Source organism: Halorussus halophilus (assembly GCF_008831545.1).
Classification (GTDB): Archaea; Halobacteriota; Halobacteria; order Halobacteriales; family Haladaptataceae; genus Halorussus; species Halorussus halophilus.
Map to the genome: position 1 here is coordinate 57,672 of NZ_CP044524.1, position 446,291 is coordinate 503,962.

Sequence of the window (446,291 nt, forward strand, 5' to 3'; positions counted from 1 at the left end):
CGTAGACGCAGATAGAGAGACTAGAGTCGGCCTCGCGTACCTCGCTTTCGAGTTCGAGGTCACGAATCAAGCCGTCTACGTGGTCGGTGCGGCGGACGCGCTGAGGACCCCACTCGACCAGCGAGCCATCGACGCGTTCGCTTCGAATCACGCCGCCCGGTTCCGGCGCGGCCTCGAACAGCGTGAATTCTACGTCGCGGTGGTCGAGGGAGTGAGCGAGCGAGAGACCGGTGATGCCGCCGCCGACGATAGCTACTTGCTCGTTCATCTCGTTCTGCGTCATCTCGGAGCGTTCAGGCACATCGCGTTCTCGCTGTCGGCACACTGGCACTGCCGGAACTGGTAGTAGCCGGGGTCGAAGTCGCCGACGAACGGTTCCGCCAGATCCGCCAACACCTCGCCGAATCGGTCGTCGTCGTGGGGGACCGGCACCCGATAGAAGTCGAGTCCTGCCTCCTCTGCTTCCTCGCGGAGTTCGTCGTCCAGTTCCGAGAGCGTCTCGCTCTGTTCGTGCATGAAGCTAATCGGCTCCACGACGACTCGCTCGGTGTCGGTCTCGGCGAGGTCCTCCACGACGTCTTCGACTTCCGGTTGGGTCCACGGGATGTCGCGATTCGAGTGGTTCTGGAAGCCCAGCGAGTACGATTCGACGCCGAGTTTCTGGGCGAGAACCTCGCAGAACTCCTCGACGTAGGTGTCGTATCGGCTTCCCTCCTCCAAGTAGTGGGTCGGCGTCCCGTGTGCAGAGTAGACCAGTTCCGTCTCGGAGTCGCTCAGGTCGAGGTCGTGGGCGTCCGTGAAGCGACGAACGTTGTCGGCTCTGAGTGCGTTGTACGTCGGGTGTCGGTGCCAGCCCGTAATCTCTGCGACCGGCACGTCCCAGTCGAGGTCGTCCACCGCCTCGGTCAGTTCTGCGAGCGAGGCGATGGTCGTGGAGGCTCCACAGAGGGGATAGACGGGGAGGCCGACTAGTTCGTCCACGCCGTCTTCGCGGGCGGCATCGACAGCGTCGGCGACGAACGGTTCGGTGAACTGCATCCCGAGGTACGTCTCAACGTCGTACCCGCGGGCGTCGAGAACCGATTCCAGCATCTCGGCCTGAGCCTCCGCTTGCGGGTCGAGCGGCGACCCACCGATTTCTTCGTACTCCTCGATGAGGCTGGGAGCGCGCCGCTCGGCCAGCTTCCGGGAGCGCTCGCGGGCCTCCGCCTCGGTGGTGTCACCGTCCAGCGAACGGTTGTTCATGAAAATGCGTTCGAGGTAGGCGACGACGTTCTCGCGCGTCGGTTCCGCAGGCTCGCCGAAGTTCAGCAGGACGACCCCTGTAGTCATAGTCGGAGGTTAGGACACGGCGGTTGAATAGCTGTCGTTCCCGGCGAACCGACGACGACCGAAATCGGTCGCAGCGAGGAGGACTGTCGTGAGAGGTATCAGTTTTATTATCTCCGAATAGTTATGTCCGCATCATACTAAATGTCACTCGAAGCCATCATCGACGACGTGGAGCGACGCAAGCGAAGGCTCACCATCTACGACGCCATCGACCGGAGTGCCGTCGAAGCAGTAAAACGGCACTTCGCGGTCCAGAACGTTCGTATCGAGGAAGCCACCGTCACCGACGGCCCGACGAACTTCGCGGTCCTGCACGACGACGGGAAGTTTCTGGCGGGGTCCGACCTCGACGCACTTCGCTCGGCCGTCGAGTTCGACGGACGACGACTCGACGTGGGGGAGTTCCGAGACGCCCGTCCGCCGGAGATTCTGCGCCACGTGGACGACACGACGTTCACCGCCTACGGCAAGCGTCGGATGATTCTAGCCTCCCGCGAAATCGAAGACCGAGCGTGGCGCGCGGGCGGCGGTGAACTCCACGCGGGATTCCAAGACCTGTCGTTGCTCCGTGAGCAGTGGGACGACTACAGTCGCCTCGCCGACTGCGGCGTGGACGTTCACGTCTACGGGGTGCCGAACTGGACACCGCCGGAGACCGAACGGCTGACAATTCACCCAGAAGAGAGCGAGGAGATTCGGAACTCGTGGTTCGTCTCGTTCGAGTCGGCCGACTACGGAAACTGCACCTTGCTGGCCGTCGAGCGCGAACAGAACGTGTTCGCTGGATTCTGGACCTACGACGACGACGTGACTGCCGACGTTCTCGGACACCTCCGCGAGACCTACCCAACGAACGACGAGGGAAACTCCGTTCAGTAGACCTGTTCGCGACTCCGAGCGGCCACACCGAGTTGGCCCGCTAGTTCACCGGAAATCCTCGGCCGTAGTATTCTTACTATCTACCGTCGTACTCCGTTCGTCCTCGTCAGAAAAGACATATTCCCAACCAGTAGTTGGCAGAAGCTGCGACTGGCGTTCGAGGAACGAAATGACACCCGCTACCGGCTACCGGACCAGTCGAGGTTGCTTCACGGAGGCGTACCTCGACGAGTATCTTCCGGACACGTCGCTGTGGAACGCCGCCGCCGAGCGCGAGGTTCGGAACGCCTACGAGGAGTTTCGGAGGCTGTACGACGAGCAGTCGAGTTCCATAGCGGAGTACGACGCAGACGAACTCCGTGCGAACGTAGTACGTCCGGCGCTCGAAATCCTCGACGTTCGGGCCGTCGGCGACGAGCGACTGTCGGAAGTGGACGACGAGCAAGTGACTCCCGACTACCTGCTCTACGAGCGCGAACACGAGCGACAGAGCGGCCGTCACGAAGCAGGGCGAGACCGAAGTCCAGACACGAATCCACTCGCCGTCGCCGAGTTCGTTCTGCCGGGTCAACCGCTCGACGCACCCGCTGGACGCGACTCCACGCCGAACTATCGGCTGCACGACGCCATCGGCGCGAGAGACGTGGAACACGGCGTCTCGACAGACGGCAGGCTGTGGCGGCGCTACTACGCGCCCGCGAGTCGGCGACTCGACTCCTACTACGAAATCGACCTCCCGGCACTGCTCGAAACCCGCGACACCGAGGCGTTCAAGTACTTCTACCTCTTTTTCCGCCGGGAGTCGTTCGGTGCCAGCACCGATGGCGAACGCTTCGACCCGGCGACCACGGCGGACGCTTCGCCGACCGATTCGTTCGTGGCGAAAGTTCACGAGCGGTACGTCACCTTCGTAGAGTCGCTGACCGATGACCTCGGAGAGAACGCACGCGAAGCACTCGTCTCGGTCGCCTCGGAACTCTTCGTCGAGGGCGATGCCGGGGAAGTGAGCCGCGTCTACGACGCGGCACTTACAGTCGTCGTTCGCCTCGTCCTCGCGCTATACGCCGAGAGTGAGGACTGCAGTCTCCTCGGTCGGCCGGTTCTCGGCGACGCATCTGCGCGCCGCCAGTGCGCGGGGGCTGACAAATCGAAGCGTCGAGCAGGAGCGTCCGAACGCTGGAACCGACTCAATCGCTCGTTCGAGGAACTTGCAGGTGAGTCGGGGAGTAGCGACGTTACCGAGTTGCTCTCCACTCGCACCATCTGCGACGAGCGACTGTCGGAAATAGCCGAGTCGCTCGCCACCCGCGAACTGGCGTCCGGCGAGAGCGCCCGCATCGACTTCTCTGCACTGTCTGTCCGCCACCTCGGCCGCCTCCACGAACGCCTGCTGGAGTACGACCTCGCAGTCGCCGACGAACCGATGGTCGCGGTGCTGGACGGCGGCGAGGAGCAGTGGCGCTCGGCCGACGAGTACGAATCCGGCTCGAAACCCACCGACAGTGTGGAGTCTGGCGACCTCTATCTGACGACCGACGCCGGAGAGCGCAAGTCCTCGGGGTCGTACTACACCCCAGAGGCGGTCGTCGAGTACACCGTCGAGCGGGCGCTCGAACCGCTGGTCGCCGACGTGAGAGACGAACTCGACCCGAGTGACCCGGAGTACGCCGCGACGTTCGCAGAGCGCGTCTTGGAGTCGAACGTCCTCGACCCCGCGATGGGGAGCGGGCACTTCCTCGTGGCGGCCGCGGAGTATCTCGGCCGCGCAGTCGTCCGGGCCCAGCGGCGGCAGGTCGAACGAACGGGCGCGAACTCGCTGACCGAACGACGAGACGTTCGCACGGCGCGCCGAGAAGTCGCACAGCGATGCCTCTACGGCGTCGATAGCGACGAGTTGGCTGTCGAGTTGGCGACTGCGTCGCTGTGGTTAGAAACGCACGACGCGGACCAGTCTTGGCCAGATGTCCGTAACAATTTGCATCCACACTTGGCACACGGCAACTCGCTAGTCGGTCTCGGACCGGAGGAGTTCTTCGACGAGTTGGAGCAAACAGAACTGAGTCGCGGCCAACTCGACGAAATAGCGAACGTCCGCGTCGCGCGGCGGTTCGGGAGTGGGGAGTTGCCCGACGACGCCCACGAGCGACTGCTGGACGCCGCGGGCGACGAGTCGGCGTGGCGCGCCGTCACACGAGAATCGTGGTTTCGGGCCGCCCAATCGCTGGCCGACGAGGCGGCGTTCCTCCACTGGCGGTCGTCGTTCCCCGAGGTGTTCGACGCTGACGAGACAGATTCTGTCGGGGGCTTCGACGCCGTCGTCGGCAACCCGCCGTACGTCAGGAATCGCGCGCTCGACGCCCAACTCAAGGCGTACTGCCGGGAGACGTTCGACTCCGCGGCGGGTGCCTACGACCTCTACGTCCCGTTCGTAGAACTGGCCTGCGACCTCGGGCGACACGTCTCGCTGGTCGTCCCGAACAAGTGGACGACGACCGAGTACGGGCGGGCGCTCCGCGACCAGTTGCTCGACCGCCACGCACTCCGGGAGATACTGAACGCGTCCGCGCCGTCTGTCTTCGCCGACGCGACCGTCTACCCCGTCGTCGTGACCGTTGACTGCGAGAACGAGGAGGATTGCGAGAAACCGGTCCGCGTGAGACGTCCCGAGAACTGTCGCGCGCTGACCGACGCCCCCGTCACGACGGTGCCGCGCGCGCTCATCGACCGGTTCGGTGGGCGAGTCATTCCGCTGGACTTCGACGGGGCGTTCGCCGACCTCGCGGCGGGCGTCCTCGACCAGTGTTTCCGGTTCGGCGACCACGTGCGGACGACCGAGGCGATTCACACCGGGAACGCTCGCGAAACGCTGGTAGTGGACGAGTGTAGCGACGCCGACTCGGACGGAGAGGACGACTGCCACCGACTCGTAGACGGCACCTGCGTAGACCGCTACCGACTCGACTGGGACGGCAGATGGATTCGCTACGACGACGGCTTGCTCGACGACGAGGCGGGCGAGTACGCCGACCTCCGCGACCCGACTCAGTTCGCGGGCAAGAAGTTGTTCGTACGCGACATCAGCAAGCGACCGGTCGCGGTGTACGACGACGAGGATTTCTACGCGCTGAACACGCTGTACACCGTGCGAGAGCGCGACGATTCGGACCTCCCGCTGCGCTACCTGCTCGGGGTGTTCAACTCGGCGTTCGTCGCTCGGTACTTCCGGCAGGTGTACGGCGGCACTCACGTCAGCGGCGACTACTTGCGATACAAGCCGAGTTTCACCGACGAGATTCCGGTGCCGGACCCCGACCCAGCGAGGGTCTCTCCGCGAGAAGTCGCGACTGATTCGGGTGTCGAGACAGCGGTGCCAGCAGACCCCGCCGACGCGATTGCGGAGTTGACCGAGCGACTACGGCCGTTATGCGACGAACGTGCGACTCTCGACACCGACGTACTCGACTACCTCTCGGAACTGACCGACGGTCCGAAGTTGAGCGAGTGGGGCGTCCCAGTCGCTGGCGTCGCGGAGACTATTCTCACGGAGACTGCCTGCGAGCGCGAGGGGTTGCGGGTCGGCATGGTCGAGTTCGAACGCGACGGCGTCACGCCCGTCCTCTCGGCGACTGCCCGCTACAAGCCGACAGAAAGCGACGACGCAACCGACCGCTGGGGGTTCGCCGAGACGGAACCGATTCCGGCGTTGTGGTTCCCAGACCACAAAGAGTCAGCCGCGCTCCTCGAAGCGTTCGTTCCGGCCGCCGTCGAGCGGGCGAACGGCTTCGCGGAGTTTCGGGAGAACGCGACGAAGACGTACTCGCTGTTAGACCGTCTGCGAGGACTGCGACTGCCGGACGCCGAAACAGTCGCCGAGGAGTTCGCGCGCTTCGAGGAAGCGCGGGAGCGAGCCGAAACGCTGGACGACGAGATTGCAAGCGTCGAGGACGCCATCGACGGTATCGTCTATCGACTGTACGGGTTCGAAGAAAGCGAAATCGAGACGGTCGAGCAGTTGGCTAGTGAGTAATCGCCTGCGGAGTCTCAGGCAAACTCGGGGAGTTCCTCGTCGTACCCCTGCTCGCGCGCTCGCTCCAGCAACTTCCCCACCACGTCCGACTTCGCCTTCGTGTACGCCTCTTGGTCGTCGGCGTGTGCCTTTAAGGCCTCTCGCTTTACTTCCTCGTACTCGCGGCGCTCGTCGGGATTGTCTTGGAGGAAGTCCCGGAAGACGAGTTGGTTGCGCACCTTGGCGTCGTCGCGGGTATGCATCTTCACGATGACGACGTGGTCCTCGCGTTCGTCAACGGCCACCTTGCAGTCGGGATAGTCGCCTTTGAGTTCGAAGTCGTCGTCGGTGAGTGTGGCGGCGGCAACGGACATCGATTCGGCGTCGGGGTACACCGCGATGATGTCCAACGCGGGTTTGCCCGGCACGTCCGGAATCGCGGTACTACCGACGTGGAAGATGCCGAGGAGGCCGTCGCCAGAAGCGTCGAGTACGCGTTCGCGTTCGGTTTCGTATCGGTCCGTCCAGACGGGGTCGGATTCGAAGGTTATCTGCTCTGTGAGATCCATGGTGCGGCTTACGCTGATAGCAGCCGCTCCCGCAAAAGAATTGTGAAGTAAATTAACTTTACTCCTTTCTTACTATTTCGGTAGATAGGCTTTTAAACGTTTTGTCGGATGGCGTTACAGGTGTGGTTCGAGCGTCTCCGCGCGGAGCGTCCCGTGAACGTGGTCGAGCAGCGTTTGGAGGTTCTGAGTGTCCTCGCGGTTGTACTTCACGAGTCTGTCGAGCGCGGCGTCGTCGCCGCGCTCGTACTGGTGCCACAGACGCACGGCCTCGCGACCATCGACGCCCTCTTCTTCGCGACCGATGCCGACCTCCTGTTCGATGTTCTTCAGACCGCCGGAGAGTCCGACTTGCTTGCAGAGGTACAACAAATCGAGGTGTGGCGTCGTCACGTCGAGGTCAAAACAGTCCTCTAAAAATGGCTGGTCGAATCGCTTGCCGTTGAACGAGACGAGCAGACTCGACTCGTCGAACTCCTCGCGGAGCGCGCCCGTGGTGAGATTGTCGCCCTGCACGTAGGTCCGAGTGTCGCCGTCTCGGTGGACACTGACGGTCGTGACTTTGTTGCGCGCGCTGTCGAGTCCGGTCGTCTCGATGTCGAAGAAGCACGCGTCCTGCGCGAAGTTCTCGTAGGCGCGCCAGAACTCCTTGCTCGGCAGCGCGTCGCCGAAGTAGGCGGCGTCGCCGTCGTCCAGTCGCGGCCGGGCATTGTCGATGAATTCCCAGACGTTCTCGGTCGTCTTCGGCCCCAGCAGACCGTCTTCGAAGTCGTCCCAGTGGGTCACCCCCTGTTGCCAGAGTTTTCGCTCGGTGGCGGCCCCCACGCCGCGAGCGGCGATGAAACTGTTCTCGATGCGCATGAGAGGGAGTGGAGATTTCCAGTCATATAAATTGCGTCAGTCGAGTGCGGGCTTGCGGTTTTTTGATACGACGAGACGGCGACACGAATCGTCGAATCAGAACGTATCCGGTGGTCGCGTTCGTAGCCCCCGACGTGCCCACAATCGACCTCACTCACCCACTGACCGAAGACGCCAGCGTCTACCCGGGCGACCCGAAAATCGAACTCCGGCCACACGCCACGCACGAGGAAGACGGCTATCGCGTGACGGACCTCAGCCTCGGAAGCCACAGCGGCACGCACGTCGATGCGCCGAGTCACACCGAACCAGACGGGAAGACTTTGGACGAGTTCGACGTGTCGGCCTTCGAGTTCGACGCGCGACTCGTCGATTGTCGGGGAAAGTCCGCGCGCGAGGCGATTCGAGTCGAGGACTTGCCGGAGGACCTACCCGCCGACGCCGACACTGCTACCGACACCGACCTGCTCGTCTTCCACACCGACTGGAGCGACCACTGGACTACTGAGAAATATCTCGACCATCCGTACCTCGCACCCGAGACGGCGCGGTGGTGTGCTGAACAGAATTTGAGCGTCGGACTCGACGCGCTGAATCCCGACCCGACGCCGACCGAAAACGCGAGCGAAGAAGAGCCGACGGGCGTTCCGGCCCATCGGGCGTTGTTGGGGAGCAACTGCCTCGTCGTCGAGAACCTGACGAACCTCGACCGCCTCCCGGAGCGATTCGAGGTGCGAGCCTACCCCCTAGCGCTTGCGGGGGCGAGTGCTGACGGTGCGCCGGTGCGGGCCGTCGCGGAGTGGTAGTGTCAGTGTCGAACTCGTGGTGTCGGCTGTGTCAGTGTGTGGACGGAAGTACGTCTTTTACCGGGTAGAGGTCCTCGTGTATGCCCTCTGCGTCGCAGTCCTCGTTCGGGCATCGGTAGTACCACCCGTCTTCTGTGGCTTCTGACTCTTGGAATCGCTCTCCACATCGCCCGCAGTAGAGCAGCGAGTCGAAGTCGTCGGCGGAACGTGAAAGGTCAACTTTACTGTCAGTCTCTTGGCTCTGGAGCAGTTGCTGCATAGTAGCCCCTTTGTGCCCAAATATAAAAGACCCATCGGTCTTTCAACGGCCTGAACGGTCTGATTTCGAGGCATAGAGAATCGAGAGACGGCGCGGGGCCATTTAAGTTATCGGCTCCGCAGATACAGCACAGCAGTGATAGAAAGTAGCACGACCAGTCCACCCGCGAAGAAGAGTAAGCCAGGTGGCAGTCCGGCCGCCGCGCTAGCCCCGGCGTCGCCCGCGACCTGTGTCGTTTGCTCCGGCGCACCACTCGCTATCGTCGTGTCGGCCGCGGCGTCCTGGGTCGCCTCGGTGACGGTACGCAGAGTCGTATCGGCCGCTGCGTCCTGGGTCGTTCGCGCCGCTTCGGTCGTCTGAGTGGCGTCTCCCGCCATCTGCGTCGTCTGTGTCGCCTGCGCTTGCGTCGTGTCGCCTGCCGCCCGTGTCGTCTCTGCCCCCGCTTCCGTGGTCTGAGTCGCCTGCGCCTGCGTCGTATCGCCTGCCGCTTGCGTCGTCGTCCGGGCCGCTTCCTCCGTGGTCGCGCCGTCGTCTCCCGGACCGCCGTTCGGGCCACCCGATTCGCTGTTGGTGGTGCCGCTCGCGTTCCCGGTGTCGCTATCGTAGTCGATGTCCGAGCCCTGTGACGCCGTAGTCGTCGCTTGCGCCGCGCCCCCGCCGCTGCCGAAACTCGGCACGAACTCTCCCAGATTTCCGTTTCTGCCGAAGTACCCCTGAACGGCCAGACTCGACAGTCCGAGGATTCCAATCCCACCGAGAAGACTCGAAAGCGCAGATTCGAGGGCCGGACTCTCGTCGTCGTTTCCCGCGAGCAAGACCAGCGGCCCCGAGACGGGCGCGTACACCTTCATCTCGCGGCCCTTCTCGGAGTAGATAGTGTCCGCGACTTCCACGAGGTCTGCGTCCACGAGCTTTTCGAGGTGGTACCGGACGTTCTGGATAGAGGTGTCGGCCCGTTCGGCGAGGCCGGAGGGCGTTCCGGGTTCCTCGTAGAGCGCCGCCAGAATCTCGCGGGCCGTCTCGGACTGGAGGGCAGAGAGCAAGGCCTCAGCGTCGTCGCTATCGACGCCGATGACTCGCGGGTCACCGTCGTCGCCGACGCTGGAGTCTGGGGAGGAGGGCAAGAGGTCAGCCATACCGACTTGTTGCTCAGGGTAGTAATATAATTTTGTCCCTCCCGCGTCGGCAGGATTCGAAAGTGGGGTGCGCGAGTCAAGAAATCGGCACGAGGCATGGGAACTCGCGCCAAGATTTATTACAGTTCTCCATGATAGTCGCGTACCGTCACTACTCCGAACGTTACCGTTCATCTCCCCAACAACAAATGAAACCTGCACCGTTCGAATATCACAGACCGACGTCCGTCGCAGAGGCGGCGTCCCTCCTCGAAGCGCACGGCGACGCCGAGTTGCTCGCGGGCAACCAGTCGCTAGGAATCGTGATGGCGAACCGACTCGCCACACCCGACCACCTCATCGACCTGAACGCCGTCGAAGACCTCGATTACGTCGAGGAACGCGACGGCGAAATCGCGGTCGGCGCGATGACGACCCACCGAACTATCGAGCGGTCGGCGTTGCTCGCCGACCGCCTCCCGATGCTTCCGGAGGCCGCAGAACAGATCGCCGGGCCGAGCGTCCGTAATCGCGGCACGCTCGGCGGCAGCGTCGGCGAGGCCGACCCGGCAGGCAACTACCCGGCGGCACTGCTCGCGCTCGACGCAGACCTCGAACTCGTCTCCGAAGACGACTCGCGAACAGTGGCCATCGCGGACTACTTCATCGCGTACATGTTCACCGAACTGCGCGAAAACGAGATAATCGCCGCCGCGACGGTTCCGACCGACCCCTTCCCCACGGAGCGAACCGGCATGGCGTTCCTCGAACTGAAACCCGCCGCACAGACGTGGCCGACTGTGAGCGCCGCGTCCGCGATTCGGGTGGACGACCCCGACGCCGCGGACCCCAAAGTCGAGGAGGCCCGCCTCGCGTTGGCGAACGCCGCCGACGTTCCCCTGCGAGTCGAGGAGGCAGAAGACGCCCTCGAAGGCGAACCGCTCTCCGAGGAGACGCTAGACGCCGCCGCGGACGCCGCGACGGCGGCGGCCAGACCCGAGGACGAGATGCACGCAGACAGCGACTTCAAGGAGGAAGTCGCGGGCGAGTACGCACGCCGCTCGCTTTCGACCTCCTACGAACGCGCGACGAACAACTGAGACGGCCGACTTAGCTGAGAGATTCACAACACATGATGGAATTTGACGGCGAATTCGAATCCGAACTCCCCCGAGACGAACTGTGGAACTACTTCACCGACCCGGACGTGCTGGGCGACTGTGCGCCGGGCTGTGACGGCATGACGATGAAGTCTCCCCACGAACTCACCGCGACTATCGCTGTGGGCGTCGGGAGCGTCAAGCCGACCTTCGACGTGGACGTAATCGTCACCAAGACCGAGGAACCGGGCGTGTTGGAGATGCAAGCCGACGGCAACGCCTCGCGCAACGCCTTCGACGCAGTCGCGGAGATGAACCTCAACGAGACCGAGGACGGCGGCACGCGCGCCGAGTGGTCTGCCTCCACGAACGTCTCGGGCATGATAGCCAGTCTGGGCCAGCGGGCGCTCGGCAGCGTGACGAACAAACTCGTCACCGACTTCTTCGAGGACTTAGAGGAGAAAGCCAAAGAAGGCGAGCCTGCCGAGTCGAAGTTGGAAGGTAAGCCCGACGCCGAAGCGTCGCTCGAATAGGCTCACTCGCCTTCGAATCTGTCGCCGAACGACGACCCGAACAGCAGACCGAGCGTGAGTCCGAGAGAGCTTCCTATCGCCATCCCGAGCACGATGTTGTCGATGACGACGCCGAACGTAGTCCCGAGACCGGACCCGATTGCGAGACCGTAGCCGACTCCTAACGCGAGTACCCGGTTCGGTTCGTCGTCGCTATCTTGATTCGTTGGGCCGACCATGAGAAGCCCTGTAGCGGGCAGCCACTTAGTTGGTGTTAGTCGTCCTGCGCGTACGTCATCCGAACGAGTTCTTCGACGCCGCCCTCCGGAACCGCCAGTTCACCGTCGTACAACTCGAAACCGACCGACTCGTAGTACGGCACCAGCCCACTTCGACAGAGCAACGAGAGACCGACGACCGATTGTAGGTCGGGGTGAGAAACGACTGCTTCCATGAGCGTCTTCCCGAGTCCCTCCCCCCGGCGGTCGGCGGCGACGATAACGTCGAAGACGTTTGCGTAGTAGGTGTAATCGGTGATGACGCGCGCCGACGCGACGAGGTCGCCGTCGTCTTCGACGCCGACCGCGACCTCCGTCTCGGCGAGTGCTCTTCGAACGTCATCGACTTCGCGGTCCTCCCACCACTCGTACTCCTCGTAGAGGCCGCAGAGTTCTGGGGCGTCGTCGGGGGCCAGATTCCGAACAGTAGTCATCTGTGGCGTGTTTCACCTGCGCCAGATAATGCTCTTTCGCTGGCACGACACGAACTCTCGTGGAATCTACTGCTCGGAGTCCTCGTCGGACATCGTTCCGAACGCGGCCCCGAACGCAGTGCCGAGCGCGATACCCATAGGAAGCCACAGACCTATGTCGTCGGTAGCGATGCCGATTGCCGTTCCGATGGCCGTCCCGAGCGCGATTCCGACGCCGATTCCGACACCGACGTTTCGTTCCTCGTCGTCCCGCTCGTCCTCCGTGGCGTTCGACATGACCAGAGAGACGAGTGACGAGGTGATAAGTTCGAGCTTCGAGCGGACGACCCGGTGGCATCGAAGTCGGTTTCGAGACAGTCACCGACTGCCGAGAGTGGACACAGAAACGTACGGACCTGTTCGTCGAGGACCACTCCGGAACCCGACGAAACTTTATCAATCGGGCGACATCAGCCAAACTGTGACCGGGCGAACGCACCTGACGACCGCCGAGGAAGTCGAAGAAGAGGGGTCGTGGCTGTTCACCATTCGAGACGAGTACGACGAGTTAGACGAAGTACTACTGGTACCTTGCGACGGGAACGGCGAGGAAAGCGAGGGCGACGATGGTGGGGGAAGCGAAGGTGACAAAGAAGCAGTGCAGGCGTGGATGAACCGCTGCACCCACGAATTCCAGCGACTCGACAGAGGCTTCGGCGCGGCGATGCGCGACGGACAGATAATCTGTCCGAAACACGGGTCGATGTTCGACTCCTGTTCGGGACACTGCGACAACGGCGATGCCGCCGGAACGACGCTCCCCTCGGTGGACGTAGTGGTCGAGTTGGGGAACGTCTATCTGGTGGACGACGACGTGGAGTTCTCCCACGAAGGCAGTATCGAAGACGGCGAAGACGGCGAGGACGACGATGACGACGACATGCCGAGTTCGACTTCGCACCTGGGTTTGTAACGCGACCGGAAGCGATTTCTGTGCCTTGCCGGGTAACTGATGACTGAAAGAGAGCTACCTTGGTGGCCTTCGACTGCCGAACCGACGACGTGAAGTAGCGCTCACGGCGTCGATTCCTTCGTCGTGCGTCGTCGTTCCGCGCGGCGTTTGATTCCGCGCAACATCTTTCGCTCCATGACGAAATGTGCAGGCTCCCAGAAGACGTAGTCCAGTACGCTGCTGAGTACGGGCCGCCCTGCGAAGAGTCCGAGCGACGATTTTGCAGGCCGCGACCGCATTCGTGCGAGGAGGCGAGTCGTGTCTGCGTCTACTGTGTCGAGGACGAACGCCCACGTCCACGCTGGGTTTTCGCCCGGCGGTTGGAGGACGATTGCGCGCTCTGGGTCGAGTTGTACGACCCGAGGCACCGATTCAGGGGACTGGACGGGATACTCCACAGGTGCGAGTCGAATCGTGTCGCCTTTGTCGAGGTGCTGGTACTCGGGAACGATTCGCTCGACGTTGTGGATGTCCGCACCGACCAGATTTTCGAGCCAGTCGTAGCTGTAGAATCCGCCGCGGTCTTGGCCGATTTGGACGAGCCACGGCCAGACTTCCTCGGCAGGGGCGTCGATTTCGACGGCGTGCGTGACCTGCTTCGTCGCGTCGGGAAGCAAGTCGTCGCCCGGTAACGATTCTGCTGCTTCTCCCTCGACTGTCCCCCAGCGGTTGTGCCACGGCCGCACCACGAAGTGGTAGACACCTGCGAGTGCGAATCCGGCGAGCAGTCCCAGTCCACGACTCCGCGAGCACGTGGAGTCCGTTTTCGGCACGCCCTCACTCGCCTCTCGTCGGTCTGTTTTCTCCGACAGTCGTGCCCGACTCTCGGCGTTCGTCGCCATCTGGTCGAGCGCGCGCGACATCAGATACCCAGCGAAGGGTCCGACGACCCGCCAGTATCGCTGGAAGCTCTCCTGCGCTCGGTCGTCCGTCGTCGCGGTGCGGGCTTCGTACGAGAGAAGCGTTCGACCCTCACCGAACGGCCGGACTGAGAGACCAATTGCGAGTTTCGCGTACCCCGGTTCCGTGAACTCCCGAAATTCAGACGGGGCCACGCGTCGCCACTCGATTGCTGGCTGCCAGAACTTTCCGATTGCGCCGAAGACGTACTCCGCTCCCGGTTGCTCGTCTAGTCGAACCCACTCGCTCGTCTCGGGAACGTCGGCGATTCGCATCTGTTCGGGGTCGCGAGACGACTCGGTCCCGTGCAGTCGGTCGGAGACGACGCGCGGCAGGTCGCGCAACTGGCCGAGCGACCGGACGACCGGCCCGAGGTCCAACAGGTCGGTCGTCAACATCGCGTCGTAGGTGGTCTCCTGGTCGGCTTCCACGACTGTATGCCGGACCACCGTCTCGTCGTACTCCGGTAGGTACTGGTCGAGTAGCATCGGCCGTCGTCGTTCGCTCGATTTCCTAGTTCTCCGCTCGTTTGCTCCCCGCTCGTCGTTTCTCAAAATCCCCATCTTTCCACACCGAAGACCCCGTACGACGGCGACGATAATAGAACGGACGGCGGGTCGAGCGATTACTGCCGAAAGTACGGTCTGTACTCAACAGTCCGACAGACGGGAGCGAAGGAGCGGGAAAGGAGGAGGAGCGGGAGGAAGAAGAAAAGGGTGGAGGAAGGAGAGGAAGAAGAAAAGGAGAGGACGAGACCGACAGAAAGCCTATACCGACCCATTCGCGTTACATTTTTATGGTCCCAAAGCGGTCACGTCGGTCGGTCCTCCAGACGGGTAGCGTTCTCGCTAGTGCAGTCGTCGCAGGATGCACGTCTTCGAGTACGGGCGATTCGACGCAAACGACCAGCGAATCCCGGCATAGTGCAACGACTACCAGGCGACCGGAAACCGTGGTCGAGGAGTCGGGGACGTACGCTACGACCCCAAGCGGCCCGAAACAGTACCCCGACCGGCCCGCGGAACTCACCGAGAACGCCGTCGCGTCGTACGTAAAGCAGTTCGAACACGCCATCGTCTACAACTCGCTCCACGAGTCGGACGCCGAGACAGTCTCCGCCGACTGTACGTCCGTCTACGAGATGGCCGGTCACGGAGGTCATTACGCGCTTGCGACCTGTACCGGGTCCGCGAGATACAGTGACGGAGTGTACGCTGACCACGGCCAACTCCCCTCGTTCTACTACGTCAGCGACGAGTTGACCGTGCGCGTCGAGGACCTCTCGGACCGCTACGGAAACTGCGAGAACGTGTTCGCATCCGAAAATGCCAGCGAAAACGTCGAGCAACCCTGCGAAGGCCGAACTGCTGGCTACCGCGTCTACAATCTCGATACTGAAACTCATACGCTGTCGGTGACCGTCGAATTCCTCGGAGACGAGACGCCCACGGAGATGTTCAGTGCGGAGTATTCGCTTGGGTCAGTTTCAGGCATCCTCCAAGAGAGCGTCACCTATCGCCGGGGAGAGTACCGTATCACAGCCACGCTCGGGAGTGGAGTCCAGACTACCAGCCGGTGGACCGTCGGCGGCGCAGGGTATGGACGGTACGAAACGTCTCTCGTCGTAAGCCCGGCCGGGGGCGTGTCGATACGTAAACCCCCGTTCGCCAGTTTGTAGCGACTGAGCTACCACAGAACCAATTCAAACCGAGACCACCGCCGGATTCATTCTGCTGTAAGCCCAAGCAGTATCGATGCGTTCGTCACCGCCCGGCCCGCGGGGAGAGCCACTGTTCGGCAGTAGTCGCCGCTACGCCCGGGACCCCTTCAGATTCCTCTCGGCACTCGAAGAAGCGTACGGCGACGTCGTGCAGTTCGACCTCGGGCCGCTGAACACGCACCTCGTCACCGACCCCGTCGATATCGAGCGCGTGCTCGTCTCGGAAGCCCACAAGTTCCAGAAACCCGACTTCCAGAGCGACGCGCTCGGCGACCTCCTCGGGAAGGGACTGCTCCTCAGCGAGGGTCAAACGTGGCGCAAGCAGCGTCAACTCGCAAACCCGGCGTTCGACGCGAATCGACTGCTCGGGTTCGCCGACCGAATCGTCGCCCACAACGACGACCTGCTCGCCGGTTGGACCGACGGTGCCGAGGTGGACGTCGAGCAGGACATGACGGAAGTCACGCTGGCAGTCATCGCCGACCTCATGCTCGGCACCGATTTGAACGATAGACGCGTCGAGACCATCCGAAAGGCACTGCTCCCGCTCGGCAGGCGTTTCGGACCCGACCCTGTCCGATTCGCCGCGCCGGGGTGGCTCCCGCTGCCCGGCGACAGCGACTACCGCAACGCGCTCGAAACGATGGACAGCGTAATCGACGACATCGTCGCCGAACGCCGCGGTACCCACGGCGACCCCGAAACTGACGACGGACCGAACGACCTGCTGTCGATTCTCCTCCGCGCGCAGGACCGCGGCAAGCAAACAGACCGCCAGATACGCGACGAGGTGATGACGATGCTCTTAGCGGGTCACGACACGACCGCCCTCACGCTGACCTACACGTGGTACCTGCTCTCCCAACACCCCGAGGTCGAGCAGCGAGTCCACGAAGAAATCGACGAGGTACTCGATGGGGACCCGCCAGCGACGACTGACGTGAGCGAACTGTCGTACGTCGAACGCGTCATCGACGAGTCGATGCGTCTCTACCCGCCGGTGTACACGATGTTCCGCGAGGCGACCGAACCTGTCGTCCTCGGTGGCTATCGAATTCCGGAAGGAGCGGCCATCATGGTCTCGCAGTGGGCGATGCACCGCTCCGAGCGGTACTGGGACGACCCCGACGCGTTCGACCCGGACCGCTGGACGCGCGACGAGGACCGACCGCGCTTCGCGTACTTCCCGTTCGGCGGCGGACCGCGCCACTGCATCGGCAAACACCTCGCTAAACTCGAAGCGAAACTCATCCTCGCTCGGACGGCACAACAGTATCGACTCGAATACGCCCGGGAGAACGAACCGGAACTGTGGCCGACGCTGACGATGCACCCCCGAGACGGGATGCCGATGGACCTCCACGAACGCTGATTCGGGACGTTACAAACTGGCGTTACAAACGAGAACTACAAATCAACGTCACAAACAGTCGAACCACTCAGTTGCGCGTTCGAAGTCGAACCGAACGACTGCATCGACGAACTGCAACCACTGCTTAGCCTCCTCGAAGATGTCGATATCGACGGTAGCTTTGACTTCGCCGTTTGGGGCGATGATTTGCCACGTCCTCGATTGGCTATCGGCGTGCTTTCGGGTAATCGTGTGTTGCCGATATCGGACGGTGCTGGCCCCTGGTTGCCTGGCGGTGTATAGGTCTCGGAGTTGTCTCCGTCCCTGCTTGAGTTCGTGTTGTGTTCGGCGTGAACTCATGGGTCGATAGGAGAGACGGCATCCATCGGAAAAAGGCTAAGCCATGTCCGGAGTGAAAGTGAAAGTGGTACTGATTCGAATCAAATGGCGTGTTTGGACGCTTCGTGGCTGGACGACGGTGAATTGGTTTACTGTGGTGCGTCCGAAGTGAACCGCCAGTAATCGACAGTAATATCAGCAATCTGTCCAATTTTTGGGCTTGCTCGTGGAAAACATCAACATCACGCAGACGCTCACGCTATGGTTCGCCGCAATGATATTCCTCCAAACAGGCTCTGGAAACTCGAATCCGCTCGTCTTGCTCTCAGTCTCCGTGGCAATCGCGCTGAGTTACATCATCCCTCTGTACCTACTCGGTGCAATCGCTCTCGCCATGCGGGACTCTTGAGCGTCCGAAAAAAAGCAGAAAACGTGCGTACGTTCGAACGATCTACAGTCCAGCGTACGGACCGCCCTTCGCCTCGGCAAGTCGTTCGACCTGCTCGTCGGAGAGGTCGATTTCGGCAGCAGCGAGATTCTCTTCGAGTTGCTCGACAGTCCGGGCACCGACGATTGGTGCAGTGACGCCATCACGATGCATGAGCCACGCGAGCGCAGCCTGGGCGGGCGTCGCATCCACTTCCTCGGCCACGGCGTCAAGTTCGTCGTGCACGTCGAAGTTCGTCTCGTTGAGGTAGTTGTTCTCGAAGCGACTGTCCTCTACGGCCCGAGACTCGCCGGTTAGCCCGTCGGCGCGCGAGTACTTGCCGGTCAGGAAGCCTTGCCCGAGCGGACTCCACGGACACACCGCACGCTCTTCGTGGCGAGCCATCTCCAAGTAGTCGCCCTCGATTTCGCGGTCAACGAGGTTGTAACGCGGCTGTAGCACGGTGAACTGCTCCCAGCCCTCGGCGCGAGCAATCTCGTTCGCCTTCGCCACCTTCCACGCGTTCGGGCGGAGCGTCGAGGCACCGAGATACTGGACTTTCCCTTCCTCTACGAGCGCGTTGAGCGTCTTCATCATCTCCCGAGCGGAGGTCTGGTCGTCCCACCGGTGGATGTACAGTACGTCCACGTAGTCGGTGTCCAACCGCTCCAAAATCTTCTCGGTGCGGTGCCGGAGGTTCTTGCGGTTGGTCCCCCGACTGTTCGGATCGCCGTCTCGAATCTGCCAGTAAATCTTCGACGCGATAGTGTAGCGTTCGCGGTCCCGGTCTTCGAGCCAGTCGCCGATCCACTCCTCTGACTTCCCGCCGCCGTACACGTCGGCCGTGTCAATGTATCGACCGCCAGCCTGCTCGTAGGCGTCGAGCAGTTCGTGGGCGCGAGCCTCGTCGATTTCGACGTTGCCTTCTTCGGTCTCCTTCCCGAAGCGCCACGTGCCAAACTGTAGTTCGCTCGTCTGCAAGCCCGTGCCACCTAACTGGACGAAGTCGAGGTCGAGTGCTTCCAAGTCGGTCATGAACGAGTGTCGATTGGGTCGATGTTCGGAAAAGGGTTCAGCAACCGGCAGGCGATGATGGGGTCGCTCGTGAGTCGTCGTGCACTCGATAGACTCCGACCGCCGAATCGGCAGGAGGGTGAAAGAACCGAGAGAACACCTGAACGAGTAGAATATCGGCGGTAGAATTTTAATGTCGAACGAGAAATCGTTCGCCATGTACGACTCGATTCTACTCCCGACGGACGGGAGCGAGGGAGCGCAAGCAGGGGTCAGAGCAGGCTTGGAACTCGCGGCAGAGAGCGATGCCACCGTACATACGCTCTACGTAATCGACGAGCGCCACGTCACCCGAGAGTACGACTACGTCGTCGAAGACGCAGAGGAGGAAGCAGAGCAGGCCGTCGAACGCGTCGAAGCGGCCGCCCGAGAGATGGGCGTCGAAGTCGAGAAGCACGTCCGCTGGGGGATTCCCCACGAGGAAATTCTGGACGCGATTACGGCGTACGACGTGGACCTCGTGACGATGGGGACGCATGGTCGAACGGGACTCGACCGCCTGCTACATTTAGGGAGCGTAACCGAGCGCGTCGTTCGACAGTCGTCCGTCAAAATACTCACCGTGCCGATAGATTCGCCAGCCGAGTGACGGTCCACTACAGCGCCCCCACTCGAACGTGTTCCGCGTAAACCGGCACCGTCCGAGAGTATTCGTCGCCGTCGAGCGAAACGGTCACGTTCGCCGACTTGGGCGCGTTGTCGGCGAGTTTCGAGAGCGATAGCGACGGCGTCACCGTTTCGTCGTCTTCGACTCGGGTGGCGACGCTGAGCGTGATGGCCATGTCGCCGTTGAAGAACCCGGGAGCGTCGCCCATCCCGGACCCGAAATCGTCCGTCTCCAGACGCTTCTCCGTTACTTCTCGGACTTTCTCCAAGCCGACTTCGGCAGACTCGATGGACCCCCACTGCTCGAAGGGCATCGTTTCGAAGGACTCCGGGCCGTCACCGCTCATCGTCGCGACGAACCGAACCGTCCGGTTCGACGGAAAGTACTCGATATTGTCTTCGTATCCGGGGCTGTCCGTCACCTCGCGACTCGCTGAGATGGGGTCGCCACGACACCGTACTGGTTTCTCTGGACGGTGATTCGCGGAACGAGTGTCTCCCGCATCACTCCGACCACTGCCAATCGTGTTCTGGTCGAGACAACCACCGAGACCGAGCGTCGATGCTGACGCGAACGCCGAGAGGAGGGCACGTCGGTTCACGAGTACAGGTTGCCAGAGCAACACAAAAGCTTCGGGGAATCGAAATCGGATTCGCTCGGTTACCTCTCGCTCGGCGGTCGGTCTGCGGTCACGACGGGTGGGCTAGCACGCGACGAGAAAGACGAGGCAGGTTCACGCAGTCGGCGTGACGTTCTGATTCCGGCGGAAGCGGTTCTCCGGGTCGTACTCGTCTTTCAGTTCGACGAGTCGCTCGTAGTTCTCGCGGTAGGCGGCCTGCTCTTCGCCCACTTCCTCCGGGATGAAGTTCGCGTACACCCCACCAGTGGCGTGCGGTTTCATCGCCTCGTACAGTTCCCGTGCCCACTCGATGCACTCGTCGTCCATCGCCGGGTCCTCCCAGCGCGTGTGCAGGTTCATCAGGAACTCCGCGTCGCGGTGCGGGTAGGCTGTCGCGTCCACCGGCACGTCGTTGATGGCCCCGCCGAGGTGCGCGACGGCGATTTCCGACAACGGCGTCGGTATCTTCTCGCCGTACTCGACGAAGTTCTCTATCATGCCGTCGGTCATCTCCACGAAGTTGTGTGACTTCCAGTAGTTGCGGGCACCGGGTGCGAGCAGGCCGTCGAACGCGCTCTGCCACTCGGCGTACTGGTGTGGCGTGATGGCGTCGGCGACGGGGTCACCTAGCTCTCGCAGTGGTTTCACTGCCTCCTCGCCGTCGGCCACGTCACCTGCGTAGAACACAGCGAACAGCAACACCTTCTTCCCATGCCACTCCTCCGCCAAGAACGGCAACGGCGGCGCGTGGCGAATGACGAACCACGCGGCCAACTCTTCGGGTGCGTCGGCGACGACTTCGCGATATTCCCGCAGTCGGTCGGCGGCGTCCTCGAACGGGTGAACGAGCGCGCCCGACAGCACCTCCGGACCGACCGGATGCAAGTCGAACTCGAAGTTCGTCACGACACCGAAGTTGCCGCCACCGCCGCGGACGCCCCAGAACAGGTCTTCGTTCTCTTCCTCGCTGGCGCGGCGGAGCGTTCCGTCAGCGGTGACTATGTCTACGGCCCGAAGGTTGTCCGCAGTCAAGCCGTACTTGCGCGAGAGCCACCCGAACCCGCCGCCGAGCGTGAGTCCCGCGATGCCGGTCGTGGAGTTGTAGCCCACCGGCGTGGCGAGACCGAACGCCTGTGCTTCGTGGTCGAACTCGTTGAGGACGACGCCGGGTTCGACCTGCGCGACTTTCGCGCCGGGGTCGATTCGCACCGACTTCATCTGCGAGCAGTCGATGACGAACCCGTCGTCGGTGACTGCGTTGCCCGCGATGTTGTGCCCGCCGCCGTAGACGGAGACGAGCAGGTCGTTGTCGGCGACGAAGTTCACGGAGGCCATCACGTCGGCCGCGCCCGCACAGCGGGCGATGGCCGCCGGATAGCGGTCTATCATCGCGTTCCACACCGTGCGCGCCTCGTCGTATGCTGGGTCGTCGGGTAGGAGTAAATCGCCTCGTAGTGTCTCTCCGAACTCTCTGAGCGATTCCGCTGGTACCGATGGTGGTCGTTGCTCTGGCATTTGAACCCCCGGCATGACTGATAATGGCTATTGATATAGTGGCTCCCTAACCACCGGTAACTGAGTCACCAACTGCCACCTTTTTTCTCGGCGGGTGGCGACGGTGCGCTCCGCGCACCTGCCACCGCTTCTCGAAAAAATGTGGATCAAAAATCGACGCGCGAAATCCGAGCGCGGAGCGCACGGATTTCACACGTCTACATCGCGCTTGTGCGACTGCCGCACCGCAACCGCAGCAGCCACACGCCTCCCCACCCGATTCGCTCATCCACCGGAAGAGTTCGCACCGATGGACGCAAAACGTCCATCGAGCCTTCAGTCACTTCGTTCCTGAAGACTTCGCTTGGCTTTCGAGCGGTGGCTCACATTCGTTCGCCAAGACCTCGCACGGAGTCGGCGCGACACGAAGGTCGCGCCAGCGCACGCCATAGGGCCTGTGTCATCTGTCCAAGTACCTGGTAATCAAGTCGTTTCGGTCGTCGTGTTCCACCGTTCGACGACCACACCACCATCTCTGGGGTCGGTCGTGCGGTTCTCTGGGTGTTCCAACTTGACGACCGTGGAGTCGTTTACGAAGTAGTTGGCTCTGACGAAACCGTCGCCGACGGCAACTTGGCCGTCGTGACAACTGTAGGTGCTGATACCACCCGAAACGTGGACGACGTACCCCGTCTTGGTTCGGTTCACGAGCGACCCTTGCGCGTTGACGTTCAACTCAGTCTCCGCGTTCTTGCGCTCTTCGTTCCACGTCGTCGCGTTCTCGTAGGCCACGGCGAACTCGACTGCCGTCTCGTTCGTCAGTTCCGCGGGCTTCTCGGGGAGTGACTTCTTCGAGAAGTGCTTGGTCGGTGGACAGCCGTCGGTAGTCGTTTCTCTCGGCGAAGTCCCGACTCCGCTCGATGCACAACCCGAGAGCAGGACACAGAGCGCGAGGAGGAGGAGGTCAATCCGGGTGCGTCTCATACGTGACAGTAGCGGCGTTGAAACAATAAATCGGGCGAAGAGTGAAACGTTCCTTTCAGCCAGCGACTACTCCTCTCCCTCCACCTGCCGAATCCGTTCCCGAATCCGGTTCGGCGTAAACGGAATCTGGTCGGCCCTGACACCGAGCGGTTCCAGCGCGGCGTTGATGGAGCAGGCGAGACTCGCCGGGCCGTCAATCATGCCGCCCTCGCCCGTTCCCTTCGCGCCCGTCGCGGTGAACGGCGAGGGCGTCTCGGTGTGTTCTAACTCCAACTCCGGAATGTGCTCGATGGACGGCAGTTTGTAGTCGAACAGCGTGATGGCCTGCGGTTGGCCCGACTCGTCATAGCCGAATTCTTCCTGAAGCGCCGCGCCGATGCCCTGCGCGAGGCCGCCGTGGGCTTGTCCCTCGACGATGGTCGGGTTGAGTTGCGTCCCGCAGTCCCGCAACGAGTAGAACTTCAAAATATCGACTTCGCCGGTCTTCGTGTCCACCTCGACGATTGGCGCGTTCGCGGCGAACGCGGCAGTCGGGTAGACGGGGAGTTTCTTCGACAGTGCTTCGTCGAACTGCTCCAACTGCGTCGTCGGATGCTCGTAGTCGTAGCTCGCGCGAGTGAGACCAGATTCGTCGTCCTGCGCCGCGAGTTCCGCGAGTGAGAGCGTCTCCTCGCCACCGCCATCGACGCGCACCACTGCGCCGTCGCGGTAGGTCACGTCGTCTTCGTCGCAGTCCCACGTCTCGGCGGCTAAACGCTCCAAATTCGAGACGAGTTCCTTGCCCAATCCTTGCGCTGCCCCCGAAAGCATCACGGCCATGCGAGACGCCGCGGTGCCGTACTCGGTCGGTGCGGTCTCGCTGTCCAAGTACCCCACTTCGATGTCGCTCGGCAGCACACCCAACTCGTCAGCGAGCAGTTGGCTTACGAGCGTCTGGTGGCCCTGCCCCGACGTATCGGTCGCGAGATACGCCTTCACGGTACCGTCTGGTCGAATCTCCGCGCGGAGGTGTTCGGGCAGTTCCGCCACGTCCTCTCGGTTGCGTTCTTCTAATCCCTCTCTATCCGAGCGCTGGCGGTCGGTCCAGTCAGAGCCGCTCACGCCCGGTTCGATGTGGACCGTGGGGCGCACACCGCGGTACTTGCCTTCCTCGCGCTTCTGCTCCACGGTTTCGGGGTCCAACAGGCCGCCGTCGCGCTCCTCCTCGATTCGTTGCTGGACGTGTGCCAGCGCCGCGGGGAAGTCCCCCGAGTCGTAGATGTTCTTCGAGGGAAGTTGATACGGCATCTGGTGGGCTTCGATGAGGTTCCGGCGCCGCAACTCGTCGGGGTCTATCCCGAGTGCTTCGGCGGCGTCGTCTACCAGCATTTCGAGTGCGTAGAGGTGCGAGGGAACGCCGAAGCCGCGATACGCCGTCTGGCAGGTCTTGTTCGTCAACACGAGGTCGTACTCGTAGCGGGCGTCCTGTACGTCGAAGGCGTTGGTGAGAACTGAGAGGGGTTTGAGGACTTGATTCACCGGATATCGGGGCCACGCGCCAAAGTCGTCCACGAACCAGAAGTCCAGCGCGCGAATCGTCCCGTCGTCGTCCAGCGCGACTTTCACGTCGTATTCGCGCTCCGTAGAGTGCATGTCCCCGCCCTGCAAGTTCTCGATGCGGTCCTCCACGAAGGTCACTGGTTTGTTCAGTTCCTTACTCGCCATCGCGGCCAGACAACAGTACCGATGGATGGCGATTTTCGTCCCGAAGCTCCCGCCCACGTCCGGCGGCACGTCGAGGTTCACGTCGTCGGGGTCGTAGCCGAGCGTCTCGTAGACGGTGTCGTCCACGAGCGTGTGCAGTTGGATGTTGCAGTCGATGTCGAAGCTATCGGTGTCGTCGTCGTACTGGGCGACGACGCCTGCCGTTTCGAGCGGAACGCCCGAGATGCGACCCCACGAGTAGGACTTCTCGATTACGTGGTCGGCCTCCTCGAACGCCGAATCAGGGTCGCCGAAGACCAGTTCCTCGTGGTCGCCGACGTTCGTGCCGAACTCTTCGTGGACCACCACCTCGTCTTCACGGGCCTCTCGGGGGTCCACCACGCAGTCGAGTTGGTCGTATTTCACGTTCACGAGGTCCACCACGTCTTCGGCGACGTAGCGGTCGTCGGCGATGACCGCGACGACTGGTTCGCCGACGTAGCGCGCCCGGCCGTCGGCCAGCGACCACTCCTCGAATCCTTCGAGTCCGGCGGGCATCGGGTTGTACTCGGCCTTGATGTCCTCGGCGGTCAACACGAGGTGACAGCCGGGATGGTCCTCGGCCTCGCTGGTGTCGATGTCCACGATGTCGGCGTGCGGGTGAACGCTCCGCAGGAGCGCCATGTGAAGCGAGTCTTCGGGAGCCTTGTCGTGGATGTACTCGGCCTCGCCGGTGAGGATGCGGTGGTCCTCGACGCGGGCCATGCCACTCCCCGTGAATCGCTCTTTTTTCGTCTCTGTCTCGCCCTCTTCAGCAGCGTCGGTTCGTGCGTGCGAACTCATCTATGCTTCTTCCTCCTCGTCCACCGTGCTTTCACCGTCCATCCGGTCGGCCGCGCGCAACACCGCGTCGTAGATGTTCTGGTAGCCAGTGCAGCGACAGATGTTGTCCGCGAGTCCCTTCTCGACGGCTTCCTTGGAGGGGTCGGGGTTCTCGTCCAGCAGTTCCTTGCTCGCCATCACGAACCCGCTGGTACAGAAGCCACACTGCAAGGCGTGTTCCTCGTGGAACGCCTCCTGAATCGGGTGGAGCGCGCCGTCCTCGGCGAGTCCCTCGACAGTCTCGATTTCGGTGCCGTCGGCCTGCACCGCGTAGGTGAGACACGACTTGACAGCCTGTCCGTCCATCAGAACAGTACAGGCCCCACAGACACCGTGTTCACAGCCGACGCGGACCCCCCGGAGGTCTTGGGCGTCACGGAGGAAGTCCGAAAGTTTGTGGCGCGGTTCCACCTCCGCAGAGACGGATTCACCGTTGATAGAGAGTGAAATGTCCTCGGTCGGCCGGTCGAGAGACCCCGACGTGTCGTCAGCACTCATGGTAGGTACTCACGTATTTCCGGTCAGCGCATAAACGTTGCGCCGAATCGGGGGACGACGGCCCCTGACCCGACCCAATCAGTTGCGGTGGCAGTCCCCGTCAGTTGCCGAAACGTTTTGATGTGGGGGTGTGCAAATCGCGGTATGATGCTCGGAGTTCTGCTCGCCGCCGGAACCGGGTCACGGTTCGGCGACGGGAACGAACTACTGGCCGAAATAGACGGCGAACCGGTCGTCTCACACGCCGCACGGACGCTGACGGCCTCCGGCGTCGATGCGGTCGTCGCCGTCGTCGGACACGAACGCGAACTGGTCGAGGGCGCGCTTCCCGACGATGTAGACGTACTCTACAACACGGACTTCGAGGATGGCCAGAGCACGTCGGTGAAGCTCGCTGCCGAGTTCGCCCGCAAGCGCGAGGCCGACGCGGCGCTGTTCGCGCTCGGCGACATGCCGCGCGTCTCAGTCGAAACTGTCGAAGCACTCCTCGCAGCGTACCGCGACGGAGACGGTGATATCGTCGTCCCCAGATACGAGGGCGAACGTGGCAATCCAGTGCTGTTCGACGCTGCGTACTTCGACGCGCTGGCGGAGGTAGAGGGCGACACGGGCGGCCGCGAACTTATCGAATCGGAAGCAGAATCGGGAGCAGTCGCGTGGGTGGACGTCGAGGACGCCGGCGTTCGCCAAGATATCGACACCCGCGAAGATTTAGAGACGCTTCGCGGCGAGTGAGGACGAGAACTATTCTGCCCGGGGGTGAATCGACGCCTCGCTCTCGCTCAAGCGAGTCCCGTCCCTATCGTTGCTCACCGCTAGCACCTCGCTCACGACGCTGAGCGCCACCTGCGCGGGTTCACCTCCTCCCAAATCCAGTCCGACTGGCGTGGAGATACGGTCGAGTTGCGATTTGGTGAGTTCGACGCCGTCCTCGGCGAGCGCGTCGCGCAGTTCGTCGAATCGCTTTCGTGGCCCCATCAATCCGACGTATGGAACTGCCGTGTCGAGCAGAGCTTCGACCGCGAGGCGGTCGTCCACGAAGTTGTGCGACATCAGCACGGCGTAGGTATCTGCGGCGCGTTCGATGCAGGAGTCGAGGTCGGTCGGGTGCGTAGCGACCACGCGGTCTGCGGCCGGGAACCGCTTGGCGTCGGCCTGTGCGCCGCGCGCGGTGGCGACGGCGACGCGAAAGCCAGCCTCGCGGGCGAATCGCGTCACGGGCCGCACGTCGCGGCCGCCGCCGAAGACGAACAGCGTCGGCACTGGTTCGAGGCCGTCTACGAACAGTTCGACCGTGCCGCGCTCCGTCTCGACTTCGAGGGTATCAGAGCGACCGTGTTCGGCGAATTCGCGGGCTTGTTGGGTGACTTGGGTGAGGATTTCTTCGGGGATTTCGGGTCGGGGGTCAGTGGCTGTGAAGGAGCCATCGGCGAAGAGTACGCGCGCGCCGACTGCTACGTCGGAATGCTCGGTGGCGACCACGGTGACCAGCGCGACTCGCTCGCCGTCTGTGAGTCGGTCGAGGGCCGCGCGGAAACTCGTGTCCGCCGGTTCGACCAGCACGTCGATGACGCCGTTGCACCCCAGTCCGAAGTTCCACGTGTCGTCGTCGCTCGTCAGGTCGAACGTCTCGCGGCGGGGGCCGTTCTGCGTGACCTGCGTTGCGATTTCGGCGACAGGGCCTTCGAGACAGCCAGCGGTGATGGCTCCGGTCGTTTCGGGGGCGCTGGCGTCGAGAGTGGTGGTGTTCGGGAGTACCATCTTCGCGCCGGGGCGACGGTACGCCGAGCCTTCGACGGCCGTCACGGTCGCGACGGCGGCGGGCGCGTCTGCATCGAGTGCGTCGCGGAGCGCGGTGCGGACTGTGGGCGTACTCGCGTCCCACGCTTCCGACGCTTGGTCGTCCATGGGGCGTGATAGCTAATCTGCGTATTTAGGTGTTGGTGTAGAGGTCCGAACCTCTGTCGAACGTCCTACTGCTTCGAGAGAGATTCGACCGACTCTGTTGCGTCGGTGGTCAACTTCGGAATGGAGAAGGATGAAACATCAGTCGTGTTATCTGTATTGAAAAAGGAGCAGTGAGACTAGCGACTCCCGAAACCGATGAGAAACCGCACCGCACGGCACGAGCCACACGCCTCCTCACCCGACTCGCTCGCCCCACTTGTTCGTGATTACCGAAAAGCGAAGCCCTTTCGAACGACTCCGCTCGTTGAAGACGTCGCGCAGGGAGGGTCGCGGCACGAAGCCGCGACCAGCGCATGCCGATGGAGAAAGCGAAGAGTGGCGAAATCAGGGAGTGCGCTCACCAGGCCGCAGCTACCTACATTTCGACGCCATCGACGGAGAGAAACAACACCACGACCAAGAGCGTGAGGAGCGCGCCAGGAGGTCCCAGCACTTCGAAGGCGACGAATCCGACGAGGACGAAGAGGAGAAACCGAATGTGGCGCAGTTGGGTGTGGAGGAGGTCGTCTGCCATACGTTTTCCCGCTCGTCCGATAGACAAAGTTCTGTTCATGTCGTGAAATTGGCCTCACTCACCGAGCGCGTCGTCGAAGAAAGCCAGTGTCTCGTGCCACGCGTCGGCGTTCGCGCGAGCGTTCGCCTCCTGACTGCCGCCGTAGACGTTGTACTGATTCCTCGAGGTTCCGGCGGTCGGAAGGTAGGGGTAGCGCATGTAGTGGCCTGCGCCCTCGTGGCTGTCGTGGCGGTACTTGTGGGAGTAGCTGTTGGCATCCAGTCGCTCGACGACTCGCTCCGAGAGCCTCGCCGATGGCCACCGCTGGTCGTCAGTGACCGACACCAAATACATCGACGCGTCGGCGTCCTCGACTGGAATAGCTGCAGTCGCAATCTCGTCGTCGCTGGCCTTCGAGAGTGCCGGTTCGTAGTATGGGAGCGACGGCGCGGGTGGCGGTCCGGGGTCCGCGTCTGCGAGTTCCAGAAACGGCACTGGCTCGCCGCCGACCGACCACGCGGAGGTGTCTGCCGGAGCGCGACCGTAGCTGAGCCCCTCCCAGACGACGCCGCTCGGGACCCACCCGACGACCGCGCCGAGATTCTCGTTCCGACTGGCGAGCAAAAGCGCGAGCGCGCCACCTCTGGAGAAGCCGAAGACGCCGAGCTTTTGACCAGCGACCCGATTCTGCTCCTGGAGCCACTCCACCGCCGTTTCGGCGTACTCCACCGGCACCTCGCTCAGCGTGTCCGGAATCGGGTCGGGGTCGCCGAAGTACTGGAGCGCTAACGTGGCGAACCCCCGCGAGGCCAGCAGTCTCGCCGTCGCCAGGTGTGGCTTCCCGCCAGCACCGTGGAGGTGCAGGATTGCTGGTGCGGGTTCCGAACCGGGCGGCAGAAACAACTTCCCGACGAGGTCTCCGTGGTCGATTGCTCGCTCCTCGATTTCAGGGTCGAACAGTCTACGCGCCGTCGTCGCTTCGGCGACTGACTCGCCATCGACTTCGGCGGTGAGTGTGACCTCGTAACTCTCCTCGCCGGGGGCGAAGATGGCTTCCGGCGGGAGTTGCTGGTCCGACTTCGCGTCCGCCGGTCGCTTCGACCAAAACAGCCCCATCGGGTCGGCGTCCTCGTAGGTGCCCTCGACTGGGGGCTGTTCGCCGACGACGAGCGTTCCGTCGTCGCCGACTTCGAAGCGGGCGCGGGACTCCCACTGGCCGCCAGTTTTTGCGTTCGACTGCTGGTTCTGCGACTGTGCCGACGCCCGAACGACGACCGAGGCTTCCGATTCGAGACCGTCGAGTTCGACGCGGATTTCCTCGTCGGTGAGCGCGTTCGTCGGGACGGAAATTTGGGGGTCGGTCGTCGTCCCGCTACAGCCTGCGAGCGTCGAGAGACCGACAGTACCGAGCAGACCCAGCAAGTCGCGTCGAGTGGGATGCATCGAGTGTGTGCGGGAAGTTGGAAGCCGACCGAGGACCATACGCTGAGTAGTCAGGTAAAGTACAAAATTCCTGTGTCGGCTTACTCGGATTCGCCGAACACGCCTTCCTCGGCCAGTCGCTCGATTTCGGCTTCGGAGTAGCCCAACTCTCGGAACACGTCGCGGTTGTCCTCGCCGAGTTTCGGCGGTGCGGAGTCGAACCCGCTCTCTGCGTGGGCGAAGTTGAGGGGGTGTTCGATGACGGGAATTTCTCGGTCGCCCTCCTCGATTTCGGTGAGGACGCCGCGCGCTTCTGTCTGCTCGTTGTGAAGCGCGTCCTCGACGCCCCACACGGGGCCTGCGGGGATACCGGCGTCCTCGACGAGAATCTCCATCCACTCGTCGGTGGTCTTCTGAGTCAGTTCTGCTTCGATTTCCGTTTCGAGGGCGTCCATGTGCTCTACTCGGTCGGCGTTCGTCTCGAAGCGTGAATCCTCGGCGAGTTCCGGGCGGTCGATCGCCTCGGTGAACGTCCGCCAGAGCTTCTGGTTCAAACAGGCGACGTTGACGTGGCCGTCCTTGGTCTCGTAGGTCTGGTACGGTGCCAGCACGGGGTCTTTGGTCCCCATCCGAGTCGGCGTCTCTCCGGCGAACACCTTCCCGGCCTGCTTCGTGAGCCACGGCAGTGTGGCGTCGAGCATCCCGAGGTCGATGTACTCACCTTCTCCCGTACGTTCGCGCTTGTAGAGCGCGCTCGTGATGCCGAATCCAGCCCACATGCCCGTGATGAGGTCCGTCTGGGGCAGACCGACCTTCGCTGGTGGGCGGTCTGGCTCGCCGGTGACGCTCATGATGCCGCTCATGCCCTGCACGAGCAGGTCGTAGCCTGGTCGCTGGCTGTAGGGTCCGGTCTGACCGAACGCGGAGATGGCGCAGTAGACGATGTCGTCGTTCAGGTCCCGGATGGTCTCGTAATCGACGCCCAACCGCTCGGCGGTGCCGGGCCGGTAGTTCTGGACGAACACGTCGGCCTTCTCCACGAGGTCGTAGAGTGCGTCGAGTCCGGCGTCTGCTTTGAGGTTCAACTCGATACTCCGCTTGCCGTAGTTGACCGTCCAGAAATACGGGGACTCGCCGTCTACGAAGGGCGGTCCGGAGTGACGGTTGTCGTCGCCCGCGTCCGGTCGCTCAACCTTCACAACCTCTGCGCCCTGGTTAGCGAGCATCAGCGTGGCGAACCCACCAGTGACGAACGTCGAGAGGTCGAGAACCTTGACGTCCTCTAGGATTTTGTCTGGCATGGCTCAGTGGGGGTGTGGAGTCGGTAAAAAGATTGGGAGCGCGGAAATCCAGACGGGGGTGACTACTCTGGCTTCGTCGAATCCCCGCTCGTCAGTGCTGTAACGAAGGATGGTGTCGTCGTCTCTGCTTTCGATTAGGGAGTTAAACGACGAGAAGCTAATTAGAAGGTGAACGACGAGCAGCTAGCTACTCCCGAAACTAAGGGGAAACCGCACCGCGGCCGCACCGACTGAGCCACACGCTCGCGGCGAATGCCACTCGCTATTCGAGACCCGCTCTCCGCACTGCTCGCGCGCCGAGTGGACTGCTCTGTTTCGCGTATTTCCACGTTCCAAGTGGCGCGCGGGAGCGACGACAGGAGCGACTCGCGCGAGGTCTGCACGAGCGACGCGAGTGCAGGCTCGCCAGAGCTTGCTCTGGCGGTGGACGAGCGAACGGACGTGAGCGAGTCGGCTGGGGAGGCGTGTGGCTCGTGCGGTGCTGTGGGGTGCTGTGGGGTGCTGTGGGGTGCTGTGGGGTGCTGTGGGGTGCTGTGGGGTTGCGGTGCGGTCTCTCCTTGGTTTCGTGCGAGCAGGAAGCTTCAGAGAAGGAAATCATCTTCCGAGAAGTTAGAGCAGGAAGCTTCACTGACGCAGATGATGAAGCTCCCACTCAATCGACTCCCATTCGAACAGCGCCACTTCGCCAACACTCCTCCCCGAAGCGACAAACCAAAGTCACGCGCCCCTGTCGGTTCAGGCAGATATCGCCATGCCTACGCCAACCACCCCACAGGAGACCCGAGAACGATGACACACACCAACGAAGCCCTCGTCTCCGAACTCGAAGCCCTCGGCGTCGAGTACGTCTTCGGCTACCCTGGCGGCCGAGTAATCGAACTGCTGGACGAACTTCCGGACTCCGACATCGACGTAGTTCGCCCCCGAGACGAGCGCGAGGGGAGCGTCATGGCCGAGATGTACGGCCGCCTCACCCAGACGCCGGGCGTGCTGGCCGGACAGGGGCCGTGGATTGGCAGCCTCGGTACCATCGGCCAGATGGAGGCCCGCCTGTCTTCCTCGCCGATGGTCGTCCTCACCGAAGCCAGCGAGCGCGGCGACTACTCGACGCTCGCGCCCTACCAGCAGTCCCGCGGCGACTACGGCGGTCTCGACCTCCCCAAGATTCTCGACGGCGTGACCAAAGAACACTGGTTCCCGCGCTCGCCCACCGAGACGATTCGCAGTACCCAACTTGCATTCAAGCACGCCACGGCGGGGAGACCCGGTCCCACGGCGGTCATCCTCGACGGTGACGCCATCACCGAGGACATGCCCGAGGACCCCACGCCGCCGGTCTGGGAGGCCAACGAGCAGGTCCAGAATTGGGACAGCGGCCCCACGGAGGAGGACACCCAAACCGCCGCAGACGCTCTGGCAAACGCCGAGCGGCCGGTCATCATCGCGGGTAACGGCGTTCACGCCGCGCAAGCGTACGACGAACTCCAAGCTGTCGCGGAAGCCTACGATGCAATCGTCGCCACCTCGTATCTCGGAAAGTCCACGGTTCCGGAGACGCACGACCTCGCGGCGGGCGTCATCGGCTCGTTCGGCCACGAAGGTGCGAATCAGGTCGTCAGCGAGGCCGACGCACTGCTCGTCGTCGGCTGTCGGATGAACCCGATGGACACCAACTGGCAGGCTCCGAGTTTCATCCGCCCGGACGAGCAGACCATCATCCACGCCGACATCGACACCCGCAACGCCGGGTGGGTCTACCCCGCCGACGTGGGGCTCATCGGCGACGCCAAGGAGAGTTTGAAGGCACTCGAAGAGGCCGGTAGCGGAACGAACGACTGGGCACAGTCGCGTGCCGCCGAGGCACGCGAGTCCTTCGAGACCGAGGCGTGCGAGAGCGACGACGTGCCACTCAAACCCCAGCGCGCCGTGAAGGAAATCGAGGGCGTCGTAGACGAGGACACCATCGTCACCGCCGACTCGGGCAACAACCGCTTCTGGCTGTTGAACTATCTCCAGACGCCTGCAATTCGGACCTACTTCGGCTCCGGTGGTGTGGGCGGCATGGGTTGGGCGACTCCCGCCGCAGTCTCGGCGGCCATCACCACAGACAAAGACGTCATCGGCGTCGCTGGCGACGGCGGGTTCACGATGACCATGACTAGCGTCGAAATCGCCGTCGAGCAAGGCGTCGCGCCCACCTTCGTCGTGCTGAACGACACGAGTCTCGGCATGGTCCGCCAGATGCAGGAGGAAGACGGCGACATCGCGGGCGTGGAGTTCCACGACACCGACTTCGTGAAAGTCGCGGAGGGCTTCGGAGCAGACGGACGGCGGGTTACTGAGCCGTCGGAATTGAGCGGGGCGCTTCAGGAGGCGAAAGCGTCGGACGTGCCGACGGTCATCGACGTTCGAATCGACCGCGAGGAAGACATGGCCGAGCAGTTACAGTCGTCGTTCTACGCGGAAGTCGGTGGACTGCACGAGTAGAGAAGCGTCTTCTCGGGCTACTTTTTCCGTAACGACCAGGCGAATCGCGTAGGAGGTTGCCAGAAGATTTTATCGTGGCGACCCCGAATTTCAACTCGAACATGGGCATAGATTCAGCGGTGAATCGTCTGTCGTCGCCCGGCCTGTTTCGGCTCGTTCTCTTGCTGTTCGTCGTGACGGTCGCCCAGAGTTTCCTCTTCCACTCGTTCTGGGACAGCGACGACCTCGACGACGATTCGAAGTACCTGTTGCCGAAAACAGCGATTACGTCTATCGCGTACATCATCGTAGTAGCGACCATAGCGGTCGCGTTTCACGTGTTATCGTGAACGCGTGCAAACTGGCGGTGCCGAGGGATGAATCTCCGGTCCGAAACAGCCGTAGAGGAGCGAGCTACTCACCGTCGGCCGACTCGGAAAACCTTTTCCCGTCTTGCAGATATTTGTAATCTATGACCGACACAGAAACCGTACTCGTCACGGGCGGCACCGGCTTCATCGGCTCCTACGTCGCGAAGGACCTCGTGGACCACGGCCACGACGTGGTGGCCTACGACCTCTCGACGGACACCGACATCCTCGAAAAGCTCGGCGTCGCTGACGACGTGGAAGTCGTTCGGGGCGACCTCACCGACTCGACGAGCGTCGTCCGCGCAGTGAAGGAGAGTGGCGCGACCCGAATCGTCCACCTCGCGGCGCTCCTCACGTCGCTCGCGCGTGACAACCCGCGCTCGGCGGCGGAAGTGAACATCTTGGGCACGAACAACGTCTTCGAGGCCGCGCGAACCTTGGACGATCAGGTCGAGCGCGTGGCGTGGGCGTCCAGCGCGGCCGTCTACGCGCCGCCGACGAACTACGATAACGACTGGGTAGACGAGGAAGACCTCGTCTACCCCGACACGCTCTACGGCGCGACCAAGGAGTACAACGAGCATCAGGCGAAAGTCTACTTCGAAGACTACGACCTGAGCCACGTCGGCCTGCGACCGACCGTCGCGTACGGTCCCTACCGCGAGACCGGCGGCTCTGCGTTCCTCGCGAACATCATCGAGAAACCCGCCGTCGGCGAGTCGTTCTCGGTGGAGTACGGCGACCAGGTCATCGACTGGCAGCACGTCGAGGACATCGCCCAAGCGTTCCGCAAGGCCGCCTTCGCGCCGGAAGAGGACCTGAGTCAGCGCATCTACAACGTTCGGGGAGAGGTGGCGTCGATTCGAGAGGCCGCAGAGACGGTCGAGAAAATCATGCCCGACGCCGACATCGAGGTCAGCGACGAGGGCGAACTGCCGTGGACCCAGAAGCTCGACATGACGGACGCGCAGGAAGACTTGGGTTACGACCCTGCCTACGACCTCGAAAACGGCTTCCGCAAGTACATCGACGTGCTTCGAGAAGAGGCAGGACTCGAAGCCTTGGAATAGCGGGCGGGCCGGAGAATCGGTGACGACAGTAGCTATTTTTAGGAGGTCGGCGTACGGCGTCCGGGGAGAGAAGAATGACACGACCAGTCACGAAGAGCGGGGAGACTCGGCGCTACGACAGACGAACTGCACTCAAGACGATTGGCACGGGACTGTTTGCAACGGGGCTGTCGGGAACGGCGCTCGCACAGGATGGATTTCCGCCCACTGCTCGCACCGACTGGGGTAAGCCCCAGCGACTCGGGGCGGGGACCGCAGCAACGTTTCTGACGACGGGCGACGAGGGGCGAGCACGCTACCTCGGTATCTGGTTCACCGCCGAGGCGCTCGAAGCACTTCCAGAAGATGCCGACGAAGCGCCGAGTCACATTACGACACTGCCGCTTCCAGCGGTGGCGAGTTCGACTCCGTTCGAGTGGGTCGCGGTCGATTGGAACCCAGAGGGCCACATCCCCGAAGCGGTCTACGACGTGCCACACTTCGACTTCCACTTCTACTTTGCCGACCAGGAGACTGTCGAGCAACGAGTCCCGCCGGGCGAGTGCGACGCCGACGGTGACGGAACGGTCGATTTCGACGTTCCCTGTGCGGTGCAGGAGACGGGAACGAAACCGCTACCGCAAGCACAGAAACCACCGGGGTACGTCTCGACCCAAGAGACGGTGCCCGTCATGGGCGACCACTGGGTGGACCCGAACGCGCCAGAGTTCACTGGTGAACCGTTCACCTACACGTGGATTTGGGGGTCGTTCGACGGACAACTGTGGTTCATGGAACCGATGGTGTCTGCGGCGTTCCTTCGAGAACTCCGGGGGAAGGTGCAGGCGGACATCTCGATGCCAGCCGCGTTCCCAGAGGCAGGTCGCTATCCGACGCGGTACGTGGTTCGATACCTTCGAAATCAAGACGCCTACGCCGTGGTGTTGCGGAATTTCCGACAGTTCGACGCGTCGTAGACGGCGACGAAGGTCTCGGAACCGGCTTCCGGGTCAGTTCCGTCGTACCAGCCGAACACGTCCAGCGATAGCCCCAACACCTCACAGACACCCGACAGAAATTTCGGGTCGTGGTCGTAGAGTCTGTGCGTGTCCACGAAGAACTCGCCGCCCGGTGTGAAGACGAGCGAGTCCCACTGGAACTCCGACTCGCCGCGCTCGTGAACGTGGGTCAGACGGGCGTACGTTCCATCCTCGGACGGATAGCTGTGCAACCGTGGTCCCGAGTCTTCCACGTCCGTCGTCAGTTGGTCGAAGACCAGTAGGCCGCCGTCGGCAAGTGCGTCTGCCAGCGTCCGGAGACTCGGCGCAACGTCGTCGTGCGAGAGGTGGTTGAGGACGGTGAACGGCAACCAGACGAAGTCGTATTCTCCTTCGACTTCGAGGTCGGGAAGTTCCCCGACTCGAAACTCGGCGTCGGACTTCGTGCGAGCGTGTTCTACCATCGCGGGATACTTATCGACGCCAGTGACCTCGAACCCCGCCTCACTGAGGCGTTTACTGTGTTCGCCGGTGCCACAACCGACGACGAGGGCGCGCGGGTGGTCCGTCCCGCCGGTCTCTGTGGTTCCGGTGTCGGCGTACTCCTCGAACTTCGAGCGGACGAATTCGACTTCCGCGTCGTATTCCTTGGTCGCGTACAGTGCGTCGTACACGTCGGGACGGTCCGCGTAGAGTGCTTCGCTCATAGATTCGTCTTCGTGAAACGACACGAAAAAGGCGTCAATCAGGCAGATTCGTCTGCGGATTACTCGTCGTCCGCTCGAATCCCGTCGTCTTTCACGTTCGGCGCGCCGACGACCAACAGTGTCGAAGACTCGGTCGCTTCCAGTTGTCGCCACGTCTCTGGCGGCACGGCCAGAAAGTCGCCCTCGCTGATTTCGAAGGATTCCTCGTCGTCGTCCTGCCCGACAGCCACGACGAACTCGCCAGCGAGGACGTAGTGCAGTTCCTCCTGCTCGTCTTGGCGGTGCCAGTTGGTCGCCTCGCCCGTCTCGAACTCCCAGACGTTCGGGCGCATCTGCTGAGTCCGGAGTTCGTAGCCGACCGCTCTGAGGTCCGCTTCCGCGTCGTCGAGTTCGCGCGATTCAAGTTCAGAGAGTGTCGTCTTGGCGTACATCGCTGAGAGTACGAAGTGCGACGGCAAAAAGGGTACAGTACCTTCCAATCTACGCAATCGGTTCTTCGGTCGGTCTCGCCCGACGCCCTTTGATGGCACTCCCGATTGCACCGCCGATGGCACCGGGAATGGCGTAGAGGGCTACGATGATGAAGTAGACGAGCGCGAACCCGAGGCCGAAGATGCCCGCGAACAACGTCCCGAAGACGAGAAAGAGGATACCGAGGACGATTGCGCCGAGCGTCGTCGCCACTGCGCCGTTGAGCGCGCCGTTCCCGTAGTCGCCCCCGGCGACGTACCCCGCGGCGAGACCAGCGACGAGACCGGAGAGTCCTTGCCCGATTACCGGTAGGGTGTCGCTGGTGAACGGAATCGCCGCCCCGCCGAGCAGTCCGATGACGATGCTAGTCACGATTCCGACGGCCACCGCGCGCCAGTTGATGTTCGCCATAGTTCGACGGTAAACGAGCATCGGAATCGGTTTAGTTATTTTTCGCTTTCCAACGTCTTACGTCCGATTAAATCGGCAGTACGGTAGAAACCTCGTCGTAGTATTTCAAATCTGCACCGTGATAGTTGCTTCTTCCGAGTCGAACGGAACGAATTCGAGCGTGGCCGGGCGTCGCCTGAGACGAGAAATCAGGTCGTGCCGATACACAACGAAGCATTAATAGTCGGAAACTCGCAACTGGCCGTCGATGGAACTGAACCACGGTCGGCGGACGACTGCCGTCTTCCTGTCGATACTCTACCCCGGCCTCGGACACGCCTACGTCCGGTCGTGGCGACGGGCACTGTGCTGGTATCTCGGTGGATTCGGCCTCCTACTGGTCGCTTCTCCAGAGCTACTCGCGGCGGTGTTCGGAACTCAGGGCGTCGAGGCATTGCTCGAAGCGTCTCGACAGATTCCAGTCGAGACGCTCGTCGCCGTCGTCATCAGCGTTCGCGTCCTCGGGACTGCAGACGTGTGGCTACTGCTCACGCGGCGAGCGCGAAGCGACGGGAGAGCTCACTGCGAGTCGTGCGCGCGAGAGAGCGACCCGGATATCGACTTCTGTCCGTGGTGTCTCGACGCGGCCGAGGGGCAGTAATCGAAATTTCTACTGGGTCTGGCTGTACGTCTCGACCCACTCCTGTAGCGTGATGCCCATCGCGGATTGGGTGATGGCGTTCGAACTCGCGGAGTTCGCGCTCTTGACGAGTTCCGCTTCGAGCGTGCGCTTGGGCACCTCACCGAGGAAGTGCGGAATCGCCCGCTGGACGGCGAGCGGACAGCCGACTTCGTGTGCCAGCGCGTAGCCCGAGAGCGAGTGGGGAATTTCCTCGGTGGCGTAGGTCGGGTCCGGTTCGCGCAACGTCTCGTCGTCTACGTGGTCCACGTACTCGTAGCACTTGCCCACGTCGTGGAGCAGGCACGCGGCCCGAATCACGTCGAGGTCGGGGTCCGCGCCGTGGAACTCGCGCTGTTCCTCGGCGGACTTCACCGCGATGCGCGTGACCCCGCGAACGTGTTCGACGTTCGTGACCTCGTGGATGTTCCACGCGTAGGGGATGTCGAACACGTCTCGCCACCCGCCGCGTTCGAGGCCGAGGACCCACGCCTCGGTGACCTGCTCGCGGAGAGACTCGCTCTCGATGTCTGCGATTTCGGGGAAGGCATCGCGGACCTGCTCGTGGAAGTCGCTGTCGTCTGTCATCGGCCGAAACGTGGACTGCATCCGGGAATATAGTTTCGGGGTTCCGATGTCGGGTAGCGGTTCAGGGAGTCGCGCTTCAGGAGAGTCGCGTTTCAATCGCTATCACTCGTTCGCCGAAATCGCCGCCGACTTCGAAGCGGTACCGGCGGCCCTGCTCGACAGAGTTCGCCATTTGCTCGGTGGTCAGATACGTGCGTTGCCGCGGCCCGTCGTCGAGGACTCGGTGTGCGAGAACGAGACGATAGCGCGTCTCACCATCGGTTTGGGTCTTCTCCATTTTATCCACTCTCCCAGCCCGTCGTATTCGTCCGAAACTCTGAATCGAGGGCCGGTTCGTCACGCCGACTTGGAACCCCACATCGTCGCCGACCAGCACGCGGTTGAAGCTCTGGCGGCCGGTGTTGTAATCCACGAGGTCGCCGCTATCGACGCCGGTGAGGTGCGTCTCCGTTCGTTGGCGCAGTCGCACCTGATACTGGAGGTCGGCGTAGTCGCTCGCCAGTCGTTCGTGAACGGCAGACGGAACGGTGCGATTGGCGGAGTCTCGTTCGGCGAGCAACTGCTCGATTCTGGCGTCCTCGACGCGAACTCGCTTCGCGTTCGTCCACAGGAGCGGTCGGTACGATTCGCCGTCGCTGGCGAGAACGCGACGCGCTCGTATCGTCCCCTCGACCGGCGGGAGGGGATGAGCCGTTCCCCCGAGACAGCCAGCAGATGCGGTCAGCGTAGAGAGTCCACAGACTCCGAGAAACGACCGTCTGTCCATTGGAGCAATAGTCACAGAACAGCGACAAATCGTTTCTGGCTACCGGTCAGTCGGGACCGGTTCTGTGCGTGATTTTATCCCGTATCGTGTGGTACGTTATCTATGGCCACTGAACAGCCGCGAGAGAGTCGTCACGAGGAAATCGCCGCGATATGCGAGCGAAAAGCGGGCGGGGTGAGCGAGACGCGAGACGAGGCAGACAAGTACACCGTCGTCGGTGCCGCCCGGCGAGGCACCTACGCGAACTGGCTGACGCCAATCGAGGAACACTTCGTCTGCCACCGGAACGACATCCCGGACATCGACGCCGACGCGTGGGCGGTCTCACTCAGAGGCGACGTAGACGCAGACTCGAACACGGACCTCACGATGGCGGAAATCAGGGACGACTATCCGACGGTTGCAGTCGCACACACCATGGAGTGTGCGGGCAATGGCCGCGGTCAGCATCGGCCCGAAACGGGGAGCGTCCAGTGGGGCTACGAGGCCGCTGGCACCGCCTTCTGGACCGGCACGCCGGTCAGTTCGATTCTCCGTGAACAGGGTGTGAAGTCGCCCGCGGGGAAGTGGCTCACCGCTATCGGCGGAGACCCCTCGGACGGCGACGACGTGTTCGCGCGGTCGATTCCGCTCTCGAAGGCGCTCGACGACTGCATTTTGGCGTACGAGATGAACGGCGAACCGCTTCCTGAAGAGCATGGTTTTCCGGTTCGCCTCATCGTCCCCGGTTGGTACGGCGTGAACAACGTCAAGTGGGTCGAGGAGTTGCGAGTCACGGACTCGATGGTCACCGAAGGGTCGCTGGACAGACCGGGCGAACACGCCTACTGGCAACAGGTCTCCTACCGACTCCACCCCGAAGGTGTCGAACCCGACGCGTTGGAAACCATCGACACGTTCGACACCTGGGAGCAACTCGAAGGCGCGGTCGAACACCCATACACGTTCGACGTGAACGTGATGTCGCTCGTCGGCGCGCCCGACGGCGAATCGCCCGTGACGCCGAAATCGGACGGCACGGTCGAAGTTCGCGGCGTCGCGTGGGCGGGTGACGACGCTGTCGAGAAGATAGAAATTTCGGCCGACGGCGGCGAGAGTTGGGCCAACGGGGAACTGTTCGGTCCCGAATATACCGGTGCGTGGCGACTGTTCCGGTACGACTGGGAACCAGACGTGGGAACTCACAGGTTGCTATCGCGGGCAACCGACGAACTGGGAAGGCGACAGCCAGCGAGCATTTCGGAACCGGAAGCGTGGCGCGAGGCACTCCCCAACGACGAGTTCCCGTGGAACGAGGGCGGGTTCGCGGCGAACGCCTACGAACCGAACGGTGTGGAAGTCGAAGTAGAGAAGAACTAACCGCGACTACTCGGTCGTCTCGTCTTTCTGTACGGTCTCCTGTCCGATGAAGCGCGGTCGCTTGTCGATGGCGAGGAAGTTGTCCACGTCTTCGCGCGCTTCTTTCGCCTTGCCCTTCGCGGGGTCGTAGTCGCGGCTTCCCTCGCTCCCGAGCGCGTCGTAGAGTTTGTCCAAGTCCTCGAAGTAGAGTTCCGCGATGCCGTCGAACTCGGCGTTCTCGGGGTCTGTTGGGAGTACCGTCGCGTAGCGGACCACGCCGTCGATTTCGCGGGCGATGGGCGTGTGATTGTTCTGCCAGTACTCGACGAACTCCTCGTGGGTCATGTCGTCCTGCCGAACGAGGAACGCCGAGTGCTTGTAGAGGCCGTCGGTGTCGCCGTCTACCTCGTCCTTTTGGATGATTTCCTCGCCGATGAATCGGGGTCGTCGCTCGATGTCGAGGAAGTTGTTCACGTCTTCGCGGGCTTCCTTCGCCTTGCCCTTCGCGGGGTCGTAGTCGCGGCTTCCCTCGCTCCCGAGCGCGTCGTGGAGCGCGTCGAGGTCGTCGAAGTAGAGTTCCGCGAGCCCGTCGAACTCGGCGTTCTCGGAGTCCGTCGGGAGGACGGTCTGGTAGCGCGTGACGCCCTCGATTTCCCGCGCGATTGGCGTGTGGTTGTTCTGCCAGTAGTCTACGAACTCCTCGTGTGTCATGTCGTCCTGCCGGACGAGAAGGGCGACGTGCTTGTACATGGTACTTATTGCGTCGAGCGGTACGTTCATAAAAGGCCCGGAGGGCGTTCGAACTCGAATGTCTGTGCCGGTTCCAAACTGCGCTCTGCCCAAAACTTATGCTGTCACCCTTAGAAAACGAACACGATGTCCTCCACGTACGGCAGGCGGTCCAGACCGCTCGGCGTCACCATCATCTGTCTCGTCGGGTTCTTGAGCGCGTTCTTTAGCTTGTTCAAACTGCTCGGAGTGATGGGAACCGGCGGTCCCGCCGCCGTCTTCGGACTCGTCGGTCTGGTGCTGCTGGTCGGGAAAGTAATCGTCCTGTTCGGCCTCTGGACGCTCCAGAAGTGGGGCTACACGTGGTCCGTACTACTCTACTCGCTGAGCGCACTGCTGAATTTAGTGACGTTCAGCGTCTTCGGCCTCGTAATCGACGTCCTCCTCGTCGTCTACCTGATGAGCAAAGCCGACCACTTCCGGTAGTCCCCAACGCTGCGGCCGACTTTCACCTACTTTGATAATCGACCTCCGAGTACCAACTGGCATGGGATTCTATCAGCGCGACTTCATGGAAGGCACCCGTGGCACGATGGGCGTCGATTGGGAGGAACGCATCGACTTCCAGCGGATGCGGGAGGAACGCAAAGAGCGCGCACTCGAACGCATGCAGGACGCCGGACTCGGCAGCATGCTCCTCATCAACGACCCGAACGTCCGGTACGTGACCGGGTTGGCGATGACCGGCGGGAGCGGTGCGGACCACTACACGCTTCTCACCGAAGACGGCGACGTGGTCCACTGGGACACGGCCGACCACGCGAGCAACCAGCGGTTCAACTGCCCGTGGCTGGACGACATTCGGTACGCTTGCCCCGGTCTCGGCAACGTTCCACGCGCCTCTGGTCGGGACTCAGCACGCAGTTGGCTCAAAGGCAAGATGGCCGATTTGGTCGTCGAAGCGATGGAAGAGTACGGCGTCCACAAAGAACCGATGGGCATCGACGTAGGCAGTCAGGGCCTCATCTCGAAGTTCGAAGACCGTGGCGTGGACGTTCGCACCAGCGAGTGCGCGCAGGTCATGGAGGACGCCCGGAAGGTCAAGACCCGCGACGAAATCGAGTGTCTCCGCATGGTCGCCGCGCTCTGTGAGGCAGGGTTCCAGCGCATCACCGAGACGGCCAAGCCCGGCATGCGCGAATCGGAGGTTTGGGGCGAGGCCACGCAGGAACTGTGGCGACTCGGCGCGATGGTGCAGGGTGGCTACGTCACCTCCGGCCCGAACACGTGGCCGAAGCATCAGGCGAACACGACCGACCGCGTGATGCGGCCGGGCGACATCGTCTACGCCGACTTCTACAACATCGGCTTCATGGGCTATCGCTCGTGTTACTACCGAACGTTCTCCTTGGGCGAACCGACCCAAGCACAGAAAGAGGCCTACGAACTGGCCCGTGACGACCTCTACGACGTGCTGGAACGAATCGAACCGGGAGCCACGACGGACGAAATCTGCAAAGGCTTCCCGGACGAGGAGGGCGAGCACATGGACTGGTACGGCGCGGAGGACTTCTGGGAGATGACGACCAACCACTGGGCGCACGGTTTGGGTCTTCAACTGTACGAGGTCCCCATGATTTGGCGCGGCATCTCGCCGGACCACCCCATCGAAATCGAGGAAGGCATGACGATGGCCGTCGAGACGATGCGCCCCGCCGACAATCAGGGCGTCCGCGTCGAGGAGATGGTCGTCGTTCGCGAGAACGGCGTCGAAATTCTGAGCCAGTGGCCCGTCGAGGAAATCACGACTATCGAACACTGAGCGGTTCGCTCGCTGAAATTTCGTTTGGGGAGGTTTCGAGAGATGAATTACGACCTGTGACGCGCTCGTCTGTGTTTTCGTAATGGCGCGCGAAGTCCGCCCAGCGGGTGGACCGCGCGAAGTCTTGGCGAACGGATGTGAGCCAAGGCTCGAAAGACGAGTAGAGCGAAGTCTTTCGGTGGATGAGCAATGAGCTTGGAAGACGCGACTCGTCGCGTCTTCCGGAATCGAGTCGCGCAGTCGGGTGGGAGGGATGTGGCTTATGCGGTGCTGTGCGGTGCGGTCTCTCATAGGCACCGGAAGTAGCTAGCTTCGAGTTGTCTACAGAGTTAGACCAGACTTACACGGATTTTTCAAAAAGAGACTAGCTACCTCCACCTGAAACACTCGAACCGGTGGAAACAGTCGAAGCTACCGAACCGCGCGAAGCGTCAGACGATAGATAGAGGGGACCCACTCATCCGATCCACATCGCTAGCAAGAACAGCATCGCGACCATCCCGACCAGTATCAAAGCTGGCTTCAAGACGTTCAAAATCGTGTCGTCCGGCTCTTCCGGGCCGGAACTGCTGGTGCTGGCAGGACGTTCCATACAGGCCATTTTCTATCAAACGGTAAAAGTTTCGTGGCCACGGACCAGAAGTACAGCAAACCGCCACTACCGAACCGTCACGACCGGAACTGGCGAGGAGCGAAGCAACTTCTGAGTGACGCTTCCGACGAGAATCCGGTCTACGTCGCGCTTCCCTGTGGCTCCCATCACGACGAGGTCTGCGCCTTCGTCTTCGACGTAATCGAGGAGTTCTTTGGCTGGCTTCCCGCGCTCGACTCGTTCGACGACCGATTCGAGGCCAGCGTCTCTCGCAGTTTCGGCGCTCTCGGAGACCGCGGTCTCTGCCGTCTCTCGAATTTGTTCGTCCGAGACTGCCGAGCGAACGTCGATACCCAGCGAGGAGGTGTCGGCGACCGAGACGACGTGGAGCGTCCCGTCGAGTTCCCTCGTGAGGGACGCCGCAAAGTTCGTCGCTCGCTCGGCAGATTTGCTTCCGTCGGTCGCCATCACGACGTTCTCGTACGGGAACGCCGGACGGTCCTCGCCCATGCGGACGGTGAGCACCGGCACCGACGAGAGACGGACGACCTTCTCGGTCACGCTTCCGAGGAGGTACCGGGAGAGACCGCTCCGCCCCCGTGTCGGCATCACCACGAGGTCGATGCCACGCGACTCGGCGTACTCCGCAATCGTCGGAGCGGGGTCGCCCTGCACGACGACGGTCTCGTACTCGACTCCCGCGTCCGAGAGGTCAGACGCTACCGCGTCGGTGACGTTCTCGCCTTCGCGTTCGAGGGCGTCCACCACTTCCGTACCGACGACAGTCACGCTGTCCCGGGTCGTGTCTGCGACGTTCAGCACGTGAATTTTCGCGTCGAACTGTCGCGCGATGTCTGCGGCGTGTTCGACGGCGGCGTCCGCGCCGTCGCTCCCGTCTACCGGTACCAGAATTTCGTCGTACATGATTCAATAGCGACAGTAGAACCGCCATCGACAATAGAGTTTCCCGGCTATCCGAGGAAGTACAGCAACAGGAAGAACACGACGAGCATCCCCAGCAGTACCAACGCGGGCTTGAACGTCTCGAAGATGGAATCGTCCGGCCCATCGAGGTCGGAGTCGTCTGTCGAAACCTGTGGCCCGCCGACACCTCCTGAGTCTACCATAGCCGAACACTCTCGCCGACGAGGAAAGGTTTTGTGGCACAGCCAACATCTTCCTTATAAAGCATTAAGACGGCCCCGACCCTCTTCCCGCTATGAAACTCGGGACGGGACTGTTCACCTGCCAGCGGCGGCCGGACGACGACCGCACCACGAGCGAGATTTACGACGAGATGCTCACGCTCGGTCGGGCCATCGACCAGTCGGGCCTCGACAGCGCGTGGGTGTCCGAACACCACTTCGCCGACGACGGCTACCTCTCGGCGACGATGCCCACACTCGGCGCGCTGGCCACCGAAACTGAGAACGTGGAGTTGGGCACGTGCATCGCGCTCGCGCCGCTGTACGACTCGGTTCGACTGGCGGAGGACGCCGCGACGGTGGACGCGCTCGCCGACGGGCGACTCACGATGGGTCTCGCAATCGGGTCGAACCCCGAGGAGTTCGAACAGTTCGGCGTCCCGCGCGAGGAGCGCGTCGAGCGCATGACCGACGCCACGGAAGTGCTTCGCGCCTCGTGGTCGGACGGCCCGCTGGACTACGACGCCGAGTTCCACGACGTGTCGCCCGACGCGAACGTGACTCCGAAACCCGACGACTCGATTCCCATCATGTACGGCGGCGCGGCCAAGCCCGCGGTCCGCAGAGCGGCCCGCGTCGCCGACGCGTGGTGTGCGCCGTCCTCGATTTCAATCGAAGGCGTCCGCAAGCGCAAGGAGGACATCGAGAGAGTCCGGGAGAAAGAGGACATCGACGGCGACTTCGAAGTCTATCTGCTTCAGCACGGCTTTATCGGGGATTCCAAAGAAGACGCGTGGGAGCAGATGAAAGACGGCTACCTCTACATCCAGCGTCGCTACGCCGAGATTTTCTCCGGCGAGGAAGTCGAGGAGTTGCCCGACGAGCGCAAGCAGGAACTCAAAGAGCAGGCCATCTTCGGCACACCCGAACAGGTCGTCGAACAGTTGGAGGAGTACCGTGAGGCACTCGGCGACGACGTTCACTTCATCTTCCGCACGTACCACCCCGGCATCGGCACCGACCGGATGGTCGAGTGCGTCGAACGACTCGGTTCGGAAGTCGCACCGCACTTTCGGTAAGAGACAAACGTTTACTCGTTTGCTCGTTATTTTGTTGGTTCGAGCGTCGAGCTGGCTACTTTATCCGAGGACGGTCCGAAACTACATAATGATTTATTATATATGCTTCCGCCTTACCAGTATGGGACGAGTGAACAACCCACAAAATGATGGCGTGTTGTCAGCGGAGCAGTCCAACGACGGACGGTCTTCGCGTCGGACGTTTCTCAGACTGACGGGAGTTGCTGGCGCGGGTGCGCTCGCAGGCTGTACCGGGAGCGTCGGCAACCTCGGAAATCAGGGCGTCGGGACGGTCAGATACGGGGTACTCAGTCCGATGACCGGACCGTACGGGGGACTCGCGCAGGGCCAGCGAGCAGGGGCACGATTGGCTGTCGAACACGTCAACAATAGCGACCAGTACGACTTCGAAATCGAGGCGTTCTACGACGACACCGAAGCGACTCCGGCGACCGGTCGCCGAAAAGCCCAGAAGGTCGTAGACCAGAACGACGTGTCGTATCTCATGGGCGCGATTTCGAGTTCGACCGCGCTGGCGCTCAACGACTTCGCCGAGAGCGAGGAGATAATCTACAATCCGGGCGCGGCCGCTGTCGCCATCACGGGCGAGCAGTGCAACGAGTACGTCTTCCGCGCGGAGACGAGCGCCGCTCAAATCGCCGAAGCGATGGCTCCGTGGACGGTCCAGAACGTCGGCACGAAGACGTGGTTCCACATCGCCGACTACGCCTACGGCAACTCCGTCTTGGAAGAGTGGCGCTCTCGCATGTCGGCGACGAGCGACCAGTTCGAAGAGGTCGGCGTCTCCCGGTCGCAGTTGGGCGCGACGAACTTCGGGTCGTTCATCAGCCAAATCAGCAACTCAGACGCGGAACTCGTCGTCCTCGGCATGACCGGCGGCGACCTCATCAACTTCGTCAAACAGGCCGCGAATCAGGGGCTGAAAGAGGACGTCGCGCTCGTCGGGCCAACGATGACGTTCTCCGTCGTGCTGAACGCGCTCGGCGGCGTGGCGGCCGGAACCTACGGCGGCGTGCGCTACCTGCCGAAACTCGAAACGGGTGACAATCAGGAGTTCGTCAGCGCGTATCAGGACGCCAACGACGGCCCGCCGGACAACTTCGCTCGGGTCGCCTACGACTCGATTCGGATGACTGCACAGGGCATTCAGGAGGCCGGAACGAACGACCCAGAGGAAGTCAAAGACACCCTCGCAGGGTTAGAGGTGGACAGCCTCTTCGGCCCGAACCAGTTCCGCGAGTGCGACCACCAAGCCATGAATCCAGTCTGGGCGGGCGAGAACGTCGCCGCGAACGGCGACTCGGTGAACGTCGAACTGCGCACGAAGATCGAAGGCCCGGACGCCATCCCACCGTGCAACGAGACCGGGTGTAGCCTCTGATAATGGTCACGCTACCGGGGGTCGCGGAGCAACTGCTGAACGGTCTCACCATCGGGATGGTGTACGTCCTGATAGCCGCCGGGTTGTCGGTCATCTTCGGCGTGATGGACGTCATCAACTTCGCGCACGGGGAACTGTTCGCGCTCGGCGCGTACTTCGCGTTCGCGCTGGCCGCGCCGCTCGGCGGCGCGGGGTTCTGGGTCGCCCTCGTGGTCGCACCCCTGCTGGTCGCCGTCGTTGGGGTCGCACTCGAACGACTCACGCTCCGACCACTGTACGACCGGAATCCGCTGTATCACATCCTCCTGACGTTCGGGCTGGTGTTGATACTGAACGACGTCATCACGGGTATCTGGGGCAAGCAGGCCAAGCCGTTCGGCCCACCGGCGATTCTCGACGGACCGGTGACGATTCTGGGCGTCACGAACTCGCTCTACAGCTACTTCATCATCGCCTTCGGCGCGCTCCTCGCGCTCGCCACGTGGTGGGCGCTCAACGAGACCAGATTCGGCCTCGTCGTTCGCGCCGGGTCGCAGGACCGCGAGATGGTCCGGAACCTCGGTATCGACATCGACCGCTACTACACACTCGTCTTCGGCGCGGGCGCGGCGCTCGCCGCCGCCGCTGGCGTCGTCTTGGGAGCGTATCAGAACGTCAATCCCGGAATGGGCAACTCCGTAATCATCCCGGCGTTCGTCATCGTCGTCTTGGGAGGTTTGGGAAGCTTCCGCGGCGCAGTCGTCGGCGGACTGTTCGTCGGCGTCGTCCAGACGCTCGCCCGGACGTACACCCCGTTTCTGGAGGGTCTCGTCGTCTTCGCGCTGATGATTGCCGTGTTGCTCGTCAAACCCGAGGGGTTGTTCGGCAGTTCGGTCGCCGGGGCGGACGAATCAGAGGCCGAACTGCTCGCCGGTCGAAACCGAGGTGTGCTGACGGGCAGACAGCGGTTCAGACTCGGTGCAGTCGTCGTCGGATTGCTCGCAATCGTCCCCTTCGGCGTGGAGGTGCTGTACTCGGAGTACGCGCTGACGCTACTGACGGAAGTCCTCATCTGGGCGCTGTTCGCTCTCAGCCTCGACTTCGTGCTGGGCTACGCGGGTCTCGTCTCGCTCGGTCACGCGCTGTTCTACGGCACCGGCGCGTACGCCGCAGTGCTGACGCTCCTGCACGTCAACTCCTCGGCGTTCGTCGCGCTGGGGGCCGCCGTCGTGGTCTGTGCGGCCATCGCGTGGGTCATCGGCTACCTCTCGATTCGCGTCTCGGGGGTGTACTTCGCCATGATTACGCTGGCGTTCGCCCAATTGTTCTACAACGCCGTCGTCAAGTTCGACTGGACCGGCGGCAGTGACGGCCTCTTCGGTGCCGACGTACTCTACGGCATCGGCAGTTTCAGCATGGAACTGGACGACATCGCCGAGATGGTGCCGTTCTTCACCGAGGACGCGCTGTTCTACTACTTCCTGCTGGCGACCGTGGTGAGTTCGTACCTTCTAGCGAGGAGAATGATGCGGGCACCGTTCGGGAGCGTCCTCCAGTCGATTCGCGAGAGCGAGCGCCGCGCGGAGTTCGTCGGCTACGACGTGACCGCGTACAAGCGACGAGCCTTCGTCGTCAGCGGTGCGCTCGCCGGACTTGCTGGCGGCCTGTTCGCCATCGACAACGGCTACGCGGCCCGGTCACTGCTCAATTGGCTGAACTCCGGGGAGGTCATCGTGATGACCGTTCTCGGCGGCATGGGCACGCTGTACGGCCCGATGGTCGGCGCGGGCGTCTTCATCGGGTTCGAGGACGTGCTGTCGTCGTACACCGACCACTGGCAACTGGTGCTCGGCGTCATCTTCGTCGTCTTCGTCATCGCACTCCCGCGAGGACTCGTCTCGCTTCCAGAGAAAGCACTGGACGTGACCAGCGACTTGGGAGGCGGGAGACGGCCCGACGAGGCCGGGCGGCCCGAAGAGTCCGACCCACTTGGCGAAACTGACCGGGAGGTGAACGAGTGATGGCCGGAAGCGAAACAGCGTCAGCAGACGAGTCGAGCGACTACCACTCGACGACCGACCCAGTCTTGCGAACCGAGAACCTGACGAAGCGGTTCGGCAGTTTCACCGCAGTAGACGAAGTGAACCTCACGATTCCGGACGGCGAGTTCCGGAGCGTCATCGGCCCCAACGGAGCAGGCAAGACGACACTGTTCAACTGCATCACGGGCGCGCTCACCCCCTCAGAAGGACGGGTGTTCCTCCGAGAGTCGGACGTGACGAGACTCCCACCACACGAGCGCGTCCATCGCGGGATGGGCCGGTCGTTCCAGATTAGCACCGTCTTCGGCGGCCTGTCGGTGCGCGAGAACGTGCGACTGGCCGCCCAATCAGTGGCCGAAGAGCGCGGCGGGATTTCGGCCCCGCAGAAGTTGTTCAGGCCGACTGGTCGTTTTTCGGCCATCAACGAGCGAACCGACGACGTGCTGTCCGAAATCGGTCTCGCAGAGCGTGCCGAAGAGTCGGCGCGGAATCTGGCTCACGGCGACCGCAGGCGATTAGAGTTGGGCCTCGTGCTGGCGACCGACCCCGAACTCGTGTTGCTGGACGAACCGACCGCCGGGATGGGCAGCGAGGAGACCCAGCGGACGATTCGACTCATCGAAGACGTACTCGCCGACCGGACGCTGTTGCTCATCGAACACGACATCGACCTCGTGATGAACCTCTCCGACGAGATTACGGTGCTGAACCGCGGGCAAGTGCTGGCAACTGGTTCGCCCGAGCGAATTGCGAGTGACGAAGCAGTTCAGCAGGCGTACCTGGGAGGTGTGCGAGAATGAGCGGAGAGCGAGCGAATGAGAATCGATTGGACGCCGGGGCCTGCGAGGACCCACTTCTCGACGTGTCCGGCGTTTTCGCAGGCTACGGCGGCACGGAAGTTCTCCACGGCGTCTCGCTCTGTGTCCAACCGGGCGAAATCGTCTCGCTGGTCGGGCGCAACGGCGCGGGCAAGACGACGACGCTCCGCTCCATCGTGGGTAACGTCACGCCGACTGCGGGGACGGTCACGTTCCACAGCGAGGACGTGACCCACCTCCCGGCCGAGGAGACGGTACGACGGAACGTCGCGTTCGTGCCGGAAGAACGACGAGTGTTTCCCGGACTCACAGTCGAAGAGAACCTGCAAGTAGGCCATCTCGGCGGCGGCGACACGGCGACTCGGCGAGACCCCGAGGAGGTGCTGTCGGAGTTCGAGAACCTGAACGACTACCGCGACAGGAAGGGCGCGGCGTTGTCCGGCGGCGAACAGCAGATGCTCGCCATCGCCCGCGCGCTGGTCGGTGGCGCTGACTTGCTGTTGCTCGACGAACCCACAGAGGGACTCGCGCCCTACGTCGTCCGGCAAGTCGAGGAGCTAGTTGCGGACCTGAACGACGACGGCACGGCCGTCTTGCTGGTCGAGCAGAACGTCAACGTCGCGCTCGAACTGGCCGACCGCCACTACGTCTTGGACCGCGGGGAAATCGTCTACCACGGCACGAGCGAGCAGTTACAGGACAACGAAGAGGTGCTGGACCGCCATCTCGGCGTCTCGATGTGAGCGGCTTCCGGGTGTCGTGAGCGGTTCCCTACGCAGAACTCCGTCTTCGTTCCCTACGCTTATCACGGCGTGGGTCGTTTTCCGGGTATGGCTTCCACGTGGCGACAACTGCTCCCGCAGTTTCTCATCATGCTGCTGTTGTACTTCGTCGGCGTCTTCGCGCTCGAAGCGATCGGAGTAAACGGCTTCCTCCCACGAATCGGAGTTGCACTGATAGTCGCGTTCGGGTATCCGTCGCTGTTACGGCGGATGGGTCGCGCGCCGCCAGCGTGGGACCGAGGAACGCGAGAGGAGTAGAATCGTACTTCTCTTGAAACGGTGGGCGCGACTTCGCGCACCGAGAAATCAGTGAAGGTGCGCGATTCTGGCATCCGTCACGGCGCGGCGCGGTCTCATTTGTATCGGGAGTAGCTAGCCTCTTCACTTGACTCACCACTTTATCACTCCACTCAGCACTTCTTCGCTCCACCCACCACCTCACTCCACTCACTGTTACCACGTCTAGTTCTGCTGTCTCCCATCCGCTACCAAACACTCCCATCCCTGAAACTCCGATTCACTCCGGTTCGATAGCCACCAGATGCTCGTGGGAGACGTAGCCCATCTCTTCGCCCTCGGCGTCGAACAGCAGGACGCCGTACTCCAGTTCTTCGAAGCCCTCGCAACTGATGTGTCTCGGTTCGGTGTCCCATTCGACGGTGTAGACGACTTTCATCGGCCGCGGTACGACGACCAAATTCTAAAAACTGACCCTCAACTCGACAACAACAACACCGCGCCCACCGCCAGCACGATACCCGCCACGTCCTTCAGGTCCACTGTCTCGCCGAGGAACACCACGCCAATCGCCGCGGCGACCACGAAGTACAGCGCCGTGACCGTCGTCACAACAGACGACCGGCCGCTTTCGAGCGCGCTGTAGTAGCTCACCGCGCCGATACCGGAGAAGAGGCCGCCCGCGACAGCGTAACCGACCCCAGCACCTGAAAGGTTCGGCGTGGTTCCTTGCGCCAAAATGTAGCCCACTGCGACTGTGATTCCGGCGACGTAGGAGAGCACCATCGCCACCTCTGGGGCGAGCGTCCGCGTGGCGAACTCCGCGAACACCGCCCAGAGGCCCCACGTCACCATGCCAACTACCGCAAACAACAGTGCCGTCCGAGCCATGCGCGAGCATTGGCAGGTACCGAGAAAGGGATTCGGATACCGGTTCCACTGTCCGCAGGCACCGCCTACGACTGCGCAGGACTCGCCTGCACTCGGGCAGTCGGCGTATAACAAACTCCGTCGCACACGCCACTGGCGCGCATGAGAGCGTTTCTGCTGGCTGTGTTGGTCGTCGGTGCGAGCCTCGTCGGTGCGGTTCCGGCGAGTGCGAATTCCGTGGACGACCGCGCACCATCCGAATTCGACCGCGCAACTTCCGAGTTCGACCGCACACCGCCCGAGTTACCCGAGCAGTGGCGACACACCTACGGCGGCGAGGGCAACGACATGTTCTCCGACCTCGTGCGAACCGACGACGGCGGCTACCTCGTCGTCGGGTGGAAGGGTGGCGACGACCTCGACGGTTGGGTCGTCAAGGTTGATGGCGCGGGCGAGAAGCAGTGGGAGAAGACCTTCGGCACGGACGGAACCGACCGCTTCTGGGGCGTGGCCACGACCGACGAGGGGTACCTGCTGGCGGGCCGAACCGACACGGAGAACGGTCCGAACGGCTGGATTCTCGAACTCGACGCGGAGGGCGAAGTCCAGCGCGAACGAACGCCCGACACGGGCGCGTTCTACGCCGTCGAGCGCGACGACACGAACTTCCTGCTCGCAGGCTGGACCCGCGGCGACAGCGGCGTCGAGGGCTGGGCGACGAAACTCGACGCGAACGGGACAGAACTGTGGAGCAACGCCTACCCGGCACCTGACGGTTACAAGAAATCCTACCTCCGCGCGGTCGTTCCCACCGACGACGGCTACTACCTCGCCGGAAAAATCGAGGGCGACAGCGACGACATGGTGGCGATGAAAATCGATGCCGACGGAACCCAGCAGTGGAGCGCGACCGCTGGAGGCGCCGAGCGCGACGACGTGTGGGCGGCCGCACCGGCCGACACAGGGTTCGTCGTAGCTGGCGAAACCGAATCCGGAAGCGACGGCCCGCGAGACGGGTGGCTCGTGAAGTTCAGCGCAGACGGCGACAAAGAGTGGGAGCAGACGCCGGGCGGGAGTGGCGTCGATTGGCTCGACTCGGCGATGCAGACCGACGACGGGTTCGTCTTCACCGGCAGTTCGACCACCGGCACCATCGGCGGCGCGGACGGCTACGTGCTGGCGACAGACGCCGACGGCGAGACCCGCTGGGAGTCGTACTACGGTACGGACTCGTGGGACAAGCCGTGGCCACACATCCGCGGTCACGACGGCGGCTACGTCCTCGCAGGCGCGAGTTCCGGCGACGGCGCGGCGGGCAAAGACGGGTGGATTCTACAGATTGGCGAGGGTGGAGACGCAGCGACGAGTGACGAGACGACGGAATCGACGACAGTCGAGTCGGAGACGACGAGAGACGGTGTGAACGACAGCGCGTCCGACACCACCGAGAACGACGCGCTCGCCGCGGACACCGAGACGGCGGCGGAAGAAGGGTCGGCGGCCAGCGAAGTTCCTGGATTTGGCGTGGTTACGGCACTGCTCGCGCTCCTCGCGGCGGCGTTGCTCGCTCGTCGGTAGCCGACAGCAATAATTATCTAGAAAAATATACTACTCGAAACAAACCAGTTCCCCGATAGTTAGTTTGTCTGGTGAGTGACGATCAGTTCCGGAGCGTTACGCCCTCGTTCCGGAGCAGTCGGCGAACGTGGCCGACCGAGTAGGAGACGCCGAACTCGCGCTCGATGTGCTGTTGGACGAGTTCGGGCGTCCAGGCCGACTTGTCGTAGCCGTAGGATTCCGGCGTTTGCTCGACTGCAGTGAAAAGCGACTGGCGGTCCGGACCGGCGAGTTCCGAGGGACGGCCGGGCCGGTCGTCGTCTGCGACTGCCGCGTTCAGCGGTTTCTCCGCGAGGCGGTCCAACCAGTAGTAGAGCGTCGATTTCGGGATGTCGTACCGCTCGGCGAGTTCCGAGACCGGGACGCCATCCTTGTACGCGATTGCGATCATCAACCGCTTGGTCTCCTTCGCTCCTTCGACGCTGTCGAGTTTCTCTCGGAGCGTCGCGCCCGAGACGCCTTCGAGCTTATCCATGAGTGTGAATTTTCACATCCTTGTTTATAACTGTATTCGTTCACGTTTAGGCGAATCCCGCTCGACGACCCCGCTGGCGGCACCGTTCGCGCCGCCGGTCGCACAGTCGGCAACGTCTCGGGGGTTCCCCCGTCGTTTATGGACTCCGGGCCGTAGCCTGCCACGATGGAGATTACCGACTACGAACTGTTCGAACTGCCGCCCCGATGGCTCTTCCTCCGCGTCGAGACCAGCGACGGACTGGTCGGGTGGGGCGAACCCGTCGTGGAAGGACGCGCCCACACGGTCAGGGCGGCCGTCGAGGAACTGATGGACGGCTACCTGCTCGGCGAGGACCCGCTCCGCATCGAGGACCACTGGCAGACGATGTACCGCGGCGGATTTTATCGCGGCGGACCAGTACTCATGTCGGCCATCGCAGGCATCGACCAAGCCCTCTGGGACATCAAGGGCAAACACTTCGGCGCGCCGGTCTACGAACTGCTCGGCGGGAAGGCCCGCGACAGAGTGAGAGTGTACCAGTGGGTCGGGGGCGACAGACCCGCAGACGTCGGCGAGGCGGCGAAAGAGAAAGTAGACGCTGGGTTCACCGCGCTGAAGATGAACGCCACGCCGGAACTCCGTCGCATCGACTCACCCGCCGCGATTGCAGAGGCGGAGAATCGACTCGCAGAGGTACGTGAGGCAGTCGGCGACGAAGTTGACATCGGCGTCGATTTCCACGGCCGAGTGGCGAAGTCGATGGCGAAGAAACTCGCGGCCGCGTTGGAACCGTACGACCCCATGTTCGTCGAGGAACCGGTGCTTCCGGAACACAACGACGCACTGCCGGAAATCGCGAATCACACGACGACGCCAATCGCCACGGGCGAACGGATGTACTCTCGCTGGGACTTCAAGGAAGTGTTCGAGTCGGGTGCCGTGGACGTGATTCAACCCGACCTGAGCCACGCGGGCGGGATTTCGGAAGTCAAGAAAATCGCCTCGATGGCGGAAGCCTACGACGTTGCGCTCGCGCCCCACTGTCCGCTCGGGCCTATCGCGCTGGCCTCCTGCGTGCAGGTGGACGCTTGCACGCCGAACGCACTGATTCAGGAGCAGAGCCTCGACATTCACTACAACGAGACGAGCGACGTGCTAGACTATCTGTCCGACCCCTCGGTGTTCGAGTACGAAGAGGGATACGTCGCGCTCCCCGAAGAACCGGGCCTCGGCATCGAGATAGACGAGACAGTCGTCCGGGAGCGCGCTGGCGACGTGGACTGGCACAACCCCGTCTGGCGACACGACGACGGGAGCGTCGCGGAGTGGTGAGATGCCGGAGCCACTTGCGGCATTTGGGGACGTGGAACTGACCGAGGAGGACACGGAGTTGGTGGAGCGCCACCAGCAGGTGGTTCGAGACCACGAGAATCTGTCCGTCGATGGACTGGTCTACGAGTACCGCACGCAGTTCCATCAGGACCCGCTGGTAGAGCAGGACGAGACGGCGTATTATTTGTCGGTTCGTGGGCACGTCTGGGACGAGTTCGCGGACGCGATGGGTGTGGGTGACGAAGCGTTGGAGCGCCTGAAGGGGATTCACGAAGCGCAGTTTGAGGCGACTGTCGGGAGTCCGGCAGAAAGCGAGGCGATGGTGCTGACGAAGGAGTAAGTTCGAGCGCCGGTACACGAGACACCAACTGACCGACACATTATTTTGGGATTAGTCAGTAGACACGAACGATGTTTCCCCCGCGCCCCGACCTCGTGGAGCGAAACGAGGGGCAACTGTACGTCGCGCTGATTTTCTACGGCACGGTCGCAGTCGTGGTACTCACCGGCCTGCTGTCGGACGGGTCGGCCTCGGTACTCGAACCCCTCGTCGCTCTCTGGAGTGTCGTCGCAACCATCAGTATCGGGATATACGCCTCCGAAACCGTTCGGCGGCAGTTGTCTCGGTTGTATCACCCTCTACTGGCGGGACTGCTTCTCGTGCCCTCTCTCGCCGGGTGGTACGTCGCCTACGAGCGACAGATGACGGTTACAAAGAGCGCATTCGTCGTGTTGGCACTGGTAATCGGCGTCCTGTTCGTCAGCATTCGCGGGAAGACGACGTACCGATACGTCCGGTCCCGACTCGGCCGAAACCAGTCGTAGATTTTTATCGTCGGTCGTCGTTGCTGTAGTCGATGAGGAGTATACTCAGGAATCGGCAGACCGACGAGCAGGTGCGGCAGGTGACTGAACCAACCACCGAACGGAGAGGTGAGCACTGATGGCGCGCGTCCTGCTCCTCTACGGAACGACCGAGGGCCAGACTGCGACCATCGCCGAGCGAATCGCAGACGTACTGGCTGACAACGGCCACGAACCGACGCTCGTCCACACGAAGCACTTGCCCGACGGCTTCTCGTTGGGCGACTACGACGCCGCGGTCATCGGGGCGTCGATTCACGCCGGAACGCACCAGAAGTACGTGCGGGAGTTCGTCAAGGCTCACGCCGCGGAACTGAACGAGATGCCTTCGGCGTTCTACTCGGTGAGTCTGACTGCAGCGACAGGGACTCAAGAAGCGTGGGACACCGCACGGGAGATGTTGGAGGACTTCCTCGCCGAGACAGGTTGGGAACCGGACGCGACGGCGGTCGTACCGGGCGCGCTCAAGTACAGCGAGTACGGCGTCCTCAAGCGCTTCATGATGAAACGAATCGCCGGAGAGGCCGGTGGGGATACGGATACGTCCCGGGACTACGAGTACACCGACTGGAACGAGGTGGCGGAGTTTGCGAAGGAGTTTGGAGAGTCTTTGAATACGGAGTGAGGGGAGATGAGTGGCGGCAGGTGACAGAAACCACCGAAAAGACCCGGTGACAGAAACCACGGGGTGGGACTGAAAGAGGCCGGGCGCTCGCTTCCGCAGGACGTGAGCGTCCGGGGGCTTTCTACGAAGTAGTCGTAGCCGCTACTTCTTTTCGAACTGAGTCGCAGCTAGCTACTCCCGGTGCCGAGAAGACCGCACCACACAGCACCGCGACGGCCACACCCTCCCCAACCGATTCGCTCACATTCGTTCGCTCATCCACCGGAAGACTTCGCTTCGCTCGTCTTCCGAGCCTTCGGCCACTTCGTTCCCGAAGACCTCGCACGGGTTTGGCGCGACACGAGGCACCGACGGACAAACCGCGTCCGTCGAGCCTGCGTTCACATCGTTCACGCAGACCGCGCAAGCGCGCGCCGGTTGCAAAGTCGTAGTTCAGAGCGAATCGACTCCGGACAATCCAACTCTCGAATTCATCGGTTAACAATTCTAGCGCGAGTCCCAGCAGTAAAACCCCTACACGCCGACGGTGTTCGCATGAACAGATTCCAAGACTCCACAGTCTTAGTCACCGGTTCGACCAGAGGCATCGGCGAGGGCGTCGCCAAGCGGTTCGCGCGCGAGGGTGCGGCCGTCGTGGTCACAGGACGCACGGCCGAAGACGGCGAACAGACAGCCGAGGAAATCCGCGAGTCGGGCGGCGAAGCGACGTTCGTGAAGGCAGACATGCGCGACCCGGACGACGTCGCTGCGCTCGTGGACGCGACTGCCGAGGAGTACGACGGTCTCGACGTGCTCGTCAACAACGCGGGCGTAGAGACGAACACCTCAGTCACGGACGCGACGATGGACGACTGGAACCTCGTCCTCGAAACCGACTTCCGAGCGTACTGGCTCGCCGCCAAGCGCGCCGTCTCGCACATGGACGAGGGAGCCATCGTCAACGTCTCTTCGAATCACGCCAAACTGACGATGCCGGAGATGTTCCCGTACAACGCCGTGAAGGCCGGAATCGATGGGATGACGCGCGCGATGGCGCTCGATTTAGGTCCGGAGATTCGCGTCAACACTGTTAACCCCGGCTGGGTCGCCATCGACCGCACCGAAGCGGACCTCTCGGAGTCGAAACGCCGAGAACTCGAATCGATCCATCCGGTCGGCCGCCTCGGCGAACCGGCAGACGTCGCAGGTGCAGTGGCGTTCCTGGCCAGCGACGACGCGGGCTACGTGACCGGAACGAACCTGTTGGTAGACGGCGGTCGTACTGCCGTCATGCAGGACGACACCTTGCCGGACTACAGTGAACGGTGAGCAGAAGAGCAGGAAATACAATCGAGTTCACTACTCGTTCTAGTTTCCTAGGGAGGGGTGTTTTTGTAGAAGGACTGTATGTATGGCGTAACGAAATCACTGGGAGCCAGATATGACAGACAACGAAACAACCACGCTCGAACGGGCGGAGTCGTTCGACAGAAACGGACGCGCCGCCTACCGAGTCGAAGACGACGAGCACCAAAGTCTGGCGACGACGCTCGTCACGGCAATTTCAGAACTCGTCGAGTGCGACCCGGTGGACGAAGCCTACACGCTCTACGACTCCGTAGACCCCGAGGCCTTGGAAAAGCTGTTCTCCGATAAACACGACGGGACGCCTCGAACGGGCGGCTTCGTCGTCTTCGAAGTCGAAGGCTGTCGCGTCGAAGTGTGGGCGCAGGGCGACCACCTCGTCTACGAACCGGCCGAGTCGTCGGAGTTGGTTGGGAAACCGGAAGCGTCGTCCACGACTTAGGAACTTTCATTCCGAAGACGTGTCCGATTCGACTTACGAAAAGATGATGACTGCGTAGGGAAAGCCACTGCTACAGAGAGTAAATGAGAGACGACGTCGCGACGTTCTCGGAGATGTTCACCGCGTACCCGTTCCGGACGGCCCTCGCCAGTTTCGGTCCCGTCATGTTCGGGACAGCCCAATTGCTGAACGGTTACGTCAACGACGTTCCTATCACGCGAGCGGGACTGTTTACCGTGGTGATGGTCGCCGCGGCGGTGCTGGTCACGCAGTATCACCTCGTGGAGTTCCGAAAGACGAGGCTTCGACGGCGGTTCGGGTTCTCTGACGACTGATAGCTCAATACGTCTCGAACCACTCCGCTATCTGTTCGAGTCGGTGGACCGCCCTGTCGGGGTCGCCGATATTGTGATGTTCGGCCGGGTAGACGACGAGTCTCGCGGGCACGTCCTGTTTCTTCGCGCCGACGTACAGTTGCTCGCTCTGAGAGGGCGGACAGCGCCAGTCTTCGCCCCCGGCAGTGACGAGCAGTGGCGTCGAGAGGTCCCCAAGGTCGGTGATGCTAGACGACTCGTCGTACGCTTCGGGGTTCTCCCACGGGACGCCGTAGTCGTTCTCCCACCAGACGTGGCTGTCGTCCGTGCCGAACGCCGACCGGAAGTCGTAGACGCCGTGTTCGGCCGCCGCCGCGGCAAAGCGGTCGGTCTGGGTGACGAGGTAGCCAGTCGTGATACCGCCGTACGAGAAGCCAGTCGCGTACAGTCGCTCGGGGTCGGCCCACCCGCGCTCGACCAGTTCCTCGACGCCCGCGAGCACATCGGCTGGTTCGTGGCTCCCCCACTCGCCGCGAATACACTCGCTGAACTGCTGGCCGTACGAGGAACTCCCGCGATAGTTCACCCGCAGGACGGCGTACCCCTGTCCGGTGAAGTAGGAGTACTCGAAGTCGAACGTCGGCGCGTCGTAGGAGACAGGGCCGCCGTGTATCGACGCGACGAGCGGCAGGGGGTCGTCTTCGTCGGGGGAAAAAGTAGCCGGGAGGTATGCGACAGCCTCGATTTCCGCGTCGCCGGATTCGAAGGTGACCCGACGCGTCTGGGGCAACTCCTTCTCTGCGAGCGTCTCCGAGTTCAGTTCGGTGAGTTGCGTGGAGTCACCGAATTTGGAATCGACTGCGAACACGTCCTTGCCCGCCTTCGGGTCCGAGAAGACGACTGCCGCGGTGCCACCCCGCATGTCGAACCCTTCGATAGTTCTGTCGCGTCCCTGCGCGTCGAAGATTCTCTTGGGGCTTTCGGAGGAGCGAAACCGCGCAAGTCGCGTCAGTCCCTCGTCGCCGATTGCGCCGACGATGTTGTCGTCGCCACTCTCGCCCTCGTAGTCGCCGCAGGCCCACGCGATGTCGCCCCACTGGGCGTTCGCCACCGGGCGGTCGAGGTCACCGGACCACGACTCGTATCCGGTGGATTCGCCGCCTGCTGTGACGTACACCTCCTCCGGGGCGTACCAGTTGTCGGGGTCCTTGCCGACGAACGCGAGTCGTTCTCCAGAGGGATGCCAACGCAGGTGCGCGGCAGTCAGGTCCGAGTCCGTGACTTTCCGCAAGTCAGAGCCGTCCGGCGCTACGGTGTACACGTCCATCACGTAGTTGTCGTCCGGGCGCTCGGTGCGGTTCGAGAGGAAGGCGATTCTGTCACCCTCGGGCGACCACGCAGGTGCCATTCCGACCGCTGGTTCCCACGCGCCGCCATCGACGTAGGCGTCGTCCAGTCGCTCGGTGTCGCGCGTCTCGCAGTCCACGACGAAGAGGTAGGTTCGCACGTCGTCGAGCCACCCCTGTCCGTCGAACTTGTGCTGGAGGCGCTCGGTGACTATCGGGCCGTCGTCGCGCCGTGAGTCGAGATACTCGCGCTGGTCGTCGGTCGGGTCGCGGGCCGCGACGACGAGGCGCTCGCTGTTCGGTCCCCAGTCGAATCCTCGTGCGCCCTCCTCGAAGTCGGTGAGTTGGCGCGCGTCACCGCCGCGTTCGAGGTCGAACGACCAGATTTGGGGCTTCGGTTCCTCCTCGTCGGCGGGGTCGTCCTCGGTGTCCTCACTCTCCCGATTCACGGCGAGTTCGCGGTCTCGCTCCCGAGTCGCGCTGAAGGCGAGTTTCGCGCCGTCGGGCGACCACGTCGGCGCGCTCGCCTCCGAAGCACGAGAGAGGCGATGGGGGTCGCTGGACCCGTCAGTCGGCACGACGAACAGCGAACTGAGACGGTCGTCTGTCTCGCGGTCGAACTCGTCGGCGACGAACGCGACTCGGTCGCCGCTCGGGGAGACGGCGACATCCGTGACCAGCGAGAGGTCGTAGAACTCCTCGGCCTCGAAAGCGTCCATATCGGACCGTCGAAGGGGAGGCGTAAGAACGTACGGGCACGGGCAAGGCGAAGTGGGCAAGGCGAAGTGGGCAAGGCGAAGTGGGCAAGGCGAAGTGGACAAGGCGAAGCGGGCGTCGAACCGTTCGGCGTCGCCTGCCGAGAAACCTTACTCGTACTGGATCGACTCGACGGTGATTCTGGTCGCCTCGACGTCCTCGACGAACGCGCCCCACCCGCCGATAGTCCAGTCCTCGTCCCCGTCAGCGAGGTGCAGCGATACCTGTCCCGCGAGTTGCGCGAGCGGGATGTGTTCGCCGCTCGCGGTCGAGACGCCCGCGTAGGTCGCTTCCGTAATCGTTCCCGAGACGTTCTGTCGCACGCCGGTTCCCGTCTCGTATCCGCGGACGCTGACTTCGATGGTCGCGCCGTCGGCGAGCAGCGGTTCGATGTCCCGCACACACTGACGGATGTTGGTGTACAGAATCGGCGGGTCTTCGGACCGTTCGGAGACGATTACGTCCCACACCTCCCACAGCGACGTGAGGAAGAACCAGTGGAAGACGTACGTCAAACTGTAGTCGTCTACCAGCACGCCGTACTGGTTCACCGAATGGGCTTGCGGAGCGAAACACGCCTGCGTGCGGTCTACCAGCGCGAGAAATGGCGAGGGAAGTGTCCGGTGGCGCATCTGTGTCACAGTCCCCGACAGCGCGTCGTCGTCGGGAAGGTCTGACTCGTCGGCCGCGTGAATCGAGACTTTCACGACGGCGTCGTTGTCGTGCGCAGCGGCGAGCGCGGGACGCAACTCTTCGAACTCGGCGGGCGAGAGCGCGATTTGCACCTCGTTTTCGGCTTCGGCGACGAGTGTGCGCGCCCTGTCCAGTACCGTCTCGAATCGGTTGACGATGCTCACCATGTGGTCGTCCACCGGCGGGCGCTCCCAGCGTTCCTCTATCTCTTCGGCCGCCGCGGCGAGCGTCGCGGCCTGTCCACGGATGTTCGCCAGCACGTCTCCGGGGTCGTTGGCGCGGGCGTGGAGGCTGTCCTGTTCGTACGTCTCGATGTATCCGTCCGTCTCCAAGTCGCGGAGAACGTCGTAGATGCGCGCTTGTGGGACCGAGCAGGCGTCCGCGATTTCGACGGCAGAAGCCTTCCCCAACTCCAGCACTGCGACGTAGGCGTCGGACTGATACTGCGAGAGTCCAGCGGATTCCAGCGCCGCTTGGAGTTCCTCGGTCTCCATTCAAGCAAGTCGATGGCTCTCACCCCAGTTAAGCGCACTCATTCTCTCGGTTCGAATGACACGAGAACAGTATTGCAGATTGCATGCACAACAGTTATCCTTCTAAGGGACGTAGCGAACGGTGATGAACGACGCAGACGACCTCGAATCGATACGCGAACAGAAGCGCGAGCAGTTGCAAGAGCAAGTCGAAACCGAGGGCGAAGAAGCGACCGACGAGTCGTTCGACGAACCAGTTTCCGTGACGGACGAAGCCCAGTTCGCCGAACTGACTGACGACCACGACGTCGTCCTCGTGGACTTCTACGCCGACTGGTGTGGACCCTGCAAGATGCTCGAACCGACCGTCGAGTCCGTTGCGGCGAATACAGACGCGGTTGTGGCGAAAGTAGACGTAGACGTTCACCAAGGGCTGGCGAACCAACACGGCGTTCGCGGTGTCCCGTCGCTCGTCCTCTACGCCGACGGCGAGCAAGTCGAGCAACTCGTCGGGGTGCAGGACGAATCGACGCTGACGAGACTCATCGAACGGTACGCCTAAACGAAGGTTCCCGTCGAGTGCGGCCAATGTGGCACTTTGCCCGTATTGTTGCAGACTCAGAGAGCGGTCGCAGCGCGCGATGAAATTGTGCATTTGAAGCACTACTACTAAGTACCAGTAGTCGCTACCCCTCGTTGTCAGAGGGACGACGACTCTCCCTGCACGGTGGACATCGCCCGCATCTTTTCGTCCGACTCCCCTTTCTGTCCCGCAGTGGTTAAGGTGGCCGACAGTCGAGCAACTCAGTGATGGGCTTTCACACGTTCGACCCCGGCAGAGCCGATAAACTCGAAGACGAATCGCGGTACCGCTACTGCTCGCGCGAAGAGTTGGTCGCGGCACTCGGACCCGACGAAGCGGACACCGTCGCGGACCTCGGGAGCGGAACCGGGTTCTACACCGACGACGTGGCTCCGTTCGTCGCGGAGGTGCGCGCCGTGGACGTACAGTCGGAGATGCACGACCTCTATCGAGAGAAAGGCGTCCCGACGAACGTCGAACTCGTCACCGCGAACGTCGAGGACCTGCCGTTCGGCGATTCGGCACTCGACGGCGCGTTCTCGACGATGACCTTCCACGAGTTCGCGGGCAACGGCGACGCACTCGGAGAGGTCGCGCGCGTCCTCGCCGACGGCGCTCGGTTCGTGGTCGCCGACTGGACCGCGAGCGGCGACGGCGAGAGCGGCCCGCCGACCGACGAACGCTACGACCGCGACCGAGCGGTCGAGATGCTCGAAGACGCCGGCTTCGAGATACTGCGCGCCGACGAGCGACCCGAGACCATGCTCGTCGTCGCTCGCCGGTAAACAGTCGTTACTGGACCAACTCACTCCGAGCGAGGAGCTCCCGTAACGCAGTTGTGAAGAACTCCGGGTTGTCGAGGTTCGACGCGTGTCCACCGCCGGGTACGACGCGGACGGTAACCTCGGCGTTCGAAAGTTGGTCGGCCAATCGCTCGGCGCTGTCTGCCACGGCCGACGGGACGTGTTCGCCGTGCAAGACGAGCGTCGGCGCAGTGACCGCGGAGAGTTCGACCTCGGATTTCGGGAACCGAGCGGTCGCATCGGCGATCTTGACGAACTCCTCGTGGGGAATCGTCGGCGCGTTCTCCATCAGTCGTTGGACGGTCACTTGGTCGCCAGCGATTCCGGGAAAGAGGCGATTGCCGACCCAGAGTTGCCACCGATTCAGTGTCTCGTAGTTGATGAGACGGTCCAGTCGAGCGAGGAATCTGAGGTTCGCCATGGCGAGTCGGCCGGTCAAGGGCTGGGGACCTGTAGCGAACGTATCGGCGAGCACGAGTCCGGCAACTCTTTCGGGGTGAGAAGCGGCGAATGCCTGGGCGACAGCACCGCCCATCGAGAGGCCACAGACCAACACCCGGTCGAGGCCGAGCGCGTCCAGCAGTGCGTCTAAGTCCGCCGCAAACAGGTCGATAGAGTACGGATTCACGTCGGACCCGCCGGTACGCCCGTGGCCGCGAACGTCGTAGGCGATGGTCGTGTACGCATCGCTGAGGGCGTCCATCTGAGGCCCCCACATCGTGGTACTCATGGCCATCCCGTGGACGAACACGATTGGTGGGCCACTGCCACGTCGCTCGTAGTACGTCTCGATGTCGTCCGTCTGGACAGTGGGCATGAAAGAGTCTACGTTCCCGACAGAGATAACAGCTCTCGGCGGTAGCTACCAGCAGAAGAAACGAGGAATTAACTGCCGAACCATCGACACTCCGACAGTGAGGGACGACCGTTACGTTCGACGCTCAGGGCGTCGAGGAGTACGCGACGAGCGATGACCGACGAGCAGAGGAACGACGGACAATCGACCGACCGCCAGTCGAACGCGGAACGGTCGAACGACCGTGCAGTCGCGTTCGGGGTCGTGCTGGGCGCGACCGCACTGACGCTCGTCGTCGCCGCCGCACCGACGCCTGCTGGCCTCTCGCCGAACGGACAGCGAGCGCTCGCGACCGCACTGTTTGCCGCCGTCCTCTGGATTACGGGAGCGCTTCCGCTCCCGGTAACGGCGCTGACCGTCCCAGTGTGGCTGACCGTGCTAGGGGTCTCGCCGACGCTCGAAGAACCGCTCGCAGGGTTCGCTGACCCCGTGGTCTTCCTCTTTCTAGCGACGTTCGTCCTCGCCGCCGCGCTCCAGAAGCACGGACTGGACCGTCGAGTAGCGCTCCGATTGCTCGGCGCAGTCGGGCGGACGCCCCACCGAATCGTCCTCGGCGTGATGGTGACGACTGCCGTGCTGTCGATGGTCATCTCGAACACCGCGACTGTCGCGTTGATGGCCCCCGTCGCGCTAGGAATCGTCCAGCAGGGAGAGAATGCGAGTGAAAACTTCCAGACCGCCACGATGCTCGGCGTCGCCTACGCGGGGAGTATCGGCGGCATCGGCACGCTCGTCGGGACGCCACCGAACGCCATCGTCGTCGCGGCGCTCCGCGACGCGGGCTACGAAATCGGCTTCTTGCAGTGGCTCGCGGTCGGACTCCCTGTCGTCGTCGTGACGCTCCCGGTCGCGTGGTACGTGCTGATTCGACTCTATCCACTGGAAGACGTGGAGGTCGCGAAGAGAGCGAACTTCGGCACTGACGAAATGGGCACGACGACCCCCGCGGGCCGCCGCGTCGCCGCGGTGTTCGCGGCGACGGCAGGACTGTGGATACTGGGCGGTACAGGCGCGCTCTTCGAGAGCGTGCTGTCCCCGCGTTGGTACACCACCCTGTTCGGTGGTCTCGGCCCGTCGATAGTCGGACCCGGCGCGTATCAGGGGCTGACTTACTTCGTCCTCGTCGGCATGGCGGCGATTCCAGTGCTCTTCCTCGTGGGCGGCATCGAGTGGGACGACGTAGCGGGCATCGACTGGGGGACGCTCATCTTGTTCGGCGGCGGTCTCTCGCTGGCGAACGCGCTCGGCGAGACGGGTGCGACCGACTGGTTGGCGACGCTGGTATTGGGGTCACTCGGCGACGCGCCGCTGGTCGTCCTCCTCGGAGCCATCGTCGTGTTGACCGTCGCACTGAGCGAACTCGCCTCGAACACGGCGACTGCCGCACTGCTCGCGCCGATTCTTATCGAGGTCGGACGCGCGCTCGGGGGCGTCGCTGGTGGGTTGGAGGCCGCCGTCCTCCTGCCGCTCACCTGTGCCATCGCCGCGAGTTACGGCTTCGCCTTGCCGGTCGCGACGCCGCCGAACGCTATCGTCTTCGGCACCGGCGAAGTGACGCGCGGCCAGATGCTCCGTGCTGGCGGCCTGCTCGACGTGCTGTTCGTCTTCGTGACGACCGGACTGGTCGTCGTTTTGGCAGCGGTAGTGTGGCCGGGAATCGTCTGAGGGGAAATGCTTAGCAACTCCGCGTTGCACGCGAGAGTATGGTTGGGGACGACAGTAGTGGCGAGACGGGTCGGGGGCACGTCACCGACGAGAAGACCATCTGCCCGTTCTGCGGGGTCGGCTGTGGGGTTCGGTACGACCCAGAGCAGGGGAAGGGCGTCGGCTGGAACGCGCCCGTCAACCGCCGCGGTGAACTCTGTCCGAAGGGCGTGGCGGCGTTCGACACCGAAGGCCACGACCAGCGGTTGACCGCGCCGCTCGTTAGAAATTCTGCAGGCGAACTCGTCGAAGCCTCGTGGAGCGAGGCACTCGACAAAGTAGAGAGTGGGTTTCGTGAAATTCTCGACTCGCACGGCCCTGACGCCCTCGCCTTCTTCGCCTCCTCGAACTGCACCAACGAGGAGAACTACCTCGTCCAGAAACTCGCGCGAGCACTCGGCACGAACAACGTGGACAACTGCTCGCGCCTCTGTCACTCCTCGACGGTCGCCGCGATGACCGACCGCTTCGGCACGGGCGCGATGACCAACAGCATCGCAGACCTGCCCGACGCCGAGGCGTTTCTGGTCGCGGGTGCCAACCCGGCCGAACAACATCCGGTCATCTTCAGTTCCTACGTCGCACCCGCGCTGAAGCGCGGGGCGACGCTGATTCACGTGGACCCGCGGGCGAACGCGACGACGAGGTACGCGGACTACCACCTGCCGGTGAAGCCGGGGTACGACATTCCGCTGTTGAACGCGATGTGCGCTGTGGCGGTGCGCGAAAATCTGGCCGACGAGGTGTTTCTGGCCGAGCGCGTCGAAGGAGTCGCGGAGTTCCGCGAGTGGCTCGAATCGGTGGACGTAGACGCCGCCGCGGAGTTAGCAGGCGTGGACCCGTCCGAGTTGAGAGACGCGGCGCACGACTACGCAGGGGTCGAGCGAGCCGCGGTGTTTACTGGGATGGGAATGAGCCAGCACCACTGCGGCACGGCGAACGTCCACGCGCTGTTGAACCTCGCGCTCCTGACGGGCAACGTCGGCAAGCGCGGTGCGGGGGTCAACCCGCTCCGCGGGAAGAACAACGTGCAGGGTGCTGGCGACGTGGGCGCGCTGCCCGACACCTTGCCGGGGTACCGAGACGTGACCGACGACGAGGGCCGCGAAACAATTTCGGAGGTGTGGGGATTCGAGCCGCCGAAGACGCCGGGACTGACCGAAGTCGAAGCGACCCACCGGTTCGGCGACGAAGTGCGCGGCGCGTTCGTCCTCGGCGAGAACATCGCCGCGACGGAACCGAACGCGAATCGGGTCGCGGCGCAACTCGATTCGCTCGACCTGCTCGTCGTGCAGGACATCTTCCCCACGGAGACGACAGCCCACGCTGACGTAGTGTTGCCCGCGAGTTCGTGGGCCGAGAAAGCGGGGACGGTGACGAACACCGACCGGCAGGTCCAGCGGATGCGCGCCGTCGCGGAGCTGCCCGGTGACGCTCGGCGCGACTTCGAACTGTTGTGCGAACTGGGTAAGCGGCTGGTCGGGGACGAAATCTCGTTCGACTACACTGGACCGAGAGACGTGTTCGAAGAGTTGACCAGCGTCACCCCGATTTACGGCGGGATGAGCTACGAGGGAATCGGCGAGGGGAGCCAACAGTGGCCGTTCCCCGAGGACGCAGAGTCGGGCGAAGCGGTACTCCACCGCGAGACCTTCGGTGACGGGTCGAAACGCGCACGATTGGAACCGGTCGAACACGTCGAACCCGCCGACGAGGTCGGCGACGACGAACTCGTACTGACGACAGGACGAGTCCTCTCACACTACAACAGCGGCGCGGTGACGCGCCGGTCCGGCATCCTTACACGACTCCGGAGCGAGGACGCGCTCCAGATTCACCCCGACGACGCCAGCGCACGAGGCATCGACGGCGGTGACCGAGTGGTCGTGGAGAACGACCGCGGACGCGTCGAGGCGATGGCCGATGTGACGCCAGCGATTCGCCGCGGAACTGTGTTCCTGACCTTCCACTTCGCGGACCCGCTAGTCAATCGACTGACTGGCGACGCGCTGGACCCGACGGCGAAGATTCCCGAGTACAAGCACTCGGCGGTTCGGGTGCGCGTGGAGTCGTCGGAGTGAAGGGAGAGGAGAGGAGAGGAGAGGAGAGGAGAGGAGAGGAGAGGAGAGGAGAGGAGAGGAGAGGAGAGGAGAGGAGAGGAGAGGAGAGGAGAGGAGAGGAGAGGAGAGGAGACTGCCAACTACCACGACGCTCGCTATCAGTATCACCCACAAATGCTGTCTCGACCAACCAACGGGTGGGACTGAAAGGGGCCATCCGCTCGCGGCCTTCGACCGCGAGCGGATGGGGGCTTTCGAGATGGTCACAGTTTCATCGAGTTCTACGGTTCGTGGCTAGGTCTGGAGGCTTTCTAAGAAGCGACCCCCGAAGCTATTACCCACTGCATCGACGGTTCGTCGGGGTGGTACAGAATGTCACGAGAAAAGTTCGAGAGCGATTCGGCCAGCAATCACGCGCTCTTCACCGACCTGTACGAACTGACGATGATGCAGGGGTACCTCGAAACCGGTCACAATCCACAGGTGACGTTCAGTCTCTTCTTCCGGACGCTCCCGCAAAATCGGGGCTACATCGTCGCCGCCGGATTGGCCCAAGTAGTCGAGTACCTCGAAACGCTGACGTTCGCCGATGAGGAACTCGATTATCTCGCTGGACTCGAAGGACCAGCGTTCTCCGAGGAGTTTCTCTCGTATCTCGACGGATTCGAGTTCACGGGCGACGTTCGGGCGGTACCGGAAGGAACCGTCGTCTTTCCGAACGAACCGCTGGTAGAGGTGACCGCACCGATTCTGGAAGCGCAGTTGTTCGAGACCTTCTTGATAAATCAGCTCAGCTTTCAGAGTCTCGTGGCGACAAAGGCGGCGCGAATGCGCGACACGATTCGTGAACACGGCGACGGCCAGTCGCTCGTGGACTTCGGGTCGCGACGCGCCCACGGTACGGACGCTGGATTGAAGGCGGCACGCGCGGCGTACGTCGGCGGCTTCGACGGCACGTCGAACGTCGCCGCCGGGCGAGCGTTCGACCTCCCTGTCTTCGGAACCATGGCCCACTCGTGGGTGCAGAGTTTCGAGACCGAGCGCGAGTCGTTCGAAGCGTTCGTGTCGGTGTACGGCGAGGACTCGGTACTGCTCGTAGACACCTACGACACCGTCGAGGGTGCGAAGACCGCGATGGCAGTTGCTGACGAGTTGGACGTAGACATCGCAGGCGTGCGACTCGATTCGGGCGACCTCGTAAGTCTCTCGAAGCAGGTCGCCAAAATCGTCGGCGACAGCGGAATCGTCGTCAGTTCGTCCGTGGACGAGTACGCTATCGCGGAGTTTCTCACCAGCGAGGGCGTCGCGACTGGCTTCGGTCCGGGAACCGCGCTCGTCACGAGTTCGGATGCGCCGACGCTCGACACGGTCTACAAACTCGTCGCCGTCGAGCGCGACGGCGAGTTACGACCGAGTATGAAACTCTCGACTGGGAAAGTTACCTACCCCGGCCAGAAGAGTCTCCGGCGCGTGGAGCGGGACGGGCAGTTCGAGCGGGACGTACTCGGAATTCGGGGCGAAGAACGGCTTCCAGGCGAGGAGCAACTGGTCGAGGTGTTCGACGCGGGGTCGCTCGTGTACTCGCTGCCGTCGCTCGAAGCGAGTCGTGACCGGAGGGCAGACCAGTTGCAGAAACTGCCCGGGGAAGTTCGAGCGATTCGAGACCCTGCGGAGTACCGAGTGGGAATCAGCGACGGCCTCCAATCGATGACCGAGCGTATCCGGGACGAGTTGACCGAGCAGTACGGCGCGAACTGAGGAGGAGGAAAAGGAGCGACGAGCGGGTCAAGATACATTACCGTGCGAGTCGTCCGAGTAGGTCATGCCCGTCAGCCCGGACTACGTGAAGAAGACTGGAGAACTACTCCTCGAACGATATCCGGAGGCGTTCGTCCACGACTTCGAGCAGAACAAAGAGAGCGTCACGAAACTCACCAACGTCGAGTCGAAGGACGTTCGCAACCGCATCGCCGGATACATCACTCGAAAGCGTCGGGGTGGGAAGAGCTCTGAAGAAGAGCCGTGAGCGGAGGCAAAGCGTGAACAGAGGCAAAGAGTGGGTGGAGTCGAAACGTGAGTGGGGCCAAAGCGTGAGTGGGGGCGAAACGTGAACGGGACCGGAGAGCGAGAGTTGCTCGAAATCGACGGCTCGACCGGCGGCGGGCAACTGCTCCGAACGGCACTCACTCTGTCGGCGATTACCGGACGCGCGTTCCGGATGCACGACGTTCGCCAGACGCGGCCGAACCCCGGTCTCAAACCGCAGCATCTCGCGGGCGTGCGACTCGTCTCCGACCTCTGTGACGGCGACGTGACGGGTGCGTCCCCCGAGTCGGAGTCGTTGACGTTCCGGCCCGCCACTCTGCGCCCCGAATCGACGCGAATAGACATCGGGACCGCAGGCAGTGTCACGCTGTTGTTCGATACCGTCCTGCCGATAGCGTCGCGTTTCGACGATTCGTACCAGCTGACTGTGACCGGTGGAACGGACGTGAAGTGGGCTCCGACGGTCGAATACTATCGGCAGGTCAAACTCCCGTTACTCGCCCGGTACGGAATGGATGCCGAGGTCGAACTTTCGAAGACAGGGTTCTACCCCCGTGGTGGCGGCGAGGCGACGTTGCGAACGGAACCGTCTCGTCTGCGCTCGATACCTCTCCCCGAGCGAGGTACGCTCGAATGCGTCGAAGTGTACTCGAAAGCCGCAGTTGGGCTTGCAGAGGGCAAAGTCGCCGACCGGCAGGCCACGCACGCACGGACTCGCCTCGAAGCTATGGGCGTCCCGACTCGGGTTCGGCAGGTCGAGTACGTGCCGACGAATTCGCTCGGGTCGTCGTTGCTCCTCCGCGGCGTCTACGAGAACTCGCTGGTCGGCTTCGACGCACTCGGCGAACGGGGGCGAACTTCCGAGGACGTAGCCAACGTGGCCGTGCGCGAGTTTCTCGCGTTCGACGGTGGGAGCGGGGCAGTAGACAGCTACATGGCGGACCAGTTGCTGGTTTTTCTGGCCTTGCAAGGTGGGCGCGTCCGCATTCCGACCGTGACCGCCCACGTGCGAGCGAATCTGGAAGTCATCGAGCAGTTCGGCGGCGACGTACACGTCGTCCGTCGAGGAGACGCGATTATTCTCGACGCCTCGTGTGGGGCGATTTCGAAGCCGTCCGCCTGAGCGATTTCGAAGCCGTTCGCCTCAGTGCGGACAGCGTCACGTCCGCGAGAGTCACACTTATGGAATCCCCTGTTGGTCGGTACGTGGGGGAGACAATGACCGTACAAGACGTAGCACGAACGGGGGTAGTGACCGCACGCGAAGATCAGTCTGCTGGGAATTTGGCGACAGTGATGAAGGAAGAGGAAGTCGGAAGCGTCGTCATCGAAGCCGACGGCAAACCGGTCGGAATCGTCACCGACCGTGACCTCACGCTGGAAGTTCTCGAACCGCGTCGTGACCCGACCGAAACGACCGCCGAAGAGGTCATGACCGAGACACCGACGACGGTGAACAGCGACGACGGCGTCCTCGACGCGACGGCGACGATGTACGAGAAGGGGGTCCGTCGGCTACCCGTCGTAGACTCGGATGGGGCGTTGACCGGCATCGTCACCTTGGACGACCTGCTCGTGTTGCTCACGGACGAATTGGACGACCTCGTAGGCGTCATCGAAGCGGAGTCGCCGCCGTACTGAGACGAGCGCGCGAGAGCCAAATCGGGCGGTTCGGGCGAAGAGAACCGAAGCGGCTGTATCGGGTGAGGGCCGAAACGTCCGTTTCGAGACACGCGGGCAAGCGGTTTTTTATCCCTACGTAGTACCCTGGGTGTCATGGAGGGAATTCGCTGGGTCCAAATGAGCGAGGGGGAGATGAACGAGTTTCTCGGAAACGGGGGCACGGGGACGCTCTCGTTTGCGGACGGAATCGACGCGTCGCCGTTCTCGATTCCCGTGTCGTACGGCTACGACGCGGACGCGGAGAACTTCTACTTTCGACTCGCGTTCCCGCCCGAAAGCGAGAAAGCGGTCGTCGTAGACCGGCCAGTCACGTTCGTCGTCCACGACCGGACCGAGGAGGGGTGGCGAAGCGTCGTCACCAAAGGTCGTCTCGAAGCAGTGAGCGATATGCCGTACGATTCGAGTGCCGTACAGGCGATGTGGGCAATCGAAATTCCGGAGGTAGACATCTTCGACCGGCCGCCGGAAGAGGTCGTCTTCCGGCAGTATCGACTCGCTCCTGAGAAGCTAACTGGACGCAAGGAGTTCCGAGGAAGCGAGTGAAGATGGCCTCGTCAGTTAGCTGTCGTCCATCTCGTAGCGTATCTTCACCACGCGGTCGAACGGGAGTTGCACCGTCTCGTCTGGTTCGACCACGACGACGATTGGTTCGTCCGTTCCACCGAGCGTCGCACCTCGCACGTAGCCTTCTGCGGTCACCGCGTCGTCCTCGCCGTCGAAGTACGTGACGACGCCGTACTCGAACGCCTCGTCGTCTCTCGCGTCTTGGTAGGTGAACATGCACCCGCGGTACGGCGCGAACTGACTTCAATCGGGAGGGCGAATTTCCATCAAAAGGGCGGGTCAGTCGAGAGGCACGCCACCGGTGCGAATCACTGTTAAGAACGTGCCGATGGAACGGAAACTGGGATTCGACATGGGGGACGACAAATCGGGGAACGACAGAACAGACGACGAATTCGTACTGTCGCTGGACGAACTCGGAAGCGAAGACGTGGGTCGAGTCGGTGGAAAGAGCGCGAATCTCGGCGAACTGTCGGGTCTCGACGTACCTGTTCTGCCGGGGTTCACGACGACAGCGAGTGCGTACGACTACTACGTGGCCGAAACGGGTATTCGCGAGTCGATGGCGGACCTGTTGGCAGGTCTCGACCCCGACGACGTAGACGACCTACAGAAACGGGGCGCGAAACTCCGAGACCTGTTCGAATCCGCGACCATGCCGAGAGCCTTGGAGCGAGTCATCGTCGAGCGGTATCGGTGGCTTGCGGACGAACTCGGCGTCGAGAATCCGAAGGTCGCCGTCCGGAGTTCTGCGACGGCCGAGGACTTGCCGACAGCCTCGTTCGCTGGCCAACAGGAGACGTTTCTCGACGTTTCGGGCGAGGAGGACCTCGTAGCGGCGGTAAAGGGGTGCTACGCGTCGTTGTTCACCGACCGGGCGATTACGTATCGAGCGGACCGGAACTTCGACCACTTCGAGGTCAAGTTGGCGTGTCTCGTGCAGGTCATGGGCCGGGCCGACCGCGGTTGTTCCGGCGTCGCGTTCACCATCGACCCCGACACTGGCTTCGGGAACGCCGTCGTAATCGAGGCGGCCTACGGACTCGGCGAACTCCTCGTGCAAGGCCGCGTGACACCCGATAGATACGTCGCATTCAAGCCGACGAACGGCATCCTCGAAAAGACACTCGGCGAGAAGGAGTCCCGGATGGTGTGGCGAGGCGACCGCAACGAAATCGAGTCCGTTCCCCGCCGCGAGCGCGAGCAGTACGCGCTTTCGGACGACCGGATTCGAACTCTCACGGGATACGCCACAACTATCGAGGACCACTTCGGGCGGCCGATGGACATCGAGTGGTTGTACGACGGCGAGCGCGAGCAACTGTTCGTCGTGCAGGCGCGCCCCGAGACGGTCCACGGGCGCGAGTCGGAACAGACGATTCGGCAGTACGAACTAACCGAAATCGGGCCAGAGCTTCTATCGGGCGTCGCCATCGGGAACGCTATCGGGACCGGACCAGTGCGCATTCTGACGGACGCCTCGGAGATGCGTCGGTTCGAATCGGGCGACGTACTGGTCACCGAAACGACCGACCCCGATTGGGAGCCGATCATGCGAAAAGCCGCGGCAGTCGTCACTGAGCGCGGCGGAAAGACCTCACACGCCGCCATCGTCTCTCGCGAACTCGAACTGCCCGCAGTCGTCGGCGCGGAACACGCGACCAAGGTCTTGCGCGACGGCGAGTCCGTGACCGTCGATTGCACCGAAGTGACCGGCCGCGTCTACGAAGGGGCACTCGATTACGAGGTGCGCGAGGAACGCCTCGAATCGATACCCGACACCGAAACCGACGTGATGCTCGTCCTTGGCGAACCGTCTCGCGCGTTCTCGCTCGCGGACCTCCCCGTCGATGGCGTGGGACTCGCACGCGAGGAGTTCATCGTCAGTTCCACAATCGGCGACCACCCGCTGTACGCCATCGAGCGAGGAGAGCAAGCGCGATTCGTCGAAGGATTGCGAACCGGGATTTCGAAAATCGCCGCCGCGTTCTATCCGAAGGACGTTATCGTCCGACTCAGCGACTTCAAAAGCGACGAGTACCGGAACCTCCGCGGCGGGCAGCGGTACGAAATCGAAGAGTCGAATCCGATGCTGGGGTGGCGTGGCGCGTCGCGGTACTACGACCCCGAGTTCCGCGAAGCGTTCGAACTCGAGTGCGAAGCACTGCGGCAAGTGCGAGAGGAGGTCGGCCTCGACAATCTCGTCGTGTTGGTACCGTTCTGTCGCACGCCTGCGGAAGGCGAGAAGGTACGTGACTTGCTCGGGGAGTTCGGACTCGACACGCCGGAGTCAGCAGTGTACGTGATGGCCGAAGTGCCCTCCAACGTCGTCCTCGCGGACCAGTTCGCAGACGTGTTCGACGGCTTCTCCATCGGGTCGAACGACCTCACGCAGTTGCTGCTCGGCGTCGACCGAAACTCGGCGAAACTCGCGTCGTTGTTCCGCGAAGACGACGAAGCCGTGACGCGCTCGATTCGGTCGTTGGTCGAGACGGCCCACGACGCGGACTGTCGGGTCGGTATCTGCGGTGACGCACCGTCGAGCGTTCCGGGGTACGTCGAGTTCTTGCTGGACGTGGGCATCGACTCTCTCTCGGTGACGCCAGACGTGGCACTCGAAACTATCGTCAGGGTAGCTGAATTGGAAGCAGGCGGTGAGTGAGGTCCAGAGGGAATAGCCTCTGGAGTGAGTGGAGTCGTCCGGAGGAACTACCCGAACAGTCGTCGGTTCGCTCCCGAAGTACAGCAGAAACCACTCGACTGTCAACAGCAACACGCCACCGAGCGCGAGCAATGCGGCGACGAGTAGCAACGAGAGTCGTGAGGGTACCATTCCGGACGCTCGGAGGAGGAAGGCGGTTCCCAACGTGACCAGTAGCCAGAGTACGAGCGAATCAATTCGGTGAGTCGGTGACTGGTCACCAGACATGGACACCGAAACGGTGGCCAGCGACGTAGAACTACCTCATCTACAGTGGTACGATAGGGTCGGCGGAAATCTTCAACTCGGGGTCTCGCGTATCCAGTCTGGGTGGACCGACATGGACATCAGTGATATCGTCTCGACGGAGTTCGAAACGGTCGGGTCGGAGGCCCCGGTGTCGAAGCTCACAGGAAAGTTCGAGGACCCGACTGTCCGGGCGGTGGTCGTCACGGATGATGGCCAGTACCGAGGAGTGGTCACGCGGCGGCAACTGAGTTCGGGCCATCACGTACCCGACGAGAAGGCGAAGAATCTCGTCTGGCACGTGGCGACTGTCGAACCACACGACGACGTCCGAGAAGTCGCACGGTTGATGGTCGGCGGGAGCGTGCAGTTGCTTCCAGTCTTCAAAAACGACGCGCTCTACGGCGTCGTGACGGCCGACGCCATCCTCGAAACAGTCGCGTCGTTCTTGAGCGTGCTGACCGTCGAAGCCGTGTACACTCACGACCTCGTCACTGCCGACCCGGAGACGACGTTGGGGGAAGTGCTTCACACCCTCCGAGAGCATACGATTACGCATCTCCCAGTCGTGGACGAAGGGGAGGTGGTCGGTATCGTCAGTCTGTTCGACGTGTTGCGGTTCTCCGGACGGGAGATACAGAAAGGACAGGGCGGGTCACCACCGCGGTTCGATTCGGTCGGCGGGCGCTCGCACGGTGGCTTCGGCGAGCGGAGCGGCGAACTCGAACGGATGTTGAACCTCCCCGTTCGGGACCTGATGTCAGAGCCGGTGCTCACGACCGCTCCAGAGACGGGATTGGACGAGGCAGTCGAGGCGATGTTGACCGAAGGGGTGTCGGCGCTGGTCGTGACGGCCGCCGACGAACCGGTCGGAATCGTGACGAAGACCGACGTGCTTCGGGTGCTTACGGTGACCGACGAAGACCACCTCGACGTGCAAATCGTCGGCATCAACCTCATGGACGACATCAGCCGCGAGGAGGTTTCAGACATGATAGAGCGACTCGCAAGCAAATACCGGCGACTGTCGGTCCTCGAAGCGAACGTCTACCTCCACGAACACAAAGAGACGTTCCGGGGGACTCCGCTCGTCCTCGCGCGGATTCGACTATTCACCGACAAGGGCCACTTCGTTGGCACCGGCGAAGGGTACGGTGCCGCCCACGCGCTCCGGTTGGCGAGCAACGTCTTGGAGCGCCAGATTCTCGAAGGGAAAGAGTACGCCCGGACGAAGAAACATCCCTCCAACGAAGAGAAGGAGAAGTTGCTCGGCTGGTGGTTGTCTGGGGACAGCAGACGCCGATGAGGAAAGGACGGCTGACGCCGGTACCGGATGCACGCGGAAGCCGATGGTGGAAGAAACGGCCGACGCAAATGATGGAAGAAACGGCCGACGCCGACGATGGAAAGTCGAACCACTCGCGAAACGACCAGTCACCAAACGACCACAATCACCATTTACTCTGCAGTCGTTGCAGAGAGCATGAGTAATGGGGGCGAAGAACAAGGGGACGAACCGAACCTCTCGACCGTCGGCTCTGGCCGTGTCGATACGCTGTTCGACGAAATCGAGCTATCGGTCGAGATGCTCGACAGATTCGCCGACGAATTGGAGAGCGTTCGCAAGCGAATCGAAGCCAACGATGGCGAAACATCCGGACACGTCCGCAACCGAATCAATCAGGACGCAGACCAACTCGCCGAGGAGGCCGAGGAAACGTCCGAGAAACTGCGGGAACGACTGAGAGAGCTGAAACGGTCTGTGTGATGAACTGACGGACAAAGAGAACCTAACGGACGAAGAGAAGTTGGTGGACGAATAAGGAGAGAGACGAAGACTAGGTGTTCGTCGGCTGATGGTTCACCGTCGGTGCCAGACTAGACACGAATGCGCTCACCAACTGACTCGATCAGACTGCCGGTCAAACGAACCACCGGGGAGACGCTCGAAGAGCGACTCACCGAGAACGTCTACCGGCGCGTCCTCCCGGCACGATATCTTCTGAAAGACAACCACGGGCGAGTCGTGGAGACGCCCGAAGAACTTTTCGAGCGAGTCGCTCGAAACGTCGCGGCGGTCGAAGCGAAGTACGGCAACGACCCGATTCGATGGGCTAACAGGTTCGAGAAGGCGATGACCGACTTGGAGTTCGTCCCGAACTCGCCGACGCTGATGAACGCTGGTACCGAGGTCCAGCAACTGGCGGCGTGTTTCGTCGTGTCACCGCGAGATACCTTGGATTCCATCTTCGAGACGCTGCGACGGGCCGCGACCATCTTCCAGAGTGGCGGCGGTGTCGGCTACTCGTTCTCACGCCTGCGGCCGAAAGGCGATCAGATTCGCTCGACCGGTGGCACCGCGAGCGGGCCAGTCTCGTTCATGCGTGTCTACGACACGATGTGCGAACAAATCAAGCAGGGTGGGAAGCGACGGGGGGCGCAGATGGGCATCCTCCGCGCCGACCATCCGGACGTCGGACGGTTCTGCGTAGCGAAGCGACGAGAAGGGGAGTTCTCGAACTTCAATTTCTCTGTCGGTATCACCGACGAATTCTACGAGGCCGTGCGCGAGAATCGACGCTATTCGCTCGTCAATCCCCGAACGGGCGACCAACACGTCGTGACCGAAGCGACTGCGCAGTTCTACAGTACGGCGTTCGAAAACGCTGGGACGCAATTCGCCGAGGAGAACGTCTGGCGCGACTACGCCGGTGAAATTCCGGGACTCGACGCCTACCGTGGCCAAACTGATTTCCGAGTCGGAGAACCGATGACCTTGCCTGCAGGTTTCGTCTGGCAGTTGCTCGTAGACAGTGCGTGGCGAAACGGCGAACCGGGCTTGTTCGCACTCGACACGACGAACCGCGACCACTCGTTCGACGTGGTCGCACAGCCGAATCATCGAATCGAGGCGACGAACCCCTGTGGCGAGCAGGGGTTAGAGAACTTCGAAGCCTGTAACTTGGGCCACGTCAATCTCTCGCTGCTAGTTACCGACGACGCGACGCCGTGGTTCGACTTTCGGGAAGACGTCCGCGAGGACCTCGCTGCGGTAGTTCAAGAGTTCCTCCAGCAAGCAATCGACTGGCAGCGACTCGCTCGCATCGTCCGGGACGGCGTCAGGTTCCTGGACGACGTGGTGACGGCCTCGGTGTTCCCGATTCCGGAAATAGAGTCGAAAGTGACCGCGCTTCGGAAGGTTGGACTCGGAATCATGGGGTTCGCCGAGCTACTGATTCAACTCGGCGTGCGCTACGGGAGTCCGGCATCGTACGAAATCGCTCGACAGGTAATGGCGCGTCTCAATCGGGAATCGAAACTGGCGAGTCACGAGTTGGCGCTCGAACGCGGCCCCTTCCCCGAGTGGTACGACTCGAAGTACGCGACGCCGACGAAGTATCCCGAGTGGTTCGCTCGGCACACTGGCCTTCGCCCCACGAACTGGACGGACGGATTCGCCCTGCGCAATCACAGCACGACGACCATCGCGCCGACGGGCACGACGAGCATGATAGCGAACACGTCCGGCGGGTGCGAGCCGCTGTTCGACGTGGTCTACTTCAAGAACGTCGGCCGAGACGTACAGGGGTCCGAGATGTTGGTCGAGTTCGAGGACTACTTTCTGCAAACGTTAGAAGCGAACGGAATGGACCCCGACGCAGTCCGCGCCGAAGCGAAGACGCTACTCCGCGCGAACGAGTTCGAGGGGCCGGAGAGTCTCTCGATTCCGCCCGCGATAGCCGAGGCGTTCGTGACGGCGGGAGACCTCTCGCCAGCAGAGCACGTACGGATGCAAGCGGCGTTCCAGCGACACGTCGATAGCGGCATCTCGAAGACTATCAACTTCCCGTTCACCGCGACGCGGGCCGACGTGAACGACGCCTATCACCTCGCCGTCGAAGAAGGCTGTAAAGGGGTCACCGTCTATCGGGACCGGTCGAGACGAACACAGGTATTGACCACCCACCCCGACGACGTCGGCCGGGCGGGTGGACAACCAGCCGAAGCGCGTTGCTGTCCGATTTGAGATTCGACGGTGCCGCTGGGGCGACGGAAACTGTCGAGCCGAAAGAAGGGACTGAAAACTAAGTACGTAGCCATCGTCTCGGTGCAGGGACCATGGGGGAGAGCGCACCGATTGCAGACGGAGGACGGCGACCCGCTACAGACGGCGGAGAGAGTTCAGACACTGAGCGCGAGGCCAGTGTAGACGCGGACGGCGGAGTCGATACGACGACCGAGAACGAGCGCGAGCGAATGGGTGACTCCCAGCGCGGACGCGAAACCGTCGGTGGCCGCCCTGCTGGCCGAGGTGACCAACCGGCGACGAAACCTGGCGACGCTCCGTCAACGAAACGAGGCGACGTACCGTCAACGAGACCGCCGTGGCGCAGACAGGTGGCCTCGCGTTGGTCGTGGCGGCGGAAGGTCGGGACCACCGAGGCGTGGAACGTCTCGGAAGCGGCGTTTCCGCGAGACGGGACGATGGCCGAGAAGGCCCGACACCTACTTCGGTACGCGGTTCTCGCACCGTCGAGTCACAACTCCCAACCGTGGCTGTTCTTGGTTGACGGCGACGAGATTCGATTGTTCGCCGACCACGACCGCTGGTTGACGGTCGCGGACCCGAACAAGCGCGAGATGTACCTGAGTCTCGGTGCAGCACTGGAAAACCTGCTCCTGGCGGCCGAACACTTCGGACTGGGCCATCTCGTAGAGTACCTTCCCGGGAGCGACAGTCGCCACGCGGCGACGGTGGTGTTGCAGGACAACGAGAACAACGAGCGGTCCCGCCACCGCGCCCCGCGACTGTTCGACGCGATTCTGCGACGCCGAACGAACCGCGGCCGGTACCAAGAGCGACCGATTCCACGCCGGAGCCTCCGCGCGTTTCGAGACGTCTGCGTCGAGGACGGCCTCGCAGTTCAGTTCGTCACCAGAGCGCCGACGAAGCAGTCGGTTGCCGAGTTGGTGGGTCGTGCCGACCGACGACAGTTCGCCGACAGAGCGTACCGGCGAGAACTGGGTCGCTGGATCGGCCGCGGCGCGTTCGGCGACTCGTGGCCCGAGGCGAAGATCGGTCGGTTGCTGATGACGTACTTGAACGTCGGCCCGCGACAGGCCCGCAAGGACGCCGAACTGGTTCGAAACACCCCCGTGCTGGCGGCGCTGCGGACGAAGCGGAACGGCCTGCGCGAGCAGTTGCAGGCGGGGCAAGCGTTCGAGCGCGTGTCGTTGTTGGCGACGCTGCTCGGCGTGCAGACTCACCCGACGAGCGCACCGTTGGAAGTTCCGAGCCTGCGACGCGAGTTGCAGACACAACTCGATGGACCGGACTGGACGGTACAGCACCTCTTTCGGCTTGGATACGCACGGAGCGTAGCTACGCCGTCGCCGCGCCGTTCCGTGGAGTCGGTGTTGTTGGATTGAAGGATTACGGTTCGTTCCTGTGTTTTTCGTCCCCGTGTTTCTCCCATCCCTGTGTTTCTCCCATCCCTTGTCAGTTGTCAACAAACAACGTGCTTAAATTCGTCTGGTCCTTACAACAGGTGAATCCGACGGGGGGACCGGGGTGAGACTGCTCGAAGATTCAGTAGCAAAGGAGCGAATCGAGGTTCGGTCGTCGGAGACGAACGCATGACCGAGGAGACTAGCGACATCAGAAGCGAAAGAGAGACCGGAGATAGCAACGTCAACAGCGACGGAGACGACGCCCGTTCCTACGAGCGACTCTACGAATTAGTGAGTCCGTCCGTCGTCTCGATTTACGTGCGCGTCGAGACAGCCGATGGGAACGGCCCGACGCCGTCGGGAGCAGGTTCGGGGTTCGTCTACGACGCGGCGGGCCACGTCGTGACGAACCAGCACGTCGTCGCGCCCGTTGGGCGACTGGTACAGAGCGAGACGTGGGACAGGAAAAGCAAGGCGAGCGAGGGCGGCGAAGTCGGCCAGCAGGTCGAAGTACGATTCAGCGAGGGAGAGTGGCGAACTGCGGCCGTCGTCGGGACGGACCCCTACACAGACCTCGCGGTGGTGCGAGTCGATGACCTGCCGAGCAGTGCCGACCCGCTGACAGTCGCCACGTCGAACCCGACGCCGGGCCAACGCGTCGCGGCACTCGGGAATCCGATGGGGTTGGACGGGACGATTACGGCGGGCATCGTTAGCGGGACGAACCGGTCAACGCCGACCGGAGCCGGATTTACGCTCCCCGATGCGATACAGACAGACGCAGCCATCAATCCGGGAAACAGCGGTGGGCCGCTCGTGACCATGGAGAGCGAAGTCGTCGGCGTCAATCGCGCCAAGCAAGGCGAGAACATCGGGTTCGCCATCTCCCCGGAAATCGTCCATCGCGTGGTTCCGGAACTCATCGAGAACGGGTCGTACAGCCACTCGTATCTCAACGTTCGGACTCTCGACGTGTCACCGACCGTCGCCGAGGCGAACGGACTAGACGAACCAACGGGCGTTCTCGTCGTCGACGTTCGCCTCGGTCCCGCGAGCGGCGGAGTGAAAGGCTGTCGTGGGACGCGGCGCGTCCGCGGGCGACAGATTCCCGTGGGCGGCGACGTCATCGTCGGCGTCGATGGCCGAACTGTCCGCTCGCACGAAGAGTTGACGCGGTACCTTCTCGTCGAGACCCAACCAGCAGAGACGGTGACGGTGGAGTTGATTCGGGACGGCGAGCGACTGACCGAACCCGTCACCCTCGGCGAACGGCCGCGGCCGAGCGCTGGGACCGGCCGACGCATCGAGATACGTTGAAGTGGTGACTGCGTCGGCTGTCGGGAGCGGTCGGACGACTCCGTCGTTTCCGTTGTTTCATCGTTGTTTCCGGTGGTCGTCTGCTAGTCAGTGTTGGTTTGCTACTCAGTGTTCGTCTGTCTAGTCGTCAATTCCGCCGTCGTCTGGTTGGGCATCGTACAGCGTGGTCCGATTCAGCGTAGTCTGGTTGGGGTTTGGTTCAGCATGAATTGAGCGCGTCACCTCGTCAGCCGTGACTCCTCCGTTTCCGTTGTTTTGCCTCAGCATTCGTTGTCTCGTCTCGCTTCGTCAGCCGTTTTCGGAGGTCGGATTCCGCGACCCCACCGTTTCCGCTGTTTTCGGCGCTGTACCGGGAGAAGAGGACCGATAAGCAGGAAAATTTGACTCCGAGAGCGGGCGCTGGAGCGATGGGTGAAGAGTCACTCGATCAGTCATCACGACCTGGTGTAGAAGTGATCACGACCGTAATACAGAAGTTATCACGGCGTGGTGAAGCGAAGCCAGCAACCCCGTCGTTTCCGGTGTCCGAGTTTGGGACGAAAGGAAGACGACGTTCGTCGTCTTCGACGGTGGTAGAAGACACCCACCCCACGATTTCCGCTGTTTCGGTGGAACGGTGAAGGGGGGTCGGGCGGGTCGGAAGCACCGTAGTTTTGGACTCTTGGTTGGTTCTCGAAGCCGGTGACAACCAGTTGAATGAACAGAGATGCCGTCAGACCGTTCATTTCGGGGGTTCGCATCCGGGAACTGTCGTGAGTTCCGAACCACACCCACCCCATCGTTTCCGCTGTCTTGACTCGGGAAGAGAGGGTGGGGCGAAGTGCTGGAACCCAATCTCGTGAACTGCGGGAAACTTCTCGGCGGAATTCGCGCTGAAAAAATAGAAACAGCTAGAAAACAACTATATAGACGAAATCGACTATTCGTCCCACGGGTATGGTTTATTCGTTCATGTGTTAAATCTTTCGCCTCTTACAGAAGCAACGTGACACCCACCCTGCCCTCCACGACGAAAGCTCCGGAAACGATGGGGTGGGTGTGTGTTTAAGTCAAACCGGACATCGGAAACGCCACCCTCCCCACTCAGCCTACAAAAACAAAAACGTTCGGGACAGAAGAAACAACGGACGCCACAGTTACACCTGGTCTTTATATCCCCGTCCGTTCAATGTCCGCTCAACTACCGCGCATGTCATCATTCAGCTTTGATCGGGACAACTCACTCTACAAGAACCGGGACGCCTTGTTGGAGGAGTACACCCCGAACAACCTCGTTGGTCGGGACGACGAACTCGAAGAGTACCACGCCGCACTCCAACCCATCATCAACGGCGAAGCACCGTCGAACATCTTCCTCTACGGCAAGAGCGGCGTCGGAAAGACCGCGGCCACCAGATTCCTGCTCAAACGGCTCCAAGAAGACGCGGCGAAGTACGACGACATCTCGCTCGACCTCATCGAAATCAACTGCGACGGTCTCAATTCGAGTTACCAAGTAGCTGTACGACTCGTCAACACGCTCCGAGACCCGTCCGAACAAATCAGCAACACCGGCTATCCGCAAGCCCAAGTCTATAGCTTTCTCTGGAAGGAACTCGACCAACTCGGCGGCACTATCATCGTCGTCCTCGACGAAGTAGACCACATCAACGACAACTCTATCCTCTACCAGATTCCGCGCGCACGGAGCAACGGTTATCTCGAAGACGCGAAAATCGGTCTCATCGGCATCAGTAACGACCTCTCGTTCCGCGATTCGCTCTCGGCGAAAGTTCGCTCGTCGCTCTGCGAGAAAGAAGTGTCTTTCCCGCCGTACGACGCGAACGAACTCCAGAAGGTTCTCAGCCAACGCGAACAGGTCGCGTTCCACGAGGGGGCGCTCGCGGAGGACGTCATCCCGCTCTGTGCCGCCTACGGCGCGCAGGACGCCGGTGACGCCCGACAAGCACTCGACCTACTGCTCGAAGCGGGCGACCTCGCAAGAAAAGAGGCCGTCGAGCAAGTTACCGACCATCACGTCCAAGAGGCGCGAGAGAAACTCGAACGCGACCGAATCATGGAGGGGGTTGCCGACTTGACCGAACACGCCCGACTCATCCTCTACGCGTTGACCTCCCTCGAAGCGGAGGAGACGACGCCTGCTCGGTCGCGCGACATCCGCCCGCGTTACGAACAACTCTGCAACCACGTCGGCACGGAACCGTTGACCAGTCGCCGGATGCGCGACCACCTCGCGGACCTCGCCATGCTCGGCGTCATCTCCTCGACAGAGAAGAACGAAGGCATGTCCGGCGGCAAGTATCGTGAACACGCACTCAAGCAGGACCTTCAACTCGTCGTCAGCGCTCTCGAAGAGACTATCGAGTTCGCAGGGGTTCACGAGAGTATCCGTCCCTACTATCAGTCTACCTTCGAGGACGTGGAAGACTAGTCTCGTACCTTCTCTTCTCGGTCTGATAACTCGGATTTTCGACGCACCCCACTGTTTCCGTTGTTTTCCCGTCTCGAAATACGCCGTTCTGACTTATCTCGACCGTTGATTGGGTCAGAAACTGTCTGCCTTCAAACTATCACGTCGAAGTCAAACGCTGCCTCGACAACGGAAACAACGGTGTCGGATGGGAGTATCAGCGGAGGAAAAGGGAGTCTCAGAAGAGGAAGTCGAAGTGCGACGTTCGACAGGGGGTTAACATCGGAAACGACGGTGTTCGACACGGCCACAGCGTAGCGAATCAGATACACTCACGACACGTCTGTGTAGAGTGAGTCGTTCTCGTCTCGGAGCGGTTCGTGGTCGAACAACGGAAACAGTGGGGTCTAGCGATTAAAACAACGGAAACACCGGTGTTGGGACTCGACTCCGACGAAGCGACGGTCGAGACACAGCGAAACAGCGGAAATGACGGAGTTGCTGGTGAAACGGGGGAAGCAGCGCTAAAATGCCGGAGGTGATGCTCAGAATCAGGCGTCGTGTTCGACTTCCAGCAGTCGCGACCCGCAGTCGTCACAACTGACGGCGACGACGTCCATCGTCCGACAGCAGGACTCGACGGTCTCCTGTTCCATGGCGATGTCGCCGCGGCAGTCCGGGTCCGGACACGCGTCGAGGAAGATTCGCAGGCCGCTCAACACGCGACTCTGATTCGTGACCGTCAGGCGGTCCCAGTCGTCGTAGCGGGGCTTCAATGCCTTTGCGGCCGCGAGGTCCGCGACGAGCGCTGCACGCGACTCCCACTGCCCGAGACGGCCGCCGTCGTACTGGGCGACCAGCGCTTCGTCGTGTTCGTCGAACGAGAGGTTTTCCTCGTCTACGTCGAGTACGTTCGCCAACTCTGTCTTCTCGGTCCCGTTGGCTTCGATGGCGTCCATGTTGTCGAACCACTCGGCGCGGAACGAGTCGTCGAGACAGAGGTCGTCCATTTCCTCGCAGGGGCCGACCGCACCCGCCTCGGCGAGGACTTCTTCCGGTTCGCGCTCCTCTTCGTCGTCAATTTCCGGTGCGGCCGTCTCGTGCTTGTCGAACTTCTTGAGCAGCCAGTCGGGGAAGTACTGCTTCGTGAACGACGGCGTCCCCGGCACGAGATAGCCACGGAGGTAGATGGCGAGCAGCGAGACCCCGAACACGGGAAGGCCGACCAGCGGCGTCGCGAACACGGAGACGACTGCACTGCCGACTGCCGCGATGACGACGTTGACGATAGTACACGGGGTACAGCGATTCTCACCGGTGTACTCCGGTTGTCTGAACCGGCCCACGAAACTGGATGACTCGGTACTCATTGTCGTATCTACCGTTCGTTTTCAGCCCTAAATATTTATCGCTAAAAACTCGTGATAAATACTTCATGATGCGTGATGCGGGCGAAATTTGTCGGTTCGGGCTTTCGACTCCGACCTTCCGATTCCCATCTTCCAACTACATCTACTCACCGCACGGAACGAACAGACCAGCACTACCTGTAGCGAGTAAACCAACACTACATGTAGCGAGTAGACCAGCACTACCTGTAGCGAACAGACCAGAATTCACGCAGTGAACAGACTGAAACTACACGTTCTGCGCTCGTTGGAGTCGTATCCTCACGACACTGCCGTCGTTTCTCGACTCCTCGAAGGTGAGTTCGCCGCCGAACTTCCCGACTATCCAGTTCGTGAGCCACAGTCCCAGACCGCTCCCGTGGTGGAGCGCCGTCTCTTCGCCCTCTAACAACACTGCTCGCTCTTCTTGGGGAATCCCCGGCCCGTCGTCTGCAATTGTCAACTCAAACCAGCCGTGGTCGGTGCTGTGGTCACCGTCGTCGGCCGAAATAGCTAATTCGACCGTCGGCCGCTCGTCGTCGTTGTGTTCGATTGCGTTTTCGAGGACTTCGCCGATTGCGGCTTCGAGCGTCTTGTCCGCGTACACCGGGGCGGCGTCGGGGAGGTTCGACCGAATCTCAGCGTCGGGGTACGTCTGGCGGAACTCCGCACAGGTCCGCTCGACGCAGTTCGTAACGTCTATTTGTCGCTTCGTTCGGTCGTCGCCGTCCAGCGTCTTCCCGACTTCGCGAGCCTTCTCGCTGATTTCGATGAGGTCGCTGGCCTTCTTCCTGATGATGTCGGCTTCTGGCTTCGCGTCGGGGACTTCGTCGTGGAGCTCGTCCGCGTAGCCCAAAACGACGTTGAGGTCGTTTCGGAGGTTGTGGCGCAGGATTCGGTTGAACACCTGCAGTCGCTGCTCTCGGCGGACCAACTCCTTGCGCGTCCGGACCGATTCGATGGCGTACGCGACGCTGTTCCCGAACTTCGAGAGGACGCGCCGCTCCGTCTCTCCGAAGGCATGTCTGGCTTCTGAACAGATTCCGAGTACGCCCACCGGGTCGGACTCGCTGGCGAGCGGCACGATTGCTTCCCGGCACGATTCGTCGTCTATCGCTACGTCTACGTCGAGTATAGGCGTGCTACCGACCTGGACTTCACCGGTCTCGACTGCCACGCTGACCGGTTTTTTTCCGTCATCGAGTGCGATGGGTTCGAATTCGGCGTCTTTGGACACGCAATGAGACTTTGGCCGTACTGTCTCTCCGTCCACCTTTCCGACCCACGCGAGCGCGTACGCCTCCGAGCTCCCGATTCGGCTACAGACTGTGTGTTCGATGTCCTCACGCGAACTCTCCTGTAACACCGCTTGGCTCACGTCCCAGACTAAGTCGTTCACTTCCGTCTGCCGGAGCGACAACTGTTCGGTCCGGCGTCGTGCCACGGCGTTTTCGATACGATTCGCGAGTACCGTGAACTGCTCTTTGCCCGTTCCTTTCTTGAGGTAGTCCGTCACGCCAGTCGAGATTGCCTTGCTGGCGATCTGTTCGCTGCCACCGCCGGTCAACAGGATGAAGGGGAGATTCGAATACTCGTCCCTGACGGTTCCGAGTAGTTCCAGTCCGTTCATCCCTGGCATCTCGTAGTCGGAGACGACGCAGTCGAACTGCTCGTCTTCGAGGAGACCGAGTGCGTCCGTCGCGCTCTCGACCGTGTGTACTCGGATGCCGTATTCGTCGTCGAGGATGCCAGACGTAACGCTGGCGAAGAAGTCGTTGTCCTCGACGTGGAGTACACGTGGTGGCGCGTCTAACATCCTTCGTCCTGCCGGATTCGTGGCACCCTAATAAATCGTTTTGTTCTTTCAGTGTTTACAGTTCTATTTACTCTTAGAAAAACTATAAATCTATGAATTCCAGTTTCCGTAGTTCGGTTTCGGGCCATCGACCGGAGCGGCCCATTCGACGGCGTTAGCGAGGACTCGGCGTATCTCTGATTGTCGATATATCGGATATGTTTCGTGGCCGGGCCGGAAGTAGAAGAGTCGCCCCGAACCGCGACGGTAGCAGCAACCGCTTCGGAACGTCTCGCCGCCCTCGAACCACGAGTTGAACACCAGCGTCTCCGGAGCAGGGACGTCGAACCGCTCGCCGTACATCTCTGCTTCGGGAACCTCGAAGCTCTCTGGCAACCCAGCGGCGATGGGGTGGCCGGGTTCGACTACCCAGAGACGCTCTAACTCGCCCTCCTCCCGCCACTTGAGGTCACAACTGGTCCCCATCAGTCGTTTGAAAATCTTCGAGAAGTGCCCCGAGTGGAGGACGAGCAACCCCATCCCGTCCAGCACGCGCTCGTGGACGCGCTCGACTACCTCGTCGGCGACTGCGTCGTGTTTGTCGTGGCCCCACCACGTCAGTACGTCGGTGTCGTCCAGCACGTCTTCAGTCAATCCGTGTTCGGGTTCGTCCAGTGTGGCAGTTTGCGTCTCGAATCCATGCTCGTCGAGGCCATCGGCGATTGCTGTGTGGATACCCTCGGGATAGACCTCCCTCGCGTCGGCATGCTCCTGTTCGACGTGGTATTCGTTCCAGACGGTGACGCGCGTCATGCAGTCTACTCGCTCGCCGACTGTCTTCGTCGTTCGGGTCTGTCGCGCTACGTTTCGGATGTATTAGCTCACGCCAGCGATTTTCTTACGACTGTAGTAAAAATTAGGGCGGAACCTTTATGATTGTTAGCGGTGGCCCTTCGAACACGCGATGAGCGAACGAGTCGACCAACGGGAGTGCGAGGGCAACCGCATCAACTGGAAGCGAACGGGGAATGGCGTGGAAATCTACGACGAAACGAACCCAGATGCGTGGGTGCGCATGGAGTTCGTCAGCGGCATCGACCCCGAACGACGACTGTACGGCATCTGTGACGACTGCGGACTCGTCACCGCTCAGCGTTCGCTGCCTTCCGCAAGCATGGCCTGTGGCAACTGCGGCAGCGAGTTCGACGACGACTGATAACGCTCCGATTCTCGACTTCTCGCCCGTTCGTCAGCACAGTTATTGGTGACGGTCACGTCAGTGGAGCGCAATGGGACGTGACACATCGTTCTACGCGAAAGTGGGGGCCGCCGGGATTCTCGGGGGTATCGTCGCTATCCTCGTCGTCCTGCCGCTCGTGCCGTTGGTCGTCGAACTGGTCGTCGGAATCGTCAAGGGCGTCCTCGACGTTGTCGTTCCTGGTGGGAAGACAGACCCTACGTAGGAGGGAGGTGACTGCTCCCAAAAATTGTCATCAATATAATGTACTTCGCGGTCGTCTCTCCGCTCCTATGAGCAGTTCCGAGGCGAGACGGGTCGTCGTAGTCACCGGCGCGAACGAGGGCATCGGCTATCACGTGATGCTCTCGCTCCTCGAAAGCGGCTACCGAGTAGCCGGACTCGACGTCAACGGCGAGAATCTCAGGCCGTTACAGGAGACGAACGCCAATCGGGCGCGCTACTACGAGTGCGACGTAACCTCGGACGACGACGTGGAGTCGGCAATCGACGCCGTTCGCGACCAGTGGGGCAAGATAGACGTTCTCGTCAACAACGCCGCGATATTCGACTTCGATCTCTTCGAGGACCAGACCATCGCCGACACGCGCCGCGAGTTCGAAGTGAACTACTTCGGCTACGTCCGGACGATTCGGGCCGTCTTACCGCACATGAAGGCCCGCGGCGAAGGGATAATCCACAACGTGAGTTCCGGCGTCGGACTCGTCGGCCATCCCGGACTCTCCGGGTACGCCTCCACGAAAGGTGCGGTCGAAGCACTCACCCGCTCGCTCCGACTCGAACTGCAGAACGAGAACGTCTCGTGTACGCTGATGCATCCTCCGGCTACGAACACTCGCTCTGCCGCAGAACTCGACTACCCAGCGTTCGCGGTGAGCGACCCCGAAGACGTGGGTCGAAAACTGGCCGACAAAATCGAATCGACCGGTCCCGTCGTCACCGCCGACTGGCAGACGAAGATAGGATTGTCTCTCGTTCGACGGATTCCGTACCTCGTGAAGAAGGGCACTGAGCGGTTCGTCGATGAGGGCGAGCGGGCGACAGAGCAGTCTAATTGATAGGTACGTCAGTCGCTCCGACTCGCCCGTCCGACTGCCACCCCGAGCGCGAGAGCACCGAGCGCGACAGCGAGTTTTCGATTACCGTCCGCTCGGACGAACCGCGTCTCGTCGTCGGTGATTTCGAGCGCGCCGACTGGTTTCGCCGTCGCGTAGCCGCCGCCTCCGCCACCCTGGCCTGCACTCGCACTGTTCCCAGATTTCTCGTCAGTAGGTTCACCGCGACCGTATCCGCCACCGAAGGCGTAGGCGACCTCGGCTATCGGGACGACCGTTCGGCCGCCGCGCTCTATCGGTTGGCCGTACACGGACCTGACGCTGGCGCTGTGCTGGAGTCGTTCGACGATGGTTTCGAGTTGTGCGACGCTCATCGATGCACGTTCGACGCGAGAGAGCAAAAAGCTACTATCGGCAGTGTCGAACTATCGAACTTCGTACATCTCGTTCCCGGTGAGGAACCGACTGAGGTCGGCAATCTGGTAGTAATCTGACTCGAGTAGTTCGGTCAACGATTCGGTCAGTGCCTCCCTATCGCCGTCTTCCCACTCGGTCGGCTCTCGAATCGGCACGACGAGAAAGCCGCGACCCGGCAACTGTTCGGCGTGCAGGGCCGCCATGCCGCCGTCTTCGTCCAGCATCGCTTCTCGTGCGGCGTACTCTCGCAACACGTGGCGGGTCGCCCGCTCGCCCACTGGAAGGAGGACGTGAGCCGCGATAGCCCGCAGTTCGGCGTCGAAGAAGCGTTCTAAATTCGCGTACTCGGTCTCGGTCGGCGCGCGACCCTCGGGCAGACAGCAGGTGTAGAGATAACTCAGGAAGAGATTCGCGACTACTGGTCGCTCCGAGGCCCGTTGGGCCTCGCTCTCAGTATCAGCGTCTCCGAGCAGACCGACCTCGTTCAACACGGGTTGGAGTCGCTCGCCTGCCGTGCTTCCCGTGAAGGGGACGCCAGTCTCTCGGCCGCCGTGGATTCCGGGGTGGTCGCCGACGAGGTGAAGGTCCGCGTTGGCGTCGCCGTAGCCGTGGACCGCTCGCCGACCCGACCCGTCACAGTCGTACTGGCAAGGCGGTCGCATGCCGAAGGGGTTGCTCGTTCTGTCTGTGACGTTTTTCACGCGGCAGAATTAGCGAGTAGGCGTTAAAACGGGTGTGATTCAGGGCGGGAACGAACCGGAAGCGAGTTCCCGGAGACTCGCCTCCGAACTGCGCTACTCGTCGTCCGAGTTCTCTTTGATTTCGGTCAGTTTGTCGAGCAACTCGTCCTGCGAGGCGTCCGAGTCGAACGAAATCTCTCCCTGATGGTCGTTCTCGTGGACGTTGACGGCGCTGTCCTCGTCGATATCGTTGTCTTGGTCCTGTTGCTCGGACTCGTCGTAGCTACCAAAACCCATGTTGGTACCTAGTAGCTCTGGACAGTAAAAACAACCGGTGTCGTTCAGAATATGTGCGTGTGACCGAGTGGCATCCAAGGCGAATTCGAAAGAAGAACCCTCTATCAGCTGAAAATCGCAGGACGTAGAGGGGATTAGCCAATGGATTTATCTCCCGACGGTGGTTTCACGGAATCGCATGGAACGAAGACACCGCGTCGGCTTCGAAGTGTTCGGCGTGCTGTTCTCCGGGTTCGCCGTCATCGGCGGACACGCCGCCCTGTACCCGCTCGTGGGACTCTGGCTGATGACTGTCGGTCTTCTCCGTAGTTTTCCGAGCGGCGAGTAAACGACACGACGCTCGCCGTGGCGACTCGTTCTCTCTCCGAAGTCGCCACGGCGGCGACGTTTTCTGCTCCTAGCGCTCGTGCACTTCCAGCACTCGCCCGGCCGCAATCGTCTGGCCCATGTCCCGCACCGCGAAACTTCCCAGTTCCGGAATTTCGGAGGAGGGTTCGATGCTCAGCGGTTTCTGTGGCCGTACGGTGACGACGGCGGCGTCCCCGCTCTCGATGAAGTCGGGGTTCTCCTCTTTGACTTCGCCGGTCGCGGCGTCTATCTTCTGGTCGAGCGACTCGATTGTGCAGGCGACCTGTGCCGTGTGGGCGTGGAAGACCGGCGTGTACCCCGAGGTGATGACCGAGGGGTGTTGCATCACGACGATTTGGGCTTGGAACGTCTCTGCGACGCTCGGCGGGTCGTCGGCCGGCCCACACACGTCACCGCGGTGGATGTCGTCCTTGCCGACGCCGCGGACGTTGAACCCGACGTTGTCGCCCGGTCCCGCTTCGGGGACTTCCTCGTGGTGCATCTCGATGGTCTTCACTTCGCCAGCCACGTCCGAGGGCTGGAACGACACCTTGTCGCCCGTGTTCAGCATGCCAGTCTCGACGCGTCCGACCGGCACCGTCCCGATGCCGGAAATCGTGTACACGTCCTGAATCGGCAACCGGAGCGGTGCGTCGGTCGGCGGCTCCGGTGCCGCGAGGCTGTTCAGCGACTCCAAGACGACTTCGCCGTCGTACCACGGCGTCTCGTCGCTATGGTCTACGATGTTGACGCCCGTCAGCGCGGAAATCGGGATGAAACTCGCGTCTTCGGTGTCGAACCGGACCTGATTCAGCAGGTCCTTCACTTCTTCGACGACCTCTCTGTAGCGATTCTCGTCGTAGTCTACGGCGTCCATCTTGTTGACGGCGACGATGAGTTCGTTGATGCCCAGCGTTCGCGCGAGGAAGACGTGTTCCTGCGTCTGCGGTTGCACGCCGTCGTCCGCCGCGACGACCAGCACCGCGTTGTCGGCCTGACTCGCGCCGGTAATCATGTTCTTCACGAAGTCGCGGTGGCCAGGCGTGTCCACGATGGTGAAGTAGTACTCGTCGGTGTCGAACTCCTGATGGGCAATGTCGATGGTGACGCCGCGCTCTCGCTCTTCGGCGAGGTTGTCCATCACGTAGGCGAACTCGAACCCGCCTTTCCCCTTCTCCTCGGCTTCTTCTTTGTACTGTTCGATGACGTGTTCGGGAACGCTCCCTGTCTCGTAGAGGAGGCGTCCGACCAGCGTCGATTTTCCGTGGTCTACGTGGCCGATGATGGCCAAATTCTGATGTGGCTTGTCTGTCATGGGTTCCCCACCAACCTCTCTAGTGGAGGCCCAGAGGCAAAAGTCGTTCTGGCGAAGCGGGGCGGTGCAGACTTGCTCGAACTGTCAATACTACACTCTGTCACGAATCTCGGAAAAAGTGCTTCGAGACTCGAAATAACGTCGATAATCGGTTGAAGTCAGTCGGGCGCTAGGAGGCTAAACCCTAGCATATATCTAATCATAGGCCGTTCTACATGACTATGGCATTCGGTAACGAGAAACAAGGTGACACGCCGAGCGCACTTCTGTTTCCGAACCGCCGAGGCTTGCTGAAGACGTTGGGGGTCGCAGGGGCGACCGGAGTTGCGGGTGTGGGGAGCGTTGGGGCACAGGACACGACTACCGGGCAGGGAACGAGCGGAGGAGGTGAGCGACAGGTACAGGGCGACTACGTCGTCGGCGACGCGACGGACGCCCAGACGCTGAACTTCATCCAGATTTCCGACGTACCGTCGGCCAATCGGGTGGGGTTGGCACTCGACAGCGCGTACGCGCTGACACCGCCACCCGAATCCGAGGTGTTCCCGCTGTGGTGTGACATCTCGACGGAGGACAGCCAAACCTACACCGTCACCGTCAGAGACGGCTTGCAGTGGGGCGGCGACTACGGGCAGATGACCGCCGAAGACTGGGTGTACATGATTCAGAACGTCTTCCAAGCGGAGGACAACTGGGCGGGCTACTCGAACCAAAGCGACTGGATGGTCGGCGACCAATTCATTCCGGTCGAACAGACCGGCGAGTTAGAGTTCGAAATCCAACTGCCCGATGTGGACCCAGCGTTCCCACAGAAACCCATCATGTGGGGCGCGTTCTGCATGCCGAGAGGGCTACTGGAGAAGTACGTCCCGAACAAGGACATTCAAGGACTCCAGCAAGACGAGGAGATTCAGACGCTTGCGTACTCCGGAAATCTGGGGCCGTACAACTTCGAGCGCTGGCGGCGCGAGTCGGAGTTCGTCGCCACGCGCAACGAGAATTACTACATGCAAGACGCCAACGACGTGCCCGCAGCGTGGCAGGGCGCGCCGTACTTCAATAGTTGGACCTACTCGGTCATTCCAGAGGAGAGCACGCGCCTCTCGGCGCTCCAAACTGGCGAAATCACCCAATCGTCCATTCCGGAGAGTCGGGTCTCGCAGTTCGAGCAGAACCAGTCTATCAACGTCAACGTCGCGCCACAGCCGTTCAACTCGCTGTTAATCTACAACCAGCGCGCGAATGGATGGGAACCGTTCCGCGACATCGAGGTCCGGAAGGCGCTGTCGTTCGCCGTCAACAAGCGAGCGGTCGTAGACAACATCATGCGGGGCTTCGGCGAAGTCGCACACACCTTCCAACCAGAGTTCTCGCGCTGGTTCGACGATTCGGAAGTCGTCCGAAGCGGCGTCGGCGACAGCTACAGTCCGCAGATGGCCCGCAATCGACTCGAAAGTGCCCTTCAGGGAACCGACTACAGCTACGACGGGGACCGACTCGTCAACGGGAACGGCGAGCAGGTGAGCCTGAAACTCGTCTGGCCTGTCGGCACGCAGACGACCCGCACTACTGTCGAATTCATCAGGCAGGAGTACGCCAACATCGGCATCAACGTCACGCTCCAAGGGGTGCAGTTCAACACCTTGCTGAGCAAGTACGCGCAGAACTCCTATCAGGGCGAGGGCGAACCGGAGTACAACGCCGGGCCGTTCAACGCTGGACCGCGTGACCAGGCCGTCAGCGAAGAGCAGTGGGACATGCAGTACGGCATCATCTTCAACACGTACCCCAGAACGCCGACCTCGACGCGGTCGTTCTGGACCCGAGAGTCCTCGACCAACTACTACGGCTACGTGCCGGAGACGCCCACCGCGCCGCTGTACGACCAAGCGTCGAGTGCGACCGACGACGCGGAGCGCCAGCAGTTGTTCGCGCGCATCTTCGGCATCCTGAGCGAGGAACAGCCGTGTAACTTCATGAACTTCAGCGTGGACATCGACGGCTACCAGCAGAACGTCAGGGGGCCGATAGAGGAGTTCGGCAACGGGTGGGACGCGAACACGTGGTACTTCGCGCAGGGGTGACCCCCTACGTGACCCGTATTTCGGAGGTGCCCCTGGCGTGACCAGTACGGAGGTGCCGACAGCGTGAGCATGCGCTGGTACGTCGCCCGGCGACTGGCGTGGGCGGTCCTCGCCACGTTCGTTATCCTGACCATCACGTTCGTCCTACTGGAGGTGACGCCGGACGCGCAGGCCGCGACGATTCAGTTCGAGGCGGCCCAAGGCGGCGGCGACGCCGAATCGGCCAGAGAGGCCTACGAGCGTCGGCGCGGCCTCGACGCGCCGCTCTGGGAACGTTACTCGACGTTCATGCTAAACGTCTTCACGCTCGACTGGGGGTGGTCCGACACGCGCTCCCAACCGGTGGTAGACGCGATACTGGCGGCGTATCCGTACTCGCTGATGTACGGCATCCCTGCCGTCGTCATCTCGACAGTCGTGGGAATAGCCATCGGCTTGTACTCCGCGACGCACCAGTACACGAAGGCCGACTACGCGGGTACCTTCGTCGCCTTCTTCGGCATCTCGATTCCGAACTTCTGGTTCGGCATCATCCTCCTACTCGTGTTCGCCGTCGAGTTGGGGTGGGTGCCCGTGCTGTTCGACGCGAACGCGCCAGTGTTCTCGGCGCGAAACGTCAAACAGCTCATCTTACCGGTGTTCGTGCTGACGACTGCGGCCATCGCCAGCGAGATGCGCTACGCCCGCGCAGAGGCACTCGAATACGTCAACGCCGAGTTCGTCAAGACCGCGAAGGCGAAGGGTGCCACGGACAACCGCGTTCTGACGCGCCACATCCTCCGACCTGCGCTCGTCCCGCTCTCGACGATTCTCGTCGGTGACCTGCTCGGCCTCATCCTGACGACTTCGTACCTCGTGGAAATCGTCTTCGGCATTCCGGGGCTGGGTCGCCTGAGTTTGGACGCCATCTTCAATCAGGACACTGCGCTCGTGTTGGGGACGACGTTCATTCCCGTGTTCATCGCGGTCATCGGCAACCTGTTGCAGGACATCGCGTACACGGTGCTGGACCCGAGAATCGACTACGGTGATCGGTGATGCTGGGGAGTGGGGTGCTGAGGGAGGCGATCGACTGATGGCGACCGAACCCAAATCCGAGGTGGAACGCTTCGAGGACGTGGACTGGGACGAACTCGGCGGGGTCGCCGTCGGCCGCCGAACTCTCGGGTTCCTCCTCGCCCTCGTCGGCTTCTTCACCGTGCTCGCCTACGACCTGTTCGTCGTGCCGGACAATCAGCCGACGTTTCCAGCATTTGGGTGGGACGTGTCGGCCGTCGATTGGCTCTTCGGGCTGACGCTGCTCGTCTTGTTCGTCTACGGTGTCGTTCCGCTCGCGACGAATCGCCGACTCACGGCGCACTACTGGCGGCAGTTCCGCAAGAACCGGGCGGCAGTCGCCAGCCTCGCGTTCCTGCTCGTCATCTTCGTCGTCGGCACCGTCGGGACGATGTTCATCACACCGCCGCAACTCAACACCTTGGAGGCCTATCAGCCGCCTGTCTTCTCGTCAGTCTCGTCGTCGGTTCCCATCACCTGCGTCGGCGAGACGGTCGGCGGCCAGTGTCAGGGGTCGTGGGAACACCCGCTCGGCACGACTGGCCAAGGAAAAGACATCCTGAAGATGGTCATCTTCGGCATGCGGGTCAGCATGCAGGTTGGCCTCATCGCGACCTTCATCATCATCGTACTTGCGACGACAGTCGGCACCACCGCGGCGTACCTCGGCGGGTGGGTGGACGAACTGTTGATGCGCTACGTGGACATCCAACTGACGTTTCCGACGTTCTTCCTCTACCTCCTGCTGGTCTACCTCTTCGGCGGGAGCCTCTTTTTGCTCATCGTCATCTTTGGTATCACGGGCTGGGGAGCCATCGCCCGTCTCGTCCGGAGCGAGGCACTCCAGCGAAGCGAAGAGGAGTTCGTGCAGGCCGCGAGAGGCGCGGGCGCTTCGACGCCGTACGTCCTCTGGCGACATCTCGTGCCGAACGTCTCGAACACGGTCATCACGGCCGCCACGCTGACCATTCCGGGTCTCATTCTCGCCGAAGCGGCGCTCTCTTTCTTGGGACTCGGCGACCCGACGATTCCGTCGTGGGGTCGCGTCATCGCCGACGGTCGGGGCGACCTCTCGACCGCGTGGTGGATTTCGACGATTCCGGGTTTCTTCCTGTTTTTCACGATTCTGGCGTTCAATTTCTTGGGGGATGCCCTGCGCGACTCGCTGGACCCCAGACAGGAGGGCGGTAGCTGATGGCTGAACGAAATACTGAACCCCTACTTTCCGTTCGAAACCTATCCATTCGGTTCCACACAGACGAGGGCGTCGTCCACGCAGTCGATGGCATCGACTTCGAAGTCGGCCGCGGCGAGACGGTCTGTCTCGTCGGCGAGTCGGGGTCCGGCAAGACCGTCACCGGCGAGTCGCTCACGCGACTGCTCAAGTCGCCGCCTGCGGAAATCGAGGGCGAAGTCCGCTTCGACGGCCAGAACTTGCTCGACCTCCCCGAATCGGCGATGAACGACGTGCGCGGCGACCGAATCGCCCACGTCTTTCAAAATCCTCAGGGCGCGCTCAATCCAGTCTACACGGTCGGTTGGCAGGTCTCGGAGGCGATTCGGCTCCACCGCGACGTGTCGAAGAAACTCGCCCGCGAGGAGGCCATCGACCTGCTGACGAGAGTCGGCATTCCCGAGGCAGCAGCGCGCTACGACGACTACCCCCACGAGTTCTCCGGCGGCCAGAAACAGCGCGTCGTCGTCGCGATGGCGCTCGCGGCCGACCCAGACTTGCTCGTCGCCGACGAGCCGACGACGGCGCTCGACGTGACGATTCAATCCCAGATTCTGCGCTTGCTCGCCGACTTGAAACGCGAACTCGGCATGGCCGTCTTGCTCATCACCCACGACTTGAGCGTCGTCGCCGAAGTCGCCGACCGCGTCGTCGTCATGTACGCGGGGAAGGTGATGGAACAGGGCGACGTGTACGACCTCTTCGAGACGCCTGCACATCCGTACACGCGGGCGCTCCTCGCGTGCCTGCCGGGCCGCGGCGTGGAGTTCCGGGGTATCGGCGGCCGACTGCCGGACCCGACCGACCCACCCGCTGGCTGTCGGTTCCACCCGCGCTGTCCGTACGCCGTCGCGGAGTGCGAGTCCGGCGAGCAACCACCGCTTTACACGGTCCGTGACGAGGCTAGTTCGAACTCCGGAGACGACGGCGACACACACCGCGTCTCCTGCGTCTACTACGACGGTTCGCGCGACCCCACAGAAATCACCGACGGCGAGTCGTTCGGTGAGCAGTTCGAGTCGGACTCGGAGCGCCGGTTCGCGGACGGCGGAGGGAACGTGGAGGGGAGTCGATGACCGACCGACCGAGTGCAGACGAACCACTCCTCTCGGTCCGAAATCTCGTCAAACACTACCCGATTACGGAGGGCGTCCTCCGCAGGGAAGTCGGCCGCGTTCGTGCCGTCGATGGCATCACGTTCGACCTCTTCCCCGGAGAGACGCTCGGTCTCGTCGGCGAGTCTGGGTGTGGCAAAACCACCGCCGCGCTGGCGATGCTCCGCTTGGAAGAACCGACCGCTGGCGAGATTTACTATCGGGACGAGGTCGTCACCGACTACGACAGCGACGACCTGAAGCGGTTCCGCAGGCAGGCACAACTCATCTTTCAGGACCCCACGTCGAGTTTCGACCCGCGGATGTCCGTCGGCGAGTCGGTGGCCGAACCACTGCTGGTCCACGGCATGCGCGACCGCAAGCGCAGGCGGGCTATCGTCGAAAACCTGCTGGAGCGCGTCGGCCTCTCTGCCGACGACTACGACCGCTATCCCCACGAGTTCTCCGGCGGCCAGAAACAGCGCATCGCCATCGCCCGCGCACTCGTGGTCAATCCGGACCTCATCGTGGCCGACGAACCTGTGTCGGCGCTCGACGTGTCCGTACAGGCCGAAATTCTCGGCTTGTTGGAGGATGTCCAAGACGAATTCGGCCTCTCGATTCTGTTCATCAGCCACGACATGGCGGTCGTTCGGGAAGTTTGTGACCGCGTAGCCGTGATGTACCTCGGGGAAATCGTCGAACTCGCGCCAGTAGAAGACCTGTTCGCCGACCCACAGCACCCCTACACGCGCGCCCTGCTCGCGTCGGTGCCACTGCCGGACCCCCGGAGGCGCGGTCACGGAATCGAACTCTCGGGCGACGTTCCCTCGCCTTCGAATCCGCCCGCTGGCTGTCGATTCCACACCAGATGCCCGGAGGTCATCCAACCGGAGGGCTACGACTTCCGGCAAGCCAACTGGCGCGCGGTGATGGACTTCCGGGTGCGACTCGCTCGCGGAAACTTCGACGTGGACGCGATTCGGGAGTTCGCCGTCGCCGAGAGCGACGCGACGGACCCCGAAGCTATCACCGACAACCAACTCCGCTGGGCGGTCCGCGAGCAGTTCGGAATACCCGACAGACTCTCCGATTCGAGCGCCGAACGGGTGCTTCGGGACGCCATCGACTCCCTCATCGCGGGCGACGAAGACGCCGCCCGCGAGACGTTGGCGCGGGAGTTCGAGACTGTCTGCGAGCGCGAGCGTCCCGCTATGCGCGAGACGGAAGCGGGCCATCCGGCGGCGTGCCATCTGCACGATGAAGATGTAGAATCGGAAGTGGAACCGCCGCGCTCGCGGGCGAACGAGGATTGACGAGAATCGCACTCGCTTATTTTACCGTTCGGCTCCTACTTCGGACGATGAACCGGACTGGGGCCGATTCGACTGCCTTCTTCGGAACGCCGGTTCCGCCCAGCGTGCGACCGACGCCAGGAGTGAGACCTTCGTGCCAGACCTAGTCTTCTGGATTCTCGTCGTCTTAGCGACTGTCACCGGACTCCTGACCGCGTGGGCACTCGGAGCCAACAGCAACTCGCCGCCGTTCGCACCCGCCATCGGAGCCAACGCCATCTCTACCATGCGAGCAGCGTTCCTCATCGGAATATTGGCCGCGTTGGGCGCGCTGACCCAGGGCGGGAGTATCTCCGAGACGGTCGGCGCGGGACTGGTTGACGGCGTCGCCATCACGTCGCTGGCGGCGACCGCGGGACTGTTGACCGCGACGATGTTCATGGCGTTTGGCGTCTACACAGGCTATCCGGTTCCGGCGGCGTTCGCCACGACGGGCGCGATGGTCGGCGTCGGACTGTCGCTCGGCGGGTCGCCCGCGTTCGACACGTACCAGCGAATTCTGACTTTCTGGGCGCTCGTGCCGCCGATTTCCGGTGGCCTCGCGTATCTCACTGCCACGCTCCTCCGGCGCGACGACATCCCCGAGACGGTCGGTGTTCCACTCCTCGCCGCTCTCGTCGGGGGTATCGTCGCCAACGTCCAACTGAGCATCGTCCCTGCGCCGCCCGGTGCCGAGCAAAGCTCGCTCGCCAGCTACCTCGCCCGACTCGTGGCCGAACCGGTTGCGGCAGGAACGGCAGGCACGGCGGGCGCAGACTTCGCGCTCGCTGGTGTGGACGTCTTCGTTACAGGACTCGACCTCGCCGTCGGCGTCGTCACGCTCCTCCTCGCGGGCGCGAGCTTTCTGTTCATCCGCAGACGAACGCAAGCGTCCGTAGACAAGGGAGTAAAGACGTTCCTCGTCGCTCTGGGGAGCGTCGTCGCCTTCTCCAGCGGCGGCAGTCAGGTCGGACTGGCGACCGGCCCACTCGAAAACCTCTACAGTGCTGAACTCGGCTTGCCCGGAATCGTCCTGCTGGCACTCGGCGGTGTCGGCATCCTCGCCGGTGCGTGGATGGGGTCGCCGCGACTGTTGCAGGCGACTTCTCGGGAGTACGCGCAACTCGGCATTCGACGCTCAATCGCCGCGCTCGTCCCCGGTTTCGTCATCGCCCAACTCGCCATCGCGCTCGGCATCCCCATCTCGTTCAACAACATCATCATCTCCGGTGTCATCGGTGGCGGCCTCGCTGGCGGTTCTGCTGGCGTCTCGCGGCGAAAGATAGGAATCACGCTGTTGTTCTGGGTGCTGACGCTCGTCACCTCCGTCGGCATCGGATTCGGTCTCTATCAGGCGTTCGCCCTGCTGCTCGGGGCGTGAACTGAGATACTAGCGAACGACGGTCACCGTCACCGGTGCTTCGCCGACGACTGCCGTCGCCACCGTCCCGAGGAGTCGTCTGGCGAGTTCGTTGCGCTCGCCGCCGTGGCCGCCCATCACCACGTGGTCCACGTCGTGGGATTCGACGTACGCCACGATTGTCTCGGCAGGGTCGCCGGTTTCGATTGCAGTCTCGACGCTCCGGTCTGCCTCCGCGGCGCGGTGCTTCGCGTCCTCGATGAGTTCGTCGGCGCGTTCGCGGGCCGCTTCGTGGCGCGTCTCGGACTCGGAGCGGTCGAGGACACCCCCTTCGCTCATCGCGGAATCGAGCGGGGTCACGACGTTGAGTACCGTCACGCGGCAGTCGAAGGTGTCGAGCGCGTGGGCGAGTGCGTCGTCTGCTAAGGGAGAGCCGTCGAGCGGGACGAGGACGTGCGAAGGGCCCATAGCAATGATTGTGGACGGAGAGACAAGTAGTCTCGCGGTCGCCGCGGGAGTACTGAAATAATACGTACATAAACTCGTTTCAGCGAACCCTTTTTTCGGCAACGGCCGAACGGTCGTCCATGGGAACTCCGCTCGTCAGCGTGAGGGTGAGTCGATGACCGTTTGGCAGACCGCCGACCCAGACGCCCGACTGACGGACGCCGACGAAGCCGTGCCGCTACAAGAGAAGGCGCTGGCGGCCGCGCAGGCGTCGGTCAACTTCGTGGTATTCGAACCGGGATGGCTCCCCGAGGGCTGTCACGTCGAGGCAGTCACCCACCGTCCCGAGCGCCCGCCCGGTCGGCCGTCCGACGTGTCTGCGGCAGACATCGACCAGACGCCTCACAGCGAGGGCAACCCGTGCAGCGTTCGCGTCGTCGTCGCGGGCGACGACCGACGGCTCAGACTCAAGCAGTTCCTCTACGATTGGGCACCGCCCTCTGGGAGTGTCGCACCGCTGTGGCGTACGCCGGTGCCGACGCCGTTCGCGTGCGACGACGCTGTGGGATGGCTCGGCACCGACTACAAGGACAACCGGGGCGCGTGCGTCCAGCGCGACCGGACGCAAATCGAACTTTCGGTCTCCGAGGGGACGTTTTCGGACGACGAACTACGCCAGTTACTCGGCGGGTTGACGCCCGCTGACCCCGGAGGAGCAGACCGTGTCCGGAGCGTTCCGTTCCACCGACTCAACTACTGGACGCGGTACAGGTGCCGCCCGCCGGTCGTCCCCCATGGACTGTGGGGATACGTCCCCGAACACCCCTACGAGGACAGTCTCGCGCTCTCGTCTGTCGCGCTCGGGCAGAACCCACTCGATGACGCTGAGCGTCGAATTCCGGCTCTCGTTCCCGCTGGCGAGCAGTTCCTCCTCGATTCGGCTGTCGCGTTTCCCGACGCCGACGCGATGGAATTGGTCTTCCGGAACCGAGCGAACGGAAGCGACCATCTCTGGACGATTGTGAGCGCCGAGGATACCCCGCTCGCCCCGTCACTTCCGCCCGAACCATCCGACCAGTCTGCGGAGACTCACCGAGCAATCGACCTTCGTGACACGACCGTCCACTACGCTGCGCTGACCGAGGAGCAGGGCGCGTGGGAGGCAATCTGGTCCGAGGGGGACGTCCGGTACGCGGTGTGGGCCGGGGCGTCACAATTTCTCGACGGCGATCAGTTCCGCGCGGTGATAGATTCGCTCGTGGCTCCGTAAGTAACCAACGACTAAAGCCGTGGGATTCCTCCTTGCCTTCTCGTGAGCGACTTACTGGTGGACCCCTGAGTGAGGTGCTATTCGTACGCGCCCTGAATCCTGTCGTACTGCTCCTCGGAGAGAGACACGTCCATCATCCCAAGGTTCTCATCTAACTGCTCGACCGTTCGCGCACCGACGATTGGCACGCACTGGAACTCCCGCTGGTCGGCGAGCCAGCGGAGCGCGACCTGCGATTCGGTGGCGTCGTTCTCGTCGGCGACCGCTCGAATCTCGTCCAGCACGGCCCACTGGCGGTCGTCGAACCGCTCGTCCCACTCGTAGAGTTCGCCGCGCGACCCCTCGGGATTCCGCCCTTTGCGGTCGTACTTGCCGGTGAGAAAGCCGCCTTCGAGCGGCGAGTACGGACAGACCGCGAGGTCTTGGTCGGCGCAGACGTCGAGGTAGTCAGCGACCGGAGCGCGGTAGGCGGCGTTGAATCTTGGTTGGGTGACTTCGAATCGTTCGAGTCCTTCGACGTCGCTCGTCCAGAGCGCCTTCGTCAGTTGCCACGCGGCCATCGAACTCGCCGCGAGGTAGTTCACCTTGCCCTCGCGCACGAGGTCGTTCAGCGTGGTGAGGGTCTCCTCGATTGGCACGTCGTCGTCCCAGCGGTGTATGTAGTACACGTCCAAGTAATCGGTGCCGAGGCGTTCGAGCGTGCCCCGAATCTGCTGGCGGATGTGCGTCCGGGAGAGACCGCTGTCGTTCGGCCCGTCGTCGAACCCGAAGTAGACCTTGCTGGCGAGGACGAAGTCTCGCCTATCGCGGCCCGCCAACCAGTCGCCGATCCACTCCTCGGCGGTACCGGTGGGGTCGCCGTAGACGTTCGCGGTGTCGATGAAGTTGCCACCCGCTGCTTCGAACGTGTCGAGCAGGTCGTGTGCGGTCGAGCGGTCGGTCTCGACGGTGCCGTCCGACTCCTTGCCGAAGCGCCACGTGCCGAAACAGAGTTCCGAGACCTTGGTGCCGGTCGAACCGAGTCTGACGTACTCCATACGTTCGTAGTGGACGTTTTCGGACGTAGTTCTGTGGGTGCTGGGAGGTTGTCTTCGAGACCGTTATTCCGTACAGTTCGTCTGCGTTTCCAATTAGCGCACTGTTAGCACTAACTCGGTTGCTATTGCTATTGTGACTGCTACTCACACGAAACCTCTGAGACCGCACCGCGAGAGCCACGGCGCGCGCTGGCGCGACCCGGAGTGGTCGCGCCGACCGTCGCGCGAGGGATGAGTATCGCAGACTGGAGCGTAGCGGAAGCCGAGAAACGCAGTCGGGTGGGGAAGCGTGTGGCCGTTGCTGTGCGGGGCGGTGCGGTCTCTCCTCGGTTTCGGGAGTAGCTCGCTTCTCTTCAAGTGCGCCTCTCGTCGGTCGCTTCTCTCACCTTCCTCCTTATTCTTCGTCCATCTGTAAACGTCCAATTACCCCATTCGCCGGTTCAGTTTCACTCCGCTTGGCTCTGCTTTATCGCCACTGGAGACGACAGTTCTACCGGGGGAGAAATCCTCCGAGGGGAAGCCAAAACCATGACGCACGCGTTTAATTGGGTCGAAATCCCGAGTACCGACTTCGACAGGGCAGTCGAGTTCTACTCGACGGTCCTCGACCGCGAGGTAGCGGTGTACGAACCCGAGACGGACAAACTCGACAACCAGCGGGCAGGCATGTTCGACACCGACGAGGGCGAGACCGGTGGCATGATAGTCGAGACCGACGAGTTCACGACCGAGAGTGGCGCGACGGTTCCGTACGTACCGACTGCCGACAGCGGTCTCGTCGTCTATCTGACCGTCGGTGGTGACTTCGACGACGCGCTCTCGCGGGTCGAATCCGCCGGTGGAGAGATACTCGTCCCGAAGGAGCCGATTCCCGACTCGGACGCTCACTACGCCATCGTCACGGACACCGAGGGGAACCGAATCGGTCTGATGTCCGCAGAGTAACCGCACCAGCAATCGCCTTCTTCTTCGCCACTGTCCTCACCGAGTGCGGTCCCACTTCGGCACCCCGATTTAAGCCGGAGTCCACCAATCACCAACCATGAAGGCCGCAGTTCTCCGCGAGTACGGCGAGCCACTCGAAATCGAGGAGGTGCCCGACCCGGCACCGGACCCGCACGGCGTCGTCATCGAAACCGAAGCCTGTGGCATCTGCCGAAGCGACTGGCACGCGTGGCAGGGTCACGGCGAGTGGGCGGACGACCGAGTCCCGAAGGGCCAGATTCTCGGCCACGAGCCCGCGGGACGAGTCGTCGCCGTCGGCGACGGCGTCACCCGATTCGAGGCGGGCGACCGCATCGCAGTCCCGTTCAACCTCGGTCGCGGCGACTGCGACTACTGCCAGAACGGCCACGGAAACGTCTGCTCGGACGGCCTCGCGCTCGGCTTCGAAGCCGACGCGCCGGGCGCGTTCGCCGAACAGGTTCACGTGCCCTACGCAGACTACAACGCGGTCACTCTCCCCGAGGGCGTCGAAGCCGCCGAGATGGCCGCGCTCGGCTGTCGATTCTCGACGGCGTACCACGCGTTGGCCCACCGCGCAGACCTAACGCCCGGCGACTGGGTGGCGGTCCACGGTTGCGGCGGCGTCGGTCTCTCTGCGGTTCACGTCGCCGACGCACTGGGTGCGAACGTCCTCGCAGTGGACCTCGACGAAAATACGTTGGCGAAAGCTCGCGAACTGGGGGCTGACGAGACCATCGGCGCCCGCGACACTACAGACGTGCCAGAAGCAATCAGGTCGCTCACCGACTCCAGCGACAGCAACTCGGCAGGAGCACACATCTCCATCGACGCGCTCGGCGTCGCTGAGACGTGCCGCAACTCGATTGCCTGCTTGCGAACTCGTGGCCAGCACGTACAACTCGGCCTGACCACCGACGAGGAACGCGGTGAAGTCTCACTGCCGACCGACGTGATGACGCGCTGGGAAATCACGTTCCTCGGCGCTCGCGGTATGCCTCCGACGAGGTACGGCGAACTCCTCCGGATGGTCGAGCGCGGCGCCGTCTCCCCTGCGAAACTCGTGACGAAGGAAGTCGCTCTGGACGACGTACCAGACCGACTCGCCGCGATGGACGACTACGGAACGGTCGGTATCGAAGTCGTCACGGAGTTCTGATCGACCGCGAGCGGTTGCGTATTCGTTTCCGTTTACGCGGTTGCGGCGCGACGAGATGCGCCGACCCGTCCATGCTTGCGTCTACATTTAACACGCTCCGGCGGGAGGTACCAACGAGACATGGCCACGCCACGCCACCGCGTCGAACACGCCCTCCGGAGGTGCGAGATCGACCACGCGCCGGACCCGCGAGTCACGGTCTTCGACGTGACCGCAACCCGAGAGAAAGACGTGCTCGCCCTCTCCGGTGCCGTCCTGACGTCCGAACTGAAAGCTCGCGCCGTCAGCGCGACCGAGCGACTCGCCGACTCGCCCGTCGTCGCCGACGATGTGGCCGTCCTCGAAGCCGAGGCCGAGGAACGAACCGTCGCCGAGGGCGTGGCCCCGGTCAGGAGCGAACCAGATGACGACGCCGAACAGGTGACGCAGGTGCTGTACGGCGCGGCCGTGACGGCCTACGACCGCGACGGTGAGTGGCGGCGGGTGCGGACGCCGGACGGGTACGTCTCGTGGGTCCAGACCGCCCACCTCGCCGAGTCGACGCCCATCGAAGCTGACGCGGTGGTGCGCGCCGGGTGCGTCGGGGCCGAACGAAATCGGGAGGCTCTGTACGCCGGTACCGACTGCGAGGTGGTCGAGCGCGGTGGACGGAAAGGAGAGGTGACGGTTCGCTTCCGGACCGGCGAGCGACGAACGCTCTCCGCCGATGCGCTCGGGTCGGTGACCGAGCGTGCGACCGGCGAGGACGTAGTCGAGACCGCCAGACGGTACCTCGGCACCGAGTACGTCTGGGGCGGGATGACCGTCGAGGGAGTCGACTGCTCGGGACTGACGTGGCTGGCGTACCACCGCCACGGCGTCGACCTGCCGCGGGACGCCGACCTACAGCGTCGCATAGGTGAGGCGGTTGACCGGGCGGAACTCGCGCCGGGCGACCTGCTGTTCTTTCCCGGACACGTCGCGCTGTCGCTCGGCGGCGAGCGGATCCTCCACGCGGAGGGCGACGCGGGCGAGGTAGTCGTCGATAGCCTCGACCCCGCCGCCGACTGGTACAACGAGCGACTGGACGAGGGGTTCGAGTCGGCGAAACGACTGCTCTAAAAGGTCCCGACCCGACCCAATCATACGAGGGTGTTTCCTTTTATCACTCCGAAAACCACGTGAAGTCATGAACTTGCGGAGCGCGTTCGACCCGCCTGTCCCGGCCGTCGTCCTCGCCGAGGGGGAGTTCGGAACCGCCGGCGGGAAGACGGCGAACGGGGTCGTCATGCACAGCGAACTGTTCGACGCCCGGGCGGTGGTCGATTCCACCCGGGCGGGGGAGAGCGCGGGGGACGTGCTGGACCGACCGGGCGTGGGAGACGTGCCGGTCGTCGCGTCGGTCGAGGACGCGCTCGCGACCGCGCCGGCGGTCGAAGCTCTCGTCCTCGGCGTCGCGCCGGCGGGCGGCGCGCTCCCAGACTCGTGGACGGACGACATCCGGGCGGCGATGACCGCGGGCTGCGACGTCGTGTCGGGCCTCCACGTCTTCCTCGGCGACCGCGAGGAGTGGCGCGAACTCGCCGAGAAGACCGGCACCCGCATCTTCGACGTGCGCAAACCGCCGGACGAAGCCGACCTGCGCGTCGGCGACGGTCGCACGGACGACGTGGACGCGACGGTCGTGCTCACCCTCGGCACCGACTGCGCCGTCGGCAAGCGGACGACCACGTTCGAACTGTACCGCGCGGCCCGCGAAGCAGGCTACGACGCGGGGTGGGTCGCGACGGGCCAGACCGGTCTCATGGTGGGCGCCCATCGCGGCGTCGTCGTCGACCGCGTTCCGGCGGACTTCACCGCTGGCGTCGTCGAAGCGATGGTCTGTGCGGTCGCCGAGGACCGCGATATCGTCTTCGTCGAGGGACAGGCCGCGCTCTGCCACCGCGCGTACTCGGGCGTGACCCTCTCCATCCTCCACGGTGCGTGGCCGGACGCCGTCGTGCTGGCCGACGACCCCGACCGCGACCGCCGGGCGCACTTCGAGCAGTACCCCGTCGAGTCGCCCACGCGCGAGGCTCGGCTCGTCGAGTCGCTGGCGGACGCGACGGTCGCGGCGATATCGACGTGGGGCGACCCCGCCCTGGTCGGCGAGGAGTACGACCGCCCCGTCGCGAACGTCTATCACGAGGGCGGCCCCGGGCGACTGCTCGACGCCGTTATCGAGGTGACGGACCAGTGACGACCTTCTCGGAGGTAGTGTTCCCGTGAGCACCGTCGCGGCCGTTCGGGTCGTCCCCCTGAACCTCGCGCTCGACGCGCCGTTCGAGATCGCGCTGGGGACTCGCCGCGAGGCGAAGAACGTCCTCGTCGAGGTCGAAACGGAAGCCGGCGTCGTCGGCTACGGCGAAGGGTCGCCGCTCCCGCCGGTGACCGGCGAGACGCAGGCCGCCGCGGTCGAGACGTGTCGCGCCGCCGCCGACCTCCTCGCCGGTCGCGACCTCGCCGACTACCGCTCGCTCGCGGCGGACCTTCGGGCGGCGTTTCCGGGGATGGCGTCGGCACTGTTCGCGCTCGAAACCGCCGTCCTCGACGCGTACTGTCGGAGCCGAGAGATACCGCTGTCGGAACCGTTCGGCGGCCGTCCGAACTCCGTCGAGACGGACCTCACGATTCCCATCGTCGAAGCGGACGCGGCGCGCGAACGCGCCGCGTCCGCGACCGATTCGGGGTTCTCGAAACTCAAGGTGAAGACCGGCGACGCGGTGAGCGACGCCGTCGAGCGGGTCCTCGCCGTCGCCGACGGCGCGCCCCGCGCCGAACTGAAGGTCGACGCCAACCAGGGCTGGTCGCCGACGGAGACGCGCCGGTTCGTGCGCTTAGTTCGCGACCGCGGCGTGGACCTCGCGCTCGTCGAACAACCCGTTCGCGCCGACGACCTGGCCGGCCTCGCTCGCGTCCGTGACGACGTACCGATCCCGGTCGCGGCCGACGAAGCGGTCTTCACCCCCGCGGATGCCTTGGCGGTCGTCCGCGCGGACGCCGCGGACGTGCTCAACGTCAAACTGGGTAAGTCCGGACCGCTGGCCACCGCGGACATCGCGGCTATCGCCGACGCCGCGAACCTCGACCTGATGGTGGGATGCATGCTCGAAAGCGCGGTCGGCATCCACGCCAGCGCGCACGTCGTCGCCGGCCTCGGCGGGTTCGACTACGTGGACCTCGACGGAAATCGACTGCTGGCCGAGGACGTCGCAGCGGAGTACGGAGACGGGCCGCAGATCGACGTGACCGGTCCGGGTCACGGCGTCCGACCGCCGGAGGAACTATTGAATCAGTAACTTGTTGGGCGGAATACTGATAATCCTCGTCCAGTGTGGTCAATACACATGAGCGTCACACGCGTATCGGACCCGGACGGGGGGGACGTCACCTACAAGCAGGTCGAACTCGCGCTCTGGCATCCCGACTGCTGGACGCTGGAGGTGACCGACGAGCTCGCGGACACCCACATCGTCGAGAAGTCCCTCTACCCGACGGACGAACTGGTGAAAGGCGACTTCCTGCTGGTTTCGGACGGCGACGTCACGCTCGACGAGTATACCGAGACTATCGACGCCCACCGCTCGGTCGAGAGCGTGGCCGTCCTCAAACAGTCCCGAGAGCGCGCCCGGGTCGTGGTCAACTACGACCGCGACCACAGCATCGTCCCCGACATCGTCAACTCCGAGTTCATGCCGGTCGAACCGGTCTACATCACCGGCGGCGTCGAGTACTGGACCGTCCTCGTTCGGGCCGACCGCCTCGCGGACGTCGTCCAGTCGATGCGCGCGGAGTACGACGTCGACCTCCGGTCTGTCCACGAGGCCGACCCCCGCGACAACGTCGAGTTCTCCGACTTCGTGGACCAGGTGTCGGACCAGCTCTCGGCCAGACAGACCGAGAGCATGCTCGAAGCCCAGCGCGTCGGGTACTACAACTGGCCCCGCGACGTGTCGGCCAACGCCGTCGCCGACGAACTCGACGTGAGCAACCCGACGGTCCTCGAACACCTCCGAAAAGGCGAGCAGAAGGTGCTGAACCTCTTTCTCGATAAACTGAGCAAGCGCAAAGGGCAGTATCGATGACCAGCGGTCGTCTGGCCGTCTCGGACGTACTGGACGTGGCGTACCCGAGCGCTCCCGAGTGGTCCGCCGACGGTCGGTTCGTCGCGTCGCTCGTTTACGAGGACGACGGCAACGCACTACTGCTCACTGAGCCGACCTCCGGCGGCCGGGGCGATGCCGACGAGGGTTCGTTCGACTCGTGGCGCTTCGCTCCGGACGAGGGCCACGTGACGTCGTTCGCGTGGGGGCCCGACCCGCGCCCGGCGACCCTCGTCGCGACGACTGACGCCGGCGACACTCTCCTCGTCGATGCCGACGAACGTACCGCACGCCGCGTGTTCACCGGGCCGTCCGGGGAGTCCAACCACGAGTGGTCCAACGACGGGGAGACCGTCGGGTACTACCGCGACGGCCGCGTCTGCCTACGCGAGGTCGCGTCGGGCGCGGAGCGCGTCCTCGACGTGCCCGAGCGCGGTTCGTTCCTCCCGACGTCGAGGACGCTCGCATGGTCCGAAGACGACGAAGTACTCGCGTTCGCCTTCGCCGACCGGGAGACGCGGCAGGTCGGCGCGGTCGACGTCGCCACGGGCGACCTCCGCTGGCGGACGGACGACACTGCCTCGACGTTCGACCCCGTCTGGCTCGGCGACGGCCAGCTGCTCGTCGAGAAGATCGACTCCGGACGGACGGTTCGACGGTTCGTCGCGGTCGATATCGACTCCGGCGAGCGGAGTGAACTCTTCCGCGAGGACGACGACCGGGGCGTCGTCTCCGCCGGCGCGCCGGCCGTCTCGCCCGACGGGACGCGACTCGCGGCCGCGCTGCCGCTCGACGGCTGGGACCACGTCCACGTCTTCAACGCTGTGACGGGCGAGCGCGCCCAACTCACAGGCGGCGCGTTCGAGGACACGGGCCTCGCCGGCGCGTCGCCCCGATGGCTCGACGACGAGACGCTCGTCTTCGCCTCGAACCGCCGCGACTCGGGTCAACGCCAGCTCTTCGCCGTCACGCTCGACGGCGCGGTGACGCCGCTCGTCACCTCGCAGGGGACGAACGTCTCGCCCGCTCCCTCCCCGAACGGCGACCGGATCGCGTATCTCCACGCGGACGACGAACGCTCGCCCGAGCTTCGCGTCGTCTCCGTGATGAGCGACGCCCTCGACGGACTGGGCGACGGGCGCGATGAACGGGCCGCCGCGGGCGACCCCGCTCGGCTCACCGAATCTGTAGTCGAAGCGTGGCCCGTTTCCCCCGTGACCCCCGAGGAAGTCACCTTCGATAGTGCCGACGGCACGGAGATTCACGGCTACCTGTTCGACCCCCGCGAGACGGCGGCGGTCGCGGACGACGCGACGGGGTTGTCGAGCGTCGTCTGGGTCCACGGTGGCCCGATGCGCCAGATGCGCGCGGGCTGGCACCCCTCGCGGTCGTACAGCCTCCCCTACGCCTTCCATCAGTACCTCGCCGAACGGGGGTACGTCGGGCTGTTCGTCAACTACCGCGGGGGCATCGGCTACGGCAAGGCCTTCCGACAGGCCCTCGCCGACGGCTACGGCCGCGACGAGATGGACGACGTCGTCGCCGCCGCGGAGTACCTCCGCGAGCGGTCGTACACCTCCGACTCGGTGGGCGTCTGGGGCCTCTCCTACGGCGGCTACGCTACCCTGCAGATTCTGGGGACTCACCCCGAAGCCTTCGACGTGGGCGTCAACCTCGCCGGTCTCGCAGACGTCGAGAACTACGAATCGTGGGCCTACGAGTCGAAGTTCCCGGCGGTCGAATCGTCGCAGTCGGCCCAACTCGGCGGGAATCCTTGGGAGGCGTCCGAGGAGTGGGCAACCGCGAGTCCGGAGACCCACGTTGAGAACTACGAGTCGCCGCTCTACAACTTCCACGGGACCGCCGACGCGTACGTCAACTTCGAACAACTGGACATCGTCATCGACGCGCTGCTGGAACACGACAAGGAGTACGACGCCGACTACTACCCCGGCGAGGGCCACGTCTTCTCGAAGCGCGCGACGTGGCGGCGCACCTTCCGAAAAATTGCGCGCCTCTTCGACGACCACCTCTGAGTATGCGTTCGAGTGAACGGTCGAACGACCGACCGCTCACCGCAACGACCGGACGAACGCGTCCTGTCGCTCGCGGGCCGACTCGACGTCGCCGGTCAGTCCCGACAGCAACACCGAGAACAGCACGTCTGGCGCGTCCGGCCGTTCGACTATCCCGGAGAGCGCGCAGGTTCCGGTGAGCGTTCCGGTCTTCGCGCGGACCCCGTCGACGTCAGCGAGTCGCGATTCGAGCGTGCCCTCGCCCGGTTCCGGGAGCGAGGAGAAGAACGTGTCGCGCCACGGTCGGTCGGCGGCCCACGAGAGCAGTTCGACGACGCCCCTGGCGGTGAGGAGGTTGTACCGCGACAGCCCCGATCCGTCTCGGATTCGACACGTTGAGACGCCGAGCGATTCGAGGCGGTCGGTCGCGAGGTCGTTCCAGGCCTCCCACGACCCAGAGCGACCACCGCCGTCGCCGTCGTCTGTCCCGCCGGCGTGGGACGCGCCGACGGCGCGGGCGAGTTGCTCCGCGACGAAGTTGTCCGAGGGGACGTTCGTCCGGCGTGCCAACGCCGAGATTGGCGCGGATTCGACGGCCCACTCGCGGGTGCTGGAGTGCCCGTTCGGGGAGGTTTCCGCTTCGGCCTCCGTCCCCGTTCGTTCGGCGACGTCGCCTCGCACCGCGACGTCCGCGTCGGCGAGCGCGTCGCGGAATGCCAGCGCGCAGTGATACCCCGGATTCGAGACGGGCGCGCGCTCGCTTCGCTCGCTTCCGGACGGGAGCGTCCCTTCGACGCGGACGACTCCGGTGTCGTGGTCGGTGTAGACCGAGCAGTCGTCCTCGCCGGGTTCGACGTCGCACTGGACCGAGACCGCGTCGGTCTCGGGGGTGAGCGTCGCCTGGAACTCTCCGGTCGCCGCCGGGTCGGCGACCTCGACGGCGACGGTGTTGCCGGCGAGCGAGAGCGCGTCGCTCCGCGCCCCGTACGCGTGCCGTTCGTCGCCCCACGTCCAGCCGGGGCCGAGTCCGTCGTCGCCAAACAGCGAGCGGTCGAACAGCAGGTCGCCCGCGACGGTCTCGACGCCCGACTCGCGGACGCGCTCGGCCAGCTCCGCGAGGTCTCCGGGCGAGAGGTCGGGCGCGCCGCCGCCGTGGAGGCGGAGGTCGCCGTCGAGGCGTCCGTCGGATAGCTCACCGCTCGAAGTCGCACGCGTCTCGAAGCGATAGTCTGGACCGAGCGCGTCCAGCGCGAGTGCCGTCGTCAGTAGTTTCGTGTTCGACGCGGGCGGTAGCGCGCGGTCGGGCGCGTGGCTGGCGAGAACGTCGCCCTGCCCACCCCCGCGCTCGCGGGTTTCGCTGCTGTCGTCGCCGCCTGCAGTCACCTCGCGGGCGAAAATCGAGGCTGACGCGCCATCGATGGACGCGAGTCCAGAGACGGCCGCTTCCGGCGAGTCGCTCACCACGTGAACTCCTCGCGGTCGTCCGTGTCGAGGTGACAGGCCGACTGGTGAGACGACACCGACACCTGCTCCAGCAGCGGCGTCTCGGTCTCGCAGACCGAGGCGTGTTCGGCGAGGTACTCGCGCGCGGTCGCCCAGTCGCCTGTGTCAGCCGCCTCGACGGCCGCTACGGCGTCCCTGCGGACGCGACTCGGCACCTCGTGGTCGAAGTACGACTCGACGACCGACTGAGGGTCGCCGCTCGCGTCGAGGTCCGCCGAGTTCACGTCCTCGCGCAACGAGGCGAAGTCGGCGTAGCCCGCCTCGGAGAATCCGTCGGGCAGTACGAAGTTCGGACAGCGCGTGTGGAACTTGCAGCCCGAGGGCGGGTCCGTCGGGCTCGGCACGTCGCCCTTCAACTCCGCGACAACGCCCGCCGCGTCGGGGTTGGGGTTCGGCACCGCGTCGAGCAGCGACCGCGTGTAGGGGTGGTGCGGTTCGGTGAACAGCCGCTCGGTCGGCCCGACCTCCACGAAGTCTCCGACGTACATCACGGCCACGCGGTCGGCCATGCTCCGGACGACGCCGAGGTCGTGGGTGATGAACAGGTAGGTCAGCCCGTACTCCTCCTGCAGGTCCGCCATCAAACTGAGTATTTGGGCCTGCACGCTCATGTCCAGTCCCGAGACCGGTTCGTCGGCGATGACGAGGTCCGGGTTGATGGAGAGGGCGCGGGCGAGGTTGATCCGCTGGCGTTGCCCGCCGGAGAACTCGTGGGGGAAGCGGTTGTAGTACTCCCCTTCGAGGCCGACCTGTTCGAGCAACTCGATGGCGCGACTCTTCCGCTCCTCCTCGCTCCAGCCGGCGGCCTCCAGCGGGTCGGCGATGATGCGTCCGACCTTCCGGCGGGGGTTCAGACTCGACATGGGGTCCTGGAACACCATCTGGACGTTCTCGCGGAACCACCGCTCGTCGGACTCCTCGAAGTCCGTCACGTCCCGGCCGTCGAAGCGTATCTGGCCCGCCGTCGGGTCCTCCAGTCCGACGACGGTTCGCGCGAGCGTCGACTTGCCGCAGCCGGACTCGCCGACGACGCCCAGCGTCTCGCCGGGGAACAGGTCGAAGTCGACCCCGTCCACGGCCTTCACGTGGGAGTCGTCCAACGCGAACGGGAAGCCGTCCCGGTCGCGGTCGTAAGTGAGCGAGCCGAGCACGCCGGTGTTGACCGGGAAGTGCGTCTTCAGCCCCTCGACGCTCAACAGCGGCTCGTCCGTTCGCTCGCGTCGCCGCTCGACGGTCGAGCTCATCGGTCACCTCCCGTCTCGTGGAGTCGCGGGTCGCCGTCGCCGCCCTCCGCGTAGTGCAGACACGCCGCGTCGTGGTCCGCTCCGACGTCGAACTGCGGCGGTTCCACGGTGGCGCAGTCCTCGAAGGCGACGGGACAGCGGGTCCGATAGCGACAGCCGGAGGGCGGGTCAACCGCGCTGGGCATCGACCCCTCGATGGGGTCCAGTTCCTCCGCGCGCCGGTCGGCCGTCACCGTCGAGCGCAGCAGCGCCTGCGTGTAGGGGTGTTTCGGGTTCCGGTACAGTTCCTCGTAGGGGGCGGTCTCCGCGATTTCGCCGAGGTACATCACGGCGACGCGGTCGCAGACCTCGCGGACGACCCCGAGGTCGTGGGTCACGTACACCATGCTCGTCTCGAACTCGTCTTTGATGTCGTCGAACAGGTCGAGTATCTGTGCCTGGATGGTTACGTCGAGCGCAGTCGTCGGTTCGTCGGCGATGATCAGGTCTGGTTCGCATGACAGCGCCATCGCGATGAGCGCGCGCTGTTGCATCCCGCCGGAGAACTCGTGTGGGTACTGCTCGGCGCGCTCGGCCGGGTCTGGGATGCCGACGTCGTCCAGCAACTGGACAGTCCGGTCCCACGCTTCCTCGTCGCTCACGTCGCGGTGATGCTCGATTATCTCCGAAATCTGGCTCCCGACGGTGAACACGGGGTTCAACGCGGACATGGGGTCCTGGAAGATGAACGATATCTCGGTGCCCCGGACCTGGTTGCGCAGTTCGGTCTCCGAGCGTTCGAGCAGGTCGTCGCCCTTGAACCGGACGCTGCCGTCGACGACGTGGCCCGGCGGCCGGATGAGCCCCAGCAGGCTCTTGACAGCGACGGACTTGCCCGCGCCGCTCTCGCCGACGAGACCCAGGGTTTCACCCCGCTCGACCTCGAAGCTGACGCCGTCGACGGCCTGCACGATGCCGTCCTCCGTGTAGAAGTACGTCCGGAGGTCCTCGACTTCGAGCAGCGCCATCAGTCGTCACCTCCCGCTCCGCGGCCCGGGTCGTCCGGACCGTCGCCGGTCGTCCCGGTCGCCTCGATGCCCTTTGCCGCTCGGGCGCTCGTACCGGGCGTCTCCGTCTCGGGCATCGGCAGGTCGTCTGGATCGTAGCTGACCCGGAGCGACGTCTTGGGGTCCATCGCGTCGCGCAGGCCGTCTCCGAGCATGTTGAACCCCATCACGGTCAGGAATATCATCAGGCCGGGGAAGATGGCGACCCAGGGCGCGATCAGCAGGGCCTGCTGGGCGTTGTTCAGCATCCGGCCCCACGACGCGGTGGGCGGCTGGACGCCGAACCCGAGGAACGACAGCGCGGCCGCGCCGATGATGACGCCGCCCATCGAGAGCGTCGCCTGCACCAGCACCGCCGCGAACCCGTTCGGAACGATCTCGCGCAGCAGAATCTTGCGCGTCGGCAGGCCCGCCGCGCGGGCGGCGTCGACGTACTCCTCCTCGCGGATGGACAGCACCTCCGAGCGCATCACTCGCGCGTACGCCGGGATGCCGATGATGCCGTACGCCAGGAAGAGGTTGTAGACCGACGGGCCGAGGATGGCCATCATGGTCATCGCCAGCACGAGGCCGGGAATCGAGTACAGCACTTCCATCAGGCGCATCAGCACGTCGTCGGTGTAACCGCCGCTGTAGGCCGCGAACGACCCGATGAGAATGCCGCCGACGAACGAGATGCCGACGGCGATGACGCCGATGGCGAGCGCGATGCGGCTCCCGTAGATGATGCGGGCGAGCACGTCGCGGCCGAACTGGTCGGTGCCCATCGGATGCGCCGCCGACGGGGGCGCGTAGGCGTTTATCTGGTCCATCGCGTGGGGGTCCGCGACGAGCGCCGTAATGATCGCCTTGTCGAGGAAGACGAGGTCGATGGTCGAGACGACGGCCAATACGACGAGCACGCCGACGACGACGCCGCCGGCGACGGCCGTCGGGCTGTGTCGAAGCTCCTTGAGCGTCGAGACGACGCCGCTTTCGGTCTTGAAATCCGCGTTCGAGACGGTGGTACTTTTCGAACTCATTGGTCAGTCGTATCTGATTCGGGGGTCGATGTACGCGTAGGCGAGGTCGGTCAGCAGGACGCCGACGAGGAACAGTATCGAGAAGAAGATGTTCAACCCGATGATGACGCCGTAGTCCTGGTTGATCAGTCCCTTGTAGCCGAGCCGACCCATGCCGGGGATAGCGAATATCTGTTCGACGACGACGCTGCCGTCCAGCAGGAACGACAGTTGCAGACCGATGATGGTGATGAGCGGCAACAGCGCGTTGCGGAACGCGTGGCGCAGCAGGATACGCCGTTCGGGGAGGCCGTACGCGCGCGCCGTCTCAACGTAATCCTGGGACAGCTCCTCGACCATGCTGGAGCGGGTCATCCGCATCAGCGTGGCCGTCTGGGCCGTCGCGAGCGTGATTATCGGGAGCACGAGGTGCTTGGCCGCGCCGACCGGGTCAGCCAGCGGCGAGACGTAGCCCGACGCCGGGAACCAGCTGACTTCGTAGGCGAACAGGAATATGAGCATCAGCCCCAGCCAGAAGTTGGGCGTCGAGAGGCCCGCCAGTCCGACGAATCGCGAGACGTGGTCGCCGATCTGGTTGTGCTTGGCGGCCGAGTAGACGCCCAACAGCAGCGCCGCCGGCAGTGCGATGAGGTACGAGACGCCCATCAGGACCAGCGTCGGCCCCATCCGTTCGAGCATGAGGCCCGAGACGGGTCGTTTCCGCATGAACGACTCGCCGATTTCGCCGTGGAGGAGTCGCCAGAGGTAGTCCAAGTACTGCTTCCAGAGCGGCTGGTCGAAGCCGTAGCGGTGTATCAGTTCGTTGGCGAGTTCCTGACTCGGGTTCAGTCCCAGATAGATCCGAACCGGGTTGCCCGGCAGCGCGTGTACCATCACGAACGTGAGTGTGAACACGCCCAGTAGCACCGGGATTATCTGGAGGATTCGTCGTATCGTGTACCTGTAGAGACTCATGGATTTCGAACCGTCATACGTGTGTATCGGTGGCCCTCGTGGGGTCTTGTGAGTAGATAACTATAGTCGTGGGGGTAGCCGAACCCTACTTCTTGATGTACGCGTTCGACCACTCGTTACAGAGCGGTTGCGCGTTGAACGCGGTGGGCTCGTAGTCCTTGACGTTCTTGCTCCACGCGGTCGCGGCCTGCTCGGAGAACACCGGGATGTGGGGGTACAGCCCCTGCCACGTCTCGGCGGCGTCGATGTACATCTCCTTGCGCTTGCTCTCGTCGGTGAGCCGTCGGGCCTGCCGGATGGTCTCGTCGACCTGCTGTAACTCGTCGCTGTCCTGGGACTTATACAGGTAGCTCGCGGAGGCGTTGCCGACGATGCCTTCCGAGAGGCCGCCCTCGTCGTTTCGCAGGTCACGGAACAGGTAGTAGAAGAAACCGTCGGGGTCCTGGCCGCCGGACCACCCGTAGATGTTCACGTCGAACTCGCCGGAGTCGAGTTCGTCGAGCCACTGGCCGATGGTGACCTCGCGGACGTTCGCCTCGATGCCCACCTTCTTCAGCTCGTTCTGCAGGATGATGGCCATGTTCTTGAACTTCGAGCTCGCCAGCGAGGAGATCTTGAGCGTCTTCCCAACGCCGTCGCCGTACCCCGCTTCCTGCAGCAGTTGCTTCGCTTTGTCGTGGTTCTTGTCCGGGTAGTACTTTTGCTTCCACTCCTTCCAGGGGAACTCCCACGACTTGTTGACCTCCTTCGGCATGAAGCCGTAGGACCGCTTGCCGAGGGTCCCTTTGGTGGCCTTGAGCATCTCGTCGTAGTCGACGAGGTACTGCATCGCCTTCCGGACCTTGAGGCTCCCGAACGGTTCGCGCATCGTGTTGAAGATGAGCCCGTTGTAGTCGAAGTGCGAGATGCGCGTCATCTTGATGCCCTGCTCTGCCTGGGCCTTCTTCAGCAGGTTCTTCGGCACGGTCGCCTGGTGGACGCCGCCGGTCGCCAACTCGACGAACTGGACCTGCGGCTTCGGGATGACCCGCATCTTCAGCGAGGCGAGGTTCGGCTTCTTGAGGAAGTAATCCTCGTTGCGAGCCAGCGTGATGTGCGAGGAGGAGACGTGCTTCTGGAACGTGAACGGTCCGGACCCGACGGGTTTGCTGCCGAACTTCTTCGTGCCTTGGCTCTCGGCCTGCTTCTTCGGCACGACGGCCGCGTTCATCCCCGCCAGCGTCAGCTTGAACAGCGCGAACGGGTAATTGAGGTTGAACGTCACCTCGTAGTCGCCGCTCGCCTCCACCGAGTCGATGAAGTCGAGGTTCGACCGGTTCGGGGACTTGTTGTCGGGGTTGAGCACCCAGTTGAACGAGTAGGCGACGTCTTCGGCGGTCAACTCGCTCCCGTCGTGGAACTTCACGCCCTGTTTCAGCGGGACGACGAAAGTGGTCTCGTCCTGCTTCTGGGGTTGGTCGGCGGCGAGGTGGGGTTGGAACTGCTTGCCGTCCGGACTCAGGACGTAGAGCGTGTCGAAGATGTAGTGAAGGAACCCGTTCACCCACGCGAGTTCGTTCATCCGCGGGTCCAGGGTCGTCGCGTCCTCGGCGGTCGTCCCGACGAAGGTTCCGCCGCCCTGGACGTTCTGCTGCTGTTGATCGGTCGTCTCGCTACCGCCGCCGCTCGTCCCCGCCGCGGTGGTGTCGGCGGTCGTGCCTTGGTCGTTGCCCCCGCCGGAACAGCCGGCAAGCGCGGTGCCGCCGAGCAGCCCGGAGGTCGCCAGGAAGTGTCGTCTGTCTAGTTTGAGGCGTTCGTCGGTCATGGTTGGTCGGTGGACGGCCGTTCAGTAGCCGTGTTGTGGGATAACATGGCTAATGCGGGTAAATAAGTAAGCCCTATTATACTAGTGGTGTGCTGAGATGCCGCTCATAAATTAAGTCCCGCGCCGAACTACGGGACGACGCGAACCTCGAGGTCGTCGTACAGTCCGCGTCGCTCCCAGTCGTCGACGGCGAGAAATCCAGTGATCTGACAGGACCCGTCTTGTGGCACCCACTCGTCGCCCGTCGCGCCCGCGCGCCGAACGAACCCGTCCCATCGGAGCGGGAAGACGCGCCGCTCGCGTCGCGCGAACGCGACCCGGCGGGCAACCGCCGGCGGTTCGAACCCTCGTTCGTCGGCTTCCGGGATGCCCTCGACCGACCATCCCCACAGGCGACTCGTCGGAAGCGTGAGTGCCACCGGTATCGGCAGGCGGTTGCGGACCGTCAGGACGAACGTCTCGGGTTCGCCGACCGTCAGCGTCGCCGGTCCCCGGAGGTCCACGGCGAGTGCTCGAAGGACGAGCTCGCGGGGAACGAGCCGCGTGACCCAACTCCCCGCTCTCCCGTCGTTCTCGTCGTCCGTCACGTAGTCGAATCGCATTCTCGGTGCCTCAGCTCGTACTCGCTCGTCACCATCGTTTCGCCGGCAGTATTTCGACCTGACGACTTCGCCGCGGCCGCTCGTCGGCGTTCGGTACGGCCACCTCGGCGAGTCGCCACCACTCTCCGCGGTTCTCGAACCCGTCGCTCACCGGAGGTCCTCGGGGATGCGGTCGTCGCCGAGGACGTCGTCGCAGGTCTCCGCCCGGCGAACGAGTTCGGCCTCGCCGGACTCCCTGAGGAGGACGACCGCAGGTTTCGGCTCGGCGTTCGTGTGACTCGCGCTCCCGAGGGAGTACGCGCCGATGCGGTCCACGGCCAGCACGTCGCCCTGTTCGAGCGGGGGAAGCGAGACGCCCTCCTGAATCACGTCCCCGGTGTAACAGAGCGGTCCCGCCACGTCGTACTCCCGGGTCGCCTCGGCATCGGAGACGGCGTAGATGGGGTACGGCCAGTACGACGAGACGGCGTTCGTTCCGGCGTCAAGGACGGCGAACGTCGAGTGGGGTGTCTCCTTGACGACGCCGACGCTGGCGACGAGCGTGCCCGCGTTGCCGACGAGCCGACGGCCGGGTTCGACGCAGAGCGTCGGTTCGGCGAGGCCGTGGTCGGCGGCGGCGTCTCGAACGGCGTCGGCCATCGCGGCCACGATGGTCTCGGTGTCGGGCACGTCCTCGTCGTACGGAACCGGAAAGCCGCCGCCGAGGTCGAGCACGTCGATTTCGACGCCCGTCTCGTCTCTCACGTCGGCCGCGAACGACAGCATCTCGCGGGCGGCGACCTCGTACGGTTCGACGCCGCGAATCTGGCTCCCGACGTGGAGTTGGACGCCGACCAGTTCGAGTTCGTCGGCGTCGGCTGCCGCCTCCGCCACAGTGAGCGCGCGTCCGGACGCCACGTCGAGGCCGAACTTGCTCTCGCGGGTCGCCGTCGCCACGTCGGGGTGGGTCGGCACCTCCATCGCCGGGTTGCCCCGAATCAGCACCTCCGGGGTATTCTCGGCTGACGCCGCTGCCTTTCGGAGCTTTGTCAGTTCGGTCTCGTTGTCCACGAGGAACCGGTGGACGCCGAGCGAGAGCGCGCACTCAATGTCCGAGACGCGGCGGTTCATTCCCGTCAGCAGGACGTCCCCGGGGTCGAAGCCCGCTTGCTGGGTCGCCGTCAGTTCACACCGGGCGTACGCCTCGGCGTGACAGCCTTCGTCGCGGAGGACCGAGAGGACGCCCAGGTTGTAGTTCGCCTTCACTGCGAAGTGGATCGTCGAATCGGGGTAGTGGTCGTCCAACGCTCCGCGAAGCGTCCGGTAGTTGCGCCGAAGGTCTTCCTCGAAGAAGATGTACAGAGGCGTGTCGAACTCCTCGAGTAACGACTCCCGGTGGTCGAGCAGGCGCGCTTTGCGTGCCGCGAGGTCCATACGTCGGAGTTGCGCGACGGCGCCAAAAACGCTTGACCTAGTATGGACGGGCGAGACTCGTCCGCGCACGGGGTCTCGCCAGCGTGCGAGGACTTGCCACAGAACTATCTACCGCGAGCGAGAGCGTTCGAGCGATGACAGACGAACACTCCGTCGAGTTCGCCGACCTCGAACGCCTCGTCGCCGCGCGTGGCCCGCCGGGCGACGAGCACGCCGTCGCCGACGTGTTCGAGGAGTTGGTCGAACCGCACGTCGATACCGTGACGAGAGACGAGTTGGGGAACGTCGTCGCCACGTCCGAGGGCACCGAGGACGCCCCCGAGATCATGCTCGCGGCCCACACCGACGAACTCGCGTTTCTCGTCGACGGCGTCACCGACGAGGGTTTCCTGACGTTCCAGTTGCTCGGCGGTCACTACAAGGGCAACTTCGCCGGCCAGCAGGTCGTCGTCGGTCCCGACGAGGTGCCGGGCGTGATCGGCGCGAAACCGCGCCACTTCATGGACGACGATGAGAAGGAGTCGCTTCCCGAGGACCTCGTCATCGACGTGGGCGCGAGCGGTCGCGCCGAGGTCCGCGACCTGAACGTCGAACCCGGCGACCACGCGACGTGGGACCGCGAGGTGACGCGACTCGCCGGCGACCGCGTCGCCAGCCGGGCGCTGGACGACCGGATCGCGCTGGCGATGCTGGTGGCGACGGCTCGCCGCGTGGACACCGACGCGACGGTCCACTACGCGGCCACGGTCCAGGAGGAGGTCGGACTGCGCGGCGCCCGCACCGCCGGCTTCGCCGTGGACCCCGACGTGGGCGTCGCCCTCGAAATATTCCCGTCGGACGACTACCCAGCGGGCGACGAGGCCGACCCCGCCGTCCGCGTCGGCGAGGGGCCGGTCGTCGAGTTCGGTGACGGCACCTCCGAGTACCTGTTCGGCGGCGTCCTCGTCGACCGACAGACTCTCTCGTGGCTCAGGTCGGCCGGGGAGGCCGGCGACATCCCAGTCCAGCACGCGGTGATGGTCGGCGGCACGACTGACGCAACCGAGTTCCAGCAGGTCCGGGGCGGCCGTCACGCTGGTGCGGTCGCCATCCCCTGTCGGTACACTCACTCGCCCGTCGAGACCGTTTCGATGGGTGACGCGGACGAGGCCGTCGAACTGTTGGTCGAAGCCCTCGGTACTCCGTTCCCGTCCCGCGAGGAGGCGAGACGGCGGTGAGGCCCGACGGTCCTCGAATCGAGACCACGGCCCAGTTGGGCGAGTTCGTCGATTCCTACCGCGAGAAGCTCGACGGCCGACTCGGCGTCTTCCTCGGCTTTCCGGACGGTCCGGACGACTTCGACGTCGTCTACCGCCGCGCCGCGACGACGCAGTTCGCCAGCGCGAGCGTCGTCAAGCTCCCAGTCCTCTACGCGCTGCTCGCGAAGTACGACGGTCGTCTCTCCGAACTCGACGCGCCGCGCGAGATCGCCCCGGAGAACCGCGTGGCCGGTAGCGGCGTGCTCCACCTCCTGTCGGCGACGCCCACGCTTCGGGACCTCGCACGCGCGATGATTTCGATAAGTGACAACGCGGCGACGAACGAACTCGTTGACGAACTCGGGATGGACCGAATTGAGTCGGCCGCCGCCGATGTCGGGATGACCGACACGCGACTCCGGCGCAAGATGATGGCCACGCTCGGGGACAACGACCTCGAACTCTCTGGCGACTGGCCCGACGGCGAGCCCGCGAACGCGACGACACCGCTCGACTGCGCGCGTTTCTTCGCCGACTTCCACTCGGAGGCGACCCTCTCGGCGGCCGCCTACGACGAGATGGCGGTGCCGCTGGAAGCCCAGAAACACGCGATGAAGTTTCCTCGGTATCTCCCACGGGACGCGACCGTCGTTCACAAGACTGGAGAACTTCCCGAAGCGGCACTCGATACTGGCTACCTCCGACCGCCCGGCGGGGATGGGAACCCCCTCGTCTTCGCCGTCCTCGCCGACGAACTGACTACTGGTGCCGACGGCGCGGACGCTATCGCGGAAATCGGAGAAGCGGTGTACACGTGGTTCAACCACCGTGACCCGTAACTCCGTGTCGAGATTTCGACACCTTCCCCCTCCGTTTACGAAAACGCAAACAGACTACGACATTTTTCACATGTTACGAAGCACCCCAGTCGGTGATGCCGAGTACTGCGTCGCAGTTCGGGCAGGTCCAGACTTTCGGCTTGCTCGCGGCCCCACCGCGCTCTAATCGCTCGGCCCACTCCGTGATGTCGGATTCGCAGTTCGGACACGTCGCCATGTCCAATGTTACCACGCCACTCCGCTTGTACGTTGTGTCAGTTGTCGATTGTGTCATCGGTGTTCGCCTGCGATTCCCTGCCAATGTTTAAGCCACTCCGGCGACGTGTGGGAAAGACGGAGACGAAATAGATGCTCGATGGATACGAGATGTACGACCTGACACAGCCGTGGTCCCAAGACACGCCAGCGTGGCCGACGTACGACAACCCGAAGGTGTGGTACGAGAAGAGCCTCGACACCGAGAAAGTCAACGGCCAGAAGATAGAGTTCATGAACCACACCGGCACCCACTTGGACGGCGAGAAACACTTCGTCGCCAGTGGACGCGACATCGAGTCGGTGGGGCTGGACGAACTAGTCGGTGACGCCGTCGTCGCCGACATCTCCGACAAAGTCGGGGACTACGACGTGTACACCAGCGACATGATTGAGGACGTGTGTGACGTGCGAGAGGGCGATATCCTCTTCATCCACACCGGCTATCAGAAGTACGCGTGGCACCGCGAAGAGGCAGACCCCCACGCCTTCTTCTGTAAACACCCCGGCCCGAATCAGGAGTTCGCCGACTGGTGCAAGGAGATGGACTTGAACTACCTCATGCTCGACTGCGGGAGCGCAGACCACCCGATGAACACCGTCATCCGGGACGTACGGCCCGAACTCGCGAGAGAAGCGCGCGAGAAACACGGCGTAGACGACTTGGACGAAATCTTCCCGCCGGAAGGGTATCAGCTCATGCACACTGAACTGTTCCCGGAGGGTATCATCCACGTCGAGAACGCCCAAGTACCCGAAGAACTGCTCAACGAACGCGTTCAAATCGGGACCTTCCCATGGCGGTTCCGCGGCGGCGAGTCGTCGGTCTCGCGCTGTGTAGCGTTCAAGGAAGCGTAACTTCGACGTCCGACATTTCTTTCAGTGCGGTGGTCCGTTCTCGACGGAATTTGAAACCGTAGTTATATTCCCAGAGACGTCACTCGTCGTGGCCTTGCTACGCGAACAGATTCACGAACAGAACGGTTCAATATTCCCTCAATTATTTATACGGTCTTGGTGTGGTACTCGTGGGCAATGAACAACGACATGCCGGACAGCGATTACGAGCGGACACACCGACGAGAATCGAACACCTCTGTCGGTCGGCGCGACTTTCTCAAGTCAGGGACGGTTCTTGGTGGGACGGCTCTCACCGGTCTCGGCGGTTTCGCAGTTGGTGGGGTTTCCGGGACGCAAGGCCAGACGACGAACATCGCCATCATCTCCAGTCCTGCTGGCTTCGGCGATGGGGCGTTCAACGACCTGGCATTAGAAGGTCTCCAGAACGCCGCAGAGAATTCCAACATCAACATCCAACAGGTCGAAGAGACCAACCAATCCCAGTACGGGACGGTCCAATCTCGACTCGCCGAGAGTTCGAATCCGGACTACGACCTCATCGTGCTGGTCGGGTACAACCACACGCAGGCACTCCAGCGCAACGCTACGCGGTACTCCGACCAGCGGTGGATGCTCATCAACGACCACGTGGACCAGCCCAACGTCGCGGGGTACATCTGGGCCAACCACGAGATGTCGTTCCAAGCGGGCGTACTGGCGGGCACGATGACGACCCGGCAACTCGACTACGAGGGCAACTCGACTCAACCAGACGGCACGACGGTCGGCTTCGTCGGCGGGGTAGACGGCGCGCTCATCAACGCCTTCGAACGGTCGTACGTCGCAGGCGTCGAGTACGTCAACGAAGACGTAGACGTTCGCGTCGGGTACATCGGTAACTACACCGACACACAGACGGCGGCCCAGATTGCGAGTTCGCAGTACGACGCGGGCGCTGACATCGTCTACCACGCCGCCGCCGCAGCGGGACAGGGCGTCTTTCAGGCCGCTCAGCAGGCCAGTCGGTTCGCAATCGGTGTGGACGCAGACCAGTCCCAGACGCTCCCGGAGTACGCGAACGTCATCATGGGGTCTGCGGTCAAGCTAATCAACGAGGGGACGAACCGTGTCGCCAACGCCGTGGTCGAAGGAAACTGGAACGAGGTCAACGGTCGGAACGTCCTCGGACTCGAACAGGACGCTGTTTCGGTGGTTCTCGGAGAGGCGGTCGGGCCGCAACTTCCCGACGTAGTCACGCAGAACCTCGAAGAGTCCAAACAGGCCATCATCGACGGCAACATCACGGTTCCGTGTACCGCATCGGGTTGCACGGACTGACAGACCGAGGTCGGCGTTCGGTCTCGCGGACCGACCTGCCGACCGCCAGATAATTCTGCTCACAGACACTCACCACCATGACCAGAAGCGACACAGATGCCTTCGCAGTTCGACTCGACGGAATTACCAAGCGGTTCGGCGATGTCGTCGCCAACGACGACGTAGACTTCACGCTCGAAACGGGGTCGGTCCACGCGCTCGTAGGGGAGAACGGCGCAGGCAAGACGACACTGATGAGTGTTCTCTACGGCCTTTACGACCCTGACGCCGGGACGATATCCATCGACGGAGAACTCCGAAGCTTCGACTCGCCGCGAGATGCCATCGACGCGGGCGTCGGGATGATTCACCAGCACTTCCAACTCGTGGACAACATGACGGTCGTCCAGAACGTCGTCTTGGGTCACGAACCCGAAGAACGGGGACTGGTGGACGAATCGAGCGCCCGCTCGGACATCGCGGACATCTGCGACACGTACGGCTTCGAAGTGGACCAGTACCTCGACACCGAAATCGAACAACTCGGCGTCGGCGTCCAACAACGCGTCGAAATCGTCAAGAGTCTCTATCGGGGGGCCGACACCCTCGTACTCGACGAACCGACCGCCGTGCTGACTCCACAGGAGGTCGAGGGCCTGTTCGACGTGATGGCCGAACTCACCGACAGCGGACGCTCGCTCATCTTCATCACGCACAAACTGGACGAGGCGCTCGCCGTGGCCGACCGAATCACCGTCCTTCGAGATGGGAAGAACGTCGGAACAGTGGACGCAGACGACACCTCCCGGGAGGAACTGGCGCGCATGATGGTCGGTCGGGACGTGCTGTTCGACTCCGAGGAGCGCACCACCTCGCCCGGTGAAATCACGCTCGACGTGGGCGGCCTCTCGGTCCGGAACGACCGCGACTTAGAACAGGTCCGAAACGTCGGATTCGCGGTTCGTGAAGGCGAGATATTCGGCGTGGCTGGCGTCGAGGGCAACGGACAGTCCGAACTCGTCGAAGCGCTGACCGGCCTCCGGGACGCAGACTCGGGTCACATCGTCTTCGAAGGGAAGGACGTCACCGAGACAGGCCGCCGCCGTCGCATCGAGTCGGGCATCGCCTACGTCCCCGAAGACCGCCAAGAAGCGGGGCTAGTGCAGGAGTACGACCTCGTGCGCAACGCATTGTTGGGCAACCAGACCGTCGAACCGTACGAGCGCGGCGGCTTCATCGACTGGACCGCAGTGAGAGACCACGCCGAGAACGTCGTCCGGGAGTACGACGTGCAACCGCGGGACCCGGATGCGAAAGCCCGGTCGCTTTCGGGGGGCAACCAGCAGAAGTTCGTCGTCGGCCGGGAACTCGAACACGACCCGAATCTCCTCGTCGCGTTCCATCCGACGCGGGGCGTGGACATCGGAGCCATCGAGTTCATCCACGAGCGCCTGCGTGACATGCGAGATTCTGGGACCGCCATCGTGCTGGTCTCCTCGAAACTGGACGAGATTCGCACCCTCTCGGACCGACTCGCGGTCATGTACGAGGGCGAGTTCGTGGACGTGGTGGACCCCGACGACGTGAGCGAAGAGCAACTCGGCCTGCTGATGGCCGGACGGACGTTGGAGCGAACTGACGAGGATGCGAAAGCAGGACGCGAAAGCGACGCCGACGAACCTGCCGAACCCCGGCGAGACAGGGGTGTCGAGTCGTGAGCGGAGGTGCCGAATCGTGATTGGAGGTGTGGAGTCGTGAGCGGCATCGACGCCCACGAGACGCTCGACCGGGCGGCCGACCGCATGTTGCGAGCCTCGGTGTTGGAACGATTCGCCATCGCAGTCGCTTCCACGCTGCTCGCGCTCCTGCTCGGTTCTGGGGTGGTGGCCGCGGCGGGCTACGACCCAGTCGTCTTCCTCTCCTCGCTATTCTACGGGGCGTTCGGTAGCGTCTCGAACGTCGCGTTTACGCTGCGTCAATCGACGATGCTCATCCTCGCGGGCGTGGCCGTCGCCATCGCGTTCCGCTCGGGCGTGTTCAACATCGGCGTGCAGGGCCAGTTCGTCGTCGGCGGATTCGCAACGGCGCTCACAGTGCTGTTCCTCGCACCGATGCTCCCGAGCGGAACTGCGGCCGGATTCGCGCTCGTCGTCTTCGGAACTGTCGCGGCCATCGTCGCTGGCGGCGCGTACGCGGCCCTGCCCGGTTTGATGAAAGCCTACGCGGATGCAAACGAGGTCATCACGACCATCATGCTGAACTTCATCGCCACGGGCGTCGTCTTCTTCTTCCTCGACAGTTATCTTCGGCCGCAGGGAGCGGCCGCGCCGAACACCGAACCGTTCCCAGCCTACGTCGGTTTTCCATCGCTGGTCTTCGACAGCGGGTCGTTCTCGGTACTCGGACTCGCCGTCGCACTGCTCACGGTGGTCGTCGTCGCCGTCGTCATGGCTCGCACGCGACTCGGTTACGACCTCGTGACCAGCGGATATCAGGAGCCAGCGGCCGCCTACTCGGGCGTGGACCCGAAGCGGACCGTCGTCACCACGATGACGTTCTCCGGGATGGTCGCTGGCTTGACCGGAGCCATCTTCACCATCATGATTCTGGGCTACTACAGCGACCCCGCCACGTTCCCGACGTTCGGCTTCGACGCCATCGCTGTCAGTCTGCTCGCGGCGAATAATCCACTGGGCGTGGTTCCAGCAGGCATCCTGTTTGGGGGGTTGGACGCTGGCGGGCAGTACATCGGCTTCACGCTCGACGTGCCCGCGGAACTGGTAGACGGCGTCGTCGGTCTCGTGGTATTGTTCGTCGCCACACCGGAACTGTTCCGGATGGCGGCCCGGCGAACTGGTCTCGGTGGCCGTTACCGCGAGAGTGGTGAAGGTCAGACTGGAGGCGAGACAGGAGCGGATGGTGAGGAGCGATGAGTGTCGGTGACTTCTCGACTCGAACGCGACGCACTGTCGGTGCTGGTACAGTAGTTCTCGCTCTGCTGGTTGCTGTTGCGTACGCGTTGGACCTTCCGGGAGCAGAACTCGTCACAGTCGGCGCAGTCGAGCGGACGCTCCGGTCGGCGACGCCAATCGCTCTGGCGGCTATCGGTGGTCTCTACGCCGAGAAGAGCGGCGTCTTCAACATCGGTTTGGAGGGGTTCATGATATTCGGGGCGCTCGTGGCCGCCGCGAGTGCGTGGCTCGTCTCCGGCAGTGGGACGATTACCCAAGGACACCTCTGGTTCGGCATCGTCTCCGCAGTGGTCGTCTGCGCGCTACTGACCACCATTTTCGCCGTGCTGACGATTCGCTACGAGGCCGACCAAATCGTCGCGGGCCTCGCGGTGTGGTTCATCGCGCTCGGGTTTGGGCCGTTCACTGCGACGGTCGTCTGGGGCGGCGTGTCGAGTCCGGTCTTGCCGAACGTCAACAACGTCACCGTTCCCGTGTTAGCCGAGATACCGGTCCTCGGTCGCCTCTTGTTCGACGTGTCGCCGCTGGTGTTGCTCACCGTCCTCGTCACTGCCGCGGCGTGGGTCGTCCTCTACCGAACGAAGTTCGGCTACTGGGTGCAGGCGGCGGGTGAGAATCCGCAAGCACTCGACACTGCCGGAGTGGACGTGAAACGCGTCCGCTACGCCACAGTGATTCTTTCTGGTGCACTGTCTGGACTCGCCGGAGCGACGCTCTCCATTGGGTTCGGGAGCGGTTTCACCGGTACGGGCGTGACGATGGTAGACGGCCGGGGCTGGATTGCAATCGTCGCGTACCTGTTCGGCAACTACAACCCGGTAGGCGCGTTCGGGGCCTCGCTCCTGTTCGGTGCGACGGACATGCTACAGATTCAGTTCCAGACTATCGGCATCTCGTTGCCGGGGAGTCTCGTCGGACTGTTTCCGTACGTGGCGGTTCTAGTGGTGTTGGCGCTGGTCGGCTACACGCGGGTGCCTGCGGCAGTCGGCGAACCCTACGAGAGCGAGGAGTAGCCGTGGCGGGGCGGCGTCGAACACGTGGCCCACCGTCTGAGACCACGTCTGTCGAGGCGGTGGCGCAGCTGGCAGCTATCGTGCGGTCTCGACACGTCCGCTTCGGCGGTCACGGACACAGCGATCGTCGTCTTCTGCTAGTTGGAACCTCGCGTGTGGAGTGAGAACGACGTGGCGAAACGAGTGTGACAGCTCATTCTCCGCGCGTCACGTCTACGCCCGTGAACTCGAAGCGCGCCCCGCCCGTTTCGCTCTCCGTGACCGAACACTCCCACTCGTACACGTCGGCCAGTTCACGGACGAATGCCAGCCCCAATCCGGCCCCACCGTGTTCGCTCGCGGTGGTGTAGCCCGCCTCGAACACGGTCTCGCGCTTGGAGGGTGGGACACCCGTTCCGTCATCGGCCACGTAGAATCCCGACGGAAGGGCACCGACGACGACGGAGACGTCTGCCCCGCCGTGTTCGACCGCGTTCTCGAACAGATTCCGAAAGAGGTGGCGGATGTACGTTTCGTCGGCTTGGATCTCCCCGTCTATATCGACCGTCAAGGTCGCGCTCGCGGTGTCCGCTACGTCCCATGCCGCCCGAGCGGTCTCTGCCGGGTTTATCGTCGTCGCATCGGACACCGCCTCGCTGCCCCGCGTCAGCACCAACAGTACATCGATCATGGCCTCAAGTCGGTCGAACGCCTCTGTGACGTACGCGACCGCCTCAGTGTCCGCTGTAGTTGGCAACTGTTGGCTGTAGATTTGTCCGATGGCGACGGGATTGCGGAGTTCGTGTGCGAGCATACTCGCAAAGCGGTCGAGTCGGTCTGTTTTCTCGATGAGCGTCCTGGTCTGGGCGCGGCGGGAGAGTAGATTCGAGAGTCGTCGGAAGAGGGTGGCCTTGTCGACCGGCGCGGTCATGATTTCGTCGACAATCTGAGGGGAATCCACCGAGTCGGCGTCGGGAAGCTTGATGTTGATGTCGGTGTCCTCGCGGCGAATGAGGACGACCGGACAAAACTGGGGATGGTTGTCGCGCTTGTGCGCCAGCAACGTATCACGATACTTCGGGAGCGTGCGGTCATCGACGATGTGGCAGTCGACCCCCTGGAACGTCTGGTCGTCTTCGACCGCGTAGCGCTCTCGGAGCACCGATGCTAACGCCTGCCGATTACCTTCGCCCGCGGTGAGAATCTGCACCTGACTCATGAATCAGTCTACTCCCCTGAATGGTGTGCGTTCGTCTCGTCGAGGTGGCGATGATTCCGCACTCGCTCCGGCGTGCCACTCAAGATGCCGCGAACGTCGGTTATCGGGTCGCCGACTTCGATACCGTCAGCAGTGATGGTGTACTCTCGGAGGGTGTCCTCGAAGCCGCCGATACGCTTCTTGACGACGCCAGCGACTCGCCTGAGCCGCCCATCCAGTTCGATGTACTTCAGGAACATGATGTTGTCCGCGATGTAACTGATGTTCGAACTGGTGGGACTCGGCAGGCCTGTTACGTGCCCGATCTCGTCGATGAGCACGACGGCCACGTTCATGTTCTTCAGATACCGAGTCAGCGCGTGGATCTTCCGACCTAGCTGTTCGACATCACCGTACAGCGCCGACTGGTAACCGTTGATGCCGTCGATCACGACGAGTTCGAGGTCCTGCTCTTCGACCTGGGCTCGGGCGCGTTGGCCGAACTCCTCGGCTGACTGCGTAAGCGGGTCGATGGGTTCGAGTGTGAGCGTCCCGCTGTCACACAGATCCGTCACCGGGATGCCGAACGTTTAAGAGCGGTGGACGAACATGTTCGTCGACTCCTCAAACAGATACGCCACGGCGGACTCGCCGTTCGACGCAACGGTCTCGAGGAATTCGGTAGCAGTGGTCGACTTACCGACGCCCGATGGCCCGCTGATAATCGTGACAGTTCCGCGTTCGATACCGCCACCGAGCAGGGCATCGAACTCGTCGATTCCGGACGTGATCTGGGTTGGCTCGAACGCCTCGCTGTGGTCTTGGGGGACGAGCGACGGGAACACGTCGATACTGCCGTCTCGAATCGCCATGCCGTGGGTGCCGGCCCGGTCACCGACGCCGCGGTGTTTGACCACGTCGATGCGCCGCCCGACTTCGCCTCGTTCGAGGGTGATGATGCCGTCACTGAGCGACTGGAGTTGGTCGTCGAGGTCGGTGGTCGTCTTCGTGGCGAGAACCGTTGTCCCCCGGTCTTTGAGAAACCGCATGAACGCGATCATGCGCTTGCGGAACTGGTACTCGGTCGTCTCGACGTACTGGAGTTGGCTGATGGGGTCGATGAGAACGCGATTCGGGTCGATTTCCTCGACAGCGTCCCGGATGTCCGCGATGTAGTTCTCGTACTCGACGTCCTGAGGGTTCACGAGGTCGTACGTCCGCTCTTGACTGAAGAACTCGGACTCCGGGCCGAGGTCGAGGAAGTCGGCGCCGTCGAGGCTGATGCCCAGTTCTTCGGCGTTGACACGGAGGTCCTCGCGTGATTCTTCGCCGTGAATGAAGAGGACGTTTTCGTCGTTCTCCAGACCTGTGCTCAGGAACTCCGACCCAAGGAGCGTCTTGCCGGTACCCGGCCCCCCGAGGACGAGATAGATGCGCTCGGCGACGAACCCACCCCGGAGCAACGAATCAAGACCCAAAATTCCACTTGAATATCTTTTTCGAGAATCTATACCCATGAACAATGTGAATTCACTTCTGGTATAAGGTATTTGGGGGACTTATGGTCGCGCTACGTGAAAGAATAACCCGCTATGCGCTCTCTCTGCACATTCGTTCCGATTAAATCGACGAAGAATCGTGCAGCGTCACCATCGACGTATCGAGTTGGATTTCCTATCTGCGCAGACACCTTCGACTTCCTCGCCTTCGGGGAGGACGACGTTCGAAACGAACGTCGTGACGCCGCCTGCGATGAGACCGGACCCGTCGAGCAGTCGGACTTCGCTGGGGAACTACGCCGCGTCCGTGCGGACTTCGATGCCGACGCCGGTCACGAGCGGGAAACATGTCTCGGATGTCGTCGATGTCGTCCCCAATCAACTGCTCTCCAGTGGTGTGAGCGCCCCCGCCATGTCACGTTTGATGTAGAAAGACAAGAGGTCTTACACTAATCACTTAACTGTCGCCACGAAAATATTGGTTAGAGTGGAAATGCCGTCGTAGATTGTGAAGGAGAACGAACAGTAGGTCGGCTTTCGACTACTCTCTCGGTCGCAACGGCAACTCCACTTGCGTCGGATGCTCTTGCTCGAAGTACACCGTGTTCTTCGCCACGTTGTACTCTCGGTCCCCATACAGTGGGCCACCCGTGTTGTGGTTCACGTCGTAGCGCGGGAAGTTCGACGACGAAATGTCCAGTCGAATCTGGTGGCCCGCTTCGAAGACGTTCGCTGTGGGATAGAGTTCCATCTCGAATTCGTACACTGCGCCCGGTTCCACGAAGTCCGCGCTGTCCCGATACCCACGATACCGCGCACGGCAAATCGAATCGCAGAGGTTCAGCGCGAAGCCGTTCTCGAAGTCCTCGCTCGGCGGATACTCGTCGATGAGCTTCGCCGTGAAGTCCGTGTCTTTCGCGTCCGTCGAACCGAAGACGCTGACTCGAATCGGTCCGGCAATCTCGACGGCCTCTTCGAGCGGCGGCGTTCGGAACACCAGCACGTCGTCGCGCTCCTCCAGCGGTCGGTAAGGAGCGTCGGCGAAGTACGTGTCCTCTCGCGTGCGCTGGTCGTAGCCGCCGCGGCCGGTCATGTCGAGCAGTTTTCGCTCGCCGAGCGGGTACTCCAGAATCGACTCCTCGCGCGGTTCGTAGCTGATGTACGACGAGCAGTTGCCGCCCAGCGTCGGCACTGGGTCTTTGGGGTCGAACTCGTAGGTGGTCGAAGCCTCCCTCGCGGTCGGTTTCTCGGTGCTGAGGGTGCCGTCCGAGTGCGCGTAGTAGGTCGTGAACTCCGTATTTCGGAGAGGCCACGACTCGCCTTCGGCCCACTCACCGCCGTGGTAGAGTCGGCCGTCTCGGGTCTGTTTCCCAGACCCTGTTCCCATTCGGAAGTACTGCACCGTCGGTTGGTCGCTCCACGTGTCCTCGCCTTTCAGATAGTGGTCGAAGAAGCGCAGACGGGTCTCCTGATAGTCTCGCAGGGCCTGCTCGCCGAACTCCAGTTCGCCCGAGTAGGACTTGTTCCACGACGGGAGCGGGTAGCTGTTCCAGCCGTGGGTCCACGGTCCCATCAGCAGATAGTGGTCGCTCGACTTCTTCGCCGCGAGTGCCTCGAAGTTGTCGCAGGTCGCCTTCGTGTAGGAGTCGTACCACGCGCCCGCGTAGACGGTGGGCACGTCTGCACTCTCGTCGTAGAAGTTCTCGAAGTTGACGCCCGGCGACTGCCAGAGCTCGTCGTCGGCGTCGCCCTGCTCCATGATGTCGAACGCCCACTCCTCGTAGTCGGGGATGTGCCGGAGTGGTGATTGGCCGCGCTGGACTGGCCCATCGGCAAGTACCTCGCGCACGTCTACGTTCGCCAGTCGCTGTTGAATCTCGGGGTTGTCGAGCGCGCGCTGGGCGAACCCGCCGCCCAGCGTCAGTGCCCAGCAGAGCCAGCGCAGTTCGAACGCGCCGTTGTGCCGGAAGGTAGCTTTTCGGCCGTTCGCCGCCCCCTGATTGACGAACATCGCTTCCAGGTGCGGCGGGTCTTGCGTGGCGAGCGCAGACTGGACCCACGCGCCGTACGAGGTGCCGATGGTCCCGACCTGTCCGTCGCAGTAGTCCTGCTCAGCGAGCCATTCGACCGTGTCGTAGCCGTCCTCGGCTTCGTTGACGAAGATGTAGTAGTCGCCCTCGCTCTCGAAGCGTCCACGGCAGTCCTGAATGGCGACGACGTAGCCCCGCTTGGCGAACCACTCGCCGTGGCGTTCCATCCGACCGCGCTTGTTGTACGGGGTGCGGTCGAGCAGCACGGGTTTCGGGTCGTCGATTGGCTCGCCGGTCTCCGGGTCGGCGGGCCGATACACGTCCGTCGCCAGCGTCACGCCGTCTCGCATCTCCACAGAGGCGTCGAGTTGGGCGTGTACTTCGTATTCGGCTTCTCCTACCATACAATCACGTGCTGGCTAATCGTGAAATAGGTTCCCCTCTCCCGATTACATTCTCACATATCTAGATGCAAAAATTACCGGAGGTTTTATAGTAATTGTTTCTCCATTGGTAGCCGTTACAGTCATGCGAACAATTGCCAATACGATATCGACCACTGAATCCCCCGACTTCGCAGGAGGGCGGCTATGAGCGACGACCCCATAGAGGGTGACATTGCGCCGGAAGGACCGCCACCGAGCGACGAGCCAGAAGCCGCGAGCTTCGTGGAGTACGGCATCGAAGACAAGCCACCGTTGGGCGAGTCGATACTCTTAGGATTCCAACATTATCTGACGATGATCGGTGCGACGGTCGCCATCCCGCTCGCGCTCGCTGGCGCGATGGGGATGTTCGAGACGGCACCGGGCGACGTGGGTCGTCTCATCGGCACATTCTTCGTCGTCTCCGGTATCGCCACGTTGGCACAGACGACCATCGGGAACAAGTACCCCATCGTGCAAGGTGGAACGTTCTCGATGCTCGCCCCCGCGCTCGCTATCATCGGCGTGCTCGCGTCACAGGGCGTCGGTTACGAGGGGATGTTACAACACCTGATGGGTGCGGTCATCGTCGCAGGCTTGGTCGAGGTGGCAATCGGTTACTTCGGCGTGATGGGAGCGCTCAAACGCTACGTGAGCCCCATCGTCATCGCACCGACCATCGCACTCATCGGTCTCGCGCTGTTCAGCGCACCACAGATTACGAACCCGAATTTCGGCGCACCAGGCACCGGACAGAACTGGTGGCTCGTGGGTCTGACCCTCGTTCTCATCGTCGGCTTCTCTCAGTACCTCGACACCTACCACCGAACGTTCAGACTGTTCCCGGTGCTACTCGGCATCGGCACCGCGTGGATCGTCGCGTTCGCCCTTTCGTGGGCAGGCGTCTTCCCGTCTGGTTCGACTAGCTACGTCGATATCGGTGCAGTGATGAGCGCGCCGCTCATTCAGCCAGTCGTGCCGTTCCAGTGGGGCATGCCGCAGTTCCAACTTTCGTTCATCATCGGGATGATTGCCGGGATGCTCGCGTCAGCCATCGAAAGCTTCGGTGACTACCACGCGGTTGCCCGAATGGCTGGCAAAGGCGCCCCGAGCAAGAAGCGCATCGACCACGGCATCGGCATGGAGGGCCTCGGCAACGCCTTCGCGGGCATCATGGGCACCGGCAACGGTTCGACCTCCTACACGGAGAACGTCGGTGCCATCGGCATCACGGGCGTCGCTTCCCGATACGTCGTCCAAATCGGTGCCATCGTGATGATTATCGCGGGTTACATCGGCTTCGTCGGTCAAGCGTTCGCCACGATTCCCGCACCCATTGTCGGTGGTCTCTACATCGCAATGTTCGGCCAAATCGCTGCGGTCGGTCTCTCCCAACTCCAGTTCGTGGACTTGGACAGCAACCGAAACGTCTTCATCGTCGGGTTCGCGCTGTTCGCCGGGCTTGCGATTCCGGCCTACATGGGTAACGTCGAAGGCGGTGCCGCTGGCTTCCAAGAGGGCCTCTCGCAGGTCGCTCTGCTCGGCGGCGTGCTCGGCAGTGAAGTCATCGCGACGACCGTGTTCGTCATCGGTTCGACGGGCATGGCCGTCGGCGGCATCATCGCGTTCTTCCTTGACAACACCATCGAAGGCACCGCCGAAGAGCGCGGCATCACCGAACTCGAAGAGATGTCGGAAGACGATTCGGACTTCGACGCCTTCTTCGACCGATTCTCGCGGTCGTCGGAGAGCGAGGAACCCGCACCGCGCGCGGACTAACGAATCGGCTCTTCGAACCAACTCTTCAAACCGACTCTTTTAACGTGGCGTCGCTTCGACTCCACAGACATGACTGACCTAACCGACGCGCTGGTGGAGGGCGAGCGCGAGCGAGAACGCCTCTCGCTCCGAACTGGTGGGACGCTCGTGCTGACCGACGAGCGGTTACTAGTGGACGCCGACGACGAAGTGACGGCCGTCGAAATCGCCGACGTGGCAGAGGTCACGGTCGAAGACTACGACTGGTTTCTCCTCGTGCTGAGCGTCTCGCTGGTCGGCTACGGTCTCTACTCGACCCAGCGCGACGTGGCGATAGGGTTGGCGTTCGCGGGATTCGGCGCGGCGAGTCTCCTCTGGACGTACCGAAAGCGCGGGAAGGTCCGGGTCAAGGTCGAAGGGCGCGCGAAACCGCTGTCGATGTTACCCGAAGACACCGACGCATTCTCGGCCGCGATGGAAGCGGCACTCAGCGACGAGGAGTGAGCGACGCGAACGACGGCGACGACTCTATTTCCCTGCACTATCTCTCCGAAAAATATACCATACTGCTAAGTCCCGGTGCTGAGATGTGTGGCGTACTATGGACGGACAAGCAGACCTTCGAGTCGTCAACGCCCGTGTCGTAACCCCGAGCGGTTCCATCGACGGCGGCGTCGCGGCCGCTGACGGTGAAATCGTCGCAGTCGGTTCCGAGCGAAACCTCCCTGACGCAGACCGCACCATCGACGCGGAGGGCAACTATCTGATTCCTGGCTTCATCGACCCGCACGTTCACTGGGGGCTCTCCCGCTACGAGTACGAATACCACGAAGGGCTCGCCCACGACTTCGAGACAGAGACCCGCGGCGCGGTCCACGGGGGCGTCACCTCCGTCGTGAACTTCCTCCTCCAACCGGACCCCTACGTGCCGGACATGGACTTCTTCCGCGAGGTCGGCGAAGAGAACTCCTACATCGACTTCGCCTACCACGCCATCGTCCATCAGGACCACCACGTCGAGGAAATTCAGGACCTCGCCGAGGAGGGCGTCCGCTCGTTCAAGGTCTTCTTCAACTGGTACAAACACGCTTCGCCCGAGTTGGGCATCGACCACTCCGACGCGGGTCGGGTCTACAAGGTACTGGACGACGTGGCCGACATCCCCGGCGGCGTCGTGATGTTCCACGCCGAGAACGAGGACTTGGCAATCGAGCGTCGCAAGGAGTTACAGGAAGAGGGCCGCAACGACCTCGAAGCGTGGTCCGAATCCGCGCCGAACATCTGCGAGGCGATGCAGATAGAGCAGATTGGGAGACTCACGGAGTTCACCGACTCACGGGCCTACATCGTCCACATGAGCACGGGCGAGGGCGTGGACATCTGCGAGCGATTCCAAGAGAAAGGCGTCAACCTCCACGCCGAGACGCTCCCGGCCTTTTTGGCCCACACGAAAGACAAGGACCTCGGCAACTGGGGTAAGATTTCCCCGCCGCTCCGTGGCGAGGAGAGCAAGAAGCGCCTCTGGGAGGGCCTCCGAAACGGCACCGTCGAGTACCTCGGCACGGACCACTGCCCGCACAAAATCGAGTTCAAGGAGAAGGACACGGGCAAGTACGGCGACGTGTGGGACGCTATTCCGGGCGACAACAACGGCATCGAGTACTTCCTGCCGGTGATGATGAGCGAAGGCGTCAACAAGAACCGCCTCTCGATGGAGCGACTCGTGGAGGTGGCCTGCGAGAACAACGCCAAGCGCTGGGGTCTCTACCCCCGGAAGGGCGCGCTCGCGGAAGGGTCGGACGCAGACATGGTCATCGTCGATTTGGACAAATCGAGAGTCGTGGACGACGACTTCTACCACACCATGGAACCGGGCTACTCGACGTTCCACGGCGAGGAACTGACCGGCCTGCCGACGCACACGATTGTGGGTGGAGAGGTTGTCGTGGAAGACGACGAACTGCAAGTTGACAAGGGCGGTCGGAGCTATCTGGCGCGCGGGCCTGAAGGCGTCGTGCGGGAGTAGGAAGCCAAAGAGAATACAATTCAGATTCCTCGGTTGTGACGACGCGCCGATGCAGAACCGAAACAGACTGGACTTACGTTTATGGATGGGGATAGCAATCACTCTGTATGGAGACGCGCTCACTCGGTGACACCGGACACGACAGCACCGTCATGACGTTCGGCGCGATTGCGCTCAACTGGCTCGAACAGGAGGGCGCGAACCAGATGGTCGAACTCGTCCTCGACCGCGGCGTCAATCACTTCGACGTCGCCCCGACCTACGGCGACGCAGAACTGAAACTCGGACCGAAGCTCCGCCAACACCGTGAGGATATCTTCCTCGGTTGCAAGACCCAAGAGCGTGACTACGAGGGTGCGAAACAGAAGCTCGAACGCTCGCTGGACCGCCTCGGCGTCGATACAATCGACCTGTATCAGGTACACGGTCTCGAATACGAAGCGGAACTGGACACCATCACGGGCGAAGATGGTGCGCTCGAAGCGTTCCGCGAGGCCAAAGCGGAGGGCCTTATCGACCACATCGGCCTGACCAGCCACGGAAATCCCCAACTCATTCTCGATGCAATCGACCGCATCGACGACCTCGAAACAGTGATGTTCCCGTTGAATCCCGTCGTCGCTGGCAAGGACGACGACGAACACGACTACGAGGCCGTCTTGGAGCGGGCGAACGACGAGAACGTCGGCACGCTCGGCATCAAGGCGTTCGCGAAGGGACCGTGGCCCTCGACGGACGAACTGTCAGAGGCCGACCGCCCGTACGCGAACTGGTACGAGCCGACTGACACGCCGACCGAGATAGCGGAACGGTTCGACTTCGCGGCCGCACAGGGTCTGACGAGCGTCGTCAGTCCAGGAGACCCGAAGCTCGTCGCGATGGTGCTCGACGCTGCACGACGCTACGACGGAATGGACGAGGCCGCCCAGCGGTCGCTGGTCGAGCGCCTCCGTCACGACGAAAGTCCGGTGCCCGAGCAACTCCACCACTAATCGAGGGTCCTGATGGACATCCCCCAAACGGTCAGGACTGCTCTCGCGGACCAGCCAGTGTGTGGTTCGACCTGTCTCGAAGCCGGAGCAGGCGTCGGCAATACCACGGCTGGACTCCTTGCCGAAGGTTGCGCTCGTGTCTACGCGGTGACGAACGACGGCGAACACGCGACGACCGTCCGTGAACGAGTCGGACGCGAGGAGTCTGACCGAACTGCTGTACTGGAAGCGGACCTCCGCGACGTCCCCCTGAGTGACGATTCAATCGAGCTTATCACCGCCCACGGCCTGTTCAACGTGCTCGCCCCAGACGCGCTCGGGACTGTCGTGGCTGAGTTGACTAGAGTTGCGAAACCGGGATGTCGTCTCGTCGTCGACGATTACGCGCCCCTGCCGGATGATGCGGCCGTCAGTGACCTGTTCGCCGTCGAGAACGCTATCACGGAACTGGCCGAAGGAAGACCCGCACTGACGTTCTATCCGGTGTCGGTGCTACGACGACTGTTCGCCGGGTACGGATGGGAGTTCGACCGGAAACGAATCTTACTCGACCCGGTGCCGTGGACTGCGAGTCACGTCGAGGCACACACCGAGGTCGTTCGCAGGGCCGCCGAAACGCTGTCTAGCGACGTGGGTGAGTCTCTTCTCGAAGAGGCTGAGCGTCTCGCTGCCGAGATAGGCGAGGAATCGGTCGGCGAGATGTACAGTGTCGCGATGCGACTGCCGAGGTAACACTCGCGAGTAAGGGAGTCTACCAGCCGAGGACTAGATCTCCGAGAGCGGAGACCTTGGCTATGATAGCTTCGACGTTTTCCTCGTCGGTCCTAACTGTTTGCAGAATGGGTTCGAGATACCGACCGACAGTGTCGCAGTCGCCCTAACGCACAGAAGACACGACGCTATCGGTGGTCCACAAAACATTTACTCACTCGACCAACACTTCCGACAAAGTGCCCTCCAAGTTCACCCGCAGACACTTCCTCGGCGGCGTCGCTGGCGGCGGTGCCCTCACGCTCTCGGGCTACCAGTTCCTGCCCGCGAAATTCCTGCCGAACGTCGTCCTCGAAGAACGAACCAAACGCCAGCAAATCCCAGAAGTCGAGACGACGCTCTCGGTCGCACCCGATGCAATCTCACAATCTCGCAAGCAACTCCGCGACGTCATCGACCGCGGCGAAGCGGCGTGGAAGCAGGTAGAGGACGCCGACGTAGAGTCCGACCAAGAGGAGTTCGACCGGAACCTCCAAAGCACGCTCGACACTGCGAGAGAGAAACTCTCGGAGACCGAAGGGAACGACGCCACGACGGAGACGCTCAAGAACCTCCGCTACGGCGTCAATCGCGGTGCGTGGTCGCTCGCTGCCGCGAAGGCAATCTCCGAGGAGTACGACCTCGACGCGATTCGAAGTCGCTCGGAGAAACTCTACAGCAACCTCAACGAGTTCGCCGAGTCCATGTCCCACGCAGTCGCCGACCCACGTCGCGGCCTCGCGTACCTCTATCGGAGTCAGCGCGCACTCACCTTCGCGCGGATGAAGACCGACTTTCTCGGCGACCCGACCGACGAAGAGCGCGCGAACTCCGAGCTCGACCACGGCACGGTCGTCAGCGCGATTCGCGCAGAAATCGAGGGTCGCCGTTGGCTCGGTGACGCGAAAGCGATGTACGATGCCCACCGGTCGAACGTCGCCGACGCGGAGAGTGCGACCGACCTCGAATCGCATCTCGACCAGACGTGGCAGGAGATGGCCGAGCGAATCGACGGTATTCTCCCCGACCGCGAGACGGCGGTCGAGCGGTACTTCCCCGAAAGCGAGGGACCACACCACCACGCTGTCAACGAACTGTACAACAACGGCTACATGGTGGCTCAGGACGCCTACCCACCGTCCGACGGAATCCGACAGGACCTGCTCGCCTACGTCGCGGTCGAACACGCGAAAGCTCTTCAGCACGCGCTCGGGTTCGAATCGACAGTCAAACAGCTCGAAACCGCCTTCGAGAACGACAAGGTCGGCATGCCGCTGGTCGCCCGAACGAAGACTGACGCTATCAATCGTCTCGGCTCACTGCTCGACGAGTCGAACGACCCGATAACGCGAGAACTCGCGGCCCGCCCGCGCGAGGAAATCGTCATCGGCGACTGGTCGCTCGGACTCGACCCGCAGTTCGAGTCGGAGCATCCCCACGCCGAAGCGTACTCGACGTTTCTCCTCGCGGCGCAGAATATTCGACACACGCCGGACGTATTGGACTCGTTGTTGCCCTGAAATTCTCCGCCTGCATTCTCCGTCCCTACCCTGCCCCTTCCCCGCTCCTTTTACCCTCCGTACGCCAATCGCTACCTATGCCCGACCCGGACCTCGACAGGTTCAGTTCACGACGCTCGACAGTGTACGCCAAGAACGGTCTCGTCTCGACGAGTCAACCACTCGCCGCGGAGGCTGGAGTCCAACTCTTGCGGGAAGGCGGCAACGCCTTCGACGCGGCCGTCGCCACCGCCGCCGCGCTCAACGTGGTCGAACCCACGAGTACAGGTCTCGGCGGCGACGTGTTCGCGCTCTACAAGACCGCCGACGGCGAGGTCGGCGCGATGCGGTCTTGCGGTGGTGCGCCCGCCGAGGCGACCATCGAGAACGTCCGCAACGCGCTCCGCGAGGCAGACGACGCCTCGCAGTACTACCCCGAATCGCGGGGCTACGCGACAGACGACGCAGAAGAGGCGGGTATGCCCTTCCTCGGCCCCCACGCGGTTACGGTGCCCGGCACCGCCCGCGGGTGGGAAGCCACCGTGCAGGAACTCGGCCGTCTCACGCTCGCCGACGCCCTGCAACCTGCAATCGGCTACGCGACCGAGGGGTATCCCGTCTCGGAGGTTATCGCCTCCCACTGGACCGGCGCGGAGGACTTGTTCACCGACGACCACGCCCGCGAGGCGTACCTGAAAGATGGAAATGCGCCCGGCGTCGGCGAAGAAATGACGCTCCCGAGACTCGGCGAGACGATGGAGACGATTGCGGAGGAAGGTGCTGACGTGGTCTACGAAGGCGAGATAGCAGAGCAGATTGCAGGCGAAATTCAGGAGAAGGGCGGGTTCATGACCGTCGAGGACTTAGCCGCCTTCGAACCCGAATTTATCGACCCCGTCTCGACCACCTACAACGGTGCGGAAATCTACGAACTCCCGCCGAACAACCAAGGTCTCATCGCGCTCGAAGCCCTCAACATCGCCGAAGAACTCGATGCGGGCGAGCATCCCATCGACTCCCCCGAGCGCGTCCACTACTTCGCGGAGGCGATGAAGCGCGCGTTCCACGACGGCCACCGGTACATCACCGACCCCGAGTACGAGGAGATTCCGCCGCTCGCAGACAAGGGCTACGCCAAAGAACGCGCCGAAGAGGTCGGCGAGTCGGCCAGCGACGTGAGCTTCGGCTTCCCCGGTGACACCGGTGCGGACCACGCCGAGGACGCAGACACCGTCTTGCTGACCGTCGCCGACGACGAGGGCAACGTCGTCTCCTACATCAACTCCCGGTTCGCTGGCTTCGGTTCCGGTCTCGTCGCTGGCGACACTGGCATCGCGCTCCAGAACCGCGGGGCCTCTTTCTCGCTGGACTCCGAGCATCCGAACAGCCTCGAACCCGGAAAACGCCCGTTCCACACGCTGATTCCAGCACTTGCGAAGTTCGACGAGGACGACTGGGCGGCGTTCGGCGTCATGGGCGGCTACATGCAACCGCAAGGACACGTCCAAGTCATCTCGAATATCGTCGATTACGACGTGCCGCTACAAGCCGCGCTCGACGAACCGCGCTGGCGCTACCGCGAAGACGGGTCGCTGGCCGTCGAAGCGCGCATGGACGACCGCGTGCAGTCGAAACTCGCGCGGATGGGCCACGACGTGAGCGTTCTCCCGCCGGTGATGTTCGGGGGTGCCCAGATTACTCGGTGTGCGGAGGACGTGCTGTCGGGTGCGACGGAACCGCGAAAAGACGGCAACGCCACCGGTTACTGACGACTTCTCTTACTTTTCGGATTCGCTACTCTCTTCGTTTTCGGCCGTGTTCTCCGTCGCTTCACTACCGGACCTGCTCTCCGTCGCTTCACTACCGGACCTGCTCTCCGTCGCTTCGCTACCGGACTCGCTCGTTGTCTTCTCGTCGGTCGTCCCGCTCTCGTCGATAGTGATTTCGGTCGGTTCGCGCTGGCCGCCATCCCAGTCTGCGTCGTCGCCGCCTCGTGCGCCGAGGACGTAGCCGACTGCGAACGTCACCGCGAGGAGTACCAGCGTCCGGAGTGACGAACGGTCTCGCTCGGCACCTTCGGTATCGGTTGCCATGTGTGAGCAAACGGGCGTCGATGACTTTTCCGTTGCGGGTCCGTTTTCATCCCTCGTGTCGGCGCACTTGGTCGAGAAAACTCGTCAGCGGTGCTTTGATATTTATCTTCGTCACTTCGCCGTCGTTGGAGTCGTAGACGATGATGCCAGCCTGCTCCAGTTTCGGCAAGTGGTTGTGATGGAGCGCGGTGGCGATTTCGGTGCGAGTAATCATCGAGACTTGGTCGGGCGGTTGTTGGAACTCCCGGCCAGCGACTTCGTCGGTGAGTCGCTCGATTGGTACCGGTTCTGGCTGTCCGTCGAGACAGGCGAGGGCGTGACGGCGGTAGCGGTCGCTCAGTAGCGACAACGTCTCGTCTATCTCGGAGGGTGACTCGTCGCGGTCTTGCTCTTGCTCGTCGTCCGCGACCGAGTCGTCGGTCATACCCGGTCAGACACTCTCCGGCCCTAAACGGTTGTCGCATGACGCTCGCGGAAATCGTAAAAATGACCTTACGATTCAAGTTGCATGGCTTCCGGAGGCGCTAGCGGCAATTGGGTCGAAGTACGAACGCTAGAACGTAGTGGTCTCAGGCTTCGGTCTCAGTCTCGGCGACGGAGTTCGTGTTCGTGTTGGTGTTGGTCTCGGCGTTGATGTCGTCGCCCTTCATCTCGTCCAGTTCGTCTTCGATGTCTTGGCGACCTTTCTTGAACTCGCCCATCGCTTCGCCGGTCGAACGTGCTAGCTTCGGAATCTTGTTCGCGCCGAACAGCAGGACGGCGATGAGGAGGATGACCATCATCTCCATGCCGCCGGGAACGGGTCCGAACAGTGGTGTGGTTTCGAGTACCATCGTAACTGGTACGAACTGGCCCTCACTTGTAGGCTTTTCCCTCGTCGCACCGGGATGAAACGATTAACATGTTACTAAGAAGAAGGGACAAGCGTGTCAGACTCGTCCGACCCCTCCGACCCGCCCGAGGACTCCGGGAACACAGCGCGGGTCCGCGAGTACGTCCTCGACGCTCACCCCGACACCGTCCAGTGCATTCTCGACTGTGCGGACGCAGTCGCAGACGACTGGGAGGAGAGTACGGATAGTGCCGCGTTCACCACGTCTCGTGACGCCGTCGTGTCGCCACTCCGTGACCACCTCGAATCCGCAGGCGCGTGGTCCCGATTTCCCGAACTCCTCGCGGGTGCCGTGGATGCTGCGGGCGACTCGTTGTCCGCAACTCCTGTCGCAGCCCCACCGTACGTGACTGTGACGAGCAGAGGGCCACTCCTCCGGGCGACTATTTCGACTGGACGACTCGTCGTCTCGTTTCCGGTGTTCGACGTACGTCGCGGTAGTTCGACCGACTGCGTCGCTGGCGACTCGACCCGGTACGTTCGCGGTGCGAGGACCCCGAAAGACGCGATTTGCGTCGAACTCAAATGATTTTCAATTGTCTATAATCGGCGGCAAGGGTTTTCGAGGTTCGTCTCGAATCGTAAGACAGTGAGTCGGCCTGAGCTATGAACGAACTGACAGCTCTCGTAGCGGTGGCGTGTGTCGGTATCCTGAGCGTCGGCGTCTATCGGTTCGGCGGACGAATTCCGACGTTTCCACGAAACGTCTACGACGAGTACGTCGGACTCCCCGACGAGTTACGCAACAAGCCGCCGGGACTGACCCGCTGGCTGACGACCGTAGACCACAAGGACATCGGTCTGCTCTACATCGCGCTCGGGACGCTCGCGGGTCTGTGGGGCGCGACAGACGCGATTATGCTCCGAACTGAGCTACTGACACCGACGGCGAACGTCGTCACCGAGCGCATGTACAACGCGCTGTTTACCACTCACGGACTGACGATGCTGTTCCTGTTCGCCACGCCGGTCATCTTCGGGTTGGGCAACTACTTCCTCCCGGTCCTCATCGGGGCCGACGACATGGCGTTCCCGCGCATCAACGCCATCGCGTTCTGGCTGTTACCCCCCGCGCTCCTGCTCATCCGGTTCGGTCTCATCTCGGACTTGGTAGGCATCCACGCGCTCGAACCGCCCCAGACGAGTTGGACGATGTACACCCCGATGACTGCAGAACTAGAGAACCCGCAGGTGGACGTGATGCTCCTCGGGTTACATCTCTCGGGCATCAGCACGACGATGGGGGCCATCAACTTCATCGTCACCATCGTCACGGAGCGGGCCGAGGACGTGGACTGGCCGGACCTCGACATCTTCTCGTGGACGATGCTCACCACGAGCGGTCTGGTGCTGTTCGCGTTCCCCATGCTCGGGAGTGCGCTTATTATGCTCCTGTTAGACCGGAACTTCGGCACGATGTTCTTCGCCGTACAGGGCGGCGGGCCGATACTGTGGCAACACCTGTTCTGGTTCTTCGGCCATCCCGAGGTGTACATCCTCGTCCTCCCGCCGATGGGCATCATCAGCTACATCATCCCGAAGTTCTCCCAGCGCAAACTCTTCGGGTTCAAGTTCATCGTCTACTCGACGCTCGCCATCGGCGTCCTCTCGTTCGGCGTCTGGGCACACCACATGTTCGCCACGGGTCTCGACCCGCGCATTCGAGCCTCGTTCATGGCCGTCTCCATCGCCATCGCGGTACCGAGCGCAGTGAAGACGTTCAACTGGATTACGACGATGTACAACGGCCGAGTTCGGCTCACGACGCCGATGCTGTTCTGCGTCGGAGCCATCGCAAACTTCATCCTCGGCGGCGTCACGGGAGTCTTCCTCGCCTCGATTCCGGTGGACCTCGTCCTCCACGGGACGTACTACGTCGTCGGCCACTTCCACCTGATTCTGGTCGGCATGATTCTGTTCGCGATGTTCGCGGGCAACTACTTCTGGTACCCGCTGATTACGGGGCGAATGTACGACACGCGACTCGCGAAGGCGCACTTCTGGCTCTCGTTCGTCACCGTCACGCCGTTGTTCACGCTCTTACTGCTCGTCGGCATGGGCGGTCTCCCGCGCAGAACCGCCGCGTTCCCGGTCGAGTTCGCCACGCTCCAGCAGGCCGCAACTGTCTTCGCGTATCTGTTGGCGGCCGCCCAACTACTGTGGGTCTGGAACATGGTCCACTCCTACCGCAAGGGCGAGAAAGTCACTGACGCCGACGTGTGGGACCTGAAAGGAACGGGCTTCTACTCGCGGGAGTGGCAGTGGTTCGAAGAGCGACTCGAACGGACGCGGAAGGACTAGGCAGTTTCTGCGCTCTTCGGGACTTCCTCGTTCGCGTTCCCCAACTGGGCGTACACCGCACCGAGGATGTAGCCGTACGCGAGGTGCGCGACCAGCGTGAAGGCGTAGTACGGAATCAGCAACACGCCCTCGACGCCCGACGTGCTGGTGACGTTGAACGCGACCCAGAGCAGCACCCCGAGCGCGGTGCCTTCGATTGCGGGGTCTCGGTCGGAGGAGAACGTCTGGCGAAGCGCGAGGAAGACCAGCGGCCACGCGACGGCACCCGCCAAGAGAAAGAGGACGAACCCCAGCGTCACCTGTCCCGGCGTCCCTACGAAGGAGGCGATGGTCTCGAAGATACCGACTTGGTACCCCGTCTCTACGTCCGTAATGACGAGTCCCGCCGTGAGGACCGCGGTTCCGGCGATACCCCCGGCGATGGCGCGGACTGCGTTGTTCATACTCGATGTATCGGATTCCAGACCGTGAAACTTTCTGCCGAGGACGGGGGCGTCACGTTCGACCCGACTCGCATTACTGACTGGGACAGGACTGACGTCACTGCCCGGGAACGGAGATGTCGTCGCCCGTGTGGCCCACGTTCGCCCACACGTCGCCGCCCTCCTGCACGACGACTTCGAACTGCACGTCCTCGCCGCTGGCGTGGTCGGCGTGCGAGTTGAACGAGACGACCTCCCCGTTGTCGTGGTTTTCGGAGTACGCCGTCAAACTGTAGAAACCGGGCGTCTCGTCGTAGTCGTCCATCGGGACGAACTCCTCGGAGGATGACGCGTCGTGGCTCCCCCAAATCGGTCGGTCCGTCGAACCGGTTGGCGGTGCGTACACGAGCGTCAGTCTGACTGGTTCGACTTGCCCCGTGTCTGACCGAAGGAGGACTCGGTCGAGTGCGGGGGTGTCGTTTGCTTTCGCTCCAAATCCGGCACAACCAGCGAGAGCGGCAATCGACGCGGTTCCCGCCGCGAGCACGTCGCGACGCGACCGATTGGAGGGCGTCTCGGACATACCTCGACTGTATCGCCTTACGACAAAAAAGTTACTCGACGCGCGTCCACTGATGAATCCGAAATCGACCGTAGCCGCCGTAGGCGATTTCGAGCGCGCCGACCCACCAGTTCCACTTCTCGGGCAACGAGAGGTCCTCGGGCGCGTCGCTTAGGTTCGAGAGGACGATGGAGACGGTCAACTCCTCGCCCACGTCCGACTCGTGCTGACCGGAGTCACACAGGTCTCGCGCTTGTCGTGCGACGACTCGCCGCGCTCCCGCGTCGCTCCCGAACTCCTCGGCCAACCGCCGTTCGAACTGTTCTCCGGGTTGCATGATGGTCGTAGCTACAGTTGCTCACGAGTACGCACTCGGTATTGGTATACTCTCCGTTCGGGGCAGGTTCCGGACCGCGTTTCGGCCGCAAAACGAAACTGCCGTAGTTAGTTGTACAGTCCGATAGCTTTGATCTGCTCTTGGTAGCGGTTCCGAATCGTGACCTCCGTCACCTGCGCTACGTCTGCGACCTCTCGTTGGGTCTTCTTCTCGTTGCAGAGCAGGGAGGCCGCGTAGATTGCCGCGGCGGCGTAGCCGGTCGGGGACTTGCCAGAGAGCAGGCCCTGTTCGGTCGTCACGTCGATTATCTCGTTTGCCTTCGACTCGACTTCCTCGCTCAACTCCAGTTCCGAACAGAATCGCGGCACGTACTTCTTGGGGTCTACCGGTTCCATCTCCAAGCCGAGTTGCTGTGAGATGTAGCGATACGTGCGTCCGATTTCCTTGCGGTCAACTCGTGCGACTTCCGCGACTTCTTCGAGGCTTCGCGGAATGCCTTCCTTCCGGCAGGCCGCGTAGAGTGCTGACGTTGCGACGCCCTCGATAGACCGGCCGCGAATGAGGTCTTCTTTGAGCGCGCGTCGATAGATGACGCTCGCTACCTCCTGTACCGAGCGCGGGACGCCGAGCGCGCTCGCCATCCGGTTCAGTTCGCTCAGCGCGAACTGGAGGTTTCGCTCGCCAGCGTCTTTGGTTCGGATGCGCTCCTGCCACTTGCGCAGGCGGTGCATCTGACTGCGTTTCTCGGAGGAGAGCGCCCGGCCGTAGGCGTCCTTGTCCTTCCAGTCGATAGTGGTCGTCAGCCCCTTGTCGTGCATCGTGTTCGTCGTCGGGGCACCGACGCGAGACTTCGACTGTCGCTCTTGATGGTTGAACGCTCGCCACTCCGGGCCGCGGTCCACGTTGTTCTCCTCGACGACGAGACCGCAGTCGTCACAGACCAGTTCACTCCCGCCAGCGTTGGAGACGAGTGCGTCAGAATTACACTCCGGACACACTCGCTCGTCCGCCTCCTCGCGCTCGGTTTCACCTGTATTCTCCTCCAGTTCGCGCTCACGCTGGCGAGTGGTCCCCGTCATAAGTTCGTGCTAGTAGGGCGTATTGGTAGATAAACCCTCGGTGCGCTCTAGCAGTCGTATTTTGGGTTACCAGTTTGGATTCTGGTATCGTTGCTATCACCATCTCGAACTTCCCCGCCCGCTCGCCACCGTCGGACATGCGGCGTCCGACGAGCCTTCGCTCGCTTCTCACGAAGGGGTCCCTGGCACGGGATATTCGGCGCTGCAAACCGCCGGAAGACGTTCCTGCTCACTTCGTTCGCGGGCATGCGTCTTCCGAGGTCACACTCACTGCGTCTTCGCGCGGCGGTGCCGCGCGAATGGTCCGAGGGACTACGTCTCTCACTATTCGCGTGACCGGCCCCTTTCAGTCCCACCCGCTGTTCGTGTCGCGAGCGTTTCCGGTGTTTGTGTCACCGAGCGTTTTCGTGGTCGGTGTCATATTCGCCCGGTGTACCTTCCCCTTGACCGATGCCGTTCCGGACAACGTTTTGTAGCTCCCTCGCGTCCTTCCTGTATGGCATCCAAGCGCCCGACCGTGTTCGCCGTAGACGAGTACGACGCGTTAGAGTTCGACGCCGTCCTCGTGCGAGACCGCACTGTCGTCTGCCTCGACGGCACCGACTCAGTGCGCGCGATTCCACTCGACAAGGTCAACCACATCGACGCCGACCCCGACACGATGCTGGTCGAACGCGAGATTCCCGAGAGCTTCTACGGCGGCGGCGAGTACGGCTTCGTGGACCTCGACACCTATCCCCAAGTCGAACAGCACTTAGAGGAGTTAGACGCCGAGGAGTACTAACACCGAACACCCGGCATTTCAGAACCGCACTAGCGGTTTGATGACGCCGTCTTCTTTCGACGCCATCAACGCGAACGCCTCGTCGGTTTCCGAGAAGTCGAACTCGTGGGTCGTCATCAGAGTCGGGTCCACTCGCCCGTTTTCGAGCAGTCGCAGTAGACGACGAAGCCGGAGGCGACCACCCGGACAGAGCGCAGTCACGATGTCCTTCTCGGCCATGCCGACGCCCCAGCCTTCGCGCGGAATCTCCACGAACTCACCTTCGCCGTGGTAGCCGACGTTCGAAACCGTCCCGCCGGGCTTAGTCACTTCGACGCACTGCGCGAGCGTCTCGCTCGCGCCGAGCGCTTCGATGGCCGCGTCCACGCCGCGACCGCCGGTCAGTTCTAAAATCCGCTCGACCGGGTCGTCCTCCTCGAAATCGACTACCTCGTCGGCTCCGTACTCCTTCGCTAACTCCTTGCGCTCAGGGACGTTCTCGACCGCGATGACCTGTCCCGCGCCCTGCAAGCGCGCGCCTTTCGTCGCCATCAGGCCGACTGGGCCTTGAGCGAACACGGCGACTGTCCCGCCCATCGGGATGTCCGCGCGCTCTGCGCCCGCGAAACCAGTACTCAGCATGTCACAGACGTAGACTGCCTGCTCGTCGCTGACGCCGTCTGGAATGTGGGCTAGATTCGCGTCGGCGTCGTTGACGTGGACGTACTCCGCGAAGACGCCGTCTTTCTCGTTGGCGAACTTCCACCCGCCGAGCGGTGCGCCGGACTGAGAGGGGTGGCCGTCTTGTGCCGCGTCGGACCCCCAGTCGGGCGTGATTGCGCCGACAGCGACGCGGTCCCCTGCTTCGAAGTCCCCGACCAACTCGCCGACTTCGTCTACCACGCCGACGACTTCGTGGCCGAGAGTGAGATTCTCGCGCTCGCCGATTGCACCGCCGACGGTGTGTACGTCGGAGGTGCAGACCAGCGCGACGGTGGGTCGCAAAATCGCGTCGTTCGGTCCTGGTTCCGGGCGGTCCTTCTCGGCGAAGTCGGTCTCGCCGATTCCGTTCATCACGAATGCTTGCATGTCGAAATCCCCACTACGACACTCGACGCCAACGTACATCAACGTCGGCGTGGATTCTCACCGAGAGGGAACAGACGCGGCGACCAACTTCGCCTCGATTCGCTGGAGACGCTCGCTTATCGTCCCCGCAGATTTTCCGAGTTCGTCTGCGAGTTCTCGGTGGGTCGTCTCCCGCGGCACCTCGTAGTAGCCCTCTCGAACCGCCAAGTCGAGCAGTGCCTGCTGTTTCTCGGTCAGCACTGCCGAGCGGTTGCCGTCGCCGGGTTCGTACTCGCCCATCCGTTCTAAGTCGAGTCGAATCCCGTCCGGCAGTGTGGCGGCCGCCTGCTGAATCGCCTGACTCGTGCCGAGGACGGTGAGTTGCAGTCCGCGGACGGTTCCCTCGTCGAGATACTGCATCGGCCAATCGAGGACGATTTCGTGTTCGTGTAGAATCGCGAGCAGGTCGTCTACCAGTCCCGCGGTTCGACACTGGATGTACGCGAGTCCTTGCTCTCCGGTGCCCGCGATGTCGTATTCGAGCGCGTCGGGCGACGATTCGAGCAACTCGCGGGCCGCGTCGAGGTCCCCACGGAGTTCTGCGAGTTCGACGTACCGGCCCTCGTGTACCGGACTCACGTACCGAATCGCGACGACTTCGACCTCGCCGTGGCGCGCGAAGATGTCGTCAATCGGGTGGACTCGCTGGTCGTCCCACGTCAGCGTCACTGTCGCGTATTGCATCGCCTTCTCGTGAAGTCGTCCTCCGCACGCTTAAAGCTCCCTAGGATGCTCGGGAAAAGAGGTAGCCTGACGGCGTCCGTTTCGGCTACTAAATGAGTAGCGACACCCCTCCGACCAGTCGCGAGATGCCGCCCGGTCCCGACGGACTCCCAATAGTCGGCAACTACCTCGCGTTCGCCCGCGACCCGTTCGAGTTCATGACCGAGACTGCCCGAGAGTACGGCGACATCGCCGCGTGGGAGGAACTCGACGGCCCGATTTACCAACTCAACCACCCCGACTACATCGAGCAGGTGCTGGTGCAGAACAACCAGAACTACATCAAGGGCCAGAACTTCCAGAAGACGCTCGGCCCGATTACCGGCAACGGCATCCTGAACAGCGAGGGCGCGGTCTGGCGGCGCAACCGCCACCTCATCCAACCGGCGTTCCATCCGGACCGGATTCAGGAGTACGCGACGATGATGACCGACTCCACCGAGGCGATGCTGGAGGGGTGGGACGACGGCGAGACGCGACTCGTCCACGAGGACATGATGACCGTGACACTGAAAATAGTCGCTCGCGCGCTGTTCGGCGTCGATATCGAGGACCACGTCCACGCTATCGGGTCGGCGCTGGAGGAGTTCATGGAAGCGTCGGAGAGTCTCTCGAACTACATACTCCCGGAGCAGATTCCGACGCCGTCCCGGAGGCGCATCAGGCAGGCCCGCGAGCGTCTCGACGCCGTGGTCTACGACCTCATCGAAGAGCGGCGTGCGAACCCGGGCGAACAGAACGTCCTCGCGATGCTGTTCGAAGCGGAGGACGAGAACGGCAACGCGCTCTCGACCCGACAGATACGTGACGAAGTGGTGACGCTGTTGCTCGCTGGCCACGAGACGACGGCGCTCTCGCTCACGTTCACGATGTACGCGCTGGCGCGCCATCCCGAAGTCGAGTCGAAACTCGTCGCCGAACTGGACGAGGAACTGAACGGACAGACGCCGACGATGGCGGACATTCCGAACCTGACCTACACCGAACAGGTCGTCAAGGAGTCGATGCGTCTCTACCCGCCGGTGCCGGGCATCATCCGCGAACCCGTGAAACCGGACATCATCGATGGCTACGAAATCCCACCGGGCGCGACGGTTCGGATGCACCAGTGGGTCGTCCATCGGGACCCCCGCTGGTACGACGACCCGTTGGCGTTCGAACCGGAGCGCTGGACCGACGACTTCGAAGCGGACCTGCCGAAACTCGCCTACTTCCCGTTCGCCGCTGGCCCGCGTCGCTGTATCGGCGACCGGTTCGCCATGCTGGAAGCGAAACTCATCTTGGCGACGGTCTATCAGCAGTTCCACCTCGAACTGACGCCCGGCACGGAACTCGACCTGATGGCGACAGTGACGGCGCGACCGAAGAACGAGATTCCGATGACGGTACACCGTCGGTGACGTAGCTGACAGTGTACCGACGGTGAGGTTGCTGATACTGTATCGTCGCTGAGGAAGCCGAACGAAATTCTATTAGCTTCCCTGACAGAGACCATTCCATGGCCGATTCCGTGGAAGAACTCCGCGACCGACTGCGACGCCGTACGGAGCGAGTCACTGCGGAACTCCGGGCGGAGTGGAATACGGAGACGACGACCGACACCATCGACTACGGGCCGCTCCCGTGGGCTCCGGACGAGATTTCCGACTCGGTGGACGAACAGTTGGATCAGTTCGGCGGGATGTCGGCCGTCGTCGTCTGCTACACTGACAGCGAGGACGAGGCGGTCCTCGTTTACAACCGCAACGGCTTCTGGAAACCGCCCGGCGGCGCTTTCGAAGGCCGGACGTCGCTGGCCGAGACGGCTATCCGAGAGGCCGAAGAAGAGACCGGTCTCGACGTGGAGCTAACCGACCTGCTATCGACCGGACAGGTTCGGTATCACTACGAAGACGGGAACTCGGTGCTGTTGCCCGTGGCTACGTTCGTCGGCCACCGCGTCGGCGGCCGGTTGCGAGTCGAGCGAGAGCGAAACGACCATCCGGGAGTGACGCGGGGCGTCGGCCTCTTCGGTCCCGACGTACTGCCCGAGAACTGCCGGGACCGAGACCGGATTCTCGAACTCCTCTCCCACACGCAGTTTTAAATCCAGTCCGACGCAACGTCACACCATGACCGCTTTCGAGGAGCGAACGCGCCGCTGTCAGCAACGCCTCGTCGCCGCCAACGCCGAGGCAGCCGTCCTCTTTCCGAGTACGAACCTCTTCTACGCGTCGGGCTTCCGCGAGGAACCGGCCGAGCGCCACCTGTTCCTATTCGTCCCTCAAGAAGGGGAGCCTGCATTCGTCGCGCCAGAGATGTACGACGAACAGATTCGAGACGCCTCGTGGGTCGATGACCTGCGACTGTGGGCCGACGGCGAGGACCCGATGGAACTCGTGGAAGAACTCGCCGAGGAGATGGCCGTCCGAGACAGCCACCTGCTCGTAGACGACACGATGTGGGCACTGTTCACGCAAGACCTCCGCGAGACGCTCCCCGACGCCACGTTCGGTCTCGCCAGCGAGGTGTTCGACGACCTTCGGATGCGAAAAGACGACGCCGAACTCGACGCACTCCGTCGCGCCGGAGCAGTCGCCGACGAGGTGAGCGTCGAGATTCGGAAATTGGGAGAGGAAGCGATTGGCATGACAGAAAGCGAACTCGCTGCGGAAATCGAGTCCCGACTGGCCGACCACGGCGGCGAGGAAGTCGCGTTCGGCACCATCGCTGGCTCTGGCCCGAACGGCGCAAAACCGCACCATCGCCACGACGACCGGGAAATCCAGCGCGGCGACCCCGTTGTACTGGACTTCGGCGCGTACGTGGACGACTATCCCGGCGACCAGACCCGAACCGTCGTCTTTGCGGGAGAACCACCAAAAGAATACGAGGAAGTCCACGAAGTCGTGAAAGACGCCCAGCAGGCCGCTGTCGAGGCCGTCGAACCGGGCGTCACTGCCGAGAGCATCGACCGGGCCGCCCGCGAGGTCATCGAGGACGCGGGCTACGGCGAGCAGTTCGTCCACCGAACCGGCCACGGCGTCGGTCTGGACGTTCACGAAGACCCCTACATCGTCGAGGGCAACGAGATGGAGTTGGAAGCAGGCATGGTGTTCAGTATCGAACCCGGCGTCTACCTCCCCGGCGAGTTCGGCGTGCGAATCGAGGACTTGGTTGCCGTCACCGAGGACAGTTGCGAGCGACTCAACGATTCGCCGCGGACGTGGGAACCGTTGTGAGTTTCCTCCCCGACTGGACCAGACCCGTCCTCATCGGTCGAGATCTGGTGTATCGAACAGGCCTCGACGACTTCGAGCCTCCCAATCGCGGTGGTTCTCGCGTCCGTGAGGTTCCTCGTTGGTGCCGGTGGCCGTCGCGTTCTCACTGTCGGGCGCTCGTCCGTCTCGAATCTCGACTTGTAGTTTCTTGACTCCGCTCGTCTGTGCCTCCCGACCCGTTCCGGCAGGCAATTTGAAGTGATAGAGCGGTGTACAGGTGTCGGGGGAGCGGGGGAGAATGCACGACGACACACCACGAACGGGTAGTATCCACGGCGAGGCGGTCACGACGATGGGGCGACGGCGGTTCATGGATACGCTTCGGAGCCTCGGATTCGGCGCGCTATCTGCGAGTTTTCTCACTGCCGACGACGTGCAGGCGGCGAGTCGGGACGAAGTACCAGTAGTCTACGGGTTCGGACGGAACGACGAGGGCGAACTCGAACCGCATCGGAAGACGGTGCCCGCCGACTGGTACGACGACTTTCGCGGTGCAATCGCGGCACACCGCCGACTCGACGTGTTCGACCACGACGGCGTGGCGAACTCAGCGGTCGAACCGGGCGAGTACGCGGGGAAAAACGCCGCAATTCGCGTCGAGGTGACCGATGACGAGGCTCACGGTGCGCTACCGGAGGAAATCGACCACGTCCCCGTCGAAGTGCGTCGCGTAGACGCTTCAGACCGTCACGACGCTCCGGGAGACTCACCAGGGTCGCCGCCAGTACTCGCCAAGGGACTCCCGGGCGGCGTCGGCATCGCAAGTGACGAACTCTACGGGACGCTTGCTCCGGCGCTCAGAAACCCGAGCGACGGCGTGCTGTACTTCGCCACGTCCAACCACGTCTTCGAGGGCGACCGCACTCGCGGCGACTCGCTCTACGTCACCGCAAAATCAGGAAAGCAGGCAATCGGTACGGTCCACGAGGGGTTCCCGCGCTCTGACGTGGTCTGTGTCCGACCGGCGAACGGCTACTGGCCGCTCCACAGCATCCGGAACGGGACCGACATCGACGTGCGCGGCCAGTTCACCAAAGCAGGGTTGGCCGACCTCAAAGCCGCGGGGAAGCGCCTCGAAAAGGTCGGGATGCGCTCGGGCCACTCGACGGGCAAAATTCAGGCTATCGACGGGGTCACCTGCGCGTACGGGGCCATCTGCAAGCGCGGCCAACTCAAGTGGGGCCGAGAATCGGACTTCACGGACGGCGACAGCGGGTCGGTCAACTACGCACCCGACCCAGAGAGCCCCGAAGATGGCGTCCTCGTCGGCGGGTTGAACAATGCCCGGACGTGGTGGCCGGGCGAGAACTACATCTGGGGGACGGCAGGCTACCGAATCACGGAACAGCACGGCTACACGTTCTAAAGACGACCGACGTTCGCCCGACCGATTATCCGTCCAAGAACGTCCCCAGCAGTTTCCGCTCGCCGACCCGCAGGTGTTGGTGGAACGTCGGCGCGGACACGTCGAGGACGTCGGCGACGTCCTCGCCGCTGCTGTCGCGGGGCCACTCGAAGAAGCCAGCGTAGTAGGCGGTCTCCATCGCAGACCGCTGGCGCTCGGTCAGTTCCGACTCCAATGCTGCGCTGAACTCCTGGACCGTGCGGGCCGGTCTGTCGCGTTCGCGCTGTGCGACGACTTCCATGCCGGGGTAGGCGTCTTGGACGGCCTGAACGACCGTCCGAACGTCTACGTCCTGTGGCACCTCGGCGACGCACCGCGCGCCATCTTCGTCGAACTCTGCCATCTTGAGTGTCCCGCCGTGATCGGCGAGCGCGGGGAGCGGCGACGGCCCCGTGTAGACGACTTCGAAGAGGTGGCCATCTTCGTGTTCGTTGATGAGTCGGGTGCGCGATATTGCGCCGTCGTCCTTGGCCGACTCTCTGATACACTCGGGGTCGATGTCTTCGGCGGTGACGTAGTAGACGAACTACTCACCGGGTCCCAGCGTCACTCCTTCGAGCGAAAATTGACACTCCTTCTCGCGGGGGAGTCGAACGAAGAAGTCGTCGCCGCCGCCGGTCTCCAAGGTAAGTTCGACCACGCCATCCGAAAGCAACGCCTTCCGGTTCTCGATGGCGTTTATGGCGTGGCCGATAGTCTCGCCCAACTCGGCGAGCACCGCCGTCTCGCGGGTATCGAAGGCGTTTCGCCGGTCGGCGTAGACGCAGAGGACGCCGTAGACAGTCTCTCTGTACCGGAGCGGGATGACGACTTCCGACTGGTACCCCTTTTCGAGCGCCTGCTCGCGCCACGGTTCGAAGTCGGGGTCGGATTCGACGTTCTCTATCACCTGTACTTCGCCCGTCTCGTAGGCCAACTCAACCGGGCCATCCGGCGTCTCTTCCTGCATTGCCGCCGTCTCTGCCAAGTAGTCGTCGCCGTCACCTGCGCTCGCGGTCGGTTCGATTCGTCCGCTTCCGCTCGCCCCTCGCTTCGACCCGAGCCACGCGAATCGGTACTCCTCGGAAGCCGCGAGTCGGTCGCAGATGGCTTGTTCCATCTCATCGCGCGTCGAGGTTCGGACGAGCAGTTGGTCGATGTCCCGGATGACCTCGTTGATTCGGTCGAGTTCGGCCAGTTGCTCGCGCTGGTCGGCCAGTTCGGCCTCGCGGGCCGCTCGTTCGAGCGCGACTTCCGTGTTGGCCGCGAGGACCCGCAGGAGGTCGATTTCGTACTCGTCGAACGCCTCGGTAGTCAGCGACGCGACGGTGATGGCACCCCAGTCGCCCAGCGGGAGGACGCAGAAGCCACGAATCGCGGGCGAACCGTCTTCGAGCGCGTTCTCGGCTTCCTGTGCGTTCTCGTGGACGACGACCTCGCCGTCGGCGAAGGCGCTGCCGACTACGCCCTCGCCCTTCTCGAAGGTCGGCGCAGAGCCGATGCTCTCGGCCGTCTCGTCCGTCGTGACGAACGGTTCGAGTTGCGCTTCGTCCTCGTTCCAACGGAACACGGACGCGTGCGGTTGGTCGAGGACCGTCCTGGCCGTCTCGACGGACGTCTCACCGATTTCGTACTCGCGCTCGGCGGCCATCAACTCGCGGGTCGCGCCGTGGAGCGCGTCCAGCATCCGTTCGCGCTCCTTACGTTCGGTGATGTCCGTGTAGATGGTGTATCCGCCGTAGTCTTCGCCGGACACTCTCGCGTTCCGGAGGAGGAACTCCCGCGTGCAGTCGGGGCCTTCGCGCGTGACCTCCGCGTCGATGCGCGCACCCGCCTTCACTTGCTCGTTCAACTGCTCGGCCTCGCCACGGTCCTCGTCGGGGACGATGAGGTCGTCCACGTTTTCGCCGCGTATCTCGTCACCGTCGTAGCCGAACACCTCCTCGAACGCCTCGTTGACGTTGCGGAGCTTCGGTTCGTCGCCCTGAATCTGGTAGTCGATGGTCGGTTCCGGAATGTTCTCGAACAGTCCGGCGAAGCGGTCGCGCTCTTCGCGGAGTGCCGTCTCGGATTCGACCCGCTTGAGCGCCTCGGAGGTGTGGGAGACGAGTAGCTCAGCCATCTTCAGGTCGTCTTCGTCGAACTCGCTCGCACTCCGAGAGCCCGCTTGGAAGACGCCGCGGTCGCCCACCGGCACGCTGAGCAACGACCGGTACTTCTCGTTGGCCAACTCGACGTCGGTGAGTTCCGTAGCGTCGTCGATGACGTACGACTCGCCGGTCTGGTAGGTCTTCCCAGCGAGCCCCTCGTCCGTGCGGAGGACGTTGTAGTCTTCCACCACCAGCCCGGAGGAGGTCGCCTTCGGGACGAGATAGTCACCCTCGGCTTCGTCTAACCCGCAGATGTCGAACTTCAGAATCTCTTCTGCGGCATCGACGGTCTGGCGATAGATAGCTTCGAGCGTGTCACAGCTTTCGAGTTTGACCGCGACGTGGTGGAGGTCCTCTATCTTCTGCTTCTGGTGCTCGACGTCGCGCTCCAACTGCTTGCGCTCGGTGATGTCCGTGTACATCACGTAGCCACCGGAGTGCTCGCCCGGCAACTCGGCGGTTCGCAACAGGAACACGCGCTCGCCGTCCGCCGTCTTTCGGCGAACCTCCGCGTTGACGTGGTCACCCCGTTTCATCCGTTCGACGTGTTCGCGAGCCTTCTCTTTCTGGTCTTCGGGGACGAGGTGCTCAACCATCGACTCGCCGACCACTTCCTCGGCGTCGTAGCCGAACACCTCCTCGAAGGCCTCGTTGACCGAACGGAAGATGAGTTCGCCGTCGCGCATCTCGTAGTCGATTATCGAGTCGCGAATGTTCTCGAACAGTCCGGCGAAACGGTCGCGCTCGGCCTGTAACGCGGCTTCTGAGTGAATTCGTTCGAGCGCCTCCGCGACGTGTGCGACCAACAACTCCGCGAGTTCACGGTCGCTCTCGTCGAACGCGCCGACTTCTTGGGACACTGCTTGGAGGACCCCAACGTCGCCAATTGGGACCGACAGCGCGGACCGGTAGCCGCTCTCGGCGGGGACGACACCTGCCTCGTGGAGGTCCGCCGTCCGAATCGTCTCGCCGAGTCGATATGCCCGCGCCGCGAGTTTGTCGTCGGCATCGACGTTGGTCGTGGTGTAGTAGCCGTCCGTCGGAACACCCTTCGAGACCGCTTGCGGGACGAGTTCGCCGTCGTCTTCGGAGTCTACCGCACAGAGGTCGAACTCCAGCAGTTGCTCGGCCGTCTCGACGGTCAACTCGTAGACCTCGTCGGTCGTCTCGCAGGCTTCCAGCATCACCGCGACTTCGTGCAGTTCCTGTGTCTTGCGCTTCTCCTCGGCGAGTCGGTCTTCGAGTCGCTTGCGCTGACTCTCGTCGCGAATGATGCCCGAGAAGTAGTGGTCGCCGTCGCGTACCGATTCCCGGAACGAGATGGCGAGCGGGATTTCGTGACCGTCTCGATGGCGACCCTTCAACTCGACGTAGTCGCGCTCGACCAGTTCCGGTTCCTCCCGCAGTTCGCGTAACTTCGCTTCGAGCGGTTCGTGCATTCTCGGCTGGAGCAGTGTGCGAAAGGAGGTGCCGACCAACGACGTCGGGTCGCGGCCGAACACCTGCTCCGTCGTCGCATTGGCGAACACTATTTCGCCCTCCGCGTCGATGGTGACGATTGCGTCCGGCGAGCCATCGACTAGCGTCCGCAACTGTTCCGCAAACCGGTTCCGTTGTCGCTCGACGCGACGTCGTTCGACGGTGTTCTCGATTCGCTCGGCCAACCGCGCGGCGAAGTCGTCGGCGTCGGTTGCGACGAACGCCGCGCCCTCCGGACTCGACTCGACCGAGTCGCCGACGTAGAGGCGCGCCGTCTCGGGGTACAGTTCCCCGACTGCGTCGAGTAGCTCCGCCCCGGTCGTATCCGGTACGTCTGACTCTGCGACGATGCAGTGTACCTCGTCGTCTTCGGCGGCTTCGATTCGTGAGAGTACACCAGCCCCGGTGCGCTCGGAGGAGACGTGGAGCGTCGAGGAGTAGGCGTCGAGTGCCTTTGCGCGGTCCTCACAGCCGACGTAGACAGCGCGGAGCGACTCCCCCGAACTCGCCCCGCGTCTGCCCGACTGTTCGAGCATACTTCCTCTATCTCCGTTCGCCAACAGTTGTAGGTGTTTCGCTTCCACCTTTTTCTCGTCGGGTGGCTCAGCGCGCGAAGCGCGCTGGCCACCCTCCTCCAAAAAATGTGGATCAAAAAAGAGACGCGAGAATTTCGGGCGGAGCCGACCGAAATTCTCGGCGTCTGCTGTGCGCTGGTGCGACTTCCGCACAGCACCGCAACCGCGCGCGACGGGTCGGTCGAATTGAAGATACTACTTTCACAGTCCAAACCCACCGCTCGCCACGCCAGTGTGGACAAAACTAAGAGCCGGGGGTGTCACCCGACAGATATGCGATTGGAGGAGTACTGGGGCGTCGGCCCAAAGACGAGCGAGCGCCTCGAAGCCGCGCTGGGCGTCGAGCGGGCCATCGAGGCCATCGAATCGGGCGACGTTCGCGCCCTCGTGTCGGCAGGACTGCCGCGCGGCCGGGCGACCCGCATCCTTCGGCGGGCCAACGGCGGCGAAGGGATGTCGGTGCTGGCGACCCGCGACACGCGCGCCGTCTACAAGGAACTGCTCGACGCCGCGAGCGACTACGCGGTCACCGCGACTGCGGCCGACCGCATTCGTGTGTTGACGCCGCTGCTCGACCGCGAGCAGGCCGGACAGCGCCTCGACAGCGTGATGGCGGCCGTCGAGTCGTGGACCAACCTCGACGGCGAGACGCGAAACGCGATTCTCAGGGCGTTCGAGACACACGCCGACGCCGACGAATTGGACGAGGAGCAAGCAGCGGTCGAAACCGCGCTCTCGCTTCGAGACGCTGGCGTCTCCGGCGGGGCGTTCGAGCGCGTGGGCGGCATCGACCGCGACGACCTCGAAGCCGCGGCGAACGCGCTGGCGGACCTAGACGGCGGCGACGTGGCGCGCGGGGTGGACGAAGACCTCGACTCGCTCCGAGACGCGCTCGCGGATGCCGAATCGCTCCAGCAGGATTCCTTAGATGCTGTCGAATCAATTCGCGAGGAGGCCCGCGCTGGCGCGGAGTTCTCGGAGGTAGTCGTGGACTTCGTGTCCAGCGAGACCGGCGCAGGCTACTCGCGGGTCAGAGACGCCACGCCGGACGACGCCATCGACGCCGGGGACTTCGTGGGTGCGACGCTCCGCGAACTGCTGGCCGACCTTCGTGAAGCAGTCGAAGAACGCGAGCGGACCGTCGCCCGCAGACTGCGAGGCCGCATCGCCGAGTCGCAGGAGGCCATCGACGAGGCCAACGAAGCGGTCGGCGACCTCGCGTTCTCGCTGTCGCTCGCCCGGTTTTCCGTCGCGTTCGACTGTTCGCGCCCGGAGTTCACCGAGAACGGCTTCGCGGTCACCGGTGCGAGAAACGTCTCGCTGGTCTCCGTAGACGACGATTTGGTGCAACCCGTGAACTACGCCATCGGCGACCACGAGATAACTGGCAACGAAGCACCGCCGGACGGCGACCGCGTGGCAGTGCTGACTGGGGCGAACAGCGGTGGTAAGACGACTCTGCTCGAAACCTTGTGCCAGATTGCACTGCTCGCGCAGATGGGCCTGCCCGTCCCCGCCGAGCGCGCCCAAATCTCGCTCTCGGAGGACATCGTCTTCCACCGACGCCACGCGAGTTTCAACGCGGGCGTCCTCGAATCGACGCTCCAGAGCATCGTGCCGCCGCTCTCGGACGACTCCGAGACCCTGATGCTCGTGGACGAGTTCGAGGCCATCACTGAACCGGGGAGTGCCGCCGACCTCCTGCACGGCCTCGTCAGACTCACGGCCGACCGGGGCGCGCTCGGGGTGTTCGTCACGCACCTCGCGGACGACCTCAAGCCACTTCCCGAAAAAGCTCGCAAGGACGGCATCTTCGCCGAGGGACTGGACGACGACCTCGAACTACAGGTCGATTACCAACCGCGCTTCGACACCGTCGGGAAATCGACGCCGGAGTTCATCGTGTCGCGCCTGCTCGCAGGCACAGACGACCGCGCAGTTCGCTCGAACTTCGAGACGCTGGCGCGAGCGGTCGGCGAGCAAGCGGTTCAGCGCACGCTATCTGATTGGTCGCCGGAAGACGACGCGGGAGGAGACGCGAAAGCAGACGATTGAGACTACAGTCAGAAGAACAGCACCCACGCCAGCAGTCCCATCGTCAACACTGACAGAATTGCGGGCAACAGCGCGAGAACCGTCGTCAGTAGTTTTCCCATGCCCCGCTCGGCGTCCACTGGACCGAGGACGATGTAGCCACAGCGCGCACACTGCTTTCTGTTTGCGCGGTGCTTGTGGCCGCAATCTTTGCACTCCCACTGCTTTGGCCCGAGACCCATTGTCGCGTTGTCAGACTCCACGAACGGGGGGGTGTTAGTTTTTGCGACCTATCTATTTACAGGTACACATTCCTCGCTGACCTGTGGGAACACTTATGCACGCGGCGGGAGACTGACTCGCCGTACCGATGGACGAGCGCGACGAGCGAGCGTCTCGACCCGGCGAGCAGTCAAAACGCCGAGCAAATCGACGGGAGGAGTCCACGAGCGACCGCCAGCGCGCCGACCAACTCCGCGAGCGAGTGCGAAGCGAATACGGAAGCGACGCCGACGCAATCGCCACGCGCCTCGACAGCGACGACCCCGAGGAGCGCGCCGGGGCGGCGTGGGCTCTCGCCGAACTCGCTGGAGAAGACCCGGACCGTCTTCCCGCCCGCTCGAAACTCGCCGCGCTCCTCTCCGACGACCACCGCTGGGTTCGCCGCGGCGCGTCGTGGGCGCTCGCCGCACTCGCCGACAGCAACCCCCACCGCGCCCGGATGGCCACCGAAGAGGTCATCGATGCGCTGTCAGACGACGACCCGCTCGTTCGGGAGAATACGGTCCTTACGCTCTCGTCGGTCGCTACCGAGTATCCACGCGCAGTCGAACCCGCACTCTCTCGACTGGCGACGCTCGTGAACGAGGAGGAGGGACTACTTCGAAAGTACGCCGCAGAGACACTCCACCGACTCGTCCGCGAACTCGACGAAGACGGCTTTCCGAAGACTATCGCGGCCTCTCCGGCGCTCGCGAACTTCCTGCCGGGCGATGCGACGATTGTGGAGTTCTCCGACGAGGAAACCGTCGGAGAGTCGTCGGTCAGCGTTCGACCCCCGGAGTTCGACACCGACTCGGGTGAAGACACCACGGACGACGCTCGTTCCCAACTCGGACCGCCCGACTACGTTTCGACGCCCCCCGAAATCGACGCGGGGTTCCGGGACTTCGAGCGACTCGCCGACCGCGGAAGCGGGCCGTTCACGACCTTCCAGAAAGCGCGCGCCCCGGACCCCGAGAGCGCGAGCGGAAGCCACGTCGTCGTCACGCTCCGAGCGGCGCGCCGAGACGGATTAGCAGACGAAGACGCGCTCTCCCGCGCGCTCCGTGCGTGGGACGCCATCTCGGACCACAACCACGTGCTTCCGATAGTCGCGCGCGGTGAGACGCCGCGCCCGTGGGTCGCCACCGAGTTCGTGGACGGCGGCACCGTGCGCGACCGAATCGGCGGTCTCGACTTCGCTCAGGCGCTCTGGTACGCCCACTGCGTGACGACGGCGCTCTGTCACGCCCACGCACAGGGCGTCCTCCACGGCGCGCTCAGGCCGGGCGTCGTCGGTCTCTCCCAGAGCTTCGGCGCGTGGTCCGTGCCGAAAGTCGGCGACTGGGGCTTCGGTGTCGGTCTCCCGAACGAGACACGACCACCTGTGCCACCGGCGTTCGCCGCGCCCGAACAACTCGCACCCGAGGAGTTCGGCCGACTCGACCACGCGACCGACGTGTACCAACTCGGTGCGCTCTGCTACGCGCTGTTCGCGGGCAGACCGCCGTTCGTCGGCGACTCGAAAGAGGTCGCTCGACGGGTCCAGAAACGAGACCCTGCTCCAGCGAGCTCGATCAATTCGGCGGTTCCCGAGGCGGTTGACGGTCTGCTCACGCGGGCACTCACGAAGGAGAAACCCGCGCGCTTCGAGACGGCCGAGGACTTCCGCCGCGAGTTAGAAGTCGTCGTCGAGGAGTACGCGACGTGGGCGTGACTTCCTATCGAGTTCCCGCCGGACCGTCTGCCCCGTGGAAGTAGAGCACCCGCTCGTCGTCGCTTCTGACGGTCTCTCGTTCTACGTCCTGCCGACTCGTACACCGTCGTTCGTACTGCTGTAGCACGGAGAACGGTGGGCCGCCGAACACGTCAGCCCAGCGGTCGCCGCGTTCGATGACGATTCGCTGGTCGTACGGTTGCCCGCAGACCGGACAGGCGGTGTCGTCGTCGCCGGGTGCGTGGGAGTGCATCGGTAGGGTTGTGCGGGTTTGTTGTCCTTCACTCTGTTGCACGTTAATGACACTCACTGTCACGAAACTCCTTTTCCCGTTCGGCGTGCGCTCGCAACTATGGCAGACGAAGAGTACGAAGGCGACCCACGCGTCGGCGTGATGAACGGCGTCGCGGTGCCGACCGTCGAACCGGTCGAAGGCTACGACGACCACCCCGACCACGAAGCGCCGTCCATCGAATCGCTTCGCCGACTCGTCCGGCGCGGCGACTCGGTCGTCGTGGTCGGCGGCGGATGGGGCGCGTCCACCGTCGTCGCGGCCCGGATGACTCACTACGAGGGCGACGTGACGACGTTCGAAGCGACCTCCGAGATGATATCGACTATCGAGCGCACCATCGAAATCAACCGCGTCTCTGACCTCGTGACGCTCCGGCACGCGGCCGTCGGCGAGGTTTCGGAGTTCACCGAAAAACTGTACGGCGAAGCGGACGGCGACCTGCTCGGCCCGGAGGCGATTCCGGCGTGCGACGTGTTGGAACTCGACTGTGAGGGCGCGGAACTGGAGATTCTCCGCGCGCTCGACTTCGACCCACGAGTAATCATCGTCGAGACCCACGGCGACCTCGGGTCGCCGACCGAGGAAGTAGAGGCGGAACTGGCCGACCGTGGCTACGAAATCGTGGACAGAGGCGTCGTCGGCCCCGACGACGACTTGGACGTGCTGACTGCGACGAGAGAGGCGTAAACTGTCTCTCGAACTGTTGACTTGGTGGGAAACGACGATTCGCTCCGTCGCTGACGAACGGTTCTTCCGCTCACAGTCGCCTCGTTTTAAGTACGCTCGCTTCCTCGGGTCGGGAAAGGGATATGTTCGGGCCGTTTCTCGCCGCTTCGTCGCTCGCGTCGGACCCGAGCGGCGCAGTCGTCGCGTTTCTCGGGTCCGTCCTCGTCGCTACCTCTGCGGCGGTGTTCGGCTTCTACGCGCTCCGAAATCTCCAACTCAATCGCTTGGAGTCCCAAGGCCCGTTCTGGCGGTATCTCGCGCTCGTGGGCACGACAGCGGCGCTCTACGGCGTCTTCGGCGTACTCGGCGTCGTCGTCGATTCGCGGGTACTGACCGCGTTCGGCCACGGCGCACTCCTCTTCTGTATCGTCTTTCTGGCGTTCTCGATGCGAGAAGTGTACTACAACTCCGCGCTCGCGCCGCCTGCCGACGAGGGAATCCCGCTCTCGACGCTCCGCCGAATCGAGGTCGCGTTCGTCGTCGTCATCGTCGTGGAGTGGTTGGGCGTGTTACTCATCGACCAGTTGGTCGTCGCGCAACTCGTCAAGGCCGGTGGCAGTCTCGCGTTCGCCACCTACGGCGTGTTGTTCGCCGAGAAACTGGAGTCGATGACGAGCGGGACGTCGCTCGACACGCTTCGACGCCACTTGCTTCCAGTACTGGTCTCGTTGGGCGTCCTCGGCCTCGCAGACCTCGGCGTCGTCGTCGGACTGCAACCGCTCGTGGTAAACGCTATCAAGAGCGTCTTCGTCGTGCTGGTCGGTGGGTTCTTCGTCACCGCGACGATTCGACTCCAACAGAACGTCGAGGGACTGTCCGCGCCGTAGCGACCGAGTGACTGTGCGTTCACTCTCCGACTCTCAGAGCGGTTGTAGCCCGCCGTTCCTGCAGTTCGGACACTCTATCTCGGGGGCCGGTTCGTAACGGACGCAGACAGTGCCACACGCGTTACAGTATCGGAGTGCAGACCGCTGTGGCGTGACTCTGGTGCGCCTGCGAAGGCGCTCTACGGTCTCCCGAACGTCGGCGAGTTCTGCTTCGAGTTTGGCTACCTCGGCGCGTAGTTCTTTGGCTACCTCCGCGCACAGTTCTCGCTCTGCTGCACTCTCCGCGTCTCCTCCCGTACTTTCCACGTCTGCCACCTGTTCGGCGGGTGGTTCGGTCTCTCGCTCGGACGAGTGGTCATCGCTCCCCTCGGTTGGCATACCACACGGACGTTGGTTGTCACTCTCTATCAAACGTTACGCTACCTGTCGCCGGACGACGAACTCTCTCCACGAACGTGCTGTCGCTACCGAGAATTATGGACTGTGAAAGTCGGAGTAACGGTAGCCGTTACCCCGGTTGTCAGAGGCACAGTATTTCGACTCCCTTGCCTGCGGCGGCGAAGTGTCTCGCCCTTGCAGGCACTCGAAAGGGCGGCGGAAAACTGTATAATCGTTTTGCATGGTATGCCACCCTATTAAGACCCCTCCCGAACTTTCTAGGTACCTCCGTCCATCGTTTCGGGGTCCGCGATAGCGCGCGAGACGTAGAGTCGTTTCCGTGCGTCCGGGGCGTACAGTCGTTCTTCGACGAGTTCTGCGTCCTTGAGCTTCGTCAGCGCGTCGCGCGTCGTTCTGGCTGGAAGCAACGCTCGCGTGCGAATCTGGCGTTGTGTCAACGTCTCGTCTTCGGCTAACACCTTGTAGACGAGTTTCGCACTCGGCGGTAGGTTCAGCAGTCGCTCGTACCGTTGCTCTGGCGTCGTGTCAGGCTCTTCGCCCGTGGCAAAAACGTTCACCGGTCTTCGACATAGCCACCCTCACCTTGGTCGGCCCCCTAATTAGTTGTTCCGATGCTATCTGTGAATAAAACACAGGATTGCTGTCACGCTCTGCGTCCTCGGTCACGCCGTCCCGCAGATACCGGCAACAAAATCCTACTCTTCCACGCCTCGCACTGCTCGCTCGGCACGGCGACGGCGCATCTCAGTGGTTCTCTGGCATGTTTTCGGGTTTGACGCGGCGACAAACTCCTACCGACTACAAGTTCTGCTCTGTCTCGCTCCGATTCTCCGGTAAGAACTGCACCGACCCCGAACTGAAGGCAGGAACCACGCCTTTTGACAGAACTAACCCCTTCGCCATCTTCGATTAGGGTAGGATGTATCGTAGACGCTCGACTGCCACGGGTACGGAGGTGACTGCCTGATGGTCGCGCTCGTACTGGCCGGTCATGGTTCCCACCGGAATCCCGAGTCGGCCCAACCGGTGTACGACCACGCCGCCCGACTCCGCGAGCGCGGCGAGTTCGCCGAAGTTCGGGAGACGTTCTGGAAGGAAGAGCCGTCGCTTCGGAACGTCTTGCGCACCGTCGAAAGCGACGAGGTGGTCGTCGTCCCGCTGTTCATGGCGGAGGGCTACTTCACCGAACAGGTGCTCCCGCGCGAACTCCGACTCACCGACGAGTGGGAACTGGACGTGGACAAGACCGTCCACTACGCCGACCCCGTAGGTACCCACGACGCCATGACCGATGTCGTGGTCGAGCGCGCAGCAGGAATTCTCGAAACTGCCCCCGAAGATGCAGGCCTCGCGGTCGTCGGCCACGGAACCGAGCGCAACGAGAACAGCGCGAAGACGACGGAGTACCACGCAACGCGCATCCGCGAGCACGACGAGTTCGCCGAAGTCGAAGCACTGTTCATGGACGAATCGCCCGAAATCGACGACGTGACCGACTACTTCGACGCCACAGACGTGGCCGTCGTCCCGCTCTTCCTCGCCGACGGCTACCACACGCAGGAGGACATTCCGGAGGACGCTGGTCTGACCGACGACTACCGGGACGGTTGGGACGTACCGGCGGCAGTCGAGGGGCATCGAATCTGGTATTCGGGGGCCGTCGGTACCGAACCGTTGCTTGCCGACGTAGCGTTCGAACGCGCCCAAGAAGCACTCGCCGGAGGTGTCCAGATTGCCACCGATTGACGCGCCACAGCCGTTCGCCCACGGGACCGAGTCCTCACCCGCGGACACACTCCTCGACGCTCTCGGCGACTACTCTGACTCCTCGGCATCCATCGACTTCGACGACTTGCTTGTCGAAGTCGAGGACGAGGGGTTCCGGTTCGAGACGCCGGACTGTTCACACAGCGGACTCACACGAAGTCAACTCCACGAACTCGCGACCGACTCCGAGTACGTCAACGACTGGTACTACTGGGAGCAAGCAATCGGCGGCCACGACGCCGACCATCGTGAGTTCCTGCGTTGGCTCGAAGGCGACGACCCGGTTCCCGAGCGGTACGACAGCCTCAGAGATGGAATCGCGAGCGAGTGGGGCCAACTCCAGATTACTGTGACGCTCGGCGAGACGACTCCAGAGGAGTCGCCTCGCCACGACGACGAGTTCGAGACGTCGCAGGCGTCTCGCTCTTCGGAACGACGAGCGACTAATTCCACCGTATCGGGAGCGACCGCCCGACGCTACGAACTCCGCCACGTCGCGGACGCCGACGCCGAGCAGTCTACGCTCGACCACTACCACGACCCCCTCGACGCACGACTACTTGCGAGAGACGATTCTTCGGGTGAGTACCGGCCGCTCAAGAGCGCGCCGACACTGCGGGACGGGTGGGTGTTTCCGACTCTCTCCGTGAAACGAGTCGTTCGCGCCGTCCAAGAGTTCTACCCTGCTTCGATTTCGAACTGGGCGCGCGAACGCCGCGGTGAACTCGACGTGACCCACTTCGAGGCGACGGCCGAGCGCCAGACCGGCATCTACGCGCTGGTCGAAGAACTCGGGCCTGAAGCCGTGGCAAACGCCGTCACGGCGTGCTGTACCGACTCCGAATGTCTGAAACGCCGCGAGTGGGAGTACGGCGAAGACGAGCAGTTGGACGCTCCCGCAGGCGACGGCGAGATTCCCTGCCGCGAACCCTGCTCGCTGTTCGTCGCCACGGCCCGCGAGTTCGCCAAAGTCGAGCGCGAGACCGAGCAGACGTACGAACTGACGCTCACGCCGAGCGAGCGCGAACAACTCGACCGACTGGTCGCCGCCATCGCGGACGACGACCGGCCACGAATCGGCGACGCCACGGACGGCGCGAACCGGTTCCGGGCGCGATACCTCCGCGAGAAGCGATTTGCAGGTGATGACTGATGTACGGAACAGTGTACTTAGTCGGCGCGGGTCCCGGCGACCCGGAGCTACTGACGGTCAAGGCGAATCGGCTCTTGGACGATGCGGACGTGGTGCTCCACGACGCGCTGGCGAGCGACGAAATCGTCGAATCGGCGGACGCTGCCGAGATACGCGACGTGGGCAAACGCTCGGGCGGCGAGCGCACGACCCAAGAGGAAATCAACTGCCTGATGGTCCGCAAAGCCAAGGAGGGCAAAGACGTGATCCGACTGAAGGGCGGCGACCCGACGGTCTTCGGTCGAGGCGGCGAGGAAGCCCAACACCTCGCGGCCGAAGGTATCGACTTCGAGTTCGTCCCCGGCGTCACGAGCGCCATCGCCGGACCGGGCGTCGCTGGCATCCCAGTCACGCACCGAGACCACGCGTCGAGTTTGACGGTCGTCACGGGCCACGAGGACCCGACCAAAGACGAGAGCGCGCTGAACTGGGACGCACTCGCCGCGAACGTTCGAGCGGGCGGTACGCTCGTCGTGTTGATGGGCGTCGGTCGCTTGCCGGACAACGTGGCGGCACTCCGAGCGAGCGGTCTCGCGCCGGACACGCCGGTCGCCATGGTCGAGAAGGCGACCCGCGACGCAGAGTTCTCGGTCACCGGAACGCTCGACTCCATCGTCTCTCGCGCCGACGAAGTCGGCATCGAACCGCCCGCAGTGACGGTCGTCGGCGACGTGGTTTCGGTGCGCGAGCAGGTGGTCGAGTGCTTGCAGGAGACGCCCGCCGCGCAGTTCGCCGCGCCTGCCGACACCGCAGTCTCCGAGAGAGGTGTCGAACGATGACAGGAGAGGACGAGGATGCGAATGCGGGCCAGAGCGAATCGTGGACCGTCCGCCGACTCATGACGGAGGTCGTCGGTTCCGGGCCGAAATCTGCGGAAGACATGAGCCGCGAGCAGGCCCGACAGGCTCTCGAAGCTATCTTCGCTGGCGAACCGGACCACACGACGCTCGGGGGCTTCTTCGTCGCTAATCGCTGGAAGCGCAACACGCCCGAGGAACTGGCGGCCTACGTAGACGTCATGCGCGAGCAGTCGGTGACGACGGCCGAACCGAGTGTGGACCCCGTGGACTGCGGCGCGAACTACGACGGCAAGACGCGCTCGGCGCTACTGGGAGTCGCGGCCGGAGTCGTCGCCGCGGCGGCTGGGACGCCGGTCGTCGCCCACAGCGGCGACTACGTGCCGATGAGCGAGGGCACGGCGTACAAGCACGTCTTGGACGAACTCGGCGTCGAGACTGACCTCGCGCCCGGCGAAAGCGCCGACATGGTAGACGAGACTGGCTTCGGGTTCTACTACCAGCCGAACTTCAACTCCACCGTCTCAGACCTCTACGAGCGTCGGTCCGCACTCGGAGTCAGAACCTTCCTCAACACTGTCGAGACGCTGGCCAATCCTGCCAACGCCGACGTGCATCTGGGAAGCTTCTACCACCTCTCGTTCGCCAAACGAATCGTCGATACCTTCCGGGAGAGCCACGAGAGCGACCTCTCGCGAGTCATCATGTTCCAAGGACTAGAGGGGTACGACGACATTCGGCCGGGCTACACGAAGGTGGCAGAGTGGGAGGCGAAAGCCTCCGGAATGGAGGCGGCGGATGCCGCCGAACGGGATGGCGCGGAACTGGAGGACTACGAAATCCAAACTGCCGAATACGGCATGGACTTCGAGCGCGAAGACCTCGCGGTCGAGAACGTCGCAGGCGACTCGGCGACCATCACCGAAGAGATTCTGGCGGGCGAGCGCGAGGACCACTTCGCCGACGCAGTGGCGCTCAACGCGGCGTTCCGGATGTACGCTCGCGACGACGTGGACGAACTGGTAGACGGCGTCGAGTCGGCTCGTGAAGTCGTCGAAGATGGGAGTGCGGCCGCAGTACTGGACGACCTCCGGGAGTTCCGATGAGCGGGGAGACGAACCACTCGACCGACGAATCAGATAGCTCGACGCCCGCTGTCTCGGAGAAGCCGTACAAAATCGTCTTCGAGGGCGACGGCTGTTTCGGCGCGGGCAAGTGCGCCGAAGTCGCGGCCAACTGGGAGATGGACTTCTCGACCGGCCTCGCATCGCCCGATTCCTACTTCGTCGGCGAAGACGAACTGGCCGAAAATGTTCGCGCCGCAGAAGTCTGCCCTGCGAAGAAAGGTCGGGGGGTCATCCACGTCATCGACCGTCGAACGGGCGAAGAAATCGCACCGAATCCCCAAGACGACGGGACGCCGAGCTTCGGAAGCGGTTAGAAAGTCTATAGATACTTTTTCCAATCTAACCACAAGATATAATAGCTTCTTGTATCATGGTTGAGTCACCAACTGTAGCGACCAGCGACTGACTATGTCCCCCGACCAATCGACAGTTCTCGTCGTGGACGACGAGCAAGACGTTGCCGACTTGTACGCGATGTGGCTAGAGAGCAACTATCGCGTGCGGAGTGCCTACGGAGGCGACGAGGCCTTAGAGACGCTCGATGCCAGCGTAGACGTCGTCCTCCTCGACAGACGAATGCCCGGCCAGTCCGGTGACGAAGTACTCGAAGAGATTCGAGCGCGCGACATCGACTGTCGCGTCGTCATGGTGACGGCCGTCAAACCGGACTTCGACATCGTGGAGATGGGCTTCGACGACTACCTCGTCAAACCGGTGTCGAAAGACGACTTGAACGAGACGGTCGAAGGGATGCTCACCCGCGTCGATTACGGGTCACAACTGCAAGACTACTTCTCGCTCGCCTCGAAGAAGGCCGTCCTCGAATCCGAGAAGGACGGCCCGGAACTCGAAGGGAGCGAGGAGTACGACGAACTCACCGGCCAACTCGAAGAACTAGAGTCGGAAGTGGACAAGACCCGCGAAGAACTCGACGACCACGAGGACTTCGTCGGCGCGTTTCAGGACCTCTGATTCGGCGCGTCGCTCGGTCTCGAACTCCTCCCCTCTCGATTTCTCTCCGTGGTTTAGGACTCCTCGACAGTGACTTCGAGAGCTTTGCGTACTGCCGCCGTCTGTAGCTCCAACGGAAGGCTCGGCGGCAGTTCGCTCCCTGCGGTCGCTTCTCCGTCTCTCGCTTTCGCAGCGGCCTGCTCGGGAGTCAGGGGCAGATGCACGAACCCGATCGGCACGTCCAACCCCTCGCGCTCGACGTACGCTCGCGTCCGGTAGAGGACGTTGTTACAGCAGTGCGTTCCGGCGGTGTTCGAGACGCGCGCCGGGATATCTGCGTCGAGCAGGGCTTCGACCACCGAGACGACCGGCAGCGTGGCGAAGTACGCCGCCGCGTCGCCGTCTCGAATCCGCTCGTTTCGCGGTTCGGCGTCGGCATTGTCGGGTACGCCCGCGCACTCGGCGACGTTGACGCCGACGCGTTCGACGCTGACGCCCGCCCGACCCGCCGCCAGTCCCGTCGCGAGGACGACCTTCGGGTCGTGGCGCTCGATTCGCTCTCGCATCTCCTCGCCCGCGCTGTCGAACTCGACCGGTAGGACCGCACCAATTACTTCGTGGCCAGCGATTTCCTCGCCGTCCAGTTCGCGGGCGACTTCGGCAGTCGGGTTGCGCTCGTGGTCGCCGAACGGTTCGTAGCCGGTGAGAAGCAGTGGCCGGGTCATAGTTGGCCTGCGAACCCCGAACCCTTGGTCCTTACTGACCGCCGAACAGTAGCAACCGACCGCTCACGAAGACGAAGTACGCGACGACCAAACTGGCCGCGTCTCGGCGGCCGAGTCGGCCGTCGGTGACGAACAGCACGTAGCCCAGTACGCCGCCACCGACTACGAGCATGAGCGGCAGGTCCCAGAGGACGACGGGTTGGGGAACGCGATACGACGACACCAACCCGCCGATACCGATTGCGACGAGCGTGTTGACGACGTTGCTCCCGACCAGCGTTCCGAGCGCGAGCGTCGGCGTTCGTCGCCTCACTGCCTCGGCGACGGTCGAGAGTTCCGGCAGGGCCGCTCCGACGCCGAGCGTGACGACGCCGACCATCGACCCGCCGAGGCGTAGCACGGCGACGAGTTCCTCCAGCACGGCCAGCGTAACGTAGGCGCTGACCAGCACCGTCACTAGCCCGAGGAGGCCGACTGCCGCGTCGAGGCGGACGTCGCCGGGCGCTCGCTCGTCTTCCGACTCTGGTTCGACGGCCTCCGGAAGCGTCCGCTCGCGTCGGTCGAAGGTGTAGTAGAGGTACACCACGAAAGCCCCGACCAAGACGCCGCCGTCGAGGTGCGAAATCGTCCCGTCGGCCGCGAGCGCGAGTGTCAGCGCCACCGACAGCACCATCGGGACGTAGCTCGCGCGCAGGAACGACCGCGAGAGCGTCACGGTGCCGAACCCGAGCAAGAACGCCCCGACGAGCAACGTCTGCTGGAACATCGAGGACCCGACGCTCCCGCCCAGCACCGTCGCGGAGGCCACGCCGTAGTCGAGCGTCCCCGAGAGGATGCCCAGCGAGGCGATGAGGTTCGCGGCGATTTCCGGCAGACTCGTCCCGAACGCGACGACGGTCATCCCGACGATGGCCTCGTCCACGTCGTACTGTCGTGCGACTCTGACGAACCGTTCGACCGCGACGGCGGCGCTCTTGACGAGCGCGGCTAGCGCGACCGCGCCGACGAGTATCACGACCACCGTTCGAGGGGAAACGACCACGCCGGAGGTGCGACGAGCGTCCGTGTAAAACTATCTCTGGTCGGATAGAAGGTACAGTAGCAGGTTCGCCGCGACGAACGCGAGGAACGCCGCCCCGAGCCACGTCCACTCGGTCGCGCCGAGCGAAACGACGCCGAAGAACGCTGCCAGCGGCGTGTACAGCACGACCAACTGGAGCAGAAAAGAACTGGCGACCGCGACCACGAGCCACGGATTCGACCCGAGCGAGAGGCCGTAGCGCGCCCGGATGAACTGGATGCGAACCATCTCGATGACGACGAGGAAGGTGAAGAGGAGCGTCCGAGCAGTCGTCGCGTCGGCGTTGTCGAGACCGTAGAAGAACAACGCCAGTCCCGTCGCCGCGATGAGTCCCCCGACAGTGCCGACCGAGACCAGCACTCGCCGGTCGATGACGTGGTCACCGTCGTCGCGCGGCGGTCGGTCCATCACGCCTGCGCTCGCCGGGTCGGCACCGAGTGCCAGCGCGGGCAACCCGTCGGTGACGAGGTTGACCCAGAGCAACATGACTGGTGTGAGAACGACTGCTGTCGCCGTGGCACCGTCGGCGGCCGTCGCCCCGCCTCCTGCCGTCGCGCCACCGAATGCCGCAACGAGGAGCGCGCCGACGAACACGACCAGCACTTCCCCGGCGTTGGCCGACAGCAGATACGTGACGAACTTCCGGACGTTGTCGAAGACGCCCCGGCCCGCCTCGATGGCGTCCCGAATCGTGGTGAAGTTGTCGTCGCGCAACACCATGTCGGCGGCCGCTCTCGCCACGTCGGTCCCCCGCCTGCCCATCGCGACGCCCACGTCGGCGCGTTTCAGCGCAGGTGCGTCGTTGACGCCGTCGCCGGTCATGGCGACTGTGTGGTCGCTGTCCTGCAACGCGCGAAGAATTTCGACCTTGTGGGTCGGCGAGACGCGCGCGAAAATTTCGGTCTCGGCGACCAACTGTTCGAGTTCCGAATCGCTCGCCGACTCGACAGTCGCGCCGGTCGTCGCGCCCTCTGGGTCGAACCCCAACTCCTCGCCGACGGCCTTCGCCGTCTCCAGATTGTCGCCGGTCGCCATCACGGTTCGAATCCCGGCGCGCCGACAGTCCGCGACGGCGTCGGCGACTTCGGGGCGCGGCGGGTCCATCAGACCTTGGAGACCGAGAAACGTCAAGCCGCGCTCCAGTTCGTCGTCCGAAGACGACGCCTCGACGCCGTCCCGCCGAGCAAATCCGAGTACCCGCAGCGCGTCGCTGGCAAACTCGTCGTTGATAGCGAGTATCTCCCGTCGGCGCTCGTCGGTGAGTTCGACCACTCTGCCGTCCACCAACTCGCGCTCACAGCGCTCCAACACCACCTCTGGGGCGCCTTTCACGTAGGCTGTGCCCGCTTTCGTCTCCCCCTCTTCCGCTTCCGAACCACCCACGACGACGGTCATGCGCTTTCGCTCCGCGGAGAACGGAACCTCTCTCAGTCGCCGTTCGTTTCGGTCGCTGCTCGAATCGACTCCCGCTCCCGCTGCCGCCGCGAGCAGTGCGACTTCCGTCGGGTCGCCCCGGAATCCGTCGCCGTCGCCGTCGCGTTCGGCGTCGTTGCAAATTGCGCCCGCTCGGAGCAGTTCGTGGAGCGGTTCACTCTCCGTCTCTATTTCCCCGCCGTCGCTCTGCGCGTCTAACTCGTACCGTTCGCCCGAGGCGTACGCTCTCCGAACTGTCATCCGACTCTCCGTGAGCGTCCCCGTCTTGTCCGTGACGATGGTATCGACGGCACCCAAACTCTCGACGACTGGCAGACGCCTGACGAGCGCGTCCTTCCGGAGCAGTGCCCGCGACCCTAAAGCCAAGGTCAGCGTTACGACTGCTGGCAAGCCCTCAGGAACCGCCGCGACTGCGAGGGTCACCGCGACCAACAGCACCGTCAGTGGCGAGGTATCCGTCACCGTTATTTGAACGAGTGCAAGCACGGCGACGACGGCGAGCGTCGCCGTTCCGATTCGGGTGCCGAGCGCGTCTACCTCCTTCTGGAACGGCGACGGTGGCTCTTCGGTGGTTCCCAACTGCGTCGCAATCTGACCGACTTCGGTGTCCATGCCGGTCGCAACCGCGACGGCCACGCCCCGGCCCTGTACCGCGTGGGTGTTCATGAACACCGAGTTTGGCCGCTCTGCGAGTGGCGCGTCGGCAGGCAATTGTTCGCTCGGTGCCGCCGCTTTCCGGACGCTCGCGCTCTCCCCGGTCAGCGACGACTCGTCTGTCGCAAGACTGTGGGCTTCCAAGAGTCTCGCGTCGGCGGGCACCACGTCGCCCTGTTCGAGGACGAACACATCGCCCGGAACGACTTCTCGGGAGTCGATGGTGCGCTTCTCGCCGTCTCGCAACACCGTCGCTTCCGGTGTCGAGAGCGCCCGGAGTGCTTCGATGGACTGCTCGGTTCGGTAGTCTTGCACGAAGCCGAAGAGGCCGTTTCCGAGCAGAATGAGCAGGATGAGCAGGGCGTCTGTGTACTCGGGCGAACCGCCGGGCAAGAAGCCAACCGCGACGGAGAGCAAGGCGGCGAACACGAGCAGGTAGGTCAACCCGTTTCGGAACTGCGAGAGGAGCAACGAGAGCGCGCTCGTCTGTCGTCCTCGGACGAGTTCGTTCGGCCCGTTCGCTTCGAGGCGTGCCGCTGCCTCGGCCGTCGTGAGTCCCGACTCGTCGATGTCGAGTTCGTCCAAGACTACGTCCAGCGGTTCGGCGTGCCACTCCATCGGCGATTCAGCTGACGGTCCCAACGCTCGAAAAGCTATGGCGTGATGGAGGGAACGTGGGACTCCCCGCAGTCTCCACGGGTGCGATGGTCGCCACTCGTTCGACTCCCGGTACGAGTGACCGAGCCGTCGCGGGTTCCCCGCCGACCACGAGCGACTTCGGTCGTATTGCCACCGCGACGAGTCGGTTCGCCGTACCGCAACTGTTCGACGAGCTGCGGGTCTGGCGCTGTGGCGTCGTGCTGTGGGTCACCGTAGCGGATTCGGCTGGTGTCTCCCCGAAAGTGGCCGGTGCCTCCCTCAACTGGTTCGTGTTGTGGTGGCCCGTACAGCGTCTCCGGTGAGTGTGCCATCTTCGACCCTCCAGTTACGACTACTCCCTCTCGACACTTAGGGCGACAGCATGATTCTCGAAGCGCGAGAATGGCTGGAAGCAGCTCCGTAACTGTTGTCTTCGAAATCGAATCAGTCCCCGAACTCAGGTTCGAACGCGTAACCGGTCGAAATCGCTAACCACGAGGGGGCACAAGAGCCTCCATGGAACTCGTCTTGCTCGTCGCCATCGCGCTTCTGCTCGTAGGCGTCGTCGGCAGCGTCGTGCCGCTCGTTCCCGGCGCGGCCCTATCGCTCGCTGGCATCTACCTCTACTGGTGGTCCAGTGGCTACACGACGCCCGGACTACTCGTTCTCGTCGCGTTCACCGTCGTGGGCGTAGCCGCGATACTGGCCGACCACTTCGGCGGCGCGCTCGCCGCGAGAGCAGGCGGAGCGTCACTCGCAACGACGCTCCTCGCGTCTGTGGTCGGCATCGCGCTGTTGTTCGTCACCGGCCCAATTGGCCTGCTCGTCGGCGTCGCGGGCGTCGTCTTCGCCACCGAGTTCTACCGCACGCGAGACGCCGAGAAAGGCCTTCGTGCAGGCGCGTACGCCGCCGTCGGCGTTCTCGGCTCTGCGGTCGTCCAGTTCGTCGTCACGCTCTCGCTGCTCGTCGGCTTCCTCTTCGCCGTCTTCGTCTGAGCTTCCGCTAATTAGTTTCCCATCCCCAACTGGTCGTAGAGGAACGTCCACCGTTCGACCTGCTCTTCGACTGTCTCCGAAGCAGACGCGCCCCCGCCGTGACCCGCGTCGGTACTGGTTCGCAGGAGGAACGGGCCGCCGTCGGCCTCCGATTGCAGTCGAGCGGCCATCTTGCGGGCGTGGGCCGGATGGACGCGCGTGTCTTCTGCTCCGGTTTCGAAGAGAACTGGCGGGTACTCGACGCCCGCCTCGACGTTGTGGTACGGCGAGTACTCGCGGATGTACTCGAAGGCGTCCGACTCCTCGGGATTTCCGTACTCGGTAGTCCACGACCCGCCGAGCAGGAACTGGTGGAACCGGAGCATGTCGAGTAGCGGCACCGAACATCGCGCGGCGGCCCAGAGGTCGGGTCGTTGGGTGACTACAGCACCGACCGACAGGCCGCCGTTCGAGCGACCGGCGACCGCCAACTGCTCGGGGTTCGTGTACCCCGCGTCGCAGAGGTGTTCGCCCGCCGCGACGAAGTCGTCGAAGGTGTGCTGTTTGTTCGCCAGCATTCCGTCTTCGTGCCACTCCTCGCCGTACTCGTGGCCGCCGCGCGCACAGACCTGCGCGTAGACGCCACCGTCCGCGAGGAAAGGGAGTCGAAAGCGGTCGAAGCTCGGAGTCTGACTGCTTCTGAACCCGCCGTAGCCGTAGAGAACTGTGGGATTGTCGCCGTCTAACTCGACAGCTTCGCGGTGGCAGACGAAGAGCGGCACTTCGACGCCGCCGGACGATTCCACGAACGCCTGTCGGACGACCAGCGTCTCGGCCCCCTCGACTTCGGCAACGACGCTCACGCGCTGTAGTTCCTGTCGGTCGCCAGTCGCGGGGTCCGCCCGCACGACACTCGGGGGTTGGTCGAACGACTCGACGCGGTAGAAGATTTCCTCGCTGTCGTCGTCGCTTCGGAGTTGCGACACCGACGCGTAGTCTGGAAGCGAAAGTTCGCGCACGTGGTCGCCGTCGTGGTCGAAGACAAGTAGCCGCGAGTGTGCGTCTTCCTGATAGTGCGCGACGAGGTGGTTTGGCGTCACGGCGAACGACTGGAGAATCGCCTCACGCTCGGGCAGCACCGTCCGGCACTCCGACAGTTCGAGGTCGCCCGCCCGAAACCGCTCCAGCGAGCAGGCGAGAATTCGCTTTCTCGGAGCGTCGTGGTCGGTCTGGACGTAGACCCTCCCGTCGTGGAACACCGCGAACGTCTCGGCGTCGCTGTCTGCGACGACGGGTCGCAGTTCACCGTCCACCCGAACCTGCCAGTCAGTGCCGGACACGTCGTGGAAGCCGACCGCGAGCGTCCCCGACTCGGGGTCGGTCCTGACCATCGGCCAGACTTGCTCGTCGTCGTGTTCGAGCAGGGTCGCTTCGCTTCCGTCGAATCGCCAGTGGCGAAGTTCTTTCTCTGCTTGCTTGCCGTCGGCTGGGTCGCCGGTCGCGACGTAGTAGAGTCCGTCGCCGTCACCGTCCCACGCGACCATCCCCGGACTCACGGCGTCGAACCCGACGAAGCCGAGAAACACCCGCCCGCAGTCTTCTCGCACTGCGACTTCCTCGCCGTCGGGGGCGTTCACGACGTGTATATCGACCTGTTCGTCGCCGCCTTCTGTGACGCCGTAGGCGACGCGTTCGCCGTCGGGAGCCGGGAGAAACCAACTCAGCGAGCGCGTCGGCGCAGTTTCGTTACAGTTGGCCGACCACTCGTTCGGGTCGAGGAGGACTGTGCCATCGCCGTCGGGCGTCTCCCGGACGAACAGTCTGCCGTGGTCGGCTGCTGGCTCTCTCACCGTCTGGAAGTGGCGTCCACCTGCCACTTTCACGGCTCCGTACTCGCCGACTTCGGCGAGTTCCTGCATTCTGGGCCGGAGCGTCTCCTGCGTCGGAGTGTCGAGATGGGCGTCCACGTACTCGTTCTGTGCGGCGGTCCACGCTGTGACCTGCTCGTCGTCGCCCTCCAGCCAGCGGTACGGGTCGGAAATCTCCGTTCCGTGGCGGGTTTCGGCGACTTCCTCACGACGTGTCATCGGCGGGCTACGACTCTCTTCGGGGGCCATCGGTACGACCGTTCGCACAACGTGTCAAAAAAGCCCACGGTGGGTCGTCGTTTCCGGTGGCCGTCTGCACGGCGTGTCGTCGCCGTCGCTACCGATTTCCACGGGGCGGTTTTTTGGTCGTCGGCACCGTAGTCAGGTTGCAATGAACTCGCACGCCGCCCTCGCGCTGGCCGCGCTGGTGCTACTGAGTGGGTGTGTCGGGGGATTCTCTCTCGACGGTGGGGCTTCCCAGTCCGAAACGACCGCTCTGGACGGGACGACCGCGATGGACTCGGACTCGGATTCGACGACCACCGCTTCGTCGCAGTCGCAGACGGGCAACGCCAGTGGCAACGTCTCGGCCGTCTTCCTCGCCGGAGAGAACGTCTCCGTCTCGCTCGAAGTCGCCAACTCGCCAGACGAGCGCCGGACGGGCTTGATGCACCGTCGCTCGCTCGCCGAGAAGCACGGGATGGTCTTCGTCTACGAGGACGCCGCGCCGCGGACGTTCTGGATGAAGAACACCTACGTGGCTCTCGACATGATATTCGTCGCCGCCAACGGCACCGTCGTGAACGTCGAGCACGCGACGCCGCAACCGAACGCCTCCGAGTCGGAACTGGCGCGCTACCACAGCGAGGGAGACGCCAAGTACGTCGTGGAACTGCCGCGAGGCTTCGCCAACCGAACTGGCGTCGAGGCTGGAACGCGCCTCGTGTTCAACGGTACCTCACCGACTACGGAAGCGAACTCGTAGCTGAAACGGCGTTCTGGCGACGAATCGCCACCTGCCGGAGTGCCAATCACAAAGCATTTATACGGCGGGTGTGACCCCTAATCCACCTCGGGTAGGGGTACGCGAGGTATATTTTTTCGAGACAAACGGCGAGCAGTGCGTCTGTATGCCTGTTCGAAGACTCCGTTCCGAGCAGTCTCGCCGATTCGCGCCGGTCGTCCAGTCGCTAGCTTCCGGTTCTGCCAAGTGCGAAAGCAAAACGACTATACGTGGGTAGTCTCCTTCTCGCCGTATGTCGATTATCGAATCGCGGTCTCCCGCTGACTCCGACACTACGTCTGGCGTAAGCTCCCTGTTCGTTCGCACGCTGCTACTCGTCGGTTCCGGGATGCGCGGGTTGTACACGCTCGCAGTTCTCGCGCTCGTCGTTCTACTCTTCTTCTGACCGGAGGTTCTTAACGGATGCCGCCGTACCCGTCGGTGTGACCGACGAGTCGCCCACCTTCGACATCCCCCGTCGCCCCGAGCGCGTCTACCCCCGAGAGGGCGGCGTCGAGTACGTGGGCGGGACTATCTTTCACCTCTCGCCCGACCCGGAGTCGTCCAACGAGGAGTTGGCGACGCTAGTCGAAACCGTCTTGGACGGCGACCAGTACACCTTCGGCGACTGGTTCGACCTCCCCGCGCCCGTCTACCTCGTCCACGACGAGCGCCACCGAAGCGCGTTTCGTGTCGTCGTGCGATACGAGACCGTCGAGTTTCACGTCCTCCCCGAGACGGATTCCGTGGCCCTCCGACGACTGTATCGGCGGCTGCGAGAGACGAGCGACCATTCGTGGGCTGTCGAGTGTGAGACGACGACCGCAGAGTAAGTAGCACAGTTCTGTTTACCCACGGTAGCTTTTTGACCCGTCCGTGAAACTCCCAAGGTAATGACCGAAACGAGTACGGAGCGGCTCCAACTGCGGACGGCCGACGCAGAGACGGCGATGTTGGAGGCCGCCGACGAGAACGGTATCAAGGAAGCGCGACTCACCTATCCGAGTGGTTGGCTCTGGCTCGCGCGCGACGACGAGACTCGCGCGCTCGTCGAGGCACTCGCCGACGCCGAGGCTGGCACCCGATACGGCACCGACGATTTGGCGGCACTCGTGGACCTCGACCCCGACACCGTCGAATCGCGCGTCGAGACCCTGCTCTCGCTCGGCTTGCTCGTCGCCGACGAAGGCACCTATCGCGTCAACGAGTACAGCGGCGTCCGCCACGCTGTCGGCGAACTGACCGCGGTCGTCGAAGCGACCGGCGCACCCGACGGCGAGTCCCCGTTCGAACACCTCACTCGACTCGAATCCGTTCGCCTGCTGCTAGACGCACTGCTCTCTGCGGAACCCGGTCGGTCGTTCACGCAAGAAGAGCTACACGACTTGACTGGCGTCACTCGGAAAGCCGTCTGGGCGCACGTCGAGAAACTGGTCGCGCTCTCGGTACTGGAAGAGTCGGGCGACGAGTACGTATTGAACTCCGAAAGCCCGGTCTATCGCTGGACGCAGTCGCTGGACGCTGCGGTCGTCGGCGCGGTGCTCACCGCGTCGCATCCGTAGGCTTCGCTCGCCGTCGGTAGGCGTCGTTCGCTACTCAGGCAGTGACCTGTTCGGACTCCGAGTCGAGGTACTGTCCCTCCCACTCCCGTCGGGCTTCTATCTCGCGGGTGCCGCGTCTGGTCAGCGTGTAGTAGTTGGTACGTCGGTCGCGCTGACCCTTCTCGACGAACCCCTTGTCCACCAAGGTGTCGAGATTCGGGTACAGTCGGCCGTGGTGAATCTCTTTTTCGTAGTACGATTCGAGTTCGTCTTTGATGGCGAGGCCGTGCGGTTCGTCGAGCCCCGCGATGACGTACAGCAGGTCGCGTTGGAAACCGGTCAAGTCGTACATCCTTACCCCTAGTATGTCAAAGTCATCGAACAGACAAAAACATGATGGCCGTTCACACGCCTCCTATATATCAGTTGCCCACAGTGAGGAAACCACCAGAAGTTACTGATTCGTGGCGGTTAAGTTCTCCATACTCACCGATTCGACCCAGAAGTCGGCGACCGTCGATTCCGCCGCGCGGTTCGCCCGCGGAATGCCCGCGAGTCGGACGGTTTCCCCGACGGAGACGCTTCCCGCTAAGTCGTGTTCGAGGAGGACGGGCACCGCGTCGGTGTCCGATTGCATCTGCTCGTCACTGTCGCGCAACTCGACCAGTTGAGCGTCCACGTAGTCGCTGTCTTCGGGCGCGAACGAGAGGTAGCCGACCGAACTACAGCGCGGACACTTCGCGTGGTCTCGGAACGTCCGGCCGGGTTGGGCGTCTCTTCGGGTGACGCGCTCGCACTTCGCACACCGGAACGCTGCGGTCACGACTTTCGGCCGAACCGGTTCCGTCGCGACGACGGCCCCGCTGAACGTGTGCAGTTCGTTCAGGTGGTCCGCTCGCAGTTCCTCGAACGAGACTTCGCTCTGGGCAGGCAGGTCCGAGATTCGGAGGTAGACCGAGTCGAGTTCGTCGCTCGACTGCGACGTGAACCGACGCAGAGCGGCGCGTCCCGCTTGCAGGACCGCGTCTGGGTTCGTGAGAAGGGGCCGGACGAACTGGTAGTCGTGTCCGAACCGGTTGCAACTGACCGACAGCGCACGCTCGTCGGGAAACTGTTCGACGAACCGACTGACGCTGTCGGACTGCTCGCGGTACACGTACTCGTACCACTTTTCCGCTAGGTCGCCGTTGCGGACGGACATGGCCGGTCTATCTCTGTCGAAGGTCTTTGTTACGTGCCTCCTTGCTGAGTTTGTGTCGGTTTAGTTTTCCCCTGTAAATCGACACATTGACTGCGAACTCGACGTGGTGTCGAGTCCGACAGATTCGGTCCGCGCCGCGCCAAAAGGTAAGTTACTGTGGGTGTCATTCTGTATCATGTCTTCCCCTCCCGCCGACACTCCAACCGAGTCCTCCACCGGGAACGCTGACCGACCGCAGCGGGCCGACGTTTCGGCCGGTCTCGAATCGGCGCTTCGTTCGGCCTGCGACGGCGATGTCCGCTTCGACGAGTACACGCGAGTCCTCTACGCGACGGACGGGAGCATCTATCAGGCGACGCCAGCGGGCGTCGTCTTCCCCAGGGACGCAGACGACGTACAGGCCGCGCTCGAAGTCGCGGCCGAACACGACGCCGACATTCTGCCGCGCGGCGCAGGGTCGTCGCTCGCCGGGCAGACCGTCGGTGAGGACTGCGTCGTCCTCGACTGCTCGCGTCACATGGACGCGGTTCTCGACACCGACCCCGAGGCGAAGCGCGTGACAGTCCAACCGGGCGTCGTGCAGGACCACCTCGACGCACACCTCGCCCAGTGGGACCTCAAGTTCGCACCCGACCCTGCCTCTTCGAATCGCGCGACGATAGGCGGCGGCATCGGCAACAACTCGACTGGGGCCCACTCGGTTCGCTACGGTATCACCGACGCCTACGTCGAAGAGTGCGATGCGATTCTGGCCGACGGCACGCGAATTCACGCCCGGGAGATAGAACTCGACGGGCCGGAATGGGAGGAAATCGTCTCGAAGGACGACCGAGAGGCCGACCTGTATCGCACTGTCCGAGCACTGGTTGAGGACAACGCCGACGAAATCGAAGCGCGGTATCCGAAACTCAAGCGGTCGGTGAGCGGCTACAATCTTCACGAAGTTGTTTACAGTGGCGAAAACGAGAGCGTGGACGGGAACGGTAGCGCAACCGCAAACGAAGACGATGCCGAATACGTCAATCTCGCCAAACTGTTCGTCGGCGCGGAGGGAACCCTCGGCGTCGTCGTCTCGGCGACGCTCTCGCTCGTGTCGCTTCCCGAGCAAACCGCAGTCGCGCTGTACTGCTTTTCGGACCTCGTGGACGCGATGGAGGCGGTCCCCGAGGCGCTCGAATTCGACCCGAGTGCGGTGGAGTTGATGGACGAGGAGGTGTTTCGCCTCGCCCGAGAGTCGTCGGAGTACGCGAAATACGCCGGGCCGATTCCCGAGTCGGCGACGGCCGCGCTCATGTTGGAGTTCGACTCGGAGTTACACGGCGACCTCGAAGCGGCAGTCGCCCAGACCTACAGACACTTCGTCCACGACGGCGTGGCCTTCGACAGTATCGAAGCGTACCACGAGGACTCACAGGCCGACCTCTGGAAGCTTCGGAAAGCCGCGATTCCGCTCCTGATGAGCATGGACGGTGACCCGAAGCCGTACCCGTTCATCGAAGACGCGACGGTGCCGCCCGACGAACTGGCCGAGTACGTACAGGGCTTCGAAGGGATTTTGGAAGCCCACGACACCTCCGCTGCGTACTTCGCCCACGCCGGAAGCGGTACGCTCCACGTCCGGCCGATTCTAAACCTAAAAGAGGGAGAGGGCGTCGAGAAGATGCAGTCCATCGCCGAGGACGTGACTTCGCTCGTGCTGGACCACCACGGCTCGTTTTCGGGCGAACACGGCGACGGACTAGCGCGCACGCAGTTCAATCCGAAGATGTACGGGCCACAACTCTGGGCGGCGTTCAAGCAACTCAAGACGACGTTCGACCCCGACTGGCGCATGAACCCCGGCAAGGTAGTCTTCCGGGACGACGACCCGACCGACATGCGCGAGAACCTGCGCTACGGCCCCGACTACGCCTCGCTCGAACCGGCGACGGTGCAGGATTTCTCAGAAGAGGGTAGTTTCTCGCACCTCGTCGAATTATGCAACGGCTGTGGCACCTGCCGCCAGACGGACTCGGACGTGATGTGTCCCTCCTATCGCGCGACGAAGGAGGAGGTGGCGACGACTCGCGGCCGGGCGAATCTCCTGCGAGCGGCTATCAGCGGCGAACTCCCGCCGGAAGAACTGTACACCGAGCGCTTCCAAGAGGAGGTTCTGGACCTCTGTCTGGGCTGTAAGGGCTGTCAGAGCGACTGCCCGACCGGCGTCGATTTGGCGAAGCTCAAAGCCGAGGTCAAACACCAGTACCACGAGCGAGCGGGCGCGAGCGTTCGGTCGCGGCTCTTCGCGGAGTTCGACCGCCTCGCCAAAGTCGGGAGTACGCTGGCACCCGTCTCGAATCGCCTCCTGAACTTGCCGGGGTCGTCCTTTGTCGCCCAGAAACTCGGCATCTCGCCCGAACGCGACCTCCCGACGTTCGCCAGTCGGTCGTTCGAGTCGTGGTTCGATGCGCGCGGAGGGCCACAAATCCCTCGCGAGGAAGCCGCCGCCGAAGTCCTTCTGGTCCCCGACAGCTTCACCAACTACGTCTCTCCGGAGGTCGGCCACGCCGCCGTCGCTGTGTTGGAAGCCGCGCAGGTCCACGTTCGCGTGCCCGACGCCGAGCCGTCGGGCCGTCCGGCGTACTCCGAAGGCTTCCTCGACGACGCCCGCGAGCGCGCCGAGGCGAACGTCGCGCAGTTCGCGCCTCACGTGAGAGATGGGTGGTCGGTCGTCTACCTCGAACCCTCGGACGCTGCGATGGTACAGGACGAGTACCGTGACCTCTGTCCTGGCGAGGAGGCGAACGTGCTAGCCGCGAACGCCTACGGCGTCTGTGAGTATCTGAACGCAACGGGGGCCGACGACCGAATCGAGTTCGAGCCGACCGACGAACGAGTTGCCTACCACGGCCACTGCAACCAGAAGGCGTTGGGCACCGCTGGCCACGCCACCGCGGTACTCGACCGGGCAGGCTACGACGTGGCGGCGCTCGACTCGGGGTGTTGTGGGATGGCCGGAAGCTTCGGCTACCACGACGAACACTACGACCTCTCCCAAGACATCGCCGACATCCTCCGGGAGCAGATTTCGGAAGCTGACGCCGACAGCGTGGTCGCTCCGGGTGGCTCCTGTCGCTCACAACTGTCCGAGCAGTCACCGACTCATCCCATCGAGAAACTCGCCGCGCTGGTTCGTTGACGGAATCGACCGCCCTCGTCGCGTGAGCCTCCCGAGACCAGTTTGCTTTCGCACACATTTATATAAATACGCTCCGAGGTACCACACGAATCGCCGATGCAACCGATGGAAGCCGCCTACGTCGTCCTCAGTATCGCGCTCGTAGTCGTCGGTCTGGCCCTCGTCGGACTGGCGATGCGCGCATACCAGCAGACCGAACGCCGGTCGATGCTGTTGCTGACGGTCGGGTTCTCTTTCGTCGTCGCGGCGGCCGTCGCAACGACCTTCAGCGCGTTCCTCACCGACTTCTCCCAGAGTCGCCTGCTGTTGACTGTCAACTACGCGGTGACGACCCTCGGATACGTCTTCATCGTCCTCAGCGTCCGCACCTAGCGTCTTCGGCGTACGGTCACCGCTCGGTAGGGCGTCCGTCCTCCATTACTTGTAGCGCACGGCAGCGTACGCTCGCCAACCCAACTCTCCCGGCTTCCCGCGGTAATCTACTTCCCATCGGACGCCCTCGGTCTATCCATGACTACTCTCAAGCGCCGACTCGACGACGGCGACTCGGTCGTCGGCCAGTGGCTCGCAATCGGCCATCCGACGGTCGCGGAACGCTGTGCGCCACACGCCGACTTCGTGGTCGTAGACACCGAACACACGCCGACGACTCTGGAGTCTGTCACCAACGTCGTCCGCGCTGCCGAAGCGACGGCTGGAGAGACAGCATCGCTCGCTCGCGTCGCGGACAACGACCCGGTGCGAATCAAGCGGGTACTGGACACCGGCGTTTCCGGTGTTTTAGTACCGATGGTCGAGAGCGCCGAACAAGCACGTGAAGCGGTCGAAGCAGTCCGCTACCCGCCGGATGGCGTCCGAGGCATAGCCGGGTCGCGAGCTAACGAGTACGGAGACGCCATCGACGCCGCAGTCGAGTCTGCCGGGACCGAACTCACGACTATCGTCCAAATCGAAACCGAGCGCGCAGTCGATACCGCCGCCGAAATCGCCGCCGTGGAGGGCGTCGATGCACTCCTCGTCGGCCCGGCCGACCTCTCCGGAAACCTCGGTGTGTTCGGCGAGCACGAGTCCGAGGTGTTCACGCAAGCCATCGAGTCGGTGCTGGCCGGAGCGAGTGACGCCGGGACCCCGGTGGGCACGCTGGCGACCGACGACGCGGAAATCCAGTTGTGGGCCGACTACGGCTTCGACTTCCAAATCGTCGGCACTGACATCGGCTACCTCGGGGCGGGGGCTGAGCAGGCCAAAGAAACGTACGAGGACGTGATGCGATGACGACGCTCGTCTGCTACGCCTGCGGTGCGACGGCCCCGCTCGGGGAGCGAAAGCGCTGTTCGTGTGGCGAACCGCTCTGGGTCGAGACCGACGCGAGCGACTTCTCGTGGCCAGATGGCCCCCTTCGAGGGGTTTGGCGCTACTCGGACCTCCTCCCTGTCTCCGCAACCTCCGGGGTCGCCGCGGCCGCGGGTGGAACGCCGCTCGTCAGAACGCCCGCGTTGGACGAGTTCGTCGGGTGTCGCCTCTACTGCAAGGACGAGAGCGAGAATCCGACGGGCACGTTCAAAGACCGCGGCAGCGCGGTCGGCGTCGCGTGGGCCGAAGCGAACGACCGCGAGTGGGTCGGCACGGTCTCGCACGGAAACATGGCCATCAGTACCGCGGCCCACGCCGCAGGCGCTGGCCTGAACGCCCTCGTGCTGGTGCCGGAGGACGTTCCTGCTCCGCGACTCGCCGCCATCGGGCAGTACGACCCCGAAATTCTGCGGGTGTCGGGCGACTACGGCCGTCTCTACTACGAGACGCTTGCCACGGAGTCGCCCGTCGAGTTCGTCAACTCCGACACGCCGCTCCGCGTCGCTGGCCAGAAGACCACGGCGCTGGAGATTTGCGAAGCGTTCACGCGCGGGGCGAGAGAGGCTCGTTCCGAGTTGCTCGGAGAGCAACTCGCGCCGGACGCTATCGTCCTCCCGACGAGCAGTGGCGGCCACGCTAGCGCCGCGTGGAAGGCACTGCGCGAACTCCGGGAGGCCGGTCTGCTCGACGCCGAGTCTGTCCCGCGACTGTATCTCGTGCAGGCCGCGGCCTGCGACCCCATCGCCACCGCGTTCCGCGAGGGAGCAGACGAAGTGAGTCCTGTGGAGGGTGGGGAGACAATCGCCTACTCCATCGCCAACGCCGACCCGCCGAGCGGCACCCGCGCGCTCGCGGCGGTCCGCGACACAGACGGTGCTGTCGTCTCTGTGCCGGACGACGACATCCGACTCGCCAAGCGACGACTCGCCACCGAAGCGGGCTTCTGCGTCGAAGCCGCCTCTGCGACCGCGTTCGCCGGAATTCGGCGACTCACCGACGCAGGAGAACTCGCCGCAGACGACTCGGTGGTCGCAGTGGTGACTGGCACTGGCTTCCGCGAACTCGACGCCGATAGCACAGCGACCGAACTGGTCGAACTGGCCGACCTGTCGGAGCGACTGGACGCGGTTACGGAGTGACTTCGGGGTCGGTTCGTGGTCGTCGGAGGTCCCGAACGCGCTCGGTAAGCCACCCGACGGCCAGCGCGAACAGATAGTAGGTGAGGACGTTCCCCGTCTCCCAGAGGAGGTGACCGTCGCCGAGCAGATAGACGAGATTTTCGAGACCCCACACACTGTCGTACAACAGCATCGTCACGAGGTACGACGGCAGGAACAGGAGTCGAAGCACGGGCGAGGCGTAGATGCTGATTACCACCGGAATCAGTGACGAGAGCGTGAGAAACGCGAAGACCCCGACCGTCACGCGCGAGCGCATCGCTCGCGGGAGACGCTGGACTGACTCTTGGAGGGACGACATGTTTAGGAGTTGGCCCTCTTTCGATAAAAACTCTCGTGCGATTCAGACGGCTACTCGTCGGCGTAGACGATCTCCTCGATTTCGCGGCGTCTGGCGTCGGTGTCGCTGTTGCCGTCCTCATACTTGTACAACTTCTCCGACTCCTCGTCCTCCGTCGCGCGATGGGACCCGTCGCAGAACGGACGCTCGTCCGAGAGTCCGCAGAGACAGATGGCGACGTCGCCGTACTCGTCGTCGATGTCGCTCTCGTCCAACCTGACTGGTCCCGTCTCGGTGTGCGTGACTTCGCGCGCCATGTCGGTGCTTTGGGTGGGCGATGCCTAAATCCTACTCCGTCTCGGACTGCTCGTACGCGCCTTCTCGCTCTAACTGTCCCTTCTCCGCCAGTACCTCGGGCGTCCGACAGACCCCGTGTGCGCCAGTCACCTGCGGCACCGTGCAGTTGTTGCAGTTCTCGCAGACAACTCCGACTTCCCCACTCTCCCCGTCCACACTCAAGAGGCGCGCCGGGAGTTTCGGCTCTGCGTAGAACGGTCGGCCCATGCCGACGGCGTCGCAGGCACTCGCGACTCCGTCGCTCTTTCCTTCGCCGCTCGTTCGAGGCGTCTCCGACGCCTCGCTCCCCAAGAGGAAATCAATCTGTTCGCGCTCCCTGATACCGCCCTCCAGCAGTACCGGAATCGAGACGCGTTCGCGCACCCGGCGCGCCAAGTCTGCGTTCCACCCCGGTTCGAAGTCGTACTCGAACGCCTCGACTCGATTCGCGAGCGCGACGAGCGCGGCCCGCCACTTGCTTCCGAAGGCCGCGGCGTAGCCTTCGCGGAACCGTTCGTCGCGCCACGCCTCGCCGGGGAACTCCCCGCGGACGATGCTCATGTCCCAGAATACGGAGGCTTGGACCGGAACCACTGCGTCGTAGCCGATGCCTTGTAATCGCCTGCAGATGCGGACCGTGTCGTCAGTGCTCAGATGTCGCCGGACGAACGGCGGGGCCTCGGTTTCGGCGGGCACCTTCGTCATTAGCGGCACGTCGTCAGCACGCTCTCGAATCTCGTCGTGGACGACTTCCAGGAAGCGGACGCCGTCGGCGAACTCATCGTCCCGGCGATTGTAGAACGGCGAGAGGAACTGCTGGACGATGCCCATGTTCGCCCCCGCGATGTGGACGCCGTCGTAGCCAGCGTCCGCGCAGTAGGCCGCCGAGCGACCGAAGTCCGCCGCGAGTTCGTACACCTCGTCGGTGCCGAGAACCTGTGGGTCGTAGTTCAGGAATCTAATTTTGTCGAGTAGTTGGAGGGGCCACGGCGGTTCGGACACCGCCAACTGCGAGAGGTCCGGATGCGCCTCGCGATACTCCGCGTGCCACGTCTCCATGCTCCGCAGGCCGCCGTGTTCGAGTTGGACGAAGATTCGGCTGTCGTGGTCGTGGATGGCGTTGGTCAGCTTCGACAACTCCGCGACGAAGTTGGGGTCCGCGACGCTGGTCATCCCCGGCGCGGCACAGCCACCCTCCTCCCGGACGATGGTCGCACCCTGACAGATGAGTCCTGCACCGGACTCGGCGGCGGGTTCGAGTTCCGAAATTAGCGTCTCGACGGCGTCGGGACCGTTGCCCGCGCATTCGAGTAACGGCGCGCGGTAGAGGCGATTGGGGAGTTCGACGCCGCCGATTTCGAGAGGATCTTCGAGCGCGGGCACGTTGTGGTTGATATCGCGGGTTTCCGGGTAAAGCGTTGTGTCCGTCTCCCCGTACCGTCAAATAATTCATCAGTGTGCCGGTCAACGTCCTCTTCGTGAGCGACCCTACGCAATCGCAAGACACGGATTCGGAGACGTTCGACCGCGACGCGCTCGCAGAAGACGCGCGGACGTTGGTCGAGCGAATCGAGGCGATTCACCCGGAACCGTACGTCGGGTACGAGAGTCGAGTCGAACTCCACGCGCGACTCGAACGTCTCGTCCGTGACTTGCCCGACACTGCGACCGCCGAGGAGTTCTACCGGCGGGCCGCGCCGCTGGTCGCCGGACTCGAAGACGCCCACTCCAAACTCTCACCACCCGAGTCCGATTCGACGGCGGAGACCGACGAGGACTCTCGATTACCGCTGTCGTTCCGTGTCGTCGGCGACCGGTTGTACGTGGAGTCGGTCTTCGACGACTCGCTCGAAGACCTCCTCGGTGCGCGACTCCTCGCCGTCGAAGGGACGCCGGTCGAACAGTTGGCCGACCGTACTGCAGAACTCGTCGGCGTCGAGAACAGATACTACGCCCTCTCCCGTACCGGGAAACTGATTCGAGAGCCGACTTCGTTGACTCGACTGCTCGACCGGTCGGAACCGCAAGGGGAACCGACCGTGCGGGTTCGATGCGATGGCGAGGAGCGGTCAGTGACACCGAGTCTGGTCGCCGCCGACGCAGAACCGATGGCGGAACTCGAACGGTCGTTCTCGCACCCTTCCGGAACTGGCCCACAGTATCGACTCTACGAGGGTGGCGACGCCGCCGTGTTCGTGCCGAGCGACTTGCAGGGGTACCGAGAGAGCTTCGAAGTTGCGCTGGACCGCAGTGTGGAGTGGATAGAAGAACTCGCACCCGAGGCCTACGAGCGTCACGTCGGCGGTGACGCTCCCGAGGACCTGTCCGAGACGGTCCAAGCGCTCCCTTCGATGGTCGAAGTACTGACCGAACTGGCCGACGAAACAGCCGAAGACGAAACGGAGACGCTGATACTCGACCTTCGAGACAATCCCGGCGGCGACTCGCAGTTCGTGTTCCACGTCGCGTACTTCCTCGATGGTTGGGAGGGTGTCGCTCGCGTCCTCGACCAGACGAAGTCGTTGAAGCGGCGGACCCAACCCCACCGCGAGCGCTACGGGGTGGACGACGAACGCGGGACCACCGACGACAACCGCGCCGACTACGACTTCGGCGGCTTCTTGGACTGCGTCGGCGGCGACGCAGACGACCTAAGCGAGACTAAGCGACTCCTCACGCTCTCCGAGACGTTTGCGGACGTGGTCGAAGACGGTCGCTACGAGAGTTCGCTGGACCCCGACCGCGTCGTCGTCGCGGTGTCTGCGGATACGATGAGTTCAGGGTTCGCGGGAGCGGCACAACTCACCAGTCTCGGAGCAGAAGTCGTCGGCGTTCCCTCCGGACAAGCACCGCTGTCGTACGGCGAAGCCGTCGAGGAGACGCTTCCCAATACGGAACTCACCGCAAGCATCGCCGGTTCGATGTATCACTGGGTCGACGACCCTGACCCGAACGTCCTCCAATTGGATCGGGAGTTGACGCCCGAGTTGTTCGACCGCTATGACGAAGCGGCCGACGCTGGCCTTCGGTTGGCGTTCGACTACGCGGGTGTCACGGACGGACGCCCACCTGAGCCGACTGACTCCGATTCGTAAACTCGGCCGAGCAGTCGGCGTACTCTCGGCCGAATCGGAACCCGCCAGTACTGGGATGATACAACGTGTGCGCTGGCGCAAACGTTTGCGTTACCGTAAACGGAAACGCAACCGATTCGACTCTAGCGACGACATTGACAGAGCGACGACATCGTCCTCGGCGCTTCCTTCGGCTATATTTATGGTGTAGTTTCCCGTCGGTTGTGGCATGACAGTCTACGAGACTGACGTGCCGGGCGTCGGTCGGAAGTTCGAGTACGAACTCGACGGCGACGACAGACTCGTCGTACTCATCCACCACGACGGCAAGCGCGAGGTGTTCCGACGCCCCTCGGCGGACGCCGACGGGACGAAACTGTTCGAACTCTCCGACAAACAGGCCCGCGAGTTCGGGACGATTCTGGAGGGTGCGTACTTCCAACCTGTAGACTTAGACAGCGTGGACGTGCCGCTCGGGGAGTCAATCATCGAGTGGACCGACCTCCCCGAGACGTCCTCGCTCGTCGGGCAGACGCTCCGGGAGGCGGAAGTCCGCCAGCAGACGGGCGTCTCGGTCATCGCGATCCAGCGCGGCGAGAGGACCATCGCCAATCCCCAACCGGAGTTCGAACTCGAAGGTGGCGACATTCTGGTGACGCTCGGCACCCGCGACGAACAACAGGCTCTCAACGAGTTGATATCTGCGTAGATGGCCGGAGAGGTTCTCCTCGAAGTCGGTATCGCGCTCACTGCGCTCGCTATCGGCGGAACGCTAGCCGTCCGGGCGAATCAGTCGGTCATCCCGATGTACATCTTGGTGGGCATCTTGGTCGGTCCGAACGTCCCGACCCATCTCGGACCAATTCCGCTCACGCTGGTCGAGAGCCACGAGTTCATCGACGTACTCGCGGAACTCGGTATCGTCCTCCTCCTCTTCTTCCTCGGGTTAGAGTTCAACATCGAACGACTCGTCGATGGGTGGAACCAGCTAGTCGGCATCGGGAGCGTGGACTTCGTGGTCAACTTCGGCGTCGGCGTCGTCCTCGGCTTCGTCTTCGGCTTCTCGCCGATAGAGACGTTGTTCTTTGCGGGCATCGTCTACATCTCCTCCAGCGCGGTCATCACTAAGTCGCTCATCGAGCGTGGCTGGATTGCCAACCCCGAGAGCGAGGCTATCCTCGGGACGTTGGTGTTCGAAGACATTCTCATCGCCGTCTACCTCGCGCTCCTCTCGGCGGTGGCGCTCGGCGGCGGCGGCCTCGAAACGGCGGCGGTGTCGGTCGGGGTCGCGTTCGCGTTCCTCGGGGGACTGACCCTGCTGGCGTTCTACGGAACCCAGTACGTCGAGCGACTCTTCGCCGTGGACTCGGACGAACTGTTCTTGCTCCGCGTCCTCGGCGTCACGACTCTCGTCGGGGGTGCGGCGCTCGCGCTCGGCGTGAGCGAAGCCGTCGCGGCTTTCTTCGTCGGAACCGCGTTCAGCACCACCGGTCACACGAACCGAATCGAACGCGTGGTCTCGCCCGCCCGCGACCTGTTCGCGGCTATCTTCTTCTTCTCTATCGGTCTCACGACAGACGTGACTGTAATCGCGGAAGTCGTGGTGCTACTTGCGGTGGCAGTCGTGTTGACCACGCTGACGAAACTTACCAGTGGGACGGTCGGTGGCCGCCTCTACGGTCTCAACCGCCGTCGCTCGCTCCGAGTCGGCGTCGGACTCGTCCCGCGCGGGGAGTTCTCGCTGGTCATCGCCGCTCTCGCCACCAGCGTCGGCACGGGAGCGCTCGGTTCGACGATTCCGGCGTTCGCCGTCGGTTACGTCCTCGTGATGAGCATCCTCGGAACCGTGCTGATGGGGTATACGGACTCGGTGACTGCCTACGCTGGTGGCTCTCCGACTGATTGAGCGGCGTCTGGGACACTGCTTCGCGGCCGTCTACGCGTTCGAATGTTGTTGCGGAAACGCACCCGATGTGGGAACGCAACCGCTCTGCTGTCGGGAGCGATTTGTTACTGATAGCAGGTGTGTCCTCCGCTAAACATATATCACAAGTCGATACGTCTTGGTAGCATGGAACACAGCACCGGCGACGCTGAATCGTCCGGAATTTTCTCCCTCTCGACCCCGAATCCCGTTCGGGACGTGCTACTCGTTGGGACGCCAATCGTCGTGCTGGGTGCGTTGGGGACCTTGCTCGGCCTCAGTACCATCGAAGGCGGGGCACTCGTGAATCTCGGGTACGTCCTCGCGGTGTTCGTCGGGGCCATTCTCCTCAAGCGGCAGGGGAGTAGTTGGCTCGCGCTCGGACTGACACGACCGGCGAGTTGGGTGCGAACGGTGCTTGCAGGCGTCGGGGCTGGAGTCGGCGCGGCTATCGTCTTCGTCGCAGTGCAGGCGCTCGTCCTATCGGCGCTCCTCTCGCTGGGGGTCCCAGTGACTGGTATCGACCAGAGCCGGTTCAACCCAATCGAAGGGAACCTCCACCTGTTCCTGCTGATGGTGCTGTTGGCGTGGACGACGATCGCCGTCGCGGAAGAGTGGTTCTACCGCGCCTTCCTGATTACGCGACTGACCGACCACGCGAACGTCGGGCAGTGGCTAGCGATTCTGGTAGCGGGTGCTCTCTTCGGTGCAGTCCACTTCGCGGAGGGGCCGGTAGGTGTTCTGAGCAACGGGGCCTTCGGGGTCCTCTTCGGGTGGATATACCTCCGAAGCGGGCGAAACATGTGGATCACCGTCGTCGGCCACGGACTGCTCAACACGCTCCGGTTCAGTTTGCTGTACGCCGGTGCCGCCTGAGCGAACAGTTTTCGCTTCGGCCCGCTACTTCCACTTGATGGAGCAACCCCGCGACGGCAGGAACTCCAAGTCAACGTCCTCGCCTGCCAGCACAGCGTCGATGGCGTCGTCGATGTAAATCTCGCTGGCCTCCTCGTCGGGATTCAGCGCGTCGTCGAGTCGGCCGTGGTACGCCAGGGTAAATTTGTCGCCCTCGTTTCTGAGGAGGAACGGGTCCGGCGTACAGGTCGCGCCGTACGCCTCGGCGACTTCTTGGGTCTCGTCGCGGAGGTACGCGTCGTACTGAATTTTCCCTTCTTCGACCCACTCGACCATCGCTTCGTAGGAGTCGTCAGGGTACTCCTCGGCGTCGTTGGGGTTGACGCCGACGATTGCGGCGTCGTCGTACTCCGCCGCGAGGTCGTTCAGCAGGTCGAACTTCGCTTGGGCGTAGGGACAGTGGTTGCAGGTGAACACGAGCAAGAGCGCGTCGTAGTCGGCGAACTCTTCGAGCGTGTACGTCTCGCCGTCGGTGCCCTGCAGTTCGAAGTTCGGTACTGGGTCGTCGCGCGCGAGTTTCTCCTCGGACTCTTCCATGACCATATCAGACGGTTGGTCAGCACTGGAAAAATACTTTGTCCGCATTTTTGAGTCCCACGACAGGAACGGAATCGTCGCCTGCCAGTGTGGAGACGACCGAAAGAGAGTTGTCACGTCCGCGGGACGAATGAGAACATGGCGCTTCCAGACCGCTGGCGACAGCGCCACGCGGTCCTCGCTCTCTGCGTCCTCGCGTACTTCGGTGTTCGATTCGTCGAGTTCGCGCTGAGTCTCGTCTTCCCGGCCATCGAAGCGACCCTCGGCGTCTCGCCAGCACTCATCGGTCTCGCCGTCACTGCGAGTACCGCCACCTACGCCGTCGCACAACTGCCGAGCGGCGCGCTCGGTGACAAGTTCGGCGAGCGTATCGTGGTTCTCGCCGCGCTCGGCCTGACCGGCCTCGCAAGTCTCCTGCTCGCGTTTGCGCCGTCCGGAGCGTTCGTCGTTCTGGGAATGGGACTCGTCGGCCTCGTCAGCGGCGCGTACTACAGTCCCGCGACCGCACTGCTCACCGCGCGCTTCGAAGGGACTGCCCGCGCCATCGGCGTCCATCGACTGGGCGCGCAACTGGTGGGTCTCACCGGTCCAATCGTCGCCCTCGTGGCCACGCAGTTCGGTTGGCGTGCGGTACTGGCAGTCGCTGGAGCAGTCGCGTTCGCCGCACTCGTCGGGTTCGGTTTCGTCGTGGACGCTCGAACGCCAGTCGCTCCCGACGCCGCACTCGGCGACAGACTCCAACCGGGCGTGCTCGGTGAACTCCTCTCGCATCCGGGCGTCGCGTTCACCACGGCCGTCGCCGGGTTCGCGCAGTTCGCCGACACCGCCGCCTTCTCGTTTCTGCCGCTCGTCTTCGAGAACTATCACGGCTTTTCGACGCCGCTGGCTGGCGTGTTGTTCACCGTCTACTTCGCGGCCGTGACGGCGGGTCAGCCGATTTCGGGGTGGCTGTCGGACAGAGTCGGCCGCGACCCGGTGGCGGTCGGAACGTTACTCGTCGCAACGATAGGCTTTCTGACGCTGATGCTCGCTCGCAGTGGCGAACCGCTCGTGGTCGGGGTCGGAGTCGTCCTCGTCGGTCTCGGCATGGGTTGGGGTCCGCCAGTGCAGTCCCGACTCGTCGGCCGCCTCGACAGCGAGGAACGGGGCGTGGGGTTCGGTCTCGCTCGGACTGCCTACATCGGTTTCGCCGCGCTGAACGGTGTCGTCGTCGGCGCGATTGCGACGGTTGCCGGATGGGGCACCGGCCTCGTCGTCCTCGCGGTGGCTTCGGGAGTTCCGGCAGTCGCAGTAGTTTTCGTTCGCGCGTTCGACCTCGGTCTCTGAGTCGCGCTCGTGACGTATCGACGCGATTCGCGGACACTCGAATCGCGGACGTATTCGTCGTTACGCCACCGATAGCACACGTTTCTGGGCTTCTACGCCAGAATACTTGTTCTTGGCTCATCATAACAATGCGGCCGGGAGTCGAACGGGTTTCGTCATGGACAGACGGACGCAAGGCGCAGTAATTCTGTCTCTGTTGATAATTGTGTCCGTCGCGCCGGGCGTCGTCTCAACGTCGGGAACCTCGATACAAGCCGCCGACCCTACCGTGCTGGACTCCTGTACGGTCGTCACCGAACCGGGTTCTTACGTCCTCGACGCCGACATCGAAACCGCGACCGCCGGGGTCTGCATCGAGATTCGCGCCGACGACGTGGTGTTCGACGGACAGAACAATCTCCTCGATGGTCTCCGGCCCCCGACGCAAGCGGGCCTGACAATCGGGATTCGCGTCACGAACGCGACGAACGTCACCGTCCGGAACGTCCGTCTCGCCGAATGGGACGACGGAATCGCCTTCGACAACTCCTCGAACGGTGTCGTCAGCGGTCTCGTCGCCGAAGAGACCGGCGCGGCTATCTCGGCGACGAACTCGACGAACGTCTCGGTCGGCGAGTCGTCACTGCGCGACGGAGGCGTCGCCATCTCGTTCGACCAGGTCCGTGGTGGCGAAATCGCCGACGTATTCGCCCGGAACAACTCGATTTCCGGCATCACGCTCGACCAGTCTAGACGGGTCGCCATCAGAAACGTCACCGCAATCGCTAACACGAGTTTCGGCCCGATGTTCTTCCGACGACGACCGGCGGCGCTCGGTATCGGAATTTCAGACAGCCGAAACGTCACGGTCACGGGCGTGAACGTCACCGAGAACATCGGCGGCGTCTCGATGACCAACACGACCGACAGCGAGATTACCGACTGCACGGCCTCGAGAAACGGATTCGGCATTCGCCTCGTCCGGTCGAGCGACGAGACGCTCGACGGTTGCACGCTCACCGAGAACGACCTCGGACTTGCTGTCGTCCAGTCGCGTAGGGTCAACGTCACGGAGTTCACCGTCGAGTCGAACGAACTCGGTATCGACCTCTTCGTCTCGGAAAACGTCTCGGTCGCCGAGAGTACGGTGACCGATTCCTCGCGCGTCGGTCTCGTCGTCGAACGCGCCGACTACAACGAGTTTCGGGACGTGACAGTCGAGGGAACGACCGCCGAAAGCGCACTCGACGGTATCTCGGCCGGTATCTTGCTCGACAACGCCACGCGCAACGAGTTTACGAACGCGGCGGTCAGCGACAACGAGAACTGGGCGGTGTTCGCCGTCCAGGGCGGGACGAACGTCTTCGAGCAGTCAGTATTCGGGACGATGCGGTTCTCGTTTCGGCTCCGAAACGTGGCCCTCGACGCCGCGGATGCCGAATCGGCACCCGAAAACGACCCCGTCGAATCGGTCGTCCCGCTCGAAGTGGCCGCTACCCAACCGGACTCTGTCCTCAACGTGACCCTGCGAGAACCGCTCGGGGCCGCCAACGAGACTGTGACCTCCGACGAAACGGAGACGCCGGACTCCGAGGGCGATACCGAGGCCGAAGAGACCACAACGACAGAATCGGGGCCAGATACTGAACGAGAGACGACCGACACGTCCAACGGATAGTGTCGTGTAAGCTCCCGAACAACGAGCGTCCGAACGACCGGCGACCGAACGACCGGCGACCGAACGACCGGCGACCGAACGAAGAACGTCCGCTCTCGTCTGGCCCGGACCCCTCTTCGTGTGGGCAGACTCATCCTCTTTCTCGGAGTCAATAACAAAGCGACTGCGTGGAGAGGATCCACTATGACCACGCGGACAGACGCCACGCTCGCGGCCGTCCTCTCGCTACTGTTGGTCGGTTCGCTCGTCGGTCTCTCTTCTGTCAATTCGGTCGGAGCGACCACGCAGGCGACTCTAATCGATTCCTGTATCACAATCAATCGACCGGGTGTCTACGAGTTGCAAGGCGACGTGGCGAACGCCGACACCGATACGTGCATCGAGATTCAGTCAGACGACGTTGTCCTCGACGGCGGTGGCCACCTCGTAGACGGCGTCCGGACGACCATCCGAGCGGACCTCTCGGCAGGCGTCGAGGTCACTGGCGTGCGCAACGTGACGGTGCGAAACCTCCGTCTCAGCGATTGGGACGACGGTGTCGTCTACGAGAACGTCTCCGACGCGGCGGTAGAAGGAGTCACGGCTTCCGACACCGACTTCGGCGTCTTCGTCAGTGCCTCGCGCGAGGTCACGGTCACCGACTCGGAACTGACCGACAGCGTCTCGGGCGTCGTCTTCGAAGGCGTCTCGTCGTCAGAAATAACCGACACGATTGCCCGCGGCAACGCGCTTGCTGGGTTCAGACTCGACGGTACGCGCGACGTGAACTTATCTGGCGTCACAGCCGCCGAAAATGGGGGTCTCGGCGCGGCGATGCTTCGCCCCGACGAAACCTCGGCGGGTATCCTACTCGAAAACGCCACCGAGGTTCGCGTTACGGGGGCCACCGTCGTCGGCAACGTCGGCGGCATCTCGCTGGTCAACGCAACCGACAGCGTCGTCGCCGAGTCGTCGGCGACGAGCAACGAGTTCGGCGTCAGATTCGAGCGCGCCGAGGACAGCAGGGTCGTGGGCGGCACCTACTGGGCAAACGAAGTCGGTCTCGAAGTCGTCCGGTCGCCCGGCGTCAACGTCTCGGACGTGACGGCGGCCGATAACGTGGTCGGAGTCAGCCTCTCGACGGGTGGCACGGCTGTCGTGGATAGCTCCGTCCGCCGCAACGACGCCGCTGGCGTCTTGCTCGCGGACGCTCGGGGCAACCTCTTCCGAAACGTCACGGTCGGCGCGACGACCGGTACCCCACGGTTCGAAATCACGGGGGGCGTCGTCCTCGTCAACGCCAGCGACAATCGATTCGTGGACGTTACGCTCCGGGCCAGCGAGAACTGGACCGTCTACGACACCGGTGGCGGCGCCAACTTTTTCTCGCAGGTACGTATCGACGGAGAGAGCGACGAGGAGGACACCGAGGCGTTTTCGTTCATCATCCGAAACGCGGCCTTCGACGTGACTTCGGAAGCGCGAGCAGACGATTCGGTCGGCGGGCTCTCGTTCCGTGCCATCGCTACCGGTCCGGATTCGCTCCTCTCGCTGTCGTTGGAACAAGCGGGTGTGAACGAGTCGAACCAAACCGAAACTACTCGTGTCGCGTAAACCTACTCGACTGAATCTATCTTTCCGTTTCGCTATTCGGGTCGCGGGAACGCGTTGAACGAGAGTTCGACTGGTGAAAACGGGTCGTACACCGACTGGTGGCACTGGCAGTACACCGCATCGGTCGCATCGAACTTCGACGCGTTTTGCGAGGCGTTGAACCCCGGCGTACAACAGAAATGAGTACACTTGTCGAGCCACGCAACGAAGTCCGATTCGGTCGCCGCACGCAGGAACGACTCGTGGTCGCTGTTCTCTGGTAGGTCGGAAACCTTCGGCGAGCGCAATACTTGTACCGGCATCTCTTGGACGTCTTCGCCGTTCTCCGACTGCGAGCGCCACGTCGTCTGCGCTGGTTTTCCTGTGCCTGCCGTTCCGATACCGTTGGTCCACTCTTCGTAGTCCCCAAAGTCGTCAACGTGTAGCTTCTGTCCCTGCTCGTGGTCAGATTGCCACTCGTAGAGTCCAGGTTTAGACCGGAGGAAGTTGTCTTGGTCTGCTTCGGGGCGCAGTCCTTCTGCGGTCTGGACGCCGCAGTACTGGAACCATCGGCCCGTGTACGTGACTTCGCCGATTTGCTGACTCGTGATTCGTATCGTCTCGCCGTTATCCAGTTCTTTCTGCTTTACCTCCGGCCAAACGCCTTTCAGATAGCCGTCGTCGTCGATAGTAATCGGAATAATAGGCATCCCTCGTGGAGCGGGACCGTCCGTGTTCTCGATTCCGACGTAGTCTGTTGGCCCACCCGTACCGCCGCCAATCGTGGTCGTGGCGTTCAATACAGTCGCACCGGCCGTGCCGATGCCCGTGAGGGCGGCAGAGCCGACGATGCCCTTGACGAAGCGACGACGCCCGTCTTCTGGAGGGTACTTGTCTGCGTCCATGAGTTACAGACGTGAGTTTGGCTAGTCGTGTTATATCAATGAGCAATCATTATAGGTGTCTGAGAATAGCCCCTAGATTTAGTATTGCTGACGTATTACACTCAGGATTCTGCGCTCGGTCTCTCACCGACGAGCAGTCGAATTAGTCGTCAGACCAATTCGACTCGTACCTCTCGTTTATCGCTCCTCGACGACCACTGCTTCCGGCGGCCCACCCGGCAGTCCGTCCCGGTCGTGACTCTCCTCGAAGTCCACGACTGGACCCTTCGGCACGATTTGCTTCGGATTCAGGTCGGTGTGGCTCCGGTAGTAGTGTTCCTTGATGTGGCTCAGGTTCACCGTCTCGGCGACGCCGGGCGTCTGGTAGAGGTCTTTGAGGTAGGGCCACAGGTTCTCGTACTGCTGAATCTGGCGCAGATTGCACTTGAAGTGTGTGTGGTACACCGGGTCGAAGCGAACGAGCGTGGTGAACATCGCCACGTCGGCCTCCGTCAGTACGTCGCCAGCCAAGTAGCGCTGGTCGGCCAGCAGGTCGTCGTAGTGGTCGAGTGCGTCGAACAGTTCGGCGACGGCTTCCTCGTAGGCGTCCTGAGTGCCCGCGAATCCGGCTCGATAGACGCCGTTGTTGATTGGCTCGTAAATGGCTTCCACGAGGTCGTCTACCTCGTCTCGGTAGCCCTCGGGGTAGAGCGAGACGTCCCTGCTCGCTACATCGCCGAATTCAGTGTCGAACATCCGCATAATCTCCTTCGACTCGTTGTTGACGATGGTCTCGCGCTCTGTGTCCCACAGCACCGGCACCGTCACGCGCCCAGTGAATTCGTCGTCGGCTGCAACGTATGTCTCCCGAAGGTAGTCGAAGCCGTTGACGTGGTCTTCGGTACAGCCCTCCTTCTCGGGTGTGAACTCCCACCCATCGTCCTCGCGGTAGGGGTCCACGACGGACACCGAGATGGCGTCTTCGAGACCCAACAGGCTCCGGACGAGGAGCGTCCGGTGGGCCCACGGACAGGCGTAAGAGACGTAGAGATGGTACCGGCCCGCTTCGGCCGGAAACTCGGCGTCTAGGTCGTCTTCCACCCACTCCCGAAAGCTCGTCTCTTGGCGGTCGAACTCCCCGTCGTCGTCGGTCGATTCGTAGGCTCCCACTTGCCACTCCCCGTCAACGAGCATGTTCATGTCCGCCAGTAGGAACTACACAGATAAATCGCCGAGGCTCGCGGCAGGTCCCTCCCCTATCAGTCGGTGCGCTCTCGCCCACCTACTTCGTCGAAAACTCGAATCGCGCGCCGCCAGTCTCGCTCTCCTCGATGGAGAGTTCCCAACCGTGGGCGGCCGCTATCTCGCGGACGATAGCCAGTCCGAGACCGGTCCCGTCGTCGGCAGTCGAGTAGCCGAAGTCGAGGACGCGTTCCCGCACGTCTTCCGGGATGCCGGGTCCGTCGTCGGCGACGGCGAACCCCGAGTCGAAACTGTCGATAGTGACCATCACCGCGTCGCGCTCGACGACGTCGGCCGAGGCACCTCCTTCGACGTTCTCTGCGGATTGGGTCTGACTGCTCGTCGAAGCATGTTCGACGCTGTTCCGAAACAGGTTCTCGAAGAGGTTGCAAAGTCGCGCTTCGTCGGCTTCGACTGAGCCGAGGTCCTGCACGTCCAGTGTCGCGTCGCTCGTCGCCACGTTCTCCCACGCGCGCTCAGCGACCGGTTCGAGTGCAACTTCCTCGGTCTCGCCGACGCTCTGTCCCTCTCTCGCCAGTGTCAGCAGGTCGTCGATGAGTGCCGCCATCCGGTCGTGGGCGCTCTCGACTTTCTCGTAGCTCTCCTCGCGGTCGGTCTCGCGTGCGAGTTCGAGGTGGCCGCGCGCCACGTTCAGCGGGTTGCGCAGGTCGTGGCTGACGACGCTGGCGAACTCTTCTAGTCGCTCGTTCTGGCGTTCGAGGTCGCGCTCGCGCTCGCGGAGTTCACGCTCGCGCTCGGCGCGGTCGAAGGCCGCTCGGGCGTTCTCGGTCAGTATCTCGGCGAACTGGACGTTCGCGTCGTCGAACGGTTCGTCCTCTGACTTGCCGACGCTGAGGACGCCGTGGTCGCCCATCGGAACGTACATCGCCCGTTGAAGGGGGTCGTAATTGTACGGGTCGTCCTCCTTGACGTCGTAGGTAACCGTCTCGCCCTCGCGGAACGCGCGCCCGTGCGGATGGTCTCCGACGGGGAGCGACGGCAGGGAATCGACGTGTTCGGCTATCTTGCCACCGAGAGCGACGTTGACAAGTGCGTCCTCTTCTTCGTCGTACAGTCGGACGCTCGTGCCCGGAAAGTCGAGTACCGTGTCGGAGACGCGGCAGACGACGTCGGCTATCTCGCGGTCAGTCTCGGCCTGCATCAACTCGCGGGTCACCTCGTGGAGCGCGCTCAACGTCTGCTCGCGTCGTCGTCGCTCGGTCACGTCTCGGAAGTACACCGACAGTCCGTCTTCGGAGGGGAAGACGCGTTCTTCGACCCACCGACCCGGTTGGAACACCGATTCGGTCTTGAAAGTGATGGGTTCCTGCGTTTCGAGCGCCCGCGAGTAGGCGTCGTAGAAGTCTTCCCCGACCGTTTTTGGGAACGCTTCGCGGAGGTTCTTCCCGACCAGTTCTTCGTGGGGCCGGTCGAAGAAGTCCTCCGCTTGCTCGTTGACGTAGGTTATCTGCCAGTCGTCGTCCAGCGCGTAGAACGCGTCGGTGATGCGCCGGTACGTTCGGCGCATCTGCTCGTTCGCTTCCTCGGCTTCGACTTCGGCGCGATGCTGTGAGACGGCGTTCTCGACACGGTTGGCGAGTACCTCGTACTGCTCGGTGCCGGTTTCCTTCTGGAGGTAGTCGGTGACGCCCGCGGAGATGGCTTCACTCGCTATCTCCTCGCTCCCTTTGCCGGTAAAGAGGATGAACGGTAGCCTCGGCTCTAGTTCGCGGACGGAGTCGAGGAACTCTAATCCGTTCGAATCGGGCATGTCGTAGTCGCTGACCACGCAGTCGAACGACTCGTCGGCGAGTCGAGACAGACCCGCTTCCGCGCTGTCTTCGGTGACGGTACTGATGGACTCCTCGACGCGTTCTAAGTACGACGCGGCGAGGTCTGCGGCGACCGATTGGTCGTCCACCAACAGCACCCGAATCTGCTCCATCTACGGCTAACCAGGACGAAAGCGTACAATAAGATTCTGCAATTTATTATAGCTGAGAATTACGGACCGGCTGAAAATCTTCACTACTATCTCCTTTGCGTCTCACTCCGACGGCGTGAGCGGCCCGAACCCATCGACGGGGATGACCGAGTAATCGACGGTGAGCGTGTCCTGCGTGGCGCGAATCTTGCCGACGAACGTCGAGATGTCTTGGAGCGTGCCTTCGAGGATGAACAGTTCCATGCAGTAGTGGTCGCCGACGTGGTTGTGGACGTTCGACGCGACCAAGTTCTCGTACTCGTGACGTAGGTGCATCATGCGCTCTTCGACGGCGGTGTTCTCGTAGTTGAACAGCACCGTCACGACCCCCATCAGTTCGCGGTCTTCGAGTTTCCGGTCCTCGAACTCGCCGAGCAAGTTCCGCGCGGCCTCCCGGAACACTTCGCTCCGGCCGGTGTAGCCGTGTTCGTCGGCGAAGCTATCGACGCGGTCCAGTAGTTCGTCCGGCATCGAGATACTGACGACTGTCATGTATTAATCGAAGTGCGACGAGATAATAGTCTTTGTTACTTTGCGGCTCGATCTCCCATTCAGTTACTAATTCGCCCGCGACTCGCTTCCGACTACTCCCTCGACTCGCCGTTCGATTCCCGTGGCCCTCCGGCCGCCGCGGATTTATTGTCGTCCGGCCCCTCTACGTGAGCGATGCGACGACGCACGTTTCTGGGGGGTGTGGCGGGCGTCGCTGGTGCCTCGCTCGCGGCCGTCGGCTATCGAAGCACTGCCACACAGACCTCCTCGTACGAACCGCTGGGGTCGGTCGAGGTAGCGGGCGCGAAAGAGGCCGTCGTCGGTCCCGACGGGGAGACGGCCTTCCTCGCTGTGACCGACGGGTTCGCTACGGTGGACGTGAGCGACCCCACTACCCTCTCGGTCCTCGCCGAGCGGCGCGACCTCTCGACGGATGGCGGCGAACGCTTGCTCCGGGAAATCTGGGACGTGAAGGTCGATGGCGACCGACTCGCCGTCGCGGGACCGGCCAATCCGACGCGCGAGAGCGTCGCCCACGGGGTCCTGCTGTACGACGTGCGCGACCCAGCCAATCCCGAGAAACTCGCGTTCCACGAGACGGAGTTCTCCATCCACAACTGCGACTTCGTGGACGGGTTCGTCTACCTCACTGGCAACAATCAGCGCGGCAACCCGCTGGTGATCGTAGACGTGCGCGACGACGTACCGGCGGAAGTCGGCCGCTGGTCGATGCTCGACGTGAACGAGCGATGGAGCGAAGTCGATTGGTATCTCCGGTGGCTCCACGACGTGTACGTCCACGACGGGATGGCCTATCTCGCCCACTGGGATGCCGGAACGTGGCTCGTAGATGTGAGCGACCCGACGAACCCCCAGTACGTCTCGTACTTCGGTGCTCGTCCGCTCGACGAACTCGCCGCAGTTCCCTCCGAAGCGGTGAACGCGGGCGTCCTCGGACTGCCGGGCAACGATCACTACACGGCGGTCAACGACGACGGAACCCTGCTCGGCGTCGGGCGGGAGTCGTGGTCGGTCGATGGCGAAGGTGGACCAGGTGGCGTGGAACTCTGGGACGTGTCGGACCCTGCGTCACCACAGCGACGTGCCTACGTCGAACCACCGGGGTCGTCAGGGCGGGGGTCGTCCGGCAAGGAGTCGAACGCACTCGATTTCGTCGGCGTCGCGGCCGCGGGCGGCGGCCTCGATGCTCTCGACGACGGACTCGCCCACAAAGGCGCGGGCGCGGCCTGCCACGACAAGTGCGGGCGGCAACGAGCGGAGGACTGGACGACCGCCCACAACTTCGACTTCGCGGGCGACAGACTCTACACCTCGTGGTATCAGGGCGGCGTGAAGATTCACGATGTCTCCGACCCTGCGAGTCCCACCGAACTCGCCACGTGGCGCGACGCCGAGAACACCTCTTTCTGGACTGCCCAGCGAGCGAGCGACCGGTTCTTCGTCGCCAGTAGCATCGACTACCACGCCGACACGCGGTCGGCACTCTACGCGTTTCCGAATCGAGCGGCGGAGAGTAGCTAGCAGTCGAGAAGATTCGCTACAAGTCGAATAGCGTGTACACGAAGTACAGCGCGTAGGCGGCCGCCGCCATCCCGAGGAACGATGGTAGTAGTTCGGCTCTTCCCGCCGCGATTTCGACTCCCTCGGCGATGGCGACGAGGGCGGACAAGGCGAGCGGGGCACCGACTCGTCCGACTTCTGCCCGCCCACGCGGCGGGACCCAATCGATGTGTCCCTTCCGCGCCAGTCGCTCGCGGCGAGTCGGGTCGGGGGTGTGCGCCATACTGTTGGATAGCTAAAACGAGGGGAAAGGAGTTGTCCTGAACTGCGCTAGACGGTATATCTGCGCGCCAGCAGCGCCGCCGCGACGAGTGCGACGACTGCCGTCCCGATACCGAATCCGGGGACGCTCGGCGCGACCGGGCCGTCGTCCTGCGCACTCTGTACCGAGAGGCTGGCCTGCTTGCCGTCTACCTTCACGATGTACTCGCCGGGCGAATCGACGCGTTGGACGAACGTCACGGTCTTCGTCTCGCCACCGGGCACTTCGACCGTCTTGGTCGCGACTTGCTCGCCGAACATCGTCAGCGCGACTTCGTGCGTCCCTGCTTCTCCGCCGGTGTTCTCGACCGTCGCAGTGATTTCGACGTACTCGCCAGCGGAAATCGTCGAGGTGTTCATCGACACTGCGTTAGTCGAGATGTCCGCGGGGCCTGTGGCTTGCTGGCCTTCGACGGTGAGCGACCCGACGGGTGCGCCTTCGATAGCAACGTCGTAGGTGCCGGGTTCGCCAACGTCGGCGGCCACCGTCACGTCCCGCGACTCGCCCGCCGGGACGGTCAGCGACTTCGCCGCCACGCTCTTCCCGTCGAATGTGAGGTTCACCGCGAGCGTGCGGTCGGTCGGCCCGTCGTTCGTGAGCGTCGCCGTTGCTTCGACAGTTTCGCCTTCGGTCGCCGTCGTCGCGCCGAGGTCGGCGTCGCTCACTGTGAGTGTCTGGGTCGCGCCGACCGCGAACGTGCCGAGACTGTCGGTCGTCGCCTTCAGTCGATAGCTGTCGCCGAGGTCTCTTGCGATTGTCGTGTTCAGTCGCTCCCACGACCCGTCGTCGTAGTGGTGGAGCGAGATGTCTTCCGGAGCGTAGGTGTCGTCGAGCCGCGATTTCTCGACGGTGAAGATGACTCGCGTGGAGTCCACGGGTTTGTCGAGGTACTCCCCGGATACGTCGAGATAGCTCATCGTCTCGTCCGGTCCAGACGGTGCCGCCACGCTCTCGGGGGCGTCGGCACTCGCGGCCGTCTCGAAGACCACGTGCGGGTCGTCGCCTCCGAGGTCGATCACGAGATTGGTGAACGCGACGCCAGTTTCGGTGGCCACGGCCGACTCCGGAAGCGACGCTCGAACTGCTTCGTCTCCTTGGCCGTTCCGAACGTCCACGAGCGCGCCGTCGTCGCTCACCGATTCGACTTCCGTGACGACGGACGGCGGAGCGCCGCCTCCGCCACCGCCGCCACCGCCGCCTCCGCCGCCCCCACCGGGGACACCGACGAAGCCGCCTTTGTCGTCGTCGTTATCGCCATCACCGAGTCCTTGCTCTTCGGTGACCACGACCGAGACGCTGGCGTCGTCTTCATTGCCGTCCTCGGTCACGATGGTGACCGTAGCGTCGTACTCGTCGCCACTTCCGTAGCTGTGGCTTACGGTGGCGTCAGTCGTGGTCTCGTCGGTCTGCCCGTCGCCGTCGAAGTCCCAGCGGTACTCCGTGATACTCGACCCCTGCGCGGTCGAACCGCTGGCGTCGAACTGCACGGTGTCACCTGCGCTCACGTTCGTCGCGTTCGCGGAGATGCTAGCGACTGGGCCGGGGTTGACTCGCACGGTCAACTGACGGGCAGTCTCGTGGTTCGCGTCGTCGTACGCGTACACCGTGATGCGCTGTTGGCCGACGGCGCTCTCTCCGTAACTGTAGGTCACGGTGGCGTCACCGGTCGTCTGGTCTACTTGGCCATCGCCGTCGAAGTCCCAGCCGTACTGGCTGACGCCGACGTTGTCGGACGCCTCGACCGCGAGTTCGAACTCGTTACCAGCGGTGACCGACGCGCCGTCCGGACTCTCACCATCGACGGTGACGTTCCCGATCGTCGGTGCTTCGGCGGGAATCACGGTAATCGGGACGGACGCGTTGTCGGTGTTCCCGTTGCCGTCCTCGACCTCCACGCCTACGGAGTAGCTTCCGTTCGCGGCGTACTGAAGCTGTTCGGTAATCGTATCGCTCGTACCGGGCTCCTCGTACTGTCCGTCGCCGTTCAGGTCCCAGCGATACGTGACGACGCCGCGGTCGTCGTCGCTCGCGCTGGCGTCCAACTCGACTTCGCGTCCCACTTCGAACTCGGTGGGCGACACGTCGAGGGACGCGCTCGGCGCGTTCTCGTCGGGTTCGACGATTTCTATCTGGCGCTCCACCGTGTCGGTGTAGCCAGCCGCGTCGGTGACCTGCACCGAGACGGTGTAGGTTCCGGGTTCGGTGTAGGTGTGTCCGACCCGCGCGTCCGCGGTGCCGTTCGTCCCGTCACCGAAGTCCCACTCGTAGTCGTCGCTTAACCGCTGGCTGTTGTCCGTGCTGTTGCTCGCGTCGAAGACGAGTTGTTCGCCGACCACGTGGTAGTCAGGCGACCCCGAACTGTCCTCGACGCTGACCCGCGCGGTCGGTGGCGCGGGCGGTTGAACCGCGACTTCGGTGGTGCTCGTCGCGGTTACCCCGTTCGAGGACTCGACTAACACAGACGCGTCGTAGGTTCCCGTTCCGTTGTACTGGTAGGTGACGGTCGGGTCGGAGTTGTTCAGTTCGTACTGACCGTCGCCGTCGAAGTCCCAGTGGTACGTGTACGAACTGCTTCGGGCACCCGCGTCGAACGAGACGGTTTCGTTCCCTTCGGGCCGCGACGGGGACGCGCTCAAGTCAGCTTGCGCGCATCGAGAGCCACGGAGAATGGTTATCTCTCGGTCCATGTCGAGGTGGACGTCGTCGCCGTTCTTCCGGCGGACGACCCAGTCAGTCATGGTGTGTTCGTCCTCGTCGAATCGCCACGGGTAGTTACTCCAGAAGTACGACTCCTCGTTGAAGTGGGGTTCGATGGTGATGGCGTCGCCGTACCCGAGGTTCTCGATTCCTCGGTACGCACCGCCGTCGGTCCCACCGCTTCCCCACGTCCAGTGGGCAGTGAAGTCGGAGTTACCGCCGTAGTTTTCCAGCGGTGCGGCACCGTAGTCGTTGTGCAGTGCGCCCAAGCGCGTGTTCTGGCTCGAATCGTACTGGAAGTTACCGTCGGCGTAGTAGATGGCGTCCATGTCCTCCGGATACAGGTCGTCCATGTACGCCCACTCGCCGCTGGGGAGGTCGCGGAAGGTGAACGTCGCCGTGCCGCCGCCCGGTTGTGGGGTCATATACCCCTCTCGGGTGGCGTGTTGGTGCATCCCGTTGTACGGTCCGTGCGAACCGATAGGGGTGTCGTCGTAGAGTTTGTCGTGTCGGATGACGAAACTGTCGCCTTCGGGTCCGCTGTAGAGGAACAGCAGACTCTCCTGATTCGACGACCAGTTCCACAGGCCGTAGGTTCCGTACGACCACGGCTCTTTCCAGTACGGTTCGGAGAGCCACGGTGAATTCCGGGGTAGCTGGCCCCACGCTTGAGCGTTGTCGTGGATGCCGCCCGGTGGGTCCCGATAGCGGTAGTCCATCACGGCTTCTATCGTCGGCGACCCGTCCCAGCTCCGGTTCGGGATGTCGCCGAACTCCGCCGTCCTGTCCACGAGGTTCACGTGCGGCTCGACGGTCCCGGGACCGTCCTCGTTCGGGTCGCTCGGTTCGTACGGATTCACCACGTAACAGTCCGACCCCTGAATTATCGTGTACTGGCCCGGTCTCGTGGATTGGGCGCTCGCAGTTCCGACGATGCCAACTGGCAACGTCGAGGTGACGAGCAGTATCACCAATCCGAGTGCCGAAACAGTAGTTCTGTTTATATTCATCACACTCGTGGGGCATCTTATTCCCGTATTTCCCTTTGTTATGGACTCTCTGTGGCTCTCTCGGGCGCATGCTGTGGCTGTCGTAGGTGCTTGCTGTAACGCTGTCAGCCTCGCCGTAACCGTCTACAGGCTAAAATTGTGGCTCGAAGGCGGACCCTGCGTACTTAAACGGCCAGCATTGTCATACGTCACGTTCAGCAGTCTCAGTACTCTAGCAGCCTTCAATGGGAGACTTAGGGCTCAAGGAAGCTATCGCTATGGCCCTCGGCGGGATGATCGGCGGTGGTATCTACTCTGCGTTCGGCATCGTGGTCGCCATCGCAGGAAAGGCGGCGTGGGTCGCCTTTCTCGTCGCGGGCAGTATCGCAATGTGTGCTGGCTACAGCTACGTCAAACTCAACGAACTCATCGACGAGCGTGGCGGCGAACCGACGTATCTCCGCGAAACTATCAGTAACTCGACTCTATCGGGGATGACGGGGTGGACGCTGCTGTTCGGCTACATCGGCTCGATGGCGCTGTACGCCTACGCGTTCTCGTCGTTCTTCTCCGAGATGCTCGGCCGACTCCACTACATGGGAGTGTCCGTGCCGAAACTCGTCTCAGTACTACTCATCGCGGGGTTCGTCGGTTTGAACCTCGTGGGGGCCTCGGAGACGGGGAAAGCCGAGGACGTACTTACTTTCTTCAAGGTCGCGGTCATCGGCATCTTCGGAGCGTGGGGCGTCTGGTACGCGTTCACCGGTGAGATGCTGACGTTCGGGTTCAGCGTCGCGCTGAGTTTCAGCCCTATCATGGGCGCGGCGATGTCGTTCGTCGCGTTCCAGGGTTGGCAGTTGCTACTGTACGACCAAGACCAGTTCGAGAACTCGGTCGAGAACATCCGGAAGGCAATCTACGTCTCGATTCCGGCGGCGACGCTGCTGTACATTCTCGTCGCTTTTACGACGGTGAGCATCCTCGAACTGTCGGTCATCGCCGTCGCGCCAGAGGTGTCGCTGTTGTACGCCGCGCTCCCGTACATGGGGCGCGTCGGCGCGTTCGTCATCGGCTTGTCGGCACTGTTCTCGACGGCCAGCGCGGTCAACGCCACGCTGTTCAGTAGCGCGCAGTTCTCGCGGAATCTCATCGACAACGGGTTGCTCCCCGACCGGTTCTCCTCGGACGGCGACCAAGAAGTTCCCTCGGAGATAGTCGTCGTCCTCGGCGTGCTGTCGGCGGCGTTCGCCGTCTTCGGCAGTCTCTCCTCGATTACGTCGTTCGCGTCGCTGGCGTTCATCGCCGTCTTCGGCGCGATGTGTTATCTGGCGTTCCGTGAACGGAGCGAAATCGACGACTTCCGAACACCGATTCCGATAGTCGGGATGGTCGGGACGGCGGCGTTCTTCCCGCTGTTGTTGTACAACCTCTACCTCAGCAGTCCGAGTACGTTCTATCTCGTCCTGCTCATCGGCGTACTGGTCGTCGGTTCCGAACTCGCGTACTTCGAGCGCGAACCGATCGAAGAAGCGGTTCCCGGAATGGAGAACGACTGAACATGACTGAGAACAACGATAGCTCCGACACGTTGAGTCGTCGAAAGGCGCTACAGGGAATAGTTGGCGCGCTCGGCAGTGCTTCGCTCGCTGGATGCGCGAAAGTAACAGGCAAACCGTCGGTGAACACGCTCCGATACGCGCAGGTCAGGCCACCAGTGACACTCGACCCCGTGGTCCTCGACGAACCGTGGTCGTCGGCCCCGGCCTCGCAGGTGTTCCAAGGTCTCTACAGTTACGACCGCAACCTGAATCTGGTGCCGACGCTCGCGAACTCTCGACCGAAGCGGAGCGACGACGGGACGACGTACACCGTCGAACTCCGAGACGACGCGCGGTTTCAGAACGGCGACCAGGTCAGGGCCAAGGACGTGAAATACACCTACGAGGTGCCTGTTAGACAGCGCGAAGAGGGCGACTGGGTACCGACGGTTTGGCAGGTGAACATGATTCGAGACGTACGAACGCCCGACGCCCACACCGTCGAGTTCGAACTGAAGTTTCCGTACCCGGCGTTCGACCACGTCCTCACCCGTGGTATCGTCCCGAAGTCCGCCCGCCAAGGGAACGCCGAGCAGTTCGGTACCGAGGATCCGGTCGGGTCTGGTCCTTACGAGGTCGAAATCTTCAAACCCGGAAAGTACGCCGTGCTGAATACCTGGGACGACTACTGGGGCGAGACCACGCCTCCCGTCGAGAAAGTGAAGTTCGTCGCCAACCACGCGGGACTCGCCCGTTCGATGAGCATGAAGACCGGCCAAAACGACGTGTTCGAGCGCGTCGAACCGAAACTCTGGGACGCTACGAAGGAGATGGGTGGCTCCCGCCTCGCCGCCACGAGAAGCTACAACTACGTGTTCGTGGGGTTCAACTGCGACGACCAGCCGATGTCTTCGCCGAAGGTCCGCGAAGCGGTCGATTACCTCGTCTCCATGGACGACTTCGTGAAGAACGTCGTGACGCCGCCGGGGTTCGACCAAGAAGGGCCGACTGGCGCACGCCAGCACGGTCCCGTCCCGAACCACCTCGCCGAAGCGTGGAACTTCCCAGTCGAGCAGTGGAAAGGTATTCCGCACCAGAAGAACCACGACGAGGCCGAGCGGTTGCTGACCGAGGCGGGCGTCTCGAACTGGTCGCCGAAAATCGCCGTTCCGAAGGATATGCTCGCGGAGAAACTCGGCGAGAGTATCGTCCACGGACTGCGGAAAGTCGGCTTCGGCAAGGCCCGCGTCGTGAAACACTCGTGGACGAAGTTCCGCGAAATCGTGACGACCGGCGACGACGACCAGTACGCGATGTTCGTCGGTTCGTGGGCGGGGTACGACGACCCGGACACGTTCCTCTACCCGCTCTTTCACGAAGACGTGGAAGGACTGACCAACGGCACGTACTACAGCGACGAAGCAGTGATGCAGAAAATCGAGGCTGCGCGCCGGACCACGAACCGCTCGGAGCGCAAGCAGGCCTACCAGACTGCCATCGCGAAACTCCTCGAAGACCGGGTTCACCTCCCCGGATTCACCCTCTACAACACCTTCGGCGTGAAAGAACACGTCGCTGGATTCGAACCGCATCCGCTCTCTCGGTACAACCCGCAGTTGCTCTCTCCGAAGGGGGCGGTCTCGCTCCAACAATGATTACGAGACTGATATATACTTATCGGCCGATGATTTATAAGACGGTGCTATCAGGGGCCGTCTTATATAGGCTTGTAATATTACTGCCCCAAGGTTAGGTGCGCTAGTTGAGAAAGAACCTGTACTGACTTCCATAATGTCGGACGTAGCGCTTGAACGAATTTCGTCAGGAGTCCCAGGACTCGACGACGTTCTGGGTGGTGGACTCATTCCCGGTCGGAGCTATCTCGCACGCGGCGACCCCGGTACCGGCAAGACGCTGTTCGGTTGCTCTTTTCTCTCTCGTGGTGTCAAAGTGGGCGAGGACGCCTTGTTCGTCCACTTGGAGGAGCCGGAGGCCGACGTCAAGAAGAATGCCGGTGCCGTCGGTATCGACTTAGACGGCGTCGAATTCTTGGACCTCTCGCCGAACTCAGGCGTCTTCTCTTCGACCCAATCGTACGACATCTTCGACACCGACGAGAACGAACAGACGACGTTCACCGAACGGATAACCGACCGGGTCGGGACGCTATCGCCCGACCGCGTGTTCATCGACCCGCTAACGAAGCTACGCTATCTCACGTCAGACGAGTACCAGTTCCGGAAACAAGTACTCGCGCTCACCCGATTTTTCACCGAACACGACGCGACGGTGCTGCTCACGTCTCAGAACACGAGTCACTCTTCGGACGACGACCTCCAGTATCTCACCGACGGCACGGTGCAACTTCGCAACGGCGAGATGGGTCGGTCGCTCTCGGTGCCGAAGTTTCGCGGTTCGTCGGTGAAGTCGGGCGAACACGCGGTGCGAATCGGCGACGGACGGCCGCGAGCGAACGGCGAGAACGACGGTGTCTCGGTGTTTCCCGCCCTCGACCCGGCCGAAACCGACCGCTACACGGTCGGTGAACAACTCTCCGCGGGCGTCCCGCGACTGGACGAACTGCTCGGCGGCGGCCTCGAACGCGGCACCGTGACGATTCTGAGCGGTCCGACCGGCGTCGGCAAGACCACCGTTGGCACGCAGTTCATGAAGGAAGCGGCGGGCCGCGGCGAGCGGTCGGTCGTCTACCTCTTCGAAGAGACGACTCCGACGCTGTTCGAGCGCAGCGAGGCCATCGGGATTCCGCTCGAAGAGATGGTCGAGAACGGGGCACTCGAAACACGCGAGTTCGAACCGCTCGACAACTCTGCGGTCGAGTTCGCCAACCACGTCCAGCGCGAAGTCGAACGCCGCGACACGTCGCTCGTGATGATAGACGGTATCGACGGCTACAAACTCTCGCTCCGGGAAGCAGACCAACGACGCCTCGTTCGGAAACTGCATTCGCTCTGTCGCTATCTCAAGAGCGTCGGCGTGACAGTCGTACTCGTTGACGAGAGCGCAACTGTCATGGGCGAGTTCAGTGCGACCGACTCGGGTATCAGCTACCTCGCGGACAACATCGTCTTCATGCGCCACCTCGAACTGAACGGGGAGATGCGGAAGGCCATCGGCGTCCTGAAAAAACGGACGAGCGACTTCGAGCGCACGCTCCGGGAGTTCGAAATCACTGAACACGGCATCACGGTCGGCGAAACACTCGACGAGTTGGAGGGAATTTTGACAGGAGAACCACAATGGACGACACCATCGGAGGACAACGATGAGTGAGACGAACAGCGACGAGACACAGACGGGCAAGGCGGCACTCATCTTGGCGCTGGGGCGCCAGAAGCGGAACCTCGAACTGCTGGCACAGATGCTGCGCAACAACGGCTACGAGGTCGAAATCGCCACGTCGATGGAGGAGTTCGACGGTCTCATCGAGGCGCGCGACGACATCGCAGTCGCCATCCTCGACGTGGACGGGTTCACCGAAGACATCTGGAAGCGTTGCGAGCAACTACACGACCGAGGCGTGTCGATGCTCATCCTCGCGGCGTCGATTCCGCCGAAGATGCGCGAAGAGGCACACAGTCGCGGCGTCCACACCTTGCTCGAAAAGCCCGTAGACAAAGCCGACTTGCAGGCGACGATACGCGGCCTTCTGAGGTACATCCAGCGCGAGAAAGAGCAGGAAGACCAGTAGTTGGTCTCACGCTGGACGGTCGCTTCCTCGTCGATAAATCCAGTTTCTGCCGTTTTCCCGGACGACGTTCTCTCGGGCGACAGTGCCGTCTGCGGCGAGTAGCGTGACTCCGCGACGATTTTCAACGATTCGGTTCCGCACGAGTCGCGTCCCATCACTCTCGATGAGCAAGACACCGTCGCGGTTGTCGGTCGCCACGTTCTCCAGCAGGAGGTTGCCGTCGCTGTCCCGGAGTCGGAAGCCGACCGCGTTACCGGTCGCGTCGTTGTCTCGGAGCGTGTTGTTCGCCGACTCAGCGGCCAGCCAGACGCCGTAGAATCGATTCGAGAGCCTCGTTCCACTGACGGTATTGTTCCGCGCGGACGAGAGCCAGACGCCTGCGATTCGGTTCGCGCTTGCCTCGCCGCCCTCGATGCTGTTTTCGCTCGCTCCCGCGAGGGCGACCCCGAACTCGTTCCGGCGGGCGGCCACGTTCGTTACGACGTTTTCGGAGGCCGCGCCGACGAGTTGCACGCCTGCCAGCGCGTTTTCGAGGGCCGTGACCCCTGCGAGCCGATTGCGGTCGCTGTCGTCGAGCAACGAGACGCCGTGAACCGCGTTGTCGGTCGCTCGAACGCCCGAAATCCGGTTCCCGCTCGCGTTCAGCAGTAGGACACCGATTCGACTCTCGGTCGCCGTCACGTTCGAGAGGACGCCGCCATCAGCGTTCGTCAGTCGCACGGCGTCGTCCCACTGCGCGACCGAGAAGTTTCGGACGGTGACGTTCGAGACGCCGCGCGACCACGTGCCGACCGAGACTCCGGCGGTGCCGAACGCACCTGTTCCGTCGATGTTGTGACCTCGGCCGTCGAGAACGACGTCGCTCGCGCGGATTCGGATACACTGGCCAGCCGTAGCGTTCTCGATGTCGGCGACGAGTTCGTAGCGGCCGGAGTCGGAAATCGTCGTACAGGAGTCGATTCGCGCCGAAAACTCGGATTGCGTCGGCGATTTGGAGTGCGCCGGCGACCCGGAGTGCGTCGGCGCGACTTCCGCGCCGACACCGACGCTAGCAGGCGCGCTCGCACCTGCGAGCATGCTGGCAGTGACGACTGTGAGGACGACAAGAACTGTGAGGACCAGAATCGGAAGAACGCGAAGGACGACGCGCATGGCGGTCGTACACCCGCCGAAACTTTCGTTTTTCGGTGCTTGAAACGTGCGAAATCGGGATTACTCGTCGTCGCTGTCGTCGGATTTCTCCTCGGGAGCTACGTCGCGTTCTGCGACCGCTTCCGCGTCGCGCTCGGTCACGCGGACTCCCTTCGAGGAGAGGTGACGCATGCGCTGGCGGGCGAACTCCTCTTCGGTCGTGCCACGAGTCGCCAGCACGTACATTCGGGAGTTGCCGGTCGGACGCATCGTCCGGCCCGCGCGCTGGGCACCCTGTCGGCGAGAGCCGCCGAGTCCGGAGGCGACGATGGCCAGTTCGGCGTCCGGCAGGTCGATGCCCTCGTCGCCGACGCGCGAGACGACTACCGTGTCCAACTGGCCGTCGCGGAACTGCTGGAGGTGGAGTTCTCTTCGTGGATGGGGCATCTCGCCGCTGATGAAGGGAACGTCGAGTGCTTCAGCTAATTCCTCTCCCTGGTCGAGGTACTCCACGAAAATCAGGGCCTTCGACGTGGGATGCTCGGCGAGCAGGTGTCGAATCTCCTCGACTTTGGCCGGATTGGACGCCGCGACCTGTCGCTTCTCGTGGCCGACCGTACTCCCGTACTCCTCGCGGTAGGCTTCCTCGTCCCACGGCACGTACCGAATCTGGACTTCCGGTTCTTGGACGTATCCGGCGTCGAACAACGCGTCCCAGTCGGTGCCGATGGGCGGCCCGATGAGGTTGAAAATCTCTTCTTCTTTGTCGTCCTCACGGACGGGCGTGGCGCTGAGACCCAAGCGGTGCTTGCTCTGGAGGTCTGCAGAGCGTCGGAACACCCGAGACGGAATGTGCTGACATTCGTCGTAGACGATGAGTCCCCACTCGCGCTCGTCGAAGAGTTTCCGGTGGCGGTCCATCCCAGCAGTCTGATACGTCGCAATCGTCACTGGGCGAATCTGTTTCTTGCCGCCGTGGTACTCGCCGACCTGTGCCTCCGTGAGCGAGGTGTTGCCCAGAATTTCCTCGCGCCATTGGGAAGCCAGTTCCCGACCGGGAACCAGAATCAGCGTCTCGCCGCCGACGGCTTCCAGCACGCCCATCGCGGCGACCGTTTTCCCGCTTCCTGGCGGTCCCACCAACACGCCAGAGTTCGAATTGACGAACTGCTCGACCCAGTCGCGCTGGTACTGGCGCAGTTCGAGGTGGAGTTCGACGTCCAACTCTTCGCCGGTCTCCAAGTCGCGTTCGTCCTGCACCGGGTAGCCTGCCTCGTAGAGAATTCGCTTGACCGTCGCGACTGACTCCTCGGCGACCCAACTCTCTGTGTCGGAGATGGGTGCGCGCAGGTGACTCTCGTCTATCTTCTGTCGGGCGACGTTGCCCATCAGGTCGTCGCTGGCGGCTTCGAGGACGACGTAGCCGTCTTCGTGGGTCTTGAGGACGAACCGCCGCGCGCGCTTCCACTGCCCTTCTAGCCACTCTTCGAGGTGTGGCGAGCGTTCCGGAAGCACGTCTCGAACTGTCCCGACCAAATCCTCGAACGACTCGTGTGGGGCGTTCCACACGTCTTCTTGTCGAATCTCGTACAGATAGCCGCCCGTCTTCGTCGTGTCCACGAGGTGGGCGAACTGCGAGAGTTGTGCGCGGGTGAACTGTGTCGGTTGGTCCACGACGAGTTCGCGCCGACTCGGGAACACCACGACGCGTTCGCGGTCGGCGAGTGCGCCCCAGTCGGTCGGATACCAAACGACGGGGTCGTTCGACACGTCGAGTCGCTCGACGCTCCCCTCGTCTGCGAGGTCCGCGAGGGACTGCGCGGTGTCGGCTTGTGAACGACCCACTCGCCGCGCGACTTCTTCGGCCGTGACGACGGGTCGTCCCGTCTCTTCGACCGCGTCGTGGAACGCTTCTACGTCGAACGGTTCCGTCGTCTCGTCGTCGCTATCGGTCACTGAGGCTCAATTAGAGCGCGACCGTCAAACGGCTTGTGTTCCGGAAATCGCCCGAGTTGATATTCTGACAGGCGGCCACAAGTTTTATCTCTTACTCCTGACAAGCAGGGCAAGCTTTGAGTACCCCCAGTTTGAGGGGTTTCGTATGGACACGGGAATTGCGGCTATCGAGCGCTGTGCCTACTGTCGAGACTACGTTCCGATTACGTTCGTCGAAGTTGGGTCGAAAGATACGTCGAGTCAGATTACTGCGACCGTTGCGGTCTGCGAGGAGTGCCACGGCGACGGTCGCTGACGGCACCTCTGTTTGCGGACGCCGAAAACTGCAGTATCGCTCCCCCAGTTCGTGCGGGTCGAACCTCGGCAGTTGGCACATCTATTTTGTCCTCAAATTCGGGACGAATTATGTGCGCTCGACGCTTCGCTAGGAGATTGCCGATTCTGTCGGGCGTTCACCCCCGAAGTTACGCGCCGCCTACTCGGTTCTATTGTTCGCTTTGTTCGTTCGCGTTCGACTGTAGTCGGTCGAATCGCCCCGTGGGTATAACTATCCGCTCGGTGTGAGGCTACGTGTGATCCGTCGAAGCCTTCCGGTCGCGTCCGTCGCCGCCCTCGTCGTCGCCGTCGCGGTTGCCGTCGCCGTTGCGGGCGTCGGCACGGCGGACTTCGGGGCGAGCGCGACAGACGCGACAGCAGCGACCGAAATCGACTCGTGTACCACTATCGAGCAGTCCGGCACCTACGTCCTGACCAGCGACATCGAAGACGGCGGCAACACCGCGATTTCGGAGTCTTGCATCGAAATCCGCGCCGACGGCGTCACGCTGGACGGCGACAACCACACCCTCGACGGCCGTGGGGTCAGTCACACGAAAGGCATCACCGTCAGCGCCAACGACGTGACGATTCGGAACCTCGGCGTCAACGACTGGCACTACGGCATCTGGGTGCGCGACGGGTCGGCGACCATCGACGGTGTTCGCACGTTCTCGAACGCCTACGGCGTCCGACTCCAGAACGCGAAGGGGAGTACCGTCACCAACGCGACGGTCGAAGACAACCTCATCGGCATCTACGCGGATTCGGGGACTGGTCTCAGCGTCGAGGAAAACAACCTCTCTGGGAATCAAATCGACGTGAAGTACGCCGACAGCGAACAGTCCTAACGTCAGATTGGCTCATCGCCACTTGATTTTCGTGCGCGAGACAGGTCAGTTCCTGCCGAAATAGAGCTAAGCGTTTCGCTGGCGTGGGTCACTCATGGCAGACGAGACGTGGAGCGCAGAGCTAAAACATCCGCGAGCGGTGGCCGCGCTCCGAGTCGGCCTGTATCTGCTCGCGGCCATACTCGCCGTCGGTTTCGCGGGTGTCGCACTCGCGTCGCTCCTGCTCGTGTTCGTGTTCGGGAGTGTGGCACTCGCCGTGACCGGCGACGTGAACGTCGTCGCCGTCGCGGGGTTGGCCGCCCTCGTGCTTGTCGTCTCTGTCGGGTTGTTCGTGGGCCTGCTCTCCGGCGTTCGTCGCGTCGAGTGGGCCATTCGGGAGGCCGACCGAAAGCCGGACCCCCGCGACGTTCTGACTGACCAGTACGTCGCTGGCGACATCGACGAACTCGAACTCGAACGCGCCTTAGAGGACTTACTTTTCGAAGTGGCCGACGAGCGGACTGGGACGGCGACGACCAGTGAGACGGCGACGGAAAGCGGCGTGACAGTCGCGTCGAGCGACGAACGACCAGACGGCAAACGGGAACGGTTGCGAGAGTAACGCGGAAAAAGAGTCGGTCTTAGGCTTCGATTTCTTCTGCCGCGAACGCGTCGCGGAGGTTCTGTTCGTCTTCGTCGCTCAGGTTCGTCCGGAGGACCTCCGGGTTGTACTGTTTGAGTTCCTCGATGACGCGGTCCGCGACGACGTCTTCGACCAGCAGAAACAGGCCGGAGTGGCCGGGTTCGATAGTCTCGCCGACTTCCTTGATGAACTTGTCGTCGATGCCGTAGTCTGAGAGTTTGCCGGAAATCGCGCCCGTGATGGTCCCGATTGCCAACCCGAGCCACGGCATCCAGAAGAGGATACCGATGAGCATCCCCCAGAACGCGCCGCCGAGCGCGCCTGCGCCGACGAGGCTCTGGGCCTGCTTTACGTCCACTTTACCGTCGTCCTTCCGGACGACGACGGCGGCGTCTTTCAACGTCACCAGTTGCTGTTTCTGTAACTCTATCAGTTTGTCTCGGGCTTGGAGCGCCCCGTTCTCGTTGTCGAACGCGAGTACGACTAGTTCGGTCACTGAATTTCTCCCCCAAACGCGCTTCGACCGAGGCGGTATTATATGCGGTCGAACGTTGAAGCCGAAAGTGAATCTTGCACCGGGGATATTCTCAGTTACGTGGCTGAACTGTGGCGTGACGACTCGGTCACGTACGCTGTCGTCGTCTCGTCGCTGACCGCTCGCAGTGACGGTTCGGCCGCGTCGAAAAAAGAAATCGGTCCGTGCTTTCGAGTGGCTGTCTGCTTCCCGGCTACATCTGCTGGCCCTGCTTTTCGGTCGGCATCTCCCGGTCGCTGGTCGTTCGGCTTCCGCGGCCGACCATAACCATCGACACGCCGGTGACGAGGAGGTTCACGCCGAAGAGGACGCCAATCGCCCACAGTGCGCTAGACGGGAACCCGACCCAGATGAGACCGGCGAGCAGGAGCGAGATAGCCCCACTGACGAGAAGCCACGTCCACCCGGGTTGCCCGCGACTCTGGAACCCCCAGACGAGCTCTACTGCGCCGTCCACGAGGAAGAACGCGATGGCGAGTATCGTCAGCGTCGTCAGGCCGACTGTCGGGTTGGCGATGAAGGTGATGCCCGCGAAGCCGTAGAGGACTGCGAGGACCACTTGCCAGAGTACGTTCCCGAGCGTCCCCGCCGAGAAAGCGTTCGCGACGTGAACGAGCGCGCCGATGACGAGAACTGCACCGAGCAGTATCGACAGCGAGATGCCCGTCACGAACGGGAAGACGATTGCTAGCAGTCCGAGTACCGCGATGACGACTCCGGCCGCCGTGGCGGCGCGGGCACTCTCGGTACGTTGCGTGTCTATTCCGACGGTAGTTGAACTCATGATTCTCCCCTCTCTCCTTCGCCGTCAGCGGGCAAAAACAGCGACTATCGTTCTGAAACGTTCTCTCAGGCGCTCTCGCGGCCACCGAGAGATACCCGTTGGAAAGCGTCCGGAACTGGCCAGTTCGAGGAGTGGACCGTGACAGAGCCGAACTGCGCAACAGAGCGATGCCAGCGAACGTCGTCCTGCCCGAGTTCGTGGCGGTCACGGGCGTCCGAGTGTCCCTACTGTCAGCCTGCGGTCAAGCGTTCTCGTTGCGTGCCAACTCCCGCATTCAGTCTCGTTTCTGTCTGGCCGTCGGCGTCGTGCTGACGCCGACCAGTTCCGGGAGGACGACACGGACGAACAGGACGCCGAGGACGAGCAGCAGCGGTCCCAAGAAGATGCCGTACCACCCGTACAGCGGCGGCCCGAGCAGATACGCGAACATGACCAACCCCATCGAGAACATCCGACCCGAGAGGTACGGCCGGATGTAGGTCCGGACGACGTTGTCGAAGACGGCGACCATCAGGACGAAGAACAGAATCGGATACCAGAGCAACAGCGGGTCGATTTGAACCGCCTCGACGCTCAAAACCAGGACGATGAACACGTAGACGACGGACCGACCGACGAGCGGCACGAGCGTCATGACGCCCGTGGCGACCCCCAGCAGAATCGTCGCGGGAATCGTCAACCCTGTGGGGGCGAAGAAGTTGAACACGTTGTAGATAATCGACGCGAGAATCATGATGACGAAGATAGTGAGCGTGTAGCCGAAGTAGACCGACGAGAGTCCGGTATCGACCACCGAAAGGTACACTGCCGCGAGGGTTTCTTCACCGATTACGTTCGCCCGGAACCACACTGCGAGCGTGCGGTCGCTGACGAGCAAGAAGAACGCCAACAGGACCGCGACGAACAAATTGTACAGCGTGGCCGTCACTGCAACCACCGACCCGCCCAGCGCGACGACGAGCGACTGTGCCGAGGGGTCTTCGAGCAACGTCGCGAGTGTTCGAGTCACGTCCGCCGGTTCGCTCGGGAGCGTCTCGCTCTGTACCGGGAGGAACTCGCCGAGAACCATACCGACGCGCTCGTCGGCGAGGAGTTCCGCGACCTGACCGAGTGCCACGAGGAGGAACACGACGAGGACGAACAGCACCGGAAGCGCGATGAACAGAAGCGACAACCCCGCTCCGAGCGTTCCGGAACCGACCACACCTTCGACCCGCCGACTCACTGGCCGTGCGAGATAGTACGTGAACAGACCGAAGACGAACCAACCGAGATACGCGGCCACCACGTCTGCGAAGACGACCAGTAAACCGAGGCCGACGAGCCACCACGCGACGCGCTTTCGATTCACACTCGGTTGCGACTTGCCGCTCATCCCCCGAGAGAGTCGCTAGTCGGCCCCATCAATCGACCCGGCCGTTTACCCCGGTTCGAACCCCTGCGGATTCATCGCCGAGACTTTCGACTGCTCCTAGTCTCGTTACTCCCCAGTAACGTCCGGTACTCCGTTCGCCGCGACGTTGTCAGGCGACGAGGGGAGAAACTGTTAACTTTCGTCGTGGTGTTCTACTGTCACCACGAGATGCGCCGATGTCCCACAACGCACCGGAGGAGTACATGACCGACGTGTACTACTTCGTCAGCGACCTCCACATCGGCGGGGACGAACAGCTTCAGCACGTCGCTTTCGAAGACGAGTTGCTGGAGTTTCTCGGCGAGTTGGCGGCGACCGACGAAGACGCCGAACTCATAGTCAACGGCGACGCCTTCGGTTTGTGGGAGTTCACGGAACTCGACGGGATGGCGAAGTTCGACGCATTGGTCGAACGCTACCCCGACTTGTTCGACCAACTTCGAGAGACTGGCGAGCAGATTCAGATTACGTTCATCCCCGGCAACCACGACTACGAACTCGCGGCGTATCCGGAGTACGTCGAACGACTCGCAGAGTACAACGTCACGCTGGAGCAGGAAATCTCTATCACGCGCGAGGTCGGCGAGCGCGTCGTCTACGTCGAACACGGAATGCAACGCGATCCGAACAACAGCATCCCCGACTTCGGGAACCCCTACGCGAACCCGCCGGGCTACTTCGTCAACCGCCACATCACGAGTCGGGCCGGAAAGTTATCGGGACGCGGGCGAGCGAACTGGCTCCGGGACATTCAGGCCGTGACGCCGATGACGCTGATTCCCAGCTGGATGCTTTCGAACTACTTCTACCGGGAGATGAGTCCACTGCTTCGGTACGCCTCCGTTCCGTTCCTCCTCCTGTTCCAAGTCGCGCTGCTATACGTCGGCTTGTTCCTGCTGTACGTCACTGGAATCTGGGAAGCGCCGCTGGACCTCTTCGAACAGGCGCTCCTTAGCTTCGGTCTCGTCGGCGAGATTATCGACGCACTCCTCGTAATCAACATGGTCGTCATCTTCTTGCTCGCCATCGTCGCCGTGCCGCTCTACTTCTTCGGACGCGACGTGCGAAAGACGCTCCGTCGGTTCGGTCTCCTCACGACGGACGCGCCCGAAGCACCGACCGAGAAATACGTCGAAGGTGCCCGCGAAGTTTTCGAAGCGGACCCAGAGGTCGCGGTGTTCGTCTACGGCCACACCCACCGCGCGTCGCTGACGGAAGTAGACGACCGCGTGGTGATAAACACCGGCACGTGGCTCAAGCGCCTCCAGCGGCAGGACCCGTTCGTCGGTATTCTCCCGTCAGTGTTCTACTCGTCGTACAAACTCAACTACTTCCGGATTACTGCTGGGGACCGCCCCGAGGAAGTAGTCGTAGAGTACCGCGTCATCGAGAAATCCGACCCGAAGGAACTGACGCTCCTAGAGCGACTCGTCACCCGAAAACCTCCGCGACCGGAGGCGATACCAGAGCGGACTGTCGTCGGCACCGAGGCCGAACCAGCGGAACAGTTCGTGGACGATTGAGGGTCCCGGACCAACGTTCTCGCTTCAAGTCGTCATATCGCGTCGATGGCCGCAGTCACGGCGAGGACGAAGCCGTGGTCCTCGCCAGCCATCACTTCGACGCCGTAGGTGTCCCGAACTCGGAACCAACGCTTCGAGACGTTGGCGACGGGTGCGCCGCTCCGCGTGATAGTGTACTCGTGGTCTACGATGTTCCCCCGAACGTGCAACGGCGGTTGTCCGGGGACCTCGACATCGAAGCGGTCTCGAAGTGGCGTCACGAGCGCCTTCTGTACGGTGGCGACCGTCTTGCCGTCGCGCTCGATTATCATCGTGTCCTTGAGTCTGACGACGCGCTCCTGCACCTTGTACAGTGGATTCCCGGCGGAATCTAGAATTTGGATGGTGTTTCGGAGTCTGAGTGCCTTCCCATCGACCTTGAACGCTGGTGCGCCGTTGGCGGTCTCGATGACGAAGTCGTCTCCGAAGGTGACGAGTTTCTCGTGCATCTTGTACCGCGTCGGAGTCGCTGGTCCGGGGCCACTCGGCGTCGTCCCCTGTCGTCGGGCTTGTCGCCGTTGTCGCCCTCTCGCTGGACTCATGCTATCGTCTCCGTCGATTCAGTAGCGTCGTTCGTGAGTTCCGTGCGATTCTTCGTCGGATGTGGTTCGTGTCGTCTCATCTGTCGTTCACACCGTGTAATCTGCCATTCATATTGTTTCGTCTGTCGTTCGTCTCGTGTCGTATTGACTCGGTCTCGCTTTTCGTGTCGATTTGTCGGTCAGTCTTCGTACGCTACTTCCTCGGTCACTCGCGTGGATTCCGTTCGTTCGGTGCGTTTCCCCATCTCTCCCGCGACGACTATCAGCAGACCCATCAGCGTCGCTCCGACGACGAGCACGACCACCACGTCCGGGTCGTCGAAGTTCGCCGCGCCGACCACGAGCGCCGCCGAGACGTTCCGCTGTGCGGTTCCCAGTCCCAGTACCGACCGCGTCCCTGAACCCGGACCGCCGAGGAGGAATCCCACGGCGAACGAGACCGCGATGAGCAACACCAGCGCGAGGAGTACCCCTGTCCCGACGACGCCGACCATGGTGTCGAAGTTCAGCACCAGCATGAGGACGACCAGAAACACCAGCGCCGTGCTGGAAATCTGACTCACTGTCGGTTGCCACGAAGCGGCCGCCTCGGCGTAGCGCGCCTTCACGAACAGGCCGACCGCGAGCGGGACGAGCATGAGCGTGACTAACGACCCCGCGATGTCGAGTGGGTTCACCTGCACGCCCGGGAGCAACAGCGGTAGCACCACCGGGACGTAGGCTACCGTGACCACCATCAGCAGGACCATCAGACCGACTCCGAATGCTACCTCCCCCTTGGCCATCTCCACGAGTTTCGGCAGGAATGGCGCGCCAGCGGCGGTCGCGAGGACGACCAGACCGATGGATTGGGCCTCCGAGAGTGACACGACCAATAGAATCGCGTACGCCGCGAGCGGTACCAACACGAAGTTCGCCAGCAGTGCCTTTCCGACGAGACGGAGGTCTCTGAGCGGGTCGAGTATCTGGCCGACCGTCAGGTTCAGCCCCATCGCCAGCATGCTGGTCACGACGAAGACCAGCACCGACAGCGTGGCGAGCGATTCTAAGATTACTGCCATTTCGTGCCCCCTCGACTCTCGTTATTCGGCTTACTCCCGCGCCATGATGCGGTCCATCGCGGTTTCGGGGTGGACGAACGGTTCACCGCTCACGTCGACCGTGACCCGCGTCAAGTCACCGGTAAACGCGAACGGGGCGCGGTCGCGGTACTCCTCGCTGACGGCGTTTACGGCGTCGTAGCCACAACTCAGCCCACCAGTGAGACCTACGGTAATCGGCGTCGTCACGGGAACGTCGCCCTCTCCGACCTGCTCGTCGTCGTAGTAGAGTCGGACCGTGGCGGACGCGCCTTTCCCGTTCGCGACGTCGGGTTCGCCCGTCGTCTCGAACTCCATGCGAAGTTCGGTAGCGTTGTCCGGAATTTCCTCGTCGGCCGAGACCTGATACTCCTCGACGCCGACGTAGTTGTGAACGTAGTGCAACTCGTCGTCCTCGACGAACATCGTGTACCCACCGTGCCGACTGCCGTGGGCGAGCAGGACGCCTTCGAAACTGTCGTCCGACGGTTCGAGTTCCGCCGCGATGCTGTGGTCGCGGTTGAACACGCGAACGGCCGCGTTTTCCGGAACGTGCTGTCCGCCCGGATGGTAGACGTACTTTTCGCGGGGTCTCCCCGGTTCAGGGCGTGGCTCGGCCAACCGCTCGACGCTTCGGCCGTCGAGTGGCAACACGTCGTACTTCCCGGCTTCGGTCCACCAGAGTTGGGCGAGTTCGAGTACTTTCTCCGGATGGTCGTCGGCCACGTCGTGGGCCTCCGAGAAGTCCGATTCGAGGTCGTACAGTTCCCAGCCCGAGTCCTCTAAAGTGGTCGCCGAGAGGTCTTCGGCGGTGATTCGCTGGCCGAGCGGCCACGGCCGGACTGCCCGCCAGCCGTCGTGGTACACCGCTCTCGTGCCGAGCATCTCGAAGTACTGGGTCGTGTGCCGTTCCGGGGCGTCCGACTCCTCGAACGTGTACGCGAAACTCTCGCCCTCGATTGGAGACTGCGAGTAGCCCTTGATTTCGTGGGGTGCCTCGATGCCTACCGACTCCAGAACCGTCGGCAAGACGTCGATGGCGTGGACGAACTGGTCGCGGACTTCTCCCGACGCCTCGATGCCGTTCGGCCACGAAACTACCATCGGGTCGCTCGCCCCGCCTCGGTAGGTCTCGCGCTTCCACCGCTGGAACGGCGTGTTTCCGGCCCACGTCCAGCCCCACGGGTAGTGGTTGAAGTACTTCGGGCCACCCAACTCGTCCATCGCCTCCAAGTTGTCTTCGAGGTCCTCGGGGACGTTGTTGAAGAAGCGATTCTCGTTCACCGAACCTCTGGGACCACCCTCCGCACTCGCGCCGTTGTCGGAGACGAGGACGACGAGCGTGTCGTCCAGTTCGCCGAGTTCGTCGAGGTAGTCCAACACCTTGCCGATTTGGTGGTCGGTGTGTTCGAGGAAGCCCGCGAACACCTCCATCATTCGGGCGCACAGCGTTTGCTCGTCCGCCGAGAGGTCGTCCCAGTTATCCACGTCCGGGTTCTGCGGCGAGAGGTCGGTGTCTTCGGGTACGACGCCTAGCTCTTTCTGGCGTTCGAGAATCTGCTCGCGGGCCTCGTCCCAGCCCATGTCGAACTCGCCCTCGTACTTGTCGGCCCACTCCCGTGGCACCTGATGGGGCGCGTGACACGCGCCCGGACAGAAGTACGTGAAAAACGGCTTGTCGGGGTCCACCTGCTTCGCGTCGCCGATGAACTGGATGGCGCGCTCGGCGATGTCTTCGGTGAGGTGGTAGCCCTCGTCCGGTGTCGCTGGTGGCTCGACTTGATGATTGTCGTAGACGAGTGTCGGCGTGTACTGGTCGGTGTCGCCCCCGAGGAAGCCGTAGAAGCGTTCGAAACCCCGTCCGAGCGGCCACTGGTCGTACGGCCCTGCCGCGCTCCCGGACTCCGCTGGCGTGAGGTGCCACTTACCGAGTGCGAGCGTGCTGTAGCCCTGTTCGACCAACATCTCCGAGAGGAACCCGTTCTCGTGTGGAATGTGACCGTTGTAGCCGGGGAACCCCGTCGAGATTTCCGCGATTCCGCCCATCGCGTTCGAGTGGTGGTTTCGCCCGGTCAGCAGGCACGTTCGAGTCGGCGAGCAGAGCGCGGTCGTGTGGAAGTTGTTGTACTGAAGCCCGTTCTCCGCAAGACGGTCGATGTTGGGCGTGTCGATGAGGCCGCCGTAACACCCTAACTGTCCGAAGCCCACGTCGTCTAAGACGACCATGAGGACGTTCGGCGCGTCGTCGGGCGCTCGGGTCTGTTCGGGCCACCAGGGTTCGGATTCGTCGTACGTGCGGCCGATGCGGCCGTGAAATTCTTGGTTTGGCATGTGTCGATTTGAGCAGATTCTACGTGTCTATGCACGCTCGGTGCGTCGTCTGGAATACCCGAGATGTCCCCGTTTCGATAGCTGTCGCTACCGACGCTCGGTTCTACTCCCCGGAACCCCCAGACCGTGAGGTGTTCGACCTCACTTCGTCGCAGTTACTGTCACCACGGCAATGGTAAAATACGTACTCATAGCTTCGAAACGTGACACGAACGACCGGTTTGACTCACGTGTCCGTGACACGTCGGCCGCGATTGCGCTGCGGTTCAAGATTGGATTTCCACTCCTACTCGACTGTGCGGACTGCTCTCCAATAGAGCATACTCGGCGCGGTCACCGACAGAATTCGAAACGTGCGCTGCTTTCGATAGGGAGCCACAGAGAGGAAAGCCGAAGTCGGGGATAGTCGAAGCCGTGCCGTCATCAGTCCGCTCGCACGACACACCTGAACCCGACGTGCGTCGTCGAGGTATCGACCGGTTCGGGATATCGCGCGGCAGGTCGATACCGGACACAGTAGTTCGGCGCACAGAGGTGCGACCCGCCCTTCAGCACGCGCCGCGGAACACGTGAGGGGTCGCGCGGGTCGATGCTCGTCTCCTTCGTTCCACCCCGCGGATTCGTCGGCGTACAGCACGACTTCGGGGCCTTCTCTGCGTGGCGCGCCGTGAACCAATCACTGGTCCACTCCCAGACGTTTCCGATAGTGTCGTAGAGTCCGTACCCATTCGCCGGAAACGCTCCGACAGGAGACGTGCGAACGTAGCCGTCTTCTTCGGTGTTCTCGTAGGGGAACGTCCCTTGCCACGTGTTCGCCATCGGTTCCCCGTCCGGCACGAACTCGTCGCCCCACGCGTACTCCGCGCCGTCGAGTCCGCCACGAGACGCTCGCTCGTGTTCGGCCTCGGTCGGCAGTTCCTTCCCCGCCCAGTCGGCGTACGCTACTGCGTCTTCGTACGCGACGTGGACGACAGGGTATTCAGCGTGGCTCTCGACGTAGTCGTTGCCGACGTTACTGTCCGGGCCGAGCGGTTGCCGCCAGTTTGCTCCCGACACGTACTCCCACCAGTTGCTCGGGTTTCGGAGGTCAACGGGGCCGTCTGGCTGACGAAACACTGCCGACCCCGGGACCAAGTCGTCCGGGTCTGCGCCCGGATAGTCGTCTGGATTCGGCTCGCGCTCGGCGAGCGTCGTGTAGTCCGTCTCCTCGACGAACTCGCGGAATTCAGCGGTCGTCACCGGCGTGCGGTCCATCCAGAACCCATCGACGTGAACCTCGTGCGCTGGCGCTTCTTCTGGGTAGTGGTTCTCCGACCCCATGGTGAACGTGCCACCGGGTATCCAGACCATCCCCGGATGCGGTCGGCCGCTCGGCGTGGCATCCTCGAGTCGGTCGGTCGCTCCCTCTCGCTCCATTTCGCTGTCGGTATTCGGTTCCATCCGTCCTCACTGTTGGCCGACCTGCAACCGACGTGCCGTCGTCTCCACCATGACGAGCGCCGGACTGAACGCACTGAAACTTCTGTCGAACTGGTAGACGCCGCCCACTTCGAGCGTCTCACGCGAGAAGAGGAAGGTCGGCGTCCGAACTCCGAGTCCGAACAGCCCGATGATGTACCCGTTGTAGTCGTCGGGTTGAGTTATCTCCGGTGCTTGCCCACCTCTCACGGGTGTCAGCAGACGAATCGTGTTCGCGTTCTGTAGTGGCCCGATGACGTTGAACGGGAGGTTACGCTGGTAGCCGACCGTATACACCAGGACTGTCTTGCGCTCCTGAGCAGTTCGTTCGCCAACTTGTAGAGAATGCCCCTCACCATTCGCGTCGTCCGACGGCGTTCCATTTGTTTGCGCCGTTGCGCTTCCCGTCCCAGAAAGACCACCGCCGACCACACCGGCGGTTAGGACACTCGTCTTGAGAAACGAGCGACGAGAGCGACTCCGAAATGCTTCGCGTTCTCCGTTCGCTGACGTGGCGTCTGGACCGTCTTCTCCACTGTTTTCCCCCCACATGGCGAGGAGCGACGACGCTCACGCGAATAAATTCGTGGGGCCGTTTACAGTCGTCGCTCGCGGTTTACCATTCGTCACTGACCATTACCGTGCATCCGGACTCATTTCCCATCTTCGAGACTTCTCGTCTGACTCCCTTCTCCCACTTTTCTCCCCTCCGACGGTGACTCTCCACGCGACCGTCCTGTTCAGATTGCGAGCAGTATGCCAGTGTAGAGTGCCGCACCAGCGAGAAACGAGGCGAATCGCTCCCACTCCACGTCGGGGAGTTCTTCCTTGATGACGTTGAAGACGATGCTTCCGGAGAGAAACGCGAACAGCAACGCCAGTACCGCCTCGTTCACTGCCGTCGCGTAGCCGACGATTGCACCGAAGAGAACACTGCCCGCGAGTATCCACCGGCCGAGTCGGTGGTAGACCGCTCCGTGGTTGCGTCGAAAGCCAGCGTCGGTGACGACGAAGTGCAGTCCCATCGCCACGGTGTAAAAGAGCAGGGAGAGGAGACCCGACTCTTCTTGATGAAACAGGAGGTAGCCGATGAGCGCGTTGTAGACCGCGAACGACGAGACGTGCGTCCAGAAGACGAAGTCCGACTTCTCGGCAGGCTCCGTTCGGGTGCTCGTCACGAACGTGTGAATCCCGTAGAAGACGAGGAAGCCGACCAGGACGACGACGTACACGTCGGTGTCCTGCTCGAAGAACGTCCAGCCACCGTTTTGACTTTCGACGACTCGAAGCACCGCCTCGTTCACTTCCGGGAGGATGAGGACGAAGACGTACGCGACGGTGGTTCCGCCCGCGAACGAGAGCGCCTCTCTTCGGCGGGGGCCACCGTCTGCCGTGATTCGACCGACGGCGACGTGAACGACCGCTAAGACGAGCGCGAACGCGAACCCGATAGTCGCTGGCGTCGTCATGCAACCTGTAGTCGGCAGGCCGCAAGTTAACCGTTGATGCCGACCAGTCTCTTGATAGTCCCGCCTCACGAACGACGAATCGAGCGCAATTGACGCAGGTCCGTGTCGCAACGCCCGACGACGCGCCCGCTATTCTCGACCTCCACGTGGACTCTATCCGCGAGTTCGGCCCGGAAGCGTACGACGACAAGCAGGTCGCGGCGTGGGCAAACAAGGAGGATGGAATCGAGAACTACCCGCTCGAAGCCGACGACCACCACCTTGTCGTCGCCGAAGCAGACGACACCGTCGTCGGATACGGGCACCTCGTTCCAGCGAACGAGGAAGTTCGGGCGGTGTACGTCCGTCCCTCGGTAGCAGGACGGGGAGTCGGCTCGACGCTGCTCGCACACCTAGAGGGGTACGCGCTCGGGCAGGGAATCGACACCCTCGAACTGTGGGCCTCTCTCAACGCGGTCTGGTTCTACGAACGAACGGGCTATAGAACGACGGAGAACGCGACGATAGCGATGCGCTACGAGGAGGAACAGGTCGAACTCGCGGTGGTGAAGATGGAGAAGACACTCGGAACGTGACGTGTGTCGCACTTCGCGTACCGACTCGTAGCAAGAATTTTATCGCCCTCCATGCTATCCTCTCCCGTGACCGACCTCTTCGACACCACGTTCCGCATCGGCGAAGTGCTGGCCGCCGAAGCGTTCCCAGAGACGAACAAACCCGAGATGGCGAAACTCCGCATCGATTTGGGCGACGAAGAAGTCCAGTCTGCCGCTCAGACCGGCTACAACTACGACCCCGAAGACCTCGTGGGTCGGCAGGTCCTCTGCGCGACGAACCTCGGGACGGTCTCTATCGCTGGCTACGAATCGGAAGTGCTGACCGTCGGCGTCCCCGACGAAGACGACCATCCCGTGCTGGTGGGACCTGACGAAGACGTGCCGCCCGGTGGCGAACTCTATTAATTGCCGAACGCGTGCTCTTTGACCTTCGACGCCCAGTCGGGCCACTGCTGGCGCTCTTCCATCTCGACGGTGGCTGATTTGCCCGACATCGCCTTGATGGCTTTGGCGTCCTCTTTGTGCCAGACCGCGCCGTCCTCGTGGAACAGGCCGTTGATGATGCCGCGCTTGCGCATGTACCGGACGTAGGCCGGTTTCACCATCAGTGACCAGAAGAAGTTGCCGACGCCGTGTTCGTGGATGACAGGCGCGAGTGAGCGGTACTTCGGTTGCCACTGGTCCACGGTCTTCGAACTGCCCCACCCGAAGTTGGCGACGCGCTGCCACTCGGTGAGCCAGACAGGCATGTCGAGGTCCTTCCCGAGTTGGTTGGCGTCCGGCAAGAGGTCGTGGTAGATTTGCTGGTCGCTCGGGTAGTTGTAGTGGAACTGCAGTACGTCGCTCCCCCAATCGACGTAGTCGGCGTTGTTCGCGAGGCTGGTCGAACCCACAGTGAGGGGAACCGACCCGCGTTCCTCTGCCATCGTCTGGAACATTCCCTCGGTGAAGTGCTTCATGTTCTGGAGCCAACCGGGTTCGTTCATCGCCTCGATGGCCATCACGCGGTCGTCGTCCCGGTAGCGGTCCATGAACCACCGAACGTACTCGCGCGGTTCGTCCCACTTGTCCTCGTTCTGGATGACGCCGCTCGCTGGCGACTGCACTGGCGGCGCTGTCAACGGGTCCGTCGCGTGGAGGTTGTCTTCGGTCGGTTCCTTGCCCACGCTCTCGAACAGGCCGAACAGGACGCGAATTCCGCGGTCCTCCGCGGCCGTCAGGAAGTGATCGATGCGCTGTTCCAGCGCGTCCTGGTCTTCCATCCACTGCTCGTAACTCACCCACGTCCGGATAGCGTTGAGTTCGACTTGATTCGCGTATCCCAAGTCGCGCTCGATGATGGACTCGTCGTAGTCGTGCCACATCTGGAACGTGTTCCACGCCCGCGCGGGCACGTAGAGCGCGCCACGAACGTCCACCGGGTCGAGGTTCTTCTGTGCCATCTCCTCGGCGGTCGTCCCGCTCCCGCCGTTGGGTGACTGCGGACCGTTGGTTCGTCCAGATTGATTTCCCTGCACCTCCTGTCTGTTTCGTTGGCCGATCGGGGCTGTACAGCCACCGACACTCGCCAGTCCTATCGTAGTTCCCGTTGCGAGAAACTTTCGGCGCGTCCACCGGCGGGTCATTGTACAGTGCCACGAGACACGGCGGCGTAAAAGTGTAGCTACGTTTGCAGACATGTTGGAATCGTAATTGCCGGTTTCGACCCCAGTAGGCTGCGTTGCTGGTCTCGAAGGTCAACGGTCGAGGTGCGTACGAATGGGTCAGAGAAAGCGGATCGGGTGACTATCGTCGGCCTCGCAGTACGATTTCGGCTCCACAGTCGGGACAGGATCCTCTCTCGGCGTCGAACGCCGTCTGGCAGAACGCACAAAGATGTTCGTCGTCGGCGTCGTCGATACTCTCGAACGCCGACGTGCCGGAATTCGACCGTTTCGTGTCGCCTTCCTGTTCGTGGTCGGGTCCCTGCTCGTATCCGGAGCGTCGGTTCTGTCCAGTCCCCTGCAGTCCGTCGGTGATGTCTTTCAGTACGTCCATGTTACGATAACGCACTGGGTCGGCCCTTCCATTGTTATGCCGGGCCTGCGAACGACGTACGGGCGGCCTGCGTGGGGTGTATGGACAGCCTACAGCGGTCGTAGGCTGTGTCTGTTGGGCGGTTCGCCCGGAAATCGGAGATTCGTTAAGCCGTCGCCGAGTGGCGTCACCACGTGCTGGCGACGCGCACGGCCTGGAGTGCGGCCAGCGGGAGTGCGTGGAGGGATACCGTCGTGACTGCGAACGCCACGACGAGCGTCAGCGGGTGGGCGGGCAACAGCGAGAGGAGGGCCGCGATGCTGGCCGCGACGAGGAGGGTGCCGAAGAGTACCGCAACCGCGGTGAAAGCCGCGACGACGGCGCTCGCGAGGGTGCGATTCAGCACCCGTACTGTTCGTCTGTGTGCGGTTCGTCGGGTCGGTGCCATCTCTCGGAGAGACGGCGTGGAGAGTCGATTTCGCATGGGTTCGTGGTGTCGGGGATTCGGCGTTCGTCAGTCGGCGGTTTCACCGGACGACTCGCTCTGCTCGTCGTCCGCGTCGTCGAGACCCTCGCTTCGCTCGGGTCCCGAGTGGCGTGCGAGGTTCATTCTGCTATACCTCGCGGTTTCGCCGCTCGGCTTTCCGAGGCGTTCACTACGTTCACGCCTCGATCACTCCCTGAACTTCGCTGCTCACGGGTCCTATCGGCCCTTCGGGCCTCGGTGTTCCGGAGGAACACCGTACTCCCCGCTCGCGTTCTGCGAGGTTCATTCCGCTAGCACTCCATGAACCTCGCACGCTTCGACCGATTGGACGCCGAACTGGTCGACGACGGCCGAACGAACGGCGTCGTCTTCGTCGTCCGCCTCGTCGGCGTGGACGTAGAGGCGAACCGAGACGGTGACGCGCAGGTCGTTGAGCGTCGGCGTCACGCCGGTGATTTCGACGATTTCGGTTCTATCGACCGCGGCGCTGCGGCAGAGAACGGTCGTGATGCCGTCCTGGAGACTGCCGTCGCCGCCGCGGGGCACGTGTAGTTCGAGGTCTGCTGTCGCGTCGATGGTAGGTTGCGTCATGGCTTTCGTTCGGGGTAGCTCCCGTCGGGCGACGAACCCTGACCCGCGACACGCGGGACTACCGGGAGCGGAGATGTGTCTGATCGCTCGATTCCGAACCACGGGACGACAACGCGGCTACCGGGTTACGCGCGACGGTAGGAGAGTGAGCTGACTCACCCCGACCGACGCACGCTGTCCGCTTCTCGACGTGAATGTCGGAGAAGCGAACCATCCCGGCGTCCGGCGACGCCTTACGCGGTCGGGGTGGTCCAAATGGGGCAATACATATTGCCCACGTCGCCCACCTGTCCGGCCCGCTTGGCGAGTGCCGGAGTGCCAGAGCTGCCGCTATCGCCGAAGGCGAGCGCGGTCAGTCTGTATTTGAGGTGGGTCATAGGTGGTATCTCGGGCGCGGCGTACTGCCGCGCCGTTGACGTATCTACGGCTTTGACGGCCCATATATTAAAGTTGTTTGAGCCATGCTACCGATTTACATAGTAGGGGTCGCCATCCGCGCCAATCTTTATGTTTGTTACTCTCTAACACTATTCGAAGTGGTTACAGATGGCAGCACTGCCGTACCTCGTCAGCACGGTCGTGATGGGCGTCGTCCTGTTAGGCGTCTGGCTCGTGGTCGCGCGAGTTCGAAACTGGGAACAGTACGCACTCCCGGCGACCGTCTCGCCCGACGGAACTGAGTCGAGAGCCGTCCGCACGGCCAAGATGCCGACGACGTGGATAGTCGGATTCCTGCTCGTCACGTTCGTCGCCGGAGGCGGCGCGATATTGCTGGTAAGCGACGTCGGGTCTTCGCTCGCCGCGAGTCCGGTGGTCCTCTTCTCGGCCGTCTTCGCACTGCTCATCACCGGCTATCTACTCTGGGGCGTCTACCACTCTGTCCGGGTCCGGGGCCTCGGAAGCGCGCAGGCCGCGCTCGCGGGCGTCTGGACGCTCGGAATGCTGTTCCTCGGCGCGGTCGTCCTCACGCTCGTGACGGGGGGTTGAGATGGCGACGAAAGCCGTTCCAGAGACGGAGCTAATCGTTCCAGACGACGACTCGCCAGCGCGCTGTCCGTACTGTCACCGACCGTTTCGCACCGAGCGGTTTCTCGCGCTTCACCTCGGCGACGACCACGCCGATTCGTGGACCGACGCCGAACAGGAGGCCTACGAGGACGCTCGGGAGGCGGAAGCCGACGCGCTGTTCATCTACCACCTGAAGATTGTCGCCGCACTCGTGGGTCTCTACGCGTTTTTCTTCATGGCCTACCTCGCCGTCTCGATGGCACAGGTGTGAGAAAATGAGACTTGGAGAACCGACTACCAAATCGCTTCTCGTGGTCGTCCTCGGCGTCTCGACGTTCGCCGCGACTGCGAGTGCCCACGACGGCACCGCTCACGGCGACGTTTCGCACGCGACACTTCTCGCGCTCGTCGTCCTCGGTCTCGGTGTCGCCGTCGGGAGTTCGCACCTGTACGCGCGAACGGCGAGGCAGACTGCCCGCTCTCTCACGCTCGCTTCGACACTCGGTGGTCTCGCCTTCGCAACCGTCGGAGCGATTGGACTTGTAGAGTCACAGGTCGAACCACTGACCTCGACGCCGCTCTCGCGCCAGTGGTACCCGGTGTTGACGCTCGCGCTTGGCACTGCTCTGATAGTCGGAACCCTCCTGCTCGCGTTCCGGCGCTGGACCAATCGCCCGACGTACGTCGCGCTCGGGGTCTGCTCTGGTCTCTGGGTCGCCTACCCGGCACTGTTCGCTCGGGGAGCGCTCTGGAATCCGCTGGGCTACTTGCTCGCCCTCCTCGTCCCGACGCTGGTCGCAACTGTCCTCTGGCGGGACGTTCGGCCTGCACTCGCCGGTACAGGTCCTCGCGAGCGACTTGTCGGTGTCGCCGTCGCGCTCGGCTTCGTCCCCTTCTTCCTCGTCTCCTCGGGCCTGCTCTCGTTCGCTCCGGAGACGTCGGGGCTTCCGGACGAATCGGTCGTGGTTTTCACCGCCTTCGCGAACCCGCTGGTGATGTGGCCCGCCGTCGAGGTGTTCGTTCCTGCGGTGCCGGTGTTCGCCGCGATTTCGCTCGGGACCGCGCTGGTTGCTGGGTTGCTGGCTTCGCTCGTCGGTGTGAACGCCGTGCTTGGCGTGGCCTCGTCCACTGCCCAGTCGGACACCCAGCAGTCGAACTCGTGGGGTATCACCGGTGCGCTGGCGACCAGCGGCGCGACGGCCTGCTGTTGCTGTGCGCCAGCGGCCTACGGAATCGCCAGCGCGGCCCTCGGCGCGTCTACGGTGCCGCTCTATTGGGCGTTCGTGGACCCTGCTTCCCCTGTGGGGTCGGTGTTCCTGATGGGTGCTGTGGGACTACTGACTGCGAATGCAGTGCGGTTAGCCGGAGTCGTCGAACAGAATAGCTGTGAGTTCGCCGAGGGCTAGTTATTCGGCACTCCGAATAGGGAACCCGACAGCTACGAAGGGTGCGCTCCCGAGTAGCACGAACCGGTACTGGCCGGACTGGAGTTCACCGTGGACTTCGCTCGCCTGATTTTCGAGGCTCGATTCGGAGAACGTGACGCGCTCCGTGATGGACTCGCCTGCTGGGAGTTCTGTCGCGCACATTTGGTAGTAGCGGCTTCCGGTCCACGTTACGTGCCGCCACTCGCCGTCTGCGTATCGCTGTAGCGCCCACGGGTTGTGACAGCCGAGGCTGACCTTCGAATCGCCCGTGTTGGTGACCTCGAAGGCGATGGTGTCTCCGAGGTGGACCGACTCCGCTTCGAATCGGAGTTCCAAGTCGTCGTGGTCGTAGACGATTTCTCCTTCGTCTTGGTAGGCCGCGCGTGGTTCGTCTCCCGAGGAGGGTGGCTCGAAACCAACGACTGCCCCTGCGACACCGCCGAGGAGAGCGACCGAACCGCCTGCGAGGAGGGTTCTGCGTTTCATAGTTCAGGGAGGGGACACGCGGGAGTTGGTGAGTCTCTGATAAATGCTTTCTCACTCCTCAACTAACTTCGAACCTCCCGTCCGGCACGCCTAGATTCGAGTGAAACTCCTCGGGAAGTGTCTGCCACCATCGTCCCTCCACGATTTCTTCCTCCTGCACGTCGAGATCTCCCCTCTCGTGTTCTGCCCAGTAGAACGCTTGCAACAGGTGGACCTCCTTCGTCTCGTCGGCTTCGTCGTGGCCGACGAAGTGGACGACCCCCCGAAGGTCGGTCAGTCGGCACTCGATGCCGGTCTCCTCGGTGATCTCTCTGCGAGTGGCTTGCTCGATGGCCTCGCCGGACTCGACGGTTCCGCCCGGTTCTACCCAAAAACCCGGCCAGTCGTGGTCCCGAACGAGCAGTACCTCACCGTCTCGTTCGACCAAGACGCGGGCGTTGAACGGACTCCGAGCGCGCACCTTCTCGGTCCTTGTTTCGAACTCTTCGGTCGGAATCGACCCCTCGCGAGTGGTCACTTCGAACTCGTCGTAGCGGTCTCGAAACTCAGCAAGTTTCGAGGCGACATGGTCCTCGCCGGTCATTATCCCTTCTTGTCGATAATATAATAAGAAAGGTTCGCTCCGTTCGCTACAGTATCGAGTACGCCGCCGCCAGCGTCAGCGCCAACGCCGCCAACAGTCCGACGCCCATCACGAACGAGATCGAGCGCGGTTCCCAGACGAGGTGCTGGTAGTAGCCCGCCACCAACAACGCTTTCACCGCCGACAGCACCATGATGACGGCGAAGGCGAGCCAGTAGGCCATCCCCGCCTGTTCGACGAAGAACTGGGCGGTTGCGAACACGAACAGCACGACGTAAATCGCAGTGTACAGTTTCAATTTTGACATACTTTGTACCTCCTACAGGATGTAGAACAGCGGGAAGAGGAACAGCCAGACGATGTCCACGAAGTGCCAGTAGAGGCCGAAGTACTCCACCGGTCTGTCGTCGTCCAGATACGCGCCGTTCCACGCGCGCCAGATGAGATACAGCGTGACGAGTAGCCCCGCCGTCACGTGCAGGCCGTGCAAGCCGGTTGTCAGGTAGAACGTCGAGGACGCGACGTTCGTGGTGAAGTCCCAGCCCTGCGGGAACGCCTCGCTGTTGACGTGGAAGAGGTGCAGCCACTCCAAGCCCTTGTTGACGAGGAACGCGACGCCGAGGACGAACGTCGTGACCAGCGAGGCTATCAATCCCCACCTGCTGTTGCGCTCGCAGGCCACCAGCGCGAGGACGACGCTGAAACTGCTCGTCAGGAGGATGTAGGTGTTGATGAGTCCCGGCAGTGGGACGTGTGCCGCCGGAATCAGGTGGTGCCAGTTGGTCCAGCCCTCCGCGACTCGGATGAAGGCGTACGAACCGATGAACGCACCGAACAACACCACGTCGGAGGCGAGGAATATCCACATGCCGAGCTTCGTGTTCTCGACGCCGGAGAACGGCCAACTCTCGCCGAACGGTCCCGTCGGGCCGTAGAACTCCTCGTGGGCCATCGCCACGAGTCCGCCACCGCCGACGACGCCGCCGACGAGCGCGGAACCGAGGTAGAACCCGCCTTCCAGTCCGGGGACGAAGCCACCCTCTTGTATCCCGGAGAGACCGAGGAACACGAAGAACGACCCGACACCGATTACGAACGGCCAGATGCTGGCGTGGCTGACGTGGTCGTCGTCGTGGTCATGGCTGGCTGTGACGGTTCCGCCGTCTGCCATCTCTTCGCCTCCATCCGCCACGCCTTCCCCGCCGTCGGCCACGCTCTCTCTACCTTCCGCAAGTTCGCTCGCTCCGCTCGCTCTCGTCTTGAACTCCAACATTCCCTTGCTGAACGTCGGCCTGCCGGGGAAGTTCTCCAGCGGCGGTGGCGACGGGACGGCCCACTCCGTCGTGGTCGAGAACTTCCACGGGTTGTCGCCGACTTCCTCGCCAGCGACGAGGCTCTTCGAGAGGTTGTAGAACATGATGAGGAACGAGAGGCCCAGAATGAAGCCGCCGATGGTCGAGAGTTGGTGGAACGGAATGAACGCCTCGGCGTAGCTGAAGTCGCGGCGCGGCGTCTCCCACGCGAGGAACATCGGGAAGTACAGCAGGTTGAATCCGACGAAGTACGCGGCGAAGTGGAGTTTCCCGAGATACTCGTCGTACATCTTACCCGTAATCTTCGGATACCAATAGTAGAGGCCCCCAACCAAAGCCGTCACGCCGCCGACCATCACGTAGTGGAAGTGCGCGACCACCCAGTAGGTGCCACGGAACTCGTAGTCGAGGACGACAGCGCCCAAGAAGACGCCCGTGATGCCGCCGAGAATGAACAGAATCAGCGCGCCGAACGAGAACAGGAACGGCGTCGTGAACCGCACGCGGCCCTTTATCGTGGTGTAGATGAGCGAGAACACCATCAGGTCGAAGGGCAACGAGATGCCGATGGTCGTCGCCATGAACAGCGTCTTGATTTGGAGGTTGATGGCGGTCAGGAACATGTGGTGCATCCAGACGAAGAAGCTCTGAAGCGCCACGAGGACCATCGCCGCGATGAACCACTTTCGACCGACGAGTCGCTGACCGGTGAAGGTCTGGAACGTCTCGGCCATCACGCCGAGTGCGGGGAAGAAGACGATGTACACCTCGGGGTGGCCGAAGAACCAGAATAGGTGCGCCCACAGTAGCGACCCCGCGTGACCCGTCGCCGCGAAGTACTGGGTGCCGAGCAGGCGGTCGGAGGTCAGGATCAGCAGTGCGGCGAGCAGTGCGGCGAAGGCAAAGAGCATCATCCAGACCGTCAAGAGGATGGTCCACGTGAACAGCGGCATCCGTCGGAGGGTAAGCCCCTCCGCGCGCATTCGGTGAATCGTCGTGAGGAAGTTCACCGAACCGATGGTGACCGACGCGGTGAACAGCATCAGTGCCAACACCGCCGTACTCGCGCCGATGTTCGGCGTGTAGACCGGCAGGTTCAGCGGCGCGTACATCGTCCAGCCGCCTTCGAAGGTGCCGCCTTGGAAGAACGAGACGCCGAGCAGGATTCCGGAGAAGAGGTACAGCCAGTACGACAGCGCGTTCAGTCGCGGGAACGCCAGGTCTTTCGCTCCGATTTGCAGTGGCACGACGTAGTTGGCGAACCCGAACGCGAACGGCGAGAGGAACCAGAACACCATGATGAGACCGTGTGCGGAGACGGCCTGATTGTACGACAGCGCGGGCAGGAACGTCGCGCCCGGCGTCCACAGTTGCACTCGGAGCAGGAGCGCCAGCACGCCTCCAAACACGAGGAAGAACAGCGCCGTCACCGTGTACAGAATCCCGACGTCCTTGTGGTTGGTCGTGACCAACCAGCGTCTGATGTCGGTCGTCGCGGGCAGTCCGTGGTCGTCTTCGGAGCCGTGACCACTGTCGTGTCCGTGCCCGGTCGCTGGCACGCTGCCGTCGGTCGTGCCGCCGTCTGTCATCCCTCGACCATTCGAGCCGTCGGTCGCACTGCTATCGTCGCTCACGCGACCACCTCCGAAACCGGGAGCGAACTAGAATTGTTCGTGGTCGGACTGGCCGTCGTCGTGGTCGAGTTGGATGTGTTCGCGTACCACTCCTCGTACGCCTCGGGTTCCATCACGATTACGTCTGCGGTCATGAACGAGTGGCCCGACCCACAGAGTTCGAAACAGCGCGCTTCGTAGGTCCCCGTCTCGTCGGCCCGGAACCACGTCTCGGTCTCTAGTCCGGGAATTGCGTCGGTTTTCACCCGTAACTCGGGGACCCCGAACGTGTGGAATACGTCGTCGGAAGTCACGGTGAGATTTATCGTCGTCCCCCGCGGCACGCGTAACTCGCCGTTCGTCGTGTTCCCGTTCGGGTAGACGAACTCCCAGCCGAAACGGTAGCCGACGACGTCTATCTCGATGGTGTCTTCGCCTTGCGCGACAGGGTCCTCTTCGACGTAGAGGAGGGTGCCGTACGTCCACGCGATGAGCGACACGACGATGATGGTGCTGAGTCCGAACGAGAAGAACAGCTTTCGACCGCCGCCACCGCCGGAGGGAAGTTCGCCGAGTCGCGGATGGTCGCCGTCGTCGCTTCGACCCTCCCTGTCTCGGTACTTGTAGGCGTTGTACAGCATGTAGCCGACGACGACGACGCCGACGAGCGTACCCAATAGCAGGAACACGGAGAATATCTGTCGGAATACTTCCACACGAGTCCCCTTTGGTACGACTCCGTCCTGAGTCTGTGCGAGGGTCACAGTGAGGAGTCGCGCACCCACCGGCGAGAGCATGGTAATTGTCAACAACGTTCATGTACTTATCGGTTCCGCAAGGTACGGGTGGTGGGGCAACGTTTTTATCTTGGTTAGTGTTACCATTCAACATGCAGGGGGAAGAATCTGAGTTAAGCGTCGAGCGAGAGGACTCGACCATGGCCGAACCCGAGTTCGACCACGTGATGGGTATCGTCGTAGACGGCGTAATCGGTGCCATCGGTGGAGCAGTCGGAACGGCGGCGCTAACCGTCGGACTACTCATCGCGACGAGTCTGAACGCCTTCGACCTGAACGCGTTCGCCACGTTGGCGGAATTAACCGGCCTGAGCGCACTGTATCCGTCGAATCCGGCCGCGGTCGGTTACGTCCTGTTCCTCCTGACGGGGATGGTGATGTGGCCGCTCCTGTTCGCGTCTATCGGGTCGTACCTGCCGGGCAGGAAGTACGCGACGAAGGGGATTCCGTTCGGCGTCGTCCTTTGGACCGGTTTCGCCCCTGCGTTCTACGACGGGTACGTCGGACTGGCGCTGGTGCTGTACGTCGTGCTGACGTTCTTCAGCCACGTCTTCTACGGCTTCACCCTCGGGGCGGTCTTCGACTATCTGGGCGACAGACCTGAGTCGCTGGTCTGACCGAAGCTACTGTCGTTCTCGTCTTCTTCTATCGACGGCGAGTTCAACAGCAGTAGATGAACGGGTACATGAGCGCGACCCGGTCTCCCTCCGTCAGTTGCGAGTCCAACCCGTCGATGTGCTCGTTGAACGTCCCGTTGATAGTGACTCTGGCGTACGCTCGGGTCTGTTCGCCTTCGGGGTTCTTCCGCCACGTACCGGGAAGGTCGCTCGGTTGCTTCGTCCACCCACGCGTCGTCGCGTCCGCGCTGGTCTCTGCGATGAGCATGTCGCTCACGTCGTGGACTTCGAAGAAGGCGTCGAGGAACTCTCGAAGCGTCGAACCCTCGAAGGTGAACGAGAGTCGTGGCGCGCCGACGGCGCGCCGAACGTGTCCCGTACAGCGCACCTCCACTGTGGTCGTCTCGTCGCTCGACAGTTCGGTTCGTTCGCCGCTGTCACCCTTCGCCTGCGATTCCATAGACTGCTAGACGGTTCGGACACGGGAGAGCCTCTCCCCGAACATGTTCGGGAGTACTTAAGTATCCGCGAGTCCCCTACGTGTTCGTAAGGATGACGACTGCGAAATTACACGTCACGCTTCCAGAAGAGGTATGGATAGGCCACGTTTCGGCCAGCCATCCGGAGGCGGAGTTTCGGGTCCTGGCCGCGTTCCCCGCCGAGGAGACGGGCGTCGGACTGCTAGAGATTTCGTCGTCGGACCTCCGCGCCGTTTTGGAGACGATGGACGACCAGACGGGCGTCGCGGGGTTCGAACTCCACGAAGCGGCCGAAGAGATGGCTCTCGTCGAATTCGAAACGACCGAACCACTGCTGCTGACGTCGATTCAGGAGGCCGGACTCCCTCTCCAACTGCCGTTCACTATCGAAGATTCGGTAGCGACGGTCGAAATCACCGCCTCGCGCGAGCGTCTGGACGCGTTCACGACGCAGTTACAACTGTTCGAGATGCCCTTCGACGTCGAGTACGTCCGCGAGATGACCAGTTCCGAAAGTCTGCTCACCGACCGCCAACGGGAGTTGCTGGACGCCGCAATCGAGAAGGGGTACTACGACACGCCGCGAGACTGTTCGCTTACGGACCTCGCAGAAGCGACCGGCGTGGCGAAATCGACGGCGAGCGAGACGCTTCACCGCGTCGAGGAGAAAATCATCAAGGAGTACTGCGAGCGGTAGCCGTCCGTCGTTCCGCGCTGGCCAACCGGCCAGCAGTCGTCTTCGCCTCTCGAATCCGACCGGGAATCCCCGCACGGGACGTGTAGTTCGTACACAGGTGTACTCCCTCCGGCATCGAAATCCGGTCCAGCGCGGTCCAGGTTCGGTCGTAGGCAGGCATTCCGCGCGCCAACCGATGCACCGACAGTGCCCGCGCGGAACGACCTGTTATCTCCTCGAATTCTGTTCTTGCCACGGACGCGAGTCGCTCGTCGCTCCACTCGACCAACTTTGGATTTCGGGCCCCGCCGAGATAGCACGTGTAGACGCCGTCTCGGTCTAGCAGACTCGCGTTCCAGGTCACGCCGAGTGTCCGGAAATCCTCCTCGTACTGGACTTGGTAGCCTGCCCCTGACAGGTCAGCCTCGGAGTACAGGTGGACGATGGCCTGCGGATTGTAGTTCAACCGTCGAAGCGAGTCCGCGGAATCGGGGGAGACGTCGCCGAAGAGGCCAGCGGTCACGTCCGCCGGTGTGGTGACGACGAGTTCGTCTACGACCGTCTCGCCGGTCGGCGTTTCGAGCACGAACGCAGACCCGCCCCTGCGTACCGCTCGAATCGGCGTTCCGAGTTCGACGCTCTCGCCGTGAGCGTTCGCCAATGATTCTGGCAGTCGTTGGAGTCCGTCGTCGAACGAAACTATCGGGGGTGCTTCCCGACCTGCCAGAAGTTTGCGAGCGACGGACGTCAGCACGCTCCCCTCGATTCCGGCCGAGTCGAGTGCTTTCGACAGTGAGTACTTCATGAGCATCTCGTCGGGATGCGACCCGTAGATGCCGCCGTAGAGCGGTCCGAAGTAGTACCGTGCGACTTCGTCGCCGAACTTGCGAGACAAGAACGCCTCGACCGTCTCGCCATCGACCGCGGGACCGGTCGCGGGTTCGAGTAGCACGCGGAGTTTCCCGCCCCACGAGAGTAGGTCGGTCGTCACTGACTCGCGCGGCGTCTGTGGCACTCGTCGGAGTGTCCCGTGATGATAGACGTACAGTGGGACGTCGGCGGCCTCGCGGAGTTCCGACTCCAGGCCGAGCGATTCGACCAGCGACGAGATACTCGGCGTGAGTCGGGTCCGCTGTGGGCCGAAGTCGAGGACTCGTCCAGCGACCGTCTCGCTGCGGACGACGCCACCCGGGTCGTCGTCAGCCTCGAAGACGACGCTCTCGATGCCTGCCTCTCGGAGATAGTGGTGGGTTGCTAGCCCGGTGATGCCACCGCCAATAATACCGACTCGCACGTTATCGCCCTCCGAACAGTTCGAGGACGGTGGCTTCATCGACCTCGTCGGCGACGAGTCTCGCTACCCAGCCATCGACTAACCCGTCGGAGATTCGAGTCGAAAGGCGGACGAGGGCAGCTCTTTGCTCGGGGTTCAGGTCGCCGTTTGCCGCCAATCGGTCGAGGGCAGTGTCGAGTTCTCGCCGACGGACGTACTCGCCGTACTCACGGAGTCGGACTGCGACCGTCTGCGGGTCGGTAGTTCGGTCTGGGTCCGAGTCGGCGGTCCCGACTGTTTCTGATTCGACCCTGAAGCCGTTCGGGAGTACGGAATTGGTTCGTTTCTCCGAGACGACCCGCCCGGTCGAATCCGTCTCGTCAGTCATGGCCGTCCCGTAGCGCTCGCTTCCCACGGGAGTGGTCCGTCGTACGCTTCGGGGACGAACGAACAGAGTGGGTCGCTCCCGAAGGGGTCGCCGGTCGTCGCGAACGCACGCGACCGACTGCCACCGCAAACGGTTCGGTAGGCACAGGCTCCACATTTCCCACGAAGCGCGTCCTTGTTACGGAGCGATTTGAACAGGTCGGCGTTCCGGTAGACGTCTACGACGCTGCTGTCGCGAACGTTTCCAGCGGACTGGGGCAGGAACCCAGAGGGATACACCTCCCCGACGTGACTCACGAAGGCGAAGCCGTCGCCTGCGGTGATTCCCATCTGTCGTTTCGGAGACTTGTCTGTCTGCTCGATTGCGACCCGCCGGTAATGGGGCGCTTCGGTCGTCTTGAGGCCGAACGGCCACTCGTCGTCGTTCTCCACGAGCCACTCCATCACGTCCTCCGCTTCCTCGGGCGTAATCGGCTCTAAGGCCGCTCCGCGTCCGACCGGTACGAGAAAGAAGACGCTCCAGAGGACCGCGCCGAGGTCGGCCACGAGTTCCGCGATTGCCGGCAGGTCACCGACAGTCTGGCGACAGACGGTGGTGTTCACCTGGAGGGGGAGCCCGGACTTCTGGGCGGCACGTGCTGCGGTCATCGTGTCCTCGAAGCTCCCCGTTTCCCCACGGAACGCGTCGTGGTGTTTGGGAATCGAGCCGTCGATGCTGAGTGCCATCCGCCGCAGTCCGGCGTCTGCGAGTTCGGACACCGCGTTCGGTGTGAGCGACGTGGTCCCGCTCGGGGTCATGGTGACGTTCAAACCGATGTCTGTGCCGTACTCGACGAGTTCGAGCGCGTCGTCGCGCTTCAACGGGTCGCCACCCGAGAAGACGACCAGTTGTCCCTCGCCGAACTCCCGGGTCTGGTCGAGGAGGCGCTTTGCCTCTTCGGTCGTGAGCTCTCGGGGGTGCCGGTCGGGTTGGGCGTCGGCCCGGCAGTGTTCGCAGGCGAGGTCACAGGCCTGCGTGAGTTCCCATATCAACACGAAGGGGCGCTCGGCCGTATCGACGCGACGCGGCGGCTTGGGTGACCGACGCCCCGGGTTCGGTCCGGCCGGTCCGGTCGCTGGTTCGGACATGAGAGCGTGTTACTCCACGACGATTGCGCCTTTCATGCCCATCGTCTTGTGCGGCTCACAGTAGTACTTGTACGTGCCCGAACTCTCGAACGTGTGCGAGAAGGTGTATCCCGCCTCGGATTTCATCTCGCTCTCGAACTCGCCGCTGTCGGTAACGACGTTGTGCGCACCGCCTTCTCCGGTCCACTTCCAGACGACTTTCGTCCCTGAGGCGACTTCGAGTGCCGCAGGTCCGAATCCGAACGCGCCGTTGTTCCCTTCGGCACCGACTTCGACGGTCACTTCGGAACTTCCCGTTTTGTCGGCGACGCCATCGTAGTTCGACACGTCGTCGAACCACCCGTCGAAGCTGACCGAGTTGCTGCCAGAATCACTACCTCCGCTCTCTTTGGTGGTGTCACTATCTTCGTTCTCATTGCTGGTGTCACTTGCACTCGTGTCGCTGCCGTCTGAACCACCCGTATCACCGGTACTCGTACAGCCAGCGAGTGCAGCACTGGCCGCGCCGACCGTTATCGTCTTCAGTACCGTTCGTCGGTCGAGTGTATCTCGAGTCATCTTCGGTTTCACCTATTTGCCTCGGATAAATGGGGGTAGCTCTGATTCTCACCCAGTGAAAACGTGGACCGAACGTGTTCGGGGCCTTCTCAACTTCCAAGAACGACGTCTCCGATACAAGTCACGATACCTGTAATCTCGGCGTGTATGAAAGTCAAACGTAGCACACTCGCGAAGATACTCGCGGTCGTCTTCGTGTTGAATCTGGCCGTAATGGGTGTGGGTGCGTGGTTCTCCTACCAGGCGGCACCGCCCATCCCCCAGGAGGTAGAAGGGCCGAACGGCGAGACCATCGTCACCGGAGAACAGGTTCGAGAGGGCAAGACGGTCTTCCAGTCGAACGGCTTGATGAACCACGGATCGATACTTGGCAACGGCGCGTACTACGGCGAGGACTTTACCGCCGATACACTGGACTTGAATGTGCAGTTCATGCGTCAGTATTACGCCCGCGAACAGTACGGGACCGACTCCTATGGCACGCTCACGTCCCGCGAGCAGGCGACAGTAGACGTCGCGGTGAAGTCGGACCTCGCAGACGGCAACCCGGGCAACCGAATCCAGTACTCCGCCGCAGAAGTGTACGCACACGAGCAGGTGAGGCAGGTGTACGTCGAACGCTACCACGAAGGGAGCCACGAACGTGGTGTCCCGGTCGGCATGATAGAGACCGAGGCGGAGGCCGAGCGATTCGCCGACTTCGCCCTCTGGACGGCGTGGTTCTCGCACACCGACCGCCCCGGTGGCAGTCACAGTTACACCAACGATTGGCCGTACAACCCCGCCGCTGGTAACGAAGCGACTGGCGCGGCGATGACGTGGAGCGTGGTCGCGATGGTGCTGCTCGTCGCGGGTGCAGGCGTCGGCGTCTGGCTCTACAAGTCCATCGAACTCACCGAACCCGAGACGGAGGGCGTCACGATTCCCCGGCCCGACGAGGTGGACCTCTTCCCCGGACAGGCCGCCGCGCTCCGGTTCGTCCTCGTCGGCGCAGGGCTCTTCCTCGGACAGGTGTTGCTCGGTGGACTCCTCGCTCACTACTATATCGAGCGCGCGGAGTTCTTCGGACTGGGTGAGATGCTCGGTATCAACGTCCTGCAACTACTGCCCTTCTCCATCGCCAAGACGTGGCACATCGACCTTGGCATCCTCTGGATAGCCACGCTCTGGCTCGGCGCGGGGCTGTTCCTTCCCCCGCTACTGACCGGGCGCGAACCGAACAAGCAGGGCACGTACGTCAACGGACTGCTCGCCACGCTCGTCGTGGTCGTCGTCGGCGGCCTCGCAGGCATCTGGCTCGGTTCGAAGGGCTACTTCGACGGCAATCTCTGGTGGATATTCGGCAACGAGGGGCTCGAATACCTCGAAATCGGGCGACTCTGGCAGGTCGGCATCCTCGTGGGCTTCCTCGCGTGGGCGGGGCTGACCGCACGCGGCCTGAAACCACTACTCGACCGCGAACCGCGCTATGGACTCGCGCACATGATCCTGTACGCGGGCGGCTCCATCGCGCTACTGTTCTGTGCAGGCTTCCTCTACACCCCGCAGACGAACATCGTCGTCACGGAGTTCTGGCGCTGGTGGGTCGTCCACATGTGGGTCGAAGGAGCCTTCGAGTTCTTCATCGTCGCCCTGGTCGGGGTCACGCTGGTCAGCATGAACCTCCTGTCCAAGCGTTCGGCCGAGAAGGCGGTGATGGTCCAAGCCCTGCTCGTGATGGGTACGGGCGTCATCGGCGTCTCTCACCACTACTGGTGGGTCGGCCAGCCAGACATGTGGGTGCCCATCGGGAGCGTCTTCTCGACGCTCGAACTCATTCCGTTGGTGTTCATCCTCTACGAGGCCATCGGTCAGTACCGAGCGATGGCGGACAGTGGGGAGTCGTTCCCGTACACCCTCCCGTTCATGTTCATCGTCGCCAGCGGCGTCTGGAACTTCGTCGGGGCGGGCGTCCTCGGGTTCTTCATCAACCTGCCGTTCATCAACTACTTCGAACACGGCACCTACCTCACGGTGGCCCACGCCCACGCCGCAATGTTCGGAGCGTTCGGCTTCCTCGCGCTCGGCATGGTGACGTACATGCTCCGCATCGCGGTGCCCGAGGGCAAGTGGTCCGAGACAAACCTCCGGCGGGCGTTCTGGGCGTGGAACGTCGGCCTCGCGCTGATGGTCGGCCTTAGCTTGCTCCCGGTCGGCTTCCTCCAGTTGGAGGTGGCGTTCACCCAGCACTACGATGCCGCCCGAAGTCTGGCGTTCTACGAGGGCGACCTCGTCCAACTGCTGTTCTGGGCGCGGATGCCGGGCGACGTGCTGGTCATCCTCGGCACGGTGATATTCGGATACGACGTGGTGAAGAAGGTGCTGAACCGCGGTGAGACGACGCCGACGGAGGGGCCAGCGGACTCGCCGCTCGCAATCGAGTCGCCGCTCGACGACGACTGAACTGTCGATACCCCTCGACTGCTCTATTTTCGAACTCCGCTCGGAGAGCGTTCGCGCCGAACCGTGCGCCGATTCTCACGACCTGAAAACACCGAGAACATGTTCGCTAGCCTTCTCTACGGCCGAGAATCTGGTTCTCGATTAAAGTGCTACGGATTCGGATATGCTAGTGTAAGGTGACCAACGATGCCAACCACTCGACGCACGGTCCTGCAGGGAATCGGTGTCGGCGGTGCAGCGTCACTCGCTGGCTGCTCGGCCGACTCTGCACCACAAACGAACAGACGACGAACGGAGAAAGCCACGAGCAAACAGCAACAGAAGACAGTCGAGCGCGTCGCTGCAGACCCGACCGACATTCCCGACCCCATCAGTCGGACCGAGCCAAAGGAGGTCGAGGTAACGCTTCGCCCCGAGGAGGTCACGGGCGAAATCGAAGACGGTGTGACGTTCACGTACATGACGTACAACGGGCAGGTACCTGGCCCGTTCATCAGGGTCCGGAAAGGTGACACGGTGAACCTCACCTTCGAGAACCCCGAAGAGAACGCCATGCCCCACAACGTGGACTTCCACGCCGTCGCAGGACCGGGCGGCGGGGCAGAGGCCACCATGACCGCTCCGGGCGAAACGGCCCACCTGAAGTTCAAGGCGACCTACCCCGGCGCGTACATCTACCACTGTGCGGTCCCGAACATGGACATGCACATCTCGGCGGGGATGTTCGGTATCATCCTGGTCGAACCAGAGGAGGGACTGCCCGAAGTGGACCACGAGTTCTACTTCGGCCAGCACGAAATATACACCGACAAGCGCGCGGGCGAGGAAGGCCACCACGAGTTCAGCATGGGTTCGATGCCCCGCGAGGACCCGACGTACGTCCTGCTGAACGGCGAGAAGTACGGCATCACACCCGACAATCGTGGCTCACCGACGGTGCAGACGGGCGACACCGCGAGGGTGTACTTCGTCACGGGTGGCCCGAACCTCACCAGTAGCTTCCACCCTATCGGCAACGTCTGGGAGAAACTCTGGCCCGAGGGGTCGCTGACGACGGAACCGCAGACCCACATCCAGACGAAGCAGGTCGCACCAGGGAGCACCACTGTCGCGACGATGAACTTCCCCGTCCCGGGCGCGAGTAAACTCGTTGACCACTCGCTCAGCCGCGTCATGCGGAAAGGTTGTCTAGCGGTCATCGAGGCCGAAGGAGCGGAGCGTCCCGACATCTTCGACCCGGACCCCGACACGTAACCCAGTGGATGGAACGACGACCACCTCACTTTCGATTTCGAGACGTCCGGACCTCTCTTGGCCACCTCGATTCAGGAGGCTGGACTCTCTCCAACTACCCCTTCGGATGTTGGTCAGTGGACCCTAGCAGACGCCAACTTTCGAACGGTGGATAGCTGGCCCACAGTCGCACCGAACTCTCACTTCTCGCCGTAGCGTTCTCGGAAGAGTCCCCAGAGCAGGTACGCGTAGAGGCCCGCTCCGACGAGCGCAAGCAGTCGCCCGACCAGTACCACGCTGTCGAGGCCCGCGAGTAACCCTCCGGCCTCGACGCCAACACCGACTGCGAGACACCCAATCGAGATACCTGCCGTCCGGTCTCCTGCTGCCGGAAACGTCCCGACTCCCGGCGGGTAGAACTGGTAGGCGACCCCGACGATGGTGAGTCCGAGGAACCCGAGCACGTTCAATCGAAAATGGGCGAACGCCCCGTTCACAATCGGACCACCGAACGCGAAATGAAGGCCGAGTGCGACGCCAGCGACACCTGCGAGGGACCCGACTACGGGGCCGTAGAATCCGACTCGACGACGATCCGACCGACGAAAGAGGACGAGGTAAGCCACCGCAAACCCGACGATGGCGGTACTCTCTGCGACGGCACCAATCCGGAACCAGACCGTCCCCCAGAGATTGCCAGCGAGGAGTGCGGGACCGACGGCTCCTGCCGATAACACGAGAGAGACGAGCGATGTGGGTGGTGACGCCACGAGGAAGCGCGGAAGCAAGCGAAAGCCTATCGCAAATATCAGCAGCGCACCACCCCCGGCGGCCAGCAGATGGCTGGCACCGGCCATCCCTCGGTCAGCTAGTAGTGGCAGGCCGACGCCGACGGCGACTGTTTCGTACGTCCCTGCGAGGAGGTAGACGAAGACGATCGGTACGAACGCGTTGGCGAGACGGTCGATGCGCTGGCGGTCTGCGTTCACGTCACCAGTACCTGTCTCGCTTCCGAGGAGATTACCTCTAATGGTCACGCCGAGCGCGCCGACGAAGATTCCCATGCCGACACCCCAACAGACAGCACCAATCGCAGCGAGCGTCGTGGGGACCGCTGGAACTGATGCAGCGGCCATCCCGAGTGACCCGAGTGTGAGCAGTGGGAGCGTTGCGACAGGTGCTCGACGGACAGTGAGTGACCGTTCGAAATACGTCGGCACGAGCGCATACCCTTTCCCGACGACGGTGTGGAGCACGAATCCGTAGAGACCGAGCGTCACACTCGCTCGATGGGGCGTTTCGAGAACTGCCGCTATCTGCCACGCGACGAGAAAGAGGGCACCGACAGCGACGTGCCGACGCGCCCAACGAGACACGAACTCAGCCGTCATGCGTTATCTAAACAGGTGTGATAGTCTGTTGAACGTGTCGCCGGTTCGAGTCGTCTCATTTGGTCCCATCTGGTCTCATTTGGTCTCATTTGGTCTCATTTGGTCTCATCTGGTCTCGTCTGGTCTGGTCACAATCGGTGGCTAGCCGTGGGCGACTTCAGCGGTCGCGGACTTGCACGCGAAGGACGTGACCGCCACAACCACACTGCTTGACGTACGAACACTCGATATCGTCGCCGAACTTCTCGGCGAGTACTTCGACGAGATACGAGTCCGGTCGTCCATGAGCCCCGTGCGTGACGAGATTTACGTGATAGCCCGGCGCGGTGTGTTCGACCGCTTCGATTGCACCCCTAACGACCGCCGCACGCTGCTCTCCATGCTGGGGTTTCTCCAAGTTCGCCGACCACGAGTTGTGGTGGACGTGGTCCGTAACTGGTTCGACGCCGGAAATAGTGTGTTCAGTCATCGTCGTTCTCCGATACTTCGCTCTTCGCATCTGTTAACCCTATACCGACTAGCTGATTCCCAGTGAGATAGAATCGGCGACAGACGTGCCGACATGCGGGTAGCCATTGCTCGAAGCAACCCCGTTTAGTGGAGTGCTTTTCAATTCTCACTCGCTGAGATTCTTGTTAGTTATTTTATTAACTGGGCGCGTAGAGAGTTGCATGACACTTCACGCACTCGAAAATATCGACGACGCGCTCGACGCAACGCGAAACTATCTCACGCCAATCGACCGTACCACGTGGCTCAAACTCGCACTCGTCGTCTTCTTCGTCGGCGGCCCCGGAGCCAACTTCAACTCCTTCCAGTACACCTTCGGCGGCGACGGAACTGGAAACGGGGCCGGTGGACCACCACCGACTGAACTGTTCGGCTTTCGGTTCTGGGTCCTGATAGCCGCCATCGTCGGCGTTCTCCTCCTAATTGGGCTAGCGTTCGCTCTCGTCGGTTCGATCATGGAGTTCGTCTTCGTCGAATCATTGCGCACCCAAGAGGTTCGGATTCGCCACTACTGGGGGCGGCGCTGGCGACAGGGCCTCCGATTGTTCGGCTTCCGATTACTCATTGGACTGTTCGTATTCGGGAGTCTCCTGCTATTGACAGTCCCGTTCCTCCTCCCGTTGTTCGACGTCGGCGTCACCACTGGCTTGTCACCTGCCTTCCTGCTCGTCCTCCTTCCGTTCTTCTTCGTGCTCGCCATCTTCGTGGGTCTCCTCAACGGCTTTACGACTGTCTTCGTCGTTCCCCTCATGGTTCTCGACGACTCCGGTGTCCTCGCCGCCTGGCGACGACTCTGGCCCACTATCACCAGCCAGTGGACCCAGTACCTCGCGTACGTCGTCGCGAGTTTCTTCCTCACCATCATCGGCGGCGTGTTCGTCGCCGTCGTCACCGCGCTAGTGGCAATCGCCCTTCTCATTCCGTTCGGTCTCCTCTTCGCGCTCGGTATCGGCCTCCTTACACTCGTCGCCGAACCACTTGGCGTCGGTGTCCTCGTTGTCGTCGGACTCCTCTACGCGTTCACGGTCCTCGTTGCCGCTGCACTCGTTCAGGTTCCCGTCCAGACCTACCTCCGGTACTACGCGCTCCTCGTCCTCGGCGACGTCGAACCGGAGTTCGACCTTATCCCCGACCAACGCGCCGCCATCCGAGAAACCCCGCAGTCGAGCTAATCACAGCACGCTACGAAGTTATTTCCTAGCCGCCGATAACTTCCACAACTGATTCATGACGGGTGACACATCGTTCACGTATGCCCTCTAGCGACGAGCGGCGAGTCACTCGCCGAGACCTTCTCCGTGCGTCCTCCGTCGTTGGGATGGCGAGTCTCGCAGGCTGTGCCGAACAAGCATTAGTCTCAGCACCTTCGCCCGCCCCGGACACGTGGCCGCTGGCAAACTACGGCCCTCGAAACACTGCACGGTCTCCCGATGTCTCCCCACCGAGTACTCCAACCGTCGAGCGATTTTCGTCCACAGGTGCAGCGACGTCAGTGGTCGTTGGAGGTACTGGAGAGACGCGCCGTATTCTCGTCGGCGGGTACGATGGTGTCACCGCACACCACCAAGACGGCACGATTGCGTGGCGGGACGACGAAGGTCCCACCGTAGCAATCCGGCCTAACTCGCGCTTTTGTTACGTCGGCGGGGACGAGTTGCAAGCACGAAACCTCCGAGATGGGACGGTCCAGTGGTCGGTCGATCTGCCATCGAGGTCGTATGCAATCATGCCGTCGTCTCGTGGCCCGTTTGTTCCCTACAATGGCGGAATCAACGCCTACGACAAAGACGGGAACGAGAGATATCGAATCTCTCGCGGAGCCGGCGTTGGGTACGCGGGCGTCGCCATCGATGATGCAGTCTACGTCACCGACGTCGGCATGACCGAACGTCTCGCTCCACGTGGACTTCTGCAGCAGTTGCAGGACAAGCCACCCGCAGCAAGGTGGCGTGCCGAACAGGGAATCAACTTCGGACAAATCCCAATCCTCGGCACTGATGGCGTCTACGTCATCGACGAATCCATGGACGACCAGAAGGGTGGCGTCGTCGCGCTCGATACCGAGGGGAGTGTTCGGTGGCATCGAAGCCTCGGTGACTATCCCTTGGGAGCCGCGCTCGGACCACAGCAGCTGTTCGTCACAATGCTCGACACTGGCACCAGCGGTGACGGGGAGCGACTGTATGCCCTCGACCGCGCTGATGGGACCACCAACTGGACGCTCTCCGAGTTCGGTCGAGAAGACGGCTACTACGGAGATACTGTCATTGCTGGCGGCTCACTCGTCGTCGGTGGCGCCACCCCAGACCGCGATGGATTTATCGCTGCGTATTCGTTCGAAGGAGAGCGGCGTTGGATGCGAGAGTTCGAATCGCCGACGCGAGATATCGCACCCGTTAAGCACCGAATCTACGCTGCAACTGAGGATGGCTCTTTGTACGTCCTCTCTTAACTACCACTCTATACACGTCACTCGGGGTTGTCTAGTAGTGAAATCGAGGTTCTGAATCAGCGCTACAAGTGTCGATGTTCTCGACGACTGTGAATTCATCGTGAATCCACGAGACGACCCTCTCGTGCCAATTGCTCGGAGAGTTCGTCGTACAGTTCTGCACAGCTATTCTCGGCCGTTCGGTTCGGGGCGACTGCTGAGAGCGTCTCCCAGTCTCCGACGAGGACGAGTCGTTTGCGCGCCCGCGTGAGTGCGACGTTCAGTCGCCGCGCCCCTTCGTCGCCAAATTCGAGGAATCCGCTCCGTCCTTCGTCGTTACTCCGGACGAACGAGACGACGATTGCCTCACGCTCTCCGCCCTGAAACGAGTCCACTGTATCGACAGTCACGCCTCCAATCCCATCGATACCGGTCTCGCGGAGTCGAGACCGAATCTTCCCGATTTGGCCCCGATACATCGAAATCACGCCGACGTCCTCGGCATCGACCCCGTTCGAAACCAGTCGTTCGACCTCCTCGACGACCGATTCGACTTCGGCGAGATTGTAGAGCGAGTGGCCACCAGACACTCGCTTTTCCTCACCGTCGATATCGATGCCGACGAGCGGGTCGAGGTCACCTATCTGCCAGTCTCGGTTGTGGTCCGCAGTCTCCAACTCGCCGTCGTAGAACGCCTCGTTCGGAAACTCGGCGATAGCCGCGTGCATGCGATACTGCCGCCCCAACAGCACCGAAATCTCGTCGCCGTATCTGTCGAGCAGGTGTTCGAACAGCGAGACGTGAAGCTGTTCGTCCTTCATCGACTCGTCCGCACAGTACGGCGGTAGTTGCTTGTGGTCACCGGATAGTACCAACTTCTCTGCACAGTCGAGGACGATAGCGGTCGCTGGCCGACTCGCCTGTGTCGCCTCGTCCACGACACCGACGTCGAACTGATCCGTGTCGAACTGGGCGGCCCCGTTCGTCGTCGCCGCGACGACATCTGCCTCGGCGACGGACGTGTTCGCGTAGTGCTGGTTGACGACGTCGTTGTTCGAGTTCTGACCGACGCGAGCGATACGGATGCCCTCCTCGTCTCCCTCGCTTCCCTCGTCTCTCTCGCCGTCTTCGTCGTTCGAGCGAGTTGCGAAGTCGTGGAGCGTGTCCGGTTCAGGCTCGTCGAGTGTGCTATCGCCGACGAGGAGGTTGTCCACGGCCTGATTCGAGTGCGCAGTCACGAGTACGGTATCACCGTGCCAGACGGCGTGAAGTACGTACGCGGTGAGCGTGCGGGTCTTTCCGGTGCCGGGTGGACCGTGGATGCAGAGCAAGTCGTCTGCGTCGTCTGCCCACTTTAGGGCCTGCTGTTGATACTCGTTCAACTCCATCTCGACACTCGGCACCGAGAGTTCGTCACTGCCGAATCGGACGGGGCGATTTCCGGTGAGCAGGTCGCGCTTCGACTCGTTCGACTGTATTCGTTCCAGTGCGTCCGTTCGACGCTCGAACGGAACCGGATTGAGGAGGTGAGTGAGGTAGTACTCACGATGACCGTCCGTGAGCAGTTTCTCGACAGTCGAGGGGTCCCGAGGGCACGACTGGGCTGGTTTAACCGTCAGCACGCTTCCGTCTACGTGTGTCGTTCGCACGACGAGCGGAAACGCGTCTCGTTCTCCGAAAGTATCGACGAGATAGACGCTGTCGGGGTAGATTCCCTCGTCTCTGTAGAGGTTCACGTCAGCCTGTTGCCGGTCTTCTTCCGTAATTTGAAGTCGATACTGACCGAGGTCGTCTCGACGATTTACCCGCCCGAGAGAGACGAACGGCCCGACGGCGACTCCCCGATGGACGAGGGTTTCGAGGTCGTTCGACTGATGTTGGGTTCTGTTGGCTCGTCTTTCGGTCTCGCGTTCGGACTCGACGAACTCGTAGAGTTCTTCGAAGAACGACTCGCATTCCGTCTCCGAGAGCTTCGACTGCGGGTGGACTTCGGATTCCGGGAGGTCGAACTCGTCGAGTTCTTGGCTCGATTCCGGCGTCAGCTCTGGGTGCCAGTATTTGAGACGAGTGCCTATCGTCGTCTCCGTGGCGGCATCGAGGGAGACGAATCGGACGGTGCCATCGATGCCGAAACTGGTGTCGTACCAGCCGAGTTGTTCTTTGTCGGGTCGCCAGAGGACGTACTCGTCTGTCGCGACTGGTCGATTCTCCTCGTGAAGCGGGACCGCGTAGCCATCTCGATTCGAGGGGGTCTCTCGAACAGTTCGTGCCGCCCGGTCGAGTGCCGTCTGCAACACAGTCGGGGAGATGTTTCGCTCGTATCGCGTCGTCTCGCCGAGAGTTCCACTCGCGCGAAAGAGCGTCTGGTCGCGCACGCTCCAGTTTCGGGAAAGTTCTCCGACTTCTTTCTCGGGTGTCGTATTCGAGTCCGGAGTCATCGCTTGCTCGCGCTCGTGCTGTCAAACGGCAACCGTTCTACACCGTCGGACTGATAGACGGCGGGTATCGAGGCAGGAGTCATGGGCGGGGATGGTGTCGAGTCAATAGAATATCGGGAATATAGGGGCTTCGTTTCAGCAGCCGACTGTTCCAAAGTGACAAAACTGATGACAGAGAGCGAGAAAGGCCCAGTCGATGCCCTCCTATTCGCGCCGCCAAGCGCTGAAAACTCTCCCCGCGCTGGCTGTCGGTCTCTCCGGTTGCAGTATGCTCTCTCAAGACGACGAGGGAAAACTGCCGATGCAGACCGCGTGGCACTACAGAATCGACGAACCAACCCACGGTCTTCGGCCTGCGGATGGGCCACTGCTCGTCGGGTCTCGAAGTCCGTTCAGGGATGGAACAGTTCTGACCGCGATTGATGCAGAGACCGGAGACGAACGATGGACCGTATCCGGTGCGAAAGGTCGCGGTTCTCCCGTCGGTGCCGACGACGAGTACGCCTACGTCTTCTCCAAAGCCGAAGAGATGTTCGCCGTCGATTACGCCACTGGCGAGACAGTTTGGGAGAAACCAATCGACCACGTAGATTACGCAGACCCCGGTGTCGTAGAGTACGCGCCGATTCCACTCGACGATAGCGTCGTCGTTCCGGTCTCGGGAACCGAAAACGACGCCCCCGACAGACTCGTCGGATTCGACCGGGAAAGCGGTGCCCACCGATTCACCTACGACCTTCCGGCATCGCTCGCGGGCGCACCTGCCAGAGACGGACGTGGCGTAATCGTTCCCTTGCTCGATGGCACGCTCCGGCGCATGAACTCCGAGGGAACGGAGCAGTGGCGTCTCGACGTTGGTGCGACACTGTCCGCTGTCGCCGTCAACGATGGGACGGCGTACGTCGGTAGTGCAACCGAACAGTTACTCGCGTTCGATGCTGAGAGCGGTGAACGACGATGGTCGGGGTCGCTCGAGAATACCGTGTTCACTCGGCCACTCGTCACCGACGACACGGTGTACGTCGGAGCGGCAGATTACTACCTCTACGCGTTCGACCGGGTGACCGGTAGACGGCGCTGGCGGACCGAGACGGCCAACGCGATAACGAGCGGTCCGACGATGGCCGGTGGAAAACTGGTGACGTTGGTCGGCGGGAACCCACGCCAGCGTGGAGACAGCGGCACGGTTCCGTTCTCACCGACCGCCCTCTACGTCCACGATATGAAGGGAGCCCTCGTCAACGAGTACCGATTCGACGGCTATCTCGAAGGAGGCCAAGTTCGATGGGGCGCAGTAATCGGTGACGGCGTTTACCTCGGACAGGGTTGGCAACTAGCGCGACTCGACGAGGAGGTGTTGTCGAATGAGTGACCGTCCTACTGGAGTATCTCGCCGCGACGTTCTCGGCGGACTGACGACGATTGGGGCGCTCTCGATTGCTGGCTGTAGTTCGCTTCCAGTCGGCGGGTCGAACAGTACTGCACCAGTGTGGCGACAGGACATTCCGGATGCGAGTACTGCCAGCCCACTCGCAGTTGCTAACGGCCAGCTTATCGTCGGCGCACAAGACAAGGCACTACACGGGTTCGATGCTCGTGGTGGCGAGCGGTCGTTCAGATTCGAGACGGGTGGGCCTATCGAGGCACAGCCAGCCGTCCCGGAACAGGGTGGTCCTTATCACGTCCACAGCACTGATGGCGACCTCTACGCTGTCAGTCCTGCAGGGAGTCGTCTCTGGCAGAGCGAGGGAGTACACGAGCGCGGAATGATAGCGCGCTCTGGGTCACTGCTCGTCGCACTCGACCCCTCCGGTGACCATCGAACGATTCGTGGACTCGACGCGAAGTCGGGCGACGAGCGGTTCGAACGGGCGGTCAATACGTACCGACTGACCGGGTTCACAGACGAACTGCTCGTCGTGCCGGTGCCGACGAGCGCGGACCAAGTTCGGGTCGCTGCGCTCTCCAAACGTGATGGAAGCGTTCAGTGGCAGACAGACGCGCAGTCGTACTACCCGAGTATCGTACCCACCGGCGAGATTGTTCTCACCGTCCAGAAATCTACCGTGACGGCACGGGAACCGAGCGACGGGAGCGTTCGATGGCAGACGGAAGTCGGCGAAATGGACTCGTATCGTCCGCCTGCACTCGGCGAACAGGTCTATCTTCGAAGCCATCCTCCGAACTCGGATTCGGAAGTCGTCGCGCTCGACCGAAACTCTGGAAAAATCGAGTGGCGTCGCTCCAGTGGCTACCAAATCGAGTGGGTCGAACCGACTCCCGACGGAGTGTTCGTCGGGAGCGAAGTAAACGACCCGGACGGAGGTATACTGGCCCGAGTCGATTGTTTCGAACTCGACGGGAGCCGCCGATGGAAGACAGTCACCGAGGCACCGACTATGGAAGAACTGGTCGTGTTCGAGAATCTCGTCGTCTGCTCGGCTGAGCGAGAGCTCGTCGCAGTTGAGCGCGACACGGGCGAAACACGTTGGCGCTACGAACCCGAATCGTACAGTCGTCTCAGTCTGGCGACTCACGACGATTCTCTCTTCGTTTCCTACATCGACGATGGGGCAGTCGCGCAACTGCCGACGGAATAGCTCGCTGTAGTGAACAGCTCCACAAACCACACAAGAAATACATGACTGAGGAAACGACGACGGAGCAACGGACGCTCACCGGCGACCCGACGACGTCGCTAGTTAATCAGAAGCATACTGACGAGTTCGACGTGGACATCGGTCGGTCGAACCACGGTCGGAACAACATCGAGAACACCGACGTCGGCACGCCCGGTTGGCTCGGGAATCCGTATTCGGTATCAGATGGGTATTCTCGCTCGGAGGCTATCGAAAAGTACCGTACTTCGTTCTGCGAGCGATTGGAAGACGACGAGTTCCGGGAAGCGGTGGAGGAACTTCGCGGGAAGACGCTCGCCTGTTGGTGTGTCGCCTCGCCACAGCAAACTGCTTCAGAACCGTTCGAGACGTGCCACGGAGAGGTGATTCTCGCGTATCTGCAAGGGGAGGTAGCTGGACTGGAGGACTAATCCCGTCATCGAACACGTATATCGTTCAGCCAACTGGCTACCGCACTACCATACCGCTCAACCAACTGGCCACTGCACTACCGAACGACGGCCACTGCTGTCACGAGCCAATATTACAACCTACCGTTACAATTACTCCATACAAACAAGCGTTACAAACGATTGTTTCATACACGACAACTGCTATATCGAACCCTCGCGTAGTGAGGGTTCGAGACGGAGGTTCGACGCCGCAACCGCACTCTGTCGGATATCGGGGTCCAATCCCAGAATGGCAAAACTGTTTTCACCGCAATTTGCGTATCTTCTCCACGAATGACTGACGAGTCAGTGGACGAACCGACTCCGGTGAACGCAACGGAAGCGGACCCCGAGCGTCGGAGCAAGGTCGGCCGAATCATCGCAGAGCGGACCCTCGAAGGGATGGGCGAGGAACTAGAGCGTCGGTGGACTGGCGAGGGCCGCGAGCAGTCAAGTCTCCGCGAACTCGCGGACTACTTCAACCAGCGCGTCCTCCGAGAGACGCTGGACGCCCAGAACGTCGAAGTGCTGGACGGCGAAGTCGAGAACTTCTACGAACTGCTCACCGGTGACGACGTCTCGGGTGGGATGCGAGTACAGACTGAACGACGACTCGAACGGGACGGCATCGACGTAGACCGACTCAAGAACGACTTCGTCTCTCACCAAGCTATCCACACGTACCTGCGCAAGTACAGGGGTGCAGAGGCAACGTCGAACGATTCAGAAGACAAGGTCGAGGAAACCCGCACTACGATTCAACAACTTCGGAGTCGTGTGCAGGCGGTCACGGAGACGTCACTCGACGCACTCCGAACGGCAAACGAGCTACGTATCGGGCGTTTCGACGTGTACGTCGATGTCCGCGTCACGTGCAACGACTGCCAGTCACAGTACTCCGTCGGGGACCTCCTCGACCGCGGCCGTTGCCAGTGCGAGTAGTTCCGCAGTTTCTCTAGCCGACGTACCGGCAGTCCGTACTGCTGTACCGGCAGTCGCTCTCGACGTACCGCCTGCTGACCACCCATACCGATAGTAGGAAAGGACTTATGCCGCCCGTAACCGAAATCTCCGTGTATGAATTCTACGAGTGAACTGCTGACCACAGCCACTCTCTCCGTCGAGAACGTCGGCGGCATCGACCAGACAGAGCTGACGCTCGACCACGGAGTGAACGTCCTCACCGGTCGAAACGCCACGAACCGAACCTCGACGCTTCAGGCACTCATGGCGGCACTGGGGAGCGACAAGGCGAGTCTCAAGGCCGACGCAGAAACGGGCCACGTGGAACTGACGATAGGCGACGACACGTACACGCGGGCGCTGACCCGGACGAACGGCGACGTTGCGATGTCCGGGGACCCACTACTCGACGACGCCGCACTCGCGGACCTCTACGCGTTTCTGCTCGAAAACAACGAGGCGCGGCGCGCAGTCGCCCGCAGCGACGACCTGCGCGACGTCATCATGCGCCCCGTCGATATCGATGAGATACAGGCGGACATCGACCGACTCGAACAGGAGAAACGCCGACTCGACGACGAACTCCAGGAACTCTCGACCCTCGAACAGCGACTCCCCGAACTGGTCGAAGAGGAGACGCGCTTAGAACAGGAACTCGAAGAGACGCGGGAAGAACTCGAAGCCAAGAAGGAGGAGATAGACGCCTCGAACGCCGACGTCGAGGAGACGCGCGAGGAGAAAGAAGACCTCGAATCGAAACTGGAGGAACTCCAAGACGTTCGACTGTCGTTGGAAGACACCCGATACGACATCGAGACCGACCAGGAGAGCATCAAGCGACTCCGTGAGGAACTCGGGGAGTACCGGGAGAAGCGCGAAGAACTCCCCGAGGCGTCTGAACAGCGCGTAGACGAACTCGATTCGGAAATCGAACGACTCCGTCGGCGGAAACAGTCCCTCGAATCCGACATCTCGGAACTACAGAGCATCATCCAGTTCAACCGGGACATGCTCGACGACTACGAGTCGGACGTTCTCGGAACGCTCGACGAAGACGAAGGGTCGGACGACGACGCGCTGACTGACCAACTGCTCGCGGACCAACAGGAGGTCACGTGTTGGACGTGCGGGAGCAACGTCCAGCGCGACCAGATAGACGCGATGACCGAGCGAATCCGCGAGTTCCAAACCGAGAAGCGCGACGAGCTCAGGAACATCGACGACCAAATATCGGAACTCGCGACCGAACGCGACGAACTGAACGACCGTCTAGAGAGCCGCGAACGACTGGCGCGACAAGTCGAGCAGACTGAGTCCGAGATTACGGAGCGCGAGGAGAAGATCGAGTCACTTCGAGCCGAACGCGACGAACTGGAGTCGAAGCTCACGACGCTCAACGACGAAGTCGAGTCGCTGCGGAGCGAAGACTACGACGAGATTCTAGACCTCCACCGCGAGGCGAACCAACTCGAATTCGAGTGCGACAGCCTGAGCGACGACCTCTCGGAGGTGCGCGAGGAGATGGCTCGCATCGAGCAGGAACTCGACGAACGAGAGGCACTCGAATCCGAACGCGACCAGATCAAAGACGACCTCGAAGAGCTTCGGACGCGCGTCTCTCGAATCGAACAGGAGGCAGTCGAAGCGTTCAACCAGCACATGGCGGAGTTGCTCGACGTCCTCGACTACTCGAACCTCGACCGCATCTGGCTGGAACGCACCGAGACGGAAGTCCGGGAGGGGCGACGCAAAGTCTCGAAATCGACCTTCGACCTGCACATCGTGCGGAGTACAGAGTCTGGCACCGCCTACGAGGACACGATAGACCACTTGAGCGAGAGCGAGCGCGAAGTGACCGGTCTCGTGTTCGCCCTCGCGGGCTTCCTCGTCCACGACGTACACGAACAGGTCCCGTTCATGCTGCTGGACTCGCTGGAGGCAATCGACTCCGGACGCATCGCGTCGCTCGTAGAGTACTTCGAGTCCTACGTCGATTACATGGTCGTCGCGCTCCTCCCAGAGGACGCCAGCGCGCTCACCGACGAGTACGAGCGCATTACCGACATTTAATCACACCCCTGTATTCTTCCCGAACGACGGTTTCGGTGTCGTAGCAACGACTCACGTCGTGGTGTTCGTAACTTATTTATGATACTACAGCGTTTTGCAAAAGTAACGAGTAGTTACGGCTTTATTCAGTGAAATATGGTTGCCTACTACCGAATCGCGAACCGCCGGACAGTCCTGGCTCTCGCTCCCCCGAGTTAGGCTTCGACCTCCTTCGCCTGTTTGCGGAGCCACGCGCGCAGGTTCTGCGTGGGAATGTTCAGTTCCTGCGTGTTTTGGGCCAGGTTCGGGTAGCCACCGACCTCGTCCTGACTGTCGATTACTGACCCGCCAGCGTTCTCGATGATTCGCTCGTCGTGTTCGGTCCGGTCGGCCGGTCGCGCCCCAGCGTTCGCCAGGTTGTGGCCTTTCGTCTCGCTCGAGGAAATCGCCGAGAGGTTCTCCGGCCACAACGGCCGCTGGTCGAGTTCCGTGATGGTGTTTCCGACCATCGGTCGGTCTGCGTCCCAGTCTAAGACGTTGTCCGCGGCGAAGACGCTGCCCTTCACGAAGACGTTCGCCTTGTCGCTCTATAGCCATTCGAAGACGGTTCCGACGATGCGGACGACGTGGCAATCGAATCCTCGTAATCCCCAACCGCGCCGTTTCCTTTCTCCGCGCATTCTCACCGTCGAATCTGTGTCGCTACGGTACCAGTACGGCCATTCCCGAGACGGGAATCGACTGGATGGCGCGGCTTTCGCGATTCGTGTCCTCATGTCTCGGTCAGATACGATTGAACGGTTGCTATCAGGGCCGTAACACACGATATGGGAGCTCTCGCTGTATTTTCTATATACTGGCGTTCCCGTCCTCCGAACGCTCGAACGAACAACGGTCAAAATCCGATTAGAGTGCCGGATTACTGGTCGAGACTGTTGATTTCAGCTTCGAAGCCTGCTCGTCGCTGCCATTTCCATTACAGCGTTAGTTGTGTAATGGTTTGGCCTAGTCACCCGGGGGTCGCACGGTACCATGGACCACGAGTAGGGGTCGTTCCCCTGTGAGGAACGTGATGCTGGCCGACCCAGGACGACTGAAGTCGGTGTCTATCGTCAACGCCGCCATGTCAATCGGCCGAACCTGTCGTCAGTACGGCTGGTATCCGCTGACGCTCCGGCCCGAGCAAAACAATTATTGGTGGTTTCACGCAAGGGTGTACCACTGATAATGGTTGACGACTCTGAACCCAGTACACTCGACGTCGGACTCGTCGGTATCGGTAGCCTCGGCATCCGACTCGGCCGCCAGTTCACCGAACTTCCCGGCTCCGAACTCGTCGCACTCGCGGACGAGAATCTTCCGTTCTTCGAGCGTCCGCAGGTGGCTGTGGATGGTGCTTTTCGAGTGGCCGAGTTCGTTCGCCAGTTCGGTGACGCCGACATGTTCTCGGGTCTACAGGAGCTCGATGATGTTGAACGCTATCTTGACCGACCGAATTGTCCGCCCGGGGCGTTCGTCCGCGGCGTTTGGCATACCAGAGGTATGGTACCACCTCCTTATAGTTCTGTTCCCGTCTGGGGAACTCTGGCGCAGGCTACAATCGTCACTTATCCGCCACGACGAACAAGCGGAGGTCGTTGACGTTCGTTCCCGTCGGACCAGTGACGAACAGGGCGTCGCGCGCGTCGAGGAACCCCTCGACGTCGTGGTTCCTGAGTACGTCCCGAGCCTCCGACGCTGGCGTCGCAGTGTCACGTGTGACGACGGCACCTGCGGCATCCGATGCACCGTCGATACCGTCGGTGTCCACGCTGGCGACGGTCACACCGTCTTCGCCGAGTTCGATGGCCGCACTGAGCGCGAACTCTTGATTGGGGCCGCCGACGCCGTCGCCATCGTGGGTGACTGTCGTTTCGCCCCCGGAGAGGAGTACGGCCGGCGCGTCGAGGGGAGTTCCGGTTGCGACGCATTCTTCGGCGATACCGACGAGCGCCTTGGCGACTTCGGCGGCCTCCCCTCGAACACGGGAACTGAGAATCATCGGCTCGTACCCGGCATCTCGCGCCACTTCAGCGGCTCCCCGAAGCGCCGTGTTGCCGTCGGCGAGGACGTACTGTTGGACGGACTCGAAGACGGCGTCTCCGGACCCGGGCGTCTCCGGATACTCGCCAGCGTCTCCTCGTCGAAGTCGCTTCTCGACCACTTCGGGAACGTCCACGCCGTACCCCTCGACGACTTCGAGGGCGTCCGCGAACGTCGATTCGTCGGGCGTCAACGGCCCGCTGGCGATGACGTCTAAGCGATTGCCGACAACGTCGCTGAACACGAACCCTAGCACCGGTGTCGGGGCGGCTAGCTCTGCGAGTTGCCCACCCTTGAGGTCCGAACAGTGTTTGCGTACGGCGTTGATTTCGTCGATGCTCGCACCGCTGGTCAACAGCTCTTCGGTCGTTTTCTGGAGGTCGGCGAGAGTGATTCCGTCCGTCGGTGCGGTCAACAGCGCGCTCCCGCCGCCGGTGACGATGGCGATGAGGAGGTCGTCGGTGCCAGCCGACGCCACCGTTTCGAGGACCGTTCGCGTGTTCTCGACGCCGCGCTCGCTCGGCACCGGATGGTCGCCCGCCAGTACGTCGATTCGCTCCGTCTCGACGGGGTTGTCCGTGACGACTGCTCCCCCGGTGAGCCGCTCGCCCAGGACGTCTTCGAGCGCGCTCGCCGCCGTCGCGGCCGCGTTTCCGCCCCCGACGACGAACACGTCGTCGTACGTCGAGAGGTCGTAGCGGTCGCCGTCAACTCGGAGGTCCGTCCCGTCCAGCGACACGTGCTCGGCAACCACCGTCGCTGGTTCAGCGGCGCGAATCCCGGCGGTGACACACTCCCGAGCGAGCTTTCGACTCGGGTCGTCCGCGGCATCCTCGTTCTCGGTCATGGCTGAGCGTAGTCGTACTCCCACATAGAAGTCCCGACTCGGGAGGAGAGTAGCATGACGTCCTATTCGCTCGACTCGAAGGTGGTACCATGCCCCAACGCCACTCGTGGGGGGTGCGTGAACCACGACGATTCACCGAAGGCGCGAAAGGTGTCCAACTGACGGAGGCGAGCTATCAGGCGTGGGACGAAGAACGGAAGGTCTTCGTCGACGAACTTCTGCTCTGAACAGAACGGCACGCCGGAATACCTTCTCCGAGAACAGATTTTCGATGGTAAATCAGTCGTCTGCGGACTCCTCCCCGCTCGTCGTTTCGTGCAGGGACGGTGCCACGAAGGCCCCCGAGTCGAAGCGGATGGGCGAGGGTTCTTCGAGAACGCGGAGGTCGTCGCGGTCCCGCGCTTCCTCGACAAGTACAGAAGACGCGTACAGTCGCTGCAAGTGCATCGTGTCTGGTGCGCGGAGGACGCGTACTGATTCTGGGTCCACGATGCCGATAGTGGACAGCGCCGCGATGACTCCCGCTCGGTCGGTCTCGACGGCTGGCGGGAGACGCACGCCCCGCGGCGTACTCGCCGTCAACGCGTTGATGAGTGTCGTCGGCATCTCTATCTCAGAGAGGAGGTCCGCGTGGACGAAGTCGGCAGAGCCCATCCCCATAGCGTTGCCATGGGTCGCGTCCGTGAGCGAACGAGTGTAGATGCGCTTGATGTCCGGACGGTCCGGTTCGGGTTCCTGAATCGCGAACGGTCGTCGGCCGATGACGTTCGTGTCCAGCCCTTGGCCGCTGATGTCTTTGCCCTGCTGGTCGAGAATCAGCAAGTCCAGTTCCTGAAACGGAATCTTCGGCATGATGTCGTACGCCGTCTCCAGCAACTCCGCCTCGCGGTCGAGAAATCCTTCCGGGGGAATCCCTTCGAGACGTGTCGTCTCGTCGCGCTGGTCCTCCATGATTGCGACGCCACCGGCGATAGGGAGTTCGGCTATCAACTGCTCGGTTATCTCGGGAATCATGTCTCGGAGCGACCAATCGACCGCCCAGTCGTGTGCGATTTTCGCGCCCCGTTGCTTGCCCATCCCGATGACGAGCATCTTCGAGAGGCCGCTCTCGACCGTCCCGCCGAAGTCGGTGTGCGGTTTGATTCGATTGATAGGCACGATGGCGTCGGCCTCGACTGCGTGCGCGTCGGCGACGACTGGCACGTCGCGCTCTGCGGTGCGACCGACTTCGACGACTTCCATGCTCGACCGAATCTCGCAGCCAATCGTCGATTCGGTGACGTCGAGTTCTGCCAACATTTCCCGCTGGCCCTCTGCATTGGCACCGCCGTGGCTTCCCATGGCCGGAAACACGAACGGTTCGTATCCCAACGCTTCGACGCCATCGACGACACCGGAGACGATAGTCGCGAGGTTTGCGATACCTCGGCTTCCGACGCCGAGTGCGACTTCGCCACCGTCCGGGACGTCCTGGAAGGTGAGCGACCGAAGCGCGTCGGCCGCACGGTCGGCAAGTTCCGACTGCGGAATCGGGTCGGTTTCCCATACCTGCTCGATAAGCCCCATCTCGGGGAGCGGCGTCTCGCCACACGCGTCGAGTATCGCTTGCTCTGGGACTGCGAGCGATTCGCGCGGTTGGTTCGAATCCATATTGCACTACTGTGCGAGTCGAGTCATAAATATACTCCTCTCGCCAGTTCGCTCCATCGAAACTAGGTTCGAAAAGACGACTACGCCCGCCGACGCTTCTACAGTCCGATTCGACTCGACCCTCGCTCAATACTGAGGCTATCTCAACTTTTATGATGTCGTGTCTCCCCTACTGAAACGATGCAATTCGTTCGATACAGCGCTGGGGCAGGCCCAGCCCTCGGCGTGAAGACTGACGCTCGAATCCACTCGCTCGCAGACTTACCCGGAGGTGAACCCTCATACGAGGACCTCACTAACCAACGCTACCTCGACCAGTTGCAGTCTGCCGTCGAAAACGGGACGCTCTCCCAGCGAGACGTCGGCGACGTGAACTTGCTCGCACCAGTGCCACGACCGGGTAAAATCGTCTGTGCTGGGCTGAACTACCGAGATCACGCCGAGGAACAGGACGAGGAGATCCCCGAGGACCCCCTGCTCTTCGCGAAAGCGCCGACGACCGTCACCAATCCCGGCAGTCCAATCGTCCATCCCGACGGCGAACAGGTCGATTACGAGGTCGAACTCGCCGTCGTCGTCGGTCGCACGGCGAAGGACCTCGACGAGGACGACGTAGACGATTACGTCGCGGGCTACACCGTTCTCAACGACGTCAACGGGCGAGACGCACAGTTCTCCGACGGACAGTTCTTCCGTGGGAAGAGCTACGATACCTTTTCGCCGATGGGGCCGACGCTCGTCGCTGATAGCGAATTCGACCCGAACGCCGTCCATGTGGAACTGCGGGTGGACGGTGAGACGAAGCAGTCGTCGAACACCGAACAGTTCATCTTCGACGTGCCGGAGTTGGTCGCGTACATCAGCCAGAACATGACCTTGCGGCCGGGCGACGTCATCTCTACTGGAACGCCCGGCGGAGTCGGAATCTTCCGCGAACCTGTAGATCTACTCGAACCTGGGCAGACCTGCGAAGCCGAAATCGAAGGAATCGGTACGCTCACCAATCCTGTCGTCGGGGAATGACTTCTCCGAAGCGGTAGCTCGACTCTCTCATTTTAAGCCGCGAGCTCTTCCGCGTTTTTGGCATGTGAGGCGGGTGATTTCACCGTATCTTGCTACGCGTGTTCTTCTACTCACAGTTTCGGAGGATGGCACAATTTTGGGTGGATTTTGTGGCGAATCGGCATCAAATACCTCAAATCCGTTCCTTAGTCGCGGGGATGACTAGCGAAGTCTCAGTACTTATCCACAATTGAAGAGATTTCAGACCCTTTCTTCAGTGTTGCCACTCATAGATTGCTGGCTGAACCTTTCTCAGACACTTAGTCAGGCGGCACCAGCGCTGCCGACACCAGTTCGACACATTCCCCAGCCGTCAGAACGGGAGCGTAGTCCATCTCTCCCTCTACACCAGCCTTCAACAGAAAGTCGGTGAGCCGCCAGATATTGTAGAGTAGGGCCGCGAACACGAAATAGAACAGCCGAACGCGATAGTCCTTTGAGGAAGTCTTCGCAAGGAAATCGTGTTTGATCGATTTATAGCTATTCTCTATCTGCCAGCGGCGGCTGTACCGACGACAAAACGACTCCGCCTCCTCCGGACCCACTCGAACGTTCGTCGCAAATACGGCCGTCTTGTCACCCTTCGTGGACGGCACATAGAGGAACCGCATCGGATGGGAACCAGCCTCCACATCCACAGACGCGGATTCGACCGCGACATCCTGTCCGTCTGTTTCCATCCGCTCGATCACCTGTCGTTCTGTACTGGAGAGTCGCTTGGGAATGAGGTAGTTCACGCCCAGATTCGAGAGTGTCTGAAAGACCCGCATCGAATCGAACTCGCGGTCGCACAGCACTGTCCCAATCGGCACGTGTTCTTTCACCCGCAAGACCAATCGACGAACAATGCGATGGATCCGGTTCGACGGATTCTCGTCCCATGGGGAACTTTCTCGGACTGGTTCGACCGCGAGGACGAGCGGGATGTTCTGGCCGACAATCGATAGCGTGGCAAATTTGAACGCTCTCCCGTCGCCGTCTTTCGTCCCGCTCACCATCGACATTCCTTCTACATTTCCGTAGTAGGGCACGGTCGTAATGTCGATTGCCACGGTCACTGGACGACGAAACGCCGTTTCAGAGGCGATAGCCGAAAGGACGTGATCTGTTGCATTGTCGAATCCCTCAATGAGGTTCTCGGTATCGAATTGCTTGACCGCACGAAGGTGGGTATCACCATGTGGACCGTAGTCTGCTCCTCGGCGGTACTGGAAGCGCGCTGCTCCTTGAGCGGTGCCACAGCCGACCATCCCCATGAACGTCTGTAACTCGAAAAAGCGCATATCTTCATAGGTCGCATTGGCAGCGCGTTCAGAATCGAACGATTCGAACCCGTAGTCACAGGCAAGGCGCGTCGTTCGACGGATGGTCTCGCCCGTGAATTTCTCTTCGGAGGTCGCTTCGGTCTTCTCGGTACCGCACGCCTCGGGGTCTTTGCGTGGATGGAGTACATCTTCTTTCGGTCGGACGGTTGGAACTGAGAGGTCTTCGTCGTGGATTTCTTTGACGACATAGTGTGCAGCCGTCTTTATGAACTCACAGACAGTCTCATTGAAACGGTTGCGCCACGTCCGCGAAAGGACCGACTCATCTGGAACGCGATCAAACCCCACTATTTCTTGGAGTTCTTCGTCCCGCGCGAGTATACGGTAACTCTCTCCCGTGATTTCCCGATAGAGAAACAACCTGAGCATCCCAGAAAACGGGTAAGGTGCAGGATGCCATTCCGGGTAGCTGTCTTCAAGTCTGTCAAACGGACCATCAAGTGTCCTGAGAGCATCACAGAGCGAGAGTCCATCACGGATTTGCTTTCGGAGTCCAATTCCGACAAGATACGCATCAGTCAATACTCCTCTGCAAAGTCTCATACCGGTTTTAGTAGAGTCCGGATTCAAAATTGTTGCAGAAGTTATTGTCTACTAAAGCAGTAGGACGAGGATATCCGGCCCCAAATACTGAATTGTAACATATTAATACTAGAAACTATGGAGTTAACCAACTCCAGTTCTCGGAATTCGCTCGAAGTTGCAATATATATGTGCATATATTTATTCGGAGTTGGGGGTACAGGCAGTGAACTAGTGGCTAAGTTATGGTGGTGAGTGAATTGTATCCTCAGATCGGGTATAATTAGTGCTTGAGTTTCGGTCAGGTACTCTATAATTAAATAGAATCTTGGTGTGTGTTGGAATAGCTTATGAGTTCTAAAAAGGTCGTAGAGTTTCAGAGGTGGCTGAAATTGTTATTGCTGGGTGTGCTGTTGATACATTATTTGTGGCAGAATTTTTCGCCAGTAATTTCCACTAATATCTCGACAATTTATCCATGGGATTATATTTTGCAGGGCTATGATCGGGCAGAAAATCGGTTTTACCAAATGATTCTTATGACCGTAGTATTTGCAGTAATCAGTTATGGGAGTCTTAAGAAAAATTCGTTCATACTTATTCTCAGTGCTGTCTTTCTCGGTGTTTTTGCCCTAGGTATACCGGTGGAATTCCTTACGTGGTTTGTTTTCATCGTCGAAATTTCACTGATTCTGCTCTTGTCCTATTCTTATCTTAACCCTGAAGAAAGGCCTGCGGAAACTTCTTCTCATACCTAGCTACTTTTTGTATAATTTCTCACTAGAAAAGTATTATATATATATTCATTTTCATTATCCATCTATGGTGTCAGAAGACAAACTGTCTGGGCGACGTGAGTTCCTCAAACACTCGGCATTTGCTGGTGGCGGCTTCAGCCTTTTCGGCCATGGAACGCTCTCAATAGACAGAAAAACCAAGATTGATGTTCTCAGAACCAAAGATGGGGTGGCAAAACGCAAAAAAGTTCCTGCCCGATGGTACCGGCATCTTCAGCAAGCACGCAGTAAGCACCGCAAACTGCGTACTGCCCATAGCGACAAACCATGGTTCACTAACTCATATCTAACACAGGACGAAAACCAAACCGCTGGCTTCCATCGGAGGAAAATTGTCGTTGAACACGACCTCGACCAACTGGCAGCGAACTCCCAGTCCGATGATAGTCACCCACTTCCCAGTGAGTTGAACGGTATTGCAGTCGAAACAGCTGACCCGAAAGAACGAACTGAAACCGGATGTCGAAATGTTGGGGAGTACAAAAATCTTCCCGGCGGAGTTAGCATCAAGGGGGACAACATCCCCGGTAGTACTTGCTGTCGAGCGGAAATGGGAGGTCAGGCATATGAACTCACCGCCTACCACGTCACAGGCTGTAATCCAAACGCGTCGTTTGAACAAGGCGGTAACAACCTCGGGTCGCTCGCAGAAGGCGATCAAGACGAAGACTGGGGATTAATCAACGTCACAAACTCCAATTATAGTCTTACAGAGAAGGTCAAGGAGCCAGATGGCGAGCGAAAGCCAATCCAAGGTTGGGTTACTCGGAATGGTGTCGATACGTACAAAGAAGAAGACCGGTATATCTACCAGTTAGGTCGGGAAACCGGACAGTCGATGGGGAAAATTCAGAACATAGACGCGAGCTTCGCGTCTTCGTGCGCACACAATGGCGGGCACAATAAAGCGATTGAACTAGGGAATGACGGTGCGCCCGGCGATTCTGGAGGGCCATTCTACATTCTTGAAGATAGTGTTGACGTGTGGATGATGGGGATAACCCAGTACAATTACGGTTACGTCACGGGATTCGGATGTAGTGGAGCAGAAAAACAAGACAAAACCGGCGGAATCCCCATCTGGTACATCGCCAACAACCACGGAATTTCTGTCCCGTAGCTGGATAATTAATTCGAGTGCATCACGCTTACGGGCACGGCATTCGAAAACGATGTGCAATCCACAGGGTGGGTAAGCAAGACTCAGAAAAATCGATTCTGGGTTCGTGATTTATAGGCGTGCAACAAAGGCACGCATCAAAACCATCCTCCGAGGTTGTGTCTACTCTGCCCCATCATTGAGTATAGCTTCATAGAGTTTATTTAGCTGGTTCGATGATACAGACGTTACTTCGGTGGTCGAACTGGACTCTTACGAGTGGTTGTAACCGCAACGTAACCAACCTGAGCAAAACAATTTCTCACGTAGAACTGCTTATCTCGCCGTCACCACTCCAGGCCCAACAGTCTCTACTCCGCTCTGTAAGATGACTCATCTTACTCTCTGTTCGAAGGAGGTGGAGACAACCACCGAGTGAGATACCCCCTTTACGGAATCGAGGCTTCGAAGAAAAGCTCTCGACGACCGTAAACGACGAGTCGGTGAGGGCATCTATTTCCAACATCGTACGCGTCCCGCGCTCGTATCCGACGAGCGGTTCGAAATGGGTTCGGCGAGCTTGCAAGCTGCGTGGACGCCCCACGAAATTGATGGCGTCTCGGCCGCCTGCAGACGAAGCGTCAGTTCTGGCGATCCGCGTTCGCTGCGCCGCGTCTATGTCCGTTGCACCGTACGTATGCGCGCGAACAATCGATTATCACCTTCGAACGATTGAATTAGTTGATTGTATCGTGTGTCACGAACACGTGGTGCAAACTCGTGTTTGCAATTTCCGTTTGTAACCTGTCTCTGAGAGTTCCCAACTGTTGTCTCGTTCGTTTGCTAGACTTGCTACCACCGATTAGTTGCTCCATGTGAATGATGTCATTGTTTGACTCAACTACTCGATACACTCATTAGATATTGGTGGTTGCGACTAGCGACCGAACCAAATAACTGCAACAGATGGGTGCTGTAACTATATGCTACAATTGAGTGACACAACCAAATGAGTCGAATGGATGTCGCAACTATTAGTATCGAACGACTGTTTCAACTACAGGTTGCGGATGAGTGTTACAAACGAAGGTTCCAAACGAGCGTTTCAAATACATATTTGGGGTGTTTGTTGCAGACGATTGTTACAACTGTGTGCTACAAATGAATCTAACAAATGAGTGTTTCGGATGGTTCGTCTGACGAAAACTTATAACTGAAGCCTTCAATGAATCCATCAAATGCTCTCGTACGCAGTATACAGCGAAGCAGGTGGCGTAGGCAAATCGACGCTCACCGCAAATCTCGCAGTAGCGCACGCCAGAGCCGGACTCGACGTTCTGGCGATTCCACTCGACCCCCAAGACGGAGACTTGAGCTACCTCTTCGACATCGACCACGACCGTTCGAACGGTGAGGCCGACACGCTCGTCCACCATCTCGTCGGTCGTGGAAAAGGCGAGTTCACGGACCTCATCGAGACTGTCGAACACGGGGTCGATATCATTCCGGAACACAATCGCCTCGAAGACCTCGGCGAAACGCTCCGGAAAGAACAGGAGGCAAGAAGCGACTTCGGCGAGTCGTTCCCGATGTGGACCCAACTCCAGCGAGTCCTTCGCGAGGCAGAAATCCACAAACACTACGACGTGCTCCTCGTGGACCCGCCCGCAAGTTCCGGTCCTCACCTGTACAACGCACTCGACGCCACTCGGAATCTCGTCATTCCGGTCGAACCGTCCGGGAAAGGACAGGCGTCTGTCAATGGACTTGACGATCTGGTGACGAATCTCGAAGACCAGTTAGAGATCAACATCGGCGTGTTGGCGGCAGTTCCGAATCGATTCAAGGGCACGCGGGACCAGGGCGCTATCATCGAAGAAATCGAAGAGCAGGGATTCGACGTGCCCGCGATTCTCCGCGACCGGACGTCGCTCCTAGAGGGGTGCTGGCGTGAGAAGTGTAGTGCGTTCACGTACGTCCGCGACCATCGGAGTCGAGAACGAGACTACGAAGTCGAGACGCTCGCTAAGTTCGACGAGATAGCGCGCCACCTCGAAGCGCAGAACGGTCTCGAAGCACCGAACCCACCAGAGGCTGGGAGTCTCGAAGAGGATGACCCGGAGGTCACTGCATGACTGGCCTGAAATCCGGGTCCGGCGACGACCTCTGGGGCGAGGATAGTGCTGACGATGACGAACCAGTCGAGGAAGAAACAACCGAAGAGACTACTGAACCCGAAACTGAAGGTGAGTCTTCTACTGAGACGGACGGGCAGGAACAGGGAGACGAGGAGTCAGACTCGGCGTCGGAGGAATCTTCGTCTGCGTCTAATTCGCAGTCATCTTCGAACGACTCGGGGAATTCAGGTTCGTCTGCGAACCAACAACATCCGTATATAGTCCGGCGTGCAGTGCAAGATAAGTCCGTGAAGTTCGAGCGGGACGAACGGTTGACGTTCTTCGTCCACGACGACGTTATCGAGGGAGAACGGGACCTGATTACGGACGTCGAATCGGAGTTGGGGCGGAACGTTCCGAAGTTCGACGTGCGCGAGGCGGTGTATCGCGCTGCACTCCGAAACCGTGACGACGTGCTCGAAGAGTTGCTGAATATGGGGTATTCCCTAGACGACTCGTAACTGTCCCACGCCTCGGGACGACCTCGACTGCGACGACGACTTTCTCTCCTCAGTTTCGAAGTGGTGGACTCAGCGGTCAATATTCAGTCACACAAGAGACGCTGACACCTTCCTTTCGTGGGGCGACTGCTTCCGTCGCTTGCGCGCGAAACACGTTTCGGTCAGTGACGAGGTAGTTGACGACGTACATTCCGGGGTCCGTGTGTCCGGACTCGTACTCGACTGCTGGTGCGATGACGTCGAAGCGTACGACCCACCCGTCGTCGGTTCGAGTGACTTCTGTGGTGTCTTCTTGTATAGAAACGTCGATAGAGATGATTTCCTCTGCGTTCTGTCCGCTGATAACTTCGCGCGTGACGAGTGCCTTCTCGAACTGTCGGGCGAACTGGAGCGCGGTATCCCGGGTGAGTGTGTCGGGTTTCTCGGGACAGGGCGGCACGTCAATCTGTAAGTCGTCAGTCGTTGCCCGAGTCTCGGGCGGTGGAGTCTGTGTCTGTGTTTCGGCAGGCGAGGTCGTCGATTGGTTGGGTGTGGTGTTCTGTCCGAGACACCCCGTGAGAGAGATGCTTGTTCCGGCGAGTAGGTGGAGGGCGTGACGGCGATGCATACGCAGATATTGTTAGTCTGAGTGGATAAATCCCAGTTTGGATGAAACGGTGGTTTCACTCACCAGCTAACTGCGAGCGCAATGATATCCCGACATCTATTGAAGGACTGAAATGAATAGTTTATTTCTGTCGCGCACACTGTGCCTCTACTATGGCTCCTCGCCGAACGACCGTTATCCTCGCTGGCCTCGTCCTCCTCAGCGGTCTCTCCGTGGCGGCCGGAGAAGTTATCGACTCGCCGCCTACGATGACAGTCACGAACGAAGACGACACCACCTATCGGGTGACCGCATACACTGCAGAGAGTAGGCAGACCGCGATGCTCACGAACTTCGCAGTCACCACCAGAGATGGCGAACGGCGGGTCGCGACACTCTCCCAACTCTACTGGCCAGACGGATACCGGAACGTGACTCTCGCAGACGGTGGAATCCCAACTCGACAACTCACCGTCGAACCGGGCGATACTAAGCAAATGACCGTCGAGGAGTGGCAACCGGGTAACGGGCACTGTCTAGTTAGCGCGGTTTGAGAAGTGAGCAGGTTGTGCGGTTGGTTGGAATGAAACTCGCAAACCTGCTCAGAGAGACGTTAGACACGGCTACTCTTGAATGTTGGCAGCGGGAGCGGACGGCGACGCCCGTCAGGGCGTTCGCCGTCCGCCTCCACGCTGCCGGATGTTCGCTCAGAGAAACAGCAGCGATTCTTGGGCTCCTCGGCGTTGATCGGACGCATGGAGCGGTCTGGAGTTGGGTACATCGGTTAGCTGACAGCGTCGGCGACCCGCCGTCGGCGACGCCGACGCGGGTCGCGGTCGATGAGACCGCTGTCAGGATCGATGGTGAGTGGTCTTGGGTGTATGCTGCAATTGACCTCGACACAAAGCTGCTGCTCGATGCTGCCGTGTTTGGACGACGAGGCACTGATCCAGCGGCTGCGTTCCTCCACGGCCTCACCCAGAAACACGATTGTTCAGAAACTGTGTTTCTAGTCGATGGCTATGGATATCTGACTGCCCTCTCTCGATTAGAATTGAGCGGTCGGCTTGACTACACTGACCGAAACCAGATCGAAAAGTGGTTTCAGACCCTTAAGATGCGGATCGACCGCTTCCATTCGTCGTGGGTGGGCAGTCGGCGGAGCGTCCGCCAGTGGCTTGCGTCGTTCGTCCACTACTACAATGTTCAGCGACCGCACCAAGCACTCGATGAACGCACGCCAGCTGAGGAGGAAAACTAGACAGTGCCGGGTAACGTTACGGTCTACATCGTCGAGGACCTCGGTGACAACGAGACCCACGTTCACACAGACATCAAAACCTGCACTGAACGCCAGCAAGAGCATAGCCTGACACTCGAAGACGGTGGCTCAAGCGGGTTTTCGTCGTGTGCGTCCAATCTCGACTGGTTGCTTCCGAAGTAATTGACTCAGATTGTACGACCAGACTGGCTCATTTCCTACGCTCTGTGTGGCGTACCAGCACGGCGAGCGAGACCGCTTGCACAGTTCCGACGACTGCCGTGCTCAGAAACCCACCTGCGAGGGGAAGATGAGCCAACCCCCACGAGGAGAGTCCAAACACGAGACTCAGCCAGAACAGCGACCACCCCATGCCGCGTGACTTCCGAATGCTTTCCCGGAGTGCCGTCGAAAATGGTTTCCCTGCCGCCAACAGTCCGGGCACGAGGAAGACGCGGACTACTACGAGCGAGAAGACGACGATTGCTACCCCGCCGAGGAGTAGACTGCTGAAGTCGAGTGTCGGGTAGTCCAGCAGGTGAGGCGGAACCACCACTGCTGCGAAGAAGCCGAGGTAGCTGGCGAGCGAATCGAACTGTCGGTCAGTATTCAGGGCCCGAGTAATCGTAAGCCAACCAGCAAGCCCGACTGCTACGAAGACAATAGCTTCGAGTGCGACTGCACCGACCAAGTAGGGCGTTTGCAGGTCTACGAGCGCATCGACGTGTCTAACCGTTCGGGGCGTCCCACTCGGTACGATTGAAAACTCGATGTTGACCGTTTGTCCGAACGAGTCGGGCGTCGCCGCCGGAATCGGGTCCCAGTTTCGGAGCCAATCGGCAACTGCGACGAGGAGGCCTGCCACTGCGAACGGCACGACGAGAACTGGGTCGTCGCGGATACGCGTGCCCGCGGCTTTCAAGACAGGACCGGCAGTCGGCCGCCTGCTGGCACTTCGATTCGACTGGTCGGCGTTCTGAATCCGCTCGTGATCTGGCTCGGTGGTCACGTTGCTTCCTCCAGAGCGATGACTCGCTTGCGATTGGTGGCGTAGAGGACGCCGTCACCGACGATTGGTGTCGAGAGTGGGACTTGCGACGGCCGGTACTCGAACCGCTCTTCTCCCGTCGTCGCGTCGATGGCGACCAAGGCGTAGTTCGACCGGACGGCGTACACAACGCCGTCGGTTACGATTGGCGACGTTTCGCCATCGAACGGTGTTGTCCAGAGTGACTCGCCGGTTGCAAGTTCGAGTGCGTGCAACGATTCCTGCTCGTCGGCGACGAAGACAGTCCCGTTTGCGACTGCCGGTGTACTGTCGGTCACGTTCCCGCCGAGGTTCCGCTTCCAGATGGTCGAGCCATCGGTGGCATCGAGCAACCAGACCATCTCTCGGGCCTGCACGACGACACCCTGCTCGGTCGCTACGGGTGCGCTCAGTAACTGTTCGTCGAGTTCTCGTTGCCAGCGTTGCGCTCCGGTGTCGGTCCGGTAGGCAGTTGCTTGCTTCGGCCAGTTCGTGACGAAGACCACCCCGTCTTTGACCGCTGGGCGATTGAACTCGGCATTCGTCGCGTCGTCTTCGTGATGGGTTACCCGCCACTGGACGCCCCCACTATTTGCATTCAGCGCCGCGAGAGAGTTCGTCCCTGGAATTGCAGTGTAGATTGTCCCTTCGACAGTGACCGGCGGGACTGGATTTGGCGTGCTGAAAAACCCGCCCATCGGCGACTCGGGGCCCTCCCACCGCTCGGTCCCGATGGGTTCGTTCAGCAACGGTACGTCGAACCCGCCACCTGCGTTCAAGCCGAAGACGCCCGAAGACGAAGTCACCGCGAGCGTATCGGTCTGATAAACCGACGTGCTTGCACGTGCTGGAGTTGACTGATACGGCCCCTCGCGGCCGAACTGCTTGGTTCCAGTTTCGCTATCGAGTGCCAGCAGTCCATTCCCCACAGCGTAGATGGTATTCCCTCGCCGAATCGGTTGTGCGGCCCCGACGAACCAGTCTGTCGCGTCGTGTGACCAGGCGAGTTCGACGTCGTTCTTCGGGCCTGCTGCCGTGGGATGGTGGCCGGTACCTGCGGGGTCGTACCGGGCCATCGGCCACTCGTAGGAGGGTGTAGCTTGTGATTCTGTGCTACCGGCAACCCACGTACTCCCGAGCGACCCGGCGAGAGCAACCCCGGATAGACCGAGAAATCTTCGTCTGGAGGACTTCATCAATGGAACTGTTGCCTTGGTGTAAAAATTATTGGCGATATGAATTTTTACGTTCTGGACTGGGCAATATGGAACTCGGAGTTGTCAACACAAAACATATATCTGTTTTTATCAATCGATAACCTGTGAAACGTCGCGCCCTCCTCGCGCTACTCGGAACTGCCAGTGCCGGTTGCCTCGGAAATTCCTCGCAACGAAACACGACTACCTCACAGACGACTACGACTCACGGTGCGGTCGATACCACGACTCAAATACCCACCGCTGAAGCGGAACGTCCTCCCTGCGGGCAGTCGTCCAAAACGCGGGCTACCACCGCTACAACCCCGCCGTCGAATCTGGAGTACGAAGTGACGCAGTTGTCAGTCTCGACGACCTACGACCGACCGTCCGTCAAGTACATCCTCGAACCAGCATCGTTCTACTCTGAAGACGCCGTCGAACGTGAAGCGGAACGAACCGGAGAGAAGCAGACCGTGGTCCACATCTCGAAGGTCGAGTCACCCGAGGTCCGGACTGCAATCGAGACGGCGATTCAATCGGGAGCTTGGAAGTCGAACTCACTCCCGGATGGACTCGCCGACACAGTCGAGCGCGTAGACTTCTTCACCGGAGTCTCGAACGACGATACGTACACCCACATCGGAGTGGAGTTACATCGTCTCGACCCCAACGCTCCACCGGCGGTCGAATTCGATGCGCACATTTCGGATCCGTACGTCGCGCCAGGTAGTCCGGGAGCCATCGAGTTCGAACTGCAAAACACGAGTTCCCAAAAGCAGGAAATCTTCTCCGGAACGGTGCCGCCGTTCGGAATGCTCCATGCCCACGCTGAGACCGGCGAAGAGTCTCGGTTCCTGCTCTGGCGTAATTACGAGGAAGAAGGTTGCTTTACTCGTAGAGAGGACGGATGGATGCGATGTGACATCGGGAAAATTTCTCACTTAGAGCCATGTGAGAGCGTTTCCCGCCGTTACGAGATACTGCCGAGTTCGACCGACCATTATCCAGCGGAGACCACACCGCCGAGTACTGACGCGTATCGAACCTCCGGGTCAGTGAGCTACAGTACCGGCGGTGGCTCACCGAGTACGGGTCTCTCCTACGAGATTTCGTTCCAACTCGAAAGATAAGAAACACAGGCCATCCACTGACCCACAAGGACACTAAACAAGAAAGTAATTGAACGAAACTCCGACGACGATACCAATCGTCACAACAGTTCCCGCATAGATGAGCAACAACCGGCGCTCGAATAGTTTGCTGAGTAGAACCAAATTCGGAATGCTCACACCAGCACCGCCGATGACGAACGCCAGCACGGTCCCGATAGCAATTCCCTGTTCGCTGAGAGACGCCGCAATCGGGAGCATTCCACTGAGACTAACGTAGACTGGCGCACCTGCTATCGCAGCAAACGGCACGGCCAACGGATTTTCACGACCGAGGACAGCATGGACGAACTCGACAGGTACGACCCCATGAATGAGTGCCCCGATAGTAATCCCGAGAACCAGATACGGTAGCGTATCGACGAAAAACGACCATGCTTCACGTCCTGCTGTCTCAACACGTTGCTTGTGTGTCTGCTCTGTGGTCGTTTCGCCACACCCACAGGAGTCAACCGTGCCACCGTCTGTTGTGACGGTCTGGGCCGCGTCGGCCGTCGTCTGGATATCCTTGACGTAGTTGGACAAGCCCAACCGACCGATGATGATTCCACCGACGATAGCGGCCGTGAACGTGGTGACGACGTACAGGACTGTTACGTTGATTCCAAACACCCCGAGTAGGAGTACTACTGCAAGTTCGTTGACGAGCGGTGACGCAAGCAGGAACGAGAATGCGAGTCCGAGTGGCGCACCTGCCTGCAGAAGGCCGGCCAAGACGGGGATGGTAGAACACGAACAGAATGGCGTTACGGCTCCGAATCCTGCAGCGGCTACGTTCCCGAGTCCCTCGTCGAGTCCGTGGAGTTTCTGCTCGACTTTCTCTGGTGGAAGATACTCTTCGGCGAGTCCGACGAGGAACGACGCCCCGAGGAACAGTGGAACGAGGGTGAGCGACAGATGAACGAAGAAGTCCCAAGAATCGAGGAACGCACGCGGAAGTTCTGGGATACTCATTTGGGACTCCTCCGGCAGGTCGAAACGCGGTTAGTTTGGGTCATTGCTGGGTAGCTGAGTGACAGTGATGCGAGTTTTCCCGGCAATCTCGAAGGCGAGTTGTTGACACTCGTAATAACAGCGAGTCAGTCGGTGCGCTCCTCGCGCACTGAAGAAGAGTGCGATGCTCGTCGTGAGGACGACGATACCGGTTATTGGTTGGCTGAATATCCACAGTGCGATGGGAATTGCACCGACTAGCGCGTAGGTCACGAGGATGTTTTGCCAAGTTGGGTCGTCGTACTTCGGGTAGCTTCGCGGGCCGATTGGTGGTTTGGACATTCGTTAGCGAGTGTGATTGGGTTGGTCTACGTGGTCGATGCTCTGGACTGTTTGGGGGTTTGCTGGCCCTAAACGTCGGTATCGAGTGATCGAGTACCGTCGAGGACGCTGAGGAGCCGTTCGGCGCGTGGTGTCGTCGAGTAGTATCGCCATCGGCCCTCTTTTCGTCGCTCGACGAGCCCGGCACTGAACAGCCGTGAGAGGGCTTGACTAACCGCTCCTTGGCTGACGCCGAGCGTCGGCTCTAATTCACAGACACAGACTCCCTCGTCGCCGTCGGCGATGAGTCGGAGTGCTTCGTATCTGGTGTCGTTACCGAGGGTTGCGAGTATCTGGACGTCTGATGCTATCTCTGATTCTGTTAGTGAATGGTTGACTGGACAGCATTCGGGTGGTTGCTGGCGTTGCGTGTCTGGTGTCTCGTTGTCTGACTTCTGCCCACTCATTTTAGCACATGCTAATATTAGTGTCTTCTAATATAAGGGTTCTGGTGCCTCCTGTAATCCCCGGTAGGGCAGGAAATCAAGCAGTATACCGCCAAGTTCCTCCCTGCGAGTGCGGAATCCGGAGGCGGAAAGTGATAGCAAATTTGTTTCTGCCAACGGAGGTGTCGGGTAGATTCGAACACGCAACTCCCACAATTGGCGAAAATATTACAAAAATCACGTTCCGCGAACCCTTTAGTGACTGTTGGGTGAAACGACGAGCATGCTCGTAGCCGGAAGCGACGACGGCGTCTACCAACTTCGCGGCGTACTGGAATCTGGAAAGACCACCGCAGAGAAAGTCCTCGATGCAGGCCGCGTCATGCGCGTCCGTCAATTTGACGCAGTAGACGGCCTATTCGTTACCTCCGAAACCGGACTCTACCACTCCCACCATGGCGACGAATGGACGAATCTCGCGGTTCCCGAGGAGCACGTGTACGCTGTCGCGGTAGACCCAACTGGAGAGCGAGTGTACGCAGGGACCCGGCCCGCTCACCTCTACGTCTCCGACACAGTCCAACCAGTCGGTGGTGCAGTTGGTGACGATGCTGAGTGGCGGGAACTCGAAAGCTTTCAGGCGTTGCCTTCGCGGGACGAGTGGCGATTGCCGCGCCACGAGAACCTCGCACAAGTTCGGAGCCTCTGTACGCACCCCGACGCACCCGACCGTGTCGTCGCTGGCGTCGAAGTCGGTGGCGTTCATCTCAGCGACGACGGTGGCGAGCGTTGGGAAGAGCGCAGACAGGACGTTCACGACGACATCCACCATCTCCATCTCGCTGGTCCGGACGAGTTCGTCGCCGCCACTGGCTTCGGTCTGTATCGGTCCACGGACGCTGGCCAGTCGTGGACGCGCCTCGACGATGGCGACGACCACCGCTACTTCCGCGAAGCCTTCACTCACGACGGCGTCATCTACGCTGGCGGCGCACACGGCTCCTCCTCCACGTGGAACGAGGAGTCGGGGTATGCACTCTTCGAGTATCGAGACGGTTGCTTGCAGGCAGTCGAGTACCCCGTCCCCGACGAAGTTCCGCTCGGTTGGTGTACGGTAGATGAGAGGGTGGTGACCGCAACTCACCGAGGGACGTTGTTACGGAGGAGCGCAACTGGTTGGGAGCGAGTCGGGACAGTCCCGACGCCCGGAGAAGTTGGCGGTCGGTATCTTCCTCTCAGTTGGTTCGAGACGTAACCCCGATTTTTATCGACTCGTGGGGTTCACAGCGGTATTTCCACGCGACGAGAATCACGGGTGTAGTATATACTCTCTACGCACCCAGAATCGAACGTAATGTACGACAACGTGTTGCTCCCCACAGACGGAACCCCCGCGATGGAGGCGGTAATCGAACACGCCCGTAACGTCACCAATCAGCAGGACGGCTGCGTTCACGTCCTCTACGTCATCGACGACCGTGCGTTCCTCACACTCGACGACGAACGAATTCCGGACGTGGCGGACTCTCTTCGAGAAGAAGGTGTGAGTGCGGTCGGTACTGCGACCGAAGCACTGGCGAACGAGGACTTCGACGTGACCACCGAGATTCGAGAGGGCGACCCTGCAGACGAAATCCTCGCCGCTGCCGACGAACACGACGCCGACCTCGTCGTGATGGGCACCCACGGCGCGGACCCGACGCGGAACTTGCTCGGCAGCGTGTCTCGTAAAGTCGTCACGCTCTCTTCGACGCCAGTACTGACTATCGACGTTGCCGAACGAGAAGCGTCCGAGTCGTCGGTCCGCGTAGCGGCTGGGGCCGAAACGAGGAACTAACATCGAGATTTCAGTGCATCGGTTACTCTCCTCTCCGAGGTGACGACTCTTCGCGTCGAACCAGATTCTCAGTTGGTTAGAAAAAGGGAGACGGGTATATCCGAGAACGTCGTACTACAATTCAACGATGAGCACCACTGACAACTACACCTTCGCCTGTCCCGCGTGCGCGGAATCCATCTCCGTGAACGCTTCGATGCGGGCGGCGTTGCTCGACCAAGGTTGCGTCATCTGTGGGACGAGAGTGTCTCGAGACGCGTTCACGTCCGAGTGAGACGCCCGTTCCGGTCCACGAACGTCCGAACCCTCTCAATTAATAATTTTACTTAAACCTCCCCTCGTATCCGGGGATGCGCCCTATCTCGATAGGCCTACTATATTCTGCAATGGCCGCTCGAATGCTCACCGATGCAATGGTCCGGGCGCTCGCAGTGCAGGAGCGACGAGACTTTCTGAGCGCGCTTCAGCAGTACGACTCGACGGAAACGACTGACCTGCGAAATCTGCTTCCCCCCAACAGCGACGACCGAGGTCTTCAGGTCCGGATGTATCACACGCACCTGCCGTTACTCGACGACTTAGGCTACGTCAAGTGGGACTCGAAAACGAACGAGGTCGGCAAGGGAGTTCGATTCGAGGAATTAAAACCGATTCTTCGATTGGAGAGCGATTCGAACTCTGTGGCCCTAGGACAGCAAGGGAACGCGTGAGACCACTTGTCCGCGCACCGTCGGCCGACTGACCGTTACGCTCTCGGGTCGTCTGGCGTTCCTATCGCCTCCGCATCTGTCTACGCCGAGGAGAAACTCCTTTGCCCATCGCCCTACGAGGTCAATACAAGCAGACGCACGCCGAACGTTTAGACCCACATCGAACATATCATGACGAAATACGAATTCACGTGTCCCGAGTGTGGCCAGCAAATCGAGATAAACGACCCGATGCGCGAGGCTACACTGTCGAACGGGTGCCCTGTCTGTGGGGCCGCTGTCGCGGCCGAACACTTCGTAACGAGTTAGCGGAGACGACAATAGTTCTCGTCTGCTGACCGCTCCGTTTCGGTCGCGCTACGTTTCGTCTCGGTCTATCTCTGTCCGGCGGCCACTCAACTTCTCTGGGTCCAGTTTGTAGAGTCTGATGTTGAGGTCCTGTTTCGAGTTGCCCCAGATTTCGAACAGCGGTCGCTTCGCGTCGCCGTACTGCTCGATGTGGTCCACCGTCAACTCCTCGGGCTGAATCTCTTCGAGAGACCCGACGGCGACGACGCTCTCGTACGTCGCTCCCGAGTCGGACTCCTCGTACACGACGAGTCGAGCGCGCGGCGAGGAGGCAAGGTACTGTCGTTTCTCGCTCTCGGGCGTGGACACCAGTCGCATGAAGAACGTCTGCTCCGAGGAGTCGAACCCGTACGAAATCGGAATCGCGTACGGTTCGTCCGACTCCGCGAGCGACAGGACGCCGGTCTCGTGCTGACCGAGAAAGTCGTTGGTCATCGTCTCCGTCATCTCAGTTTTCTCGGCAAGTGGCATGGTCGTATCTCGACTGAGGATGCGTCGTGTCTTAAGCTATTTCCACTCGACTTCGTCTGACGGTGGTCTTCTCGCTCGCGCGCAGTCACCGTGACAGAGACTAGGCGGTATCGTCGAGTACGTCTCCCAGTAGCTTGCGCTGTGCCGTTACCAGATGCTCGGTGAACGTCGATTGGGAGATGCCGAGGTCCGACGCTATCTCCGTGGCGTTCGCTCGTTTCGGTCGCTCGAAGTAGCCACGCTCGTACGCGGTCTGCACTACTTCGAGTTGTCTGTCGGTGAGTTTTCCTCGATTGACGAACACACGGTCCTCCGGCAGGCCTTCGAGCGGCGGTTGGAGGAGCCGTTGCACGTCGATGTCCGAGAATCGGTCCCGGAACTCGGCGGTCACCTCCTGCAACTGGTCGAAGCTCTCGGCGTGAAAGACGAGCGTCAGGTCGCCGTCGTCCGCGACGTACCGGTGAACCGGACAGCCGAACTGCCCGAGACACTCGCACGGACAGCCTTCGTCGCCGTCGTGTACAGTTCGGTACAGACTCTCGGAGCCGTAGGAGAAGATGGGCTCGCTGTCGTCGTCGGTGTCTGCATCCGCCGCCAAGAACTCGGTGACTGTTTTCTCCGCTCCGGGCGATGCGACGCTTGTCGAAGTCTGGTCGATGACCGTGTCTACCGACTCCGAGAACTTCGCGATCGGACATCCGTCGGGGGAACTAAACTTCACCGTCGCTCGTATCCCGGATGCCATACGTACCGGGTCACGATTCGTCGTGACCTGTCTTTAGCGTAGTGGTATTCGAGACGAGTGGGAGCCCCTCGAATCGAGTGCCGTCGGAGCCCACGCTGGTGGGGGCATATAAAGCACCCCAGATATCGGTGGTCTACACTGGTTGCAATAGCCTCACTACTGTATTGTATGAGCCAATCGACGATAGCAGGTATTCGCCCCGACTTCCACAGCCACCCCGGAACGACCCAGACCGTAGTCGAATCGGAAGAACGGGTCGCTACGCTCCTCGAAACCCTCGACGACTCGGACTGCCGCACCGTCCTGAAAGCGACCAGCGACGAGTCGCTCTCTGCCCGGGAGATTTCGGAAGTCTGTGGCATCCCGCTCTCGACGACATACCGAAAACTCGACCTGCTCACCGAAGCGGGACTCCTCGAAGAGCGAACTCGCCTCCGCCGCTCTGGAAAGCACACCAGCGAGTACGCCCGACAGGTAGACGACATCACCGTCTCGGTGGACGCCGACAGCGGTTTCGAACTGACGGTCACCCAGCGCGAGACGCAGACGCAAGTCGGCGGGTCGTCGGTCGCCGGAGGACAGTGATTCCTGTGGCAACCTCTACGGAACGCACCGACCAACTCGGCGAGCTATTTGAATCGGTCACTGGTCAATCGACGATTACCGAACCACAGCACGACGACCACACGATTCGATTGGGCGAGCAGACGGAAGCGACCGTCTCGGCGTACGTCACCGCCGTGACGCGAGCCGATGGACTCGATGATGCCGTTCAAGCCCCGGAACGGTACTAAACCGCGCTTTTTCTCGCTCTCTTCTCTCGCGTTGTTTCTCGTTCTCCCCCTCGTCGAGTTCGCTTTCTGCTGACGTAGAAATGAACTCGTCTCAGACGGTACGACCTTGCTCCAGTAGCTCTCGGATGCGCCGCAGTTCGGCGAGTACTTCGGGCGTCTCGGCCGTCGGTTCGCTTCGGGGAGTCGAGTTCTCTCGGCCGGGCGCGTCGGTTTCGCCGCTCTCGGTCGCTTCGGGCGGCCGCCGTCGCGTCTTCGCCAGTATCTGGTCTTTGATGGCTTCGTAGTCGCTGACGCCGTCGATAGTCAGTTCTGCTCCCATCTGGCCGCCGTAGCCTGCGGTGTGGATGCCGACTTGTCCGGCATCGACGAGTCGTTGAATCGGTCCTTGGGTGGCGTCCACGTTCGTAACTCGGTTGTACGGGACCGTCGTCTTCTGTTGGAAGAACACCCCACGTCGGAACTCGATTTCCTGGTCGGTGAACCGGTAGTCGGCGGTCCGGAAGAACGCCGGAATCCACCACGTCATGAAGCCGAAGGCGACGAGGAGGCTCGCTCCGACGACTAGCACTACCCACTCTGAAATCTCCCAGAGGATACCGCTGTAGGCCAGGGCACCGACGACCACAGCGACGACTGCGAGGGAGACGAGTTCGTAGGTGAAGTAGTACACCTTGAGCTTCTCCGGCTTGAACCACTCGTTTTCGGGTCTCATACCTCAACAGACGCTCTCTAACGTATTGGACCGCTGTGGTGGCTCTCGACTAGTGAGAATCAGAAGTAGACAGTACAACCGTCGTTCGCCGACTCGCTTCGGAGACGGTACCGCCGTCCGTTCCTGCTACTCGGCGAACGTCGCCCGGAGTCCCCCGATTAGCAATCTGTCGAGCGCGTAGCTCGCCACGCCGAAGGAGAGGAAGAAGACGACCATCACTGCGAAGTCCTCGGGGACGAACGCCGTGACGTCGATAGTAACGACGACCGGAATCAGTGACACTGCCGTCTCGATACCGCGGTCGAAGGTCCACGCCGCGACGGTACCCCCGACCAGCGCGAGTACGAGGTACAGGAGTGCTTCCGTCTCGGTGGGAGTGCCGCGACGACGGCTACTGGGCGTGATGGCGTCGTGAGTGATCACGCCGAGTGCCGCCAGTTGACGGCGTATCTGGTCGATACTGGTCACGACGAAGACGAACCAGAGTGCGAGTGCCAGTCCCAGTCTCACGAGCGACGGCGAGACGCTCGGGAGTACGGTCGGAATCACGTCCACGAACGTCGGCGTCGCACGGTCTACGAGGACGTAGAACATGACGAAACCGAGGAGCGCGTCGATGGGGCCGTACGCCGGGATGGCAGGCCTGTCCCGAGCGTCTCGACGTGACTCGGAATCTGCGTACGTATTCATGTGAACGGAGACGCGCTACAGTAGCATCAATGGCGTCGCTGAATCTCGGGTCGTGAGAGTCGCCTTCCCAGTCGCGTCAGTCGGAGAGAAATTTTGGGTACTCTCACGCGAGTCCCATGCTGAACACGACGTACGCGAGGACGAGTAACGTCGCGTTGTACGCGCCGTGAACGACTGCGTTGACGAGCAGGTTTCGCGTTCGTTCGTAGACGAACCCGAACACGACCGATGTCACGAAGAGACTGCCCAGCAGGACCATCTTGCCGACGAACGGCCCGACCATCGTGAGGTAGTGAATCGCAGCGAACGCGAGTGACGCCAGTACGACTGCCGTCGTCTGGGGAGTACCTCGCGCATCGTCTCTTGGACGATTCCGCGGAAGAACAGTTCCTCCATGGGTCCGATGAGGACGAACGAGAGGGCGGCGATGACAAATAGGATGGTCGGGTTGGCGTCACCGGCCACGCTGATACCACTGCGTGCGAGGGGGACGCCCGCGACCACTGCCGTGATCACGACTCCGAAGTAGAGAACGACGACGGTCAGCGTGCTCCCGCCCATCCAGCCGAGGTCCCGAAGCGTCGGACGACGGACGTGGACGTAGTCAGCCGAGAGGCCGCTTGAGGTAGGCCCACGTCGAGACCGAGGAAAAGCGCGAGTGGAAGTGCCTGACTGAACGCGAGACCGAGGAGAGCGACCACTACGGCGAACGCGACGACGAGCACCAGACTTCGGAGTGTCCGAGCAGCGACGCCGACGAGACTCGAATCGCAGTGACGGGGCACGCGGAATTTTAGTATAGCAATATATGGTTCACACGTTGCGGGGCCACCTCGCCATGATTTTTCGTGGGTCTAACAGACCAGTGTAGTCCGACAGACCCACAGAACTATAACGTAACGCACGAAACGCCTGAAACGACCGATTATGGGAAGCTTGAATCCACTATTTGGGACAGCAGACCGGCTCCCTTCCTCGACTTTCGGCCGACAGCGGAATCCCAGACTCAGTCACCCCAGAGGTGTCAGATTGTGAGCGAATCTACCGTCGAATCGCCGTTCGACGACGTCCGCTGGACGACGCTCGATAGAGAGGGCTTCATCGACCTCTACTGGTCGAGGGTCGCGCCCCGCCTCAGAACCGACGGCTACGACCCGGAAACTCACAAACCCACGCACCAGTGGTTCCGTGACCGAGGTCTCAGGGGGTTTCTCGCCGCACTCCGTCGGCACCACGACCGCTCGTTCGGCGAGTTCTGGAGCGACGACCTCGAACTCGGAACCGACGAATCGGGGTACGACTGGGACACCGACGACACCGCGACTATCGACGCCCTCGACGGGTTCGTGGCAAGTCGTCGCTCGCGTCACGACCTGACTGAATCCTCTCTCTCTGCCAAACGCCGTCGTCTCAATCTCTACGCGCGTGCGTATCGACGCGCGAACAGCACCGACGACCTGCTCTCGCCGGTCGCTCGTGACGCCGATTCCCCCACCTACGAGGCGGTCGATGCCTGTTACGCCGCCTTCGACTGGCTCAACGAACAGGGGTACAGTGCCCGAACGAAGATGCGAGTCCGCGGCGTGGTCGATTCGTGGTACCAACACCTCGTGGGCCGCCGACTCGCGGCGACCAACCCGGCATCCGGTCTCTACGACGAGTTCAAGTGGAAGCCCGAGCGCTCGGACCCCTCGCGTCTCGACGCCGACCACGTCCGACGACTCGTCAAGACTGCGGGAGACCCCCGAGAACGACTGTTGGTCGTCGCGCTCGCTGGGTGGGGACTGCGTGCAAACGAAGTCGCCGCCCTCCACGTCTCGCAACTCGTTCGCGACGGCGAGGAAGACGTGCCGTACCTCACATTCGAGGAACGAAAGAACGGACCGGGCGAAGTCAACGTCCTGTACGGACTTTCGACGCTCGACGCGCGAATCGACGAACTCGCGTCGCGAGACGACTGGGCAGGCTATCTCTTCCCGTCGAAACAGGGGGCCGACCCCCACGTGACGAGAGAGCGGGTGTGGACGTGGTTCCGTGACCTCGCAGAACGCGCCGAGTTGCCCGCGAAAATCGACGGCGAACAGCCGAGTCCGCAACTCTGCCGTCGGTTTTGGTACGACACGTACACCTCGGTTCTCGGAGCCGTTTTGGATGGTCTCGAAGAAATTGCGGCTGAACAGGGCAGCGACGACCCGCAAGTCGTGATGACGAACTACCTCTCAGACGAACGCGCGCGGCGCGTTCGACGTGAGTTCATGCGGACGGAGCTGGCGGCGGCGTTCGAGTCCGAGGCCTCGTAGCTCACGCCCGTAAACTACATGCCGATATACAGTAAATGTCGGTCACGTACTGCGAGTCGTCCCCAACTTCGTGAAGTTCTGGAAAGACGGTGAATGACGACGCTCACACGTCACTCGTCGATTCGAGGTCCGCCCACAAGAGGTAGCTAAGAACACCGATGAGTAGGATTTGTGCAACCTTGTCGAGTAAGCCGAAACTCTGGAGATGGGGCATTCCACTTTCCCACCAAAGGGCGATTTGTGCCGCCACGTACGGAATCCCCAGAGCGTAGAGTAGTCGTCGGTTCACGCCCAAGAAAAACAGGACGACTGCGCCGACGAATCCGAGACCAGCGAGGAGCATCTTCAACTCACTGTGCTGGACGAAGAGATAGAGATGCACTGCTGCACTGACCAGAATCAGCCCGATTGCTGTTAGTTCTCCCCCACCGAAATCGAGGAGTCGGTCTCGCTGTTTCCCGAACCAGTACGCCGGGGCGGTCGGAACTGCGGCGAGTGCGACCAATCCAACGATGCTTTTCACCCAACCCAACGAACTGCCGTCGTCGTTGTGACTGGTTTCTTCGCCACCCTCTCCCGCGTGATGCCCGTCACTATGCTCACTCGTCGTTTCAGCAGTTGTCGTCCCATGATTTTCGTCTGCGATAGCTGCACCACTGGAGATGACGAGTAGCATTGCCATCACGACGAGCAACTTCGAAGCCTGTCGCCGTAGCTTGTGAACTCCCATATTCAACTCGTGATTCGAGGTTCGAAAATAATACTATCAGGGTAGTAAGCGTCGTTCAGTGCCCACTGACCCCGTTTATTTAGTGTCTAAATCTCAGTGTGGTTCGAACTCAGTGTGGTTCGGGAACGAACGCGCCGAAGCGATGAGGAGTAGTCTACAGCCACTGCTTTTCGGCCCAGTTGTTTCATGTCGATAGGAAAGCCTTCGAGTGGAGTGGGTAAATGCAGGTTTCGTAAACACCGGCGTACAATCCGTCTAGTGTACAAATTCGATCGCAAGCGATGGTAGCACACAGATACCGGTTTTCATCGTCAGCCACAATACTATAGTTGCATCTCCACTATTGTACGACTGTACTGCGGTGCAAGAGTCGATTCGCTAATTAGAACGTCAGATCAGTGACTTCAGTTGGAGGATTCAGTTACGATGTCGGCCAACTCAATACTTAAACAGATTGAGCACGCGCTCGCACCAGTTCGGACATTGCTCAAGCCCGTCCTCTCGGACCCGATGATTCTCGGCGCGTGGGCGATTGTCGTCCTCGCGTGCATCGGAGTCCTCTGGCGGGATATCAGGAAACGTAATCAGGCACTCCCGTCACTGATGAAGGGTGTTTGGGCGCTCGTCGTGCTGTACTCGGGACCGTTCGGACTCGCCATCTACTGGTACTCCGGCCGGTCCCAAATCAGCCATGACTCGCTATGGCGGCGTGGGTTCCGCTCGACGGCCCACTGCTACTCGGGGTGCGGAGCAGGAGAAGTCACCGGGTTCGCAGTGCTCGCTGGCCTGCTCGCTTTGCAGAGTACGCTCCTCGTTACTGCGGGGACGTTCACACTCGCGTACATCTTCGGCTACGCACTCACCGTCGGACCGCTCATGCAGGAGGGCGTCGGCTTTCAGGAAGCGATGTTGGATGCACTCTACAGCGAGACACCGAGTATCACGATAATGGAAATTGCCGCAATCGGGACCGACCTCCTGATCGCTAGTCAGGCGCACATAAGCGACCCGCTGTTCTGGGGTGCGCTCGTCTTTTCGCTGTCGGTCGGGTTCGTCTTCGCGTTCCCGGTCAACGCCATCCTCGTCTACTTCGGTGTCAAAGAAGGCATGAAGAATCCTGCCGAGATGGGTCAAAGCCAGCAGAGTAGCGGGGCACACGCCAGCGACTAACCCTAGTAGAATGTCCGCAGAAACAATTGGGAGTCGGTCGGTGACTCGTGTCGGTCGCTGGGTACTAATGACCGGTAACCGGACCCGTGTCGCGGGTGCGCTGTTGCTCGCTATCTTCGGCGTACTCGTAGGGCTTGCATTCGTTGGTTTAGTTCCGCGCGTGCCGTCTACCCCGATGTACTTCCTCTTCAGCGCGATTATCGGCGGCAATCTCACGCTCATCACCGTCGTCTTGTCCATCAATCAACTCGTCCTCTCGCGGGAACTCGGTGCACCGGGCGACCTGAACCGACGGATTCGAGAGGCAGTCAAGTATCGTGATCAGGTTGCGGACACTACGAATTCGACTCCGATTCCGTATTCTCCCGCCGACTTCCTACTTCATCTTCACGAGACACTTACGGACCAAGCGATAGCGCTTCGAGAGTCAACGTCACCAGACCACGATGAGAGGCTGAACGACCGCGTCGCTGACCTCGTCGGGAGCCTCACGAGTGACGCCGAAAACGTGACGCGGACGTTAGATACGACCGCAGTGGATATCTTCGCCGTCATCGAGGCGACGCTCGGGACGAACCACGCCGAACAACTATACGAGATTACGGCAATCGAAGCAGAGTTCGACCAACTAACGGACGAACAGCGACGACTACTGGAACAACTTCACGAGCAACTACTCCACATCGACACTGCTCGGAAGTACTATCGAACCATCTACGTCGAGAAAGAACTCTCGTTACTCTCCCGAGTGCTGTTGTACGTCGGCGTCCCCGCAGAAGTTCTCTCGGCCATCCTCCTCGCAATCTACGGTGCTATCGGCTCCGGGCCGCCAGCACCGGACTGGCTACTCCCGCTCGCTCTGGTTACCACGACGTTCGGGTTCGCTCCGCTAGCCATCCTCTTCGCGTACGTCCTTCGATTGTCTTGGGTCGCACAACTAAACACGTCTATCGCACCGTTCTCGGCCACGAAAGACGACAGTCGATTGTGACCTGAGAAGGAGTTTGACGACGGTATCGGTTCTTGCGCTGTCACTCAGTGGTGTTCGTGTCCCTGCGCGACACCGCCTTCATTGACTTCTGGTCGTCTGTGAAACTCGGCAGGTGCTTTCTCGAACGACCATTTGCACGTCTTCGAACAGAAGTAGAACGTTTCGCCTTGGTGGGTGATACTCGGCCCGTCATCTCTGGTTCGCATCCCACACACCGGGTCACGGTACTGTCCCGGCGCGCCGAGTCCGCGGCGGTAGACGTAGAGGAGAAACCCAGAGAGAGCGAACGCAATCAGGTTGAGATGGAAGGTGTAATTGAACTCGAAATACGTCTGCTCGGTTGCCGTCTGTCCACCAGCCAGATTCGGGACGATACCGAGCGCGTCGAATAGTTGTTCCATGAGAAAACCTGTGAACGCCATCGTCACGAAGAAGACGCTGAGAATGTAAGCCATCACCTTCCAGCCGTAGTACTTCCGATAGACGTTCAGGACGGGAATCGTGATGAGGTCGGCGTAGACGAACGCGATGACACCTGCAAAGCTGATGCCGCCACCCCACAGTGCGACGGCGAACGGGACGTTGCCCATGCTCCCGACGAAGCTAATCACGGCGATTGTCACCCCCATGACTGCGTTCTCAGCACTCGCCAGCAGGCTATCGCCTTGCAAGAAGAGCGCGTTCCAGACCCACTGGGGGACGAACACGATGACGAAGCCGGAGACGAGGAATCCTGCGATAACGTCCTTGTAGAGCATCGACCACTCCTTGCGGTACTGGTTCCCGACCTTGTACCAGCCGCCCCACGACAACAGTTCGTCTCGCCACCCACCACTACTCGCTATCTCCTGCTCGTAGGTCTCCATACACCCCGCAGAACAGAACTTGCGTGTCTCACCACCATCGGTCACGAACGAGAACTCGTCTTTGCCCTCCATTCCACAGGTCGGGTCTTCGGTGATACCCTGTTCGTAGTCACGGTGATTGAGTGCGTCACGAGCCTCCGCAAACAACGATTCGGGGAGCGTCAGATGAACGAGGAGTGCCATCACCACGATGAGGATGAGGCCACCGAGGAGTTCGGCGACGAGAAACTCCCACCCAAGCAGAATCAGAATCATGAGGCCGAGTTCGACGATGAGATTCGTCGAGGCGAACATAAATGCGAGGACGTTCACAGCGTGCGCTCCCTTCTTGAACAGGCCCTTGCCGATTGCGACGGCTCCGAAGCTACAACCACTACTCGCCGCACCGAACACCGTCGCTCTCGTAAGTCCACCGAGGTCGTCGTCCCCAAGCACTCGTGCCATCCGCTCTTTCGAGACGTACACTTGGACGAGACTCGTAATGACGAGGCCCATGATGATCGCCCACGCGGCCGTCCAGAGGAATCCGATGCCGATGCGCAGCGCTTCGAGGATGCCATCAGCGAGAGCGGATTGCATGGCTACAGTATCGACGGCATCCGATTTGCCAGTTGCTCTTCGGAAGGTGAAGATGTCACTGTGGAAATTTAGGTTTCAAAGCCGTAATTAAACGGGACCTCGCCCCAGAATTCTTTCGGTCGGCTGCCGAGCTGGTACTGTTGATTTAGTACTGGCTCTCGTGGTGTTTTCGAGTCGGTTGTTTTTGTGAACTCCAGCAGAATAGTACCCGTTTGTTCGCTTTAGTCTTCGAAACGCTCGGATAAATCTTGGTAGTAGGGTGCAGGCTTTCGAATAATATCGACCAGGCACGAGCCTTGGAGATGACGAACGTTACCGAGCACAACGACATTGACGCCTTTGGCCTCAAGAATCAGATTTGACTTCTCTTTCAACGTATCTTCGTGGAGAGCCAAAGCGGACGCAAGAAGCCCTCGGGGCGTGAGAAAGTGAAAGAACGTCTCGATTGATCGCAGGATAACTAGTAAGCAGTTGTCGTCGTGTTCTGCACTGAGTTTTGAACGCGGACCGTTGCACTGTCCGCTACCGGAGTCTCGTTGACCCTGTACGGACCATCACCATCAGGGAAGTCGAACAGCTCGTTTCCGTTACTGTCCCGGTGAAGCATCGCAGTAAGTGTCTGGCCCTCAGCAGTCCCGAGTTGGCGCGAGAATTGAGCCATCAGTACGTGCATTCGTGCGAAGTCGCGGGTTTGATTTCGCATCAGTGCTCGCATCTGTTCGGGGTCGTGCGTCTCGTTGAGCATCAGTTGGAGCATGCGCGTCTCCCGGGCTTCCGTCCGGTTCAGCAATCGCATCATCTCTTGCATCTGCGACTGGGTTACGTTCCTGCTTGCCCGCATGGTCTCCATCATCTCCTGCATCTGCTGGAAATCACCAGTCTGGTTACTCATGAGTTCAAGCATGCGTGGATGCACCGACTGATTCATCATCTGGTGCATCAGCCGGTGGCGCTCTTGGTCTTCGACCGCCTCGTGCATGTGTTCGTGCATCTGCTGTCGAGTCTGATTCTGCATCATTCTCTGTCCCATCGTCTGGTTCATCATCATGAACATCCGCTGTTCACGGGTCTGCGTCTGATTCAGCAACCCACGCATCCGAGCCATCTGTGCCGGAATTTGGACGTTCGACTCGACTATCGTAACGGGAACGGTAACGTTCTCATAGTATCCTGCAGGAAGGTAGTCACTGTAGCCGACGACGGCCCCACTCTCGTTGTGAATAGCGATGAAACCACCCGCTGGAAGCCCCGCAGAACTCACCGTTACGGTCGTTCCATTCGTGGTTTGGTTCTCGAAGGTGACGTTCGATTGGTTCGAGTCTTGTTCGAGAACCGCGTGCTGCGATAGTTGTTCATCGACTGAATCCGAACTCGTCTGAGCTGTACTCCCTACGGCGATGGTACTTCCTCCTGCAACGAGGAGTACGGTGAGTGTCACTGCAGTTAGTTGGACAGCGTTTAATCGTGTCATTATTCCCCTCACCAAGGAAACTCGTCGTCAGTCATCAATAAATAGGCAACGGCACTACGACTCCAGAATTAGGAGAAGCCGTCCTACGTGACGACTAACCCGCCGTCGATTTCCATGTAGGGATGGCCGTACCCACAATACGTGAGACAACTGAGCGTATAATCGCCGCGCCGAGTCGCACGTAACTGTCGAACGACTGGCGTCGTGGCACTGTGGGGGAGGGAAACGGGATGCATCATCATGCCACCGCGCATGTGAAACTGACCGGACGGCATGATAGCGAGGCTGTGGTCAGGATACTGCTCGTTCGCCTCTTCTAACAGTTCGTGAAAGTCGCCGTCGGATGGATGTGGAATGCGTTCCTCGTTTCGCTCTTCGAGCGTCTCGTGGTCAGGGAATGCGTTTCGGACCGACTCTGGAAGAGAGCCTACGCTTTGGCTCGAAAGCGTGTTGAACGCGACGATACGGAGGCTGTCGCCACGATTCAAGACGACACGCTCCTGTTCTTCGCTGTTTCCATCGACCAAGACGAACCCCCAGTGGTAGGAGCCGACGTATATCGTCTTGTCGGGCTGCACACTTCCCGGGAAAGACCCGGAGAGACAGCCAGCGAGACTCACGATTCCGACGCTGAGACTAGAGAGGAACTCACGCCGCCGTACCGTGGAAGTCATGGCTGTAACTCGCGTGACCCCTCACTGTTGAGTTTCGTCCGTCGATTCTCGAACTCTTCGTCGGAGATATCACCACGAGCGTACGCCGTACGGAGCTCTTCCAATGCCGAATCTCGAGACGACTGTGTTTCGGTCACGCGTCGGAACACGAGGTATCCCCCGCCGAGCAAGACGAGCAGGAATCCGAGTTGGAGAGCCATGCCGATAAGGGGCCACCAGCCACCGCTGGTCCCATAGCCGCCCATCATCCCGCCATAGCCCATCATGCCGCCGAATCCCATCCCCATCGTGAGCATCGGAAGGACGATGATCGCACCGATGATGAGGAGGATGATGGTCGCCGTGTCGAGTTGATTCGATGACGAGGACGCCATCAGTTTTCCGCCTCCGAGATGGTTCCGAGTTCGTCCGTAACTCTTGTTAGAACACGCTCGAATCGGTCGTGGACTTCGTCCGCGATGGCGTCGAGTGCCCCGTTGTCGGCGACTCCGACGAGTTGGTTCGGCTCGACTGCACTCACCTGTACGTCACCGTCGTCGGTCTCGTAGACGATGACGTTACACGGGAGCAACGCGCCGAGTTCGATTTCCTCGGACAATCCTTCGTGTGCTAGTTCTGGGTTGCACGCACCGAGAATCCGGTACTGACGGAACTCTTCGCCGAGTTTCTCTTTCAGTGTTGCTTGCACGTCGATGTCGCAAAGAACGCCGAATCCCTCCTCTTCTAGGGCCTCAACGGTTGCGTCCACGGTCTCTTCGAACTCTCCGGCCACTTTCGCTTGCATCGTATAGTGCATATCTAACACAACTACCGGCTTCCAGTTAACCCTACGTGTTATTCCCGTTGTCTGAGAAACGTGGATAGAGAGTCAACTGAACCGCCTACTGTGGGGTGGTTCGGTTTCCATCGGTCTCTTACCGTTCGTCTCGTGCTTGCGCTTGACTGGCACTTCCCGCGATTCTAACTGCGAAAATAAGAGGCAAGACGCGATTGTACTTGGCGGTACAGACCGTACAGTCTCTCGCGCATTTGGATAGGATAGCCGAGGACGTACTCAAGCCAGCCAAGTCTTTCGAGGAGTGAACGCCCAACTGCTTCGTACTGTTCGATGTATGCGTCGAGACCGAGAATCCGACCCCAACCGTTATACTACCGTTCGTAACGCGAAACTCTTGCTGGTCCGACTTCGGTCCAAAACGGAGCTAATTATTCGGAGGCGTCGTACCCCGCCTCGGTGACTACTGTAACGAGTTCGTCCGTTGCGACATCCCCTTCGACGGTTGCAGAATTGGTTTCCCGGTCTGCGTCCGCCGTCGCAACTCCGGTGACGCCCTCTAATGCCTCTTCGACAGTTTGCTCGCAGTGTCCACACGTCATTCCTTCGACCGTGATCGTCTGACTCATTCCATAGGACTAGATGGCCTATTACGTTTTGTCTATTTCTACTTCACAACCAAGGATGATGGCGGGGAGTAAACATTGAATAGAAAGTTTTCACCCATTCTATTTTTGTCTTTTTAGGTGACGGGGGATATTCTCTAATCGCTGCGATGCCAGACTACCGTAACGGAAGAATAGGCCAGAACCAAGACCTGTGTCGGCGGAGTACTGAGACGATCGACAGACGGTCGCCGGAGCAATCAGGGATGAAACTCTATCGACCAGGTTCGTTTCTACGGGTCTGTCGGGTCGTCGATCCAGTTGTAGCACCGGAACACTTCTTGATCCGTCGTCAACATCTCGATCGGAATCAATCCCTTTCCACCACGCGCCCCGACTTTCGTCTTCGACGGGTCGTCACTGACGAACATCGCTTTCGCGTTGAGTCGGAACGTAATCTCCAACTCGCCTCGGAGTTCCTCATCTGGGTCGAACTCCATCTCGACGTCTTTTGGACCCACGCCGAATCGTACGTGGCCATCGGGAGATTCGACGGCGACGTCGTGACTCTTCAGTCCACCTGAGATATCGGTGAGCCAGTCTATCATCTCGTCGCGAGTCAATGATTGGTGAAGGTCGAACTCTCCTCGCTCACCCACGTCTCCTTCGTCGAACACGAACTCAGGATACTGGAGATCTTCTTCGGGAAGCGCGTGTTCTTCGTCGTCGTTCGACTCCTCGTCAACAGACGCTTCCGCGTCCGAGTCGTGACTATCGTCGTCAGTCATTAGCTCGTTCCCCTTCGACGAATTCTTCGGCGTAGTGGCACTTCGATTCGGCGTCGCCGACCGCTTGGAAGTCAGGCACTGACTGACTACATTCTTCGTCAGCTACTGGACAACGGGTATGGAAGACACACCCGTCTGGCGGGTTCACCGGACTCGGGATATCTCCTTCCAACGTGACTCGCTCGGTGTTCGAGTTCGACTCTAAGTCCGGAATCGCAGACAGTAGCGTGTCCGTGTACGGGTGAGTGGGTTGCTCGAACAATTGCGCCGTCGGTGCAACCTCCATGAGTTGACCTAAGTACATTACTGCGACGCGGTCGGCGATGTGCTCGACGACATTCAAGTCGTGGGCGATGAACAGATACGTGAGATCGAGTTCGTCCTGCAACCGCATGAGGAGGTTGAGGATTTTCGCTTGCACGCTCACGTCGAGTGCCGAGACTGGTTCGTCGAGCACGAGTACCTGTGGGTCGAGGGCGACGGCACGAGCGATAGCAACGCGTTGTGCCTGTCCACCGGAGAGTTCGTGGGGATGTCGGTCAGCGTAGGTCGGCGACAGATTGACCAGTTCGAGGAGTTCAGCAACTCGTTCACGCCGTCGCTCCGCACTCCACCCGTTGGACCGAAGCGGTTCCTCGATGCACTGCTCGACGGTGATTCGTGGGTCTAAACTCGACTTGGGGTCTTGGAACACCATTCCGATGTCCGCCAACACTTCTGACGACCTGTCGGTCACCCCACCGAGCGATTCTCCGTCGAACAGTACTTCTCCACTCGTCGGTTCGTGCAAACCGGTGATTACGTTGGCAATCGTCGATTTTCCGCTTCCGCTCTCGCCGACGAGCGCGAGCGTCTCGCCTCTCTGAATCTGGAAGGACACGCCCGACACTGCGTTGACGTACTCTCTATTTCGAAGGAGTCGATTCACCACCGAGTCGTCTACCGGAAACCGCTTGACGACGTCACGAACTTCGATGACTGCTGGCTTCTCTCGCGACGACTCCGGGTGAACTGAGCGACTGTCTTGCTGGTTCATTCTCCTTCCTCCTCGACGGTGTTAGCAGTTGGTGTCGCATGGGGCACTTCGTGGAGGTTGCAACACTTCGCCTCGTGGTCCCCAGCAACGCCGTGCGTTTCGATTGCCCCTTCGCGACACGCATTACTTGCGTACTCACATCGCTGTGCGAACGGACACCCCGTTATCCCACCGATCATGTCCGGAACCTCACCTTCCATGACGTTCAACGGCTCTTTCCTCGACGTATTCTGTGGCATGCAGTCGAGGAGCGAACGCGTATAGGGGTGTTGTGGGTCGTGGAGGATTTGTTCAGTACGCCCCGTCTCCATTATCTCACCACCGTACATCACGATGACGCGGTCACAGAGTTCGGCGACGACGCCCAAGTCGTGGGTGATCAGCAGCACCGCCATGCCGAGTTCCTCGTTGAGTTGCTTGATTCGGTCGAGAATCTGCGCCTGGATGGTCACGTCGAGTGCCGTCGTCGGTTCGTCAGCGATGAGGAGGTCTGGCTCTCTCGCGAGCGCAATCGCCAACATCGCGCGCTGCCGCATCCCACCCGAGAACTCGTGTGGATACGCATCGACGCGCTGGTCGGGACGTGGAATCCCGACTTGCTCCATCAACTCTACTGCTCGCCGCTGTTTCTCACGCCACTCGCGTCGCTTACTGAACCCTGGAACCTTGAGATAGTCTAAGAGACGTTGAGACTCTGGAGATTCGTGGACCTTGAGTGACTCTACGATCTGTTCACTCACCTTGTACACGGGATTCAGGGTCGTCATCGGGTCTTGGAACACCATCGCCATACCATCACCACGGATGCGACGAATCGTCCTGTCGTCTGCAGTCGTCATCTCTGTCCCGCGGAATTGGATCGAACCCTGCGCAATCTCTCCGGGGTCTTCTAATCGAGCGAGCGAGAGTGCTGTGACGGATTTCCCGCTCCCACTCTCACCGACGATGCCAACTATCTCGTCGTCGTTCACGCTGAAGGATAGCCCATTCACCGCGTGGACTGGTTCGCCTCCAGTGTTGAATTGAGTGTGCAGTCCTTCTACGTCGAGAATTTTTTCACTCATAGTCCTTTGTCCTCCACTTCGCCGAGGTCACGCGGGTCGAGAACGTCTCTCAGTCCGTCACCCAAGAGGTTGAATCCAAGTACCGTTATCATGATAGCTAATCCGGGGAAGTTTACGACCCACCACGCGTCTTGGAGATAATTACGACCCTGAGAGAGCATCGTTCCCCATTCGGGTGTCGGGGGTTGTGCGCCAAGCCCCAAGAACGAGAGGCCCGCCGTTCCGAGGATGACGTAGGCCATGTCCATCGTTGCGAGGACAATCACTGGTGTGATGACGTTTGGAAGGACGTGGCGAGCGACGATTCGAGTCCGGGATACGTCCATCAACTGGGCTGCCTTGATGAACTCCTTCTCTTTCACGGAGAGGACGCTTCCACGTATGATTCGGGCGTACTGGGTCCATCCCACGACCGCTAGCGCTATCATGATATTCGTCAGACTCGGCCCTAGTATGCCTGCGATGACGAGCGCAAGTAGTATTCCTGGGAACGCTAACAGGATATCGACGAACCGCATCAGTGCCTCGTCGACCCACCCGCCAGCGTATCCTGCGACGACGCCAATTATGGTACCGATAGCGAGCGTAATTGCGACGACCGTGACGGCAATCCGTAGCGTAATGCGAGCCCCATAGAGCAGTCGCGTCAGCATATCTCGCCCGAGTTGGTCCGTCCCCATCGGATGCTCGGTGGACGGTGGCTCCAATCGATTGAGCAGGTCCTGCTCGTTCGGTTCTGCCGGGGCGATGAGTGGAGCCAATATCGCCGCCACGACGACCACGAGGACGAACATCAACCCGACGAGATTGAGGCGGTTCGACGTGAATTGCTGGTACTTCCGCGACGCACGAATGCCACGAATTCGGGAGCGAAGGCGTTGGACTGTGGATTTGGACTCGATATTTGATTCCGTACTCATGCGTTTCCTCCTTCGAACGAAATGCGTGGGTCGATGTACCGATACGTGAGGTCCACGACGAAGTTCGTCAACACGAAGATGACGGCGATTAGCAGGACGAGTCCCTGCACGACCGGATAGTCGCGCGCGAAGATTGCGTTGATGAGCAGGTCGCCCAAGCCTGGCCGTTGGAAGACGATTTCGACGATGACGGCTCCATTCAACAGATACCCGAACTGGAGTCCGACGATGGTTACGACCGGAATCAAGGCGTTGCGTAACGCGTGTTTGTAAATCACGATACGCTCGCGGAGCCCCTTCGAACGGGCGGTCCGGATGTACTCCTCGTCGAGGACTTCCAGCATCGACGACCGGACGAGACGGGTGATAATCGCCGCCATGCCGCTTCCGAGCGTCAAGGCTGGAAGGACGAGATGCTCGATACCCCCGACCCCTGCTACTGGGAAGAGACCGAGGTGTATGGAGAACACGATGATGAACAGGTAGCCCAGCCAGAAGTTCGGCATGGATACCCCTAGAAGGGCCGCAATCTGGCTCACGTAGTCCGGTGTGCCACCCTTATGAACGGCGCTGATTACGCCGGTGGGAATCGAGATTGCGAGTGCGACCAGCATTCCCGCCACGGCCAGTTCGAGCGTCTCCGGAAGGCGATTCCAGATGAGTTCTGTGACGGGTGTCTCCTGGTAGTACGATTGTCTGAGGTCCCCGTGGAGGACGTCCCAGACCCAGTTTGCGTACTGCACTGGAATCGGTTCGTTCAGGCCGTGTTGTTGACGGAAGTCTTGGACGGCAGCGTCCGATGGTGAACGCCCGCCTGCCTGTTGGCGGAGGATGGTTCGAGCTGGGTCGCCGGGAGTGAAGTACATCAGGCTGAATGTCAGTATCGACACGCCGACCAAGACGAGCAACACCGTCGCCGAGCGTCTCACGAGGAAGTTTAACATAATTCGTAGAGAGGGAGTTGATTAGGAGTGTTCGATGCCGGGCCACCGGACCATCTCGGGAATCGGCCGCAAGTCGAGGTCGTTGACGTCGTTGTACTTCGCGACGATGTATTCGCTGTAGTAGAGTGGAATGACCGCGGCCTGATCCATCACCTTCTGTAAGGCCTGTTCGTACACTTCTTCCTTCTCGTTCTTGTCACCCGTTTGGAAGCCTTTCTCGATGAGTGAATCCACCTCTTTCCCTGGGTTGTACAGTCCAGTGTCGTTCTTCTCGTGGAGACGTTCGTTCATGTCTCCCTCGGAGTGGAAGGTCTCGTAGATCAGGTAGTCTGCCGCGCCACTGTTGGTTCCTGACTCGGTCACCTCGATGTGGGCGTTCCCGTTACGGACGGCGTCGTCGAACGCAGACTGTTCCATCACTTGGATTTCGACTGTCACGCCAGCCTTGTCGAACCGCTGTTGAAGTACTTGTGCGAGGAGTTTCCCGTCCGTCAGCTGATTGCTCACGAACAGTTTCAGGGTCTCGCCATCGTAGTTCGACTCTTCGACCAAACTCTTCGCCTTGTCCATATTGGGACCGTACGCTGGGAGCTTTTCGTGTGCGGACCAGTAGATACTCTTCGCGATGGGTCCTTTCGCAGGTACGCCGACGCCGTTGAGTACCTCTTCGACGATGAGCTTCTGTGGAACGGCGTAGTTCAAGCCCTTGCGAAGTTTCACGTCGTCGGTTGGTGACTTGTACATGTTGAGCCGGGCAGTCCCGGTGCTCGGCGAGAGTTGCGTTATTGCGTCCGTCTCCTCGGACTTTTTGAGACTATCCAGCTTGTTCTTCGGCGGTTCGTACGCGATGTCTACGTCGTTGTTCTTCAGCGAGAGGGCCCGCGTGTTCGGGTCTGATATCACGTTGAACGTGAGTTCTGGGAGATTGACTTCGCCGTTCCAGTAGTCGTCGTACGCCTCCGTTTTCACGTACTGTTTGTCCTTCCGGTCGACGACTTGGAACGGACCCGTGCCGATTACTTCGCCTTCTTCGCGGTTTCTGCTTGGATGCTGGATGGCCACCATGTTGTGGGCGATGGTCCCCGGGAACGCAGGGAACGGGGAAGTCGTGGTGAACTCGACAGTCTTGTCGTCGAGTTTCTTGACTCCCTCGGGTTTGATGTGAAGCCACCCCGGAGCCCACGACCACTCTTTGAGGACTTCTTCGACCGAGAAGACTACTGCATCGGCCGTGAGTGGTTCGCCATTGTGGAAGGTGACGTCGTCGCGAAGCGTGAACTCCCACGTCGTCTCGTCCGTGGCGGTCCAGTCTTTGGCAAGCCAGGGCTTGAGTTTCATGTCGTTCGTCACCCAGATAAGCGGTTCCAGGATGTTGGTGTAGTACGGCGTCACGCCGCCGTACACCTGCCAGACACCTGCGGTTGGGTCTGTCGATAGTGCTACCGTTGCTGGCTTTGCTTTCGTTGCGCCGGTCGTATCGTCACCGCTTTCCGTCGATTCGTCTGTCGCCGAGTCGGTGGTCTCGTTCGTGTCTTGGTACGGGTCGTCGTTGTTTTGGTCGTTGCCGCCTCCGGCACAGCCCGCGAGACTCGCTGCTCCACCAGCACCTAAAATCTGTAGCCAGTTTCGGCGAGTTTTGGGGTCGGTTGGCATGTGTGGGAACCTATTGCACGTTCACATCCCAAATAGATTTCCCACAACGACATAACCGGTTACTTAAACAGGGTCTTGTTTCCCTCCTTGTTTAAGTCAAAGTGGCCTTTCGTATCCACGCCTCTTCCGTAGATTCTCCTTGTATTCGAAAATCGACGCCTCTGATCATTTCTTCGAACCATCGGATTGCCAGCGAGTCCAACCAACGCAAACTACACTGTCAGCTATTCTTCCCTAGGTTTGTCCTGGTGTACCATCTCCACGTCTCGCTATCGCTGGCAGTAACCTTTCTTGCGAAGTAAATATATAAAAATTGTCACCATCGGAAATGTACGCGGAAAAGTGACTCTTCTTCCAGTGAAACGGGCTACTGCAGTTGACGAACCACAACGACCTAAACGGTGATGAGCGACTACTCCATCGCAGCGCGCGACTAGACTATCTTAGCTACCCAATTCGCAGTGAACTATTGCACGATACCCGAATCACGAAGCCGTTCCACTCGGTGGGAGACGGTCGGCGTGGAGAGATAGACTTCGTTCACGATGTCTCGGAACGAATGGCAAGCATCTGCTAACAACAGTCGAAGGGTAGTGACGTCTGTCGAATCAAGTTCGGGCATCCGGTGGTAGCTACTAGGGACCATCCGTTTTTCTGTGTAACGTCTCCGAAGCATATCGCAATCAGAGAGCAGTGCCCGAACGTAACGCCGTGATGGATACAGGGTCGCCGATCGAGATCCTGATTGGACTTTAGGAACCTAAACTCAGCCGTCTACTCGCGGTGGGTGTATTAACCAAAACCCCGTAAGGTGTGGAACCCCTACCAAACGACATGGACCGGAAAGAATACGCAATCCTCGCTGTCATCGCGCTTGCGACAGTCGGCATCGGCGTGTTCACGACGTCCAAACCACTCGGCACGTTCTTCGCCGAGAGCATCCAGCAGTTCGTGACGACGACTGCCGCGATGGCGTGGATAACGTGGTGGGCGCTCGTCGTCGGATTCGCCATCGCTGGCGGCGTCGAGGCGTGGACCTCCCAAGAGGCGGTCTCGGACCTCTTAGAAGGTCACGGCCCCCGCGAAATCGGCTACGGGTCGCTGTTCGGATTCGTCTCTTCGTCGTGTTCCTACAGCGCAATCGCCACCGCGAAGAACCTCTTCAAGAAGGGCGGTTCTGCGGCGGCCACGCTCGGGGCGTTCATGTTCGCCTCGACCAATCTCGTCATCGAAATCGGCGCAGTCATCTGGATACTGTTGGGCTGGCAGTTCCTACTGGCGGACATCGTCGGCGGATTCATGCTCATCGGTCTGATGGCGTTCGGGTTCGTCTACCTCGTCCCGGACAAAGTCGTCGAGGAGGCGAAACAGAACGTACTGGACGAGGGCGCGCCGACCGTCCAAGACCCCGTCTGTGGGATGGAAGTCAACACCGAGGAAGCCGACCACACTATCGAACACGACGGCCAGACGTACTACTTCTGCTCGGAGTCCTGCAAGGAGAGCTTCGACCCCGAAGAAGCGAACACGACCGTCCGCGAGCAGGCAACGTCGCTCTCGGGGTGGAAGGCGCTGGCCGACAAGCAGTGGAAGGAGTGGGGCATGCTCTGGGACGAAATCGCAATCGGGTTCATCTTCGCAGGACTCATTGCCGGATTCATCCCCGAGCAGGTCTGGACGTCCATCTTCTCCGGCCAGACGTTCGGCCTGCCCGTCTACATCTTCTGGACCGCTGTCGTCGGAGCCGTCATCGGCGTCGCCACGTTCGTCTGCTCTGTCGGTAACGTCCCGTTCGGCGCGGTGCTGTTCTCGAACGGGCTTCCGTTCGGGAGCGTCCTGAGCTACATCTACGCGGACCTCATCGTCCCACCGATTATGGACGCCTATCGGGAGTACTACGGGACGAAGTTCGCTGCAATCCTCTCGGGGATGATTTTCGTCGCTGCCGTCGTCACGGGCGTCGTCATTCACTTCCTGTTCCTCAGCCTCGGTTTCATCCCGAAGCCATCGTCGGTCCAGATTGCAGAGGTGAAGATAGAGATGAACTACAAGATGGTCCTGAACGTCCTCGCAACTGCGTTCTTCCTCTTCCTCTATTGGCTCCACCGCTCGGAGTCGGTCGAAGGAGATGGAGAACACGGTCAGCACGCACATTCGGCCGACTGACGACTGCAATACTATTTTTCGCCGGGGAATCAACGGCGGGCGAGTATTGTAACACAGGTCAAAAGTGCGAGAGTAGTCGCACTTACTCCGAATCCCGGTATCGTGGTATGGCCTGGTGTAGTGTCTACGTGTAGTTCGGGCGTTGTTTCGCTCTGTGGGACTGAGTTGGTGGTCTCGATTGAGGTCGGCGGCGCTGTCGAGTTACGTAAGTCTGTGTCCTGTTGGTCGCTTCCGGTGTAGGTTCGATCGACGGACGGACCATCGAACCACTCGTTGTGATTGGTATCTTGGTGGGCGACGACCACGATCTCGTCAACGTCTACTGGTTTGTTGTTGTACACAGCTACCGTGTGCTTGCCGGAGTCGAGGAACTTCGTTTGGCCGACGACTGGGCCGTCTGCAGACCCGTTGTGGAGCACGAGAAAGCCCCCTGCTGAAAGTGAAGCGGTCACGGATACCCGTTTGAGTTCACCGTCTCTCTGTACCCTATTGACGGTGAGTGAAGCACGCTGACCGGCTACTTCGACGGGAACAGATTCGTCGAGCAGTGACCGTTTGTCTAGACGAACTCGGAGAGTTACGTTCTCGGCTGTCGGTGGTATGGTCCCTCGTCGGAACGTTGCGTTGAAGCTACCCTCGTAGGGATAGCTTTCCGGTTTGGGTGGTTCGACTGTCGCTTCACGAGTTAATCGGAACGACTCGTTGCTGGCGGTATCGGGATTGTCACTGCCGGTGAGGACGACTGTGACGGGCCATCCCGTTCCAACGTTCGTCTTCCCGGAAATCGTGAGGTTCGACTGAGTATTGACGTGAACCATCCCGTCTGGGGTTGTCTCGATCGACGCCCACCGTGTTTCGACTGGGGCAATTGCACGTTGGCGGTCTTCGGTCAGCGGCGAGTCTGCCGCGAGCGTTGCTCGAACGAGGAACGGGGTCGGTTCGTATTCCAGTGCATCTTTATCAACCTCGTTACCGCGGGTGGGCCGAACTTTGTCGAGTTCGAGGACGACAAAGTAGGTGCTGTTTGTGGCGTCTGCGAAGACGCGGACCCCCGTTCCGTTCAGAACGTCGAGGGTCATCGCCTGCCGACTCGGGCCGGGATTCGTCTGCGTGATTGTGAGGTCTCCGTGCTCAGACATTGCTGTGAGGAACCGTTCTGTCGTCGTGGTTCCGTTTGCCGCGTCGACAGCGTCTGCGAAGCTCGGTATTTTGAGTTCAACAACGAGTAGGTCGTCGTCGTTGACGCCGGTTGCACGAGACAGCGACCCGTCGTTGATCGCCGTACTCACTGCGGAAGCGTTGTGGAAGTCTGTTTCGTTCGCTTGTGCCTGCCACGTTCCGACGTGGTCTATCGAGACTTCATTCTCTAGGGACGGGGAGTGGGTCGCACTAATCGCACTTACCCCACTGCTGAGGACAAGTGAAAGTACGAGGATTGCGTGGAGGGGGCGCATACAAACACACGCATCACTCCTTCGACAAAATATTTTCTAATTGACATCCCTCCACGACTCCGTCGGGGGTTTTCTCGCCTAACCTGTATAAATGACCGAAGATTTATATCTTATCGCAGTAACGGACCGGCTATGTCTCCGCCCTCCAGACGAAAGTTCCTCCGACGATTCGGTGCTGGCGTGGCAGTTCCTGCGACCGGGACTCATGTGAGGTATAGGTCCAAGAAACGAACTAAGCCCACTACTGTAGAATGGAAACGCACCTACGGGACTAGCGACTTCCAGTGTGACAAACTCGTTGGAAATGAGAACCATGTCCTACTAGTCGGACGAACCGGTAGCGGCCGGTCGGAGACCCCGTGGCTGACCGAAGTCGACGCAGAGGGCGAACGAATGTGGACCACGACCATCAAAACGCCGGGCTTCACGACTGCGGTCGATGCCGTCCCCGTCAACGGCGGATACACCGTGCTTGGCACTACGGACGAATCTCCTTCGCTTTGGCTACTCCATCTCGACAACAATGGCCAAGAACAGTGGCGACACCGTACCGAAGCTCCTCACGGCGTTCACGTTCTCCACGACATAGAGGACGGTTATCTCATTGGCGGATACCGTGGAAACCCTCGACGGGTCGATGCCGATCTCGATGCCTGGCTCCGCGCGGTCGATACTGATGGTCGAACACGTTGGGATCGAACGTACGATGGAACCTTCGTCAGCGATGTCCTTCCGCACGAGGAGGGCTTTCTTCTCGCCGGTGGAACTGACGGTGACGCTTGGTTACGTGCAATCCGTCCGGACGGCACGTCGTCGTGGAACCACACCTACGGTGGCGTCGAATCTGAGGGAGTCAGTGTCGCGCTTCCTACAGACGACGGGTTCCTCTACGCTGGTCGGACGCAGTCGATACCAAATGACTACACACGTGGGATGCTCGTCAAGACTACGACAAACGGTGAGTTCGTCTGGCGACGAACGTACGACCTTCGGTACGTCGTGGACGTAACTCCCCTCGACGAGGGATTTGCGTTTACCGGAGAACCGAACAATCAAGACCGAACGGGACGAGATCCCGAGAAACCGATTTCATTGGTTGACCGGTGGGGAAGGGTTCAGGAGTTGGTCACGGTATCCGTCGACCTCGGGGAACCCGTTGGGCTATCACAGTTCAATGACGGGACATTGGTGGTTGGCGGTTGGAGCGGCGAAGACGGAATCTGGTTGGCGAAGGTCGAATTCGAAACCTGAGTGAAACTTCATCAACTACTCTATGATAGCGAGAGGATGGGAAAGCTTCGGCGCGAACTTCTACTCAGATGACTCCGATTCCAAACCTGAGAGTCATTTCGATAACCCCGAAACGTGGTCGACTGCGTCGTGGTCGAGTGTTGTGGCTACCGTACCAAGTTGGTTTGCGGTGTAATGTAGTCCGAATACCAGTCCCACGACGGTCCGGCGCAGGCCCAGAATATCCTTGTGCTTCGCTAACGTAACTGGTCCACTGAGGATGACCTATGGACGACAGCCACCGTTCACACGATGATGGACCTAACAATCATACCCACGACGAGGAGCGAGATTCGATAGACGAAGGAGGAGGAGGCACGACCGCCCCTGAGAAAGACACAGCGGAGTCACGTGTAGAGCAGTCACTCCCCAAGGACGAAGCGAACGCCGACGGACCCGAACACCACGGCGGCCACGGTGAGAAGGATCATGATCACGGTCGAGACCACGACCACGGCAACGGTCACGGCGACCACGGGGGAATGCACGAAGGGCACGAACAGATGTTCCGTCGGCGATTCTTCGTCTCGACGCTGCTGTCGATTCCGGTTCTCCTCTACAGTGAGACGTTGCAAGACTGGCTCAATTTTTCGGTGCCGACGTTCCCCGGTAGTGAGTGGATAACTCCCGTCTTCGCCGTCGTCGTCTTCGCGTACGGTGGCGTTCCGTTCCTCCGGATGGCCGTCCCGGAACTCCGGGACCGCTCGCCCGGCATGATGACGCTCATCTCGATGGCAATCACTGTCGCGTTCGTCTACAGCCTCGCGAGCGTGGTCTTCCCGACTACCGCCGCCTTCTTCTGGGAACTCGTGACGCTCATCGACATCATGCTCCTCGGCCACTGGATAGAGATGCGGAGCGTCCGACGGGCGTCGAGCGCCCTCGACGAACTCGCTAAATTGATTCCCGACACCGCCGAGCGCGTCACTGAGAGCGGTGAGACGGAAACAGTTCCTGTGAGCGACCTCGAAGAGAACGACCTCGTCCTCGTGCGCCCCGGCGCGAGCGTTCCCGCCGACGGCGTGGTCGAGTCGGGCGACTCCGAGGTGAACGAGGCTATGGTGACTGGGGAGTCACGCCCGGTCTCGAAAGACCCCGGTGACGACGTACTCGGCGGCACCATCAACGGCGACGGTAGCCTCCGTGTCCGCGTCACTGCGACCGGAGAGGAAACAGCGCTCGCAGGCATCATGCGCCTCGTGGAAGAAGCACAAGGGAGCAAATCGCGGACGCAAGTCCTCGCCGACCGCGCGGCCGGGTGGCTCTTCTACGTCGCGGTGGCGTCCGCCGCGGTCACCACCGTCGCGTGGACTGTCGCAACGTCGTTCGGTGCGCCAGTCATCGAACGCGCGGTCACGGTCCTCGTCATCGCGTGCCCCCACGCACTCGGGTTGGCGATTCCACTCGTCGTCGCCATCAACACGTCGTTGGCGGCCAGCAACGGAATGCTCGTCCGAGACCGTATCGCTATGGAACAGGCCCGCAACGCCGACACGGTGGTGTTCGACAAGACGGGGACGCTCACGGAAGGCGAACAGGGCGTCGTAGACGTCGCGACGGTGGACGACTTTTCCGAATCGGAGGCGTTCGCGCTCGCCGCTGCGGTCGAGGGAGACTCCGAACACATGATTGCGCGGGCAATCCGCGAGGCGACGGCCGAGCGCGACGTTTCGGCCCGGACTGCGACCGACTTCGAGGCGCTCAAGGGTCGTGGCGTCCGCGCGACGGTCGATGGAGAGACGGTGTACGTCGGTGGTCCGAACCTGCTCTCGAAACTCGACAGCGACGTTCCGTCTGTCCTGACGACGTTCGCCGAGAAGGCAGGGGAGAACGCTCAGACGGTCGTCTACCTGCTCAGAGACGACTCGCCGGTCGCGGCGTTCGCGCTCGCCGACGTCGTCCGCGAGGAGAGCTATCAGGTCGTAGACGCGCTTCACGAGTTGGGCATCGAAGTCGCGATGCTCACCGGTGACTCCGCGGACGTCGCCGATGCGGTCGCCGACGAACTCGGTATCGATACCGTCTTCGCGGAAGTCCTCCCCGAGGACAAAGACGAGAAGATACGCGAACTCCAATCGCAGGGCAAACTCGTCGCGATGGTCGGCGACGGTGTGAACGACGCCCCTGCGCTCACTCGGGCAGACATCGGCATCGCCATCGGGAGCGGCACGGACGTGGCGGTCCAATCCGCCGAGGTCATCCTCGTGCAGAACAACCCGCTCGACGTCGTCCGACTGGTCAAACTGAGCAAGGCGAGCTATCGGAAGATGCGAGAGAACCTCGTCTGGGCCGCTGGATACAACGTCTTCGCTATCCCGCTCGCTGCGGGCGTTCTCGCACCAGTCGGTATCCTCTTGTCGCCAGCAGTTGGCGCGCTGTTGATGTCGCTGAGTACGGTCATCGTCGCCATCAACGCCCAACTGCTGCGACGAGTCGAACTCGACGTTCCCTCGCTACCGGACGTGTCGCCGTCCGGGAAACCGCGCCCGGCGAACTGAGATGGTTCGCCCAATAACAGGGACTCACTGGACGTGGTGACGATACGCTTCGAAGAGCGCAGGGATGCCGAGCGGCAAGGCGAGCGTTCCGAACGTGGCCAAAGCGTACTTCGCAACCGGTGAGTCACGGGACGCGAGATACGTCGCACCTGCACCAACGAGGGCGACGAGGTACGCTACGTTGCTCCAGCCTGGGAGATACGACGAACAGTATGCCCAGCAGACGAAGGTGTAGGACGGGGCGTTCCACGACGGCGGGTAGAGCTTCGGCCAGAAGACCCGACAGTAGGTGGTCACACCGAACATGAACGTGACGGGGAGCGCCGTGAGCCAAACCTTCGGGTCGAATCGACCGACGGAACCCCAGCGGAGATAGCCCTCTAGGAAGACGGCCGGAAGGCAAAACACCCACGTCCAGATGCCGAGCGTGTAGGTGACGGGCCAATGTTCGATTCGGGGTTGTACGTACGGGAGTCGATACGTGGCGGGTAACGTAAACCACGAGAACGACGGATCGGGGACTGGGTTGGTGAATAGGGCGAAGAGACAGAGATCGGTGCCGACGAGCAGACCATACACGCCGAGTTTGGCGTACCGTTCGAGCCACGAGGGCATCGAATCAGCTCCCTTGAGACCACTCGGAGACTTCGAGGGGGACGGATTCTGGTGCATACTACTGTCTTGGGACTACTCGCCTATTGCAGTTATCAATTAAATTCCACGAATCTCGGTCGGATGATTTCCCGAGCAGTCCGAAATCCGGGATGGAGTTCTCGGATAGTAAACCCGTAATTAGGTGCGACCGAAAAGACAAATTACGGAGTTGGTGAAACACCCGTTTCACCCTACGGTAGTTCTTTCCTTCGCTGACCTGTTCGACAACACATGAACCGACGAACATTACTCGCGACGACCGGTACCACTATCGGAACCGCTCTCGGCGGTTGTCTTGGTGGCTCCGGCGCTCCCGCGGAGACCACGACTGCTCCAGATCCAGCTGAGAAAACTACGGACACAGCGACTACGACCACGAACGACTCCACGACCAGCGTCTCTCCGACAGAAGGCGTCGCGGTGAGCGATATCGGGGTTCTGAAGGCCCTCAGGTACGAGTCTATGATGGGTTCGGGCGGCATTCACCTTCGAGACCGACGACCGGTCGTGGAAACCGGGGCTTCCCGACAGTGCAGGCGCGATGAACAGAACCGTCGCGGGTCACGAAGGTGGACCAATCGGCCGCGGCCCCAAACGCGACCGGTCGTACCTCGCGTTCACGGTTCCCTCGCCGCTCTCGGCATCGAACCCGCGGATTCAGTACGCCGGGTCCGATAGCGCCCGCTGGTCGCTTCCGACGAAGGCACGAGACCGCTTAGCCGCTTCCGCTCCCCGATTCGAACTCGAATCGCTCGAAGTTCCCGACGAAGTCTCGCAGGGAACCCCGCTATCGGTTTCGTTCACCGCGAAGAACGTCTCCGAGACGGACGGTCAGTTTCTCGCGGCACTCTACTGGCCGACGAAGCGCATCGCGGACGACGACGAGTCTCGCGTCGTCGAGCGGCAGGTTTCTGCTGGCGACGCCGTCACAATCTCGCTCGACATCGACACCAGTTACACGACCAGCGAAGCAGAACCGGTTACGTTGTCGATTCGGGGGCACGTCTCCGCCGAACGCGAAGTGCAAGTACGAGATATCTCCGGCACTAGTTAGTGGGAATGACCGTCGGTCGTCTCGGAGTGATTGCCCGAACCACTGCTCCCGTCGGAGTGACCGAGTGCCTCGGACACCTTCGTGTTGAGCGATTCCAACTTCTTCGCCGTCGCATCGCTGAAACTGTCCTGTGGTGGCTTGAGAGCTAGTTGTTCCTCTGGGTCGGGGTTGCCGACGATGACCGTCCCGACCATTCCCGTCGCCTCGTGTGGGATACAGAAGTAGTCGTAGACGCCCTCGGTTTCGAACGTGTGCTCGAACGTCTTGCCCTGTTCGGAGAGGGTGCCGCTGTCCCACGCACTGGCACCCTTTGGAACGCGCTGCGGTTTGTCGGCGTTGCTGGCGTAGGCGGTCGTCGAGTGCGAACCGCTCTGTAATTTCCAGGTAACCGTCGCTCCCTGCTCGACCCAGACGACGTGCGGTTCGAAGTGCGACCCGCTGTCGGTCGTTTTCATCGTCACGTTCGCATCGCCACGGGGGCCATCGAGCGAACTGCCATGTTTCCCGGACTCGTCGTCGTGGGAGTCCGAATGATTGGTAGTCGATTCACCGCTTCCCGAAGATTCGTTCTCGTCGAGGGACCCGGTCGTCGAGTTTTGCTGTGGCGTGGAGGTGCTACAGCCAGCGATTCCAACCGTGACGGCGACGCCAGTTCCGGCGAGGAACCGTCGCCTCGTCGATTCGCTCTCTCTCATCGTTCGGTCCAGAGTCAGTCGAGGAGGGTCATTGTTATTGGCGAGATAACCCCTCAGGCGCATTCGTTCAGTCGATTCTGAACCGCTTTCAGCCGCCACTGAGCGGGTCTATGAACGCCCAACGGAGCCGATACCAGAGTGTTTACTTTGGACCCGAATGAACGTCTACGAAACATGCTCGACCTCCGCTCTCCGAGGACCGACCGCGTCGTAGACCTCGACGACGACGATGCGGACGTGGTGTTGTCGGCACTTTCGAACGGGTCTGCACGACGGATTCTCAGCACGCTCAGCGACGGTCCACAGACCGTCTCGGAACTGGCCGAGAGAACCGACTTGACGGCTCAGAACGTCTCGTATCACCTCGGGAAACTCACCGACGCAGAACTGGTCGAGACTCGTGGGACTCGCGGCCAGCACGGAAACGAAGCGACCGTCTACGCGCCCGCTCAGAGCGTCGTCGTTTCGACGGGAAGCACGAACGAACGACAGTACAGGACCGGAATCGCCGGACTCGTGGCAGGTATGCTCCTCTCTTTCCTCTGTCTTCACTCCGTCGTCGAGCAGCCAGTAGACCCACTAGCGCTGGTCCAGCATGGGTTTGCGCTTCTCGTTTCGCTCGTCTGACCACGAATCGGTTGGACTACAGCGAGGTCCGCAAAGAAACTGCGAAGTTGTGCGACGATTCGTCCGAATAGCACGCCGACTAACCGAGCGAATCTATACTCGACTCAGGACTAGTGGTTTTTAGCTGTACTTCACTAAATCCTTAACCACTTCGTATTTTCAAATACTCTAATATAATTATAAATATCTTGCAACCCTGCCTTTGGACGATGTCTCCCGACCACTCCCGTCGAACGCTCTTGAAGAGCCTCGGTGGTGCTGCCGGCGTCGCCGCAACGAGCGGTCTCTCCAGTGCGACTGCCGCGAGCGACACTGTCGAAGTGAACATCGGATACCAGAGTCGTGCCGGGCGCAACGCTGCAGAGCAGGCCGCGACCGCCGTCGTTCGTCGGTTCAACTTCGACGCCCTCACTATCGAAGTAGCACCGAACGCTCTCGACGGCCTTCGAAATCGTCCCGATATCCGCTACGTCGAACGCAACGGAACGATGCGCGCCATCCACCACAAACCCGGCCACGACAAGGGTGGGAAGGGCGGCGGTGGAGGCGGAGACACCAGCCAAACGCTCCCGTGGGGTATCGACCGAGTAGACGCCGATGTCGCTGCTGCCAACGGTGAGACAGGGACGGGAGCCGACGTCGCCATCATCGATACTGGCATCGACGGCGACCACCCCGACCTCCAAGCCAACGTCGGTACCGGGAAAGCGTTCGTGAACTGTCGGGGCCGTAACTGTAACAATAATTGGTCCGACGACAACGACCACGGCACCCACTGTGCGGGAATCGCCGCTGGCATCGATAATTCGCGTGGCGTCGTCGGCATCGGCCCGGACATCACGCTCCACGCGGTCAAAGTCCTCGACAAGAGTGGCTCCGGCTCGTTTTCCGACGTCGCCGCTGGCATCCAGTACACCGCCGACCAAGGCTGGGATGTCGGAAGCATGAGCCTCGGTGCGAGTTCGGGTAGTCAGACGGTCAAAGACGCCTGTGGGTACGCGGCCAACCGTGGCGTGTTGTTGGTAGCTGCTGCTGGCAACAGCGGGCCCTGTACTGATTGTGTCGGGTACCCTGCCGCCTACGAGGAGTGTATCGCGGTCAGTGCCACGACGAGCAGCGATTCGCTCGCCTCCTTTTCGAGTACGGGTCCTGAAGTCGAACTCGCCGCCCCCGGTGCGGAAATCTATTCGACAGTCGTCGGTGGGTACGACACCTTCAACGGAACGAGCATGGCCTGTCCGCACGTCTCGGGTGCTGGCGGTCAACTCATGGCCAACGGCGCATCGAACACGCAAGCAAGAAACGAACTGGCGTCCTCGGCCGAGGATATCGGCCTTGCGAGCAACGAGCAAGGCAACGGTCTCCTCGACGTCGCCAGTGCGCTCGGCCTCAACTCTTCGGACGACTGAGAATTCGCCCGTTCAGCGAGTTTCTTTTCTTTCCGGTCACTACGAGCAGTTTGAGAAGCTCCCGATGGTTCTTCGGCATACTCTGGTATAAGAATAACAATAGAAAATCCCGAGATATTCGTTTGCGGTTCGAGCGGGACTACTCACTACTAGCTCCAGATTCAGGAAGTCTATCCCGCCGCAGACGCGAGCCACCACCCGACCAACGCCGAGAAGTGGAATAATCGTTGGACCCTTCTCGAAAGTCGTCCCTGTTCGCCATGCTCTCTTTTACCGTCGTCTCCCGTACCGACTTCCATGTCTGGGGGGACCGAGGCCGAGTTCGAAGAGGAAACAGACGACCAAGGTGTCGTTCGACGCACGCGAAACGCCGTCCTCGCGTGGACGCTGGTCGTCTGTCTCGCAGTTACTGCCGTCTGGAGCGGAGTCGAGGGCGACCTCCTCTGGGCTGGACTCGGCGCGGCGACGATAGCGATTGCAGTCCAACCAGCAGTCGCGTACCGACTTCCGGCGGCGATGCTTCCGTGGGAGATACTACTGTTCGTCACCGCGCCGTACGTCGGCTACACCTTTCTGGGGGTGCCACGACCGCTCGCAACCTTTCTTGTCGTCTCCGCGCTGGCGCTCGCAGTCGCTGTGGAGTTGGACGCGTTCACGCCCGTCGAGATGTCGCCCGGGTTCGCGGTGCTGTTCACCGTCACCACGACGATGGCCGCCGCTGGCACGTGGGCGGTCGTCCAGTGGGTCGTCGATTTCTCGTTCGGCACGCAGACGCTCTGGTCGCTCAACGCCGTGATGTGGTCGCTCGCGGCCGCGACTGCGATGGGGTTTCTGACCGGCGGTCTCTTCGCGGCGTACTTCCGGCGCATCGACGTCACGCGACTCGGCTTTCGGATCGGCGAGACTCCGGAGCGAGAGTCGCGCCCCGAAACACCCCGTGAGTCGTCCAGTCGCCGGTTCGGATTCTCGGAACGCAGACAGCGACAGGTCGTTCGGGGCTTTCAACTCGCCTTGGTGGTCGTTCTCCTCTACGGTCTCGTCAATCTGAACGTCGGTCTGCTCGTCAACGCCGGAATCGCACTGGCTATCATGGAACTGCCCGCTGTCCTCGAACGCGACTACGACCTGCCAATCGACACGGGACTGACTCTCTGGATCGTGATTCCGGTGTTCCTCCACGCTATCGGGTCGGTAGGGCTGTACGACGTATTCGGCCTCTGGGACAACCTCACGCATGCGCTGTCGTCGTCGCTCGTCGCCGCCGCAGGCTACGCCACAGTTCGCGCGCTGGACGTTCACTACGGCGACGTCTACCTCCCGCCGAAGTTCGTGGCTGTCTACATCCTCGTGTTCACGCTCGCGTTCGGCGTCCTCTGGGAACTCCTTGAGTTCGGACTCGACGGGTTGGCCTCGTGGACCGGCACCGACAGCGTCCTCGCGCAGGTCAGTCTGGCCAACACGATGTCAGATTTGGTATTCGATACTGTCGGTGGGTTATTGGTCGCCGTTTGGGGGGCGGCCCACCTGACGAGGGTGTCGAACGCACTCGCGAAGCGAATGGCGACAGAAGGACAATCGGAGTGAGGTTCGGCTACGCTTCGTCTCGTAGACTCGGCACGTCGTCGGGCGTGTCGAAGTCGTGGAAGTGTTCGCCCTTCTCCTTGCTCAGGATGTCCAGCGCGGCGGCACCGCCGTCGCCCGCAGAGATGACTGCCTGCCACTCTTGGTCTCGAATCATCGCGCCGGTCGCGTAGGCGTTCTCGACGCTGGTCTCCATCGAGAGGTCCACGTCGATTGTGTCGTTGTCGTTCGTCTCGACGCCGAGCGATTCGAGGAGTTCCGTGTCGGTCCCCGTCCCGAAGACGACGTAGTCGGCGTCGTACTCGCCGTCGTCACTGGAGACCGTGAAGCCGTCGCCGTCTGTTTCGACGCTCGTGACTTCCTCTCCCACGCGAAGGTCCGCTCCGCGGTCCTCGACTTGCCCGCGGGCGACGTTCATGAACTCGTCTCCGGCGATGCTCCGGACGCCGAGGTAGTTGAACAGGTGGGCTTTGTGCATCCACGTCTCGTCGGTGTCGAAGACGACTGCGTCGAGTCCGTTCTTGGCGGTGAATAGTGCGGCGCTGAGTCCCGCGGGACCGCCGCCGACGATTGCAACTTTCGACATAGGTTATCACACCACGCGAAGTGAATTAAGTGTTGGTCAACCAGTGAGACCCGCCGATTCAGGGAAAGAGTGTGTTTTACTTTGGAGGCCTTCGGATGTCACTGATAAATTGGGAAGTATAACTGTGGTTTCGACTTCCTCGAAAGCCCCCACTCGCTCGCGGTCGTTCAGCGACATATCCGCAAACCGTGCGGATAGGGGTCGCTGAAGCGACCAAGCCCTTCAGGCGCGAGCGAGTGGCCCCTTTCAGTCCCACCTGCCGTTTGTGTAGTCGAGCGTTTCGGAGGTAGGTGTCACCGGGCGGTACCGTCTCACCGCCGAGCGAGTCATACTGTTTCAACCCCTATAGAGGTAGAATGGGGGAGAAAGGAAGCCGATTCACCGACGACCCGATGTGGCGACTCTACTCGGAGTTCGGCGGCCCGAACGCGGGGTACGGTGCGGTCGGCGTGGTCGGGACAGTAATCTCGCGCCTGCTCGGATTATTCCCGGCGTTCGTCGTCGGTCTCACCATCGACGCGGTGTTTCTCGGCAACAGGGTCTACCAACTGCCCGGCGTCCCAACAGCGTGGATTCCGACCGACACGCTGGGGCAACTCGCGTTCTCGATTGGCGTCCTCGTCGGCGCGACCGCGCTCGGCGCGCTCGCTTCGTGGGTGCAGAACTGGGGCTGGAACAGCTTCGCCCAGCACGTCCAGCACGCGCTTCGCGTGTCGGCCTACGAGCGACTCCAGTCGCTCGACATGCCCTTCTTCGAGGACCACCGAACTGGTGAACTGCTGAGCGTGCTGAGCAACGACGTGAACCAACTCGAATCGTTTCTCAACGATGGCGTGAGTTCCGCGCTCCGGATTTTGGTCGTCGTTGCTGGCATCGGTGCGATTATGTTCGCGTTGAATCCGCTACTCGCGCTGGTCGCGCTCGTTCCGATTCCCGTGCTGGCCATCTTCACCGCGCGGTTCACGAAAATCATCCAGCCGAAGTACGCCAGAATGCGAGCGAGCGTCGGCACGCTGAACACGCGCCTCGAAAACAACCTCGGCGGGATGGAGACGATTCTCACCGAGAGCGCCGAGCGGTTCGAAACCGAGCGGGTCACTGACGCGTCTCGGGAGTACTACGATGCGAACTGGGACGCGATTCGTACGCGCATCACGTTCTTCCCCGCGTTGGCCATCATCTCGGGACTCGGCTTCGCGCTCACCTTCGCCGTCGGTGGCTACTGGGTGCTGGTCGGCCCGCCGCCGTTCTTCTCGGGGAGTCTGACTGCTGGCGAGTTCGTCACTTTCGTCATCTACACCCAGCAGTTCATCTGGCCGATTGCACAGTTCGGACAGATTATCAACGGCTACCAGCGCGCGAGAGCGTCCAGTTCTCGCGTCTACGAGCTTCTCAACGCGAACCCGGATCTGCCCGAGAAGCCTGACGCAGAAGCCCTGCGCGTCACCGAGGGGGCCGTCGAGTTCGACCACGTGACGTTCAGGTACGCCCGCGAAGGAAACGGAGACGAAGATACCGACGACCAACCGCCGACGCTCACCGACATCGACCTCGACGTGCCGGGCGGCGCGACGGTGGGCGTCGTCGGCCCGACGGGCGCGGGGAAATCGACACTGCTGAAACTGCTCGTACGTCTCTACGACCCCGACGATGGAGCAATCCGAATCGACGGCACCGACGTGCGAGACGTGACTCAGCGGAGTCTGCGCAGAGCGGTGGGCTACGTCAGCCAAGAGCCGTTCCTCTTCGACGGAACCGTGCGCGAGAACATCGCGTACGGCACCTTCGACGCGAGTAACGACGAAATCGAGACTGCGGCACGAGCGGCCGCCGCTCACGAGTTCGTCCAGAATCTACCGGCGGGCTACGACACGGAAGTCGGCGAGCGCGGCGTGAAACTCTCGGGCGGCCAGAAACAGCGGGTCGCCATCGCCCGCGCCGTGCTAAAGGACCCAGAAATCCTCGTCTTCGACGAGGCGACGAGTCACGTGGACGCCGAAACCGAAGCGCTCGTCCAGCGCAGTCTCACCGCGCTGGCGGCCGACCGGACCACGTTCGTCATCGCCCACCGCCTCTCGACGGTCCGGGACGCCGACGCAATCGTCGTACTGGACGACGGGAAAATCGTCGAACAGGGCACTCACGAAGAACTGCTGGAACTCGACGGTCTTTACGCGAACCTCTGGCGTGTCCACGTCGGCGATGTGGGCGACCTCCCCGAGGAGTTTCTCCGACGAGTCGCCGAACGCGGGTCAAAAATCGAGTTCGACGGGAGCGAAACGGGCGAGGACGGGGAGTTCGAGTTCGCGCCGTAGAGTTAGAAGTCGTCCAGTCGCGTCTGGTCCCCGAGAAACGCTCGCGCGTCCCGGTCGAACTCCGTCTGCAAGGTGTCTGCAAACTCCGTGTCGAAGCCGTGGTGAGTGTACACTACGTCGGGGTCTACGGCCTCCACGACCGATATCAGTTCGTCGTAGTCGCAGTGGTCGGTCAGTGGGAACGTCTCGTCGTAGCCACCGCGGTAACGGAACGATTCCTCGACTGCCCACCCTGAGAACCCGACTTTCAGGCCGTCGTGTCGAGTGACCAGTTTTTCGACCCACTCCCTTCGGGCGAAGTGACTCGGCAGGACGACAATTTCGTCGCCCGCGAGGCCATCGGCCTCGGAGTACGTCTCTGCCGGAAAGTCGAGGTCAGTTGCCGACTCGATGGCGTCGTTTACTCTCCGAATCGAGTCGTAGACGACGAGTGGGCGGTTCGTCGCCTCGCGGGCGAGCCACTGGAGTTTCTGGGCGCGGCCGAGCGAGTAGCCGAACAGGAACAGCGGCCGGTCGTCGTGGTCCCGAAGCCAGTCTCGAATCTGGTTCTGAAGCTCCGCTTCGGGTGGGAATCGGTACGCCGGGTTTCCGTACGTCGTCTCCATCACCAACACGTCTGCATCGACCGGTTCGAACCCCTCCAGATAGCACCGGTCTCGAACCGAGAAGTCGCCGGTGTAGAGAACGCGAGTCGGGCGGCCACGACCGCCCGACTCGCGCACGTGAGGAGACTTCGACACCTCGGAGTCACTCGAACAGGTCGTCTCGACCAGCGCGGCCCGCGACCCGACGACGTGACCGGAGGGAAGCAAGGTAATTTCGTCGGTCCCTTCGCTGAACTTCGGAACTGCCGCCCCGGTTCGGACTTCTACGATGGCCGCCGTCTCCGCGGAGCAGACGACGGTCTCCGGCGTCCGTCGAAACGTGTGGTCGGCGTGGGCGTGACTGACGACGTTCACGTCGCCCACCGCGCTCGACGCGTCGGCGACCACGGTTCGGCCCGCTCCCAAATCGACGTGAATTCCGTCTTTTCGGCGCACCGCCATCGGGTCTCACTCTGGGCTACGTCGCTATCAGGCTGTGGGTTCCGCGCCTCCTCACGTGGCGAGTGCACTATCCAGCCTGACTATCCGGCCACACCACCGTTTCCGCTGTCCGCCCTTGGTGCTTTTACTCACGCGGGCCGTCTCTCCGGCAGATGCTCAGGCTCTCCATCCGCCGCTGTCCGAACTGCTGGTACGTCGGGCCGACGCGAAAATTCGCCAACGAACGGGGCGAGGAGTACGCCTGCCCACGATGCGGACGCGAAGTCGAGGCTCCGGACCCGCGACTGAACTGACGGCTCGACGCGCTTGACCCACACCATCGTTTCCGCTGTCCTATTTAGACACTTCGACCGCGCCGACCATCGTCGCTGGATTCGTCGTGCTGACGTACTCGGCCATCTCCTCGACGGCGACGAAGCGGAGCGTCTGGACCTCGCCCACTGCTCGAACCACGCCGCTTCGAGCGACCCGGCTATCGAGCGTCGTCGCCGTCGTGTCGGTGAAGTTGTCACCTCGGCGTCTCCGCCTGTTTTGTCTGCCGCCGGGACAGACGGTCGTCCCCGTGGTGCCGTCGAAGAACCGACCGCCAGTCGTGCCGTTGAAGAACCCATCGGCGGTTCCCGTAGTGTCGTCGAAGAACTCACCGTCGGTCGTATCGTTAAAGAAGTCGTCCACGGTTTCGGTCGTGTCGTTGAGGAACCTGTCACCGGTGGTCTCGTCGAAGAAGCCATCATCCGTCGTGTCGTTGAAAAACCTGCCGTCCGTCGTGTCGGTGAAGTTCCCGTCAACGGTCTCGCTGGTGAAATCCTCGCCTCTGCCAGTCGTCCCGTTGAATCGATTGCGGATGCGGCGTCTGACGCGACAGTTCACCGTTCCGGTGGTTCCCGTCACCGTCTCCGTCGTGCCTTGTCCGGTCAGTCGTGCACCAGTCGTTCGGATGACCGGCAGGTAGTCGCCGCTGGAATCTCGGAAGGCGAAGTTCTGTGGGTCGCCGCTCGCGTTCTTCCACGCGAGTTCGTAGACGCCACCCGCCCGAAGTTCGAGCGTCGGATTCGTCTGGCCTGCAATCGCCTTCGGCGACCCGCCTCGCCACCCCTGCGTTCTCGCGCTCAGTCGGAAGGCCGCCGTCTGTTGCTCTCGCTCGTCGGTCAGTGCCTCGCGGGCCATCGAGACGCCGCCGACGCCAGCGACTCCGGCGAGCGCGGTCAGAAACGTGCGTCGCGTTCGCGTCTCGGTAGTTCGGTCGTCCGTCACTCGTAGTTCCCCCTAGTCGGGCCACGCCGCCGCTTCGAATAAACCGAGTCCATCGTTCGCTCCGGCCCCAATCGTTCGCGCTCGGAAACCCGCGATTGGAACCGCGAAGGCCCGATTACTCGCAACCGACGGACCTTTCCTCGCTCGTCTCCGACCCTCTCCATGGTCGCGCTCCGGCGGGTCGTCGCCCTCATCGGATTCCTCTCTGTTTCCGGGGTCGCCAGCGCACACGACGTGACGACGAAGTTCGAAGCACCGATTCCGCTCTCGCTGTTGTTCGCCGGTGCCGGTTCGACAGTCGCGCTTACGGCACTGTATCTGGTCGTTTCCGACCACTCCGAAGCGTCACGTTCGTCGTCGCACCGATTCGTCGTCCCGCAATCGGTCGCCGAAGGCGGTAGGGTCGTCGCCAGCGTGGGCTTCCTGCTCGCGTTTGCGTGGTCGCTGTTCGCAGGTGCGACCGGGACGACGGCGGCAGCCGAGAATCCTGCGACGGTGTTCGTCTGGGCGCTCTGGTTGAAAGGGGTCGCAGTACTGGCCGTCCTCGTCGGCGACCCGTGGCCGACGCTCTCGCCATGGCGAACCGTCTACGAAGGCCTCGTCAGACTCGAAGGCGACGAACTCGCGCTGACCGAATATCCAGACTGGTTCGGGGAGTGGCCCGCTTTGGTCGGCTTTCTCGCGGTCGTCGGCGTTCTCGAAAACCTCACTGTCGTGCCGAACTCGCCGTCCGCGACGGCTGGTCTGCTCGCGGCGTACGCCGTCGTGATGGTCCTCGGCGCAGTCGTCTTCGGCCGCGAGTGGCTTCGCCGCGCCGACTTCTTCGCCGTGCTGTATCGACTGTTCGGCCGGGTCGCCCCCGTGGAGCGACGGGACGTTTCGGGCGGCCTCGCCATCTCTCTGCGTTCGCCGTGGCGGGCATGCAGAACCCCGGTCGAGAGCTTCGCATTGGCTTCGTTCGTCGTGGCGGCCGTCTACACAGTCAGCTTCGACGGCTTCGCCAACGCGCCGGAGTACCAGACGCTCCTGTTCGCGGTGCGGGACGCGACCGGTGTCGGCCCCGTGGTTTCCGCAGTTCTCTACGTGCTGGGCTTCTTGGGATTCCTCGCAGCGTTCCTCGGTGTGGTCGCGCTCACTCGGCGGTTCGGAACCAGTGAACGTTTCGAGTCGGCGGCGCTCGCACTTGCGCCCACTATCCTGCCGATTGCCGTCGCCTACGAACTCGCGCACAACGCCGCGTTCGTGCTGACGCGACTCGGCGACTTCCTCGCCATCCTCGGCGGCCCGGACGTCGCGCTATTGGCGTGGCTCTCGCTCCCTGTATTTTGGACTACGCAGGTGCTGTTGGTCGTCGCTGGCCACGTCGTCGCCGTCGTCGCCGCCCACAGCGTCGTCCGCAAGCGAGTCGCGGGGAGCGCTGGTTCGCGGTCTGTTAAGGTCGGTTACGCTCACGCGCCGCTTACCGTTTTGATGGTCGGCTACACCGTGCTGTCGCTCTGGATAATCTCGCGGCCGTGGTAGCGTGAGGTGTCGAGGGACAGATTCGAGCGGCCGGGATGATTGAGTCTTTATTCTCTCGTTGCATAGCGGAGCGCATGGAACCGGAGGACGACCAGCAGTACTCGAAGGATGGCCAGCAGTACTCGGAGGAGAGCCAGCAGTACTGGGCGAACCGCTCGGAGGAATTCTCGCCCGCCTACTACGCAGACATCGGACAGAACGAAGTCAGCGAAACGCTGGCCAGCGTCTTCGACCACTACGTGCAGGCAGACGCCGAGATTCTGGAAATCGGCTGTAGCTCCGGTCGTCACCTCGCGAACCTCTTGGACGACGGCTACGAGAATCTCACGGGCATCGACATCAACGACGACTCCTTCGAGGTGATGGCCGACCACTACCCGCGACTGGCCGAGACCGGAACGTTCCACACCGGCGCAATCGAGGACCTCCTCCCCGAATTTGACGACGACTCGTTCGACGTGGTCTACTCCGTGGAGACGCTCCAGCACATCCCGCCGGAGAACGAGGCGGTGTTCGAGGAAGTCGCCCGCGTCAGTTCGGACTTGGTAATCACCGCGGAGAACGAGGGCAACAGCCCCACTCGCGGTCGTAAGGGCAAAGAAGTGAGTCTGGTTCACGACGACTTCCCACTCTACCACCGCAACTGGAAAGACGTCTTCTCCAAGATTGGGCTCGCACAACTCCTCAAGGAACCGGGCAAACGCGACACGGTCCGAGTGTTTCGGGTTCTCTGAGTGGTTCGACTGTGCCCGGACTTTGACCAGAATTTTACTCCGACTGATACTCGTCCGTAACGTCCTCTAAGTTCACGACGCCCTCAGGCACCCGATAGGCGGTGACGACTTCGCGCTCTGCCTCGGCGGAGTTCTCGGTCTTGTCCACCGCGTAGCCGACGTACGTACACTCCTCGCGAGTGAACTCCACGACCGAGTACCCCCAATTGTGGCTGTCGAAGAACTCGATGTGTGGATTCATCCCCGTAATCAGTTTCGTGAGGATGGGTTCCGTGATTTTACCTCGCCAGCCACGCGTCAGATGAAGCGCCTCCGCGACGTTCAGCGAGGTGATGGCGGGCGTCATGAACTCCACGCCGATGCGGTCGCCTTGGGCGACGCCCTCGCCGCCAGTCACGCGCCCCGGATAGGAGGTCTGCTGGTAAGCTGCGATGTAACAGTGCATGTCGCCCGTGAGCGTGACGAAGTTCTCCACGTTGGCCGCACCGATGGCCTCCGTGATTTGCTGGCGTTCGCGCGTGTAGCCGTCCCAGCCACCCTGCACGGGGTAGACGGACAGCGGGCCGGACCCGAGTCGGAACGGCACTGTCAACACTTCGTCGGCCCAGACCGTCCACGTCGTGTCGGAACTGGTAATAGTATCGACCAACCAATCGCGTTGCTCTTCGCCGAGCATCGTGCGTCCCGGCGGTTCGTACTGCGGGCCGACGTTGTCAGGGGTCGGAATCGCCTCTCGCGGTGGGTCGCGAAACAGTCGCTCGTCGGTCAGTGCGATGGAGACGAGGTCGCCGAACTCGAACTCGCGCCAGAGTTTGAAACGTTCTTGCAACACGTCGCCGCTCGGGTCGTACTCGACGCGCGCTGGCATGAACTCCCACCACGCGTGCATCCCTTCGGCGACCAACTCGGTCATGAACTCGGGGTCCTCGCTCTTCGGATGGTCGCCCGAGGGGGCGTCCGTGTGGCGGTCCCAGTACACGTCGTTGACGAGTTCGTGGTCGTCCCACCCCGCGATGAGCGTGTGTGATTCGAGCGCTTCTTGGAGAAATTCGTCCTCGCGGTAGGTCCGATGGAGATACCGATAGTCTTCGAGGGTGTGGACTCGCTCGTGACCACTCGGCAGTGAGAGGTCCCGGTCCACGTAGTCGTACGACCCGATGCCTTTGAAGTCACCGTTGGCGGACTCGTAGACGAAGTCGCCGACGTGGACGAGGAAGTCTACGTCTTCCTCGGCGATGTAGTGGTACGCGGGGTAGTAGCCGTTGAGGTAGTTCTGACACGCGAGAACGGCGAACCGCATCGATTCGGGGGAGTCGTCCAGTCGGGGAAGCGTGTGGCATCGACCGACGCGGGAGGCGACGCCGTCGTAGACGAACCGGTAGTAGTACGTCGAGTTCGGGTCGAGACTACCATCGAGGTCCACCTTCACCGTGTAGTCGTGTGCCCGAATTCGCTCACTGTCGGTCACGATGCCGTCGTAGACAACGTCTTCGAGAGCTTCGTCGGTGGCAACCTGTACGCCGAGTGGTTCTTCGGGGTCGAACACGTCGGGCGCGATTCGCGTCCAGACGATGGCACCTGACGGTGTCGGCCCGCCGCTGGCCACCGATTGCGGGAACGCCTCGCTCGGGTCCACATCGGGGTCGAACGCGAACACGTCCTTGTCGTCCTCTTCGCTCGCGCTCATCGCGAACGCGAGGTTGTGGGAGTCCAGTTCCGACAGTAACTCTGAGTGATTCCCGGATGGCTCGTCCAAGCCGTTCAGCGCATCGTCCCCGGACATGTCCGGGTCTTTCACGTTGGGGTGCCATCCCAGTTTCGATGCGAGGACGTCGCCGCGTCTGCTGTTCGTCCGAGACAGGAGTAGCAACTACTTCTGGTTCGAGTCAGCTAATTTCTTGGCTTTCGCGAGTCGCGTCGCTAACTTCTCGGCTTTCGAGCCGTTGGCGTGGTTCTGTCGTTCGTAGCGTTCCAACACGGCAACCTCGTCCCGATAGCGCTCCTCCTTGCGGTAGAGTATCGCCGCTTGTTCGTAGTACCACGGCGCGACGCCGCCTGCTTCCGCTTCCGTTTGGTCCATGCACCAGTCGAGGAGTGCCAACGCTTCCTCGTGCTTTCTCTCGCGCTTGAGTTGCTTCACCGTCTCTGAGGCGTCTGTGTAGTGGTCGAAGTCGTAGTTCGTGGTGTTCGCTCCGGAACGGAGACGTGACGTGAGTCGCCCGAGTAGGCCCATGTCGTACTGTCAGTTGCAAATAACAATAATCGTTCTGGGGGGGACTCGTCCAGTCGTCTCCGAAAAAATACGGAGACGGTTCGAACGTTGCGCTTGGACGTTCGCGCGACTTCGCTACATTCCCTCGGCGACTTCGTCGAACTCGCGGTCGGTATCGACCGGTTCGCTGAACACGAGTTCGTAGCCGTCGGGGTCGGTGATTGCGACTTCGCAGGTGTTCCACGCCGTCTCGACCGGGCCGCAAGTAATCGTCGCCTCGCGCGCTTCGGCGCGCTCGGCGACGTCCGCGACTGTCTCGTCTTCGACGTTGAAGTACAGTGAGAGGCCGCGGCCAAGGGGCGCGGCATCAGTCGGGGTTCCGTCTGTGTCGTCCTCGGAGTCGCCGTCCTCCGGAACGAGCATCACGTCGGCGTACTTCCTGTAGCGGAGGTGGACCATGCCAGGCATCGCCATCACCTCGTCGAAGGCGAGTACGTGCTGGTACCACGACGAAGCGGCGTCGAGGTCGGTGACGGTCAACTGTACGAACATCGGCATCGGATAGATTTCCATGGTTCTGTGGGTGTCAGTGGGTCAATCGTAGGTGGAAGCTGTCGCTACGCCGGACACAGCAGTCGCTGGTACTTCGACGTAGCAGACAGCACGGCACAGCAATCGCTCGAACCACGAGGAGTGACGTGCCCCGCGCAGTGCGAGCGCAGAGAAGTGACGGCGTTACAGCATGGTCTTGTTCGACGGTACTCACACTGCGCTCAAGAACCTACCGAGGGTGTGGACTTCCTTCTCAGGGGTCCAACCGGTAGAACCGGAAGAAGAAGTTCTCGATGGGAAGGACCTCGACACTCGAAAAGCCTGCTTCGTCGGCGTACTCGCGGACGGTGTCGGCCCGCATCACGGTGCCCGTCGCCGCCGATGGCTGGTCGGCCATCCCGACCGGCAGGCAGTGGAGTACGCTGAACCCGTAGAGAAGTCCCTCGATTTCGGTCCGTTCGGCGAAACTGTCGCCCGCGCGCTCGTCCACGACGAGGACGGTTCCGTCGTCGCCAACGAGTCGCCGCATCGTGGCGAGAACGCCAACCGGGTCGGACATGTCGTGCAGACACTCGAACGCCAGTACGAGGTCGTAATCGCCTTCGATTTCCGGGTCGGCGGCGTCCCGGTGGTGAATCGTCACGCGGTCGCCGAGACCCGCGGCTTCGACGTTCTCGCGTGCGGCCTCGACCGACTCTGCGTCCAGGTCGTAGCCGTCTACGTTGGCGTCCGGATAGCTCTCGGCGATGCCGATGCAGGAGTAACCGAAGCCACAGCCAACGTCGGCGACGCGCGCGCCTGTCGTTCTGAGGCGGTCGTCTACGTCCGAGAGCGTCGGCACCCACTCGGTTCCCAACTGCTGGAGGAACGCCGCGCGGTTCATCCGCGCCTGCCCTTCGTGGAGGTCTGGACTGTAGTCTTCGAACGGTACGCCATCGCCAGTTCGGAAGGCGTCCACGACGGCGTGGACCGGCAGGACACTCCCGACCGCGACCTGCAACAGGCCCGCGATGTAGTCCAGACTCTCCTCGTCTGTCAACGACTCGGCGTGCGCGTTCGGGAGTGTGTAGCGTCGCTTGGCGGGGCCTGCGGTGGGGTCGTCTACGTCGAGGACACCGGCGACGACCTGTCCTTCCAGCCATTCGCGGGCGTATCGTTCGTCGGTGTCGGTTCGCTCGGCGAGTTCTGATGGGGTGAGCGCAACCGTTTCTGGTTCTGTCGCTCGCCCGACTTCTGCCAGCGCATCGTAGTAGCCCAACTGGTCGCCCAGATACGTCGTGAAGACGGTGAAGGTTCCTTCGACGGCGTCGAGTAGCTGTTCCGCGAACTGTTCTTTCTGTGCGTCGGTGGCTTGCTGTGCCATGGATAGTTCGTGGCCGGGAACGTCGTTGGCCTCACCGGTCGGAACAGCGTTCGCGCCGCGAAACGCGTTTCACGTCGTGAGACACGTCGATTTTCGTGAGTTAGGGTTAACCGCGTGGTGGTCGTTACGGATGACATGACACGCGAGTCCGAACGCGAGTCGGAATCTGACCGCAGGGGAAAGTCTCACTCCAAGTCAGATTCTCCCTCGTCGGCGTCCGGAACGACCGTCTACGACGAACTCGTTCGGACTGCGCACGAACTCCGCCCAGACGAGGACGTCCCACTCGACCACGACCGTGACCGACTCGACACGAGTTACCTGCTCGAAGTGGTTCGGCACGGCCCGGTCCTCGAAGCACTGCTGGGCGAACCGCTCGACAGGCGCGAAATTGAGGACCGACTCGGCGTCTCGCGGGCGACCAGCCACCGTCTCACCCGCTGGCTCGACGACCACGAACTGGTCGAGAAGCGAGAGTCTCGACTCCACCTCACGGGCAAGGGTCAGACGCTGGCCGAGAGCGTTCTCCGATTCGAACAGACCGTCGCCACAGCAGACCGCCTCGCGCCGTTGCTCGACCTCATCTGCGACGACCATCAGGACCTCGTGGTCGAACCGTTCGCAGACGCCACCGTCACGGTCGCCTCGCCCGACGACCCGTATCGACCGATTCGGCGGTTCCGGTCGCTAGTCGAGGAGTCGGAGACGTTTCGCGGGTTCAACACCACCCACGTTGTGCCGCTGACGATGGGGGAGTTCTTCGAAGCCCTCTTCGAGAGCACCGAAACGGAGGTCATCTACCGCCCGGCCGTCGTGGAGACGCTGTTCGAGTCGTTCCCCGAGCGCGCCCGAACCGCGGTCGAACGCGGCCAGTTCCGGGTCCGGACGCGCGAGGCACTCCCCTACTGTCTCGTGCTGTTCGACGACTGCGTCGGCATCGGCGGCTACGACGAGACGACTGGGGCGATGGAGGTGTTCGTGGACACCGACGCGGCTTACGCCCGCGAGTGGGCCGAGCGCACGTACGAGACGTATCGTGCCCACTCGGACCCGTTGGACGCCGAAGGTGTCTAACTCTGAGGCGCGCCACGCCGTGACGCTCTCGCGACGAATCTGCAACTTACATATACCCCGAGTTCGCACCCATCGTGCAACCAATGACCGACGTAGCCAACGTCGTCCCGTCGCCACTTCGCTCGCCCGTCTTTCAGGGCGTCTCGGGCTTCGTCTTGACGCTCGCGTGTGCCACGCTCGCCGAACAGGCGACGATGCCGACCTTCGCTGTTCACGGGGTCCTCGCGGTCGGCGTCGTCCTCTTCGTGGCGGGCCTGTGGCGGATGCTTCCGCGCGGCGTCGAAGAGCCAGTCGCGGAGTGGTAGGCGGCCCGTTTCTGAAAATTCACTCATTTCGTAGTTGGTATTTAGACGTTCAACCGGTTTCTTTATCAACTCCTCTTCTAAATTGGTGGTGCATGGAACGGGCACTGGCGGTCGTGGACGCAGAGGAATCGACGACAGAACTCGTCCGCGAAGCGGGCGAACTTGCCGCGGCGGTCGATGCGGAACTCGTCTTGCTCCACGTGACGACCACCGAGGAGTACGAGGAGAAGCGCAAGACGATGGAAGACATCCCCGACAGTCGCGCCCGCTACTCCGGCAAACAGGCGCTCCAAGGTGCCGAGGCGTTCGCCGAGGACGTCGGTCGTGACGTACTGGAAGGCGTTGGTGTCGAGTACGAAGCCGTCGGGGCGGTCGGCGACGAGCAGAACGAGATTCTGAAGACCGCAGCGGAGTACGACTGCGACCACCTCTTCATCGCGGGCGAGAAACGCTCGCCGACTGGCAAGGCGCTGTTCGGCGACCTCACGCAGTCGGTCATCCTCAATTTCGAGGGTCCCGTAACCGTCGTGACGACGTAGTTTCACCGACGGTTCACAAGACGCAGTTTCGCCGACTGTTCGCACGACATAGTTTTTCGGTCCTTCGTCTCGTAGGCCCTGTATGGGACTCTACGACCACATCGCCGACCTCCCCCTCTCGATAGCTAACGCGTCCGTCGAGCGCCACGAGCGTGAGACGATGAAGTTCACTCGGGCGACGACGGTGGTCTCGCTCTCCGGCGAGGGCGAAACTGGTCGCGGCGAAGACGTGACCTACGACGCAGAGTTGCACCCCGCACCTGCGCCGGACCTCTCCGGCGAGTACACGCTCGCCGAATTCTCGGCCGAAGTCGCCGACCGCGACCTCTTCCCCGAGGGCGACAACGACCATCCGGCCTACCGCAACTACCGTCAGTGGGCGTTCGAGAGCGCCGCCCTCGACCTCGCGCTCAGACAGGGAGACACCGACCTCGGGACGGAACTCGGCCGGGAGTACGACCCCGTCAACTTCGTCTACAGTCCCACGCTCGGCGACCCACCGAGCGCGGACGCCCTCCACGAGTGGCGCGAGCGCGACCCCGACCTTCAGTTCAAACTGGACGCCGAAGACGACTGGTCGGATTCGCTCGTGTCCGAACTCTCGACGTTCGGCGTTCGCGTCGTGGACTTCAAGGCGCTCTACGAGGACGCCGACGTGGCGGGCAGTGCCGACCCGCTCCTCTACGAGCGCGTCGTCGAGGAGTTCCCGGAAGCCATCCTCGAAGACCCGGCGTGGACCGACGACACGTATCCCGTTCTCGATTCGGTCCGCGACCGTATCTCGTGGGACGTCCCGATTACCGGAGTCGAGAGCGTCCAAGAACTCCCGTTCGAACCGAGTTGGCTCAACAGCAAACCCTCGCGGTTCGGGTCGATAGAGTCGCTGTTGGACACCATCGACTACTGCGAGAACCACGGCATCGAACTGTACGGCGGCGGCCAGTTCGAACTCGGCGTCGGCCGACGCCAGATTCATCTCGTCGCTTCGCTGTTCTATCCGAACTCGCCGAACGACACCGCACCGTCGGGGTACAACGACCCGGAGCCACCTGCGGACCTGCCTAAGAGTCCGCTCGAAATCGGCGACGTGGCCGGGTTCCGATAGAACTACTCGGTCCAAACTTCGAACCGCGCCCCGCCACCCCAGCCCTCGGTCACGTCGATTTCCCACCCGTGGGCGTCCACGATGCTGTTGACGATGGAAAGTCCGAGTCCCGACCCGTCGTCTGTCGTCGTGTGGCCGTGGTGAAACACTCGCTCGCGCTCGTCGTCCGGGATACCCGGCCCGTCGTCGGCCACGTAGAAGCCGCTGACGGACGAGTTTGTCGAACCACCGTCGGTCCTGCCGACCCAGACTGTCAGGTCGTCGCCGCCGTGTTCGACGGCGTTTCTGAACAAGTTCTCGAACAGTTCTTGTAGTCTGCCGTGGTCTGCCCGAATCTCGCCGAGGTCGCCTTCGACGGAGAGCGTCGCCTCGCCCGTCGAGACGGTGCCCCACGCCTGTTGGGCCACCGCGTCCAACGAGAGCATCTCGGCGTCGTTCACGTCGTGGCCCTGCCGAGCGAGCGCGAGCAGGTCTTCGATGAGCGTCTCCATCCGGCCGAGCGACTCCGAGGTCTTCTCGAAGTGTCGCTCGTTGCCGGTCTCCCGAGCGAGTTCGAGGTGACCCTGTGCCACGTTCAGCGGATTCCGGAGGTCGTGAGAGACGACACTGGTAAACTCCTTCAACCGCTCGTTCTTCCGTTCGACCTTCCGCTTCTGTTCGCGGCGCTTCGTCACGTCGCGGGCCGACCCGAGGTGGGCGAGTTCGCCGTCGTAGGTGATGACTTGGACGCTCATCTCCATGTAGCGAACCTCGCCCTCCTTCGAGCGAATTCGAAGTTCGTAGTGCGGTGCGTCGTCCGAGACCTCACGTCGTTGGACTAGCTCTTTGACTCGCTCTCTGTCGTCTTCGTGGACCACGTCCCAGATGGGCATGCCGCTCAACTCTTCTCGACTGTAGCCCGTGAGGTCCGAGACGCGGTCGTTGACGAACTGAAACCGCTCGTTGCTGTGGATGAAGATGGCGTCGTGGCTCCCCTCGACCAGCGTCCGGTACTTCTCCTCGCTCTCGCGAAGCGCCGACTGGGACTTGATTCGCGTGATGACTTCGGTGACGTGGGACAACAACAGTTCCGCGAGTTCGAGGTCGTCTTCGTCGAACGCATCCGCCTCACGCGACCCGGCCTGAAAGACGCCGTGGTCGCCCAGCGGGACGCTGAGGATGGACCGATACTGGTCCTGGACTGGTTCGGCTTCGTCCATCGTCCGAACGTCGGGGATGACGAACGATTCGCCTGTCTGGTAGGTTCGCCCGGCGAGTCCTTCGTCAACTTCGAGGGCGTCGTACCCATCGTTGGGCATGTCCGTCGAGGTAGCCTTCGGAACGAGATAGCCGCTTTCGGCGATGTCGATGCCACAGATGTCGAATTCGAGGATGCCCTCTGCGGCGTCCACGCCGAGTCGGTAGACCTCGTCGGGGTCGTGGCAAGCCTCCATCTCGGAGCCGACCTCGTGTAGCTCTTCGATTTTCCGTTTTTCCTCACGTATCTGGTCGCTCATGGCCTCGTGTGGTGTGTTCGTCTGGGCGAGACAGTCCGACCGTTCGCCACCGCGTAGTCGGCGCGACAGTGACGCTCTTCTCGCCGACCAGTGACGGCGAATCCGAGGGCGAACACCGGGCGAAACGGCGTGATTCGGTTCTGTTGCCCACTCCTTACTTTGGTACTACTCTCTACGTTTAAAAATAGGTGGTATTCGCTCCGACGACGGCGAGAGAAACTCTTTCTCGGTACGACTGCTCGACGGCGTTCGACGAATCCCGAATTTATTGCGAATGGCGTCGAACGATTCGCATGGAACTGGTCGCTACCGAAATCGACATCGGCACTCACCTCCCGACTGTCTTGCTCAACGGGGCCGATGCGGCGGAAATCGGCGTTCATCCGCTCGACCGCGTCCAACTCCGGACCGACGGTCAGACGAGCATCGGCATCGTGGAGGTCACCGACGAACTGGTCGAACCAGGGACACTCGGCGTGACTCGGCGACTCGGGGACGTCAGCGGTCTAGTCGAAGTGACGCCAGCGACGCGTCCGAACTCGGTCCGGTACATCCGAGCGAAGTTAGACGACGCCGAACTCGACGCCCACGAGTTGCGCGCTATCGTCAGAGACATCGACGCGGACCGACTGAACGACGTGGAACTCTCGGCGTACGTCTCGGGCGTCTACGCGAACGGTCTCTCGGACGCCGAGACGACCCACCTCACGGAGGCGATGGCAGCTATCGGCGAGAAACTGTCGTGGGACGATCCGATAATCGCGGATAAACACTCCATCGGCGGCGTCGCAGGGAACCGCGTCTCGCCGATTCTCGTCTCCATCGTCGCGGAAGCAGGGGTCAAGATTCCGAAGACGTCCTCACGCGCGGTCACGTCGCCCGCCGGGACGGCCGACACGATGGAGGTGTTCTGCGACGTGGACTTCAGTACTGCGGAACTGCGAGCCATCGTGGAATCGACCGGTGGCTGTCTCGTCTGGGGTGGTGCCGTCGAACTCTCTCCCGTAGACGACAAGATAATTCGCGCCGAAAATCCGCTCTCGCTCGACCCGCCGGGGCAACTCATCGCGTCGGTTCTCTCGAAGAAGTACAGCGCAGGCTCGACACACGTCCTGGTGGACGTCCCGTACGGCGAAGGTGCGAAGGTTGATGGCCACGCAGAGGCTTGTGACCTCGCGGCCGACTTCGAACGCGTCGGCGACCACCTCGACATGAACGTCGTGCCGGTCCTCTCACGCGGGAACCAGCCCATCGGCCGCGGTATCGGCCCGGTGTTGGAAGCCCGTGACGTATTGGCCGTCCTCGACGGCGACGGTCCAGAGGACCTTCGACTCAAGAGCGTCCGACTCGCCACTCTCTTGCTGGACCTCTGTGGGGTCGAGGAGAGTGCCACCGAAATCCTCGATTCCGGTCGTGCGGCCGCCAAATTCCGCGAAATCGCCGCCGCGCAAGGGGGCGACCCGGACGTGTCGCTGTCGGACCTCGTCCCCGGCGACGAGCGTGAGACTGTTCCGGCAGACCACGACGGACTGGTCACGCACGTCGATTCGCCACTGCTCAGCGAACTCGCCCGACGAGCGGGTGCCCCGAAAGACCGGCGAGCAGGCGTGACGCTCCCGCGACGCGTCGGCGACGAAGTTTCGGCCGGAGACCCACTGTTCACAGTGTACGCGGAAACGGAGAGTAAGTTGGACGACGCACTAGCGATGGCCGACCGAACCGAACCTGTTCGGGTCCGGACCCGCGACGAGGCGATGGTCGAGCGAGCGTGAGGGCAGTTTCGTTGATTCGAACTTACCAGACCATCTGGCCATCCTCTGTGACTCGGCCGACGTAGAGAAGATGCGTGTAGGGGACGAACGCGATGAAATTCCCCTCCTCGTCGTACAGCGTGGCTCCCGTGTTGTCTGTCTCGTAATCGGCGCACTCTATCTGTTCGCCGTCAGAAATCTGTGCTTTGTACATCCCAGTAATAGGCGACGCGAACGGACAAATCCTTATCGGCGATGTCGTCGTGTCTCTCTCCATGGGGGGCCACTACGAGTTCGAGGGGACAGCACCGACCGTCCACGACGATGCGCGAGTCAGCGGCGAGGCCACGCTCGTCGGCGACGTGACAGTCGAAGCGGACGCCAGCGTCTGGCCGGGCGTCGTACTCCGTGGGGACGTCGCACCGGTTCGAATCGGCCGACAGTCACACGTCGGCGACAACGCCGTCTTGCACGCCGCGAGCGTCGGCGAACGCGCGATGGTCGGCCACGGCGCGGTGCTGAACGACGCGACGGTCGAAGACGGCGCGCTCGTCGGGTTCAACGCCACGGTCAACACGGGCGTGACGATTGGCTCGGCGTCAATTGTCGCGTCCGGGACGGTCGTTCCAGAGGAGTACGAGATTCCACCGGAATCGTTCGCCCGGGGCGTTCCGGCACGAGTGACGCCGCTCGAAGAAACGACCATCGATGCGGCCGAAATATTCGAGACGTACTCGTCGGGCGAGTACACTGACCTCGCCGCGCGCCACGAGGAGTTGTTCGAGTAGGCCGGAACCTGTACCTACAAATGGCGACGGCCGAACTGTGGGCGTATGTACGACGTTGGCATCGTCGGATGTGGAGTCATCGGCAACCGCCTCGCCGAGTCGTTCGCCGAACACGAGCGGACGAACGTCTGGGGCGCGTGCGACCTCGTCGAGTCGAAAGTCGAGGCGTTCGCCGAGGAGTACGACTGCGAGACGTTCACCGACTATCTCGACCTCGTCGACCAGTGCGCAATCGACGTGGTCTACGTCGGAGTGCCACCGGCGAATCACCACGAAATCGTCTCCTACGCGCTCGAAGCCGACACGCACGTCATCTGCGAGAAACCGATTGCGGAGGACGCCGAGCGTGGACAGGAACTGGTCGAACTTGCCGCAGATAGCGACCAAGTTACTGCTATCAACCTCCCCTTCCGCTACACCTCGGGGTTCGTGGAGATGCGCGAGCGAATCGATTCTGGGGAAATCGGCGACCCGAAACGGGTCGAACTCAAATTTCGGTTCCCCCAATGGCCTCGCGACTGGCAGGACGTGGACTGGCTCGCAGGCCGAGAACAGGGCGGACCACTCAGGGAGGTCGGCACGCACTTTCTCTTCGGCGTGCAGGAGATTTTTGGCCCAATCGAGCGCGTGAGTGCCGAAGTCGCCTACAGCGGTCCCGACAAGTACGAAGATTCGATTGTGGGCTACTTCGAAGTCGAGGCCATCTACGGCACTATCGACCTCGTGACCGACCACGACGAGCAGGAGGAGAACTCGATTACCGTTCTCGGTTCTGATTCCCAACTGTCGCTCCGCAAGTGGTACGAACTGGTCGAGGGCTCCGGAGACGACGAACGGGTCGTTCACGACACTCGCGAATCGACCACACTCGCGCTCGTAGACGAGTTCGTGTCGTCGCTCGACGGCGGCGAGGGCGACCTCGTCACCTTCGAAGAGGCCAACCGCGTCCAACGGGTGGTCGATGCAATCTTCGACTCTGAGGGCGTCGAGCGACCACTGGAGGGATAACCGAGCGGTGGACGCCTAATCGAGTAACTTATCCCACACGTAGCACGATACTGGCAGTAGGCACGTCTCATGTTCGGATTCATCGGCGGAAGCGGAATCTACGACGCACTCTCGCTGGACGACGAGCGGACGGAGTCGGTCTCGACTCCGTACGGCGACCCGAGTGCCCCCATCACAGTCGGCACGCTCGCCGGGCAGGAAATCGCGTTCGTGCCGCGCCACGGCCCAGACCACACGTACACGCCGACGGAGGTCCCGTATCGCGCGAACGTCTACGCTCTGCGAGAACTCGGTGTGGACCGCATCGTCTCCTCGAACGCCGTAGGCGGGCTCCGTGAGGAGTTATCTCCGCAGACGCTCGTGGTGCCAGACCAGATACTCGACCGGACGAAACACCGCACCGCTTCGTTCGTTCCAGCGGACAAGATCGATTTCCCAATTTCTCGCTCGCCGTACTGTCCGAGGTTCGCCGACAGCCTCGCGTCCGTGGCCGAGCGCGCGACAGATGCGTCGGTGAGACACGGTGGCACCTACGTCTGCATCGAAGGCCCACAGTTCGCGACGCAGGCCGAGAGCCGGTTCTACTACGAGTCGGGCGGCGACGTGGTGGGGATGACGACTGTCCCAGAGGCGGCGCTCGCACGGGAGGCGGGGTTGTGCTACGCGACGATTACCGGCGTCACGGACTACGGGGTTTGGCTTGGCAAGGAGGCCGACCGCCTCGAAGAAATTCTGGAGAATGCGGCGAAGAACGAGCAGGCTATCAAGCGAACGGTCGAGCGCGTCGTTCGAGAACTCCCCGCGGAGTGCGACTGCCAGCACGCAGACGAGAATTCTGTGGGCGAGAGTGTTCTTCGGTAACGGTTCGAAGCCAGCGCGTGAGACCCGCCCGCCTACCGGGGGCGTTTTACGAAATCCGACCGAAGGCAACGCTATGACCAGTGAAGCCGAGCGCGAGCAGGCCCGCGAGCGCGCCGCCGACCTCTTGCACGAGGCTGGCGTAGTGTTGACAGGCGACGAACGTCGCGAGATGGAAGTCGTAGACTACAGTTTCGACCGTCTCGAAGAAGTCGGCACGGAAATCGTCGTCTACGAGAACAACGACCGCTATTGTGCGAAGGAGTTAGTGCTGTTCGACGGGCAGACCTGCCCCGAGCATCGACACCCGCCGTTCGACGACTACCCCGGTAAACAGGAGACGTTCCGCTGTCGCTGGGGCGATGTGTATCTGTACGTCGAAGGGGAGGAAGCGAGCGAAAGCGAGAGCGACGGCACACTCCAAAATCCGACCGTCGAACCGCCGTTCCGTGACGAGTACTACACCGCGAGCGAGGAGATTCATCTCACGCCCGGCGAGCAGTACACCATCCCGCCGGACACCAGACACTGGTTCGTGGCGGGCGAGGACGGAGCCGTCATCTCTGAGTTCTCGTCGCCGAGTTTCGACGAGGAAGACGTGTTCACCGACCCGAAGATAGACCGAATGGAAAGCAGTTACTGAGTACGAGGAGAATTAGTCGTCGGTGGCGTCGTCGTCACCGTTGCGGTTCAGCAGCGGCGACTCTCTGAGTTCGTCCATGTCGGGCCGCTCGTCTTCGAAGTGGCGCGCCGACTCCAACTGCGAGTTCACTAGCTTGTTGACTTGTGGTCCCCACACGTCGTCCGGATGGGTGCGCACGTAGTCGGCCCACTCTTTGATGAACTCTAAGCGTTCCTGGCGGTTGTCGGCGTGTTTCTGCTCAAGTTCGGGTGAGTTGCTCATACTCTTCTGTGACGTCTAGCTCTTCGGCGTATTCTTCGAGCTTGAGGCTATTAAGCGTTGGTTCGGAGAGACGATGAAGGTAGAGGGCGTCCTCGAAGTCCTTCTGGCTCCCGAGGTAGAGTTTGTAGGCTATCTGAAGCTCGAGTTCGCCGACGCGTAGTTCCCGGTCGTTCAGTCGAACGGTTATCGTGTTCGCCAGCGAAGCGCGGTCGTACTTGTCACCTGCAAATTTCAGTTCGACGTTCGGAACGCGGTGTCCGTCTTCTGCGATACGAATTATGGACTCGTCGTTCAGCATCTCGTACATGGAATCTAACGGCATCGCAGATCCCCAATACCCCGCGTCACGAAGTCGAGCAGACAACTCGGTTGCGGTCGCTTCGGAGAATGGCTCGGTTATCACGTCGATGTCCTCTGTCGCTCGAGACCGCCCGAACAGCACGGCAATGTAGCCGCTGACGACGGAGTACGTTATTTTGAGGTCCTCCAAAGTTTCGGTCACGTTGAGTACGAGTTCGTCCAACCCGCTCGGCTCCTTCTCGATTATGACCGTGTCCCCTCGTATCTCCATTTGTATTCCGTTCGTATCGCAGACCCAACGGTTTTGCGGTCTGGCGAACGTTTCACGCACCTGCAGATACTCTCAAGTCGATGGAGCGCGTCCCGTACAGGTCGAAAATGACCCTCCTCGTGGACATCGCCTGCCCGAACTGCGGGCGAAAGCGTACCGTCGAGAAGCGCGGACTCGGCTGGTATCACTGCACGAACTGCGGGCGGGAGTTCGGGCAGGACGAGATTTTGCCTGACGCTTCGCGGCGTCCGTAGTCAGTCCTCGCGCAGTTCGTAGGTCGCTTCGAGGGCCACCGACACGTCGAGGGGACCACTACTCGGTGCGGCCGACTGCGTGGCGACTTCTGCTCCGAGACCGGCGGCCGTTCGACGTGGCTGAACGTCCTCCCCAGTCGTCATCGAGACGACGCCCTCGACGGTGAGACCTTCAGCGTCGGCAGCCGCCTCGGCTTTCTGCCGTGCCGTCGTCGCGGCGTCTGTGAGCGCCTCCCGTTCGAGTTCTCGCTTCGTCTCGGTCTGGAACCCGAAGCTTACCGTGTCGATTTCGACACCCGCTTTCTCGACTGCCGCCGAGAGTACGTCTCCAACCGCGTCGAGGTCGTGGAGCGTGACGACGAGACTCTCTCTTCCCTTGTACGGCAGTTCGTCGGGGTCTCGGTTCGTCTCCGGTCCACTGTGCGGTCGTCGTTGGGTCACTCGAAACTGGGCAGTCTTTATTCGTTCTTCGGAGATTCCAACTTCGGCGAGCGCCGTGCGAAGTTCTCCGGACTGTTCGGCGACGACGCGGCGGGCGCTCAGTACGTCCGGTTCGACTGCCTTGGCGTCGAACTGGACGATAGCTTCGTCCGGCGGTGCCTGCGTCTCTCCGGTCGCACCAGTCGTGATGGTTCTGTCGGCCATAGCTCGAAGTCGGCCGCTGTTGACATGTGCTTTCTCCCAGTGTGATACTCAGTACGTTCCGCAGTAAGTAACCCACGACTAAAGTCGTGGGCTTTCGCGTGGACTCCCGTTCTGACCATCGCTGGCGGGCGAATACTCGCCACTCACGTTCAACGTCCCGCGATTTAGCGCAACACCTACGGGTGCGCCTCCATCGTCTGCGTTTTGCCGACGACGGAGATACCGAAAGCCGATATTCTTGCTCGCGTTGTAGTCCGCGTGGTTCTCATATCCGCATTTCTGACACTCGAACGACTCTCCCGACCGATTGTTACCGTGCGTAAACCCACACGTCGAACACCGCTTCGACGTATTCTCCGGCGGAACTTGCTCGACGTTCAGACCGTACTCCTCAGCCTTGTACTCGACGTACTCGTATAGGCGTCTGAACGCCCAAACGTGTTGCCACGTCGATTCAGGGACGTTCTCCCTAATGTGGGTCAAGTTCTCGAAGACGATGGTCGAACAGTCGTTCTCGACGGCTTCTTCAAGAAGTTCGTTTGCCACCGTGTGTAGGTGCATCTCGAACCGTCCAGTCTCTTTTCGCCCAACGGATTCGATGTTATCGTGGGCGTGTCTCGAACCACACTGTTGGAGCAACCCACGACGTTTCTCGTACTCTCGACGCCAGTGGTTGAATTCGTCTGCCGACCAGAACTGCCCGGTCGAAGCGACGGCGAGGTTGTTGACGCCTAAATCCACACCAAGGACTGTTCTGTGCTTAGTGTCCGGTTCAGACGACTCCTCGTCTGCTTCGACTTTTCGCATGGAGGCATGGAGATACCAGTCACCGTCGCGGTACTGGAGAGAGGCCATTCGAAACTCGAAATCGTCGTCGGAGACGTACTTGGTCGGCGGTTTCTCCGGGTCGTCGGGAAGAATGTAATCGCACTCGACGCGCCCATCTACGGTGGACAGCGATACGTGGTCGCGGTGGAAAGTCGCAGACCGCTTGTCATACACCGCACTGTCCGCCGAGAAGTATGGCTTCGACGTACTTTCGCCACGTTTGAGTCGTTCGACACCACTCTTGACGGCTTCGACTGCCCTGCGAATCCCTTTCTGAACGAGATTCGCGGTCAGGTCGGTTTCGTCGCGGAGTGGGTCGTAGAGGGCGCGTTCGGCGTTTGCTTTCGAGGTAACGTGGTAGACGTCGTCGTCACCAGAAACGTTCCGCGTTTCTGGTTGGCAGCCAGACTCCTGCGGAGTCTGGCGACGCCCGTGCCAACACCAGTTGCTTGCGCGGTTTGCGCAGTGTTTGAATTGTTCGACCGTCTCTCGGAGTGCTGAATCGTCGTCCGAGGATGTGTTGAGTTTGATGACGGCGGTTCGCCGGTATTCCACGACACTTCACATTACGGCACTGAGTTACTTAATGGTGGGGGAGTCGGCAGGCAATCGTTCGAGGAGAGACTCGTACCATGTTGGCTTTCTCCCACGGCTAAAGCCGTGGGCTTCCGCCTCGAAATTCATGTGACACTCTCTGGGACCCAACCAGTTTTGGGAATCGCCGCCGACACGTCTCCCTGGGACCTATGGGGACGAAGAACCGCTGGTACGAAAACGCCGTCTTCTACGCCATCGACGTGGAAGTGTTCGCGGACGGAAACGGCGACGGCGTCGGCGACTTTCAGGGACTGACAGAGCGACTAGACTACCTCGCGGGACTCGGCATCGACAGCATCTGGTTGTTGCCGTTCTACCCGTCGCCGAACCGGGACAACGGCTACGACGTGACCGACTACTACGGGGTGGACAAGCGACACGGGACGCTGGGCGACTTCGTGGAGTTTCTCCGCGAGGCCGACCGTCGGGGCATCGAGGTCATCGTCGATTTGGTTGTCAACCACACCTCCGACCAGCATCCGTGGTTTCAGGAGGCCCGCCGCGACCCGGGCTCTCCGTATAGAGACTACTACATCTGGACCGACGACCCGCCGGACCAACCGGACCCACAGCGCGGCGCGGTGTTTCCCGGCGAGGAGGACACCATCTGGAGCTACGACGAGGTCGCCGAGAAGCACTACTACCACCGGTTCTACCACTTCCAGCCGGATTTGAACACAGCCAACCCCGCCGTCCGCGAGGAGATACGCAAAATCATGGGCTTCTGGCTCGCGCTCGGCGTCTCGGGGTTCCGCGTCGATGCGGCGACGCTCCTCATCGACAACAAGGGCGGCTTGGAACGAACGAAACTAGACGACCCCCACGGCGTCCTCCGAGACATGAGAAAGTTCGTCGAACGTCGAGGCGACGACGCCATCTTGCTCGGCGAGGCCGACGACGCGCCCGACAAACTAGCTGCGTACTTCGGAGACGGAGACGAGTTGAACGTCCTGCTGAACTTCCTGCTCGACGCGTACCTCGTGTTGGCGCTCGCAGAGGAACGCGCCGCACCGCTGGAGACTGTCCTCGACATGCTGCCGGAGGTCCCTGTCGGTGGTCAGTGGGCGAACTTCCTTCGCAACTACGACGAACTCAACGTCGGACGACTGGCACGCGCCCAACAGCAGGCCGTCTTCGCGGAGTTCGCACCGGAAAAGTCGATGCAAATCTACGGTCGGGGCATCCGTCGCCGACTCGCACCGATGCTCGACGGCGACAGAGACCGACTCGAACTCGCGTACAGTCTGCTCTTCTCGTTGCCGGGGACCCCACTGCTCGTCTACGGTGACGAAATCGGCATGGGCGACGACCTCTCGCTACCGGGTCGAACCGCGGTTCGCGTTCCGATGCAGTGGTCGAGCGAGAAGAATGGCGGATTTTCGACCGCAGACCCCGACGAACTGGTCCGGTCAGTCGTCTCGGGTGACGACTATGGCTACGAATCGGTCAACGTCGCCGACCAGCGTGGCGACCCAGACTCGTTGCTCCACTGGTTCTCGCGGTTGATTCACGTTCGCCGCGAGTGCCCCGAAATCGGGAGTGGTGACTGCGAAGTTCTGGAAACGACTGACGATGCGGTGTTCGCTCACCGGATGCGGGGCGGCACGGGGCCACGGAGCGAGACTGGAACGCTCGTCGCGGTCCACAATCTCGGCGACGAGGAGACTACGGTGACGCTCGACTTGGAAGGGTCGCCGACACGATTGTTCGACGGGTCCGAACTCCAGGAAGTCGAGGACGGGTGGCGGTTCGACTTGGGGGAGTACGGCTACTGCTGGGTGCGACTCAATTGAGTCGTACCGAACTTCGTTACTCCGCGCCGAACTCTTCTTCGAGCAGATTCACGTTGCGCTCGTTGGCCTTCCAGACGGCGTCGAACACCGTCCCAGCGATTGGGACCACGCCCCCGGCGAAGTCGATGCCGACGTTGGCCAGCATTCGAGCGATGGTCCCGGTGGAAGCCCCCATCCGGGCACCCTCGGCGACGACGTACAGCGAGAGGGCGGCGGAGGCGGCGTCGCCGCTGACCGGCATGAGGCCGAGCATCGGGTCGAGTCCGACCTTGTAGTTGACGACCGGTAGTTCGACGGCCTCGTCGAGCAAGTTACTGGCCGCGCGAGCGCGCTCTAATCCGGGTGGTTCCTCGGAGACGTTCACTTCGATTGGTTCTCCGTCGCTGTCGGTGGTCATGGGTAGCACTCTTTGGCGCTCGGGAGCCAAAAGTGCGCTGGCTTGCTGTGCAAGCCTGCCGCCGTACGCAGTTTTTTCAGTTCGCTCCGCGATAGCACGCGCATGGAGTACACGACGCTCGGCGACACGGGACTGGAAGTAAGCCGCATCTGTCTGGGTTGCATGAGCTTCGGCGACAGCGACTGGCGGCCGTGGGTGCTGGACCCCGAGGACGGCGAGGAGATAATCGAGCGCGCAATCGACCTCGGAATCAACTTCTTCGACACGGCGAACATGTACTCGAACGGCGAGAGCGAGCGCGTGTTGGGCGACGCTCTGGAGGGCCGCCGCGACGAGAGCGTCGTCGCCACGAAGTGCTACTTCCAGATGGACGACGAGGACCCCAACTCGGGCGGTCTCTCCCGGAAGGCCATCGAGCAGGAGTTGGAGAACTCCCTCGACAGGCTCGGCATGGATACCATCGACCTCTACCAGATTCACCGCTGGGACGACGACACCCCCATCGAGGAGACCCTCCGCGCGCTAGACGACGCCGTGCGCCGCGAGAAGGTCAGGTACCTCGGCGCGAGTTCGATGTGGGCCCACCAGTTCGCAGACGCACTCCACACCAGCGAGCGACTCGGACTCGACCGGTTCGTCTCGATGCAGAACCACTACAATCTCGTGTATCGAGAGGAGGAGCGCGAGATGCTCCCACTCTGCCAAAAGGAGGGTGTCGGTGTGATGCCGTGGAGTCCCCTCGCGCGTGGCTACCTCACTCGGCCCCACGAGGACATCGACGCGACGAAGCGCGGCGAGACGGAAGAACACATGTACCGACACCCCTACCGCGAGGGTGGCGGCGACGAGATCAACGAGCGCGTCAAGGAACTCGCGGCCGACAGGGGCGTCACGATGGCCCAAATCTCCCTTTCGTGGTTGCTCCACCAAGACTGGGTGGACGCGCCAATCGTCGGCACGACGAGTGTCGAGCATCTAGAGGACGCGGTGGAAGCACTCGAAATAGACCTCTCGTCGGGCGACTTGGCGTATCTCGAAGAGCCGTACGAACCCGTTCGGGTGTCGGGCCACGAGTGATACCCTACCCAGTAGAGTTACATTGTTGACGCGAGGTACTTCTCACAAGATGGCCAGCCAAGCCAAAGCCCTCAGCGTCTTGGTGGCAGTAGAGTTCGTCGCCATGGGCGCAATCGTACTGTTCAGCGCACCATTCGAATCTGTCGTGTGGAGCATCCCCCTCTTTCTGGTGTTTTTAGTCGCACTTCTGTTGTACTCCCGTTGAGCAATCTATCCCTACCGAACGCGAAATATCAGCACAAATAACACATTTCTCCGACCTCGTCTCCGTTTATCTGCGCTTTCTCGGAGCAATACAAAACGAATAATAATTACTGTTATGTGTTGCCATGCCGTGCCACTTGCGGAGCGATGGAAACCGACACGTCACGACGGCAGTACCTCAAGGCGACGGGGGCGACGAGCGTCACGGTACTGACTGGAATGGGGAGTGCGGCGGCACAGAATCAGACAATTACGCTGGGCGGCTCGATGAGTCTCTCGGGGGACAACGCGGACCTCGGACAACTGTATCAGGATTCGTACGAGTTGACCATCCAGCGAATCAACGAGGCGGGCGGCGTCGAGGCGGGCGACGGCAACACCTACCAGTTGGAGATGATACTGCGGGACGACGAGAGCGACGCCTCGACTAGTCGCGCGATTTATCAAGAACTCATCGACCGCGAAGGGGTGAACTACCTGCTCGGGCCGTATTCGAGTACGGTCACGCTTCCGGCGAGCGCAGTGGCGGCCCGCAGTCAGAAGCCGATGGTCGAGGGTGGCGGCGCGAGTCCGGAAATCTTCAGTCAAGGCAACGAGTGGATTTTCGGCCTCCTCCCGACCGCCGACAAGTATCCGTTGTCGAGCATCGACATGGCGATGGCCCAAGAGAATCCGCCGCAGGCGGCGGCACTGCTCGCAGAGAGCGACACGTTCAGCCAGAGTTCCGCGGAGGGCGCACGCCAGAAGTTGAACGAAGTCGGCGTGAACATTCCGGTGGACCAGACCTTCCCGAGCGAAACGTCGGACCTCTCGACACTGCTTGGACGGGTTCGGAGCAGTCCCGCAGACGTACTCATCCTCGCGGCCCACCAGAAGCACGCGGTCATCCTCGCGCGCCAGATGGAGGCGCAGAACGTCGACGTGGATATGGCGATGGCGACGGTCGGAAGTCTCACTGCGTCGTTCAAGGAACAGACCGGAGCGAACGGCGACTACATGTACGGCCCAAGTTCGTGGGCTATCAACGCAGACTTCGAGGACAGCGTCTACGGTTCGACCGGCGAGTTCGTCAGCGCGATTCAGGACGAGTACGGCTACGACCCCGACTACCACAATGCCGCGGGCGCAGCCGTCATCGAGACGTTCCAGCGAGCGTTCCAGCAAGTGAACGAACTGAACCCGACGAACGTCAGGAACGCCATCCGAGACATCCAGTTCACCAGCGCGTACGGTGACATTTCGTTCGGCCAGAACGGCGTCATCAGCAAGAACATGCTCGTCTACCAGTGGCAGCCACAACAGGGTGGAGGGGGACAAACTGCTGACGCCCCCGCGAACGCCACTGCAACCCAGACTGGGAACCAGACGGCGAACGGCACCGCGACGGGGGGAGAAGGCGGTCCCGCCGGGTCTCAGAAGACCATCGTCTGGCCCGAAGAAGTTCAGCAGCGTTCGCCTATCTACCCGATGCCCGACTGGTCGGAACGGTAACGACGGATGGCTGTCGCACAGTTCGTCGTGAACGGCCTGCTCGTCGGGGCGCTGTTCGCGGCCGTCGCGGTAGGTTTCGCACTCATCTGGGGAGTCGTCGGTATCATCAACCTCGCACACGGCGAGTTGCTGATGCTGGGCGGCTACGTCACCTACTGGCTAGTCGCGTTCTCGGGCTTGCAGTCGCCGTGGCTCCTGTTGCTGACCGTTCCGGTCGCAGTCGCGGTGCTGTACGTCGTCGGCTACCTACTCCAGCGACTGCTCGTCTCGCGGGTCACGGACGCCGACCTGTTTCTGACGTTGCTGGTGACCTTCGGCGTCAGCATCGTCATCCAACAGTTGGCCATTCAGGCGTGGTCCGCCACGCCACGGGCCGTCACGGTCGGGTTCGCGGACCCCTCGATAGTCGTCGCTGGCGTCGTGATTCCGAAGATGAAGCTGATTGCCTTCGTCGGAGCTATCGTCCTCACACTCGCGCTTTGGACGTATCTCAGACGAACGCGTCGCGGGCGAGCGATTCGTGCGGTGGCGCAGAACCCCGAAGCCGCACGACTGGTCGGCATCGACGTGGCTCATACGCGCGCAGTGACGTTCGGTCTTTCGGCGGCCATCGCGGGCGGAGCGGGGAGCTTCGTGGCGATGATTCTGAACGTCCAGCCCCAGATGGGGTTGGTGTACACGCTGAAGAGCTTCGTCATCGTCGTCTTCGGCGGGTTGGGGAGCGTCCCCGGCGCGCTCGTCGGGGGCTTGCTGTTGGGGTCCGTCGAAGAACTGACCGCCGGATTAGCGGGGAGTCAGTGGACGCTCGCAGTGAGCTTTTCGCTTCTTATCGTGCTGTTGCTCGTCAGGCCGAGCGGACTGTTCGGCAGGCCGATAGAGGAGGGTGGCGAAGCACATGAGTAACGAGCGAACGACGGAGAGCGGTCTCTCACACCTGCTCGCGGCGACAAGTCGCTACGCGTGGGTCATCCTCGCAGTGTTTGTGGTTGTCGGCGCTCTCCTGCCAGTGTTCGGGCTCTCCGGCTTCTACATGACCGTCGTCGCCGACATGCTGGTGTTCGCCGTGCTGGCCCTGTCGTGGGACCTCGTCGGCGGCCAGACCGGCTATCCGAGTTTCGGCAACATGGCCTTCTTCGGTTTCGGCGCGTACACGACGGCGATTCTGTTGAAAGACGTGGGAGTAGCCTTTCCGATGGCCGTCTTCGCCGCCGGATTCGTCGCGGTGGGGTTCGCGCTCGTCATCGGTCTTGCAGTGCTCCGCCTTCGCGGGGGCTACTTCGCCATCGCTACGCTCGGTGTGTTGCTCGTGGCGATTCAACTCAGTCGGAACTTCGAGTTCACGGGCGGCGCGAGCGGGAAGATACTGCTCGATATCCCGCCCGAAGAGACGTTCTACTACGTCTTCCTCGTCATCCTTGCCGTCGAAGTCGCCGTCGTCCTCTATCTCACCCGGACCAGATTCGGCTACGTGCTGAACGCGGTGCGGGACGACGAGGACCGCGCGATAGCGATGGGATTCGACACTACGTACTACAAGACGGCGGCGTGGATGCTCTCGGCACTCTTCACGGGGTGGGTCGGCGGCGCGTGGGGTGCGTACAACACCTTCATCGACCCTCAGACTGCGTACAACCTCGGCTGGAACGTCGAACTCATCACGATGGCGCTCATCGGCGGCGCGGGCACCGTCGCCGGACCAATCGTCGGCGCGTTCGCGCTCACGCTGGTCATCTTCGCGGTGAACACGATGTTTCCGGGGTGGCAACTCGTCGCGCTGGGACTCATCATCATCGCCACGGTGTTGCTCTTACCGGAGGGAATCGTCGGCACACTCGAAGAGCGCGCGAGCGGGATGGAGTACTACAGAGTCGGTGCGGACACAAGCGAGGAGGAAGCGGAGGTGACCGATTCGTGAGTTCCGACGCTGGCGAACAGTCTGCGGCGACTACCGACCACGCGGCGACTGACACCACGAGTACGACCCGAGACGACCCGGTCCTCCGCGTCGAAGGCATCACCAAGCGATACGGTGGTCTGACCGCGGTAGACCACGTGGACGCCGAAATCTTCGACGGAGAAATCGTCGGTCTCATCGGCCCGAACGGGTCAGGTAAGACGACGCTGTTCGACTGCATCGCAGGGAGAACTCGTCCCGACTCGGGGTCTGTCTACCTTCGGGACGAGGAGATTACCGGGTGGGCAGAACACAAGGTTGCGTCTGCTGGCCTCGGACGGATGTTCCAGCACACGCGCATCTACGACGGGATGACCGTCGAGAAGAACGCCCTCGTCGCGGCGAGCGAGGACCGGTCGCTGGGACGACTGATGCGACCGCCGAGCGATGCGGCGCGTGAACGTGCCGAGACGCTGCTTCGGAACGTGAACCTGTGGGAACTGCGCGGGATGCGCGCCGGGCGGATGAGCTTCGGCCAGCAGAAACTGCTAGAGTTCGTGATGGTGCTGATGACCGACCCGGACGTACTGTTGATGGACGAACCGGCGGGCGGCATCAACCCCTCGATGATTCGCCGACTGCTCGACTACATCCGCGAGGCCAACGACGAGGGACTGACCATCTTCCTCATCGAACACAACATGGACGTAGTGATGGACGTGTCCGACCGGGTGTACGTCCTCGCGCACGGCGAGCGAATCGCGGCGGGAGTGCCGGAAGAAATCCAGTCGAACGAGCGCGTCTTGGACGCGTATCTGGGGAGAGAGTGATGGCGGGAGAGAAAGCAGCGGTGGAAGCGAAACCACTGCTGAACCTCGACGGAGTCACGGCGGGCTACGGGAATACGACGGTCGTCCACGACGTGGATTTGGTCGTCCCAGAAGAGAAAATCGCCTGTCTCGTCGGCCCAAACGGGTCGGGAAAGAGTACCGTGATGAAGGCAATCTACGGTTTCGCGGACGTGTTCGACGGCCGCGTTTCGTTCGACGGCGACGACGTAACCGGGCGCAGTCCGCAAGCGAGTCTGCGGTCGGGGATGGCTTACGTCCTCCAGTCCTCGTCGGTCTTCTCGGAGATGACCGTCCACGAGAACATGCTGATGGGCGGCTACGTCTTCGACGACGACGAGCGTGCGACTCGTCGCGCCGAGGAGTTGTACGACGAATTTTCGCGACTGGCCGACCTGCGCGAACAGGAGGCGGGGATGCTCTCGGGCGGCGAGCGACGACTACTCGAACTCGCACGAGGGCTGATGGTCGAACCGCGACTGATGTTGCTCGACGAACCGAGCATCGGACTGGAACCTACCTACATGGAGCAGGTGTTCGACCGCATCGAGAGCCTGAACGAACTGGGCACGACGATTCTGCTGGTCGAGCAAAACGCCGAGAAGGGACTGTCGGTAGCCGACAGGGGCTACGTGCTGGCCAGCGGCGAAATACAGTACTCGGGGACTGGGACGGAGTTGCTCGAAGACGAGGAGGTCGGGCGGTTGTATCTTGGTGGGTGAATCGGACGAGCAGTTCACAGCGCCCGCTCGACCCTCCTTTCGAATCTTCGAAACTTGTAGTACGACACTTCGCGGCTTGGTTCGAAGCCGTTCGTGGTCAGCGCGCGTTTCGAGATGCCGTTGTCGAGTGCAACCAACGTGTAGGCTTCGTCGGCACCGCGCTCCCTCGCTAGCGCGAGCGACCGACGAATCAGTTCCGTGGCGATGCCGCGTCTTCGGTAGTTCGGCGTGACGTACAATCCCCAGAGGAACGCCTCGAACTCCAATTCGCGCTCTACCGGCGACATGTAGACAGCTCTGTCGAGACTGAGCGTCTGGAAGCCCACGGGGTCCCCGTCGGCGACTGCGACGACTACGTCGTCCTCGCAAGTTAGCGCACTTGCGTCCTGACTCGGCGGTGGGGTCAGTTCGTCGGAGGCCCGGACGTCGAAGGAGACCGTCTCGAACGCTGTTTGTTCGGCCTCGAAATCGTCCAAATTCGCCCCGTACAGGTGCATCTTCGAGACTTTGACTCCGTGGCGCGCGAGAAAGTCATACGCTGCTCTCGTGTATGGGTTCCGAACGAGTCGCCACGGGGAGAGCGTCGCCATCGGCGGCGGTTCTCGGCCAGCCCCGAAAGTCGTGTCGATTAGCTATCTCGATTCGGTATCGGGTTACTGACCTCCAAAGAAATCACGATCGAGGAGACGTACCGCAAAGCACAGGACAGCGCCAACGCGATGGGCGGCACGCCCGCGAGCCGCGAGTTCGAGTTCAAGCGGTACTTCTACAACCGCAAGAAGAACATCGAAATCACGCTCCGGGAGTACTCGCTGAACGGGTGGGGCCGCGTGAAGAAGGGCGCGAGCGTCGGCTTGAACCTCTTCATGCAGATAACGTGTGGGTACGGGAACCGCCTCCCCCGAATCGCGGCGTTCACCTTCCTGCTCCCGCTGGCGTTCGGCGTCCTCTACGTCATGGGTGGCCCGCTCGAAACTGGTGCGGGCGTCATCTGGAACGCACCAAACCCCGGCGAAGTGCTGTTCAAAGGCGTCTACTACAGCTACATCAGCTTCAGCACCATCGGCTACGGGAATATCGGCCCACACGGTTGGCTCGCTCGAATCATGGCGGCGTCGCAGGGGATGCTAAACGGGCTGTTCTTCACCCTGTTGACGTTCACGCTCTTCAAGCGCGTGCTAGGCGGGAGCTAACTCACCCGTCGTTCGGAGTCGAAGTCCGAGGAGACGGGTGCCTAAAACAGGTCGTGCCACCAGCGGTCGGCAGTAGAGTTACCGCTCGTACTCGTGTTCTGAGTCGTCGAGTTTGTCGTTGTTGTTGTCGTAGTCGTAGTCGTCGAGTTCGTCGTCGTATCGCTCGTCGTGGTGGTAGCGGATGTGGTCGAGGTTTCTGTAGTCGTCGTTGTCGTCTCAGTGGACTCCGTAGTGGTGTCGCTCGTCGTCTCGGTCCCGTCCGTGGTCGTCGTCTCGGTCGTCGTGCCCGATTCGGTGCCGAGCGCGGCGTTTATCGCACGCTCCAGTTTCTTTCGCTCGGTGTTCGGCGAGAGCGGCTTCCCGTCTACGACGATCCTCGGAATCGTGGGAATCGGTATCTGCTTGACTTGCTTCATCGTCTGGTCGATGTGGCGTTGATACTTCCCGGTCTGGATGGCCTCGACGACCCACTTCCGGGCTTGCTTGGACACGCCCGCCTCTTTCGCAACAGCGAGGATGTTCTCGGTGGTCGCCCATCCGGAGTCGCGCTGCTGGTTGTGGAACCAGAGGTCGAAGAAGTCCCAGAACGATTTTGGCTCGGCGGTCCAGACGGCCAATCCTGCCCGTGCGAGCCGAGGTTCGTCCGGGCCGTGGAACGGTTCGCCGTCGTTGTACGCCACGCCGCGGAAACGAAGTTGGACCTTCCCCGTTTTCACGTACTTCTTCAGGAACGTCTCCATGTACTTGATGGCGAAGTTGTGCGTATAGGGGCACTTCCACCCTCCGTAGAAGGTGAGAGTGAGTGGGGCGTCGTCAGACCCCATGACGGGGTACTTGTACGAGGTCGGTTGCTTCGGTATCGAAACCGACGAGATGACACCGCCCGGCTTCTGGAAGGAGACGTTGGCTGCTGTCGGGTCTTTGACCGTCGTTTCGGTCGGTCTCGCGGTCTGAGTTTCCGTCGTCGTGGACTTTTCGATCGTTCCCATGGTCGAACCGCTGGTCGCTCTTCCCGTGGTCGTCTGGTTCGAATCGCCGTTCATCACGCTGTTACAGCCCGCTAACGCACCGACAAGCGCAGTTCCACCGAGTTGCAAGAAGCGTCGGCGGTCGTCTTTCTCGGTCATACGCGCCACTATCTCCCGCTCGACCATTATTAGCCGTGAGATAAGCGCTCGTCCCTCCGTCTACAGCGTGATTATTCCCTCGATAAGTGGCTCTTTGACACCAATTAACGGGGTCTCCCACCAAAACGCGCCGCCGTCAGAAACACTTTGTCGGAGACCGACGAACAGGCACCCGTGAGCAGAGAACAACTCAGGAAGGCCGCCGCGAAACTCGAAGACGCACGCGAACACACCGACGACGCCGAGACCGACGAGCAACTCGCAGAGTACGCCGACCGACTGCGGAAGATGGCAGACGCCGAGGACGGTCCCGACCACGGGGGTCTCGCCAGAATCACGCACAACGTCCGTGAACTCGAAGGGGACCTCGAAGCGTCCGAGATAGAGCAAATCGTCGCCCACGTCAACGCCTACCGCGAGACGGTCGAGGGCGTCTGAATAGGAAAGTTCGACCGTGTTATTGTATCGGCTGTAACTCCGCGCTGAAGTGGCGCAACTCGGCCATCTCCGGCTCTTGGACGATTTCGAGTCCCGTTATCTCGCCAGCGTCGCGGGAGCGTGAGTCAAATCGGTGTGACCACCTTCGGCTTGTCTGCTCGATACTATCGTAATCGGCAACCACAGACGTATGTGTTCTGTGACAGGGCCGTACTTGAGTTGTCGGTTTTGTGATGCTGATCGCCGGAGGTGAGGACTCTGAGGCTAATCTGGACACTAGTGCGATAGCAGAGTAGAGGCCTCAAAATCATATTTCATTTAATTATTTACGGTATGAATATAACAACGATATATGAGAAATAATAACGCGGACAGATTGTTAGCTTCCCGAAGAGCGACCCTCCGATCAGTAGCCGCTGGTAGCTTAAGTCTACTCGGCACCGGTATTACTAGTGGCCGTGGCGAGAAAGTTGTGGAAATACCGAAGTATCAATCTCATGGAGAGGTGATTGCTTGGCAAAGTGTCTCTCGAAGCTGGTTTGAGCGTACGAAACTCGTGGACGAAGTCGTAGATGACCTCTGTGAAACGTTCCTACGAACTCCTGAGGTAGAAGCTGTCGAGCAAGTCCCGGGGGACAAGTTGACCAAAAATTATCGAACGGGAAAGGTAGTTGTTCGGGCAAAATCTGATATTGACAAGGTACGAGCGGCAGTGCCGGAATCAATAGACAACGTGCCAATTTCTGTTGAACCTGCCATGAAACTGCATGATACGACAGTTCTAGAAGGCGGAATGTCGGGAGGAGCTTTCGACAACGAAGCAACGTTGACTAGCAAAGTCACGTACGGTGGTTCGACACGAATAATGACCGCGAGACATATGTTTACCGAAAGCGGTCGCTGTGACCCTACCTTGGACAACAACGCAGCGTACTCGGACGACGAAAAATTTGGAGTGGTTACGGACGATTGGCAATCTCACGACGTTGCGATTGCGGATGCTCGTGAATCCGATTTCGAGATAGGGTCTGGCATTTATAATCAGCCGGGTTACATCGATGGAGCGGTTGCGAAGAAGGAGTTGCAGAGAATGCGAGACGAGTATGATTACTCCGTTCGTAAGTACGGTCAAAAGTCACAACTGACGACCGGAGAGAGAGTCATCGGGTTATCTACAACTATTACCTGCGATATTAGTGGTTCTGAAGATTTGACTGATCTTGTTCTGACATCTGACGCCCAGTTTGGAGGTGATTCTGGTGCGCCACGCTACGTGGAGGAATATATCGACGACCTAAATCAGACCGTGCAATATATTATCGGACCAGCAACTCAGAAAAATAGCGATGGTAATGCAGTCGGTGCTGGAGCTTACAAGCTTGAAAATCAAGAGAGTATCTACTTTTAGAGTATCTTATTGAGAACTATCCCATTACTTTATTGACGTTCACATCATCCTTCGAATGATGAGTCGAGCGATTATCTACTTCGATGGTAGTGATAGGAATGCACAGAATGTCTTCAATATCGAATTCTCTGATGACGAGTCGGCCCCACTTTGTTCTACAGACGAACTGATATACGATGTCGATGCGTGCCATTGGAAGTTCCCTATTGAAGCACTTAGACGCGAACCAGACTTAGGAGACGACGTACAGCCCGTATCCGTCCCTCGCGAGAACGTATATCGCGTTATAAAGGAACGAAAAGTTGAGACTGTCTCTGGAATTACCACTGCCGAAGATACCGTCGAAATATTGTTCAACTCCTTACCGGGAGAGTACACAGAACTAACGAATTCAACAGACGATTTTCTGGAGGTACCTTCGTACAACGACGATACCGAACACTGGCAGTTCGTACATTCAGACCCCGCAGTACGACACGATGGACAGCGACTCATCCTGGAACAACACGTCCCACGTGAGCGAGTTCTCTACGCTATTGCTGGGGAAATATAGACCTGTATTTGAAATACGGAAAACACGAAAACCCGAGTACCGGTCTGCGTCTAGTTAACCGGCTGTAGCTCCGCGCTGAAGTGCCGAAGCTCTTTCATCTCCGGTTCTTCGACTATTTCTAGCCCAGTAGTCTCGCCAGCGTCACGGCGCTCGGCGACCGATTCGAACGTCTCGGCGACGTGTTCGAGGTGGTCCGTGCCGTAGGTTCGGCGCGGGAGCGCCAGTCGGACGAGTTCCGGCCGGTCGGTGTCGGGGAACGCGAAGCTACCGAGTTCGACGCCGCGAACTGCGCCCTCCCGGTAGAGTTCACAGACCAGCACCTGTCCAGGGAACTGCTCGGCCGGAATGTCTGGGAAGAACGCGTCTGCATCGACGTAGATAGCGTGGCCGCCCGTGGGAAGGTGAACCGGCACGTCGCGCTCGGCGAGTAGTTCCCCGAGTTGCTGGACCTGGCCGACCCGGTCCGCGACGTAGGCCTCCTCGACTGACTCACGCAGACCGACCGCCATCGCTTCGATGTCGCGGCCCGACATGCCGCCGTAGGTGGTGAACCCTTCGTAGAGGATGCCGCGCTGGCGTACCCCCTCGTAGAGGCCATCGAGCGCTCCGTCGTCACTGATGCCAACGAACCCGCCGATGTTGACCAGTCCGTCTTTCTTGCCGCTCATGATGATGGCGTCGGCCTCGGCGAGTTGTTCGCGGGCGATGTCAGCCACGGAGTGGTCGGCGAACTCGTCTTCGCGCTCCTTAACGAAGTAGGCGTTCTCCGCAAAGCGACAGGCGTCGATGACGAAGTGAGCGTCGAGGTCGTCGGCGACCTCGCGGGCCGCACGCAGGTTCTCGATGCTCACTGGTTGGCCCGCCAGCGAGTTGTTCGTGATAGTCACGAGAACAGCGGGAACGTTCTCCGCGCCGACTTCGTCCGCGAGGTCCCGAACCTTCTCCACGTCGAGGTTACCGGCGAATTGCTGGTCGCTCGACAGTGCGCCCTCTATCGGACAATCCACAGGTTCTGCGCCAGCGTTGGCGATGTGAGCGCGCGTCGTGTCGAAGTGGGTGTTGTTCGGCACGTAGTCGCCCTCCGAGACGAGTGCGCCGTAGAGGACGTTCTCGGCACCGCGACCCTGATGTGCGGGGACGATTCGTTCGAAGCCCATCACGTCCGAGACGGCCGATTGCAGGCGTTCGAAACTCGAACTGCCAGCGTACGCTTCGTCGCCACGCATCATGGCTGCCCACTGCTCGTCGCTCATGGTGCCGGTGCCGCTGTCGGTCAGTAAATCGACGTACACCGAGTCGGAGTCTAGATTGAAGACGTTGTAGCCCGCGGTTTCGAGGTTCGCCGTCCGCTCGTCGCGGTCGGGGAGGCGAATCGGGGTGACCACCTTCGACTTGTACGCTCGCATGTCCGTGGAGTCGCCGACCGGAGATATATTACTGGCGTGATGTATCCGTCCATCGATGGTCTGTTTCGGTACGTGGAACCCGACTCTGTCCGTCGGCGGATACAATCACAGTTCTCTCCCCGCCCGCAACGAAAGCTATTATTTGATGCTTTTCCCGGGGTAAAGTTTAGAATTATTAGTTGTCAGTCAACGCCCGGTAGTATTATAGAACTGCTCACGCTGTCATTTGGTATCATGTCGGACGACGCTTCGAACGCAGACGACAATTGCAGGCCGTCCTTCGACCGAGAGACGTTCGACGCTTCGCGATTCTCGGACTCGGATTTGCTCGTGCGTCTCGCGAACCGGCGCTGTCGGTACGTCGTCGAGTACTTCACAGACTCCTCGGTCCGAGTGGCGGACATCGACGCACTGGTGGACGAGGTCATCCTCCGGGAAGAGAGCGAGAGTACGCCGACACAACGCAGACACGTCGCCATCTCGTTACATCACAATCACCTACCGAAACTGGCCGACATGGGTGTCGTGTCGTACGACGCCCGCTCTCGAACCGTCAGATACCGAGACGACCACCGCATCGAGAGCTACGTATCCCTATACGACGAGTTAGATTTGTAAATGAACATCGGCTAATGCGATTATTCCGACCTCATATTTTAGATATGTGTACGATTTCACTCAAATCTCCAAAACGAGCCGATACCAATAAGGTCGTCCGAATCCATTCGCTCACCGGTGGCACGGTTCGACGACTCCCCCGACTCCTTCGAGGCCGTTCGAGGGATCGAGAACGACGACGAGCGGATAGAGCGCGTCGAGCGCTGCGAACTACCGAACGGCGTCCGGACGCTCGTCGAGGAGTACGAGGAGACGGTCGGGGAACGTGACCGGTTTCTCTGGCAGTGGCTCTACTTCATGTTCCCGGCTGTCACGCTTTCCTGTGTCGATTCGACGTTCGAGGAGCGAGTTCGCGACCAGAAACTACTCGCCTCGCTGTTCGTCGTCCTGCTGGACGACCTCGGTGAGCGACAGATGGACCGGCCGACCTTCGAAGAGGCGTCGAAGATTCCGTCGCCACATCAGCGTTGCCGACCGGAGCGGGAGGCGGTCAACGAGGAGTACGTCGCGTTCGCCGAGCGGGTGTGGGAGGCGTTCGAAGAGCAACTAGCTACCGCACCGCGCTACAGCGACTTCGAGTCGATATTCGAGTTCGACGTGAAGCAGAACCTCAACGCCATCGACTACTCGTACACGGTGAACCAACACCTCGAAATGGCGACGCTCGACGAGGTTACGACCTACGATTGCCACAACATGATGCTGTTCACGTACGTCAACATCGACCTCATGCACTCGCCGTCGTTCGACCGGGGAGAACTGGCGTCGCTTCGACAGGTCGTTTCGCGGGCCCAACGAATGGCGCGCGTCGGCAACTGGGTCACGACGTGGGAACGAGAACTCCGAGAAGGTGACTACAGTTCCGGCGTCGTCGTGTACGCGCTCGAAAACGACATCGTCGATAGAGAAGAACTCTACAAACTGAGCGCCGGTCGATTCGGACCAGGGTGTGACGAACTCGTCGAACGGATACAGAACCGTGGCGTCGAAGAGATGTTCCTCGACGAGTGGCATCAGAACCACGAGGAGATAGAACAGATACAGAGCCAGTTGACGTCTGTGGACGTCGATTCGTTCCTCTCGGGGATGGAGAAACTGCTCTCGTACCACCTTGCAAGCCGAGGTTTGAAATGAACCGACCAAGAGAACAATCGGGAACCGACTCTCGCTCGATCGACGACCTACTGGTTGACGCCGTGAAACGCGCCGAACTGTTCGACACGCTCAAACAGGGCCGACACGAAACGCCGGAGTTGGTCGATTCGCTCAACATGTCTCGTTCGACGGTCCACCGAACGACTCGTTCGTTCAGCGAAAAAGGACTCCTCGAAGAGACGGACGATGGGTACGAACTGACCGAGTTCGGTCACTCGGTCGCCGACGCAGTCGAGGCGTTCCGGACTGAGGTCTCGACGGCGTACGACCTCGAAACGTTTCTGAACATCGCGGAGCCGACTGCGGTGGACGTTCCGTTGCCTGCGTTCGAGGACGCGACTGTCACCCATCCGAAACCCCGCCAGCCACACTTCGCGGTCAAGCGCATCATCGAACTCATCGAGTCGTCCGAATCGGTGCGACTGTTTTCGAGTATCATCTCTCCATTTTACGTCGATGTCGCCCACCGGGAGATGCTAAACGGAACGGAAATCGAAGTCATCTTCGAATACGACGTCGTCGATATCATCGCGTCAGAGTACACCGCCAAAGCGACCGAAGCTGCCGAGACTGGACTGTTCGAAGTCCGCGTCCGCGACGACCTTCCGTTCGAGCTGTTCATTTTCGACGACCGGATCGGCATGGCGGCACACGACGAGCAGGGAATCGCCCGGGTGTTCGTCGAATCCGAGTGCCCGAAGGCCGTCACGTGGGCCGAGGACGTGTACGAACAGTTCAAATCTGACGCCGACGAGGTCTCGATGGCGCAGTATTGAGGACGTTCTGGAACTTCTCTGACGGCAGTCCCGCCAGCGTCGTTTCATCGATGAACAGCTGTTCACTATCGAACAGCAGTTCAGGAACCAACGTCGTTTCTGAACTGAATCCCGTCCCATAATTCGGTAGCGGCCGCCGATGATTATAAGTGGGTTTGCCCCCTATGAGTGTGCAACACCTCGGCGAAGGAGGTACTCGAGAGTTGACTCGTGAGTCCAAGTAGCCCCAGTTCTCGTCACAAACCCCCAAGGAAACCATGCTAGACACCAACCGACTCGTTGACGACCGAGACTTCATGACCGAACCCCATCACGTTCGGTACGACCCGACGGACAGCACCAACATCACCGAATCGATTGCGATTGCAATCGCAGAACTCGAAGGCGTTCATCCCCTAGAGTTGGACCCCCTCTACGGTGCGGTCAACCCCGAATCGTTGGAAAAGTTCGTCGCTCACGGTGGGTCCGACGAGTTCGGCGGGGAGATGTCTCTCACGTTCGAAGGCTACTCAGTGACGGTACACGCGAGTGGCCTCGTCGAAATAGAACGGATCGACGTGTAGCTTTTCTGGATAGTCGAAGAGTAGTCCTCGAAAGAATCGCTGGAAAACCGAGAATTGGACCTAGACGGGAGACGTTTTCCTCGGCCCGTACGACCGTGCTGACTTTTGCCAGTTTCACGAACACCGCTTTCGTGGCGTCCGTTACTTGGTCTTCACGCGTCGCCACCTAGGTGGCTCCGTATTGGGCCGGTTCGGTTCTCCTTCGGGGTGTTCGACCTCGTGACCCTGTTACAGGTCCTTTAGTTGAGGCCCCTAACTACGTTCTTTTCCATCCAATCGGACAGTTCGAGCGTAGTCGTCCGGTGAATCCTCCCGGTTCTCGCCAATACTTCGTAGGTCGGGAAAGGTAGTAAACGTTTTTCGGCATTCCATGATAGGTATTCTCTCACACAGTCGTCCGGGCGAACGTATCTACATCGACGAACGCGATGGGGGAATGGTATTTGCCGATAGCCACGAAACTGTCCCTCAATGGCCGAGCATCCCCTCAAACAACGGTTCGTCCTCGACACGTCCGTGTTCATCACAGACGAAATCCGCCGTGGTGACGAGGACGTCGAACAGGCGGTACTCCGCCTCCTCGACCTCGTCGCGGAAGCGAAGTTGACGCTCAACATCTCCTGTTACGTGCCGCCGTCGATATACGAGGAGTTGACCACGATGCTCGAAAGTCGCGGCGTCTCCGAGGAAGTGTTCTCGAAACTCAACACGTGGGTCATCAAGAAGAACCCGGCACGCTTCGAGGTGATGATTCCGGCCGAAATCGTCTACGGGTTCATCGACGAGATGAGCGACCGGGTCAACAAGGGGTTGCGCGTTTCGGAGGAGGCAGTCCGCGAAGCCCACGAACTCGAAGACAAAACGGTCGAAGGCGAAGAGTACATGACCGAAGTGGACGAGCTAATTTCGGACCTCCGCGACAAGTACCGTCGCGCGCTCCGCCGGGGCGTCCTCGACTCCCGGGAAGACTTCGACCTGCTGATTCTGGCCCGCGAACTCGACGCTGGAATCGTCACCGAGGACACCGGCATCGTCGCGTGGGCAGAAGATTTCGGCCTGCGGTACCTGAAGGGACGAGACTTCCCGCTGTTGCTCGAAGAGTATCTAGACGCGAACGAGTGAACTGCCTGCCCGGACACTCATTACTTCGGGGTACCTCTCGTGCCACATGAACGTAGACGCCGACCGACTCCGCGCGGACATCGAAGCCACCGCGGAGTTCGGCGCGATTGAGACGAACGAGTCAGAGAGCCGCGGACGAACCGTCCTCACAGGCTCCGAAGCTAACCGACGGGCACGCGAGTACTTCGTCGCCCAGTTGGAAGAGGCAAATCTCGACGTGCGAGTCGATGCAGTAGGCAACGTCGTCGGGCGCTGGACGCCCGACTCCGCGGACCCGGAAGCGGCCCCCGTCGCCGCTGGGAGTCACCTCGATTCCGTTCCCGAGGGTGGTATCTTCGACGGCCCGCTCGGTGTCTACGCCGCGCTGGAAGCCGTTCGCGCGATGCAGGAGGCAGGAATCGAGCCTGCTCGCCCCGTCGAAGTCGTCTCGTTCACCGAAGAGGAAGGCCAGCGATTCGCCGACGGCCTACTCGGTTCTTCGGTCGCCGTGGGCGAGCGGTCGGTAGAGGAAGCGCTCGCGCTCGAAGACGACGAAGGCACCTCCCTCGAAGACGCACTCGACCCGATTGGATTCCGGGGCAACGGGCGACTCGATGCCAGCGAGTGGGACGCGTGGCTCGAACTCCACATCGAGCAGAGCGAGCGACTGGAGTCCGCAGACGTGCCGGTCGGCGTCGTCACCTCCATCACGGGCATCACCCACTGCGAAGTGACCATCGAGGGCGAGGCGAACCACGCTGGAGCGACCCCGATGGGAGACCGAACCGACGCACTCGCTGCCGCGAGCGAGTTCGTCCTCGACGTAGAACGCGCCACGAACGACGTAGTTTCCAGTCAGAGCGAGAGCGCGGTCGGAACCGTCGGTAGTCACACCGTCGCTCCGAACGCGACGAACGTCGTTCCGGGCCGCGTGGAGTTGGGCGTCGATATCCGAGACGTACACTACGAGTCGATGGAGACAATCGTCCGGCGTGCTCGCCAGAGCCTCGCTCGCCTCGAACGTGAACGCGGCGTCGAGACGACCTTCCAACGACCGTTCGACCTCGAACCGACCCCGATGGCCGACAGGCTTCGGCAGGCCGCACACGACGCGGGTGAACGCGCAGGCATCGAGACGCTCGACCTCCACTCCGGGGCGGCCCACGACACGATGTACGTCGCGGGCGTCACGGACGCCGCGCTTCTCTTTGCTCCCTCTCGGGACGGCATCTCGCACAATCCGAAAGAGTGGACCGATTGGGACGACTGCGCGACGGCGACGCGGGTGTTGGCTGGCACGTTGGCGGAGTTGGCAGGTGCGTAGCTTTTTCGCGGCCCTGTGTCTCTTTATTCGCCGCTTTTCGCCCGGATACCGACCCAAACCGTGATGCTCGGACCCTGCGAAGCTCTCGCATGCTCAGGGCGAAGATATACTTCGACCTCGACCGAGAGTGCGTTCTGAGCGAACTCACGCGTCAGTGGAACCGACCGTTCACGGTCACCCAAGAGAAAGTCCACGACGACGAACTCATCACGCTCGTCATCGATACCGGAGACCAGCGCGACCGGTTCGAACGGCGACTCCGCGAGTCGTCGCAGGTCGAGCACGTCGAAGTCGTAGACGAGACGCACCTGCTACTGACGAAGCGGTCCTGTGGGGCGCTGCCGGTAATCCGGTCGAACCACGGAATGTTGTGGGGGATGGACAAAGTCAACGGCAGTCAGCGAGTCTTCGACGTGGTCGTGTTCCGGCGCGAGGACCTGAAAGCCATCGTCGCCGGTCTCCGAGACATCGGGAGCGTAAGCCTCGGGCGACTCACCCCCTACTACGACCGTACGGCGACGCTCTCACCGCGACAGGCCGAAATCGTCGAGACCGCACTCGACGAGGGCTACTTCGACTGGCCGCGACGAATCGACGCCGAGGAGTTGGCCGAGCGGTTCGACATCGCTCACTCGACGCTGCTCGAACATCTACGAAAAGCCGAGAAGAAACTCCTCGAAGAAGCGCTGAGCGACGAACGAACGCCCGACAGTTCGACGCCGGACGAACGGGCGTTTATGCTCCGCGAAGCGACCTGACTGTGTTCCTTGTTATCAAAGCCCTACACCTGTAGGGGGAAAGAAATCGACGCTTCGGCCGGATAGTTCCTGTATGGGTGGGGAACACATCACCGACAGGCGACGAACCGACACGCGACGTCATCTCGGCAGGCGACGATTCTTGCAAGCGACGGGAGCAGCATCGACACTGGGTTTCGCGGGACTAGCCAGCGCACAGGGGCGGACGACGATTCGGTATCTCTCCGACCGGGGAGACTCGCGGCAGGTCATCGACCAAATCGTCTCGGACTTCGAGTCACAGCAGTCAGAGTACACTGTCGAAGTCACCTACACTGCGAAGGGAACTTCGACCGACCAAGAGATGCAAAAGATGGTGGCGGCGGGTAACCCGCCGGACATGTTCTTCGACACCTCGACAGACGCGTATCGCTTCCAACGCAACGGCGTCCTCGCGCCAGTCACCGAAGCCGTCCAGGGCAATAGCTTGCCGGACCCGGTCAACGTCGGCGGAGAGTCGTACTTCGCGGCGGCCATCGTCGAACCGCTGATGGGGTGGTACCGCAACGACATCTATCCGGAGAATCCGACGACGTGGGAGAACTGGCTCACCGAGGCCCAGCGAGTGACCGAGAACGAGGACATCGACGGCTACATCGTCCAATCGGGCCAGACGAACAACGCCGACACGCAGATGACTCAGTACCTCTGGCAGAACGACGTGGACATCTACGCGGGCGGTTCTGACGCCATCGAAGTCACGGTAGACCAAGGCGAGAACCGACAACTCGCAATCGAGACGTTCGAGTGGGTCAGCCAGATGGCCGAGTACTCCCCGAACGGGAGCGGCTGGGAGTGGGGAGACGCCATCGCGGCGCTCCAACAGGAGAACGCGGCGGCGGGCGTCAGCGTCGGCGGGTTGCCGATGCTGACCATCATGGGGAACCGTCCTGACCTCGTCGAGCGGTTCAGTCCGATGCCGTTCCCCGTTCCGCAGGGGAAGGCTCAGGACAAGTGGTGGTCGTACATGGAGGGCCATCTGGTGCGCAACGACGGCAACGCAACCGAAGGCGCACGCCAGTTCGTGAACTTCTTCAACAGTTCCGACAGAGTCTTCGACTTCATCCTCTCGGCACCGCTGTTCCAGTTCCCGCCGAGTCGGGAGCAACTCGACAGCGAACCGATGCAGCAAAACGAAACGCTCCAACAGTTCCCGGAAGTCGTCCAGATGGTCAAAGACAACTGGGACTCGTTCACGTCCGTCCTCGCTACTGGCGACGACGGCGCGCCGAACATCGTCGCGGCAGACGCCTACGGTAATCAGGTGTTCGGGCAGGCCGCCGACCAGCTGCTCGTCGGTGGACGCTCGCCAGAGGAGACGGTCGATTGGCTCGGTGAGCAACTCCGAGGATTGCAGGGGTAAGCTCCCAATCGATGAGTACCGAACTCCGAACGCGACTTCCGACGACGCGGTTCGACGGCGCGTCGTTGCTGTTGCTCGCGTGTTTCGTCCCGCTACTGGTATTCTTCGTCGTCGTGTGGGTCGTGCCCATCGTCTACGCGTTGGCGATGAGTCTGTTCACCAACCCGGTCAGAGACCCCGCGTTCGTCGGCGTCGGAAACTACGTCGCACTACTCACAGAACCGTCCTTCTGGGGGTTCCTCTGGAACAGCGTCGTCTACGCGGTTTCCACGACGGCCCTCAGTCTGCTCGTCGGTCTCGGCCTCGCGCTGGTCGTCAACCAGCAGATTCGGGGCGGGTCCGCGCTCCGGACGATGATGATATTCCCGTATCTCTTGCCAACGCTGGTGGTCATCTTCATGTGGAAGTTCATCCTCGACCCGAACGTCGGCATCCTCAACCAGTACTTAGAACAGTTCGGGGTCATCGAGGACCCCATCGCCTTCTTCTCGACGCTGCAGTGGGCAATGCCCGCCGTGGTCGTCACGAGCGTCTGGAAGTTCGGGTCGTTCTCGTTTTTCATCCTGCTTGCGCGCTTGCAGGCCATCGACGGGGCACTCTACGAGCGCGCTCGGGTCGAGGGCGCGACGACGTGGCAGGCGTTCAGAGACATTACGTTTCCCCACTTGCGGGGAGCAATCCTCATCATCCTCCTCGTTCGGGGCATCTGGATGTTCAACAAGTTCGACATCATCTACCTCTCGACGCGGGGCGGTCCGCTCGAAGCGACGACGACGCTCCCGATTCGGGTCTTCCAAATAGCGTTCCGCGAAATCGACTTCGGGCAGGCCACCGCGCTCGCGGGCATCATGTTCTTCCTGCTCGCTGCGGGCGCAGTCGTCTACTTCTGGGCGTTCTCGCCCGAAGAGGAGGTGGCGACGTGAGCTTCGCCGAGCGTACTCCGAAGCTTTCGTTCAGCACCCAACAGCGACTCAAACGGGTGGCGCTCTACGTCACTGCACTGCTCGTGGCGGTGTTCGTCACCGTCCCGGTGTACGTGATGGCCGTCATCGCGCTCCAGACGCCAGCGGCGACGTTCGCGGGTGGCCGGGTCAATCTCGTTCCGACAGAACTCACGCTGCGGAACTTTCGCGTCCTCCTCGATTCGACGCTGACGGTGCGGTATTTCACGAACAGCCTCATCGTCACGGGGAGTTCGACACTGCTATCGACGGCGATTGCCGTCGCGGCGGGTTATGGTCTCACTCGATTCGAGTTCACGGGGAAAACCGTCGCGGCGAGAGCGGTGCTGTTTTCCTACATGTTCAGCCCCATCGTGCTGGCGATTCCGCTCTACGTCATCTTCTTCGCGCTCGGGATGCTCAACAGCTACTTCGCGCTCACACTGGCACTGACTGCCATCTCCGCACCGTTCTCCATCTGGCTCATGTGGCAGTACTTCCAGACCGTTCCCATCGCACTCGAAGAGTCGGCGTGGGTGCGCGGAGCAGGTCGCTGGCGCACCGTTTGGGACGTGGTACTCCCGGTCGCTCGGCCGGGCTACATCTCGGCGGCCATCTTCTCCTTCGCGGTCGCGTGGAACGACTTCACGATGTCGCGGGTAGTGATGAGCGAAGACACGATGTACCCAATCACGGTCGGTGCGAGTCTCTTCTTGGACCGCGTGACTATCGGGTGGGGCGAAACGATGGCCGTCTCGTTGCTCATCTGCATTCCGCCGTTCCTCATCGCGCTGTTCCTCCAAAATTATCTCCTACAGGGATTCAGCGTCGGAGGTATCGAATAACATGGCCAAAGAAATCGCGCTCGACGGCGTACGCAAGGAGTATCGCACCCTAGGCACGACTCACGTCGCGGTAGACGACGTGACTCTCTCGATTCCAGCAGGGTCGTTCACCACCATCGTCGGCCCCTCCGGATGCGGAAAGACCACGACGCTCCGGATGATTGCCGGACTCGAATCGCCGACCAGCGGTCGAATATGTTTCGGCGAGACTGACGTGACCGACCTCCCTCCACAGAAGCGGAACGTGGCGATGGTGTTCCAGTCTATCGCGCTCTACCCGCACATGACGGTGAGGCAGAACGTCGGCTACGGCCTCAAAATCGCGGGCGTTCCGAAGCGAGAGCGAGACGAGCGCATCGAGGAAGCCGCAGCGACGCTTCAAATCTCGGACCAACTCGAAAAGAAGCCAGCAGAGCTATCGGGCGGCCAGCAACAGCGAGTCGCGCTCGGGAGCGCGTTCGTCCAGGACCCCGACGTTCTCTTGCTCGACGAACCGATGAGCGACTTAGACGCCAAACTGAAAGCCGAACTTCGAGTGGAAGTCCAGCGACTCCACCAGCAACTCGATACGACCGTCGTCTACGTCACTCACGACCAGACGGAGGCGATGACGATGAGCGACTACGTGGTCCTGCTGAAAGAAGGCCACGTCGCGCAGTTCGACCCGCCGAAGACGCTGTTCGACTACCCCGACTCGGAGTACGTCGCCCGATTCATCGGGACGCCATCGACTAACGTGGTCGATTGTACAGTTAGAAACCGTGACGACGCCACTGGTGACGGAGACAGCGACGGGCACGGTGAGGGAGTCGTCCTCGAAGGACACGGCTTGACGATTCCGATTCCGGGCGATACGCTGGGGAAGCGAGCGGGAGAGACTGTCGGCGTCGGTATCCGACCGCAGTACCTCACCCCTGCGGGCGGCGAACACACCTTCGAGATTACCGTGGAAGTCGTCGAACCGCTGGGGACCGAGTCCGTCGTCCACGCCCAAACTGCCGACGGGACTCGCATCGACGTGGTGACAGACGCAGTCGGCGGCCTCGACCACGGCGACAGTCTCGTCGTCGGCTTCGACCGCCGCGACGTGTTCGTCTTCGACGCCGAGGGCGAGACGATTCTGTTCGGCGATTCGCTGGATGCCGAACGTCCGGAGTCGGTACAATGACGATAGCGAGCGATTCAGAACCAGCGATGCCACTCGACGGCGTGACCGTCCTCGAACTCGGCCACATCGTCGCCGGGCCGTTCTGCACGCTCTTGCTCGCGGACCTCGGCGCGGAAGTCGTCAAGATCGAACATCCGGAGGGCGGCGACTCCGTGCGCGATTCGAGTCCGGTCGGCAACAGCTCGTTCAACTACGTCAATCGGGACAAACTGAGCGTCACGCTCGACTTGAAGTCCGAGGGCGGCCGCACCGTCTTCGAGCGACTTCTCGAAGAGTCCGACGTACTGGTCGAAAACTTCGGTCCCGGCACCGTCGAACGACTCGGCGTCGGCTACGAGGACCTTCGTGTGAATCGTCCCGAACTCGTCTACTGTTCCATCAAGGGGTTCAATCGCGGCCCTTACGAAGGGTATCCGGCACTCGACCCCGTGGCAGAGGCGATGAGCGGTCTGATGAGCGTGACGGGGAACCCCGGTCAACCGCCCGTCAGAGTCGGGACGAGCATCGCCGACATGACCGCGTCGCTGTACGGGGCAATCGCAATCCTCGCGGCCCTCCGACAGCGAGAGACGACTGGCGAGGGCCAGAAGGTAGAGGTCCCGCTGTTCGAGAGTACCGTCGCGCTCATGGGGTACTGGTTGGCGTACACCGAAGCGTACGACGCGGTGCCGGAGCCGCTCGGTGCCGGACATCCGAACTGGTCGCCCTACGACGTGTTTCGAACCGGCGACGAGAGTTGGGTGTTCGTCGGCCCGTCCTCGGAGCGCCAGTGGGTCGCGCTCTGCGAAGCCCTCGACTGCTCGCTCCACGAAGACGAGCGATTCGACTCGGCCGAAGCGCGCCGAGCGAACGCCGAAGAACTCGATGCGATTCTCCACGCGGAGTTCCGTAGGTTCGAGACCGACGAACTTCTCGAACTACTCCGGGACGCAGGTGTCCCCGTCGCGCCCGTCAACGACACTCGCGCCGTCTGCTCGGACCCACATCTAGAAGCGACAGACGCACTGACGACGGTCGAGGCCGTCGAAGGCGACGGTGGGACGGTCCGCGTCCCGCGTTTTCCCGTCCTCGCCTCCGGTTTCCCGCGCATCACCTCCAGCGACCCGCCACGTCTCGGTGCGGACACAGAAGTGATTCTTCGGGCACTCGACTACACCGCCGAGGAAATAGAGGCACTGCGAGAACAGGGCGCGGTTTGAAGGGAGGGGGTCAGGGTCACTCACTCGACTTCTTTGGCGAGGGCGACGGCGTCCACGAGTTCTAAATCTCCTCCTTCGGTTCGGAGCGCATCCAGCAGTCTGTCGATTCTCTCTGCTGTGGGTTCTCGGTCGGCCCGTTCCAGCAGTCGCCGGGCACCACCGCGACCGGTCGCCGCGCCGAACAACAGCGTTCGCTCGCCACCGAAGGTTGCGGGGTCGAACGGTTCGAAGGTCGCCGGGTCGTCCAACATCGCGGCGGTGTGAAGTCCCGACTCGTGCTGGAACGCTGTTCGACCAAGAAGTGATTTGCCGGGTGGAACTTTTTCCCCGAGTGTGTCGAGGATGGACCGCGAGAGCGAAAGTAGCCGCTCGCGTTCGACGCTCACCTCGACTGGCTCGGGTCCAACTGCGCCCGAAACGACGAACTCTTCGAGCGCGGTGTTGCCCGCGCGCTCGCCGACACCCGCTACGGAGACGTCTACTTTTCCGACCCCGAACTCCGCTGCGACGAGCGCGTTCGCAGTCGCAACGCCGAGGTCGTCGTGGAAATGGACGCCGAGCGTGGAAAAATCGACGCCCAGCGAATCGAGTGCGTTCAGAGTCTCTCGGACGCCTCCCGGCGTCGTTCCGCCGACCGTATCGGCGACAGTGACGTACTCGGCACCGACGTTCTTCGCGAGTGCTGCGAGAACGTCGGGGCTGGTTCGAAAGCCGTCCATCGCCGTGAAGTGGACCTCGTGGCCCGTCTCGTGGGCACGGTCGATAGCGCCGTCAATTCGTCGTTGAAGTTCGTCACGTTCGACGTCGAGCAACTGCGTTCGCTGGCGGTCGCTCGTCGGTGCGAAGCAATCGATTACGTCTACACCTGCGTCTACTGCCGCGTCGATGTCGGCGTCGATGACGCGAGCGATACCGGTTGTTTTCGCTTCGATGTCGAGCGTTTCACAGACGCGATGCGTGCGGTCGTCGGCGACCGGAAAGCCGATTTGTACGTACTCGACGCCGAGAAGAGAGAGCAGTTCGGCGGCTTCGACCTTCTGTTCGACGGTGTAAGTCGTCCCCGCACGCTGTTCTCCTTCGCGGAGCGTCACGTCGAGAAGTTTCATCGATTGAGCTACGCGCTTCCTCAGCAAGGCGCTATCCGATTAGCTCACCCAAAGGTCGCCGAAACTATCGAAACGTCCCTCATAAGTTCGACTTAATCTTCGTATTAGGGTGTTTCCGAGACGAATTGCGGCGAACAGTCGCGCTCGTTTATTCTCGGCGCTGTCGAGCATCGACGCGGAAATGACAGTACGCGCGAAATTTGGGGTCATCCTCGTCGCAACGCTCCTCGTCACGAGTGGAATGAGCGCAGTCGTCGGCGCGACTGCTGTGAGCGACACTGGCACAACTTCTGCAGAGTCGCTCTCGCAAGATACGCAGACGAACCAGACGACGGAAGCATCCGCGACGGTTACGTTCAGCGACCAACCGTCGAACGGGTCGGCCGTCGTCGTGAACGCGACCAACGTCTCGGAGGGTGGGTTCGTCGTCATCTTCGCACAGAACGGCACGCTGTTGGGCAATTCGACGTATCTCGAACCGGGCGACCACGAGAACGTCACCGTCACGCTGAACACCTCTATCGGGCGCTCGCAGGTCCTCGTCGCAGTGCCCCACCAAGACACCAACGACAACCAGCGATTCGACTTCAACGCCACGGCGGCCCGACAGGCCGCAACGACCGCACAGAACGCTTCGAACGTCTCCGTGACCGACGGACCGTACGTTCGTGGTCGCCTGCCGGTCAGCGCCGTCTCGTTCGTGACGGTTTCCGGTGACGACCGGCGGCGCAACGCTTCGGAGTAGAGAGGACGGGAAGGCTGAAGAACAGCCAGGCTACCAACAGTTACGTTTTCGGCGTGCGAACGTGGGACCATGAGCGACGTGCTTCCGGAGCAGACCGACCGATTCGTGCGCGCGATGGTTCCCGAGAGAGACGACGTACTGGTCGAGATGGAACGTCACGGCGAGGAAATAGGCTTTCCGACGGTTGGCCCAGCAGTCGGTGGGTTCCTCCGACTCGCGGCCCGGATGGTCGGTGCGGAGCGAATCTTCGAGTTCGGGTCGGGATTCGGCTACTCTGCGTACTGGTTCGCCGAAGCACTCCCCGCAGACGGCGAAATCGTGTTGACCGAACACGACGAAGACGAACTCCAGCAGGCCCGCGAGTATCTGGAACGCGGCGGCTACGCCGACCAAGCACGATTCGAAGACGGTGATGCGTTGGAGACCATCGAACAGTACGACGGTCCCTTCGACGTGGTACTCATCGACTGCCACAAGAGCGGCTACCCCGACGCACTCGACGCCGTCCGCGAGAAGGTCGCGGAAGGCGGTGTCGTCATCGCGGACAACGCCATGGAGAGCGGCATTCAGGACTTCGAGAAGATCACGGAAATCGTGGAGGGCGGCAGTCCCTCGGACGTAGACGAGGAGACGCGCGGCATCGCCGACTACCTACTCGAAGTCCGGGACAGCCACGAGTTCGAGACGAGCGTGATTCCGCTCGGTGAGGGCATCGCGGTGAGTTATCGCAACTGAACAGGCACATTCTATCGTCACCGCGGTGCCCGACAGAACCCCGTCATCTGTAGGAAAGGTGTCCATCTGCAGAGACCGTCCGCTCGTCAATCGTCACACGAGATGTCGGAACCGGGTTCGACCGGTGGTGTGTAGTCTCCGCGAGTAGGATGGGTCTCCCGCATCCAAGCCAGCGCGAGACCGCCCGAGACGAACATCGCCGCCGCGACGCCGTAGAACGCCGCTTGAATCGACGCGAAGTCTGCAGTCACGCCGATCAGAATCGCTCCGAATCCATAGCCAGCGTCACGCCACATCCGGTAGACGCCGAGGCCAGTCGCCCGCCACGTCGGATGTGCGGCGTCTCCGACGACTGTAATCAGGTTCGGGTAGAGCAAGGCCATGCCGACACCCGTTACCCCGGCCGTCACGACCCAGAGCCAGTAGCCGTGAACGAGGGCGGTCGCAAGCACGCCGAAACCCGCGACGAACATCCCCGCGACCACTGGCGGTCGCCGACCGATGTCGTCGGCGAGTTTTCCGGTGTAGAGTTGGAGTACCCCCCAAACTCCACCGTAGACACCGACCACGACGCCGACTTGTGCGACCGACAAGCCCTCGGTCGTGAGATAGAGTGGATACGCGATCCAAACGAGCGCGTCGACGAACTTCTCGACGCTCCCGGCCTGGGCCGCTGCAAACAGCGTCTTGTCCCCCCACGTCGCGCGCTTGAGTATCTCGACGAACGGGAGATCGGCGTCCGTGTCGTCTGTCTCGTCGTCGGCCTCGGCCTCGGTCTGTGCGTACGGTAGCGTCTCCTCCACAAATAGGACCGAAATACCGAGTGCGACGACGACGACTCCCGCGAGGAAGTAGAACGGTGCCGGTCGAAGACCATACTGGGCGGCGATTACGCCCGTAATCCACGTCCCGAGAGCAACCCCACCGTATCCGAACGCTTCGTCGAGACCGACGGCGAACCCTCTGGCGTCACTTCCTGCGAGGTCTATCTTTGCGTTGACGCTCATACTCCACGACAGTCCTTGGTTGATGCCGAGGAGGACGTTCCCGACAGTGATCCACCACCAGTTGGGAGCGTAGACGATAATCGCCGGAATCGGAAGCGCGACGAGCCAGCCAGCGACGAGTATCGGCTTCCGACCGTACGTCTCGGACCACTTTCCGCCGTAGAGGTTGAGTAGGGCTTTGACGAACCCGAAACTCACCACGAACGACCCGATGACTAGAATCGACTCGACGCCGAGAACGTCTCGGCCGATGATGGGCACGACGTTGCGCTCCACGCCGATGGTAAGGCCGACGGCGAATACGGTGAGGAGTTGTAACGCAAACTGCGACCAATTCCGTCGGATACCTTGAGTGTACGTCATCGGGTAAACGGCCTCGGTCGTTAGTTAGCCGCGCAGTTGTTCGGGCCGAGTTCGAGCGACTCGACGTCACCGTCTGGCTGTTCTTTCCCCCAGTTGATCTGCTTGATCTCGTTGTAGTTCGCGGGTTCGTCGGCGAGACTCTCTACGATGGTCTCGACGAACGCGGTCTCGTCGTCGTCCTCGACGTAGCCCAGCAGTTCGTTGGTCGTCTTCTCACGGAGGTCACCGAGTTCCGTCGCCAGCGGCCGAATCTCCTCGTCACTGAAGTGTCCGGGGAGGACGACAGTCTCGTCGTCGAGGGCAGTCAGGTCTTCGAGGCTGTCGAATAGCCGACTTGCGGCCTCACGGACGGCGTCTTCGGAACTGTCTTCGAGGTCGGGGCGACCGACGCTCCGGAGAAACAGTGTGTCCCCGGAAAGTAGCGCGTCACCGTACTCGAACGAGACGCTACCCGGTGTGTGGCCGGGTGTGTGGTAGACGTCGAGTTCTCGACTGCCGACCTGAATGGTGTCTCCATCCGCTATCTCGGTCACGACGTCGAGGTCGCCAGCGTCCTCACTGTGGAGGTAGTAGGGGACGTCGAGTTCACCGGCAAGTCGTCCCGCGCCGGACACGTGGTCTGCGTGTGCGTGCGTGTCCGCCACACCGACGATGTCGAGGTCACGCTCGTCTGCTGCGTTCAGGTACTCGTCGATGTACAGCGAGGGGTCGACGACGACCGCTTCCCCGCCGTCGTGGACTAAATAGGAGACACAACCCGTACCGGGGCGGACGATTTGGACGACGTTGTCGGACGCGTCGATGTCGTATTGGCGATGGACGCGGCCCCATCCGTTCATGCCATCGTCGATGGACTCGGCGTCGTAGCCATGTTCGCGGAGGAACTCGGCGGCACGTGCGGAGGTGATGCCAGCGACGCAGACGACCGCTATCTCACGGTCTTCGGGTAGTTCGTCGAGATGTTCTTCGAGCGAGGAGTAGTCGTAATCGAGGAGTTCGTCGTAGATCGGCAGATTCGTACTTCCCGGTATCTGCCACTCTTCGTAGTCTTCTTGCCGTCGAACGTCGAGGACGAACAAGTCTTCGGTGTCGTCTCGTACTTGTCGCGCGACTTTCGAGGGCGCGAATCCTGTATTGCTCATTGCATACACAACTGTGAACTACTCACGTTTAAATCTGCTGGCGACAGTGCAGACTGCCGGAACGGGATATCCGTGAACTCCTGCGCCACTACTTGCTTTTCGAACCACCTTATTTGGAAGTGCGGGACGCGTCCGGAACGAGTATTGTGTACTCCACGACCGCGGGTATTGTTTTATTTATGCACTATTAGTGCGGGGTGCGACGATTCGCACGATTCTCGACTGGTGTTTTCCTCTCTGAATCATTCCAATCCTGCCTGCGCACCGACCAACACCAGAGAAATCACGAACAGACTCACCGCCCCGTCCCAGAACAGCAACACCCACTGTGAGCGACCGAGACGCGCAAAGGTCCGAGTTGCAACTGCGCGACGAACCGTCGCCGCGACCGCCCGATAGCGCCGCTCGTGTTCTCTGACCAACGCGTACACCAAGTTGTCGAGCGCAAGAACGGCGAACGGTGCCGGAACGCCGACGAGCAGTGCGAGCAATAGGGTGTCCCACTCCGTGGTAGGCTGGACGCCAGCGAAGAACGGGTGGTCGAAAATCGGCGTCGGAATCTGGAGGAGTGTCACGACCACGATAGCGATTAGCCGAACGACGGTCGAATTGGCTGCCGAGACCGCTATCGGTGGCTGTTCCACGACGAGGTAGAGCGCGACCGGCGTTATCAGAACGTATGTCAGAACGCCGAGTTTGGCGAATCGACGCGCGCTCTGCCACGAGCGTTCGAGGCTGTCGTCGCGGACGGGAAGGTCGGAGTTCGAATCGGGGTCCGACAACTCCCCGTACGGCGGCGTGTTCGCCCGCCAGTAATCTCGCACGACGCGGCGACCACCGAGAATCGCTCGTAGTCCAGCCTGCGCGACGGCACTCACGAACAGGCAGACGACGACGGCACCGACGACGTAACTCAGCAATCTGACGAGCGCGTTCTCCACGCTGATGAGGTAGCCGAGCAGTCCGACCGACGCGAGGATTGGCGCGAAGAGACTCGCGTAGGTGAACCAGTACGCCGCGACGCGCCGAGCGCGTGTACGCCACGAGCGTGCGGTTCCGGGCGTCGTCACGAGATTAGTGCGCTCGTACCTCGAACTCCACGGGTTGCTCGGGATGAAGCGCCATCGTCGGCACAAGCTTCGGTGCGTGGTCACCGTACACCCGTGCGCACCCCTCCACGAACCTTAGCGGGTCCTCGACGAATCGGAGCGAACTCCCGAACACCAGTACCCCCGTCGGCCCCCTCGGCACTCGTTCGGCCATGGGACCAGAGTATGGGCGGGAGATGGTTAAGTGTAGACGCTCGCTAGGACCGCTACGGAAAATCGAACGATGTCGTTAGGTCAGCCAGTCGGCGACCCACAGGAGGACGCCACCAGCGACGAGGAGAACGCCGATGCCAGACGTCACCGGTTCCGGGACGAAGAACAACACGATGCCAGCGAGCAACAGGATTCCGGCGAGACCTTCCTGCCACCAGCTTTCGCCGGTTGAATCCGTGTTAGTCGTGCTGTCGGTCGCCGACTCTTCGAGGTCGCTCTCCGTCGTCTCGTCTGACGGCCAGATTCCCCAACCGGAGGGCGAGAACCGGTCACCGACGCCGGACGGGAAGAAGGTGTCGTCGGTCGCTCCTTCGGTGTACTGGTCCCGCGTCGGTTCGTCCCCGTGGACTTCCTTGTACGTGTCGTCGTACTCGTCGTCGGTGTAAGGGCCGTTTGGCATGGGGCAAGTGAACGGTAGTGCGTCGGTTACGCCCTCTGGTTGCTATGTCAGGTAAAGGCTCCCAATTCAAGAAATCCCCACTTAGACGAGATGTCTGTACGCTCGGAGCGCGTTTTCGCCCGCTTCGGTCAACGAGAGGTACTTCCGACGACCGACCTTCTCGGTATCGACGTACCCTTTCTCGGTCAGAGGTCCCACGACGTGACGGTCGAGCAGTCTGTAGAATCCTTTCTCCGTCCCCGCCGAAGACTCGACGACGAAGGGGAATTGCTCTTCGCGGGCGAACTCGATGAGTCCTTTCTTACTCACTCCTCGGTACCGGCCGCTCACACCGCTCGAACTGCTCGCATTCTGCGTACGGTCGGCGATGAACCGCAGGAAAGCGACGTGAGTCGAAGAGGGACTGTCGATAGGATAGTTGGGTAGTGAGAACGTCCGTTCGACGGCTTCGTGAAGCGGTTCCGGCGGTACTCTGTCTGCTTCTGGTCCGTAATCCGGTTTGGCGTAGATGGGCGTTGCACCCGTCGCCATGCAGGCTATCGTCCCGGCGACTGCAGTTATCTTGCTCCCGCCGGAGATGTTGACGTACACGTCGTCGTTCGCGTGGTCGTGGATAGCTCTAGCGACGGTGCCGAGCGTATCGTAGAGGTCGAAGATGTCGCACTGTCGTCGTTCGAGTTCGATTCGTTCGTTGTCAGCGAGTTCGGCCAGCAGTGCTTCGAGGTAGTGGACTCCGGTCTCGCTCTCGCTATACTCGACGGCGACCACCTTGTCAGCTTTCCATTCGAGTATCGGTCGTTTCAGTCGAGCGTACTCGAAGCCCAACGGGACTACCTGGACGCGTTCGGGAACTGGTGACCCGTCCATGCTGGAACGTCAGAGACGAACGAGAAAATAGTTCGGAACTATCGTTACTATCAGTTTCCATCTAACTGGACCACCAAGACACCGACACTGACTACAGCAATCCCGACCAATTCGTGTGGGTAGAGGGACTCGCCGAGGAAGAACCACCCGAGTAGCGCAACCTGCACCAGCATCGTGTTGCCGACGACGCTCGATTCGACCGCTGTGAGCGTTTGGAGCGACCGGTTCCAGAGGGTGAACGCGCCAGCGGTGTTGACCAGCGCAAGCCAGCAGACGATTGCCCATTCGTCTAGTTCCAACGATGGAACTCCCTGCACGGAGAGACCAGTAACTAACAAGACCACCGCTCCGACTCCCATGCTAACCGTAGTCACCGCGAGCGGCGAGAGTTCCGACCCGTGGTTGATTCGCCGCCCAAGCACCGATCCCACGGCGTTGCTGAGTAGTCCGAGAGTCATCACTGTGAGTCCGAAACTGTCGCCCACTGACCCAGTTTCCGGCCGGAAGTATGCGAATGCTCCAATCAGCAAGACGGTCACACCGACCCACTGACGAGTCGTCGGTGACTCGGCGAGCGCGACGAACCCACCGACGCCGACTACGACCGGTGTGAACGTCAACGCGAGGCTGACTGTCGCCGCTTGGAGGTGATTCAACGCGACGAACTGCGCTCCTTGGGTCACCGCGTAGAGGACTAGTCCCAGCGCAAGGAGTGTGACCAGTTGTCTGTGACTCGCCCTAGCTACCGACCGATGGTGGCCCCGGTGAACAAAAATAGGAAACAACACCAGGGCGGCGAGTCCGTATCGCAACCCCGCGAAAGGCAACGCGGGAATGTCCGTGAGACCGATTTTGATGAAGACGTACGACGACGACCAGAGTATCGTGACGAGCACCGCTTCGAAGACGGCACGAGTGTGGTCTGAGACGGTCGGAACTGCTTGCTCCAGTGACGTGGAATCGAACACGCCTGCCGGTAGGGAATCGCCGACAGTGTAGTTGTTCTCGTTACTGTCGTTACTATTGGGACTACAGCACTGATCTCGTTACTTCTCTGTTCTCCGACTCCCCGGTTGCGGGTCCACGTGCGGTTTCGCCATCAGATCGGAAAATCGCTTGTCGGCTATCCACTCCAGCAGTTGTACCAGTTGCTCGCAGGCTTTCTCGAAGAGCAGTGCCCCCTTCTCGGGGGTCGCATCGGTTTGGTCCCCGAGAACGCCGTTCTCGGTATTGTCGATGGCGTCGTAGAAGTTGCGCGCGCCGTGGACGTAGGCGTCGCCTTCCGAGAAGTCCACCAGACCGCCGTCGCGTGCTTCCTCTAACTTCTCCTCTCGAACTAGTTCCGGCGCGATGTGCATTATCATCGCCGTCTCCTTCGGGCCGCCGTGGGGACCGTTGTGTTCGAAGATGTCGCTCACGAGGTCCGGTATCGACTCGTCCCACATCCACTCGACGGCGTAGGCAACCTCGTCCTCACGGAGTCGTCTGCCGACTTCGCGCAGGTGTTGCATGTTGCCGCCGTGAGCGTTGACGTAGACGATGCGGTCGATGCCGTGGTACGCAAGGTTGCGCGAAAAACTCTCGACGTAATCGCGGAACTGCGGCGGGTCCACCCACATCGTCCCGTGGAACTGTTTGTGGTGCGGGCTGACACCGACGTTGACTGTGGGCGTGCAGAGATACCCCGTTTGCTCTGCCGCTTCGCGGGTGAGCGACTCTGCGATACGGTGGTCCGTCGAGAGCGGGAGGTGCGGGCCGTGCTGTTCGGTGGACCCGAGTGGGACGACGGCGAGCGATTCTTCGGCGACGTAGTCACCCAACTCCGGCCACGTCCGGTCGGCGAGGTACATGTCGGCAGTTCGTGACGGTGCGGCATAGCTTTTGGCGCGGGGCGACGTGTCGGACAGTGACGTGTGGTGAACTACCCTACCCTACTCGCTCACGGCTGACGCAGTTCGCTCCTCGAGGGTAGGGCTTCCTGTTTCCACGACGCGCTTTGCAGATACCGAGGTATCCACAGGGAGCGCAGTCTTCACAGGCGTTCGTTCGGAGTGTCCCACTCCTACATCTTCGAGGCCACGAGAAAGAATGTTCCACGCCGCGTTCGCGTCCCTATCCGACTCAAATCCGCAGGCAGGACAGGAATGTTCACGGACCCACAGCGGTTTGTCCGTCGAAACGCCGCAGGACGCGCACTCCTTGGTCGTTCCTCTCGGGTTGACCGCCACGAAGTGCGTCCCTGCTCGCTTGCACTTGTATTCGAGCAACGAGAGGAACGTCCGCCACGCGGCAGACGCAGTGTTGCGGCTGTTCGACGGCGACTCCATCATCCCGGCGACGTTCAGGTCTTCGACTGCCACGAGGTCGTACTCCCGAGCGTAGTAGTTCGACAACTTGTGCAAGAAGTCGCGGCGCTTTCGTCGGAGGTCGGCGTGACACTCCGCAACGCGCCGTCGTTGCATCTCGTAGTTATTCGACCCGTGTTGTTTCCGCGAGAGTTTTCGTTGTTCTCGCTCCAAGCGGTCGCGTTCGTCCGAGACGTCGAGCGACCCGACAGCCGTGCCGTCGGTGTCGTGGGCGTACGTGAGAATCCCAACGTCGATACCGACGCACCGTTCGGGATTCTCAGGTGGCTCAGGAGGCTCGCGGTCCAGTTCGACGCCGAACGTAGCGAACCACTCGTCCGTCGGTTCCTTCTTGAGTGTGACCTGTTTGAGTTTCGCGTCGTCGGGGATGGCGCGGTGAAGCCGAATCGGGATGTCCGCGAGTTTCGAGAGTGACAGCACAGTCTGACCGCCTTTCTTGTCGAGCTTGAAGCCAGACTGACTGTACGTGAAACTGCGGAACTCCCGTGGTGGCTTCCACGTGAGTTGGCCGACGCCGTAGCCGTTCTCCTTGAGTCCTCCGAGTGATTTGACGTTCTGCTCAAGTCGCATGACCGCTGTTTGCAGAACTGTCGAGTACACGTCCGAGAGGCCATTCCACCAGTCTTTCAGGGACGGAATTTCGTCTCGGATGGACCGAACACGCTGATTGAGCGTGCCTGCGTCCTCGGGAAGTTGGTCAAAACGGTAGAGGGCGTGATTGTATAGTTGCCTACAAATGTCTCGGTGGCGGTCCAACTCCTCTCGGTGGGCGTCGGACGGCTTGAGACGGTACTTGTAGGCGTAATACATGATGCTACTCGTGTTCCTTGATGTACTCGTCAAGTCGCTCGCGGATGAACGACGAGAGATTCAGGTGGTGTTCCTGAACCCACTCGTGTTGGTCCTCTCGGAGTGTGATTGTGGTCCGCTTCATCGTATGCATAGTATATACTCTATGCACAATAAACGCTGCGACTACAGGGGTCTGTGGGCCGAGCGTCGAACGCGTTTGAGAATTGGGCGGCGCTGTATCCCCTCCCTACTCCCTCGGCGCTTCGCGCCTCGGTCCTTGAGGAAGGGGGATTAGCGCCTACTTTCAGCTAATCGGCGGTTACCAGTAGGTAACCTCCTTTCACCGAGGTTAGCGAACGTATATTTCCCTCGCGTGCGTTACCATCGGATAGATGTCTGATTGTCTCGACGCCAACGCCCCGCCGAGTGCGAAGTTAGTCGTGAAGGTGCTCGAATACAGCGACGAACCGCTGACTCAACAGGAGATTAGCGACCGCACGCGACTCTCCGCCCGCACCGTCCGGAGTTCGCTCAAGCGACTGAAAGAGCAGGACACCGTCGAGGAACGGGTCTACATCCCCGACGCACGCAAGCAGTTGTACGTCCTGAGCGAGTCGGTTCAGGAGTGTCTCCAAACGGCCGGACAGGCCGAAGAAGCAGGCGCGGCCTGAGAGGGCGTTTTCGGGGTGTCGTTTCGACCGGTTACCTGACGAATCGCGAGAGATGGTTCTCTACCGTTGAAGCGTCTTCATTGGGGTTGCGAACTCGGGACCATCCAGACTTCCCCGAACGAAGCCAGTAACAAACATTTTCCAGTCGTCGTGCAACCACAGCACTGTGACCGAATACGACAAACTCGTCCGGGACCGGATCCCCGAAGTCATCCGCGAGAACGACGAGAGACCAGTCACGCACGTCGCCGAAGGCGAAGAGTACCGTCGCCGTCTCCGCGAAAAACTCTGTGAGGAAGCCGAGGAGTTTCGCGAGAGCGGCGACCCGAAGGAGTTAGCCGACGTGTTGGAAGTCATCGACACGATTAGAGACGCAGAGAAAATCGAGGACGAGACGCTCGCCGCGCTCCGCGAGGAGAAAGCAGACGAGCGTGGGCGATTCGAGGAGGGTATCGTCCTCGAACGCGTGGAGCAGCGGAGCGAGTAACCGACCCGTTCAGTCGTCGTCCGTACTCGGTTCGGGAGTTTGAGTAGTATTGGTCTCGACGCTCGACTCGTGCGTGCCGACCGGTGGCCGGTTCGCTTCGGCCGCCCCTGAACTTTCGAGGTTCGTCTGGTCGTCCAGCGACTCCATCTCTCCGGCCTCACGTGCATCTTGGTCGATTCGCATCGAGCAGAACTCAGCGCCGCACATCGAGCAGAAGCGGGCCTCCTTGTAGTTGTCGCCGGGGAGCGTCTGGTCGTGGTACGACTGGGCGCGTTCGGGGTCCAAGGCTAGTTCGAACTGTCGCTCCCAGTCGAAATTGTAGCGGGCCTCCGAGAGCGCGTCGTCCCAGTCTCGGGCACCCTCACGACCGTTCGCAACGTCGGCGGCGTGCGCGGCGATTCGGTACGCGGCGAGTCCGTCGCGCACGTCTTCGGAGTCCGGTAACCCCAAATGCTCTTTCGGAGTCACGTAACAGAGCATCGCGGCACCCGAGCGTGCCGCTTCTGTCGCGCCGATTGCGCTCGTGATGTGGTCGTAGCCCGGCGCGATGTCGGTCACGAGTGGCCCGAGGACGTAGAACGGCGCGCCGTCACAGACCTCCTGCTGGCGCTCGACGTTCGACGCGATTTCGTCCATCGGGACGTGGCCCGGCCCTTCGACCATCACCTGTACGCCGTTTTCGCGGGCGACACGGGTCAATTCGCCCAACGTCTCCAATTCCGCGAACTGCGCGTCGTCGCTCGCATCGGCGAGACACCCCGGCCGGAGTCCGTCGCCGAGACTGAATGTAACGTCGTGTTCCGCGAATATCTCGCAGATGTCCTCGAAGTGCGTGTAGAGCGGGTTCTGCGCGCCGTTCTTCTCCATCCACTCGGCGAGGATGGACCCGCCCCGCGAGACGATGCCGGTCTTCCGACCGTCCGTGAGTGGGAGGTGTTCGAACAGAACGCCCGCGTGGACGGTCTGATAATCGACGCCTTGCTCTGCCTGTTTTCGAATCACGTCCAGCAGAAGTTCGGCCGTGATGTCCTCGACGCTCTCTGCTCGCTTGACCGCTTCGTAAATCGGAACGGTGCCGACCGGAACCGGCGACCGTTCGACGTTCGCTTCTCGGATTCGGTCCAAGTCCCCGCCGGTACTCAAGTCCATCACCGTGTCCGCGCCGTAGTGGACTGCGGTGTGGAGTTTCTCCAGTTCCTCTTCGACGCCACTCTCCGTCTCGCTGTTGCCGATGTTGGCGTTGACCTTCGTAGCGAACTCTCGGCCGATTACCATCGGGTCGAGCGACTCGTGGTTTCGATTGGCTGGGATGACTGCTTGCCCATCTGCGACCTGTTCTCTGACGAACTCCACACTCACCCGTTCCCGTTCGGCGACTCGTTCCATCGCCTCGGTGACGGTTCCGGTTCTAGCCGCTTCGAGTTGCGTCATGTATAACTAGGTAATACAACCAGGTAATAAAGCTGTGGATGCCGACCGAACAGATTTAGGCCCCTCGGTAAAACTCCCAGACGATGGACCAGTGGCAGCGCCGAACCCTCGCGTACCTGAGTTCGCTCACGCTCCTCGTCGTCGTCTACGCACTGGCGTACGACTACGGGATGACCGTCTACGAGGGCCGTCCACAGCCGTTCTATCAGTCGTTACAGGTCGTCGTGGAGACGTTCACGACGACCGGCTACGGGTCGGACGCCCCGTGGGAGACCCCGGAGATGAACTTCTTCGTCATCCTGATGGACGCGACTGGCGTCGTCCTCATCTTTATGGCGCTGCCCGTCTTCGTCGTGCCGCTGTTCGAACAGGCGGTCTCGACGACCCTACCAACGACAGTGGACATGGAAAACCACGTCGTCATCTGCACGTACTCGCCGCGAACCGAGACGCTCATCTCGGAGTTGTCCTCGTGGGAGATGGAGTACGTCATCGTGGAACCCGACCGCGAGCAGGCGATGGAACTCTACGAGTCGGACTACTCGGTCGTCCACGGTGACCCCGAGTCGGTCGATTCGCTGGCGAACGTCAACGTCGAGGCCGCCGCGGCGGTCGTCGCCGACGCCTCGGACGAGGTGGACGTGAGCGTCGTTCTCACGGCCAGAGAAGCCGCCAGCGAAGTGCCGGTCGTCAGCGTCGTGGAGGAACCGGAACTCGCGACGTACCACGAACTCGCCGGCGTGGACCGCGTGCTGTCGCCCCGCAAGTTGGTCGGCGAGAGCCTCGCGGGGAAGGTCAAGACGGCCGTCTCCGCGGAACTCGGCGAAGCCGTCGAAATCGGCGAGGACTTCGAGGTCGCGGAACTGCCCGTCCAGCGCGGCAGTCACCTCGTTGGCAGTACCCTCGCCGAGAGTGGCATCCGCGAGCGAGCGGGCGCGAACGTCCTCGGCGCGTGGTTCCGCGGCGAGTTCGAGACACCGCTGACGCCCGGAACGACCCTCGACGCCGGAACAGTGTTGCTCGTCGCGGGTCGGGAGAGCCAACTCGAACGACTGAAGGAACTGACGCGCTCGCCGGTTCGCAGTCCTCGCGGCGGTCGCGTTGTCGTCGTCGGCCACGGCGAAGTCGGTTCGACTGTCACCGACGAACTCGCAGCGGCTAGCGTCCCGTACACCGTCGTGGACATCGCCGACAAACCCGGCGTCGATGTCGTCGGCGACACGACGGACCCCGAAACGCTCGAAGAGGCAGGCATCGAGACTGCGCGAAGCGTCCTCTTCACGCTGGCCGACGACACGGTGACGAGTTTCGGGACGCTCGTTGCGCGGGACCTCAACCCGAACGTCGAGATTCTCGCTCGCGCCGAAGAGACCGAGAGCGTCCAGAAGATATACCGAGCGGGTGCAGACTACGTGCTGGCGCTCTCGACGGTCAGCGGGCGGATGCTCGCCTCGACGATTCTCGAAGACGAGGAGGTCATCTCGATGGACAAGCAGGTCGAACTCGTCCGCACGTCCGCACCCCGGTTCTCCGGGCAGACGCTCGCCGAAGCGGACATTCGCTCGAAGACTGGCTGTACGGTCGTCGCCGTCGAACGCGACGGCGAGGTCATCACCGACCTCGGACCCGAGTTCCGTCTCCAGCGCGACGACGACCTCATCATCGCCGGAGACGACGAGGGTGTCACCGAGTTCACGAAGGTGGCGAACTGACCGTCCGAAACGCCAGCGCGACCCACGCGACGAAGATGGCTCGACGGTAATACACCGGAGAACGCGAGTCGGATCCTTCGCCCGGTCTCCAGTTAAACCGGGCCTACCGTCAAAAGATACTTACCCAATTTCACCGAATCAGTGCAGTAGCTTCCGCGCGTCCTGCCGGGGGGCAGTTCGGGCGGACGAGACTGAGAAATGCGGGATGGGGGACTCATGACACAGACACGAACGAGTGTACTACTGACGGCACTCGTCGTCTTCGGAGCGCTTACCGGCGGACTAGCAGCCGCGAGCGCGACCGAGACGACGCAGGAACAGCACGCAGAGTTACAACAGACAGACAGCCTCGCAGACGCTGGCATCGACTCAGGGAGCGTGTTCTGGCAGGGACAGTTCCTTCGACTCTCGGCCAACCAGTCGGACGCGGGCTCCGTCTGGTCGGTTCGGCGAGTCGAGAACGGGGAAGCCGGGCAACTCGTCACCGAAGTGTTGCTCGACGGCACCGGGTCGGCCGTCGTCAGCACGAGCAGACTCGACGGCGAGTTCGTCGTCGTGAACGAGAACAACGAACCGGTCGTCTTGGACAACGGCACCGCGGCCGGAGCGGGGTCAGTCGAGGAGGCGAGTTGGGAAGTCGCCGTACAGGAACTCAACGCGACGTTCGCCGACACTGTCGTCCGGAACGACGACGTCCCAGATGCCCGCACCGACCTGCGACTCGAATCGAACAGGGCGGGGTACCGGTTCGAAATCTCTTCCGACCAGCTGAACACCGAGGAGGTCGCGTCTATCTTCCCGGCGGTGGAAGTCCGTGACGACCAAGCCGTCGTCACGCGAAACGTGAGTTCGGACGCGACGTTCGACGCCAACTTCACCGGCGTCGAAGCCGGCACCTACGACTTCATGATTCGGACGCTCGACAATGTGGTCACCGACACGGCCTCGATTCAGGTGACGCCCGCCGTCGAAGGGTCGGCCGCGCTCGGCAACGCGACGGTGACCGACGAACGAGGTGACGTCGCCACGTTCAACGTCACGTTCAACGAGACCGACCGGGCGACCGTCTCGCTCGGTTCGCGCGACGTCGGCTATCTCGCGAGGTTCACCGTCGTGGACCAGAACGACGACGGCGTCGCCACGGTTCGAATCAACACGTACAGGGCAGGACTAGCCAATCAGTCGGGCATCTCGGCAGTCGGGGAGGACCAGGTACAGAACTACTCGCTCCAGACGGACCCGGTTCCGGGCCGACTCGACGCCGCGACGTACCCGATTCGGACGTTCGTCGGTAGTACGCAAACCGGTGTCGGGACGCTCGTACTGAACGAGCGTTCGACCGAAGGGATACAGGTCTGGACCGCCCCGGACCGTGAGAGCGTTCGGAACGTCCAGACGCTGTCGGAGGTTGCCTCGCAGACCGACAACGTCGCGTTCCAAGACTGGGCAATCGTGCAGGTGCAGGCGTCGGGCTTGTCCGGCTACGTCCAGAACGTCTCGGACCTCAACAACGACCAGACTGGGCTGTCGATGACATTGACTCGGGTAGGCGAGATAAATCAGCCGTCCGTGGAAGTGCCACTCGACAACGCTAATCTGTTGATAGACAACTCGAACAACCAGTTCTTCGTCGTCATCGACTCCAACGCGCTCGAAGAGAACGCGACGTACAGCGCGAACTTCACCGTCTCGTCGGCAAACCCGTACGTCGAACCCGGCAACGGAACGTCGCTGGTCGCCAACTTCTCGGTCGTCCCGCGGAACGTCACCTTCGACGAGGTGAACGTCTCGCCGTCCGAGCAGGCGACCGTTTCGGGAACTGCTTCGGTCGCGGCCGGTACCGAACTGGATGTCCAAGTCGAGAGTACCGGCGCGAATCCGTTCCTCAAACGGTCCACGGCGACGGTGACCGAAGACGGAACGTGGGAAGCGACCTTCGACTTCTCGGACGTGCCAGCGGGTGCGAACTTCACCGTCTCCGTGGACGACCCGCGGGCGAACGCCACTGGTAACGTGACCGGAGCACAAGCCGATGGTGAGACGGCCGGTAACGAGACGGCAGGTGAGACCACGGCAGAAGAGACCGCAGAAGCCGAGAACGAGACCACGATGGCCGAAGAAACGACCGTGGCTGAGGAGACGACAGCAGAAGCAGACACGACCACGGCAGAAGAGACGACGATGGAAGAGGAGACGACCGCGGCGGAGACGGCGGCCGCCGCCGAGGGTGACGCGGCAGTCGAAGATGCTGACACGACTGCTGGCGACGCTTCCAGCGCGCCCGCGCTCGGATTCGGTCCGCTCGTCGGACTAGTCGCAGTCGCCATCGCGTTGGTCGGTGGCGCGCTCCTGCTCCGACGCCGCCGCTGAAATTCGCTTCGTCGCTTTTTCGCGGTTGCCGGTTCGCGGTTACCGGTCTGAAACTTCCTCACGTCGCGCGCACCAAACGCTCTTGAGAGACCACGCCGAACCCGGGGTATGGGTACTGATGGCATAGAGCGTGGGGTGTTCGAGTGCAGCGCGTGCGGTAACGTCGCGTTCGGTGACCCGTCCTCGACGTGTTGCGACGAACAGATGGCGGCCGTCGAGGCGACGCCGGTGAAGGAACCGGCCCTCGCGCTGGTGCTGCGAGACGTGTTCGGCATCTCGAAGACTGGGCTGAGCGTCTGCATCTGTCTGATGGAACGCCAAGAGGCGACCGCCGCCGACCTCGCCGACGAGTTGGACATCGACCGCTCGACGGTCGGCCGACAGTTGAACCACCTCACCGACATCGGCATCTTGGAGAAGCGCCAGCGACTGCTCCGCGAGGGTGGGTACGTCCACGTCTACTCGCCGGTCCCCGTCGAAGAAGTCCAAGAACGACTGAAGATTGGCCTCTACGCGTGGGCCGACGAAGCGATGGGGTTGGTCGAGGAGATAAACCGCGAGAAGGTCGCCGCACTGGCCGCGATGGACGCCGACCCGGACGACGAATCGCCCGCCAGCATCTACTGGGACGAGTAGGGTTCTTCACCTTCGCGTGGCAGGACGAACACGGGAACGAGGCGTTCTGTCGGCGAGTGAGGAGCGACGAGTGACGAGAAATAATTCCGGCTTACCGTTTCTCTGTCGGTCGTTTCTCTCACTGCCGTCTCCCTTTTCGCTTGAACGCAGTTCCCCCTTTTTGCCCGCGTTCGTCGCAGTCGCTGGCATGACAACGACCGCAGCAATCGCCGACTTCGCACTCGGCCTCGACTTCGACGACTTGAGTGACGAGACGGTCGAGGAACTGAAAAAGCGCGTCCTCGACTCGCTCGGCATCGGAATCGCGGCGATGGACGAAGCACCAGTCGGCGTCGTCGGCGACACCGTCGGCGAGTTCGGTGGCGTGGGTTGCTCGCTCTGGGGCGGTGGCGAGGCGTCGCCACCGGACGCGACGATGTACAACACCGCACTCGTGCGCTACCTCGACTACATGGACTCGTATCTCGCGCCGGGCGAGACGCCACATCCGAGCGACAACGTCGCGGGAGTGCTAGCCTGTGGGGAGTACGCGGACGCATCCGGCGAAGAGTTGCTCACTGCCATCGCAGTCGCCTACGAAGTGCAGGGGGCCCTCGCGTGGGCCGCACCGGTCAGGGACCGTGGCTGGGACCACGTCACCCACACCGTCATTTCCGCTGCTTCTGGGGCCGCGAAGGCTCTAACCCTGGACAGAGAGGCGTTTCGCTCTGCGGTCGGTATCGCGGGCACGGCCCACAACGCACTCAGGGTGACGCGCACCGAGGGCATCTCGGAGTGGAAGGGCATCGCCTCGGCGAACGCCGCCCGGAACGCGGTGTACTCGACGTTCTTGGCGAAGAACGGCATGGACGGCCCGAAGAACCTCTTCGAAGGCCAGAAAGGGTGGAAGCAAATTGTCTCGGGAGAATTCGACGCGGAGTTCACGCCCGGTGAGCGCGTCCACGACGTAATGGCGAAGAAGTACGTCGCCGAGACGTACGCTCAGTCGGCGGTCGAAGGAATCATCGAACTGGCAGAGCAGGAGGACATCTCCCCAGCGAACGTCTCCGAAATCCACCTCGACACGTTCGCTGGCGCGAAACTCATCATCGGCGGCGGCGAGGGGAGCAGGTACGAAGTAGAGACGAAAGCCCAAGCGGACCACTCGCTGCCCTACATGCTGGCCGTCTCGCTCATCGACCGCGAGATGGGCAACGACCAGTACGAACCGGAGCGAATCGAACGCGAGGACGTACAGAGACTCCTGCGGACGGTTGAAGTAGAAGAAGACGAGCAATTTACCGAGCGATTCGAGAACGGCGAGATGCCCGCGAGAATCACGGTGACGATGGACGACGGCACGGCCTACGAAATCGAGAAAGACGACTTCGCGGGCCACCCGAACAACCCGATGACGTGGGAGCAAATCGAGGCGAAGTTCCACGAGACAGCGAGCGAACGCTACGACGAACAGCGACGCGAAGAGATAGTCGAGACCGTGTTGCAGTTAGAATCGCGGGACGCGAGCGAGTTGTTGCAGTTGTTGGATTGAGCGGATGGCCCTTAGTTCGGGGCATCTCGCTGTTCGCCGGTGGCGTTCAACGAGACGTTCGCTAGAAAGTTCGTCCAGCCGTGTTTTCTCGACCGAGCGTCGTACGTGACGATGTCGTTCAGCTTGCTGGTCGTGTTGGCGGCCTTTCCGACCCCCGGAGCGTAAATCAGCATCAACGAGACGACCGATTTGTAAACGTTCGAGCGGTCCGTCTCGGCCGCAAACACGCGGTTACGCACTTCTCGAAACTCATTGTCGAGGCTATCGGCGTCTAGTTCCTCCGGTGAACTATCCAACTTCTCACGGAACCTCCCGATGGAGTCGATGTTACGGAAGTCGTCCACCGCTTCGAAATATGGTCCCCTCGGTGACTGGAGATTCGGAAGGTCGGTCGCGATACGCCGCGAGACTAGTTCTTCCGCGGTGGATAGTCGCTTGGGGTGTCCGCTCTGAACGTCCGGATTCGGGTCGAGTATCTGCATGACCGCGCTATTTGCGATATAATCTACGTCCGTGTTTAGTTCAGATGCGATGAACTGGTCGATCAAGAAGTTCCCGTACGAAGCGTCCGGATAGAAGTGTGAGTCGAATAGCCGCCCGTGATTGTCGTATTTCGCAAACGGAGCGACGTGCTTCACCAACTCGCCGTACTGTTTCCACGGACGACGAGAAACGCTCGGGGGTTCTTCTCCGAGGATTTCATCCTCGTCTAGTTGCTCGACAGACTCGTAGTAGTCCGTGATGTCATGCCGGTCCGAGAGGAACCGCACGTACTCTAACTCCTGCATGTTCTCGGGGCAGAGGCACGGGTGGAGGAACCACAGTTCGTCGTACAGCAAGAATAGCCCCAGCGGTGCTTCGAGGACCGGATTAGGAGGTTTCGTGTCCGTCTCTCGACCGTAGTCGTACGCCAAAGGACTGCTGACTCCAAGGTAAGCGATATTCTTACCCATTGGACGAGGTGTTGGTAATTCGAGGGTAAAACGGTTTCGCGGACTCGCTTCGTTACGGTTCCAATTGTGATTCGTCCGTAGCGTTCTGCCCGCTCGGCAGAACCTAATTTATCCTAGGCCGTCGTGACCCACTCCGAGGTGGAGAAACCATGAGCGAGAGCGAGAACTACGCAAACGACGTACTAGTCTCGGCAGACTGGGTAGAGGAACACTTAGACGACTTCCGGAGCGACGACCCTGAGTATCGACTCGTCGAAGTCAACAGCCCCGAATCACCAGACGACGACTTCCCGTCACGATACGACGAGGGTCACGTTCCGGGCGCTATCGGGATGCAGTGGGACGAAGACCTCTCGGACCCGCAGGAGCGTGACATCCTGAAGAAAGACGACTTCGAACAGGTCGTCGGAGACGCCGGAATTTCGGCTGACTCGACGGTGGTCTTCTACGGCGATGGGTGGATTCCCAACTGGTTCGCGCTGTTCGCCTACTGGGAGTTCAAGTACTACGGTCACGAGGACGCCCGCGTGCTGAACGGCGGGAAGGACTACTGGGTGAACAACGACTACGAGTTGACCGACGAAGTACCGGACTTTCCGGGGGTCGAGTACCACGCGAGAGGACCCTTCGAGAACATCCGGGCGTACAAGGACGACGTGGACAAAGCCATCGAGAGCGGACTGCCGCTCGTGGACGTGCGCTCACCCGAGGAGTTCCGCGGCGAGATAATCGCGCCCGAGGGCCTGCAAGAGACCGCCCAGCGCGGCGGCCACATTCCCGGCGCGAGCAACGTCCCGGTCAAGCAGGTGCTGAACGACGACGGCACGTTCAAGTCCGCCGCCGAACTGCGGGAGTTGTACGCGAGTCACGACGTAGACGGCGAAGAGTCGATTATCGCGTACTGCCGGGTCGGCGAACGTTCCTCCATCGAGTGGTTCGCGCTCCACGAACTGCTCGGATTCGGCGACGTGCGTAACTACGACGGGTCGTGGACCGAGTGGGGCAACCTCGTGCGTGCGCCAATCGAGACGGGTGAGAAAAACTAACGACGCCTCCATATTGGAGTCTATTTCCGACAGGCTTCAGACAAAATAGCCCGAGAGCTTAATATCCTTTCTTTCGTTTTCCCGAGTAAGAATACCATGCCAAGACAGTTCGAGTGCTTCCAACAGGGATGTACCTTCATGGTACGTGCGGACAGCGACGAGGAGATAGTCCACCTCGTCCAAGAACACGCACAGGAGAGACACGGGATAGAGATAAACCGGGCGGACATCCGCCCCGAAATCGAAGAAGCGTGACTGTCACCACGAGACGCACGTCGTTCGGTAAAATGGGGTAATCTGTGGCCTGAACGGATTCGAACACATTTTTAGTAGCCCTCAAGATGGAAAATCTTAAACCTATAGTCGTATGGCCAAAATTCCTACAACCGTCGAACGCTCGATTACAGGTAAGAGTGACCGAGAGTAGCGAACGAGGAGACGAGGACGCGCTGGTCGAGATAACGAAACGGACGAGTTTGTTCACCAGACTACGCGACGGTCCAATGGAGAAAGGAGAACTTCCGGAGCAGTTGCCCGTCTCTCGGTCTACCGTCCAGCGAGCGACGAACTCGTTCGTCGAACAGGGGCTACTTCGTGAAGAAGACGACCGAGTGGCACTCACTGAAACGGGCCACCACGTCGCCGAGTCGCTCCAAGCGGTTCGAACGAAGCTCAGGGCTGCCGACCACCTCGCACCGTTCTTGGACGCCCTCGACGCTGACGTGGACGTTCCGGTCGAGTCGTTCGCGGACGCCGAGGTGTTTCAGGCCGACTCGTCGGCAGTCCACAGCGGGACGAAACAGATCGTGGACCTGATTACGGAGGCCGATTCCCTGCGGATGTTCTCGAACGTCGTCTCGCCGTTCTACATCGACGCCTTGTGTCGGGAGGCACTCGATGGGACCGACGTAGACGCTATCTTCGACGGGCAAGCAGTCGAGATTCTGTTCGAGAACTACGGGAGCAAGTCCCGTCAAGCCGCCAAGACGGGGCGGTTCAACGTCCGGCTACACGACGAGATTCCGTTCGAACTGTTCCTCAGCGAGGAGCGCGTCACCCTCGCGTCGTACGGCGAGGACGCCATCCAACGCGTGTTCGTCCAGTCCGACGACCGGGACGTGGTGTCGTGGACCGGAACACTGTACGAGACGTACCAGCAGCAGTCGGAGTTCGTCAGACTGTTCTAAATTCGGCGCTCGTCGCCAGCAGTGCCGACAGATTTAGCAGGCGCGACTTCGACGTTCCGCCGATGAACGTTCGCAACGCGGCCGTGTCAGCACTCGCGGCCGTCTGTTCGTTTCTACTCGTCGGAGCACTCGTGACCGAGATACTCAGCACTCGCATCTGGCCGTCGCTCTTCGTCGGTATTCCTGCCGGAGTGGTCGCCGGAATCGGCACGTATGTGGCGACGTACTATCTGCTCGCTCGACGTTCGGGTGACTCGTAATCCGCCGTCGCTTCGCTCGCCAAACGCCCCTGTTCGCCAAACGCCTTTGTACCAGTTCGTCGTACCCCGGCCGGGGGTTCCGATGGACAGAGCATTCGACTTTCTACACGTCAACGAACGCGAATCGAAGCCACGAGAGAAGGGTATCACCGAGATACGAGGTCCCTATTACGACCCGATGGGGCCCCGGGAGTTACAGGACATCCTCGACACGATGGGCGAGTACGTCGATATCTACAAGTTCTCGGGCGGGTCGTTCGCACTGATGCCCGAGGACGTGGTCGAGGAACTCATCTCGGTCTGTCACGACTACGACGTACAGGTCTCGACCGGTGGATTCGTCGAACACGTCCTCGTGCAGGACTACGACAAGGTAGAGCAGTACGTAGAGGAAGCCGGGAACCTCGGTTTCGACGTCGTGGAGATATCGTCCGGGTTCCTCGCCATCGACACCGACGATTTGGTGGCACTGACGGAGTTAGTGCAGGAGAAGGGCCTGAAGGCCAAACCCGAAATCAACGTACAGTTCGGTGCTGGTGGGGCGTCATCGGTCGAAGAACTCGAAAGCGAGGCTGCCATCGACCCCGCGAGCGCCATCCGGGAGGCAGAACGCCACCTCGACGCGGGTGCGTACAAGATAATGGTCGAATCGGAGGGCATCACCGAGCGAGTTCGCGAGTGGCGCACCGACGTGGCGTTCGAAATCGCCAACGAAGTCGGCATCGAGAACTGCGTCTTCGAAGCCGCCGACCCGGAGGTGTTCGAGTGGTACATCAAGAACTTCGGCCCGGAGGTAAATCTCTTTGTAGATAACTCACAGATAGTAGAGCTAGAATGTATGCGGTCGGGACTGTGGGGCAAGAAGAGTTCGTGGGGCCGTATCGCATCATACGACCGGGAATAGCTCGAACCCAATAAACGACAAACTTCCACTATATCCGCCGGAAATAATTTATCCCTAACGTCTGTGGGTTTGGGCATGATTCACCCGGCGCATCGAAGGGAGTGGCGACCGAGGCGATGAGGTTTAGTTATCAAGTGGCGAATCCCCGGAGCGGTGGAGAGTCCTACCTCCTCCGCTTCGAAGGGGCGCTCGACGGACAGACAGCCTGCGTACTGGTCGATTCTGGACAAGGGGTAGACCTCGACTCGTTGCTCGGCGACGACGAGTATCTCACCGCAGTACTGCTGACTCACGCACACCTCGACCACTACGTGTCGCTGTCAAAAACGCTCCGACACGGCGCGCCCGTTTACGCCTCCCAACCGACGGCGAACGTCCTCGAACACGTGCTGACCGAGGGCGAGAAGAACTACGACATCGGCGATTCGGACGACGTTCTCGACGCGTTGACCCCCGTGACGGAGTGGACCTCTCTGCTCGCTGAAGTAGACGTTCGTGCGGTTCCAGCAGGACACGTCCCCGGTGGAGCTGGATTCGTCTTTCGGTTCCGCGACGACGAGGAGTACAATCACGTCTTCGTGACCGGCGACTTCACGACCCGCACCGCTGGTGGGTACCCTGGTCTCGCGACGACGTTTCCGGCCGACGTGGACGCACTCATCACGAACGGGACGACCCGAAACGGGGTCGAACGGACGCTCACCGACGCGACTTCTACTGCACTTCGACGCGCCGAAGAGGGTTCGACCGTCCTCCTGACAGCAAGCGGTCTGACCGGCGTCTCGATGGCGTACCGACTCGGCCACCTCAGCGACCAACTCGACTGCTCGGTTCCGATTACGCTCGTCGGGCAGGCAGCCAAACTGTACGAAGACCTCGACTACGACGTACCGAACGTCGAAACGGTCCCCGTGTTCGACGGTGTCTCGGAGCTCCTCGCACGCGGCAGAATTACGATTTCAGGTCCCGAAATCCCGGTCGAAGGAAGTTCCCGGACGCTCTTCTCCGCAATCGAAGACGACGCGGCCGCGACACTCGTCCAACTCACTGGTGGGGCGACGAACCCCGTCGAATCCGCCTCCTGCACGGTCTACGACTTCGAACTCGTCAACCACCCGACGCTCGATACTGTCGATTCAGTCGTCTCCGCGTTGGACCCGATTCAAATCGTCGTCGGGCACGGCACGCGGCGGCAACTGAACCAGTATCGCGGCCGGTACGACGACGGGTTCGTCTGGTTGGGAGCCACCGACGACGAGAACGTCCTCTACGACGACGGTCGCTGGCTCGCGCCACCTTGGTTGGACGAAGCGGCCGCAGACGCCATCCGACGACAGGACTGGCGACAGAACGGCGTCCGAACTGGAACCGGCGAAGTCGAAGGCTGGGACGACGTGCCGCCCGTCGAGCGCGACGACTCGTCGTCGCTCGATCTCTCGACCGAGGGATTGCTGCTGGACGAACTCGAATCGCAGTTCCGTTCACCGTCGATGCCCGACGTGAACACTCGGGACGGAACTGACGACGAAGCGGTGACGAACGACGGCGCGAGAGCAGATGCGAGCACCACCGAGCGCGACGATTCGAGGGAAGAGACAGCCACCGAACAGTTCGACGGTGAATTCCAAGCGGAGCTACGCAGTCGGCTGGAGACTATCGAGAACGCGGTCTCAGCGCCCGAGTCTCGGATTCGGGCACGCGTCGTGGACGCCGGTGAGGACGTAACGTTGTTGCGCGTGGTCGAGGGCGACCCAGAGTTCGAACACGGCGAGGAGTTGGACCTGATTCTTTCCGAGTCGGACTGACGGAAATTTCTGCGCTCCCCGACTTAAATGCTGGCCAGTTTAACGCGGTTCGTCTTGCTACTCTATACCCAACAGCGAATCGTCATGTCAAACGTCACCGAGACCGTCGAATCCCCGACGAGGACGGAGTCGCCACCGACGCCGGAAGTTCGGTACGAGGCGTCGAACGAGGAGACGCTCGGGAACGCAGTCGTCGGAGCAGTCGCGGCGGAGGAAGGCGTCGAGGAGTCCGAGCTGAATCCGCTCTCGGGTGCGCTCTACCCGGCGGCAGAGAACGTCCTCTTCGAGAACACGGCCGACTCGGCAGACGACTGGTTCTTCTCGTTTCGGTATCACGGCTACGACCTGACCGTCCGCGCAGACGGTACCATCCTCGTCCGATAACGGGAGACGACGTTAGTTTCGGTGACGACGGAAAACGGAGTTTTCGGAAAAGACTACGCGGAGACAGAGGCCGCCTCTTCGAGGTGGTCTCCCTCCCACTCGCGTCGAGCCTCGATTTCGCGGTCGCCGCGGTCGGTCAGCACGTAGTAGTTGGTTCGGCGGTCACGCTGGCCCTTCTCTACAAGTCCTTTCTCGACCAAGGTGTCGAGGTTCGGATAGAGTCGGCCGTGGTGGATCTCCTTCTCGTAGTAGTTCTCCAACTCCTCTTTGATTGCGAGGCCGTGCGGCTCGTCCTCTCCGGCGATGACGTATAGCAGGTCACGCTGGAAACCAGTCAGGTCGTGCATGGGTTACACTGCATGATAGTTATCGTATAAATATAAACTTGGTGGCCGTTGAAACCCGTTGGATGGGGCAGAGTCGGGGACGGGATGGGTCACGCGACGGCAGACGATAAGTTCGGTTCTCGAATTGCCGTCGTCTTCGAAACACGCTGAACGTTTCAGGGGCCGCATAACAATACGGAATCCAGACGATTTCTCCCTCATGACAGTCGGAGACGTACCGATAGGTGCGCCGACGAGCGTCGATGGAGAAGACACATGAAATATCTGTTTTTCACGAACACTCCCGCACAAGCCCACCAGTACCGTCACGCAGTGAAACGACTCGGGGAGCGTGGCCACGACGTACTGGTCCTCGCCCGAGATTACGGCTGTACGAAAGCACTGCTGGAGTACCACGACCTACCGTACGAACTGTACGGCGAGTGTGGCACCGTGAAGTTCTCACTCGTGCAGGAGTTGCCGAAACACTACTACAAACTCGCCAGACTCGCACGGCGGTTCGACCCTGACTGCGTCTTCGGCCGCGGGTCCTACGCCGCACTCGCGGGAGCGGTAACGGGGGCGACTGTCGTCCTCGTAGACGACTCGGAAGGGACACACCTCGACCACGCGCTCTCGTCGCTCTCGACGGACGTGTTCCTCACGCCCCACACGTTCGGCAAGGACCTCGGCGAGAACCACTACGAGTTCCGCGGGTTCAAGGAGTTGGCGTATCTCCACCCCGAGACGTACGAGCCATCGACCGACATCCGCGACAAGTTGGGTGTCGATGAGGACGAATCGTACGCTATCGTCCGACTCAACGCCTTCGGCTCGCATCACGACGTCGGACAAGCGGGGTTCACGCCCGAGCGTCGCGTCGAACTCGTGGAGGCGCTCTCCGAACACGCGACGGTCTTCGTCTCGGACGAGGGGGGCGACATGGCAATCGAGCAGACGGCGGCGCGACCGTTCGACTTGCACCCCGCGTTGCTCCACGACGCACTCGCAGAAGCAGACTTGCTCGTGGCAGACACGCAGACGATGGTGACGGAGGCCGCATTACTCGGCACGCCCGCAATTCGCTCCAATTCGTTCGTCGGTGACGGCGACATGGGCAACTTCGTGGACCTCGAACGACACGGCCTCATCTACAACCTCGAAGCGTTCGACGCAGTGCTAGAAATTGCGACCGAGTTGCTGGAGATGGACGCGAAAGCCGACTGGCCGGAGAAACGCGACGAGTATCTCGAAGACAAGGTGAACCTCACCGACGTACTGCTCGACGTGGCCGCGACCCCGACCACGCCAGAGCGAGTCGAGGGAATCTCGGCGCGTGGGGGCGGGCAGACCGGACCGATGCTTCCGTTCGACCCCGAGAAGTTGCGGAGCGACGGGGGAACGCGAGACGACGAACGAGCAAACCGACGCGGCGACGGACGAACAAACCGACGCGGCGACGGAGGGAAGCGATGAGCGTCACCCAACGCCCGAAAGGGATTACTGACCTGAGCGTCCTCAACCTCGTCTCGAACCGGGACGCTCGTTTCTACCAACAGCAGACGAAAGTCCTCACTCGACAGGGAGTCGAGTGTACGACTTCGACCCCGCCGGGCGACCACTTCACGGACGGCGACGTAGACCGCAAACCGCTGGACTACGTCCGATACTTCCCGAAGGTGGTCCGCGAGTCGTTCTCGGGGTACGACCTCGTCCACGCGAACTACGGGCTGACCGCGCCGATGGCGCTCGCACAGGCTCGTCTACCGGTCGTCCTCTCGCTGTGGGGGTCGGACTTGATGGGCGAGTACGGCTGGCTAAGCAAGCGCTGTGCCCACCACTGTGACGCGGTCATCGTCATGTCCGACGAGATGGCCCGCGAACTCGGCGAGCCCTGCTACGTCATTCCCCATGGAATCGACACGGAGCGGTTCGCACCCCGACCGACTGCGGAAGCCAGAGCACAAGTCGGCTGGGACCCCGACGCTCGACACGTTCTGTTCCCGTACCCGACGACCCACGAGGTGAAAGACCACCCTCGCGCGATGAAAATCGTCGAGCGGGCCAACGAGCAAGTCGGGCCAGACGTTGAGCTACAGGTCGTCTCCGGGGTTGCCCACGCCGAAGTCCCGACCTACATGAACGCCGCCGACGCGCTCTTGCTGACCTCCCGACGCGAAGGCTCGCCAAACTCCGTGAAGGAAGCGATGAGCTGTAACCTGCCGGTCGTCTCCACCGACGTGGGCGACGTGCGCGAGCGGATGGACGGCGTCTCGCCAGCGACGGTCAGCGACGACGACGACGACCTCGTGGACGGACTGGTGGACGTGTTAGAAGAACCTCGGCACTCGAACGGCCGCGAAGCCGTCCGAGACATCAGCCTCGAACGGATGGGCGAGCGGATTCGCGGCGTCTACGAGACGGTGCTGTAGCGAGGTACGGAAGAAAAAATTTTTGTGGACTTACTTCGCTCGCTGTGCGACGTACTTCGTCTTGAGCCGCCAGACGTAGTTCTTCAGCAGCAACTTCGACACCTTCGGGATGAACGTGTGATACTCGATACTACTCTGCTCGTCGCCGTACACTGCTGGCATCGCGGCGTCGGTGACCCGCATGTCGTGGACGTTGAGACGCGCCAGTAGCTCGTTGGCGAACCCGTAGTCGTCGTACAGTTCGTCGATGTCGAGCGCGTCGAGCGCGTCGTACGAGATGGCGGTATAGCCGTTCTGTGGGTCGCCTGAGTTCCAGTAGCCGCTCGAAATCTGGGTGAGATGGGTCAGGACCCGGTTCCCGAACAGTCGGAACTTTGGCATCCCCTCTTGGTACCCCGGACACATCAGACGGTTCCCCTTCGTGTAGTCTGCCTCGCCAGCGACGATGGGGTCGAGCAGGCGCGGTAACTTCTCGGGGTCCATCTGCCCGTCGCCAGCCATCACGGCTGTGACGTCGATACCGTCGTCGTACGCTCGGTTGTACCCGGTCTTTATCGCCCCGCCAACGCCGCGGTTCTCCTCGTGGCGAATCGGGATTACTCGGTCTGAGACGCCGCCGTCCCGGTCGGCGACACCACCGTCGGCGAGTACCTTCTGGCGTGACTCTTGGTCGGTCTCGTTCGCCTGCTCTGCGTGCATCTGAATCTCCTGCCACGTCTCGTCGGTCGAGCAGTCGTCGATGGCGTAGATGCGGTCTACGTACTCCGGTATCGTGTCGATGACTTCGCCGACGAACCCCGCTTCGTTGTACGCCGGGACGACGACGCCGACAGTCTGTTCGTTATACATGTTGTGACACCACACTCGTGAGAATTGACACTCGGTCTACTGGGCCGTGGAGGGCGAGTTGCTCCGTCATATCGGCTCTCACCTTACAGATTGACGACTAGTAACTTTGTTATATCCGGTCTGTTCGATTATTGGGGCCGCTGACGTTGGTACAAGGACCACCTGTCGCTCGGTCAGGCAGAGCGAACGCAGGAAAAAGACGAGAGGAACGTTATTTTTCTCCGTGAACCGCCGTTCGAACGGACCCACGTTGGTCAGGCGAAGGCACCCTGCTCGCGCTGGTCGTAGGTGAGTTTCGTCGGCAACGTTTCGAGACTCGCGGGGTCCGTCGCCACGTCTACGATGAGGTCGGTGAGGTTCACCTTGTCTTCGAGGTACTGCTCGCGCTTACGTGCCCACTCTTCCTCGGTGTTCTCGTCGTCCAGCAGTTGCTTCGCGGTCTGGAGTACCGCGTCGAACTCCCGGAGATTGTAGATGAGGCCGTGTTGTTCGAGGTCCACGAAGTTGCCCATGTCGCCGTCACCGACGAAGGAGTTCGAACGGATGGCAGGAGTCCCGAGCAACGCGGCCTCTGTGACCATCGTTTGTGTGTCCGCCACGAGCAGGTCCGCCTCTGCGAGCGCGTCGTGGAGCAACGCGGGGTGCAAGTCGAATGGCTGAGCAGGCAACGCTGCTAAGTCCATCTCCCCGGCTTCGTTCGAGACGAAGACCGTCGCGCGGTCAGATAGTTCTTCCACCAGTCGGCCCACCTTCCGAGGACTGATACCCTCGTGGCCGACGTCGTGGTGCGACCCGAAGGCGTTCAGCCGGACGAGGACGTACGGTTCGTCGTCCTCGACGCCGAGTTTCTCGCGAACGTCCGTTGCAGGGTCGTAGGTGTCAGGATGGAGGTACGCACACTCTTTGAATCCGCGGAACACGTGATGGTTCTCGCCGAGGTCCTTGCCGAACGTGTGGGGCGTGAGATACGCGTCCACGAACGGGCGAGAGATGGCGTGGTCGAGGTGCGTCGTCTCCGAGTCGGTAATGAGGACCGTCGGAACCCCGGTGACCGCCCCAGCGTGGGCCGCGTACGCGCCGATGCCGAGTATCTTGTCCGGTTCGAACTGCCGTGCCAAACTCAGTATCCTCCAGTAGTGCTTGGGGAGTTCGCGGACGAGCGAGTACTTGTTCGTCGCCAGTTTCCCGTACACTTCGTGGGGGATGTCGTAGTAGGACAACAGGTCGAGCGTACACCCATAGTCGCGGGCTACCACCAGCACCTCGTGTCCACGGGCTTGTAGTTCCTCGATGGCGTTCCGAAACAGGTGGACGTGCGCCGGCGTGTTCGTGAACAGTAAGTACCTCATTGCTTCAACGCGTAGTTGTGCCGTCCGACGTATTGTTATGCGGAGCGTCCTCAGCCGGTAGGAACCCTCAAACGAGGGGAGAAGAGTCGGTTAGGAACTGTCTTCGACCTGGACGCTGGCGGGACCGCTCAGTTCGAAGCCGGTGATTTCTCCGGAGAACCGATAGCCGTCTTTGCCGCCGACAACTCGCCCGGAAATGGTCCCGTCCGAAGCCTCGTCGTAGCTGTTGATAGACCCGAGGGCGTCGCTCTTTCGAACTTCGCCGCTCACGGTGAACGTGTACTCGCTGACCGCGTTCGGCGCGTTGCCTCCATCTATGACGAGTTTGTTCGGCAGCGCGAAGTCAGACGGCGTCACTTCCTCCCCGCCGTACGTCACCGTCCACACGTCCTCGTCGAGCGACAGTTCCGTAATGTCGCCGTCCACGAGATACGAGTCGCCATAGCCGTTGCCCGCGACGCCGGACACCGTCACTGAACCGTCGCCGTTCGAACTGACACTATCGTTGTTCTCCGCGGCGACGTCGCCGGCCGACGTGCGCTTTTGGACGCTGCCATCGACCACGAACTCGTAGCTGACCGTCGAAGCGTTCGAGGCCGAAACCAGTTCGAGGACGGTCCCGGACTGCTGGTCGTCGGGGGTGGTCGTGGAGTCATCGGAGTCACTACCGGAACCGCCGCCGGAGCCGGAGGACGTGCCGCTTGCGGCCTCCTCCGCGGTCATCGGAACGCCACTCGGGACGCGGCCCGTGTTGGCGTCGCTCCCCCACCGGGTGTTCTGGCTGATGACTTCCGGGTCTCCCTTGCTGGTGTTGACGACCTTCGCGGGTGAACTCCCGATGTCGGAGTCCTCGACGATGACTTCGCCCCACCAGGCCCAGACGCCGCGGCTGATGGTCGCGCCGGGGTTCGAACAACCGACGCCACACGGCCGAACGCTCCCGCCCTTGACGACGGTGTTGCGAACGTAGCAAGGACGACCGCTACCCGAACCGAGTCGGATGTTGGCGATGTTGTTGCTGTTGAAGTAGCTGTCTTCGACGTTCACGACGCCGTCGATCTGTTTGCTACTCGGGGTGCCGTACAGACCGTTGTCGATGAAGTGCGCTAAGTGTACATTTCGAAACGTTATGGTCCCCTTGTGCGGGAGATTTCCGTTGACCCAGATAGCGCCGTTCCCCGAGCGTGGGGTCTGGCCGTCGCCCAGGTAGACGTTCTCGATGAGACCCTGGCCGTCCCTGTCGGTGACGCCCGGCGTGAGCAGGCGGTGCCCGCCGGGGTGTTCTCCCTTGAACCCGACGTTTCGAATAACCCAGTCCGACCCCGTCGCGTGAATCTGGGCAGACGCGCCGTCTGCGGTCATGTCGATGAGGACGTTTTCGAGCGTCTCACCGCTTCCGACGCTGATGCGCCGCGTCCCGCCTGCGGGGACGGTAATCGTATCGTACTCTGCTGCTGACGCGACGTCGCTCGCCTGTGAGAGCGTTCCGAAACCGAACGCAGTGGCGACTCCGCCACCGGTAGCGCCCAAGACGGACCGACGGTTGACTACTCGTTCACTATCGTCGTGCTCGCGTGCCATGCCGGTTTCAAGGTGACACTAATATTTTAAATACCTTCTGGTTCCGTTTCAATGCCAGATTAATCTCTTTTAATGGTGTGTTACTCGACCGTTTCATCCGTTCCTGACACCAGTCGGACACTCGCATCCTGGAAATCGAATCGGAACTGCTCCGAGCAGAAAACCCCGCATCACGTTCCCTCTGTTCGCGGTATTCCGGCGTTGCAGTTCGTTGTTCTGTACCCCTCTATACATTTAACCTACTCTGTCGTAATCGCAATCATCGCCGTACAGGTTGCCTATACTTCGACGGAAGGCCCTGCTTCGCGTATAAGCGAGGGAGAACAAAGGTGGGTAGCAACGAACCAATAACCCGACGGAATCATGAGCTTTCAGGTTGCGGAGGGTGGGACGTCGGCCGATACCGCCACTGAGGCGGTCCTCGACGGGGTGGTCGTCGGCATCCCCGCGTACAACGAGGAAAACGGCATCGGAAGCACCGTCCTCGGGGTCAAGCGGTACGCCGAGGAGGTAGTCGTCGTAGACGACGGCAGCACTGACCGAACGGCCGACATCCTCGAACAAGCCGACGTCACCGTCCTCCAACACGAACGAAACCGCGGCAAAGGCGCTGCGGTGCGGACGCTGTTCGACTACGCAGTCGAACAGGAGTGTGAGGCGCTCGTACTCATCGACGCGGACGGACAACACGCGCCCGCGGACATTCCGACGCTCGCGGAGCCAGTCGTCGCCGAGGAGGCCGACGTCGTCATCGGTAGTCGGTATCTCGACCCCGACGACACCGACGAGACGCCGTTCTACCGGCGAATCGGGCAGGTGATTCTCGACTACTCCACGTCCAAAGTGACGGGAGCAGACCTCACCGACACCCAGAGCGGGTTCCGTGCGTTCTCTCCCGAAGCGGTAGAGCGACTCTCCATCACGACCGACGGAATGGGCGTCGAATGTGAGATGATAGATTCTGCGACGACTGAAGGACTGACTATCACCGAACGTGCCATCAAAGCCCGCTACACCGACCTCGAAGGCCAGACGTACAACCCCGTTAAGCACGGCTTAGCTGTGCTGGTCTTTCTCGCACGACTCGCCAAACGACGACGACCGTTCGCGCAGTTCACCAAGGAAAGTCGATAACATGACGCTACAACTACCGACCGAAATCCGCGACCGATACGACAACCTAGCGACCGACCTCGACGGCTTCGAAGATGGAGAGGCGCTCGCCCGGTACGTCCTCGAAGAAACTGCGAAGCAGTTGGAACGCGGCGACGGCGGGTCGGGCGGAACGTCCACCGACCGCGCCGAAGACGACGTGGTCGAAGACCGCCTCGAACAACTGGGCTACCTCGAAAAGTAATCCATGGACGAGGAACCCACGAGCGACAGCGAAAGTACCACAGTGGAACGGGCCGAGGCGGACGGTCACGGTACCGAGGCGAACGGCGACGTAATCATCCTCGGACTCGACGGCGTGCCACCCGAACTTGTCGATAGAGGTATCGACGCCGGGCGACTGCCGAACTTCGAGCGAATGCGCGCGGAGGGTGCCGATGGCACCACGCGTTCTACGGTGCCGCCGCTCTCGATGATCGCGTGGAGTTCCTTCGCTACGGGGCGCAATCCCGGCAATCACGGCATCTACAACTTCATGCTGAAAGAGGCGGGCGAGTACGGCACGAACTTCGTGAACGCCGACACCCTCCGCGAGAAGTCCGTCCCAGTCTGGGAGTATTTGGACGCCGAAGGCAAACGCTCTGGCGTGATGAACGTCATGCCGGGCTACCCGCCGTGTCGGACCGAGGGCTTCCACATCTCGGACAACATCACGACGCCCTCCACGGGCGACTACGCGTTCCCAGACCAATTGCGCGAAGACATCGAGTCGCGCGTCGGCGAGTACGACGTGGACCCCTACGAGGGCTACGACGACGGCAGCAACGAAGAGAACCTACGGGGCCTGCTCGACAACTTCTTCGAAATCGAGAAGAAGCGCATCGAGGTCGCGAAACTACTCTTCGAAGAGTACCCCTGCGACTACTACTCGCTGGTCTTCTCCGGACCGGACAACATCCTCCACGTCTTGGGGCACGTCCTCGACGGCACGCACCCGAAGCACGACCCGCGAGTCGCGGCGAAGTACGAGGACAAACCGCTCCAACTGCTGGAACTGTACGACGAACTACTCGGGTGGGTGATGGACCGGATGGACGACGAGGACACCCTGATGGTCATCTCCGACCACGGCCACGGCCCGGTGTACCAGACTATCAACCTGAACTCGTGGCTCTACAACGCGGGCTACCTCGATCTAAAATCGCGGCCGTGGACCCGTCTGAAGCAGTTCGGCTACAACTACGTCTACGACGCCGTCGAGCGAGTCGCCAGCGAACTCAACCTCTTCTCGAAGCTGAAGATGGGCGTGGCACGGACGAACGGCGACGACACCCCCGGCCCGGACCTCGCGGAACTCCTGACTATCTCCCGGAAGGACATCGACTGGTCGAAGACCGCCGCGTTCACGGTCGCCAGCGGTGGCCAAATCTATCTGAACACGAGGGACCACCGCGAGGGTGCGATTCCCGACCACCAGTACGACGAGATTCGCGAGCGACTGCGCGACGAACTACTGGCCATCGAGCATCCAGAGCGCGGCGACCGAGTCATCGACTCGGTGCTGTACGGCGAGGACGTGTACGACGACCAGTACGCAGACACCCGCCCGGACCTCGTCTGCATGCCCGCGCCGGGTTACCAGATTCAGTACCCCCAGACGATGAAGACAAAGCGCGTCTTCGCCGACCCGCCGAAGACCGGGTCGCACACGTCGATGAACGAGATGCACGGCATCTTCTACGCGTGGGGCGGTCCGGTACAGAACGACTCGGGGATGACCGTGGACCTCACCGACTTCGCGCCGACGGCGATGTCCTTGCTGGACGTGCCCGTTCCGGAAGAGATGGACGGCGAGATTCGCGCTGACGTGTTCGAGAAGGAAGGAGAGCGCAGTCGGTTCGACGGGAAAGTCCAAGCGAAGCGCGCAGTACGGAGCGTCGTAGACGGGATTGGGGCGGACTGAGCCCAGTCCGGACTACGCTTCGTCCGTACCGCGGACGTAGCAGACTCTCTCCTTGGGAATCTGTTTCTCGTAGACGAGTCGCTCGTCGTCTTCGTCTTCGGGAATCGGTGAAAATGCCACTCGCCAGTGGTTCGTGTCGTCGTCGTACCGGGGCGGTTCGAGAAACTCGTGGTCGGCGCGACTGATACTGCTGTACTGACCGGCGAGGGCTTCGTAGGCGAGCGTCGCGTAGATGTCTACAGTGTCACCGGAGTCGAGAGTCGGCGTCTCGCGCTCGTAGGTGACCGAGTAGACGCTCTCGCGCGGAACCGCCGCGGTCTGGGTTTCGTCCATCGGTCCGGCGACGTCCCAGTCAACGGCGCGACTCGGGAACTCCCAGTGGCCACTCGCCGTATCGAACTGGAGCGACTCGGGCGGTGGTTGCGAGCTCGGCTCGTCGTCGGAAAATTTCGCACGGTTCGCGTCTGCTGGACCACCGCCGAGGCCGCCGAAGACGAGCGTTGCTTTACTCATCAAGCAATCTAACGTGAACAATCGGTAAATAGCTACGGCAGACTACGCCGGACTCGGCGCTTCCTCGTGGGACAGGTACGCCGCCAAGTCAGTCGTCGTGATGATGCCGATGACACCTTCCGTCTCGTCCACGACCGGCATGTGGTGGAAGCCGTGTTCTATCATCGCGTCCGCAACGTCCTGAATATCGTCCTGCGCTGCCGTCGTCACGAGGTCCGTACTCATGTACTTCGAAACTGGCGTCTGGTCTTTCGGCTTCTGCTCGGCGACTATCTTCACGAAGTCCGTGGAGGTGAGGATGCCTTCGAGTTGGTTCCGCTCGTCGATGACGACGACAGAACCGACGCCGTGGTCGAGCATCAATCCGGCGGCGTCTTCGACCAACGTATCCGGGGAGACGGTTAGCAAGTCCGTGGACATCAGTCTGGCAACAAAAATATCCATGATATAAGGTACCTCCCAGCACATATAAAAGTTGCGCGAGAATGTAGGTGTCGGCAACTCTCGGGAGAAAATACGTATCTCCGTAGTCGGTCTCTGCTCGCTATTTTACCAACTGTCTCATATGTTCGCGTCCACGTCCACCGTCTCCCCGCTTCGCGCCGACTCGTACGCCGCCTCGGTAAGGGCTGTTACAGCGAGGGCGTCCCGTGCCGTGGCTGGTGGTTTCTCGCCGCGCTCGACGCAGTCTATGAACACCTCTGCCTTGTTCCGTTGGGCACTCCGGTCGATGTAGGGAATCACGGTCGTACTCTCCGGATTTATCTCCTTCATCTCCCGTTCCTCCCACTGGCGACCTTCCAAGTACACCGCGCCGTCGTGGTCCCAGATGTGGATGTGTTCCCGAACGCAGGGCGCGTCGCTGTGGACCGAGATGGTGCCCTGTGCGCCGTTCTCGAACTCGACTGTCAGAATCGCTCGTTCGTCCACTCGGGCCTCGTCGTCGGCGAACTCCATCTCTGCGGAGACCGAGGCCGGAGTCAGGCCAGTCGTCCACAAGACGGCGTCGATGAGGTGGCTCCCGGTGTCGTAGAGATTGCCCCCGCCTGAGAGGTCGGGGTTCGTCCGCCACGTGTTCTCGAAGCGTCGAATCCAGTTCTGGGTAATCTCGGCGCTGACGAACTGCGGGTCGCCACCGTCTTCGAACCGCTCACGGGCAGTCTGAAACGCGGGATTGAGGTGACGCTGGTAGCCGACCATCAGCACCTCGTCGCCGGACTCAGCGCGCTCTGCGAGGTCCTGTGCTTGGTCGAGGTCGGTCGTCAGCGGCTTGTCACAGAGGACGTGGAGTCCCCTGTCGAGGGCCGCCGTCACCTGCTCGTGGTGGAGCGTGTGCGGCGTGCCGATGAGTACAGCGTCCACGTCCTCCGCGTCAAGCATGGCACGGAAGTCGTCGTACTGTGAGCCGTCACCGACGTACAGTTGCTCGCCAGCACTCCGCCGCGTCTCGGGGTCTACGTCTGCCAGCGCGGTCACTGTCGCCCGCGGGTCCTGATTGAAGAGGCCGCCGACCGTGGTCCCGATGTAGCCGCCACCGATGACGCCGACTCTGAGTTTGTCACGCACAGACATGTACTTCGTTCCGACTACGGCGTGACTGAAGAGTCGTTCGGAGACCGGAGATAATTGCGAGTAACGGAGCGACTGCGAAACGGGGAGCACTGCGAAACGAGGAGCGACGGCGACTCGGCGAGTTACTGAGTATAGTCGAGCGCCACGACGCGCCCGTCGCCGTACATCACCAGTGCTTCGTCGTCGCCGTCACCGTCCAAGTCAGCCACCGCGGGGTACTTGAAAATCGGCACGTCGCGCTCGTAGGTCGCCAGTACGTCGCCCGACTCGGGTGCGACGACCGAGACCATACCGTCCTTGCTCGGTGCGAGGAGTTCCGGCGAGTCGTCGCCGTCTACGTCGGCGAGCGTCGGCGGCGGCATCATGGTTACGTCGGCGTTCGTCAGGGTCGTCGTCCACTCGATTGCCCCGCTCGCGGTGTCGATAGCTCGGAGTTTCCCGTCCTTTGCGACGGCGTACACTTCGGATGTTCCGTCACCGTCGCCGTCGCCGATGGCGTGAACTGCGGCCGCCTTGCCGAACTCGTGGTTCCACACCCGGGTACCGTTGCCAGCGTAGGCCGCGACTCGTCCGTCAGTCGTCGCCGCGACGATTCGGTGCTGGCCGTCGGTCTCACTGGTCGCCAGCCACCCGACAGAGCCTGCTACCGTCCGCTGCCACGTCACGCTCCCATTCGGTTCCAGAACCGTCACGGTACCCTCGGTTCCGGGTGCAGAGCCGACGACCAACTCGTCGGTGCCGTCGCCGTCGAAGTCCGAAAGTTCGGGCGCCGCCCACGTCATCCCAAGTTGTTTCGACCACGCCGTCGTGCCGTTTTCGTGGACGACGAAGAGGGTGCCCTGCACGTCCGCGACGACGACTTCCTTGCCGCCGCCCGGCACGAAGTCGGCGACCACTGGTTCGGTGTAGCCGTAGGAACTCAAATTGTGTCGGAACTCGACGGTTCCGTCGGCGGCGCTCGCGGCGAAGACGACTCGTTCGGTCGTCGCGGCCAGCGCTTCTCGGCTTCCGTCGCCGTCGAAGTCCGCGACTGTCGGGTCCGCGACGGAGTGAATCGTGCAGTTCGTCGGCGGAACTTCGTACACCCACTCGGTCGAACCGTCGTCTCCGGAGAGTGCGTACAGCCCGCAGTTGTCCGCGCCGTCGGGGCCGCTCACCGGCGCGAAGACGAACTGCTGGCCGTCGATTTCCGCGACGGCAGGGGCGTGGTGGTTGCCGGTCATCTCTCGGGCCGTGTCGCTGACCCACTGTTCGCGCAACTCGCCACCCGCCGTCGTGCCGACGAAACCGTAGGCGGCGACGCCACCGAGTGCAAGGAGGACGAAAGCGAGGACGGCGACGGTCCGGGTTCGCATCGGTTGGAGTTAGGAGTGGGTGGGCAAAAGGGCGTTTATCGAAAGCGGAGTCGAAACCATTCTAAATCAGCAACAACGCACTTCCCGCAAGCCGTCGTCACCATCTGCATGGCAACTATCGTGGGGATCGAAGCCAGCGGCGGCGCGATACTCGCAGGTGACCGAGTACTGGCCGAAGGTGGCACCGTCGAGAGCAAGCACAAACGTCACGTCTTCGACTTCGGCGACGTGGGCGCGGCGGCAGTCGGCGAGTCGGGCGACATCGACGAGTTCCGCCGCCGTCTCGAATCCGAGAATCGTACCTACGAGACCGAACGCGGCGACCCGATGGACGTGATGCGGTTCGCAAACGTCGCCGCAGACATCGCAGGCGAAGAGGGCGTCGAGGCAATCGTGGTCGCTCGCGACAACAGAGACGTGCCCCGAGTCAGAGCTATCGACGCCGAGGGTGGCATCCTCACCGACGAGACGGTCGCGTTCGGCTCTGGAGCCCAGTTCGCGCTTGGGGTCCTCGACGGTGCGACCGTCGATATCGACCTTCCGGCCGTGGAGGAACTCGCACGCGACGCAATCGAAGCGGCGGCGGACCGCGACACGGCGACCGGAGCGGACATCGACACGTACCGCCTGAGCGGCGACGGGGCCTGATTTAAGTTGCGACGGTCCTACCCTGCGGGCATGACGACCGTCGAAATCGAATACTGCGTCCCGTGTGGCATGCTCGACCGCGCTCAGAATCTGCAACGCGCGCTGCTGTCGGAGTACGGCGAGCGACTCGACTCCGTCGCGCTCGTAACTGGCGACAGCGGCGTCTTCGAGGTCCGAGCAGACGGCGAGGCGGTCTTCGACAAAGAGGAAGACGAGTACGACGAGGACGCGATTAGCGAGTCTATCGGCGATTACGTCTAACGTCGCACTGCGTCTTGAGTCTCGACCCCAGTAGTTAGGCACCCGCACAACAGGTACCGACTCCGACAGCGTTCCATCACCTCGCGGCCGACCAGTTACAGGACCGCGTTACGCGTGCCCTGACGCCCGCGACGTGCTTCGAGGCGTCGAAAACCGTCTTCGGGCTTTATACGGAGTGCGGTGGTCCGAACTGTCGGGGATACGGAATGGGTAGTGTCAAACGTGGGGAAGCGGTCGCGGTTTCAAGTACTGACAGAGAACTCGACAGGCACCGCCTGTGGCGGAGTGAGCGTCGGGGTAGTCGGCGGGGTGAACGCCGATGAAGTTGGCGATGGTCGGGTTCGGACAGGCTGGCGGCAAGATAGTAGACAAGTTCATCGAGTACGACGAGCGGACGGGCAGTCAGACGGTCAGGTCGGCGGTGGCAGTCAACACCGCGAAGGCCGACCTGATGGGTCTCGAACGAATCCCAGAGGAGAATCAAGTCCTCATCGGCCAGTCCCGAGTGAAAGGCCACGGGGTCGGTGCCGACAACGAACTCGGCGCTGAAATCGCCGAGGAGGACATCGACGAGATTCAGGGTGCAGTAGACAACGTGCCGATACACGACGTGGACGCGTTTCTCGTCGTCGCTGGGATGGGCGGCGGGACTGGGTCGGGCGGCGCACCGGTCCTCACCAAGTACCTCAAGCGCATCTACACCGAACCGGTGTACGGACTAGGCATCCTGCCAGGCCGCGAGGAGGGCGGTATCTACACGCTGAACGCGGCCCGCTCGTTCCAGACGTTCACCCGAGAAGTTGACAACTTGCTCGTCTTCGACAACGACGCGTGGCGACAGTCCGGCGAGTCGGTCGAAGTCGGCTACGACCGCATCAACGAGGAAATCGTCAGACGCTTCGGCATCCTCTTCGGCGCAGGCGAAGTTGGCTACGGCGACGACGTAGGCGAGAGCGTCGTGGACTCCAGCGAAATCATCAACACGCTTGGAACTGGTGGGGTCTCGACTATCGGCTACGCCGCAGAGGAAATCGACAATCCGAACAGCGGCCTCCTCTCGCGTTTCACCGGCACCGACGAAGTAGACCCGACCCACGCGACGAACCGACTGACGAGTCTCGTCCGGAAGGCGGCGTTGGGCCGACTGACGCTCCCCGCAGAGATAGAGAGCGCCGAGCGGTCGCTGTTCGTCGCCAGCGGTCCCTCCAAGTACCTCAACCGAAAGGGCATCGAGCGCGGTCGAAAGTGGTTGGAGAACGAAACTGGCTCGATGGAAGTTCGCGGCGGCGACTACCCGGTCGGTGACGCCAACCACGTCGCTGGCGTGGTGCTCCTCTCCGGCGTCTCAGACGTACCGCGAATCGAGGAGTTGCAGAACGTGGCCGTCGAGACTCAAGACAACATCGCCGACACCCGCGCGGAGAGCGAGCGCCAGACGGCCAACCTCGTCGAGGACGAGGACGGCGAACTGGACCCGCTGTTCTGAGCAGTCTCTTCTTCCTACGAGACGTTCATCTCGGGGCTCGCAGGTTCCGGCACCGGTTTGTCAGCGTTCGCGGCCCGGGGCGGTATCGTCTCGACTTCGGGTTCTTCCTCGTTGGGGTAACGGTCGAGTTCGGCCGTAAACTGCTCGTTGTCGGCCGACGAACTGCGTTTCTCACCGGACAGCGCCGACTGCGTGCCCCGTTCGCCCTGCTCGTCCATCATCTCGAAGATGAGGACGCCGTCGTTCTCGAAGACGAGTTGATACTTCGGCGAGAGGTGCATCGACATCGCCAACTTGCTTGTTCGGCGGTGTTGCATCCCGCGGACGGTGAACTCGCCTTTCGGCAAGTAGATGTAGTCGGGGTGCTTGTTGCTCTGGGAGAGCGTGTTCGTCATGCAGTGTGCGCTGTTGCAGGCCGACACGTCCCGGAAGAGCTGTAAGTGGTGGTTGTACGGTTCTTGGCCCTTCCACTCGACGCCCCACGGCCCGACCAGCATCGTGCGATGGGTCTGCTGTGGGAACCACTCGGCGGCGTCACCTTGCACGACGAACGTCGCTTCGCTGTTGGTGTGCGTTTCGACCCACTGCATCGCTTCGTCGTCGTCCTCGTCCATGAACTGCGGGAGCGAGGGACTCCCAGCGTGGGCGTCTACGCCGCTGGTCGCGTACATCGCGCCGCCCGCGAGGCCGACCATCGCGATGAGTACCATACACGCGGTGACGGCACTCCGACGAGTGACGGAGGCTCCGACCCTGTCGCGGAGTCGCGCCGCGACCACGTTGAGCAGGAACACTGCGCTGATAAGCGCCCCGACGAGCAGCGTGAATCGCGCCTTGCCCAACAAGATTGCTACGCCGAAGAACCACACCGGGAGGAAGAACCGCCGCTTGGCGAGCAGGTATAACGCGCCGACGACGGGCAGGAACTGCCAGAGAGATCCGATGAATGCGGCGTCCGGACTGACGTGACCGATTGCCGACACCGCGCCGAAGAAGCCTCCACCGATTCCGCCGTGCGTGCCTGCGGCCCCGAGGAACACGTCCGGGCCGTGCATCGAGATTATCTGTAGCCACCACGGCGAAGCCAACAGGATACCGCCGAAGCCGACGACCATCCCGCGGGTGAGACCCCAGAGCGAGCGGTCTAGCTCCAAGTAGAGGAGGAAGTAGCTCGTGGCGAAGAACACCGTGTACACCGGATGGGTCAAGATAGTCAGCGTGAACAACGCCAGCGACGGAACGACCCACCGGGCGTCTTTGTCCCTGTAGAGACGAAGACCGGCGTAGATTCCCGACAGAGAGAACAGGAACGCGGGGGCCCGGACGATGCCACCCGCGGAGATGTGCCACTGCAAGAGCGGCGGACTGACCGCGACGATGAGCGTCGCTAACGACGCCTGCGGGCGCGACCGAAGGAAGTCTCGAGCGAACAGATACAGCGGTACGAGATACGCGATACTCACCAGTCCCGGCAGATAGCGTGCAATTGTGATGCCTTCGATGCCAGTGAGGTCGCGTATCACCGCGACGGTGTAGAACATCAGCGGCGGGTAGGAAAACGGCACTCCCTCTGCCGTGTAGTGTGGAATCGTCTTCGGGAGGGCGTAGCCGTTCTCGACAATTCGCTCCGCGATGAGCAGGTAGAGACCCGCTCCGAACGAAGGATACTGATGCGACCGGAGATACACGTACAGGATAGAGCAGGCTGCAAGGAGAGCGGGCGCGAACCAGAGGAGCTCTCGCTTGTACCCTCGCTCCTGTACCGTCGTCGTTTGTGATAGATTCTGTCCCGACATAGTTGCAACTTCGAGTTGCGCCGTGATGCTAGACGCGTGTTCTCGATGTACCGTTTACCAGACTGACTCTTTGTTATCCAGGGGCTATGCGAACAAAACGTGGTACCATGTTCCCGCAAATGATGGTTACGGCCGTAGGAATTGTTTCAATGTTGTGTTTCACTCGAAACGGTTTGAAACGCACGAAACGGATGGCGCGAGAAAAATAAGGAAAGTAAAATCGGTGAAAGTTCGTTCGACGGTAGAGAGCGTCAGCAGCGGCTATTCGTATCTTAGGGCGTCGATAGGGTCCGTGTGGGCCGCGTCCCACGCTGGATAGACGCCTGCGAGGACGCCGACGACGACACCGACGACGACTGCGGCCCCGAACCACTGCGGTTGGAACGCGAGCGGCAGGCCGATGAGTTGGGCACCGACGAAGCCGCCAACCATCCCGATGACCGCCCCGAGAATCGACCCCAACACGCCGAGCATGACCGCTTCGAAGAGGAACAGTTGGAGGACGTCGCGGCTCTGTGCGCCGACGGCTTTCATGATGCCGATTTCGCGGGTGCGCTCGGTGACCGACACCAACATGATGTTGGCGATGCCGATAGACCCGACGATGAGCGAAATGACCGCGATACCCGTGATGTACGCGGTGAACGTACTCGTGAGTTGTTTGACCTGCCCGATTATCTGGTCTTGGGTGGTCACGCGGAACTCGTAGCCCTGACTCTTTATCTGGCGAGCATCAGAGCGTTCGCCGAGGTAGTTGTACACCCGGCCCTGAACGGCGTCCACTTGCCCCGGCGACTCGGCGACGACGAGAATCCGTCCGAACACTGGCATGCGAGTGTTGAGGCTCGGACTGAACGTCGTCCGCAGGTAGTACGGATTGGTGGGTGCGTAGATGCGCGGTTGCGGTCCTTGGCTGAACCCGAGGACGCTCTCGGAGCCTTGCGATTCGACGATTCCGACTACCGTCGCGTTCGCGGTGCCCCCTGCCGCGCGAGTGAACGTGATGTTCTCGCCGACGCTAACGTTGCTCCCGCTGAACATCCGCGCAGCGGGGCGGTTCAACACGACTTCGCGTTGTCCACTCTGAAACGGCCCGCCCGAGAGGAACGTCAGATTCCGGACGCGGAAGTAGTCTGGCGACGTGACGGTTATCCACTGGCGCGCGACGGACGTGTTGTTGTGTGATACCGAAGTCGCAGCGATGCCGCTCTCGGGAACCGCTACTTCGACGCCGTCCAACTCTCGGATGTTGCTCACGTCGTACTCCGTGAACACCGTCTGGCCGCCACCGCCGAGCGCGGGCACGCGACTGTCGCCCGGAGCTTGCGCGGTGACGTACATCGTCGCGGCGTTGCCACCCGCGACTGTGCTGATGATGTCTTGCTGGAGGCTCGTCCCCAGCGTGACGAACGTGATGACCGCCGCGACGCCGATGATGACCCCGAGCGTCGTCAGCGTCGAGCGGAGTTTGTGTTCCCGAATGTTGCGCCAACTGATTCGTGCAGTCTCTAAGACGTTCATCGTGTCTCCCCCTACCGGAACCCCCGTCTGTGTCCCAATCCGTGACGTCCCGTACGCGTCGTTACAGGTCCCACCGGCAAAAGCCCTTGAGCCGAAACGTCGCGTTACGTGCCGGTAACGGTTGCACACGCCAGTTAAGCAGAGAGAAACCACGGGGAGAATTCGCTCCCGCCCGAAGGTACAACCCGCTGGCGGTCGGAGTGTCCCGCTATGGAGCGCACGAATCCCTCAACGGGCGAGTCGCTCGAATCTATCGGATCCGACACCGAGCAAGACGTAGCGGACGCGCTGGACCGCGCGACCGAGGTGTTCGAGGAGTGGAAAGAGGTCCGCATTCAGAAGCGCCAAACACTCCTCGCAGACGCGGGCGCGGTGCTTCGTGAGAACAAGCGAGAGTACGCCGAACTGATGACCGAGGAGATGGGTAAACCCGTCGAATCGGCCGTCTCCGAAGTCGAGAAGTGTGCGTGGGTCTGTGACTACTACGCCGAGAACGCGGCCGAACATCTACAGGACGAGCATCTCGGCGGGGAGGAGTACGCGAAGACGTACGTCTCCTACGAACCGATGGGGCCGATTCTGGCGGTCATGCCGTGGAACTTCCCGTTCTGGCAGGTGTTCCGATTCGCCGCACCGCATCTCACGGCTGGCAACGTCGGCCTGCTCAAGCACGCGTCGAACGTCCCCGGGTGCTCGCGGGCGATTCAGGAGGTGTTCGAGGAGGCGGGCTACCCGGAAGGCGTCTTCCAGTCGTTGCTCGTCGGCTCTGACGAGATGGACGACGTACTCACCGACGACCGCATCGCGGCCGTCACCCTCACCGGGAGCGAGCGCGCGGGGCGTGCAGTCGCCGAGAGCGCGGGCCAGCAACTCAAGAAGACCGTTCTCGAACTGGGCGGGAGCGACCCCTTCGTCGTGCTGGACGACGCCGACGTAGAAGCGGCGGCGAAGACCGGTGTGCGCGCCAGAACAATCAACTCCGGGCAATCCTGCATCGCGGCAAAACGGTTCATCGTCCACACCGACGTGTACGACGAGTGGCTCGACAAGTTCACCGACGAGATGGAGTCGCTGACCGTCGGCGACCCGATGGAAGAAGAGACGGACGTCGGCCCACAGGCCCGCGAAGACCTGATGGCCGACTTCCACGAGCAGGTCCAAGAGAGCGTCGAGGCGGGCGCGACCCTCGAAGTCGGCGGCGAACCGCTGGACAGAGACGGGTTCTACTATCCGCCGACGGTGTTGACCGACGTGCCACGAGACTCGCCTGCCGCCGCCGAAGAAGTGTTCGGCCCCGCCGCGGCCGTCTTCGAAGTCGAGGACGAACAGGAGGCCATCGAACTGGCGAACGACACGAACCTCGGACTCGGGGCGTCGGTCTGGTCGAAGGACCTAGAGCGCGGCGAGCGCGTCGCCCACGAAATCAAGGCTGGCTGTACGTTCGTCAACGAACTCGTCAAGTCCGACCCCAGACTCCCCTTCGGTGGCGTGAAAGACTCGGGATACGGCCGAGAACTGGCTAAGCACGGCATTCAGGAGTTCGTCAACAAGAAGACCGTCTGGGTGCAGGAAGCGAACGCTGGCGGGGAGGACGTGGACCTGAGCATCGAGTAGGACGCTCCCTCTGCGTTCAGGCCGTCTGCTCGCTGTCCGGTTGCTTCGTCTCCTCGCAGTCTATGCGTTCGCGGAGCCACCCCTGTTGGGTGGCGATGCCGCCCTGTTCGGCGAGTGGGGCCTGCACCTCGACTCCGACCGACCGCAGATGGGTCCACAACGGACTCAGCAGTTCGACGTAGCGCGAACTCGTGAGCGCGACGACTTCGTCGAACCGGGAGGTGAGACCGTCTTCGGAAACGAATCGCATCGCCGACGCAGTCAAGTCCGTAACCCACGCGCTCCGCTCGCGGGCATCGTAGTCGTCGAGCGACGCGTCGTACGGTGCAATTTCGTCCGTCGGTGAGAGGAGTCCGTGTTTCTCAGAGAGGACGACCCACTCGTCGCAAATGGTTTCGGCGTACTCGGCCTTGAGGCCGAAGTAACTGGAGATGTACTGCTCGCGCGCCGGTAATCGCTCGTCCTGCTGTCTCCCGTTGCCGTGAACGAGTGCGAGCGTCGTCACGAGTCGAGCGTGTCAGAGGGAGTACTTAGATGTTTAGGTGACGGGGGCACCCCTGAAAGCTGTCGAAATAATATCCGATAGGTTGTTTACTACGTGAAATTCGGAGGAATATTTATTAGGTAGATGCGCATCTGTAGAAGTACTCGTAAGTGACATGGATTTTTCGACGGGCAGTCACAGCGAAGACAGTATCCGAGTTCTCCACGTCGAACACGGCGACGGCACGGCGACAGATGCCGAAAACCTCCTCGAACAGAACCTCGACACAGTCGAGGTGACGACGAAGTCACGAGTCCAAACAGCACTCGACTGCCTCGATACCGAACCTATCGACTGCGTGGTCAGCGACACCGAACTCCGAGACGAAGACCCGCTCGATTTCCTCGAAGTTGTTCGACGCGACTACCCCGACCTCCCGTTCATCTTCTTCACCGGCGAGGACGACGAACACCTGGCCAGCGAGGCGATTCTCGGCGGTGCGAACGACTGGTTGCAGAAAGAGGGCGAGACAGCCCAATTCGACCGCTTGCAGAGTCGGATTCGAAGCCTCGTCGGCGAGTATCGGACGAAACGGGAACTTCGAGAGAACAGGCGGCAGTTCGAGACGCTGCTCTCCAATCTGCCGGGGTTGGCCTATCGCTGTCGGAACGAGAGAGACTGGCCGATGGAGTTCGTCAGCGAGGGCTGTCGAGAACTCACGGGGTACGACCCCGAACAGTTGACCGACGGTGGCGTGTCGTTCGGCGACGACATCACTCACCCCGACGACCGCGAAGCCGTGTGGCAGACCGTCGAGAAAGCCCTCGAAGACGGCACGTCGTTCCAAGTGGACTATCGAATCCGGACTGCTGACGACGAACTGAAGTGGGTCTGGGAACAGGGAGAACTCGTCTCTCGTCCCGACGAATCGACCGTCTTGGAGGGGTTCGTCATGGACGTGACCGACTGGAAGATGAGCAAACGCCGCCTCCGCATCCTCAATCGCGTCCTCCGGCACAACCTCCGCAACGATATGAACGTGATAATGGGGTACGCCGACGAGATTTCGAAAGAAGTCGAAGACGACGACCTCCGAGCGGAAGCCGAGACCATCGAGTCGATTGCGACGGACGTCGCGTCGCTGAGCGATTCGACCTCTCAAATCGAGGCGCTCATCGAAATAGAGCCAGCGAACAGACGGCCATTCGACGTTTCGACCCTCATCGAAGCGAGCGTCGAGAGGATTCGAGAGAAGTATCCCGAAGCCGAAATCACCGTCGAGCAACCGAACGACGCGTGGGTCCACGCGACGAAGGAACTCCAGTTCGTCTTGCAGCACACGCTCGACAACGCCGTCGTACACAACCATTCGGCCGTCCCCCGAATCGAAGTTACGGTGCGAGAAGCGCTAGGAACTGACGACGTTCTCGTCGAAGTCGCCGACGACGGACCGGGAATTCCACAGATGGAAATCGACGCGCTGGACACGCCCGAGGAGACGACCAGTCTCTCCCACGGGTCTGGGTTGGGTCTCTGGGTGATGAAGTGGGGCGTCGAATCGCTCGGCGGCGACCTGACGTTTGCAACAAACCAACCCACTGGTACCGTCGTGCGGATTCGTCTGCCGGAGGCGTCCCCGCCGAGCTAACGAAGCGAGTCTCGCTCACTCCAAGACGACTTCCACCAGCGCCATCTCGTCGCTCGAAATAGCCTCTTCCAAATCCTCCGCTAGCTCCGACCAACTTTCCGGGCGATACGCAGCTATGCCGAAGCTCTCGGCGAACAACTGGAAGTCGGGATTCGAAAACTCCGTGCCGAAGTGGCTCCTCCGGTGTTCCTCCTGTTTCTCGGTGATGAGCCTGTACTCGTCGTCGCGGAACAGCAAGATAGTGTAGCCACAGCCCACTCGGGTCGCCGTCTCGATCTCCGCGGCGTTCATCAGAAAGCCGCCGTCGCCAGTCGCGGCGACGACGTTGCTCTCCACTGCGAGGTCCGCGGCGAGGCCACCTGGCACCGAGATACCCATCGAAGCGAGTCCGTTCGAGATGATGCAGGTGTTCGGTTCGTACGTCGGGAAGTTTTGGGCGAGTATCATCTTGTGCGTGCCCACGTCCGAGAGCAACACGTCATCGGCGTTCATCACCTCGCGGAGCACGGGCAGTACCTTCGCAGTCGTGAACGGCTCGCCCTCCTCGTGGTCGGGCGTCACGTCCGCGACGATGTGCTCGCGCAGGTCGTCGTACCAATCGGTCTCGAACGACGCGTCAATTTCGCCACAGCAGGCGTTCAGTTCTCGAATCGCGGATGCGATGTCGCTGACGATTTCTACGTCCGGATTGTAGTGTTCGTACACTTCTGCGGGTTGGCTATCGACGTGGACGACTATGGTGTCAGTTCCGGAGTTCCACCCCTCCGGGTCGTGTTCGGCGATGTCGTAGCCGACCGTGAGGACGAGGTCCGCCATCTCGATGGCGTCGGAGGCTTCCTGATGTTCGCCGGAGTCGAGGGTCAGCAGTGAGTGGGCGTCGTCGTCCGAAACCGCGCCCTTACCCATGTACGTCGCCGCGACGGGGAGGTCGTAGTCCGAGACGAACGCTCGTAGTTCCTCGGCGGCGTCGGTTCGAACCGCACCGTTGCCAGCGATGACGATTGGCCGTTCGGCATCGGCCAACAACTCTCGGACTCGGTCGAGCGATTTTCGGTCCGGTTCGGGTCGCCGCACCTTCTCGCGCTGTTCGAGCGGTCGCACGTCGCTCGCTTCGCCCGCCACGTCTTCCGGAAGTTCGAGGTGCGTCGCGCCGGGTTTCTCGTACTCGGCAACTTTGAACGCCTTCCGAACCGACTCGTGGACGATGTCGGGGTCCGAAATCTGGGTGTTCCACTTCGTGACGGGGGCGAACATCTCCACCACGTCGAGCGCTTGGTGGCTCTCCTTGTGGAGTCGTTCGAGACCACCCTGTCCGGAGAGGGCGACCAGCGGTGCCTTGTCGAGGTTCGCGTCGGCGACGCCGGTCAGGAGATTCGTCGCGCCCGGCCCGAGCGTCGAGAGACAGACCCCAGCGTCCCCCGTAAGTCGGCCGTACACGTCGGCCATGAACGCACCCCCCTGTTCGTGACGAACGGGAACGAACTCGATTTTCGAATCTTCGAGCGCGAACAGCAACGCCTCGTTCTCCTCTCCGGGCAGTCCGAAGATATACTCCACCCCTTCCCGCTCCATGCTCTCGACGAGTACTTCCGCGGTGTTCATGGCGGAGATGCAACGTCGAGTCACATAGTTCGGGTGGCGGTGGGCGTTTACGTTGACGTAAATAGCTACGACAGTCGATTGGTGATGCGAGCCACCGTCCGAACATTTATAACAAATACCGAACAAGAGTTTGTCACGGCCTATGGAGACCTCTTTCCTCGTCCAGTGACCGGGTTCGTTCGCGGCCGCGAGTCGCAGTAGTTCGTAGTGCCATCGGCGGTGAGGGCCGAGAAGGTGCTATCGACGCGGTTCGATAGTTCCACCCTGCGATTACTCTGCGGACACGTCCGGTTCGATTCGCCGCCTCAGTAGCCAGTAGCGATTTCGTCGGGGTAGCGACGTGTAGACACACGACACGATAGTACATCATGCAATCTACAGACGCAAATTCAGGCGCTATCGTCGCCAAGCGAGTCGATTCCGGACAGGCCGACACAGCGGAGATTCGTGCCCTCGCAGAAGCCGCAGGGTACGAAATCCGAGCAGAGGTGACCCAGACGCGACGCGAGGACCGGACGTACGACCTCGGCCGAGGGAAAGCCGAAGAGTTGGCCGAGGTAGTCGCCGAGACGGGTACGAAGACAGTCATCATCGACAACGAACTTGACCCCGGACAACTCTTCGACTTGGGGGACCTGCTTCCAGACGGCACCGAGATACTCGACCGCTACCGATTGGTCCTCGACATCTTCGAGCGACAGGCCGGGACGAAGCGCGCGAAACTACAGGTCGAGCGCACCCGCCTCGAATACGACCTGCCGCGCGTTCGCCGGGAGATAACCGCGGAAATCGACGGCGAGGACTTGGCCCACGACGAGAAAGGTGGCCAGCGAGTGAGAGATATCGAGCAACGAATCGACGCGCTCGACACCAAACTCTCCGACCTCGCCGACGACACCGCGGCACGACGGGAACGGAGACGCGAGGAGGGCTTCGAGTTCGTCGCGCTGGTGGGCTACACCAACGCCGGAAAATCGACGCTCCTGCACCGTCTCGCGGACGACCTCGACCTCGACGAAGAGGAGGCATCCGACCACGAGGACTTCGACGGAACGGCCGAAATAGAGGACCGACTGTTCAAGACGCTCGACACGACGACCCGACGGGCGACTATCGACGGCAGACGAACGCTCGCCACGGACACCGTCGGGTTCGTGGACGACCTGCCACACGAGATGGTCGAGTCGTTCCACGGGACGCTCTCGGAGACCCAAGACGCCGACTGCGTCGTACTGGTCGCCGACGCGAGCGACGACCACGAGGAACTACGCCGAAAGTTGCTGGCTAGTTTGAAACTCGTCGAGGACACCGAGTCCCTCGTCGTCGCTCTCAACAAAGCCGACCTATTGAGCGAGTCGGAACTGGCCGCCCGAACCGACGCCATCGCCGACCTCGCGCCCGACCCCGTGGCAATCAGCGCGACCGAAGACGAAAATCTCGGCGCGCTCTGCGAGCGCGTCGCGGCCGCACTCCCCGACCTGCACCACGCCGACCTCAGACTGCCGAACGACGACGAAGCGATGAGTCTCGTCTCGTGGCTCTACGACCGCGCCCGCGTCGAAGACGTGACGTACGGCGACGACGAAGTCCGAATCGAATTCGACGGTCACCCGTCGGTGGTCGAGCGAGCGCGAGCGAAAGCAGACGCACTCGCGCCAGAGGCTCGCTGACAACGTAGTGTGAACGATACGTCGGGAACCGAGAGTGCTCCGTCAGAGGTACCGCGTATAGCCACAGACAGTACAGTGCAGGTCGTCGTCGTGGCGTACGAGGACACCAGATTCACACTTCGGGCACGGGCCGACGGCGAGCGTACCGAGCGATTCGCCGTTCGCTTCGACGGCCCGCCGAAGCCACTGCACCTCTTCTTCGAGACGCGCAACCCGCAATTCGAGTTGCCGCAGTCGGCGCGCCCGTCCGCCGCCTCTGGACATGGTACTGCTCCGTTGTCGCGTGTTCGTCCATCGAGTCATGACTCTACTACTACGCGCCGAGTGCTACTAAGATTCTCGGCGGGAGCGTAGTTGTCCGTGCGTTGACTGTCGGAGTCTCGAAAAAACGCCTTTGTCGGCGGTCGGTGTACGGACCCCGAGAAAGGATGACAGTTACTGCACGCCTCGAAGTGATTCCGACGCGCGAACGGGGGATGTCCGACGGCGTCGCCCGAGCGGTAGACGCACTCGAACTGTTCGACGTGAGCTACGAGACGACGGCCACCGACACCGTTATCGAAGCCGACAACCCGGACGAAGTATTCAGAGCGGCAGCGGCCGCTCACCGCGCAGTCTCGGACGGACGGGTCATCACGTCCCTAGAGCTAGACGACCAACGCGGCCGAAGCCAACGGGGCGAGGACCGCGTGGCCGCAGTCGAACGGCGACTCGGTCGCCCACCGCGCCGAGAGCGGTCGGTGCGTTTCGAGAACCGTCGTCGAGAAACTGCCTCAAGCCGTCCGGAACGATATCACGCACCCCGGATACGACCCGCACCGACGCAGACCGATGCGGGATGGAGTGGTGGTCAGTTCGGCGGACAGACCGAATCACGATACCTCCGAGTGGGAGGGTCGCGCTGAACGACGCGGATATGAAATCCGACAGAGTCGTCGTCCGCCGCCTTCGTGAATCTTATATCGGCAGGTCAGAAACACGCCTTCGTGTGTGGTAGTGTGGCCCCAAAAGACCAGTGGTCCGTCTCGGCGACTGTCGTCGAACAGGTCGCAGCGGCCCACGGCGTAGAGCCGACAGAACTCGACACGCCGCTAGGGACGACCCTCGACACCGACGCACTCGACTCACTCGTCGGGTCGCTATCAGCGGACGCGACGGTCTCGTTCACGTACACGGGAATCGAAGTCGTCGTTCACTCCGACGGCTACGTCGAAGTCTCTCGCTGAGAGCTTTCCGCAGTCAGCGAAGCCGCCGATAGTCGTACTGCCCGCGGAGGTTGTCGTGGAAGTACGACCCCTGCGAGCGCGCGTGCAGGAGTTGTTGATACGTCTCCTGTGGCACGTCGAAGTACTGGTAGACGCCGCCGCTGTGGAACGCTATTTCGAGAGTCTCCTCCTCGCGGTCGTAGCCGACGCTCTGGATACTGCTCGACGCGACGGGTGTCCGACGCTCGGTCACGCAGGTCAACTGGTCGTAGGGCACGTAGCCGACGATTCGGCCGTCGAAGTAGCAGACGACGCCGTGGCGACCCTCCTCGACTTCGTCGCACTCGATTCGCTCGCCGCTCGCCGTGAGTGCTTTCATGCCGGGACCACGACGACCCTCCCTCTCAAAGCATCGGCCGGCCAGTTGGGACGACAGTCCCGACGCCGACAATCGTTTCTCCCGCGCGTCCGTACTCGACGTATGCGTCGTCTCGGAGTGCGAGTGCTGATGGCGGCCGTCGGTCTTGCGACGTTTGTCCTGTACGCGGGCGTGGCCAGTTTCTTCGCGTGGGGGCTGGTCGGTCTCTGGCAGGCCCGTGGCGACTTATTGACCCTCCTCGTGGTCAGTTCGGTGCTGACGCTGGCGTTCAGTTACGCGAGCTATCGAGTCGGCACGAGTCGCTTGGTCTCTCGTCTCGACGCGAGAGCAGTGCCGCGCCAGAGCGCGCCCGAGCTACATCGGCGACTCGACAACCTTTGCACCGAAATGGGGGTCGAGCGACCGCCGCTACTGGTCGCGCGAATGCCCGTCCCGAACGCGATGGCTGTCGGCGGCGTCGGAACCGGCTCGATACTGCTCGACCGGCGACTGTTTCGCCTGCTCGGAACGGACGAACTGGAGACGATACTCGCCCACGAACTGTCTCACCTCGAAAGTAACGACAGCCTCGTCCAGACGCTGGCGTACAGTCTCGGCCAGTCGCTCGTCTGGGTGGTCGTTGTGGTGACGCTCCCACTCGTCGTGGTCGTCGTCGGAGCGACGCGGACGCAGGCGTGGCTCCGCGGGGATTCGAGCGCGTGGACGACCACGGCGTTCGGCGAGTTTCGTCGCCGGACCAGTCAAGTCGCGCTGGCCGTCCTGAGTCTGCTGACCCTCTTGGTCCTCGCACACTCCCGAAAGCGCGAGTTCGCGGCCGACGACCGGGCCGCGACGGTGACTCGAAAACCCCGAGCGCTCGCCTCCGCACTGCGGAAGATAGAACGCGCCAGCGAACCGCGGTTGGGGTTGCTCACGCCGCTGTACGTCCGGGGCGACGAAGACGGATGGCTCACCGAGATACTCTCGACGCATCCGGCGACAGACGAGCGCGTTCGCCGGTTGGTCGAACGCGCCGAGGCGAACGCAACGACAATCGAGGTTCGGTAATCGACAATCGAATGTCGATAGTCCGGGATTCCGCTACCGAAACCCGCTCGACAGCGGTCCGAAACACCAAACATTAATGTTAGGTGGGCCTAAAACCGTGCGTATGACTCAGTCTTCGGGACCCCGACGTTCGGACGATGCGGCGGGCCACGGGTGCACTCGGAGGTGTTCGTGCCGTGTCCACTGAACGGGACGTGGAACGCGAAGTCGGAGAGGACCCCGTTCTCGGAAGTGAGTTCACGACGAGGACCGACGGGTCGCGCGAGAGCGCCCTCCACGGCGAATCGCTCTCTATCTCCTACGACGCCGAGGACCCCGTCGTCGAGTGCGACCGAATCGACCTCCCGAAAGGCGAGATAACCGCGCTCGTGGGGCCGAACGGGTCGGGCAAGAGTACCATCCTGAAGACGCTCTCGAACCACCACGACCCAGACACAGGCACCGTCGTCCTCGACGGCCGCGAGGTTCAGCAGTTCGGCGACAAAGAGTTGGCCCGCGAACTCGGCCTGCTCTCCCAAGAGAACGACGCCCCCGAGAGCATCACCGTCGAAGACCTCGTGTATCACGGCCGCTACCCGCACCGCGGTTTCTTCGATTCCGTCACCGAGCAGGACCAAAACGCAGTCGAGCGCGCCATCGAACTCGCTGGCGTGGACCACATCCGCGACCAAGCGTTAGGCAGCCTCAGCGGCGGCCAGAAGCAACTTGCGTGGATTGCGATGGTGTTCGCCCAAGAGACCGACGTGCTCCTGCTCGACGAACCGACGACGTTCCTCGACCTCCATCACCAACTTCGCGTGATGGAGATCGTCCGGTCGCTCAACGAAGAGAAGGGCGTCACCGTCGGTGTCGTCCTCCACGACATCGCGCAGGCCGCTCGGTTCGCCGACTACCTCGTCGCGCTGGACGACGGCGAGGTGTACGACTGGGGACCGCCCCGAGAGGTCGTCACCGAAGAACTGCTCGCAGACGTGTTCGAAGTGGACGCCGCCGTACAGTACACGCCAGACCCGGAAATCGTCCCGAAGCGGTCGCTCTGAGCGGTCGCCGTCGCTTCTCTCCCGGAGACCTATCTATTTGTAACAGAGCGTAGTACCGAAGTGGGTATCAGCGAATGCTGTACCCTGTCAGGTTCGGTCGCGTCCTCTTCGCGTTCCTCCCGTTTCTACTCGCCTTCGCGCGTGACCGACATCGGTTCGTCGTCGTCGGGCGTTCACGAGAAGTCAGCGACGAGCGACGCCGCGAACGCGCCAGCGAACTGCGCGACGTGATGCTCGAACTCGGACCGACGTTCATCAAAATCGGGCAGGTGCTCTCGACGCGACCCGACCTCGTGCCGAAGATCTACGCCGAGGAGTTTCGCACGCTACAGGACGCCGTGCCGCCCGGCGCGTACGAGGAGGTGGAACCGATACTCTCCGAAGACGTGGCAGACGGAGGGCAGGTGAGCGACGTGTACGAGGAGTTCGACACTGAACCGATAGCGGGCGGGTCGCTCGCGCAGGTACACACCGCTCGGTACGGAGGGAGACGAGTCGCAGTGAAGATTCGGCGGCCGGGAATCGTCGAAGTCGTCGAGACGGACCTACGGGTGATTCGTCGCGTCCTGCCGCTCATCACCGCGTTCGCGCCGGAGCGCCATCGGTTCTCTCTCCGGAACTTGGCCGACGACTTCGAGCGCGTCATTCGGGAAGAACTCGACTTCGAGCGCGAGGGGCGCATGATGGACGAGATACGGCAGAACTTCGAAGCCGACGACTCGGTGACGATTCCGCGGTGGTACCCCGAACGCTCCACCGAGCGAGTGCTGACGATGACGTACGTCGGGAGCACGAAACTCAGCGCAGTCGAGCGGTTACGTGAGCGCGGCTTCGACCCGAAGGAGGTCGCTCACGACGTGGCGAACGCCTACTTCGAGATGGGGATGGTACACGGCGTCTTCCACGGGGACCCACACCCCGGCAACATCGGGGTGGACGAACGAGGCCGAATCGTCTTCTACGACTTCGGGATGTCCGGGCGGTTCACGCCGGAGATGCGCGAGTCAATCGTCCAGTTCTACCTCGCCGTCGTCTCCCGCGACGTGAACCGAATCATGGACGTGCTGGTCGCGCTCGGGACGCTCGACCCGGACGTAGACCGCCAAGCGATGGCCCACGTCCTGCAACTCGTCCTCGAAGACTTGGAAGGCAGTGGCGTCTCGGACTGGCGCGCGATACTCGCCGAAGTGCTGACGGTACTCCGAGCGTTCCCGTTCCGGATTCCGCCCGACCTCATGCTCGTGATTCGCGTGGCGACTGTTGGAGAGGGCGTCCTCCGGGACCTCGACCCGGAGTTCGACATCGTCACGACGGCCAGAGAATTTCTGCTCGAACACGGCTACATGCGACAGGGCGTCGGGACGCTGGTCGAAGAGACGCGCCGAGACGCCAGAACGTCGTTCCAATCGACCGTTCGACTGCCGTCGAAACTGGAAGACGTTCTCGACTTGCTACTGCGCGGCGACCTCAGCGTCTCCGGCTTGGAGTTAGAACGACCGCTCGTCGTCGTCGGTCGGACGCTCGCGTACGCACTCATCACCGCGGCGTGGGTAATCGGCTCCTCGATTCTGATTTACGAGAATCCGGTGTACGGAGCCATCGGATTCACCATCGCGGCGGTGATGACAGTGCTGTTCGTCCAGAGCATTCTGAAGACGAGGCGTACCGCGAGATAACGAACCGGATAGAACCCGCGCTACTCTTCGAACAACTTCTCTCTCAGCAACTCTCGACTCGCTTCGAGTCGCGCTTCGCGTTCTGCGGCCGAAATCTCGAAGTCGAGGCGTTCTTCCTTGATTTCAGCTTTGACCCGCTCGATTCGTTCCGCGGAAATCTCTTCGTCGGGAATCGTGCCGTCTATCCAGTCGTCTACGTGACCCTCCCACTCGTCGCCGCCGTACTTGTCTACTTCGACGCGCCAATCCCAGAACTGCGCAACTTCGTCCCAGTAGCCTCTCGATTTACGTAGGTCCTCGATGAGCGACTTGGCGACTCGGCCACCGTGACCAGCGGCGATGCTGACCTGATGAGGGCCGCCCGAGAGCCAGCCAGCGACGTACAGGCCGTCGATTTCCGTCCGGCCGCTCTCGTCCGCTTCGACGGGATGGTCGCCGCCGTCGTGAAACTCGCCGTCCGCGAGTTCCGCGAGGTAGTCGCCGTCGTATGCCGTGGCCGCGAGGACGAATCTGGTCGTCACGTCGCGGCCGTCTTGGGTGCTGACGCGGAATCCGCCGAGGGAGTTGCTATCTTTACTTCCTTCGTCGCTCGCGTTCAGGCGCGCGACTTCGACGACCATGTCGTCCTCCACGTCGCCGCCCTCGTACCGGACGTGTTCGCGGCCGAGTTCGAGGAACGTCTCGGGGCGAATCCCGAGCAGGCCGAGGTAGTTCTCGATGCAGTAGCACTGCTCGATGGCAGAGGTACCACGGTCGAAGACGAGCGCGTCGAGACCGTAGCGCGAGAGGAACAGCGCGGCCGAGAGACCGGACGCTCCGCCGCCGACTATTACCACGTCGCGGTCGAACTCGTTTTTCGTTCCTGCCATCACAGTTCACCGACGGTGCCCTGCTTGCGCATCAGGTACAGGAAGTACGGCCCGCCGATGATTCCGGTGACAATGCCGACCGGAATCTGGGTCGCAAGAGCGAGTCGCGCGCCAACGTCGGCGAGAACGACCAGCGCCGGACCCGCGAACACACAGCCGGTCATCACCCGCCGGTAGTCGCTCCCGACGACTGTCCGCACCATGTGGGGGACGACGAGACCGACGAAGCCGACGAGTCCCGCGACGGCGACGCTCGCGGCCGCAAGAATTATCGCGACCGCCGAGACGCCAAACCGGACTCGTTCGACCGACATGCCGAGCGACTGGGCAGTTCGCTCCCCGAGCAGGAGGACGTTCAACTGCCGCGACGTGAGGAGTGCGAACGGGAGGAAGATGGCAGTCCACGGAGCCACCGTCCGGACCTGCTCCCAATCGACCCCTGTGAGTGACCCCGTGGTCCACGCAATCGCGCTCTGGACCGCGCCGAGGTCGTCGGCGAAGTAGAACACGCCGGTCTGGAGCGAGTTGAACACCGTGCTGACGATGACGCCAGCGAGTATCAGACGCACCGGATTAGTCCCGCCCTGCCACGCGATGGCGTAGACGAGCAGGAACGCTGCCGTACCGCCCAGTGCCGCCAGCAGCGGGAGATAGGAGGTGAGTCCAGTGAACACGATGAGGCCCAACAGGATGGCGAGACCGGCCCCGGAACTCACGCCGAGGACGTACGGACTCGCCAGTTCGTTGCGCGTGACCGCCTGGAAGATAGCACCCGAGACGGCGAGGTTCATGCCGACGAACATCGCCACGAACACTCGCGGGAGCCGAATCGTCCAGACGATGAGCGTCTCGTTGTCCATCTCCGGAGCCTCGCCGCCCGTCAGGAACGCATGCCACGCGTCCAGGTTCAGGAAGATGTCCGGGTCGAACACCGAGTTCCACGCAGTCGCGAGGCTCATCGAGTAGGTGCCGAAGCTGACCTGCACTAACCCGGCAAGGACGACGACCGCGACGCTACCCAGGACGACCGACGCCAGCGACCCGTCGAGCCATCCGAGTCGGCCGTCGCGCTGTTCGCCCCGCCCGCCAGCAGTCGCGGTTTCGTCCGACACGGTCCTAGAAGTCGCCGTTCACGACGTCTGCGACTTTCTGGCGGTCGAACAGCTTGCCGGAGTAGGTGTCGGGGAAGAACGCCTTGGCGAACCGCTCGGTCAGGAAGAGGTTGTGAATCGGCCCCTCGTAGATTGGGCCGCCACGGAACACCTGGCCGTTCTGGACGGCAGTGAGTTGACTCGCCGCGGAGTGGTCCTTCATGTAGCTCAGGATGGTGTTCTCGAACTCCTTGGCAGTCTTGGTTTCGTGGCCCCGAATCAGGATAGCCTCCGGGTCGATTTCCAGCAGCGTCTCGTAGTCTATCTTGCCGGAGCTAGACGTAGAGCGCGGTTGCACGTCCGACCCCTCGAAGGCGTCTTGGACGCGCAGGTCGCGGAACTGCTTTTTGTTCGTACCCTTGCCGCTGAGTCGGTACGGCGTGAACTCCCCGGGTTCGTCCTTGGCTGCGAAGACGAGTGCCGCCTCCGGCCCCTTTTCGGGGAGCTTCGACTGCACGTCGCTAATGAACGAGTCGTGGAGCTTCTTGAACGCGTCGTAGCGGGGTTTCTGCTGGAAGACTTCCGCGACCTTCTCGAAAGCCTCGTACATCGAGTAGTACTCGTAATCGTGCCACGAGTCGGTGCGTCGGAAGATTGTGTTGCCGACGAACGGCGCGACGCGCTCTTCGATTTGGTCGAGGTCGTTCTGTTCCAGTCCGAACGCGCTGTTGTTCGTTAGCCACTTCGGGTCGATGAGGTGGACGCCACAGTTCAGTTCGAAGAAGATTTCTTTGTCGATGCCGCCGTCGTAGAGCGGTTTCATCGACTCCTTGTCCACGGAGACGCCCGGCAGTTCGTCGTAGTACTTGGTGTGGAACCGGGGCGGGTACCCGACGGCTTGCAGGCCGTCGGCCTGTCCAAGTGCGACGCCCATGTCCGCGTAGCCAGCCTCGTAGACGAGCCACTTCTTCGGCACGCTCTCGAACGTGACTTCGCCGACGGGTGCCATGTTCACCGAGTAGGAACCGCTCGCACTCTCGGTAGTCTCTGAACCCTCCGACTCGGTCGTCCCGTCGCCGCTCGTCGTCCCGGACGCCGCGGTAGTGCCCTCGGTCGTGGTGCCTTCGTCGCTACCATCTCCACCGGTACAGCCCGCGAGAAGCGCACTGCTGACTGCTGCACTGCCTACGATGAACTGCCGTCGAGTCGAATTACTGTCGGATCCTCTGCTCATACTTTTAGGCCATCCTAAAACATGATAAGGGCTTCGGTATTTTGGCAGACCTAAACCATCGGAGGGAGGCGGGTTCGTACGGATTACCCATCCGGAATCACCCGGGAGCATCAGACGGCTAGCAGTCGGTGACCCGTGAATAAATAGTCCTCGTTCTGACGATAGAACTACGCAGTCGGCGACCAAACGCGACCACATGCCAGAACTGTTCGGCATCTACGAGGGAACCGCCGCCACGCAGTACGTCGGGTGTCTCAGTTGCGACGACAGCATCGACTTGAACGAACCCCATCCGATGTACCAGCGCAAGGAAGCCGACGGAGTCGGCGATTCGGCCACGCAGACCTATCACTTCTGTAGCGATGGCTGTCTCGACGAGTGGGCCGAAAAAGAAGGTTACCGGTCGTAATCAGGCGAGTCGGCTTCTGACGCCGTTCGAGATGCGCTTGCGATTGTAGAACAGTTCGCCGAGACCCCAACCGACGAGGAGGAGTCCCGCGACGACTGCGCCGACGAAGTCCCACGGACCCATCCAAACCGGTCGGACCCATGGGGCAATCTTCGACCAGCGGTTAGCGAACTGGTCTACTGGTTCGCTGACGGGCGTTCCCGCGAACGCCGCGCTCAGCCACTGCGAGAAAGTGAGACGGTCGCCGGTTCCGGGCGTCAGTCCCGCACTGCCCGAGACACTGTACTCACCTTCTGCGTTCTGGTCGGCGATAGTCGGCCCTTCGTCACCGGCCTCGTCGCCCAGTTGCATCCGCTCCACGTCGTACGGTGCCCACGGAGCGTAGAACTCCCAGACGACCTCGCCCTGTGGGGTGACTTCGATGACGCGTTGGTTGTTCGAGTCCACGACGAGCGTGTTGCCGTTCGGGAGTCGGTCGGCGTCCCGCGGCCAGTTGAAGTCCTGACTGGAGCCGAGTTCCCACGTCTCTTTCCACTCGCCGCCGCGCTTCGCGTACTCGACGATGCGGTCGTTCTCGCTGTCGGCCACGACGATGGTCGGCGTCCCGTTCTCGCTTTCGAGATACTGGGGATTGTGCTGTTCGTGCATCACGTCGTAGTTCTGGTCTTCGCCGAGGCGCATATCGACCGCCTTCGTGGACCGGTTGATGACCATCACTTGGTCCATGTTCCGCGGCGAGATGAGGTACTGACCGTCGGCTATCTTGTCCACGTCGTTGACGTGGGTCCAGTCGTCGCCTTTGCCCTGCTTGTTCTTGCTCTTGTACCGCTTGCCTTGGCTCTTCTTGAAGTCCGTATGCTTCTCGAACTGCCACTCCCAGACGACCTCGTCGTCGCCGCGGTCGTAAATGAAGATGCGGTCGCGGTTGACCTCGTCTTCCACGTCGTAGTTACGCATCTCGGCCACTAGCAACTGGTCGCCGTTTATCATGTCGGCGTCGTGCGTGTCGTGGACTTCGGGGAAGTGTTCGACCCACAGAGTCTCGTTGGCTTGCGGGTCAAACTCGTAGACGCGAGTGCCGTCACGTGACGTCGCCGTGATGAGGACGTTACTTCCATTGATTGGGTCCACGTCGTAGAACCACGTCGCACCAACTCGGTCCCCTTCGTGGACCCACTGGACGTCACCGCGGGGACCCACGCCGACGAGTCGAGCGGGCTTCTTTCCGTTCTTTTGTCCTTTGAACTTGTAGCCTTGAATCGCTATGACCGTCGTTCCGTCTGCAGGTTGTTCGATAGTACCTTTCTGGAGGTTGGTGTTAGTCGGTTCGTAGGTGAGGGCGGAGACTGCCGAGGGGGCAAGCAGCGACACGACGAGGAGCAACACCACGCCGCGTACCAGCCACGGTTTCGACAACCGCTCGTTCCACGCGTCAGACATACAACCGCGTACACCCACGGAGGACATATGGGTTTTGTCCTCTTTCCCCGACGGCGACGGGGCAAATTAGTCGAAGCGGGGTCGCTTTTTTAGCTTCTGAGGTCGCTCCACTATTGGGGAGTGGGATGTTCAGAGACAGAACTGATGCAGGACGAAAGCTCGCAGACCTACTGACCGAGCGCGGCGTCGAGACAGACATTGTTCTCGCAGTACCGAGAGGCGGCCTTCCGGTCGCTCGCCCCGTCGCCGACGCACTCGACGTACCTCTCGACGTTATCGTCGCGGCGAAAGTTGGGGCACCACAGAATCCCGAGTTAGCCATCGGGGCCGTAGCGAGCGACGGAAGTTTCTGGGAAAACGACGACATCGTCGAGCGCCTCGGCGTGAGCGAGGAGTACGTCGAGCAAGCGCGCGAGCAGAAAGCCGCCCAAGCGCGGGCGAAACTCGAACAGTACCGGGGGACGGACGAACCGCCCGACATCGACGGCAAACGCGTCGTCGTCGTAGACGATGGGCTAGCGACAGGGGCGACGACTATCGCGGCACTCCGGCAGGTTCGGAAGTCCGGCGCGAAACGCGTCGTCCTCGCGGTTCCCGTCGGGTCGCCCGACTCTGTCGAACGATTGCGTGCCGAGGCCGACGAGGTGGTCTGCGTCGAGACGCCGCTGCAGTTCGCCGCAGTCGGGCAGTTCTATGACTCGTTCGAACAGGTCTCGGACGAACGAGCGAGAGAGTATCTCGACGGCTGAACGGTTACCAAGCGACCGCCCCACTATATTTTTGTATGGTGGAAATATCCTATAATTGGTTCTAAGCGAGAAAGAGTCTATTGACTCGGTACCGAGTTTCGGTTTCGACCGACGTTTATATTGTTTCAGGCATGCAAGATTGCTTCGAACACTGTGCGAACAGTTAACGTACGCTGAGGTGCAGTATCGGGCATTCACTACCAATCTTTTGGCTAGAATCGAGAGAGGTCGTCCACCATTCTGAATGCACAACTAGCACACTACAGCGAAACATTTAAGTACTTGTCGCCCTAACTGGTGGTTAGGAAGCGAGACTGCCGGAGATTCTTCAGGATTTCTCCCCCTCCCGGTGGTCTCGACCAAAGAAGTGATACCCATGACCAGTACCCGCATCCAGAGCTACAGCGAACAGGACGTAAGCGAAGACGAACAGACAACGACCAAAGAGACCGAAGACGAGCAGGTCTGCCCCGAGTGTGGCGGCCGACTCACCGCAGACGACGAACACGGCGAGACCGTGTGTAGCGACTGTGGGCTCGTCGTCGAAGAGGACAACGTAGACCGAGGACCGGAATGGCGCGCCTTCGACTCCAGCGAGAAAGACGAGAAGTCCCGTGTCGGAGCCCCGACCACGAAGATGATGCACGACAAGGGCCTCTCGACGAACATTGGCTGGCAGAACAAGGACGCCTACGGCAACTCGCTCGACTCGCGCCAGCGCGAGAAGATGCAGCGACTCCGCACGTGGAACGAGCGGTTCCGCACGCGAGACAGCAAGGAGCGCAACCTCAAACAGGCGCTCGGCGAAATCGACCGGATGGCGTCCGCGCTCGGCCTCCCCGAGGACGTACGCGAGACGGCGTCGGTCATCTACCGCCGCGCACTCGACGAGGACCTCCTGCCGGGCCGTTCCATCGAGGGCGTCGCCACGGCGTCGCTGTACGCCGCCGCTCGACAGACCGGGACGCCCCGGTCCATCGACGAGGTGGCCACCGTCAGCCGAATCGACGAGATGGAGTTCAAACGGACCTACCGCTACATCGTCCGCGAACTGAGCCTCGAAATCCAGCCCGCTGACCCCGAAGACTACGTCGCGCGGTTCGCCAGCGAACTCGACATCTCCGACGAGTCCGAGCGTCGCGCCCGCGACCTGCTCCGCACCGCCAAGCGCAAGGGCATCCACAGCGGCAAGTCGCCCGTCGGCCTCGCGGCCGCCGCGGTGTACGCTGGTCCCCTGCTCACCAACGAGAAGGTGACCCAGGCCGAAGTCAGCGACGTGGCGCAGGTGAGCGAAGTCACCATCCGCAACCGCTACCACGAACTCCTCGAAGCGGAAGAGGACTCGATGGCGGCCGCCTAAGCGGATGACGCAGCCGAATTCGGCCGTACACCTATTCTGAGATTTTCAGTGTCGGATAGATAGCTCCGTAGCGGTAGCTCTGGACAGCGGTAGCGTTGGACGTGGCAATCGCGTCGCAGCGTCGGCGCGATTGTGACAGTGTCCAGTGGGCAGGGTGAAACTCTCACACTCTGCGATTCTTTCTTCGGTGGCTCGGCCCGACGTTGTCCTCCTAGATCGAACGACTGGTGCGGACTACTCGGCAAACGACTGACTCGGGGTACTCGGACTACCGGTCTTGAAGAAGACCGAGAGCGTCCGCCGCGAGTTGGGTTCGGTTTCGTACTTGAACGTTTGGCTCTTCGATACGAACAGTCGCCGATAACTACTTTCTGCAGTCCGTCGTACTCCGTTCGAATGTCCGGCAAGCAACTGCTGATGATAGTCGGCGACTTCGGCGAAGACTACGAAATCATGGTCCCGTTCCAAGCACTGCAAGCGGTCGGTCACGACGTAGACGCGGTCTGCCCCGAGAAGGAGGCGGGCGACACGGTGAAGACCGCGGTCCACGACTTCCGTGGCGACCAGACGTACCTCGAAGAGCGCGGCCACAACTTCGCGCTCAACGCCACGTTCGAGGAGGTAGACCCCGAAGAGTACGACGGACTCGTCCTGCCCGGCGGGCGCGCACCGGAGTATCTCCGTACTTACGACGAGGTCCTCGAACTAGTTCGGCACTTCGACGCCGAGCACAAACCCATCGCGGCCATCTGCCACGCCGCTCAGATTCTCGCGGCCGCAGACCTCATCGAAGGGCGGACCTGCTCGGCCTACTCCGCGCTCGAATCCGACGTGGAAGGCGCTGGCGGGGAGTACTACGACGGCGTGACGACGGACGGCAATCTGGTGACGGGCCGCGACTGGGGAGACCACGTCGAGTGGATTTCGCAGTTCTTGGGCGTACTGGGGACGGAGATTGAGCATGGTGAACCGCAGACGGTGAAAGCGGACGATTGAGAAGTCGGCAGGTTAGTTTCGCGCATCTTCAATTCCGAACTGGCGCGCGCGGTCGAATTCCGCAGTGGATTCGACCATTCGTGCGAGGTTTTCGTGAACGCAGTGAACGAAGATTCGGCAGACGCGGTTTGTCCGTCGGCGGTGCGGTCTCTCATCGGATTCGGGAGTAGCTAGCTCGTTCGATGTGGTCGTCGTGTCCCACGAACACGCGAATAGAGTAGAACCACCGAACCACCACAGAACCGGACTATCACAGGACCGAACCACCACAAAATCGAATTACCACGAAGAACTCGTAATTCTCTGCCGTCGCCGGTACCTATTTTTCCAGTGAAGTTCTAGCCCCGCAACGATGCAGTACAAAGACTTCATGGGGCAGATTCAGTCCCGACTCGAACTGCCGGAACTCGGCAGAGCGGTTCGCGCGACCCGCGCGGTCCTGACCACGCTCGGCGAGCGACTCCAAGCAGGCGAGGCCCAAGACCTCGCGGGGTCGCTCCCGATGGAGGTCGATTACTACCTGACTAGCGCCGACTCCGGCCAGCGATTCGACTACGACGAGTTCGTAGACCGGGTCGCAGAGCGCGCGAACGTGAACAAGTCCGACGCCGCCTACTACGGGAAAGTCGTCGTCGGCCTCGTGAGCGAACTCATCTCCCGTGGAGAGGTAGAGGACGTGCGCGGGCAACTCACCGACGACTACCAATATCTGTTCGCGCTCATCGACGCCGAGGAAGTCGAAGAGGAGTAACCCGGAGAAGAAGGTCGAAGAGGAACGTCGAAGAGAGTGCCACACCAACACCTTTGCAAGTCGGCGTCGTGGTGCCAGCAATGGCCCCGCTTCGCCGAATCGTCGTGGACGTACTCAAGCCGTACGAACCGCCACTCCCAGAGTTCGCCAGACAGGTAACCGACCTCACGGGAGTGTCCGGCGTCAACGTGACCGTGATCGAACTGGACGAGGAGGTCCAGAACGTCAAACTCACCGTCGAGGGAGAGGACGTGGACTTCGGTCGAATCGAGGACGCGATAGACCAGTTAGGTGCCAGTCTCCACTCTATCGACCAAGTGGCCTGCGGCGAGTACGTCGTCGAGGAACGCGCGACCCCACAGGATTAGCGAGAAAGCGTGTCACTGCACACTCGCCTCGTGCGACTGCTCGGCGAAGAGGACGTCCGCTCTATCTCCCGGCGATACTTCATCTCGAACGGGTTCGACGGCACGCTGACGAGCATCGGCATCCTCGTCGGCGCTGTCCTCTCGGGGATTCCCGACGGCGCGACGGTCATCAAAATCGGTCTCGGGGCCGCGGTCGGTCTCGGCACGTCGGGTGTCTGGAGCGTCTGGGAGATAGAGCGCGCGGAGATGCGCGCCGAAATCAAGCAGATGGAACAGGCGATGCTCACAGACTTGGACGACACGCGCATCCAGCGGGACCGCCAGAGCGCCCAAATCATCCACGCAGTGATGAGCGGACTCGGCCCGATAATCGGCATTCTGTTCCCGCTCGTGCCGTTTCTGTTCGAGGGAACCGTACTCACCATCGGTGAGGCAGCACTGGTCGGCGTGGCCATCGGCGTCGGCGTCCTCGCAACGTTCGGCGCGTACATGGGGTCTATCTCCGGCCAGCGCTGGTACGTCGCCGCCGTTCGAATGGGGTTGGCAGGCGTCGTCGTCGCAGGCCTGAATGTCTTGCTTCCGGGATGATGACGTTCCGGTCGTGAAACCGACTAGCACGGATAGTGAGATTCTTATTCTCCGATAGTCTTGTATGAGATAGTGAATACCGCGGTCATTCTGTTGCGACAGGACCGAGAACGACGAAACAGCGGTGACATCCCATGAAACCAGAAGAGACGGACGAATCAGAACACCAAACGACACCTGACGAATCGCCCGACGACGAGAACAAACCTCCCGACGACGAGGAGGGACCAACAGACGACGAGGACCAACCTACCGACGAGGTACAGCGAGACGCAGCACCCCCACCTGGGGCGGAAGTCGGGAAAGGACTCTTAGACGAGGCCATGGGTCCGAGTTCCTCGATGGCGCACCTCTACCGTGGCGAGATTCACCGGATGAAACTCTGGCGCGAGCGACTCGACAAGACGACCAACTGGGCGGTCATCGTCATGGCCGGCGTCCTCACGTGGTCGTTCTCCAGCGAGCAGAACCCACACTACGTCATTCTCGCCGGAATCGCGGCTGTCGGCCTCTTTCTGACTATCGAGGCTCGCCGGTATCGCGCCTACGACATCTGGCGTTCCCGCGTTCGAAAGATGCAGGAGAACGTCTGGGCGTTCGGTCTCGACCCCTCCCAAGGACTAGAAGACGAGTACTGGCGGCCGAAACTGAGCCGTGACTATCGAAAGCCGACGCTGAAGATTACGGCCGAAGAGGCCATTTCACATCGCCTCAGACGGGTGTACCTCCCACTGTTCACCCTCCTGCTGGGTGCGTGGGCAATCCGCATCGTGGCGTTCACCGACGCGTCGTGGCCAGCGAGCGCGGCAATCGGCGATATTCCCGGACTACTCGTGACAGGCGTCGTCGCCTCCCTCTACACCGCAGCAGTCGTCGTGGCCTGTCGCCCCCGGACGTGGCACGCTCGCGGCGAACTCCGAACCGAAGATTTGCGGAAGTACGAGTAGTCGCCGAGTGTCGTTTTTCGCCCTCGCAGTCGGCCTGTACGCCACCCGAAACGATAAGCCGCTATCTGAAAAGGAATAGTGCATGCCCGACCCATTCGTCGTCGTCGGTGGAGACGCCGCGGGACTCAGTGCGGCGAGCAAACTGAAACGCGACGACCCAGACAGGGAAGTCGTCGTCTTCGAGAGAGGTCAGTGGGTGTCGTTCGCCCACTGTGGCATGCCGTACTACGTCGAAGGGAAAGTCGAAGACCTGACCGACCTGCTCTCGTTGACCCCCGAACAAATCGAAGACCGGGGCATCGACCTCCGACGCGGCCACGAAGTCGTCGCCGTCTCACCCGACGACAACGCCGTGACCGTCGAAGCAGACGGCGAGCGGTTCGACCAACCGTACGGCGAACTCCTCGTGGCGACCGGCGGACGGGCAGTCGCCGGACCGTTCTCGGACGCGCTCACACTCGACGGTGCGTTCACACTCCACCACATGGATTCGGCCGCGGCAGTTCGAGCGTTCCTCACGCCACCGGCCGAGATAGACCCCGAGTCGGTGGATGCGGAGTTCGTGGACAGAGACCTTGTCCGCGAGTACGCCGACCAGACCCCGCCCGACTCCGTCGCCGTCGTCGGCGGTGGCTACGTCGGTGTCGAGATGGCAGAAGCACTCTCCGCGTGGGACATCGACGTGTCGCTGTTTCAGCGCGACGACCACGTACTCCCTGCGTTCGGTCCCGAGGTCGGCGAAGTAGTCGAAGACCACCTCCGAGAGCAGGGCGTCTCCGTCCACACGAACGCGACGGTCACAGAGATTCTCGGCACCGACCGCGTCACGGGTGTCAGGTTCGACGGCGACGTTCTCGACGTGCAGATGGCGCTGGTCGGGGTAGGCATCCGTCCGAACACCGAGTTGCTCGACGGGACAGGCATCGAACTCGGCGATTCGGGCGCTGTAGCGACCGATGAGTACGGTTGCACCTCCCACCCGGACGTGTTCGCCGCGGGCGACTGCGCCGAGATGGAACACGTGGTGAGCGGCGAGTCCGTGTGGGTCCCACTCGGTCTGACGGCGAATCGCGCAGGACGCGCCATCGGCCAGACCGTCGCGGGCGACCCCACGCTCGTCGGCACGGTGGCCGGAACGGCCGTCGTCAAGGCGTTCGACCTCGAAACTGGACGGTCGGGCATCATCGACCACGAGGAGGCTCGGGAAGTCGGCTTCGACCCGGTGAGCGAGACGGTCACCGCCTCGTCGAAGTCGGGGTACTATCCGGGGGCAGCAGAGACGACGGTCACGCTGACCGCCGACCGTGGCTCCAGCAAGTTACTCGGCGGGAGCATCGTCGGTGCCGACACCGCCGCAAAGCGAATCGACACCGTCGCCACGGCACTGGAGAGCGGACTGACAGTCCCCGAACTCGAACGGTTGGACCTCTCGTACGCGCCGCCGTTCAGTCCGGTCTGGGACCCGATTCTCGTCGCGGCGAAGGTTCTGAACGGGCGACTGGAAGCCGAAGCGGAAGACCAGCCCTAAGAGCCCCCGTTCGCCCGAACCGTCAACACGGGGACCTCCGACATCCGGACCAGTCGCTCGGTGACGCTCCCCAACAGATACCGGTCGAGCCCGCGCCGTCCGTGAGTACCCATCACTACGAGGTCGGCGTCCACCTTCTCGGCGTAGGCCAGAATCTCTTCGTGGGTCGTCCCGAAGTAGATGGCACTCTCGATTTCGGAGACGCCCGCGTCTTCGGCGCGCTTGACCACCGTCTCCAGTGTTCGCGTGCCGTACGCCTCCAGTTCGTCGGTGACCAGCGTCGCATCGACCTCCGAGGCGAACGCCGAGGAATCGACGACGAACAGGACGTGCAGTTCGGCGTCGAAGTTCCGCGCGAGTTCGAACGCCTGTTCTGTCGCCGCCTCTGCCTGCTCGCTCCCGTCGGTCGGCAGCAGGATTCGGTCGTACATCGGCGGTGGTACGACGAGGAGCGGCATGTGCGTTGTGTGAGTCGAACGGCAATTGGAAGGTCCGAACACTGGCACTTCCGAACGGTAGAAGTGCGTCGCACACCGAGGGAGAGACATGACCTACGTGAGCCACACAGTCCGGTCGCTCCGGCGCGACCCGGTGTCCGGCGAGACAGTCCGACTCGTCGTGACGCTCGGCGACGACGCAGAAGACGGGAAGGAGGACGCGGACGAAAGCCCGGACGAGAACGAGAACGTGGATGAGGACACGGACACCGACGAGTACGAGAGCGCGGAGAGCGTCCGCGAGGCAGTCGAAGCGGCCGACGGCGAAGTCGTGCGCGAACTCCAGTTCGAGCGACTCCTCGTGGAAGTCGAACAGACCGAAATCGACACCGTCTGCGAACTCGACGAAGTGACGAACGTCGAAACGGACGCGGTGCTTGGCTATCCCGACGGCGAGTAGAGCGAACAACCTATCAGTCCGCCCGCGCCGGGCCACCAACCACTCCCGACCGGCGGACCAACACGCCGAAGACGCCGACCATCAGCAGTCCGCCGACGACGAACGGCGACCAGAACCGCAGGACGTACAGCGCGGCCATGATGGGCGGGCCGACAGTCCGCCCGAGGCTTCCGGCACCTTGGGTCACGCCGAACGCACTCCCTTGTACGTCGGCCCCCGCGACTTTCGAGACGAGCGTCGTCAGCGACACGGAGAGGAGTGCGTTGCCGAGCGAGAGACCCGGCAGGACGAGCAGGAGCGCGACCGACTCTCTGGTTAGAAACGCGAATGCGGCAGTTTTCGGGACCAACGCTCGCCCCAGTTCGGGTGTGAACGGCAGTGCTGCGAGCGCGAACGTCAACAGCAACGCCCCCGCGACCGCGAGTAAGGAGTCGGCGTATCTGCGCGAGAGTCGCCCGACGAGCGCACCCTGAAAGACGACGCCGAGCGCGCCGACGTACGTCAAGAGAACCGCCGTCTGGCTCGCGTCGTAACCGTAGTAGTCCGCCGCGAACGGGATAAACATCACCTGTACGCCCGAGAACGCGACCGACAGCAGGAAGAACGCGACGACGAGTCCGCGCAAATTCGCGTCAGCGACCGCCGACCGGAACGTCCCAATCCACGACTGGCGGCGCGCGCTGGCCGATTGCGCTCCGGACTCTTCGAGGAACGCCGCCGCGAAGAGCAGATTGAGCAGGCTCAGCCCTGCCGCGGCGAAACTCGGCAACGAGAACTGAGTCGTCGGAATCGCAGCGGGAAGCGTCGAACTCGCGGTTGCGACCACGGGTGCGCTGGCGAAGAAACCCCCGAGTGCGGGGCCGAAGATGAATCCGAGGCCGAACGACGCGCCGACGAGGCCGAACGCGCTCGCCCGGCGCTCCGGCGGTGTGATGTCGGAGACGTACGCTTGCGCGGCGGCCAGATTTCCACCCATCGCGCCCGCCAACATCCGGGAGACGAACAGCACGGCGACGCTTCCGGCGAGGCCGAAGACGGTCCACGCGACGACGCTCCCCGCGACCGAGATGAGGATGACCGGTCGCCGTCCGCGGCGGTCCGAGAGCGCGCCTAAATACGGAGCGAAGAGGAACTGCATCAACGAGTACGACGCCGCGAGCAGGCCGATGTACACGTCGCTGACGCCGAAACTCCGGACGTAGAACGGCAGAATCGGGATGATGATGCCGAACCCCAGGAGGTCGATGAACACCACCGCGATGACCGTCGCCAGCGCCCGGCGCGGATTCGCGAGCGTGGCCGTCTCCGGCGTCGTGGCAGTCGCGGCTCTAGGAGAAGACACTTCTCACAACGACGACTGCCACGCTCGTAACGATTGCGCTGGTCGGAGTTTCGTTCGAGTCAGCGAACGAGTTCGCCGAACACCGACGACTCTATCTTCCGGAGATGCTCGCCGACCGTACTGGGAGCAACGCCGACCGCTCCGGCGATTTCCTCGTGGGTAGCTTCGCGAGGATTTTCGTAGTAACCAGACTCGACCGCCGCGTCCAGAATTTCGCGCTGACGCGCAGTCAGTCGAGCGTAGAGGTCCTCGGCGTCCGGCCGGTACTCGCCAGTCGAGACGATTTCCACGTCCACGCTCTCCGGTTGGTTCGCCATGGCGTTGGCGAAGTCTTCCTCGCGGCCGACGTAGGTCGCGCGCATCCCGCCGTCGTCAGTGTACTCGACTGGCATCTTGACGACGAGTTCCTGCTGGCGACGGCGTTCCATGAGTCGCCGAATCGCCTCGGTCGGGTCGTAGTGACTGTAGGAGAACATCCGGCCGTCGCCGTCGTCCGTGACGGTGAAGTCGTAGACCGTGTCGCTGGCGGACAAAATCTCGCGCAGTCGGTCGGTCTCGCCGCTCGCTTCCGCGAACATCACGATGGACCCGTCGTCCAGCAGTTCCGCGCGATGGATTGCTTCGCGGCGAATTTTCGGCTCGTCGCGCAGTGCCCGCTCTAATGGATGGAGTTCATCCTCTTTCGGCCGGGCGACCACCGTGACGTAGCGCATACGGAGACCTGTCGAACGACGAGAACTTAAAGGCACCTCGAATGCGCGGCAGTAACGCTACCGACGTGGCGGGCCGAGATTCGACTATGAATCGCCTCGTCCTCGCTACCCTCCCCGAGTCGCTCGGGCACGCCCTCGGGTGGTCACAGATGGGCGTCGTCCAGCAGGTCGTCGCGTCGGTGCTGAGCGCCGCCTTCGTCGGCACGTACCTCATGGCGAACGCCGCCGTCGCTGGCCCGTGGGCCAAGCGGAAGATAGCCGCCGCCTTCTGGGACAAAATCGGCCCGAACCGAATCGGTCCGGCAGGCATCCTCATCATCGTCGCGGACGCGACGAGATTCCTCGCGAAGGAACTCATCGTGCCGAGACAGGTGGACAGACCGGCCTTCGACGTGCCGCCGATTCTGATACCGTTCTCCGCGATAGTCGGGTTCGCGGTGATTCCGATGGGTCGCATCTTCGGCGTGAACGTCCAACTCGCGGACCCCGCAACCGGCGTCGCGTACGTCTTCGCCGTCTCGTCGCTGGCGACGCTCGGCCTGACGATGGCAGGCTACGCCTCGAACAACAAGTTCTCGCTGATGGGCGGCCTACGCGCGATAGCGCAGAACATCGCCTACGAGATACCGCTGGTCGTGACTGCCGCTTCTGTCGTCTTACTCGCGGGGACGCTCAGAACCAGCGAAGTCGTCGCCACACAGCAGGACGCACTGGTGACGCTGTTCGGCGTAGCGATTCCGTCGTGGTACGCCTTCGTCAATCCCTTCGCGTTCGTGTTGTTCGTGGCCGCGAATCTCGCCGAGGTGGGTCGCAATCCCTTCGACATCCCGGAAGCACCGACCGAAATCGTCGCGGGGTACATGACCGAGTACTCCTCGGTCTACTTCGTGCTGATGTACGTCGGGGAGTTCGTCCACATCTTCCTCGGCGGGGCCATCGTCGCGACGCTGTTCCTCGGCGGGCCAGCGGGGCCAGTCCTACCGGGATTCGTCTGGTTCACCGTCAAAATCTGGGGATTCTTCCTGTTCACGCAGTGGGCGCGCTCGGCGGTGCCGAGGCTTCGCATCGACCAACTCATCGAAATCGGCTGGAAAGGTATGTTGGTGCTGTCGTTCCTGAACCTGCTCCTCACCGCCGTCTTCGTCGGTGTGACGGCAGTCTGAGCTGGTGAGTCAGAGACTCAGGCCAGT

The 446,291-nt window shown here is 61.8% G+C and carries 444 protein-coding genes and 6 pseudogenes (2 of these 450 cut by a window edge); 244 read left to right on the forward strand and 206 right to left on the reverse strand.

Going from position 1 to position 446,291, the window contains the following annotated elements:
• A protein-coding gene (hemG, locus tag F7R90_RS18320; protein ID WP_225741353.1) for a protoporphyrinogen oxidase crosses the window boundary here: on the reverse strand, positions 1-301 show its 5' end (the start). The gene continues 1,031 nt to the left of window position 1, outside the view; only the first 301 of its 1,332 coding nucleotides appear in the window; its start codon is at positions 299-301; the stop codon falls past the left edge of the window.
• Positions 280-1,332, reverse strand: a complete 1,053-nt coding sequence (gene hemH / locus F7R90_RS18325) for a ferrochelatase (RefSeq protein ID WP_158059022.1) — start codon at positions 1,330-1,332, stop codon at positions 280-282. The genes hemG (F7R90_RS18320) and hemH overlap by 22 nt, the downstream gene beginning before the upstream one ends.
• Positions 1,333-1,473: 141 nt before the next feature.
• Between hemH and F7R90_RS18330 the strand changes: the two genes are divergently transcribed.
• Positions 1,474-2,211 carry a DICT sensory domain-containing protein gene (locus F7R90_RS18330; protein WP_158059023.1) on the forward strand — a complete coding sequence of 246 codons (738 nt, stop codon included), beginning with the start codon at positions 1,474-1,476 and terminating at the stop codon, positions 2,209-2,211.
• Between the two features lie 169 nt (positions 2,212-2,380).
• A complete protein-coding gene (locus tag F7R90_RS18335; RefSeq protein WP_158059024.1) occupies positions 2,381-6,238 on the forward strand; it encodes an Eco57I restriction-modification methylase domain-containing protein in 3,858 nt (1,285 codons plus the stop codon).
• A 14-nt stretch (positions 6,239-6,252) separates the two neighbouring features.
• Here the strand turns inward: F7R90_RS18335 and F7R90_RS18340 are convergent, their stop codons facing one another.
• Positions 6,253-6,786, reverse strand: a complete 534-nt coding sequence (locus F7R90_RS18340) for a GrpB family protein (RefSeq protein WP_158059025.1) — start codon at positions 6,784-6,786, stop codon at positions 6,253-6,255.
• A gap of 114 nt (positions 6,787-6,900) precedes the next feature.
• Positions 6,901-7,644, reverse strand: coding sequence for a ribonuclease H-like domain-containing protein (locus F7R90_RS18345; RefSeq protein ID WP_158059026.1), 744 nt, complete (start codon positions 7,642-7,644; stop codon positions 6,901-6,903).
• A gap of 143 nt (positions 7,645-7,787) precedes the next feature.
• Between F7R90_RS18345 and F7R90_RS18350 the strand changes: the two genes are divergently transcribed.
• Positions 7,788-8,450 (forward strand): cyclase family protein, encoded by a 663-nt coding sequence (locus F7R90_RS18350; protein ID WP_158059444.1) that lies wholly within the window; start codon positions 7,788-7,790, stop codon positions 8,448-8,450.
• 31 nt (positions 8,451-8,481) lie between these two features.
• Here the strand turns inward: F7R90_RS18350 and F7R90_RS18355 are convergent, their stop codons facing one another.
• Together F7R90_RS18355 and F7R90_RS18360 are read right to left on the reverse strand one after the other, a co-directional pair.
• The gene (locus tag F7R90_RS18355) at positions 8,482-8,709 is read right to left on the reverse strand and encodes a zinc ribbon domain-containing protein (RefSeq protein WP_225741354.1); all 228 of its coding nucleotides are present in this window, start codon (positions 8,707-8,709) and stop codon (positions 8,482-8,484) included.
• 107 nt (positions 8,710-8,816) lie between these two features.
• Positions 8,817-9,845, reverse strand: a complete 1,029-nt coding sequence (locus tag F7R90_RS18360) for an ArsR/SmtB family transcription factor (RefSeq protein ID WP_158059027.1) — start codon at positions 9,843-9,845, stop codon at positions 8,817-8,819.
• Between the two features lie 188 nt (positions 9,846-10,033).
• Here F7R90_RS18360 and F7R90_RS18365 point away from each other — a divergent pair, with 188 nt between their 5' ends.
• Together F7R90_RS18365 and F7R90_RS18370 are read left to right on the forward strand one after the other, a co-directional pair.
• Positions 10,034-10,924, forward strand: a complete 891-nt coding sequence (locus tag F7R90_RS18365) for an FAD binding domain-containing protein (RefSeq protein WP_158059028.1) — start codon at positions 10,034-10,036, stop codon at positions 10,922-10,924.
• A gap of 32 nt (positions 10,925-10,956) precedes the next feature.
• Positions 10,957-11,457 carry a CoxG family protein gene (locus F7R90_RS18370; RefSeq protein WP_158059029.1) on the forward strand — a complete coding sequence of 167 codons (501 nt, stop codon included), beginning with the start codon at positions 10,957-10,959 and terminating at the stop codon, positions 11,455-11,457.
• Between the two features lie 2 nt (positions 11,458-11,459).
• Here F7R90_RS18370 and F7R90_RS18375 read toward each other — a convergent pair whose 3' ends face one another.
• From F7R90_RS18375 to F7R90_RS18385, 3 genes are all read right to left on the reverse strand, one after another.
• Positions 11,460-11,675, reverse strand: a complete 216-nt coding sequence (locus tag F7R90_RS18375) for a hypothetical protein (RefSeq protein ID WP_158059030.1) — start codon at positions 11,673-11,675, stop codon at positions 11,460-11,462.
• Positions 11,676-11,710: 35 nt separating this feature from the next.
• Positions 11,711-12,148: a GNAT family N-acetyltransferase gene (locus F7R90_RS18380; RefSeq protein WP_158059031.1), complete on the reverse strand. Its 438-nt coding sequence runs from the start codon at positions 12,146-12,148 to the stop codon at positions 11,711-11,713.
• Positions 12,149-12,214: 66 nt separating this feature from the next.
• Complete coding sequence (locus F7R90_RS18385; RefSeq protein ID WP_158059032.1) at positions 12,215-12,424, reverse strand: hypothetical protein; 210 nt, start codon at positions 12,422-12,424, stop codon at positions 12,215-12,217.
• 184 nt (positions 12,425-12,608) lie between these two features.
• Between F7R90_RS18385 and F7R90_RS18390 the strand changes: the two genes are divergently transcribed.
• Complete coding sequence (locus tag F7R90_RS18390; RefSeq protein WP_225741355.1) at positions 12,609-13,100, forward strand: Rieske (2Fe-2S) protein; 492 nt, start codon at positions 12,609-12,611, stop codon at positions 13,098-13,100.
• A 101-nt stretch (positions 13,101-13,201) separates the two neighbouring features.
• Here the strand turns inward: F7R90_RS18390 and F7R90_RS22565 are convergent, their stop codons facing one another.
• Positions 13,202-14,527, reverse strand: coding sequence for an SRPBCC family protein (locus F7R90_RS22565; RefSeq protein WP_225741356.1), 1,326 nt, complete (start codon positions 14,525-14,527; stop codon positions 13,202-13,204).
• Between the two features lie 308 nt (positions 14,528-14,835).
• Here F7R90_RS22565 and F7R90_RS18405 point away from each other — a divergent pair, with 308 nt between their 5' ends.
• Complete coding sequence (locus F7R90_RS18405; protein WP_158059034.1) at positions 14,836-15,717, forward strand: hypothetical protein; 882 nt, start codon at positions 14,836-14,838, stop codon at positions 15,715-15,717.
• Positions 15,718-15,793: 76 nt separating this feature from the next.
• On the forward strand, positions 15,794-17,131 hold the full coding sequence (locus F7R90_RS18410) for a cytochrome P450 (protein ID WP_158059035.1): 1,338 nt from the start codon (positions 15,794-15,796) through the stop codon (positions 17,129-17,131).
• A gap of 48 nt (positions 17,132-17,179) precedes the next feature.
• Here F7R90_RS18410 and F7R90_RS18415 read toward each other — a convergent pair whose 3' ends face one another.
• Complete coding sequence (locus tag F7R90_RS18415; protein WP_158059036.1) at positions 17,180-17,470, reverse strand: hypothetical protein; 291 nt, start codon at positions 17,468-17,470, stop codon at positions 17,180-17,182.
• Between the two features lie 199 nt (positions 17,471-17,669).
• Between F7R90_RS18415 and F7R90_RS18420 the strand changes: the two genes are divergently transcribed.
• Positions 17,670-17,858: a hypothetical protein gene (locus F7R90_RS18420; protein WP_158059037.1), complete on the forward strand. Its 189-nt coding sequence runs from the start codon at positions 17,670-17,672 to the stop codon at positions 17,856-17,858.
• 42 nt (positions 17,859-17,900) lie between these two features.
• Here the strand turns inward: F7R90_RS18420 and F7R90_RS18425 are convergent, their stop codons facing one another.
• Positions 17,901-18,911: an aldo/keto reductase gene (locus F7R90_RS18425; RefSeq protein WP_158059038.1), complete on the reverse strand. Its 1,011-nt coding sequence runs from the start codon at positions 18,909-18,911 to the stop codon at positions 17,901-17,903.
• A gap of 172 nt (positions 18,912-19,083) precedes the next feature.
• Between F7R90_RS18425 and F7R90_RS18430 the strand changes: the two genes are divergently transcribed.
• The gene (locus F7R90_RS18430; protein ID WP_225741357.1) at positions 19,084-19,539 is read left to right on the forward strand and encodes a universal stress protein; all 456 of its coding nucleotides are present in this window, start codon (positions 19,084-19,086) and stop codon (positions 19,537-19,539) included.
• A gap of 7 nt (positions 19,540-19,546) precedes the next feature.
• Here the strand turns inward: F7R90_RS18430 and F7R90_RS18435 are convergent, their stop codons facing one another.
• From F7R90_RS18435 to F7R90_RS18455, 5 genes are all read right to left on the reverse strand, one after another.
• Complete coding sequence (locus F7R90_RS18435; RefSeq protein ID WP_158059039.1) at positions 19,547-20,158, reverse strand: hypothetical protein; 612 nt, start codon at positions 20,156-20,158, stop codon at positions 19,547-19,549.
• 132 nt (positions 20,159-20,290) lie between these two features.
• Positions 20,291-21,691, reverse strand: coding sequence for an FAD-binding oxidoreductase (locus F7R90_RS18440; RefSeq protein ID WP_158059040.1), 1,401 nt, complete (start codon positions 21,689-21,691; stop codon positions 20,291-20,293).
• 462 nt (positions 21,692-22,153) lie between these two features.
• Complete coding sequence (locus tag F7R90_RS18445) at positions 22,154-22,654, reverse strand: hypothetical protein (RefSeq protein WP_158059041.1); 501 nt, start codon at positions 22,652-22,654, stop codon at positions 22,154-22,156.
• Positions 22,655-22,720: 66 nt separating this feature from the next.
• Positions 22,721-25,180 (reverse strand): xanthine dehydrogenase family protein molybdopterin-binding subunit, encoded by a 2,460-nt coding sequence (locus F7R90_RS18450; protein WP_158059042.1) that lies wholly within the window; start codon positions 25,178-25,180, stop codon positions 22,721-22,723.
• Positions 25,181-25,717 carry a (2Fe-2S)-binding protein gene (locus tag F7R90_RS18455; RefSeq protein ID WP_158059043.1) on the reverse strand — a complete coding sequence of 179 codons (537 nt, stop codon included), beginning with the start codon at positions 25,715-25,717 and terminating at the stop codon, positions 25,181-25,183.
• Between the two features lie 144 nt (positions 25,718-25,861).
• Between F7R90_RS18455 and F7R90_RS18460 the strand changes: the two genes are divergently transcribed.
• Positions 25,862-26,452, forward strand: a complete 591-nt coding sequence (locus F7R90_RS18460; RefSeq protein WP_225741358.1) for a nucleotidyltransferase family protein — start codon at positions 25,862-25,864, stop codon at positions 26,450-26,452.
• Between the two features lie 9 nt (positions 26,453-26,461).
• Here the strand turns inward: F7R90_RS18460 and F7R90_RS18465 are convergent, their stop codons facing one another.
• From F7R90_RS18465 to F7R90_RS18475, 4 genes are all read right to left on the reverse strand, one after another.
• A complete protein-coding gene (locus tag F7R90_RS18465) occupies positions 26,462-27,625 on the reverse strand; it encodes an XdhC family protein (RefSeq protein WP_158059045.1) in 1,164 nt (387 codons plus the stop codon).
• A gap of 415 nt (positions 27,626-28,040) precedes the next feature.
• Complete coding sequence (locus F7R90_RS22365; protein WP_192498492.1) at positions 28,041-28,199, reverse strand: hypothetical protein; 159 nt, start codon at positions 28,197-28,199, stop codon at positions 28,041-28,043.
• A 54-nt stretch (positions 28,200-28,253) separates the two neighbouring features.
• Positions 28,254-29,660 (reverse strand): acyl-CoA thioesterase/bile acid-CoA:amino acid N-acyltransferase family protein, encoded by a 1,407-nt coding sequence (locus F7R90_RS18470; RefSeq protein ID WP_225741359.1) that lies wholly within the window; start codon positions 29,658-29,660, stop codon positions 28,254-28,256.
• 41 nt (positions 29,661-29,701) lie between these two features.
• On the reverse strand, positions 29,702-30,901 hold the full coding sequence (locus F7R90_RS18475) for a CaiB/BaiF CoA transferase family protein (RefSeq protein ID WP_158059046.1): 1,200 nt from the start codon (positions 30,899-30,901) through the stop codon (positions 29,702-29,704).
• 789 nt (positions 30,902-31,690) lie between these two features.
• Between F7R90_RS18475 and F7R90_RS18480 the strand changes: the two genes are divergently transcribed.
• From F7R90_RS18480 to F7R90_RS18495, 4 genes are all read left to right on the forward strand, one after another.
• Entirely contained in the window at positions 31,691-33,388 is a 1,698-nt protein-coding gene (locus F7R90_RS18480) for a thiamine pyrophosphate-binding protein (protein ID WP_158059047.1), read from the forward strand.
• A 101-nt stretch (positions 33,389-33,489) separates the two neighbouring features.
• Positions 33,490-33,717 (forward strand): hypothetical protein, encoded by a 228-nt coding sequence (locus F7R90_RS18485; RefSeq protein ID WP_158059048.1) that lies wholly within the window; start codon positions 33,490-33,492, stop codon positions 33,715-33,717.
• 122 nt (positions 33,718-33,839) lie between these two features.
• Positions 33,840-34,808 carry an NAD-dependent epimerase/dehydratase family protein gene (locus F7R90_RS18490; RefSeq protein ID WP_158059049.1) on the forward strand — a complete coding sequence of 323 codons (969 nt, stop codon included), beginning with the start codon at positions 33,840-33,842 and terminating at the stop codon, positions 34,806-34,808.
• 74 nt (positions 34,809-34,882) lie between these two features.
• The gene (locus tag F7R90_RS18495) at positions 34,883-35,764 is read left to right on the forward strand and encodes a DUF5602 domain-containing protein (protein ID WP_158059050.1); all 882 of its coding nucleotides are present in this window, start codon (positions 34,883-34,885) and stop codon (positions 35,762-35,764) included.
• Here F7R90_RS18495 and F7R90_RS18500 read toward each other — a convergent pair.
• Genes F7R90_RS18500 through F7R90_RS18510 form a run of 3 tightly spaced genes read right to left on the reverse strand, consistent with a single transcriptional unit; the run spans position 35,719 to position 37,374 of the window.
• Positions 35,719-36,492: a class I SAM-dependent methyltransferase gene (locus F7R90_RS18500; protein WP_158059051.1), complete on the reverse strand. Its 774-nt coding sequence runs from the start codon at positions 36,490-36,492 to the stop codon at positions 35,719-35,721. The genes F7R90_RS18495 and F7R90_RS18500 overlap by 46 nt on opposite strands.
• A gap of 59 nt (positions 36,493-36,551) precedes the next feature.
• Positions 36,552-36,923 carry a cupin domain-containing protein gene (locus F7R90_RS18505; RefSeq protein ID WP_158059052.1) on the reverse strand — a complete coding sequence of 124 codons (372 nt, stop codon included), beginning with the start codon at positions 36,921-36,923 and terminating at the stop codon, positions 36,552-36,554.
• 49 nt (positions 36,924-36,972) lie between these two features.
• The gene (locus F7R90_RS18510; RefSeq protein WP_158059053.1) at positions 36,973-37,374 is read right to left on the reverse strand and encodes a DUF5518 domain-containing protein; all 402 of its coding nucleotides are present in this window, start codon (positions 37,372-37,374) and stop codon (positions 36,973-36,975) included.
• A gap of 247 nt (positions 37,375-37,621) precedes the next feature.
• On the opposite strand from F7R90_RS18510, the gene F7R90_RS18515 reads away from it, so the two are divergent.
• A complete protein-coding gene (locus F7R90_RS18515; protein ID WP_158059054.1) occupies positions 37,622-38,014 on the forward strand; it encodes a DUF7575 domain-containing protein in 393 nt (130 codons plus the stop codon).
• Between the two features lie 9 nt (positions 38,015-38,023).
• Here the strand turns inward: F7R90_RS18515 and F7R90_RS18520 are convergent, their stop codons facing one another.
• Together F7R90_RS18520 and F7R90_RS18525 are read right to left on the reverse strand one after the other, a co-directional pair.
• Positions 38,024-38,620: an HD domain-containing protein gene (locus tag F7R90_RS18520; protein WP_158059055.1), complete on the reverse strand. Its 597-nt coding sequence runs from the start codon at positions 38,618-38,620 to the stop codon at positions 38,024-38,026.
• A 76-nt stretch (positions 38,621-38,696) separates the two neighbouring features.
• Positions 38,697-39,386 carry a hypothetical protein gene (locus F7R90_RS18525; protein ID WP_158059056.1) on the reverse strand — a complete coding sequence of 230 codons (690 nt, stop codon included), beginning with the start codon at positions 39,384-39,386 and terminating at the stop codon, positions 38,697-38,699.
• Between the two features lie 102 nt (positions 39,387-39,488).
• Between F7R90_RS18525 and F7R90_RS18530 the strand changes: the two genes are divergently transcribed.
• Positions 39,489-40,745 carry a sulfite oxidase gene (locus F7R90_RS18530; protein ID WP_158059057.1) on the forward strand — a complete coding sequence of 419 codons (1,257 nt, stop codon included), beginning with the start codon at positions 39,489-39,491 and terminating at the stop codon, positions 40,743-40,745.
• A 6-nt stretch (positions 40,746-40,751) separates the two neighbouring features.
• Here the strand turns inward: F7R90_RS18530 and F7R90_RS18535 are convergent, their stop codons facing one another.
• Positions 40,752-41,474 (reverse strand): EthD domain-containing protein, encoded by a 723-nt coding sequence (locus F7R90_RS18535; protein WP_158059448.1) that lies wholly within the window; start codon positions 41,472-41,474, stop codon positions 40,752-40,754.
• Positions 41,475-41,600: 126 nt separating this feature from the next.
• Here F7R90_RS18535 and F7R90_RS18540 point away from each other — a divergent pair, with 126 nt between their 5' ends.
• Both F7R90_RS18540 and F7R90_RS18545 read left to right on the forward strand, forming a co-directional pair.
• A complete protein-coding gene (locus F7R90_RS18540; RefSeq protein WP_158059058.1) occupies positions 41,601-41,939 on the forward strand; it encodes a hypothetical protein in 339 nt (112 codons plus the stop codon).
• 61 nt (positions 41,940-42,000) lie between these two features.
• Complete coding sequence (locus F7R90_RS18545; RefSeq protein ID WP_158059059.1) at positions 42,001-43,275, forward strand: M24 family metallopeptidase; 1,275 nt, start codon at positions 42,001-42,003, stop codon at positions 43,273-43,275.
• A 457-nt stretch (positions 43,276-43,732) separates the two neighbouring features.
• On the opposite strand, the gene F7R90_RS22750 is transcribed toward F7R90_RS18545, so the two are convergent.
• The 3 genes from F7R90_RS22750 to F7R90_RS22370 all read right to left on the reverse strand — a co-directional run bounded on the left by F7R90_RS22750 (position 43,733) and on the right by F7R90_RS22370 (position 44,994).
• Positions 43,733-43,867: a hypothetical protein gene (locus F7R90_RS22750; protein WP_267905120.1), complete on the reverse strand. Its 135-nt coding sequence runs from the start codon at positions 43,865-43,867 to the stop codon at positions 43,733-43,735.
• Between the two features lie 66 nt (positions 43,868-43,933).
• Positions 43,934-44,791 carry a universal stress protein gene (locus F7R90_RS18550; protein ID WP_158059060.1) on the reverse strand — a complete coding sequence of 286 codons (858 nt, stop codon included), beginning with the start codon at positions 44,789-44,791 and terminating at the stop codon, positions 43,934-43,936.
• Positions 44,792-44,838: 47 nt separating this feature from the next.
• Entirely contained in the window at positions 44,839-44,994 is a 156-nt protein-coding gene (locus F7R90_RS22370) for a hypothetical protein (protein ID WP_192498493.1), read from the reverse strand.
• 92 nt (positions 44,995-45,086) lie between these two features.
• Between F7R90_RS22370 and F7R90_RS18555 the strand changes: the two genes are divergently transcribed.
• The 6 genes from F7R90_RS18555 (at position 45,087) to F7R90_RS18580 (ending at position 51,372) form a co-directional block, all read left to right on the forward strand.
• Complete coding sequence (locus F7R90_RS18555; RefSeq protein ID WP_158059061.1) at positions 45,087-46,091, forward strand: LLM class flavin-dependent oxidoreductase; 1,005 nt, start codon at positions 45,087-45,089, stop codon at positions 46,089-46,091.
• A gap of 121 nt (positions 46,092-46,212) precedes the next feature.
• Positions 46,213-47,493, forward strand: a complete 1,281-nt coding sequence (locus F7R90_RS18560; protein WP_158059062.1) for an ABC transporter substrate-binding protein — start codon at positions 46,213-46,215, stop codon at positions 47,491-47,493.
• A gap of 2 nt (positions 47,494-47,495) precedes the next feature.
• A complete protein-coding gene (locus F7R90_RS18565) occupies positions 47,496-49,493 on the forward strand; it encodes an ABC transporter permease (RefSeq protein ID WP_158059063.1) in 1,998 nt (665 codons plus the stop codon).
• Entirely contained in the window at positions 49,493-50,314 is an 822-nt protein-coding gene (locus F7R90_RS18570) for an ABC transporter ATP-binding protein (protein ID WP_158059064.1), read from the forward strand. The genes F7R90_RS18565 and F7R90_RS18570 overlap by 1 nt, the downstream gene beginning before the upstream one ends.
• Positions 50,311-51,075 (forward strand): ABC transporter ATP-binding protein, encoded by a 765-nt coding sequence (locus tag F7R90_RS18575; protein ID WP_158059065.1) that lies wholly within the window; start codon positions 50,311-50,313, stop codon positions 51,073-51,075. Before F7R90_RS18570 ends, F7R90_RS18575 begins: the two co-directional genes overlap by 4 nt.
• An 87-nt stretch (positions 51,076-51,162) precedes the next feature.
• A complete protein-coding gene (locus tag F7R90_RS18580; protein WP_158059066.1) occupies positions 51,163-51,372 on the forward strand; it encodes a hypothetical protein in 210 nt (69 codons plus the stop codon).
• Between the two features lie 259 nt (positions 51,373-51,631).
• Here the strand turns inward: F7R90_RS18580 and F7R90_RS22375 are convergent, their stop codons facing one another.
• Together F7R90_RS22375 and F7R90_RS18585 are read right to left on the reverse strand one after the other, a co-directional pair.
• Positions 51,632-51,790: a hypothetical protein gene (locus tag F7R90_RS22375; RefSeq protein WP_192498494.1), complete on the reverse strand. Its 159-nt coding sequence runs from the start codon at positions 51,788-51,790 to the stop codon at positions 51,632-51,634.
• A gap of 38 nt (positions 51,791-51,828) precedes the next feature.
• Positions 51,829-52,242 (reverse strand): EamA family transporter, encoded by a 414-nt coding sequence (locus F7R90_RS18585; RefSeq protein WP_158059067.1) that lies wholly within the window; start codon positions 52,240-52,242, stop codon positions 51,829-51,831.
• 141 nt (positions 52,243-52,383) lie between these two features.
• Between F7R90_RS18585 and F7R90_RS18590 the strand changes: the two genes are divergently transcribed.
• Positions 52,384-53,799, forward strand: coding sequence for a PGF-CTERM sorting domain-containing protein (locus F7R90_RS18590; protein WP_158059068.1), 1,416 nt, complete (start codon positions 52,384-52,386; stop codon positions 53,797-53,799).
• Between the two features lie 82 nt (positions 53,800-53,881).
• Here F7R90_RS18590 and F7R90_RS18595 read toward each other — a convergent pair whose 3' ends face one another.
• Positions 53,882-54,313, reverse strand: coding sequence for a helix-turn-helix domain-containing protein (locus tag F7R90_RS18595; protein ID WP_158059069.1), 432 nt, complete (start codon positions 54,311-54,313; stop codon positions 53,882-53,884).
• Positions 54,314-54,478: 165 nt separating this feature from the next.
• Between F7R90_RS18595 and dgoD the strand changes: the two genes are divergently transcribed.
• The 7 genes from dgoD to F7R90_RS18630 all read left to right on the forward strand — a co-directional run bounded on the left by dgoD (position 54,479) and on the right by F7R90_RS18630 (position 59,237).
• Positions 54,479-55,627, forward strand: coding sequence for a galactonate dehydratase (gene dgoD / locus F7R90_RS18600; RefSeq protein ID WP_158059070.1), 1,149 nt, complete (start codon positions 54,479-54,481; stop codon positions 55,625-55,627).
• Position 55,628: 1 nt separating this feature from the next.
• The gene (locus tag F7R90_RS18605; RefSeq protein WP_158059071.1) at positions 55,629-55,967 is read left to right on the forward strand and encodes a hypothetical protein; all 339 of its coding nucleotides are present in this window, start codon (positions 55,629-55,631) and stop codon (positions 55,965-55,967) included.
• A gap of 71 nt (positions 55,968-56,038) precedes the next feature.
• A complete protein-coding gene (locus F7R90_RS18610) occupies positions 56,039-56,452 on the forward strand; it encodes a hypothetical protein (RefSeq protein WP_158059072.1) in 414 nt (137 codons plus the stop codon).
• Positions 56,453-56,570: 118 nt separating this feature from the next.
• Entirely contained in the window at positions 56,571-57,116 is a 546-nt protein-coding gene (hemG, locus tag F7R90_RS18615; protein WP_158059073.1) for a menaquinone-dependent protoporphyrinogen IX dehydrogenase, read from the forward strand.
• A gap of 534 nt (positions 57,117-57,650) precedes the next feature.
• Positions 57,651-58,424 (forward strand): SDR family NAD(P)-dependent oxidoreductase, encoded by a 774-nt coding sequence (locus F7R90_RS18620; RefSeq protein WP_158059074.1) that lies wholly within the window; start codon positions 57,651-57,653, stop codon positions 58,422-58,424.
• A 112-nt stretch (positions 58,425-58,536) separates the two neighbouring features.
• Positions 58,537-58,902, forward strand: a complete 366-nt coding sequence (locus F7R90_RS18625; RefSeq protein WP_158059075.1) for a HalOD1 output domain-containing protein — start codon at positions 58,537-58,539, stop codon at positions 58,900-58,902.
• Positions 58,903-58,985: 83 nt separating this feature from the next.
• Positions 58,986-59,237 carry a hypothetical protein gene (locus tag F7R90_RS18630; protein WP_158059076.1) on the forward strand — a complete coding sequence of 84 codons (252 nt, stop codon included), beginning with the start codon at positions 58,986-58,988 and terminating at the stop codon, positions 59,235-59,237.
• 4 nt (positions 59,238-59,241) lie between these two features.
• Here F7R90_RS18630 and F7R90_RS18635 read toward each other — a convergent pair whose 3' ends face one another.
• Both F7R90_RS18635 and F7R90_RS18640 read right to left on the reverse strand, forming a co-directional pair.
• Positions 59,242-61,281, reverse strand: coding sequence for a S9 family peptidase (locus F7R90_RS18635; RefSeq protein ID WP_158059077.1), 2,040 nt, complete (start codon positions 61,279-61,281; stop codon positions 59,242-59,244).
• A 147-nt stretch (positions 61,282-61,428) separates the two neighbouring features.
• On the reverse strand, positions 61,429-62,505 hold the full coding sequence (locus F7R90_RS18640; RefSeq protein ID WP_158059078.1) for a TrmB family transcriptional regulator: 1,077 nt from the start codon (positions 62,503-62,505) through the stop codon (positions 61,429-61,431).
• A 124-nt stretch (positions 62,506-62,629) separates the two neighbouring features.
• On the opposite strand from F7R90_RS18640, the gene trxA reads away from it, so the two are divergent.
• Positions 62,630-63,046 (forward strand): thioredoxin, encoded by a 417-nt coding sequence (gene trxA, locus F7R90_RS18645; RefSeq protein WP_158059079.1) that lies wholly within the window; start codon positions 62,630-62,632, stop codon positions 63,044-63,046.
• Positions 63,047-63,294: 248 nt separating this feature from the next.
• Entirely contained in the window at positions 63,295-63,852 is a 558-nt protein-coding gene (locus F7R90_RS18650; RefSeq protein ID WP_158059080.1) for a class I SAM-dependent methyltransferase, read from the forward strand.
• A gap of 7 nt (positions 63,853-63,859) precedes the next feature.
• Here the strand turns inward: F7R90_RS18650 and F7R90_RS18655 are convergent, their stop codons facing one another.
• The gene (locus F7R90_RS18655) at positions 63,860-64,687 is read right to left on the reverse strand and encodes an alpha/beta fold hydrolase (protein ID WP_158059081.1); all 828 of its coding nucleotides are present in this window, start codon (positions 64,685-64,687) and stop codon (positions 63,860-63,862) included.
• A 153-nt stretch (positions 64,688-64,840) separates the two neighbouring features.
• On the opposite strand from F7R90_RS18655, the gene F7R90_RS18660 reads away from it, so the two are divergent.
• From F7R90_RS18660 to F7R90_RS18690, 7 genes are all read left to right on the forward strand, one after another.
• Positions 64,841-66,391, forward strand: coding sequence for an SLC13 family permease (locus tag F7R90_RS18660; RefSeq protein WP_158059082.1), 1,551 nt, complete (start codon positions 64,841-64,843; stop codon positions 66,389-66,391).
• 38 nt (positions 66,392-66,429) lie between these two features.
• Positions 66,430-68,511: a formate dehydrogenase subunit alpha gene (gene fdhF, locus F7R90_RS18665; protein ID WP_158059083.1), complete on the forward strand. Its 2,082-nt coding sequence runs from the start codon at positions 66,430-66,432 to the stop codon at positions 68,509-68,511.
• Between the two features lie 351 nt (positions 68,512-68,862).
• Positions 68,863-70,248 carry a nicotinate phosphoribosyltransferase gene (locus tag F7R90_RS18670; protein ID WP_158059084.1) on the forward strand — a complete coding sequence of 462 codons (1,386 nt, stop codon included), beginning with the start codon at positions 68,863-68,865 and terminating at the stop codon, positions 70,246-70,248.
• Positions 70,249-70,312: 64 nt separating this feature from the next.
• Positions 70,313-70,516: a 30S ribosomal protein S17e gene (locus F7R90_RS18675; protein WP_158059085.1), complete on the forward strand. Its 204-nt coding sequence runs from the start codon at positions 70,313-70,315 to the stop codon at positions 70,514-70,516.
• A gap of 81 nt (positions 70,517-70,597) precedes the next feature.
• Entirely contained in the window at positions 70,598-71,659 is a 1,062-nt protein-coding gene (gene rtcA / locus F7R90_RS18680; protein ID WP_225741360.1) for an RNA 3'-terminal phosphate cyclase, read from the forward strand.
• A 95-nt stretch (positions 71,660-71,754) separates the two neighbouring features.
• On the forward strand, positions 71,755-72,177 hold the full coding sequence (locus F7R90_RS18685; RefSeq protein ID WP_158059086.1) for a CBS domain-containing protein: 423 nt from the start codon (positions 71,755-71,757) through the stop codon (positions 72,175-72,177).
• A gap of 135 nt (positions 72,178-72,312) precedes the next feature.
• A complete protein-coding gene (locus F7R90_RS18690) occupies positions 72,313-72,762 on the forward strand; it encodes a pyridoxamine 5'-phosphate oxidase family protein (RefSeq protein WP_158059087.1) in 450 nt (149 codons plus the stop codon).
• 15 nt (positions 72,763-72,777) lie between these two features.
• Here F7R90_RS18690 and F7R90_RS18695 read toward each other — a convergent pair whose 3' ends face one another.
• Positions 72,778-72,999 (reverse strand): hypothetical protein, encoded by a 222-nt coding sequence (locus F7R90_RS18695; RefSeq protein WP_158059088.1) that lies wholly within the window; start codon positions 72,997-72,999, stop codon positions 72,778-72,780.
• A gap of 112 nt (positions 73,000-73,111) precedes the next feature.
• On the opposite strand from F7R90_RS18695, the gene ppsA reads away from it, so the two are divergent.
• The 7 genes from ppsA (at position 73,112) to F7R90_RS18730 (ending at position 84,929) form a co-directional block, all read left to right on the forward strand.
• Positions 73,112-75,445: a phosphoenolpyruvate synthase gene (gene ppsA, locus F7R90_RS18700; protein ID WP_225741361.1), complete on the forward strand. Its 2,334-nt coding sequence runs from the start codon at positions 73,112-73,114 to the stop codon at positions 75,443-75,445.
• Between the two features lie 379 nt (positions 75,446-75,824).
• The gene (locus F7R90_RS18705) at positions 75,825-77,036 is read left to right on the forward strand and encodes a CBS domain-containing protein (protein WP_158059451.1); all 1,212 of its coding nucleotides are present in this window, start codon (positions 75,825-75,827) and stop codon (positions 77,034-77,036) included.
• Between the two features lie 177 nt (positions 77,037-77,213).
• Positions 77,214-77,498, forward strand: a complete 285-nt coding sequence (locus F7R90_RS18710; protein ID WP_158059089.1) for a hypothetical protein — start codon at positions 77,214-77,216, stop codon at positions 77,496-77,498.
• Positions 77,499-77,618: 120 nt separating this feature from the next.
• Positions 77,619-79,757 (forward strand): adenosylcobalamin-dependent ribonucleoside-diphosphate reductase, encoded by a 2,139-nt coding sequence (locus F7R90_RS18715; RefSeq protein ID WP_158059090.1) that lies wholly within the window; start codon positions 77,619-77,621, stop codon positions 79,755-79,757.
• A gap of 92 nt (positions 79,758-79,849) precedes the next feature.
• Positions 79,850-81,160: an Acg family FMN-binding oxidoreductase gene (locus tag F7R90_RS18720; protein WP_158059091.1), complete on the forward strand. Its 1,311-nt coding sequence runs from the start codon at positions 79,850-79,852 to the stop codon at positions 81,158-81,160.
• A 207-nt stretch (positions 81,161-81,367) separates the two neighbouring features.
• On the forward strand, positions 81,368-82,498 hold the full coding sequence (locus F7R90_RS18725; protein WP_158059092.1) for a S1C family serine protease: 1,131 nt from the start codon (positions 81,368-81,370) through the stop codon (positions 82,496-82,498).
• Between the two features lie 1,189 nt (positions 82,499-83,687).
• Positions 83,688-84,929 (forward strand): orc1/cdc6 family replication initiation protein, encoded by a 1,242-nt coding sequence (locus F7R90_RS18730; protein ID WP_158059093.1) that lies wholly within the window; start codon positions 83,688-83,690, stop codon positions 84,927-84,929.
• Positions 84,930-85,459: 530 nt separating this feature from the next.
• On the opposite strand, the gene F7R90_RS18735 is transcribed toward F7R90_RS18730, so the two are convergent.
• From F7R90_RS18735 to F7R90_RS18745, 3 genes are all read right to left on the reverse strand, one after another.
• On the reverse strand, positions 85,460-86,278 hold the full coding sequence (locus F7R90_RS18735; RefSeq protein ID WP_158059094.1) for a hypothetical protein: 819 nt from the start codon (positions 86,276-86,278) through the stop codon (positions 85,460-85,462).
• Between the two features lie 268 nt (positions 86,279-86,546).
• On the reverse strand, positions 86,547-88,112 hold the full coding sequence (locus tag F7R90_RS18740; RefSeq protein WP_158059095.1) for a response regulator: 1,566 nt from the start codon (positions 88,110-88,112) through the stop codon (positions 86,547-86,549).
• 90 nt (positions 88,113-88,202) lie between these two features.
• Positions 88,203-88,904, reverse strand: coding sequence for a ThuA domain-containing protein (locus F7R90_RS18745; protein WP_158059096.1), 702 nt, complete (start codon positions 88,902-88,904; stop codon positions 88,203-88,205).
• 151 nt (positions 88,905-89,055) lie between these two features.
• Here F7R90_RS18745 and F7R90_RS18750 point away from each other — a divergent pair, with 151 nt between their 5' ends.
• From F7R90_RS18750 to F7R90_RS18755, 3 genes are all read left to right on the forward strand, one after another.
• The gene (locus F7R90_RS18750) at positions 89,056-89,307 is read left to right on the forward strand and encodes a hypothetical protein (protein WP_158059097.1); all 252 of its coding nucleotides are present in this window, start codon (positions 89,056-89,058) and stop codon (positions 89,305-89,307) included.
• 73 nt (positions 89,308-89,380) lie between these two features.
• Positions 89,381-89,554 carry a hypothetical protein gene (locus F7R90_RS22380; protein ID WP_192498495.1) on the forward strand — a complete coding sequence of 58 codons (174 nt, stop codon included), beginning with the start codon at positions 89,381-89,383 and terminating at the stop codon, positions 89,552-89,554.
• Positions 89,555-89,621: 67 nt separating this feature from the next.
• Positions 89,622-90,407, forward strand: a complete 786-nt coding sequence (locus F7R90_RS18755) for an SDR family NAD(P)-dependent oxidoreductase (protein ID WP_158059098.1) — start codon at positions 89,622-89,624, stop codon at positions 90,405-90,407.
• An 8-nt stretch (positions 90,408-90,415) separates the two neighbouring features.
• On the opposite strand, the gene F7R90_RS18760 is transcribed toward F7R90_RS18755, so the two are convergent.
• From F7R90_RS18760 to F7R90_RS18770, 3 genes are all read right to left on the reverse strand, one after another.
• On the reverse strand, positions 90,416-90,778 hold the full coding sequence (locus F7R90_RS18760) for a GerW family sporulation protein (RefSeq protein WP_158059099.1): 363 nt from the start codon (positions 90,776-90,778) through the stop codon (positions 90,416-90,418).
• 51 nt (positions 90,779-90,829) lie between these two features.
• Positions 90,830-91,522, reverse strand: coding sequence for a uracil-DNA glycosylase family protein (locus F7R90_RS18765; RefSeq protein WP_158059100.1), 693 nt, complete (start codon positions 91,520-91,522; stop codon positions 90,830-90,832).
• Between the two features lie 93 nt (positions 91,523-91,615).
• Positions 91,616-91,798, reverse strand: coding sequence for a DUF5786 family protein (locus tag F7R90_RS18770; protein ID WP_158059101.1), 183 nt, complete (start codon positions 91,796-91,798; stop codon positions 91,616-91,618).
• Between the two features lie 178 nt (positions 91,799-91,976).
• On the opposite strand from F7R90_RS18770, the gene F7R90_RS22385 reads away from it, so the two are divergent.
• On the forward strand, positions 91,977-92,126 hold the full coding sequence (locus F7R90_RS22385; RefSeq protein WP_192498496.1) for a hypothetical protein: 150 nt from the start codon (positions 91,977-91,979) through the stop codon (positions 92,124-92,126).
• Between the two features lie 69 nt (positions 92,127-92,195).
• Here the strand turns inward: F7R90_RS22385 and tuf are convergent, their stop codons facing one another.
• A complete protein-coding gene (gene tuf, locus F7R90_RS18775; protein ID WP_158059102.1) occupies positions 92,196-93,461 on the reverse strand; it encodes a translation elongation factor EF-1 subunit alpha in 1,266 nt (421 codons plus the stop codon).
• A 221-nt stretch (positions 93,462-93,682) separates the two neighbouring features.
• Here tuf and F7R90_RS18780 point away from each other — a divergent pair, with 221 nt between their 5' ends.
• From F7R90_RS18780 to F7R90_RS18805, 6 genes are all read left to right on the forward strand, one after another.
• Positions 93,683-95,545: an ABC transporter substrate-binding protein gene (locus tag F7R90_RS18780; protein WP_192498497.1), complete on the forward strand. Its 1,863-nt coding sequence runs from the start codon at positions 93,683-93,685 to the stop codon at positions 95,543-95,545.
• Positions 95,546-95,614: 69 nt separating this feature from the next.
• Positions 95,615-96,583, forward strand: a complete 969-nt coding sequence (locus tag F7R90_RS18785; RefSeq protein ID WP_158059453.1) for an ABC transporter permease — start codon at positions 95,615-95,617, stop codon at positions 96,581-96,583.
• Positions 96,584-96,620: 37 nt separating this feature from the next.
• The gene (locus tag F7R90_RS18790; protein ID WP_158059103.1) at positions 96,621-97,796 is read left to right on the forward strand and encodes an ABC transporter permease; all 1,176 of its coding nucleotides are present in this window, start codon (positions 96,621-96,623) and stop codon (positions 97,794-97,796) included.
• Positions 97,796-98,911, forward strand: a complete 1,116-nt coding sequence (locus F7R90_RS18795; protein ID WP_158059104.1) for an ABC transporter ATP-binding protein — start codon at positions 97,796-97,798, stop codon at positions 98,909-98,911. The genes F7R90_RS18790 and F7R90_RS18795 overlap by 1 nt, the downstream gene beginning before the upstream one ends.
• On the forward strand, positions 98,908-100,245 hold the full coding sequence (locus tag F7R90_RS18800; RefSeq protein WP_158059105.1) for an ABC transporter ATP-binding protein: 1,338 nt from the start codon (positions 98,908-98,910) through the stop codon (positions 100,243-100,245). Before F7R90_RS18795 ends, F7R90_RS18800 begins: the two co-directional genes overlap by 4 nt.
• Before the next feature lie 133 nt (positions 100,246-100,378).
• Positions 100,379-101,644: an inorganic phosphate transporter gene (locus F7R90_RS18805; protein WP_158059106.1), complete on the forward strand. Its 1,266-nt coding sequence runs from the start codon at positions 100,379-100,381 to the stop codon at positions 101,642-101,644.
• Positions 101,645-101,653: 9 nt separating this feature from the next.
• On the opposite strand, the gene F7R90_RS18810 is transcribed toward F7R90_RS18805, so the two are convergent.
• Positions 101,654-102,091, reverse strand: a complete 438-nt coding sequence (locus F7R90_RS18810) for a universal stress protein (protein ID WP_158059107.1) — start codon at positions 102,089-102,091, stop codon at positions 101,654-101,656.
• 154 nt (positions 102,092-102,245) lie between these two features.
• On the opposite strand from F7R90_RS18810, the gene F7R90_RS18815 reads away from it, so the two are divergent.
• Positions 102,246-103,340, forward strand: a complete 1,095-nt coding sequence (locus tag F7R90_RS18815) for a hypothetical protein (RefSeq protein WP_158059108.1) — start codon at positions 102,246-102,248, stop codon at positions 103,338-103,340.
• Positions 103,341-103,417: 77 nt separating this feature from the next.
• On the opposite strand, the gene F7R90_RS18820 is transcribed toward F7R90_RS18815, so the two are convergent.
• Positions 103,418-104,377, reverse strand: coding sequence for an aldo/keto reductase (locus F7R90_RS18820; RefSeq protein ID WP_158059109.1), 960 nt, complete (start codon positions 104,375-104,377; stop codon positions 103,418-103,420).
• Positions 104,378-104,905: 528 nt separating this feature from the next.
• Here F7R90_RS18820 and F7R90_RS18825 point away from each other — a divergent pair.
• The 7 genes from F7R90_RS18825 (at position 104,906) to F7R90_RS18855 (ending at position 112,656) form a co-directional block, all read left to right on the forward strand.
• Positions 104,906-105,322, forward strand: coding sequence for a VOC family protein (locus F7R90_RS18825; protein ID WP_158059110.1), 417 nt, complete (start codon positions 104,906-104,908; stop codon positions 105,320-105,322).
• A 97-nt stretch (positions 105,323-105,419) separates the two neighbouring features.
• Positions 105,420-106,499 (forward strand): zinc-dependent alcohol dehydrogenase family protein, encoded by a 1,080-nt coding sequence (locus tag F7R90_RS18830; protein ID WP_158059111.1) that lies wholly within the window; start codon positions 105,420-105,422, stop codon positions 106,497-106,499.
• 120 nt (positions 106,500-106,619) lie between these two features.
• Entirely contained in the window at positions 106,620-107,600 is a 981-nt protein-coding gene (locus tag F7R90_RS18835; protein ID WP_158059112.1) for a C40 family peptidase, read from the forward strand.
• 67 nt (positions 107,601-107,667) lie between these two features.
• A complete protein-coding gene (locus tag F7R90_RS18840) occupies positions 107,668-108,717 on the forward strand; it encodes a DUF1611 domain-containing protein (protein WP_158059113.1) in 1,050 nt (349 codons plus the stop codon).
• A 25-nt stretch (positions 108,718-108,742) separates the two neighbouring features.
• Entirely contained in the window at positions 108,743-109,816 is a 1,074-nt protein-coding gene (locus tag F7R90_RS18845) for a dipeptide epimerase (protein WP_158059114.1), read from the forward strand.
• Positions 109,817-109,864: 48 nt separating this feature from the next.
• The gene (locus F7R90_RS18850; protein ID WP_158059115.1) at positions 109,865-110,602 is read left to right on the forward strand and encodes a helix-turn-helix domain-containing protein; all 738 of its coding nucleotides are present in this window, start codon (positions 109,865-109,867) and stop codon (positions 110,600-110,602) included.
• Entirely contained in the window at positions 110,599-112,656 is a 2,058-nt protein-coding gene (locus F7R90_RS18855; RefSeq protein WP_192498498.1) for a S9 family peptidase, read from the forward strand. The genes F7R90_RS18850 and F7R90_RS18855 overlap by 4 nt, the downstream gene beginning before the upstream one ends.
• A 36-nt stretch (positions 112,657-112,692) precedes the next feature.
• Here the strand turns inward: F7R90_RS18855 and dacB are convergent, their stop codons facing one another.
• The 9 genes from dacB to lysA form a co-directional block, all read right to left on the reverse strand.
• Positions 112,693-114,096 (reverse strand): D-alanyl-D-alanine carboxypeptidase/D-alanyl-D-alanine endopeptidase, encoded by a 1,404-nt coding sequence (gene dacB, locus F7R90_RS18860; protein ID WP_192498499.1) that lies wholly within the window; start codon positions 114,094-114,096, stop codon positions 112,693-112,695.
• Positions 114,093-115,382: an ABC transporter ATP-binding protein gene (locus F7R90_RS18865; protein WP_158059117.1), complete on the reverse strand. Its 1,290-nt coding sequence runs from the start codon at positions 115,380-115,382 to the stop codon at positions 114,093-114,095. Before F7R90_RS18865 ends, dacB begins: the two co-directional genes overlap by 4 nt.
• Positions 115,379-116,389 (reverse strand): ABC transporter ATP-binding protein, encoded by a 1,011-nt coding sequence (locus F7R90_RS18870; protein WP_158059118.1) that lies wholly within the window; start codon positions 116,387-116,389, stop codon positions 115,379-115,381. The genes F7R90_RS18865 and F7R90_RS18870 overlap by 4 nt, the downstream gene beginning before the upstream one ends.
• Positions 116,389-117,450: an ABC transporter permease gene (locus F7R90_RS18875; protein WP_158059119.1), complete on the reverse strand. Its 1,062-nt coding sequence runs from the start codon at positions 117,448-117,450 to the stop codon at positions 116,389-116,391. Before F7R90_RS18875 ends, F7R90_RS18870 begins: the two co-directional genes overlap by 1 nt.
• A gap of 3 nt (positions 117,451-117,453) precedes the next feature.
• A complete protein-coding gene (locus F7R90_RS18880; RefSeq protein WP_158059120.1) occupies positions 117,454-118,404 on the reverse strand; it encodes an ABC transporter permease in 951 nt (316 codons plus the stop codon).
• Between the two features lie 85 nt (positions 118,405-118,489).
• A complete protein-coding gene (locus tag F7R90_RS18885; protein ID WP_158059121.1) occupies positions 118,490-120,208 on the reverse strand; it encodes an ABC transporter substrate-binding protein in 1,719 nt (572 codons plus the stop codon).
• Between the two features lie 128 nt (positions 120,209-120,336).
• Positions 120,337-120,810 carry a hypothetical protein gene (locus F7R90_RS18890; protein WP_158059122.1) on the reverse strand — a complete coding sequence of 158 codons (474 nt, stop codon included), beginning with the start codon at positions 120,808-120,810 and terminating at the stop codon, positions 120,337-120,339.
• Between the two features lie 28 nt (positions 120,811-120,838).
• Entirely contained in the window at positions 120,839-120,961 is a 123-nt protein-coding gene (locus F7R90_RS22755) for a hypothetical protein (RefSeq protein ID WP_267905121.1), read from the reverse strand.
• Entirely contained in the window at positions 120,958-122,223 is a 1,266-nt protein-coding gene (gene lysA, locus F7R90_RS18895) for a diaminopimelate decarboxylase (RefSeq protein ID WP_158059123.1), read from the reverse strand. The genes F7R90_RS22755 and lysA overlap by 4 nt, the downstream gene beginning before the upstream one ends.
• 134 nt (positions 122,224-122,357) lie before the next feature.
• On the opposite strand from lysA, the gene F7R90_RS18900 reads away from it, so the two are divergent.
• Positions 122,358-123,440 (forward strand): M42 family metallopeptidase, encoded by a 1,083-nt coding sequence (locus F7R90_RS18900; RefSeq protein ID WP_158059124.1) that lies wholly within the window; start codon positions 122,358-122,360, stop codon positions 123,438-123,440.
• On the forward strand, positions 123,437-124,300 hold the full coding sequence (locus F7R90_RS18905; protein ID WP_158059125.1) for a serine hydrolase: 864 nt from the start codon (positions 123,437-123,439) through the stop codon (positions 124,298-124,300). The genes F7R90_RS18900 and F7R90_RS18905 overlap by 4 nt, the downstream gene beginning before the upstream one ends.
• Positions 124,301-124,373: 73 nt before the next feature.
• Here the strand turns inward: F7R90_RS18905 and F7R90_RS18910 are convergent, their stop codons facing one another.
• Complete coding sequence (locus F7R90_RS18910; RefSeq protein WP_225741362.1) at positions 124,374-124,517, reverse strand: hypothetical protein; 144 nt, start codon at positions 124,515-124,517, stop codon at positions 124,374-124,376.
• 131 nt (positions 124,518-124,648) lie between these two features.
• On the opposite strand from F7R90_RS18910, the gene F7R90_RS18915 reads away from it, so the two are divergent.
• The 5 genes from F7R90_RS18915 (at position 124,649) to F7R90_RS18935 (ending at position 130,697) form a co-directional block, all read left to right on the forward strand.
• Positions 124,649-125,413 (forward strand): cyclase family protein, encoded by a 765-nt coding sequence (locus F7R90_RS18915; RefSeq protein ID WP_158059127.1) that lies wholly within the window; start codon positions 124,649-124,651, stop codon positions 125,411-125,413.
• Positions 125,414-125,590: 177 nt separating this feature from the next.
• Entirely contained in the window at positions 125,591-126,733 is a 1,143-nt protein-coding gene (locus F7R90_RS18920) for a BMP family lipoprotein (protein WP_158059128.1), read from the forward strand.
• A gap of 77 nt (positions 126,734-126,810) precedes the next feature.
• Positions 126,811-128,430: an ABC transporter ATP-binding protein gene (locus tag F7R90_RS18925; RefSeq protein ID WP_158059129.1), complete on the forward strand. Its 1,620-nt coding sequence runs from the start codon at positions 126,811-126,813 to the stop codon at positions 128,428-128,430.
• Between the two features lie 84 nt (positions 128,431-128,514).
• On the forward strand, positions 128,515-129,645 hold the full coding sequence (locus F7R90_RS18930) for an ABC transporter permease (protein WP_158059455.1): 1,131 nt from the start codon (positions 128,515-128,517) through the stop codon (positions 129,643-129,645).
• Positions 129,642-130,697 carry an ABC transporter permease gene (locus tag F7R90_RS18935; protein ID WP_158059130.1) on the forward strand — a complete coding sequence of 352 codons (1,056 nt, stop codon included), beginning with the start codon at positions 129,642-129,644 and terminating at the stop codon, positions 130,695-130,697. Before F7R90_RS18930 ends, F7R90_RS18935 begins: the two co-directional genes overlap by 4 nt.
• 193 nt (positions 130,698-130,890) lie before the next feature.
• Here F7R90_RS18935 and F7R90_RS18940 read toward each other — a convergent pair whose 3' ends face one another.
• From F7R90_RS18940 to F7R90_RS18950, 3 genes and pseudogenes are all read right to left on the reverse strand, one after another.
• Positions 130,891-131,895, reverse strand: a complete 1,005-nt coding sequence (locus F7R90_RS18940; protein WP_158059131.1) for a sensor histidine kinase — start codon at positions 131,893-131,895, stop codon at positions 130,891-130,893.
• Positions 131,896-131,903: 8 nt separating this feature from the next.
• Positions 131,904-133,391: pseudogene (locus F7R90_RS18945) on the reverse strand (ATPase domain-containing protein).
• Between the two features lie 523 nt (positions 133,392-133,914).
• Complete coding sequence (locus F7R90_RS18950) at positions 133,915-135,807, reverse strand: CocE/NonD family hydrolase (RefSeq protein ID WP_158059132.1); 1,893 nt, start codon at positions 135,805-135,807, stop codon at positions 133,915-133,917.
• A 186-nt stretch (positions 135,808-135,993) separates the two neighbouring features.
• Here F7R90_RS18950 and F7R90_RS18955 point away from each other — a divergent pair, with 186 nt between their 5' ends.
• The 7 genes from F7R90_RS18955 (at position 135,994) to ggt (ending at position 144,622) form a co-directional block, all read left to right on the forward strand.
• Positions 135,994-137,607 carry a uracil-xanthine permease family protein gene (locus F7R90_RS18955; protein ID WP_158059133.1) on the forward strand — a complete coding sequence of 538 codons (1,614 nt, stop codon included), beginning with the start codon at positions 135,994-135,996 and terminating at the stop codon, positions 137,605-137,607.
• A 69-nt stretch (positions 137,608-137,676) separates the two neighbouring features.
• A complete protein-coding gene (locus tag F7R90_RS18960; RefSeq protein ID WP_158059134.1) occupies positions 137,677-138,090 on the forward strand; it encodes a hypothetical protein in 414 nt (137 codons plus the stop codon).
• 97 nt (positions 138,091-138,187) lie between these two features.
• Positions 138,188-139,612, forward strand: a complete 1,425-nt coding sequence (locus F7R90_RS18965) for a dihydroorotase (protein ID WP_158059135.1) — start codon at positions 138,188-138,190, stop codon at positions 139,610-139,612.
• Positions 139,613-139,719: 107 nt separating this feature from the next.
• Positions 139,720-140,604: an aldo/keto reductase gene (locus F7R90_RS18970; RefSeq protein ID WP_158059136.1), complete on the forward strand. Its 885-nt coding sequence runs from the start codon at positions 139,720-139,722 to the stop codon at positions 140,602-140,604.
• A gap of 12 nt (positions 140,605-140,616) precedes the next feature.
• Positions 140,617-141,336 (forward strand): class I SAM-dependent methyltransferase, encoded by a 720-nt coding sequence (locus F7R90_RS18975; RefSeq protein WP_158059137.1) that lies wholly within the window; start codon positions 140,617-140,619, stop codon positions 141,334-141,336.
• Positions 141,337-141,554: 218 nt separating this feature from the next.
• Complete coding sequence (locus F7R90_RS18980) at positions 141,555-142,874, forward strand: hypothetical protein (protein ID WP_158059138.1); 1,320 nt, start codon at positions 141,555-141,557, stop codon at positions 142,872-142,874.
• 77 nt (positions 142,875-142,951) lie between these two features.
• Entirely contained in the window at positions 142,952-144,622 is a 1,671-nt protein-coding gene (gene ggt / locus F7R90_RS18985) for a gamma-glutamyltransferase (protein ID WP_158059139.1), read from the forward strand.
• A gap of 9 nt (positions 144,623-144,631) precedes the next feature.
• On the opposite strand, the gene F7R90_RS18990 is transcribed toward ggt, so the two are convergent.
• The 3 genes from F7R90_RS18990 to F7R90_RS19000 all read right to left on the reverse strand — a co-directional run bounded on the left by F7R90_RS18990 (position 144,632) and on the right by F7R90_RS19000 (position 145,779).
• Positions 144,632-144,946 (reverse strand): hypothetical protein, encoded by a 315-nt coding sequence (locus tag F7R90_RS18990; RefSeq protein WP_158059140.1) that lies wholly within the window; start codon positions 144,944-144,946, stop codon positions 144,632-144,634.
• A 46-nt stretch (positions 144,947-144,992) separates the two neighbouring features.
• Positions 144,993-145,370 (reverse strand): DUF7344 domain-containing protein, encoded by a 378-nt coding sequence (locus F7R90_RS18995; protein WP_158059141.1) that lies wholly within the window; start codon positions 145,368-145,370, stop codon positions 144,993-144,995.
• Positions 145,371-145,515: 145 nt separating this feature from the next.
• Positions 145,516-145,779, reverse strand: coding sequence for a Sec-independent protein translocase subunit TatA/TatB (locus F7R90_RS19000; protein WP_158059142.1), 264 nt, complete (start codon positions 145,777-145,779; stop codon positions 145,516-145,518).
• Positions 145,780-145,872: 93 nt separating this feature from the next.
• Between F7R90_RS19000 and F7R90_RS19005 the strand changes: the two genes are divergently transcribed.
• Together F7R90_RS19005 and F7R90_RS19010 are read left to right on the forward strand one after the other, a co-directional pair.
• On the forward strand, positions 145,873-146,367 hold the full coding sequence (locus F7R90_RS19005) for a hypothetical protein (RefSeq protein WP_158059143.1): 495 nt from the start codon (positions 145,873-145,875) through the stop codon (positions 146,365-146,367).
• 77 nt (positions 146,368-146,444) lie between these two features.
• Positions 146,445-148,139, forward strand: a complete 1,695-nt coding sequence (locus tag F7R90_RS19010; RefSeq protein ID WP_158059144.1) for a cbb3-type cytochrome c oxidase subunit I — start codon at positions 146,445-146,447, stop codon at positions 148,137-148,139.
• Here F7R90_RS19010 and F7R90_RS19015 read toward each other — a convergent pair.
• From F7R90_RS19015 to F7R90_RS19030, 4 genes are all read right to left on the reverse strand, one after another.
• Entirely contained in the window at positions 148,136-148,582 is a 447-nt protein-coding gene (locus F7R90_RS19015; protein ID WP_158059145.1) for a DUF6789 family protein, read from the reverse strand. The two genes, F7R90_RS19010 and F7R90_RS19015, sit on opposite strands and share 4 nt — an antisense overlap.
• 97 nt (positions 148,583-148,679) lie before the next feature.
• Positions 148,680-149,144, reverse strand: coding sequence for a hypothetical protein (locus F7R90_RS19020; RefSeq protein WP_158059146.1), 465 nt, complete (start codon positions 149,142-149,144; stop codon positions 148,680-148,682).
• A 31-nt stretch (positions 149,145-149,175) separates the two neighbouring features.
• Positions 149,176-149,460 carry a hypothetical protein gene (locus F7R90_RS19025; RefSeq protein ID WP_158059147.1) on the reverse strand — a complete coding sequence of 95 codons (285 nt, stop codon included), beginning with the start codon at positions 149,458-149,460 and terminating at the stop codon, positions 149,176-149,178.
• Between the two features lie 107 nt (positions 149,461-149,567).
• Positions 149,568-150,539, reverse strand: a complete 972-nt coding sequence (locus F7R90_RS19030) for a transcription initiation factor IIB (RefSeq protein WP_158059148.1) — start codon at positions 150,537-150,539, stop codon at positions 149,568-149,570.
• 496 nt (positions 150,540-151,035) lie between these two features.
• On the opposite strand from F7R90_RS19030, the gene F7R90_RS19035 reads away from it, so the two are divergent.
• On the forward strand, positions 151,036-151,323 hold the full coding sequence (locus F7R90_RS19035; RefSeq protein WP_158059149.1) for a hypothetical protein: 288 nt from the start codon (positions 151,036-151,038) through the stop codon (positions 151,321-151,323).
• 18 nt (positions 151,324-151,341) lie between these two features.
• Here the strand turns inward: F7R90_RS19035 and F7R90_RS19040 are convergent, their stop codons facing one another.
• A complete protein-coding gene (locus F7R90_RS19040; protein ID WP_158059150.1) occupies positions 151,342-152,391 on the reverse strand; it encodes an NAD(P)-dependent alcohol dehydrogenase in 1,050 nt (349 codons plus the stop codon).
• Positions 152,392-152,448: 57 nt separating this feature from the next.
• Entirely contained in the window at positions 152,449-153,114 is a 666-nt protein-coding gene (locus F7R90_RS19045) for a helix-turn-helix domain-containing protein (RefSeq protein ID WP_158059151.1), read from the reverse strand.
• Between the two features lie 92 nt (positions 153,115-153,206).
• Between F7R90_RS19045 and F7R90_RS19050 the strand changes: the two genes are divergently transcribed.
• From F7R90_RS19050 to F7R90_RS19065, 4 genes are all read left to right on the forward strand, one after another.
• Entirely contained in the window at positions 153,207-154,553 is a 1,347-nt protein-coding gene (locus tag F7R90_RS19050) for a cytochrome P450 (protein WP_158059152.1), read from the forward strand.
• 98 nt (positions 154,554-154,651) lie between these two features.
• Complete coding sequence (locus F7R90_RS19055) at positions 154,652-155,239, forward strand: NUDIX domain-containing protein (protein WP_158059153.1); 588 nt, start codon at positions 154,652-154,654, stop codon at positions 155,237-155,239.
• Between the two features lie 25 nt (positions 155,240-155,264).
• Entirely contained in the window at positions 155,265-156,374 is a 1,110-nt protein-coding gene (locus F7R90_RS19060) for a M24 family metallopeptidase (protein ID WP_158059154.1), read from the forward strand.
• A 277-nt stretch (positions 156,375-156,651) separates the two neighbouring features.
• Positions 156,652-157,779 (forward strand): hypothetical protein, encoded by a 1,128-nt coding sequence (locus F7R90_RS19065; RefSeq protein ID WP_158059155.1) that lies wholly within the window; start codon positions 156,652-156,654, stop codon positions 157,777-157,779.
• A 25-nt stretch (positions 157,780-157,804) separates the two neighbouring features.
• Here the strand turns inward: F7R90_RS19065 and F7R90_RS22760 are convergent, their stop codons facing one another.
• The 3 genes and pseudogenes from F7R90_RS22760 to F7R90_RS19075 form a co-directional block, all read right to left on the reverse strand.
• Complete coding sequence (locus F7R90_RS22760; protein ID WP_267905122.1) at positions 157,805-157,993, reverse strand: helix-turn-helix domain-containing protein; 189 nt, start codon at positions 157,991-157,993, stop codon at positions 157,805-157,807.
• An 18-nt stretch (positions 157,994-158,011) separates the two neighbouring features.
• Positions 158,012-158,332, reverse strand: a pseudogene (locus F7R90_RS22765) (bacterio-opsin activator domain-containing protein); the annotation flags it as partial.
• A 12-nt stretch (positions 158,333-158,344) separates the two neighbouring features.
• The gene (locus F7R90_RS19075; protein ID WP_158059157.1) at positions 158,345-161,962 is read right to left on the reverse strand and encodes a GAF domain-containing protein; all 3,618 of its coding nucleotides are present in this window, start codon (positions 161,960-161,962) and stop codon (positions 158,345-158,347) included.
• A gap of 312 nt (positions 161,963-162,274) precedes the next feature.
• On the opposite strand from F7R90_RS19075, the gene F7R90_RS19080 reads away from it, so the two are divergent.
• A complete protein-coding gene (locus F7R90_RS19080; RefSeq protein WP_158059158.1) occupies positions 162,275-164,056 on the forward strand; it encodes a MutS-related protein in 1,782 nt (593 codons plus the stop codon).
• 8 nt (positions 164,057-164,064) lie between these two features.
• On the opposite strand, the gene F7R90_RS19085 is transcribed toward F7R90_RS19080, so the two are convergent.
• On the reverse strand, positions 164,065-164,277 hold the full coding sequence (locus F7R90_RS19085; protein WP_158059159.1) for a hypothetical protein: 213 nt from the start codon (positions 164,275-164,277) through the stop codon (positions 164,065-164,067).
• A 128-nt stretch (positions 164,278-164,405) separates the two neighbouring features.
• Between F7R90_RS19085 and F7R90_RS19090 the strand changes: the two genes are divergently transcribed.
• Positions 164,406-166,013: a protein kinase domain-containing protein gene (locus tag F7R90_RS19090; protein ID WP_158059160.1), complete on the forward strand. Its 1,608-nt coding sequence runs from the start codon at positions 164,406-164,408 to the stop codon at positions 166,011-166,013.
• Between the two features lie 4 nt (positions 166,014-166,017).
• On the opposite strand, the gene F7R90_RS19095 is transcribed toward F7R90_RS19090, so the two are convergent.
• Positions 166,018-166,266: a hypothetical protein gene (locus F7R90_RS19095; RefSeq protein ID WP_158059161.1), complete on the reverse strand. Its 249-nt coding sequence runs from the start codon at positions 166,264-166,266 to the stop codon at positions 166,018-166,020.
• A gap of 99 nt (positions 166,267-166,365) precedes the next feature.
• Here F7R90_RS19095 and F7R90_RS19100 point away from each other — a divergent pair, with 99 nt between their 5' ends.
• Positions 166,366-166,995, forward strand: coding sequence for an FkbM family methyltransferase (locus F7R90_RS19100; RefSeq protein WP_158059162.1), 630 nt, complete (start codon positions 166,366-166,368; stop codon positions 166,993-166,995).
• Positions 166,996-167,117: 122 nt separating this feature from the next.
• The gene (locus F7R90_RS19105; RefSeq protein ID WP_158059163.1) at positions 167,118-167,861 is read left to right on the forward strand and encodes a hypothetical protein; all 744 of its coding nucleotides are present in this window, start codon (positions 167,118-167,120) and stop codon (positions 167,859-167,861) included.
• 33 nt (positions 167,862-167,894) lie between these two features.
• On the opposite strand, the gene F7R90_RS19110 is transcribed toward F7R90_RS19105, so the two are convergent.
• Positions 167,895-168,239: a hypothetical protein gene (locus F7R90_RS19110; RefSeq protein ID WP_158059164.1), complete on the reverse strand. Its 345-nt coding sequence runs from the start codon at positions 168,237-168,239 to the stop codon at positions 167,895-167,897.
• 278 nt (positions 168,240-168,517) lie between these two features.
• Positions 168,518-168,817 carry a hypothetical protein gene (locus F7R90_RS19115; RefSeq protein WP_158059165.1) on the reverse strand — a complete coding sequence of 100 codons (300 nt, stop codon included), beginning with the start codon at positions 168,815-168,817 and terminating at the stop codon, positions 168,518-168,520.
• Positions 168,818-169,226: 409 nt separating this feature from the next.
• Here F7R90_RS19115 and F7R90_RS19120 point away from each other — a divergent pair, with 409 nt between their 5' ends.
• The 6 genes from F7R90_RS19120 to F7R90_RS19145 all read left to right on the forward strand — a co-directional run bounded on the left by F7R90_RS19120 (position 169,227) and on the right by F7R90_RS19145 (position 174,115).
• Complete coding sequence (locus F7R90_RS19120) at positions 169,227-170,006, forward strand: CbiX/SirB N-terminal domain-containing protein (RefSeq protein WP_158059166.1); 780 nt, start codon at positions 169,227-169,229, stop codon at positions 170,004-170,006.
• On the forward strand, positions 169,993-171,180 hold the full coding sequence (locus tag F7R90_RS19125) for a DR2241 family protein (protein ID WP_225741363.1): 1,188 nt from the start codon (positions 169,993-169,995) through the stop codon (positions 171,178-171,180). The genes F7R90_RS19120 and F7R90_RS19125 overlap by 14 nt, the downstream gene beginning before the upstream one ends.
• Complete coding sequence (cobA, locus tag F7R90_RS19130) at positions 171,180-171,998, forward strand: uroporphyrinogen-III C-methyltransferase (RefSeq protein WP_158059167.1); 819 nt, start codon at positions 171,180-171,182, stop codon at positions 171,996-171,998. Before F7R90_RS19125 ends, cobA begins: the two co-directional genes overlap by 1 nt.
• Entirely contained in the window at positions 171,995-173,122 is a 1,128-nt protein-coding gene (locus tag F7R90_RS19135; protein WP_158059168.1) for an anthranilate phosphoribosyltransferase, read from the forward strand. The genes cobA and F7R90_RS19135 overlap by 4 nt, the downstream gene beginning before the upstream one ends.
• Entirely contained in the window at positions 173,119-173,457 is a 339-nt protein-coding gene (locus tag F7R90_RS19140; protein WP_158059169.1) for a ferredoxin, read from the forward strand. Before F7R90_RS19135 ends, F7R90_RS19140 begins: the two co-directional genes overlap by 4 nt.
• 94 nt (positions 173,458-173,551) lie before the next feature.
• Positions 173,552-174,115 carry a HalX domain-containing protein gene (locus tag F7R90_RS19145; protein ID WP_158059170.1) on the forward strand — a complete coding sequence of 188 codons (564 nt, stop codon included), beginning with the start codon at positions 173,552-173,554 and terminating at the stop codon, positions 174,113-174,115.
• Between the two features lie 53 nt (positions 174,116-174,168).
• Here the strand turns inward: F7R90_RS19145 and F7R90_RS19150 are convergent, their stop codons facing one another.
• Genes F7R90_RS19150 through F7R90_RS19165 form a run of 4 tightly spaced genes read right to left on the reverse strand, consistent with a single transcriptional unit; the run spans position 174,169 to position 178,959 of the window.
• A complete protein-coding gene (locus F7R90_RS19150) occupies positions 174,169-174,819 on the reverse strand; it encodes a pyroglutamyl-peptidase I family protein (RefSeq protein WP_158059171.1) in 651 nt (216 codons plus the stop codon).
• Positions 174,820-174,850: 31 nt separating this feature from the next.
• The gene (locus F7R90_RS19155; protein WP_225741364.1) at positions 174,851-175,861 is read right to left on the reverse strand and encodes a sodium:calcium antiporter; all 1,011 of its coding nucleotides are present in this window, start codon (positions 175,859-175,861) and stop codon (positions 174,851-174,853) included.
• A gap of 30 nt (positions 175,862-175,891) precedes the next feature.
• Positions 175,892-178,606, reverse strand: a complete 2,715-nt coding sequence (locus tag F7R90_RS19160) for a cation-translocating P-type ATPase (RefSeq protein ID WP_158059172.1) — start codon at positions 178,604-178,606, stop codon at positions 175,892-175,894.
• 35 nt (positions 178,607-178,641) lie between these two features.
• On the reverse strand, positions 178,642-178,959 hold the full coding sequence (locus F7R90_RS19165) for a hypothetical protein (RefSeq protein WP_158059173.1): 318 nt from the start codon (positions 178,957-178,959) through the stop codon (positions 178,642-178,644).
• Between the two features lie 184 nt (positions 178,960-179,143).
• Here F7R90_RS19165 and F7R90_RS19170 point away from each other — a divergent pair, with 184 nt between their 5' ends.
• Positions 179,144-179,623, forward strand: coding sequence for a DUF456 domain-containing protein (locus tag F7R90_RS19170; RefSeq protein WP_158059174.1), 480 nt, complete (start codon positions 179,144-179,146; stop codon positions 179,621-179,623).
• 11 nt (positions 179,624-179,634) lie between these two features.
• Here F7R90_RS19170 and F7R90_RS19175 read toward each other — a convergent pair whose 3' ends face one another.
• On the reverse strand, positions 179,635-181,719 hold the full coding sequence (locus F7R90_RS19175; RefSeq protein WP_158059175.1) for a prolyl oligopeptidase family serine peptidase: 2,085 nt from the start codon (positions 181,717-181,719) through the stop codon (positions 179,635-179,637).
• Between the two features lie 142 nt (positions 181,720-181,861).
• On the opposite strand from F7R90_RS19175, the gene F7R90_RS19180 reads away from it, so the two are divergent.
• From F7R90_RS19180 to F7R90_RS19190, 4 genes are all read left to right on the forward strand, one after another.
• Positions 181,862-182,455 carry a DUF192 domain-containing protein gene (locus F7R90_RS19180; RefSeq protein ID WP_158059176.1) on the forward strand — a complete coding sequence of 198 codons (594 nt, stop codon included), beginning with the start codon at positions 181,862-181,864 and terminating at the stop codon, positions 182,453-182,455.
• Positions 182,456-182,726: 271 nt separating this feature from the next.
• A complete protein-coding gene (locus tag F7R90_RS22390; protein ID WP_192498500.1) occupies positions 182,727-182,879 on the forward strand; it encodes a hypothetical protein in 153 nt (50 codons plus the stop codon).
• 37 nt (positions 182,880-182,916) lie between these two features.
• Positions 182,917-183,306, forward strand: a complete 390-nt coding sequence (locus F7R90_RS19185; RefSeq protein WP_158059177.1) for a hypothetical protein — start codon at positions 182,917-182,919, stop codon at positions 183,304-183,306.
• Between the two features lie 60 nt (positions 183,307-183,366).
• Positions 183,367-184,035, forward strand: a complete 669-nt coding sequence (locus F7R90_RS19190; protein WP_158059178.1) for a hypothetical protein — start codon at positions 183,367-183,369, stop codon at positions 184,033-184,035.
• Between the two features lie 34 nt (positions 184,036-184,069).
• On the opposite strand, the gene F7R90_RS19195 is transcribed toward F7R90_RS19190, so the two are convergent.
• Both F7R90_RS19195 and F7R90_RS19200 read right to left on the reverse strand, forming a co-directional pair.
• The gene (locus F7R90_RS19195) at positions 184,070-184,366 is read right to left on the reverse strand and encodes a PadR family transcriptional regulator (protein WP_158059179.1); all 297 of its coding nucleotides are present in this window, start codon (positions 184,364-184,366) and stop codon (positions 184,070-184,072) included.
• A gap of 102 nt (positions 184,367-184,468) precedes the next feature.
• Complete coding sequence (locus F7R90_RS19200) at positions 184,469-185,215, reverse strand: minichromosome maintenance protein MCM (RefSeq protein ID WP_158059180.1); 747 nt, start codon at positions 185,213-185,215, stop codon at positions 184,469-184,471.
• Positions 185,216-185,390: 175 nt separating this feature from the next.
• On the opposite strand from F7R90_RS19200, the gene F7R90_RS19205 reads away from it, so the two are divergent.
• From F7R90_RS19205 to F7R90_RS19220, 4 genes are all read left to right on the forward strand, one after another.
• Complete coding sequence (locus F7R90_RS19205) at positions 185,391-188,393, forward strand: FAD-binding and (Fe-S)-binding domain-containing protein (protein WP_158059181.1); 3,003 nt, start codon at positions 185,391-185,393, stop codon at positions 188,391-188,393.
• 96 nt (positions 188,394-188,489) lie between these two features.
• Complete coding sequence (locus F7R90_RS19210; RefSeq protein ID WP_158059182.1) at positions 188,490-188,765, forward strand: DUF7521 family protein; 276 nt, start codon at positions 188,490-188,492, stop codon at positions 188,763-188,765.
• A 138-nt stretch (positions 188,766-188,903) separates the two neighbouring features.
• On the forward strand, positions 188,904-189,668 hold the full coding sequence (locus F7R90_RS19215; protein WP_158059183.1) for an HpcH/HpaI aldolase family protein: 765 nt from the start codon (positions 188,904-188,906) through the stop codon (positions 189,666-189,668).
• Positions 189,665-190,885 carry a threonine synthase gene (locus tag F7R90_RS19220; RefSeq protein ID WP_158059184.1) on the forward strand — a complete coding sequence of 407 codons (1,221 nt, stop codon included), beginning with the start codon at positions 189,665-189,667 and terminating at the stop codon, positions 190,883-190,885. The genes F7R90_RS19215 and F7R90_RS19220 overlap by 4 nt, the downstream gene beginning before the upstream one ends.
• Here F7R90_RS19220 and F7R90_RS19225 read toward each other — a convergent pair.
• The 3 genes from F7R90_RS19225 to F7R90_RS19235 are packed head-to-tail and all read right to left on the reverse strand — an operon-like array spanning position 190,875 to position 192,923.
• Positions 190,875-191,225, reverse strand: coding sequence for a hypothetical protein (locus F7R90_RS19225; protein WP_158059185.1), 351 nt, complete (start codon positions 191,223-191,225; stop codon positions 190,875-190,877). The two genes, F7R90_RS19220 and F7R90_RS19225, sit on opposite strands and share 11 nt — an antisense overlap.
• 50 nt (positions 191,226-191,275) lie before the next feature.
• The gene (locus tag F7R90_RS19230; RefSeq protein WP_158059186.1) at positions 191,276-191,521 is read right to left on the reverse strand and encodes a CDGSH iron-sulfur domain-containing protein; all 246 of its coding nucleotides are present in this window, start codon (positions 191,519-191,521) and stop codon (positions 191,276-191,278) included.
• Between the two features lie 31 nt (positions 191,522-191,552).
• Positions 191,553-192,923 (reverse strand): oxidoreductase, encoded by a 1,371-nt coding sequence (locus F7R90_RS19235; protein WP_158059187.1) that lies wholly within the window; start codon positions 192,921-192,923, stop codon positions 191,553-191,555.
• Between the two features lie 95 nt (positions 192,924-193,018).
• Here F7R90_RS19235 and F7R90_RS19240 point away from each other — a divergent pair, with 95 nt between their 5' ends.
• The 4 genes from F7R90_RS19240 (at position 193,019) to F7R90_RS19255 (ending at position 197,414) form a co-directional block, all read left to right on the forward strand.
• Complete coding sequence (locus F7R90_RS19240; protein ID WP_158059188.1) at positions 193,019-194,635, forward strand: S41 family peptidase; 1,617 nt, start codon at positions 193,019-193,021, stop codon at positions 194,633-194,635.
• A gap of 208 nt (positions 194,636-194,843) precedes the next feature.
• Positions 194,844-195,323 carry a cation:proton antiporter regulatory subunit gene (locus F7R90_RS19245; protein WP_158059189.1) on the forward strand — a complete coding sequence of 160 codons (480 nt, stop codon included), beginning with the start codon at positions 194,844-194,846 and terminating at the stop codon, positions 195,321-195,323.
• Entirely contained in the window at positions 195,324-196,520 is a 1,197-nt protein-coding gene (locus F7R90_RS19250; RefSeq protein ID WP_158059190.1) for a cation:proton antiporter, read from the forward strand. It abuts the gene before it with no gap.
• Between the two features lie 165 nt (positions 196,521-196,685).
• Positions 196,686-197,414 carry a CPBP family intramembrane glutamic endopeptidase gene (locus F7R90_RS19255; protein WP_158059191.1) on the forward strand — a complete coding sequence of 243 codons (729 nt, stop codon included), beginning with the start codon at positions 196,686-196,688 and terminating at the stop codon, positions 197,412-197,414.
• 24 nt (positions 197,415-197,438) lie between these two features.
• On the opposite strand, the gene F7R90_RS19260 is transcribed toward F7R90_RS19255, so the two are convergent.
• On the reverse strand, positions 197,439-197,996 hold the full coding sequence (locus F7R90_RS19260) for a thioredoxin family protein (RefSeq protein WP_192498501.1): 558 nt from the start codon (positions 197,994-197,996) through the stop codon (positions 197,439-197,441).
• Positions 197,997-198,128: 132 nt separating this feature from the next.
• Here F7R90_RS19260 and F7R90_RS19265 point away from each other — a divergent pair, with 132 nt between their 5' ends.
• The 3 genes from F7R90_RS19265 to F7R90_RS19275 all read left to right on the forward strand — a co-directional run bounded on the left by F7R90_RS19265 (position 198,129) and on the right by F7R90_RS19275 (position 202,566).
• Positions 198,129-199,316, forward strand: coding sequence for an MFS transporter (locus F7R90_RS19265; RefSeq protein WP_158059192.1), 1,188 nt, complete (start codon positions 198,129-198,131; stop codon positions 199,314-199,316).
• Positions 199,317-199,473: 157 nt separating this feature from the next.
• Positions 199,474-200,973 (forward strand): right-handed parallel beta-helix repeat-containing protein, encoded by a 1,500-nt coding sequence (locus F7R90_RS19270; protein WP_158059193.1) that lies wholly within the window; start codon positions 199,474-199,476, stop codon positions 200,971-200,973.
• A 183-nt stretch (positions 200,974-201,156) separates the two neighbouring features.
• The gene (locus F7R90_RS19275) at positions 201,157-202,566 is read left to right on the forward strand and encodes a NosD domain-containing protein (protein ID WP_158059194.1); all 1,410 of its coding nucleotides are present in this window, start codon (positions 201,157-201,159) and stop codon (positions 202,564-202,566) included.
• Between the two features lie 32 nt (positions 202,567-202,598).
• Here F7R90_RS19275 and F7R90_RS19280 read toward each other — a convergent pair whose 3' ends face one another.
• The 4 genes from F7R90_RS19280 to F7R90_RS19295 form a co-directional block, all read right to left on the reverse strand.
• A complete protein-coding gene (locus F7R90_RS19280) occupies positions 202,599-203,450 on the reverse strand; it encodes a Rieske 2Fe-2S domain-containing protein (protein ID WP_158059195.1) in 852 nt (283 codons plus the stop codon).
• 177 nt (positions 203,451-203,627) lie between these two features.
• A complete protein-coding gene (locus F7R90_RS19285) occupies positions 203,628-204,629 on the reverse strand; it encodes a glutathione S-transferase family protein (protein ID WP_158059196.1) in 1,002 nt (333 codons plus the stop codon).
• Between the two features lie 82 nt (positions 204,630-204,711).
• A complete protein-coding gene (locus F7R90_RS19290; RefSeq protein ID WP_158059197.1) occupies positions 204,712-206,616 on the reverse strand; it encodes a hybrid sensor histidine kinase/response regulator in 1,905 nt (634 codons plus the stop codon).
• Positions 206,617-206,718: 102 nt separating this feature from the next.
• Entirely contained in the window at positions 206,719-207,147 is a 429-nt protein-coding gene (locus tag F7R90_RS19295) for a CopG family ribbon-helix-helix protein (RefSeq protein ID WP_158059198.1), read from the reverse strand.
• A gap of 174 nt (positions 207,148-207,321) precedes the next feature.
• Here F7R90_RS19295 and F7R90_RS19300 point away from each other — a divergent pair, with 174 nt between their 5' ends.
• On the forward strand, positions 207,322-208,689 hold the full coding sequence (locus F7R90_RS19300) for an LVIVD repeat-containing protein (protein WP_158059199.1): 1,368 nt from the start codon (positions 207,322-207,324) through the stop codon (positions 208,687-208,689).
• Between the two features lie 16 nt (positions 208,690-208,705).
• Here F7R90_RS19300 and F7R90_RS19305 read toward each other — a convergent pair whose 3' ends face one another.
• Together F7R90_RS19305 and F7R90_RS19310 are read right to left on the reverse strand one after the other, a co-directional pair.
• Complete coding sequence (locus tag F7R90_RS19305; RefSeq protein WP_158059200.1) at positions 208,706-208,951, reverse strand: hypothetical protein; 246 nt, start codon at positions 208,949-208,951, stop codon at positions 208,706-208,708.
• Between the two features lie 47 nt (positions 208,952-208,998).
• The gene (locus F7R90_RS19310) at positions 208,999-212,697 is read right to left on the reverse strand and encodes a PKD domain-containing protein (protein WP_158059201.1); all 3,699 of its coding nucleotides are present in this window, start codon (positions 212,695-212,697) and stop codon (positions 208,999-209,001) included.
• A 224-nt stretch (positions 212,698-212,921) separates the two neighbouring features.
• Between F7R90_RS19310 and F7R90_RS19315 the strand changes: the two genes are divergently transcribed.
• The 4 genes from F7R90_RS19315 (at position 212,922) to F7R90_RS19330 (ending at position 217,923) form a co-directional block, all read left to right on the forward strand.
• On the forward strand, positions 212,922-214,232 hold the full coding sequence (locus F7R90_RS19315) for an APC family permease (RefSeq protein WP_158059202.1): 1,311 nt from the start codon (positions 212,922-212,924) through the stop codon (positions 214,230-214,232).
• Positions 214,233-214,234: 2 nt separating this feature from the next.
• Positions 214,235-215,869 (forward strand): ABC transporter substrate-binding protein, encoded by a 1,635-nt coding sequence (locus F7R90_RS19320; protein ID WP_158059203.1) that lies wholly within the window; start codon positions 214,235-214,237, stop codon positions 215,867-215,869.
• A gap of 136 nt (positions 215,870-216,005) precedes the next feature.
• Entirely contained in the window at positions 216,006-217,505 is a 1,500-nt protein-coding gene (locus F7R90_RS19325) for an ATPase domain-containing protein (RefSeq protein ID WP_158059204.1), read from the forward strand.
• Positions 217,498-217,923, forward strand: coding sequence for a response regulator (locus F7R90_RS19330; RefSeq protein ID WP_158059205.1), 426 nt, complete (start codon positions 217,498-217,500; stop codon positions 217,921-217,923). Before F7R90_RS19325 ends, F7R90_RS19330 begins: the two co-directional genes overlap by 8 nt.
• Before the next feature lie 6 nt (positions 217,924-217,929).
• On the opposite strand, the gene F7R90_RS19335 is transcribed toward F7R90_RS19330, so the two are convergent.
• On the reverse strand, positions 217,930-219,075 hold the full coding sequence (locus tag F7R90_RS19335) for a right-handed parallel beta-helix repeat-containing protein (protein ID WP_158059206.1): 1,146 nt from the start codon (positions 219,073-219,075) through the stop codon (positions 217,930-217,932).
• A gap of 60 nt (positions 219,076-219,135) precedes the next feature.
• Positions 219,136-221,010 (reverse strand): DEAD/DEAH box helicase, encoded by a 1,875-nt coding sequence (locus F7R90_RS19340; RefSeq protein ID WP_158059207.1) that lies wholly within the window; start codon positions 221,008-221,010, stop codon positions 219,136-219,138.
• A gap of 145 nt (positions 221,011-221,155) precedes the next feature.
• On the opposite strand from F7R90_RS19340, the gene F7R90_RS22395 reads away from it, so the two are divergent.
• The 3 genes from F7R90_RS22395 (at position 221,156) to F7R90_RS19350 (ending at position 222,777) form a co-directional block, all read left to right on the forward strand.
• Entirely contained in the window at positions 221,156-221,305 is a 150-nt protein-coding gene (locus tag F7R90_RS22395) for a hypothetical protein (RefSeq protein WP_192498469.1), read from the forward strand.
• A gap of 277 nt (positions 221,306-221,582) precedes the next feature.
• A complete protein-coding gene (locus F7R90_RS19345; RefSeq protein ID WP_192498470.1) occupies positions 221,583-222,176 on the forward strand; it encodes a NosD domain-containing protein in 594 nt (197 codons plus the stop codon).
• Positions 222,177-222,270: 94 nt separating this feature from the next.
• Positions 222,271-222,777, forward strand: coding sequence for a hypothetical protein (locus F7R90_RS19350; protein WP_158059209.1), 507 nt, complete (start codon positions 222,271-222,273; stop codon positions 222,775-222,777).
• A 19-nt stretch (positions 222,778-222,796) separates the two neighbouring features.
• Here F7R90_RS19350 and F7R90_RS19355 read toward each other — a convergent pair whose 3' ends face one another.
• The 3 genes from F7R90_RS19355 to F7R90_RS19365 form a co-directional block, all read right to left on the reverse strand.
• A complete protein-coding gene (locus tag F7R90_RS19355) occupies positions 222,797-223,294 on the reverse strand; it encodes a DUF1269 domain-containing protein (protein ID WP_158059210.1) in 498 nt (165 codons plus the stop codon).
• Positions 223,295-223,526: 232 nt separating this feature from the next.
• Positions 223,527-224,117: an HdeD family acid-resistance protein gene (locus tag F7R90_RS19360; RefSeq protein ID WP_158059211.1), complete on the reverse strand. Its 591-nt coding sequence runs from the start codon at positions 224,115-224,117 to the stop codon at positions 223,527-223,529.
• 274 nt (positions 224,118-224,391) lie between these two features.
• A complete protein-coding gene (locus F7R90_RS19365; RefSeq protein WP_158059212.1) occupies positions 224,392-225,492 on the reverse strand; it encodes an AI-2E family transporter in 1,101 nt (366 codons plus the stop codon).
• 242 nt (positions 225,493-225,734) lie between these two features.
• On the opposite strand from F7R90_RS19365, the gene F7R90_RS19370 reads away from it, so the two are divergent.
• The gene (locus tag F7R90_RS19370; RefSeq protein WP_158059459.1) at positions 225,735-227,054 is read left to right on the forward strand and encodes a metallophosphoesterase; all 1,320 of its coding nucleotides are present in this window, start codon (positions 225,735-225,737) and stop codon (positions 227,052-227,054) included.
• Positions 227,055-227,086: 32 nt separating this feature from the next.
• Here the strand turns inward: F7R90_RS19370 and F7R90_RS19375 are convergent, their stop codons facing one another.
• From F7R90_RS19375 to F7R90_RS19400, 6 genes are all read right to left on the reverse strand, one after another.
• Positions 227,087-227,635 carry an LURP-one-related/scramblase family protein gene (locus F7R90_RS19375; RefSeq protein ID WP_225741334.1) on the reverse strand — a complete coding sequence of 183 codons (549 nt, stop codon included), beginning with the start codon at positions 227,633-227,635 and terminating at the stop codon, positions 227,087-227,089.
• A 179-nt stretch (positions 227,636-227,814) separates the two neighbouring features.
• The gene (locus tag F7R90_RS19380) at positions 227,815-228,696 is read right to left on the reverse strand and encodes a bile acid:sodium symporter family protein (protein ID WP_158059213.1); all 882 of its coding nucleotides are present in this window, start codon (positions 228,694-228,696) and stop codon (positions 227,815-227,817) included.
• A 30-nt stretch (positions 228,697-228,726) separates the two neighbouring features.
• A complete protein-coding gene (locus F7R90_RS19385) occupies positions 228,727-231,045 on the reverse strand; it encodes an arylsulfatase (RefSeq protein ID WP_158059214.1) in 2,319 nt (772 codons plus the stop codon).
• A 423-nt stretch (positions 231,046-231,468) separates the two neighbouring features.
• Positions 231,469-232,485 (reverse strand): formylglycine-generating enzyme family protein, encoded by a 1,017-nt coding sequence (locus tag F7R90_RS19390; RefSeq protein WP_394352025.1) that lies wholly within the window; start codon positions 232,483-232,485, stop codon positions 231,469-231,471.
• A 6-nt stretch (positions 232,486-232,491) separates the two neighbouring features.
• A complete protein-coding gene (locus tag F7R90_RS19395) occupies positions 232,492-233,055 on the reverse strand; it encodes a twin-arginine translocation signal domain-containing protein (RefSeq protein ID WP_158059215.1) in 564 nt (187 codons plus the stop codon).
• Between the two features lie 188 nt (positions 233,056-233,243).
• A complete protein-coding gene (locus tag F7R90_RS19400; RefSeq protein WP_158059216.1) occupies positions 233,244-233,972 on the reverse strand; it encodes a hypothetical protein in 729 nt (242 codons plus the stop codon).
• An 89-nt stretch (positions 233,973-234,061) separates the two neighbouring features.
• On the opposite strand from F7R90_RS19400, the gene F7R90_RS19405 reads away from it, so the two are divergent.
• Both F7R90_RS19405 and F7R90_RS19410 read left to right on the forward strand, forming a co-directional pair.
• Positions 234,062-234,547: a GNAT family N-acetyltransferase gene (locus F7R90_RS19405; protein ID WP_158059217.1), complete on the forward strand. Its 486-nt coding sequence runs from the start codon at positions 234,062-234,064 to the stop codon at positions 234,545-234,547.
• Between the two features lie 51 nt (positions 234,548-234,598).
• Positions 234,599-234,934: a tRNA-binding protein gene (locus F7R90_RS19410; RefSeq protein ID WP_158059218.1), complete on the forward strand. Its 336-nt coding sequence runs from the start codon at positions 234,599-234,601 to the stop codon at positions 234,932-234,934.
• Here the strand turns inward: F7R90_RS19410 and F7R90_RS19415 are convergent.
• The 4 genes from F7R90_RS19415 to F7R90_RS19430 form a co-directional block, all read right to left on the reverse strand.
• Complete coding sequence (locus F7R90_RS19415; RefSeq protein WP_158059219.1) at positions 234,931-236,154, reverse strand: glycoside hydrolase 5 family protein; 1,224 nt, start codon at positions 236,152-236,154, stop codon at positions 234,931-234,933. The genes F7R90_RS19410 and F7R90_RS19415 overlap by 4 nt on opposite strands.
• Before the next feature lie 160 nt (positions 236,155-236,314).
• Positions 236,315-236,566: a hypothetical protein gene (locus F7R90_RS19420; RefSeq protein ID WP_158059220.1), complete on the reverse strand. Its 252-nt coding sequence runs from the start codon at positions 236,564-236,566 to the stop codon at positions 236,315-236,317.
• A gap of 166 nt (positions 236,567-236,732) precedes the next feature.
• The gene (locus tag F7R90_RS19425; protein WP_158059221.1) at positions 236,733-237,029 is read right to left on the reverse strand and encodes a hypothetical protein; all 297 of its coding nucleotides are present in this window, start codon (positions 237,027-237,029) and stop codon (positions 236,733-236,735) included.
• Between the two features lie 285 nt (positions 237,030-237,314).
• Entirely contained in the window at positions 237,315-237,623 is a 309-nt protein-coding gene (locus tag F7R90_RS19430; RefSeq protein WP_158059222.1) for a hypothetical protein, read from the reverse strand.
• A 546-nt stretch (positions 237,624-238,169) separates the two neighbouring features.
• Here F7R90_RS19430 and F7R90_RS19435 point away from each other — a divergent pair.
• The 3 genes from F7R90_RS19435 to F7R90_RS19445 are packed head-to-tail and all read left to right on the forward strand — an operon-like array spanning position 238,170 to position 240,037.
• Positions 238,170-238,610 (forward strand): hypothetical protein, encoded by a 441-nt coding sequence (locus F7R90_RS19435; protein WP_158059223.1) that lies wholly within the window; start codon positions 238,170-238,172, stop codon positions 238,608-238,610.
• Position 238,611: 1 nt separating this feature from the next.
• On the forward strand, positions 238,612-238,902 hold the full coding sequence (locus F7R90_RS19440; protein ID WP_158059224.1) for a DUF7410 domain-containing protein: 291 nt from the start codon (positions 238,612-238,614) through the stop codon (positions 238,900-238,902).
• 4 nt (positions 238,903-238,906) lie between these two features.
• Complete coding sequence (locus tag F7R90_RS19445) at positions 238,907-240,037, forward strand: hypothetical protein (protein WP_158059225.1); 1,131 nt, start codon at positions 238,907-238,909, stop codon at positions 240,035-240,037.
• Here the strand turns inward: F7R90_RS19445 and F7R90_RS19450 are convergent, their stop codons facing one another.
• Genes F7R90_RS19450 through coxB form a run of 5 tightly spaced genes read right to left on the reverse strand, consistent with a single transcriptional unit; the run spans position 240,038 to position 244,850 of the window.
• The gene (locus tag F7R90_RS19450) at positions 240,038-240,544 is read right to left on the reverse strand and encodes an immunoglobulin-like domain-containing protein (RefSeq protein ID WP_158059226.1); all 507 of its coding nucleotides are present in this window, start codon (positions 240,542-240,544) and stop codon (positions 240,038-240,040) included. It abuts the gene before it with no gap.
• Positions 240,545-240,602: 58 nt separating this feature from the next.
• Positions 240,603-241,127 (reverse strand): NUDIX hydrolase, encoded by a 525-nt coding sequence (locus tag F7R90_RS19455; RefSeq protein WP_158059227.1) that lies wholly within the window; start codon positions 241,125-241,127, stop codon positions 240,603-240,605.
• A 46-nt stretch (positions 241,128-241,173) separates the two neighbouring features.
• On the reverse strand, positions 241,174-241,434 hold the full coding sequence (locus F7R90_RS19460; RefSeq protein WP_158059228.1) for a cytochrome C oxidase subunit IV family protein: 261 nt from the start codon (positions 241,432-241,434) through the stop codon (positions 241,174-241,176).
• Positions 241,435-241,446: 12 nt separating this feature from the next.
• Positions 241,447-244,029, reverse strand: coding sequence for a cbb3-type cytochrome c oxidase subunit I (locus F7R90_RS19465; RefSeq protein ID WP_158059462.1), 2,583 nt, complete (start codon positions 244,027-244,029; stop codon positions 241,447-241,449).
• Between the two features lie 41 nt (positions 244,030-244,070).
• On the reverse strand, positions 244,071-244,850 hold the full coding sequence (gene coxB, locus F7R90_RS19470) for a cytochrome c oxidase subunit II (RefSeq protein ID WP_158059229.1): 780 nt from the start codon (positions 244,848-244,850) through the stop codon (positions 244,071-244,073).
• A 92-nt stretch (positions 244,851-244,942) separates the two neighbouring features.
• Here coxB and F7R90_RS19475 point away from each other — a divergent pair, with 92 nt between their 5' ends.
• On the forward strand, positions 244,943-245,467 hold the full coding sequence (locus tag F7R90_RS19475; RefSeq protein ID WP_192498471.1) for a DUF6789 family protein: 525 nt from the start codon (positions 244,943-244,945) through the stop codon (positions 245,465-245,467).
• 43 nt (positions 245,468-245,510) lie between these two features.
• Here the strand turns inward: F7R90_RS19475 and F7R90_RS19480 are convergent, their stop codons facing one another.
• Positions 245,511-245,927: a pterin cluster protein gene (locus F7R90_RS19480; protein WP_158059230.1), complete on the reverse strand. Its 417-nt coding sequence runs from the start codon at positions 245,925-245,927 to the stop codon at positions 245,511-245,513.
• 92 nt (positions 245,928-246,019) lie between these two features.
• On the opposite strand from F7R90_RS19480, the gene F7R90_RS19485 reads away from it, so the two are divergent.
• Positions 246,020-246,643 carry a helix-turn-helix domain-containing protein gene (locus tag F7R90_RS19485; protein ID WP_158059231.1) on the forward strand — a complete coding sequence of 208 codons (624 nt, stop codon included), beginning with the start codon at positions 246,020-246,022 and terminating at the stop codon, positions 246,641-246,643.
• On the opposite strand, the gene hemG (F7R90_RS19490) is transcribed toward F7R90_RS19485, so the two are convergent.
• From hemG (F7R90_RS19490) to F7R90_RS19505, 4 genes are read right to left on the reverse strand one after another with little or no spacing between them, the layout of a single operon-like run.
• Positions 246,621-247,916 carry a protoporphyrinogen oxidase gene (gene hemG, locus F7R90_RS19490; RefSeq protein ID WP_158059232.1) on the reverse strand — a complete coding sequence of 432 codons (1,296 nt, stop codon included), beginning with the start codon at positions 247,914-247,916 and terminating at the stop codon, positions 246,621-246,623. The genes F7R90_RS19485 and hemG (F7R90_RS19490) overlap by 23 nt on opposite strands.
• 1 nt (position 247,917) lies before the next feature.
• Positions 247,918-248,283 (reverse strand): hypothetical protein, encoded by a 366-nt coding sequence (locus F7R90_RS19495; protein ID WP_158059233.1) that lies wholly within the window; start codon positions 248,281-248,283, stop codon positions 247,918-247,920.
• Entirely contained in the window at positions 248,280-249,410 is a 1,131-nt protein-coding gene (locus F7R90_RS19500; protein ID WP_158059234.1) for a radical SAM protein, read from the reverse strand. The genes F7R90_RS19495 and F7R90_RS19500 overlap by 4 nt, the downstream gene beginning before the upstream one ends.
• A 9-nt stretch (positions 249,411-249,419) precedes the next feature.
• Positions 249,420-249,968: a halocyanin domain-containing protein gene (locus tag F7R90_RS19505; protein ID WP_158059235.1), complete on the reverse strand. Its 549-nt coding sequence runs from the start codon at positions 249,966-249,968 to the stop codon at positions 249,420-249,422.
• 147 nt (positions 249,969-250,115) lie between these two features.
• Here F7R90_RS19505 and F7R90_RS19510 point away from each other — a divergent pair, with 147 nt between their 5' ends.
• Positions 250,116-252,410, forward strand: a complete 2,295-nt coding sequence (locus F7R90_RS19510; RefSeq protein ID WP_158059236.1) for a nitric-oxide reductase large subunit — start codon at positions 250,116-250,118, stop codon at positions 252,408-252,410.
• 186 nt (positions 252,411-252,596) lie between these two features.
• Positions 252,597-253,664, forward strand: coding sequence for a copper-containing nitrite reductase (gene nirK / locus F7R90_RS19515; protein ID WP_158059237.1), 1,068 nt, complete (start codon positions 252,597-252,599; stop codon positions 253,662-253,664).
• Between the two features lie 179 nt (positions 253,665-253,843).
• Here the strand turns inward: nirK and F7R90_RS19520 are convergent, their stop codons facing one another.
• Positions 253,844-255,034: a hypothetical protein gene (locus F7R90_RS19520; protein ID WP_158059238.1), complete on the reverse strand. Its 1,191-nt coding sequence runs from the start codon at positions 255,032-255,034 to the stop codon at positions 253,844-253,846.
• 157 nt (positions 255,035-255,191) lie between these two features.
• Positions 255,192-255,503 (reverse strand): CGCGG family putative rSAM-modified RiPP protein, encoded by a 312-nt coding sequence (locus F7R90_RS19525; protein ID WP_158059239.1) that lies wholly within the window; start codon positions 255,501-255,503, stop codon positions 255,192-255,194.
• A 202-nt stretch (positions 255,504-255,705) separates the two neighbouring features.
• Here F7R90_RS19525 and F7R90_RS19530 point away from each other — a divergent pair, with 202 nt between their 5' ends.
• Both F7R90_RS19530 and F7R90_RS19535 read left to right on the forward strand, forming a co-directional pair.
• Positions 255,706-256,716: a DUF7544 domain-containing protein gene (locus tag F7R90_RS19530; RefSeq protein ID WP_158059240.1), complete on the forward strand. Its 1,011-nt coding sequence runs from the start codon at positions 255,706-255,708 to the stop codon at positions 256,714-256,716.
• A gap of 80 nt (positions 256,717-256,796) precedes the next feature.
• Entirely contained in the window at positions 256,797-257,996 is a 1,200-nt protein-coding gene (locus F7R90_RS19535; protein WP_158059241.1) for an outer membrane protein assembly factor BamB family protein, read from the forward strand.
• Between the two features lie 95 nt (positions 257,997-258,091).
• Here F7R90_RS19535 and F7R90_RS19540 read toward each other — a convergent pair whose 3' ends face one another.
• Positions 258,092-260,413: an AAA domain-containing protein gene (locus F7R90_RS19540; RefSeq protein ID WP_158059242.1), complete on the reverse strand. Its 2,322-nt coding sequence runs from the start codon at positions 260,411-260,413 to the stop codon at positions 258,092-258,094.
• A gap of 196 nt (positions 260,414-260,609) precedes the next feature.
• Here F7R90_RS19540 and F7R90_RS19545 point away from each other — a divergent pair, with 196 nt between their 5' ends.
• The 5 genes from F7R90_RS19545 to F7R90_RS19565 all read left to right on the forward strand — a co-directional run bounded on the left by F7R90_RS19545 (position 260,610) and on the right by F7R90_RS19565 (position 266,516).
• Positions 260,610-261,785 (forward strand): outer membrane protein assembly factor BamB family protein, encoded by a 1,176-nt coding sequence (locus F7R90_RS19545; protein WP_158059243.1) that lies wholly within the window; start codon positions 260,610-260,612, stop codon positions 261,783-261,785.
• Complete coding sequence (locus tag F7R90_RS19550) at positions 261,778-263,013, forward strand: PQQ-like beta-propeller repeat protein (protein ID WP_158059244.1); 1,236 nt, start codon at positions 261,778-261,780, stop codon at positions 263,011-263,013. The genes F7R90_RS19545 and F7R90_RS19550 overlap by 8 nt, the downstream gene beginning before the upstream one ends.
• A 41-nt stretch (positions 263,014-263,054) precedes the next feature.
• Positions 263,055-263,462, forward strand: coding sequence for a DUF4326 domain-containing protein (locus tag F7R90_RS19555; RefSeq protein WP_158059245.1), 408 nt, complete (start codon positions 263,055-263,057; stop codon positions 263,460-263,462).
• A 315-nt stretch (positions 263,463-263,777) separates the two neighbouring features.
• Positions 263,778-264,425, forward strand: a complete 648-nt coding sequence (gene rdfA, locus F7R90_RS19560) for a rod-determining factor RdfA (protein WP_158059246.1) — start codon at positions 263,778-263,780, stop codon at positions 264,423-264,425.
• Between the two features lie 135 nt (positions 264,426-264,560).
• Positions 264,561-266,516, forward strand: a complete 1,956-nt coding sequence (locus F7R90_RS19565) for an archaea-specific SMC-related protein (protein WP_158059247.1) — start codon at positions 264,561-264,563, stop codon at positions 266,514-266,516.
• Between the two features lie 194 nt (positions 266,517-266,710).
• Here the strand turns inward: F7R90_RS19565 and F7R90_RS19570 are convergent, their stop codons facing one another.
• The 3 genes and pseudogenes from F7R90_RS19570 to F7R90_RS19585 form a co-directional block, all read right to left on the reverse strand.
• Positions 266,711-267,061 carry a hypothetical protein gene (locus F7R90_RS19570; RefSeq protein ID WP_158059248.1) on the reverse strand — a complete coding sequence of 117 codons (351 nt, stop codon included), beginning with the start codon at positions 267,059-267,061 and terminating at the stop codon, positions 266,711-266,713.
• Between the two features lie 754 nt (positions 267,062-267,815).
• A pseudogene (locus F7R90_RS22850) lies at positions 267,816-268,028 on the reverse strand (helix-turn-helix domain-containing protein); the annotation flags it as partial.
• 70 nt (positions 268,029-268,098) lie between these two features.
• On the reverse strand, positions 268,099-269,424 hold the full coding sequence (locus F7R90_RS19585; RefSeq protein ID WP_158059249.1) for a glycerate kinase type-2 family protein: 1,326 nt from the start codon (positions 269,422-269,424) through the stop codon (positions 268,099-268,101).
• A gap of 89 nt (positions 269,425-269,513) precedes the next feature.
• On the opposite strand from F7R90_RS19585, the gene F7R90_RS22400 reads away from it, so the two are divergent.
• Positions 269,514-269,651 carry a hypothetical protein gene (locus F7R90_RS22400; protein WP_192498472.1) on the forward strand — a complete coding sequence of 46 codons (138 nt, stop codon included), beginning with the start codon at positions 269,514-269,516 and terminating at the stop codon, positions 269,649-269,651.
• 52 nt (positions 269,652-269,703) lie between these two features.
• Here F7R90_RS22400 and F7R90_RS19590 read toward each other — a convergent pair whose 3' ends face one another.
• Positions 269,704-271,074 (reverse strand): DUF362 domain-containing protein, encoded by a 1,371-nt coding sequence (locus F7R90_RS19590; RefSeq protein ID WP_158059250.1) that lies wholly within the window; start codon positions 271,072-271,074, stop codon positions 269,704-269,706.
• A 180-nt stretch (positions 271,075-271,254) separates the two neighbouring features.
• On the opposite strand from F7R90_RS19590, the gene F7R90_RS19595 reads away from it, so the two are divergent.
• On the forward strand, positions 271,255-272,097 hold the full coding sequence (locus tag F7R90_RS19595; protein WP_158059251.1) for a fumarylacetoacetate hydrolase family protein: 843 nt from the start codon (positions 271,255-271,257) through the stop codon (positions 272,095-272,097).
• Positions 272,098-272,396: 299 nt separating this feature from the next.
• Here the strand turns inward: F7R90_RS19595 and F7R90_RS19600 are convergent, their stop codons facing one another.
• Positions 272,397-274,004 carry a transposase gene (locus F7R90_RS19600; protein WP_158059252.1) on the reverse strand — a complete coding sequence of 536 codons (1,608 nt, stop codon included), beginning with the start codon at positions 274,002-274,004 and terminating at the stop codon, positions 272,397-272,399.
• Positions 274,005-274,805: 801 nt separating this feature from the next.
• Between F7R90_RS19600 and F7R90_RS19605 the strand changes: the two genes are divergently transcribed.
• The 3 genes from F7R90_RS19605 to F7R90_RS19615 all read left to right on the forward strand — a co-directional run bounded on the left by F7R90_RS19605 (position 274,806) and on the right by F7R90_RS19615 (position 278,517).
• Complete coding sequence (locus F7R90_RS19605; protein WP_158059253.1) at positions 274,806-275,900, forward strand: chymotrypsin family serine protease; 1,095 nt, start codon at positions 274,806-274,808, stop codon at positions 275,898-275,900.
• 1,217 nt (positions 275,901-277,117) lie between these two features.
• Positions 277,118-278,014, forward strand: coding sequence for a ParA family protein (locus F7R90_RS19610; RefSeq protein WP_158059254.1), 897 nt, complete (start codon positions 277,118-277,120; stop codon positions 278,012-278,014).
• The gene (locus tag F7R90_RS19615; protein ID WP_158059255.1) at positions 278,011-278,517 is read left to right on the forward strand and encodes a hypothetical protein; all 507 of its coding nucleotides are present in this window, start codon (positions 278,011-278,013) and stop codon (positions 278,515-278,517) included. The genes F7R90_RS19610 and F7R90_RS19615 overlap by 4 nt, the downstream gene beginning before the upstream one ends.
• Positions 278,518-278,593: 76 nt before the next feature.
• Here the strand turns inward: F7R90_RS19615 and F7R90_RS19620 are convergent, their stop codons facing one another.
• Positions 278,594-279,124, reverse strand: coding sequence for a hypothetical protein (locus tag F7R90_RS19620; RefSeq protein ID WP_158059256.1), 531 nt, complete (start codon positions 279,122-279,124; stop codon positions 278,594-278,596).
• A 152-nt stretch (positions 279,125-279,276) separates the two neighbouring features.
• On the opposite strand from F7R90_RS19620, the gene F7R90_RS19625 reads away from it, so the two are divergent.
• Genes F7R90_RS19625 through F7R90_RS19635 form a run of 3 tightly spaced genes read left to right on the forward strand, consistent with a single transcriptional unit; the run spans position 279,277 to position 280,547 of the window.
• Positions 279,277-279,657 carry a hypothetical protein gene (locus tag F7R90_RS19625; protein ID WP_225741335.1) on the forward strand — a complete coding sequence of 127 codons (381 nt, stop codon included), beginning with the start codon at positions 279,277-279,279 and terminating at the stop codon, positions 279,655-279,657.
• A gap of 29 nt (positions 279,658-279,686) precedes the next feature.
• Positions 279,687-280,364: an IS6 family transposase gene (locus F7R90_RS19630; protein WP_158056525.1), complete on the forward strand. Its 678-nt coding sequence runs from the start codon at positions 279,687-279,689 to the stop codon at positions 280,362-280,364.
• 3 nt (positions 280,365-280,367) lie between these two features.
• The gene (locus F7R90_RS19635; protein ID WP_158059257.1) at positions 280,368-280,547 is read left to right on the forward strand and encodes a hypothetical protein; all 180 of its coding nucleotides are present in this window, start codon (positions 280,368-280,370) and stop codon (positions 280,545-280,547) included.
• Between the two features lie 28 nt (positions 280,548-280,575).
• Here the strand turns inward: F7R90_RS19635 and F7R90_RS19640 are convergent, their stop codons facing one another.
• Together F7R90_RS19640 and F7R90_RS19645 are read right to left on the reverse strand one after the other, a co-directional pair.
• Complete coding sequence (locus F7R90_RS19640; RefSeq protein ID WP_225741336.1) at positions 280,576-281,373, reverse strand: hypothetical protein; 798 nt, start codon at positions 281,371-281,373, stop codon at positions 280,576-280,578.
• Positions 281,370-282,587 (reverse strand): PQQ-binding-like beta-propeller repeat protein, encoded by a 1,218-nt coding sequence (locus F7R90_RS19645; RefSeq protein ID WP_158059258.1) that lies wholly within the window; start codon positions 282,585-282,587, stop codon positions 281,370-281,372. The genes F7R90_RS19640 and F7R90_RS19645 overlap by 4 nt, the downstream gene beginning before the upstream one ends.
• Before the next feature lie 350 nt (positions 282,588-282,937).
• On the opposite strand from F7R90_RS19645, the gene F7R90_RS19650 reads away from it, so the two are divergent.
• The gene (locus tag F7R90_RS19650) at positions 282,938-283,720 is read left to right on the forward strand and encodes a hypothetical protein (RefSeq protein ID WP_225741337.1); all 783 of its coding nucleotides are present in this window, start codon (positions 282,938-282,940) and stop codon (positions 283,718-283,720) included.
• Between the two features lie 33 nt (positions 283,721-283,753).
• Here F7R90_RS19650 and F7R90_RS19655 read toward each other — a convergent pair whose 3' ends face one another.
• The 3 genes from F7R90_RS19655 to F7R90_RS19665 form a co-directional block, all read right to left on the reverse strand.
• Positions 283,754-284,713, reverse strand: a complete 960-nt coding sequence (locus F7R90_RS19655; protein WP_158059260.1) for a permease — start codon at positions 284,711-284,713, stop codon at positions 283,754-283,756.
• 30 nt (positions 284,714-284,743) lie between these two features.
• A complete protein-coding gene (locus F7R90_RS19660; protein ID WP_158059261.1) occupies positions 284,744-285,034 on the reverse strand; it encodes a hypothetical protein in 291 nt (96 codons plus the stop codon).
• 68 nt (positions 285,035-285,102) lie between these two features.
• Entirely contained in the window at positions 285,103-285,480 is a 378-nt protein-coding gene (locus tag F7R90_RS19665) for an ArsR/SmtB family transcription factor (protein ID WP_158059262.1), read from the reverse strand.
• Positions 285,481-285,742: 262 nt separating this feature from the next.
• Between F7R90_RS19665 and F7R90_RS19670 the strand changes: the two genes are divergently transcribed.
• From F7R90_RS19670 to F7R90_RS19685, 5 genes are all read left to right on the forward strand, one after another.
• Positions 285,743-286,714 carry a WD40/YVTN/BNR-like repeat-containing protein gene (locus F7R90_RS19670; protein WP_158059263.1) on the forward strand — a complete coding sequence of 324 codons (972 nt, stop codon included), beginning with the start codon at positions 285,743-285,745 and terminating at the stop codon, positions 286,712-286,714.
• 99 nt (positions 286,715-286,813) lie between these two features.
• On the forward strand, positions 286,814-287,296 hold the full coding sequence (locus F7R90_RS19675) for a universal stress protein (RefSeq protein ID WP_158059264.1): 483 nt from the start codon (positions 286,814-286,816) through the stop codon (positions 287,294-287,296).
• A 127-nt stretch (positions 287,297-287,423) separates the two neighbouring features.
• The gene (locus F7R90_RS22405; RefSeq protein WP_192498473.1) at positions 287,424-287,570 is read left to right on the forward strand and encodes a DUF7560 family zinc ribbon protein; all 147 of its coding nucleotides are present in this window, start codon (positions 287,424-287,426) and stop codon (positions 287,568-287,570) included.
• A gap of 112 nt (positions 287,571-287,682) precedes the next feature.
• Positions 287,683-288,006, forward strand: coding sequence for a hypothetical protein (locus F7R90_RS19680; RefSeq protein WP_158059265.1), 324 nt, complete (start codon positions 287,683-287,685; stop codon positions 288,004-288,006).
• A gap of 171 nt (positions 288,007-288,177) precedes the next feature.
• Positions 288,178-288,315 carry a DUF7560 family zinc ribbon protein gene (locus F7R90_RS19685; protein ID WP_158059266.1) on the forward strand — a complete coding sequence of 46 codons (138 nt, stop codon included), beginning with the start codon at positions 288,178-288,180 and terminating at the stop codon, positions 288,313-288,315.
• 48 nt (positions 288,316-288,363) lie between these two features.
• Here F7R90_RS19685 and F7R90_RS19690 read toward each other — a convergent pair whose 3' ends face one another.
• Together F7R90_RS19690 and F7R90_RS19695 are read right to left on the reverse strand one after the other, a co-directional pair.
• Positions 288,364-288,825 (reverse strand): pyridoxamine 5'-phosphate oxidase family protein, encoded by a 462-nt coding sequence (locus F7R90_RS19690; RefSeq protein WP_158059267.1) that lies wholly within the window; start codon positions 288,823-288,825, stop codon positions 288,364-288,366.
• Between the two features lie 100 nt (positions 288,826-288,925).
• Entirely contained in the window at positions 288,926-289,570 is a 645-nt protein-coding gene (locus F7R90_RS19695) for a helix-turn-helix domain-containing protein (protein ID WP_158059268.1), read from the reverse strand.
• A gap of 168 nt (positions 289,571-289,738) precedes the next feature.
• Here F7R90_RS19695 and F7R90_RS19700 point away from each other — a divergent pair, with 168 nt between their 5' ends.
• The gene (locus tag F7R90_RS19700; protein WP_158059269.1) at positions 289,739-290,155 is read left to right on the forward strand and encodes a winged helix-turn-helix domain-containing protein; all 417 of its coding nucleotides are present in this window, start codon (positions 289,739-289,741) and stop codon (positions 290,153-290,155) included.
• Positions 290,156-290,160: 5 nt separating this feature from the next.
• A complete protein-coding gene (locus F7R90_RS19705; protein ID WP_158059270.1) occupies positions 290,161-290,364 on the forward strand; it encodes a hypothetical protein in 204 nt (67 codons plus the stop codon).
• Positions 290,365-290,455: 91 nt separating this feature from the next.
• Here the strand turns inward: F7R90_RS19705 and F7R90_RS19710 are convergent, their stop codons facing one another.
• From F7R90_RS19710 to F7R90_RS22575, 4 genes are all read right to left on the reverse strand, one after another.
• Entirely contained in the window at positions 290,456-291,076 is a 621-nt protein-coding gene (locus F7R90_RS19710; RefSeq protein ID WP_158059271.1) for a PH domain-containing protein, read from the reverse strand.
• Positions 291,077-291,202: 126 nt separating this feature from the next.
• On the reverse strand, positions 291,203-291,766 hold the full coding sequence (locus F7R90_RS19715; RefSeq protein ID WP_158059272.1) for a hypothetical protein: 564 nt from the start codon (positions 291,764-291,766) through the stop codon (positions 291,203-291,205).
• A 103-nt stretch (positions 291,767-291,869) separates the two neighbouring features.
• Positions 291,870-292,049: a CPBP family glutamic-type intramembrane protease gene (locus F7R90_RS19720; RefSeq protein WP_368408569.1), complete on the reverse strand. Its 180-nt coding sequence runs from the start codon at positions 292,047-292,049 to the stop codon at positions 291,870-291,872.
• Complete coding sequence (locus F7R90_RS22575) at positions 291,998-292,327, reverse strand: hypothetical protein (RefSeq protein WP_225741338.1); 330 nt, start codon at positions 292,325-292,327, stop codon at positions 291,998-292,000. The genes F7R90_RS19720 and F7R90_RS22575 overlap by 52 nt, the downstream gene beginning before the upstream one ends.
• Positions 292,328-292,797: 470 nt before the next feature.
• Between F7R90_RS22575 and F7R90_RS19725 the strand changes: the two genes are divergently transcribed.
• Positions 292,798-294,066: a tyrosine-type recombinase/integrase gene (locus tag F7R90_RS19725; RefSeq protein ID WP_225741339.1), complete on the forward strand. Its 1,269-nt coding sequence runs from the start codon at positions 292,798-292,800 to the stop codon at positions 294,064-294,066.
• A gap of 103 nt (positions 294,067-294,169) precedes the next feature.
• On the opposite strand, the gene F7R90_RS19730 is transcribed toward F7R90_RS19725, so the two are convergent.
• Entirely contained in the window at positions 294,170-294,796 is a 627-nt protein-coding gene (locus tag F7R90_RS19730) for a hypothetical protein (protein WP_158059274.1), read from the reverse strand.
• A 426-nt stretch (positions 294,797-295,222) separates the two neighbouring features.
• Between F7R90_RS19730 and F7R90_RS19735 the strand changes: the two genes are divergently transcribed.
• Positions 295,223-295,966, forward strand: a complete 744-nt coding sequence (locus F7R90_RS19735) for a DUF4396 domain-containing protein (RefSeq protein WP_158059275.1) — start codon at positions 295,223-295,225, stop codon at positions 295,964-295,966.
• 67 nt (positions 295,967-296,033) lie between these two features.
• Positions 296,034-296,957, forward strand: coding sequence for a hypothetical protein (locus F7R90_RS19740; protein WP_225741340.1), 924 nt, complete (start codon positions 296,034-296,036; stop codon positions 296,955-296,957).
• Between the two features lie 44 nt (positions 296,958-297,001).
• On the opposite strand, the gene F7R90_RS19745 is transcribed toward F7R90_RS19740, so the two are convergent.
• The 14 genes and pseudogenes from F7R90_RS19745 to F7R90_RS22855 all read right to left on the reverse strand — a co-directional run bounded on the left by F7R90_RS19745 (position 297,002) and on the right by F7R90_RS22855 (position 309,008).
• Positions 297,002-298,402: a permease gene (locus tag F7R90_RS19745; protein ID WP_158059277.1), complete on the reverse strand. Its 1,401-nt coding sequence runs from the start codon at positions 298,400-298,402 to the stop codon at positions 297,002-297,004.
• Between the two features lie 460 nt (positions 298,403-298,862).
• The gene (locus F7R90_RS19750) at positions 298,863-299,873 is read right to left on the reverse strand and encodes a DUF4175 domain-containing protein (RefSeq protein WP_158059278.1); all 1,011 of its coding nucleotides are present in this window, start codon (positions 299,871-299,873) and stop codon (positions 298,863-298,865) included.
• A gap of 83 nt (positions 299,874-299,956) precedes the next feature.
• On the reverse strand, positions 299,957-300,547 hold the full coding sequence (locus tag F7R90_RS19755) for a cupredoxin domain-containing protein (protein ID WP_158059279.1): 591 nt from the start codon (positions 300,545-300,547) through the stop codon (positions 299,957-299,959).
• A complete protein-coding gene (locus F7R90_RS19760; protein ID WP_158059280.1) occupies positions 300,544-300,921 on the reverse strand; it encodes an SHOCT domain-containing protein in 378 nt (125 codons plus the stop codon). The genes F7R90_RS19755 and F7R90_RS19760 overlap by 4 nt, the downstream gene beginning before the upstream one ends.
• Positions 300,921-301,343: a DUF302 domain-containing protein gene (locus F7R90_RS19765; RefSeq protein ID WP_158059281.1), complete on the reverse strand. Its 423-nt coding sequence runs from the start codon at positions 301,341-301,343 to the stop codon at positions 300,921-300,923. The genes F7R90_RS19760 and F7R90_RS19765 overlap by 1 nt, the downstream gene beginning before the upstream one ends.
• A 245-nt stretch (positions 301,344-301,588) precedes the next feature.
• Positions 301,589-301,690 (reverse strand): annotated as a pseudogene (locus tag F7R90_RS22580) (DoxX family protein); the annotation flags it as partial.
• A gap of 63 nt (positions 301,691-301,753) precedes the next feature.
• Positions 301,754-301,951, reverse strand: a complete 198-nt coding sequence (locus tag F7R90_RS19770; protein ID WP_158059282.1) for a heavy-metal-associated domain-containing protein — start codon at positions 301,949-301,951, stop codon at positions 301,754-301,756.
• A 269-nt stretch (positions 301,952-302,220) separates the two neighbouring features.
• Positions 302,221-302,715 carry a hypothetical protein gene (locus F7R90_RS19775; protein ID WP_158059283.1) on the reverse strand — a complete coding sequence of 165 codons (495 nt, stop codon included), beginning with the start codon at positions 302,713-302,715 and terminating at the stop codon, positions 302,221-302,223.
• Positions 302,708-303,751, reverse strand: coding sequence for an ABC transporter ATP-binding protein (locus tag F7R90_RS19780; protein ID WP_158059284.1), 1,044 nt, complete (start codon positions 303,749-303,751; stop codon positions 302,708-302,710). The genes F7R90_RS19775 and F7R90_RS19780 overlap by 8 nt, the downstream gene beginning before the upstream one ends.
• Positions 303,748-304,815 carry an ABC transporter ATP-binding protein gene (locus tag F7R90_RS19785; RefSeq protein WP_158059285.1) on the reverse strand — a complete coding sequence of 356 codons (1,068 nt, stop codon included), beginning with the start codon at positions 304,813-304,815 and terminating at the stop codon, positions 303,748-303,750. The genes F7R90_RS19780 and F7R90_RS19785 overlap by 4 nt, the downstream gene beginning before the upstream one ends.
• The gene (gene nikC / locus F7R90_RS19790; RefSeq protein ID WP_158059286.1) at positions 304,812-305,735 is read right to left on the reverse strand and encodes a nickel transporter permease; all 924 of its coding nucleotides are present in this window, start codon (positions 305,733-305,735) and stop codon (positions 304,812-304,814) included. Before nikC ends, F7R90_RS19785 begins: the two co-directional genes overlap by 4 nt.
• Positions 305,732-306,679 carry a nickel ABC transporter permease gene (gene nikB / locus F7R90_RS19795; protein ID WP_158059287.1) on the reverse strand — a complete coding sequence of 316 codons (948 nt, stop codon included), beginning with the start codon at positions 306,677-306,679 and terminating at the stop codon, positions 305,732-305,734. The genes nikC and nikB overlap by 4 nt, the downstream gene beginning before the upstream one ends.
• Positions 306,680-306,700: 21 nt before the next feature.
• Entirely contained in the window at positions 306,701-308,332 is a 1,632-nt protein-coding gene (locus tag F7R90_RS19800; RefSeq protein ID WP_158059288.1) for an ABC transporter substrate-binding protein, read from the reverse strand.
• Positions 308,333-308,798: 466 nt separating this feature from the next.
• Positions 308,799-309,008 carry a winged helix-turn-helix transcriptional regulator gene (locus F7R90_RS22855; RefSeq protein ID WP_158059289.1) on the reverse strand — a complete coding sequence of 70 codons (210 nt, stop codon included), beginning with the start codon at positions 309,006-309,008 and terminating at the stop codon, positions 308,799-308,801.
• A 158-nt stretch (positions 309,009-309,166) separates the two neighbouring features.
• Between F7R90_RS22855 and F7R90_RS19810 the strand changes: the two genes are divergently transcribed.
• Positions 309,167-310,498, forward strand: a complete 1,332-nt coding sequence (locus F7R90_RS19810) for a permease (protein WP_158059290.1) — start codon at positions 309,167-309,169, stop codon at positions 310,496-310,498.
• Positions 310,499-310,527: 29 nt separating this feature from the next.
• On the opposite strand, the gene F7R90_RS19815 is transcribed toward F7R90_RS19810, so the two are convergent.
• A complete protein-coding gene (locus tag F7R90_RS19815; protein WP_158059291.1) occupies positions 310,528-311,952 on the reverse strand; it encodes a DUF7282 domain-containing protein in 1,425 nt (474 codons plus the stop codon).
• Positions 311,953-312,084: 132 nt separating this feature from the next.
• Between F7R90_RS19815 and F7R90_RS19820 the strand changes: the two genes are divergently transcribed.
• Positions 312,085-313,203, forward strand: coding sequence for a hypothetical protein (locus F7R90_RS19820; RefSeq protein ID WP_158059292.1), 1,119 nt, complete (start codon positions 312,085-312,087; stop codon positions 313,201-313,203).
• 521 nt (positions 313,204-313,724) lie between these two features.
• On the forward strand, positions 313,725-315,740 hold the full coding sequence (locus F7R90_RS19825; RefSeq protein ID WP_158059466.1) for a copper-translocating P-type ATPase: 2,016 nt from the start codon (positions 313,725-313,727) through the stop codon (positions 315,738-315,740).
• 24 nt (positions 315,741-315,764) lie between these two features.
• On the opposite strand, the gene F7R90_RS19830 is transcribed toward F7R90_RS19825, so the two are convergent.
• A complete protein-coding gene (locus tag F7R90_RS19830; protein WP_225741341.1) occupies positions 315,765-316,355 on the reverse strand; it encodes a hypothetical protein in 591 nt (196 codons plus the stop codon).
• 580 nt (positions 316,356-316,935) lie between these two features.
• Between F7R90_RS19830 and F7R90_RS22585 the strand changes: the two genes are divergently transcribed.
• On the forward strand, positions 316,936-317,448 hold the full coding sequence (locus F7R90_RS22585) for a hypothetical protein (RefSeq protein WP_225741342.1): 513 nt from the start codon (positions 316,936-316,938) through the stop codon (positions 317,446-317,448).
• Here F7R90_RS22585 and F7R90_RS19840 read toward each other — a convergent pair.
• The gene (locus tag F7R90_RS19840; protein WP_158059294.1) at positions 317,445-318,143 is read right to left on the reverse strand and encodes a plastocyanin/azurin family copper-binding protein; all 699 of its coding nucleotides are present in this window, start codon (positions 318,141-318,143) and stop codon (positions 317,445-317,447) included. The two genes, F7R90_RS22585 and F7R90_RS19840, sit on opposite strands and share 4 nt — an antisense overlap.
• A gap of 174 nt (positions 318,144-318,317) precedes the next feature.
• Between F7R90_RS19840 and F7R90_RS19845 the strand changes: the two genes are divergently transcribed.
• The 3 genes from F7R90_RS19845 to F7R90_RS19855 all read left to right on the forward strand — a co-directional run bounded on the left by F7R90_RS19845 (position 318,318) and on the right by F7R90_RS19855 (position 321,763).
• Positions 318,318-318,770, forward strand: a complete 453-nt coding sequence (locus tag F7R90_RS19845; protein WP_158059295.1) for an ArsR/SmtB family transcription factor — start codon at positions 318,318-318,320, stop codon at positions 318,768-318,770.
• A 209-nt stretch (positions 318,771-318,979) separates the two neighbouring features.
• Entirely contained in the window at positions 318,980-320,179 is a 1,200-nt protein-coding gene (locus F7R90_RS19850) for a S8 family peptidase (protein ID WP_158059296.1), read from the forward strand.
• Between the two features lie 297 nt (positions 320,180-320,476).
• Positions 320,477-321,763 (forward strand): hypothetical protein, encoded by a 1,287-nt coding sequence (locus F7R90_RS19855; protein WP_158059297.1) that lies wholly within the window; start codon positions 320,477-320,479, stop codon positions 321,761-321,763.
• A 7-nt stretch (positions 321,764-321,770) separates the two neighbouring features.
• Here F7R90_RS19855 and F7R90_RS19860 read toward each other — a convergent pair whose 3' ends face one another.
• Positions 321,771-322,346, reverse strand: coding sequence for an NAD(P)/FAD-dependent oxidoreductase (locus F7R90_RS19860; protein ID WP_158059298.1), 576 nt, complete (start codon positions 322,344-322,346; stop codon positions 321,771-321,773).
• Positions 322,347-322,702: 356 nt separating this feature from the next.
• Between F7R90_RS19860 and F7R90_RS19865 the strand changes: the two genes are divergently transcribed.
• Complete coding sequence (locus F7R90_RS19865; RefSeq protein WP_225741343.1) at positions 322,703-324,661, forward strand: ABC transporter ATP-binding protein; 1,959 nt, start codon at positions 322,703-322,705, stop codon at positions 324,659-324,661.
• Between the two features lie 2 nt (positions 324,662-324,663).
• Here the strand turns inward: F7R90_RS19865 and F7R90_RS19870 are convergent, their stop codons facing one another.
• On the reverse strand, positions 324,664-325,707 hold the full coding sequence (locus tag F7R90_RS19870; RefSeq protein WP_158059299.1) for an MBL fold metallo-hydrolase: 1,044 nt from the start codon (positions 325,705-325,707) through the stop codon (positions 324,664-324,666).
• Positions 325,708-325,859: 152 nt separating this feature from the next.
• On the opposite strand from F7R90_RS19870, the gene F7R90_RS22410 reads away from it, so the two are divergent.
• Entirely contained in the window at positions 325,860-326,000 is a 141-nt protein-coding gene (locus F7R90_RS22410; RefSeq protein WP_192498476.1) for a hypothetical protein, read from the forward strand.
• 40 nt (positions 326,001-326,040) lie between these two features.
• Here the strand turns inward: F7R90_RS22410 and F7R90_RS19875 are convergent, their stop codons facing one another.
• Positions 326,041-326,961: a hypothetical protein gene (locus F7R90_RS19875; RefSeq protein ID WP_158059300.1), complete on the reverse strand. Its 921-nt coding sequence runs from the start codon at positions 326,959-326,961 to the stop codon at positions 326,041-326,043.
• A gap of 162 nt (positions 326,962-327,123) precedes the next feature.
• On the opposite strand from F7R90_RS19875, the gene F7R90_RS19880 reads away from it, so the two are divergent.
• Positions 327,124-328,482 carry a hypothetical protein gene (locus F7R90_RS19880; protein ID WP_158059301.1) on the forward strand — a complete coding sequence of 453 codons (1,359 nt, stop codon included), beginning with the start codon at positions 327,124-327,126 and terminating at the stop codon, positions 328,480-328,482.
• Between the two features lie 74 nt (positions 328,483-328,556).
• Positions 328,557-329,216 carry a class I SAM-dependent methyltransferase gene (locus F7R90_RS19885; protein ID WP_158059302.1) on the forward strand — a complete coding sequence of 220 codons (660 nt, stop codon included), beginning with the start codon at positions 328,557-328,559 and terminating at the stop codon, positions 329,214-329,216.
• Between the two features lie 34 nt (positions 329,217-329,250).
• Here the strand turns inward: F7R90_RS19885 and F7R90_RS19890 are convergent, their stop codons facing one another.
• The 4 genes from F7R90_RS19890 to F7R90_RS19905 form a co-directional block, all read right to left on the reverse strand.
• Entirely contained in the window at positions 329,251-330,999 is a 1,749-nt protein-coding gene (locus tag F7R90_RS19890; RefSeq protein WP_158059303.1) for an alkaline phosphatase D family protein, read from the reverse strand.
• 87 nt (positions 331,000-331,086) lie between these two features.
• Positions 331,087-331,449, reverse strand: a complete 363-nt coding sequence (locus F7R90_RS19895; RefSeq protein WP_158059304.1) for a hypothetical protein — start codon at positions 331,447-331,449, stop codon at positions 331,087-331,089.
• Between the two features lie 114 nt (positions 331,450-331,563).
• Positions 331,564-332,001 (reverse strand): VOC family protein, encoded by a 438-nt coding sequence (locus F7R90_RS19900; RefSeq protein WP_158059305.1) that lies wholly within the window; start codon positions 331,999-332,001, stop codon positions 331,564-331,566.
• A gap of 232 nt (positions 332,002-332,233) precedes the next feature.
• Positions 332,234-333,343 carry an SAM-dependent methyltransferase gene (locus tag F7R90_RS19905; protein WP_158059306.1) on the reverse strand — a complete coding sequence of 370 codons (1,110 nt, stop codon included), beginning with the start codon at positions 333,341-333,343 and terminating at the stop codon, positions 332,234-332,236.
• A 135-nt stretch (positions 333,344-333,478) separates the two neighbouring features.
• Here F7R90_RS19905 and F7R90_RS19910 point away from each other — a divergent pair, with 135 nt between their 5' ends.
• From F7R90_RS19910 to F7R90_RS19925, 4 genes are all read left to right on the forward strand, one after another.
• A complete protein-coding gene (locus F7R90_RS19910) occupies positions 333,479-334,417 on the forward strand; it encodes a helix-turn-helix transcriptional regulator (protein ID WP_225741344.1) in 939 nt (312 codons plus the stop codon).
• Positions 334,418-334,500: 83 nt separating this feature from the next.
• Positions 334,501-334,722, forward strand: a complete 222-nt coding sequence (locus tag F7R90_RS19915) for a hypothetical protein (RefSeq protein ID WP_158059307.1) — start codon at positions 334,501-334,503, stop codon at positions 334,720-334,722.
• Between the two features lie 92 nt (positions 334,723-334,814).
• Positions 334,815-335,261 carry a universal stress protein gene (locus tag F7R90_RS19920; RefSeq protein ID WP_158059308.1) on the forward strand — a complete coding sequence of 149 codons (447 nt, stop codon included), beginning with the start codon at positions 334,815-334,817 and terminating at the stop codon, positions 335,259-335,261.
• Between the two features lie 82 nt (positions 335,262-335,343).
• Positions 335,344-336,366: an enolase-like domain-containing protein gene (locus tag F7R90_RS19925; RefSeq protein WP_158059309.1), complete on the forward strand. Its 1,023-nt coding sequence runs from the start codon at positions 335,344-335,346 to the stop codon at positions 336,364-336,366.
• Between the two features lie 2 nt (positions 336,367-336,368).
• Here the strand turns inward: F7R90_RS19925 and F7R90_RS19930 are convergent, their stop codons facing one another.
• Positions 336,369-337,862: a PAS domain S-box protein gene (locus tag F7R90_RS19930; protein WP_158059310.1), complete on the reverse strand. Its 1,494-nt coding sequence runs from the start codon at positions 337,860-337,862 to the stop codon at positions 336,369-336,371.
• 293 nt (positions 337,863-338,155) lie between these two features.
• On the opposite strand from F7R90_RS19930, the gene F7R90_RS19935 reads away from it, so the two are divergent.
• The gene (locus F7R90_RS19935; protein ID WP_158059311.1) at positions 338,156-339,634 is read left to right on the forward strand and encodes an AMP phosphorylase; all 1,479 of its coding nucleotides are present in this window, start codon (positions 338,156-338,158) and stop codon (positions 339,632-339,634) included.
• Between the two features lie 22 nt (positions 339,635-339,656).
• Here the strand turns inward: F7R90_RS19935 and F7R90_RS22415 are convergent, their stop codons facing one another.
• Positions 339,657-339,827 carry a hypothetical protein gene (locus F7R90_RS22415; RefSeq protein WP_192498477.1) on the reverse strand — a complete coding sequence of 57 codons (171 nt, stop codon included), beginning with the start codon at positions 339,825-339,827 and terminating at the stop codon, positions 339,657-339,659.
• A gap of 61 nt (positions 339,828-339,888) precedes the next feature.
• Between F7R90_RS22415 and F7R90_RS19940 the strand changes: the two genes are divergently transcribed.
• The 4 genes from F7R90_RS19940 (at position 339,889) to F7R90_RS19955 (ending at position 342,910) form a co-directional block, all read left to right on the forward strand.
• On the forward strand, positions 339,889-340,401 hold the full coding sequence (locus tag F7R90_RS19940) for a gamma carbonic anhydrase family protein (RefSeq protein WP_158059312.1): 513 nt from the start codon (positions 339,889-339,891) through the stop codon (positions 340,399-340,401).
• A gap of 45 nt (positions 340,402-340,446) precedes the next feature.
• Positions 340,447-341,409, forward strand: a complete 963-nt coding sequence (locus F7R90_RS19945) for a Gfo/Idh/MocA family protein (protein WP_158059313.1) — start codon at positions 340,447-340,449, stop codon at positions 341,407-341,409.
• Between the two features lie 69 nt (positions 341,410-341,478).
• Positions 341,479-342,270 (forward strand): MTAP family purine nucleoside phosphorylase, encoded by a 792-nt coding sequence (locus F7R90_RS19950; protein WP_158059314.1) that lies wholly within the window; start codon positions 341,479-341,481, stop codon positions 342,268-342,270.
• 73 nt (positions 342,271-342,343) lie between these two features.
• Positions 342,344-342,910, forward strand: a complete 567-nt coding sequence (locus F7R90_RS19955) for a D-lyxose/D-mannose family sugar isomerase (protein WP_158059315.1) — start codon at positions 342,344-342,346, stop codon at positions 342,908-342,910.
• 12 nt (positions 342,911-342,922) lie between these two features.
• Here F7R90_RS19955 and F7R90_RS19960 read toward each other — a convergent pair whose 3' ends face one another.
• Both F7R90_RS19960 and F7R90_RS19965 read right to left on the reverse strand, forming a co-directional pair.
• On the reverse strand, positions 342,923-343,171 hold the full coding sequence (locus F7R90_RS19960; protein WP_158059316.1) for a hypothetical protein: 249 nt from the start codon (positions 343,169-343,171) through the stop codon (positions 342,923-342,925).
• Positions 343,149-343,742, reverse strand: a complete 594-nt coding sequence (locus F7R90_RS19965) for a hypothetical protein (protein WP_158059317.1) — start codon at positions 343,740-343,742, stop codon at positions 343,149-343,151. Before F7R90_RS19965 ends, F7R90_RS19960 begins: the two co-directional genes overlap by 23 nt.
• A 107-nt stretch (positions 343,743-343,849) precedes the next feature.
• Between F7R90_RS19965 and F7R90_RS22420 the strand changes: the two genes are divergently transcribed.
• Positions 343,850-343,996, forward strand: coding sequence for a hypothetical protein (locus F7R90_RS22420; RefSeq protein WP_225741345.1), 147 nt, complete (start codon positions 343,850-343,852; stop codon positions 343,994-343,996).
• On the opposite strand, the gene F7R90_RS19970 is transcribed toward F7R90_RS22420, so the two are convergent.
• Positions 343,997-344,641, reverse strand: a complete 645-nt coding sequence (locus F7R90_RS19970; protein WP_158059318.1) for an SIMPL domain-containing protein — start codon at positions 344,639-344,641, stop codon at positions 343,997-343,999.
• A 78-nt stretch (positions 344,642-344,719) separates the two neighbouring features.
• Positions 344,720-346,024, reverse strand: a complete 1,305-nt coding sequence (locus F7R90_RS19975; RefSeq protein ID WP_158059319.1) for an RNA-guided endonuclease InsQ/TnpB family protein — start codon at positions 346,022-346,024, stop codon at positions 344,720-344,722.
• A 191-nt stretch (positions 346,025-346,215) separates the two neighbouring features.
• Here F7R90_RS19975 and F7R90_RS19980 point away from each other — a divergent pair, with 191 nt between their 5' ends.
• Complete coding sequence (locus F7R90_RS19980; protein ID WP_158059320.1) at positions 346,216-347,859, forward strand: alpha-amylase family protein; 1,644 nt, start codon at positions 346,216-346,218, stop codon at positions 347,857-347,859.
• A 16-nt stretch (positions 347,860-347,875) separates the two neighbouring features.
• On the opposite strand, the gene F7R90_RS19985 is transcribed toward F7R90_RS19980, so the two are convergent.
• Complete coding sequence (locus F7R90_RS19985; protein WP_158059321.1) at positions 347,876-348,256, reverse strand: DUF4112 domain-containing protein; 381 nt, start codon at positions 348,254-348,256, stop codon at positions 347,876-347,878.
• A 102-nt stretch (positions 348,257-348,358) separates the two neighbouring features.
• Here F7R90_RS19985 and F7R90_RS19990 point away from each other — a divergent pair, with 102 nt between their 5' ends.
• The 7 genes from F7R90_RS19990 (at position 348,359) to F7R90_RS20015 (ending at position 354,492) form a co-directional block, all read left to right on the forward strand.
• Positions 348,359-349,333, forward strand: coding sequence for an aldo/keto reductase (locus F7R90_RS19990; protein WP_158059322.1), 975 nt, complete (start codon positions 348,359-348,361; stop codon positions 349,331-349,333).
• 49 nt (positions 349,334-349,382) lie between these two features.
• The gene (locus tag F7R90_RS22425; RefSeq protein ID WP_192498479.1) at positions 349,383-349,538 is read left to right on the forward strand and encodes a hypothetical protein; all 156 of its coding nucleotides are present in this window, start codon (positions 349,383-349,385) and stop codon (positions 349,536-349,538) included.
• Between the two features lie 146 nt (positions 349,539-349,684).
• Entirely contained in the window at positions 349,685-351,028 is a 1,344-nt protein-coding gene (locus F7R90_RS19995) for an amino acid ABC transporter substrate-binding protein (protein WP_158059323.1), read from the forward strand.
• Positions 351,029-351,034: 6 nt separating this feature from the next.
• The gene (locus tag F7R90_RS20000; protein WP_158059324.1) at positions 351,035-351,931 is read left to right on the forward strand and encodes a branched-chain amino acid ABC transporter permease; all 897 of its coding nucleotides are present in this window, start codon (positions 351,035-351,037) and stop codon (positions 351,929-351,931) included.
• Positions 351,924-352,943 carry a branched-chain amino acid ABC transporter permease gene (locus F7R90_RS20005; protein WP_158059325.1) on the forward strand — a complete coding sequence of 340 codons (1,020 nt, stop codon included), beginning with the start codon at positions 351,924-351,926 and terminating at the stop codon, positions 352,941-352,943. The genes F7R90_RS20000 and F7R90_RS20005 overlap by 8 nt, the downstream gene beginning before the upstream one ends.
• Positions 352,940-353,752: an ABC transporter ATP-binding protein gene (locus F7R90_RS20010; RefSeq protein ID WP_158059326.1), complete on the forward strand. Its 813-nt coding sequence runs from the start codon at positions 352,940-352,942 to the stop codon at positions 353,750-353,752. The genes F7R90_RS20005 and F7R90_RS20010 overlap by 4 nt, the downstream gene beginning before the upstream one ends.
• Positions 353,752-354,492: an ABC transporter ATP-binding protein gene (locus F7R90_RS20015; RefSeq protein WP_158059327.1), complete on the forward strand. Its 741-nt coding sequence runs from the start codon at positions 353,752-353,754 to the stop codon at positions 354,490-354,492. Before F7R90_RS20010 ends, F7R90_RS20015 begins: the two co-directional genes overlap by 1 nt.
• 14 nt (positions 354,493-354,506) lie before the next feature.
• Here the strand turns inward: F7R90_RS20015 and F7R90_RS20020 are convergent, their stop codons facing one another.
• A complete protein-coding gene (locus tag F7R90_RS20020; RefSeq protein ID WP_158059328.1) occupies positions 354,507-355,082 on the reverse strand; it encodes a GNAT family N-acetyltransferase in 576 nt (191 codons plus the stop codon).
• Positions 355,083-355,169: 87 nt separating this feature from the next.
• Here F7R90_RS20020 and F7R90_RS20025 point away from each other — a divergent pair.
• Positions 355,170-355,685, forward strand: a pseudogene (locus F7R90_RS20025) (ion channel); the annotation flags it as partial.
• A 41-nt stretch (positions 355,686-355,726) separates the two neighbouring features.
• Here the strand turns inward: F7R90_RS20025 and F7R90_RS20035 are convergent.
• On the reverse strand, positions 355,727-356,812 hold the full coding sequence (locus F7R90_RS20035; RefSeq protein WP_192498480.1) for a DsbA family protein: 1,086 nt from the start codon (positions 356,810-356,812) through the stop codon (positions 355,727-355,729).
• A gap of 174 nt (positions 356,813-356,986) precedes the next feature.
• Here F7R90_RS20035 and F7R90_RS20040 point away from each other — a divergent pair, with 174 nt between their 5' ends.
• Together F7R90_RS20040 and F7R90_RS20045 are read left to right on the forward strand one after the other, a co-directional pair.
• Positions 356,987-357,250 (forward strand): DUF7553 family protein, encoded by a 264-nt coding sequence (locus F7R90_RS20040; protein WP_158059330.1) that lies wholly within the window; start codon positions 356,987-356,989, stop codon positions 357,248-357,250.
• Positions 357,251-357,602: 352 nt separating this feature from the next.
• The gene (locus tag F7R90_RS20045) at positions 357,603-358,658 is read left to right on the forward strand and encodes a hypothetical protein (protein WP_192498481.1); all 1,056 of its coding nucleotides are present in this window, start codon (positions 357,603-357,605) and stop codon (positions 358,656-358,658) included.
• A 603-nt stretch (positions 358,659-359,261) separates the two neighbouring features.
• Here the strand turns inward: F7R90_RS20045 and F7R90_RS20050 are convergent.
• Positions 359,262-360,617, reverse strand: coding sequence for a tryptophanase (locus F7R90_RS20050; protein WP_158059332.1), 1,356 nt, complete (start codon positions 360,615-360,617; stop codon positions 359,262-359,264).
• A gap of 234 nt (positions 360,618-360,851) precedes the next feature.
• Between F7R90_RS20050 and F7R90_RS20055 the strand changes: the two genes are divergently transcribed.
• The 12 genes from F7R90_RS20055 to F7R90_RS20110 all read left to right on the forward strand — a co-directional run bounded on the left by F7R90_RS20055 (position 360,852) and on the right by F7R90_RS20110 (position 372,467).
• A complete protein-coding gene (locus tag F7R90_RS20055) occupies positions 360,852-361,235 on the forward strand; it encodes a DUF7344 domain-containing protein (RefSeq protein WP_158059333.1) in 384 nt (127 codons plus the stop codon).
• A 117-nt stretch (positions 361,236-361,352) separates the two neighbouring features.
• Positions 361,353-362,369, forward strand: a complete 1,017-nt coding sequence (locus F7R90_RS20060; protein WP_158059334.1) for a hypothetical protein — start codon at positions 361,353-361,355, stop codon at positions 362,367-362,369.
• Complete coding sequence (locus F7R90_RS20065) at positions 362,366-363,166, forward strand: helix-turn-helix transcriptional regulator (RefSeq protein ID WP_158059335.1); 801 nt, start codon at positions 362,366-362,368, stop codon at positions 363,164-363,166. Before F7R90_RS20060 ends, F7R90_RS20065 begins: the two co-directional genes overlap by 4 nt.
• Positions 363,167-363,423: 257 nt before the next feature.
• Positions 363,424-363,729 (forward strand): HalOD1 output domain-containing protein, encoded by a 306-nt coding sequence (locus F7R90_RS20070; protein WP_158059336.1) that lies wholly within the window; start codon positions 363,424-363,426, stop codon positions 363,727-363,729.
• 471 nt (positions 363,730-364,200) lie between these two features.
• Positions 364,201-364,851, forward strand: coding sequence for an RNA ligase partner protein (locus F7R90_RS20075; RefSeq protein WP_158059337.1), 651 nt, complete (start codon positions 364,201-364,203; stop codon positions 364,849-364,851).
• Positions 364,852-364,897: 46 nt separating this feature from the next.
• A complete protein-coding gene (locus F7R90_RS20080; protein ID WP_158059338.1) occupies positions 364,898-366,154 on the forward strand; it encodes a Zn-dependent hydrolase in 1,257 nt (418 codons plus the stop codon).
• Positions 366,155-366,243: 89 nt separating this feature from the next.
• Positions 366,244-366,912 carry a helix-turn-helix domain-containing protein gene (locus F7R90_RS20085; protein WP_158059339.1) on the forward strand — a complete coding sequence of 223 codons (669 nt, stop codon included), beginning with the start codon at positions 366,244-366,246 and terminating at the stop codon, positions 366,910-366,912.
• 73 nt (positions 366,913-366,985) lie between these two features.
• Positions 366,986-368,314 (forward strand): ABC transporter substrate-binding protein, encoded by a 1,329-nt coding sequence (locus tag F7R90_RS20090; RefSeq protein ID WP_158059340.1) that lies wholly within the window; start codon positions 366,986-366,988, stop codon positions 368,312-368,314.
• Positions 368,315-368,325: 11 nt separating this feature from the next.
• The gene (locus F7R90_RS20095; protein ID WP_158059341.1) at positions 368,326-369,237 is read left to right on the forward strand and encodes a carbohydrate ABC transporter permease; all 912 of its coding nucleotides are present in this window, start codon (positions 368,326-368,328) and stop codon (positions 369,235-369,237) included.
• On the forward strand, positions 369,234-370,100 hold the full coding sequence (locus F7R90_RS20100) for a carbohydrate ABC transporter permease (RefSeq protein ID WP_158059342.1): 867 nt from the start codon (positions 369,234-369,236) through the stop codon (positions 370,098-370,100). Before F7R90_RS20095 ends, F7R90_RS20100 begins: the two co-directional genes overlap by 4 nt.
• 1 nt (position 370,101) lies before the next feature.
• A complete protein-coding gene (locus F7R90_RS20105; protein ID WP_158059343.1) occupies positions 370,102-371,268 on the forward strand; it encodes an ABC transporter ATP-binding protein in 1,167 nt (388 codons plus the stop codon).
• Entirely contained in the window at positions 371,265-372,467 is a 1,203-nt protein-coding gene (locus F7R90_RS20110; protein WP_158059344.1) for a CaiB/BaiF CoA transferase family protein, read from the forward strand. The genes F7R90_RS20105 and F7R90_RS20110 overlap by 4 nt, the downstream gene beginning before the upstream one ends.
• Before the next feature lie 20 nt (positions 372,468-372,487).
• Here the strand turns inward: F7R90_RS20110 and F7R90_RS20115 are convergent, their stop codons facing one another.
• Complete coding sequence (locus tag F7R90_RS20115) at positions 372,488-373,573, reverse strand: LeuA family protein (RefSeq protein WP_158059345.1); 1,086 nt, start codon at positions 373,571-373,573, stop codon at positions 372,488-372,490.
• 181 nt (positions 373,574-373,754) lie between these two features.
• On the opposite strand from F7R90_RS20115, the gene F7R90_RS20120 reads away from it, so the two are divergent.
• Complete coding sequence (locus tag F7R90_RS20120) at positions 373,755-374,318, forward strand: DUF7282 domain-containing protein (protein WP_158059346.1); 564 nt, start codon at positions 373,755-373,757, stop codon at positions 374,316-374,318.
• Positions 374,319-374,387: 69 nt separating this feature from the next.
• Positions 374,388-375,053: an O-methyltransferase gene (locus tag F7R90_RS20125; RefSeq protein ID WP_158059347.1), complete on the forward strand. Its 666-nt coding sequence runs from the start codon at positions 374,388-374,390 to the stop codon at positions 375,051-375,053.
• A gap of 86 nt (positions 375,054-375,139) precedes the next feature.
• On the opposite strand, the gene F7R90_RS20130 is transcribed toward F7R90_RS20125, so the two are convergent.
• The 9 genes from F7R90_RS20130 to F7R90_RS20170 all read right to left on the reverse strand — a co-directional run bounded on the left by F7R90_RS20130 (position 375,140) and on the right by F7R90_RS20170 (position 383,330).
• A complete protein-coding gene (locus tag F7R90_RS20130) occupies positions 375,140-376,423 on the reverse strand; it encodes an MFS transporter (protein ID WP_158059348.1) in 1,284 nt (427 codons plus the stop codon).
• A gap of 20 nt (positions 376,424-376,443) precedes the next feature.
• Positions 376,444-377,565 carry an MBL fold metallo-hydrolase gene (locus F7R90_RS20135; RefSeq protein WP_158059349.1) on the reverse strand — a complete coding sequence of 374 codons (1,122 nt, stop codon included), beginning with the start codon at positions 377,563-377,565 and terminating at the stop codon, positions 376,444-376,446.
• Between the two features lie 242 nt (positions 377,566-377,807).
• Complete coding sequence (locus F7R90_RS20140; protein ID WP_158059350.1) at positions 377,808-378,635, reverse strand: hypothetical protein; 828 nt, start codon at positions 378,633-378,635, stop codon at positions 377,808-377,810.
• Positions 378,636-378,639: 4 nt separating this feature from the next.
• Positions 378,640-378,828, reverse strand: coding sequence for a hypothetical protein (locus tag F7R90_RS20145; protein ID WP_158059351.1), 189 nt, complete (start codon positions 378,826-378,828; stop codon positions 378,640-378,642).
• A gap of 75 nt (positions 378,829-378,903) precedes the next feature.
• Entirely contained in the window at positions 378,904-379,287 is a 384-nt protein-coding gene (locus F7R90_RS20150) for a hypothetical protein (RefSeq protein ID WP_158059352.1), read from the reverse strand.
• Positions 379,288-379,368: 81 nt separating this feature from the next.
• Complete coding sequence (locus F7R90_RS20155; RefSeq protein WP_158059353.1) at positions 379,369-380,154, reverse strand: HFX_2341 family transcriptional regulator domain-containing protein; 786 nt, start codon at positions 380,152-380,154, stop codon at positions 379,369-379,371.
• Between the two features lie 50 nt (positions 380,155-380,204).
• On the reverse strand, positions 380,205-381,122 hold the full coding sequence (locus tag F7R90_RS20160; protein ID WP_158059354.1) for a DMT family transporter: 918 nt from the start codon (positions 381,120-381,122) through the stop codon (positions 380,205-380,207).
• Positions 381,123-381,200: 78 nt separating this feature from the next.
• Positions 381,201-382,004 carry a creatininase family protein gene (locus tag F7R90_RS20165; RefSeq protein ID WP_158059355.1) on the reverse strand — a complete coding sequence of 268 codons (804 nt, stop codon included), beginning with the start codon at positions 382,002-382,004 and terminating at the stop codon, positions 381,201-381,203.
• Positions 382,005-382,085: 81 nt separating this feature from the next.
• Positions 382,086-383,330 (reverse strand): RNA-guided endonuclease InsQ/TnpB family protein, encoded by a 1,245-nt coding sequence (locus F7R90_RS20170; protein WP_158059356.1) that lies wholly within the window; start codon positions 383,328-383,330, stop codon positions 382,086-382,088.
• Positions 383,331-383,704: 374 nt separating this feature from the next.
• Here F7R90_RS20170 and F7R90_RS20175 point away from each other — a divergent pair, with 374 nt between their 5' ends.
• A complete protein-coding gene (locus F7R90_RS20175; protein WP_158059357.1) occupies positions 383,705-383,983 on the forward strand; it encodes a winged helix-turn-helix transcriptional regulator in 279 nt (92 codons plus the stop codon).
• A 166-nt stretch (positions 383,984-384,149) separates the two neighbouring features.
• Entirely contained in the window at positions 384,150-384,470 is a 321-nt protein-coding gene (locus F7R90_RS20180) for a nucleoside triphosphate pyrophosphohydrolase (protein WP_158059358.1), read from the forward strand.
• A gap of 9 nt (positions 384,471-384,479) precedes the next feature.
• On the opposite strand, the gene thiC is transcribed toward F7R90_RS20180, so the two are convergent.
• Positions 384,480-385,901: a phosphomethylpyrimidine synthase ThiC gene (gene thiC, locus F7R90_RS20185; RefSeq protein ID WP_158059359.1), complete on the reverse strand. Its 1,422-nt coding sequence runs from the start codon at positions 385,899-385,901 to the stop codon at positions 384,480-384,482.
• 83 nt (positions 385,902-385,984) lie between these two features.
• On the opposite strand from thiC, the gene F7R90_RS20190 reads away from it, so the two are divergent.
• The 4 genes from F7R90_RS20190 (at position 385,985) to F7R90_RS20205 (ending at position 392,150) form a co-directional block, all read left to right on the forward strand.
• Entirely contained in the window at positions 385,985-387,613 is a 1,629-nt protein-coding gene (locus tag F7R90_RS20190; protein WP_158059360.1) for a potassium channel family protein, read from the forward strand.
• Between the two features lie 216 nt (positions 387,614-387,829).
• Positions 387,830-389,983: a BGTF surface domain-containing protein gene (locus F7R90_RS20195; RefSeq protein ID WP_158059361.1), complete on the forward strand. Its 2,154-nt coding sequence runs from the start codon at positions 387,830-387,832 to the stop codon at positions 389,981-389,983.
• Positions 389,984-390,091: 108 nt separating this feature from the next.
• Positions 390,092-390,619, forward strand: a complete 528-nt coding sequence (locus F7R90_RS20200) for a helix-turn-helix domain-containing protein (protein WP_158059362.1) — start codon at positions 390,092-390,094, stop codon at positions 390,617-390,619.
• Between the two features lie 187 nt (positions 390,620-390,806).
• On the forward strand, positions 390,807-392,150 hold the full coding sequence (locus tag F7R90_RS20205) for an MmgE/PrpD family protein (protein ID WP_158059363.1): 1,344 nt from the start codon (positions 390,807-390,809) through the stop codon (positions 392,148-392,150).
• Positions 392,151-392,161: 11 nt separating this feature from the next.
• On the opposite strand, the gene F7R90_RS20210 is transcribed toward F7R90_RS20205, so the two are convergent.
• Positions 392,162-393,103, reverse strand: a complete 942-nt coding sequence (locus F7R90_RS20210) for a hypothetical protein (RefSeq protein ID WP_158059364.1) — start codon at positions 393,101-393,103, stop codon at positions 392,162-392,164.
• A gap of 149 nt (positions 393,104-393,252) precedes the next feature.
• Between F7R90_RS20210 and F7R90_RS20215 the strand changes: the two genes are divergently transcribed.
• From F7R90_RS20215 to F7R90_RS20245, 7 genes are all read left to right on the forward strand, one after another.
• Positions 393,253-394,149: a sulfurtransferase gene (locus tag F7R90_RS20215; protein ID WP_158059365.1), complete on the forward strand. Its 897-nt coding sequence runs from the start codon at positions 393,253-393,255 to the stop codon at positions 394,147-394,149.
• 96 nt (positions 394,150-394,245) lie between these two features.
• A complete protein-coding gene (locus F7R90_RS20220; protein WP_158059366.1) occupies positions 394,246-394,404 on the forward strand; it encodes a DUF1059 domain-containing protein in 159 nt (52 codons plus the stop codon).
• Between the two features lie 158 nt (positions 394,405-394,562).
• Positions 394,563-395,336, forward strand: coding sequence for a helix-turn-helix transcriptional regulator (locus F7R90_RS20225; RefSeq protein WP_158059367.1), 774 nt, complete (start codon positions 394,563-394,565; stop codon positions 395,334-395,336).
• Between the two features lie 62 nt (positions 395,337-395,398).
• Complete coding sequence (locus F7R90_RS20230) at positions 395,399-395,596, forward strand: hypothetical protein (RefSeq protein ID WP_158059368.1); 198 nt, start codon at positions 395,399-395,401, stop codon at positions 395,594-395,596.
• A gap of 82 nt (positions 395,597-395,678) precedes the next feature.
• The gene (locus tag F7R90_RS20235) at positions 395,679-396,500 is read left to right on the forward strand and encodes a phosphosulfolactate synthase (RefSeq protein WP_158059369.1); all 822 of its coding nucleotides are present in this window, start codon (positions 395,679-395,681) and stop codon (positions 396,498-396,500) included.
• A gap of 134 nt (positions 396,501-396,634) precedes the next feature.
• Positions 396,635-398,305, forward strand: a complete 1,671-nt coding sequence (locus F7R90_RS20240; RefSeq protein ID WP_192498482.1) for an MBL fold metallo-hydrolase — start codon at positions 396,635-396,637, stop codon at positions 398,303-398,305.
• An 84-nt stretch (positions 398,306-398,389) separates the two neighbouring features.
• Positions 398,390-398,689 carry a HalOD1 output domain-containing protein gene (locus F7R90_RS20245; protein WP_158059371.1) on the forward strand — a complete coding sequence of 100 codons (300 nt, stop codon included), beginning with the start codon at positions 398,390-398,392 and terminating at the stop codon, positions 398,687-398,689.
• Between the two features lie 53 nt (positions 398,690-398,742).
• On the opposite strand, the gene F7R90_RS20250 is transcribed toward F7R90_RS20245, so the two are convergent.
• Positions 398,743-399,036 (reverse strand): PadR family transcriptional regulator, encoded by a 294-nt coding sequence (locus tag F7R90_RS20250; protein WP_158059372.1) that lies wholly within the window; start codon positions 399,034-399,036, stop codon positions 398,743-398,745.
• A 255-nt stretch (positions 399,037-399,291) separates the two neighbouring features.
• Here F7R90_RS20250 and F7R90_RS20255 point away from each other — a divergent pair, with 255 nt between their 5' ends.
• Together F7R90_RS20255 and F7R90_RS20260 are read left to right on the forward strand one after the other, a co-directional pair.
• Positions 399,292-400,491 (forward strand): DUF354 domain-containing protein, encoded by a 1,200-nt coding sequence (locus F7R90_RS20255; RefSeq protein ID WP_158059373.1) that lies wholly within the window; start codon positions 399,292-399,294, stop codon positions 400,489-400,491.
• Between the two features lie 32 nt (positions 400,492-400,523).
• Positions 400,524-401,447 (forward strand): glycosyltransferase family 4 protein, encoded by a 924-nt coding sequence (locus tag F7R90_RS20260; RefSeq protein WP_192498507.1) that lies wholly within the window; start codon positions 400,524-400,526, stop codon positions 401,445-401,447.
• Between the two features lie 45 nt (positions 401,448-401,492).
• On the opposite strand, the pseudogene F7R90_RS20265 reads toward F7R90_RS20260, so the two are convergent.
• The 3 genes and pseudogenes from F7R90_RS20265 to F7R90_RS20275 form a co-directional block, all read right to left on the reverse strand.
• Positions 401,493-402,296 (reverse strand): annotated as a pseudogene (locus F7R90_RS20265) (glycosyltransferase family 2 protein); the annotation flags it as partial.
• Between the two features lie 254 nt (positions 402,297-402,550).
• Complete coding sequence (locus tag F7R90_RS20270) at positions 402,551-403,645, reverse strand: DUF354 domain-containing protein (protein ID WP_158059376.1); 1,095 nt, start codon at positions 403,643-403,645, stop codon at positions 402,551-402,553.
• 90 nt (positions 403,646-403,735) lie between these two features.
• Positions 403,736-405,226 (reverse strand): hypothetical protein, encoded by a 1,491-nt coding sequence (locus tag F7R90_RS20275; RefSeq protein ID WP_158059377.1) that lies wholly within the window; start codon positions 405,224-405,226, stop codon positions 403,736-403,738.
• Between the two features lie 363 nt (positions 405,227-405,589).
• Between F7R90_RS20275 and F7R90_RS20280 the strand changes: the two genes are divergently transcribed.
• Genes F7R90_RS20280 through F7R90_RS20290 form a run of 3 tightly spaced genes read left to right on the forward strand, consistent with a single transcriptional unit; the run spans position 405,590 to position 408,302 of the window.
• Positions 405,590-406,360 (forward strand): glycosyltransferase family 2 protein, encoded by a 771-nt coding sequence (locus F7R90_RS20280; RefSeq protein WP_158059378.1) that lies wholly within the window; start codon positions 405,590-405,592, stop codon positions 406,358-406,360.
• A 1-nt stretch (position 406,361) separates the two neighbouring features.
• On the forward strand, positions 406,362-406,583 hold the full coding sequence (locus F7R90_RS20285) for a hypothetical protein (protein WP_158059379.1): 222 nt from the start codon (positions 406,362-406,364) through the stop codon (positions 406,581-406,583).
• Between the two features lie 3 nt (positions 406,584-406,586).
• On the forward strand, positions 406,587-408,302 hold the full coding sequence (locus F7R90_RS20290) for an alkaline phosphatase family protein (protein WP_158059380.1): 1,716 nt from the start codon (positions 406,587-406,589) through the stop codon (positions 408,300-408,302).
• A gap of 12 nt (positions 408,303-408,314) precedes the next feature.
• Here F7R90_RS20290 and F7R90_RS20295 read toward each other — a convergent pair whose 3' ends face one another.
• The 4 genes from F7R90_RS20295 to F7R90_RS20310 all read right to left on the reverse strand — a co-directional run bounded on the left by F7R90_RS20295 (position 408,315) and on the right by F7R90_RS20310 (position 411,742).
• Positions 408,315-408,815: a hypothetical protein gene (locus F7R90_RS20295; RefSeq protein WP_158059381.1), complete on the reverse strand. Its 501-nt coding sequence runs from the start codon at positions 408,813-408,815 to the stop codon at positions 408,315-408,317.
• 42 nt (positions 408,816-408,857) lie between these two features.
• A complete protein-coding gene (locus F7R90_RS20300; RefSeq protein WP_158059469.1) occupies positions 408,858-409,262 on the reverse strand; it encodes a CBS domain-containing protein in 405 nt (134 codons plus the stop codon).
• A gap of 114 nt (positions 409,263-409,376) precedes the next feature.
• Positions 409,377-410,387 (reverse strand): Gfo/Idh/MocA family protein, encoded by a 1,011-nt coding sequence (locus tag F7R90_RS20305; RefSeq protein WP_158059382.1) that lies wholly within the window; start codon positions 410,385-410,387, stop codon positions 409,377-409,379.
• Positions 410,388-410,509: 122 nt separating this feature from the next.
• Positions 410,510-411,742 (reverse strand): outer membrane protein assembly factor BamB family protein, encoded by a 1,233-nt coding sequence (locus F7R90_RS20310; RefSeq protein WP_158059383.1) that lies wholly within the window; start codon positions 411,740-411,742, stop codon positions 410,510-410,512.
• Positions 411,743-411,850: 108 nt separating this feature from the next.
• On the opposite strand from F7R90_RS20310, the gene F7R90_RS20315 reads away from it, so the two are divergent.
• The 3 genes from F7R90_RS20315 (at position 411,851) to F7R90_RS20325 (ending at position 414,137) form a co-directional block, all read left to right on the forward strand.
• The gene (locus F7R90_RS20315; protein ID WP_158059384.1) at positions 411,851-412,390 is read left to right on the forward strand and encodes an Ntn hydrolase family protein; all 540 of its coding nucleotides are present in this window, start codon (positions 411,851-411,853) and stop codon (positions 412,388-412,390) included.
• A gap of 30 nt (positions 412,391-412,420) precedes the next feature.
• Positions 412,421-412,651, forward strand: coding sequence for a SelT/SelW/SelH family protein (locus F7R90_RS20320; RefSeq protein ID WP_158059385.1), 231 nt, complete (start codon positions 412,421-412,423; stop codon positions 412,649-412,651).
• 319 nt (positions 412,652-412,970) lie between these two features.
• Positions 412,971-414,137: a tubulin/FtsZ family protein gene (locus F7R90_RS20325; RefSeq protein WP_158059386.1), complete on the forward strand. Its 1,167-nt coding sequence runs from the start codon at positions 412,971-412,973 to the stop codon at positions 414,135-414,137.
• 14 nt (positions 414,138-414,151) lie between these two features.
• Here the strand turns inward: F7R90_RS20325 and F7R90_RS20330 are convergent, their stop codons facing one another.
• Together F7R90_RS20330 and F7R90_RS20335 are read right to left on the reverse strand one after the other, a co-directional pair.
• A complete protein-coding gene (locus F7R90_RS20330) occupies positions 414,152-415,933 on the reverse strand; it encodes an ArnT family glycosyltransferase (protein ID WP_192498483.1) in 1,782 nt (593 codons plus the stop codon).
• Between the two features lie 261 nt (positions 415,934-416,194).
• Entirely contained in the window at positions 416,195-417,454 is a 1,260-nt protein-coding gene (locus F7R90_RS20335) for an ABC transporter permease (RefSeq protein WP_158059387.1), read from the reverse strand.
• A 210-nt stretch (positions 417,455-417,664) separates the two neighbouring features.
• On the opposite strand from F7R90_RS20335, the gene F7R90_RS20340 reads away from it, so the two are divergent.
• Positions 417,665-419,068, forward strand: coding sequence for an NAD-dependent succinate-semialdehyde dehydrogenase (locus tag F7R90_RS20340; protein ID WP_158059388.1), 1,404 nt, complete (start codon positions 417,665-417,667; stop codon positions 419,066-419,068).
• A 16-nt stretch (positions 419,069-419,084) separates the two neighbouring features.
• On the opposite strand, the gene F7R90_RS20345 is transcribed toward F7R90_RS20340, so the two are convergent.
• On the reverse strand, positions 419,085-419,573 hold the full coding sequence (locus F7R90_RS20345) for a DUF6884 domain-containing protein (protein WP_158059389.1): 489 nt from the start codon (positions 419,571-419,573) through the stop codon (positions 419,085-419,087).
• Between the two features lie 154 nt (positions 419,574-419,727).
• Between F7R90_RS20345 and F7R90_RS20350 the strand changes: the two genes are divergently transcribed.
• Entirely contained in the window at positions 419,728-421,200 is a 1,473-nt protein-coding gene (locus F7R90_RS20350; protein WP_158059390.1) for a hybrid sensor histidine kinase/response regulator, read from the forward strand.
• Positions 421,201-421,215: 15 nt separating this feature from the next.
• Here the strand turns inward: F7R90_RS20350 and F7R90_RS20355 are convergent, their stop codons facing one another.
• Positions 421,216-422,802, reverse strand: a complete 1,587-nt coding sequence (locus F7R90_RS20355; RefSeq protein ID WP_158059391.1) for an acetolactate synthase large subunit — start codon at positions 422,800-422,802, stop codon at positions 421,216-421,218.
• Positions 422,803-423,170: 368 nt separating this feature from the next.
• On the opposite strand from F7R90_RS20355, the gene hflX reads away from it, so the two are divergent.
• Complete coding sequence (gene hflX / locus F7R90_RS20360; protein WP_158059392.1) at positions 423,171-424,472, forward strand: GTPase HflX; 1,302 nt, start codon at positions 423,171-423,173, stop codon at positions 424,470-424,472.
• 42 nt (positions 424,473-424,514) lie between these two features.
• Here the strand turns inward: hflX and F7R90_RS22885 are convergent, their stop codons facing one another.
• Positions 424,515-424,736, reverse strand: coding sequence for a hypothetical protein (locus F7R90_RS22885; protein WP_394352026.1), 222 nt, complete (start codon positions 424,734-424,736; stop codon positions 424,515-424,517).
• 164 nt (positions 424,737-424,900) lie between these two features.
• Here F7R90_RS22885 and F7R90_RS22860 point away from each other — a divergent pair, with 164 nt between their 5' ends.
• The gene (locus tag F7R90_RS22860) at positions 424,901-425,377 is read left to right on the forward strand and encodes a thiamine-binding protein (protein WP_158059393.1); all 477 of its coding nucleotides are present in this window, start codon (positions 424,901-424,903) and stop codon (positions 425,375-425,377) included.
• Positions 425,378-425,470: 93 nt separating this feature from the next.
• Entirely contained in the window at positions 425,471-425,698 is a 228-nt protein-coding gene (locus tag F7R90_RS20375) for a HalOD1 output domain-containing protein (RefSeq protein WP_225741346.1), read from the forward strand.
• Positions 425,699-425,711: 13 nt separating this feature from the next.
• Here F7R90_RS20375 and F7R90_RS22865 read toward each other — a convergent pair whose 3' ends face one another.
• Positions 425,712-426,056: a KTSC domain-containing protein gene (locus F7R90_RS22865; RefSeq protein ID WP_158059395.1), complete on the reverse strand. Its 345-nt coding sequence runs from the start codon at positions 426,054-426,056 to the stop codon at positions 425,712-425,714.
• Positions 426,057-426,158: 102 nt separating this feature from the next.
• Between F7R90_RS22865 and F7R90_RS20385 the strand changes: the two genes are divergently transcribed.
• The 3 genes from F7R90_RS20385 (at position 426,159) to F7R90_RS20395 (ending at position 429,819) form a co-directional block, all read left to right on the forward strand.
• Positions 426,159-427,103 (forward strand): M48 family metallopeptidase, encoded by a 945-nt coding sequence (locus F7R90_RS20385; protein WP_225741347.1) that lies wholly within the window; start codon positions 426,159-426,161, stop codon positions 427,101-427,103.
• A gap of 137 nt (positions 427,104-427,240) precedes the next feature.
• Positions 427,241-428,143, forward strand: a complete 903-nt coding sequence (locus F7R90_RS20390) for an ABC transporter ATP-binding protein (RefSeq protein WP_158059396.1) — start codon at positions 427,241-427,243, stop codon at positions 428,141-428,143.
• Between the two features lie 74 nt (positions 428,144-428,217).
• Positions 428,218-429,819 (forward strand): ABC1 kinase family protein, encoded by a 1,602-nt coding sequence (locus F7R90_RS20395; RefSeq protein ID WP_158059397.1) that lies wholly within the window; start codon positions 428,218-428,220, stop codon positions 429,817-429,819.
• 20 nt (positions 429,820-429,839) lie between these two features.
• On the opposite strand, the gene F7R90_RS20400 is transcribed toward F7R90_RS20395, so the two are convergent.
• Genes F7R90_RS20400 through F7R90_RS20410 form a run of 3 tightly spaced genes read right to left on the reverse strand, consistent with a single transcriptional unit; the run spans position 429,840 to position 433,013 of the window.
• Entirely contained in the window at positions 429,840-430,688 is an 849-nt protein-coding gene (locus F7R90_RS20400; protein ID WP_158059398.1) for an FAD-dependent oxidoreductase, read from the reverse strand.
• On the reverse strand, positions 430,688-431,800 hold the full coding sequence (locus tag F7R90_RS20405; protein WP_158059399.1) for a FecCD family ABC transporter permease: 1,113 nt from the start codon (positions 431,798-431,800) through the stop codon (positions 430,688-430,690). Before F7R90_RS20405 ends, F7R90_RS20400 begins: the two co-directional genes overlap by 1 nt.
• 4 nt (positions 431,801-431,804) lie before the next feature.
• Positions 431,805-433,013, reverse strand: a complete 1,209-nt coding sequence (locus F7R90_RS20410) for an ABC transporter substrate-binding protein (RefSeq protein ID WP_158059400.1) — start codon at positions 433,011-433,013, stop codon at positions 431,805-431,807.
• A 196-nt stretch (positions 433,014-433,209) separates the two neighbouring features.
• Here F7R90_RS20410 and F7R90_RS20415 point away from each other — a divergent pair, with 196 nt between their 5' ends.
• A complete protein-coding gene (locus F7R90_RS20415; protein ID WP_158059401.1) occupies positions 433,210-433,422 on the forward strand; it encodes a DUF7576 family protein in 213 nt (70 codons plus the stop codon).
• Here F7R90_RS20415 and F7R90_RS20420 read toward each other — a convergent pair whose 3' ends face one another.
• Positions 433,423-434,862, reverse strand: coding sequence for an aryl-sulfate sulfotransferase (locus F7R90_RS20420; protein ID WP_158059402.1), 1,440 nt, complete (start codon positions 434,860-434,862; stop codon positions 433,423-433,425).
• Between the two features lie 125 nt (positions 434,863-434,987).
• Between F7R90_RS20420 and F7R90_RS20425 the strand changes: the two genes are divergently transcribed.
• The 8 genes from F7R90_RS20425 to F7R90_RS20460 all read left to right on the forward strand — a co-directional run bounded on the left by F7R90_RS20425 (position 434,988) and on the right by F7R90_RS20460 (position 442,149).
• Positions 434,988-435,611, forward strand: coding sequence for a phosphoribosyltransferase (locus F7R90_RS20425; protein WP_158059403.1), 624 nt, complete (start codon positions 434,988-434,990; stop codon positions 435,609-435,611).
• Between the two features lie 376 nt (positions 435,612-435,987).
• Complete coding sequence (locus F7R90_RS20430; RefSeq protein WP_158059404.1) at positions 435,988-436,971, forward strand: transcription initiation factor IIB; 984 nt, start codon at positions 435,988-435,990, stop codon at positions 436,969-436,971.
• A gap of 396 nt (positions 436,972-437,367) precedes the next feature.
• Complete coding sequence (locus F7R90_RS20435) at positions 437,368-437,967, forward strand: DJ-1/PfpI family protein (RefSeq protein WP_158059405.1); 600 nt, start codon at positions 437,368-437,370, stop codon at positions 437,965-437,967.
• A 352-nt stretch (positions 437,968-438,319) separates the two neighbouring features.
• Positions 438,320-438,718 carry a DUF2267 domain-containing protein gene (locus F7R90_RS20440; RefSeq protein WP_158059406.1) on the forward strand — a complete coding sequence of 133 codons (399 nt, stop codon included), beginning with the start codon at positions 438,320-438,322 and terminating at the stop codon, positions 438,716-438,718.
• Between the two features lie 80 nt (positions 438,719-438,798).
• On the forward strand, positions 438,799-439,086 hold the full coding sequence (locus F7R90_RS20445) for a DUF211 domain-containing protein (protein ID WP_158059407.1): 288 nt from the start codon (positions 438,799-438,801) through the stop codon (positions 439,084-439,086).
• Positions 439,087-439,095: 9 nt separating this feature from the next.
• Positions 439,096-439,674: a VIT1/CCC1 transporter family protein gene (locus F7R90_RS20450; protein WP_158059408.1), complete on the forward strand. Its 579-nt coding sequence runs from the start codon at positions 439,096-439,098 to the stop codon at positions 439,672-439,674.
• Positions 439,675-439,808: 134 nt separating this feature from the next.
• Positions 439,809-440,621, forward strand: a complete 813-nt coding sequence (locus F7R90_RS20455) for a DUF2270 domain-containing protein (protein ID WP_225741348.1) — start codon at positions 439,809-439,811, stop codon at positions 440,619-440,621.
• Between the two features lie 82 nt (positions 440,622-440,703).
• Positions 440,704-442,149 (forward strand): FAD-dependent oxidoreductase, encoded by a 1,446-nt coding sequence (locus F7R90_RS20460; RefSeq protein WP_158059409.1) that lies wholly within the window; start codon positions 440,704-440,706, stop codon positions 442,147-442,149.
• On the opposite strand, the gene F7R90_RS20465 is transcribed toward F7R90_RS20460, so the two are convergent.
• Positions 442,146-442,580 carry a universal stress protein gene (locus F7R90_RS20465; protein ID WP_158059472.1) on the reverse strand — a complete coding sequence of 145 codons (435 nt, stop codon included), beginning with the start codon at positions 442,578-442,580 and terminating at the stop codon, positions 442,146-442,148. The two genes, F7R90_RS20460 and F7R90_RS20465, sit on opposite strands and share 4 nt — an antisense overlap.
• A 115-nt stretch (positions 442,581-442,695) precedes the next feature.
• Between F7R90_RS20465 and F7R90_RS20470 the strand changes: the two genes are divergently transcribed.
• Complete coding sequence (locus F7R90_RS20470) at positions 442,696-443,046, forward strand: hypothetical protein (protein ID WP_158059410.1); 351 nt, start codon at positions 442,696-442,698, stop codon at positions 443,044-443,046.
• 13 nt (positions 443,047-443,059) lie between these two features.
• On the opposite strand, the gene F7R90_RS20475 is transcribed toward F7R90_RS20470, so the two are convergent.
• Together F7R90_RS20475 and F7R90_RS20480 are read right to left on the reverse strand one after the other, a co-directional pair.
• Entirely contained in the window at positions 443,060-444,388 is a 1,329-nt protein-coding gene (locus F7R90_RS20475) for an MFS transporter (protein WP_158059411.1), read from the reverse strand.
• Between the two features lie 59 nt (positions 444,389-444,447).
• Positions 444,448-445,101, reverse strand: a complete 654-nt coding sequence (locus F7R90_RS20480) for a helix-turn-helix domain-containing protein (RefSeq protein ID WP_158059412.1) — start codon at positions 445,099-445,101, stop codon at positions 444,448-444,450.
• Positions 445,102-445,187: 86 nt separating this feature from the next.
• Here F7R90_RS20480 and F7R90_RS20485 point away from each other — a divergent pair, with 86 nt between their 5' ends.
• Complete coding sequence (locus tag F7R90_RS20485) at positions 445,188-446,264, forward strand: complex I subunit 1/NuoH family protein (protein WP_158059413.1); 1,077 nt, start codon at positions 445,188-445,190, stop codon at positions 446,262-446,264.
• A gap of 17 nt (positions 446,265-446,281) precedes the next feature.
• Here the strand turns inward: F7R90_RS20485 and F7R90_RS20490 are convergent, their stop codons facing one another.
• A protein-coding gene (locus tag F7R90_RS20490; RefSeq protein ID WP_158059414.1) for an iron transporter crosses the window boundary here: on the reverse strand, positions 446,282-446,291 show its end. The gene runs 1,064 nt beyond the window's last position; 10 of the gene's 1,074 nt are visible here — the last part of the coding sequence; its start codon lies off the right edge, out of view — the gene reads right to left on this strand; the stop codon is at positions 446,282-446,284.

Excerpts from the sequence above, each read along its gene's own strand:
- hemH (WP_158059022.1), bottom strand. The coding sequence starts at position 1,332 with ATGACTACAGGGGTCGTCCTGCTGAACTTCGGCGAGCCTGCGGAACCG.
- F7R90_RS18330 (WP_158059023.1), top strand. The coding sequence starts at position 1,474 with ATGTCACTCGAAGCCATCATCGACGACGTGGAGCGACGCAAGCGAAGG.
- F7R90_RS18335 (WP_158059024.1), top strand. The coding sequence starts at position 2,381 with ATGACACCCGCTACCGGCTACCGGACCAGTCGAGGTTGCTTCACGGAG.
- F7R90_RS18340 (WP_158059025.1), bottom strand. The coding sequence starts at position 6,786 with ATGGATCTCACAGAGCAGATAACCTTCGAATCCGACCCCGTCTGGACG.
- F7R90_RS18345 (WP_158059026.1), bottom strand. The coding sequence starts at position 7,644 with ATGCGCATCGAGAACAGTTTCATCGCCGCTCGCGGCGTGGGGGCCGCC.
- F7R90_RS18355 (WP_225741354.1), bottom strand. The coding sequence starts at position 8,709 with ATGCAGCAACTGCTCCAGAGCCAAGAGACTGACAGTAAAGTTGACCTT.
- F7R90_RS18360 (WP_158059027.1), bottom strand. The coding sequence starts at position 9,845 with ATGGCTGACCTCTTGCCCTCCTCCCCAGACTCCAGCGTCGGCGACGAC.
- F7R90_RS18365 (WP_158059028.1), top strand. The coding sequence starts at position 10,034 with ATGAAACCTGCACCGTTCGAATATCACAGACCGACGTCCGTCGCAGAG.
- F7R90_RS18370 (WP_158059029.1), top strand. The coding sequence starts at position 10,957 with ATGATGGAATTTGACGGCGAATTCGAATCCGAACTCCCCCGAGACGAA.
- F7R90_RS18375 (WP_158059030.1), bottom strand. The coding sequence starts at position 11,675 with ATGGTCGGCCCAACGAATCAAGATAGCGACGACGAACCGAACCGGGTA.
- F7R90_RS18380 (WP_158059031.1), bottom strand. The coding sequence starts at position 12,148 with ATGACTACTGTTCGGAATCTGGCCCCCGACGACGCCCCAGAACTCTGC.
- F7R90_RS18385 (WP_158059032.1), bottom strand. The coding sequence starts at position 12,424 with ATGTCGAACGCCACGGAGGACGAGCGGGACGACGAGGAACGAAACGTC.
- F7R90_RS22565 (WP_225741356.1), bottom strand. The coding sequence starts at position 14,527 with ATGCTACTCGACCAGTACCTACCGGAGTACGACGAGACGGTGGTCCGG.
- F7R90_RS18405 (WP_158059034.1), top strand. The coding sequence starts at position 14,836 with ATGGTCCCAAAGCGGTCACGTCGGTCGGTCCTCCAGACGGGTAGCGTT.
- F7R90_RS18410 (WP_158059035.1), top strand. The coding sequence starts at position 15,794 with ATGCGTTCGTCACCGCCCGGCCCGCGGGGAGAGCCACTGTTCGGCAGT.
- F7R90_RS18415 (WP_158059036.1), bottom strand. The coding sequence starts at position 17,470 with ATGAGTTCACGCCGAACACAACACGAACTCAAGCAGGGACGGAGACAA.
- F7R90_RS18425 (WP_158059038.1), bottom strand. The coding sequence starts at position 18,911 with ATGACCGACTTGGAAGCACTCGACCTCGACTTCGTCCAGTTAGGTGGC.
- F7R90_RS18430 (WP_225741357.1), top strand. The coding sequence starts at position 19,084 with ATGTCGAACGAGAAATCGTTCGCCATGTACGACTCGATTCTACTCCCG.
- F7R90_RS18440 (WP_158059040.1), bottom strand. The coding sequence starts at position 21,691 with ATGCCAGAGCAACGACCACCATCGGTACCAGCGGAATCGCTCAGAGAG.
- F7R90_RS18445 (WP_158059041.1), bottom strand. The coding sequence starts at position 22,654 with ATGAGACGCACCCGGATTGACCTCCTCCTCCTCGCGCTCTGTGTCCTG.
- F7R90_RS18450 (WP_158059042.1), bottom strand. The coding sequence starts at position 25,180 with ATGAGTTCGCACGCACGAACCGACGCTGCTGAAGAGGGCGAGACAGAG.
- F7R90_RS18455 (WP_158059043.1), bottom strand. The coding sequence starts at position 25,717 with ATGAGTGCTGACGACACGTCGGGGTCTCTCGACCGGCCGACCGAGGAC.
- F7R90_RS18460 (WP_225741358.1), top strand. The coding sequence starts at position 25,862 with ATGATGCTCGGAGTTCTGCTCGCCGCCGGAACCGGGTCACGGTTCGGC.
- F7R90_RS18465 (WP_158059045.1), bottom strand. The coding sequence starts at position 27,625 with ATGGACGACCAAGCGTCGGAAGCGTGGGACGCGAGTACGCCCACAGTC.
- F7R90_RS22365 (WP_192498492.1), bottom strand. The coding sequence starts at position 28,199 with ATGGCAGACGACCTCCTCCACACCCAACTGCGCCACATTCGGTTTCTC.
- F7R90_RS18470 (WP_225741359.1), bottom strand. The coding sequence starts at position 29,660 with ATGGTCCTCGGTCGGCTTCCAACTTCCCGCACACACTCGATGCATCCC.
- F7R90_RS18475 (WP_158059046.1), bottom strand. The coding sequence starts at position 30,901 with ATGCCAGACAAAATCCTAGAGGACGTCAAGGTTCTCGACCTCTCGACG.
- F7R90_RS18480 (WP_158059047.1), top strand. The coding sequence starts at position 31,691 with ATGACACACACCAACGAAGCCCTCGTCTCCGAACTCGAAGCCCTCGGC.
- F7R90_RS18485 (WP_158059048.1), top strand. The coding sequence starts at position 33,490 with ATGGGCATAGATTCAGCGGTGAATCGTCTGTCGTCGCCCGGCCTGTTT.
- F7R90_RS18490 (WP_158059049.1), top strand. The coding sequence starts at position 33,840 with ATGACCGACACAGAAACCGTACTCGTCACGGGCGGCACCGGCTTCATC.
- F7R90_RS18495 (WP_158059050.1), top strand. The coding sequence starts at position 34,883 with ATGACACGACCAGTCACGAAGAGCGGGGAGACTCGGCGCTACGACAGA.
- F7R90_RS18500 (WP_158059051.1), bottom strand. The coding sequence starts at position 36,492 with ATGAGCGAAGCACTCTACGCGGACCGTCCCGACGTGTACGACGCACTG.
- F7R90_RS18505 (WP_158059052.1), bottom strand. The coding sequence starts at position 36,923 with ATGTACGCCAAGACGACACTCTCTGAACTTGAATCGCGCGAACTCGAC.
- F7R90_RS18510 (WP_158059053.1), bottom strand. The coding sequence starts at position 37,374 with ATGGCGAACATCAACTGGCGCGCGGTGGCCGTCGGAATCGTGACTAGC.
- F7R90_RS18515 (WP_158059054.1), top strand. The coding sequence starts at position 37,622 with ATGGAACTGAACCACGGTCGGCGGACGACTGCCGTCTTCCTGTCGATA.
- F7R90_RS18520 (WP_158059055.1), bottom strand. The coding sequence starts at position 38,620 with ATGACAGACGACAGCGACTTCCACGAGCAGGTCCGCGATGCCTTCCCC.
- F7R90_RS18525 (WP_158059056.1), bottom strand. The coding sequence starts at position 39,386 with ATGGACAGACGGTCGTTTCTCGGAGTCTGTGGACTCTCTACGCTGACC.
- F7R90_RS18530 (WP_158059057.1), top strand. The coding sequence starts at position 39,489 with ATGGCCACTGAACAGCCGCGAGAGAGTCGTCACGAGGAAATCGCCGCG.
- F7R90_RS18535 (WP_158059448.1), bottom strand. The coding sequence starts at position 41,474 with ATGTACAAGCACGTCGCCCTTCTCGTCCGGCAGGACGACATGACACAC.
- F7R90_RS18540 (WP_158059058.1), top strand. The coding sequence starts at position 41,601 with ATGTCCTCCACGTACGGCAGGCGGTCCAGACCGCTCGGCGTCACCATC.
- F7R90_RS18545 (WP_158059059.1), top strand. The coding sequence starts at position 42,001 with ATGGGATTCTATCAGCGCGACTTCATGGAAGGCACCCGTGGCACGATG.
- F7R90_RS22750 (WP_267905120.1), bottom strand. The coding sequence starts at position 43,867 with ATGGAACGTCCTGCCAGCACCAGCAGTTCCGGCCCGGAAGAGCCGGAC.
- F7R90_RS18550 (WP_158059060.1), bottom strand. The coding sequence starts at position 44,791 with ATGTACGACGAAATTCTGGTACCGGTAGACGGGAGCGACGGCGCGGAC.
- F7R90_RS22370 (WP_192498493.1), bottom strand. The coding sequence starts at position 44,994 with ATGGTAGACTCAGGAGGTGTCGGCGGGCCACAGGTTTCGACAGACGAC.
- F7R90_RS18555 (WP_158059061.1), top strand. The coding sequence starts at position 45,087 with ATGAAACTCGGGACGGGACTGTTCACCTGCCAGCGGCGGCCGGACGAC.
- F7R90_RS18560 (WP_158059062.1), top strand. The coding sequence starts at position 46,213 with ATGGGACGAGTGAACAACCCACAAAATGATGGCGTGTTGTCAGCGGAG.
- F7R90_RS18565 (WP_158059063.1), top strand. The coding sequence starts at position 47,496 with ATGGTCACGCTACCGGGGGTCGCGGAGCAACTGCTGAACGGTCTCACC.
- F7R90_RS18570 (WP_158059064.1), top strand. The coding sequence starts at position 49,493 with ATGGCCGGAAGCGAAACAGCGTCAGCAGACGAGTCGAGCGACTACCAC.
- F7R90_RS18575 (WP_158059065.1), top strand. The coding sequence starts at position 50,311 with ATGAGCGGAGAGCGAGCGAATGAGAATCGATTGGACGCCGGGGCCTGC.
- F7R90_RS18580 (WP_158059066.1), top strand. The coding sequence starts at position 51,163 with ATGGCTTCCACGTGGCGACAACTGCTCCCGCAGTTTCTCATCATGCTG.
- F7R90_RS22375 (WP_192498494.1), bottom strand. The coding sequence starts at position 51,790 with ATGAAAGTCGTCTACACCGTCGAATGGGACACCGAACCGAGACACATC.
- F7R90_RS18585 (WP_158059067.1), bottom strand. The coding sequence starts at position 52,242 with ATGGCTCGGACGGCACTGTTGTTTGCGGTAGTTGGCATGGTGACGTGG.
- F7R90_RS18590 (WP_158059068.1), top strand. The coding sequence starts at position 52,384 with ATGAGAGCGTTTCTGCTGGCTGTGTTGGTCGTCGGTGCGAGCCTCGTC.
- F7R90_RS18595 (WP_158059069.1), bottom strand. The coding sequence starts at position 54,313 with ATGGATAAGCTCGAAGGCGTCTCGGGCGCGACGCTCCGAGAGAAACTC.
- dgoD (WP_158059070.1), top strand. The coding sequence starts at position 54,479 with ATGGAGATTACCGACTACGAACTGTTCGAACTGCCGCCCCGATGGCTC.
- F7R90_RS18605 (WP_158059071.1), top strand. The coding sequence starts at position 55,629 with ATGCCGGAGCCACTTGCGGCATTTGGGGACGTGGAACTGACCGAGGAG.
- F7R90_RS18610 (WP_158059072.1), top strand. The coding sequence starts at position 56,039 with ATGTTTCCCCCGCGCCCCGACCTCGTGGAGCGAAACGAGGGGCAACTG.
- hemG (WP_158059073.1), top strand. The coding sequence starts at position 56,571 with ATGGCGCGCGTCCTGCTCCTCTACGGAACGACCGAGGGCCAGACTGCG.
- F7R90_RS18620 (WP_158059074.1), top strand. The coding sequence starts at position 57,651 with ATGAACAGATTCCAAGACTCCACAGTCTTAGTCACCGGTTCGACCAGA.
- F7R90_RS18625 (WP_158059075.1), top strand. The coding sequence starts at position 58,537 with ATGACAGACAACGAAACAACCACGCTCGAACGGGCGGAGTCGTTCGAC.
- F7R90_RS18630 (WP_158059076.1), top strand. The coding sequence starts at position 58,986 with ATGAGAGACGACGTCGCGACGTTCTCGGAGATGTTCACCGCGTACCCG.
- F7R90_RS18635 (WP_158059077.1), bottom strand. The coding sequence starts at position 61,281 with ATGGACGCTTTCGAGGCCGAGGAGTTCTACGACCTCTCGCTGGTCACG.
- F7R90_RS18640 (WP_158059078.1), bottom strand. The coding sequence starts at position 62,505 with ATGGAGACCGAGGAACTCCAAGCGGCGCTGGAATCCGCTGGACTCTCG.
- trxA (WP_158059079.1), top strand. The coding sequence starts at position 62,630 with ATGAACGACGCAGACGACCTCGAATCGATACGCGAACAGAAGCGCGAG.
- F7R90_RS18650 (WP_158059080.1), top strand. The coding sequence starts at position 63,295 with ATGGGCTTTCACACGTTCGACCCCGGCAGAGCCGATAAACTCGAAGAC.
- F7R90_RS18655 (WP_158059081.1), bottom strand. The coding sequence starts at position 64,687 with ATGCCCACTGTCCAGACGGACGACATCGAGACGTACTACGAGCGACGT.
- F7R90_RS18660 (WP_158059082.1), top strand. The coding sequence starts at position 64,841 with ATGACCGACGAGCAGAGGAACGACGGACAATCGACCGACCGCCAGTCG.
- fdhF (WP_158059083.1), top strand. The coding sequence starts at position 66,430 with ATGGTTGGGGACGACAGTAGTGGCGAGACGGGTCGGGGGCACGTCACC.
- F7R90_RS18670 (WP_158059084.1), top strand. The coding sequence starts at position 68,863 with ATGTCACGAGAAAAGTTCGAGAGCGATTCGGCCAGCAATCACGCGCTC.
- F7R90_RS18675 (WP_158059085.1), top strand. The coding sequence starts at position 70,313 with ATGCCCGTCAGCCCGGACTACGTGAAGAAGACTGGAGAACTACTCCTC.
- F7R90_RS18685 (WP_158059086.1), top strand. The coding sequence starts at position 71,755 with ATGACCGTACAAGACGTAGCACGAACGGGGGTAGTGACCGCACGCGAA.
- F7R90_RS18690 (WP_158059087.1), top strand. The coding sequence starts at position 72,313 with ATGGAGGGAATTCGCTGGGTCCAAATGAGCGAGGGGGAGATGAACGAG.
- F7R90_RS18695 (WP_158059088.1), bottom strand. The coding sequence starts at position 72,999 with ATGTTCACCTACCAAGACGCGAGAGACGACGAGGCGTTCGAGTACGGC.
- ppsA (WP_225741361.1), top strand. The coding sequence starts at position 73,112 with ATGGAACGGAAACTGGGATTCGACATGGGGGACGACAAATCGGGGAAC.
- F7R90_RS18705 (WP_158059451.1), top strand. The coding sequence starts at position 75,825 with ATGGACATCAGTGATATCGTCTCGACGGAGTTCGAAACGGTCGGGTCG.
- F7R90_RS18710 (WP_158059089.1), top strand. The coding sequence starts at position 77,214 with ATGAGTAATGGGGGCGAAGAACAAGGGGACGAACCGAACCTCTCGACC.
- F7R90_RS18715 (WP_158059090.1), top strand. The coding sequence starts at position 77,619 with ATGCGCTCACCAACTGACTCGATCAGACTGCCGGTCAAACGAACCACC.
- F7R90_RS18720 (WP_158059091.1), top strand. The coding sequence starts at position 79,850 with ATGGGGGAGAGCGCACCGATTGCAGACGGAGGACGGCGACCCGCTACA.
- F7R90_RS18725 (WP_158059092.1), top strand. The coding sequence starts at position 81,368 with ATGACCGAGGAGACTAGCGACATCAGAAGCGAAAGAGAGACCGGAGAT.
- F7R90_RS18730 (WP_158059093.1), top strand. The coding sequence starts at position 83,688 with ATGTCATCATTCAGCTTTGATCGGGACAACTCACTCTACAAGAACCGG.
- F7R90_RS18735 (WP_158059094.1), bottom strand. The coding sequence starts at position 86,278 with ATGAGTACCGAGTCATCCAGTTTCGTGGGCCGGTTCAGACAACCGGAG.
- F7R90_RS18740 (WP_158059095.1), bottom strand. The coding sequence starts at position 88,112 with ATGTTAGACGCGCCACCACGTGTACTCCACGTCGAGGACAACGACTTC.
- F7R90_RS18745 (WP_158059096.1), bottom strand. The coding sequence starts at position 88,904 with ATGACGCGCGTCACCGTCTGGAACGAATACCACGTCGAACAGGAGCAT.
- F7R90_RS18750 (WP_158059097.1), top strand. The coding sequence starts at position 89,056 with ATGAGCGAACGAGTCGACCAACGGGAGTGCGAGGGCAACCGCATCAAC.
- F7R90_RS22380 (WP_192498495.1), top strand. The coding sequence starts at position 89,381 with ATGGGACGTGACACATCGTTCTACGCGAAAGTGGGGGCCGCCGGGATT.
- F7R90_RS18755 (WP_158059098.1), top strand. The coding sequence starts at position 89,622 with ATGAGCAGTTCCGAGGCGAGACGGGTCGTCGTAGTCACCGGCGCGAAC.
- F7R90_RS18760 (WP_158059099.1), bottom strand. The coding sequence starts at position 90,778 with ATGAGCGTCGCACAACTCGAAACCATCGTCGAACGACTCCAGCACAGC.
- F7R90_RS18770 (WP_158059101.1), bottom strand. The coding sequence starts at position 91,798 with ATGGGTTTTGGTAGCTACGACGAGTCCGAGCAACAGGACCAAGACAAC.
- F7R90_RS22385 (WP_192498496.1), top strand. The coding sequence starts at position 91,977 with ATGGAACGAAGACACCGCGTCGGCTTCGAAGTGTTCGGCGTGCTGTTC.
- tuf (WP_158059102.1), bottom strand. The coding sequence starts at position 93,461 with ATGACAGACAAGCCACATCAGAATTTGGCCATCATCGGCCACGTAGAC.
- F7R90_RS18780 (WP_192498497.1), top strand. The coding sequence starts at position 93,683 with ATGGCATTCGGTAACGAGAAACAAGGTGACACGCCGAGCGCACTTCTG.
- F7R90_RS18785 (WP_158059453.1), top strand. The coding sequence starts at position 95,615 with ATGCGCTGGTACGTCGCCCGGCGACTGGCGTGGGCGGTCCTCGCCACG.
- F7R90_RS18790 (WP_158059103.1), top strand. The coding sequence starts at position 96,621 with ATGGCGACCGAACCCAAATCCGAGGTGGAACGCTTCGAGGACGTGGAC.
- F7R90_RS18795 (WP_158059104.1), top strand. The coding sequence starts at position 97,796 with ATGGCTGAACGAAATACTGAACCCCTACTTTCCGTTCGAAACCTATCC.
- F7R90_RS18800 (WP_158059105.1), top strand. The coding sequence starts at position 98,908 with ATGACCGACCGACCGAGTGCAGACGAACCACTCCTCTCGGTCCGAAAT.
- F7R90_RS18810 (WP_158059107.1), bottom strand. The coding sequence starts at position 102,091 with ATGGGCCCTTCGCACGTCCTCGTCCCGCTCGACGGCTCTCCCTTAGCA.
- F7R90_RS18815 (WP_158059108.1), top strand. The coding sequence starts at position 102,246 with ATGACCGTTTGGCAGACCGCCGACCCAGACGCCCGACTGACGGACGCC.
- F7R90_RS18820 (WP_158059109.1), bottom strand. The coding sequence starts at position 104,377 with ATGGAGTACGTCAGACTCGGTTCGACCGGCACCAAGGTCTCGGAACTC.
- F7R90_RS18825 (WP_158059110.1), top strand. The coding sequence starts at position 104,906 with ATGACGCACGCGTTTAATTGGGTCGAAATCCCGAGTACCGACTTCGAC.
- F7R90_RS18830 (WP_158059111.1), top strand. The coding sequence starts at position 105,420 with ATGAAGGCCGCAGTTCTCCGCGAGTACGGCGAGCCACTCGAAATCGAG.
- F7R90_RS18835 (WP_158059112.1), top strand. The coding sequence starts at position 106,620 with ATGGCCACGCCACGCCACCGCGTCGAACACGCCCTCCGGAGGTGCGAG.
- F7R90_RS18840 (WP_158059113.1), top strand. The coding sequence starts at position 107,668 with ATGAACTTGCGGAGCGCGTTCGACCCGCCTGTCCCGGCCGTCGTCCTC.
- F7R90_RS18850 (WP_158059115.1), top strand. The coding sequence starts at position 109,865 with ATGAGCGTCACACGCGTATCGGACCCGGACGGGGGGGACGTCACCTAC.
- F7R90_RS18855 (WP_192498498.1), top strand. The coding sequence starts at position 110,599 with ATGACCAGCGGTCGTCTGGCCGTCTCGGACGTACTGGACGTGGCGTAC.
- F7R90_RS18865 (WP_158059117.1), bottom strand. The coding sequence starts at position 115,382 with ATGAGCTCGACCGTCGAGCGGCGACGCGAGCGAACGGACGAGCCGCTG.
- F7R90_RS18870 (WP_158059118.1), bottom strand. The coding sequence starts at position 116,389 with ATGGCGCTGCTCGAAGTCGAGGACCTCCGGACGTACTTCTACACGGAG.
- F7R90_RS18875 (WP_158059119.1), bottom strand. The coding sequence starts at position 117,450 with ATGAGTTCGAAAAGTACCACCGTCTCGAACGCGGATTTCAAGACCGAA.
- F7R90_RS18880 (WP_158059120.1), bottom strand. The coding sequence starts at position 118,404 with ATGAGTCTCTACAGGTACACGATACGACGAATCCTCCAGATAATCCCG.
- F7R90_RS18885 (WP_158059121.1), bottom strand. The coding sequence starts at position 120,208 with ATGACCGACGAACGCCTCAAACTAGACAGACGACACTTCCTGGCGACC.
- F7R90_RS18890 (WP_158059122.1), bottom strand. The coding sequence starts at position 120,810 with ATGCGATTCGACTACGTGACGGACGACGAGAACGACGGGAGAGCGGGG.
- lysA (WP_158059123.1), bottom strand. The coding sequence starts at position 122,223 with ATGGACCTCGCGGCACGCAAAGCGCGCCTGCTCGACCACCGGGAGTCG.
- F7R90_RS18900 (WP_158059124.1), top strand. The coding sequence starts at position 122,358 with ATGACAGACGAACACTCCGTCGAGTTCGCCGACCTCGAACGCCTCGTC.
- F7R90_RS18910 (WP_225741362.1), bottom strand. The coding sequence starts at position 124,517 with ATGGCGACGTGTCCGAACTGCGAATCCGACATCACGGAGTGGGCCGAG.
- F7R90_RS18915 (WP_158059127.1), top strand. The coding sequence starts at position 124,649 with ATGCTCGATGGATACGAGATGTACGACCTGACACAGCCGTGGTCCCAA.
- F7R90_RS18920 (WP_158059128.1), top strand. The coding sequence starts at position 125,591 with ATGAACAACGACATGCCGGACAGCGATTACGAGCGGACACACCGACGA.
- F7R90_RS18925 (WP_158059129.1), top strand. The coding sequence starts at position 126,811 with ATGACCAGAAGCGACACAGATGCCTTCGCAGTTCGACTCGACGGAATT.
- F7R90_RS18930 (WP_158059455.1), top strand. The coding sequence starts at position 128,515 with ATGTTGCGAGCCTCGGTGTTGGAACGATTCGCCATCGCAGTCGCTTCC.
- F7R90_RS18935 (WP_158059130.1), top strand. The coding sequence starts at position 129,642 with ATGAGTGTCGGTGACTTCTCGACTCGAACGCGACGCACTGTCGGTGCT.
- F7R90_RS18940 (WP_158059131.1), bottom strand. The coding sequence starts at position 131,895 with ATGAGTCAGGTGCAGATTCTCACCGCGGGCGAAGGTAATCGGCAGGCG.
- F7R90_RS18950 (WP_158059132.1), bottom strand. The coding sequence starts at position 135,807 with ATGGTAGGAGAAGCCGAATACGAAGTACACGCCCAACTCGACGCCTCT.
- F7R90_RS18955 (WP_158059133.1), top strand. The coding sequence starts at position 135,994 with ATGAGCGACGACCCCATAGAGGGTGACATTGCGCCGGAAGGACCGCCA.
- F7R90_RS18960 (WP_158059134.1), top strand. The coding sequence starts at position 137,677 with ATGACTGACCTAACCGACGCGCTGGTGGAGGGCGAGCGCGAGCGAGAA.
- F7R90_RS18965 (WP_158059135.1), top strand. The coding sequence starts at position 138,188 with ATGGACGGACAAGCAGACCTTCGAGTCGTCAACGCCCGTGTCGTAACC.
- F7R90_RS18970 (WP_158059136.1), top strand. The coding sequence starts at position 139,720 with ATGGAGACGCGCTCACTCGGTGACACCGGACACGACAGCACCGTCATG.
- F7R90_RS18975 (WP_158059137.1), top strand. The coding sequence starts at position 140,617 with ATGGACATCCCCCAAACGGTCAGGACTGCTCTCGCGGACCAGCCAGTG.
- ggt (WP_158059139.1), top strand. The coding sequence starts at position 142,952 with ATGCCCGACCCGGACCTCGACAGGTTCAGTTCACGACGCTCGACAGTG.
- F7R90_RS18990 (WP_158059140.1), bottom strand. The coding sequence starts at position 144,946 with ATGGCAACCGATACCGAAGGTGCCGAGCGAGACCGTTCGTCACTCCGG.
- F7R90_RS18995 (WP_158059141.1), bottom strand. The coding sequence starts at position 145,370 with ATGACCGACGACTCGGTCGCGGACGACGAGCAAGAGCAAGACCGCGAC.
- F7R90_RS19000 (WP_158059142.1), bottom strand. The coding sequence starts at position 145,779 with ATGGTACTCGAAACCACACCACTGTTCGGACCCGTTCCCGGCGGCATG.
- F7R90_RS19010 (WP_158059144.1), top strand. The coding sequence starts at position 146,445 with ATGAACGAACTGACAGCTCTCGTAGCGGTGGCGTGTGTCGGTATCCTG.
- F7R90_RS19015 (WP_158059145.1), bottom strand. The coding sequence starts at position 148,582 with ATGAACAACGCAGTCCGCGCCATCGCCGGGGGTATCGCCGGAACCGCG.
- F7R90_RS19020 (WP_158059146.1), bottom strand. The coding sequence starts at position 149,144 with ATGTCCGAGACGCCCTCCAATCGGTCGCGTCGCGACGTGCTCGCGGCG.
- F7R90_RS19025 (WP_158059147.1), bottom strand. The coding sequence starts at position 149,460 with ATGCAACCCGGAGAACAGTTCGAACGGCGGTTGGCCGAGGAGTTCGGG.
- F7R90_RS19030 (WP_158059148.1), bottom strand. The coding sequence starts at position 150,539 with ATGACGGGGACCACTCGCCAGCGTGAGCGCGAACTGGAGGAGAATACA.
- F7R90_RS19035 (WP_158059149.1), top strand. The coding sequence starts at position 151,036 with ATGGCATCCAAGCGCCCGACCGTGTTCGCCGTAGACGAGTACGACGCG.
- F7R90_RS19040 (WP_158059150.1), bottom strand. The coding sequence starts at position 152,391 with ATGCAAGCATTCGTGATGAACGGAATCGGCGAGACCGACTTCGCCGAG.
- F7R90_RS19045 (WP_158059151.1), bottom strand. The coding sequence starts at position 153,114 with ATGCAATACGCGACAGTGACGCTGACGTGGGACGACCAGCGAGTCCAC.
- F7R90_RS19050 (WP_158059152.1), top strand. The coding sequence starts at position 153,207 with ATGAGTAGCGACACCCCTCCGACCAGTCGCGAGATGCCGCCCGGTCCC.
- F7R90_RS19055 (WP_158059153.1), top strand. The coding sequence starts at position 154,652 with ATGGCCGATTCCGTGGAAGAACTCCGCGACCGACTGCGACGCCGTACG.
- F7R90_RS19060 (WP_158059154.1), top strand. The coding sequence starts at position 155,265 with ATGACCGCTTTCGAGGAGCGAACGCGCCGCTGTCAGCAACGCCTCGTC.
- F7R90_RS19065 (WP_158059155.1), top strand. The coding sequence starts at position 156,652 with ATGCACGACGACACACCACGAACGGGTAGTATCCACGGCGAGGCGGTC.
- F7R90_RS19075 (WP_158059157.1), bottom strand. The coding sequence starts at position 161,962 with ATGCTCGAACAGTCGGGCAGACGCGGGGCGAGTTCGGGGGAGTCGCTC.
- F7R90_RS19080 (WP_158059158.1), top strand. The coding sequence starts at position 162,275 with ATGCGATTGGAGGAGTACTGGGGCGTCGGCCCAAAGACGAGCGAGCGC.
- F7R90_RS19085 (WP_158059159.1), bottom strand. The coding sequence starts at position 164,277 with ATGGGTCTCGGGCCAAAGCAGTGGGAGTGCAAAGATTGCGGCCACAAG.
- F7R90_RS19090 (WP_158059160.1), top strand. The coding sequence starts at position 164,406 with ATGGACGAGCGCGACGAGCGAGCGTCTCGACCCGGCGAGCAGTCAAAA.
- F7R90_RS19095 (WP_158059161.1), bottom strand. The coding sequence starts at position 166,266 with ATGCACTCCCACGCACCCGGCGACGACGACACCGCCTGTCCGGTCTGC.
- F7R90_RS19100 (WP_158059162.1), top strand. The coding sequence starts at position 166,366 with ATGGCAGACGAAGAGTACGAAGGCGACCCACGCGTCGGCGTGATGAAC.
- F7R90_RS19105 (WP_158059163.1), top strand. The coding sequence starts at position 167,118 with ATGTTCGGGCCGTTTCTCGCCGCTTCGTCGCTCGCGTCGGACCCGAGC.
- F7R90_RS19110 (WP_158059164.1), bottom strand. The coding sequence starts at position 168,239 with ATGCCAACCGAGGGGAGCGATGACCACTCGTCCGAGCGAGAGACCGAA.
- F7R90_RS19120 (WP_158059166.1), top strand. The coding sequence starts at position 169,227 with ATGGTCGCGCTCGTACTGGCCGGTCATGGTTCCCACCGGAATCCCGAG.
- cobA (WP_158059167.1), top strand. The coding sequence starts at position 171,180 with ATGTACGGAACAGTGTACTTAGTCGGCGCGGGTCCCGGCGACCCGGAG.
- F7R90_RS19135 (WP_158059168.1), top strand. The coding sequence starts at position 171,995 with ATGACAGGAGAGGACGAGGATGCGAATGCGGGCCAGAGCGAATCGTGG.
- F7R90_RS19140 (WP_158059169.1), top strand. The coding sequence starts at position 173,119 with ATGAGCGGGGAGACGAACCACTCGACCGACGAATCAGATAGCTCGACG.
- F7R90_RS19145 (WP_158059170.1), top strand. The coding sequence starts at position 173,552 with ATGTCCCCCGACCAATCGACAGTTCTCGTCGTGGACGACGAGCAAGAC.
- F7R90_RS19150 (WP_158059171.1), bottom strand. The coding sequence starts at position 174,819 with ATGACCCGGCCACTGCTTCTCACCGGCTACGAACCGTTCGGCGACCAC.
- F7R90_RS19160 (WP_158059172.1), bottom strand. The coding sequence starts at position 178,606 with ATGGAGTGGCACGCCGAACCGCTGGACGTAGTCTTGGACGAACTCGAC.
- F7R90_RS19165 (WP_158059173.1), bottom strand. The coding sequence starts at position 178,959 with ATGGCACACTCACCGGAGACGCTGTACGGGCCACCACAACACGAACCA.
- F7R90_RS19170 (WP_158059174.1), top strand. The coding sequence starts at position 179,144 with ATGGAACTCGTCTTGCTCGTCGCCATCGCGCTTCTGCTCGTAGGCGTC.
- F7R90_RS19175 (WP_158059175.1), bottom strand. The coding sequence starts at position 181,719 with ATGGCCCCCGAAGAGAGTCGTAGCCCGCCGATGACACGTCGTGAGGAA.
- F7R90_RS19180 (WP_158059176.1), top strand. The coding sequence starts at position 181,862 with ATGAACTCGCACGCCGCCCTCGCGCTGGCCGCGCTGGTGCTACTGAGT.
- F7R90_RS22390 (WP_192498500.1), top strand. The coding sequence starts at position 182,727 with ATGTCGATTATCGAATCGCGGTCTCCCGCTGACTCCGACACTACGTCT.
- F7R90_RS19190 (WP_158059178.1), top strand. The coding sequence starts at position 183,367 with ATGACCGAAACGAGTACGGAGCGGCTCCAACTGCGGACGGCCGACGCA.
- F7R90_RS19195 (WP_158059179.1), bottom strand. The coding sequence starts at position 184,366 with ATGTACGACTTGACCGGTTTCCAACGCGACCTGCTGTACGTCATCGCG.
- F7R90_RS19200 (WP_158059180.1), bottom strand. The coding sequence starts at position 185,215 with ATGTCCGTCCGCAACGGCGACCTAGCGGAAAAGTGGTACGAGTACGTG.
- F7R90_RS19205 (WP_158059181.1), top strand. The coding sequence starts at position 185,391 with ATGTCTTCCCCTCCCGCCGACACTCCAACCGAGTCCTCCACCGGGAAC.
- F7R90_RS19210 (WP_158059182.1), top strand. The coding sequence starts at position 188,490 with ATGCAACCGATGGAAGCCGCCTACGTCGTCCTCAGTATCGCGCTCGTA.
- F7R90_RS19215 (WP_158059183.1), top strand. The coding sequence starts at position 188,904 with ATGACTACTCTCAAGCGCCGACTCGACGACGGCGACTCGGTCGTCGGC.
- F7R90_RS19220 (WP_158059184.1), top strand. The coding sequence starts at position 189,665 with ATGACGACGCTCGTCTGCTACGCCTGCGGTGCGACGGCCCCGCTCGGG.
- F7R90_RS19225 (WP_158059185.1), bottom strand. The coding sequence starts at position 191,225 with ATGTCGTCCCTCCAAGAGTCAGTCCAGCGTCTCCCGCGAGCGATGCGC.
- F7R90_RS19230 (WP_158059186.1), bottom strand. The coding sequence starts at position 191,521 with ATGGCGCGCGAAGTCACGCACACCGAGACGGGACCAGTCAGGTTGGAC.
- F7R90_RS19245 (WP_158059189.1), top strand. The coding sequence starts at position 194,844 with ATGACAGTCTACGAGACTGACGTGCCGGGCGTCGGTCGGAAGTTCGAG.
- F7R90_RS19250 (WP_158059190.1), top strand. The coding sequence starts at position 195,324 with ATGGCCGGAGAGGTTCTCCTCGAAGTCGGTATCGCGCTCACTGCGCTC.
- F7R90_RS19255 (WP_158059191.1), top strand. The coding sequence starts at position 196,686 with ATGGAACACAGCACCGGCGACGCTGAATCGTCCGGAATTTTCTCCCTC.
- F7R90_RS19260 (WP_192498501.1), bottom strand. The coding sequence starts at position 197,996 with ATGGTCATGGAAGAGTCCGAGGAGAAACTCGCGCGCGACGACCCAGTA.
- F7R90_RS19265 (WP_158059192.1), top strand. The coding sequence starts at position 198,129 with ATGGCGCTTCCAGACCGCTGGCGACAGCGCCACGCGGTCCTCGCTCTC.
- F7R90_RS19270 (WP_158059193.1), top strand. The coding sequence starts at position 199,474 with ATGGACAGACGGACGCAAGGCGCAGTAATTCTGTCTCTGTTGATAATT.
- F7R90_RS19275 (WP_158059194.1), top strand. The coding sequence starts at position 201,157 with ATGACCACGCGGACAGACGCCACGCTCGCGGCCGTCCTCTCGCTACTG.
- F7R90_RS19280 (WP_158059195.1), bottom strand. The coding sequence starts at position 203,450 with ATGGACGCAGACAAGTACCCTCCAGAAGACGGGCGTCGTCGCTTCGTC.
- F7R90_RS19285 (WP_158059196.1), bottom strand. The coding sequence starts at position 204,629 with ATGAACATGCTCGTTGACGGGGAGTGGCAAGTGGGAGCCTACGAATCG.
- F7R90_RS19290 (WP_158059197.1), bottom strand. The coding sequence starts at position 206,616 with ATGGAGCAGATTCGGGTGCTGTTGGTGGACGACCAATCGGTCGCCGCA.
- F7R90_RS19295 (WP_158059198.1), bottom strand. The coding sequence starts at position 207,147 with ATGACAGTCGTCAGTATCTCGATGCCGGACGAACTACTGGACCGCGTC.
- F7R90_RS19300 (WP_158059199.1), top strand. The coding sequence starts at position 207,322 with ATGCGACGACGCACGTTTCTGGGGGGTGTGGCGGGCGTCGCTGGTGCC.
- F7R90_RS19305 (WP_158059200.1), bottom strand. The coding sequence starts at position 208,951 with ATGGCGCACACCCCCGACCCGACTCGCCGCGAGCGACTGGCGCGGAAG.
- F7R90_RS19310 (WP_158059201.1), bottom strand. The coding sequence starts at position 212,697 with ATGAATATAAACAGAACTACTGTTTCGGCACTCGGATTGGTGATACTG.
- F7R90_RS19315 (WP_158059202.1), top strand. The coding sequence starts at position 212,922 with ATGGGAGACTTAGGGCTCAAGGAAGCTATCGCTATGGCCCTCGGCGGG.
- F7R90_RS19320 (WP_158059203.1), top strand. The coding sequence starts at position 214,235 with ATGACTGAGAACAACGATAGCTCCGACACGTTGAGTCGTCGAAAGGCG.
- F7R90_RS19325 (WP_158059204.1), top strand. The coding sequence starts at position 216,006 with ATGTCGGACGTAGCGCTTGAACGAATTTCGTCAGGAGTCCCAGGACTC.
- F7R90_RS19330 (WP_158059205.1), top strand. The coding sequence starts at position 217,498 with ATGAGTGAGACGAACAGCGACGAGACACAGACGGGCAAGGCGGCACTC.
- F7R90_RS19335 (WP_158059206.1), bottom strand. The coding sequence starts at position 219,075 with ATGCGCGTCGTCCTTCGCGTTCTTCCGATTCTGGTCCTCACAGTTCTT.
- F7R90_RS22395 (WP_192498469.1), top strand. The coding sequence starts at position 221,156 with ATGGACACGGGAATTGCGGCTATCGAGCGCTGTGCCTACTGTCGAGAC.
- F7R90_RS19350 (WP_158059209.1), top strand. The coding sequence starts at position 222,271 with ATGGCAGACGAGACGTGGAGCGCAGAGCTAAAACATCCGCGAGCGGTG.
- F7R90_RS19360 (WP_158059211.1), bottom strand. The coding sequence starts at position 224,117 with ATGAGTTCAACTACCGTCGGAATAGACACGCAACGTACCGAGAGTGCC.
- F7R90_RS19365 (WP_158059212.1), bottom strand. The coding sequence starts at position 225,492 with ATGAGCGGCAAGTCGCAACCGAGTGTGAATCGAAAGCGCGTCGCGTGG.
- F7R90_RS19370 (WP_158059459.1), top strand. The coding sequence starts at position 225,735 with ATGACCGACGTGTACTACTTCGTCAGCGACCTCCACATCGGCGGGGAC.
- F7R90_RS19375 (WP_225741334.1), bottom strand. The coding sequence starts at position 227,635 with ATGAGTCCAGCGAGAGGGCGACAACGGCGACAAGCCCGACGACAGGGG.
- F7R90_RS19380 (WP_158059213.1), bottom strand. The coding sequence starts at position 228,696 with ATGGCAGTAATCTTAGAATCGCTCGCCACGCTGTCGGTGCTGGTCTTC.
- F7R90_RS19385 (WP_158059214.1), bottom strand. The coding sequence starts at position 231,045 with ATGCCAAACCAAGAATTTCACGGCCGCATCGGCCGCACGTACGACGAA.
- F7R90_RS19390 (WP_394352025.1), bottom strand. The coding sequence starts at position 232,485 with ATGGAACCGAATACCGACAGCGAAATGGAGCGAGAGGGAGCGACCGAC.
- F7R90_RS19395 (WP_158059215.1), bottom strand. The coding sequence starts at position 233,055 with ATGTGGGGGGAAAACAGTGGAGAAGACGGTCCAGACGCCACGTCAGCG.
- F7R90_RS19400 (WP_158059216.1), bottom strand. The coding sequence starts at position 233,972 with ATGACGACGCCAGCGACTATCGGGTTCGCGTTCGCGCTCGTCTTAGCG.
- F7R90_RS19410 (WP_158059218.1), top strand. The coding sequence starts at position 234,599 with ATGCTATCCTCTCCCGTGACCGACCTCTTCGACACCACGTTCCGCATC.
- F7R90_RS19415 (WP_158059219.1), bottom strand. The coding sequence starts at position 236,154 with ATGACCCGCCGGTGGACGCGCCGAAAGTTTCTCGCAACGGGAACTACG.
- F7R90_RS19420 (WP_158059220.1), bottom strand. The coding sequence starts at position 236,566 with ATGGACGTACTGAAAGACATCACCGACGGACTGCAGGGGACTGGACAG.
- F7R90_RS19425 (WP_158059221.1), bottom strand. The coding sequence starts at position 237,029 with ATGCGAAATCGACTCTCCACGCCGTCTCTCCGAGAGATGGCACCGACC.
- F7R90_RS19430 (WP_158059222.1), bottom strand. The coding sequence starts at position 237,623 with ATGACGCAACCTACCATCGACGCGACAGCAGACCTCGAACTACACGTG.
- F7R90_RS19435 (WP_158059223.1), top strand. The coding sequence starts at position 238,170 with ATGGCAGCACTGCCGTACCTCGTCAGCACGGTCGTGATGGGCGTCGTC.
- F7R90_RS19440 (WP_158059224.1), top strand. The coding sequence starts at position 238,612 with ATGGCGACGAAAGCCGTTCCAGAGACGGAGCTAATCGTTCCAGACGAC.
- F7R90_RS19445 (WP_158059225.1), top strand. The coding sequence starts at position 238,907 with ATGAGACTTGGAGAACCGACTACCAAATCGCTTCTCGTGGTCGTCCTC.
- F7R90_RS19450 (WP_158059226.1), bottom strand. The coding sequence starts at position 240,544 with ATGAAACGCAGAACCCTCCTCGCAGGCGGTTCGGTCGCTCTCCTCGGC.
- F7R90_RS19455 (WP_158059227.1), bottom strand. The coding sequence starts at position 241,127 with ATGACCGGCGAGGACCATGTCGCCTCGAAACTTGCTGAGTTTCGAGAC.
- F7R90_RS19460 (WP_158059228.1), bottom strand. The coding sequence starts at position 241,434 with ATGTCAAAATTGAAACTGTACACTGCGATTTACGTCGTGCTGTTCGTG.
- F7R90_RS19465 (WP_158059462.1), bottom strand. The coding sequence starts at position 244,029 with ATGACAGACGGCGGCACGACCGACGGCAGCGTGCCAGCGACCGGGCAC.
- coxB (WP_158059229.1), bottom strand. The coding sequence starts at position 244,850 with ATGCTCTCGCCGGTGGGTGCGCGACTCCTCACTGTGACCCTCGCACAG.
- F7R90_RS19475 (WP_192498471.1), top strand. The coding sequence starts at position 244,943 with ATGCAGGGGGAAGAATCTGAGTTAAGCGTCGAGCGAGAGGACTCGACC.
- F7R90_RS19480 (WP_158059230.1), bottom strand. The coding sequence starts at position 245,927 with ATGGAATCGCAGGCGAAGGGTGACAGCGGCGAACGAACCGAACTGTCG.
- F7R90_RS19485 (WP_158059231.1), top strand. The coding sequence starts at position 246,020 with ATGACGACTGCGAAATTACACGTCACGCTTCCAGAAGAGGTATGGATA.
- F7R90_RS19495 (WP_158059233.1), bottom strand. The coding sequence starts at position 248,283 with ATGACTGACGAGACGGATTCGACCGGGCGGGTCGTCTCGGAGAAACGA.
- F7R90_RS19500 (WP_158059234.1), bottom strand. The coding sequence starts at position 249,410 with ATGTCCGAACCAGCGACCGGACCGGCCGGACCGAACCCGGGGCGTCGG.
- F7R90_RS19505 (WP_158059235.1), bottom strand. The coding sequence starts at position 249,968 with ATGACTCGAGATACACTCGACCGACGAACGGTACTGAAGACGATAACG.
- F7R90_RS19510 (WP_158059236.1), top strand. The coding sequence starts at position 250,116 with ATGAAAGTCAAACGTAGCACACTCGCGAAGATACTCGCGGTCGTCTTC.
- nirK (WP_158059237.1), top strand. The coding sequence starts at position 252,597 with ATGCCAACCACTCGACGCACGGTCCTGCAGGGAATCGGTGTCGGCGGT.
- F7R90_RS19520 (WP_158059238.1), bottom strand. The coding sequence starts at position 255,034 with ATGACGGCTGAGTTCGTGTCTCGTTGGGCGCGTCGGCACGTCGCTGTC.
- F7R90_RS19525 (WP_158059239.1), bottom strand. The coding sequence starts at position 255,503 with ATGACTGAACACACTATTTCCGGCGTCGAACCAGTTACGGACCACGTC.
- F7R90_RS19530 (WP_158059240.1), top strand. The coding sequence starts at position 255,706 with ATGACACTTCACGCACTCGAAAATATCGACGACGCGCTCGACGCAACG.
- F7R90_RS19535 (WP_158059241.1), top strand. The coding sequence starts at position 256,797 with ATGCCCTCTAGCGACGAGCGGCGAGTCACTCGCCGAGACCTTCTCCGT.
- F7R90_RS19540 (WP_158059242.1), bottom strand. The coding sequence starts at position 260,413 with ATGACTCCGGACTCGAATACGACACCCGAGAAAGAAGTCGGAGAACTT.
- F7R90_RS19545 (WP_158059243.1), top strand. The coding sequence starts at position 260,610 with ATGCCCTCCTATTCGCGCCGCCAAGCGCTGAAAACTCTCCCCGCGCTG.
- F7R90_RS19550 (WP_158059244.1), top strand. The coding sequence starts at position 261,778 with ATGAGTGACCGTCCTACTGGAGTATCTCGCCGCGACGTTCTCGGCGGA.
- F7R90_RS19555 (WP_158059245.1), top strand. The coding sequence starts at position 263,055 with ATGACTGAGGAAACGACGACGGAGCAACGGACGCTCACCGGCGACCCG.
- rdfA (WP_158059246.1), top strand. The coding sequence starts at position 263,778 with ATGACTGACGAGTCAGTGGACGAACCGACTCCGGTGAACGCAACGGAA.
- F7R90_RS19565 (WP_158059247.1), top strand. The coding sequence starts at position 264,561 with ATGAATTCTACGAGTGAACTGCTGACCACAGCCACTCTCTCCGTCGAG.
- F7R90_RS19585 (WP_158059249.1), bottom strand. The coding sequence starts at position 269,424 with ATGACCGAGAACGAGGATGCCGCGGACGACCCGAGTCGAAAGCTCGCT.
- F7R90_RS22400 (WP_192498472.1), top strand. The coding sequence starts at position 269,514 with ATGCCCCAACGCCACTCGTGGGGGGTGCGTGAACCACGACGATTCACC.
- F7R90_RS19590 (WP_158059250.1), bottom strand. The coding sequence starts at position 271,074 with ATGGATTCGAACCAACCGCGCGAATCGCTCGCAGTCCCAGAGCAAGCG.
- F7R90_RS19595 (WP_158059251.1), top strand. The coding sequence starts at position 271,255 with ATGCAATTCGTTCGATACAGCGCTGGGGCAGGCCCAGCCCTCGGCGTG.
- F7R90_RS19600 (WP_158059252.1), bottom strand. The coding sequence starts at position 274,004 with ATGAGACTTTGCAGAGGAGTATTGACTGATGCGTATCTTGTCGGAATT.
- F7R90_RS19605 (WP_158059253.1), top strand. The coding sequence starts at position 274,806 with ATGGTGTCAGAAGACAAACTGTCTGGGCGACGTGAGTTCCTCAAACAC.
- F7R90_RS19610 (WP_158059254.1), top strand. The coding sequence starts at position 277,118 with ATGCTCTCGTACGCAGTATACAGCGAAGCAGGTGGCGTAGGCAAATCG.
- F7R90_RS19615 (WP_158059255.1), top strand. The coding sequence starts at position 278,011 with ATGACTGGCCTGAAATCCGGGTCCGGCGACGACCTCTGGGGCGAGGAT.
- F7R90_RS19620 (WP_158059256.1), bottom strand. The coding sequence starts at position 279,124 with ATGCATCGCCGTCACGCCCTCCACCTACTCGCCGGAACAAGCATCTCT.
- F7R90_RS19625 (WP_225741335.1), top strand. The coding sequence starts at position 279,277 with ATGGCTCCTCGCCGAACGACCGTTATCCTCGCTGGCCTCGTCCTCCTC.
- F7R90_RS19630 (WP_158056525.1), top strand. The coding sequence starts at position 279,687 with ATGAAACTCGCAAACCTGCTCAGAGAGACGTTAGACACGGCTACTCTT.
- F7R90_RS19645 (WP_158059258.1), bottom strand. The coding sequence starts at position 282,587 with ATGAAGTCCTCCAGACGAAGATTTCTCGGTCTATCCGGGGTTGCTCTC.
- F7R90_RS19655 (WP_158059260.1), bottom strand. The coding sequence starts at position 284,713 with ATGAGTATCCCAGAACTTCCGCGTGCGTTCCTCGATTCTTGGGACTTC.
- F7R90_RS19660 (WP_158059261.1), bottom strand. The coding sequence starts at position 285,034 with ATGTCCAAACCACCAATCGGCCCGCGAAGCTACCCGAAGTACGACGAC.
- F7R90_RS19665 (WP_158059262.1), bottom strand. The coding sequence starts at position 285,480 with ATGAGTGGGCAGAAGTCAGACAACGAGACACCAGACACGCAACGCCAG.
- F7R90_RS19670 (WP_158059263.1), top strand. The coding sequence starts at position 285,743 with ATGCTCGTAGCCGGAAGCGACGACGGCGTCTACCAACTTCGCGGCGTA.
- F7R90_RS19675 (WP_158059264.1), top strand. The coding sequence starts at position 286,814 with ATGTACGACAACGTGTTGCTCCCCACAGACGGAACCCCCGCGATGGAG.
- F7R90_RS22405 (WP_192498473.1), top strand. The coding sequence starts at position 287,424 with ATGAGCACCACTGACAACTACACCTTCGCCTGTCCCGCGTGCGCGGAA.
- F7R90_RS19680 (WP_158059265.1), top strand. The coding sequence starts at position 287,683 with ATGGCCGCTCGAATGCTCACCGATGCAATGGTCCGGGCGCTCGCAGTG.
- F7R90_RS19685 (WP_158059266.1), top strand. The coding sequence starts at position 288,178 with ATGACGAAATACGAATTCACGTGTCCCGAGTGTGGCCAGCAAATCGAG.
- F7R90_RS19690 (WP_158059267.1), bottom strand. The coding sequence starts at position 288,825 with ATGCCACTTGCCGAGAAAACTGAGATGACGGAGACGATGACCAACGAC.
- F7R90_RS19695 (WP_158059268.1), bottom strand. The coding sequence starts at position 289,570 with ATGGCATCCGGGATACGAGCGACGGTGAAGTTTAGTTCCCCCGACGGA.
- F7R90_RS19700 (WP_158059269.1), top strand. The coding sequence starts at position 289,739 with ATGAGCCAATCGACGATAGCAGGTATTCGCCCCGACTTCCACAGCCAC.
- F7R90_RS19710 (WP_158059271.1), bottom strand. The coding sequence starts at position 291,076 with ATGAGACCCGAAAACGAGTGGTTCAAGCCGGAGAAGCTCAAGGTGTAC.
- F7R90_RS19715 (WP_158059272.1), bottom strand. The coding sequence starts at position 291,766 with ATGAATACGTACGCAGATTCCGAGTCACGTCGAGACGCTCGGGACAGG.
- F7R90_RS19720 (WP_368408569.1), bottom strand. The coding sequence starts at position 292,049 with ATGGTCGGGCCGTTCGTCGGCAAGATGGTCCTGCTGGGCAGTCTCTTC.
- F7R90_RS22575 (WP_225741338.1), bottom strand. The coding sequence starts at position 292,327 with ATGGGCGGGAGCACGCTGACCGTCGTCGTTCTCTACTTCGGAGTCGTG.
- F7R90_RS19730 (WP_158059274.1), bottom strand. The coding sequence starts at position 294,796 with ATGGGAGTTCACAAGCTACGGCGACAGGCTTCGAAGTTGCTCGTCGTG.
- F7R90_RS19735 (WP_158059275.1), top strand. The coding sequence starts at position 295,223 with ATGTCGGCCAACTCAATACTTAAACAGATTGAGCACGCGCTCGCACCA.
- F7R90_RS19740 (WP_225741340.1), top strand. The coding sequence starts at position 296,034 with ATGACCGGTAACCGGACCCGTGTCGCGGGTGCGCTGTTGCTCGCTATC.
- F7R90_RS19745 (WP_158059277.1), bottom strand. The coding sequence starts at position 298,402 with ATGCAATCCGCTCTCGCTGATGGCATCCTCGAAGCGCTGCGCATCGGC.
- F7R90_RS19750 (WP_158059278.1), bottom strand. The coding sequence starts at position 299,873 with ATGACACGATTAAACGCTGTCCAACTAACTGCAGTGACACTCACCGTA.
- F7R90_RS19755 (WP_158059279.1), bottom strand. The coding sequence starts at position 300,547 with ATGACTTCCACGGTACGGCGGCGTGAGTTCCTCTCTAGTCTCAGCGTC.
- F7R90_RS19760 (WP_158059280.1), bottom strand. The coding sequence starts at position 300,921 with ATGGCGTCCTCGTCATCGAATCAACTCGACACGGCGACCATCATCCTC.
- F7R90_RS19765 (WP_158059281.1), bottom strand. The coding sequence starts at position 301,343 with ATGCACTATACGATGCAAGCGAAAGTGGCCGGAGAGTTCGAAGAGACC.
- F7R90_RS19770 (WP_158059282.1), bottom strand. The coding sequence starts at position 301,951 with ATGAGTCAGACGATCACGGTCGAAGGAATGACGTGTGGACACTGCGAG.
- F7R90_RS19775 (WP_158059283.1), bottom strand. The coding sequence starts at position 302,715 with ATGACTGACGACGATAGTCACGACTCGGACGCGGAAGCGTCTGTTGAC.
- F7R90_RS19780 (WP_158059284.1), bottom strand. The coding sequence starts at position 303,751 with ATGAACCAGCAAGACAGTCGCTCAGTTCACCCGGAGTCGTCGCGAGAG.
- F7R90_RS19785 (WP_158059285.1), bottom strand. The coding sequence starts at position 304,815 with ATGAGTGAAAAAATTCTCGACGTAGAAGGACTGCACACTCAATTCAAC.
- nikC (WP_158059286.1), bottom strand. The coding sequence starts at position 305,735 with ATGAGTACGGAATCAAATATCGAGTCCAAATCCACAGTCCAACGCCTT.
- nikB (WP_158059287.1), bottom strand. The coding sequence starts at position 306,679 with ATGTTAAACTTCCTCGTGAGACGCTCGGCGACGGTGTTGCTCGTCTTG.
- F7R90_RS19800 (WP_158059288.1), bottom strand. The coding sequence starts at position 308,332 with ATGCCAACCGACCCCAAAACTCGCCGAAACTGGCTACAGATTTTAGGT.
- F7R90_RS22855 (WP_158059289.1), bottom strand. The coding sequence starts at position 309,008 with ATGCTTCGGAGACGTTACACAGAAAAACGGATGGTCCCTAGTAGCTAC.
- F7R90_RS19810 (WP_158059290.1), top strand. The coding sequence starts at position 309,167 with ATGGACCGGAAAGAATACGCAATCCTCGCTGTCATCGCGCTTGCGACA.
- F7R90_RS19815 (WP_158059291.1), bottom strand. The coding sequence starts at position 311,952 with ATGCGCCCCCTCCACGCAATCCTCGTACTTTCACTTGTCCTCAGCAGT.
- F7R90_RS19820 (WP_158059292.1), top strand. The coding sequence starts at position 312,085 with ATGTCTCCGCCCTCCAGACGAAAGTTCCTCCGACGATTCGGTGCTGGC.
- F7R90_RS19825 (WP_158059466.1), top strand. The coding sequence starts at position 313,725 with ATGCACGAAGGGCACGAACAGATGTTCCGTCGGCGATTCTTCGTCTCG.
- F7R90_RS19830 (WP_225741341.1), bottom strand. The coding sequence starts at position 316,355 with ATGCCCTCGTGGCTCGAACGGTACGCCAAACTCGGCGTGTATGGTCTG.
- F7R90_RS22585 (WP_225741342.1), top strand. The coding sequence starts at position 316,936 with ATGAACAGAACCGTCGCGGGTCACGAAGGTGGACCAATCGGCCGCGGC.
- F7R90_RS19840 (WP_158059294.1), bottom strand. The coding sequence starts at position 318,143 with ATGAGAGAGAGCGAATCGACGAGGCGACGGTTCCTCGCCGGAACTGGC.
- F7R90_RS19845 (WP_158059295.1), top strand. The coding sequence starts at position 318,318 with ATGCTCGACCTCCGCTCTCCGAGGACCGACCGCGTCGTAGACCTCGAC.
- F7R90_RS19850 (WP_158059296.1), top strand. The coding sequence starts at position 318,980 with ATGTCTCCCGACCACTCCCGTCGAACGCTCTTGAAGAGCCTCGGTGGT.
- F7R90_RS19855 (WP_158059297.1), top strand. The coding sequence starts at position 320,477 with ATGTCTGGGGGGACCGAGGCCGAGTTCGAAGAGGAAACAGACGACCAA.
- F7R90_RS19860 (WP_158059298.1), bottom strand. The coding sequence starts at position 322,346 with ATGTCGAAAGTTGCAATCGTCGGCGGCGGTCCCGCGGGACTCAGCGCC.
- F7R90_RS19865 (WP_225741343.1), top strand. The coding sequence starts at position 322,703 with ATGGGGGAGAAAGGAAGCCGATTCACCGACGACCCGATGTGGCGACTC.
- F7R90_RS19870 (WP_158059299.1), bottom strand. The coding sequence starts at position 325,707 with ATGGCGGTGCGCCGAAAAGACGGAATTCACGTCGATTTGGGAGCGGGC.
- F7R90_RS22410 (WP_192498476.1), top strand. The coding sequence starts at position 325,860 with ATGCTCAGGCTCTCCATCCGCCGCTGTCCGAACTGCTGGTACGTCGGG.
- F7R90_RS19880 (WP_158059301.1), top strand. The coding sequence starts at position 327,124 with ATGGTCGCGCTCCGGCGGGTCGTCGCCCTCATCGGATTCCTCTCTGTT.
- F7R90_RS19885 (WP_158059302.1), top strand. The coding sequence starts at position 328,557 with ATGGAACCGGAGGACGACCAGCAGTACTCGAAGGATGGCCAGCAGTAC.
- F7R90_RS19890 (WP_158059303.1), bottom strand. The coding sequence starts at position 330,999 with ATGTCCGGGGACGATGCGCTGAACGGCTTGGACGAGCCATCCGGGAAT.
- F7R90_RS19895 (WP_158059304.1), bottom strand. The coding sequence starts at position 331,449 with ATGGGCCTACTCGGGCGACTCACGTCACGTCTCCGTTCCGGAGCGAAC.
- F7R90_RS19900 (WP_158059305.1), bottom strand. The coding sequence starts at position 332,001 with ATGGAAATCTATCCGATGCCGATGTTCGTACAGTTGACCGTCACCGAC.
- F7R90_RS19905 (WP_158059306.1), bottom strand. The coding sequence starts at position 333,343 with ATGGCACAGCAAGCCACCGACGCACAGAAAGAACAGTTCGCGGAACAG.
- F7R90_RS19910 (WP_225741344.1), top strand. The coding sequence starts at position 333,479 with ATGACACGCGAGTCCGAACGCGAGTCGGAATCTGACCGCAGGGGAAAG.
- F7R90_RS19915 (WP_158059307.1), top strand. The coding sequence starts at position 334,501 with ATGACCGACGTAGCCAACGTCGTCCCGTCGCCACTTCGCTCGCCCGTC.
- F7R90_RS19920 (WP_158059308.1), top strand. The coding sequence starts at position 334,815 with ATGGAACGGGCACTGGCGGTCGTGGACGCAGAGGAATCGACGACAGAA.
- F7R90_RS19925 (WP_158059309.1), top strand. The coding sequence starts at position 335,344 with ATGGGACTCTACGACCACATCGCCGACCTCCCCCTCTCGATAGCTAAC.
- F7R90_RS19930 (WP_158059310.1), bottom strand. The coding sequence starts at position 337,862 with ATGAGCGACCAGATACGTGAGGAAAAACGGAAAATCGAAGAGCTACAC.
- F7R90_RS19935 (WP_158059311.1), top strand. The coding sequence starts at position 338,156 with ATGGAACTGGTCGCTACCGAAATCGACATCGGCACTCACCTCCCGACT.
- F7R90_RS22415 (WP_192498477.1), bottom strand. The coding sequence starts at position 339,827 with ATGTACAAAGCACAGATTTCTGACGGCGAACAGATAGAGTGCGCCGAT.
- F7R90_RS19940 (WP_158059312.1), top strand. The coding sequence starts at position 339,889 with ATGGGGGGCCACTACGAGTTCGAGGGGACAGCACCGACCGTCCACGAC.
- F7R90_RS19945 (WP_158059313.1), top strand. The coding sequence starts at position 340,447 with ATGTACGACGTTGGCATCGTCGGATGTGGAGTCATCGGCAACCGCCTC.
- F7R90_RS19950 (WP_158059314.1), top strand. The coding sequence starts at position 341,479 with ATGTTCGGATTCATCGGCGGAAGCGGAATCTACGACGCACTCTCGCTG.
- F7R90_RS19955 (WP_158059315.1), top strand. The coding sequence starts at position 342,344 with ATGACCAGTGAAGCCGAGCGCGAGCAGGCCCGCGAGCGCGCCGCCGAC.
- F7R90_RS19960 (WP_158059316.1), bottom strand. The coding sequence starts at position 343,171 with ATGAGCAACTCACCCGAACTTGAGCAGAAACACGCCGACAACCGCCAG.
- F7R90_RS19965 (WP_158059317.1), bottom strand. The coding sequence starts at position 343,742 with ATGGAGATACGAGGGGACACGGTCATAATCGAGAAGGAGCCGAGCGGG.
- F7R90_RS22420 (WP_225741345.1), top strand. The coding sequence starts at position 343,850 with ATGACCCTCCTCGTGGACATCGCCTGCCCGAACTGCGGGCGAAAGCGT.
- F7R90_RS19970 (WP_158059318.1), bottom strand. The coding sequence starts at position 344,641 with ATGGCCGACAGAACCATCACGACTGGTGCGACCGGAGAGACGCAGGCA.
- F7R90_RS19980 (WP_158059320.1), top strand. The coding sequence starts at position 346,216 with ATGGGGACGAAGAACCGCTGGTACGAAAACGCCGTCTTCTACGCCATC.
- F7R90_RS19985 (WP_158059321.1), bottom strand. The coding sequence starts at position 348,256 with ATGACCACCGACAGCGACGGAGAACCAATCGAAGTGAACGTCTCCGAG.
- F7R90_RS19990 (WP_158059322.1), top strand. The coding sequence starts at position 348,359 with ATGGAGTACACGACGCTCGGCGACACGGGACTGGAAGTAAGCCGCATC.
- F7R90_RS22425 (WP_192498479.1), top strand. The coding sequence starts at position 349,383 with ATGGCCAGCCAAGCCAAAGCCCTCAGCGTCTTGGTGGCAGTAGAGTTC.
- F7R90_RS19995 (WP_158059323.1), top strand. The coding sequence starts at position 349,685 with ATGGAAACCGACACGTCACGACGGCAGTACCTCAAGGCGACGGGGGCG.
- F7R90_RS20000 (WP_158059324.1), top strand. The coding sequence starts at position 351,035 with ATGGCTGTCGCACAGTTCGTCGTGAACGGCCTGCTCGTCGGGGCGCTG.
- F7R90_RS20005 (WP_158059325.1), top strand. The coding sequence starts at position 351,924 with ATGAGTAACGAGCGAACGACGGAGAGCGGTCTCTCACACCTGCTCGCG.
- F7R90_RS20015 (WP_158059327.1), top strand. The coding sequence starts at position 353,752 with ATGGCGGGAGAGAAAGCAGCGGTGGAAGCGAAACCACTGCTGAACCTC.
- F7R90_RS20020 (WP_158059328.1), bottom strand. The coding sequence starts at position 355,082 with ATGGCGACGCTCTCCCCGTGGCGACTCGTTCGGAACCCATACACGAGA.
- F7R90_RS20035 (WP_192498480.1), bottom strand. The coding sequence starts at position 356,812 with ATGACCGAGAAAGACGACCGCCGACGCTTCTTGCAACTCGGTGGAACT.
- F7R90_RS20045 (WP_192498481.1), top strand. The coding sequence starts at position 357,603 with ATGAGAAATAATAACGCGGACAGATTGTTAGCTTCCCGAAGAGCGACC.
- F7R90_RS20050 (WP_158059332.1), bottom strand. The coding sequence starts at position 360,617 with ATGCGAGCGTACAAGTCGAAGGTGGTCACCCCGATTCGCCTCCCCGAC.
- F7R90_RS20055 (WP_158059333.1), top strand. The coding sequence starts at position 360,852 with ATGTCGGACGACGCTTCGAACGCAGACGACAATTGCAGGCCGTCCTTC.
- F7R90_RS20065 (WP_158059335.1), top strand. The coding sequence starts at position 362,366 with ATGAACCGACCAAGAGAACAATCGGGAACCGACTCTCGCTCGATCGAC.
- F7R90_RS20070 (WP_158059336.1), top strand. The coding sequence starts at position 363,424 with ATGCTAGACACCAACCGACTCGTTGACGACCGAGACTTCATGACCGAA.
- F7R90_RS20075 (WP_158059337.1), top strand. The coding sequence starts at position 364,201 with ATGGCCGAGCATCCCCTCAAACAACGGTTCGTCCTCGACACGTCCGTG.
- F7R90_RS20080 (WP_158059338.1), top strand. The coding sequence starts at position 364,898 with ATGAACGTAGACGCCGACCGACTCCGCGCGGACATCGAAGCCACCGCG.
- F7R90_RS20085 (WP_158059339.1), top strand. The coding sequence starts at position 366,244 with ATGCTCAGGGCGAAGATATACTTCGACCTCGACCGAGAGTGCGTTCTG.
- F7R90_RS20090 (WP_158059340.1), top strand. The coding sequence starts at position 366,986 with ATGGGTGGGGAACACATCACCGACAGGCGACGAACCGACACGCGACGT.
- F7R90_RS20095 (WP_158059341.1), top strand. The coding sequence starts at position 368,326 with ATGAGTACCGAACTCCGAACGCGACTTCCGACGACGCGGTTCGACGGC.
- F7R90_RS20105 (WP_158059343.1), top strand. The coding sequence starts at position 370,102 with ATGGCCAAAGAAATCGCGCTCGACGGCGTACGCAAGGAGTATCGCACC.
- F7R90_RS20110 (WP_158059344.1), top strand. The coding sequence starts at position 371,265 with ATGACGATAGCGAGCGATTCAGAACCAGCGATGCCACTCGACGGCGTG.
- F7R90_RS20115 (WP_158059345.1), bottom strand. The coding sequence starts at position 373,573 with ATGAAACTTCTCGACGTGACGCTCCGCGAAGGAGAACAGCGTGCGGGG.
- F7R90_RS20120 (WP_158059346.1), top strand. The coding sequence starts at position 373,755 with ATGACAGTACGCGCGAAATTTGGGGTCATCCTCGTCGCAACGCTCCTC.
- F7R90_RS20125 (WP_158059347.1), top strand. The coding sequence starts at position 374,388 with ATGAGCGACGTGCTTCCGGAGCAGACCGACCGATTCGTGCGCGCGATG.
- F7R90_RS20130 (WP_158059348.1), bottom strand. The coding sequence starts at position 376,423 with ATGACGTACACTCAAGGTATCCGACGGAATTGGTCGCAGTTTGCGTTA.
- F7R90_RS20135 (WP_158059349.1), bottom strand. The coding sequence starts at position 377,565 with ATGAGCAATACAGGATTCGCGCCCTCGAAAGTCGCGCGACAAGTACGA.
- F7R90_RS20145 (WP_158059351.1), bottom strand. The coding sequence starts at position 378,828 with ATGGCCGAACGAGTGCCGAGGGGGCCGACGGGGGTACTGGTGTTCGGG.
- F7R90_RS20150 (WP_158059352.1), bottom strand. The coding sequence starts at position 379,287 with ATGCCAAACGGCCCTTACACCGACGACGAGTACGACGACACGTACAAG.
- F7R90_RS20155 (WP_158059353.1), bottom strand. The coding sequence starts at position 380,154 with ATGGACGGGTCACCAGTTCCCGAACGCGTCCAGGTAGTCCCGTTGGGC.
- F7R90_RS20165 (WP_158059355.1), bottom strand. The coding sequence starts at position 382,004 with ATGTACCTCGCCGACCGGACGTGGCCGGAGTTGGGTGACTACGTCGCC.
- F7R90_RS20170 (WP_158059356.1), bottom strand. The coding sequence starts at position 383,330 with ATGTATTACGCCTACAAGTACCGTCTCAAGCCGTCCGACGCCCACCGA.
- F7R90_RS20175 (WP_158059357.1), top strand. The coding sequence starts at position 383,705 with ATGTCTGATTGTCTCGACGCCAACGCCCCGCCGAGTGCGAAGTTAGTC.
- thiC (WP_158059359.1), bottom strand. The coding sequence starts at position 385,901 with ATGACGCAACTCGAAGCGGCTAGAACCGGAACCGTCACCGAGGCGATG.
- F7R90_RS20190 (WP_158059360.1), top strand. The coding sequence starts at position 385,985 with ATGGACCAGTGGCAGCGCCGAACCCTCGCGTACCTGAGTTCGCTCACG.
- F7R90_RS20195 (WP_158059361.1), top strand. The coding sequence starts at position 387,830 with ATGACACAGACACGAACGAGTGTACTACTGACGGCACTCGTCGTCTTC.
- F7R90_RS20200 (WP_158059362.1), top strand. The coding sequence starts at position 390,092 with ATGGGTACTGATGGCATAGAGCGTGGGGTGTTCGAGTGCAGCGCGTGC.
- F7R90_RS20205 (WP_158059363.1), top strand. The coding sequence starts at position 390,807 with ATGACAACGACCGCAGCAATCGCCGACTTCGCACTCGGCCTCGACTTC.
- F7R90_RS20210 (WP_158059364.1), bottom strand. The coding sequence starts at position 393,103 with ATGGGTAAGAATATCGCTTACCTTGGAGTCAGCAGTCCTTTGGCGTAC.
- F7R90_RS20215 (WP_158059365.1), top strand. The coding sequence starts at position 393,253 with ATGAGCGAGAGCGAGAACTACGCAAACGACGTACTAGTCTCGGCAGAC.
- F7R90_RS20220 (WP_158059366.1), top strand. The coding sequence starts at position 394,246 with ATGCCAAGACAGTTCGAGTGCTTCCAACAGGGATGTACCTTCATGGTA.
- F7R90_RS20230 (WP_158059368.1), top strand. The coding sequence starts at position 395,399 with ATGAACGTTCGCAACGCGGCCGTGTCAGCACTCGCGGCCGTCTGTTCG.
- F7R90_RS20235 (WP_158059369.1), top strand. The coding sequence starts at position 395,679 with ATGGACAGAGCATTCGACTTTCTACACGTCAACGAACGCGAATCGAAG.
- F7R90_RS20245 (WP_158059371.1), top strand. The coding sequence starts at position 398,390 with ATGTCAAACGTCACCGAGACCGTCGAATCCCCGACGAGGACGGAGTCG.
- F7R90_RS20250 (WP_158059372.1), bottom strand. The coding sequence starts at position 399,036 with ATGCACGACCTGACTGGTTTCCAGCGTGACCTGCTATACGTCATCGCC.
- F7R90_RS20255 (WP_158059373.1), top strand. The coding sequence starts at position 399,292 with ATGAAATATCTGTTTTTCACGAACACTCCCGCACAAGCCCACCAGTAC.
- F7R90_RS20270 (WP_158059376.1), bottom strand. The coding sequence starts at position 403,645 with ATGAGGTACTTACTGTTCACGAACACGCCGGCGCACGTCCACCTGTTT.
- F7R90_RS20275 (WP_158059377.1), bottom strand. The coding sequence starts at position 405,226 with ATGGCACGCGAGCACGACGATAGTGAACGAGTAGTCAACCGTCGGTCC.
- F7R90_RS20280 (WP_158059378.1), top strand. The coding sequence starts at position 405,590 with ATGAGCTTTCAGGTTGCGGAGGGTGGGACGTCGGCCGATACCGCCACT.
- F7R90_RS20285 (WP_158059379.1), top strand. The coding sequence starts at position 406,362 with ATGACGCTACAACTACCGACCGAAATCCGCGACCGATACGACAACCTA.
- F7R90_RS20290 (WP_158059380.1), top strand. The coding sequence starts at position 406,587 with ATGGACGAGGAACCCACGAGCGACAGCGAAAGTACCACAGTGGAACGG.
- F7R90_RS20295 (WP_158059381.1), bottom strand. The coding sequence starts at position 408,815 with ATGAGTAAAGCAACGCTCGTCTTCGGCGGCCTCGGCGGTGGTCCAGCA.
- F7R90_RS20305 (WP_158059382.1), bottom strand. The coding sequence starts at position 410,387 with ATGTCTGTGCGTGACAAACTCAGAGTCGGCGTCATCGGTGGCGGCTAC.
- F7R90_RS20310 (WP_158059383.1), bottom strand. The coding sequence starts at position 411,742 with ATGCGAACCCGGACCGTCGCCGTCCTCGCTTTCGTCCTCCTTGCACTC.
- F7R90_RS20315 (WP_158059384.1), top strand. The coding sequence starts at position 411,851 with ATGGCAACTATCGTGGGGATCGAAGCCAGCGGCGGCGCGATACTCGCA.
- F7R90_RS20320 (WP_158059385.1), top strand. The coding sequence starts at position 412,421 with ATGACGACCGTCGAAATCGAATACTGCGTCCCGTGTGGCATGCTCGAC.
- F7R90_RS20325 (WP_158059386.1), top strand. The coding sequence starts at position 412,971 with ATGAAGTTGGCGATGGTCGGGTTCGGACAGGCTGGCGGCAAGATAGTA.
- F7R90_RS20330 (WP_192498483.1), bottom strand. The coding sequence starts at position 415,933 with ATGTCGGGACAGAATCTATCACAAACGACGACGGTACAGGAGCGAGGG.
- F7R90_RS20335 (WP_158059387.1), bottom strand. The coding sequence starts at position 417,454 with ATGAACGTCTTAGAGACTGCACGAATCAGTTGGCGCAACATTCGGGAA.
- F7R90_RS20340 (WP_158059388.1), top strand. The coding sequence starts at position 417,665 with ATGGAGCGCACGAATCCCTCAACGGGCGAGTCGCTCGAATCTATCGGA.
- F7R90_RS20350 (WP_158059390.1), top strand. The coding sequence starts at position 419,728 with ATGGATTTTTCGACGGGCAGTCACAGCGAAGACAGTATCCGAGTTCTC.
- F7R90_RS20355 (WP_158059391.1), bottom strand. The coding sequence starts at position 422,802 with ATGAACACCGCGGAAGTACTCGTCGAGAGCATGGAGCGGGAAGGGGTG.
- hflX (WP_158059392.1), top strand. The coding sequence starts at position 423,171 with ATGCAATCTACAGACGCAAATTCAGGCGCTATCGTCGCCAAGCGAGTC.
- F7R90_RS22885 (WP_394352026.1), bottom strand. The coding sequence starts at position 424,736 with ATGTCCAGAGGCGGCGGACGGGCGCGCCGACTGCGGCAACTCGAATTG.
- F7R90_RS22860 (WP_158059393.1), top strand. The coding sequence starts at position 424,901 with ATGACAGTTACTGCACGCCTCGAAGTGATTCCGACGCGCGAACGGGGG.
- F7R90_RS22865 (WP_158059395.1), bottom strand. The coding sequence starts at position 426,056 with ATGAAAGCACTCACGGCGAGCGGCGAGCGAATCGAGTGCGACGAAGTC.
- F7R90_RS20385 (WP_225741347.1), top strand. The coding sequence starts at position 426,159 with ATGCGTCGTCTCGGAGTGCGAGTGCTGATGGCGGCCGTCGGTCTTGCG.
- F7R90_RS20390 (WP_158059396.1), top strand. The coding sequence starts at position 427,241 with ATGCGGCGGGCCACGGGTGCACTCGGAGGTGTTCGTGCCGTGTCCACT.
- F7R90_RS20395 (WP_158059397.1), top strand. The coding sequence starts at position 428,218 with ATGCTGTACCCTGTCAGGTTCGGTCGCGTCCTCTTCGCGTTCCTCCCG.
- F7R90_RS20400 (WP_158059398.1), bottom strand. The coding sequence starts at position 430,688 with ATGGCAGGAACGAAAAACGAGTTCGACCGCGACGTGGTAATAGTCGGC.
- F7R90_RS20410 (WP_158059400.1), bottom strand. The coding sequence starts at position 433,013 with ATGAGCAGAGGATCCGACAGTAATTCGACTCGACGGCAGTTCATCGTA.
- F7R90_RS20415 (WP_158059401.1), top strand. The coding sequence starts at position 433,210 with ATGCCAGAACTGTTCGGCATCTACGAGGGAACCGCCGCCACGCAGTAC.
- F7R90_RS20420 (WP_158059402.1), bottom strand. The coding sequence starts at position 434,862 with ATGTCTGACGCGTGGAACGAGCGGTTGTCGAAACCGTGGCTGGTACGC.
- F7R90_RS20425 (WP_158059403.1), top strand. The coding sequence starts at position 434,988 with ATGTTCAGAGACAGAACTGATGCAGGACGAAAGCTCGCAGACCTACTG.
- F7R90_RS20430 (WP_158059404.1), top strand. The coding sequence starts at position 435,988 with ATGACCAGTACCCGCATCCAGAGCTACAGCGAACAGGACGTAAGCGAA.
- F7R90_RS20435 (WP_158059405.1), top strand. The coding sequence starts at position 437,368 with ATGTCCGGCAAGCAACTGCTGATGATAGTCGGCGACTTCGGCGAAGAC.
- F7R90_RS20440 (WP_158059406.1), top strand. The coding sequence starts at position 438,320 with ATGCAGTACAAAGACTTCATGGGGCAGATTCAGTCCCGACTCGAACTG.
- F7R90_RS20445 (WP_158059407.1), top strand. The coding sequence starts at position 438,799 with ATGGCCCCGCTTCGCCGAATCGTCGTGGACGTACTCAAGCCGTACGAA.
- F7R90_RS20455 (WP_225741348.1), top strand. The coding sequence starts at position 439,809 with ATGAAACCAGAAGAGACGGACGAATCAGAACACCAAACGACACCTGAC.
- F7R90_RS20460 (WP_158059409.1), top strand. The coding sequence starts at position 440,704 with ATGCCCGACCCATTCGTCGTCGTCGGTGGAGACGCCGCGGGACTCAGT.
- F7R90_RS20465 (WP_158059472.1), bottom strand. The coding sequence starts at position 442,580 with ATGTACGACCGAATCCTGCTGCCGACCGACGGGAGCGAGCAGGCAGAG.
- F7R90_RS20470 (WP_158059410.1), top strand. The coding sequence starts at position 442,696 with ATGACCTACGTGAGCCACACAGTCCGGTCGCTCCGGCGCGACCCGGTG.
- F7R90_RS20480 (WP_158059412.1), bottom strand. The coding sequence starts at position 445,101 with ATGCGCTACGTCACGGTGGTCGCCCGGCCGAAAGAGGATGAACTCCAT.
- F7R90_RS20485 (WP_158059413.1), top strand. The coding sequence starts at position 445,188 with ATGAATCGCCTCGTCCTCGCTACCCTCCCCGAGTCGCTCGGGCACGCC.